Source organism: Hymenobacter gelipurpurascens (assembly GCF_900187375.1).
Lineage (GTDB): Bacteria > Bacteroidota > Bacteroidia > Cytophagales > Hymenobacteraceae > Hymenobacter > Hymenobacter gelipurpurascens.
Map to the genome: position 1 here is coordinate 2013025 of NZ_FYEW01000001.1, position 461373 is coordinate 2474397.

General features: G+C 56.3%; 395 protein-coding genes, 5 tRNA genes and 2 pseudogenes (1 of these 402 only partly in view). 188 read left to right on the top strand and 214 right to left on the bottom strand.

What is annotated here, in order from left to right:
- Positions 1 to 27: 27 nt before the first annotated feature.
- The 3 genes from CFT68_RS08455 to CFT68_RS08465 all read right to left on the bottom strand — a co-directional run bounded on the left by CFT68_RS08455 (position 28) and on the right by CFT68_RS08465 (position 4019).
- The gene (locus CFT68_RS08455) at positions 28 to 996 is read right to left on the bottom strand and encodes a DMT family transporter (RefSeq protein WP_088842964.1); all 969 of its coding nucleotides are present in this window, start codon (positions 994 to 996) and stop codon (positions 28 to 30) included.
- Positions 997 to 1632, bottom strand: coding sequence for a hypothetical protein (locus CFT68_RS08460; protein ID WP_088842965.1), 636 nt, complete (start codon positions 1630 to 1632; stop codon positions 997 to 999).
- Positions 1633 to 1724: 92 nt separating this feature from the next.
- Positions 1725 to 4019 carry an aconitate hydratase gene (locus tag CFT68_RS08465; RefSeq protein ID WP_088842966.1) on the bottom strand — a complete coding sequence of 765 codons (2295 nt, stop codon included), beginning with the start codon at positions 4017 to 4019 and terminating at the stop codon, positions 1725 to 1727.
- 254 nt (positions 4020 to 4273) lie between these two features.
- Between CFT68_RS08465 and CFT68_RS08470 the strand changes: the two genes are divergently transcribed.
- Positions 4274 to 5611: a peroxiredoxin family protein gene (locus tag CFT68_RS08470; protein ID WP_088842967.1), complete on the top strand. Its 1338-nt coding sequence runs from the start codon at positions 4274 to 4276 to the stop codon at positions 5609 to 5611.
- A gap of 277 nt (positions 5612 to 5888) precedes the next feature.
- Here the strand turns inward: CFT68_RS08470 and CFT68_RS08475 are convergent, their stop codons facing one another.
- Positions 5889 to 6452, bottom strand: coding sequence for a GNAT family N-acetyltransferase (locus CFT68_RS08475; protein WP_088842968.1), 564 nt, complete (start codon positions 6450 to 6452; stop codon positions 5889 to 5891).
- Positions 6453 to 6655: 203 nt separating this feature from the next.
- On the opposite strand from CFT68_RS08475, the gene CFT68_RS08480 reads away from it, so the two are divergent.
- Together CFT68_RS08480 and CFT68_RS08485 are read left to right on the top strand one after the other, a co-directional pair.
- On the top strand, positions 6656 to 7123 hold the full coding sequence (locus CFT68_RS08480) for a hypothetical protein (protein ID WP_088842969.1): 468 nt from the start codon (positions 6656 to 6658) through the stop codon (positions 7121 to 7123).
- Between the two features lie 248 nt (positions 7124 to 7371).
- Positions 7372 to 7671: a hypothetical protein gene (locus tag CFT68_RS08485; RefSeq protein WP_088842970.1), complete on the top strand. Its 300-nt coding sequence runs from the start codon at positions 7372 to 7374 to the stop codon at positions 7669 to 7671.
- A gap of 80 nt (positions 7672 to 7751) precedes the next feature.
- Here the strand turns inward: CFT68_RS08485 and CFT68_RS08490 are convergent, their stop codons facing one another.
- Positions 7752 to 8732, bottom strand: coding sequence for a polyprenyl synthetase family protein (locus CFT68_RS08490; RefSeq protein ID WP_088842971.1), 981 nt, complete (start codon positions 8730 to 8732; stop codon positions 7752 to 7754).
- A gap of 254 nt (positions 8733 to 8986) precedes the next feature.
- On the opposite strand from CFT68_RS08490, the gene CFT68_RS08495 reads away from it, so the two are divergent.
- From CFT68_RS08495 to folK, 3 genes are read left to right on the top strand one after another with little or no spacing between them, the layout of a single operon-like run.
- Positions 8987 to 9859, top strand: coding sequence for an alpha/beta hydrolase family protein (locus tag CFT68_RS08495; RefSeq protein WP_088843722.1), 873 nt, complete (start codon positions 8987 to 8989; stop codon positions 9857 to 9859).
- Positions 9860 to 9863: 4 nt separating this feature from the next.
- Positions 9864 to 10475, top strand: a complete 612-nt coding sequence (locus CFT68_RS21490) for a hypothetical protein (protein WP_141106496.1) — start codon at positions 9864 to 9866, stop codon at positions 10473 to 10475.
- A 3-nt stretch (positions 10476 to 10478) separates the two neighbouring features.
- The gene (gene folK, locus CFT68_RS08500; protein WP_088842972.1) at positions 10479 to 10964 is read left to right on the top strand and encodes a 2-amino-4-hydroxy-6-hydroxymethyldihydropteridine diphosphokinase; all 486 of its coding nucleotides are present in this window, start codon (positions 10479 to 10481) and stop codon (positions 10962 to 10964) included.
- A gap of 23 nt (positions 10965 to 10987) precedes the next feature.
- Here the strand turns inward: folK and CFT68_RS08505 are convergent, their stop codons facing one another.
- The 4 genes from CFT68_RS08505 to CFT68_RS08520 form a co-directional block, all read right to left on the bottom strand.
- Positions 10988 to 12166: a hypothetical protein gene (locus CFT68_RS08505; protein ID WP_088842973.1), complete on the bottom strand. Its 1179-nt coding sequence runs from the start codon at positions 12164 to 12166 to the stop codon at positions 10988 to 10990.
- Positions 12167 to 12177: 11 nt separating this feature from the next.
- Positions 12178 to 13062, bottom strand: a complete 885-nt coding sequence (gene fabD / locus CFT68_RS08510; protein ID WP_088842974.1) for an ACP S-malonyltransferase — start codon at positions 13060 to 13062, stop codon at positions 12178 to 12180.
- Between the two features lie 89 nt (positions 13063 to 13151).
- Positions 13152 to 13460, bottom strand: coding sequence for a hypothetical protein (locus tag CFT68_RS08515; RefSeq protein ID WP_088842975.1), 309 nt, complete (start codon positions 13458 to 13460; stop codon positions 13152 to 13154).
- Between the two features lie 67 nt (positions 13461 to 13527).
- On the bottom strand, positions 13528 to 16419 hold the full coding sequence (locus CFT68_RS08520; protein ID WP_088842976.1) for a T9SS type B sorting domain-containing protein: 2892 nt from the start codon (positions 16417 to 16419) through the stop codon (positions 13528 to 13530).
- A 244-nt stretch (positions 16420 to 16663) separates the two neighbouring features.
- On the opposite strand from CFT68_RS08520, the gene CFT68_RS08525 reads away from it, so the two are divergent.
- The 4 genes from CFT68_RS08525 to CFT68_RS08540 all read left to right on the top strand — a co-directional run bounded on the left by CFT68_RS08525 (position 16664) and on the right by CFT68_RS08540 (position 20966).
- Entirely contained in the window at positions 16664 to 17431 is a 768-nt protein-coding gene (locus tag CFT68_RS08525) for a succinate dehydrogenase cytochrome b subunit (RefSeq protein WP_088842977.1), read from the top strand.
- Positions 17432 to 17455: 24 nt separating this feature from the next.
- Complete coding sequence (locus tag CFT68_RS08530; protein ID WP_088842978.1) at positions 17456 to 19390, top strand: fumarate reductase/succinate dehydrogenase flavoprotein subunit; 1935 nt, start codon at positions 17456 to 17458, stop codon at positions 19388 to 19390.
- A 155-nt stretch (positions 19391 to 19545) separates the two neighbouring features.
- The gene (locus tag CFT68_RS08535; protein ID WP_088842979.1) at positions 19546 to 20301 is read left to right on the top strand and encodes a succinate dehydrogenase/fumarate reductase iron-sulfur subunit; all 756 of its coding nucleotides are present in this window, start codon (positions 19546 to 19548) and stop codon (positions 20299 to 20301) included.
- Positions 20302 to 20438: 137 nt separating this feature from the next.
- Complete coding sequence (locus CFT68_RS08540) at positions 20439 to 20966, top strand: NADPH-dependent FMN reductase (RefSeq protein WP_088842980.1); 528 nt, start codon at positions 20439 to 20441, stop codon at positions 20964 to 20966.
- Between the two features lie 411 nt (positions 20967 to 21377).
- Here CFT68_RS08540 and ftsZ read toward each other — a convergent pair whose 3' ends face one another.
- The 13 genes from ftsZ to mraZ all read right to left on the bottom strand — a co-directional run bounded on the left by ftsZ (position 21378) and on the right by mraZ (position 37949).
- Positions 21378 to 22889 carry a cell division protein FtsZ gene (gene ftsZ / locus CFT68_RS08545; protein WP_088842981.1) on the bottom strand — a complete coding sequence of 504 codons (1512 nt, stop codon included), beginning with the start codon at positions 22887 to 22889 and terminating at the stop codon, positions 21378 to 21380.
- Between the two features lie 112 nt (positions 22890 to 23001).
- Entirely contained in the window at positions 23002 to 24402 is a 1401-nt protein-coding gene (gene ftsA / locus CFT68_RS08550; protein ID WP_088842982.1) for a cell division protein FtsA, read from the bottom strand.
- A gap of 85 nt (positions 24403 to 24487) precedes the next feature.
- Entirely contained in the window at positions 24488 to 25252 is a 765-nt protein-coding gene (locus CFT68_RS08555; RefSeq protein WP_088842983.1) for a cell division protein FtsQ/DivIB, read from the bottom strand.
- Complete coding sequence (gene murC, locus CFT68_RS08560; RefSeq protein ID WP_088842984.1) at positions 25236 to 26675, bottom strand: UDP-N-acetylmuramate--L-alanine ligase; 1440 nt, start codon at positions 26673 to 26675, stop codon at positions 25236 to 25238. Before murC ends, CFT68_RS08555 begins: the two co-directional genes overlap by 17 nt.
- Positions 26675 to 27799: an undecaprenyldiphospho-muramoylpentapeptide beta-N-acetylglucosaminyltransferase gene (murG, locus tag CFT68_RS08565; RefSeq protein ID WP_088842985.1), complete on the bottom strand. Its 1125-nt coding sequence runs from the start codon at positions 27797 to 27799 to the stop codon at positions 26675 to 26677. Before murG ends, murC begins: the two co-directional genes overlap by 1 nt.
- 46 nt (positions 27800 to 27845) lie before the next feature.
- Entirely contained in the window at positions 27846 to 29024 is a 1179-nt protein-coding gene (locus CFT68_RS08570; RefSeq protein WP_088842986.1) for an FtsW/RodA/SpoVE family cell cycle protein, read from the bottom strand.
- 76 nt (positions 29025 to 29100) lie between these two features.
- Positions 29101 to 30462 carry a UDP-N-acetylmuramoyl-L-alanine--D-glutamate ligase gene (gene murD, locus CFT68_RS08575; RefSeq protein WP_088842987.1) on the bottom strand — a complete coding sequence of 454 codons (1362 nt, stop codon included), beginning with the start codon at positions 30460 to 30462 and terminating at the stop codon, positions 29101 to 29103.
- Positions 30463 to 30528: 66 nt separating this feature from the next.
- On the bottom strand, positions 30529 to 31749 hold the full coding sequence (gene mraY, locus CFT68_RS08580) for a phospho-N-acetylmuramoyl-pentapeptide-transferase (RefSeq protein WP_088842988.1): 1221 nt from the start codon (positions 31747 to 31749) through the stop codon (positions 30529 to 30531).
- Between the two features lie 161 nt (positions 31750 to 31910).
- Positions 31911 to 33389, bottom strand: coding sequence for a UDP-N-acetylmuramoyl-L-alanyl-D-glutamate--2,6-diaminopimelate ligase (locus CFT68_RS08585; RefSeq protein ID WP_394340107.1), 1479 nt, complete (start codon positions 33387 to 33389; stop codon positions 31911 to 31913).
- A 51-nt stretch (positions 33390 to 33440) separates the two neighbouring features.
- Positions 33441 to 35771: a penicillin-binding protein gene (locus CFT68_RS08590; RefSeq protein WP_088842989.1), complete on the bottom strand. Its 2331-nt coding sequence runs from the start codon at positions 35769 to 35771 to the stop codon at positions 33441 to 33443.
- Positions 35755 to 36489 (bottom strand): FtsL-like putative cell division protein, encoded by a 735-nt coding sequence (locus CFT68_RS21950; protein ID WP_212590379.1) that lies wholly within the window; start codon positions 36487 to 36489, stop codon positions 35755 to 35757. Before CFT68_RS21950 ends, CFT68_RS08590 begins: the two co-directional genes overlap by 17 nt.
- A gap of 57 nt (positions 36490 to 36546) precedes the next feature.
- A complete protein-coding gene (gene rsmH, locus CFT68_RS08600) occupies positions 36547 to 37479 on the bottom strand; it encodes a 16S rRNA (cytosine(1402)-N(4))-methyltransferase RsmH (protein ID WP_088842990.1) in 933 nt (310 codons plus the stop codon).
- Positions 37476 to 37949 carry a division/cell wall cluster transcriptional repressor MraZ gene (mraZ, locus tag CFT68_RS08605; RefSeq protein WP_088842991.1) on the bottom strand — a complete coding sequence of 158 codons (474 nt, stop codon included), beginning with the start codon at positions 37947 to 37949 and terminating at the stop codon, positions 37476 to 37478. The genes rsmH and mraZ overlap by 4 nt, the downstream gene beginning before the upstream one ends.
- Before the next feature lie 349 nt (positions 37950 to 38298).
- Here mraZ and CFT68_RS08610 point away from each other — a divergent pair, with 349 nt between their 5' ends.
- The 3 genes from CFT68_RS08610 to CFT68_RS08620 all read left to right on the top strand — a co-directional run bounded on the left by CFT68_RS08610 (position 38299) and on the right by CFT68_RS08620 (position 41606).
- Entirely contained in the window at positions 38299 to 38748 is a 450-nt protein-coding gene (locus CFT68_RS08610; RefSeq protein ID WP_088842992.1) for a hypothetical protein, read from the top strand.
- A gap of 85 nt (positions 38749 to 38833) precedes the next feature.
- Positions 38834 to 41125 (top strand): TonB-dependent receptor, encoded by a 2292-nt coding sequence (locus CFT68_RS08615; protein WP_088842993.1) that lies wholly within the window; start codon positions 38834 to 38836, stop codon positions 41123 to 41125.
- Positions 41126 to 41225: 100 nt separating this feature from the next.
- The gene (locus tag CFT68_RS08620; RefSeq protein ID WP_088842994.1) at positions 41226 to 41606 is read left to right on the top strand and encodes a heavy-metal-associated domain-containing protein; all 381 of its coding nucleotides are present in this window, start codon (positions 41226 to 41228) and stop codon (positions 41604 to 41606) included.
- 82 nt (positions 41607 to 41688) lie between these two features.
- On the opposite strand, the gene CFT68_RS08625 is transcribed toward CFT68_RS08620, so the two are convergent.
- A complete protein-coding gene (locus CFT68_RS08625) occupies positions 41689 to 42258 on the bottom strand; it encodes a hypothetical protein (RefSeq protein ID WP_141106497.1) in 570 nt (189 codons plus the stop codon).
- Positions 42259 to 42538: 280 nt separating this feature from the next.
- Between CFT68_RS08625 and CFT68_RS08630 the strand changes: the two genes are divergently transcribed.
- Positions 42539 to 43276 (top strand): LytR/AlgR family response regulator transcription factor, encoded by a 738-nt coding sequence (locus CFT68_RS08630; protein ID WP_088842996.1) that lies wholly within the window; start codon positions 42539 to 42541, stop codon positions 43274 to 43276.
- Here the strand turns inward: CFT68_RS08630 and CFT68_RS08635 are convergent.
- The 14 genes from CFT68_RS08635 to CFT68_RS08700 all read right to left on the bottom strand — a co-directional run bounded on the left by CFT68_RS08635 (position 43257) and on the right by CFT68_RS08700 (position 59666).
- Positions 43257 to 45341: an ATP-binding protein gene (locus CFT68_RS08635; protein ID WP_088842997.1), complete on the bottom strand. Its 2085-nt coding sequence runs from the start codon at positions 45339 to 45341 to the stop codon at positions 43257 to 43259. The genes CFT68_RS08630 and CFT68_RS08635 overlap by 20 nt on opposite strands.
- Before the next feature lie 139 nt (positions 45342 to 45480).
- A complete protein-coding gene (locus CFT68_RS08640) occupies positions 45481 to 46227 on the bottom strand; it encodes a fatty acid desaturase (RefSeq protein ID WP_088842998.1) in 747 nt (248 codons plus the stop codon).
- A 72-nt stretch (positions 46228 to 46299) separates the two neighbouring features.
- Positions 46300 to 47148 (bottom strand): 4-hydroxy-3-methylbut-2-enyl diphosphate reductase, encoded by an 849-nt coding sequence (locus CFT68_RS08645; protein ID WP_088842999.1) that lies wholly within the window; start codon positions 47146 to 47148, stop codon positions 46300 to 46302.
- Between the two features lie 171 nt (positions 47149 to 47319).
- Positions 47320 to 48513 carry a carboxypeptidase-like regulatory domain-containing protein gene (locus CFT68_RS08650; protein ID WP_088843000.1) on the bottom strand — a complete coding sequence of 398 codons (1194 nt, stop codon included), beginning with the start codon at positions 48511 to 48513 and terminating at the stop codon, positions 47320 to 47322.
- Positions 48514 to 48725: 212 nt separating this feature from the next.
- Positions 48726 to 49199 (bottom strand): hypothetical protein, encoded by a 474-nt coding sequence (locus tag CFT68_RS08655; protein ID WP_088843001.1) that lies wholly within the window; start codon positions 49197 to 49199, stop codon positions 48726 to 48728.
- A gap of 72 nt (positions 49200 to 49271) precedes the next feature.
- On the bottom strand, positions 49272 to 50114 hold the full coding sequence (locus tag CFT68_RS08660) for a phytoene/squalene synthase family protein (RefSeq protein WP_088843002.1): 843 nt from the start codon (positions 50112 to 50114) through the stop codon (positions 49272 to 49274).
- 112 nt (positions 50115 to 50226) lie between these two features.
- Complete coding sequence (locus CFT68_RS08665) at positions 50227 to 51702, bottom strand: phytoene desaturase family protein (RefSeq protein ID WP_088843724.1); 1476 nt, start codon at positions 51700 to 51702, stop codon at positions 50227 to 50229.
- 346 nt (positions 51703 to 52048) lie between these two features.
- The gene (locus CFT68_RS08670; protein ID WP_088843003.1) at positions 52049 to 52564 is read right to left on the bottom strand and encodes a sigma-70 family RNA polymerase sigma factor; all 516 of its coding nucleotides are present in this window, start codon (positions 52562 to 52564) and stop codon (positions 52049 to 52051) included.
- Between the two features lie 281 nt (positions 52565 to 52845).
- Complete coding sequence (locus CFT68_RS08675) at positions 52846 to 53769, bottom strand: MerR family transcriptional regulator (RefSeq protein WP_088843004.1); 924 nt, start codon at positions 53767 to 53769, stop codon at positions 52846 to 52848.
- Positions 53770 to 53793: 24 nt separating this feature from the next.
- The gene (locus tag CFT68_RS08680) at positions 53794 to 54294 is read right to left on the bottom strand and encodes a sterol desaturase family protein (RefSeq protein ID WP_088843005.1); all 501 of its coding nucleotides are present in this window, start codon (positions 54292 to 54294) and stop codon (positions 53794 to 53796) included.
- A 193-nt stretch (positions 54295 to 54487) separates the two neighbouring features.
- Complete coding sequence (locus CFT68_RS08685; protein ID WP_088843725.1) at positions 54488 to 55300, bottom strand: enoyl-CoA hydratase/isomerase family protein; 813 nt, start codon at positions 55298 to 55300, stop codon at positions 54488 to 54490.
- A 178-nt stretch (positions 55301 to 55478) separates the two neighbouring features.
- Positions 55479 to 57710, bottom strand: a complete 2232-nt coding sequence (locus tag CFT68_RS08690) for a ComEC/Rec2 family competence protein (protein ID WP_088843006.1) — start codon at positions 57708 to 57710, stop codon at positions 55479 to 55481.
- Positions 57711 to 58006: 296 nt separating this feature from the next.
- Positions 58007 to 58444 (bottom strand): GNAT family N-acetyltransferase, encoded by a 438-nt coding sequence (locus CFT68_RS08695; protein ID WP_088843007.1) that lies wholly within the window; start codon positions 58442 to 58444, stop codon positions 58007 to 58009.
- 100 nt (positions 58445 to 58544) lie between these two features.
- Positions 58545 to 59666, bottom strand: coding sequence for a PhoH family protein (locus CFT68_RS08700; protein ID WP_088843008.1), 1122 nt, complete (start codon positions 59664 to 59666; stop codon positions 58545 to 58547).
- A 196-nt stretch (positions 59667 to 59862) separates the two neighbouring features.
- Here CFT68_RS08700 and CFT68_RS08705 point away from each other — a divergent pair, with 196 nt between their 5' ends.
- From CFT68_RS08705 to CFT68_RS08720, 4 genes are all read left to right on the top strand, one after another.
- Complete coding sequence (locus CFT68_RS08705; protein ID WP_088843009.1) at positions 59863 to 60639, top strand: SAM hydrolase/SAM-dependent halogenase family protein; 777 nt, start codon at positions 59863 to 59865, stop codon at positions 60637 to 60639.
- Between the two features lie 134 nt (positions 60640 to 60773).
- Positions 60774 to 61088, top strand: coding sequence for a putative quinol monooxygenase (locus CFT68_RS08710; RefSeq protein WP_088843010.1), 315 nt, complete (start codon positions 60774 to 60776; stop codon positions 61086 to 61088).
- 217 nt (positions 61089 to 61305) lie between these two features.
- Positions 61306 to 61842 carry a Fe-S protein assembly co-chaperone HscB gene (gene hscB, locus CFT68_RS08715; RefSeq protein ID WP_088843011.1) on the top strand — a complete coding sequence of 179 codons (537 nt, stop codon included), beginning with the start codon at positions 61306 to 61308 and terminating at the stop codon, positions 61840 to 61842.
- 16 nt (positions 61843 to 61858) lie between these two features.
- Positions 61859 to 61943, top strand: a tRNA-Leu gene (locus CFT68_RS08720).
- 56 nt (positions 61944 to 61999) lie between these two features.
- Here the strand turns inward: CFT68_RS08720 and CFT68_RS21495 are convergent.
- Positions 62000 to 62212 carry a hypothetical protein gene (locus CFT68_RS21495; protein WP_141106498.1) on the bottom strand — a complete coding sequence of 71 codons (213 nt, stop codon included), beginning with the start codon at positions 62210 to 62212 and terminating at the stop codon, positions 62000 to 62002.
- Between the two features lie 363 nt (positions 62213 to 62575).
- Positions 62576 to 63226 carry a MarR family winged helix-turn-helix transcriptional regulator gene (locus tag CFT68_RS08730; protein ID WP_170934738.1) on the bottom strand — a complete coding sequence of 217 codons (651 nt, stop codon included), beginning with the start codon at positions 63224 to 63226 and terminating at the stop codon, positions 62576 to 62578.
- 144 nt (positions 63227 to 63370) lie between these two features.
- On the opposite strand from CFT68_RS08730, the gene CFT68_RS08735 reads away from it, so the two are divergent.
- From CFT68_RS08735 to CFT68_RS22325, 3 genes are all read left to right on the top strand, one after another.
- Positions 63371 to 65812 (top strand): TonB-dependent receptor, encoded by a 2442-nt coding sequence (locus tag CFT68_RS08735; protein WP_088843014.1) that lies wholly within the window; start codon positions 63371 to 63373, stop codon positions 65810 to 65812.
- Between the two features lie 106 nt (positions 65813 to 65918).
- Positions 65919 to 67040, top strand: coding sequence for a TlpA disulfide reductase family protein (locus tag CFT68_RS08740; protein ID WP_088843015.1), 1122 nt, complete (start codon positions 65919 to 65921; stop codon positions 67038 to 67040).
- A 247-nt stretch (positions 67041 to 67287) separates the two neighbouring features.
- The gene (locus CFT68_RS22325) at positions 67288 to 68982 is read left to right on the top strand and encodes an OmpA family protein (RefSeq protein ID WP_088843016.1); all 1695 of its coding nucleotides are present in this window, start codon (positions 67288 to 67290) and stop codon (positions 68980 to 68982) included.
- Between the two features lie 17 nt (positions 68983 to 68999).
- Here CFT68_RS22325 and CFT68_RS08750 read toward each other — a convergent pair whose 3' ends face one another.
- Complete coding sequence (locus CFT68_RS08750; RefSeq protein WP_088843017.1) at positions 69000 to 70082, bottom strand: hypothetical protein; 1083 nt, start codon at positions 70080 to 70082, stop codon at positions 69000 to 69002.
- A 250-nt stretch (positions 70083 to 70332) separates the two neighbouring features.
- Here CFT68_RS08750 and CFT68_RS08755 point away from each other — a divergent pair, with 250 nt between their 5' ends.
- Entirely contained in the window at positions 70333 to 71058 is a 726-nt protein-coding gene (locus tag CFT68_RS08755) for a M48 family metallopeptidase (protein ID WP_088843018.1), read from the top strand.
- 32 nt (positions 71059 to 71090) lie between these two features.
- On the opposite strand, the gene CFT68_RS08760 is transcribed toward CFT68_RS08755, so the two are convergent.
- The 6 genes from CFT68_RS08760 to CFT68_RS08785 form a co-directional block, all read right to left on the bottom strand.
- A complete protein-coding gene (locus CFT68_RS08760; protein WP_088843019.1) occupies positions 71091 to 72023 on the bottom strand; it encodes a DUF6929 family protein in 933 nt (310 codons plus the stop codon).
- 236 nt (positions 72024 to 72259) lie between these two features.
- Complete coding sequence (locus CFT68_RS08765) at positions 72260 to 74326, bottom strand: RICIN domain-containing protein (protein ID WP_088843020.1); 2067 nt, start codon at positions 74324 to 74326, stop codon at positions 72260 to 72262.
- 122 nt (positions 74327 to 74448) lie between these two features.
- Positions 74449 to 74652 (bottom strand): hypothetical protein, encoded by a 204-nt coding sequence (locus CFT68_RS08770; RefSeq protein WP_088843021.1) that lies wholly within the window; start codon positions 74650 to 74652, stop codon positions 74449 to 74451.
- A gap of 579 nt (positions 74653 to 75231) precedes the next feature.
- Complete coding sequence (locus CFT68_RS08775; RefSeq protein WP_088843022.1) at positions 75232 to 75909, bottom strand: response regulator; 678 nt, start codon at positions 75907 to 75909, stop codon at positions 75232 to 75234.
- A 251-nt stretch (positions 75910 to 76160) separates the two neighbouring features.
- Positions 76161 to 77471, bottom strand: a complete 1311-nt coding sequence (locus tag CFT68_RS08780) for an amidohydrolase family protein (RefSeq protein ID WP_088843726.1) — start codon at positions 77469 to 77471, stop codon at positions 76161 to 76163.
- Between the two features lie 149 nt (positions 77472 to 77620).
- The gene (locus tag CFT68_RS08785) at positions 77621 to 80680 is read right to left on the bottom strand and encodes an amidohydrolase family protein (protein WP_088843023.1); all 3060 of its coding nucleotides are present in this window, start codon (positions 80678 to 80680) and stop codon (positions 77621 to 77623) included.
- A gap of 181 nt (positions 80681 to 80861) precedes the next feature.
- Here CFT68_RS08785 and CFT68_RS08790 point away from each other — a divergent pair, with 181 nt between their 5' ends.
- Positions 80862 to 81068 carry a hypervirulence associated TUDOR domain-containing protein gene (locus tag CFT68_RS08790; RefSeq protein WP_170934739.1) on the top strand — a complete coding sequence of 69 codons (207 nt, stop codon included), beginning with the start codon at positions 80862 to 80864 and terminating at the stop codon, positions 81066 to 81068.
- Positions 81069 to 81294: 226 nt separating this feature from the next.
- Here the strand turns inward: CFT68_RS08790 and CFT68_RS08795 are convergent, their stop codons facing one another.
- Positions 81295 to 82878: an amino acid permease gene (locus CFT68_RS08795; protein WP_088843024.1), complete on the bottom strand. Its 1584-nt coding sequence runs from the start codon at positions 82876 to 82878 to the stop codon at positions 81295 to 81297.
- Between the two features lie 211 nt (positions 82879 to 83089).
- On the opposite strand from CFT68_RS08795, the gene CFT68_RS08800 reads away from it, so the two are divergent.
- On the top strand, positions 83090 to 83575 hold the full coding sequence (locus tag CFT68_RS08800) for a hypothetical protein (RefSeq protein ID WP_088843025.1): 486 nt from the start codon (positions 83090 to 83092) through the stop codon (positions 83573 to 83575).
- 69 nt (positions 83576 to 83644) lie between these two features.
- Here the strand turns inward: CFT68_RS08800 and CFT68_RS08805 are convergent, their stop codons facing one another.
- Both CFT68_RS08805 and CFT68_RS08810 read right to left on the bottom strand, forming a co-directional pair.
- Positions 83645 to 84292: an NADPH-dependent F420 reductase gene (locus CFT68_RS08805; protein WP_088843026.1), complete on the bottom strand. Its 648-nt coding sequence runs from the start codon at positions 84290 to 84292 to the stop codon at positions 83645 to 83647.
- Positions 84293 to 84375: 83 nt separating this feature from the next.
- Positions 84376 to 84807, bottom strand: coding sequence for a MarR family winged helix-turn-helix transcriptional regulator (locus tag CFT68_RS08810; protein ID WP_088843027.1), 432 nt, complete (start codon positions 84805 to 84807; stop codon positions 84376 to 84378).
- Between the two features lie 228 nt (positions 84808 to 85035).
- On the opposite strand from CFT68_RS08810, the gene CFT68_RS08815 reads away from it, so the two are divergent.
- Complete coding sequence (locus CFT68_RS08815; protein WP_088843028.1) at positions 85036 to 86412, top strand: MBL fold metallo-hydrolase; 1377 nt, start codon at positions 85036 to 85038, stop codon at positions 86410 to 86412.
- Positions 86413 to 86536: 124 nt separating this feature from the next.
- A complete protein-coding gene (gene sbcD / locus CFT68_RS08820; RefSeq protein ID WP_088843029.1) occupies positions 86537 to 87763 on the top strand; it encodes an exonuclease subunit SbcD in 1227 nt (408 codons plus the stop codon).
- A 22-nt stretch (positions 87764 to 87785) separates the two neighbouring features.
- On the opposite strand, the gene CFT68_RS08825 is transcribed toward sbcD, so the two are convergent.
- The 3 genes from CFT68_RS08825 to CFT68_RS08835 form a co-directional block, all read right to left on the bottom strand.
- On the bottom strand, positions 87786 to 88289 hold the full coding sequence (locus CFT68_RS08825; RefSeq protein WP_088843030.1) for a GNAT family N-acetyltransferase: 504 nt from the start codon (positions 88287 to 88289) through the stop codon (positions 87786 to 87788).
- 39 nt (positions 88290 to 88328) lie between these two features.
- A complete protein-coding gene (locus tag CFT68_RS08830; RefSeq protein WP_088843031.1) occupies positions 88329 to 89603 on the bottom strand; it encodes a glycoside hydrolase family 2 TIM barrel-domain containing protein in 1275 nt (424 codons plus the stop codon).
- A gap of 127 nt (positions 89604 to 89730) precedes the next feature.
- Positions 89731 to 90009, bottom strand: a complete 279-nt coding sequence (locus CFT68_RS08835; protein ID WP_088843032.1) for a hypothetical protein — start codon at positions 90007 to 90009, stop codon at positions 89731 to 89733.
- Positions 90010 to 90299: 290 nt separating this feature from the next.
- On the opposite strand from CFT68_RS08835, the gene CFT68_RS08840 reads away from it, so the two are divergent.
- Positions 90300 to 90542 (top strand): hypothetical protein, encoded by a 243-nt coding sequence (locus CFT68_RS08840; protein ID WP_088843033.1) that lies wholly within the window; start codon positions 90300 to 90302, stop codon positions 90540 to 90542.
- 150 nt (positions 90543 to 90692) lie between these two features.
- On the opposite strand, the gene CFT68_RS08845 is transcribed toward CFT68_RS08840, so the two are convergent.
- On the bottom strand, positions 90693 to 91454 hold the full coding sequence (locus CFT68_RS08845; protein WP_141106499.1) for a hypothetical protein: 762 nt from the start codon (positions 91452 to 91454) through the stop codon (positions 90693 to 90695).
- A gap of 106 nt (positions 91455 to 91560) precedes the next feature.
- On the bottom strand, positions 91561 to 92121 hold the full coding sequence (locus CFT68_RS08850; protein WP_088843035.1) for a cupin domain-containing protein: 561 nt from the start codon (positions 92119 to 92121) through the stop codon (positions 91561 to 91563).
- Between the two features lie 312 nt (positions 92122 to 92433).
- On the opposite strand from CFT68_RS08850, the gene CFT68_RS08855 reads away from it, so the two are divergent.
- On the top strand, positions 92434 to 95874 hold the full coding sequence (locus CFT68_RS08855) for an AAA family ATPase (protein WP_088843037.1): 3441 nt from the start codon (positions 92434 to 92436) through the stop codon (positions 95872 to 95874).
- 14 nt (positions 95875 to 95888) lie between these two features.
- On the opposite strand, the gene CFT68_RS08860 is transcribed toward CFT68_RS08855, so the two are convergent.
- A complete protein-coding gene (locus CFT68_RS08860; RefSeq protein ID WP_088843039.1) occupies positions 95889 to 96959 on the bottom strand; it encodes a DUF6687 family protein in 1071 nt (356 codons plus the stop codon).
- 137 nt (positions 96960 to 97096) lie between these two features.
- Positions 97097 to 98323: a tol-pal system protein YbgF gene (locus CFT68_RS08865; protein WP_245815318.1), complete on the bottom strand. Its 1227-nt coding sequence runs from the start codon at positions 98321 to 98323 to the stop codon at positions 97097 to 97099.
- An 871-nt stretch (positions 98324 to 99194) separates the two neighbouring features.
- Between CFT68_RS08865 and CFT68_RS08875 the strand changes: the two genes are divergently transcribed.
- From CFT68_RS08875 to CFT68_RS08895, 5 genes are all read left to right on the top strand, one after another.
- Positions 99195 to 99632 carry a hypothetical protein gene (locus tag CFT68_RS08875; RefSeq protein ID WP_088843043.1) on the top strand — a complete coding sequence of 146 codons (438 nt, stop codon included), beginning with the start codon at positions 99195 to 99197 and terminating at the stop codon, positions 99630 to 99632.
- A 171-nt stretch (positions 99633 to 99803) separates the two neighbouring features.
- Positions 99804 to 100112, top strand: a complete 309-nt coding sequence (gene trxA, locus CFT68_RS08880) for a thioredoxin (protein ID WP_088843044.1) — start codon at positions 99804 to 99806, stop codon at positions 100110 to 100112.
- Positions 100113 to 100217: 105 nt separating this feature from the next.
- Entirely contained in the window at positions 100218 to 102560 is a 2343-nt protein-coding gene (locus CFT68_RS08885) for a TonB-dependent receptor (protein WP_088843045.1), read from the top strand.
- Between the two features lie 34 nt (positions 102561 to 102594).
- Positions 102595 to 103446, top strand: a complete 852-nt coding sequence (locus CFT68_RS08890; RefSeq protein WP_212590380.1) for a DUF4249 domain-containing protein — start codon at positions 102595 to 102597, stop codon at positions 103444 to 103446.
- A gap of 80 nt (positions 103447 to 103526) precedes the next feature.
- Complete coding sequence (locus CFT68_RS08895; protein ID WP_141106500.1) at positions 103527 to 103976, top strand: hypothetical protein; 450 nt, start codon at positions 103527 to 103529, stop codon at positions 103974 to 103976.
- 91 nt (positions 103977 to 104067) lie between these two features.
- On the opposite strand, the gene CFT68_RS08900 is transcribed toward CFT68_RS08895, so the two are convergent.
- From CFT68_RS08900 to CFT68_RS08910, 3 genes are all read right to left on the bottom strand, one after another.
- Positions 104068 to 104886, bottom strand: a complete 819-nt coding sequence (locus CFT68_RS08900; RefSeq protein ID WP_088843728.1) for a purine-nucleoside phosphorylase — start codon at positions 104884 to 104886, stop codon at positions 104068 to 104070.
- A 182-nt stretch (positions 104887 to 105068) separates the two neighbouring features.
- Positions 105069 to 106829, bottom strand: a complete 1761-nt coding sequence (gene sppA, locus CFT68_RS08905) for a signal peptide peptidase SppA (protein WP_088843048.1) — start codon at positions 106827 to 106829, stop codon at positions 105069 to 105071.
- A 256-nt stretch (positions 106830 to 107085) separates the two neighbouring features.
- Complete coding sequence (locus CFT68_RS08910) at positions 107086 to 108333, bottom strand: replication-associated recombination protein A (protein WP_245815370.1); 1248 nt, start codon at positions 108331 to 108333, stop codon at positions 107086 to 107088.
- Between the two features lie 208 nt (positions 108334 to 108541).
- Here CFT68_RS08910 and CFT68_RS08915 point away from each other — a divergent pair, with 208 nt between their 5' ends.
- Positions 108542 to 109483: a DMT family transporter gene (locus CFT68_RS08915; RefSeq protein ID WP_088843050.1), complete on the top strand. Its 942-nt coding sequence runs from the start codon at positions 108542 to 108544 to the stop codon at positions 109481 to 109483.
- A gap of 159 nt (positions 109484 to 109642) precedes the next feature.
- Positions 109643 to 111814 carry a S9 family peptidase gene (locus CFT68_RS08920; protein ID WP_245815319.1) on the top strand — a complete coding sequence of 724 codons (2172 nt, stop codon included), beginning with the start codon at positions 109643 to 109645 and terminating at the stop codon, positions 111812 to 111814.
- 124 nt (positions 111815 to 111938) lie between these two features.
- Here the strand turns inward: CFT68_RS08920 and CFT68_RS08925 are convergent, their stop codons facing one another.
- The 4 genes from CFT68_RS08925 to lpdA all read right to left on the bottom strand — a co-directional run bounded on the left by CFT68_RS08925 (position 111939) and on the right by lpdA (position 116049).
- Positions 111939 to 113426 carry a flavin-containing monooxygenase gene (locus tag CFT68_RS08925; RefSeq protein ID WP_088843051.1) on the bottom strand — a complete coding sequence of 496 codons (1488 nt, stop codon included), beginning with the start codon at positions 113424 to 113426 and terminating at the stop codon, positions 111939 to 111941.
- 166 nt (positions 113427 to 113592) lie between these two features.
- Positions 113593 to 113796, bottom strand: coding sequence for a hypothetical protein (locus CFT68_RS08930; RefSeq protein WP_088843052.1), 204 nt, complete (start codon positions 113794 to 113796; stop codon positions 113593 to 113595).
- Between the two features lie 301 nt (positions 113797 to 114097).
- Positions 114098 to 114292: a hypothetical protein gene (locus CFT68_RS08935; RefSeq protein WP_088843053.1), complete on the bottom strand. Its 195-nt coding sequence runs from the start codon at positions 114290 to 114292 to the stop codon at positions 114098 to 114100.
- 362 nt (positions 114293 to 114654) lie between these two features.
- Positions 114655 to 116049: a dihydrolipoyl dehydrogenase gene (gene lpdA, locus CFT68_RS08940; RefSeq protein WP_088843730.1), complete on the bottom strand. Its 1395-nt coding sequence runs from the start codon at positions 116047 to 116049 to the stop codon at positions 114655 to 114657.
- 234 nt (positions 116050 to 116283) lie between these two features.
- Between lpdA and CFT68_RS08945 the strand changes: the two genes are divergently transcribed.
- Complete coding sequence (locus CFT68_RS08945) at positions 116284 to 117015, top strand: tetratricopeptide repeat protein (protein ID WP_170934740.1); 732 nt, start codon at positions 116284 to 116286, stop codon at positions 117013 to 117015.
- 304 nt (positions 117016 to 117319) lie between these two features.
- On the opposite strand, the gene CFT68_RS08950 is transcribed toward CFT68_RS08945, so the two are convergent.
- Positions 117320 to 118561 (bottom strand): NAD(P)/FAD-dependent oxidoreductase, encoded by a 1242-nt coding sequence (locus tag CFT68_RS08950; protein ID WP_170934741.1) that lies wholly within the window; start codon positions 118559 to 118561, stop codon positions 117320 to 117322.
- 125 nt (positions 118562 to 118686) lie between these two features.
- On the opposite strand from CFT68_RS08950, the gene fabG reads away from it, so the two are divergent.
- From fabG to CFT68_RS09000, 10 genes are all read left to right on the top strand, one after another.
- The gene (gene fabG, locus CFT68_RS08955; RefSeq protein WP_088843064.1) at positions 118687 to 119436 is read left to right on the top strand and encodes a 3-oxoacyl-[acyl-carrier-protein] reductase; all 750 of its coding nucleotides are present in this window, start codon (positions 118687 to 118689) and stop codon (positions 119434 to 119436) included.
- Between the two features lie 151 nt (positions 119437 to 119587).
- Positions 119588 to 120256, top strand: coding sequence for a YiiX family permuted papain-like enzyme (locus CFT68_RS08960; RefSeq protein WP_088843065.1), 669 nt, complete (start codon positions 119588 to 119590; stop codon positions 120254 to 120256).
- Between the two features lie 85 nt (positions 120257 to 120341).
- Positions 120342 to 120779 (top strand): RrF2 family transcriptional regulator, encoded by a 438-nt coding sequence (locus CFT68_RS08965; RefSeq protein ID WP_088843066.1) that lies wholly within the window; start codon positions 120342 to 120344, stop codon positions 120777 to 120779.
- 49 nt (positions 120780 to 120828) lie between these two features.
- A complete protein-coding gene (hmpA, locus tag CFT68_RS08970) occupies positions 120829 to 122037 on the top strand; it encodes an NO-inducible flavohemoprotein (RefSeq protein WP_088843069.1) in 1209 nt (402 codons plus the stop codon).
- Positions 122038 to 122229: 192 nt separating this feature from the next.
- On the top strand, positions 122230 to 124299 hold the full coding sequence (locus tag CFT68_RS08975) for a VWA domain-containing protein (protein WP_245815320.1): 2070 nt from the start codon (positions 122230 to 122232) through the stop codon (positions 124297 to 124299).
- A 152-nt stretch (positions 124300 to 124451) separates the two neighbouring features.
- Complete coding sequence (locus CFT68_RS08980; protein ID WP_088843071.1) at positions 124452 to 124886, top strand: hypothetical protein; 435 nt, start codon at positions 124452 to 124454, stop codon at positions 124884 to 124886.
- A gap of 105 nt (positions 124887 to 124991) precedes the next feature.
- Positions 124992 to 125915 carry a pseudouridine synthase gene (locus CFT68_RS08985; RefSeq protein WP_088843072.1) on the top strand — a complete coding sequence of 308 codons (924 nt, stop codon included), beginning with the start codon at positions 124992 to 124994 and terminating at the stop codon, positions 125913 to 125915.
- Positions 125915 to 126880: an alpha/beta hydrolase gene (locus tag CFT68_RS08990; RefSeq protein ID WP_088843073.1), complete on the top strand. Its 966-nt coding sequence runs from the start codon at positions 125915 to 125917 to the stop codon at positions 126878 to 126880. Before CFT68_RS08985 ends, CFT68_RS08990 begins: the two co-directional genes overlap by 1 nt.
- 279 nt (positions 126881 to 127159) lie before the next feature.
- Positions 127160 to 129103: a molecular chaperone DnaK gene (gene dnaK, locus CFT68_RS08995; protein WP_088843074.1), complete on the top strand. Its 1944-nt coding sequence runs from the start codon at positions 127160 to 127162 to the stop codon at positions 129101 to 129103.
- 154 nt (positions 129104 to 129257) lie between these two features.
- Complete coding sequence (locus CFT68_RS09000) at positions 129258 to 130406, top strand: FAD-dependent monooxygenase (RefSeq protein WP_088843075.1); 1149 nt, start codon at positions 129258 to 129260, stop codon at positions 130404 to 130406.
- A 139-nt stretch (positions 130407 to 130545) separates the two neighbouring features.
- Here CFT68_RS09000 and CFT68_RS09005 read toward each other — a convergent pair whose 3' ends face one another.
- Positions 130546 to 131712 carry an endonuclease/exonuclease/phosphatase family protein gene (locus tag CFT68_RS09005; RefSeq protein WP_088843077.1) on the bottom strand — a complete coding sequence of 389 codons (1167 nt, stop codon included), beginning with the start codon at positions 131710 to 131712 and terminating at the stop codon, positions 130546 to 130548.
- A 109-nt stretch (positions 131713 to 131821) separates the two neighbouring features.
- Positions 131822 to 132379, bottom strand: a complete 558-nt coding sequence (gene purE / locus CFT68_RS09010) for a 5-(carboxyamino)imidazole ribonucleotide mutase (RefSeq protein WP_088843079.1) — start codon at positions 132377 to 132379, stop codon at positions 131822 to 131824.
- Between the two features lie 154 nt (positions 132380 to 132533).
- Between purE and CFT68_RS09015 the strand changes: the two genes are divergently transcribed.
- Positions 132534 to 133160 (top strand): MarC family protein, encoded by a 627-nt coding sequence (locus CFT68_RS09015; protein ID WP_088843081.1) that lies wholly within the window; start codon positions 132534 to 132536, stop codon positions 133158 to 133160.
- Positions 133161 to 133297: 137 nt separating this feature from the next.
- Here CFT68_RS09015 and CFT68_RS09020 read toward each other — a convergent pair whose 3' ends face one another.
- Positions 133298 to 133684: a hypothetical protein gene (locus CFT68_RS09020; RefSeq protein ID WP_088843082.1), complete on the bottom strand. Its 387-nt coding sequence runs from the start codon at positions 133682 to 133684 to the stop codon at positions 133298 to 133300.
- Between the two features lie 243 nt (positions 133685 to 133927).
- Here CFT68_RS09020 and hemE point away from each other — a divergent pair, with 243 nt between their 5' ends.
- Positions 133928 to 134959: a uroporphyrinogen decarboxylase gene (gene hemE, locus CFT68_RS09025; protein WP_088843083.1), complete on the top strand. Its 1032-nt coding sequence runs from the start codon at positions 133928 to 133930 to the stop codon at positions 134957 to 134959.
- Positions 134960 to 135283: 324 nt separating this feature from the next.
- Here the strand turns inward: hemE and CFT68_RS09030 are convergent, their stop codons facing one another.
- The 6 genes from CFT68_RS09030 to CFT68_RS09055 form a co-directional block, all read right to left on the bottom strand.
- The gene (locus CFT68_RS09030) at positions 135284 to 136297 is read right to left on the bottom strand and encodes a bifunctional heptose 7-phosphate kinase/heptose 1-phosphate adenyltransferase (protein WP_088843085.1); all 1014 of its coding nucleotides are present in this window, start codon (positions 136295 to 136297) and stop codon (positions 135284 to 135286) included.
- A gap of 157 nt (positions 136298 to 136454) precedes the next feature.
- Positions 136455 to 137681, bottom strand: a complete 1227-nt coding sequence (locus tag CFT68_RS09035; protein ID WP_088843087.1) for a pyridoxal phosphate-dependent aminotransferase — start codon at positions 137679 to 137681, stop codon at positions 136455 to 136457.
- Between the two features lie 85 nt (positions 137682 to 137766).
- The gene (locus CFT68_RS09040; RefSeq protein WP_088843089.1) at positions 137767 to 139809 is read right to left on the bottom strand and encodes a glycosyltransferase family 2 protein; all 2043 of its coding nucleotides are present in this window, start codon (positions 139807 to 139809) and stop codon (positions 137767 to 137769) included.
- Between the two features lie 251 nt (positions 139810 to 140060).
- Positions 140061 to 140477: a SpoIIAA family protein gene (locus CFT68_RS09045; RefSeq protein WP_088843091.1), complete on the bottom strand. Its 417-nt coding sequence runs from the start codon at positions 140475 to 140477 to the stop codon at positions 140061 to 140063.
- A gap of 208 nt (positions 140478 to 140685) precedes the next feature.
- Entirely contained in the window at positions 140686 to 141303 is a 618-nt protein-coding gene (recR, locus tag CFT68_RS09050; RefSeq protein ID WP_088843092.1) for a recombination mediator RecR, read from the bottom strand.
- A 137-nt stretch (positions 141304 to 141440) separates the two neighbouring features.
- Positions 141441 to 141722, bottom strand: a complete 282-nt coding sequence (locus CFT68_RS09055; protein ID WP_088843094.1) for an ATP-dependent Clp protease adaptor ClpS — start codon at positions 141720 to 141722, stop codon at positions 141441 to 141443.
- Positions 141723 to 141979: 257 nt separating this feature from the next.
- On the opposite strand from CFT68_RS09055, the gene CFT68_RS09060 reads away from it, so the two are divergent.
- Both CFT68_RS09060 and CFT68_RS09065 read left to right on the top strand, forming a co-directional pair.
- Positions 141980 to 142537, top strand: a complete 558-nt coding sequence (locus CFT68_RS09060) for a hypothetical protein (protein WP_088843095.1) — start codon at positions 141980 to 141982, stop codon at positions 142535 to 142537.
- An 82-nt stretch (positions 142538 to 142619) separates the two neighbouring features.
- A complete protein-coding gene (locus tag CFT68_RS09065) occupies positions 142620 to 143453 on the top strand; it encodes a hypothetical protein (protein ID WP_088843097.1) in 834 nt (277 codons plus the stop codon).
- 97 nt (positions 143454 to 143550) lie between these two features.
- On the opposite strand, the gene CFT68_RS09070 is transcribed toward CFT68_RS09065, so the two are convergent.
- On the bottom strand, positions 143551 to 144198 hold the full coding sequence (locus tag CFT68_RS09070; protein WP_088843099.1) for a YceI family protein: 648 nt from the start codon (positions 144196 to 144198) through the stop codon (positions 143551 to 143553).
- A 42-nt stretch (positions 144199 to 144240) separates the two neighbouring features.
- Complete coding sequence (locus CFT68_RS09075) at positions 144241 to 144690, bottom strand: MarR family winged helix-turn-helix transcriptional regulator (protein WP_088843100.1); 450 nt, start codon at positions 144688 to 144690, stop codon at positions 144241 to 144243.
- Between the two features lie 176 nt (positions 144691 to 144866).
- Between CFT68_RS09075 and CFT68_RS09080 the strand changes: the two genes are divergently transcribed.
- Positions 144867 to 145454, top strand: coding sequence for a DUF6799 domain-containing protein (locus CFT68_RS09080; protein WP_088843102.1), 588 nt, complete (start codon positions 144867 to 144869; stop codon positions 145452 to 145454).
- A gap of 52 nt (positions 145455 to 145506) precedes the next feature.
- Here CFT68_RS09080 and CFT68_RS09085 read toward each other — a convergent pair whose 3' ends face one another.
- The gene (locus CFT68_RS09085) at positions 145507 to 146541 is read right to left on the bottom strand and encodes a dipeptide epimerase (RefSeq protein WP_088843103.1); all 1035 of its coding nucleotides are present in this window, start codon (positions 146539 to 146541) and stop codon (positions 145507 to 145509) included.
- A 193-nt stretch (positions 146542 to 146734) separates the two neighbouring features.
- Between CFT68_RS09085 and CFT68_RS09090 the strand changes: the two genes are divergently transcribed.
- From CFT68_RS09090 to CFT68_RS09110, 5 genes are all read left to right on the top strand, one after another.
- The gene (locus CFT68_RS09090) at positions 146735 to 148153 is read left to right on the top strand and encodes a dicarboxylate/amino acid:cation symporter (RefSeq protein ID WP_088843732.1); all 1419 of its coding nucleotides are present in this window, start codon (positions 146735 to 146737) and stop codon (positions 148151 to 148153) included.
- A gap of 225 nt (positions 148154 to 148378) precedes the next feature.
- Positions 148379 to 149032, top strand: coding sequence for a hypothetical protein (locus CFT68_RS09095; RefSeq protein ID WP_088843104.1), 654 nt, complete (start codon positions 148379 to 148381; stop codon positions 149030 to 149032).
- A gap of 175 nt (positions 149033 to 149207) precedes the next feature.
- Positions 149208 to 150101 (top strand): T9SS type A sorting domain-containing protein, encoded by an 894-nt coding sequence (locus CFT68_RS09100; protein ID WP_088843106.1) that lies wholly within the window; start codon positions 149208 to 149210, stop codon positions 150099 to 150101.
- A gap of 154 nt (positions 150102 to 150255) precedes the next feature.
- The gene (locus tag CFT68_RS09105) at positions 150256 to 150798 is read left to right on the top strand and encodes a hypothetical protein (protein ID WP_088843108.1); all 543 of its coding nucleotides are present in this window, start codon (positions 150256 to 150258) and stop codon (positions 150796 to 150798) included.
- A gap of 150 nt (positions 150799 to 150948) precedes the next feature.
- A complete protein-coding gene (locus CFT68_RS09110; RefSeq protein WP_088843111.1) occupies positions 150949 to 153276 on the top strand; it encodes a GAF domain-containing protein in 2328 nt (775 codons plus the stop codon).
- 268 nt (positions 153277 to 153544) lie between these two features.
- Here the strand turns inward: CFT68_RS09110 and CFT68_RS09115 are convergent, their stop codons facing one another.
- From CFT68_RS09115 to CFT68_RS09125, 3 genes are all read right to left on the bottom strand, one after another.
- Positions 153545 to 154216, bottom strand: a complete 672-nt coding sequence (locus CFT68_RS09115) for a phosphatase PAP2 family protein (protein WP_088843113.1) — start codon at positions 154214 to 154216, stop codon at positions 153545 to 153547.
- Between the two features lie 108 nt (positions 154217 to 154324).
- A tRNA-Leu gene (locus CFT68_RS09120) sits at positions 154325 to 154406 on the bottom strand.
- A 133-nt stretch (positions 154407 to 154539) separates the two neighbouring features.
- Complete coding sequence (locus tag CFT68_RS09125) at positions 154540 to 155256, bottom strand: phosphatase PAP2 family protein (RefSeq protein ID WP_088843115.1); 717 nt, start codon at positions 155254 to 155256, stop codon at positions 154540 to 154542.
- Positions 155257 to 155396: 140 nt separating this feature from the next.
- Here CFT68_RS09125 and CFT68_RS09130 point away from each other — a divergent pair, with 140 nt between their 5' ends.
- A complete protein-coding gene (locus tag CFT68_RS09130; RefSeq protein WP_088843117.1) occupies positions 155397 to 156035 on the top strand; it encodes a class I SAM-dependent methyltransferase in 639 nt (212 codons plus the stop codon).
- Positions 156036 to 156133: 98 nt separating this feature from the next.
- Positions 156134 to 157975, top strand: coding sequence for a M61 family metallopeptidase (locus tag CFT68_RS09135; protein ID WP_245815321.1), 1842 nt, complete (start codon positions 156134 to 156136; stop codon positions 157973 to 157975).
- Between the two features lie 87 nt (positions 157976 to 158062).
- On the opposite strand, the gene CFT68_RS21790 is transcribed toward CFT68_RS09135, so the two are convergent.
- On the bottom strand, positions 158063 to 158356 hold the full coding sequence (locus tag CFT68_RS21790; protein ID WP_170934742.1) for an energy transducer TonB: 294 nt from the start codon (positions 158354 to 158356) through the stop codon (positions 158063 to 158065).
- 365 nt (positions 158357 to 158721) lie between these two features.
- Between CFT68_RS21790 and CFT68_RS09145 the strand changes: the two genes are divergently transcribed.
- The 8 genes from CFT68_RS09145 to CFT68_RS09180 all read left to right on the top strand — a co-directional run bounded on the left by CFT68_RS09145 (position 158722) and on the right by CFT68_RS09180 (position 166963).
- Positions 158722 to 159333 (top strand): hypothetical protein, encoded by a 612-nt coding sequence (locus tag CFT68_RS09145; protein WP_088843121.1) that lies wholly within the window; start codon positions 158722 to 158724, stop codon positions 159331 to 159333.
- Positions 159334 to 159404: 71 nt separating this feature from the next.
- Positions 159405 to 160454, top strand: coding sequence for an MBL fold metallo-hydrolase (locus CFT68_RS09150; RefSeq protein ID WP_245815322.1), 1050 nt, complete (start codon positions 159405 to 159407; stop codon positions 160452 to 160454).
- Positions 160455 to 160633: 179 nt separating this feature from the next.
- Entirely contained in the window at positions 160634 to 162115 is a 1482-nt protein-coding gene (locus CFT68_RS09155; protein WP_088843126.1) for a sodium:solute symporter, read from the top strand.
- 130 nt (positions 162116 to 162245) lie between these two features.
- A complete protein-coding gene (locus tag CFT68_RS09160) occupies positions 162246 to 162731 on the top strand; it encodes an energy transducer TonB (RefSeq protein ID WP_088843128.1) in 486 nt (161 codons plus the stop codon).
- Between the two features lie 124 nt (positions 162732 to 162855).
- Positions 162856 to 164691, top strand: a complete 1836-nt coding sequence (locus CFT68_RS09165; RefSeq protein WP_170934743.1) for an ABC transporter ATP-binding protein — start codon at positions 162856 to 162858, stop codon at positions 164689 to 164691.
- 120 nt (positions 164692 to 164811) lie between these two features.
- A complete protein-coding gene (locus CFT68_RS09170) occupies positions 164812 to 165294 on the top strand; it encodes an ExbD/TolR family protein (protein ID WP_088843132.1) in 483 nt (160 codons plus the stop codon).
- A gap of 92 nt (positions 165295 to 165386) precedes the next feature.
- Entirely contained in the window at positions 165387 to 165887 is a 501-nt protein-coding gene (locus CFT68_RS09175) for a hypothetical protein (protein ID WP_088843134.1), read from the top strand.
- A gap of 170 nt (positions 165888 to 166057) precedes the next feature.
- On the top strand, positions 166058 to 166963 hold the full coding sequence (locus CFT68_RS09180; protein ID WP_088843135.1) for a DUF2911 domain-containing protein: 906 nt from the start codon (positions 166058 to 166060) through the stop codon (positions 166961 to 166963).
- Between the two features lie 173 nt (positions 166964 to 167136).
- On the opposite strand, the gene CFT68_RS09185 is transcribed toward CFT68_RS09180, so the two are convergent.
- The 5 genes from CFT68_RS09185 to CFT68_RS09205 all read right to left on the bottom strand — a co-directional run bounded on the left by CFT68_RS09185 (position 167137) and on the right by CFT68_RS09205 (position 173406).
- Positions 167137 to 168825 (bottom strand): sodium:solute symporter, encoded by a 1689-nt coding sequence (locus tag CFT68_RS09185; RefSeq protein WP_088843136.1) that lies wholly within the window; start codon positions 168823 to 168825, stop codon positions 167137 to 167139.
- Positions 168822 to 168980 carry a hypothetical protein gene (locus CFT68_RS21795; protein WP_170934654.1) on the bottom strand — a complete coding sequence of 53 codons (159 nt, stop codon included), beginning with the start codon at positions 168978 to 168980 and terminating at the stop codon, positions 168822 to 168824. The genes CFT68_RS09185 and CFT68_RS21795 overlap by 4 nt, the downstream gene beginning before the upstream one ends.
- Positions 168981 to 169021: 41 nt before the next feature.
- Positions 169022 to 169654: a phosphatase PAP2 family protein gene (locus CFT68_RS09195; protein ID WP_088843138.1), complete on the bottom strand. Its 633-nt coding sequence runs from the start codon at positions 169652 to 169654 to the stop codon at positions 169022 to 169024.
- Positions 169655 to 169876: 222 nt separating this feature from the next.
- Positions 169877 to 172411, bottom strand: a complete 2535-nt coding sequence (locus CFT68_RS09200) for a PIG-L family deacetylase (protein ID WP_088843139.1) — start codon at positions 172409 to 172411, stop codon at positions 169877 to 169879.
- 320 nt (positions 172412 to 172731) lie between these two features.
- On the bottom strand, positions 172732 to 173406 hold the full coding sequence (locus tag CFT68_RS09205; protein WP_088843140.1) for a carbonic anhydrase: 675 nt from the start codon (positions 173404 to 173406) through the stop codon (positions 172732 to 172734).
- A 287-nt stretch (positions 173407 to 173693) separates the two neighbouring features.
- Between CFT68_RS09205 and CFT68_RS09210 the strand changes: the two genes are divergently transcribed.
- Positions 173694 to 175337, top strand: a complete 1644-nt coding sequence (locus CFT68_RS09210; RefSeq protein WP_088843141.1) for a S8 family peptidase — start codon at positions 173694 to 173696, stop codon at positions 175335 to 175337.
- Between the two features lie 172 nt (positions 175338 to 175509).
- Positions 175510 to 177384 carry a T9SS type A sorting domain-containing protein gene (locus tag CFT68_RS09215; protein ID WP_088843142.1) on the top strand — a complete coding sequence of 625 codons (1875 nt, stop codon included), beginning with the start codon at positions 175510 to 175512 and terminating at the stop codon, positions 177382 to 177384.
- 106 nt (positions 177385 to 177490) lie between these two features.
- On the opposite strand, the gene CFT68_RS09220 is transcribed toward CFT68_RS09215, so the two are convergent.
- On the bottom strand, positions 177491 to 178759 hold the full coding sequence (locus CFT68_RS09220; protein WP_088843143.1) for a cation:proton antiporter: 1269 nt from the start codon (positions 178757 to 178759) through the stop codon (positions 177491 to 177493).
- A 302-nt stretch (positions 178760 to 179061) separates the two neighbouring features.
- Between CFT68_RS09220 and CFT68_RS09225 the strand changes: the two genes are divergently transcribed.
- From CFT68_RS09225 to CFT68_RS09235, 3 genes are all read left to right on the top strand, one after another.
- Positions 179062 to 179874 (top strand): DUF547 domain-containing protein, encoded by an 813-nt coding sequence (locus CFT68_RS09225; RefSeq protein ID WP_088843144.1) that lies wholly within the window; start codon positions 179062 to 179064, stop codon positions 179872 to 179874.
- A 116-nt stretch (positions 179875 to 179990) separates the two neighbouring features.
- The gene (locus CFT68_RS09230) at positions 179991 to 180809 is read left to right on the top strand and encodes an MOSC domain-containing protein (RefSeq protein WP_088843145.1); all 819 of its coding nucleotides are present in this window, start codon (positions 179991 to 179993) and stop codon (positions 180807 to 180809) included.
- A 134-nt stretch (positions 180810 to 180943) separates the two neighbouring features.
- Positions 180944 to 181615: a DUF2461 domain-containing protein gene (locus CFT68_RS09235; RefSeq protein ID WP_088843146.1), complete on the top strand. Its 672-nt coding sequence runs from the start codon at positions 180944 to 180946 to the stop codon at positions 181613 to 181615.
- A gap of 268 nt (positions 181616 to 181883) precedes the next feature.
- On the opposite strand, the gene CFT68_RS09240 is transcribed toward CFT68_RS09235, so the two are convergent.
- Entirely contained in the window at positions 181884 to 182507 is a 624-nt protein-coding gene (locus tag CFT68_RS09240) for a deoxynucleoside kinase (protein WP_088843147.1), read from the bottom strand.
- A 158-nt stretch (positions 182508 to 182665) separates the two neighbouring features.
- On the opposite strand from CFT68_RS09240, the gene CFT68_RS09245 reads away from it, so the two are divergent.
- Positions 182666 to 183139, top strand: coding sequence for a hypothetical protein (locus CFT68_RS09245; protein ID WP_088843148.1), 474 nt, complete (start codon positions 182666 to 182668; stop codon positions 183137 to 183139).
- 91 nt (positions 183140 to 183230) lie between these two features.
- On the opposite strand, the gene CFT68_RS09250 is transcribed toward CFT68_RS09245, so the two are convergent.
- A complete protein-coding gene (locus CFT68_RS09250) occupies positions 183231 to 183887 on the bottom strand; it encodes a hypothetical protein (protein WP_088843149.1) in 657 nt (218 codons plus the stop codon).
- Between the two features lie 145 nt (positions 183888 to 184032).
- On the opposite strand from CFT68_RS09250, the gene CFT68_RS09255 reads away from it, so the two are divergent.
- Positions 184033 to 184548 carry a GNAT family N-acetyltransferase gene (locus CFT68_RS09255; RefSeq protein ID WP_088843150.1) on the top strand — a complete coding sequence of 172 codons (516 nt, stop codon included), beginning with the start codon at positions 184033 to 184035 and terminating at the stop codon, positions 184546 to 184548.
- 168 nt (positions 184549 to 184716) lie between these two features.
- The gene (locus CFT68_RS09260; RefSeq protein ID WP_088843151.1) at positions 184717 to 184992 is read left to right on the top strand and encodes a CDGSH iron-sulfur domain-containing protein; all 276 of its coding nucleotides are present in this window, start codon (positions 184717 to 184719) and stop codon (positions 184990 to 184992) included.
- 221 nt (positions 184993 to 185213) lie between these two features.
- Here the strand turns inward: CFT68_RS09260 and CFT68_RS09265 are convergent, their stop codons facing one another.
- Positions 185214 to 185474, bottom strand: coding sequence for an acyl-CoA-binding protein (locus tag CFT68_RS09265; RefSeq protein ID WP_088843152.1), 261 nt, complete (start codon positions 185472 to 185474; stop codon positions 185214 to 185216).
- A gap of 159 nt (positions 185475 to 185633) precedes the next feature.
- On the opposite strand from CFT68_RS09265, the gene CFT68_RS09270 reads away from it, so the two are divergent.
- On the top strand, positions 185634 to 186938 hold the full coding sequence (locus tag CFT68_RS09270) for a metal-dependent hydrolase family protein (protein ID WP_170934744.1): 1305 nt from the start codon (positions 185634 to 185636) through the stop codon (positions 186936 to 186938).
- A gap of 102 nt (positions 186939 to 187040) precedes the next feature.
- Positions 187041 to 187544: a CinA family protein gene (locus CFT68_RS09275; protein WP_088843154.1), complete on the top strand. Its 504-nt coding sequence runs from the start codon at positions 187041 to 187043 to the stop codon at positions 187542 to 187544.
- Between the two features lie 14 nt (positions 187545 to 187558).
- Here CFT68_RS09275 and CFT68_RS09280 read toward each other — a convergent pair whose 3' ends face one another.
- A complete protein-coding gene (locus tag CFT68_RS09280; protein WP_088843155.1) occupies positions 187559 to 188599 on the bottom strand; it encodes a hypothetical protein in 1041 nt (346 codons plus the stop codon).
- Positions 188600 to 188784: 185 nt separating this feature from the next.
- On the opposite strand from CFT68_RS09280, the gene CFT68_RS09285 reads away from it, so the two are divergent.
- Entirely contained in the window at positions 188785 to 190032 is a 1248-nt protein-coding gene (locus CFT68_RS09285) for a zinc dependent phospholipase C family protein (RefSeq protein ID WP_170934745.1), read from the top strand.
- 110 nt (positions 190033 to 190142) lie between these two features.
- Positions 190143 to 190892: a peptidylprolyl isomerase gene (locus tag CFT68_RS09290; RefSeq protein WP_088843157.1), complete on the top strand. Its 750-nt coding sequence runs from the start codon at positions 190143 to 190145 to the stop codon at positions 190890 to 190892.
- A gap of 189 nt (positions 190893 to 191081) precedes the next feature.
- Here CFT68_RS09290 and CFT68_RS09295 read toward each other — a convergent pair whose 3' ends face one another.
- The gene (locus CFT68_RS09295; protein ID WP_088843158.1) at positions 191082 to 191531 is read right to left on the bottom strand and encodes a hypothetical protein; all 450 of its coding nucleotides are present in this window, start codon (positions 191529 to 191531) and stop codon (positions 191082 to 191084) included.
- Positions 191532 to 191639: 108 nt separating this feature from the next.
- On the bottom strand, positions 191640 to 193748 hold the full coding sequence (locus CFT68_RS09300) for a M13 family metallopeptidase (protein WP_088843159.1): 2109 nt from the start codon (positions 193746 to 193748) through the stop codon (positions 191640 to 191642).
- A gap of 408 nt (positions 193749 to 194156) precedes the next feature.
- Between CFT68_RS09300 and xseA the strand changes: the two genes are divergently transcribed.
- The 8 genes from xseA (at position 194157) to CFT68_RS09340 (ending at position 199778) form a co-directional block, all read left to right on the top strand.
- Positions 194157 to 195617 carry an exodeoxyribonuclease VII large subunit gene (gene xseA / locus CFT68_RS09305; RefSeq protein WP_088843160.1) on the top strand — a complete coding sequence of 487 codons (1461 nt, stop codon included), beginning with the start codon at positions 194157 to 194159 and terminating at the stop codon, positions 195615 to 195617.
- A 15-nt stretch (positions 195618 to 195632) separates the two neighbouring features.
- Entirely contained in the window at positions 195633 to 195860 is a 228-nt protein-coding gene (gene xseB / locus CFT68_RS09310) for an exodeoxyribonuclease VII small subunit (protein ID WP_088843161.1), read from the top strand.
- Between the two features lie 193 nt (positions 195861 to 196053).
- The gene (locus tag CFT68_RS09315) at positions 196054 to 196425 is read left to right on the top strand and encodes a hypothetical protein (protein WP_088843162.1); all 372 of its coding nucleotides are present in this window, start codon (positions 196054 to 196056) and stop codon (positions 196423 to 196425) included.
- Between the two features lie 15 nt (positions 196426 to 196440).
- Complete coding sequence (locus tag CFT68_RS09320; protein ID WP_141106504.1) at positions 196441 to 197142, top strand: hypothetical protein; 702 nt, start codon at positions 196441 to 196443, stop codon at positions 197140 to 197142.
- Between the two features lie 157 nt (positions 197143 to 197299).
- Positions 197300 to 197710, top strand: coding sequence for a hypothetical protein (locus CFT68_RS09325; RefSeq protein ID WP_088843164.1), 411 nt, complete (start codon positions 197300 to 197302; stop codon positions 197708 to 197710).
- Between the two features lie 6 nt (positions 197711 to 197716).
- Complete coding sequence (locus CFT68_RS09330; RefSeq protein ID WP_088843165.1) at positions 197717 to 198499, top strand: hypothetical protein; 783 nt, start codon at positions 197717 to 197719, stop codon at positions 198497 to 198499.
- 53 nt (positions 198500 to 198552) lie between these two features.
- Entirely contained in the window at positions 198553 to 199365 is an 813-nt protein-coding gene (locus tag CFT68_RS09335) for a sensor histidine kinase (protein WP_088843166.1), read from the top strand.
- The gene (locus CFT68_RS09340) at positions 199362 to 199778 is read left to right on the top strand and encodes a response regulator (protein ID WP_170934746.1); all 417 of its coding nucleotides are present in this window, start codon (positions 199362 to 199364) and stop codon (positions 199776 to 199778) included. Before CFT68_RS09335 ends, CFT68_RS09340 begins: the two co-directional genes overlap by 4 nt.
- 91 nt (positions 199779 to 199869) lie before the next feature.
- Here the strand turns inward: CFT68_RS09340 and CFT68_RS09345 are convergent, their stop codons facing one another.
- Positions 199870 to 200232: an MGMT family protein gene (locus CFT68_RS09345; RefSeq protein ID WP_088843168.1), complete on the bottom strand. Its 363-nt coding sequence runs from the start codon at positions 200230 to 200232 to the stop codon at positions 199870 to 199872.
- Positions 200233 to 200371: 139 nt separating this feature from the next.
- Here CFT68_RS09345 and CFT68_RS09350 point away from each other — a divergent pair, with 139 nt between their 5' ends.
- From CFT68_RS09350 to CFT68_RS09370, 5 genes are all read left to right on the top strand, one after another.
- The gene (locus tag CFT68_RS09350) at positions 200372 to 200875 is read left to right on the top strand and encodes a YciE/YciF ferroxidase family protein (protein ID WP_088843169.1); all 504 of its coding nucleotides are present in this window, start codon (positions 200372 to 200374) and stop codon (positions 200873 to 200875) included.
- A 239-nt stretch (positions 200876 to 201114) separates the two neighbouring features.
- Positions 201115 to 202296, top strand: a complete 1182-nt coding sequence (locus tag CFT68_RS09355) for an efflux RND transporter periplasmic adaptor subunit (RefSeq protein ID WP_088843170.1) — start codon at positions 201115 to 201117, stop codon at positions 202294 to 202296.
- Positions 202297 to 202405: 109 nt separating this feature from the next.
- Positions 202406 to 205495, top strand: a complete 3090-nt coding sequence (locus CFT68_RS09360; RefSeq protein WP_088843171.1) for an efflux RND transporter permease subunit — start codon at positions 202406 to 202408, stop codon at positions 205493 to 205495.
- A gap of 122 nt (positions 205496 to 205617) precedes the next feature.
- The gene (locus CFT68_RS09365) at positions 205618 to 207066 is read left to right on the top strand and encodes a TolC family protein (RefSeq protein ID WP_088843172.1); all 1449 of its coding nucleotides are present in this window, start codon (positions 205618 to 205620) and stop codon (positions 207064 to 207066) included.
- A 251-nt stretch (positions 207067 to 207317) separates the two neighbouring features.
- Positions 207318 to 207509, top strand: a complete 192-nt coding sequence (locus tag CFT68_RS09370; protein ID WP_088843173.1) for a hypothetical protein — start codon at positions 207318 to 207320, stop codon at positions 207507 to 207509.
- 97 nt (positions 207510 to 207606) lie between these two features.
- Here CFT68_RS09370 and CFT68_RS09375 read toward each other — a convergent pair whose 3' ends face one another.
- Entirely contained in the window at positions 207607 to 208866 is a 1260-nt protein-coding gene (locus CFT68_RS09375; RefSeq protein WP_245815323.1) for a zinc dependent phospholipase C family protein, read from the bottom strand.
- A gap of 295 nt (positions 208867 to 209161) precedes the next feature.
- Between CFT68_RS09375 and CFT68_RS09380 the strand changes: the two genes are divergently transcribed.
- The 5 genes from CFT68_RS09380 to CFT68_RS09400 all read left to right on the top strand — a co-directional run bounded on the left by CFT68_RS09380 (position 209162) and on the right by CFT68_RS09400 (position 215929).
- Positions 209162 to 209578: a hypothetical protein gene (locus tag CFT68_RS09380; RefSeq protein WP_088843174.1), complete on the top strand. Its 417-nt coding sequence runs from the start codon at positions 209162 to 209164 to the stop codon at positions 209576 to 209578.
- A 282-nt stretch (positions 209579 to 209860) separates the two neighbouring features.
- The gene (locus CFT68_RS09385; RefSeq protein ID WP_088843175.1) at positions 209861 to 213028 is read left to right on the top strand and encodes an efflux RND transporter permease subunit; all 3168 of its coding nucleotides are present in this window, start codon (positions 209861 to 209863) and stop codon (positions 213026 to 213028) included.
- A gap of 114 nt (positions 213029 to 213142) precedes the next feature.
- A complete protein-coding gene (locus CFT68_RS09390; RefSeq protein ID WP_170934747.1) occupies positions 213143 to 214405 on the top strand; it encodes a TolC family protein in 1263 nt (420 codons plus the stop codon).
- A gap of 13 nt (positions 214406 to 214418) precedes the next feature.
- Entirely contained in the window at positions 214419 to 215585 is a 1167-nt protein-coding gene (locus tag CFT68_RS09395; RefSeq protein WP_170934748.1) for an efflux RND transporter periplasmic adaptor subunit, read from the top strand.
- 53 nt (positions 215586 to 215638) lie between these two features.
- On the top strand, positions 215639 to 215929 hold the full coding sequence (locus tag CFT68_RS09400; protein ID WP_088843178.1) for a hypothetical protein: 291 nt from the start codon (positions 215639 to 215641) through the stop codon (positions 215927 to 215929).
- A gap of 55 nt (positions 215930 to 215984) precedes the next feature.
- Here the strand turns inward: CFT68_RS09400 and CFT68_RS09405 are convergent, their stop codons facing one another.
- Positions 215985 to 216422 (bottom strand): hypothetical protein, encoded by a 438-nt coding sequence (locus CFT68_RS09405; protein ID WP_088843179.1) that lies wholly within the window; start codon positions 216420 to 216422, stop codon positions 215985 to 215987.
- A gap of 138 nt (positions 216423 to 216560) precedes the next feature.
- Entirely contained in the window at positions 216561 to 216725 is a 165-nt protein-coding gene (locus tag CFT68_RS21800) for a hypothetical protein (RefSeq protein WP_170934749.1), read from the bottom strand.
- A 126-nt stretch (positions 216726 to 216851) separates the two neighbouring features.
- Between CFT68_RS21800 and CFT68_RS09415 the strand changes: the two genes are divergently transcribed.
- The 6 genes from CFT68_RS09415 (at position 216852) to CFT68_RS09440 (ending at position 223939) form a co-directional block, all read left to right on the top strand.
- Positions 216852 to 217388, top strand: a complete 537-nt coding sequence (locus tag CFT68_RS09415) for an ATP-dependent Clp protease proteolytic subunit (RefSeq protein WP_088843181.1) — start codon at positions 216852 to 216854, stop codon at positions 217386 to 217388.
- A gap of 2 nt (positions 217389 to 217390) precedes the next feature.
- On the top strand, positions 217391 to 217933 hold the full coding sequence (locus CFT68_RS09420) for a hypothetical protein (protein ID WP_088843182.1): 543 nt from the start codon (positions 217391 to 217393) through the stop codon (positions 217931 to 217933).
- Positions 217934 to 218022: 89 nt separating this feature from the next.
- Complete coding sequence (locus CFT68_RS09425) at positions 218023 to 219447, top strand: hypothetical protein (protein ID WP_088843183.1); 1425 nt, start codon at positions 218023 to 218025, stop codon at positions 219445 to 219447.
- A complete protein-coding gene (locus CFT68_RS09430; RefSeq protein ID WP_088843184.1) occupies positions 219444 to 220004 on the top strand; it encodes a DUF6712 family protein in 561 nt (186 codons plus the stop codon). Before CFT68_RS09425 ends, CFT68_RS09430 begins: the two co-directional genes overlap by 4 nt.
- A 15-nt stretch (positions 220005 to 220019) precedes the next feature.
- Positions 220020 to 222425: a PKD domain-containing protein gene (locus CFT68_RS09435; protein ID WP_088843185.1), complete on the top strand. Its 2406-nt coding sequence runs from the start codon at positions 220020 to 220022 to the stop codon at positions 222423 to 222425.
- A 407-nt stretch (positions 222426 to 222832) separates the two neighbouring features.
- On the top strand, positions 222833 to 223939 hold the full coding sequence (locus CFT68_RS09440) for an acyltransferase family protein (RefSeq protein WP_088843186.1): 1107 nt from the start codon (positions 222833 to 222835) through the stop codon (positions 223937 to 223939).
- A gap of 838 nt (positions 223940 to 224777) precedes the next feature.
- On the opposite strand, the gene CFT68_RS09445 is transcribed toward CFT68_RS09440, so the two are convergent.
- Together CFT68_RS09445 and CFT68_RS09450 are read right to left on the bottom strand one after the other, a co-directional pair.
- Positions 224778 to 226037, bottom strand: a complete 1260-nt coding sequence (locus CFT68_RS09445) for an acyltransferase family protein (protein WP_088843187.1) — start codon at positions 226035 to 226037, stop codon at positions 224778 to 224780.
- Between the two features lie 562 nt (positions 226038 to 226599).
- A complete protein-coding gene (locus CFT68_RS09450) occupies positions 226600 to 227703 on the bottom strand; it encodes an acyltransferase family protein (RefSeq protein ID WP_088843188.1) in 1104 nt (367 codons plus the stop codon).
- A 253-nt stretch (positions 227704 to 227956) separates the two neighbouring features.
- On the opposite strand from CFT68_RS09450, the gene CFT68_RS09455 reads away from it, so the two are divergent.
- The 5 genes from CFT68_RS09455 (at position 227957) to CFT68_RS09475 (ending at position 231069) form a co-directional block, all read left to right on the top strand.
- Positions 227957 to 228313 carry a hypothetical protein gene (locus tag CFT68_RS09455; RefSeq protein WP_088843189.1) on the top strand — a complete coding sequence of 119 codons (357 nt, stop codon included), beginning with the start codon at positions 227957 to 227959 and terminating at the stop codon, positions 228311 to 228313.
- Positions 228314 to 228332: 19 nt separating this feature from the next.
- Positions 228333 to 228818: a hypothetical protein gene (locus CFT68_RS09460; protein WP_141106505.1), complete on the top strand. Its 486-nt coding sequence runs from the start codon at positions 228333 to 228335 to the stop codon at positions 228816 to 228818.
- Complete coding sequence (locus CFT68_RS09465) at positions 228818 to 229375, top strand: hypothetical protein (RefSeq protein ID WP_088843191.1); 558 nt, start codon at positions 228818 to 228820, stop codon at positions 229373 to 229375. The genes CFT68_RS09460 and CFT68_RS09465 overlap by 1 nt, the downstream gene beginning before the upstream one ends.
- A gap of 7 nt (positions 229376 to 229382) precedes the next feature.
- A complete protein-coding gene (locus CFT68_RS09470) occupies positions 229383 to 229970 on the top strand; it encodes a hypothetical protein (RefSeq protein WP_088843192.1) in 588 nt (195 codons plus the stop codon).
- Positions 229971 to 230100: 130 nt separating this feature from the next.
- The gene (locus CFT68_RS09475) at positions 230101 to 231069 is read left to right on the top strand and encodes a glycosyltransferase family 2 protein (protein WP_088843193.1); all 969 of its coding nucleotides are present in this window, start codon (positions 230101 to 230103) and stop codon (positions 231067 to 231069) included.
- A 343-nt stretch (positions 231070 to 231412) separates the two neighbouring features.
- On the opposite strand, the gene CFT68_RS09480 is transcribed toward CFT68_RS09475, so the two are convergent.
- Positions 231413 to 231688, bottom strand: a complete 276-nt coding sequence (locus tag CFT68_RS09480) for a hypothetical protein (protein WP_088843194.1) — start codon at positions 231686 to 231688, stop codon at positions 231413 to 231415.
- Positions 231689 to 231797: 109 nt separating this feature from the next.
- Between CFT68_RS09480 and CFT68_RS09485 the strand changes: the two genes are divergently transcribed.
- Positions 231798 to 232232 carry a hypothetical protein gene (locus tag CFT68_RS09485; RefSeq protein WP_088843195.1) on the top strand — a complete coding sequence of 145 codons (435 nt, stop codon included), beginning with the start codon at positions 231798 to 231800 and terminating at the stop codon, positions 232230 to 232232.
- 48 nt (positions 232233 to 232280) lie between these two features.
- Here CFT68_RS09485 and CFT68_RS09490 read toward each other — a convergent pair whose 3' ends face one another.
- From CFT68_RS09490 to mltG, 6 genes are all read right to left on the bottom strand, one after another.
- Entirely contained in the window at positions 232281 to 233624 is a 1344-nt protein-coding gene (locus CFT68_RS09490) for a site-specific integrase (RefSeq protein ID WP_170934750.1), read from the bottom strand.
- Positions 233625 to 233852: 228 nt separating this feature from the next.
- Positions 233853 to 233937 (bottom strand) — tRNA-Ser (locus tag CFT68_RS09495).
- Positions 233938 to 234014: 77 nt separating this feature from the next.
- Positions 234015 to 234101 (bottom strand) — tRNA-Ser (locus CFT68_RS09500).
- Positions 234102 to 234234: 133 nt separating this feature from the next.
- Positions 234235 to 235179, bottom strand: a complete 945-nt coding sequence (locus CFT68_RS09505; RefSeq protein WP_088843197.1) for a YihY/virulence factor BrkB family protein — start codon at positions 235177 to 235179, stop codon at positions 234235 to 234237.
- A 149-nt stretch (positions 235180 to 235328) separates the two neighbouring features.
- Positions 235329 to 235841 carry an acyl-CoA thioesterase gene (locus CFT68_RS09510; protein ID WP_088843198.1) on the bottom strand — a complete coding sequence of 171 codons (513 nt, stop codon included), beginning with the start codon at positions 235839 to 235841 and terminating at the stop codon, positions 235329 to 235331.
- A gap of 88 nt (positions 235842 to 235929) precedes the next feature.
- The gene (mltG, locus tag CFT68_RS09515) at positions 235930 to 237009 is read right to left on the bottom strand and encodes an endolytic transglycosylase MltG (protein WP_088843199.1); all 1080 of its coding nucleotides are present in this window, start codon (positions 237007 to 237009) and stop codon (positions 235930 to 235932) included.
- Between the two features lie 448 nt (positions 237010 to 237457).
- Here mltG and CFT68_RS09520 point away from each other — a divergent pair, with 448 nt between their 5' ends.
- Positions 237458 to 238087, top strand: a complete 630-nt coding sequence (locus CFT68_RS09520; protein ID WP_088843736.1) for an L-threonylcarbamoyladenylate synthase — start codon at positions 237458 to 237460, stop codon at positions 238085 to 238087.
- Between the two features lie 71 nt (positions 238088 to 238158).
- Here CFT68_RS09520 and CFT68_RS09525 read toward each other — a convergent pair whose 3' ends face one another.
- Together CFT68_RS09525 and CFT68_RS09530 are read right to left on the bottom strand one after the other, a co-directional pair.
- Complete coding sequence (locus tag CFT68_RS09525; protein ID WP_245815324.1) at positions 238159 to 239082, bottom strand: lysophospholipid acyltransferase family protein; 924 nt, start codon at positions 239080 to 239082, stop codon at positions 238159 to 238161.
- The gene (locus CFT68_RS09530; protein WP_088843200.1) at positions 239079 to 239954 is read right to left on the bottom strand and encodes a hypothetical protein; all 876 of its coding nucleotides are present in this window, start codon (positions 239952 to 239954) and stop codon (positions 239079 to 239081) included. Before CFT68_RS09530 ends, CFT68_RS09525 begins: the two co-directional genes overlap by 4 nt.
- Before the next feature lie 211 nt (positions 239955 to 240165).
- Between CFT68_RS09530 and CFT68_RS09535 the strand changes: the two genes are divergently transcribed.
- The 5 genes from CFT68_RS09535 (at position 240166) to CFT68_RS09560 (ending at position 247646) form a co-directional block, all read left to right on the top strand.
- Entirely contained in the window at positions 240166 to 240810 is a 645-nt protein-coding gene (locus tag CFT68_RS09535) for a WbqC family protein (RefSeq protein ID WP_088843201.1), read from the top strand.
- Positions 240811 to 240931: 121 nt separating this feature from the next.
- Positions 240932 to 243553, top strand: coding sequence for an ATP-dependent Clp protease ATP-binding subunit (locus tag CFT68_RS09540; protein ID WP_088843202.1), 2622 nt, complete (start codon positions 240932 to 240934; stop codon positions 243551 to 243553).
- Between the two features lie 228 nt (positions 243554 to 243781).
- The gene (locus tag CFT68_RS09545; RefSeq protein WP_088843203.1) at positions 243782 to 245350 is read left to right on the top strand and encodes an acyl-CoA carboxylase subunit beta; all 1569 of its coding nucleotides are present in this window, start codon (positions 243782 to 243784) and stop codon (positions 245348 to 245350) included.
- A gap of 329 nt (positions 245351 to 245679) precedes the next feature.
- A complete protein-coding gene (locus CFT68_RS09555) occupies positions 245680 to 246750 on the top strand; it encodes a M42 family metallopeptidase (protein ID WP_088843205.1) in 1071 nt (356 codons plus the stop codon).
- An 89-nt stretch (positions 246751 to 246839) separates the two neighbouring features.
- Positions 246840 to 247646: an ABC transporter substrate-binding protein gene (locus CFT68_RS09560; RefSeq protein ID WP_245815325.1), complete on the top strand. Its 807-nt coding sequence runs from the start codon at positions 246840 to 246842 to the stop codon at positions 247644 to 247646.
- 106 nt (positions 247647 to 247752) lie between these two features.
- Here CFT68_RS09560 and CFT68_RS09565 read toward each other — a convergent pair whose 3' ends face one another.
- Complete coding sequence (locus tag CFT68_RS09565; RefSeq protein ID WP_088843206.1) at positions 247753 to 248958, bottom strand: 3-phosphoshikimate 1-carboxyvinyltransferase; 1206 nt, start codon at positions 248956 to 248958, stop codon at positions 247753 to 247755.
- Positions 248959 to 249093: 135 nt separating this feature from the next.
- Positions 249094 to 250134, bottom strand: coding sequence for a 3-dehydroquinate synthase (gene aroB / locus CFT68_RS09570; RefSeq protein WP_088843207.1), 1041 nt, complete (start codon positions 250132 to 250134; stop codon positions 249094 to 249096).
- A 208-nt stretch (positions 250135 to 250342) separates the two neighbouring features.
- Here aroB and CFT68_RS09575 point away from each other — a divergent pair, with 208 nt between their 5' ends.
- From CFT68_RS09575 to lysS, 7 genes are all read left to right on the top strand, one after another.
- Entirely contained in the window at positions 250343 to 250726 is a 384-nt protein-coding gene (locus tag CFT68_RS09575) for a hypothetical protein (RefSeq protein ID WP_088843208.1), read from the top strand.
- A gap of 240 nt (positions 250727 to 250966) precedes the next feature.
- A complete protein-coding gene (locus CFT68_RS09580) occupies positions 250967 to 252160 on the top strand; it encodes a proline dehydrogenase family protein (protein WP_088843209.1) in 1194 nt (397 codons plus the stop codon).
- 112 nt (positions 252161 to 252272) lie between these two features.
- Entirely contained in the window at positions 252273 to 252641 is a 369-nt protein-coding gene (locus CFT68_RS09585) for a hypothetical protein (protein WP_088843210.1), read from the top strand.
- Positions 252642 to 252836: 195 nt separating this feature from the next.
- On the top strand, positions 252837 to 253646 hold the full coding sequence (locus CFT68_RS22480) for a hypothetical protein (protein WP_449404431.1): 810 nt from the start codon (positions 252837 to 252839) through the stop codon (positions 253644 to 253646).
- Between the two features lie 322 nt (positions 253647 to 253968).
- The gene (locus CFT68_RS09595; protein WP_088843211.1) at positions 253969 to 256116 is read left to right on the top strand and encodes a carboxy terminal-processing peptidase; all 2148 of its coding nucleotides are present in this window, start codon (positions 253969 to 253971) and stop codon (positions 256114 to 256116) included.
- Positions 256117 to 256389: 273 nt separating this feature from the next.
- Positions 256390 to 257427: a hypothetical protein gene (locus CFT68_RS09600; RefSeq protein ID WP_245815326.1), complete on the top strand. Its 1038-nt coding sequence runs from the start codon at positions 256390 to 256392 to the stop codon at positions 257425 to 257427.
- A 187-nt stretch (positions 257428 to 257614) separates the two neighbouring features.
- A complete protein-coding gene (lysS, locus tag CFT68_RS09605; protein WP_088843213.1) occupies positions 257615 to 259177 on the top strand; it encodes a lysine--tRNA ligase in 1563 nt (520 codons plus the stop codon).
- Positions 259178 to 259748: 571 nt separating this feature from the next.
- On the opposite strand, the gene CFT68_RS09610 is transcribed toward lysS, so the two are convergent.
- Together CFT68_RS09610 and CFT68_RS22330 are read right to left on the bottom strand one after the other, a co-directional pair.
- Positions 259749 to 260120 (bottom strand): YtxH domain-containing protein, encoded by a 372-nt coding sequence (locus CFT68_RS09610; RefSeq protein ID WP_088843214.1) that lies wholly within the window; start codon positions 260118 to 260120, stop codon positions 259749 to 259751.
- A gap of 139 nt (positions 260121 to 260259) precedes the next feature.
- Positions 260260 to 260694, bottom strand: a complete 435-nt coding sequence (locus CFT68_RS22330; RefSeq protein WP_088843215.1) for a CsbD family protein — start codon at positions 260692 to 260694, stop codon at positions 260260 to 260262.
- Positions 260695 to 260948: 254 nt separating this feature from the next.
- Between CFT68_RS22330 and CFT68_RS09620 the strand changes: the two genes are divergently transcribed.
- Complete coding sequence (locus CFT68_RS09620) at positions 260949 to 261185, top strand: Kazal-type serine protease inhibitor domain-containing protein (RefSeq protein ID WP_088843216.1); 237 nt, start codon at positions 260949 to 260951, stop codon at positions 261183 to 261185.
- 41 nt (positions 261186 to 261226) lie between these two features.
- Positions 261227 to 261604 carry a cupin domain-containing protein gene (locus CFT68_RS09625; RefSeq protein ID WP_088843217.1) on the top strand — a complete coding sequence of 126 codons (378 nt, stop codon included), beginning with the start codon at positions 261227 to 261229 and terminating at the stop codon, positions 261602 to 261604.
- 65 nt (positions 261605 to 261669) lie between these two features.
- On the opposite strand, the gene CFT68_RS09630 is transcribed toward CFT68_RS09625, so the two are convergent.
- The 3 genes from CFT68_RS09630 to CFT68_RS09640 are packed head-to-tail and all read right to left on the bottom strand — an operon-like array spanning position 261670 to position 264262.
- On the bottom strand, positions 261670 to 262422 hold the full coding sequence (locus CFT68_RS09630; RefSeq protein ID WP_088843218.1) for a LytR/AlgR family response regulator transcription factor: 753 nt from the start codon (positions 262420 to 262422) through the stop codon (positions 261670 to 261672).
- A complete protein-coding gene (locus CFT68_RS09635; RefSeq protein WP_088843219.1) occupies positions 262403 to 263461 on the bottom strand; it encodes a sensor histidine kinase in 1059 nt (352 codons plus the stop codon). Before CFT68_RS09635 ends, CFT68_RS09630 begins: the two co-directional genes overlap by 20 nt.
- Before the next feature lie 27 nt (positions 263462 to 263488).
- Complete coding sequence (locus CFT68_RS09640; RefSeq protein ID WP_088843220.1) at positions 263489 to 264262, bottom strand: hypothetical protein; 774 nt, start codon at positions 264260 to 264262, stop codon at positions 263489 to 263491.
- A 196-nt stretch (positions 264263 to 264458) separates the two neighbouring features.
- Between CFT68_RS09640 and CFT68_RS09645 the strand changes: the two genes are divergently transcribed.
- A complete protein-coding gene (locus CFT68_RS09645) occupies positions 264459 to 265319 on the top strand; it encodes a dienelactone hydrolase family protein (RefSeq protein ID WP_088843221.1) in 861 nt (286 codons plus the stop codon).
- A gap of 14 nt (positions 265320 to 265333) precedes the next feature.
- Positions 265334 to 265957, top strand: a complete 624-nt coding sequence (locus CFT68_RS09650) for a hypothetical protein (RefSeq protein ID WP_141106506.1) — start codon at positions 265334 to 265336, stop codon at positions 265955 to 265957.
- A 69-nt stretch (positions 265958 to 266026) separates the two neighbouring features.
- Here the strand turns inward: CFT68_RS09650 and CFT68_RS09655 are convergent, their stop codons facing one another.
- Positions 266027 to 267604: a M28 family metallopeptidase gene (locus CFT68_RS09655; protein ID WP_088843223.1), complete on the bottom strand. Its 1578-nt coding sequence runs from the start codon at positions 267602 to 267604 to the stop codon at positions 266027 to 266029.
- Between the two features lie 357 nt (positions 267605 to 267961).
- Here CFT68_RS09655 and CFT68_RS09660 point away from each other — a divergent pair, with 357 nt between their 5' ends.
- The gene (locus tag CFT68_RS09660; RefSeq protein ID WP_088843224.1) at positions 267962 to 268219 is read left to right on the top strand and encodes a hypothetical protein; all 258 of its coding nucleotides are present in this window, start codon (positions 267962 to 267964) and stop codon (positions 268217 to 268219) included.
- Positions 268220 to 268472: 253 nt separating this feature from the next.
- Here the strand turns inward: CFT68_RS09660 and CFT68_RS21500 are convergent, their stop codons facing one another.
- Positions 268473 to 268733 carry a hypothetical protein gene (locus tag CFT68_RS21500; protein WP_141106507.1) on the bottom strand — a complete coding sequence of 87 codons (261 nt, stop codon included), beginning with the start codon at positions 268731 to 268733 and terminating at the stop codon, positions 268473 to 268475.
- 284 nt (positions 268734 to 269017) lie between these two features.
- Here CFT68_RS21500 and CFT68_RS09665 point away from each other — a divergent pair, with 284 nt between their 5' ends.
- The 9 genes from CFT68_RS09665 to CFT68_RS09705 all read left to right on the top strand — a co-directional run bounded on the left by CFT68_RS09665 (position 269018) and on the right by CFT68_RS09705 (position 276176).
- Positions 269018 to 269989, top strand: coding sequence for a proline iminopeptidase-family hydrolase (locus CFT68_RS09665; RefSeq protein WP_088843225.1), 972 nt, complete (start codon positions 269018 to 269020; stop codon positions 269987 to 269989).
- Between the two features lie 30 nt (positions 269990 to 270019).
- Positions 270020 to 270310, top strand: coding sequence for a putative quinol monooxygenase (locus tag CFT68_RS09670; RefSeq protein WP_088843226.1), 291 nt, complete (start codon positions 270020 to 270022; stop codon positions 270308 to 270310).
- Positions 270311 to 270424: 114 nt separating this feature from the next.
- Entirely contained in the window at positions 270425 to 272236 is a 1812-nt protein-coding gene (locus tag CFT68_RS09675; protein ID WP_088843227.1) for an ABC transporter ATP-binding protein, read from the top strand.
- A gap of 32 nt (positions 272237 to 272268) precedes the next feature.
- Positions 272269 to 272631: a hypothetical protein gene (locus CFT68_RS09680; protein ID WP_088843228.1), complete on the top strand. Its 363-nt coding sequence runs from the start codon at positions 272269 to 272271 to the stop codon at positions 272629 to 272631.
- A gap of 48 nt (positions 272632 to 272679) precedes the next feature.
- Positions 272680 to 272943 (top strand): barstar family protein, encoded by a 264-nt coding sequence (locus tag CFT68_RS09685; protein WP_088843229.1) that lies wholly within the window; start codon positions 272680 to 272682, stop codon positions 272941 to 272943.
- Between the two features lie 87 nt (positions 272944 to 273030).
- On the top strand, positions 273031 to 274035 hold the full coding sequence (locus tag CFT68_RS09690; protein WP_088843230.1) for a hypothetical protein: 1005 nt from the start codon (positions 273031 to 273033) through the stop codon (positions 274033 to 274035).
- 50 nt (positions 274036 to 274085) lie between these two features.
- A complete protein-coding gene (locus CFT68_RS09695) occupies positions 274086 to 274907 on the top strand; it encodes an alpha/beta fold hydrolase (RefSeq protein ID WP_088843231.1) in 822 nt (273 codons plus the stop codon).
- 32 nt (positions 274908 to 274939) lie between these two features.
- The gene (locus CFT68_RS09700; protein WP_088843232.1) at positions 274940 to 275350 is read left to right on the top strand and encodes an ACT domain-containing protein; all 411 of its coding nucleotides are present in this window, start codon (positions 274940 to 274942) and stop codon (positions 275348 to 275350) included.
- A 124-nt stretch (positions 275351 to 275474) separates the two neighbouring features.
- The gene (locus CFT68_RS09705) at positions 275475 to 276176 is read left to right on the top strand and encodes a hypothetical protein (protein ID WP_088843740.1); all 702 of its coding nucleotides are present in this window, start codon (positions 275475 to 275477) and stop codon (positions 276174 to 276176) included.
- 63 nt (positions 276177 to 276239) lie between these two features.
- Here the strand turns inward: CFT68_RS09705 and CFT68_RS09710 are convergent, their stop codons facing one another.
- On the bottom strand, positions 276240 to 277193 hold the full coding sequence (locus tag CFT68_RS09710) for a pectinesterase family protein (protein WP_088843233.1): 954 nt from the start codon (positions 277191 to 277193) through the stop codon (positions 276240 to 276242).
- A gap of 172 nt (positions 277194 to 277365) precedes the next feature.
- Between CFT68_RS09710 and CFT68_RS22485 the strand changes: the two are divergent.
- Both CFT68_RS22485 and CFT68_RS09720 read left to right on the top strand, forming a co-directional pair.
- Positions 277366 to 277964, top strand: a pseudogene (locus tag CFT68_RS22485) (DUF3885 domain-containing protein).
- A gap of 70 nt (positions 277965 to 278034) precedes the next feature.
- Complete coding sequence (locus CFT68_RS09720) at positions 278035 to 278955, top strand: carboxypeptidase-like regulatory domain-containing protein (RefSeq protein ID WP_088843235.1); 921 nt, start codon at positions 278035 to 278037, stop codon at positions 278953 to 278955.
- A gap of 63 nt (positions 278956 to 279018) precedes the next feature.
- Here the strand turns inward: CFT68_RS09720 and CFT68_RS09725 are convergent, their stop codons facing one another.
- The 8 genes from CFT68_RS09725 to CFT68_RS09760 form a co-directional block, all read right to left on the bottom strand.
- Entirely contained in the window at positions 279019 to 279840 is an 822-nt protein-coding gene (locus tag CFT68_RS09725) for an enoyl-ACP reductase FabI (protein WP_088843236.1), read from the bottom strand.
- A gap of 147 nt (positions 279841 to 279987) precedes the next feature.
- Positions 279988 to 281661: a DNA repair protein RecN gene (gene recN / locus CFT68_RS09730; protein ID WP_088843237.1), complete on the bottom strand. Its 1674-nt coding sequence runs from the start codon at positions 281659 to 281661 to the stop codon at positions 279988 to 279990.
- Between the two features lie 151 nt (positions 281662 to 281812).
- Entirely contained in the window at positions 281813 to 282733 is a 921-nt protein-coding gene (gene porD / locus CFT68_RS09735; RefSeq protein WP_170934753.1) for a type IX secretion system protein PorD, read from the bottom strand.
- Complete coding sequence (locus CFT68_RS09740; protein ID WP_088843239.1) at positions 282726 to 283376, bottom strand: phosphopantothenoylcysteine decarboxylase domain-containing protein; 651 nt, start codon at positions 283374 to 283376, stop codon at positions 282726 to 282728. Before CFT68_RS09740 ends, porD begins: the two co-directional genes overlap by 8 nt.
- A gap of 112 nt (positions 283377 to 283488) precedes the next feature.
- Positions 283489 to 284055, bottom strand: coding sequence for a flavoprotein (locus tag CFT68_RS09745; protein ID WP_088843240.1), 567 nt, complete (start codon positions 284053 to 284055; stop codon positions 283489 to 283491).
- A 23-nt stretch (positions 284056 to 284078) separates the two neighbouring features.
- A complete protein-coding gene (locus CFT68_RS09750; protein WP_088843241.1) occupies positions 284079 to 284429 on the bottom strand; it encodes a DNA-directed RNA polymerase subunit omega in 351 nt (116 codons plus the stop codon).
- A gap of 125 nt (positions 284430 to 284554) precedes the next feature.
- Entirely contained in the window at positions 284555 to 285382 is an 828-nt protein-coding gene (locus CFT68_RS09755; protein WP_088843242.1) for an outer membrane protein assembly factor BamD, read from the bottom strand.
- 83 nt (positions 285383 to 285465) lie between these two features.
- Entirely contained in the window at positions 285466 to 287199 is a 1734-nt protein-coding gene (locus CFT68_RS09760) for an OstA-like protein (RefSeq protein WP_088843243.1), read from the bottom strand.
- Positions 287200 to 287464: 265 nt separating this feature from the next.
- Here CFT68_RS09760 and tilS point away from each other — a divergent pair, with 265 nt between their 5' ends.
- Together tilS and mdh are read left to right on the top strand one after the other, a co-directional pair.
- Positions 287465 to 288793 (top strand): tRNA lysidine(34) synthetase TilS, encoded by a 1329-nt coding sequence (gene tilS, locus CFT68_RS09765; protein WP_088843244.1) that lies wholly within the window; start codon positions 287465 to 287467, stop codon positions 288791 to 288793.
- Positions 288794 to 288905: 112 nt separating this feature from the next.
- Positions 288906 to 289847, top strand: coding sequence for a malate dehydrogenase (gene mdh, locus CFT68_RS09770; RefSeq protein ID WP_088843245.1), 942 nt, complete (start codon positions 288906 to 288908; stop codon positions 289845 to 289847).
- A 320-nt stretch (positions 289848 to 290167) separates the two neighbouring features.
- On the opposite strand, the gene CFT68_RS09775 is transcribed toward mdh, so the two are convergent.
- The 3 genes from CFT68_RS09775 to mutL form a co-directional block, all read right to left on the bottom strand.
- Positions 290168 to 291064: a rhomboid family intramembrane serine protease gene (locus CFT68_RS09775; RefSeq protein ID WP_088843246.1), complete on the bottom strand. Its 897-nt coding sequence runs from the start codon at positions 291062 to 291064 to the stop codon at positions 290168 to 290170.
- 195 nt (positions 291065 to 291259) lie between these two features.
- Positions 291260 to 292045, bottom strand: coding sequence for a rhomboid family intramembrane serine protease (locus tag CFT68_RS09780; RefSeq protein WP_088843247.1), 786 nt, complete (start codon positions 292043 to 292045; stop codon positions 291260 to 291262).
- Between the two features lie 108 nt (positions 292046 to 292153).
- Positions 292154 to 294220 (bottom strand): DNA mismatch repair endonuclease MutL, encoded by a 2067-nt coding sequence (mutL, locus tag CFT68_RS09785; RefSeq protein WP_088843248.1) that lies wholly within the window; start codon positions 294218 to 294220, stop codon positions 292154 to 292156.
- Positions 294221 to 294526: 306 nt separating this feature from the next.
- Between mutL and CFT68_RS09790 the strand changes: the two genes are divergently transcribed.
- Together CFT68_RS09790 and bshA are read left to right on the top strand one after the other, a co-directional pair.
- Positions 294527 to 297478 (top strand): glycoside hydrolase family 3 N-terminal domain-containing protein, encoded by a 2952-nt coding sequence (locus tag CFT68_RS09790; RefSeq protein ID WP_088843249.1) that lies wholly within the window; start codon positions 294527 to 294529, stop codon positions 297476 to 297478.
- 195 nt (positions 297479 to 297673) lie between these two features.
- Positions 297674 to 298819 carry an N-acetyl-alpha-D-glucosaminyl L-malate synthase BshA gene (gene bshA / locus CFT68_RS09795; RefSeq protein ID WP_088843741.1) on the top strand — a complete coding sequence of 382 codons (1146 nt, stop codon included), beginning with the start codon at positions 297674 to 297676 and terminating at the stop codon, positions 298817 to 298819.
- A gap of 170 nt (positions 298820 to 298989) precedes the next feature.
- Here bshA and CFT68_RS09800 read toward each other — a convergent pair whose 3' ends face one another.
- The 9 genes from CFT68_RS09800 to CFT68_RS09840 form a co-directional block, all read right to left on the bottom strand.
- Positions 298990 to 299760 (bottom strand): 3-keto-disaccharide hydrolase, encoded by a 771-nt coding sequence (locus CFT68_RS09800; RefSeq protein ID WP_088843250.1) that lies wholly within the window; start codon positions 299758 to 299760, stop codon positions 298990 to 298992.
- A gap of 55 nt (positions 299761 to 299815) precedes the next feature.
- Positions 299816 to 300703, bottom strand: a complete 888-nt coding sequence (locus tag CFT68_RS09805) for a hydroxypyruvate isomerase family protein (RefSeq protein ID WP_088843251.1) — start codon at positions 300701 to 300703, stop codon at positions 299816 to 299818.
- A 2-nt stretch (positions 300704 to 300705) separates the two neighbouring features.
- Positions 300706 to 301959, bottom strand: coding sequence for a nucleoside permease (locus CFT68_RS09810; RefSeq protein ID WP_088843252.1), 1254 nt, complete (start codon positions 301957 to 301959; stop codon positions 300706 to 300708).
- 52 nt (positions 301960 to 302011) lie between these two features.
- The gene (locus CFT68_RS09815) at positions 302012 to 302479 is read right to left on the bottom strand and encodes a c-type cytochrome (protein WP_088843253.1); all 468 of its coding nucleotides are present in this window, start codon (positions 302477 to 302479) and stop codon (positions 302012 to 302014) included.
- Between the two features lie 17 nt (positions 302480 to 302496).
- Positions 302497 to 303549, bottom strand: coding sequence for a sugar phosphate isomerase/epimerase family protein (locus CFT68_RS09820; protein ID WP_088843254.1), 1053 nt, complete (start codon positions 303547 to 303549; stop codon positions 302497 to 302499).
- Between the two features lie 6 nt (positions 303550 to 303555).
- Entirely contained in the window at positions 303556 to 304704 is a 1149-nt protein-coding gene (locus CFT68_RS09825) for a Gfo/Idh/MocA family protein (protein WP_212590381.1), read from the bottom strand.
- Positions 304705 to 304799: 95 nt separating this feature from the next.
- Positions 304800 to 305405: a gluconate 2-dehydrogenase subunit 3 family protein gene (locus CFT68_RS09830; protein WP_088843742.1), complete on the bottom strand. Its 606-nt coding sequence runs from the start codon at positions 305403 to 305405 to the stop codon at positions 304800 to 304802.
- Between the two features lie 11 nt (positions 305406 to 305416).
- On the bottom strand, positions 305417 to 307093 hold the full coding sequence (locus CFT68_RS09835; RefSeq protein WP_088843256.1) for a GMC oxidoreductase: 1677 nt from the start codon (positions 307091 to 307093) through the stop codon (positions 305417 to 305419).
- Positions 307094 to 307188: 95 nt separating this feature from the next.
- Positions 307189 to 308070 (bottom strand): sugar phosphate isomerase/epimerase family protein, encoded by an 882-nt coding sequence (locus CFT68_RS09840; protein ID WP_088843257.1) that lies wholly within the window; start codon positions 308068 to 308070, stop codon positions 307189 to 307191.
- A 590-nt stretch (positions 308071 to 308660) separates the two neighbouring features.
- Between CFT68_RS09840 and CFT68_RS09845 the strand changes: the two genes are divergently transcribed.
- Positions 308661 to 309185: a hypothetical protein gene (locus tag CFT68_RS09845; RefSeq protein WP_141106508.1), complete on the top strand. Its 525-nt coding sequence runs from the start codon at positions 308661 to 308663 to the stop codon at positions 309183 to 309185.
- A gap of 18 nt (positions 309186 to 309203) precedes the next feature.
- Here the strand turns inward: CFT68_RS09845 and CFT68_RS09850 are convergent, their stop codons facing one another.
- Positions 309204 to 310271, bottom strand: a complete 1068-nt coding sequence (locus tag CFT68_RS09850; RefSeq protein ID WP_088843259.1) for a glycoside hydrolase family 43 protein — start codon at positions 310269 to 310271, stop codon at positions 309204 to 309206.
- A 192-nt stretch (positions 310272 to 310463) separates the two neighbouring features.
- Here CFT68_RS09850 and CFT68_RS09855 point away from each other — a divergent pair, with 192 nt between their 5' ends.
- The 4 genes from CFT68_RS09855 (at position 310464) to CFT68_RS09870 (ending at position 315552) form a co-directional block, all read left to right on the top strand.
- Positions 310464 to 311561, top strand: coding sequence for a glycoside hydrolase 5 family protein (locus CFT68_RS09855; RefSeq protein WP_088843260.1), 1098 nt, complete (start codon positions 310464 to 310466; stop codon positions 311559 to 311561).
- Position 311562: 1 nt separating this feature from the next.
- Positions 311563 to 312639, top strand: a complete 1077-nt coding sequence (locus CFT68_RS09860) for a glycoside hydrolase family 43 protein (RefSeq protein WP_245815327.1) — start codon at positions 311563 to 311565, stop codon at positions 312637 to 312639.
- A gap of 54 nt (positions 312640 to 312693) precedes the next feature.
- Positions 312694 to 314301: a family 43 glycosylhydrolase gene (locus CFT68_RS09865; protein WP_245815328.1), complete on the top strand. Its 1608-nt coding sequence runs from the start codon at positions 312694 to 312696 to the stop codon at positions 314299 to 314301.
- A gap of 171 nt (positions 314302 to 314472) precedes the next feature.
- Entirely contained in the window at positions 314473 to 315552 is a 1080-nt protein-coding gene (locus tag CFT68_RS09870; RefSeq protein WP_245815329.1) for an aldose epimerase family protein, read from the top strand.
- Positions 315553 to 315643: 91 nt separating this feature from the next.
- Here CFT68_RS09870 and CFT68_RS09875 read toward each other — a convergent pair whose 3' ends face one another.
- Positions 315644 to 316180, bottom strand: a complete 537-nt coding sequence (locus CFT68_RS09875; protein WP_088843745.1) for a DUF7935 family protein — start codon at positions 316178 to 316180, stop codon at positions 315644 to 315646.
- Positions 316181 to 316452: 272 nt separating this feature from the next.
- Here CFT68_RS09875 and CFT68_RS09880 point away from each other — a divergent pair, with 272 nt between their 5' ends.
- Positions 316453 to 316806 (top strand): HesB/IscA family protein, encoded by a 354-nt coding sequence (locus tag CFT68_RS09880; protein WP_088843262.1) that lies wholly within the window; start codon positions 316453 to 316455, stop codon positions 316804 to 316806.
- A gap of 70 nt (positions 316807 to 316876) precedes the next feature.
- Here the strand turns inward: CFT68_RS09880 and CFT68_RS09885 are convergent, their stop codons facing one another.
- Together CFT68_RS09885 and CFT68_RS09890 are read right to left on the bottom strand one after the other, a co-directional pair.
- The gene (locus CFT68_RS09885) at positions 316877 to 317725 is read right to left on the bottom strand and encodes an alpha/beta fold hydrolase (protein ID WP_245815330.1); all 849 of its coding nucleotides are present in this window, start codon (positions 317723 to 317725) and stop codon (positions 316877 to 316879) included.
- Between the two features lie 139 nt (positions 317726 to 317864).
- Complete coding sequence (locus CFT68_RS09890) at positions 317865 to 318218, bottom strand: hypothetical protein (protein WP_088843263.1); 354 nt, start codon at positions 318216 to 318218, stop codon at positions 317865 to 317867.
- Between the two features lie 102 nt (positions 318219 to 318320).
- Between CFT68_RS09890 and CFT68_RS09895 the strand changes: the two genes are divergently transcribed.
- On the top strand, positions 318321 to 320519 hold the full coding sequence (locus CFT68_RS09895) for a penicillin acylase family protein (RefSeq protein WP_088843747.1): 2199 nt from the start codon (positions 318321 to 318323) through the stop codon (positions 320517 to 320519).
- Positions 320520 to 320600: 81 nt separating this feature from the next.
- Here CFT68_RS09895 and CFT68_RS09900 read toward each other — a convergent pair whose 3' ends face one another.
- The 5 genes from CFT68_RS09900 to CFT68_RS09920 all read right to left on the bottom strand — a co-directional run bounded on the left by CFT68_RS09900 (position 320601) and on the right by CFT68_RS09920 (position 326949).
- Positions 320601 to 322001, bottom strand: coding sequence for an alpha-amylase family glycosyl hydrolase (locus CFT68_RS09900; protein ID WP_088843748.1), 1401 nt, complete (start codon positions 321999 to 322001; stop codon positions 320601 to 320603).
- A gap of 197 nt (positions 322002 to 322198) precedes the next feature.
- A complete protein-coding gene (locus CFT68_RS09905) occupies positions 322199 to 324304 on the bottom strand; it encodes a glycoside hydrolase family 97 protein (RefSeq protein WP_088843264.1) in 2106 nt (701 codons plus the stop codon).
- A gap of 100 nt (positions 324305 to 324404) precedes the next feature.
- Positions 324405 to 325271, bottom strand: coding sequence for an alpha/beta hydrolase (locus tag CFT68_RS09910; protein ID WP_088843265.1), 867 nt, complete (start codon positions 325269 to 325271; stop codon positions 324405 to 324407).
- Positions 325272 to 325519: 248 nt separating this feature from the next.
- Entirely contained in the window at positions 325520 to 326476 is a 957-nt protein-coding gene (locus tag CFT68_RS09915; protein WP_088843266.1) for an MBL fold metallo-hydrolase, read from the bottom strand.
- Positions 326477 to 326514: 38 nt separating this feature from the next.
- Positions 326515 to 326949 (bottom strand): GNAT family N-acetyltransferase, encoded by a 435-nt coding sequence (locus tag CFT68_RS09920; RefSeq protein WP_088843267.1) that lies wholly within the window; start codon positions 326947 to 326949, stop codon positions 326515 to 326517.
- 108 nt (positions 326950 to 327057) lie between these two features.
- Here CFT68_RS09920 and CFT68_RS09925 point away from each other — a divergent pair, with 108 nt between their 5' ends.
- Positions 327058 to 328680: a glycerol-3-phosphate dehydrogenase/oxidase gene (locus tag CFT68_RS09925; protein ID WP_088843268.1), complete on the top strand. Its 1623-nt coding sequence runs from the start codon at positions 327058 to 327060 to the stop codon at positions 328678 to 328680.
- Between the two features lie 183 nt (positions 328681 to 328863).
- Positions 328864 to 330390, top strand: a complete 1527-nt coding sequence (gene glpK, locus CFT68_RS09930; protein WP_088843269.1) for a glycerol kinase GlpK — start codon at positions 328864 to 328866, stop codon at positions 330388 to 330390.
- Between the two features lie 71 nt (positions 330391 to 330461).
- Here the strand turns inward: glpK and CFT68_RS09935 are convergent, their stop codons facing one another.
- From CFT68_RS09935 to CFT68_RS09970, 8 genes are all read right to left on the bottom strand, one after another.
- On the bottom strand, positions 330462 to 331925 hold the full coding sequence (locus CFT68_RS09935) for a carbohydrate-binding protein (protein ID WP_088843270.1): 1464 nt from the start codon (positions 331923 to 331925) through the stop codon (positions 330462 to 330464).
- A 434-nt stretch (positions 331926 to 332359) separates the two neighbouring features.
- Positions 332360 to 332995: a hypothetical protein gene (locus tag CFT68_RS09940; RefSeq protein ID WP_141106509.1), complete on the bottom strand. Its 636-nt coding sequence runs from the start codon at positions 332993 to 332995 to the stop codon at positions 332360 to 332362.
- Positions 332996 to 333092: 97 nt separating this feature from the next.
- The gene (locus CFT68_RS09945) at positions 333093 to 333971 is read right to left on the bottom strand and encodes a ChaN family lipoprotein (protein ID WP_170934754.1); all 879 of its coding nucleotides are present in this window, start codon (positions 333969 to 333971) and stop codon (positions 333093 to 333095) included.
- Positions 333972 to 334091: 120 nt separating this feature from the next.
- A complete protein-coding gene (locus CFT68_RS09950) occupies positions 334092 to 334823 on the bottom strand; it encodes a hypothetical protein (protein WP_212590382.1) in 732 nt (243 codons plus the stop codon).
- Between the two features lie 32 nt (positions 334824 to 334855).
- The gene (locus tag CFT68_RS09955; protein WP_088843273.1) at positions 334856 to 336184 is read right to left on the bottom strand and encodes an ABC transporter permease; all 1329 of its coding nucleotides are present in this window, start codon (positions 336182 to 336184) and stop codon (positions 334856 to 334858) included.
- A 16-nt stretch (positions 336185 to 336200) separates the two neighbouring features.
- Complete coding sequence (locus tag CFT68_RS09960; RefSeq protein ID WP_088843274.1) at positions 336201 to 337145, bottom strand: ABC transporter ATP-binding protein; 945 nt, start codon at positions 337143 to 337145, stop codon at positions 336201 to 336203.
- An 81-nt stretch (positions 337146 to 337226) separates the two neighbouring features.
- On the bottom strand, positions 337227 to 337775 hold the full coding sequence (locus CFT68_RS09965; protein ID WP_141106510.1) for a hypothetical protein: 549 nt from the start codon (positions 337773 to 337775) through the stop codon (positions 337227 to 337229).
- Positions 337776 to 337858: 83 nt separating this feature from the next.
- Positions 337859 to 338362, bottom strand: coding sequence for an RNA polymerase sigma factor (locus tag CFT68_RS09970; protein WP_245815331.1), 504 nt, complete (start codon positions 338360 to 338362; stop codon positions 337859 to 337861).
- 210 nt (positions 338363 to 338572) lie between these two features.
- Between CFT68_RS09970 and CFT68_RS09975 the strand changes: the two genes are divergently transcribed.
- The gene (locus CFT68_RS09975) at positions 338573 to 340324 is read left to right on the top strand and encodes a S41 family peptidase (RefSeq protein WP_088843276.1); all 1752 of its coding nucleotides are present in this window, start codon (positions 338573 to 338575) and stop codon (positions 340322 to 340324) included.
- A 111-nt stretch (positions 340325 to 340435) separates the two neighbouring features.
- On the opposite strand, the gene dnaJ is transcribed toward CFT68_RS09975, so the two are convergent.
- Together dnaJ and CFT68_RS09985 are read right to left on the bottom strand one after the other, a co-directional pair.
- Positions 340436 to 341575, bottom strand: coding sequence for a molecular chaperone DnaJ (gene dnaJ, locus CFT68_RS09980; RefSeq protein WP_088843277.1), 1140 nt, complete (start codon positions 341573 to 341575; stop codon positions 340436 to 340438).
- A gap of 48 nt (positions 341576 to 341623) precedes the next feature.
- The gene (locus tag CFT68_RS09985) at positions 341624 to 342205 is read right to left on the bottom strand and encodes a nucleotide exchange factor GrpE (RefSeq protein WP_088843278.1); all 582 of its coding nucleotides are present in this window, start codon (positions 342203 to 342205) and stop codon (positions 341624 to 341626) included.
- Between the two features lie 192 nt (positions 342206 to 342397).
- Between CFT68_RS09985 and CFT68_RS09990 the strand changes: the two genes are divergently transcribed.
- On the top strand, positions 342398 to 342739 hold the full coding sequence (locus CFT68_RS09990) for a hypothetical protein (RefSeq protein ID WP_088843279.1): 342 nt from the start codon (positions 342398 to 342400) through the stop codon (positions 342737 to 342739).
- Here the strand turns inward: CFT68_RS09990 and obgE are convergent.
- From obgE to CFT68_RS10015, 5 genes are all read right to left on the bottom strand, one after another.
- Positions 342736 to 343797 (bottom strand): GTPase ObgE, encoded by a 1062-nt coding sequence (gene obgE / locus CFT68_RS09995; protein ID WP_245815332.1) that lies wholly within the window; start codon positions 343795 to 343797, stop codon positions 342736 to 342738. The two genes, CFT68_RS09990 and obgE, sit on opposite strands and share 4 nt — an antisense overlap.
- A gap of 110 nt (positions 343798 to 343907) precedes the next feature.
- Positions 343908 to 344531, bottom strand: coding sequence for an adenylate kinase (locus tag CFT68_RS10000; protein WP_088843280.1), 624 nt, complete (start codon positions 344529 to 344531; stop codon positions 343908 to 343910).
- Positions 344532 to 344641: 110 nt separating this feature from the next.
- Positions 344642 to 345181, bottom strand: coding sequence for a hypoxanthine phosphoribosyltransferase (hpt, locus tag CFT68_RS10005; protein WP_088843281.1), 540 nt, complete (start codon positions 345179 to 345181; stop codon positions 344642 to 344644).
- A 135-nt stretch (positions 345182 to 345316) separates the two neighbouring features.
- Positions 345317 to 347548: a sodium-translocating pyrophosphatase gene (locus CFT68_RS10010; RefSeq protein ID WP_088843282.1), complete on the bottom strand. Its 2232-nt coding sequence runs from the start codon at positions 347546 to 347548 to the stop codon at positions 345317 to 345319.
- Positions 347549 to 347749: 201 nt separating this feature from the next.
- A complete protein-coding gene (locus CFT68_RS10015) occupies positions 347750 to 348664 on the bottom strand; it encodes a M20/M25/M40 family metallo-hydrolase (protein WP_088843283.1) in 915 nt (304 codons plus the stop codon).
- 395 nt (positions 348665 to 349059) lie between these two features.
- Between CFT68_RS10015 and CFT68_RS10020 the strand changes: the two genes are divergently transcribed.
- On the top strand, positions 349060 to 350025 hold the full coding sequence (locus CFT68_RS10020; protein ID WP_245815333.1) for a tol-pal system protein YbgF: 966 nt from the start codon (positions 349060 to 349062) through the stop codon (positions 350023 to 350025).
- 16 nt (positions 350026 to 350041) lie between these two features.
- The gene (locus tag CFT68_RS10025) at positions 350042 to 351412 is read left to right on the top strand and encodes a hypothetical protein (protein WP_088843285.1); all 1371 of its coding nucleotides are present in this window, start codon (positions 350042 to 350044) and stop codon (positions 351410 to 351412) included.
- Here CFT68_RS10025 and CFT68_RS10030 read toward each other — a convergent pair.
- Complete coding sequence (locus CFT68_RS10030; protein ID WP_088843286.1) at positions 351364 to 352431, bottom strand: glycosyltransferase; 1068 nt, start codon at positions 352429 to 352431, stop codon at positions 351364 to 351366. The genes CFT68_RS10025 and CFT68_RS10030 overlap by 49 nt on opposite strands.
- 186 nt (positions 352432 to 352617) lie before the next feature.
- Between CFT68_RS10030 and CFT68_RS10035 the strand changes: the two genes are divergently transcribed.
- On the top strand, positions 352618 to 353553 hold the full coding sequence (locus tag CFT68_RS10035) for a glycosyltransferase family 2 protein (protein ID WP_088843287.1): 936 nt from the start codon (positions 352618 to 352620) through the stop codon (positions 353551 to 353553).
- Positions 353550 to 354719, top strand: coding sequence for a dTDP-4-amino-4,6-dideoxygalactose transaminase (gene rffA / locus CFT68_RS10040; RefSeq protein ID WP_088843288.1), 1170 nt, complete (start codon positions 353550 to 353552; stop codon positions 354717 to 354719). Before CFT68_RS10035 ends, rffA begins: the two co-directional genes overlap by 4 nt.
- On the opposite strand, the gene CFT68_RS10045 is transcribed toward rffA, so the two are convergent.
- The 24 genes from CFT68_RS10045 to asnB all read right to left on the bottom strand — a co-directional run bounded on the left by CFT68_RS10045 (position 354716) and on the right by asnB (position 382851).
- Positions 354716 to 355873 (bottom strand): glycosyltransferase family 4 protein, encoded by a 1158-nt coding sequence (locus CFT68_RS10045; protein ID WP_170934755.1) that lies wholly within the window; start codon positions 355871 to 355873, stop codon positions 354716 to 354718. The genes rffA and CFT68_RS10045 overlap by 4 nt on opposite strands.
- An 11-nt stretch (positions 355874 to 355884) precedes the next feature.
- The gene (locus tag CFT68_RS10050) at positions 355885 to 356778 is read right to left on the bottom strand and encodes a glycosyltransferase family protein (protein ID WP_088843290.1); all 894 of its coding nucleotides are present in this window, start codon (positions 356776 to 356778) and stop codon (positions 355885 to 355887) included.
- 88 nt (positions 356779 to 356866) lie between these two features.
- Positions 356867 to 358111 (bottom strand): glycosyltransferase, encoded by a 1245-nt coding sequence (locus CFT68_RS10055; protein ID WP_088843291.1) that lies wholly within the window; start codon positions 358109 to 358111, stop codon positions 356867 to 356869.
- Positions 358112 to 358388: 277 nt separating this feature from the next.
- Complete coding sequence (locus CFT68_RS10060) at positions 358389 to 359738, bottom strand: glycosyltransferase (protein ID WP_141106511.1); 1350 nt, start codon at positions 359736 to 359738, stop codon at positions 358389 to 358391.
- On the bottom strand, positions 359710 to 360744 hold the full coding sequence (locus tag CFT68_RS10065) for a glycosyltransferase family 4 protein (RefSeq protein ID WP_170934756.1): 1035 nt from the start codon (positions 360742 to 360744) through the stop codon (positions 359710 to 359712). Before CFT68_RS10065 ends, CFT68_RS10060 begins: the two co-directional genes overlap by 29 nt.
- A 282-nt stretch (positions 360745 to 361026) precedes the next feature.
- Positions 361027 to 362574 (bottom strand): lipopolysaccharide biosynthesis protein, encoded by a 1548-nt coding sequence (locus tag CFT68_RS10070; protein WP_088843294.1) that lies wholly within the window; start codon positions 362572 to 362574, stop codon positions 361027 to 361029.
- Positions 362575 to 362755: 181 nt separating this feature from the next.
- Positions 362756 to 363760: a glycosyltransferase family 2 protein gene (locus CFT68_RS10075; protein ID WP_088843295.1), complete on the bottom strand. Its 1005-nt coding sequence runs from the start codon at positions 363758 to 363760 to the stop codon at positions 362756 to 362758.
- Positions 363761 to 363774: 14 nt separating this feature from the next.
- A complete protein-coding gene (locus CFT68_RS10080; RefSeq protein ID WP_088843296.1) occupies positions 363775 to 364791 on the bottom strand; it encodes a glycosyltransferase family A protein in 1017 nt (338 codons plus the stop codon).
- Positions 364792 to 365694, bottom strand: coding sequence for a glycosyltransferase family 61 protein (locus CFT68_RS10085; RefSeq protein ID WP_088843297.1), 903 nt, complete (start codon positions 365692 to 365694; stop codon positions 364792 to 364794).
- Between the two features lie 146 nt (positions 365695 to 365840).
- Positions 365841 to 366818 (bottom strand): glycosyltransferase family 2 protein, encoded by a 978-nt coding sequence (locus tag CFT68_RS10090; RefSeq protein ID WP_170934758.1) that lies wholly within the window; start codon positions 366816 to 366818, stop codon positions 365841 to 365843.
- A 69-nt stretch (positions 366819 to 366887) separates the two neighbouring features.
- Positions 366888 to 367832 carry a glycosyltransferase family 2 protein gene (locus CFT68_RS10095; protein WP_088843299.1) on the bottom strand — a complete coding sequence of 315 codons (945 nt, stop codon included), beginning with the start codon at positions 367830 to 367832 and terminating at the stop codon, positions 366888 to 366890.
- Positions 367819 to 368388, bottom strand: a complete 570-nt coding sequence (locus CFT68_RS10100) for a GNAT family N-acetyltransferase (protein ID WP_088843300.1) — start codon at positions 368386 to 368388, stop codon at positions 367819 to 367821. Before CFT68_RS10100 ends, CFT68_RS10095 begins: the two co-directional genes overlap by 14 nt.
- Before the next feature lie 65 nt (positions 368389 to 368453).
- Positions 368454 to 369458, bottom strand: a complete 1005-nt coding sequence (locus CFT68_RS10105; RefSeq protein ID WP_088843301.1) for an aspartate aminotransferase family protein — start codon at positions 369456 to 369458, stop codon at positions 368454 to 368456.
- A 13-nt stretch (positions 369459 to 369471) separates the two neighbouring features.
- Positions 369472 to 370218, bottom strand: coding sequence for a WbqC family protein (locus CFT68_RS10110; RefSeq protein WP_088843302.1), 747 nt, complete (start codon positions 370216 to 370218; stop codon positions 369472 to 369474).
- Between the two features lie 101 nt (positions 370219 to 370319).
- Entirely contained in the window at positions 370320 to 371396 is a 1077-nt protein-coding gene (locus tag CFT68_RS10115; protein WP_088843303.1) for a DegT/DnrJ/EryC1/StrS family aminotransferase, read from the bottom strand.
- Between the two features lie 36 nt (positions 371397 to 371432).
- Positions 371433 to 373196, bottom strand: a complete 1764-nt coding sequence (locus tag CFT68_RS10120; protein ID WP_088843304.1) for an ABC transporter ATP-binding protein — start codon at positions 373194 to 373196, stop codon at positions 371433 to 371435.
- Between the two features lie 1419 nt (positions 373197 to 374615).
- Positions 374616 to 374828: a transposase gene (locus tag CFT68_RS22410; RefSeq protein ID WP_088843306.1), complete on the bottom strand. Its 213-nt coding sequence runs from the start codon at positions 374826 to 374828 to the stop codon at positions 374616 to 374618.
- A 68-nt stretch (positions 374829 to 374896) separates the two neighbouring features.
- Positions 374897 to 376003: a DegT/DnrJ/EryC1/StrS family aminotransferase gene (locus tag CFT68_RS10135; RefSeq protein ID WP_088843307.1), complete on the bottom strand. Its 1107-nt coding sequence runs from the start codon at positions 376001 to 376003 to the stop codon at positions 374897 to 374899.
- A gap of 32 nt (positions 376004 to 376035) precedes the next feature.
- Positions 376036 to 376974, bottom strand: a complete 939-nt coding sequence (locus CFT68_RS10140; protein ID WP_170934759.1) for a glycosyltransferase family 2 protein — start codon at positions 376972 to 376974, stop codon at positions 376036 to 376038.
- 61 nt (positions 376975 to 377035) lie between these two features.
- The gene (locus tag CFT68_RS10145; RefSeq protein ID WP_141106512.1) at positions 377036 to 377962 is read right to left on the bottom strand and encodes a GNAT family protein; all 927 of its coding nucleotides are present in this window, start codon (positions 377960 to 377962) and stop codon (positions 377036 to 377038) included.
- A complete protein-coding gene (locus CFT68_RS22415) occupies positions 377959 to 378354 on the bottom strand; it encodes a sugar 3,4-ketoisomerase (RefSeq protein ID WP_088843310.1) in 396 nt (131 codons plus the stop codon). Before CFT68_RS22415 ends, CFT68_RS10145 begins: the two co-directional genes overlap by 4 nt.
- Before the next feature lie 95 nt (positions 378355 to 378449).
- Complete coding sequence (locus CFT68_RS10155; RefSeq protein WP_088843311.1) at positions 378450 to 379436, bottom strand: UDP-glucuronic acid decarboxylase family protein; 987 nt, start codon at positions 379434 to 379436, stop codon at positions 378450 to 378452.
- 121 nt (positions 379437 to 379557) lie between these two features.
- Complete coding sequence (locus CFT68_RS10160; protein WP_088843312.1) at positions 379558 to 380901, bottom strand: UDP-glucose dehydrogenase family protein; 1344 nt, start codon at positions 380899 to 380901, stop codon at positions 379558 to 379560.
- Positions 380902 to 380943: 42 nt separating this feature from the next.
- Positions 380944 to 382851, bottom strand: coding sequence for an asparagine synthase (glutamine-hydrolyzing) (asnB, locus tag CFT68_RS10165; RefSeq protein ID WP_088843313.1), 1908 nt, complete (start codon positions 382849 to 382851; stop codon positions 380944 to 380946).
- Between the two features lie 139 nt (positions 382852 to 382990).
- On the opposite strand from asnB, the gene CFT68_RS10170 reads away from it, so the two are divergent.
- Positions 382991 to 383470 (top strand): acyl-CoA-binding protein, encoded by a 480-nt coding sequence (locus tag CFT68_RS10170; RefSeq protein WP_170934760.1) that lies wholly within the window; start codon positions 382991 to 382993, stop codon positions 383468 to 383470.
- Between the two features lie 100 nt (positions 383471 to 383570).
- Here CFT68_RS10170 and CFT68_RS10175 read toward each other — a convergent pair whose 3' ends face one another.
- On the bottom strand, positions 383571 to 384980 hold the full coding sequence (locus CFT68_RS10175; protein ID WP_088843314.1) for an FAD-binding oxidoreductase: 1410 nt from the start codon (positions 384978 to 384980) through the stop codon (positions 383571 to 383573).
- A 201-nt stretch (positions 384981 to 385181) separates the two neighbouring features.
- Between CFT68_RS10175 and CFT68_RS22265 the strand changes: the two genes are divergently transcribed.
- The 4 genes from CFT68_RS22265 (at position 385182) to CFT68_RS10195 (ending at position 393081) form a co-directional block, all read left to right on the top strand.
- Entirely contained in the window at positions 385182 to 385703 is a 522-nt protein-coding gene (locus CFT68_RS22265; protein ID WP_262490717.1) for a C40 family peptidase, read from the top strand.
- A gap of 147 nt (positions 385704 to 385850) precedes the next feature.
- The gene (locus CFT68_RS10185; protein WP_088843316.1) at positions 385851 to 389069 is read left to right on the top strand and encodes a TonB-dependent receptor; all 3219 of its coding nucleotides are present in this window, start codon (positions 385851 to 385853) and stop codon (positions 389067 to 389069) included.
- Between the two features lie 263 nt (positions 389070 to 389332).
- Positions 389333 to 392839 (top strand): TonB-dependent receptor, encoded by a 3507-nt coding sequence (locus CFT68_RS10190; RefSeq protein ID WP_088843317.1) that lies wholly within the window; start codon positions 389333 to 389335, stop codon positions 392837 to 392839.
- A 168-nt stretch (positions 392840 to 393007) separates the two neighbouring features.
- Positions 393008 to 393081: transfer RNA gene (locus CFT68_RS10195), tRNA-Ala, on the top strand.
- Between the two features lie 236 nt (positions 393082 to 393317).
- Here the strand turns inward: CFT68_RS10195 and cysK are convergent.
- Both cysK and CFT68_RS10205 read right to left on the bottom strand, forming a co-directional pair.
- Positions 393318 to 394238 carry a cysteine synthase A gene (cysK, locus tag CFT68_RS10200; RefSeq protein WP_088843318.1) on the bottom strand — a complete coding sequence of 307 codons (921 nt, stop codon included), beginning with the start codon at positions 394236 to 394238 and terminating at the stop codon, positions 393318 to 393320.
- 87 nt (positions 394239 to 394325) lie between these two features.
- Positions 394326 to 395156, bottom strand: a complete 831-nt coding sequence (locus tag CFT68_RS10205) for a serine O-acetyltransferase (protein WP_088843319.1) — start codon at positions 395154 to 395156, stop codon at positions 394326 to 394328.
- Between the two features lie 188 nt (positions 395157 to 395344).
- Between CFT68_RS10205 and CFT68_RS10210 the strand changes: the two genes are divergently transcribed.
- The gene (locus tag CFT68_RS10210) at positions 395345 to 395686 is read left to right on the top strand and encodes a cupin domain-containing protein (RefSeq protein ID WP_088843320.1); all 342 of its coding nucleotides are present in this window, start codon (positions 395345 to 395347) and stop codon (positions 395684 to 395686) included.
- 303 nt (positions 395687 to 395989) lie between these two features.
- Positions 395990 to 398911: a right-handed parallel beta-helix repeat-containing protein gene (locus tag CFT68_RS10215; RefSeq protein WP_088843321.1), complete on the top strand. Its 2922-nt coding sequence runs from the start codon at positions 395990 to 395992 to the stop codon at positions 398909 to 398911.
- Between the two features lie 74 nt (positions 398912 to 398985).
- Here CFT68_RS10215 and CFT68_RS10220 read toward each other — a convergent pair whose 3' ends face one another.
- A complete protein-coding gene (locus tag CFT68_RS10220) occupies positions 398986 to 399312 on the bottom strand; it encodes a hypothetical protein (RefSeq protein WP_088843752.1) in 327 nt (108 codons plus the stop codon).
- A 155-nt stretch (positions 399313 to 399467) separates the two neighbouring features.
- Here CFT68_RS10220 and CFT68_RS10225 point away from each other — a divergent pair, with 155 nt between their 5' ends.
- The 9 genes from CFT68_RS10225 to CFT68_RS10265 all read left to right on the top strand — a co-directional run bounded on the left by CFT68_RS10225 (position 399468) and on the right by CFT68_RS10265 (position 411014).
- The gene (locus CFT68_RS10225) at positions 399468 to 401078 is read left to right on the top strand and encodes a sensor histidine kinase (protein ID WP_088843322.1); all 1611 of its coding nucleotides are present in this window, start codon (positions 399468 to 399470) and stop codon (positions 401076 to 401078) included.
- Positions 401056 to 402117 carry a response regulator gene (locus tag CFT68_RS10230; protein WP_088843753.1) on the top strand — a complete coding sequence of 354 codons (1062 nt, stop codon included), beginning with the start codon at positions 401056 to 401058 and terminating at the stop codon, positions 402115 to 402117. The genes CFT68_RS10225 and CFT68_RS10230 overlap by 23 nt, the downstream gene beginning before the upstream one ends.
- Positions 402118 to 402366: 249 nt before the next feature.
- Positions 402367 to 403005 carry a bifunctional 4-hydroxy-2-oxoglutarate aldolase/2-dehydro-3-deoxy-phosphogluconate aldolase gene (locus CFT68_RS10235; protein WP_088843323.1) on the top strand — a complete coding sequence of 213 codons (639 nt, stop codon included), beginning with the start codon at positions 402367 to 402369 and terminating at the stop codon, positions 403003 to 403005.
- Between the two features lie 81 nt (positions 403006 to 403086).
- The gene (gene dgoD / locus CFT68_RS10240; RefSeq protein WP_088843324.1) at positions 403087 to 404235 is read left to right on the top strand and encodes a galactonate dehydratase; all 1149 of its coding nucleotides are present in this window, start codon (positions 403087 to 403089) and stop codon (positions 404233 to 404235) included.
- A 30-nt stretch (positions 404236 to 404265) separates the two neighbouring features.
- Complete coding sequence (locus CFT68_RS10245; protein WP_088843325.1) at positions 404266 to 405276, top strand: 2-dehydro-3-deoxygalactonokinase; 1011 nt, start codon at positions 404266 to 404268, stop codon at positions 405274 to 405276.
- A 314-nt stretch (positions 405277 to 405590) separates the two neighbouring features.
- The gene (locus CFT68_RS10250; protein ID WP_088843326.1) at positions 405591 to 407033 is read left to right on the top strand and encodes a BON domain-containing protein; all 1443 of its coding nucleotides are present in this window, start codon (positions 405591 to 405593) and stop codon (positions 407031 to 407033) included.
- Positions 407034 to 407132: 99 nt separating this feature from the next.
- A complete protein-coding gene (locus CFT68_RS10255; protein WP_088843327.1) occupies positions 407133 to 407312 on the top strand; it encodes a hypothetical protein in 180 nt (59 codons plus the stop codon).
- A 69-nt stretch (positions 407313 to 407381) separates the two neighbouring features.
- Positions 407382 to 408209, top strand: a complete 828-nt coding sequence (locus tag CFT68_RS10260) for a universal stress protein (protein ID WP_088843328.1) — start codon at positions 407382 to 407384, stop codon at positions 408207 to 408209.
- A 147-nt stretch (positions 408210 to 408356) separates the two neighbouring features.
- The gene (locus CFT68_RS10265) at positions 408357 to 411014 is read left to right on the top strand and encodes a cation-translocating P-type ATPase (protein ID WP_088843329.1); all 2658 of its coding nucleotides are present in this window, start codon (positions 408357 to 408359) and stop codon (positions 411012 to 411014) included.
- Here CFT68_RS10265 and CFT68_RS10270 read toward each other — a convergent pair.
- From CFT68_RS10270 to CFT68_RS10310, 9 genes and pseudogenes are all read right to left on the bottom strand, one after another.
- Complete coding sequence (locus CFT68_RS10270; protein WP_088843330.1) at positions 411011 to 411997, bottom strand: MlaD family protein; 987 nt, start codon at positions 411995 to 411997, stop codon at positions 411011 to 411013. The genes CFT68_RS10265 and CFT68_RS10270 overlap by 4 nt on opposite strands.
- Before the next feature lie 45 nt (positions 411998 to 412042).
- A complete protein-coding gene (locus tag CFT68_RS10275; protein ID WP_245815336.1) occupies positions 412043 to 412819 on the bottom strand; it encodes an ABC transporter ATP-binding protein in 777 nt (258 codons plus the stop codon).
- 84 nt (positions 412820 to 412903) lie between these two features.
- Positions 412904 to 413659, bottom strand: a complete 756-nt coding sequence (locus CFT68_RS10280; protein WP_088843332.1) for an MlaE family ABC transporter permease — start codon at positions 413657 to 413659, stop codon at positions 412904 to 412906.
- Positions 413660 to 413716: 57 nt separating this feature from the next.
- Positions 413717 to 414598 (bottom strand): universal stress protein, encoded by an 882-nt coding sequence (locus CFT68_RS10285; protein WP_088843333.1) that lies wholly within the window; start codon positions 414596 to 414598, stop codon positions 413717 to 413719.
- Positions 414599 to 414639: 41 nt separating this feature from the next.
- Entirely contained in the window at positions 414640 to 417078 is a 2439-nt protein-coding gene (gene ppsA / locus CFT68_RS10290) for a phosphoenolpyruvate synthase (protein ID WP_088843334.1), read from the bottom strand.
- A 250-nt stretch (positions 417079 to 417328) separates the two neighbouring features.
- Positions 417329 to 419335 carry a peptidylprolyl isomerase gene (locus CFT68_RS10295; RefSeq protein ID WP_088843335.1) on the bottom strand — a complete coding sequence of 669 codons (2007 nt, stop codon included), beginning with the start codon at positions 419333 to 419335 and terminating at the stop codon, positions 417329 to 417331.
- 266 nt (positions 419336 to 419601) lie between these two features.
- Positions 419602 to 420671, bottom strand: a pseudogene (locus tag CFT68_RS22420) (MJ1255/VC2487 family glycosyltransferase).
- A 70-nt stretch (positions 420672 to 420741) separates the two neighbouring features.
- Positions 420742 to 421941, bottom strand: coding sequence for a dienelactone hydrolase family protein (locus CFT68_RS10305; protein ID WP_088843336.1), 1200 nt, complete (start codon positions 421939 to 421941; stop codon positions 420742 to 420744).
- Positions 421942 to 422297: 356 nt separating this feature from the next.
- Positions 422298 to 423236 carry a hypothetical protein gene (locus CFT68_RS10310; protein ID WP_088843337.1) on the bottom strand — a complete coding sequence of 313 codons (939 nt, stop codon included), beginning with the start codon at positions 423234 to 423236 and terminating at the stop codon, positions 422298 to 422300.
- Between the two features lie 412 nt (positions 423237 to 423648).
- Here CFT68_RS10310 and CFT68_RS10315 point away from each other — a divergent pair, with 412 nt between their 5' ends.
- The 4 genes from CFT68_RS10315 to CFT68_RS10330 all read left to right on the top strand — a co-directional run bounded on the left by CFT68_RS10315 (position 423649) and on the right by CFT68_RS10330 (position 429193).
- Positions 423649 to 425133, top strand: coding sequence for an FAD binding domain-containing protein (locus tag CFT68_RS10315; protein WP_088843338.1), 1485 nt, complete (start codon positions 423649 to 423651; stop codon positions 425131 to 425133).
- A 261-nt stretch (positions 425134 to 425394) separates the two neighbouring features.
- Positions 425395 to 427704 carry a xanthine dehydrogenase molybdopterin binding subunit gene (locus CFT68_RS10320; protein WP_088843339.1) on the top strand — a complete coding sequence of 770 codons (2310 nt, stop codon included), beginning with the start codon at positions 425395 to 425397 and terminating at the stop codon, positions 427702 to 427704.
- On the top strand, positions 427665 to 428147 hold the full coding sequence (locus tag CFT68_RS10325; protein WP_088843340.1) for a hypothetical protein: 483 nt from the start codon (positions 427665 to 427667) through the stop codon (positions 428145 to 428147). The genes CFT68_RS10320 and CFT68_RS10325 overlap by 40 nt, the downstream gene beginning before the upstream one ends.
- 68 nt (positions 428148 to 428215) lie before the next feature.
- A complete protein-coding gene (locus CFT68_RS10330; protein WP_212590383.1) occupies positions 428216 to 429193 on the top strand; it encodes an XdhC family protein in 978 nt (325 codons plus the stop codon).
- Between the two features lie 146 nt (positions 429194 to 429339).
- On the opposite strand, the gene CFT68_RS10335 is transcribed toward CFT68_RS10330, so the two are convergent.
- From CFT68_RS10335 to CFT68_RS10345, 3 genes are all read right to left on the bottom strand, one after another.
- On the bottom strand, positions 429340 to 429921 hold the full coding sequence (locus tag CFT68_RS10335) for a DUF4136 domain-containing protein (RefSeq protein ID WP_088843342.1): 582 nt from the start codon (positions 429919 to 429921) through the stop codon (positions 429340 to 429342).
- 65 nt (positions 429922 to 429986) lie between these two features.
- Positions 429987 to 430481: a GNAT family N-acetyltransferase gene (locus CFT68_RS10340; protein ID WP_088843343.1), complete on the bottom strand. Its 495-nt coding sequence runs from the start codon at positions 430479 to 430481 to the stop codon at positions 429987 to 429989.
- Positions 430482 to 430500: 19 nt separating this feature from the next.
- The gene (locus CFT68_RS10345; protein WP_088843754.1) at positions 430501 to 432378 is read right to left on the bottom strand and encodes an ABC transporter ATP-binding protein; all 1878 of its coding nucleotides are present in this window, start codon (positions 432376 to 432378) and stop codon (positions 430501 to 430503) included.
- A 241-nt stretch (positions 432379 to 432619) separates the two neighbouring features.
- On the opposite strand from CFT68_RS10345, the gene CFT68_RS10350 reads away from it, so the two are divergent.
- The gene (locus CFT68_RS10350; RefSeq protein WP_088843344.1) at positions 432620 to 434242 is read left to right on the top strand and encodes a hypothetical protein; all 1623 of its coding nucleotides are present in this window, start codon (positions 432620 to 432622) and stop codon (positions 434240 to 434242) included.
- Between the two features lie 92 nt (positions 434243 to 434334).
- Here the strand turns inward: CFT68_RS10350 and CFT68_RS10355 are convergent, their stop codons facing one another.
- Positions 434335 to 436017 (bottom strand): catalase, encoded by a 1683-nt coding sequence (locus CFT68_RS10355; protein WP_088843345.1) that lies wholly within the window; start codon positions 436015 to 436017, stop codon positions 434335 to 434337.
- 182 nt (positions 436018 to 436199) lie between these two features.
- Here CFT68_RS10355 and CFT68_RS10360 point away from each other — a divergent pair, with 182 nt between their 5' ends.
- The 5 genes from CFT68_RS10360 (at position 436200) to CFT68_RS10375 (ending at position 442516) form a co-directional block, all read left to right on the top strand.
- Positions 436200 to 437381 (top strand): MFS transporter, encoded by a 1182-nt coding sequence (locus tag CFT68_RS10360; RefSeq protein ID WP_088843346.1) that lies wholly within the window; start codon positions 436200 to 436202, stop codon positions 437379 to 437381.
- Positions 437382 to 437486: 105 nt separating this feature from the next.
- Positions 437487 to 437855 (top strand): hypothetical protein, encoded by a 369-nt coding sequence (locus CFT68_RS10365; protein ID WP_141106513.1) that lies wholly within the window; start codon positions 437487 to 437489, stop codon positions 437853 to 437855.
- Between the two features lie 236 nt (positions 437856 to 438091).
- On the top strand, positions 438092 to 438436 hold the full coding sequence (locus tag CFT68_RS21955; protein ID WP_212590384.1) for a hypothetical protein: 345 nt from the start codon (positions 438092 to 438094) through the stop codon (positions 438434 to 438436).
- Between the two features lie 37 nt (positions 438437 to 438473).
- Positions 438474 to 438650, top strand: a complete 177-nt coding sequence (locus tag CFT68_RS21805; RefSeq protein ID WP_170934762.1) for a hypothetical protein — start codon at positions 438474 to 438476, stop codon at positions 438648 to 438650.
- Positions 438651 to 438937: 287 nt separating this feature from the next.
- On the top strand, positions 438938 to 442516 hold the full coding sequence (locus CFT68_RS10375; protein WP_088843348.1) for a reprolysin-like metallopeptidase: 3579 nt from the start codon (positions 438938 to 438940) through the stop codon (positions 442514 to 442516).
- Positions 442517 to 442651: 135 nt separating this feature from the next.
- Here the strand turns inward: CFT68_RS10375 and CFT68_RS10380 are convergent, their stop codons facing one another.
- The 3 genes from CFT68_RS10380 to CFT68_RS10390 form a co-directional block, all read right to left on the bottom strand.
- Entirely contained in the window at positions 442652 to 444766 is a 2115-nt protein-coding gene (locus tag CFT68_RS10380) for a helix-hairpin-helix domain-containing protein (RefSeq protein WP_245815339.1), read from the bottom strand.
- Entirely contained in the window at positions 444763 to 445650 is an 888-nt protein-coding gene (locus CFT68_RS10385; RefSeq protein ID WP_141106514.1) for a PorV/PorQ family protein, read from the bottom strand. Before CFT68_RS10385 ends, CFT68_RS10380 begins: the two co-directional genes overlap by 4 nt.
- 167 nt (positions 445651 to 445817) lie before the next feature.
- A complete protein-coding gene (locus CFT68_RS10390) occupies positions 445818 to 448115 on the bottom strand; it encodes a S46 family peptidase (RefSeq protein ID WP_088843351.1) in 2298 nt (765 codons plus the stop codon).
- A 182-nt stretch (positions 448116 to 448297) separates the two neighbouring features.
- Here CFT68_RS10390 and yidD point away from each other — a divergent pair, with 182 nt between their 5' ends.
- The 3 genes from yidD to fbaA all read left to right on the top strand — a co-directional run bounded on the left by yidD (position 448298) and on the right by fbaA (position 450778).
- Complete coding sequence (yidD, locus tag CFT68_RS10395) at positions 448298 to 448519, top strand: membrane protein insertion efficiency factor YidD (protein ID WP_088843352.1); 222 nt, start codon at positions 448298 to 448300, stop codon at positions 448517 to 448519.
- A 121-nt stretch (positions 448520 to 448640) separates the two neighbouring features.
- The gene (locus CFT68_RS10400) at positions 448641 to 449522 is read left to right on the top strand and encodes an SdiA-regulated/phytase-like domain-containing protein (protein ID WP_088843353.1); all 882 of its coding nucleotides are present in this window, start codon (positions 448641 to 448643) and stop codon (positions 449520 to 449522) included.
- A 167-nt stretch (positions 449523 to 449689) separates the two neighbouring features.
- Positions 449690 to 450778, top strand: coding sequence for a class II fructose-bisphosphate aldolase (fbaA, locus tag CFT68_RS10405; RefSeq protein WP_088843354.1), 1089 nt, complete (start codon positions 449690 to 449692; stop codon positions 450776 to 450778).
- Between the two features lie 224 nt (positions 450779 to 451002).
- On the opposite strand, the gene lgt is transcribed toward fbaA, so the two are convergent.
- From lgt to CFT68_RS10445, 7 genes are all read right to left on the bottom strand, one after another.
- A complete protein-coding gene (gene lgt, locus CFT68_RS10410) occupies positions 451003 to 452007 on the bottom strand; it encodes a prolipoprotein diacylglyceryl transferase (RefSeq protein ID WP_245815340.1) in 1005 nt (334 codons plus the stop codon).
- Between the two features lie 121 nt (positions 452008 to 452128).
- Positions 452129 to 452413, bottom strand: coding sequence for a hypothetical protein (locus CFT68_RS10415; protein ID WP_088843355.1), 285 nt, complete (start codon positions 452411 to 452413; stop codon positions 452129 to 452131).
- Positions 452406 to 453038 (bottom strand): RNA polymerase sigma factor, encoded by a 633-nt coding sequence (locus CFT68_RS10420; protein WP_245815341.1) that lies wholly within the window; start codon positions 453036 to 453038, stop codon positions 452406 to 452408. Before CFT68_RS10420 ends, CFT68_RS10415 begins: the two co-directional genes overlap by 8 nt.
- Positions 453039 to 453251: 213 nt before the next feature.
- A complete protein-coding gene (nadE, locus tag CFT68_RS10425; RefSeq protein WP_088843357.1) occupies positions 453252 to 455186 on the bottom strand; it encodes an NAD(+) synthase in 1935 nt (644 codons plus the stop codon).
- A 653-nt stretch (positions 455187 to 455839) separates the two neighbouring features.
- The gene (gene rnc, locus CFT68_RS10435; protein WP_245815342.1) at positions 455840 to 456562 is read right to left on the bottom strand and encodes a ribonuclease III; all 723 of its coding nucleotides are present in this window, start codon (positions 456560 to 456562) and stop codon (positions 455840 to 455842) included.
- Positions 456563 to 456588: 26 nt separating this feature from the next.
- Positions 456589 to 457836: a beta-ketoacyl-ACP synthase II gene (fabF, locus tag CFT68_RS10440; protein ID WP_088843756.1), complete on the bottom strand. Its 1248-nt coding sequence runs from the start codon at positions 457834 to 457836 to the stop codon at positions 456589 to 456591.
- 101 nt (positions 457837 to 457937) lie between these two features.
- On the bottom strand, positions 457938 to 458174 hold the full coding sequence (locus tag CFT68_RS10445; protein WP_019948606.1) for an acyl carrier protein: 237 nt from the start codon (positions 458172 to 458174) through the stop codon (positions 457938 to 457940).
- A 162-nt stretch (positions 458175 to 458336) separates the two neighbouring features.
- On the opposite strand from CFT68_RS10445, the gene CFT68_RS10450 reads away from it, so the two are divergent.
- On the top strand, positions 458337 to 458765 hold the full coding sequence (locus CFT68_RS10450; protein ID WP_088843360.1) for an IPExxxVDY family protein: 429 nt from the start codon (positions 458337 to 458339) through the stop codon (positions 458763 to 458765).
- A 117-nt stretch (positions 458766 to 458882) separates the two neighbouring features.
- Positions 458883 to 460322, top strand: coding sequence for a pyruvate kinase (pyk, locus tag CFT68_RS10455; RefSeq protein WP_088843361.1), 1440 nt, complete (start codon positions 458883 to 458885; stop codon positions 460320 to 460322).
- Positions 460323 to 460714: 392 nt separating this feature from the next.
- Here the strand turns inward: pyk and rpsT are convergent, their stop codons facing one another.
- The gene (gene rpsT, locus CFT68_RS10460; RefSeq protein WP_088843362.1) at positions 460715 to 460972 is read right to left on the bottom strand and encodes a 30S ribosomal protein S20; all 258 of its coding nucleotides are present in this window, start codon (positions 460970 to 460972) and stop codon (positions 460715 to 460717) included.
- A 282-nt stretch (positions 460973 to 461254) separates the two neighbouring features.
- Here rpsT and CFT68_RS10465 point away from each other — a divergent pair, with 282 nt between their 5' ends.
- Positions 461255 to 461373: the 5' portion of a YheT family hydrolase gene (locus tag CFT68_RS10465; protein WP_088843363.1), read on the top strand. 868 nt of this gene lie beyond the right edge of the window; the window shows 119 of its 987 coding nt (coding positions 1-119); its start codon is at positions 461255 to 461257; its stop codon lies off the right edge, out of view.

The window sequence follows — 461373 nt, forward strand, 5'->3', positions numbered from 1 at the left end:
TGTATATCTTTAGTCTTCATTGAGCATCTATAGTCGCCTAATTTCAGCTGCCTCTGAGGCTTGCTCAACTGCAGCAGCTGTTGTTTTATCTCGCTTCCACCCAATCAGCAACACACCTACCACTACCAGCAAAGTACCCACTATTTGCTCCGTGAATATCTTCTCGCCTAGCACGTAATGCGCCTGCAGAATGGTGGAAACCGGCCCGATGCCACTGATGATGGCCACATTGTTGGAGCCGATTTTCTTCATGCCTTGCGATATCAGGAAAGAAGGAAGTACGGTAGCCAGAATGGCCAACAGCAAACCATACATCCACATATCCTGGCCTAGCTCCACTTGCTGGATATTATGCGTCAGCAGGAAATGCCCGAACACCCCGAAAGTGGCTGCCAGCATGGCGTACGCGGTGAATTTGTTGGCCCCGACGCGCGGAATAACCCGCCCGCTCCCCACAATGTAGATGGAGTACGTAACAGCGCACATGAACACTAGGCCACTTCCCACATAGAAATTCGGGTTCTGCGAGTCAATGGACAGTTCCCCAAAGTACGCCAAGGCGATACCCGCGTAGGTGAGCAGCAGGGCTATTTGCTGGATTTTGGAAATGCGCTGCTTGAAGAAGTATGCGTTGATGAACACGGCAAAGCTCGGGTACAGAAACAGGATCAGCCGTTCCAGTCCTGCTGATATGTACTGTAGGCCTATAAAATCAAAAAGACTGCTCACGTAGTATCCAAGTAGGCCTATGCCGCATACCAGCAGCCACTCCCGGCCTGTCATCCGCACGTTGTCTTTCTGGGTGCTTACCAGGAATGCCGCCGCCAGATAAAACGGAAGCGAAAACACCATCCGAAGCGCCAGCAGCGTCACGGCATCGGTATGCGTGTGCCCGAAAGCCAGCTTCACGATGATGGCCTTGGTTGAAAAGAGCACCGCCCCTAGTAGCGTAATCAGGAAGCCGACAACGGAAACGGCTTGTTTGGTAGAGGACATTTATTTCTTTGAAAATCTCAGCTGATCGATTTTATCACTTTCTATTATTACTGCTATATCTTTTAGAGAACCAATGTTGATAACCAAAGGACTAATTTCATTCCTTTTAACTACAAACCTAAATTCACTCTGATACTTATACTCTAATGGCTTTTTAAATAATGACCATTTACCAAAAAACGTATTAGTGTCTATATAATCTACCGGGCCACTGTACACTTTGAGACCTTTATTTTCAATATTAGATTTAACACGATCATAAAATTCGTCTACTTTGAGAATTATCACTGCCGTATCACCAAATTGCTTGCACTTACTATCTATGATTAGGTCTTCAACATTTTCGACTGTTTCAAGCATATACATAGAATATATATTACCTATTGGCTCTTCATTCCATACTTGCAATTTCCCGATATCAGCACGCAATACATCTTCCCCTTTCAGTGAAATGACTATATTATTTATTTCCTGCTGCTCATCTAAATGTTCATGCTTATCTCCCCTAACATTCCCATCTTCTATTTTCACAAATTCACTGACGTGATTCATGTATATCGTCCCGTTATAGTACAGATTTTCCATAAACTTTCTGTCACCAATTTTTATTAAAGAAAACAGCTGAATCTTTTTCATCTATAATTTATATAAACACTAAAAGTTCTCAAAGATAAAACGGCCGCTTCCTTTTCAGGAAGCGGCCGTTTTGTGTGACGCTAGGCTCAGTATTATTTCTGCGACAGTTGGGCGCTGCCCGACTCCTGCAGACGGATCAGGTTCAGGGCCGAGCCGGCTTTGAACCACTCAATCTGACCTTCGTTGTAAGTGTGGTTTACCGTGATGAGGTCGGTGTCACCATCGGAATGGTGCAGACGAACCTGCAGCGGCTGACCTGGCGCGAACGAGGTGAGGCCGAGGATGTCGATGGTGTCGTCCTCCTCAATCAGGTCGTAGTCGGCCTTGTTGGCGAAGGTCAGGGCCAGCATGCCCTGCTTCTTCAGGTTGGTTTCGTGGATACGAGCGAAGCTCTTCACCAAAATGGCGCGCACGCCTAGGTGGCGGGGCTCCATGGCGGCGTGCTCCCGCGACGAACCTTCCCCGTAGTTCTCGTCACCTACTACAATAGAGCCAATGCCCTGTGCTTTGTAGTTACGCGCAACCTGCGGAACGGCCGAGTAAGGCGTGCCCTGGGTCAGGCCGTCTTTCACAGAGTTAGCTTCGCCGTTGAAGGCGTTGGTAGCTCCGATCAGCATGTTGTTGGAGATGTTGTCCAGGTGGCCACGGTACTTCAACCATGGGCCGGCCATCGAGATGTGGTCGGTGGTGCACTTGCCCTGAGCCTTGATAAGCAGACGCAACCCTTTCAGGTCGGTGCCTTCCCATGGCTTGAACGGGTCGAGCAGCTGCAGACGGTCAGAGCCAGAATCTACGATTACCTGTACCCCCGAGCTGTCGGCAGCTGGGGCCTGGTAGCCGGCATCTTCTACAGCGTAACCCTGGGGCGGCATTTCTAGGCCACGGGGCTCGTCGAAGCGCACCTGCTGACCGTCTTTGGTGGTCAGCGTGTCAACCAGCGGGTTGAAGGTCAGGTCGCCGGCAATGGCGAAAGCCGTCACGATTTCGGGCGAGGCCACGAATGCGTGCGTGTTCGGGTTGCCGTCGTTGCGCTTGGCGAAGTTCCGGTTGAACGAGGTGATGATGGAGTTACGACGCTTGGGGTCGTCGGTGTGGCGGGCCCACTGGCCGATGCACGGACCGCAGGCGTTAGCCAGCACTACGCCACCCATCTGAGCGAAGGTATCCAGCAGACCATCACGCTCCACGGTGTAGCGCACCAGCTCCGAGCCGGGAGTTACGGTGAACTCGGCATTTACGGTCAGGCCTTTGGATACCGCCTGCTCGGCGATGGAAGCCGCACGGGTGATGTCTTCGTAGGAAGAGTTGGTGCAGGAACCGATGAGGCCTACTTCCAGCTTCTCAGGCCAGCCATGCTCTTTTACAGCCGCCGCAAACTGCGAAATCGGCCAAGCTGCGTCCGGCGTGAACGGACCGTTCACGTAAGGCTCCAACTCGTCGAGGTTGATTTCGATCAGCTGATCGTAGAAGTTTTCGGGGTTAGCGTACACTTCGTCGTCGGCGCGCAGGTGGTGCGCAACAGCGGCAGCAGCATCGGCAATTTCGGCGCGCTCGGTGCCACGCAGATAGTCGCCCATCTTCTCATCGTAGCTGAACACCGACGTGGTAGCCCCGATTTCAGCACCCATGTTGCAAATGGTGCCTTTGCCGGTAGCAGATAGGCTGTTAGCACCTTCGCCGAAGTATTCAACAATAGCACCGGTACCGCCTTTTACGGTCAGGATACCGGCAACTTTCAGGATTACGTCTTTGGCCGATGTCCAACCGCTCATTTTGCCGGTCAGCTTCACGCCGATTACTTTCGGGAACTTCAGCTCCCAAGCCATGCCAGCCATTACGTCTACGGCATCAGCACCACCTACGCCAATCGCAATCATGCCTAGGCCACCTGCGTTGGGAGTGTGCGAGTCAGTACCGATCATCATGCCGCCGGGGAAGGCGTAGTTCTCGAGTACTACCTGGTGAATGATGCCAGCGCCCGGCTTCCAGAAGCCGATGCCATATTTATTGGAAACCGAGGCCAGGAAGTCGTACACTTCCTTGTTTTCGGTGTTGGCAATGGCCAAATCCTCATCGGCTCCTTCTTTAGCCTGAATCAGGTGGTCGCAGTGAACGGTGCTGGGCACAGCCACTTTAGGTTTACCAGCCTGCATGAACTGCAACAGCGCCATCTGGGCCGTGGCGTCCTGCATGGCTACGCGGTCCGGAGCGAAGTCGACGTAGGAAACGCCCCGCTCATACGCCTGCGAAACAGTGCCGCCGTACAGGTGAGCGTACAGGATTTTTTCAGTCAGGGTAAGCGGGCGGCCAACGGCGGTACGGGCGGCTTCAATGCGGGAGCCCATGCCATCGTACACGGCCTTGATCATTTCTAAGTCAAACGCCATAATGCGAAAGGGAAAATAGTGGAGAGAACGAACCTGCTAGCGGCAGGTCCGCAAATATACGTATAGGCGGTTGCGAGAGCCAAAACTTTCCAAGGTTTGCCAGAACCAATGGCCAACTGCCCGTAGCAGTGGCCTACGGAACAGTTCTGGTGGCCTAGAACTGAAAGTTGGTGCTACATTCGCGGCCTTAGTATTTAAACTAACAGAGCCTCTCTGTAGTTTAGGCACGAACCATTCATCTTATACTTTTTCCAATGCCCGTAGCCTTCTCATTTCGCAAGGCCATAGCCGGGGCCGGACTCGCGCTGGCCGCGGTGGCCTGTCAGTCCAATTCGACGACCTCTGAAAACCAAGCCGCCGATGCTTCCGGCGCGGCTGCTTCTCCGCTTAGCGCTGGCACTTGGCGCGGCGTACTTTCTACCCAAGGCCAGGAAATCCCGTTTCTTTTTGATGTAGCCACCGACGGCGGCAAGCCCACCGTGACGCTGCGCAACGGCGAGGAGCGCCTGAAGCTCGACGAAATCAGCACGGCCGGCGACTCTACGACGATTCGTTTGGGTGTATTTGATGCCGCGCTGGTAGTACGCCCCAATGGTACCGACAAGCTCAAAGGCGCGTGGGTGAAGTACGATGGCAAAGAGCCGTACCGGGTGGCTTTCTCAGCCAGTAAAGCTTCTGCTTCGCAGGATTTATTCACTGGTGGCACCAAAAAGGCCGAAGTCTACGGTGACTTAAAGCAGGGCGCGACTTTCCGCACGGAATTCAAGGACGACGAAGGCGAAACTTACCCAGCTGTTGGAATCATCCAGCAAGACTCTACCGGCGGCTCCGGCATTACGGGTACGTTCCTGACTACTACCGGCGACTACCGCTACTTGGCAGGCAACCTGGTAACGAAAGCCGATGGGGAGCACGTGCTGCTTTCTACGTTTGACGGCAGCCACGGCTTCTTGTTCGATGGCAAACTCGATAAACCCGGCAACATCAACAGCATCAAAGGCGACTTCTACAGCGGTAAATCGGGCCACGAAACCTGGACGGCCACGCTCGACTCCAACGCCAAGCTGCCCGATGCCAACGCCCTGACAGGTATGAAACCTGGCCAGAAAAAGCTCGACTTCAAGTTCCCGAACATCTTCGAGGGCGGCAGCATCTCCCCCACCGACCCCAAGTACGCGGGCAAAGTAGTGGTGCTGCAAATCCTGGGCTCGTGGTGCCCCAACTGCATGGACGAAACCAACTTCCTGGCGCCCTGGTACGAGAAGAACAAGCAGCGCGGCGTAGAAATTATAGGCCTAGGCTACGAGCGCACCGCCGACCAGAAGCTGGCCTCGCAGAAACTCCTCAAAATGAAGCAGCGCATGAATATCGGCTACGACATAGCTGTGGCCGGTCAAGCTTCAGCAGCCGAAGCAAGCAAGTCATTGCCGCAACTGGCGAAGGTGCTGGCTTTCCCCACCACCATCTTCCTGGACAAGAAAGGCGAAGTACGCAAGATCCACACGGGCTTCTCGGGTCCCGGCACTGGCAAATATTACCAGCAGGAAATCGCGGAATTCAATAAAACGATTGACCAATTGCTGGCAGAGTAGCTAGGCCTGTAGGCCACTATGCTAGCCCACAGAAAAAGCAAAGGCCTGTTTCCAAAAGGAAGCAGGTCTTTGCTTTTTAGAAAGTACGTCATCCTGAGCAGCGCGAAGGATCTTGCCACGGCAGCACGAGGTGCTAGGCCACTTGTTCAGGCGTAACCAGGTCCTTCGCGGTGCTCAGGATGACGTGCGAGGATATCAAGTTAGCCTAGCAACATCAGCACGCAAGATGCCTCGGCAAGCTCGGCATGACGTTCTATTTATAACCTATAGGAAGTTACTACCTACCCCGTGGCCGCTCCAGCAGCAGAATAGGCTCGTTGTGATAGGTAGCGAGGGCGAACTGCTGGAAGCCAAACTTGTAGGCCACTTTCAGGGAGGCAGCGTTGTCGGGGTCGATGATGCAGGTCATGCGGGAGGTGGGGAACTGCGCATCGGCCCACTGCAGGGCGGCTTGCACGGCCTGGCTGGCATAGCCGCGGCCGTGGATGCGCGAGGCCAGCGCCCAGCCGGCCTCCAGCGTGCCTTTGATGGAGGGTGTTAGGTCGCGCTGAAAATCAAAGAACCCCACGGTGCCAATGAAGCGGCCGGTGGCTTTTTCTTCCACTGACCACGCGCCATAACCTAGCAAGCTCCAGTGGCCCTGCTGGGCCAACAGACGTCGCCACGCATCCTCTTCGGTTTGCGGTTTGCCGCCTACATAGCGGTAGAAATTGGGGTCGGCCGCCATTGCGGCAAACTCGGGCAAATCAGTGATGCGGGGACCGCGCAGAAGCAAATCGGGGGTTTCGAGCTGAGGAACTGCCGTGGATGGAGCAGATAGTAAACTCAGAGGTGCTGTCATGCGGGCAAGGTAACAAAATAGCGCCGCGGCAGGAAGAAAGCAGCCTTCCCGGTTGGGCGATTAAACTACCGGATTGGTCGGATTTATCAGGGCAATGATGGATAACCGCGCTGGCGGGCCAGAAGGCGGCACCTGGTTTGAATGAAGGGAGACAGAACGCAGCGTCACACACTCCTCCACTCAACCTCACATTCATACTTACCATGAAAAAGCAACTGTTCAGCCTCGCCCTTCTCCTCAGCCTCGGTACTTCACTGGTAGCCAGCGCCGCTCCCTTAGCAGGCCAAGTCCAAGACCACGACCGTATCAGCCGCAGCGACCATGACCGCCAAGGCAGAAAAGATGGCCAAGGCCGCCAGCGCCGCCAGGAAGAAATGGCCCGCGACTTAGGTCTCAGCACCAAGCAAAAAGACAAACTGGAGAAGATTTTCCAGGACCAGCACAAGCAGATGCAAGCGCTGCACAACCGCCAGGGCCTCGACCGCGACAAGAAAATGAGCGAAGCCAAGAGCATCCGAAAAAGCACCGATAAGAAGCTTAAAAGCGCGCTTTCCAAAGACCAGTACGCTAAGCTGGAAGCCAAACGCCAGGAGCGCCACCGCGACATGGGCCAGCGCAACGGCCGGCAGGAGAACAACCGCCGCGACTTTGGAGGCCAGCGCCGCAGCTAGGCCAGTGCCCAAGGTGGCCTAGCGCAGTACGCCACTTTATAGGGTAACAATACCGCTAACGGCGGCTCACGTTTTAGGCGTGGGCCGCCGTTTTTGCGTGTTGTAGGCCACTGTTTATGTGGGAGTTGTGGCCTAGGCCTCTCGTGAGGCTTACCTTTTTGACGCCGGCTGCGTACCATTCCTCATGCGGCTGAGTTTCAGTTCCCCTCGCCCTGAGTTCCTTTCTCCAACACCAAACTCTCTTCCCTATGTGGATTCAACAGAAAAGCACGCCTGCTCCGCTCGACGAACTGCAGGGCCACACCGTAGGCCTCAAATTCGAGTGTAATAAGTGTAATACGGAAGTATTCACCGACTCCATTGGCGTGCCCGCCGCCGACCATCTGGCCAACTCCATGGAAGACGACGGCCAATATGAAACCGAAGAAATCAAATGCCCCGGCTGCGACATGACCCACGCCATTACGGTGAAGAGCACCTTTGATGGCGTGCATTTCGATGTATCAGATGTGCAGCCAGAGAAAGTGGCCTACCAGATAAACCACTAGTTGTTAGCTGCATACCAACACCAACAAAAGCGCCACCTCGGGTTGAGGTGGCGCTTTTTGTCGTTGTACATCTATATCGCTTACTTCTCCCGCTCGATGGTATAGTTAATCAACTGCTCCAGGGAGTTACGCGAGGGCGAAGCCGGAAACGTGCGCAGAATGGTCAGGGCTTCGTCGCGGTAGCGCTCCATCACGCCGATGGCGTACTGTAGGCCACCCGATTTCTTTACAAAGTCGATAACGGCCTGCACGCGGTCTTTGCGGCCATCGTTGTTTTTCACGTTGAAGATGACGCGGCGCTTGGTCAGCCAGTCGGCCTGCTGCAGGGCATAGATGAGCGGCAGCGTCATTTTCTTCTCCTTAATATCAATGCCTACGGGCTTGCCTACCTCGTCGGTACCGAAGTCAAACAGGTCGTCTTTGATTTGGAAGGCCATGCCCACTTTCTCGCCAAAGAGCCGGGCACGCTCAATCACTTCTTTGCTGGCGCCGGTGGAGGCAGCGCCCACCGCGCAGCAGGACGCAATGAGTGAGGCCGTTTTCTGCCGGATAATATCGAAGTACACGTCCTCCGTAATATCCAGGCGGCGTGCTTTTTCAATCTGCAATAGCTCGCCTTCGCTCAGCTCGCGCACGGCGTTATTGACGATTTTGAGCAGATCGAAATCGTCGTTTTCGAGGGCCAGCTGCAAGCCACGAGCCAGCAGATAGTCGCCCACGAGAACTGCAATCTTGTTTTTCCAGAGTGCATTAATGGAAAAGAAGCCGCGGCGGTAGTTGCTTTCATCCACTACATCGTCGTGCACCAGCGTGGCCGTGTGCAGCAGCTCGATGAGGGCAGCACCGCGGAAGGATGCTTCCGGCAGCGGGTCGCCTCCGCTGATTTTGGCCGTGAAGAACACGAACATCGGCCGGATCTGCTTGCCCTTGCGCTTCACAATGTAGCCCATGATCTTATCCAGCAGCAGCTGCTTGGTTTGCATGGACTGGCGGAATTTCTTCTCGAATTCCTCCATTTCAGCGGCAATGGGCGCCTGTATCTGGTCCAGCGTTACGTTCATGGGGGTATTTTGGGCGCTGCAATGATACGGGGAAAATGATGAAATAGTGAGGTTGGCGCTACGTCATTATCAAGCCGACACAGAAGTTAGCCCGTGGCCGAATACGTTGCTGCTGGCTCATCAGTATGCCTAAACAGTGGAGCTGGCTCGATTGTCTTTAACCAGAAGCACAACAAGCGGTGTTGCCTAGGCTTGGCCTCTTCGCTTCTTGCGTATCAATACCTTTTCAGTTGCTGCTGCCTACCTTCGCTTCCATGCAAACTCAGCCGGTCCGCCTCGATTTTCAGCTCTCCTCGCCCCACCACAGCCGGCCTTTTGAAGCCGATGCGCGCTACCTGCCCACTGGCCAGCCCAAGCCGGTAGTCGTGTTTGTACACGGCTTTAAGGGCTTTAAAGACTGGGGCCACTTCAACCTGATGGCCGATTACTTTGCCCAGCAGGGGTTTGTGTTCGTGAAGCTGAACCTCTCGCACAATGGCCTAGTAGTGGGCGGCACTGGCGACCTGGAAGATTTGGAAGCTTTCGGCAAAAATAACTTTAGCCTGGAGCTCGACGACATCGGGGTGCTGCTCGATACGTTATGCTCTGCTGATGCTTCCCCCCTTCCGCCTACGGAGGCTGATGCCGCGCGCCTGGCGCTGGTAGGCCACAGCCGCGGTGGCGGCTTGGTGTTGCTGAAAGCAGCTGAGGACCCGCGCGTGAAAGCCACCGTAACGTGGGCCGCCATCAGCAACGTGAACCCCGGCTGGACCGAGGAGCTGATGCAGCACTGGCATCAACAAGGCGTGTTTCACGTTGAAAACAGCCGCACCAAGCAGCAGCTGCCGCTCTACTACCAGATTGTAGAGGACTACCATACTAACCGGCTGCGCCTCAATATCCCGCACAATGTTCGCCGCAAGCTACGCAACCACCCCCTGCTCATCGTACACGGCGACCAGGACGAAACGGTGTCGCTGGACAGGGCCCACGAGCTCAAAAGCTGGCAACCTGCCGCAGAGTTGGCCATTTTGCCCGGCGTGACGCACAACTTCGGGGGCGGCCACCCCTGGCCTACAGATGCGCTACCCGCCGAAGCCCAGCAAACCGCCGACATCACGATAGATTTTCTGCGCCGCACACTCTAGGCCTATGTCCTTAAGGAAAACATTTACCACACTATTTGTACTGGCTGTCAATTTCTACTTTGTAAGCTTCGTATTGGGGATAGCAGCCGGATTGTACACGAATGAGCAAGGCTCTATTCCACCCTTGGCAAGTGTTTTACTTTCTCTAGCGTCCTTGGCAATTTGCATTGTTTATCAAGTTGGCAGAAAGTATATCATCTTTTACAGCCCAGGCGAGTTAGTCATTGGCAACTACAGCAAAACAGACATATTAAACCAACACAGCCCTTTCTCTATTTCTCGTATTCCCCTGTTCTTGCTACTATTCCTAACCTTGGCTCTACCTGGTAATTTTCTGGATGGTTTAAGTGAAGGAGCAGTATTTACGCTGCCACGCTTGCTCATCCTCTCAGTGCTATATGGCAGCTTTTATTTAGGAACTGCTCGTTTTTTCTCACAACCGACATTACTGGCAGCAGCTTTATTTTCAGGAGGATTGCTTCTGTCATCGATGTTGAGCCGCTCTCTAAGTGTGGAAGGGGATGCGGTAAGCGAGGTATTCCTACTCATGGCTGGACTTTGGTTAGTTGCCTGGCTGATTTACCGACGCTTCCCAAAACCACTTTCAACAAATTAGCCTGTGCCCACTACATACCTCTTGCTAGGCTCCAACATCGGCGACCGTGTTGCTATTCTTCGCGAAGCCGTAGAGCAGCTTTCCGTACTGGCGGGAACAGTTGAGAAAATTTCGGGCCTGTATGAAACGGCCGCTTGGGGCCTGGAAGATCAGCCGGCATTTTTGAACCAGGCGGTGCAGCTACACACCCTTCTGCCGGCGGAGCAGCTGCTGGATGCGTGCCAACGCGTAGAACAGCTGGCTGGCCGGGAGCGGCTGATGCGCTGGGGGGCGCGTACGCTGGATGTGGATATTTTGCTCTATGACGCTGAGGTAATACTGACTGAACGCCTCTCAGTGCCGCACACGCGCCTACCGGAACGGCGGTTTGCCTTGGTTCCATTGGCTGAAATTGCGCCCTCAACTATACATCCGGTGCTAGGCCAGTCCGTTTCGGAACTGCTGGCCGCGTGCCCCGACCCGTTGCCAGTAAGCCTGTATGCCATGTGATTTTGGCTTTTGCCCGTTCCTGCTTAGTTGATGGCAGAAGCTGTTTCAACCATGAGCGGCATTTCGCGGCAGGCCTGGGCGTTGCGGATGGTACGGGCAGCAGAATACGTGAGGATAAAGAGGCCTAGCGCTGCCATCAGGATGGGCCAACGATTAAGCAGGCGCTGCCCGCCCGCCAGCAGTAGTAGCCAGATTGGGCCATACAACACCGTCAGGTAGCGTTCTGCATCCGTGACGTCGCCGGCACTGCGGCTCCAGCCATTGGTGAGAATGTGCAGCACAATGTAAGCCACTACAGAAGTCAGCAGTACCACGCCAAACTCAGCCGGCAGCACTCGACTTGCCCGACTAAGTAGCACTAACAACCCAATCAGCAACAGGCCAAACACCCAGGGCATAGGCCAAATGAAAGTAGGCAGCGGTAGTAGCCAGCGCATAAGCGCATAGCCATAAGCGCTCATCGGGTTCAGCAAAAAGGCCGTTCCGGGGTCGAATACAAATGGAATGGGGATACCGACGCGCCAAACATAGAGCTGCCAGAGCACGCCGCCTATGCTGGCCCCGGCCAAGTGGCCTAGCACCCGCTTCAGCGGCCAGCGCTGCTGGTCATGCAGCAGCAAGAGGCCTAGGCCAATACCGAACAGCAAGAACAGGCCGGAGGTACGTTGCAGCGGCAATAGCACCCCCACAGCCGTAGCAGCCAACAGCCACCCGAATCGGGCGGAACGATGGTACTGATAAAGTGCCACCACATAGCCCGCGAACAACAGCTCAAACAGCGGCTCTGACCACACAAACTTGGCGGCCACCAACAGCGGCGCCGAGAAGCCCAGCACCATGGCATAAAGCCTGCTAGTACCAGATGTAGGCAAGAGGCGCCAGCCCAGCCAGCTCCATAAGGCTACCGCTCCGAGCGTGCTCAGCAGCTGCCCAGCCACCAGCAGCCAGTTTTGCTTAAGGAACACGCCGGGCGCCAGCGTTATCGGGTACAGAGGCCCCCAAAAGGAATACACCGTGCCATCGGGGTTGCGCAACTGCCCCGCGGCGGCCATACTACGGGCCGCCGAGAGGTAGTACACTGAGTCGCTGGTGCCCGCCAGGCCCGGCCACAGCGCGTAGGCTAGTAGCCCCGCCGAGAGGCCTAGTGCAACCAAAGTCCAGGCCCAGGGCGGCAGTTGGGTGTTCCTCAGGGCTGGCAACATGCGGCAGCAGCTTAGCTGGCGGAGCTAATGGCCACTTCCGGCACAATTTTCTTCACCAGCCCCTGCAGCACTTTACCGGGGCCGCACTCCACAAACTCGGTGGCGCCATCCTGCACCATGCGCTGCACACTCTGCGTCCAGCGAACCGGGGCCGTGAGCTGGCGCACCAGGTTTTCGCGGATTTCGTCGGGGTCGGTGTGGGGGGCAGCATCTACGTTCTGGTACACGGGGCAAATGCCGGCCGAGAAGGTAGTGGTGGCAATAGCCTGAGCCAGCGCCGCTTCCGCCGACTGCATCAGGGGCGAGTGGAAGGCCCCTCCTACCGGCAGCGGCAAGGCGCGCTTGGCACCAGCAGCTTTCAGCTGCTCGCAGGCCAGCTCAATACCACGCTGTGAGCCCGATACCACCAATTGACCGGGGCAGTTATAGTTGGCAGCTACCACCACGTTGCCCGCTTCGCTGATTTCGCGGCAGATACGGGCCGTCGTTTCATCATCGAGGCCCAAGATGGCGGCCATGGTGCCGGGCTGCTCCTGGCAGGCGGCCTGCATGGCCTGGGCCCGCTGCGCCACTAGCCGAAGGGCATCTTCAAACTTGAGCACCTTGGCCGCTACCAGAGCCGAAAACTCGCCGAGTGAATGGCCTGCTACCATAGCAGGGCGCAGATCGGGCAGTACGGAGGCCAGGGCTACAGAGTGCAGGAAGATAGCTGGCTGCGTAACATCGGTGCGGCGCAGGTCTTCTTCGGAGCCTGAGAACATAACGTCCGTCAGGGAGAAACCCAGGAGTTCATTGGCCTGCTCCATCAGGCGCTTAGCCTCAGGATGCTGCTCGTACAAGTCGCGGCCCATGCCACTAAACTGGCTGCCTTGGCCAGGAAAAACAACTGCTTTCACTTGAAGGAATTTTTAGGTTTGAAGACAAAGTAAAGCCACGCACCACGCAAGGGAGTGGCCTAGCGCTGCCGCAAGCTGCTACAAAATCTCTATTTCACCATGAGGGTGGTAACGGCTCCCGTCTGCTTATCCACTTCAAACGCGGCGGCATTGGGCATGCGTTTGGCCCAATCAGTACGGGGCACCATCACCTGCCACTTTGTATCTACATCAACTACGCGTGCCGAGTCAGTCAAGTACAGGGCCGCATTCGGCTGTTCCTTTACATAGCGGGCCACAGCAGCACGTGCTTCGGTTTCAGTTGGGGCTGGCTGCACAGTAGCCGTCGGTACCGTTTGCGACTGGCAGCTGGCTAGGCCATCCAGCAAGCCCAGGAATAGAATGCAGGTCTTTATCATGCCACAAAGAAAAGGAGCGGACAACTACTGTCCGCTCCTTTTCTTTTCTAGGCCTATCTGCTAGTGCTTAGCGGTTCAGTTGCAACCACCCTTTGAAGGTGCGCTTCGTGCCGTTAGCATCGCCAAACTCTACTTCGGCCTGATAAAAATACATGCCTTCCGAAGCCTTGGCACCTTGCCCGCCTTCGCCACTGCCCCCACCCGTCCAGTTGATGAGGGGGTCTTTGTCGCTTTCATAAATCTTCACGCCCCAACGGTTGAAAATCTTCACGTTGGTACGCTTGATGGGGCTGAAAACCTTGGGTCGGAAGGTATCATTCTTGCCGTCACCGTTCGGGGTAAAGATGTTAGGCAGCAGAAAGAGCAAGCAGTTATCATTGCACGCGGTATTACTGAGCAGACTGCGCGTACCGGCGGCATCCACTGCGCGCACGGCATAGCAGCCCTGCGCAGACTTAAGTCCGGTGTGGGCATACGTGGTTTGCGTACCGGGCACCGTGGCTAATACCTGCAACGAGTCGTTGGGCGTAGGCGCGTAATACAGGATATACGAAGCCACGTTTCGGCTACAATCTGCCGTTGGCTGATTGCTGAGCGTCCAGCTAAGGTTGTTGGTGTAGATCTGCCCGCTGGCTGGGGTAGCAGGCAACTCAAACAGCCGACTCGCCAAACTGTCGCAATTGATTGGCTTCAGCGTCAGGACGGGCGTACACAGCACCGGCGACAGCACCACGCACCGCTCCTGGCTCAAGTTAATGAGCGAGTCGGGCCGCGCAATGTCATAGGTGCCATTAGTCTTGACGTAGTAGCAATAGGTATTCCCCTTCACCAGCGGGCCCCGAACCGTACCCCGGTCGACATATGTGCCGCCGGTAGTAGTGCCCGTTACTTTCGCAATGGGCAGGTAAGTGCCGGTAGTGCCTTCGCGACGGTAGATGGTGGAGGGGCGCTTCGAGTTATCCCAGGGCACATTATAGGTCCAGGTCAGGGTTACGGCGTTGGTCAGCAAGTCGGCGGCGGTATTCACCCGCACGCTGGAAGCAGGTCCGGTGGTTTCCACCAAAACCGGCGAGTTTGGGGTAGCCAGGGTATTGCTGAAGAACTCCAGCTTATAGACATAAGCATTGTCGAGCGTATTCAGGCCAACCTCCGTATCCACGAACGTGGTGTCATTCAGGTTGGTAATCGTACGCAACGGCGTGGTTGGGAAGGTAGTGCCCGCCTGGCCTACAGCCCGGTACAGGCGGTAGCCAACTGGCGCATTGAAGCTAGCTGTAGGAGCAGGCTTGGTCCAGCGCACCGTAATCTGGCCATTGGTGGCGGCCGTGCGGTCTACAGTTACGTTAGTGAAACGAGCCGAGCGGCCTTGCAAGGTCAGGCAGGCTTCGTTGGAGGCAATGCTCTCGCCACCGGCAGGCCTGGCAAACTGCACGTAAATACGGTAGCAGTACTTCTTGCCGCGCTCCAGCCCTAGGCCATTCCGATCATCAATAAACGTGCGGCTTCCCACCGCAACAGAGCCAATTTGGGTATAGCCGGCCGATGCCGGAATACCGGTTTCACAATCGCCGGGCGTGAAGTTTGATTCGTTTTCCTTCCGGAAAATCAGGATCTGGGCGCCCGGGTTTTGGCAAGTGTAGCTTTCCCAGTTGAGCTGGGCCGTATTCCCTACCTGCGCCACTCGTAGGTTTTGCGGCGCCGGCCCTATCACCCTGATGCGCCAGACGCGTTCATCAATCAAGGTAGCGCCACAGTTGTTCAGAGGCCGGTCCTCCGCTTTAAACAGCACTTGGTGTGGCTCCGACTGAATATTCAGGCAAGTGGGCGTCCAGGTAAACGTGCCCCGGGCGGTAGGTGGGCCGGGCGCCGTTTGCGTAAACGATGCTGGCCGCGGAAGCATCCCGCCAAAAGCGGAAAGCAGCACCGGCTGATTTTCGGGGTCAGTGGCGGTTACTAGGCCAGTCACGGGCGTGCCGGCTATTACGCACAAGTCGGCGGGCACCGTGATGGTAGGCCGGAGGTTGTTGTTGTTGCCTACCGTTACCTGCATGTCCCGGGTGTATTCGCCAATCAGGCGGGCCCGGCTACCAGCTATCCGGCGCCATTCCCGCACCTTAAAAGCAAAGTTATAATCGCCGGCTGTCGCGGGAGCATTCCAGACTATCTGGCCCGTAAGTGGGTTTTGGTCAAATATAGCCGCACTTCCATCTACGCCAACAGGAGGTCCTACATACGGCACCTGTACGGCTGATCCTACTGCGTTAGGAAACACAAAACCGATACTAGTAACCGGGATAGGTGTGTTTCGGTTGTTGCCTGTCTGGGCCAACACAGCAGGTACACCACCGGGCACATATCTACTTGGCGTCAACTCATAAGATAATGAGTCGCCATCGGGGTCAGAAGCAGCAGGGTTGTGTAGAAAAACCTGCCGTAAGCCTGCCCTGTCATAGGCAGGAGCATTTAGGATAGGCGACCGATTGATGCCCAGAGCCGGGTCAATCGTAATAAATGAGGAAACATAAAAGCTCTGCGATGCAGACTCTACCATGTTCCGCACCCCAATGCTGCGGTTTTCGCTCACATAATGTACTGTATATTGGCCGGGTGCAGGGTATGTATGCTCGAAATAGTACACGTTTCGGAAGGTCGTGCCGTCGCAGCCCACTGGGGTTTTGCTGACCCGCTTGATAGCCCGCTCTCCTGAAAAAGTGCCATCGCCAAAAAATATGGTTACTTCATCTTCTGTTACAGTGGTGCCCGCGCTGCTCTCATACACCACCATTTTAAAGAAGATGCGACGGGGATTTCGGGCGGCAGTAGTATCTGTTTTAGCCTGTATGTCGCCAGCACGTAGGTGAGTGGCAAAGGCAGCCGGCGTAAATCCACCGTAGACCAGTACCAACACCAGTAGCACCAAACCCAGCCGGGCGGCGCGATTAAGTAGCGGAAGCTTCATAGAATCAGGGTATTACAAGTCCAATAAAACTCAGGGAGAGAAGGTCAGGAAAAAAGCCTCAGAAACCTAACAAAAAACCAGGTGGTAGGGTTAGTTCTATGATGCAAGGTTCTAACGGGGCTAGCCGTAGATAGATTCACTCTAACGTGACTAACGTGAAAGGACAGCGCAGATTGTTTGCTACCTAGTTGGAACCTACCTTTGGCCAGTACAACCGACCTACCCAAACCCTTTAGTAGCTCTTATGAGTTGGATAACAAAAACCTTCTCCAGCAGCATTGGCCGCAAAATCATTATGGCCGTAACGGGCCTGTTTCTTTGCTCCTTTCTCGTCGTTCATTTGCTGATTAACCTGCAGATGCTACGCCACGATGGCGGCGCTTCTTTTAACTTCTGGGCCGAATTTATGGGTACCAACCCCGTAATCCGGTTTATGGAAATAGTACTGATGCTGGGCCTGCTGGCGCACATCTACCAAGGCCTGTCATTGGCCCTGAAAAACAGAAAAGCCCGGGGTGCTCAGGGTTACGTTTCTAATCACTCAGAGAAGAACTCGCAATGGGCTTCGCGCAACATGGCCCTGCTCGGCACCCTGCTCCTGATCTTCCTGATTGTGCACCTGATGAACTTCTGGATTCGCTCCCGGTTTGATGCTATGGGTGGCCTAGCCGAAGTGCGGGTACCTAACTTAGATCATCCGGTTGGCGACTTGTATTCTGTGGCAGCTGCTTCCTTCAAAATACCTTGGTACGTGGCATTGTACGCCCTGGCCCAGATTGCGCTTGGCTACCACCTCTGGCACGGCTTCCGGAGCGGTTTCCAGACGCTGGGACTCAGCCACCGCAAGTACACACCAGCCATCTACATGACGGGCTACGGCTTCTCCGTCATCATTGCTCTCCTGTTTGCCCTGATTCCGCTGGTGATGTTCTTCAGCTCGGCCTACCAGCCGCGGCCAGCCACGGGTAATACCGTGGAACAGTCACTCACAACGGAGCCGGCCCTTCGCTAGCCCCCACCATTTTCATTTTAGCGTATGATACTGGATTCCAAAATTCCCGAAGGGCCTTTGGCCGAGAAGTGGGACAAGCATAAGTTCAACGTCAAGCTGGTAAACCCAGCTAACAAGCGCAAGTACGACGTTATTATAGTTGGCACTGGCCTAGCCGGTGCTTCTGCCGCAGCTTCCCTGGCTGAGCTGGGCTACAACGTTAAGGCGTTTACCTATCACGATTCTCCTCGTCGCGCGCACTCTATTGCCGCGCAGGGCGGTATCAATGCTGCCAAAAACTACCAGAACGACGGTGACTCGGTTTACCGCTTGTTCTACGATACTGTTAAAGGAGGTGACTACAGAGCCCGCGAAGCCAACGTGTATCGCCTGGCGCAGGTATCTGTAAACATCATCGACCAATGCGTAGCGCAAGGCGTGCCCTTCGCCCGTGAATACGGCGGACTGCTGGCTAACCGCTCCTTCGGGGGTGCTCAGGTAAGCCGCACGTTCTACGCCCGTGGCCAGACCGGACAGCAGTTGTTGCTGGGCGCCTATTCGGCTCTCTCGCGCCAGGTGGCCTACGGCAAGGTAAAACTCTACACCCGCAGCGAAATGCTGGATCTGGTGGTAGTAGATGGCCAGGCCCGCGGCATTATTACCCGTAACCTGATTACGGGTGAAATTGAACAGCATGCAGCACATGCTGTAGTGTTGGCCACTGGAGGCTATGGCAACGTATTCTACCTGAGCACCAACGCCAAGTATTGCAATGCAACGGCGGCATGGCGTGCGCACAAAAAAGGCGCATTCTTCGCCAACCCTTGCTTCACGCAGATTCACCCTACCTGCATCCCCGTATCCGGCGACTACCAGTCGAAACTGACGCTCATGTCGGAATCGTTGCGTAACGACGGACGGGTGTGGGTTCCGGCAACCAAGGAAACCGCCGAGCGTTTGCGCAAAGGCGAAATCCGGGTTACCGATATTAAAGAAGAAGACCGCGACTACTTCCTGGAGCGCAAATACCCCGCTTTCGGTAACCTGGTACCGCGCGACGTAGCTTCCCGCAACGCCAAGCAGATGTGCGACGAAGGCCGTGGTGTAGGCTCCTCAGGCCTGGCCGTGTACCTCGACTTCGCTGAGATTATCCAGCGCACCGGTGCCGAAGCAGTTAGCCAGAAGTACGGCAACCTGTTCGATATGTACGCCAAAATCACTGGCGAGAACCCCTACGAGCAGCCCATGCGCATCTATCCTGCGGTGCACTACACTATGGGTGGCCTATGGGTTGACTACAACCTGCAGACCACGGTACCTGGCCTATACGCTACCGGCGAGTGTAACTTCTCCGACCACGGTGCCAACCGCCTCGGCGCTTCGGCTCTGATGCAGGGCTTAGCAGATGGCTACTTCGTAATTCCCTATACCATTGGTGATTACTTGGCTCAGACTGCTCCTAAGCCTGTTACTACCGACCACCCTGCCTTCAAGGAGGCCGAAGCCGAAGTACACGCTCGAGTACAGAAGCTGATGAGCATCAATGGCACGCGCACTCCCGACGATTTTCACAAGGCGCTAGGCCACATCATGTGGGAGTATTGCGGTATGGCTCGTACGGCTGAGGGTCTGCAGCACGCCAAGAGAGAAATTCAGAAGCTCCGCCAGGAATTCTGGAGCGACCTGAAGTTGGCGGGCACAGAAACCGAGATGAACCAAGCACTGGAGAAAGCCGGCCGCGTGGCTGACTTCCTGGAGCTTGGTGAGCTCATGGTGGATGATGCGTACGACCGCAACGAAAGCTGCGGTGGCCACTTCCGTGAAGAATACCAGACGCCAGAAGGCGAAGCTCTCCGCGACGACGAGCATTACGCTTATGTAGCCGCTTGGGAATATCAGGGCGACAATCAGCCGGAGAAACTCAACAAGGAAGAGCTGGTGTTTGAAAACGTGAAGCTCACGCAGCGTAGCTATAAGTAATGTTGGATTTTGAATGTTGAGTGTTGACCGGATACCGGCCTGCTAGGCCTCCGTATCCGGTCAGCCTTCTACTCCCACAAATTCATTCGGCATTTAAAATTCAAAATTCAAAACGTCTAATAAAAATGGCTGGAAGTAACCCCAACGCCAAACCGATGAATCTCACGCTGAAAGTGTGGCGGCAGAAAAGCCGTAACACCGAAGGCCGCATCGTGGATTATCAGGTAAAAGACATTTCCCCGGATATGTCGTTCCTGGAAATGCTCGACGTATTAAATGAAGACCTGCTGCGCCAAGGCGATGAGCCGGTAGCCTTCGACCACGACTGCCGCGAGGGTATTTGTGGTTCGTGCAACCTGTTCATCAATGGTCGTGCACATGGCCCGGAGGCTGGCACTACTACTTGCCAGCTGCATATGCGGAAGTTTTCCGATGGTGACACTATCACCATCGAACCCTGGCGCGCCGCTGCTTTTCCCGTCAATAAAGACCTGAGCGTAGACCGCTCGGCCTTCGACCGGATTATCCAGGCAGGTGGTTACGTTTCGGTAAACACGGGCGGCTCGCCTGACGCAAACGAAATTCCAATCCCAAAGGAAATTGCTGACCGTGCTTTTGAGGCCGCTACCTGCATTGGTTGCGGTGCGTGCGTTGCAGCCTGCAAAAATGCCTCGGCTATGCTATTCGTTTCGGCGAAAGTAAGCCAGTTGGCTTTGTTGCCCCAAGGCCACGTAGAGCGCAATACCCGTGTAGAAAACATGGTAGCGCAGATGGACAAAGAAGGGTTTGGTGCCTGCACCAATATTGGCTCGTGCGCTGCTGAATGCCCCGTAGGCATTTCCCTGGAAAACATTGCCATTCTCAACCGCGAATTCCTGTCGGCAAAGGCCACCTCGAATAACCTTGCGTAGAGTTTACAGTTACTAGCATACGGAAAAGCGAATCGGGCAACCGGTTCGCTTTTTTGTTGCGGTCTGCTTGCCCCAATGAGCACCAGCAAACATCTGTATTATCGGCTCCTGTTGCTTTTACCTCTTTTCTCGTCTTCATGATAACCGTCATTGCCGGCACAAACCGCCCTAACTCTCGCGCTCGTCGTCTGGCAGAGTATTATGGCCACTTGCTCACGGAGCGCGGAGCAGACTATCGGATTTTGGATCTGATGGAATTACCCGTTGACTTTACCACCACGGCGCTTTACCACAACACCGGCAACCATGAGCATTTCAACCAGCTGGTGGCGATGGCCGAAGCGGCCGATAAGCTGGTATTTATTGTACCCGAATACAACTGCTCTTTCCCCGGAGTGTTGAAGGCCTTCATCGACGGCCTCCCCTATCCGGGCGGAATCCGAGGCAAAAAAGCAGCCCTTGTAGGCCTGTCATCGGGCGGCCAGGGCGGGCTGCTCCCACTCAACCATCTCACCGACGTACTCATGTACCTGGGCACGGCCGTACTGCCTCAGCGTGTCCGGCTTCCTTTCATCGATAAGCATTTAACGGGAGAAGGCCTGCTCACGGAGCCTCTATATCAGCAGTTGCTTCGCGAGCAGGTAGCTGAACTCCTTGCCTTTTAGCTTAGTGGCCATTAAGTAGCCTCGCGCAAACTTTGGGTATGCCTCCGCGCCGTTTTGCCTCGTAGAGCCAAGAGAGTGGCCTAGAAACCTTCCTTTTAATCTGAACGGCGTATATTCACTTATGCTTAGAAGGTTGACTCATTTTCTGGTTTTTGCAGGCATTCTCGTAGCGGTAAGCTGTAATACGGCAGCTCCCCGGGCCTCCTCTCGGGGCCGTACGCTTAGCCCCGACCGGGAAATAGGGGAGCCAGCCCGCTTTCCCACTGATTCTGCAGAGATGAACCCGAAGGATTCGCTTGGGAAGCCGCCGGTTCAGCCCTAGATCTGCTCACACACCTCTTTTGCTATCTCGCCGACATAAAAAAAGCCCCTGTGTCTATCACAGGGGCTTTTTTTATTCGGCTAAATCACTTAGTCCACGTTGTCGTGTAGAAAGCGGTTATCGCCCAACAACTCGTTATCATCAGAGAGATTAAAGCGGCTGATGTTCTGCTCAGAGGATGGCACCACGTTTTCCAGCTTCACCTGACGACGCAGATAAGCCGGCGTCTCCAGCTGGTCTTTAATAGCATCCGTTGTCAACCCGCTGCTGAGCTCCTGCAACCGCCGACGGCGTTCCTCGGCACGGGCATCCAGTGTCGGACGGTTAAGGGTATGCTGCACCGTTGGCTGTGGAGCCGCCTGAGGAGCAGCCTGCTGATACAATACCGGGTCGGCGGCTGGGGCTGAAGGAGCCGAAACAACCGGCGGCACATAGCCTACTGGAGCCGGTGATGTCTCCAGATCAAACTTTACTGGCTGCGGTTCTGGGGCTGCTACTGGCTCCGGAGCGCCGAACGTAGGCACAGCTGGAGCTGACTCCTGACGCTCTTTATCGAAGATGTTGATCTGCGACTCGGGCGAAGGTGTATAGGCGTTTTCGGAACCACGGGGTACTACTGAAGTAATGTTGTGTGCCTCGCGGGCAAAGCCGGTCGCAATTACCGTTACCCGGATGCTCTGGCCTAGCGTAGGGTCGATTCCGTGGCCGAAGATAACTTCGGCGTTCTGGCCGGCTTTCTCCTGAATGCACTCAGTGATTTCCGTCAGCTCATCCATTTCCAGCTCGGCCTGGTCGCCCGACATAATGCTGAGCAGGATGCGCTGAGCACCATGAATGTCCGTGTTATTAAGCAACGGCGAAGCCAGAGCCTCTTCAGCGGCCCGTTGGGCACGGTTCTCGCCCTCCGTGATGCTGCTGCCCATTACGGCCGCACCAGAATCCTTCATGACCGTTTTCACGTCTTCAAAGTCGACGTTTACATCGGCCGTGACGGTAATGATTTCGGCAATAGATTTGGCGGCGGTGCTCAGTACGTTATCCGCTTTGGCGAAAGCAGAGCGGATAGGCAGGTTGCCGTAGATCTCGCGCAGCTTATCGTTAAGAATCACCAGCACCGTGTCGCAGTTGTCGCTCAGCTCCTTAATGCCTTGCTCTGCCTGCTGGCGCTTCTTCTTCCCTTCGAACATGAAAGGCGCCGTCACGATGCCTACCGTGAGGATGCCCAGCTCTTTGGCTACTTTGGCAATTACTGGTGCAGCCCCGGTACCGGTGCCGCCGCCCATACCGGCCGTGATGAACACCATCTTGGTACCGTTGCTAAGCAGCTCCCGGATTTGCTCCCGGCTCTCTATAGCCGCCTGCTTGCCTCGCTCGGGGTTAGCGCCTGCTCCCAGCCCTTCGGTCAGGTCGGCGCCAATCTGTAGGCGGTTCGGTACAGTGGAAGAAGCCAGCGCCTGCTTATCGGTGTTGCAAATGACGAACTCCACGTCCTTAATGCCTTGGCTAAACATGTGGTTTACGGCATTAGAGCCGCCTCCACCTACGCCAATCACCTTTATGATGGACCTGGACTGCGCCGGAATATCAAATGTAAAATTCATGTGTTGTCAATTAAAAATTAAGACTTGAGAATTAAAACCTGAGCATCCAACTGACTATCAGCACACGCCAACAGCTCGTTTTTAATTTTTAATTCTCAATTCTCAATTGACTTTAGTACTGTTTGTCGTCGAAATCATCAATCAGCAATCCTTTCGTACGGCTGATGATGTCTTGGAAAAATTTACCAGCTCCCGAGGGCTTTTTAGAGGCTTCGGGCTGTGCAGCAGCAGTCTGGGGCTGCTGAGCGGCCGGCTGAGGAGCCGGCGCTGCTGCTGGCCGTGGTTCCGGCGCGGCTGGGCGCTGATACACATGCTGCTGCGGCTCGGGCTCTTCTAGGCCACGCTGGGCCATGCGGTCGTCGAGGGAGCGGTAGCCGGCCAACACCAGGCCTACGGTAGTGGCATACATCGGCGACTTTACAGCCTCGATGCGGCTCTTACCGAGGTGCTCATTCGGGTAACCAATACGGGTATCCATGCCCGTCACATATTCCGTGAGCTGCACCAGGTTCTGCAGCTGCGAACCACCACCCGTCAGGACAATCCCGGCGGCTAGTTTTTCTTGGAAGCCCAGGCGCTGAATCTCGGCATACACCAGCTCCACAATTTCCTCCATGCGGGCCTCAATGATGTAGGCCAGGTTCTTAAGGGAAATTTCTTTGGGAGCCCTGTCGCGTAGGCCAGGGATGCTCACGATTTCGTACTCGCTGGCTTCCTCGGCAATGGCTTTACCGAACTTCACCTTAAGCTGCTCGGCCTGGTTTTGCATCACCAGGCAGCCTTGCTTGATATCCGAGGTTACAATGTTGCCACCAAATGGCAGCACGGCCGCGTGGCGGATAATGCCATCCTTGAAGATAGCCAGATCCGTAGTGCCGCCTCCAATATCAATCAGGGCCACACCAGCTTCCTTCTCCTCGTCGCTGAGTACCGACATAGAAGAAGCCAGCGGCTCCAGAATCAGATTATCGATTTCCAGACCGGCCTTGGTAACGCACTTATTGATGTTGTTGATAGCCGTACTCTGGGCTGTGATGATGTGGAAGTTGCCCTCCAGGCGTACTCCCGACATTCCCACCGGGTCCATAATACCTTCCTCGTAATCCACCTTGTAGTCCTGGGGCATTACGTGGATGATTTCGGAGCCGGGTGGCGTCACCAACCGATACATGTCATTGGTGAGGCGGTTCACATCGTCGAGCGTGATTTCGTTGTCAGAAGACGCGCGCGTGATGCTACCGTTGTGCTGCAGGCTGCGGATGTGCTGCCCTGCAATGCCCACGTTCACTACGCCGATATTGATTCCTGACTGCTCCTCAGCCTGCCGGATTGCTTTCTTGATAGCGTCCACCGTTTTGTCGATGTTCGACACAATACCGCGCACTACTCCTTCCGACACAGCTTTACCCATGCCCAGAATTTCCAGCTTACCAAATTCGTTTTTGCGCCCTACCAGAGCACAAATTTTGGTGGTACCAATGTCGAGGCCGACTACAATCTTATCGTTTTGCATGAGGAGGGAGGGCGAGGGTTGGGGTTGCTGGCAGGTAGGTTGTGGGTAGAAAAACGCGGTTTTTTAGCGTTTTATGCAGATATAGTTATTCACAGATGATTTGGTCCTTGAACTCGACGTTGACGCGGTGGTACGTGTCCCAGCCCAAAACCGGAGGAATTTGACGGTAAAATACCATCAGTTTCGCAAATTTTTCCGAAATATTCTCAGGAAAGCCAAATTCTACTCGTTGGTCGCCTACTTGCTGGGTAAAAGAGAGCTTCCCATTCGGACTAATAAACACCTCGGCGACCTGTGCGCGCCAAAATGGTTTCTCGTCAATATAGCGCAGAAATTCGAGGTATTGCTGTCCCGTACTGTCCTGGAAAAACGAATCGGTGAGTGGCTGTCCGCCTAAACGCGCAATAGGCACCACGCGGGCCGTGAAAAGCGGCGACAACGGCAGCTTCTCCCCTACCGCATCGAGGTAGTAATCCTGCCGAGTATCGGAGTGGACTAACCGAGCAATGGGGCGGTTTTGGCGAACGTCGGCGTGCAGGTTGCCCGCCAGATCGCGGTACACCTGGGCATCTTTTACGAAGCTATGGGCTTTTAGGCGGGCTTCCAGTGCTTTCAGATTCAGCTCTCCGGGGTCAGTTCCTTCCAAACGGTCACGCCCCTGGCGGGTGAGCAGGCTGGTGACTTCCTGCTCGCTGATGAAGAAGTTGTTGAACTCGTTGCTGATGCGCACGATAACGCCCCCCACCGGCCGATGCGTCTGCCGGAAGCCTGCAAACACCGCTAGGCCACCTAATAATAGGAGGCAACCAGTGGCAAACAGCAAATGATTGGCTTTACGCTTCAGCTCCATTCCAGCGAATATCCAAAATATTCTTTAAACGTGGCACAAGTTTATCAATATCCCCGGCACCAACTGTGGCTAATACGTCAAAATTCGTGTCGGTTTCGGCATTTCGCAAAATTTCTTCCCAGCTCTGCAGAGATTTTAGGGGTGCTGTGATTTGGGACAAAATCAATTCTGAGGTGACGCCGGGCATTGGAAGCTCCCGCGCCGGGTAAATGTCCATCAGCACTACTTCGTCGGCAAGGCTCAGACTCTCAGCGAATCCGGCAGCAAAGTCGTGGGTACGGGAGAACAGATGAGGTTGAAATATGACGCGCACCCGGCGGCCCGGATACAAGGTCCGAAGGGAACGAAGAAAGGCCTCAATTTCGCGTGGATGATGGGCATAATCATCCACATAAACTTTGTCAGGGTGTGTGGCTCCGGCTGTCAGAATGAACTCGAAGCGGCGCTTCACCCCCCGATAAGCTGCCACAGCGGCATGCAGCTGCTCGGGCGTGAGGCCGTACAACTGGCCTACACAGGCCGCGGCCAGCATATTCTCTACGTTGTGGTAGCCTGGTACCGCCAGCTCTAGGCCACTTACCGTGCCTTGCGGGCCGTGCAGATCGAAGCGAAACTGGTGCCCCTGCGCCGATATAGCATCGGCGTACAGCTCAGGACCCTGTTCTGGTGAGAGGCCATACCGAATAACGCGCACACCTGCGGGCGCGGCCTGGGCTACGCTGGCGTCGGCGGTGTGGTTAATGATGAGCGTACCGCCGGGCTTGATCTGGCCTACAAACTGCCGGAACGAATCTACCAGCGCCTCTTTGTTGCCATAAATATCCAGATGGTCGGCGTCGGTACTCGTGATGATGGCTACATCGGGGAACAGCGTCAGGAAGCTCCGGTCGTATTCGTCGGCTTCTACTACTACCGGAGCAGTGTCAGCGGAGCTGGCAGGTGGCAATAGCAGGTTAGAACCCAGATTCACAGAGATGCCGCCCAGAAAGGCCGCACACGGTACGCCGGCATGGTGCAGCAAATGGGCCACCATGCTGCTGGTGGTGGTTTTGCCGTGCGTGCCCGCCACGGCAATAGTAGGCCGGCCTTGCGTGAGGAGGCCTAGAACCTGGCTACGCTTCCGGATATCGTAGCCCTGCTCGCGGAGCCAGGCCCACTCCTGGTGGTCCTTCGGGATGGCAGGCGTAAGCACCACCAGCGTCTGGGCTTTGTTCTCGCGGACTTCTTGCGGAATATTTTCCACGGCGTCCTGATAATGCACCACAATACCTTCTGCCGCCAATGCTTGCGTCAGGGGCGTGGGGGTTTTGTCGTAGCCGCTCACCGAGTGCCCGTTGGCCCGAAACCAGCGCGCCAGCGCCGACATACCGATGCCGCCAATACCCAGAAAGAAGACGTGCGGGAATGCTGCTACAGGGTTCATTAGCTTTCCATGAGGGCTAGAAGTTCGTCCACAATGGTGGTAGTGGCATCGGGGCGAGCCAAGGCCCGGATGTTGGTGGCCAGCTGTTGCTGCCGCGCGGAGTCTTGCAAGAGGCCTAGCGCTTCGTCGTAGAGGCGCGTTCCTGCCTCGGCATCCGACACGAGCAACGCAGCATTGCGTGAGGATAGCGCTAGCGCGTTTTTAGTTTGGTGGTCTTCGGCCACGTTGGGCGAGGGCACCAGGATGCTGGGCTTGCCCGTGAGGCACAGCTCCGACACTGATAGCGCTCCGGCGCGGCTAATTACCACATCAGCGGCGGCGTAGGCCAGGTCCATCCGACGCACAAACTCCAGAGCCTTTAGGTTATCGGCGGCAAATGGGGCGGCTTGTTTTTCGGCTTCCGGAAAGTAGAGCTTGCCGGTTTGCCAGAGCAGTTGCACGCCCGCCTCTCGCAGGCGCGGTAGGGCCGCTGCCGTAGCATGGTTCAGGGTGCGGGCACCCAGGCTGCCCCCAATAACCAGCAGCACAGGCTTATCAGCAGAAAGACCGAAAAAGCGCAAAGCCTCCTCACGCTGCCCACTGGCAATTTCGGTGCGCACGGGGTTACCAGTCAGCACGATTTTATCAGCGGGGAAGAATTGCTGCATGCCTTCATAGGCCACACAAATGCGCTGCACGCGCTTGGCCAGCAGCTTGTTCACGAGGCCGGCGTAAGAGTTTTGTTCCTGAACCAGGGCCGGAATGCCCCGCGAGGTAGCGGCCAGCAGCACGGGCGCTGAGGCATAGCCGCCCACTCCTACCACCACATCGGGCCGAAACTCCTCAATCAGCTTACCGGCCTTGCGCACCGCCCGCATCACTTTGATAGGGAAAAGCAGATTCTCCGGCGTCAGGCGGCGCTGTAGGCCACTGATATCGAGGCCCACAATCTTGTAGCCGGCCTCCGGCACACGCGTCATTTCCATGCGGCCGTTGGCACCCACGAATAGTATCTCGGCATCGGGCTGACGGCGACGCAACTCATTGGCAATGGCCACGGCCGGAAATATATGCCCACCGGTACCGCCGCCACTGATGATGACGCGGTAAGGAGCCGGACTAGATTTGGATGAAGTTGTGGGCATTCAGGTTATCAAAATGAAGCGAGTAGGCCTCAGAAAGCAGTTGAGATCAAGCGTAAGACGAGACGCGCGGGATGCGGGCTGTGTCTTCGGGTTCTCCCACCATTGGCCGGATTTCCCGCTCGCCTCGGCTTACGGCCAGAATAATTCCGATGCTGATACCGGTGAAGATCAGTGAGGTGCCGCCCATGCTGAGCAGCGGAAGCGGTAGTCCAGTAATCGGGCCCAGGCCTACAGCCACACCCATATTCACCATGGCCTGCAAGACCAGACTAAAGCTCAACCCGGCCGAAAGAAGGCCCCCAAAGGCCCCATAACTGTTCATTACCGTTTTCAGCCCTCGATAGAGAAAGGCCAGGTACAGGAAAACGACAATGGCACCGCCAAACAGGCCATACTCTTCGATGATGATGGCGAAGATAAAGTCGGAGTACGGGTGGGGCATGATGTTGCGCTCGGTGCTTTTGCCTGGGCCTTTGCCAAAGATGCCGCCCGTAGCTTCCGCTATGTAAGCGTGCTCCAACTGGAACGGCACGGGCTTGCTCTTATCGGTGAAGCTCTCTAGGCGCGAAAGCACCGTTTTATACCGTTCACCCGCCGTCAGGCCTACGCCGCCTACCAGAATACCGATGGCCACCATTACGGCCATCTGCTTCAGGGGCACGCGACCAATGAACATAAGCAGCAAGCAGGTAGCGAACAGCAGCAGCGCGGTAGAGGCATTCGAGAGAATAATAAGGCCGCAGATAATCCCGACCCACAGCATAACGGGCAGCAAGGTGGTTTTGAAATCCTGCACGTGCTGCTGACGCCGGCTGAGCATGGAGGCCAAGTGTGAAATCAGGGCCAGCTTAGCTAAGTCGGAAGGCTGAAACGTCTGATTGATAACCGGAATGGTGAGCCAACGTGAAGCGCCGTTTACCTCGCCCCCAAACATATAGGTAAACAGCAACAGCGGCACCGACAGCAGCAGCGCGTACAGCGAAAGGCGTGAGTAGTAGCGGTAATCGATGCGATGCGCCAGCCACATGAAACCTAGGCCTACGGCAATCAGGCCGGTATGCTTCAGCAGGTAATACTCCGTGTTGCCCCCTTGCTGCTTGTAGGCCAGGGTGCCCGTGGACGAGTATACTACCGCGATGCTGATGAATGAAAATAGCAGTACAATCCCCCACAGAATAGGGTCGCCCTTCAGGTTTTGCCGCAGCCAATTGGTAATCGGGTCCATATCGTAGCGCTAAGTGAGAAAGGTGAGTACTGAGACTATTAGCTATGTTGAAGAGAATCCTAGGCCACTACTCGGCTTAGCCTTCCATCAGTTTCTCGACTTCCGCAATGAATTGCTCGCCGCGGTCTTCGTAATTTCTAAACAGATCGAAGCTGGCGCAGGCTGGTGAGAGTAGCACCACGTCGCCTTCAGTTGCCAGCTCAGCGGCACGGCTCACGGCATCGGCCATGCTCCGGGTTTCTTCCAGGTGCGGCACTTCGGGTCCGAAAGAAGCTTTAAGCTTCTCATTATCTACACCCAGGCAGATAAGTGCTTTCACCCGTGCCTTTACCAACGGAATGAGCGTGCTATAATCGTTGCCTTTGTCGGTGCCACCCGCAATCCAGATGATAGGCTGCCGGATGCCATCCAGCGCGTACCAGGCCGCCTCCACGTTGGTGGCTTTGCTGTCGTTGATGAAACGAGCACCCTTGATTTCTCCTACGGGCTGCAGCCGGTGCTCGGCGTTTCTGAAGGAGGCCAGCGCCTGCTCGATTTGCTCCTTCTCTATACCGGCAATCCGGGCGCACAGCACAGCAGCCAGAATGTTCTGGCGGTTGTGCTGGCCAATCAGTGGCGAGCCGCTAGTATCAATCGTTTCTGTGTTGCTGTAGTAGCCCGGAAGCATATCCACGCACACTTCATCTTCCTCAGAATAGTGCGCGGCCAGCTGATAATCGGGGCGGGCATGCAGGCTGAAAGGCATCTGATTTACAGTCCTGAAAGCAGCCTGGAAATACCGCTGAATATTCTCGTCGTCGGCATTGTACACGAAGTAGCCTTCGCTGTCCTGGTTGCGCATAATACGCAGCTTAGCCTGAGCGTATTTCTCCAGCGAGTAGTCGTACCGATCCAGATGATCGGGCGTAATGTTCAGCAAAACCGAAATCCAGGGGCGAAAATCATAGGTATCGTCCAGCTGGAAGCTGCTTAGCTCCACTACATAATACTCGTGCTCATCTTGAATCACCTGCTCCGCAAGGCTGTAGCCCACGTTGCCCGCTAGGCCTACTTTCAGGCCTGCCTCCTTCAGCAGATGGTAGGTGAGCAGCGTTGTGGTCGTTTTGCCGTTGGTACCCGTGATGCAGATGCACTTGGCTTGCGTGTAGCGGCCAGCCAGTTCAATTTCGGAGATAACAGGGATCTTCCGCTCACGCAGGGCCCGGATTACCTCCGCTTTTTCAGGAATACCTGGGCTTTTCACCACTTCATCCGCTAGCAGCACCTCCTCCACCGTGTGCTGATTTTCCTCGAAACGAATTCCAGCCTGCGCCAACTTCTCCTTATAGGTTGGCTGAATTGGTCCTCGATCTGATACGAACACAGTGTGCCCTTTGGCTTGGGCCAGCAATGCAGCCCCTACCCCACTTTCGGCAGCTCCTAATACAACGATGTGCATATTCGTTCGGGTTGTTGCAGTCTGAGGTTATACACTGGAATGCGCTAACCTCGGACAGATGTTTCGTTAGCGAAGTTTCAGGGTCACGAGCGTAATCACGGCCAGCATGATGCTCACAATCCAAAAACGCGACACAATCTTAGATTCGTGGTAGCCCAGCTTTTGGTAGTGATGGTGAAGCGGCGACATGCGCAGCAACCGGCGGCCTTCGCCAAACTTGCGCTTGGTGTATTTGAAGTAGCTCACCTGCACCATCACCGAAAGACTCTCAATCAGGAACACGCCGCACAGCACCGGAATCAGGAGTTCTTTGCGCACAATCAGGGCCAGCACAGCGATGATACCGCCAATGGCCAGTGAGCCGGTGTCGCCCATAAATACCTGGGCCGGATACGAGTTGTACCACAAGAAGCCCACGCAGGCTCCCACAAAGGCCGCGCAGAAGATTACCAGCTCGCCCGAGTTTGGGATGAACATGATGTCCAGATAGTCAGCCAGAAGCGCGTTACCGCTCACGAAGCAGAAAATAGCCAGCGTGATACCGATAATAGCCGAGGTGCCGGCCGCTAGGCCATCTAGGCCATCCGTGAGGTTGGCGCCGTTGCTTACAGCCGTGATGATCAGGATGACAATCGGGATGTAGAAGAAGGCGTAGTACTCATTGAAAAAGTCGCCGGCCGTAGCGAACAGGTCGCCATAGTTTAGCTCGTTGTTCTTCAGGAAGGGCACCGTGGTAATCATCAGCTTCACATCCTGATACACGCCGCTGGCATCAACGGCCGAAAAGGAGCCGTTCGACAGCGCGTACTGGCGCACGGTCACATCGTTGGAAAAAAACAACACCCAGCCCACCGTGATACCCAAGCCTACCTGGCCTAGCACTTTGAAGCGGCCGGCCAAGCCCTCTTTATCCTTCTTTACTACCTTGATGTAGTCATCAACAAACCCAATAATACCCAGCCACACCGTGCTTAGCAGCATTAGGATAATATAAATATTGTCGAGCTTGGCGAAAAGTAGCACCGGCACCAGGATGGCCAGCAGAATAATAAGGCCGCCCATGGTGGGGGTGCCTTTCTTTTCCAGCTGCCCCTGTAGGCCTAGGTCGCGCACGGTTTCGCCAATCTGCAGCCGCTGCAGCTTCAGGATCAGTGGCTTACCAAAGAACTGCGCAATAATCAGCGACGTAACTACGGCCAGCGCGGCCCGAAACGAGCTGTACTGAAACACACCCGTGCCCGGCAGGTGGTACACTTTATAGAGGTAATTAAAGAGGTAATACAGCATGGGCGCGGGAGTGAGCAGTTGGGGTCAGGAAGATTCCAGGCTGCAAAGGTTCGGGATTTTAGCTTGTGGTCAAACGTTGCGTTTTCACAGATTTTGGACTATTCAGCGGGTAACTGACTTTGCTTAGCTTTTATCTGGCTCTGCATGGCCTATTCTGCTTCTTATTTACCTAGCAAGTTGAACATTTCCTGCAGTACCTTCTTGTCGTCGAAATCAGCGCGTACTCCTTTGATTTCCTGGTAAGCTTCGTGGCCTTTGCCGGCTACCAGCACAATGTCGCCGGGCTGGGCCAGCGCTACCGCCGTTTTAATGGCTTCCCGCCGATCTGGGATGGTAAGCACCTTGCCGAGCTCCGCAGCAGGCACCCCGGCCTGCATTTGCTGCAGAATCTCATTCGGATCTTCGAAACGCGGGTTATCGGACGTTAGCACGGCGCGGTTGGAGAGCTCCGCGGCCAACCTAGCCATGATGGGCCGCTTGGCCCCGTCGCGGTTGCCACCGCAGCCTACCACCGTAATTACATGCTGACTGGGCTGGCGGATTTCGGCAATGGTCTGCAGCACGTTTTCCAGGGCATCGGGCGTGTGTGCATAATCAATAATGCCCGTGATGCGCGTTTTCTCGGCCAGAATCGGCTCGAAGCGGCCCGGAGCCGAAGTCAGGCCCGACAGCACCGTCAGTACTTCCATGGGCTCCTCCCCCAGCAAAACGGCCGCCCCGTAAATAGCCAGCAGGTTGTAGGCATTGAATACACCAATAAGGCGGAACTGCGCCTCGCGGCCGTCTACCTGCAGGTGTAGGCCATGCACGGCGTTTTCAATCAGCTTACCCCGGAATGTAGCCGGTCCGCGCATAGAATAGGATTCCCGGCGGCCCGCTACGTTTTGCAGCATAACGGGGCCTCGCTTGTCATCAGCATTAGTGAGGGCGAAGGCCGACTTCGGAAGCATATCGAAGAAGCCCTTTTTGGCTTTCAGATACGCATCGAAAGTGCCGTGGTAGTCGAGGTGGTCGTGGCTGAGGTTGGTGAAGACGCCGCCCGCGAAGTGTAGGCCAGTCACGCGGTGCTGCACCACGGCGTGGGAGCTGACTTCCATAAATACGTGCGTGCAGCTGGCCTGCACCATGCGCGCCAGCAGCTCGTTCAGCCGAATGGCATCGGGCGTGGTGTGGGTGGCCGGAATCACCTGCTCGTCAATCTGATTCTGCACCGTGCTCAGTAGGCCACAATGATAGCCCAGCTCCCGGAACAGCTTGTGCAGCATGGTGGCACAGGTAGTCTTACCATTCGTGCCCGTGATGCCTACCAGCTGCAGCTTGCGGGACGGATGCCCATAGAATTCCGCGGCCATGTAGGCCATGGCTTCCGCGCTATCCGTCACCTGCACGTAGGCCACTTCCGGCTTCAACTCGGCGGGTAGCTCTTCGCAGATAACTACCGCGGTGCCTAAGTCTACTGCTTTCGGGATGAACTGATGCCCATCATTAGCGGTGCCGCGCAACGCGAAGAACACCACGCCCGGACCGGCCTGGCGCGAATCCAGCGTGAGGCCCGACACGGTTACATCGGTGGGGCCGTGTTGTGCCGCTACACGAACGGCGGTGAGCAGAGAAGAAAGGGAAGCAGACTGATTCGACACGTATTTCTGAGTTGGGCGCCACAAGCGCCGATGCGAAAAGGTGGCCTAGGCTTAGGCGCGCGGCTTAACCTTGGGTTTCACGGCTGCCGCCGGTTTCCCGGTAGCAGCCGTTTTGGGCTTAGCGGCCGGTGCTACGGGCTTAGGTACCACCGTCGGCTCTCCGTAAGCACTGATGGCTTCGGCCTGCACGCGGCGGCCTTCTGCCAGCGTAGCCATGCCTGTGGGCGCCAGAGCCGGAACCGGCACAATAGGCAGCCCACCAATGGGTTCCATCTGCAGTATTACCATCGTACCACGCCTTACAGCACTGCCAGCCGCCACCGATTGAGTTTTGACCCGGCCGGTACCCAGCGTACGCACCCGTAGGCCACGGTTTTCGAGCAGGAACAGCGCGTCCCGCAGCGTCATACCAGCTACGTTCGGTACACGACCGGGGCGCACGGCCATGGGGCGCAGGCTTAATTTCTGAGAGTTGGAATCGGAAGAAGTGCGCACCCAATCGTCGGCGCTCGTGGCGCCTTCGTGGCCTACACCCAGCTGGCCGAATACCATAGCCAGTTCCTCCTGCATCCCTACCTGCACAAACGGCACGCGCGACTTCGAGGAAGGAGCGCGGGCCAATAGCGGCCGTAGGCTGGCTGCATCGCGGGCCATGGCTTTATCGGCCACCTCGCGGAAAACCGGCGCAGCTACTTCTGCGCCCGACCAACCACGGCGCTTAGGCGAATCGACTACCACAATGCAGCTGTACTTGGGGTCCTCGGCAGGGAAATAGCCGCAGAAGCTGGTGGAATACATGCGCGTGTAGGCGCCATTCTTGAACTTCCAGGCAGTGCCGGTTTTGCCGGCAATACCGTAGTCGTTGCTGCGGATGCCGCGGGCAGTGCCTTCGCTCACCACGCCTTCCATCATGGCCTTTACCTTCTCCAGCGTTTCATCGGAGCAGATTTTGGGGTTCAGCACCACGGGCTCATACCGCTCCAGCACCTTATCGGCCTGCTTTACCTCCTTCACAATCATGGGCTGCACCTTCACCCCGCCGTTGGCCACGGCATTATAGAAGGCCAAAGTTTGCAAGGGCGCCAGCTTCAGCTCGTAGCCGATGCACATAGTAGTGAGCGAGGTGCGGCTCCAGCTCCGGTCATGCGGGTCTTTCACATATGGCCGAGCTTCGCCAGCCATCTGGAAGCCCAGCGGCTTGTCCAGACCGAAGCGCTTGAGGTAATCGGTGTACTTATCGGGGTTCTTGCTGAACTGCCGGTCCACGAGCACGGCCACGCCAATGTTCGAGGACTTTTCAAACACCTGCTTGATGGTAATCCAGCCGTTGGCGTGCGTATCGGTTTTTACGGCCCCCCCAATGCGCATAGCGCCGGTGTTGCCCGTATTCACGGAGTCCTCCAGCGTCAAATCGGGGTTTTCCTCCAGCACCGCCATCAGCGAGGCGAGCTTGAAGGTGGAGCCTGGCTCGGTGCGGCCCTGGTCGGCAATGGCGTAGTTGTAGTCCTCACGGTACACACCGTCCGCCGACTTGCCCAAGTTGGCTACGGCTTTAAGCTCGCCGGTTTTTACCTCCATCAGAATCACAGTACCGTACTGCGCGTCGTTATCTACGAGGGCTTTGTAGAGCGCATTCTCGGCCACATCCTGGAGATTGATATCCAGGGTGGTTTTTATGTCGTAGCCGGGTTGGGGCTTTACTTCGGTACCGTCGTAGATAGGCTTGTTGCCGCCAGGCAGGCGTTCAAACAGGGCTTCACCGTCTTTACCCGCGAGGTGGCGGTTGAAGGTAAACTCTAGGCCTGCTCCATTCTTGTCTTCGTTCACAAAGCCGATGGTGCGCTGCGCCAGGCCACCAAACGGCCGGAAGCGCTTATCCACTTTCTCGAAGATGACGCCACCCTTGTTCTTGCCTTCCCGGAAGATAGGCCACTGGGCCAGCTCCTTCTTTTCCTGGAAGTTGATTTGGCGCGAGTTCAGGCGGATATACCGCACATGCGACTTCGGATTTTTGGCGTTTTTGAGGCGGCGCAGGTATTCCAGCTTGCTCCGGTCGCCGAAGAACTTGGAGAGCAGCAACGCAAGCGAGTCAGCCTTTTCATTGAACACCGCCTGGTTTACCACCGAGGGGTCCCAGGCCACCCGGTAGAAGGGCAGCGAGGTAGCCATGATGCTACGCCCATCGGAAGCGAAAATATTGCCTCTGGTAGCAAAAACGGGCTGGTACACGATGCGCCGTTCCTGCTCCAGGGCTTTCCAGCGGGCTCCTTCCGTGAACTGGATGTGGGAAACCTTCCAAATGATAGCGCAGGAGAACAGGCAGACGCCTAGGAATGCCAGGCGAATGCGCGTAACGATACTTTTTTTAACGTTTCCTTTCATTGCGACGGGTTGCGGAACGATTGGAAGATGGCTCAGCTGTAGGCACCGGATTGCCGTTTACATCGAGCCCGATGGGCATGGGTGGCGCCGCCTCCGCCACCGAATCATCGGCGGGTAGAGTGAGAGCAGCAGCCTGACGCAGAGAATCGGCCTTGGCCCGGGCCGCCATAGCGGCTACGGAGTCGGCGGTAAGGAGGGGCACTTCGTCCAGCTTGGCCTCATCGAGGCGGCCGGCCGGCACCGAAATGCGGAACGGTGGCGAGGAGCTTTCTACCAGGCCATACGGCGCTACGCGGCGGGCTACTTCGCTCTGCTTGCTGGCCTCCATATAGTCCGATGACAGGGTAGTGTAGTCGGCGCGCAGGTCTTCGGTTTCCAGCTTCAGCTTCTGGATGCTGCGATTCATGCGCGTAGCGTAGTGCGTGTTACCGATGTACACCAGCGTCAGGAACATAATAAACAGCAGGTGCGGCAGGTAGCGTACCGGCAGTCCTTCCTGAAAGAATATATCAACCCGCGTAAGGCGTTCCAATAGCGTAAACACGCTCCAGGAGCTGCGCGGCCGGGCAGGCTGCGCCGTAGGCCTGGGCGCACGCGGAGCGGCCTTTGGGGCGGGCTCCGGCGGTTGCACTGGCTCGGGCACCACTGCCTCCACCGCTTGGCGGGGCACATTGGAGCGCGGCTGGCTGGCGACGGGTTTGAGCGTGTTGGTTGCCACTAAATTATTCTTTGAGTCAGGTCTAGAGAGCACGAAGCCTTTTGGGGAGGAAACGCTTTATTCCTTTTTCACGGCTATGCGCAGCTTGGCGCTTCGGGAGCGAGGGTTTAAGGCCACTTCTTCCGGTGATGCTTCCACGGGCTTGCGCGTGAGTACCTCGAAAGGCGTGTTGGTATGGCCAAACAGATTTTTCTCGGCCTCGCCGAAGAACTTGCCCTTGGCCATGAAATTCTTCACAAGCCGGTCCTCCAGCGAGTGGTAGCTCATCACTACCAAGCGGCCGCCGGGGCGCAATACCTGTGCCGTTTGCAGCAGCATTTCCTGCAGAGCGGCCATTTCATCGTTGGCTTCGATACGAAGGGCTTGGAAAACCTGGGCCAGATACTTGTTCTCCTTGCCGCGCGGCATGCAGCTGGCAATGGCTTTTTTTAGGGCCCCGATAGTGGTAATGCTCTGTCCACGGCGAGCGGCTACTACAGTAGCAGCCAGCGTGCGGGCGTTGGTCACCTCGCCATACATTCCGAAAATGCGGTGCAGCTCATCCTGCGAGTACTCTGCAATGATATCGGCGGCAGTAGGCCCGTCCTCGGCATTCATGCGCATATCCAGCGGCCCCTCGAAACGGGTGCTGAAGCCGCGCTCCGGCGTATCAAATTGGTGCGACGATACGCCTAAGTCGGCCAGCAGGCCATCTACGGGCAGTGCGCCGTGGCGCTTGAGTTCCGCGAACAAGTCACGGAAGTTGCTGCGGATAAAGGTGAACTGCGGGCGGGCCAGGGTGGAGGCCTCGCGCTCCGCGTCGGCGTCCTGATCGAAGCTGTAGAGGTGGCCGGTGGTCAGGTGCTCCAGAATGCGGGCCGAGTGGCCACCGCCGCCAAACGTCACGTCTACGTAGCAGCCGCCGGGCTGCAGATCGAGGGCCTCGAGGCACTCGCGCAGCATCACGGGGCGGTGGTAAGCGGTATCGTTCTCGTATTCGTTCAAGCTCATGCGGCCAGGGGGCCGACGGGGCCAGGTTCGGTGGTGAGAAATTTCTGCGCCAGCTTAGAAAAGCTTTGCTGGTCTTTGATAAGGTATTCTTCGTAGCGCTCGGGCTCCCAAATTTCACACCGGTTGCCTAGGCCCACGATAATGGCTTCCTTTTCGATGCCCGAATAACGCAGCATGGTGCGCGGTAGCATAAAGCGCCCGATATTATCCAGCTCTACCTCCGTCATGCCCCGGAAGAAGTTGCGCTGAAACTGCCGGTATTCTTCGTTGAACTCATCCAGCGCCATCACCTTCTCATGAATTACGCGCCAGGCGGCCCGGGGGTACAGCACGAGGCAGGGCTCGAAACCACGCACCAGCACGAGTTGGCTTCCGGATGCTTCCGGCAGGTTCGCCTTCACCTTGGCGGGCAGCACCAGCCGCCCTTTCGGGTCGAGCTTGCACTCATATTCGCCGGAGAGAAGATTCATAGCTGCGGGGTGGGCATGGAAACGGGATATAGCAAAAGTACATAATGCCTAAGAAAAGGCAACCACGATTTACCATTTTCTACCACCGTCTAAATATGCCCTTTTCAGCATATAGAAGCGGTTTTTGAGGCTGTGTGAAGAAGAAGGTGGTAGAAGGTGGTAAAACCACGCATCTGTTTTGACAGAATGGCAGTGCTCATCTTTCCCTATCTCTTCACCAATTTGAAGCAACGTATCTGTCCAAGCGGACTAGCGCCAATCCACCCCAAAGCGCCCTCCTAATTCCGCACCTTACAGGCCACATCCTGCACCCGCGTTCGTGCGGTTTCCTGCGTATCTTTGCAGTCGAATGAAACGCTCACTCACACATCGTCTCTTCAGTGCCTGGCTGGCCCTGCTGGTGCTTACCGCATCGGTGGGCCTGACGGTGCAGCAGCATACGTGCCGAGTGAGTGGCCTACAGACGGCATCGGTCATTTTCGCGCCGGCGCATCATGGCTGCCCGCCCCCAACGGCTGAACATACCGACGCGCATGCCACTGGCAAGGCCCTGGTAAAGGCAAGTTGCTGTGAGTTTGGCGCCCATTTCCACAAGCTCGATGCTCCTTCGCCGGAACTGACGTGGGTTAAAACCCTTGTTCCCGCCTTCTCACCGGCCTGGCTTCCAGCGCAGGAGTGGCCTAGCGCACCAGCCGCACCACTGCTGCAGGGCGCGGCGCGCTGGCACGCCGGAGACGCCTCGCCCCCACTCCGAGCGGGGCGCAAGCTGCTCACATTTGTCTGTACGTTAGTCGTCTAGGCCTCTTTTCCGAAGACCGCTTTCAGCGGTCTGGAGCTATTGCGCTCCTCTTGTATCTGGAAAGAACGCCTAAAGATTAAACGATATGCTTCCCTTCTCTGGGTTCCGACAACTGGCGGCTGCGAGCTTTCTGCTCTATGCGGCCACGGCTTCGGCCCAAACCACCGACCCATCTGTGGCGCCTGTGCGCGGACAGGTGCTTGATGCCGCTTCCAATTCGCCCATTCCCGGAGCCGTAGTGCGCTGGCTGGGTACTACCACTGAGGCCGTTACCACCGACGAGCAGGGCTCATTTTCGCTGGTACGCCCCGCCAAGCCCGCTACCAAACTCATTGTAAGCTTTCTGGGGTACCAGGCCGATACCGTGCAGGTAAGTGGTGGCTATTTACGCCTGCCGCTGCGGCGCGGTTCTGAGCTTGGCGAGGTGAAAGTAGAGGAGCGCGCCCCCTCCTACTCAGGCCTCACGCCTACCAACACCCAGGTCATTACCAGCCGCGACCTGACCAAATCGGCGTGCTGCAACCTGGCCGAGAGCTTCGAGACGAATGCATCCGTAGAAGTTTCGACTACGGATGCCGTGTCAGGGGCCAAGCAGATTCAGCTGCTCGGCCTCGATGGGGCTTATTCTCTGCTCACGATTGATAACCTACCGGCCCTGCGCGGCCTGGCTACGCCCTACCGCCTGGGCTACCTGGCGGGCCCCTGGATCGAGAGCATCGATATTATCAAGGGCATGGGCTCGGTGGTGAACGGTTACGAAAGCATTTCGGGGCAGGTGAATATCCGCCTGAAGGAGCCCGACACGGCTGAGCGTCTGCTGTTCAATGCCTACGGCAACGACCTCGGCAAATTTGACCTCAACCTGAATCTGGCTACGCCGATCAGCAAGAAGGTCAGCACCGCCTTGCTGCTGCACACCGACCACCTGGGCCGCCGCGCAGACCGTAACAAAGACGGTTTCCTGGACTTACCGCTGGCCACGCAGTATAATGTCTTCAACAAGTGGAAGTATAAGTCGGGGACTGGCCTAGTGACGGAAATAGGCTTGGGCGCCTTGCGCGAAACCCGCCAAGGCGGGCAAGTGGCCTACCGCGAGGATAGCCCCGGCGGCTACTACGGCACTACCCAAACCACCGACCGCTACAACGGCTACGCCAAAACCAGCTACACCTGGCCCAGCCGCCCCTATCAGAGCCTAGGCCTGTTGCTGACGGGTACCAGCCACGATTTCAACTCGCGCTATGGCCTCCGCACCTACGATGGCACCCAGAAGACTGGCCTAGCGACGCTGCTGTTCCAGAGCGTCATCGGGACTACGGCCCATACTTACCGCACTGGCCTCAGCTTCCTGCACGATGACTACCGGGAGGTGTACAAAACCGGTTTCAGCTACCCTACCGAAACGTCGGAGCAGCGCTACGCCCGGGAGCACCGCAACCGTCTGGAGCGGGTGCCAGGCGCTTTCGCGGAGTACACGTACCAGAATGCGCGTAACCTGACTGTGGTGACTGGCCTACGCCTCGACCGACACAACTTATATGGCTGGTTCCTGACCCCACGCCTCAACGTGAAGTACGATGCCACCAAGAACACGGTGCTGCGCTTGGCCGCCGGACGTGGCTACCGGACGGCCAACCCCATTGCCGAGAACAGCGGCATGCTGGTTAGCTCCCGCGAGTTTGTGATTGCGCCTAATCTACAGCCCGAAAAGGCATGGAACATGGGCGGCAGCTTCACGCAGTACTTTAATGCGTTCGGGCATCCAGCCACGTTCATCACCGACTACTACCACACCGAATTCCAGAACCAGGTAGTGGCCGATCCTTATAGCCTGGCAGACCGCCTAACCATCACCAATCTGGAGCCTGGTGGCCGCTCTTTCTCGCGCAGCTTCCAGACGGAAGTACAAGTAGAGCCCGTGAAAGGACTGCAGGCCAAAGCGGCCTATAAGTATCTGGATGTCCGGACCACGTATAATGGCGAGTTGCTACCGAAGATGCTCACGCCCAAGCATCGGCTGTTCCTGAATGTGGCCTACGCTACGGCATTCGACAAATGGCGGGCCGATTTCACGGTGCAGGGCTTCGGCAAGCGCCCCATGGCCTACGGCCCCGGAACCGATCATCTGCAGCAGCACAGCTCCACCGATAACACGCTGCCCGAGGCGCCCCGCTATGCCCTGCTCAATACGCAGCTAACCAGAGCCTTCAAGCGCTGGGATGTGTACGCCGGGGTCGAGAACCTGACCAACTACCGCCAACCCAACCCCATTGCAGGAGCATCTGCCCCCTTCGGGCCCGATTTTGACGCCGCTATGGTCTGGGGTCCTACCTACGGTCGTCTCACATATCTCGGGCTGCGCTTCAAGCTGGAATAGTGTACGCGCAGCCTATAAATGGCACACTTTTCGTCTGTTGAACTGGCTCTAGGCCTGTATTGTTGTTTTTCAAGGCATTAGCCTCTTTACTTCTCTTTTTATGAAACTCCTTTCATCTTTCGTCGCAGCTCTGCTGCTATTGGTTTCTTCCCAAACCGCCTTCGCGCAGCAGACCAAAGCCAAGGGCGCTGGTATGGAGCAGGTGCAGTTCAAAACTTCTGCCGTCTGCGACATGTGCAAAGCTCGTCTGGAAAAAAGCCTGGCCTACGAGAAGGGTGTACAGGCGGCCCATCTGGATGTTCCCAGCAAGGTCCTGACGGTTACGTACCGGCCCGAGAAAACCACGCCGGATGCCCTTCGCACCGCGGTGCAGCGCACTGGCTACGATGCTGATAACGTAACGGCTGATGCCCGCGCCTATGACCGCCTGCCCGAATGCTGCAAAAAAACCAACAACGTGCATTCTGATGGTGGCCACTAACCGTTGATTTATTGGGCATTACTAAAAAAAAGCCCGACGTCAGGACTGCTGACGACGGGCTTTTTTGGTTGCTAAAATCTGCCTAGGCGTGAGCTTTAGGAGTCTGCTGGATTTCAAATGAAAGCACCACGCTAAAGGTGAGCGGCCGCGTAAGCCGCCGCCGGTTGGTGCCCGATACTTCGACAGTAAAGTTATCGGCCCGTAGGAATTCTAACAGGTTCAGTTGTCCCTGCAGCTCCATGTCTACGTGCGTAGGATGCACATTGCGGGGCGAAAAAGAAGCAATTGGCACTTTACGGCTGTTGGCCATCAGGAAGCAGCTCCCACTTTCCAGCGCACCCAGCGTGGGCGTACCTCGCCCAATAGCATGGTCGGGATCGGGGTTCCAGGTTAACTGCGCTTCGCGAAGCCGAACAGCCATAACATTGGATGCCGTGATGGCGGCCAGGCAAGGCAGGGAACTGGACAAAGTAGCCTCGCACAGAAAAATAAGATCCATGCCGGGGTCAATACGCAGGTTGATGGCGCGCGTGCTTACGCCAAATGCCGAGCGCAATGACCGACGCAGCCCTTCATTGTGGGCAATGGTCAGATCGACGCCCAATACCACCGGTGGCAAGGGATGTTGGGTAGGTGCATAAGTTCGGTTCATGGCCCAGAGGTTTGCAGATAGGAGCGGTCATGAGAAATAGCAGGGATAGGAACGGAGGAAACAGAGGTACAAATGGTCTACGTGAAAAAGTTGCGAACAGACTTACTTATAAGCTAGCTAAGTATTCCTTTATCAATGTGTTAAAGTATATCAACAGAGCTTATAAGTAGACCTATTGGCTAAGCTCAACGACCAATATTGTTTTCTTCCCATAAATAATAGCACGAATCAATTTTATCTTTTTATATTCACCACACCTACTCCCCCCTCTCTTGCTTGTATGAAGATTACGTGTCTGCTCCTTGACGACGACCCGCTTGTGCTGGATTTGCTCCAGGCTTATGTGGCCATGACAGACATATTGGATGTGAAAGCTGTTTTCACCGATCCACTGGATGCGCATAGCTATCTGGTCAATAACCAGGTGCAGGTGCTGTTCTCCGACGTGACCATGCCCCACCTGACCGGGATTGACTTGGTGCGCTCCCTGCAGCAGCCACCGCTGGTGGTACTCATGACAGCCTATCCGCAGTATGCGATGGAAGGCTTCAATCTCGATGTTATTGATTTTCTGCTGAAACCGATTTCGCTTGATCGGTTTTTGAAAGCGGTGAATAAGGTAACGAGCATTTTGCGCGTCAGCACGCCTAATCAGGAGCTGAAACCCGATGTCACGGCTGGCCTAGGCTCGTTTTTCATCCGTACCGATGCGCAGTTCGTGCGGTTGCATTACCGGGAAGTACTCTACATTGAAGCCCTGAAGGACTTTACCAAAATCAATACATCCGACGGCCGCACGCACCTTACCCTTGTGAATCTCAAGAACCTGGAAGAGCAGTTGCCGCCCGGCCTGTTTGTGCGTACGCACCGTTCTTATCTGGTAAATGCAGCCCAGATAGAATCAGTAAGCAACTTGGAAGTGAAGGTGGGAGGCCATGCTCTGCCCCTGGGCCAAACGTACCGGGAACGGGTAACGGAGCGCATTGTGAATCGCTCCCTTATCCGGCGGCAGCACTAGCTTCCGCAGTAGTTTCTCCGGGCGCTGGTGCTTCATCCTCCTGGCTCCTGACTACCTGAAACGGCATCATAGGCAAGGCGCCTTCGGATACCGGCAGGGTAAAGCGGAAAGTGGAACCCTGGCCTACGGCGCTTTCGAAAGAAAGCAGTCCACCATTGCGTTCCACAAAATCCTTGCACAGGCGTAGGCCTAGGCCAGTACCTTTTTCCTGGGCAGTGCCTAGTGTAGTGTGGGTTCCGCGCTGGCCTAGAACCTTATCGTGCACAGCAGGCGCAATGCCCACCCCAGTATCGTGCACAGATATTTCCCACATACTATTCAGGCGTCGCGCCGAAATGGTAATGGTGCCCCCAGCAGGCGTAAACTTAAGCGCATTGCCCAGCAAGTTGCGCAGCACCAGCCTCGTCATGTTTAGGTCGGCGCGGGCTACCAGCAGCTCTTGCACGTCACTTACCACGTGCAGTTGCTTACGCTCCGCATCGCCGGCCAGCAGGTTTAGGGCTTCCTCAATCAATATATCCAGGCGAATTCGCTCGGGCTTGGCTCCACTTTCGCCCTGCATCTGCGCCGATGACCAGTTTAAGAGGTTATCCAGCAGGCGCAGGGTGCTATCCAGTGTGCGCGAAAGGCGTTCTGTGTGGGCTGCCAGCCGGGCCGGCGGCAGAGTCCCGAGGCTCAACAATGACAGCAACGAGTATAGGGAGCTAAGCGGGCTCCGCAAATCGTGCGAGATAACCGAAAACAAGGTATCCTTGGTTTGATTGAGCCGGTCCAGGGCCTCTTTCTGCCGGCTGATAGCGGCATTCTGGCGCTGGAGCAGCCGATTGATGCGGACTTGCTGCTTGCGGCCCCGGTACAATGCTCCTACCGTTAGAAGCAATAGTAGCGCTCCGGCTCCCAACAGATTGCGAAGGAGCTTCTGCCGGCGCAGGTTGGCCTGCTGCAGTTGCTGGTCTTTGGTGAGTAGCTCAATCTCACGCTCCTTTTTTTCGGTTTCGTAGCGCAACTGCAAATCCGCAATTTGAGCAGCGCGCTGTTCTGCATAGGCACTATCCTGCAAAGCCGTGTACTGCCGGAGAGCCTGCAGAGCAGCAGCAGGTTGCCCGTGGCGCTGTTCCAGATCAGACAGCGAGAAATAGATAGCGCGAAGCAGCACCTTGGAGCCCGATTCGCGGGCGGCTTTCAAGGCCTGTTTTAAATAGGATTTAGCGGCTACAGACTGGCCTACGGAGTCCTGCATAGTGGCCAGCACCCACAGTGTATTGGCTCGGGTTGCGGCAGGAGCACTAGCTGGCAGGCTTTGTAAGGCCTTTGTGAACAGGCTGGCAGCCACTTCGTAGTTGCCCAGCTCCTGGTACACCTGTCCCGTACTGCGCAGGGTTTCGCCGGTGCGGGTGCTGTCGTGCAGGCGCTGGGCCTGCGCCAGGGCTTGTTGCAGATAATACAGCGCCAGACTCCTATGTTGCTGCCGCTGGTGCGCCATGCCGATATCGTTGAGGGCTGTTGCCATGCGGGCCGAATCATGAAGCTGCTTCCATACCTGCAGGGCCTGCTCGTGGCTGATCTGCGCCTGCGGCCATTTGTTGGCACTGCCGTAAAGCTCGCCCAGCTTTTCATAGATTTCTCCCTTCCCGGCCAAGCTTTGGAGCTGCCCGTAGGCCAGTAGCGCCCGTTGGTATACCTGGCGCGACTTTCCGGTGTCGCCTTGGCTGTGCAGCGCCGAGCCCAACAGCTGCAGGGCACTGGCCTGGGCCTGAGCATTCTTGCCCGAAAGCTGCACTGCCCTTCGGAAATGATACACCGCCGACTCGTGCCGCCATAGGTCCTGGCAGGCTTTACCAGCGGCTATATGTGCCCGCCGCCAGGGCAAGGTATCGTGCTGCTGGCGTGCCTGCAATACTTGCTGCTTGGCTTTGTGCAAGAGCTTTGTTTCCTGCACTGATTGCCGGAAAGTTGGCGCCGGCGAATGCGCCTCCGCCTGGTGCAAGCTGAACAGGGCTGCCACCATTACCCATAGCGCCACCTTATACTCCCATCGTCGATAAGCCCGAATGAGATATTGCATACTGGAATAAATTGGGGCAGGTTCAGGCCGGTTTGCTGAATGTACCTCAGCTCCTGCACACCCCAATATACACTTATCCTATTATCAACTTACCTTAATTCACCAGAACCGTAATAAGTTAATTTGATGCTTATTAACGCTATTTTTTGGCCTGCCAGAGACGCCACCACGGTAAATAAGGCTGGTCGTGATGCTCGTAGTGGTAGCCGAAAAAATAACAGCTGAGGAACGCCCAGGCATGGTGCCGAAACTGGCTGCCCGACTTATGCAGGTTGTCGGGAGCATGCTCACCCCGGTGGGGCAGATACGTGCCGAAATAGAAAAGCTGCAGCGTAGCCAGCACGGCGGGCACCATCCAGAACGCAATGATATTTTCCATCGAAAACACCAGTTTCAGCGCGTTGTAGGTGAGGGCCATCAGCACAATCTGCCACCACGTAACGTAGTTCCAGGCAAAGCGCGCAAACCAGAGCAGGAACCCGGCGTGCTCACCGTCATGAAAATCGGGGTCGTCTTCTGTGGCTACGTGCCGGTGATGAGCGTGGTGCTTGGGCAGCATCCTCGGAAACCAGTTGAAGGCAAACAACAGCGCCGTGAGGTGGCCTAGGCCATCATTCAGGCGCTTGTTGGGGCTGACGACGCCGTGCATAGCATCGTGCGCCGTGATGAAGAGGCCGGTGTACAGATGCGTCTGGAGCAACGCCAGCAAATACGGCCACGGCGTACGCCAATCGGGCTCGTAAAAAGCCAATAAAAAGCTCAATAATCCGGCCCAGGCCCCGATTATGAGCAATGCTGCCAGCACCCCCTTATTGCCCAGCGGCGTAGGCCTCACCTTGGCAGGCGGTGCGAAAGTGCTGACACTTGGCAGTTGGGCAAGAGACATACTCAGTACTTGATGAAGCTGGCAAACAGCCAGCACAAGGCAAATGATTCACAAGGCGACCTTACCAGGCCTTTACAAGGCCAGTAGCACGTCGCGCACTTGCTCCATGAGCCACATGGGCGTGCTAGTGGCACCGCAGATACCCACCGACTGCCCCGGCAGGAACCAGTCGGGCGAAATTTCCTCCACTTTAGAAATGAAGTGCGTGTCTGGGTTAGTGTCTTTGCAAACCTGGTAAAGCACTTTGCCATTGGAGCTTTTGGTGCCCGACACGAACACAATCTGATCATACTGCAGGGCAAACTTCCGCAGATCCTTGTCGCGGTTGCTTACCTGCCGGCAGATCGTGTCGTTGGCATTCACCTGAAAGCCCCGCTGTTCCAGCTCGCCCTTGATGCGGTAAAAGGAATCGGTGCTCTTGGTTGTCTGGCTGTAGAGCGTGATGTTGGGTGGTAGCTCGTGGTGCAGCAGCTCATCAATGTTCTCAAACACCACAGCCTCGCCGCTGGTCTGGCCTAGTAGGCCGCGCACCTCGGCGTGGCCATGCTTGCCATAGATGAAAATCTTCTCCTTTTTATCGAAGCTGGTTTTGATGCGGTTCTGCAGCTTGAGCACCACGGGGCACGACGCGTCAATCAGCGTCAGGCGGTTTTCCAGCGCAGTCTGGTAGGTGCTGGGCGGCTCGCCGTGGGCCCGGATGAGCACGGCTTCATCCCGCAGCGCGGCAAACTGCTCATAATCGATGATGCGTAGGCCTCTCTGTTCCAAGCGCTGTACCTCCTCATCGTTGTGCACAATGTCGCCGAGGCAATAGAGGTAGCCTTGTTCATCAAGTATGTCTTCGGCCATCTGAATGGCATAGATTACGCCGAAGCAGAAGCCGGAATTGGGGTCGATACGGACGCTCAGGTGGTACGGCATAACTGACGATGTAACCACAACAATAGACGGAATGTTGTAATTGTTTAAATATACGCAGCATTTTGCTTTTAATTCGTCAACAACGTAGCCCGGATACTCCCGGGTTTCACCCACCCAATCACGGCCTTAACAACTGATGGGCAGCGGCTTCCGTGCCGCTGCCCATCAGTTTTAGAAAGAGCCGAAAGCTTTTCGCTGTTCCATATCCCGGATTACGCGCTCCTCAACGGGGCTAGCGCGCAACACCTCCCGGTTCAGCCAGAAAGAGGCGTCGTACTTCTGCTTCATGACCTGTTTGAGGTCGTTGTAATTCACACCTACAGTTTTATAGTTTTTGCCGCCGGGCTTGCCGGTATACTGGTAGAAAAACAGCTGACCACTGATCTGGGTGGTATCGGGCTTGTTCTGGTACTTCAGCACAATGGTCTGCTCGGCCCGCACCGACTGCAGGCGGCTAAGCGAATCAGACAACGGCGCAAAATCCGATACCAGGTTAAATGTCTGCGACTCCAGGGTGGTGCCGGCCCCAAACTGTAGGCTCATCAGGTCGCCGATGGGCACGCGTGACTCCTGGCGGCGCAGAACAGCCGTGTTCATATCCAGATACAGGGTGCCTTCGGTTGCCGGCTGGCCCAGGTCGGGGCGCGGCGCAAAATCAATAACGGCGGTTTCCTGGCCCTTGTCCTGGAGCACTTCGCGCAGGCGGAAGGTGAACTGCTTAGCCGCCAGCGGGCTTAGCGGCACGGCCAGCGTTCGGCGGCTTGGCTTGGGCTCGTACACCGGAATCAGGCGGATGGCAGCCGAGAAGTTCATCATCTCCACGCCAGAATTTTCGGGCGTGATGCCATAGCGGGCCTGCTCCAGCTCCCAGCCTACCACATCTTTATTACTGAACCGCACATTGTAGAACGCATCCAGAAACTCGCTGTATTTATCGTTATGGCGCTCTTTTTGGCGGTAGAAGGCTTTGCCATACCGTTCATCGCGGGTGTGGCGCTGTAGGCGGGCAAAAGCGCGCTGCACCAGTTCGGTGGCCACCTGGTCGGGATTGCGTACGCGTACTTCGGGTAGCGCCACCGTGCTGGCCGGCAGTACGACCGTGAGGCCGGCAATGGTGCGCACCTCTACCGTAGTAGTGATGTAGCCCATGCTTACCACGGTCAGCTTCTGGGGCAATGAGGGCACACGCAGACTGAATTCGCCGGCTTCGTTGGTGGCGGTGCCGGGCTCGTTGCCGGGCAAGCCAATGTTTGCGTAGGGCACCGGCTGGCTCTTTTCATCAACTACACGGCCTTTAATAACTACCTGTTGCGCTTGCGCCACCGTGGCGAGCGTGCATAGAACGGGAATAAGGAATTGTTTCATTCGGAAGGATGAGAAGTACAGTAGCGGGCGCACGGCACAAAATGTACCAAAACAGTAGCCTAAGTGGCCTAGGGCACAGAATACGCCGGCCTTACAACGCAGATACGACTAGCAGGATACGCTCCCAATTCAGAAAAAATTGCACTTTCGGACCAAACGAAAAAAGCCTCCGGCGTGGAGGCTTTTTGGTATTCTGAGCATAAGAAGGTGGCCTACAGCTGGGTTAACTTTTGCGCATCGGCCCCTGATACATGGCCGCGGTCTACCATGAAGCTGCGCACCAGCCCAAACGACTCGGCATCCATCCCAGACTTAGGATGTTGCAGCAACGTCTGCACCAGATACTGCCGGTCATCTTCTACGTGCGCGCTCAGGCCCAGAAAGGCGGGCAGGTTGCTCTCCACACTCAAGCGCAGAAACCGAATTTCGGCGTTGTCACTATCGAGCTTTACAGCTTGGTCGAACAGTTTGCTGGCGTTCTGTACGTAGGTAAGCTTGTTGAACATGGAAGCGTCGCGGGCCCGAATGGCTTCGGCGGCGGCTTTGTAGGCCACTACCACGGCATCTTGCTGGTTGTAGGCGGCCATGAGCTTATGGAACTTCTCCCCCGCCTCTTTGTCGGCGGCGGCTTGCTGGTATTGGCGGCGGAGATTGGAGAGCGAATAAGGAGAGGCTTCGGCAGACACGGCAGTGGAAAGAGAAAAGAGCAGAGATAGAAGAAATGTGAAAAGCAGTTTCACGCGCGAATAAATTCGTGATCAGATAGCCCGAAGGCGGTAGCGAAAGTACGAACCCAGGAGCAACAGCAGCTTTGTGTTGTCGGGTACGCGCACCCGCTCGCCCAAAATTCGTGCCGCCGACAGCTGCCGTATCTTATGAAAAAGCTTCAGGTAATACACGTAGGCCAGGTAGACGCCCAACCGCGCGGCCCTCGGGAGCTGCACAATACCGGCGTAGCCCGCCTCAAAATCGGCCCGGATATCAGCTTCAATTTCGCGTTTTACTTCATCGGTAAACCGCTCATACTGTACGCCGGGGAAATACACGCGGCCGCGGTCTTCGTAGTCGGAGCGGATATCGCGCAGGAAATTTACTTTCTGAAAGGCCGAGCCCAGCCGACGGGCCGGCTCGCGCAGGCGTTCAAACATGGCCTCATCGCCCTCACAAAAAATACGCAGACACATGAGGCCTACCACCTCCGCCGAACCATAGATGTAGCGCTCATACAACGACTGGTTGTAGCTGCGGTCATCAAGGTCCATTTCCATGCTGTACAGAAAGGCATCAATAAACTCCCGATCAATGCTATAGCGCTTCACCATGTGCTGAAAGGCATGCAGCACCGGGTTCAGGCTGAGGCCGGTAGACAAGGCCTCATCGGTCTGCCGCCGGAAATCGGCGAAGAGGGCAGCTTTGTCGTGGTCGTGGAAGGTGTCCACAATTTCATCGGCCCAGCGCACCCAGCCATACACGGCGTATACGGGCAGGTGAAAACGGCTGTCAAGGGTGCGGATTCCGAGCGTAAACGACGTGCTGTAGCGGCTGGTTATGAGCTTGCTACAGGCGAGGCTGGTTTCCGTAAAGAGGGCAACGTGGTCCATTTTTTATGTCATTGCGAGCAGAGCGAAGCACTCCACACTTCAGCTGCTCTAAGCAATTGTAAGGCTGTGTATTAGGCTAAGATAGTAGCCATAAAAGAGTACTGGAGCGCCCTTAGGCGGGGTACTCCTTCTCCACCTCCCGCGCCACCACCTGCCCCGAGATGAGGGAAGGCGGCACACCCGGCCCAGGCACCGTAAGCTGACCCGTAAAATACAGATTGTTCACCTTTTTGCTCTTGAGCGTGGGCTTCAGGATAGCCGTTTGCCGCAGAGTGTTGGCTAGGCCATAGGCGTTGCCTTTGTAGCTGTTGTAGTCCTGCACAAAATCCTGATGGGCGTAGCTGCGCTTGTACACTACGGCGTCGCGGATGCTGGTGCCACAGTGGCGCTCCAAGCGGTCCATAATCAGGTTGTAGTAGTATTCCCGGGTTTCCTCGGGATCGGGCAGGTTGGGCGCCACCGGAATCAGCAGAAAGATATTCTCGCAGCCTTCGGGCGCTACGCTGGGGTCGGTTTTGGAAGGCGCCGATACGTAGAACAGCGGCCGGCTAGGCCACTTGGGGTTCTCATAAATCTCCTCCGAGTGCAGCGTGAAGTCCTCATCAAAGAACAGATTGTGGTGCCGCAGCTTGGGCAGACGCTTATTCACCCCCAGGTAAAACAAGAGCGACGATGGCGCCATGGTGCGGCTGTCCCAGTAGGCCTCATCGTAGTGGCGCCACTGCGGAGCCAGCAGGTGCTGCTCAGCGTGGTTGTAGTCGGCGCCTGCCACCACCACATCGGCGGGGCGGAAGCCGGAGGCGGTTTGTACGCCGGTGGCACGGCCCTTGTCTACCACAATTTCCTGAACCGGCACGTTGTATTCCAGCTTTACGCCCCGCTCCTGGGCCAGCTGCACCATGCCTTCCACAATCTTGTGCATGCCGCCCATCGGGTACCAAGTGCCTAGGGCCAGATCGGCGTAGTTCATGAGTGAGTACAGGGCCGGCGTATTTTCAGAAGTGGCGCCCAGGAACAGCACCGGAAACTCCACCAGCTCCAGCAGCCGTGGGTCTTTAAAGAACTTGCGCACATGCTTGTGCATGCTCTGCAACAGGTCCAGGCGCACGGCGTCTACCAGCAGGCGCGGATCGGCAAACTCCAGCAGGGAGCGGCCGGGCATGTGCACAAATTTATTGATGCCGACCTCGTACTTGTAGGCCGCCTGACGCAGAAACTCATCGAGGCGGGCGGCGCTGCCGGGCTCGTAGCGCTCAAACAGTTCGCGCAGCTCGCTCATACGGGCCGGAATATCCACGGCTTCCTGGCCTTTGAATATTACCTGATACGACGGATCAAGCCGGACCAGATCATAATAATCCGATACTTTCTTGCCGAAGCGGGCGAAGTACTTTTCAAAAATATCGGGCATCCAGTACCAGCTAGGGCCCATATCGAAGGTGTAGCCTTGTGCCTTAAACACTCGGGCCCGGCCGCCGGGGCCTTCGTTTTTCTCCAGAACCGTTACGCGGTAGCCCCGCTGGGCCAAGGAGGTAGCGGCGGCCAACCCCGCAAAACCGGCCCCAATTACAATGATGTCTTTACTCACAAAAGGTACAGCTTGAACTACGGTTGCCAATGCACAGAGCCATTGCAGACGCGAAGATGGAAACTATCCGGATACAGCCGGGCTTGCCCTGCCTCAGCACCCTTCGGGCCGTGCTAGGCCAGTAGTGGCAAAAGCATATTTGCCCGGAGCCCCAGTAACACTGGCCTAGCGGCACCCTATGCTATACTGTTGAGCTGAACAGAGGTTTTCGGGCAGAGGCAGGAAAAGCCAAAAAGTTGTTCAGGGTCTGGCCCAAAAAGACGGGCCGCGAACCACGCAGCTAAAGCTAAGCGTCGTCCGCGGCCCGCTATACGCCCGGGGCGGGTCTGTACTCTCTCCCTATTCCCTACACGCCGGGGGCGTATGTCTTCAGCGCCTGCTTGAGCTCTTTGCGGGCGATGTGAATACGGTTTTTGACGGTGCCAATGGGAATTTGCAGCTTCTCGGCAATTTCCAAATACTTGTAACCAATGTAATACATCATGAACGGAGTCCGGTAGTCGGCCGAAAGACCGGCTATGGCTTCGTTGATATCTGTTACTACGAAGTCCGAGGTCGCACCGTTGTGCGTGATGTAGTTTTCGTCAGTATTGAAGTACTGAAAATACTCCGTGCTGTCAATATTGCTATTGCGCTTGGTGATTTTATTGTAGTTGTTGATGAAGGTGTTGCGCATGATGGTGTACAACCACGCCTTCAGGTTGGTACCCGCCTTAAACTTGTCCTTGTTCAGGAGCGCTTTCAGCAGGGTTTCCTGCACCAGATCCTTGGCATCATCAGCGTCGCGGGTCAGGTTCATCGCCACGGGCTTTAGGGAGTAAGAAATCTTCTGTACTTGGTTCGTGAATTCCAAAGAGGTCATACTTGTTTAGCTTTTCGTGGCAAAAGGTTAAACAAATATACGAGGGATTTTGGAAGTCAGCTTGTCCCAGCACATTTATTTTTCTTGGTGGCCTTAAAACAAAGCCCACACCCCTCATATCCGTTGCAATATATTGGCATTCAGATCCTAACAAAACAATGTACTTACATAAGAGCAAGCAAATCATGCAGTTATATACTGCTTCAACAAGCACCAAAAAAGGCCTGACTGAAGCATTAAATGCTTACGGTCAGGCCTTCACTTCGTTGGGGAAGTATTGGTTAAGTTTTCGCCAGCACGAGGGCTTCTTTAGCTGCCGTTGGTTGCATTTCCTCGACCAACGCAAGGAAATCCGTCATCAACCTCACTTTTATCGCGTTGAATGGCAAACGTATGTTTTCTTGTTGTACCAACGGGCCGTACAAAAATAAAGTAGGACTAGGGCAAAGCCGATGAAGCTCGTCTATAAATTCTTGGACTTTGTCGCGCTCCGGCACAGCCGTCATTACGGTGCAGATAGCGTGGGGCTCATAGGAAGCACAGATGGCTTCAAGCTCTGTGATGGGAAGGTTCTGGCCTAGATACAACACATGGTGCCCCCGGGCCCGCAGCGCGTAGTTCATAAACAAGAGCGCTAGCTCATGCATCTCCCCTTCCGGCAGAAACAGCACCCACCGCCGCACCTCGGCGGGTTTCACGGGCGGCACGGCATCAATGGCAGCCATGATTTTCTGGCGCAGCAGGTTGGTTACCAGGTGCTCCTGCGCCGGATTAACGCAGCCAGCCTGCCACATCACGCCAATGCGCTGCAGAAACGGGTAGGCCACGTGCAGAATCGCGTCCTCGAAGCCCAGCTTGCGGGTAGCATTGTTCATTAGGGAACTCAGCTGAGGCTCATCCATGTGCAGCATGGCGGCCAAAAGGCCATTCACCTGCTGGCAATAGTTGTTTTCATCGTTGTTACAGGATATCACGGCGTCCATCAACTCCTGTTCGGAGAGACGGGCTACCTGCGAAATCCGATGCCCCCGATTGCAGAGCGTGGCCACATTCAGCAACCGCCGCAAATCATCGTCGCAGTAGGTGCGGATGTTGGTGGCGGTACGTACGGGCCGCAGGATGCCATAGCGCTGCTCCCAGATACGAATAGTATGTGCCTTAACGCCGGAAAGCTGCTCCAGGTCGCTGATGGAAAAATGTCCCACGTTGATTTTCCCTTTAACTAAAACTTAACCGATAGAACTCGTCCGCTGGCGTAGCACTCGCGTGGGAGCTGGCTTACGCAGGGCCAAAACAAAATACTTAGGAGAAACCCACAACAACCCAAACTCCTCTGATCCATCCCGACTATTGGCCTTATGATGCACCTTGTGGGCCATATTCAGGGCCCGCAGATACGTATTGCGCGACTTCCGCCAGAACCGCATGCGCCCATGGATCAGGACATCGTGCACAAAGAAGTAGAGCGTTCCGTAGCTCGCAATGCCTACTCCCATCCAGAACCGAAAGTCCTTCTCCGCCGACCCGTACATGATGAGCAGCATGGAAAGAGAACCATAGAACAGAAAGAAAAAATCGTTGCGCTCAAACCGGTGTGGGTGGCGTACGTGGTGCGAGCGGTGCAAAAACCAGAGTGGCCCATGCAGCACAAAGCGGTGCATAAACCACGCCACGAACTCCATTCCGAGAAAGGTAGCCGTCGTAACGGCCACGGCTGCCAGCGTTGTCATAGATACCTAACTAAGCAGTAAGTTGAGAAGTTTGAAAAAATTGTAACGGGAAAGATAGCAAGCCTCTCCCAGACATAAATAAGTCTATCAGCTGGGGCAAGAAATTTACGTTGTGCAGCATAAAAAACGACCCAACAATGCGCAGCAGTAGCTATGCATTGTTGGGCCGCTTACAAAGTGCCTAGAAAGTGGCCTAGTTATCCCAGGCTATTTTTTCTTTGCTCAGGAAGGCCGCAATGCCGCGGCGGCAGTCCAGGGTGCCCCTTGCCTCGGCGTTCATGCGGGCGGCATAGCGCAGGCTATCTTCGAGGGGCATTTCGGGAATACGAGCCAGCATCTCTTTGGTGAGCTCCATGCTTTGGCCAGAGTTTTCTACGCAAAGCTTACGGGCAAAAAGGCGCACTTTGTCGGCTAGTTCTTCGCGAGGAGCCAGGAAATTGACTAAGCCAAACTCCTGGGCCGTTTGGGCCGAAATAACATCGCCCGTGAGCAGCAACTGTTTGGTGCGCATCTCCCCTATTTTGCGCAGCAGAAATACGCTTACAATAGCCGGCAGAAACCCGATTTTCACTTCGGTGTAGCCGAATTTGGCTTCGGGCACCGTAAAAGCAAAGTCGCAGATGGTGGCTAGGCCACAGCCGCCGGCCAGGGCGTGCCCCTGCACTTGCGCTATTACTACCTTTTTAAGGGTATAAATCTGGTGGAAAAGCTGCATGAGGTGCGTAGAATCGGCCAGGTTATCGGTGTAGCCGAAGCCTTGTAGCTCCTGAATGTAGCCTAAGTCGGCGCCGGCGCAAAACACCTCGCCTGCCGCCCGTAGCACAATCACTTTGCAGGTTTCGTCGTCTTCGGCAAACTCGAAAGTCTGCTTGAGTTCCGTCACCACATCGGCGTTCAGCGCGTTGCGCTTATCGGGACGGTTGAGAGTTATATAGCCGATGGAATCCTGGGCCTCGTAGCGAATGTAGCGCAGAGCCTCCAGTTCCTGAGTAGGCATGTTATCCATGGTCATGGGCGTTGCAGAATCGGTGAAAGTCAACAGCACAAAGCAGGCAGCACAAACCCACTAACAGCACTGAAACGAGGGGCGCAAATTCTAAACTAAGCAAAATTGGTGCTAGTCGTACTAGCTATAGCGTAGAGAAGGCTCCGGAAGTTTCGGCCAATACGTTATCCTACCTGGCCTACTGGCGCGGCCGAACAACGAAAGCGCCCTGCGCCGTTACATCATATACTTGAAAGCCAGCCTGATGCAGGAGGGAATCTTGCCGTAGCACGTACCAGCTTTTGCAGGAAGAATCGAAAACTACCTGCGACTCTGTGCCAAACACCTCCGCTAGCTCCTCAGCTCGTACACGGGCATTGCGGCGCAGCACCAGCACATCAACCGGCGCTGGCTGGCGGGCACCACTCAACGGGCCACTGACAAAAGCCAGCCGAATGCCCCGCCAGGAAGCTAGCGTCAAGCCTGGTTCTACTACACGGGCGGGCACAGGAGCCCCCTGCCAACCATGATGGTAGCTCACCCGCTGGGCGTCTCGCTGTATGCTGCCGGGTACAATGCGGTAGGTGCGCTCGGTTTCGGTGAGTGGCAACGAATCGAGCGGGACGATGTCCGCGGCAACACCTTGCCAGAAGCCGAGGACGGAACGACGCGGAATGCTGTAAATCAGTAGCCGCTCATCGGGTGCCAACTGTTGCGCTGCCCATACCTGGCTGCCGGCGAACAGGCCTAGGAGCCCACACGCCAGGCCAAGCCACGACAGGCGCTTGAGGGCGAAGAACGCCAGCAGGGCCAGCACTACCGCAAAAATCAGCCAGGCCTGCGGGGCCGTTACGTGGATACCGGAAATGAGGGCACCCGGCATCTGGCGGCCAATCCAGAAAATGTACTCATTGAAGAGCCAGATCATCTGCTCGAACACGTAGGCCACTCCGCGCGGCAGCCAGTCAAGCGCGGCAGCCAGGCTACTGGAGAACAAACCGACTGTGGCTACCAGTCCTTTTAGTAGCAAGAGCAACAGGCCTACGTACACGGCGCCGCTGGAAATGGGCACCGCCACCAGGTTGGAAAACAGGAAGCCCAGCGGGAACTGATGGAAGTAATACAGGCCTAGCGGAAAGGTGGCCACCTGCGCCGCCAACGACAGCGCCGTGGCCTGCCAGATCTTATTCAGCAGCCAGCCCGTGTACTTCCAGAATTTCTGCACTGCTGGTGGTTGCCAGGGACGCTGCTTATCCAGGAAATACTCTTGTGGCTCAAACCAGCCGACTATCCGCGGCTGCAAATACACGATACTGAGCACTGCCAGAAACGAGAGCTGGAAGCCCACATCACAGAGCAGATATGGGTCGTAGCAGAGCAGTAGGAAGGCAGCAGCGGCCAGGGTATTAAACATGTTCGCGCGGCGCCCTACCGACTGGCCTGCTATGACGAACGTGAACATGACGGCCGCTCGCAGCACGGACGCAGAAAGGCCCGTTAGGAAAGCATAACTCCAGATAACGGTCAGCCCCAGCAGCGCCGACACCAGCCGAAACCACGGCCCACGCCGGCCCGGCACCAGACTCAGCAGGCCCGTAATGGCCGCAAATAACAGGCCCACCTGCAACCCCGAAACTGCCATGATGTGGGTGGTACCCGTGTTGGCGTAGGCCTGTTTGGTGGCCTGATCTACCTCATCCTTGATGCCCAGCACCAAGGCCGAAGCCAGCGCATATTCGCGTTTCTCGTGCACGTATTCCCGAAATACACTATCCAGCACCCGTGCCGCCCGCATGGCTACGGCACGCAGCCGGCTGGGCGGCGCCACGGCCAACTGCCGGTACTGATCGGGGTGAATGAAGTGCTGATGATATACCTGGTGATACTGCAGGTAGCGGCGGTAGTCGAATTCACCGGGGTTGAGAGGTGGTTTGCTGGGCGACGGAGCGCCGCGCACCAGCCACACGTCGCCGTACTGCGGAGCGGCCACGCTGGAGTCGCGCGGAATGGATACCCGGATGCCGCCTACGGCTGGCCGCCACTTTCCCTCCACCCGCACCGCCGACACACGCACGGTAGTAGCATAGGTGGCAGGCCGCACCACCGTGTAGTCATCTACTACTCCTCTATAAAACTCGATCTGGCTTCCGAAACGATACAAATGAATGGAAGAACGGCTTTCGGTAGCCTGCTGCGTAAAAGCAGCGCCAGCCACATACAGCGTCAGGATGGCCAGGAGGCCTACCGCATTGGTAGGGCCTGACGTGGGTTGGCGCGACGCCCATAGCTGTACGGTTATATATAGCAGTACCAGCCCCGTCAGTGCCCATAGCAGCGGCGGCAGCAGCTCTCCGAAATACAGATACGTCAGGATGCCCGCCATCAAAGGCAGTACCAGCCGCACAAAGGCATACGGAGCCCACTTTATCATATAGATCAGCTACTAATTAATCTGTTGATAGCAGTCAATAAGGGTTCAGGCAGGCCTGAATAGATAAGAGCAAAATGCACAAAAGATTTGAACCGCCACACAAAAGCCCGACGCCTCCGCTACCATAGCGAAACGCCGGGCTTTTGTAACTGCAGCACTGGCCTAGGCTAGCTGAACAGTAGTGTAAAACAGGCTTCGGTGCTCTTTTAGCCCGTCATGCTTCATCTAGCGTCCGCTTGTCGAAGAATGACGGGCTATGTTGGTTGTTCATAACAGTCCTAAGCCACTGAAGGCCATTAGGCGGGGCGTTTCCACTGCATTTTGTAATGCTCGATACCGGCCTCCGTAAACTGCTCCCCTACTTTTTCAAACCCGTGGCGCTCATAGAAGCGCACAGCCGGCAGCTGCGCATTCAGATACACAGTGGCTTCCGGGTGCGCTGCTTGCACATCGTGCAGCACGCTGGCGAGCAGCGCCGCGCCTACTTGCTGGTTGCGGAACTGGCCTAGCACGGCAAAGCGCTCCAGCTTCACGCCGTTTTCGGTGGGGCGCCAGCGGGCGGCTCCGCAGGGCGTGCCGTCGTCGGTGCGGGCCAGGTAGTGCGTGGCATCAGTGCGGTCGTGGGCGTCGTTTTCCAGCTCAGCGGGCACATTCTGCCCCTGCACAAACACCGTGTTGCGAATGGCAAGAGCCGCGTCGAGGTCCTCGGGAGTAGTGATGCGCTGGACGTTCATAGAAATTATTGAATCAGAGTTGCGTCACGAAAGTAAAGCGGAAAAGAAAAAAGCTGCTCCCTAAGGGAGCAGCTTTTTAGTGCTAGTGGCCTAGACCGGCCTAGAGTTGTTGTTCGTGGTTCACGGGCAGCTCCTGCGTGCCATCGTCCTCGCGGCGGGCATCAGGATGCTTGCCGGGGTCGGAGCCCGCGTTGCCGGGGTTGTTGGGCCGGCGGTAGGGCTGGTATTCCCGAATCGGGCGGTTGGCCTGGTTGGCTTGCTCGTGCTGCATTTCCACGTCGAACTTGTCGTAGGCCTGCACAATCTGCTTCACTAGGCGGTGGCGCACCACGTCATCAGCATTCATTTCCACGAAGGCAATGCCGTTTACATCCCGCAGAATATCCAGCGCCTGAATCAGACCGGACTTCTGCTTCGTGGGCAGGTCAATCTGGCTCCGGTCGCCGTTCACCATCACCTTGGCCGAGGGGCCCATACGCGTCAGGAACATCTTGAGCTGCGAAGGGGTGGTGTTCTGGGCTTCATCAAGGAGCACAAAGGCATTGTTGAGCGTGCGGCCGCGCATGTAGGCCAGAGGCGCAATTTCAATGGTCTTGTTCTCGAGGTAGAACTTGAATTTCTCGGGCGGTAGCATGTCTTCCAGCGCATCGTAAATCGGGCGCAGGTAGGGGTCTACCTTCTCCTTCATGTCGCCGGGCAGGAAGCCTAAGCTTTCACCGGCTTCCACCACGGGGCGGGAGATGATGATTTTCTTGACCTCTTTATTCTTAAGAGCCCGAACAGCCAGCGCCACCGAAATATAGGTTTTGCCCGTACCGGCTGGCCCGAGCGCAAACACCAAGTCGTTCTTGAGCACGGCATCTACCAGGCGTTGCTGGTTGGCGGTTTTGGCCTTGATTATGCCTCCTTTAGCGCCGAACAGAATTACATCGGGTGAGGCCGCCAGCAACCGGTCCTGCTGATCTTCGTCGGCTGAGCTCAGGTATTGGGATACCGTTTTGTCGGTAATCTGGCCGTATTGGTGGTAGTGCTCCAGCAGCGCCGAAAGAATATCGTTGATGCGGCTGATGACTACAGGCTGACCCTGAATCTTGATTTCATTGCCCCTGGAGATGATTTTACTGCCGGGGAACGCAGCCGCCAGCTGGCGGATGTTTTGGTTATCGGGCCCCAGAAACTCAACCAGGGACACATTTTCGAGCGTTATGACTTTCTCGACCAATCTGCGGGATTTTTAGGACGGATGATGAAATAAACTGCCGGGAATATCGTGGGGAACGGCGCTCTGCCCGGCAACACTAGCAGAGAACAACAAAAGTCTCGCCGACTTTCATGCGCCTGTTTCGCGGCAAAACGCCTACTTTTGCCGCCCTCACACGGCCTCTGGCAATAGTACGAAGAACTCAGAATTTTAGGCAATGGGGTTGATTACGTTTCTCTCGGACTTTGGCTACCGCGACCATTATGTGGCCGCCGTAAAAGCCCGGATTTTGCAGTTGAACCCCGCCGTGCCCGTGCTCGACATTTCGCACGCCATCGAACCCTTTAACATCGCGCACGCCGTTCACGTTCTATCGGCGGTATTTCGCGACTTCCCGGCAGGCACCGTGCACCTCATTGGGGTAAACGATTTGGGAGCTCCCCGCGCCGCCTGGCTCGCCGCTGAGTTTGCTGGCCACTATTTCGTCTCGGCTGATAACGGCATTCTGCCCTTGCTCTGCGACGGCAAGCCGGAGCATCTGGTCACGATTGGCGCCAGTCAAATGGCCACCTCCTCTCCTACCCGCGATTTATTGGCACCGGCCGCCGTGCACTTGGCTCAGGGCGGCACTTTGCTGGATCTTGGCCCTGTGGCTACCGATGCGTATCAGTTGCTCAACCGCCAACTGCGCCTGCAGGATAACCGCATCACCGGCCACGTCGTCCACGTCGATCATTACGGCAACCTCATCACCAATATTACCCGCACGGCCGTGGAAGTGCTGGGCCGCAACCGCCCCAGCACTATCCATTTTGCCCGCGAAACCGTGCGCGATATTGCCCCTCATTTTCAGGCAGCTCCTCCCGGCGAAGCGGTGTGCATCTTCAATAGCCAGGACCAATTGTGCATTGGTATCAACCAGGGAAATGCTTCGGAGCTACTAGGCCTCTACTTCGATTCGCAGGTTGATGTGCGCTTCCCTGCGGAAAGCTGAGTGGCCCAGAAACCTGCCCTACTGCGCTAAAACGAGGTTCATTTATTATTTATATATTATGTTAAGTAACAACTGCCACGATGGCAGCTTGTACTTTTGTATTTCTTCTCCGGAAATTTAGCTGCTTTTCTCTTATGCTGATCCGCATCGTTCGCATGACTTTCGCGCCGGAAAATGTGCCGGCTTTCTTGGAGATATTTCGCCAATCGGAACACCACATCCGGCAGATGCCGGGCTGCCGTTTTCTGGAACTGTGGCAGGATGCGAACCAGCCTAACCTCTATTGCACCCACAGCCACTGGGACTCTGCCGATGCGCTGAATGCCTACCGCCGCTCTGAGCTGTTTGGCCAAGTGTGGCCCGCCACCAAGAAACTGTTTTCCGCGCCAGTCGTTGCATTTTCTGTACACCGCGTAGAAGCCGCTACGTTGCCCGCCGACCTGGCCTAGGCCACTACCACTGTCATTCCGAGCGTAGCGAGGAATTTGGGTTTACTTTCTAAGAATTACTCCAGATTCCTCGCTACGCTGGGATTGACAGCTTATGCACCTTGACGTCTTCCCTTGTGGCAAACAAACCGTCGGTGCCTGGCTCATATACCGCACCCTGACCTAGCCGAAAGTCGTAGGCCACTCTAGCGTTTCGTTTCCCTCCTCTTCACTTGCCATGACTCCCGATTACTTCGAATTTTACGAGCTGCACGAATCCTTTCGCCCCGATGAGGCCGCTATTAAGCGCAAATACTACGCGCTCAGCCGTGAGTACCACCCCGATTTTCACGCTACGGCCAGCTCGGAGCGCCAGCAGGAAATTCTGCAGCTGGCCACACTCAACACCAACGCCTACCGGACCCTCTCTGACTCTGATCAGCGCATGGCCTACATCCTGCGCCGGCACGACCTGCTGGAAGAAGGCAAACAGGAAATGCCCGCCGATTTTTTGATGGAGGTGATGGATTTGAACGAGCAGCTGATGGAGCTGGAGTTTGAGCCAGATCCCGAAACGGTGCAGCGCGTAGAAATTGAAGTGCAGGATCTTTCTGATACACTCGATGCCGGAATAGAGCCCGTTGTGGCTGGCTATGAAGGACTACCGGTGGATACGCGCCCACAGGCGCTGCAACAAATCAGGACTTATTATCTCAAAAAGCGCTATTTGTTGCGGATTAAGGAAAGTCTCACTAAGTTTGCCACCCGTTCCTGAGTTGTGGGAACGAGATGCCCAGATGGCGGAATCGGTAGACGCGTCGGTCTCAAACACCGATATCGAAAGATGTGCCGGTTCGACCCCGGCTCTGGGTACCAAAAGGCCCTGCTGACTAGTCAGCAGGGCCTTTTTCGTTTTTAGCTTTGCATCTACCTCAGGACAACAAGCCCGCCTGGTGGGCGGCACTGATCAGGGAAGGCGCATTTTTGAGAGTAGCTACCACAAACCCCTTCGCTGACTGTTTCAGGTCGTCTTTGCCTACTTCATGGGCCGATTCGCGGGCGATGGCACCCATCGTTTCGAAAGCGTGCGTGAGGGCTTTGCGCTTGGGCCGTTCCGTCTTTAGCTGTTTCAGAACAATAGCCATTTGGGCCTGGATCTTCTCCCTTTGGGCTTCAAATACCGGTTCAGTTGCGATATGCGGCTTTATTGCCTCTACCAAATGCACCAGGGGAAACAACTTGCCTGCTGTTGAAATCAAGGCCGCATCGAATGCAGGCTGCGCATACGTAGCGTTTAGCCCCTTGATTTTCCTTCGAGCTCTTGCCCGAAACCCGTGTCTTGTGCGGCTACTGGGGTTAATAACTCCGTCCTGTTGAGTAGGCTCTTGGCTCATGTTGCGCAGAATAAGGCGCATCTAAAATAGGAAGTGAAAAGCCACATAACCTAAACGAGCCATTAGAGAACATTGCCAGAACCGGCCAAATTACTGCCTCCTTATTGATACTAGCTACTGAGCGGGTGGGCCTCCCGGCACAGGCAACTGGGGGAAGCGGGCTTGCACCAGCTCCTCGAAGCTTTTGGAACGATCGTGCAAGAAAATATCGTGGTGAAAGTGGTCGAGTTTCAGAAGCAAATAGAGAAGCTGCCGGCGCTCAGCGGGCTCCAGATTACCCGCTATCATGTAGGCCACCTGGCTCATCCGGCCGAAGAGCTGAAACAGCACCTGACGGCCAGTGTCGGTGATGGTCAGGAGCTTGCTACGGCGGTCCGTTTCGTGGGCTTGCTCGGCAATCAGGCCTTGTTTGAGCAAACGCTTAATTACTTCAGTACCAGTGGGCTTTTCGTGGATGTTGCGCCCAATAACCTCGGTTTTGCTTAAGGGCTGATGGCCGTATACTGTAGCCAGATAGGTAAAATCATCGGAGGTGAGCAGCGGAGAGCCTTCCAGCGCCAGCCTTAGATAGGTACGCGCGTAGCGGTACATAAATGTAATCAGCTTGCCGATGATGGATTCATCAAACTCGCCGGGCTTAGCTTCTACGCGCGTAACTGTCGCCGCATCGGGCGGGGCGGTAGTACGCGCATGCAGCCACGCCGCAAAAGTGGCCATATCGGCGGCCTGCGCTGTAGGGTGCTGAGTTTCGAAAATTTCCGCCATATCTACGAGTTGGCGAAAGAAGGCATAGTCCATTACACGAAGATAGACGAGGAGTTGAGCAGTATCATTATAACATTAAAACATACTACATGATAGTATGTTTGTGTGATTAAATACCAAACCCGTCTCTAAAATACCTGCCTGATGCGCTTTCTCTACTTAGTGGCTTTACTGCTCAGCAGCCTTACTGGCCTAGGCCAGTCGGTGGGCATCCTCACCGGCATTGTGCGCGACCGGAAAACGCAGGAGACCATTCCGGGAGCGACAGTCACGCTGGAAGGAACTAGCCTGGGGGCCTCCAGCGACGCAGAAGGACGGTACCGGCTCAGCGAAATCCCGACGGGCAGCTACAACGTGCGCGCCACTATGGTAGGCTACGAGCCGCTGCTGCGGGCCAATGTGGTTATTACGTCCGGCAACGCGTCCATCATCAACCTGGAGCTTTCCAGCGGCAGCCAGCAGTTGGGCGAGGTGCAGGTGGTAGGCAACCGTGCCATTCGGGTGGCTACGGCCGAAACGCCGCTCTCGGTGCAGCGCATCAACACGGAGGAAATCAAGAGCAACCCCGGCGGCAACTTCGATATCTCGAAGGTAATCCAGACGCTGCCGGGCGTGGGCGGGGGCGGCACGGGTGGCACCTCGGGCTTCCGCAACGATATTATCATCCGGGGTGGCGCGCCCAATGAAAACGTGTATTACCTCGACGGCATCGAGGTACCCGTCATCAACCACTTCCAGACTCAGGGCTCCGGCGGCGGGCCTACGGGCATTCTGAACGTGTCGTTTATTGAGGATGTAACGCTCAGTTCCTCAGCGTTTGAAGCGCGTTATGATAACGCGCTGTCGTCGGTGCTGCAGTTCCGCCAGCGCGACGGCAACCCCGACCGCGTGCAGGGCAACGTGCGCCTGAGCGGCACCGAGGTGGCGGGCACGCTGGAAGGGCCGCTGGCTAAGAACACGACCTTCCTAGCCTCGGCCCGGCGCTCCTATCTGCAACTGCTGTTTAAAGCCATCGACCTGCCCATTCGGCCCAACTATTGGGATTTTCAGTATAAAATCACCACCAAACTCTCCCCCAAGACCACGCTTACCTCGATAGGCCTAGGGGCTATCGACCACTTCGAGCTGGCTGTGCCCCGCGAATCCAGTCCTGATAAAGAGTATATCCTCCGCTCCACCCCTACCATCGATCAGTGGAACTACACCATAGGCCTAGCGCTGCGCCAGCTGCTACCCAACGGCTTCCTGAACGTGGCCCTGAGCCGCACCCAGCTCGACAACAAGCTCGACCAGTTTGAGGACCGCTCCACCACCGAGGAGGCCGACCGGGTGTTGCTCACGCGCTCCGGCGAAACAGAAAACAAGCTTCGGCTTGATGTAAACAAGTCGGTAGGCCGGTGGCAGTATGCGTATGGCGCCGTAGGCCAGTATGTGCAGTACGACAGCCGTTTTTTCAGTCGGGTGCGGAGTGAGGTGCGCGATGCGCAAGGTGGCCTGGTGTCGCCGCAGGTGAACGTACGCTTCCAGACGGCTATTGACTTTGCTCGCTTTGGCGCGTTTGGCCAGCTCACGCGCACGCTGCTTCCTGATGACCGGTTGACCATTTCAGCTGGCCTACGGGCCGATGGCAACTCCTTCACGGAAGGCGGCGCCAACTTGTTGCGCACATTGTCGCCGCGGGTTTCGGCTTCGTATGGGCTGGCTCCGCGCTGGAATCTGAACGCCTCAGTAGGCCGCTACTACAAGATTCCGCCCTCCACTATTCTGGGTTTCCGGGATGAGGCCGGCCGGGCTGTCAACCAGGGCACCCGTTACATTCGCTCCGACCATTACGTGGCGGGCCTGGAGTTTCTGCCGGCGGCGGCTACGCGCTTCACGCTGGAAGGCTTTTATAAGAAGTACAACCACTACCCCGTTTCGGTGCGCGATGGTATTTCCCTGGCAAACCTGGGCGGCGACTTTGCCGCGCTCGGCAACGAAGCGGTGCAAAGCACTGGCCTAGGCCGGGCCTACGGCGCCGAGCTGTTCTTCCAGCAAAAGCTGACGCGCAAAATCTTTGCGGTGGCGTCGTTCACGGCATTTCGGTCGGAGTTTTCGGGGGTTGATGGCCGGTTTAAGCCTTCCGCCTGGGATTCGCGGTTCCTGGCTTCGGCCCTGCTGGGGCGCAAGTTTGAGAAGGGCTGGGAAATGGGCTTCAAATACCGCTTTGCGGGTGGCTCGCCCTACACGCCGTTTGACCTGGAGGCCTCGCGGGCCAGCTACTTGGCCGTGGGCAGAGGCGTGCTCGACTACTCCCGCCTGAACACGGTGCGCCTGGGCAACTTCCAGCAGTTTGATTTCCGCCTGGATAAGAAGTTCAACTGGCGCCGGACCAGCATCGATCTGTTTCTGGATGTGCAGAACGCATTCCTGCTGAAAAACCCCAGCCTCCCCAGCTACACCTTCCAGCGCACCGACGATAACAGCGGCTTCCAGACTTCCGACGGCCAGCCCATCCGTCCCGACGGCTCTAACGCCTTCCCCATCCTGCTCCAGGACGATGACCCTAGCGTAACGCCTACTATTGGCTTTATTCTGGAGTTTTAGCGTTGCCAGCAAGCGCATTTATCCAGTCTGAAATGGCTGGAAGAAATAGGCACAGAAAACAGTACATTTAACAGCAATTGATCTTCTATCCTTACCCAATTCCCTTATGAGAAAGCGTTTAGTAGGCCTGTTATTGTCTATTCCAGGCTTGGCTTTGGCCCAGGCATCTTCTCCTTTTGTTATTACAGGCAAGATCGGGCAGCTAAATGCGCCTGCTAAAGTCTACTTAGTGCGTGGTGCCACTTTGCTAGACTCCGCAACGCTGCACAATGGAGTATTCGAGTTGAAAGGAACCACTGATATACCGAAGAGCGCTGAGGTAGTGTTGCAGCGCAATGGCAAGCTCAAGAACGCCCCCTCTCATTCTACGGACCGCACCAGGGTATTTCTAGAGCCGGGTCCGGTTGGGATTACTAGCCGAGACTCACTGGTGAATGCCACCATCACGGGCGGCGTGGCGTCCCAGGATTATCAACGGCTGCAAACTTCGTACAAGCCCTTCCTCCTTAAAGTAAAAGCCATGGGGGCCGAATTCGGGAAGGCATCGGAGCAGCAACGACAGAGCCCGGAGTTTCAGGAGAAGATGCAGGCACAGGGAACGGCGCTGTTTCAGGAGGCTGAAAAAATTCAACTGGCCTACATCAAGGCCAATCCAACTTCCTGGGTTAGTCTGGATGCGCTTCTGCAATTTAACCCGCCACAGTATGCGCAGGTAGCGCCCCTGTATGCGGCGCTCAGTCCTTACCTGAAGAACAGCACGCCCGGACGCCAGTACGGCGAAATGCTTGAGGCACTCAAAGCAGTATCGGTTGGGGCACAGGCTCCCCCGTTCACACTCCAAACGCCTGAGGGCAAGCCGGTGTCGCTGGCAGATTACCGCGGCAAATATGTGCTGGTCGATTTCTGGGCGTCCTGGTGTGGTCCTTGTCGGGCAGAAAACCCGGCTGTAATCAAGCTGTATAACCAGTATAAAGGCCAACACTTCGACATTCTGGGCGTATCGCTTGATGAGGAAAAGAACCGCGCAAAATGGGTAAAAGCCATTGCCGACGACCACCTGCCCTGGACTCAGGTGTCGGATTTGCGAGGCATGCAGAACGAGGTGGCCCAGCTGTATCAGGTGCGGGCTATTCCGCAGAATTTTCTCCTCGACCCAAGTGGTAAAATAGTAGCCACTAATTTGAAAGGCGAGGACCTGAAAGCGGCTTTGGCTCGCTATATAAAATAGCCAGCAGGCCTCCTTTTTCACTGTTCAGCCAAGTGCCAGTAGGAGTGGCCTACGTTCCTACTGGCTTGCGGTGGGGCCACATTTTGCGAGAAATCTGAACCTCTTTGCCAGCGCCAACTAGCTAGAGCTGAATTTTATTGCTACCATCAGAGGCAGAGTACGCGTATTTTTACCTAGTTTTTGTGTCGCGGCAGCCGGAGGGCTGGTTGCGGCCTCACTACGCGCTCTGGTCATCTATCACTCCCTGATGAAGCACCTTTACCTTATTCTTCGGACGCTGGCGCTGCCTTTGGCTCTGGTTGCTATATTTTCTCAGGTTGTTGTGGCACAAACGCCGGAGCGCCACACCAGCCTCGGCCTGAACTACAGTGCCCTGCAGTATCAAGGCAACTTCGGCTCTGACTACTGGAAGTTCAGCAACAGCCAGTATGCACCGGGCGTGGCCATCAACCAATACCTGACCAAAGGGCTGGACCTGAACTCTCAGCTGTTTTACACGGAGCTGAAAGGCCAGCAAAGCCTTACGCACCCATTCACTACTACGCTCATCAATGCCAACCTGGGGTTGAAGTTCAAGCTCAACAACGGCTGGGCGCTGAAGGAGAATGCCCGGATTCAGCCATACCTGCTGGCCGCCTCGGGCTGGACGTATGCCAGCCAGGATGGCTTGCCCGATAGCCTCGGGGTACCAGAAAACAGAAGCTATGTAGATGTGATGGCGGGCGCCGGCATCAACTTCCGGTTGGGAAGTGCCGTTGGCTTTTTTGTGCAAAGCGCCCAGCACATGCCTCTGCGGGCGAATCTCGACGGCAACCCGGAAGTCAGCACGCCGCGGTGGTCCGATAGGTTTCTGCAGCATACGGTGGGCCTTACCTTCAGCCTAGGCCAGGCGCCTGACTCTGATGAAGACGGCGTACCTGATGCCAAGGACAAATGCCCGAATACCTCGCCTGATATAGAGGTAGATGAGCGGGGCTGCGCACTTGATGACGACCTGGACGGGGTTCCCAACCATCAGGACCAGTGCCCGGACCAGCCCGGCACTGCCGAGACCCATGGCTGCCCCGATGCCGATAACGACGGCGTGGACGACACCGATGACACCTGCCCCGATACCCCGGCCGGCGTTGCGGTGGATGCAACCGGCTGCCCAACCACAACCACTACGGATACAACGGCCACGGCTACCCCTCCTACTGAGACTACCGACAACGATGGTGACGGCGTGCCTAACGCGGAGGACCGGTGCCCTGACCATGCTGGCCCAGCAACTAACCAAGGCTGCCCAGAAATAACGGCTGAAACCCGCCAGCGCCTGCAAGAAGCCACCAAGCGCATTGGGTTCGAGCTGAATAAAGCAACGCTGCTGCCTTCCTCCTACGCCACACTGGATGAACTAGCGCAGCTGCTAGGCCAGTACCCCGACTACTCCTTGAGCATTGCCGGGCACACCGATAGCCGCGGCCCAGCGGCCTTCAACCTGCGCCTCTCCCGCGAGCGGGCCGCCGCCGCCCGGCAGTACCTCCTCTCGAAAGAAGTAGCCGATACCCGTGTAGAGATGCGCGGCTATGGGGCTGCCCATCCGCTTGCCACCAATACCACGGAGGCGGGCCGCACCCAGAACCGCCGCGTGGAGTTTGACCTATTCCTGACCGGCGACTCGAATGCTGCCCAGGTGAAATACGGCGTCGAACCCAAACTAGCGTCTGCCATTCCTGCTAAGCCTAAAAAAGCAGCTCCAGCCAAAAAAAGCATCAACAAAGCCCGAAAAGCAACTCTCCGAAAAGCTCCTGTCTCAAAAGCGCCCGCCAGGAAAACGTCCGTTAAAAAAGCCACTCCCAAAGCACCAGCCCCGAAAGCGCCCGTCAGGAAGGCACCGGCCAAGTCGAAACCTAGCCCTCAGCGCCCGGTGCCAGCACCAGCCAAACGCCCTGGAGCCTAAGCTACTGGCCCGTAGGCCTATTCGTAATACTGATACTGGTAGCGGTAGAATATAGGCTTTTCGCTACGAGCATCGGAGGTTTCCCCGAGCAGCAGCCCGTTGGGCGCATACGAATACACGGTGAAGGCTGTGGCAGAAGGCGTGTAAATGGAGGACGTGATTTGCTGCCGTCCAATCAACTGGTTGAGCGAATTATAGGTGTACTCTAGTTGGGTAGTGGTGCCTTGCCCCTGCTTGTTGAGCCGCGGCGTCATTTCCTGGCCTACGATGCGTTGCTGCGCATCGTAGCGCCACCGGAACTGCGGATAGACGGCTTTGCCCTGTCGCAGCACCTGTAGGGCTTGCGCCGGAGTGAGTTGTGGAGCGGCCTGCTTGGGAGCCACTTTTACTTTCTGAAGCTTGGCGGCCATTTCCATATCGAGTCGGCCAATTTCTATCGGCTGCCCCTGCCGGCTCACGCTGTAGTTAAACGCCGTAGAAACCAATTGGCCAATAGCAGAATAATTGTAGGCCAGAATGAGAACTGTATCGGGGTGAGGCGAGTAGCGCCGGCTCAAACGGCGGCTTTCGAAGTTGAGCAGGCTCCCGTTGGCTAGCAGAGTATGCGTTCGGGTTTCGGTCAGGAGGGTATCGCCGCGCTGCTGCAGTTGCACCTCGCTGAGTGGAATGCTTTTGCCGTTGGGCTTTAAAGCCTGCTGCAGCCCCTTCTGCAGCGCTGGGTTGTAGCTGTATATGAGGGTAAACGGCTGGTAGCTGGTGGGGTGAGTCACAAGGGAAGTACACCTTCCTTTCTCATCATAGCTCCACTCCCGATGCAGTTGGGGGTTCAGGAGCTGATCTATTCGGGTGTAACGGCCAGATGGATCTACTAGCTGCAGGCTTACCGTGTCCCGGACGGCACCTTCATCGTCCAGACGCACCTTCACCACCGACCGGACGCGGTTGCGCACCAGCAAATTGCGGGCAATAGAATCAGGCTCTACTCTTATTGGCCCGCTCAGATCAACCTCCACCTTATCAACACTTTGGGCGCAGCCTTTCTGCGCCATAAACAAGCTTGTTGCTACCAGAACACTGGTAAATACACCTAAAGCACGCATAAGAATATCGGGTTAATACAGCCCAATATACCAGAGAAAACGCCGAATAAAAGCGCAGGCTAAAGGCAGCAATAGTGGCTTCTAGGCCATCTTGTTTCAGAACGGAGTGGCCTAGCACGCTGCCCGTTTTGTTTTAGGCACAGCGCCGGTCGGCAGGACTTTCTACTCAAAGGCATTACTAGTCAGCAGCTTACTATAGGTCTGCAGCATACGTTTGGCGGCTCCGCAAATAGTTGCCAGATTGCTACGTATGCCTGAACTAAACATCGACGATTTGCGGATAGAAGTGGTCCGCAAAAACATCCGGACGCTCCGCCTGACGGTATACGCCCAGGGAGGCCGCGTGCGAGTAGCGGCTCCGTTGCGCACCTCCGATGATGCCATTCGGGAGATGGTAGCAGCCCGCCGCGCCTGGATTGAGAAACACCAAACGAAATTTGAGGCCCGCACAAAACCTGCCACTCTGGAATATATATCAGGCGAAACGCACTGGTACCAAGGGCAGGCCTACACTCTGGATGTAACGGTAGCCCCCGGCCGTCCCCGCGTGGAACTGCACGCAGAAGAGCAGCAGCTCCAGCTATTTGTACGCGAAATCAGCACCCAGGAGCAGCGCGCCAAGATTTTGGCGGCGTGGTACCGGGCACGATTGGCAGAACAGCTACCGGGCCTAGTGGCCTACTGGGAGCCGATAATAGGCGTGCGCCTAGATGCCTGGGCCATTAAGCAGATGAAGACCCGCTGGGGCACCTGCAACATTCAGGCGCGACGCATTTGGCTGAACCTGGAGCTAATCAAGAGGCCTAGCCACTGCCTGGAGTACGTGGTAGTGCACGAACTAGTGCACCTGCTGGAACGCTACCACAACGCTCGTTTCTGGGGTTTCATGGACCGCTTCCTCCCCATCTGGCCTGCCGCCCGCCAGGAGCTCAACCAGATTTCGCTAGGCCACTATTCCGCCCCCGATGCCTGCTAAGCAGGCAGCATACTCCCTTCTAGGCTACTCCTTTACAGTGCCAGGATAGCCGTAACGGCAGTAGAGCCTCCCTGGTCGTCGTCCGTGACGAGTAGCAGCTCGTAGCTACGCGCGCTTAGCTGTCGGCGGACGGCTATGCTTTCCACTTTACCCCGGTAGGCCTGTCCGGTGGGTAGCTCCAGGCGGGCCAGCGCCACGGGCACCGCCCGGTCTGAGGTTTTGCTCAGGTCAATAATACCCACCAACGAGCCCAGCACGGCCCCATCGAGAACAGCGTCCTGGGTGTCTTCCACTGAAGCCGTGATAAACAGCTGATCAGCAAACCAGGTCGCCCCCGAAAAACCCGCCGGCTTGCCCTCGATAGTGGGCAGTTGGTAGAACTGGGTGCGGATGGCAGGCACTTGTGGGGTCTGGTGTTGCAGATACTGCAGCGTTTGGTGCAGCGGCAACCGAAACGCCAGGTTTCCGGCTGCCGTACCCACGGTTCGCTGAAATACTATTAGCTCGGTAGGGGTGGCAGCTACGGCCTCCAGATTTAGGGTAATACCGGCCGGTAAGTGCTGACGCAGCGCCGCATACAGTCCGCTCAGTGCCACCGGATATACCGTAGCAGCCGAGCCCGGCCCGTTAGGCAGCGTCACCCAAAAGCCTTGCTCGCGTGCCGTTGTGGCACCGGAGCCCAGCAGCAACAGGCCCGCTTCTCCGGTTGCGGTAGTAAGTGCTGTGAGACACTCCAGGTCTAGCTTCAGATGCTTAGGAATGCGGCCAGTACTGAAATGGGCGGTTTCAAACAGCGTGGTTCGCTCACCGGCGGCCAAAGAGGCGGCATTCAGCTGGTACAGATACGGAGAGTCGTCGCCGACGATGTAGGCCACTTCGCCCACCACTTCTATACCGGAAGCAGAGGGCAAATTGGGCAAATTGGCTTCGTGCTGAATAATGGCGCGCATGGCAGATTGGCTCATAGGTACTCGAAAACAGCGTTTGCAGCAGGCGTAGGCCCACAGATGGCCAGCACCGCGGGCTCTGCCTCGTTACGCACTACCAGGCTGGCACGTTTTCAGGGGCATAGGATTTGCCAGGTGGCCTACACCCTGCCTCTCACCTGAAATCAGCAGGCCCCTGCCCTTCCTTGCACCCATGGCGCAACAAAATGGCAGAGGCCTTGCATGTTCTCCAGAAGCAGAAAATGTTCTTCTTCTTACTTAGTGATGGTAAATTCTACCCGGCGGTTCAGCTTGCGGGTTTCCTCTTTCTCATTGCTCGCGCGAGGCTTACTTCCACCGTACCCCACTGTAGTAATGCGGTTTTCACTGACGCCGCGCGTGACGAGGTAGCGCTTCACTTCGGTCACCCGGCTTTCAGAAAGGTCTTGGTTCAGCTTTGCGTTACCCTGGTTATCGGTGTGGCCTTCCAGCCGGATGTTTACGGTGGGGTTGTCCTGGAGGGTGCGGGCCAGGCGGTTTAGCTCGGTGTAAGACGCGGGCAGCAAATTGAATTTCCCTTGGGCAAAAATAAGCGTGGGCAGCTCTAGGCTGGAGCCCACGGCGGCCGGCACCAGCAGTAGCTCCCGGCTCAGTGAGCCCGTTGTGAGGGTCACGGTATCAGTAGCGGTGAGGTAGCCGGCACGGTTGGCCAGCAGCCGGTAGCTGCCGGGTGGCAGGGTCAGCTGGAAGGCGCCACCGGTGCTTTCGGTGCGGGCTGTGGCATTGAACGCCATATCATTCCCCAACCGAATCACTTTCAGCTCCGTGCCTATGGCTAGCCGGGTTTTGGCATCGAGGGTGCGGCCGGTAAGCAGGATGCGGGGCGCTACGGTTGGGCTTACAGGTGCGGCCGCCACCACGGGCGCCGCCGTGGTATCTATCACCGGCAGCACACCCGTGGCAGTCCGGTACAAATCGGCGGGGTTGTTAGCCGTGGGCGAAGAAGCGTAGTAGGCCTGTTTACCATCTGCCGAAAGCGATAAATACGCATCGAAGCCGGGGCCATTCAGGGGGCCACCCACGTTGCGCGGCTCCGACCACCGAGTCCAGGAATCATCAAGCCGCTGACTCACGAAAATATCGGCACTGCCGAAGCCCGCGTGGCCGTAGGAGCTGAAATACAGCGTTTTGGTATCAGCTGAGAGCCACGGTGCGAAATCGTAGCCCGGCGAGTTCACCACGGCTCCCAGGTTCAGGGGCTCACTCCAGATGCCATCGGCCGAGGGGCGGCTTACGTACAGGTCGTTGCCGCCCTGAGAATCGCCGCGCTCCAGGGAGAGCAGCAGAATCTTTTCGTCGGGTGTCTGGAAGAAGGAAGTGGCGGGACCTGCTGAGTAATAGTTGGCAATATCCAGCGCAACGGGGCGGGCGTTTTTGCCTTGGGCTGAGCGCGAAACCCGACTTACGCCTTCATCACGGAAGCCTTCACGGTCATACTGGCCGCGTACCAGCAGGCTGGTGCCGTTTCCTACTATGGCCATCACGCCGTTGTGCTGGGTGGTGTTTAAGGCATCCAAGCGGGTAGCCGGGCCCCAACTGTCGCCGTTGGTGGAGGTGCTCACCCAGATGTCGCCCGACTCGGCTACTCCTTCCGTATTGCCGGCAAAACGGGTTCGCACGAAGTAGAGCATCTTGCCATCGGTCGCTACCACGGGTTGCAGTTCGTTGCCGCCGGGCGTATTCAGGCTGGTCAGGGGCTCGGGCTTGCCGAAGCCGGGTTGGCTGGGGTCTACGTTCAGGCGGAGCTTAAACAGCTTCCATTGCTGTGTGGCGCGGTTCTGCACGCGCTGGCCCACTATGGGCGTACCATTGAATTTATCGGCGGCAGCCAGGGCCAGGCACTTATCATTGCCACGGCTGATCAGCATAAAACTTCCCAGGGGGCCCGACGGAACCAGCTTCCACTGCTGATAGAAGCTGCCGGTCCAGGGGCGCTGCACAACGGGTGCGTTTTCGTCGGGCTTTTCCAGGGTCAGGCATTTGCCGCTGTGGCGCGCCTCTATGCGGTAGAAGTCGCTGCCGGGGGCGGCCCGCACAAACTTCCACTGCTGGCTATTGGAGTGCGTAAACTCCCACTGCACAGTGACAGCAGCCGACTCGGGCGAGGAGTTGGCCACATCCAGGGAGCGGCCACTGCTGCGCGGAATTACGCCGTACCAGGCGTACTCATCGGGTGTAAAGGCCGACTGAGCTTCGGCGGAAAAAGCAAAAAAACACGCTGCCAGCAATGGCAGCAGAACACGAGTGACGGTATTTGTCATGCACGCAGAACGGATGGACATAGGCGCAAGTTAGCCGAATTCCGCACCGCGCCCGGCAAACCACATAAAAGCGCCGCCTTCCCACTCACAGGAAAGGCGGCGCTCAGTATAGTATAACCTAACTATAAAAACCTGTAAATTAGTTAGCTAGCGTTGTTGATGTACTTAAAACGAACAAACCGTTCATTCTCATAGATAGCTGTGAAGTGGCCGCCGGCGGCCTTGGGCTCGGATGCTGCTTTGCGCTCGTGGCTGCGGCTGGAAGCCGTAGCAGTTGGCACAGATGGATAAGTACCAGGCATCATACCGGGCACGTGGCAAATGAAGGAGAGGATTTTGGAAGCCATAACGCGTTGCAGGTTAGTGGTTACAAGTGTTGACAAAGGCGTTGAGAATGTTGTTGAAGAACAGAAGTCAGAAACTTTACGCTCAATCAATATAACGATATTACCATTTGATTGAACGATGCTAAGGTATATATTTTCTTATTATAATGTAAATCCGTAGCACCCCGTATTTTCTTCTCCGTACTAGCACGGATGCAAGTGGCCTAGCGCTTCTTAAAGCCACATTCCCATTTTGAGCATTTTCGCAGCAGCTGTGCACACTGCCGTAATTGGTCATAAATGCCCTTTCCAGCACGTATAGAAACTTCTCAGATCCGACGGTCTCCCAATATGGATATCACATCCACAAAGTAAGCCCATGATCATCCCAGTATTTTTTTGTCTTTTTCCTTCCTTCGCTCCACGCTATCTACTGGCCGTATTTAAGGCCCACGGGCATTCAGTCTGCTTATAAAGGGGCAAGGCGCCCACCATATCATTATAAGAATATTGTATTGTATTTATAATTTCTCCACTCTGAAATTATAAATAACAGCCCCCCTATTCAGGGTGCGGTGGCCTACACGCTTCTGAAAGAAGCTAGGAAATGAGTCGATTGCGCATCGCGTACTGAATCAGCCCAACTACCGACTTAGAATTGGTTTTTGTAAGGATGTTTTTGCGGTGCGTTTCTACCGTTCGCTCGCTGATAAACAGGATTTCGGCGATGCGTGAGTTAGAATACTCGCGGGCAATAAGCTGCAGAATCTCCAGTTCCCGGTTAGTCAGCTCGGCGGCTCGTGCCTCGCGTATCTGTTCTCTGGAGGCAGGTATCTGCAGGTTCTGCAGTACCGTAGCAGCTACCTCTTTGCTGAAATAGGTACGACCCGCTGCCACTTCGCGTATGGCGCCGGAAAGCTCGTCTTTGGAGGTAGTTTTGAGCACATAGCCCGAGCAGCCTACTTCCAAGACCTCGGCTACTGACGCATGATCATGAAACATGCTCAGAATCAGGATCCGAATTTGCGGATAGAGCTGGCGGATAGTGTAGGCCAGTTCCACGCCCGTCATGCCGGGCATGTTTAGGTCCAGTACCGCCACCCTGATTTCCGGGTGTTGGGCCAGTACATCCAGGGCCTCTTCGCCACTGTAGGCCTGTGCCGTTACCGGCAAATCCTTTTCCGAATTTAACAGGGCTTTCAGCCCTTCCACCACCACCGGATGGTCATCTACCAGGAGCAGCGGAATTTGGTTTGACACAGGTAAGGATGTAGTCATGAGCGCAGAAAAAGCAAAACTCCTTAAAACTGTAGCATTACCTCAACGGTAGTGGGCCCGTTGCTGCCAGGGCTGGCACGGAGAAAGTTACACTTTTCCGAACTGTATTTGCTAAAGGAGGATCGTCGGGCCAAACCTACCCCCGGATTTCAGGTCCTTCTTACTCATCTCCGTTTGCCAGCGCGAGTCCAAAAGCAAGAAAGCCTCCATCAACAGATGGAGGCTTTCTTGCTTAGAATCAGTAGAGTGGCCTAGCGCTGCCCGTACTTCGTTTTGAACTTGTCGCGCAAGTAGGTCTGCTTGGTATCGAGGCGGAAAGCCCGGCCGTCGATGTAGGCCTGGGTCACGTCGTTGGTGCGCATATCCAGCAGGTCGCCGCGGCTTACCACTAGCGTGGCGCTTTTGCCGGCTTCCAGGGAGCCGTAGTCTTTATCCAGACCCAGAATTTGGGCCGGGCTCAGCGTGACAGCGGTAAGCGCCTGCTCTTTGGTAAGACCGTGGCCGGCAGCCGTGCCCGCTATAAAGGCCAGATTGCGCGAGCCGGAAGTTTCCTGGTCGCCCTCATAATCGAGGCAAAACCGCACCCCGGCCTGCTGCAGGAGGCTGGGCAATTTGTAGGGCAGGTCGTAGTCGTCGCCTTCGCGGCGGGGCAAGGCATGGATGCGGGAAAGCACCACAGCCACATCGTTTTGCTTCAGAAAATCCAGCATCATCCAGGCGTCGCGGGCGCCCACCAGCGTTACCTTCTGCACGCCCAAGCGCTTGGCAAACCGCACCGATTCCACGATTTCCTTGCCGTAGTCGGTATGGATGTACATGGTTTTGGAACCATCGAACAAGCCAGCCAGAGAAGTCAGGCGCAGGTTTTCCTTGCGGCTGGCGGGCTGCTGGCGGTAGGCGCTGGCTTCGGAAAGCAGGCTTTCCAGCTGGCGCAGCTGCTCCGTGCGACTTTTCTCGCGGGTTTCTACCAGCTTGGCGTCCTCGTTGGGGTTGGTCTTGATGACCATTTGGGGCCAGTTCAGGTGTAGGCCGTCATCGGCTTTCACGGCGGCATCCTGCCAGTTCCAGGCGTCGAGCTGCACAATGCTGCTCTGGCCGGAAAGCAGCCCACCGCGTGGCGTAACCTGGGCCAGCAGCACACCATTAGTACGTACGGTAGGCAGAATATCGGAGTCGGTGTTGTAGGCGATGATGCTGCGCACGTTCGGGTTCAGGATGCCCACTTCGCGCGCATCTACCGTCGCCCGAATAGACTCTACTTCTGTGAGGCCGAGCGTAGTGTTCGGCAGAATCAGGCCGGGGTAAATTTCCTGGCCCTTCACATCTACCACCTCATAGGCGGCTTTGTCTTGGCTAAACCCAGTCTGCGCACCAGCATAGGTGATTTTGCCTTTGTCAAATGCCACCGCAGCATCGGGAATCACGGTGCCATTGCCCACGTGTAGGGTGCCACCCGTGAGCAGAATCGGTTTGGCTTGGGGAGGCGCCGGGGCCGGCACCTGCGCCAGCGCGGGTGCCGCCGTGAGCAGGCCTAGGGAAAGAAGTAATGCGGAAAAACGCATGGTTTGTATTTTTTTCTCCGTCATGCTGAGCTTGCTGAAGCATCTCGCGTGCTGATGTCGCACTGCTAAATCAACGATTCGAGCCAGATACTTCGACCCTGCTCAGCATGACAGACGTTTTTTAGATTAGGTACAGTGGCCTAGGCCGCTTATTGGTCCAGCTCTTTGTCTTCGCCTAAAGTGTCGCAATGAAAATGCTTGGTTGGGCGAGCGGTAGGCGTTTGTGTAGGAGCTCCGCCCTTCTTGGCTTCCAGCATTTTCTGCACAATGCGCAGGCGTTCCTTCTGCATGTCCTGGCGCATCTGCAGGTCGCTTTCCGAGTCGAAGAGCAGGCGGCCATCCACGAAGGTGCGCTCCGGGTGAGCATAGATGCTCAGTGGATTGTCGCTCCAGAGCACCACGTCGGCGTCTTTTCCTTCCTTGATGCTGCCCATGTTCTTATCGAGGTGGAGCATTTTGGCGGGGTTGATAGTCACCAGCTTCAAGGCTTCCTCCTCTGATAGGCCACTGTACTTCACTATTTTGGCGGCTTCCTGGTTAAGGCGGCGGCTCATTTCGGCGTCATCGGAGTTGATTGCCACGTTCAGGCCCGCGTTGTGCATGATGCCGGCGTTGTAGGGAATGGCGTCGCGCACCTCGTTTTTGTAGGCCCACCAGTCGGAGAACGTACTGGCGTTGGCGCCGTGGGCTTTCATCTTGTCGGCCACTTTGTAGCCTTCCAGAATGTGCGTGAAGGTGTTCACCTTGAAGCCCATGCGGTCGGCCACGTTCAGCAGCATATTGATTTCTGACTGCACGTAGCTGTGACAGGTGATAAAGCGCTTCTGGTTCAGAATTTCTACCAGCGCCTCCATTTCCAGGTCGCGGCGCGGGGCTTCGCCTTTCTTCTGCTTGCCTTTGCCCAGCTTATTCCAGGTTTTCCACTGCTGCTCATACTCTTTGGCCCGCGTGAAGGCATCCACGAACACCTGCTCGGTGCCCATGCGGGTTTGCGGGAAGCGCAGGGTGTTGGCCTCGCCCCAGTTGCTTTGCTTCACGTTTTCGCCGAGAGCAAACTTGATGAAACCGGGCGCGCCCTGAATCTTCATCTGCTCGGCCGTTTGGCCCCAGCGCAGCTTAATCAGCGCCGATTGGCCCCCGATGGGGTTGGCGGAGCCGTGCAGCAGCTGAGCCGCCACCACGCCACCGGCCAGGTCGCGGTACACGTCCACATCTTCAGCGTCTACCACGTCGCTAATTCGCACTTCGCTAGTAACAGACTGCGTGCCTTCGTTTACGCCTTCAGAAATGGCAATGTGAGAGTGCTCATCGATAATACCGGGCGTGAGGTGCTTGCCGGTACCATCTACCGTCCGGCCACCGCTGGGCACCGATAGGTTGCGCCCAATCTTCGAGATTTTGCCGTTTTGCAACAGCACATCGGTGTTTTCGAGCTTGCCTTGGGCCTCACTGGTCCAAACGGTGGCGTTCTTGATCAGCACGGTTTGCTGCTCCGGCACCGCCGGACGCCCGTAGGCCACAAACGGGTACTGCAACTGGCCTAGCTGCACCGGCTCGGGCGCCTTGGCTGAGTCGCGGCGGGCGGCGCGGGTAGCTGCCTCCTGGCGCTGCGCGCTCCATTTTACGTTTGTAGCATCAGGCAACTGGCCGTCGCCCTGAAAGGTGCGGCTGTCGGCGGTGTAGTACCCGCCCAGCCGGATGGCCCCGCTGCCTTTCACTTTGGGCGTGGGGTTATACACCAGCGTCGCCAGCTCTCCGTTCACCGTGAGGGTGCCCTTTACGGTATCGGCGGGGGCTTTCACAATTTTCAGCTCGGGCGCCTCAGGCTTGCCGGCCAGCAGCATTTTCATCTCCGGCTGGCTCCCGATTTTGAGGGTATACACGCCGCGGTAGTCGCTGGGCACTTCGCTGAGCTGATACCGCTCGCCCTGCACCCAGTTATCGAGCATCACGCTTTCGGGCGCGAACAGACGGGTGGAGCACACCAAAAAATTGGCTTGCATACCGGGCTTCAGGGCCCCTACCCGATCCTGGGCTTTGATGAGCGTAGCGGGCGTGGCGGTCAGGGCCTGCAGAGCCTGCTCCTCCGTGAGGCCATACTGAATGGCTTTGCGCAGGTTGGGCAGAAACTTCTTTTTGTCCTTAAGATCAGCGGCTGAAAGCACGAACGGCACGCCGGCTTTGGCCACCAGGCCCGCATTGGCGGGCGCCATTTCCCAATGCTTCAGATCCTGCAGCGGCACCCGGATGGCATCGTACACATCGTCAACCTGGTATGCATCGGGGAAGTTGAGATTCAGAATGAGCGGCGCTTTGGTAGCCTGAATATCGGGCAGGCGCTGGTATTCGTCGCCGCGGCCTTTGATGATGTACTGCACCCCAAACTCGTCGCCTACTTTATCGGCGCGGAGCAGGCTCTGCTTATCACGCACCTCAAAAATAGCCGGTAGGCCACGTTGCTGAGTCAGGGCGCGGAGTGAGAGGTTTTGCTCCCGCGTGGGGTTACGCTGGTTCCATTCGGCATCGAGGTAGCTCTGGCGCAGCAAGGCAATGCTGCCCATCAACGACGACGGATAATCCTGGGTGCTGGTGCCCTTATCAAACGAGTAGGCAGCGGCGGCGCGGTCCTGTAGAATCAGTTCGGTTTCCTTGCGCGTGGTGTTCAGGCTGACCAATGCTGCGGTACCACGAGCAATTCCATCGGGTTGATGCGTGAGTACGGCGCCAAAACCCAGTTTGCGCAGTACATCTGCCTGCTCAGCGTTGGCCCTGAACATCTCGGCGGCATTCACCTCGGGGTGCACAGCCTGGTTCCAGTCGTAGGCGCCGGTTTTCTGGCTCTCGAACTGCGGCCCCGCCCGGCGGCCCTGGCGCTCAGGCGCCTTTACCTCGGGCACGCCGTAGCTGGCATAAAGGTCCACGAAACCGGGGTAGACGAATTTACCTTTCAGATCCTGCACCACGGCCCCGGCCGGAATCTTCACGTTGGGACCCACGGACTCTACTTTTCCATCCCGAATAACGAGCGTAGCGTCGTTGAGGCGGGTTTTGTAGTCGGTGTAGATGGTGGCGTGGGTGAAGGCGTACAGGCCGGGGCGGTCATCGTACACGCCGTTGCGCGGAAACGTGCCGCTCTGGGCATAGGCTACTGAAAGGCTGCCCATGAGTAGGCCACTCGCCAGCCCAAGCCGGCGCAGGTCAATGTGCATAAAGGTTTGAAGTAGAGTTCTGGAAATACGAGAGACGCTAAATGACAGCAGGGCGCAGAATGCCCGCTCTAAATGTAACCAAAGAAACCACCCACCCACATAGAGTTGCAGCCAAGTCACCTCAACCTTGCGCCCGCTAGGCCAGTATGTATCCTATTCCCCACTCAATCAGGCACTGGTTATGCGCAAAGGCACAAAAGTCAGCTGGAAATATGGTACCGGTACGGCTACTGGCAAAATCGAGGAAACCCACAAGGAAAGCATCACACGCAAGCTGCAGGGTGCCGAAATCACCCGCAATGGCACCCCCGAAAACCCGGCCTTCCTCATCGTACAGGAAAACGGCGACCGGGTGCTCAAGCTTCAGAGCGAAGTGAAAGTGGCCTAGCGCTTGTGCGGCAAGCACTAGTGTGAACGTCATGCCTGATCTGGCGTCCGCGCAGCCGAAGCCCCTCTCTTCGTTGCAGAGGCCTAGGGCAGTGCTAAGTTAGCCAGGGTACAGATGCTTCGACTGCGCGTCAGCTACATTACACTTGCTTCTCTTTGAATGACAAAAAAAAGCCCCGCCGGATTAACCAGCGGGGCTTTTTGCATAAACAGTGGCCTAGAAGAATTTAGTTCTTGTCAACCGGCTCAATGAAGGCTTGCTCTTCCATTTCGGTAGGCATTACAACCACACCTTGCTGCAGCTTGGAGTTGCGCTTGCCGTAGAGGAAATACACGATAAAGCCGAGCAGCATCCAGCCCATAGCCACCTTCAGCGTGAAGGCATCGAGGGCGGCAATCATGCTCAAGCACACCAGAATGCCCATAATCGGCACGAAGGGGAACGTGGGCGACGAGAGCGGTGCGCGGAACGGACGAGGCTGCGCGGGGTCAGAACGACGCATGATCCAGACGCCAGCCGATACCAGCACGAAGGCCAGCAGCGTACCGAACGAAGTCAGGTCACCGGCCAAAGAGCCGGGTACGAAGGCCGCAAAACCACCCACAAACACTAGCAGGGCCAGGTTAGATTTGTAGGGCGTAGAGAACTTGGGGTGTAGATCGGAGAAGGCTTTCGGCATCAGACCGTCCTTCGCCATCGAGAAGAACACGCGGCTCTGGCCCATCAGCATCACCAGAATTACCGACGAGAAACCCAGCAGAATGGCCAGCGTTACGGCCGTGCTCAGCCAGCCGTAGCCGGGCATGTGCGCCTTAATAGCGTAGGCCACTGAAGCTTCGCCGCCCTTAGCTGGGTCAGCGAATTCGCGCCAGTTGGCTACACCCGTCAGTACGTGACCGAACAGGATATACAGAACCGTACAGATAGCCAACGAGCCGAGGATACCGATAGGCATGTCGCGCTTGGGGTTTTTGGCCTCCTGTGCAGCGGTGCTCACGGCATCAAAGCCGATAAAGGCGAAGAATACGATGGCAGCGCCACCCAGCACACCACCCATACCATGCTTGTTCCACTCGGTATACTCCCGAACGATGTGGCCGGCGGCGTTTTTCACGGGCTCAGCATTCTCCGGAATCAGGTAAGGCGTGTGGTTAGCGGGGTTGATAAACTGCCAGCCTACCGCAATGAAAACCAGCACGATAGCCACTTTCAGGATTACCACGATGGAGTTGAACATGGCCGACTCCTGGGTGCCTTTGATCAGCAACAAGGAAAGCGCCACGATAATCAGCAGGGCGGGCAGGTTCATGATGCCATGCTGCATCACGCCATCAATGGCCGCGCTTTCAAATGGCGAGTGGCTCCAGGCGTAGGATATCGGGGACATCCCAAAATCCTCCAGCAGCTTGTTGAGGTATTCGCTCCAAGCAATGGATACGGTGGCGGCCCCGAGGGCGTATTCCATAATCAGGGCCCAGCCGATAACCCAGGCCACAAACTCGCCCATGGTAGTGTAGGCATAGGTGTAGGCCGAGCCGGCAATCGGAATCATGGCGGCAAACTCGGCGTAGCACAGGCCCGCGAACACGCAGCCAATGGCAGCTACAATAAAGGCCAGCGTAACGCCCGGTCCTGATGCCTGCGCCGCGGCAGCAGCCGTCCGCACAAACAGACCTGCGCCGATGATGGCCCCCACGCCCAAGGCCACGAGGTTGCCGGCGCCCAGCGTGCGTTTCAGCGTGCCGTGGCCGGTGGAGTTAGCCTCGCCCAACAGCAGGGCCAGGGGTTTTTTGGCGAAAATATTTGCCATACAGGTTGTGAGAGAAGAAAGAAAAAGGTGAGTGTGATGAAGAATTGGCAACGAAAGCCATCTGCAAGTGGCTACGAGGCCCGAATATAGGCCTTTCTCCTGATTGCTGACGTTGGCCCGGATGTTGCAAATGAGTTTTGGGCCTCCGGATTAAACCTTGGCCCGCGGCAGTACTCTAACTGCCATAACTCTCCACACAGACTCTGCAATTATGAAAAAGATGCTTGCCTTGCTGGCTGCCGTTGCGCTTACCGCCAGTGCCGCTTCCGCCCAAACTACTACCACTACCACAACTGCTCCCATGGACCACCGTGGCCACATGGGCCAAAAAGGCCAGGGCCGCATGATGAACATGACGCCCGAGCAGCACGCCGATATGCAGGCCCAGCGCCTCACCAAGCAGCTAGGCCTCTCCGCTGACCAAGCCACGCAGGTGCGCGCCATTTCCCTGGCCGAAGCGCAGGAAATGAAAACTATGCGCGATCAGGCCATGGCCTCCACCGACCGCAAAGCCGGCATGGAGCAAATGAAAGCCACCCGCGATAAGTACGACACCCAACTCAAAGCCGTGCTTACCCCTGACCAAGCCACCAAGTATGCCCAGATGCGCGACCACAAAATGGACAAGCGTGAGGCAATGAAAGATGGCAAGATGAAGGCGAAAGAAGGTAAAATCAAAACCAAAATGAAGAGCTAAGCCCTAGACTTCTTTGCACAAAAAAGCCCTGACTGAATAGTTAGGGCTTTTTTTGTGCAAGCAGGTAGTTTACTGTGCTGATGTGAAGCTCATGGCGTGCGTCCAGGTGTTGTGCTTGATGCCGTAGCGCACCCACAGCAGCACAAACGGCTCCGTGGCGCGGGCCTCCTCTAGGCCACCTAGGTCGGTAATGCGCTTCCAGCCTAAGTCTTGGAGCAGTTTGGTTACCTGGTCTTTGGCGCCGGCATCGTCGCCGCACACAAACATATCGGGCTCCCCTGACGAAGCCGGATCGACCATTTGGGCCACGTTTACCAGGTTCAGGGTCTTCACTACATGCGCCCCCGGCAGTGCCCGCTGCACTTGTTCCCCCAGCGAGTCAGTAATGCCTACGAACAACTTCGGCGGCATGCCCTGCGAGAAATCCAGCGGATTAGTAAGGTCGATAACCGTTTTGCCCACGAAGTTTTCCGGGCCGCCTTGCGTTACGGCTGCTACGGTGCCTGTGCCCAGCGTGGCTACAATAATCAGTTCACCGAAGTGAGCTGCGTCGGCAAAAGAGCCTTCGTGTGCTCCGCCCCCCTGCTGCTGTGCCCAGGCAACAGCTTTTTCATTGCTGCGCTGGCGCGAGCCTAGCAATACCTCGTGGCCTAGGCTTAGCAGTTTAGCGCCCAGCGTTTGTCCTACGTTTCCGGTACCCAGAATGCCAATTTTCATGTGTGTAGAAATGGTTGAAGTGAAGAAAGAAAAAATCTGTTATTTGTTTGTACATACAACTATAATAAGCCAAAAAAAAGCCACTATAGCTGCAAGGCTTTGGTAGCGGCGTAGGCCTGCTTTGTTAGCGTAGCGGCGGCTTCGGCCCCCAGCAACTCGTTATAGCGCTTAAACAAGCTATTCCAGGCCTGCTTTAGTTGCGGCTGCAGAGCAGTTCCCTGCTCTGTAGCATGCACATGGGTTGCGCGGCCCACTACCTCACGGCGCAAATAGCCCTGGTGTTCCAGCTTTTCCACTAAGCGTGTTACGGTAGAAGGCGTCAGCTCCATTGTTTCACTGATTTGCTTGGGCTGAATGCCCGGAACCCGGTTCACCGTCATCACCACAAAAGCCAGCGATGGCGCCAGGCCAGTGCCCCGAAATTCCTGCTCTGCCAAACTCGTCATCAGGCGAGCCAGTGCATTTGCTGAAAACAGCAGGCAGTTGCAGTAAGGAGAGTCTGGTTTGGCTTTCATAGCAGAGAGTAAGACAAAGCTACCGCATCATGATTGTATGTACAATCAATAATCTTAAAATCAATTCTGTTCTCGTCATAAAGCATTTATTTCTAACTTATTACTCCTGGTATAAAAACAAATACCCGTACCGTTGACTACAATAGGTTCGGCGGTTACCCTATATTTGAAGACATGCGCCCCGCCACAACCCGTTTCTGGTGGCGCATCCACCACATCCTACACCCCATGAGTCCTCTGCCCAGTAGTACCACCTCGGTACAAATTCAGCAGCTATACGACAAAGGCTTGGCCCACGCGAGCTACGCCATCCGCAGCGGCCGCCAGGTGGTCATCATCGACCCGGCCCGCGACCCACAACCCTACTACGATTTCGCCGACGAGCACGACGCCAAGATTGTCGCCGTCATCGAAACCCATCCCCACGCCGACTTCGTGAGCAGCCACCTGGAAATTGCCCAGGAAACCGGCGCCACCATCTACGTCAGCAAGCTGGTGCACGCCAGCTACCCCCACCACACCTTCGACGACGGCCAGCGCATTTCTATTGGAACTGTGGAGCTGCACGCCATCAATACCCCCGGCCACTCCCCAGATTCGATCAGCATCCTGCTGATGGACGAGCTAGGCCAGGCCCGCGCCATTTTCACCGGCGACACCCTGTTTGTGGGGGATGTAGGCCGCCCCGACCTGCGCGAAAGCGACAACGTAGGCGGCCACAGCCGCGAGGAGTTGGCCGCCCAGCTTTACCGCAGTACCCGCCAGAAGCTCATGACCTTGCCGGCCACCACGCGTGTGTATCCGGCGCACGGCCCCGGCTCCTTGTGCGGCAAAACCACCAGCCTCGACCTCGACAGTACCATTGGCAAAGAGCTGAAGACGAACTACGCGCTACAGCCCATGTCGGAAGATGAGTTTGTGCGGATTCTGCTGGAAGATCAGCCCTTTATGCCGAAATACTTCGGGCACGATGTACTGCTGAACAAGCACGGCGCATTGCCCTTCGAGGATAGCATTCGGGCAGTGCCGCGCCTGTTTAATGCCGATGAGCTGGCGCCGGATGTGCTCGTAATCGACACCCGACCGGCCGCCGAGTTCCGCCTAGGCCACTTGCCGGGCGCTATCAACCTGATGGATGGCGGCAAGTTTGAAACATGGCTGGGCTCCATCATTGGCCCCCAAGAGCCGTTCTATCTGGTTGCCGATTCACAGATTGCGCTGGACACAGTGATTCGCAAAACCGCTAAAATCGGCTACGAAGGCAACGTGCGCGGTGCCCTCCTGACTCCCCAACACCTGCCTGCTACCAGTCCCGAAACCAACGTAGACCAGGTACGCGAGCGGCCCGAAGACTTCACCATCGTGGATATCCGCAACCGCACCGAAACCAAGCAGCCCATCTTTGAGAATGCGCTGCTGATTCCGCTGCCTGAGCTGCGCGAGCGGGCCCACGAGGTGCCTACCAGCAAGCCCGTGCTCGTGCACTGCGCCGGCGGCTACCGCTCGGCGGCTGGGGCCAGCATTCTGCAAGCGGCGTTGCCAGGTTCCACCATATACGATCTGGGCGAGGCTATTTCCACATTCCAGCCGCAGGCCGTGCATTAAGCTTCCCATAAAAAAGAAAGCACCGTCAGACGCGGAGGTTCTGGGGCACGCTCCCGGGACTTCCGCGTTTTTCATTCCCTTTTGTCTGCGGGAACCGATACGCGGCCCTTTATCTTTGCACCATATGCGCGTACTACACACCGCCGACTGGCACTTGGGCCAGCGCTTCATTCAGGGCCACGAACGGACCGAGGAACACCGGCATTTCCTGGAGTGGCTCGTGACGACCATTCAGGAGCAGCAGGTGGAAGTGCTCGTTATTGCCGGCGACATTTTCGATACCGGTTCGCCTTCCAACCAGGCGCTGGAGCTGTACTACTCGTTTCTGCTCAACATGCGCGGCACTACCTGCCGCGATATCGTGGTGGTGGGCGGCAACCACGATTCGCCAGCCACCCTGAACGCGCCGGCACGTCTGTTGCGCCATTTGCGCGTGCATGTAGTTGGGTGCGTGCCCGATTGCTTCGAAGATCAGATTCTGGTGCTCGACGATGCCACCGGCAAGCCCGGCCTGGTGGTGTGCGCCGTGCCTTTCCTGCGCGACCGTGACGTGCGCCTCTCCGTGCCCGGCGAAACCGCCGAGGAGCGCGAAGCCCGCATCAAACAAGGCATTGCCGACCACTACGCCCGCGTGGCTGCCGCCGAGCAGGTGTGGCAGCTCAAAGACCTGGGCCTGCCTGTGCTGGCCACTGGCCACCTCTACGCCGCCGGCGCCTCTCCTTCCGACTCGGAGCGCACCATTCACGTCGGCAATCTGGGCCAGGTCACGGCCGACCATTTTCCGGATGTGTTCGATTATGTGGCCCTAGGCCACTTGCACCGCCCGCAGCGCGTGGGTGGCCGCGAGCATATCCGCTACTCGGGCTCCCCTATTCCGTTGTCGTTTTCCGAAATTGGTCATCCGAAAGAAGTGCTACTGCTGGAGTTTGTGGCTGGCAAGCTGCACCAGTTGCAAGCGCTGGAGGTGCCCGGCACCCGCCGTCTGATCCGTTTCCAGGGCACGTTGGAAGAAGTAACGAGTGGCCTACAGGCCTACGACAATGCGGGCTTCGTGCTGCCGGCCTGGGCCGATGTGCAGGTGCACTCCGAGCTGACCCAACTGGAGGTAGCCGACGCACTGCTGAAAGTGATTCAGGAGCTGGACCGCCACCAGCTGCAAGTGCTGGCTCGCCGACATTTCCGCCTCGTGCAGCTGCGCGCCCTAGGCCAGGAAGATCTCGAAGCGCCCCTCACCCGCAGCCTCCACGACTTCACCGAACGCGAAGTGTTTGAGCAGCGCCTGGCCAATGAGCCTGAGCAAGGCCGCGCGGAGCTCCTGCGCACGTTCGATGAGCTCCTGGAAAGCCTCTAGGCCAGTAAGAAATTAAATATTGTTATGCGGAGCGCCTCACCGCGTACACTAGTTCATCCAGGTATTCGCCATTTTTGAAAAACGTCTTTTCGAAACGCGCTTCCAACACAAAGCCTGCTTTCTCCAACACGCGCTGTGAGGCTAGGTTAGTACCGAATGGGCGGGCAAAAATGCGGTTGATGTCGAAGGTCTGGAAGCCGTAAGCCACTAGCTGCTTCACAGCCTCCGTGATGATGCCACGGCCCCAGAAGTGCTCAGCCAGCCAATACCCCATTTCCGCATTTTTGCGCTCGATATTGCTGCCCGGGTGAATACCGATGCCGCCCACGGCTCGGCCATCTACCTCAATGGCGAAGATGTGCACCGGATTGGCCTGGCTGGCCATCTGGATGAAATTTCGGCCGGTTTCCTCGGTGTAGGGATGCGGAAACTGGTCGTTCATAAAGCCCGCAATGGCAGGGTTATTGGCCGATTGAATGAGGCTAGGCAGGTCATCAGGTGACCATGGGCGGAGCGTAAACGACATACCGTTCGGTGTATTTATAAGGTCTCTGAAGGAGTGGTTTTACTTGCCTTTTACATAGAAGGGAATGTTCGCCGTAGCCACGTTATCCTGGCCGTCATAGGCATACACGAATAAGCGGTAGGCTCCTTCCTGGGCCGGTGCCTTAAGAGTAGTCTGGGCTTTGGCACCGGTCGGAATCAAGCCCGAAATAGCCACAGGCCGGCTTTCCCGGTCGCCACCCGATTTGAGGTCTGTGCTTTCCGGGAGCAGTTCCCAGCGGTAGGTCAAGGCGTCTTTGTCGGGGTCGGTGATGGTGACTGCGGCGGGCACGCTCTGACCGGGCTGCAGGTACACGTTGTCGGTGGCCTTTTGGTTATTCAGCAGAAACGAGGTGAGGTGAGGTGCGCGGTTCGTAGGCCACTTGCCGCTCCACAGGTACTGCATCACATCGACCACTTCCGATTCTTTGCCGTCTTCCGTGAACAGCCCGTACCAAGTGGGGGTGCGCTCCTGCTTCTGGCTCCACAGAAACACATACGTGCCCAAACATTGGGTTTTGTCTTTGGCAACCGAGGCCTCGTAGCGGCTCTGGTACACGGCGGCTTTCTGGCTGCTGGTTTCTTCTACTGATGCTTTCCAGGGCGTAACGGGGCTTTCCCAGTGGCCGGTGGGTCCCCATTCGGCCACCACGTAAGGGCCAGTCCAGCCGGTGGTGCGCACCTGCTGCGGAATGGAAGCCAAGCCTGCGTAGGTATTGATGCTGAGGATATCCACAGCCGGGCACTTGGCCTTTATAAGGTCTACTTCCTTCTGGTTGAGGCCCGCTAGCACGGTGCTGGTTGGGTGATTGGGGTCTACTTCATGAATCATCTGGGCAATCTGCTGCACAGCATCCCAGACCTTGGGATTGCTATACTCCAGGTTCAGTTCGTTGCCGATGCCCCAGAATAGCACGGCCGGGTCGTCTTTATACTTCAGCACGTCGGCGCGCAGCCGTTGCAGCTGCTCCGCAACGGCCTGGGGGTTGTTGTAGTCGAAGCCGTGCCGCTCGCGGGCCACATCTAGCCCTAGCATCACCGTGAGGCCGTTTTTATTGGCTTCGGCCAGCGTTTTATCAGCCCCCTCCGTGCTCCAGGTCCGGATAGAGTTGCCCCCGTAGGCCTTCACGCGTTCCGGAAACTGGCCGCCTCCTGCACCTTTGATGAAGTATGGCTTACCCGCGCGCAGCAGCTCATAGCGGCCATTCGCTTGTTTCACTTCCACTTTAACCGGCGTTTTTTGGGCGCACGCAACAGTGGCAAGCGCTAGCAGAGCAAGAACTAAATGGGATTTCATAGGCCAGGGTATCAGAAGTAGGTGCCCAAAGTAAAGGGTATTTATTCACCTCGTTTGTTGCCTGACTTCGTTCAGCCATTCTGCCTGGTGCCTAATGCTGCCTACCAGGCCTAGCTGTATACGCTACTTAAAGCGGCTCATCGTTGCTGGTGTTGCTGGCACCCGGGTCCGATTCGCCGGGCGATTCGGGCTGCGTATCAGCCGCGGAAGGGTCAGCCGATGCATCCGTAGCCTGCTGGCTATCGGTAGATTCATCGGCAGTTGCCTCAGTAGCAGCAGGCTCGCCGTCCGGACGGGGCAGGTTGGTAGCGGTATCCTTGTCGGCGCTTTGCGCATCGGAGGTACCTGTAGTGGCCGGTGAGTTTACGTCCGGTTTAGGCTGCCTCGGGTCATGTGTAGAGTTCATAAAAGATGCGTCTGAAACGTGATAACAGCTGCTACCACTGCAGCTATTGGTAGCGGGTTATACGGTAGAGCTACGCGCACGGCGGACCATGTATACCAGCTGTTGTTTAACACAACCTCGGCGCAGCGCAAACGACACGCTACGTGCTTATTAGCACAACGCTAGCCTTTAACTCTTCGTTGTTTCCAGCAGTAGCATTGCTCTATTCAGAGAGACACTATCTGGCTGCTAGTCTCAACCCTGCTGCCGCTATCTGCGTTATACACACTCCACCATTTCTCTTGTCAATCATGGGCATATTTGGTTCTGACCGCCAACGGAGCGGTACTATGGGTGGCCTGCTTTCAGGCCTGTTTGGAGGCCGTGCATCGGCTAACCCCACTTCCAGCAACCCCGAGAGCTACGGCAGAAATTCCGGTGGCTTTGGCCGTAAACTAGCCGGCGGAGCCTTACTGGCGGCCGGTGCGGCGTACTTATACAACCGTTCGAAGAACAGGAACACCAGCGCACCCAACCTCGATTTTAACCGCTAGGCCACCTGCTTGGCTTTCTACCAGCCCCACTTCTGCCCCATACGGGCTGCAGTGGGGCTTTTGCCTGTAATAGAGTCCTATAAAACTACTGGCAATTCCTACCGACTCTGCTTTCTGGAGCTGACTGAGCGCCTTAACGTCCGTTACACCTCAGCCCGCTACCAGAGGTCTGGTAAACTCAATCGCCTTACCAGTCCAGGCTTTTGTGTTCCCGGAAGCATCCAGTAAAGTAAATGTTACGGAAAAGCGTGTTCCTTTTTCCAGCATAAATGCCCCCACGCACATGCCATGGCCTACTGAGACTAGGCCAGTTGTGCCGGGCTGCAGATAGTAGCTACTGGTTTTGCCACTGGCCAGGTCCTTGACGGTAGCCTTGATTAAACAAGCTGACTGATCCAGGATGTTTGCGCTGAAATCAACAACCACTTCAGGCCCGCAGCCCATTTCGATGTACTGTTTAGATTTCTCCTGGGGCAGGGTTTTCCAGGTGGGCGGTGTCTCATCTAGGCCAGGCTCCACGGTATAGAACACCCTCGTGATACCCATTCCATTCGCGTATTCAATAACGTTTCCCGTTTTAGCTCCTTCGCCCCGAATAATCAACTCGTATTGCGTGCCCACTTCCAGTGCCCGGCTGGGTTGCAACACAGCCTGGGTCATGGCATACTGGCCTACCAACTTCTCTTTCACCACCAGCGGTATGCGCGCAGAGCCAGCTTGCAGAAATGCGTGATAGGTGCTGCCTAGGCCACTTACTATTGGCTGACTGTTCGCCCAAGCGTCAATTACAAAAACAGTATTTGACTTAACAGTTTTGCTGCTGGGCCAAACCCGTAGGCCACTAGTGTAACACTTGGCCTGTACTGTATGCACCAGACTTAGGGCTATCAGATAAATTAGGATACGCTTCATATACATAACAGGAGATGTGATAAAGACAGGTAAACATGCCTAAAGTAGCGCAAGGCTGGTAAAGATCTGTACCTGGCTGCTCCCGCCTCATCATGTCTTTCCGTCTTTACCCCACCTTCAGCGGCGGGCCCACCACTTTCATTTCGTGGGCCTCGAAAATGCGGGCTATTTCCTGCGGTGTTGGCTCGGTCTTGAGCGCAGCCAGTGCCAGGAAGAATTCTTCGAGCTTGCCAGCGGGCTGCAGCGTAACCGTCATTTTGCCCGTAGCACTAACTTGGGCCCAGGCGTGGGGCACCTGGCGGGGCAGGAAAATACTGTCGCCGGATTTTAGCTGGTAGTTGTCCTCGCCTACTTGGAAGTAATATTCGCCGGCCTCCACGAAAAATACCTCGTCCTGGGAGTAGTGCAGGTGCAGCGGCGTGCCCCGGCCCTGCGATAGGCTGGTTTGCTCGAAGATGGCCAGGCCGCCGTTCGTATCGTGTCCCGAGACTTTCACATCCAGAATATTGGCATTCACGCCTTTCAGCTTGATATGGCCATGCCGCCGGCCTTCGCCGGCAAGAGCTTTAAAGCCTTTGCCCTGGCGGCTACCGGAAGGCGCAACCTGGCCGGTGGCCAGCAAAGGCAAGCCAACCAATGTAGTCTGGATAAAATGGCGACGCTGCATAGGAAGGAATTTTTCAGACGGAGATTTTTAATCAGATAAAGCCGCTAGGCCACTTCACAGCCTAAGCAGAGCCCTGAAACCCAATTACTTGATCATCAAATAAATATAAACATTTCACAATACTTACCGACACTAGTCCGGCAGATAGCGTGCAGAGGGAACAAACCAGTTTTGCGCTATGGTTGCTGATGCTGGCACTGAGCCTACCTGAGGAGGGTTTGCCGTCTGGGCCATTTACCTTTGCGGGGGCTAGGAAATGCGACTTTAACGGCGCCATCTTAGCCCTTCTACTCCCCGAGCCTTGTACTTCGCATGAAAATTCTCCGCGTTCGTTTCTTTAATCTGAACTCCCTGCGCGGGGAGCACGAAGTCAATTTTGGCACCTCGCCGCTGGCCGAGTCGGGCTTGTTTGCCATTACGGGGGCCACGGGGGCCGGCAAAACCACCATTCTCGACGCCATCACGCTGGCCCTCTACGGCCAGATGCCCCGCCACGAACTAGGCGGCCCCGAGCAGGCCATGAGCCACGGCACCGGCGAAAGCTGGGCCGAAGTAGAGTTTGAAGTAAACGGCCGCCGCTACCGCTCCAAATGGGGCCAGTACCGGGCCCGCAAAAAGCCCGAAGGCAAGCTGCAACCACCCACCATGGAGCTCAGCGAGCAGCCCGAAACGCCCACCGGAGAAGCAACGGAGCAGTGGCCCATTCTGGAAGACTATAAGTCGAAGGTACCGCCGCGCGTGGCCGAGCTAAGTGGCCTGGAGTATAAGCAGTTCCTACGCTCAGTGCTGCTGGCCCAGGGCGACTTCACTCGGTTTCTGAAATCCACAGCGGGCGAGCGGGCTCAGCTGCTGGAGAAGATTACGGACACCAAGAAGTATTCTGACATCTCCAGAGCGGCCTACGAGCGCGCCAAGCACGAAACGCAGCAAGTAGAACAACTGCGCGCGGGGCTGGCCGGAGTCGTGCTGCTTTCCCCAGAGGACGTTACATTTCTGGAAGGCGAGGTAACGTCGCTGCACACCCAGCTCGAAACGGCCACCAGTATCCAGAAGCGCCTGCTCGATGTCCAAGCCTGGCTGCGGCGCCTGCAGGAGCTACGCACGCAGCAGGAGCGCAGCAAAGCCCGGCTGCAGCAACTCACGGCGCAGGCCGACACGCTGGCTCCGCTGCGCCAGCGCATGCAGCTGCACACCCAAGCGGCTCCTTTCGCTACGGATTGGGCCTTGCTGCGCCAGGCTGATGAGCACGTAAGGCGGCTGCGGCAGGAAGCCGCTCAGTTGCAGGACCGCCTGCCCCTACTCCAGCAGCAGCGCCAGGAGGCCTACGCCGCTCGCACCGCCGCCCAAGTGGCCTACGAGGCCGCCGAAGCCACCCGCCGGGAGCAGGAACCCAAGCTGGTTGAGGCCGAGAAACTGGATTTTCAGATGCAGGAGGCTCAAAAACAGCTCTTGCTGAGCAAGCAGGAATACGAAGAGAAAAACGAGCAGTGCAAGCGTCTTAAGGCCGCTGCCGAGCACGCCGTAAGCCATGCCCGCGCCCTCCGCGAACAGGTACGGGACCTGAGTAAGTGGCTGGAGCTTAACGCCAACGTAAGCGAACTGACCGAAACCCTACCAGAGCTTTCGGCTAACTTCCAGCACTGGGAGCACCTGAAGGCCGAGCTAGGCCAGTTACGCCAACGCCTCCACGAAGCCACTCAGCGGCAGCAGCTGGCGGCCACAGAAGTCACCAAACATCAGCAGATAGCCGAGGACGCCCGGCGGCAGCTGGCAGCCTTCACGGAGCGCTACCAAGTGGCTACGACGGCTCGGAATACCTGGCTGATCCGGCTGCGCCACCATGTGAGTGGCCTACAGCGCGAGCAGGAAAAGCAGCAGCAGCACTGGGACGACCTACGCCGCAGCCTGCAGATGCAGCAACTCATCCTGAACCACACCGACACCCGCCAGCTCCTGGAGGATGGCCAGCCGTGCCCGGTATGCGGGGCCACGGAGCACCCGTATATGGCAGGTATATTGGGCGTTAGCGAAGATGCTTTTCTGCATGACCGGCAGCGGGAAGAAGAGTTAAGCCAGCAGGTCAGGGCCCTGGGAGCCCGCTTCAACCGCCTGAACACCTACGTCACGATGCTGGAGCAAACCGGCCCGGAGCCGGAAACCGCTTCGTCGGATTCTATTCAGCTGTTGCCGGAAACTGCTGAAAAAGGTGCCGCGGAAGAAGTGAAAGCCTTGGTGCAGAAATTACGGGAGCTGCGCGACCAGCAAACGGCCGCGGAAAACCGCCTGAGCCAGGCCAGCAGTCAGCAGGAGGCAGCAGCCAGCCAGCAACAGGCCTACGCGCAGGATGTCGGCCAGCTGACCCAGGCTCTCACCGATGCCGAGGACCGCGTGCCCGACGCCCGCACCATGATTCAAAGCCAGCTCCAGAATTTTGGGATGGTGTTTACGGAAGAAAACGGCCGGGCCCTGATGGACCAGGCTCGCCAGCGTATTGCGGAATTTGGCGAGAAGAAGGATAAGCTCACGAAGGCGGAACGCGAACTGAGTGGCGTGAGCGTAGAGGAAAAGCAGGCCGAGGAGGAAAAAGGGAAGCTGACAGAATGGCTTCGGACCAACAAACAAGGTCTGCTCGACCGGCACCAGGCCATTCAGGCCCAGCAACAGCAGCGTCAGCAGCTGTTTAGCGGGCCCGATGTGGCGCAGGCGCGTCAGCAGCTCGAAAGTGCCCAGCGCCAGGCTGATGCCCGCCTGAAACAAGCCGAACAGCAACTGCAGCAGCACGAAACAGCACTCACCCTGGCCGAAACCCAGCTGCGCCAACGCCAGCAGGACGCAGAGCAGCAGCACCAGCTTCGGGAGCAGCAGCACCAGACCCTAACGGCTGCCTTGACGGCCGCTGGCCTGGCCCCCGACCCAACGGCCCTCACGGCTCTACTTTTGCCCGATGCAGAGGTTCGCCGCCTCGCCGACCAGTTGCGCCAGCACGAGCAAGATGTGGCCCTGGCCCAGCAAACCCTCACCGACCTGGCCCAGCAGCTTCAGCAAGAGCAAACCCGCGCCCTCACGGAGGAGCCTTCGGAGTCTATTGAGCAGCAGCTCAGCACCACCAATCAGCAGCTAGCCAGCTTAAACCAGCAGCTAGGCCAGCGCCAGCAGCGCCTCCACGACCACCGCACTGGCCTAGAGCGCCACGCTACGCTGGCTGCGCAACTGGCAAATCAGCAACAGCAGGCGCAGCGCTGGCGGCAGCTAACGGAGCTTATCGGCTCAGCCGATGGCAAGAAATTCAGCGAGTTTGCGCAAGGCCTCACCCTGGCCCGCCTGGTGGATCTGGCCAACCGCCACCTGCACCGCCTCACCGACCGCTACCGCATCCTGCGCAACCCCGATGAGCACCTTGATCTGCTTATTCTGGATGAATATCAGGCCGGCAGCACCCGCTCTATGAGCTCGTTATCCGGGGGGGAGAGCTTCCTGGTGAGCCTCGCGCTGGCTCTAGGCCTATCGGAGCTGGCGGGTCGCAAAACCCAGATCGATACGCTCTTCATTGATGAAGGCTTCGGCACCCTAGACCCCGATACGCTGGAAATAGCCCTTTCGGCCCTGGAAATGCTGCAGGGCACCGGCAAAACTATCGGCATCATCTCGCACGTAGAGGCTCTGAAGGAGCGTGTAACCACCCAAATCAATGTCCGGAAAGGCGCCGGCGGTATCAGCACCCTGCAGGTTATTGGCTTCGGAGAAGAGCTGTAGGTCAGCATACTGGCCTACAACTCCCCCTTCCCGCCTCCGGCTGCCCGGATAGCGGCCCAGCTCCAATACCGGCGCGGCTGAACGTTGGTGTATTTCTCCCGGAAGAACTCTACGACTTTTTGCTCCACCATCTCGGGTGTTATAGACGAGGAGTAAATGGGGCGCTGATCGGGGTCGGCGTAGCGCTCGGCTTTGCTGAGGCGGCGGCCGGTAAGCCGTAGCAATGGGCCCGTATCGGTGATGCCATCAAACGTCCATAGGTGGCCGCTTTGCTCCAGGCTGTTCAGGCGAGCTGCTAGGCCATCCAGCGGTAGGCGAGGCAGCGTGGGCCGGCTTTCCAGGTCTATCCAGGTGGTATATTTATACTCGAACTCGTATCGGTTGTCATCATACAGACTGAGCACCATATCGAAGCCTGCAGTAGGCCCAAACAGTGCGTAATACGGAATTGGCTGCGGGGTTTGCACTACCACCAGGCCAATTTCCGGGTATGTGCGTCGGCAGGTTGTGGAGCTTTGAGCGGTAGCCATTGCCTGCCGAATGCGCTCGTACTCGGGTTCCCATGTAGCACGGCCGGCTTCTGGGTTTTCCAGCAGTTGAGCAAAGCGCGGTAAAAACCACTCAAACTTCTCAGCAGAGGCTTCGTCTTCGCGCCGCCGGAGAGCGGGTGCCCCGAAGGGCTCGTAAAAACGGTCTTTTTCCTCGGCATTCAGCCAGCAGACCAATTGCAGTGCGTGCTCGGCCAATGGGTCCTGCCAATTTAGCTCCCGAAAGTCGCCGAGAAGGGCGGTAAGCCGCAGCAGGTGCTCGTGCCGGAGTGCCAGCTCTGGGTGCAACAGGCTCCACACTCCTACAAAACCATCCACATCAAAGTGGTTGGCCGTAACAGCCACGGCTTCTAGGCCAGGGGTTGCAGGCGCCCGCAACGCCCTTAATACGGAGCCGGCGCTGGTGTCGTCGCGGAGAGGCTCGGGAGTAGCTGCGCCGCGCCAATGCGCCAGCGTAAGGGCGGCTCCTAGGCCAGTGCTATCCACCACAATGGTAGGCTGCTGGCGCAACTGCGAGAAAGGAACGAAGGTTTTCAAGCGAAGAAACGAGTACAGAGAGACAGACTGCAAAGGTAGCAGCCTACTCCCACCGCCCGCCGCCTCTTGCTGTCCTCAGCGGACGCAAGCTACCGGCCGCTACGTTATTGGTGCCATAACGCAGCGGCTGGCCTCCGTTACCAGTTTTGGGCGTACGCCGACTTAGCCGTTGATTTTGCCGAAAGCCGCTGGGTTTCTTTCAAATACTCTTTGGCCTCCTGGTATTGGATGGAGTTGCGCTCAGCTTTGTTCACCACTACTTGGTAATAGCGCCGAGCCGCCGGTATGTTCTTCTCCTGTATGGCCATCTTTGCTAGATTCACGTGGGCATACAAATAGTAGCCCCCCTCGTCCTGATCGGTCATTTCCGAAAACACGATGCAACGCTGGTAATACTCCTTCGCTTTTGCCGGGTTCTTGTACTTAAATTGCTGCATCCAGCCTAGGTAATAGGTGGCATAGCGGCCGCTCAGCCCCTCATAGCCCGGATATCCCTGGTTCAACTTGTTCAGAATATCCAGACTTACCCGCTCGCATTCCTTGTGCTTGCCCTGCTCGAAGGAGAACAAGGCGTATTCCCGCGCGAATGGTCCATTATCGGGGTATTTGTACGCCAATTCCTTGGCTACCTTCAAAGCTGCCTCGTCCTGGTCTTCCCGGTCGGAGCCTAGTATCTTAACCAGGAAGTATTTGGCCTCGGTGCTGGTATAAAAGGCGTTGGCAGCCACATTACGCAACTGCTGAATACCCAGCTGGCGGTAGCCTTTGGGAAAGAAAAGCAGAATAGGCCGCAGAAACGGATGCTCCTCAGAAATCCAGGAGGCATAGTAGTTGAACAGCGCCTGCCCAAACAGAAACTCAGAGCTCAGCCCGTTGGCCTCTTTGCTGATTTCGAGGTAGTCGAGGGCGCGCTTGCTGTTTACTGTGGCCTTGCGCAGCTCGTGCCGTTCAGACTGTAGGCGCGCACTAAAGCTGTAGGCCGCCGCTAGGAAAAAGCACGCCTCATAGTTCTTGTTGTCGGCCTCATACAGCTTTTCGCCTTTTGCAATGGCAGAATCCATGTAGGCGTAGAACACCTTGTCGTACTGCTTATTGAGCGTATTGCTGGGGATGATTTTCCACCAAGTGCTGAGCCCCAGCAGAAAATCGGGCAGCGGATGATGCGGGTAGCGGCGCCGTAGGGAACGGAACTGCCTTTCGGCCTTATCGTGCTTCAGGTTATATAGGTTCTCAACCGCCCCGTCCAGTTCCGTCTGGATGTCCTGGTCCGTCAGCAGCCAGCCGGAAGTCTGGCCCGTGGGAGCGACGTCTACGTTTTCGAGTTCTACTCGCTTAACGTTGGCCGAATCAACTTCCTGAGCCAAAGCTCTGCCAGTGAAGGCTAGGAAAAATAAGATAAATAGGGGTTTCTTGATAAGTAAAGGAAGATGCATAGAGTCTGTTTACATGAAATACCAAGAGAGTACAATACACCTTTATTTCGTATAACAAACGTACTAAATATCAAGAACCTAGTCCTCTCAAATGCCGCTGTTTGTGGGGCAAAAACACCATATTCCCGATAAAAGAATCTTGCTGCAAGCTTATAGGATGTTTTCCCTCGACGAAGCACTGACACAGTATGCTTTCGCTGGTCTGCAAGCAGCTGCCTTGTTCTCCTTTTTAAAATCGTTTTCGCCTGTTTGAGATGTGCTCTACTCGTGAGCGACGTATCCAATGCAGGTACTTCTGCATTTCTTCGGCCGTGCGTAGCGCTTCTACCGTGGCATAGCGCCGTGCTAACTCGCGGTTTGTCAGCAGCAAGTGCACCGTGCTGTGACAGGGCTGGCAAAGATTGACGGTAGGCCCGTGGCGTCCTCCTTCTTCCCGGGGCACCAGATGATGCCGTGATACGTGCCGCACCTGCCGCTCGCACAGTTCACAAACCGTTTCCGCAGCATTTGCCAAGGTAGAATACGGAGGAGCTATACGCCGACGCGCCATTGTGAAAAGAAGACTTTACTAGCTAAAACCTGCACTATACGGGGCAAGCATATGGTCGGCTATCAGGCCCAAATAAAAAACTGTGCATAATTATGTTGGTGTTTTCGATTTACATATATATTTGGTTGCAGACCAGCTATATGGTTGTGGGTGTGGGGAGTAAAAACCTTAGTTTACACTTCTTTCATTGGCCCCGAATATGGTAGCACAGGCTGCATTACTGCTGATCTTTTCACACTTTTTTCTGTTTCTATGCGCGTTTCTACTCCTGCAACTTTTCAACGCATTTTCCGGGTGGCCGGCCTGCTGCTGGCGCTGGTGGTTTTTGCCCCCACCACCTCCCGTGCTCAGACCTGGCTCGTCTCTACCGATGCCTACATCAAGCTTGGTGTACTCGACAAATTCGGGCAGCTAGGGGCCTACACAGCCAAATTTGTGGTTATCAACCAGAGTTCCGGTAAGGAGTATGTGCTGGTGAAGGAAATTCCGGCCGGCCAGCACGGCATTGATGTAGTATTCCCTTCTGAGGCTTCTGAGGCCGATTATTTCAAAACGGAGAAAGGTGAAGCGGCCGCTGGCAAACCCGGCCAGTACATCTGGGAGTGCCAGGTGAAAGGAAAAAAAGTCGTTGGCGGCCGATTTAATTTTTCCGAAGTCTCGAATGATGTTACCTTGGTGGGCAAGAACTAACACCCTCCCCACCCTTCACTCACTTGTATTTGCGAAAGCCCGGCGTTGCAGCGCCGGGTTTTTTGCGTTTAGACCACTGCCCTAGGCCACCCCATCATTGTCCTGGAAACTGCGTACAACCGGGGTGGCGGGCTTCAGCAAAGCACCCTTTCATTCTAGCATCTCCTTATCATGGCCAAGAAATCCTTTTCCGAACTTATTAGCAGCCCTGGCATGCCGGTGCTGGTTGACTTTTATGCCGACTGGTGCGGCCCGTGCAAAACCATGGCGCCTATTCTGGAGCAGGTAGCGGCCCAGCACCAAGGCAAACTCAAGGTGATTAAGATTGATGTAGACCGCAACCAAGCGGCTGCACAGCAGTTTCGGGTCCAGAGTATCCCCACGCTTATCCTGTTCCATAAAGGGCAGCCCGTGTGGCGCCAGGCGGGCGTGGTGCCGGCTAACCAGGTAAACCAGGCGCTGCAGTGCGTACTAAGCTGAGCAAAAAAGCGTTCAGCAGGCTCCCGCCTGATCAAACTTACTAGCGGGCTTCGGCGTTTGGAAGGGGCTTTGCTTCCTTTGCAGCTCCTTCCCTACTCCGTGCCAATGCCCTTACGCTACCTGCTCCTTTCCCTGCTTCTAGGCCTGTTCCTGCTGCCGGCACCTGGCCTAGGCCAGGTACGGTACACCCTTAGCGGGTACGTGCGGGGCACCGAAACCGGTGAGGCGCTGCCCGGTGCTACTGTGGCCGTACCCGCGCTTGCGTTGGGCGCCACTACCGACGATAAAGGCTTTTACACCTTATCTGTACCGGCGGGCACCCAGCAGATTGTTGTTTCCTTTATTGGGTATCAGAACCAGACGCAGGCTCTCAACCTGACGCGTAACCAGCGGCTGAATTTTTCGCTGTTGTCGGCTAGCAATACGTTGGGCGAGGTAATAGTGGAAGGTGCGGGTACGCTGCAGGAAAAGCTCCAGACTACGCAAATGAGCGTGGAGCACCTCACCACCCGCGAGGCCAAGCTCCTGCCCGCGTTGTTTGGCGAGGTAGATCTACTCAAAACCCTACAGCTGAAGCCCGGCGTGCAGAACGGCGGCGAAGGCACCAGCGGCCTGTTCGTGCGCGGCGGCTCCGCCGACCAGAACTTATTCCTGGTAGATGAAGCGGTGGTGTACAACCCGAGCCATCTATTCGGGCTGTTTTCGGTATTTAACCCCGACGCGGTGCAAAGTGTGGACTTGTACAAGGGCGGTTTTCCGGCCCAGTATGGCGGCCGGCTTTCCTCGGTGGTAGATGTGAAGATGCGGCCCGGCAACGCGGAGAAATTCACGACCAGTGGTGGCCTAGGCCTCATTTCGTCGCGCCTGACGCTGGAAGGGCCGCTACCAAACCGGAAAGGCTCCTGGCTGGTATCGGGTAGGCGCACGTATTTCGATGTGTTCACGCGCCAGATCAACAAGTTCAACGAGGGCAAGGAAGACTACAACCCCATCCCCAATTATTACTTCTACGACCTGAATGCCAAAGGCAACTACCAGCTCGGCGCCAAGGACAACCTGTTTGTAACGGGCTATCTGGGCCACGATGTATTCGGGTTCAACTCCCTGAACGGCTTCAACTTCGACTTTAGCTGGGGCAACACAGTGGGCTCGGTGCGCTGGAACCATGTGTTTAATAAGCGGCTGTATATGAACACCACCGCTTCGTTCACGCGCTACGACTACAACATCAGCAATGGGCTGGACCAGTTCAGCTTCAACCTGACCTCGGATATTCGTGACTTCGCCTTGCGCACTGATTTCGACTATGCTTACAACGACCGGCATGCGGTGAAGTTTGGCGCCTCCGTTACAGACCACCACTTCGGCACAGGGCGGTTGAAAGCGGGCTCTACGGATGGCAGTATCAATTTCGGGTCCGATATCACCTACCGCGGTCAGGAAGCGGGCCTCTACGCATCCGACAATTTTAAAGCTTCCGATAAGCTGCAGTTGGAGTACGGCCTGCGCCTCTCGGGTTTCCAGAGCGGCTCCGACCAATATGCTGGCCTAGAGCCGCGCGCGGCGGCTCGCTACTCTCTCACGCCCAAGATTTCCCTGAAGGCCAACTACGCCCTGATGTACCAGTACGTGCATCTGGTCACGAATAGCGGCGCCTCTCTGCCCACCGATATCTGGTATCCGTCGCGGCTTTCCGTGAAGCCCCAACGCTCGCAGCAAGTGGCGGCGGGGGTGAGTTTTTTGCTGGGTGATGGGGCCTATCTGCTCACCAATGAGGCCTACTACAAGTGGGCACAGCGGCAGATCGATTTCCGGGATGGCGCGCAGCTGTTTGTGAATCCTGACCTCGATGCGGAATTCCTGTTTGGCAAGGGTTGGGCCTACGGCAACGAGGTGTATCTGGAGAAGAAAACCGGCCGCACCACTGGCTGGATAGGCTACACCCTTTCCTGGACGAAACGGCGCTTTCCGCCCCAAAACGGCACCACCGGCATCAACAACGGCAATACGTTCTACCCCAACTACGACCGCCGCCACAACCTGACGGTGGTGGTTCTGCACCAACTCTCGCCTCGCCTGAACCTGACAGGCTCCTTCGTGTTTACCTCGGGCCAGGCCACTACGCTGCCGCTAGGCCGTTTTGTGTTTCAGGATGTGTTTGGCTCAAATGCCTCGGCCGTGCCGGTGTATCCGCAGCGCAACACCTACCGTTTGGCTCCTTACAACCGCCTGGACTTGGGCTTGGTGTATAAGCTGCGCCCCTTGCGCCAAGGCGGCGAATCGGACCTCACGTTCAGCGTATACAACGCCTACAACCGCCGCAACCCCTACTTTGTATACTTCGACCAGGTGAAGGACAAGGAAACCGACCAGGTATTGAACTACCGCGCCCGCCAGGTTTCGCTCTTTCCCGTCATTCCCTCGGTGACGTACAATTTCAAGTTTTAATCACGGATTCAGACGGATGCTGAGGATGACACGGATGCAGGAAAGCCCAGGTTTACAGAAAGGCTGGAGCATTTTCGCCGCGGCCAGTGGCCTAGTGGGCAGTTTGCTGTTGGCGGGCTGTGGCCTGCAAAAGGATATTGACGTGGAGTTGCCGGCGTATCCGCCGCAGCTGGTAGTAGAGGGATACCTGGAAAATAACCGTATCCCACGCATTTCCGTGACGCAAAGTGTGCCCTATCTGGCAGCGCCTACGCCCGAAATTCCGAAGGATGTGAAAGTGGTGCTTACGCTGCCCAACGGCCGCCGCGACACGCTCTCGTTTGCGCCGGCTATCAACCTCTCCACCAACAAAGGCTACACCCACACGGGCCGCACCCGCCTCGTAGCACGCCCCGGCGACACTTTCAAGCTAGAGGCCTACGACAAGCAGGGGCGCCGCGTAACGGGCACGGCCACCATGCCGCCCACCGTACCGCTCGATACCGTGGAGTGGAAATTCAATGACCTGAGCCCTGCCCAGCGCAAGGCCTACGTGCTGGCCCGCTTTCAGGACCCCGCCGCCACCACCGATTTCTACCGTTTTCAGGTACACCGAAGCACTGTCGCGTCAGATCCGGAAGTGGAGTACACGCCCGATGACCGGCTCACGAATGGACAGGCCATTACCTTGGGCACCTCCTACCAGTTTGAGCCTTCGGATACCTTATTCGTGACGCTGTATCACCTGGACCGGCCCTACTACCAATTTCTGCAGTCGGTGCAGGATGCGCGTAACTCCAACGGCAACCCGTTTGCGCAGCCATCGGCCATCAAAAGCACCGTGGAAGGTGGCCTAGGCGTATTCACTATCCTCAACTACCAGCGCCAGCGTATTATCCTTAAATAGCAGGGTTTATTTGGAGCCATACAACCTTCTGGAGTTGGATCGGCTCTTGTGAGTATCCATTCAACTTCTACCTATTTGTTATGTCTCGGATTTCTCCTCTCCTAGTGCTGTTGCTTGTGCTGTTTACCGGCCTTGTCAGTAGCTGTAGCTTAATCGACAGGCCAGACTGCGGGTGCGTCCCGCCGCCCCGGCAGCCGGTTACCACGGCCTCCCTCACCAGCACCGATACGTGGTATTTGCAAGAAGCTACCGTGTCCGGAAAAACCACCAAAACGGCCGACCTCAAGGACCGCTATAGTATGCATTTTGGCACCACGGGCACTTACACCCAAACGCTCCTCGCCGACGGCACTACTTACGAAGGAACCTGGATGCTAATGGGCACCGATAACCGGACGCTGCATTTGGCAGATCATAAAGGCGAAGCGCAGGAGTACACGGTAGAAGGCGCCGGCCCCGAGTCGCTGGTGTATGGCCGCATGGGCAAAACCGGACAGTACGACTATTTCGCCTTCAGCCCCAAACCGTAAGGCCCGATTAAACGCAAAAGACCGCCTTTCTGAATATGGGAGGCGGTCTTTTTTTATGAAATAGGTTCGGGCTATGTGGCCTAGGCCAGTGCTAGAGCTTTTCCAGCACCCGCCGGAACAAGGCCGTCAGGCGTGGTTCGGCTACGGCAGCGCACCGCAGGATATCGGCCAGTTCTACCCGCTTTAGCTTGCCGGGCGAGGCCAGATCAGTAATGACGGACACGGCCAGCACGGGCAGGCTCATTTGCACGGCGGCAATAACCTCGGGTGTGGTGCTCATGCCCACAGCATCGGCCCCAATGGTGCGCAGGTAACGGTACTCAGCGGGCGTTTCCAGCATAGGACCCGATAGGCTGGCATACACGCCGCGCCGCATGTACTGGCCTAGGCCTAGTTCCTGGGCGGCTTCCTCGGCTATCTGGAGCAGGCCCAGGTCGTAGGGCTCCATCATGTCAGGAAAGCGTGGGCCCAGTTCCTCGAAGTTCTGGCCGATGAGCGGGTTGGTCGGCTGCAGGTTGAGGTGGTCCTCAATCAGCATCAGATCGGAGTACTCGAAGTTAGGATCGAGGCCACCGGCAGCGTTGCTCACGAACAGCTTCTGAATCCCGAGCAGCTTCATGACGCGCACCGGAAATACCACCTGCTGCATGGTGTAGCCCTCGTAGTAATGGAAGCGGCCGTGCATCACCAATACTCGCTTGCCCGCTAGGGTTCCGGCCAGCAGCTCGCCGGCGTGGCTTTCTACCGTAGAAACCGGGAAGTGCGGAATATCGGCGTAAGAAAACGTGTGGAGCACTTCCACATCCTTCACCAGGGCACCTAGGCCAGTGCCGAGGATAATGCCTACTTCGGGCTGAAAATCTTGGAGGGTTTGGCGGAGAAAATCGGCGGCTTCGCGGAGTTGCTGCATGCTGGTAGCTATTTGAAAGCGCAAGGTACTACTTCATTCAGAGCTCGGCAGGGAAAAGCGTTTGGGCTGCTAGGCCAGTTGTGCACTGACCTGGGCTACAGGCTAGCTTTGCGGCTGCCTTACCGCGAAACAAAAAGGGCTGCCGGCACACTGCCGGCAGCCCTTTTTGTAGGAAGTGATGCTTACTGAATGTTCATCTCAAAGGGAATGCGGGCTTGTACGCCTTTCATTTCCGAGAGAGTTTTGTACTGCTCGTACATGGGGTACAGCGGGCCCATTTCCTGCTTCACAAGAGTCAGGCGGGCTTCCTCGCTGAAGCTGCTGAACACGGCTTCGGCGAAGGACTTCTGGCGGGGCAGCTTCTGAATGCGGTAGTCGCCGTCCTTCAACTTGGCGCGGCGGGCCGCAATGCGCAGCGCGTCGTCAAACGAGCCTAACACATCTACCAGGCCACGGGCCTTGGCTTCCGAGCCTGACCACACGCGGCCCGAGGCCAGGCGGCGCAGACGCTCCACGGGCATATGGCGGCCAGCAGCGGCTTTTGTGGTAAAGTCGGCGTAGATGCGGTTGATTTCGTTCTGGAACTGGCTTTGCTCGAAGGGTGTGAGGGCGCGCGTGATGGTCGGGAAGTCGGAGAACTTGCCCGTGGTCACGCGGTCCGTCGTCACGCCGAGTTTCTCGCGCAGCATGGGCTCAATGTTCGGCAACACGCCAAACACCCCAATGCTGCCCGTAATGGTGGTGGGGTGAGCCACAATCGTGTCGCAGCCCATGGCAATGAAGTAGCCGCCGCTGGCCGCCACATCCGACATGCTGGCAATGACGGGCTTCACTTTCTTGGTCAGCATCACCTCGCGGTAAATGATGTCGGAAGCCAGCGAAGAACCGCCGGGCGAGTTCACGCGCAGCACTACCGCCTTCACTTTATCATCGAGGCGAGCTTTGCGGATGGCCTCGGCGAAGCGCGTGCTGCCAATGCTGCTGTTGCCGCCCTTGCCCGTTACAATATCGCCTTCCGCATAAATGACGGCAATGCGGTTGCCGCTGGTTACGTCGTCGTCCTTATCGTCGGCCTTGGAATAGTCGCTCAGGTTAATCAGGCTGAGCTTTTTGTCTTTCGCCAGACCCAGCTTGCCCTTCATGTAGTCGGTGGCCTGGTCGTAGTAGCCCAGGTTTGTCACGAGGCCGAGGCGCTTGGCATCATCAGCATTGTGCACCAGCATCGAGTCGGAAATGACTTTCAGGCGGGCCGGAGCCAGCTTGCGCGCCGTCGATACATCGGCGAGCATGGCGTTGTTGATGGAGTTGAGGAACGACGACGTCTGTAGTCGCGCCGAATCCGACATGTTGGTGCGGAAATACGGCTCTACAGCACTCTTGAACGAGCCCACCCGGAAAATCTGCGCCTGCACGCCCAGCTTATCAAACAGGTTTTTGTAGTACATGGTCTCGGAGCTGAGGCCGTTGAACTCCAGCGTGCCCTGGGGGTTCAGGTACAACTTATCGGCCACGGAAGCCAGGTAGTAGCTTTTTTCCGACTGCGCATCGGTGTACGACACCAAAAACTTGCCCGACTTTTTGAATTCGAGCAGCTCGTGGCGCACTTCTTCCAGAGAAGCCATGCCGCCCTGCACCAGCTCCAGGTTCAGGAAAATACCCTTGATGTCGTCGTCGTTTTTGGCGCGGCGGATGCTGGCCTTCAACTCGTCCAGTCCAATGCTGCTGTTTTGCCCGCCGGTAAAGCCCGAAAACGGGTTGTCAAATTCCCGTTCGGCAATGGGCTTATCCAGGGTAAGCTCCAGCACCGAGTTGCTGGCCACGGTCACTTCCTTATCTGAGGAGGCCAGGCCTACAATCAGCCCAATCATTAGCAGGAAGCCTATCAAAGCAAAAAGTATCAGCCCGGTGAAGGTGGCCAGTACGTATTTAAAAAATTGTCTCATCGCAAAAAGTAAAAAAGCGCGTTTGGTCTCTTAACAAATGTAGAGGCTTTTAAAGCGCCTCGCCGGGTATTCAACCAACCGGCGTGTTTGTGGCCTAAACGAGGTGAAATAGCCCGTTTGTGAAGTGTGCAATCGATAAACTAAATAAGCACCTCATCCTTGGTCTAGCGTCCGCACGCCAGATGCTTCAACTGCGCTCAGCATGGCAGTATTTTGGTTTACCACACACCCCCTAGGCCACCTCATCATTTCACCGCTAGTACCCGTACTTCTCGCCCCAAAGGTGGCGCAGGCGTTCCTGGGCTTTAGTTTCGGCGGGGTTGTGGCCAGGATGGTAGAACACGCGGCCGCTGAGTTGCTCGGGCATAAACTCCTGGTAGGCGAAGTTGCCCTCGTAGTCGTGGGAGTACATGTACTGGTCGCCGTAGCCTAGCTCCTCCATGAGCTTGGTGGGCGCGTTGCGGAGCGCAATAGGCACGGGCTGCACGCCTTGCTGCCGCACCAAGGCCCGCGCCTCCCGGATGGCTTTGTAGCTGGCGTTGCTCTTAGGCGAGGTGGCGAGGTATACCACCGTCTGGCCCAGAATAATATCCGACTCCGGCATGCCAATAACCGTAACGGCCTGGAAGCAGCTTTGCGCCAGAATAAGCGCATTGGGGTTAGCCAAACCTACATCTTCGGAAGCCAGAATGAGCAGACGGCGGGCAATGAACTTCACATCTTCGCCGCCTTCCAGCATCACGGCCAGGTAGTACAGCGCCGCATTGGGGTCGGAGCCTCGGATGCTCTTGATGAAGGCCGAAATGACATCGTAGTGCATTTCGCCGCCTTTGTCGTAGCGGGCGAGGTGCTGCTGGGCCAGCTGCTGCACGCCTTCGTTGGTGATGACGATTTCGCCGGTTTTGGGGTCGGGCCGGCTGGCTTCCACCACAATATCCAGCAGGTTAAGGAGCTTGCGCGCATCACCACCGGATATCATGAGCAGGGCGCCATAGTCGGCTACGCGCACCTTTTTCTGCTTCAAAATTTCGTCCTCGGCCAGCGCTTTGTCTACTAGGCCAGTCAAGACTTCCTTGCTGAGCGGCTCCAGCACATATACCTGCGCCCGGCTTAGTACGGCCGGAATCACCTCAAACGAGGGGTTCTCGGTGGTGGCCCCAATCAGCGTGACAATCCCCTGCTCCACTGCTCCCAGCAGCGCATCCTGCTGCGACTTGCTGAAGCGGTGAATTTCATCAATGAAGAGCACCGTGCCACGCTGGCGCTTGGCTTTCTCGATTACTTCGCGCACATCTTTTACGCCCGCATTCACGGCGCTCAGGGAGGCGAAAGGCTGGCCTAGCTCCTGGGCCAGCAGGTTGGCGAGCGTAGTTTTGCCCACGCCCGGCGGGCCCCACAGAATCAGGCTGGGCAGGCGGCCCGCTGCCAGATAGCGCCGCAGCACGCCTTCGGGCCCGATGAGGTGCTTTTGCCCGGCGTATTCATCCAGGGTGCGTGGGCGCATGCGCTCGGCCAGCGGCGCACCCGGCCGAGGCACGTAGGCCTGTGGCTGTGAGGAAGGTGTTGGGTCAGAATCGAAAAGAGAGCCGGTTGACATAGCGAGGGGAAGTGTAGGGCAAAGGTAGCGTAGGCCGGGGGTGGGGTCTACTGCAGAAAATCGTTTTACGAAACGCGAAGCAGAAGCAACCCACGGGGAGCTACCTTTACTGGGAATGAAAAATGCTATACGAGTTCACGCGGCCTTGTTTGTGGTGTCCCTGATTTATGCGGCCAACTACAGCATTTCCAAGGATGTGATGCCGCGCTACATGGGGCCGTTTGGGCTGGTTTTGCTGCGAATTGTGGGGGCGGCGCTGTTCTTTGGCATCGTGAGCCGCATCGTGGCACCCCACGACCGTATTGCGGGCCGCGCCGATAATCTGCGGGCCATTGCGTGTGGCCTGCTGGGCATTGGCCTGAACCAGCTGCTGTTCTTCTCAGGCCTTAACCTCACCTCACCCATCAATGCTTCGCTTATCCAAACTGTGGCGCCCATCGTGACGGTATTAGCCTCGGTGGTGCTGCTGGGCGAGCGGCTGACGCTGCCGCGATTGTTAGGGATAGGCCTAGCGGGCGTAGGGGCAGCGCTTATTATACTAGGCCGGGGCCACGGAGCCACCGCCGCGCCGGGCCAGGACACGATGCTCGGTAACTTGTATATCCTGCTCAATGCCACGGCGTTTGGCGTGTACCTGGTGATTGTGATGCCCCTGATGCGCAAATACCACCCATTTACGGTGCTGGCGCGCATATTTCTGGTGGGCGCGGTGCTGGCGGTGCCGGCCGGCTGGCAGCAAGTGCAGGCGCCCGATTATGCCAGCTTCCCGCCCGGCATTTGGGCCGCCATTGTGTACATGGTAGTGTGCCTGACGATTATGGCCTACCTGCTGAACAACTGGGCACTGAAATACGCCTCGCCTTCCCTGCTGGGGGCTTACATCTACCTGCAGCCGGCGCTGGCAGTGCTTATCGCCGTGAGCCTGGGTAAAGACACGCTTACCACAGCCAAGGCACTGCAGGCTCTGCTGATTTTCGGGGGTGTATTTCTGGTCAGCCGGAAGCCTAAAACCCAGCTCGCGGCAGAAGCCATACCGCTGGAAGCCGTGCAGGATTAGTGGCCTAGCTGACCCTTGCGCTTGCGAATGAACGGGTTTGCTGACTAGCTTACGCTTGTTTAGTGCCGCCTTGCAACGGTAGGCCACTCTTGGTGTCTTAAGAGGCACACCCTGGTTTTCTACACCCTTCTACTTCCCATTTCCCCCTTCCCTTTTTACATGCTACAACACACAGTACGCCGTCTCGGAATGGTCGCCTTCCTGCTGCTGGCCGGAACCGCCACCGTGCAGGCACAAGTTGGCCCCGGCACGCAGTGGACCAAAGATGGCTACGGCTACATGAGCACGAAGAACGACGAAATCGTGCAGCTCGACGCCCGCGACCCCAGCAAGTCCGTCACGCTCATCAGCAAAGCTCAGCTGACGCCCGTAGGCCAGTCGGCACCGCTGAAGGTGCGGCGCTTTGCCTTCTCCGACAACGGCCGTCAGGTGCTGCTCAATACCAACACTAAGAAAGTATGGCGCTACGATACGCGCGGCGACTACTGGGTGTACAACCTCGATGGCAACAAGCTGACGCAGTTGGGCAAAGGTCGCCCGGAGTCGTCGCTGATGTTCGCCAAATTCTCGCCCGATGGCAGCAAGGTGGCCTACGTGAGCGAGCACAACCTCTATGTAGAAAACCTGGCCGACAACACCATCACGCCACTCACTACGGATGGCACCACAGGCCTCATCAATGGCACCTTCGATTGGGTGTATGAAGAAGAGCTGGATTGCCGCGACGGTTTCCGCTGGAGCCCCGATGGCCAGAAACTGGCCTACTGGCAGCTCGACGCCACCAAGACGCGCAACTACCTGATGCTGAACACTACGGATGCGCTGTACCCATTCACAGTGCCCGTGGAGTACCCCGTAGTAGGCGAAGACCCCAGCCGCTGCCGCATTGGCGTAGTGCCGGTCGCGGGCGGTGCTACCAAGTGGATGGATGTGCCCGGCGACGCTGTGCAGCACTACATTCCGCGCATGGAGTGGGCCGGCGCCAACGAGCTGATTCTGCAGCAGCTGAACCGGCGGCAGAACGAGAGCAAGCTGATGTTGGCTACTGCCGCTACCGGTGCTGTACGCCCCGTTTACAGCGAAACCGACAAGGCCTGGATTGACGCTAAAGACGGTGCCGTGGGCTGGAACTGGATTGATGGTGGCAAGAGTTTCGTGTGGTCGAGCGAAAAAGATGGCTGGCGCCACCTCTACAACGTAGACCGCAAAGGCAAAGCCACGCTCCTGACCAAAGGCGACTACGACGTTATCAGCCTGGAAAATATCAACGAGAAGGAAGGCAAGATTTACTTCATGGCCTCCCCCACCAATGCCACCCAGACCTACCTGTATCAGGTGCCGCTGAAGGGCGGCAAGGCCGTACGCGTGACGCCTCAGAACCTGGCCGGCTCGCACAGCTACGATGTTTCGCCTAACGGCAAGATTGCCTTGCACAACTACTCCAGCGCAGCCGTGTACCCTGTTTCTGACGTCGTATCGTTGCCCGCGCACCAGCGCCTCAACGGCGGCGAAACGCCTGAGCAAGCCAAGAGCATGAAGATGCCCAAGGTGGAATTCTTCCAGGTGAAAACCGCCGATGGCGTGACGCTGGATGGCTGGATGATAAAGCCCAACAACTTCGACCCCGCCAAGAAATACCCCATTGTGTTCTATGTGTACGGCGAGCCAGCCAGCCAGACGGTTACGGACCGCTTCGGCACGGGCTTCAACCGCCTCTACCAGGGCAACATGGCCGAGGATGGCTACATCTACGCCTCTCTGGAAAACCGAGGTGCTCCGGCGCCGCGCGGCCGCGAGTTCCGCAAGGCCATCTACCACAACATCGGCAGCCTCAACATCCGCGACCAGGCCATGGGCGCGAAGGAAGTCCTGAAAAACAGCTTCGTAGATACCAGCCGCGTGGCGGTGTGGGGCTGGAGCGGCGGTGGCTCTTCTACCCTCAGCCTGCTGTTCCAATACCCCCAGATCTATAAAACGGGCATCTCCATTGCGGCCGTCGACAACCAGCTCAACTACGACAACATCTACCAGGAGCGCTACATGGGTCTCGTGCCCGAAGACAAGCACTACTTCGTGGATAACTCGCCGCTGGCCCACGCCAAAAACCTGCGCGGCAACCTGCTGCTCATCCACGGCACCGGCGACGACAACGTGCACTACAACAACGCCGAGCAGATGATTAATGAGCTGGTGAAAAACAACAAAACCTTCCAGCTGATGGCCTACCCCAACCGGACCCATGGCATCTCGGAAGGCGAAGGCACCAGCCGCCATTTGGCCGCCACCTACACCAAGTTCCTGAAGGAAAACTGCCCTCCCGGCGCCCGATAGGCCTAGCAAGTAAGAGAGCATACGAGAAGAGGCCTAGCAAATCTGCTAGGCCTCTTTTGTTTACCCCAGCTGTTATTCCGAGGGGAGCCGGCTCCGGCAATGAGGGCTACCCGGTCTTTTAGTTTCAAGGCTGCTGTCCTTTGCGGCCAAAGTGCAGCACCCCATCGGCAATGCGGCCGTAGCGAATAGTCAGCAAATCCTGCAGGTAGTTCTGGTACACCTGCCAGGGGCGGCGGGAGCCCTGTTTCGGTAGTACCTGCTGCGCGCGCTGCACGTATCCGGAAGTGAAGTTGAGGAAGGGCTCCGGCGTTACGCCCTCCTGCCGGCGGGGCACGGCAATATCTATCTTGCGGCGGTCCATGTAGCGGAGCAGTCGGCACACGAAGCCCGCGGTAAGGTCGGCCTTAAGGGTCCAGGAGGCGTTGGTGTACCCGAAGGCCATGGCGAAGTTGGGCACGTCGCTGAGCATCATGCCTTTGTAGGCAAGGGCCTCATTAGACTCTACGGGGCGGCCGTCGATGTTCAGCTTCATACCGCCAAGCAGCTTGATTTTCAAGCCCGTAGCCAGCACTACTAGCTCGGCGGGCAGTTTCTGGCCCGACTTGAGTTGTAGGCCAGTAGCCGTGAAGCGCTCAATCTCATCGGTCACAACGGTAGCCTGCCCCGTTCGTAGCGCCCGAAACAAGTCGCCGTCGGGCACCACGCACACCCGTTGGTCCCAGGGTTTGTAGCGCGGCGTGAAATGCGTGGCCACATCATACTCAGGGCCCAGCTGCCGCTTGGCCAGATGCACAATCTGTTTCTTGGCCAGCTCCGGCTTCTGGCGCGCCACCCGATACAGAATGATGCTTTCCAGTACGTTTTTCCAGCGGGTGGCCCAGTAGGCCAGTCGGGCCGGTAGATACCGGCGCAGCTTGGCCGCAATAGCATCCTCTGAGGGCCTGGAAACCACATACGAAGGGGAGCGCTGGAGCATGGTAATGTGTGCCGCCGTTTTGGCCATGGCTGGTACCAGCGTTACGGCCGTAGCACCGCTGCCCACCACCACCACGCGCTTGTTGGTGTAGTCTAGCCCCTCAGGCCAGAACTGCGGAAGTACTACGGTGCCCTGGTAAACCTCCTCGTCTGGGAAATGAGGGCGGTAGGCCTCTTCATAGCTGTAGTAGCCGCTGCACACATACAGAAACCGGGCACTAAGGCTACGGTGCTCTCCCGTGGCCATCACCTTCACTCCTACCGTCCAGCAGGCCTTCTGGCTCGACCACGCGGCACTGACTACCTGATGACCGAAACGAATATGCTGGACAATGCCATTTTCCTGGGCCGTCTCCTCAATGTAGCTCCGAATGGCAGGCCCGTCGGCAATGGCTTTGGGATTCTTCCAGGGCTTGAATCCATAGCCCAGGGTGTACATGTCGGAGTCGGACCGAATACCAGGATACCGAAACAGGTCCCAGGTCCCTCCCACTGCCTCTCGCGCTTCCAGAATGGCGTAGCGCTTGCTGGGGCAGCGCTTTTGCAGGGCGGCGGCAGCCCCAATCCCGGATAAGCCGGCCCCAACAATCAGAACATCTAGAAGCGGTTCCTGAGTTGGGAGGTGAGTAGATGACATAGCAGGGTGGCCTCGGGTTTCAGTGGAATCAAGTGTACGAACACACGCTCTTCCAAAAGTATTCGGCCCCGATTTTTTTCCAGTTTTCCTCTAGTTGCGAGGGATTTTACGGCCATTTCCTAGTCGCAAGTGTGGTTCTACTGGCCTACAGGCGACGTCTGCCTTGTTAGGGCTGCGAAGGTGATTCGCGCAGAATGCACACATCCTGCCAGCTCAGCTCTCCGGCCACGTAACGGCGGTAAAGCTGCGCTACGTAGCCGCTAGCCTTTTTATATAAACCAGGATGCGTTTTCTGCATCTGCGCCAGCACATAGGCACGTTGCTCAGGCGTTTGTGCGGCGGGGCCATATTTCGTATAGTTGTTCTCCATGAGCAAACCAGCTAGGCCTGCAAAGTGCGCATATTCGGGTCACTTGTCGAGGAAAAACACCCCGCATTTGTGACACCGGATTTCTCTGCAAAACCAGGCGCAAACTCTGGAGCGCAGCTGCGGATGGCTGCTGGCTGCCTACGAGAAATGCACTCAATTTGCCGATAAAGACGTTTTTTCACGTCAGAGCCCTTAGCCAGTGTTAGTGTTTACCGGCTATCAGCTACCCGTTTATATCACTCGTTTTTTCGCTCAAGAGATGATTCAATTATCTACGGCTAGGCCACTTCCGGAACCGAAACTATTCTGACTTATCCAGGCGGCTGGCAAACTTCCAGATCATCATTATGCCTGCTACGGCTTGCACAGCTAGGCCTATTATCACGAGCACATCGGCGCCCGCCATCTGATTCATTTTGAGCAGCCCGGCCAGAACCACTATGACGATTCCTGCTAATAAGGCCAGAAATAGCGCACGGTAGGAAATAGATGCCATCAGAGTATGGAGTTAGAAAGACTATAGGCCACTACGACTTATTGTCTAGCCGGGAGAAAAACTTCAGCATAATCAACAAAGGGCTGACTACCATCAGCAATAGGCCTAGCAGCCGCAAGTACATGGACCACGCAAAGGAGGGAGAAGTAGGAAACGAGTTAACACTTAGAAATATACTCCCAACTTGTAATACCAGACCAGCCACAAATACCAAGAATAAGGTCACGAAAGAAGGCAGCCATTTCATAATCTGGAAGGATACAGTGAGATAATGTATTTGAAGTTTACAAGCGCAATAACGCAAAAGCGCCCCGTTCCACAATCCGGAACGAGGCGCTTTCTTTCTGGTTACCCGACGTGGCCTAGAGGTGAATTACCTCGCCGTAAGCGGCGGCGGCGGCTTCCATAATGGCTTCCGACATGGTGGGGTGCGGGTGAACCGATTTAATGATTTCGTGGCCGGTAGTTTCGAGCTTGCGCGCTACCACTACTTCCGCAATCATTTCGGTTACGTTGGCGCCAATCATGTGGGCACCAAGCCACTCACCGTACTTCTTGTCGAAAATCACTTTCACGAAGCCATCCTTCACGCCGCCTGCGGAGGCTTTGCCGGAGGCCGAGAAGGGGAATTTGCCTACTAAAATATCGTAGCCTTGCTTTTTGGCTTCGGCTTCGGTGAGGCCTACCGAGGCAATTTCCGGTGAGGCGTAGGTGCAGCCGGGAATGTTCTGGTAGTTAAGCGGCTCAGGGTGATGACCGGCAATTTTCTCCACGCAAATGATGCCTTCAGCAGAGGCTACGTGTGCCAGCGCGGGGCCGGGCACGATGTCGCCGATGGCGTAGATACCAGGAACGTTGGTCTGGTAGTAGTCGTCCACGATGATGCGGCCTTTCTCTACTTTAATGCCCAGTTCTTCGAGGCCAATGTTTTCGAGGTTGGTTACCACGCCCGCCGCGCTCAGCACTACGTCGCAGGCAATCTGCTGGTCGCCTTTGGCGGTTTTGATGGTTACGTTGCAGCCTTCGCCGCTGGTGTCCACGGCCGTTACCTCAGCCGAGGTCAGCACGTTTACGCCGATTTTCTTGAAGGATTTCTCCATCTGGCGCGATACTTCCTCGTCCTCTACGGGCACGATGCGGGGCAGGTACTCTACTACCGTTACCTCGGCACCCATGGTGCGGTAGAAGTAGGCGAATTCCACGCCGATAGCGCCGGAACCGACCACCACCATGCGCTTAGGCATCTGGGGCAGCACCATGGCCTGGCGGTAACCGATAATTTTCTTGCCATCAATCGGCAGAGCAGGCAGCTCGCGCGAGCGGGCACCCGTGGCCAGAATGATGGATTTGGCTTCTACCGTTTCTTTCGAGCCGTCAGCTTTCGTCACCTCCACCTTGCCAGCGGCCAGCAGTTTGCCGGTGCCCATGATGGCGTCAATCTTGTTCTTTTTGAACAGGAAGTTGATGCCTTTGCTCATGCCATCGGCCACCCCGCGGCTGCGCTGAATTACGGCATTAAAATCGTAGCCTACGCCATCGGCCTTCAGACCGTAGTCGCCGGCGTGGCTGAGGTATTCAAATACCTGGGCGCTCTTGAGCAGGGCTTTGGTGGGGATACAGCCCCAGTTGAGGCAAATCCCGCCGAGCGACTCGCGCTCTACCACGCCTACTTTCAGACCAAGCTGCGAAGCCCGGATAGCGGCTACGTAGCCGCCTGGGCCGCTGCCGACAACGACCAGGTCGTATTGCAATGCCATATTGTTCAGGTTGAAGGTTTGAAAGGAAAACACCACGCTGTTCCTATGGTTTGGGCGCGGCCCGGCAAAGATAGGGACGCTGCGCAACTACACACCCTCCTGTTTACATCTGCTACTGGCCTAGAGGCACAAAATTGTGGTCGAGTGCTCAGCCTTTGCTCTGCGCCCCTCGTACAAGGGCCCGTACATACCAGAGAATCTGTTTCTCAGGCTCTTCTCACGCTGCCACTTCCCATGAAATCAACTATACTTCCGTTACTGGCTGTTGCCACCTTGCTCTTTACTACGGAGTGCGCCCGCACTACCGAAACCGAGCGCCCCGTTACCTCCGCCGTCCGCAATGCCGGCCGCGAAGCCGACATTGCCCGTGCCGCTGATTCCACCAGCGCTACGGCCAACCTAACTGCCCCGACTGCTGTGCCCGAGGCGCCGGCCAGCGTAGAGGCGGCAGCCCGCAAAACAAACACCGATTACAAAGCGGAAATCAGGACGGCTGATGCGGTGCTCAAAAGCACGCCTCGCAACTTCGATGCCCTCCTGACCCGGGCCAAAGCCAAGAGCCACCTCAAGGATTATGCGGATGCTATTGTCGACTACAATGCCGCTATCCGTCTGAAGCCCACCAACGCCGAAGCCTACTACAACCGCGGCCTCAACCGCCTCAAACTGAAGCAATACACGCCCGCCATCAGTGACTTCACCAAAACCATCAAGTACAACCCGCAGGATAAAGAGGCCTACTTCGGCCGGGGAGCTGCCAAAATGCAGATGTTCAACTTCAAGAGCGCCATCCCTGATTTCACGAAAGCCATAGCCCTCGACGACAAATACGCTGATGCCTATGAGTACCGCGGCATTAGCTACTCGTCTATCAACAAGCCAAACGAAGCCAAAGCTGACCTGGAAAAAGCCACTCAGCTCAACCCCGAAGCCGCCAAAAGTCTGCGCCGCTACGCAGGCAAGTAGTGAGAAGGTGAGGAACTTGTGAAAAGTGAAATGGTGAGTTAATGTTCTTGTAACCTAGACAGGCCTAGAACGTGTCATTGCGAGGAGGAAGGACGAAGCAATCCTTCCTCCACCGTTGCACTAACTGCTGCATTCAAAAGACCTTACTTCCATAGCGGACGTAAGGTCTTTTCAGTTTCATCGGAAATGCTGCGTGCGACGAGGAAAGATTGCTTCGCTCCGCTCGCAATGACAGGCCCAGTGGCGTCGCTAGGCCACTCACACATCAACTCACTATTTCACTTTTCACAAGTTCACCACTTCACTACTTCCCCATCAGGAGCTTGACGTAGAAGCTGGGCTGGCGGAGTCTCTCTCGTAGGTCCAAGTCCAGGAACATATTGCTGATGGTTTCTGCCAGGGTGGGGTTGTTGGCGGCGCGGTTGGCAATGAAGTTGAACAGCCAGGGGTAATTCAGCAGGCGCTGCATGCCGCGGCTCAGGCGCAGCTCCTGCCACAAGCGGTTGTACACGGCGCCATCGTAGCCTTTGAGGAAATCCGGCGTGAAGTTCTGCTCAGCCAATGCCCTGCCAGCCCAGTCAGCTGCGTGGCGCCCCGATACCATGGCGTGGCTGATGCCTTCACCGGAAAATGGGTCGATGAGGGAGCCCGCATCGCCGAGTAGCAGGTAGCCAGGGCCGGAGAGTGGCCTACGCTTAGAACCCAGCGGCAACCCGAAGCCGCGCACCGGGCCTAGGCGCTCTGCTGTGGCAAAACGGTCTTTGAGAGCCGGATGTGTGTGAAGTATTTCTTCCAGCCGCTCACGCAGCTTCACCTTCTTTTTCGATACGGCTTCTGTGAGCATGCCTACGCCTACGTTGGCCTCGCCGTTGGGCAGCGGGAACACCCAGAGGTAGCCCGGCAGAAAGTCCTTGATAAAGTGCAGCTCAATAAAATTGTCGGGGTGTAGGCCAGTCACGCCGCGGTAGTAGGCGCGCAGGCCCGCGCAATGGTGGGCCGGTTCCAGCTCGTGGCCCCCAATCTGCCGGGCAAAGCTCGACTGCGCCCCGTTGGCTACCAGCAGCAGCTTGGCCGTGGCAAGTTCCTCACCAGACTGGCCTAGCAGGCGCCAGCGTCCATCGGGCAGTTGCTCATGGCGGGCTACATCTACATTTTCGCGGAAGTCGATTTCGGGTCGGCGGCGTACTTCTTCGATGAGGAAATTATCAAAGTCGATGCGCTTGCTTATGTGTCCGGCCGAGCGGTCGAGGGCCGGGTTGTAGTTGGGCTTAAAGGGCACTGCCAGGCGGCGGCCATTGGGGGCGTAGAAATCGATGCCCCAGCTGGGCAGCTGGCTTGGCTCGGCGGCCAGCTTTTCCGGCAGCGTCTCCCCTATCCGGCGCAGCTCATTGATGACTTTACCACTGAGTGCGTCGCCACACACTTTGTCGCGGGGGAAGGTGGCACGGTCGAGGAGCAGGCAGCGGTGTCCGGCGTTGGCGAGGTGTAGCGCCGCCGTAGCGCCGCCAGGGCCAGCCCCCAGAATGCAGATATCGATTTCAGGCATAAGAACACCAACAGGTAGTTGGTGGAGTATCATTCGGGTTCGGAAGTCAGCGCGAAGCTCGCCAACTATAAGATGGCGGCACGATTTCGTGCAAGCTACTACTGCTATTACTTACCTTCGCCTTCATGACAAAACTGCTCGACGGAAAAGTGGCCCTGATTACGGGTGCTTCCAAAGGAATCGGCCGCGCTATAGCGGTGTATTTCGCCCAACAGGGCGCTCAGGTGGCCTTCACCTACCTCTCCAGCGTAGAAAAAGGCCAGCAGCTGGAGCAAGAGCTGGCTGCGCACGGCTCGAAAGTAAAAGGCTTCCGCTCCGACGCTTCCATCTACGCTGAAGCTGAAAAGCTAGTGGAAGATGTGGTAACCGAGTTCGGCAAGCTGGATATACTGGTGAACAACGCCGGCATCACGCAAGATGGCCTACTCATGCGCATGAGTGAACAGCAGTGGGACCAGGTAATTGCCGTGAACCTGAAATCCGTTTTCAACCTGACCAAAGCCGCCACCAAACCTATGATGCGCGCCAAAGCCGGCAGCATCATCAACATGACCTCGGTGGTCGGCATTAAAGGCAACGCGGGCCAAGCGAACTACGCGGCTTCCAAAGCCGGTATCATCGGCTTCACGAAGTCGGTGGCGCTGGAGCTGGGCTCGCGCAACATCCGTTGCAACGCAATTGCTCCCGGCTTCATCGAGACGGAAATGACCGACGCCCTCGACCCCAAGCAGGTAGATGAGTGGCGCAAAGTCATTCCGCTGCGCCGTGGCGGCACCCCCGACGACGTAGCCAAAGCCACTGCCTTCCTCGCCTCCGACGACAGCAGCTACATTAGCGGCCAAGTGCTGCAGGTAGACGGCGGCATGCTGACCTAGGCCAGTCGTCCGGTTAACTGGAAAAAAGAACGTCATGCTGAGCGGAGTCGAAGCATCTCTACCGGAGCTAATCAAATGAAGTTAGCACTGCGGTAGAGATGCTTCGACTCCGCTCAGCATGGCGTTCTTTTATTACTGATTTTCTGAACCTATGCGTACTTACCTGCTGCCCGTTCTTTTGCTTATCGTCGCTTCCCTAGTGGCCTACCCGCGCCTGCACCGACAGCTTGCGCGCTACCAGCAGACGCAGACCGCACAAGCATCTGTAGCTCGCATTGCGCCAAAACTGCACAACGGCGACCTAATCTTCCAGACGTCGCAATCGGCGCAAAGCAAAGCGATACAGCTGGCCACGCACTCGCCGTACAGCCACTGTGGCATTCTGTTCCAGAAGAATGGCGAGTGGCGCGTTTTTGAAGCAGTGCAGCCCGTGAGCGAAACCTCCTTGACTGCCTGGGCAGCGCGCGGTAAGGATGGCAAAGTGGTGGTAAAGCGCCTGCGCGATGCCAAAACTGTACTGACACCCGCGACCCTGCAGCGCCTGAAAGCCGCCGGCGAGCAGTACCGTGGTAAGAATTATGACCTATACTTTGGCTGGTCCGATGACCGGATCTACTGCTCGGAGCTGCTCTGGAAGATGTACCAGCAAGCCACCGGCCGCGAAATCGGGAAGCTCCAGACGCTGCGGGAGTTTGATCTAGGCCACCCTGCGGTGCGGGCCAAACTGCAGGAGCGCTACGGCAAACGCATTCCACTGAATGAAAAGGTTATTTCGCCTGTGCAGATGTTTGAAAGCCAGGAACTGGTCACAGTGCAGTAAGCGCCTGACTGGCCTACGCAACCTATACCGGATAAATTTGTCCGAAATAAAAATCAGCCTTACCTTTGTATCAAATACAGCAAGTATGTTTTCCAAGGCGTGTGAATACGGCATTAGGGCAGCGATTTACATCGGGCAGCAGTCGAAAGACTTTGGGCGCCGTGTGGGTCTGAAGGATATTGCCGCCGAAATCGACTCGCCGGAAGCCTTCACGGCCAAAGTACTGCAGCAACTGGTGCGTGAGCAGCTTGTCACGTCGGTGAAGGGCCCCACCGGCGGCTTCGAACTGACTGCTGAGCAGTTGCGCACTGTCACGCTCAAGCAAATTGTACTTGCCATCGACGGCCCTGACATGCTGCAGGGGTGCGCGCTAGGCCTGCGCCAGTGCTCGGCCAAGCAGCCCTGCCCCATGCACTACCAGTTTCTCCCCATTCGCGACCAGCTGAACGAGCTGCTGCGCACTCACACCGTGGGGGAGCTGGCGGGCAAAATGCACGAGGGCCTTAGCTTTTTGAAACAGTAGCTTTTTTTGTTTTAATACCGGACAAAATTGTCCTTTACTAGATTGTTGCATGAATTCTGAGCAAAAGCAACTTGTTACGGCCACGGTGCCGACTCTACGTGAGCATGGTGTGGCCCTGACCACGCATTTCTACCGCCGCATGTTCGAGCACAACCCAGAGTTGAAGAACGTCTTCAACATGGGAAATCAGCAGAACGGCAAGCAGCAAATGGCGCTGGCCATGGCGGTACTGGCCTACGCCGAGCATATCGACAACCCCTCGGTGCTGACGCACGCCGTAACCAAAATCGGCCACAAGCACGTCAGCCTCGACATTCGACCGGAGCACTACGCCATTGTGGGCCGGCACCTGATTGCCTCCATTGGCGAGGTGTTGGGCGAAGCCGCTACTCCTGACCTGCTCAATGCCTGGGCCACGGCTTACCAGGAGCTGGCCGACCTTATGAGTGGCCTAGAGAGTGGCCTATACCGCGATGCCGTGGCGCAGGAAGGCGGCTGGACTGGCTGGCGGCCGTTCACGGTAAAGCGGAAAGTGGAAGAGTCGGCGGAAATCACTTCCTTCTACCTCTACCCTACTGATGGAGGCAAGGTGGCCACGTTCCTGCCGGGCCAGTACGTGAGCCTGCGCCTATTCCTGCCCGAGCTGAACCTGTTTCAGCCGCGCCAGTACAGCCTTTCCAGCGCTCCTAACCAGGAATATTACCGCATTTCGGTGAAGAAGGAAGCTGGCAGCCAGCACCCCGATGGCCTGATCAGCAACCGCCTGCACCAACATGTGCAGGAAGGCGACCTGGTGGAACTGGCCTCGCCAGCCGGCGACTTCACCCTGGATACTAGCCGGCAGACGCCGGTGGTGTTTGTGAGTGGCGGCGTGGGCCAGACGCCCCTGCTGAGCATGCTGGAACACTTGGTAGAAACCGGCAGCAACCGCGAAATTGTGTGGGTGCACGGCAGCCGCAATACCAAAGTGCACGCCTTCCGCGAGCCGGTAGCCAAACTGACCGCCCACCACAGCAACGTGCAGAAGCACATCTTCTACGATCAGCTGGAACCCAATCTGGCCGTGGTAGAAGGCCATTACGAGGGCATCGTGGACCTGCAGAAGCTCAATGGCGGCTCGTTGCTACGCGAAGCTGACTACTACGTGTGTGGCCCAGCTCCCTTCATTCGTAAGCAAATGAAGGACCTGGCTGCCCTAGGCGTATCGCGCGAGGCCATCCACTTTGAGGAGTTTGGGCCCGCTACACTGACCGCCTAAGTCAGGAGGTTGGCAGAAGCCTACAGGCCGCCCAGCGTTAGTTCACTTATTGAACTGACGCTGGGCGGCCTGTAGGCTTAAGCACATTGCAGCAAGGATGCAAATCAGACTACCTTCGCGCTGTCCTCGACCCCACGCAACCAACCCGCATCAAACGGGGTTCTTTGGTGCAGTTGCTATACCATTCTGCCTTTGTTACTATCTGCTTCTCCCTGGTTTATCCTGTTGTGCCTGGCCGTGGGCGCGGGCTATGCAGCCCTACTTTACTCGGCGAAGGCGCCCTGGAGCCGGGCCGTTAATTATGCGCTGGCGTTTGTCCGGTTTGCCGTAGTGAGCTTCCTATGCTTCCTGCTGCTCTCGCCTTTTATCCGGACGACCACTACCACCACCGAAGCGCCTACGGTGGTGCTGGCCGTTGATAACTCGCAGTCCGTAGGCCTGTTTACACCGCCGACGGTGCTCAGCCAAACGACCCAGGGCCTGCAGAAGCTCGCCGAAGCCTTGCGTGGCAAGGGCTTTCGGGTGGAAACCCGTGTGCTGGATGCTGCTAGGCCAGTCAGCCCCGATTCGGTGCAGTTCAAAGCAGCCGCTACGGATATCGATAATCTGCTCACGTCCGTGCGGGAGGGCTACGAGGGCCGTAACCTGGCCGGCGTGGTGCTGGCCTCCGATGGCCTCGTGAACCAAGGCCGTGCCCCCCAATACACCGACTACAACTTCCCGATTTACAGCCTGGGCCTCGGCGACACCATCGCCAAAAAGGACCTCAGCCTGCCGTTGCTTACCTACAACCGCGTGGCCTTCAGCGGCAATCAGTTCCCGCTAGAGGCCGAAGTAGCCTACGATGGATTTGGCGGCCAAGTAGCTACCGTGGCGCTGCGCGAAAACGGCCGCGTGCTGCAAACCAAGCGCGTGAACCTGCCGGCCGGGCAGCGGCGCATTAAAACCACTTTCCTCATCACGGCCCCTGCGCCCGGTAAGCGTCGCTACGAAGTGGTCATCAATAAGCAAGCCGGCGAGTTCACGGACCTCAACAACGCCAAATTTGCCTACATCGAGATTGTGAAGGGCAAGCTGCGGGTGCTGCTGGCGGGCGCTGCCCCACACCCCGATTTGAAAGCGTTGCGGGCCGCCATCATTGAAAACGACAACTTCGACCTGACCACCTACCTGCCCGGCATTGCGCCGCTGAAAGGCCAGGACTATGACGTAGCTATTCTGCATCAGCTGCCTTCCCAAGGTGGCCTAGGCCAGGAGGTACTGAACCTGGTGCGTACGCGCCGAATGCCAGCGCTCTATATCCTGGGGGCACAGTCGGATTTTGGGGCTTACAATGCCCTGAGCACGGGACTCACGGTGCAGCCACGCGGCCAGCAAACCGACGACGTAACGCCAACCCCGAACCCTACTTTTTCGCGCTTTACGTTTGAGGAAGACGCCTTACGCCGCTTTACCGCGTATCCGCCGGCGCCGGTGCCGTTTGGGGAGGTGCGGCTGGGTGGTGGGGCTGAGGCCGCGCTTTGGCAGCAGGTGGGTCGTGTGAAAACCCGCAAGCCTCTGCTGGTTTTCGGTGGCACGCCGGCCCAGCGCCAGGCCACGTTGCTCACCGATGGCAGCTGGCAGTGGCGACTGCAGGAAGCCGTGGAGCACGACGACCGCCCCGAGGCCTACGACCGGCTCATCATCCGGACGCTGCAGCTGCTCACCCAAAACGCCAACAAGAAGCGCCTCGATGTGTATCCGACCCAAGATGCCTTCTCTTCTCAGGATGACGTAACCTTTGGAGCGGAAACCTATAATGCCATTTTTGAGCGCATCTACAGTCAGCAAATCACGCTCACGCTTACTGACGAGCAGCAGAAAAACCGCACGTTCACCTTTACCAACACTGAAGATGGCGCGCCCCTGCACCTAGGCCAGTTGCCGGGCGGGCTGTACCGCTACTTGGCCCGCGCCACTCTCAGCGGCCAGGCCCAGCAAGACCGCGGCGAAGTACTGGTGCAGGATCAGCAGCTGGAGGCACTGCAGTCGCGCGCCGACCATAACCTGCTGTATCAGCTGGCGCGCCGCAGCGGGCAGCGGCTCTATTATCCATCGCAGTTTGAGCAGCTCACGCAGGATATCCAGAAGGCCAACTACAAGCCCATTATTTATGAACAGGAAGATCTGAAGGATCTTATCAACCTCAAATGGCTGTTCTTTATCCTGCTAGGCCTACTGACCTTTGAGTGGGCCACCCGCAAATATTCCGGTGGTTTATAAGGCTGATTTCTCACCTGTCCATACTAAACCACTCCGTGCCTACTTCACTGATCGGAGCCACTCCGCTACTTATCTCAAGCGCAAGGCTGTACTAGGCCAGTCGTTCTAGGGTAAGGGCTACTGCTCCGGTCAGCAACCCATATTTTTGAATAATGAAACTGCTCTCTTTTACCCTTTGCACCGCTGCTATCCTTCTAGGCAGCTGCAAGAAAAGCACCGAAAAACAAACGGAGCTGGCCGTGCAGGATTTCGTGCGCAACCGCATCAGCGACGCCAAAAACTACTTCCCCGGCAAGTTCAGATACCGGCCTTACACCAAGCAGGATTCCTTGCTGTATTTGGCCCAGATGGCCCAGATTAATGGGGCCCCGGCGCCACCTGCTCCTACCGCCGCCGACACGGCCCGCATTGGGATTCTGGTGCATCATAACTACCGCGACGAAATGCGCAACGGCGAAATGATTCAGGACAGTGGCGAATATGTGGTGCGGCCCAACGGCGAAGTGCGGCAGCTGGTAGCCGAAAGCGTTCGGCAGAAGCGCATGAAGCAAGCTCTGCAGCCCGCCGCAGCTGGCCAGATTCGCTAGTGCCAACCAGAGCTGGTACCTTTGGGTACTTTTTCTTTATTTCTGGCTGATTTTCTATCGGACCATTCACGGGCCTGGCGCAAGCGTAGGCCACTTAGTTGAGCCATGCGCTACATTCTCGTCAACAAACCGTACGAAGTTCTCACCCAATTCACCGACGAGCAAGGCCGTGCGACACTCAAGGACTTCGTGGATATTCCGAACATCTACCCCGTAGGCCGCCTCGACTACGACTCCGAAGGCCTTGTGCTGCTCACCGACGACAAGCAGCTGCAGCACCGCCTCTCGGAGCCCCGTTTCAAAGTAACGAAAACCTATTGGGTGCAGGTAGAAGGCGTGCCCACCGAAGAAGCTCTGGAAAACCTGCGCCGCGGTGTGGACCTGAAAACGGGCTACACCTCGCCCGCCGAGGCGAAACTACTGACGGAAGAGCCCACCTTATGGGAACGCAGCAAGCCGGTGCGCTTCCGGGCCAGCATCCCGACCAGCTGGATTGAAATCCGGATTTCACAGGGCATGAACAGGCAGGTGCGCAAAATGACGGCCGCTGTGGGCTTCCCCACGTTGCGCCTGGTGCGCGTGCGCATTGCCAACCTCAAAGTAGAAGCGCTCCAGCCCGGCCAATGGCGCGAGTTGAAGGAAAGCGAGGTAAAAGTTCTCACCGACGATATGGCTGCCCAAACGGCCGCCGCGGGCACGTTCAAGACCCCAGCCAAAGGCTCCGAGTACTGGCCCGGCGGTGTTCGTCCGGCCTCGGCTAAACCCGGCCAGAATAGCGCGGGCGGCCACAAGCGCGGCGGTTTCGGTGGCACCAAAACGGGCGGCCCCAAAGCCGGCAGCGCCGCGGGCAGCCGTGGTCCCAACCGTGGCGGCACCACCTTCAGCGCCAAGCCTACGGGCGGGAAAGCAGCGGGCGGCAAAGCCACGCCCGGTAAAACCGGCAGCAAGCCCGGCCCCAAGTCGGCGGGACGTGGAGGCGCGGGCCGCAAGCCCGGCCCGGCCGGTGCCGACCGTAGCAGTCGCGGCTAATGCCCGGTAAGCTCCACCTGAAACCCCAGCGCCGACGGCAACTCTTGTTGCTGGCGGCGCTGGGGTTTTTCTTGCTCAACGCTGTAGCGTTCTTTCACGCCTGGCGGTTCACGCACTTCGTGGCAAGTGGCCTACACACGGATAACCCCGAGCAGCTCTCGGGGCCTCAAAAGCTGTGGGTTCTGGCAACAGGCATCAAAAACCCGAAGCCGGTTACTACCGCTAGGCCACCTTTTGCTTACCAAACGATTTGTCTGGGCAGCCCCAACGGCCGACTGGAAACCTGGTACAGCGCGGTGCCAAATGCGCGAGGCACGGTGGCACTATTTCATGGCTACACCAGCTCCAAAAGCAAGCTCCTGACCGAAGCCGCCACGTTCCGTCGCCTCGGCTACAGCGTCCTCCTCACCGATTTTGCCGGCAACGGCGGCTCCGAGGGCAACGTCTGTACTGTAGGCCACCATGAGGCCGAAGATGTAGCCGCTGTGGTCCGGTGGCTGCAGCGTAGGCAAGGGCAAGTGTTAATTTATGCCAACTCCATGGGCGCCGTAGCCACGTTGCGGGCCGAGGCCGAGTTGGGCGTGCGCCCCACGGCCAACCTGCTGGAATGTCCCTACGGCTCGATGCTTGAAACTGCCCAAAGCCGCTTCCGCTCCATGCACGTGCCCTCTTTCCCAATGGCGAACCTGCTGGTACTTTGGGGTGGCCTAGCGAATAACTTCTGGGCGTTTGATCTGGATGCCACGCGCTACGCCTCCAAGATCAAGACCCCTACCCTGCTCCTGTGGGGCACCGCCGACCCGCGCGTAACGCGCCACGAAACCGATGCCATTTACGCGGCTCTCAGCGGCCCCAAGCAGCGCCAAAATTTCCCCGGCTCCGGCCACGAGCCGTACTGGTGGAAGCATAAGAAGCTCTGGGAACGGACGGTAACTGGCTTTTTGGGTGTAGCGCAAACTCGGTAGTTTATTTCAGTATGCAGCCGCTACAGTTAAATACCAGCTGTAGCGGCTGTTCTGCAACCTAGCTTACTTGAATCGTACTGCCCGGCTGGCAGGAAATCTCTGAACTGCGTTTCCCGTAAAAGCCAGACCGTCGCATATCCATCCTGTTGAATATCCATAAATGACAATCTGTCACGAATAAGGAGGTTTCCTGGGGCTGGTACGCGTCTTGTAACTCCCCTGATGCGAGTAATTCGCAACTGATATCTGACACCTCAACTCCTAACGATAACCAGTCAAATGGGCAAAATAATCGGTATTGACCTCGGCACCACCAACTCGTGCGTGGCCGTAATGGAAGGCAACGAGCCGGTGGTGATTCCGAATAGCGAAGGCCGCCGCACGACTCCCTCGATCGTGGCGTTCCTCGATAACGGTAAAGGCGAGCGCAAAGTAGGTGACCCCGCTAAGCGTCAGGCCATTACCAATCCCAAGAACACGCTGCAGTCGATCAAGCGTTTCATGGGCCGCAGCTTCGGTGAAGTAACTGAAGAGTCGAAGCACGTTTCATACGAGCTGGTGCGCGGTTCTAACAACACGGTAGCTGTGCAAATAGGCGACCGGCAGTACACGCCGCAGGAAATTTCAGCGATGGTACTGCAGAAAATGAAGCAGACCGCAGAAGACTACCTGGGCCAGCCCGTAACAGAAGCCGTAATTACGGTTCCCGCGTACTTCAACGACGCTCAGCGTCAGGCTACCAAAGAAGCTGGCGCCATTGCCGGCCTCGATGTAAAGCGCATCATCAACGAGCCTACTGCCGCTGCACTGGCCTACGGTCTCGATAAGAAGCATAAAGACCAGAAGATTGCCGTGTACGACCTTGGTGGTGGTACCTTCGACATCTCGATTCTGGAGCTGGGTGATGGCGTGTTTGAAGTACTGTCTACCAACGGTGACACTCACCTCGGCGGCGACGACTTCGACCAGGTAATTATCAACTTCCTGGCCGAAACCTTCGCCAGCGAAAACGAAGGCCTCGACTTGCGCAAAGATGCTATGGCCCTCCAGCGCCTGAAAGAAGCTGCTGAGAAAGCCAAAGTAGAGCTGTCGTCTTCTACGGAAACAGAAATCAACCTGCCCTACGTAACGGCTACCGCTTCAGGCCCCAAGCACTTGGTGGTGAAGCTGAGCCGCGCGAAATTCGAGCAGCTGGCTGATAGCCTTGTGCGTCGCTCGATGGAGCCCTGCAAAAAAGCACTGCAAGATGCCGGCCTGAGCACTTCGGATATCGACGAAGTAATCCTGGTAGGTGGTTCGACCCGTATCCCCCGCATTCAGGAAGAGGTAGAGAAGTTCTTCGGCAAGAAGCCTTCGAAGGGCGTTAACCCCGATGAAGTAGTAGCCGTGGGCGCTGCCATCCAAGGTGGTGTACTGACCGGTGAAGTGAAGGACGTGCTCCTGCTCGACGTGACCCCGCTTTCGTTGGGTATCGAAACGATGGGCGGCGTAATGACCAAGCTGATCGAGTCGAACACGACCATTCCGACCAAGAAATCCGAGACTTTCTCGACTGCTTCTGACAGCCAGCCTTCGGTGGAGATTCACGTACTGCAGGGCGAGCGTCCGTTGGCTTCGCAGAACCGCACCATCGGCCGCTTCCACCTCGACTCGATTCCGCCAGCACCCCGTGGTGTTCCTCAAATCGAAGTAACCTTTGACATTGACGCCAACGGCATTCTGCACGTTTCGGCCAAAGACAAAGGCACCGGCAAGGAGCAGAAAATCCGCATCGAAGCCTCTTCCGGCCTCACCGATGCTGACATTGAGCGCATGCGCAACGAAGCTGCTGCCAACGCCGAAGCTGACAAAGCTGAGACGGAGCGCATCGGCAAAATCAACGCCGCTGACTCAATGATTTTCCAGACGGAGAAGCAGTTGAAAGAGTACGGTGACAAGCTGAGCGCTGGCAACAAAACGGCTGTTGAAAATGCCCTCGCCGACCTCAAGAAGGCCCACGAGAGCAAAGACATCACGGCTATCGATTCGTCGATGGAGGCTATCAATGCCGCTTGGCAGGCTGCTTCGCAGGAAATGTACGCCGCAGGTGGTGCTGAAGGCCAGCCCGGCGCCGACGGTGGCAACCCCTTCGGTGGGGCCGGCCAGCAGCCCGGTGGCAACGGCCAGCAAGGTCAGCCCCACGACAACGTGACGGACGTAGACTACGAAGAAGTAGGCAAGTAATCCGCGAGGATTTGTCTTGAATATAAAAGGCCCGGAGCAATTGCTTCGGGCCTTTTTATGTTTAGCCTCTCACCAAATATGGTGCTGCACTCATCAGATGCACCAGCTATCTGGGGTTCTTAGATACTTTTGGTTGACTTTATAGTTCAGCAGGATGGCACACTTTCTCATCATTGGGGCAGGTATCGGGGGCTTGGCTACGGCACATGCCCTGATAGGCCTAGGCCACTCCGTGCGCATAGCGGAAGCCGCGCCGGAACTGCGCGAAGTAGGCGCCGGGGTTGTGCTGGGCGCGAATGCCATGCGCGCTTTAGCGCAGCTAGGCCTCCACGATATCGTGCGGCCGCACGGAACGGCCGTAACCCAGCTGAATCTACTCGACCAAAACGGCCGCGTGCTGCAGGCTGCCGATACCTCCGTCTTCACCCAAAAGCTGGGGTTCGATAATGTAGGCCTGCATCGGGCGTCGCTCCAGCGGGCGTTACTGCAGGGTTTGCCAACTGGCACTGTGCTGCTGGGCAAGCCGTTTGAGCGCTTCGAGGAAACAGCTAGTGGCCTAGAAGCCCATTTTGCGGATGGCACTACGGCCACCGCCGACTTCCTGATCGGGGCCGATGGCCTACGCTCCCGGGTGCGGCGCCAAGTGCTTCCCGAGGCCACGCCGCGCTATGCCGGCTACACTTGTTGGCGGGCGGTAGTAGATGCATCTGGGCTAGGCCTGCCGGTGGGCGAGTCGGGTGAGGTGTGGGGTGAGCGGGGTCGGCGCTTTGGCTATGTGCCGGTGGGTGGCGGCCGGGTGTATTGGTTTGCCTGCCTGAACAGCCCCAAGCCGATGAACCCCACGTTTCGGGCGTTTCGGGTGGCGGAGCTCCAGCGCGAGTTTGCGGCATTTGCGGCGCCAGTGCCCGCCCTTCTTAGCCTTACCCGCGACGACCAGCTTCTCTGGAATGACATTCTGGATCTTAAGCCCCTTCGTCACCTGGCCTACGGACGGGTGTTGTTGCTCGGTGATGCTGGCCACGCCACTACCCCCAATATGGGCCAAGGCGCCGGCATGGCCATTGAGGATGCGGCAGAGCTAGCCAACTGCCTAACCCAAACCTCAGATATCAGGGTAGCCTTTCAGCACTTTGAGCGGCGCCGCCTGCCCCGCACCACGCGCATTGTGCGCACCTCCTGGCAGCTCGGCCGCTTAGGCCAGTTGGAAAGCCCTTTGCTGACTGGCCTACGCAACACGATTATGCGGCTACTGCCTGCTGCTTTAAGCCAAAGCCAGATGGCCTGGCTGTATGAAGCACCGTAGGCCACATCTTCTGGCTATCAATACTAAATCCTTGACTGTAAGACAGTCTGAGTTTCGTATTCCATTCAATAAAAAGCCCTCCTGCTACTGTAGCAAAAGGGCTTTTTATTGAATGGAATACGTGATGAGGAGAAGCGTGCTACGTAGCCAGTTCTTTTTCAGGCTGTGCGCTTTTAGATTCTTCCAGCTCTTCTTCCGTTTCTTCCTCGAAGCCTTCCCGTATTTTCTCGTTGGCTTCCTGATGATCTTCTATATCAGCTTGCTCCTGGTTTTGCTGCTGCTCTTCCTTATCGTGGGGCTCATAGCTGAGCTTGATATAGATAGGGAAATGGTCGGAACCCACATAGGGCAGGCGCTGCATATCATCCACCTTAAAATCGGCCGACACAAATACGTGGTCGAGGGGCCAGCGCAGCAAGGAGTAATCGGCGTGGAAAGTAGGCAACAACCCCCTGCCAACGCGCGGGTCCATGAGGCCACTGATGCGCCGAAACAGCTCGGAGGTGTGCGACCAGGCCACATCGTTCATATCGCCGAACACAATGGTGGGTTCCTCGCTCAGGTCTATTTCCTTGCCTACCAACAATAGCTCCGCGTCGCGCTTTGTACTGGTTTTGGACTCGGCGGGTGCCGGCGGCTTGGGGTGCAGGCCAAACAAACGAACCCAGGTTTTGCCATCGGGTAGCTGCACATGCGAGTGCAATGAGGGCACATCATCATCCAGCAGATACTTGATCTGGCAATTCCGGAGCGGCAACCGCGAGAAAAACAGCAGGCCGTAGGTATTGTCCAAGGGCTCATGGCAAATATGCGGGTGCGTTTTCTCCAGAGGCTTCAACTGCTCGTACCACCACTGGTCGGTTTCTACCGCCATAATGATATCGGGGTCTATTTCCTGAAGCACCGCCAAGGCTTGGGCGCCCTGTTTGTTGTATTGCAGTACGTTCATCACGGCTAGGCTCAGGTGCCGCTTACCGTCTTTCAGGGTGCTGTCGAATACCTGTTTGCCCATGAAAGGTGTGTAGGGCATAATCCGGAAAGTCTGGTAGGCCACCGCAATGGCCAGCAGCAGCAGCAGTCCTTTGCCCCAGTAGCCATCCAGGCTGTACCAGCCCAGCGCTAAGCCTGCCACAATACACAGCAACTGTACCCCCACTATCTGCAGGCGGGGAAAATCAAAGATGCGAATCCACCAGGCCGTTTCGCGCAGCAGCGGCAACAGGGTAGCAATAATGGATGCAACAGCCAACAGCAGGGTTATGCAGTGGGCTATCAGCAGCCAGATAGGAGCGTCAAGATCGGGCACAGGTGGGAATGAGGAGGAGTAAGTAGAAATGCGCCTGAGAAGGAACGGTAGATCCGAAAGGGTTAGTCAGTGTAGGCAGTGCCTGGGGCCTGAAAAGATTCTAGGCGACTCAATCGTCGCTGAAGCCGCCTTTGCGCAGCTCATCAATAGTACGCATTACTCTATCTTTTAGGGAGTTGCGATACTTTTCAAGCACATCGGCCAGACGAGCATTGTTGAGGGCCAGCATCTGGGTAGCCAGCACTGCCCCGTTGGCAGCTCCGTCCAGCGCTACCGTGGCCACGGGCACGCCCGCCGGCATTTGCAGCATAGACAGGATAGAGTCTAATCCGCTAATGGAGGTAGCCGAGTTGATGGGCACCCCAATGACAGGCAAGGTAGTGAAAGCGGCTACCATTCCGGGCAGGTGGGCTGCTCCGCCACCGCCCGCAATAATTACGCGGAGGCCGCGCTTACGAGCAGTTTCGGCGTATTCTACCAACCGGTAGGGCGTGCGGTGGGCCGATACCAACGTGATTTCGTAGGCCACTCCAAACTGCCGCAGAAGCTCGGCCGCCGCCGACATAATCTTCAAATCAGACTGGGAACCCATGATAATACCCACTAGTGGCGTGTCGGTGGGGGAACCGACATCGGCGGGGGAAGAAGCAGGAAGCGTGGTACTCATAGGGAGGAAGAGAGCAAAACAGGACAAAACCGGCTGGGGTCTGCTTTTACGCACGCTCCCGACCGAGGTTCTTATTCCAAACATAGCATTTTTCCTGTTTGCTGATTCTCAAAGGCTCGTACCTTTGGCTTGGCCCCTAGCGGCCTGCCTGCTTATGGAGATACTGCTTGCCACCTTCACCACCCTGTTCTCGGTCGTGAACCCGTTTGGAGCTATGCCCGTGTTCCTCACCCTCACCGAGGACGACACGCCTGCCGCCCGCGCCAATACTGGCCTACGGGCCTGCCTGTATATGATTGGGGTGCTCACGGTGTCGTTTTTCGCCGGGCAGTACGTGCTCAATTTCTTCGGTATTAACATTCATCACCTGCGCATTGCGGGCGGCATTCTGCTCATGCGCTCGGCTTTCGATTTGCTGACGCCGGGCGGCAACCGCAGCAAAGTTTCGGAGGCCACGCTGGAGGAGAGTATGCACAAGGATGATATTTCCTTCACACCGCTGGCCATGCCGATGCTCTCCGGCCCCGGCTCCATGGCCGTGTGCATCGGCCTGTTTACGGGCAAGCTCTCGGTGCTCGATATGGGCCTGATTGTGCTAGGCTTTGTGCTAGTGGCGCTGGCGGCCTACATCATCCTGATGTCGTCGTTGCGCCTCACGCGCTTCCTGGGCCGGCCAGGCATGGCAGCACTGGCCCGCATCATGGGTTTCCTGACGCTGGCTATTGGAGTTAATTTCCTGGCTACGGCTATCGTAGCTCTGTTTCCGGGGTTGAGCCGGTAGGCAGTGGGCAGAACCTGAGCGCTGTATACCACCTATCCGACATGCCTTGACTTGGGTAGAGCCTGCAGCCAGCCGTAGCTGGGCACACAAGTCAGGCAACTCGCTTATCCGGCTTATGGAAGCGTTTGCTTAGCGTGTTAATGAGCAAGTAAGCCTGTGAAGGGCAAGGCGTACACGAGTGCCAGCACCCAGACGGCGACAAGCGCATAGCCTACTCTTACCCTGCCTATTTCCGCATCGTACTGGGACAGGTGTTCTTCGGTGAGGTGCCGTTTAAAATAGCTTATCTGCAAGCAGGCATAAGTACCCAGTAGAAGCATAGATAGCAGCAGAAAAGTAATCTGACCCTGTATAAACCTCACATCCAGAAGCTTTTCAATACCCAGCAACATATCGAAACCCGCCAGAGCATATACTACCACCAATCCCACTTTTGCTGCATCCAGGCGCCCGGAGGAATAAACCTGTCGCTTTGCAACCAGACTATAAAGGCAGTGAAAGAGGAAGTTGGTAACTTGAAGCATAGTAAACAGGTACCTGCGCGACGTCTCATAATGAGCCGGAGCAAAAGTAACTTTCCTGTGCGAGAAGGCCTGCTTGAGGATGAGCAGCAACAGAAACTGTTGCAGGATGTCCGTTCGCTGCTGAAAGAGCTGTAATCGAATTGAACGCGGAAGCCATACGGCAACTGCCCGCCAAGCCTTACCTTTGCGCCCCGGCTGCTGGCCCTGGCCTCTGCGGAATCCGTGACATAATTAGTTAATTCTGTGCTTAAGAACGACCTCCTCCTCCGTGCCGCCCGTGGCGAAGAAACTGAGCGCACCCCCGTATGGCTTATGCGCCAGGCCGGCCGCATCCTACCCGAATACCGTGCTTTGCGCGCGCGCCTGAGCGGTTTTAAAGAGCTGGTAGAAACCCCCGATCTGGCCGCTGAAGTAACCATCCAGCCCGTTGACGCGCTGGACGTGGATGCCGCCATTATCTTCTCTGATATTCTGGTGGTGCCCGAAGCCATGGGCCTCACCTACGAAATGGTAGAAGCCCGCGGTCCACTCTTCCCCGAAACTATCAAAAACGCGCAGGACGTGGCCCGCATGCGCGTGGCCGACCCCGAGGAACATCTAGGGTATGTGCTGGAAGCCATCCGGGTAACCAAGCGTGCCCTTAACGGCCGGGTGCCCCTCATCGGCTTTGCCGGCGCGCCCTGGACTATTCTGGCTTACATGGTGGAAGGCCACGGGTCCAAAACCTTCAGTAAGGCACGCCGCATGCTCTACCAGGAGCCCGAGCTGGCGCACCAGCTCCTGCGCAAAATTACGGATACCACCATTGCCTACCTGCAGGCGCAAGTGAAGGCCGGCGCCAACATTGTGCAGGTTTTCGACTCGTGGGCTGGCATTCTGCCTCCCGCGCACTACAAGGAATTCAGCACCCGCTACATTGCCGAAATCTGCCAGGCCATTCCGGATGTGCCCGTCACGGTATTCGCAAAAGGCGCCTTCTGGGCTATGGAGGATTTCGCGCAGCTCCCCTGCCGCACCATCGGCCTCGACTGGAACCAGGACCCGCGCACCGTACGCCCCCTCATAGGCGACAAAACACTACAGGGCAACCTCGACCCGTGTGCTTTGTATGGCACGCCTGCTCAGGTACGGGCCGCCACTATTGCCATGCTGGAGCAGTTCGGCTCACACCGCCATATTGCTAACCTAGGCCACGGCGTGTACCCCGACACCAATCCGGACAACGTGAAGGTTTTCATCGAAACCGTAAAGAGCTGGCAAGGAAAGTCTCTTTAGTCTATTCAAGCAGTATTGTAGAAGTAACAAAGCCCACCCACGTGCAAGCGCGTGGGTGGGCTTTGTTACTTCTTGTATTACAGTTGGTATCGTTAAACCTAGTCACACAGTAAGTATATACAGCTGTGCTTTCTGACAACCAGCTTAGCACCAAGATACTGGTATTTGGCACACACCCCTACCTCGATCTACGTTAGCCAGTTATATAGCAACAGGTTAGTACCTGCACTAAGCTGATAATATGCGTTCCTGCCAATACCCGACTGGCAACGTGGCTTGGCATTAACTCGGCGCGCATAACACCTGTACATCAGCCAGTTGCGACTATAGCACCTGCTTTTCCAGGGCTTCTTCCAGCAGCAGCTGTTTTTCTATTGGTACTACACCTACTTGCTCACAGACCAAGCCCCCACCCAGGTTAGCCAGTGCTGCCGTAACAGGCGCTGGCAGGCCTAGCGCCACGCATAGGGCAGCAATACTGATTACCGTATCGCCCGCCCCGGAAACATCGGAAATGCTGCGTAGGTGAGCCGGTATGTAAGTGCGCGTCAGCTCGCCGTTTTCCACGAACACGCCCCGCTCCGATAGCGTGACGAGCACTATTTCCGGCTTGAGCACCTCACGCAGCTGCGCTACGGCTGCTTCAAAATCCGGACGATCTGCTTCCGTATCGCCGAATTCTACTTTGAGGCCTTCCCGCAACTCTTTCAGGTTAGGCTTAAACAGCGTGCAGTGCTCGTAGGCCAGGAAATTTTTCTTCTTGGGGTCAACGACGGTGGGGATGCCGTGCTGACGGGCCAGTTGAATGAACTGCTTGATGCTGGCGGCGTTTAGCACGCCTTTGTCGTAGTCCTCAAAAATCACCACATCAGCCCGATCAAGCAATTGCTCAAAGCTTGTCGCTAGGTTCGTGCTTTCCTCCTGGTTCAGATCCGTCTCTACTTCGGAGTCGATGCGAAGCAGCTGCTGCCCATGTGCCAGAATGCGCTGCTTAACAGTGGTAGGCCTATGCGAGCTGCGCACAATGCCATCGGCCGATAACCCCGAGGTCCGGAGCAAGCCAAGCAGTTGGTCGCCTCCCTGGTCGTCGCCGATTACAGCGCAGAGCAGCGGCGTAGCGCCCAGGGCCTGCACGTTCAGGGCTACGTTGGCGGCGCCACCCAGGCGCTGCTCGGTGCGGCTCACGTTCACGACCGGTACGGGAGCCTCGGGTGAGAGGCGCGCGGCTTTGCCCCACACGTAGGCATCCATCATCACGTCGCCCACAATCAGGACGGTAAGCTGGTTGAAGGCGGCAAATAGCTCGGGCAGAGAAGCAGGCAATACGGCAGCGGGCATCACGAAGGATTCTGGTAAGGAAGCCGCAAAGGTAGGTAACGCTTACTTTTAGTCAGCGAAACAGGTGCAATGAGAGCTGGGCCTTCCTTCAGTGGCCTAGCACCAAGCAGGTACCGAGCAAGGTGTACCCACAGAGCATAAACCACAGAAAGCCGCGCTAGGCCAGTTTCGCCAGACAATTCTTGATGCGGATAAAGGCCTCGCGCAGCTTTTCATCGGCAGCGGCGGTACTGAACCGAATGCAGTTAGGCGCCCCGAAAGCCCCCCCATCTACGGCGGCCACGTGCCCATCATTGAGCATAAAAAGGGCCAGATCAGAAGCGCTGTTGATGGTTTTTCCGTCGGGGGTTTGCTTGCCAAAGTACCCGGTTACATCGGGGAAAATGTAGAAGGCCCCACTAGGCGTGGGCGTACGGAAGCCCGGAATATCCTTCACCAGCTCCAGTACCATGTCGCGGCGGCGGCGGTAGGCCTCTACCATCTCATCGGCAGAGGTGCGGCCGCCTTGCAGTGCCGCCAGCCCGGCGCGCTGCGCAATGGAGCAGGTGCCGGAAGTAATCTGGCTCTGTATTTTTTCGCAGGCACTGGCAATTTCCTTGTTTGCGGCCAAGTACCCCAGGCGCCAGCCCGTCATGGCGTAGCCTTTCGAGAAGCCGTTTACCGTAATTACCCGGTCTTTCACCTCCTCAAACTGCGCCATGCTAACATGCTCGCCCACAAAGTTGATGTACTCATAAATCTCATCAGCCAGTACATACACCTGCGGATGGCGCTCCACTACTTTTGCAATAGCGGCCAACTCCTCGCGCGAAAAAACAGAGCCGGTGGGGTTACAGGGAGATGAATACATGATAAGCTTCGTGCGGGGCGTAATGGCCGCTTCCAGCTCTTCTGCCGTCACTTTGAAGTCGTTCTCAAGTGAGCCCATCAACACCACCGAAGTGCCTTCCGCCAGCTTCACCATCTCCTCGTAGCTCACCCAATAGGGCGCAAATACAATTACCTCATCGCCGGGGTTCACCAGGCTCAGCACGGTATTGGCCAGGGCCTGCTTGGCGCCGGTGCTCACCACAATATTCTCGGGCTTGTAGGCCAGGTGGTTGTCGCGCTGCAGCTTCTCGCAGATGGCCTGGCGCAAGTCCAGATAACCAGGAACGGGCGTGTAGAAGGTAAATCCCTCGTCCAGCGCCTTTTTGGCGGCATCCTTGATGTATTGCGGTGTCTGGAAATCTGGTTCCCCAAAGCTCAGGCTGATAACATCAACCCCTTGCGCGACGAGTTCCCGCGCCTTTTTGGCCATGGCAATCGTCTGCGACTCGTGCATGGCATTGATACGATCAGACAGCACGGAGGTCGTGGGGGCAAGGGCAGTAGCGTCAGACATAAGCGGCACTTGGGGTGGTTAAGGGATGGGGCAAAAGTAGTGGAAGGTACGCATTCAGCCCCGACCACGAAAGGATGACGCGTCGTTAGTGCTCCAGGCCCAGCCACCGGAAGCAGCGCAGCAGAATACCCAGGTCGGTGCTGGTTTCGTAGTCTTTGGCATAGAGCAGCTCCAAGCGACGACGGGTAGCCTCTGGCAGCGGCGTAGCCGACTGGCCTACATCGGCCGGCGACAGAATGGCACGGGCCAGCCGCCGGGGTGCGGCCGCGTAGCGCAGGCCTACCCAGGTACGTGAGCCACCCAACACGCGCAGGCAGTTGCGCAGAAAGCCCAAACGGTGCTTTTGCAGGGTAAGCGCCACCGGAGCCAGCAGCAACAGCAGCAGGCTGCTGACGATATCGAGCAGACGCTTATTGCGCACGTGCTGCGGATGCACCAAGTTCAGGGTAATATCGAGGGCGTAATAGTCGCCGGGGGCATCTTTGCGGGAGCTGCCGATAATGTACTCGCTATCCTGCGGCAGAATTTTGTAGGCCACTGCCGGGGTCTGGGGCAGGCGCACCATGAGAGAAATTATCTGACTGGCTGAAAGGTCGCGGCCACAGAAAATCAGCTCGTTTAGCTCATACATCCGAATAATATCGTCGAGCTGACGAATCTCGCCCAGCAAGTCGCCGGCGGGCTTTGTGGCGTGGGCGGCCTCCGATACTTCCCAGACGGTGGCAGCCCCTACCGCCGTTTGCCGAAACTCCGGCGACGGAGCCAGCAGCACATCGGGTGCAATGTAGCCCACCACACGGGCCTGCACGCCAAATTGCTCCAGCAGCTGCCGTACTCGCTCACTTTCCTGCCGGGAACCCACAATAGCAACGTTTTTCTGTTGATGCACTGCCAGCCCCCACACCCCATACTGCAGCCAATTGCCCAGCAGTCGTCGGGCAAGCAGCGCCGCTATACTCCACAGGCTGCCTAGCACGATCAGGGCATTAGAGAAGCGCCACGCCTCGAAGTAGTTACTAACGGCCGAAATCAGCACCGTACCGAGCAGAACACCGCGTATAATCCGGCTGGCTTTGGTGGGCTTGTCGTAGCCCCCGCTCAGGTACACAGATACCAGCCAAGCCAGCAGATACAGCGGTACTGCTGCCAGCATGTATTTTTCCGGATAGGGCACCTGTGCATATCGGTGAATCTGCTCCCAGAAGCTCTTCAGGAAATACATTCCTGCGTAAACTAACCCAGCGTCCAGAAGAACAGGGGCCGCTTGAGTCAAGAACCGCTCGGCCACCGCCGCCGCCGCCCGCAGCCAGATAGCCAGGTTTATCAACAGGCTAAACACGCCGGCCCGGCCCGGGGCAAAGTGCTTGCGGGCAAAAATCACCATGGCCTGGTAGAACACGAACACGTAGTTCACGCTCGTGCGCTTGGTGCTTTCGCCTTTGTAGTGAATGATGCGGGTGCCGGGGTAGTAGTAATTCTTCCAGCCCCCCTGGGTCAATCGGTACGAGAGGTCAATATCCTCGCCGTACATGAAGTAGTCTTCATCCAGGTGGCCTACCTGCGCCAGCGCGGTCTGGCGCATGAACATGAAAGCGCCGCTCAGCACCTCTACCTCGTGGGTCTGGTCTTTATCCAGGTAGCCCAGGTGGTAGCGCCCAAAGCGCCGCGACTTGGGAAATAACCAGGCCAACCCAAATATTTTGCAGAAAGCGACTTTGGGAGTAGGCAGGCCGCGCTTGCTTTCCGGCAGAAAACAGCCCTGCCCATCGAGCATCTTCACGCCTAGGCCACCTCCGTCGGGGTGTGCATCCAGAAAGTCGCAGCACTGGCGGAAGGTGTCTTCTTCCACTACCGTATCGGGGTTGAGCAGTAACACGTACTCGCCGCGCGCTTGACCGATGGCCTGGTTGTTGGCCTTCGAGAAGCCCAGATTCTCGTGGTTCTCGATGAGGTGTACTTCCGGAAAGCGGCTGCGTACCATAGCCACAGAGCCATCTACCGAGTTATTGTCCACCACAAACACCTCCACAGGCTCCTGTAGCTTCTCGGTGGCCTGCCGCACCGACAACAGCGCCTGCTCCAGAAAGTAGCAGACGTTATAGTTGACGATGATGACAGAAAGCTTCACGGAAGAAAGCACAGGAACAAAAGCAGCAGAACAAGGTACGAAATGTAGCAAGGATTGCCCGCACCCTTGCTACTCCGGCAGCATTGTGTGCCTCCTACAATGCCCGATCAGTTGGGTTGCTGCTAGCTGAACAGTATTCCCGTGGCCCGCGCTCAATCCGTAGGCCTCCCTCCTGTCAGCTATACTGCAACCCTTGCTTCTCGGCAGGCCACTTATCTACTACGCGCCTAGCTGCCCCACCGGATTTCCCCCTACCGTGCAGGGACCGTCGATGCAGCTTGCAACCACGTACGCGCCTGCGCTACTTCATCGAAATCAAACATATCAACCCGGGGCTGCTCTATGTGCCGCAACAGAGTTCCCATGCACTGCCGGGCCGGCCAGTCCATAGCGTTTACGAGAGCCACATACTGCACTCCTTCGGCCGCCAAGCGACGAAAGAAGTTTTTCTCGATCCAGTCAATCGTTTCTCTCCAGCCATCCAGAATTTCGCTGGCATCGTCGAGGATCTTGGTGTATCGGGTTCTCCGAACGTTTTCCAACACTATCCCGCAACATTGCTCGATAGTAGTTGCATCGTGTAGGCCACGCCATTCCAGCAACAGCCACTCTTGGCAGCTATCTTGAATGAGAGTGAAGCCCGGCGAATCATAAACTACTGTATTCATATCCTAGCTTCTTGCCCAATGGCAATTTGTGCTTTGCGGCTTTACGAGCTGAAGCGCTTGAATAGCCACGGCTCAGGCACTTATTTTATATCCTACTTATCTCCAAACCGTTACCGACCGCGCCTAGAGTACACCGAGTTAATTACCATTGAAAAAGCCCACCGGGAAATATCCGGCGGGCTTATACTTAGCAGGTTATTTAGCCGGATTATTGCCGGGCCTGGCGCTGACGTTCCACAATAGAGCGGCCTAGCGTAATCTCATCGGCATATTCCAGCTCGCCGCCCATCGGGATGCCGCGGGCAATGCTGCTGACGTGCACTTCAGGCAAATCGCGCAGCTTCCGCGACAAGTAGAAAGCGGTAGTATCGCCTTCCATCGTGGGGCTGATGGCCAGAATCACTTCCCGGATCTCCGAGCCCTCCTTCGTGACGCGCTCCAGCAACGAATCAATCGTCAGGTCGGCGGGCCCGATACCTTCAATTGGTGAAATTACGCCGCCCAGTACGTGGTACATGCCCTGGTATTGGGCCGTGTTCTCAATGGCAATTACGTCGCGGATATCCGACACCACGCACACCGTGCTTTGGTCGCGCAGCTGGTTGGCGCAAATAGCGCACTCCGGCGTATCGGAGATATTATGGCAGGTATCGCAGTAGCGAATCTCGAAGCGCATTTTGGCCAGCGCCTCTGCCAAGGAAGCCGTGGTATCCGTTTCGGCCTTCAGCAGGTGCAGGGCCAAGCGTAGGGCGGTTTTCTTCCCAATGCCCGGCAGCCTCGATAATTCACCAACGGCGTTTTCTATCAGTTTGGAAGGAAATTCCATTCAGGTCAAAAAGAAGTAAAAATGAGCTGTTATCCAGGACCTGCGGTAGTACGCCTACAGGCCTACAGCTAAACAACACTTCCTACCGGATAGGTCCGTTGGGGTGCCCGAGACAGCAGATATTTTTAAGAATTCCGCTAAAGAATATCAGCCGAAATTCCCCGGTCGTGGATGGCGGTGCACATACCCGTCAGCTCATCGTAGGCACCATGCTTTACTGTGCACTGTCCTTTGTAATGAATGAGCAGCGTGCACTGCTCGGCCTGCTCGGGCTCGTGGCCACACACATCAATGAGGGTTTTGATGACGTGGTCGAAGGTATTGATATCATCGTTGTACACGATAAGGTCGCGCACGTCGGTGGTTTCTTCCAGGAGCAGAACGTCCTCGTCGTACTCGATTTGCGGTTTGCTGTTCATGGCACAAAAATACAGAAAAACGGGCGAAAAGCCGGTTTTGAGGTTTCAACTGGCCTACTATAACTCCCTTGCCTGTAGAATCGTTTCGGGCAACTATAGCAATTCGCTAATAGCTGCGAAAGCTGAGCGCCAAACGACCTACGGAAGTGGCCTAGCCAGCCGCGTTGCGAATTCTGCCGTACTTTTCGGGTCTGCGTCTGCCTTCCGGCAATTGCCGTATCCTGCCTGTCACCACTCCACTTATCAGCCCTTTCCTGATGCCTGTTCCGTCCGCTGATTTTAAACGTGCCCTCAAACGTTTGTCCGACAAGGAAAAGGAAACCCTGCTCCTGCGCGCTGCCCGCCGCGACGCTGAGCTGTATGATACCCTCAGCTTTGAGCTGCTACCTGAAGTAACTGTAGAAACTGTATTCGAACAGGCTTCCGACCAGATTCATGAGCTGTTTGCCGTAGGTGCCACTGGCCGCCTGCTCAACCGCAGCCTCACGAAGGCGCTTCAGAAAGCCGGTAAAGAGGTAGCGCGTGCCCGCCGCATCACGAAAGACAAGCGGCTGGAAGTTGACCTGAACCTCTACACGCTGCGGCACATCTTCGAGAACTACACGGGCCAGTTTGAGAGCGTATATGCGGGCTTCTACACGAGCACAGCGCGCTTAGCGGCCCGCACGACGCAGCTGGTACTCCAAAATCTGCACGAAGACCTGTGGCTGGAATACAAAGCCGAGCTGGATGACTTTCTGCAGCAGCTACATAGCCGCGCCAAAAGCCGCAGCCTCAAGTTTGAGCTGCCCCGGGAGCTAGTGCTGCCAGAGTAAGGCTGGCTTATACAGTTAAGCAGGAAAAAGGTTTATAATCTGATCATGATAATATATAATTGATGCATGAATATTTATATTCATGTTTTATTCTACTGCTTTCCCGAATATTTTTGACGGCTGGTTTTTTAGCCTCCAGTTGATCAAGTCGTTTCATCCTTTTTTCTACTATATGTTCAAAAACTTTACTCGTTTCATGGTAGCCGCTTCCCTTCTGACGGCTACTGGCTGTGCAGGCAGCTACCACGCCATCAATCCGGATCGTATTAACACCTATCAGGCGGCAACCGCTGCCGCTGCTCCTGTCGGTTTCAGCTATCACTATAGCGCGCTGCTCAGCACAGGGCCCAATAAAAAATACGTAAAAAAGGAGCGTCAGAAAGGCTACCAAGTGGTGGCAGTTCAGCTAAAAAACAATACCAACGCCGACCTGAACTTCGCTCGCGACATGGAGCTGACCTTCGGCGACCGGGTCATTACGCCGGTGCCTAATGTGCAAGCCGCCAATGATTTGAAGCAAGGCGTGGCTATTTATCTTCTTTATTTACTGCTCAACTTCAATGTAGGCAGCGTTATGACGGTGAACGGCCAGATTGTAGAAGACAACCGAACTTTTATTCCTACGGGCCCTTTCATTGCCGGTGGCAACATGCTAGGGGCGAGTGGTGCTAATAAAAACCTTCGTCGGGAGTTCATCAAGTACGATCTAACCAATAAGGTTATCCATCCCGGCGAAACGGCCTACGGCATCATGGCGCTGCGTGAGACGGGCGTGGCTCCGCTACGCGTGGCATTGCGTAACCAAGCCGCCCTGACAACTCCAACGACAGCCCCTACCCTGGTTCCGCAAGCGGCTCCTGCTACTCCGGTGGCTCCTCCGGCTGCCTCGCCAGCCCCCACCGGCTCAGGAAAATAGCAAGTGGCCTAGCGGCACTTTCGCACACCAAAAAGCCCCGACCGGAAATTCCGATCGGGGCTTTTTCTGTATAGTAACAGGCCTAGGCCTGCACTCCTTACATAGCAATTACGTTGAAGCTCAGCGTGAAGTCATCATAGATGGCTTTGTCGCCGATACCTTCGAAGAAAGACTTCGAGCCGTATTTGATGTCGTATTTGGTGCGGTTTACGGTAGCAGTGCCGCTGGCAGCCGCTTTACCACCTTTCACGCCCACTTTGGCGGGGAAAGTAATAGCGTTGGTTTTGCCTTTGATGGTCAGGTCGCCGGTGATGTTGGCGTTGTTAGCATCAGCAGCGGCCCCTTTGATGTAGGCCACTTTCGTGATTTTGAACGTAGCCGTTGGGTTGCTGGCAACACCAAAGAAGTCATCAGACGTGATATGGCCCATGAATTTGGTGCTCGTCTCGGCGTCCTTGATGTCGGTGGCCTTGATGGTCTTCATGTCTACCGTCACGGTGCCACCTACCAGCTGGTTGCCTTTCACGAGCAGCTCGCCGCCCGAGAATTGTACGGTGCCATTGTGTCCGTGCGTTACTGCTTTGCCATCCCAGCCCAAGGTGCTGAGTTGAGGCTGCAGCTTGTATACTTTATCGGCAGGCTTTACGGCGCTAACTGCAGCTTTCTTGGCAACTGGCTGACCAGCATAAACAGGGGCAGCGAACAGAGCAGCGGCCAGCAAGGCCGGCAGAATGATTTTTTTCATGATTGAAAACAACAAAGGTGAAGAGAGTTAACTGAGAGGCCGTCAGTCGCGGATTTTGTCAAGTAAGTTGCTGAGTTGGGCGGCTTCTTCCGAAGTCAGATTACCCAAGCCCAGTTGTTGTGATGAGAGAATTTGGTCTAGCTGCGTGAGCAGCGCCAAGCCCTGCTCCGTAATGCGGATATCTACCGCCCGCCGGTTGCTGGGGCACACTTTGCGGGTTACCAGCGCTTTGGCTTCCAGCTTGTCTACAATGCGCGAGGCGTTGCTGGTTTTATCCAGCATCCGCTCAATCAGCATGTTCACGGTAGACGGCTTCGGGTGCTGACCACGCAAAATGCGCAGAATGTTGAACTGAGGCGAAGTGAGGTTGTACTCTTTGAACTGCGCACTCTGCTGCAGCTGCAACCAGCCCGCCGTAAACACCAGGTTGATGTAGGCTTTCTGGTAATTATCTACGAAGCTGCGCTGTTTGATTTCGTCCTCTATTTTCATGGTTCAAGCATGGGATCATGCTGAATGATGTTGCAAATATATGTACATACATTTAATGTCGCAACATCGTTCAGCGTATTTGTTGAAATTTATTTATTGCCTATCCTTATTCGCAGCCACTTAGCCCGGAATGTCGTAAGGCTACTTACTCCTATTCTTCTACGCCTTTTTTTGTCATGAAAACCATCTGCCTCTCTTTCGCCTTGGCGCTAGGCCTGTTGGCCAGTGTCTCCACAGCCAGTGCCCAAACCACTACCGCGCCAAAGATGCCGGCGGGTGCAAAACAAGCCAATTCTACCGACCGCTTCATCATGCGCAACGGGCAAGTGGTATTGATGCAGGGCCAAAGTGTAACGCCTCTGACAAAGAACGTGGTTCTTTCAAATGGCACGAAGATCAACTATAAAAGTGGTATCGTAGAGGTAGTTGAAGGTAAAATTACGACCCTAAAGGAAGGGGATTTTGTGCGAATGAACGGCGACATCGTATTCGCCACGGCTGGCAGCGCGGCCCAGGCCCGTAACGACGCTTCGGTGGCGCCTGATACCAAGTTCAACAACTACGTAGACACAACTCCCTCCTCTTCCAGCCCTGCGGCCATGGAAGCGCGCCTCACCACCCTGAACCAGAAAATCAGCCTGATGGGCGAAAAAATCCAGCTGCTCAACCAAAAGATCAGCCTGATGAGCTCTTCCACTCAACGCCCCGCCGATACCAGCCAGCTGGACCAACAGATCAGGGCGCTGGATGAGAAGCTGAAGTAGCCTTATAAGTTACGCTTACAAAAAGCCTCCTGCGCTGAGCGCAGGAGGCTTTTTATGCTCTTATGCTAGGCCAGTTGTGGTGGGCCTGCAGGTGGCCTAGCTCCTCTCCAACCAGCCCAAACGGCTCGTCCTGCACAATCAAGAAACCATCTAGGTCGCAAACATCCGCCAGGCCGCTCACCTGCAAAGCCGACCAGATGCCCAGCGAGGTTTCTACCATGCAGCCAAGCATGGTTTGCAGGCCATGAGTGCGGGTTTCGCGCAGAATCCGGAGGCCGTTCAGGTAGCCGCCAGCCTTCATCAGCTTCATATTTACGCCATCAAACTGCCGGGCTATTTCCGCAAAATCGGCATCATCCGTTACCGATTCATCGGCGAAGACCGGGCAATTTAGCTGGCCCTTCAAAGCGCGGTAGTCGGCAGCACAGGCGGCTGGCAGTGGCTGCTCCAACAGGCGCACCCGTAGGCCAGGCAGCGCCTGAATCGTTTCCCAGGACTGCCGCAGACTGTCGGCATCAGGCCAGCCTTCATTGCCATCAATGATGAGCAACTGGCTGGGTAGCAGGCGCGTGACTTCGCGCAATAAGTCCACTGCGCCCTCGCGGTTCACTTTCACCTTCAGCAACGGAAAGCGCTGATAGCCTTGCTGCTGCAGAAAGCCTGCTACCTCGCCGGGCTCCATGATGGGCAATGAAGCGGCTGTAGGGACGGCTGCGGCTGGCATCGGCAGGCCTAGCCACTGGGCTACCGGCTGCCCGGCTAGCGCCGCCTCCCGGTGTACAAACGCCGATTCCAGGGCAAAGCGTAGGGCGTGGGCCGGCTGCTGCACGGCTAGAAAGCGGCCGAGCTCATCCAGCGTATGGCACTGGCCTAGGCCGGCTGCCTGCAGCTGTGCAAACTCTGCTTGCAGTCCTTCGGGGGTTTCGCCGTACCGTACATTCGGAGCGGCTTCGCCCCAGCCGCTGGGCGTACCGGCAGCGCCCTGCACTTGCACCAACAGATTGGTTTTGAAGGTGGATGCGTTGCGCGAAATTTTCCAGGTGTAGCGCAGCGGAAGCGTGAGGGCAGTGAGAGACCAGGTAAGCATGGGGCAGCGGGGCAGAGCAGGCAAATTAGGCGGCAAGGTACTAGGTAACGGGATACGCTACGGGTAGCCTGGCCCTTATGATAACGCGCTAGGCCACCCCCACAGGAAACTGCGGAGCCTGGCACACTACGGGCCGGCTCAAAAAACTATCTTTGCCTGATTCCCGCCATTCTTTTTCCCCTGATTGCTGCGCATGAAGTTTTCGCGACTCGCACCTCTCGTTCTTGTTTTATTTGTTCTCGCAGCCATTCTGACGGCGCTGGCGGGCTACAACCTGGTGGCGCTGCCCGATGCTGTGCCCACTATAGCCCGTTGGCTGGCCATAGCTGCCGCGGTAGCGCTGGCCTTTCAGCGGCGCTCCGTTACGTTCTGGATTGTGGTAAGCATGCTGGTTGGTGCCGAAATCGGGCACGACTACCCTGGGCAGGCCGTACAGCTGAAAGTTCTCAGCGACGTTTTCCTGCGTCTGGTGAAAACCATTATTGCGCCGCTGGTATTTGCTACGCTGGTAGTAGGCATTGCAGGCCACGCCGATCTGAAGCAGGTGGGCAAAATGGGCCTCAAAGCCCTGATTTATTTTGAAGTGGTCACCACATTTGCCTTGTTTATTGGCTTGGGTGCTATCAACTTGACCCGCGCCGGCGAAGGTGTAGACCGCAGTGGTATTGCCGCCGATACGGAGCAGCTGGCCACCGTGAAGCAATCCACAGCCGATATCATTCTGCACATCTTCCCCGAAAACATTGCCAAATCGGTAGCTGAGGGGCAGGTACTGCAGGTGGTGGTGTTTGCCATCATCTTCGCCATAGGCCTGGCTATGGTGCACCAGAAGCACCGCCTGCCCATGCTGCAAATCACGGAGAGCTTGTCGGAGGTGATGTTCAAGTTCACCAACGTCGTGATGTTCTTCGCGCCTTTCGGCGTGGGTGGCGCTATGGCCTACACGGTAGGCAAGATGGGTTTCGCACCCCTGTATAATGCCTTTAAGCTACTCCTGACGCTGTATGGAGCCCTCACGGCTTTCCTGCTGCTGGTGCTCGTGCCCATTGCCCTGATTGCCCGCATCCCGCTGAAGCGCTTTGTGCTGGCCATTGCAGAGCCCGTTAGTATTGCTTTTGCCACTACCTCATCGGAGGCAGCGCTGCCCCGGGCCATGGAGGCCATGATGGGGATGGGCGTACCACGCCGTATTGTGGCTTTCGTAATGCCTACTGGCTACTCTTTCAACCTCGATGGCACCACGCTTTACCTGTCTCTGGCGGCCGTTTTTGTGGCCCAGGCCGCCGGCGTAGAGCTTTCTTTCGGACAGCAATTGGTGATGGTATTTACACTGATGCTCACGAGCAAAGGTGTGGCGGGCGTACCGCGTGCTTCCTTGGTGATTCTGCTGGCCACGGTAGCTTCTTTCAACCTGCCGGCTTGGCCCGTGTTCATTATTCTGGGCATTGATGCCCTCATGGACATGGCCCGCACCGCCGTGAACGTGATAGGCAACTGCCTGGCTACCGCAGTAGTAGCTCGTTGGGAAGGAGAGTTTATTGATAATTATGTAGCCCCGCCGCTAGAACAGCTGGAGGAGGTCGATAGCGCATTGGCACACTCGGCTCACTAGTTTCCGGGAGGCGTCATGTAGGAAGAAAAGCCCCGCAGCTGTCAGTAGCTGCGGGGCTTTTTGCATTTCGCTTGGAGTAGTTGTACTTTTCGATAATTAAAGATTTAAATTCAATATATTATATATATTAGAAGAATGTTTATATCTTTAATCATCTCTTAGCGGAACCCAACTGACTGTTCTTGGGGTTGCGGCTGGAAATTATTCAACTGAGACTGACTGCTTATGATGCTTGCGCACCGGTACTCGTGTATTCTCCTGTCGGCTTTGCCGCTGTTGGCTGGTTGTAAATCATCAGAGAAAGCTCTTTACGGGGCTACTCACTCCAACTACTCCGTATCAATTGGTAAGCTGCCCCGGCTGGAAGCCGTGGTAGAAGCCGGCCCGCTGAATGCAACCGAAGGCGCGTTGCCCGATGATGCCCCGAAGGTGTTTCGTCAGGAACTGGCCTACCATCTAGCCGAGCCGCAGGACAGCATTGGATACGGCTACGCCAAGCTCATCGTCACGCAGGCGGAGGTAACGCGCACTGGGCGGGCCCTGCAGGCGTTCCAGATGATGACGCTCATGACGCCCAGCTTGTTTGGCCTCCCGCTGGAATGGTACCGCACCCAGGTAAAAGCCGAAGTCCAGATTATCAATTCTCAGGGCGAAGTGGTAGGCACTTATTCCGGCACCGGCCGCAGCAAAGTGCGCGTAGCCATGTACCACGGCTACAGCCAGACTGCCGCGCCGCGCCTCGCCGACGTGCAAGGCCTACGCCTGGCCCTCGACCAGATTCGTCCTCAGTTAGACACGGCTGCGCTTGGACTGCGAGAAAAACTGCAGAAAGCTGGTCCGCTGGAAGAAGTGCTGGGCTCTGCCCACACCGACGAATAATGCCTTTCTAGTGTGCTTTTGCCGGTAGGCCTCTCCCCTAGTCACTTCCCTACACCACCGCCCCGAATATACTTCGGGGCGGTTTTTTTATGCCCGTTTTAAACCTGGCCTGGCCCTAACCATCTATGCAACAAAGCCACTAAGAATTACTCCTCTACTTCCCTATTTCAGGTTCATGCAAACTAAATTAATAACCAAGCTAGGCCTATTGCTGGCGGTGTTGTTTACCAGCTTCACGGGTTGGGCCCAAGCTACCCAGAATACGCAGGGCACCAGCCGCCCGGCTCGCCGGGCAGTGCAGGCCTACGTGCAGCAGAACGTGCTACCCGTAGTGCGGCAGCAGCGCCAGAAGCTGGAGCCACAGCTGAGCTCTTCCGACAAGGCCCAGCTGGCCGTGTATCGTAGCCAGTTTCAGGAATTGCGCCAGCGCGGCAAAGCGCTTCGCCAAAGCTTCCGGCCCGCCGGCCCGGCCCCGCAAAGCCAGCGCCCGGAGCTAACGGAAACACAGAAACAGCAGCTCCAAAAGCTACAGGACGAGAATAAAGCATTGCAGCGGGAAGTGGCGAAGCTGGCCCAGAAGTACGAAGGCGACATTGCCCGGTTATCGCAGGAAATTCAGCCCCAGAAGGAAAAGTGGGCCACCGACCTGAAGGCACTGCTCCTGCAAAACACTACCCCCGAGCAGCAGGAAAAGATGAAACATTTCGGCAGAAAAGGCCGCCGCAACAGCGCCACTGCCCGTTTCTTCCGCCCATCTACCTTCCTGCTCATGAACCCGACTGCTCCAGCTGCCCCGGCATCTCGCGCGGCGGAAAGCAGCAGCTCGGTGTACCCAAACCCGGTTACTCCTACCAGCCAGCTGAGCTACGAGGTAAAGAAAGCAGGGCCGGTTTCGATAGAGCTGCTTGATAGCCGCGGCAACACGCTGCGCACCGTAGCGCAGGAAGCCAAGAAGGAAAAAGGCACCTACACCGTGCCCGCAAACCTAAGCGACCTGGCCAATGGCATTTACTATTTCAAGATTGTGACGAAGAGCGGCACGGAAACACGCCGCTTCGTGAAAGAGTAGCACAACCTCAGCTGGGAGCGGCAAACTCAATAACCAGCAAACCAGTTACGTTACTAGGCCAGTCCGATTCGGGCTGGCCTTTTTCGTGGGGGTTGGTGGCCTTATGGTGGACTGCAGTGGTTCAACTACGCTACTAGCCCTATCTTTACACACTATGCTGCGCTCCTTCTTTACCTGGCTTTTACTCCTAACTTCTTCCGTACTTGTTGCGGCCTGCTGCGGCTCCGTGGCCTGCGACTGCAATGATGGCTACGCCGATGCCGTATCGTTTACGTTCGATATGACTTCGGCTTCAACTGGCAAGCCCTTCACGCTGGAGGAGCTGGATACTGTGTATCTGGTGCGGAGCTTTCTGCGCGACACTGCCAAAGTACCTACCCCCGATACGGTGTTTGTCGTGCGGGCCGATACGGCTCGTTTGCGGCCGATCATCCTCAACACCAATGCTCCCTTCACACTGGCCAACAACCGCAAAATAGATCAGTACAGATACAAGCTCTACCTCGGCAAACGGAAAAAGCCCACCTATACTTTACTACTGGACAGCATCGACCTAGCAGGCCGGTACCAGGCCGATGGCTGCTGCACCTGCTACCAGAGCACGCGCCGGATTATTTATCCCACGGGCCAATCTCCTTTTGATGTCACTGACGAGACCGGCCAAAATGAGCTGGTGCCGTTTATCCTGAAGCGCTGAGCAGCAGTTCTAGCCCAGGTGGCCTAGGCCAGTCCGGCAGCAGCGCTCTTCCGTTCAACGCCCTACGGTTGTGGTGCGTATAAGAATCATCTCTTTGCCGCGCGGCTTTCTGCCCGCGGGCTGTTTTCGGAGACCCTGCTTGTTGGCTATATGCTTAAAGATCCTGTTGCTCGCGTGGCCTCGGCCATTTTCCCTTTCCAGACTACTCTAAGTCTGGAGCCCCTTATTGCTTACTGGAAGAGTCGTGAGCAGGCTACCAATGTCGGCGTAGCGCAGCTGGCACGTTCCATTGGCGAGCAGGTAGCCCAGGAGCCCTGGTGCCGTGGCCCCATCACCGACCTCACGCAGCTGGAGTGCAACTGCGACCTGGTGGAAACGCTGATGCTGGCGGTATTCCCGCCTTCCTCATTCCTGACCGATATCAGTGGGGCCATTCCGCCCTTCCAGCGCTACAGCTTCTACCACACGGCCCGCTTTGCGGAGGTGCTGCTGAATGCTGGCCAAACCATTAAGCAGCCGCTTAATATTGATGCCACTACGCTGGAGGTGTACACCACCCGCATGGCCTACCAGCTGATTCTGGAAAAGGTATACGGCATCCATATTCCGATGCAGGGCGCCATCATTTTCACGGTGCCCGACTACAGCATAGGCCTATACCGGCATTATAGCGTCAATTTCAACTCTACTTTCCTGGATGTGTACATCCATGGCGAGAAACCGACGCTGACGCCCGAACAGCTGGAACTACTCACCCACAATCTGCACCGCGCCGACCTGTGGCAGGAGCTGCTGCCGCCCGAGCGGTTTGAGCTCTCGGGCTTTAATATTCTGCAGCTGGTAGACGTAACGGAGCAGGAAATTCTGTCGGAGCTGAAATACGACTTGCTGGAGCGTGATGTGCTGCAAGCCTCCGACCGCCTGGAGCAGATTCAGGAGAAGCTCCGCGTGTTGTTCGGCAGGCCGTTTCTGCAGCTCGGTATTGCGGCCTACGACGAGAAGAAAAAGGCCTTTGTGGACTTCGGCCGCAAAATCAACCACAGCTTCCTGACCAAGCAGCTCCACAACCAGGACGCCGACTCGGGCTTCCGGCAGATTTACAGCCGGCTCTGGCAAGACCGCCAGCCCCTGGTGCTTGAAGACGTGGAGAAGGCCGATATCCCCGAGGATTTGCGCGAGCAAATTCTGAGCCTGGGCATTCGGTCGGCCATTCTGGCCCTGTTGCCTTACGGCGACGATACCGTAGGCCTATTGGAGCTGGGCTCACCCAACGTGGGCGACCTCGACGAGTTCAGCCTGGAAAACGTGAATCAGTTTGTGCCGCTGTTTGCCGTGGCGGTAAAGCGCAACGCTGAGGAAATTCAGACGCGGGTGCAGGCCATCATCAAGGAGAAATTCACGGCTCTGCATCCTACTATGGAGTGGCGCTTCACGAACGCCGCCCAAAACCTGCTGCAAAAGATCGACGACGGCAACAAAAACGCCGAGATGGAAGACATCGTGTTCCATGAGGTGTATCCGCTGCACGGCTCTTCCGACGTGCGCGGCAGCAGCACGGCCCGCAACGAAGCCATTCAGGGCGACTTGATTGAGCACCTCACGCTGGCCAACCGGGTCCTCAAAAAAGCCTCTGAGTTTCAGCAACTGCCTATTCTGGATGAACTGAAGTTCTACGTCAGCAAGAACCTGCGGCGCCTGCGCCAGGGCATCCTGACCGGCGACGAGGTGAGCATTTTTGAGTCACTGAAGACCGAGGTAGAGCCGCTGTTCAACTACCTGGCGCAAAATGCGCCGGAACTACGGCCAGTAGTGGAGCAGTACTGGACCAATATTGACCCGGAGCTAGGTATCCTGTACAAGCGGCGCAAAGCGTTTGAGCAAAGCACCATGATGCTCAACGATGCCGTCAGCGATTTTCTGGATGAGGAAGAAGCCAAGGCGCAGCTCATGTATCCGCACTATTTCCAGCGCTTCAAGACCGATGGCGTGGAGCACAACATCTACGTGGGCGCCTCGCTGGTGGAGAACAAGCCGTTTGACCTGGTTTTCCTTAAAAACCTGCGCCTGTGGCAATTGCTGGTGATGGTGGAAATTACGCAGCGCACCGCTGCGCTTAAGGATAAACTGCCGCTGCCCCTGGAAACCACCCAGCTCATCCTGATTCATAGCCAACCCCTGAGCATCCGTTTCCGGCAAGATGAGCGCCAGTTCGACGTGGATGGTGCTTACAACATCCGCTACGAAATCATCAAGAAGCGGATTGATAAAGCCACAGTGCAAGGCACCGGCGAACGGCTAACCCAGCCCGGACATATTGCCCTGGTATATACCCAGCAGCGGGAAGCCGACGAGTATTTTGAATACATCGATTACCTCCAGGACCGTGGCCTACTGGAGCCCGAACTAGAGGAGTTGGAACTGGAAGAGTTGCAAGGGGTGAAAGGCTTATTGGCCCTGCGGGTTAAGGTGAAATTGTGAGTTTAACGTGCTGACTGGCCTAGCGGCTTGTAAAAGTGGCCTAGCAGTTGTCATTGCGAGGAGGCACGACGAAGCACCCGCAGGACAGCGCAGCTGATCTTTCCTTGTCGTTACACAAACAATTGACGCACAAAAAGCCCTTACCTCCACAGTGGAAGTAAGGGCTTTGAGTTTCTGTAGTATTCGGCGCGACTGGAAGGAAGGATTGCATCGTCCTTGTCCTCGCAATGACATGTTCTAGGCCAGTCAGCACGTCAAACCCACCATTTCACTGAATCACCTTTGCCTCCCGCCACCATAGGCGGAGCGCGGTGCGTAGCAGAATCAGCCATACCAGCGCTATGGCAAAGCCAGCCAGCACATCGGTGGCGTAATGCACGTGCAGGTACACCCGCGTCAGGCCGATGAGTACGGCCCACATGAGCAGTAAGGCGGCCCAGGCCGGATGGTGTTCGTGGCGCCACAATACCCACGCAATGCAGCCATATAGCGCCAACCCAATCATGGAGTGGCCGCTTGGGAAGCTGAGCCCGGACTGCGGAAACAAGGCTGTTTCGGGCCGCATGCGCTGGAAATGGGTTTTCATCAATTGGTTCAGGATAGAAGCACCCGCTACGGCCAGCAGGATTTCCAGCCCTTCGCGCCGATGGCCTTTCAGGCGCAGAACCAACGGAAGCCCCAGGCCTACTACCACCAGGAAAGGCAGGGAAGCGAAGAAGGTGATGCTTTCTACTACTGTGGTGAGCGAAGGCCAGGCGGCCCGCAGCACATCCATTTTTCCAAAAGCCCATTGATCGAAGGCCATGGAGTTCTCCACGAACACAATGCGCGTGAGGTAGAAAAACAGTAGCCCCGATACCATGAATACCCCGCTGACCACCAGTACTTCCAACGTCAGGAGGCTGAAAAGCGCAATAAGCCGGGCAGTGAAAGATTTCATAGGCCAGTAAAAAGGGCTGGAAGTTTCCAACGTAGCGCAAGGCCAGCGTGTTGGGCTTTGTGGCCTGAAAACAAAAAAGCCGGTTCATTTCTGAACCGGCTTTTTCTGTGCGCTCGGGGAGACTCGAACTCCCACACCTTGCGGAACTGCCGCCTGAAGACAGCGCGTCTACCAATTTCGCCACAAGCGCATTCCTTTCTCAACTGACAATTTCCCGTTCGGAGTGTCATTTGATGCTGCAAAGATAGCGGGCTTTTCCGACGTATGTCAAGCTCGACCCTGAAAAAACCGTAAAAAATATCGGCAAAAATTTCATTTCCGCGCTATGTAGGCTGTTTTTCAGCGGCTTGCAGCTCTTTACCGAAACGTCTTTTTGCCAGAATTTCCATTTTCTTCAGCAGCGGAATAGCCACCACCAACCAGATGGCGCCAGCCATGAAGCCCGCCAGCACATCGGTGGCGTAGTGTACGCGCAGGTATACCCGCGTCAGGCCGATAAGCACAATCAGGCTCAGTAGGCCAGTGGAAAGCCCCCAACGCCAGGCAGGAGGCCGCACGTGGGTCTGCACCAAATATATCAGTAGTCCATAGAAGGAAGCCGAAATCATGGCGTGCCCACTGGGAAAGCTCAGGCCGCTGGCCGACACCAGTGGCAGCAAGGGGCGCGGCCGGTTATAAAAATTCTTCAGCACCAGGTTCAGCGTGATACTACCCAGCGCCACAACCGGCACCAGCAACGAATACCAGCGGTGCCGACGGATGAAAAGAAACCAGCTGATTAGCAGGAGTCCTACCACGGTGATAAAGTTGCGGGAGGCCAGAAACGTGACGCCCTCCACCCACTCCTGGCGCCCGGCCCCAAAAAGATTGCGTGTCCAGCGGAAGGCGCCGGCATCAAACGTGGCAGCATCCTGGTCGAATACCTCGCGGCCTAGCGCCAGAAAGGCTACTACGCCAATAGTCCCCAACGTAAGGGCAAGTGCGAATTCTGTAACAAAAAGCGTGATCCCAGCCAGTAGCCGACGAAAATGGTTGGTCATAGGAAAGCCGAAGTAAACCCAGGCCTACAGCGCGGGTTGCCTGCTACCTTACGAATACTAGGCGAAGAAAGGTGAGCTTGCGTATTCTTGGGCCAGTGAGTGGCCTATGGCGCAACCTTCCCTAGGCCACCTTGCCCACTATGCCCCTCCCCGACTCTGGTTTCGATTATGTAGCCGCTTTCTATGACCCATTGTCGCGGGTGGTGTATGGAAGGGCACTGCAGCAGGCGCAGCAGGCTGCCTTAGAGGCTTTGCCGCTTGGTGCGCCCTCCCTACTTATTATAGGAGGCGGTACGGGCTGGGTGTTGGGTGAAGTACTACGGCTGCGCCCGGAGGCACGGGTTTTATACCTGGAGGCATCTCCGCAGATGCTACAGCGCAGCCAGGAGTTTGTGCGGCAGCACTGGCCTACGAAGCTAACGCAGGTAGAATTCCGGTTGGGCACGGAAGCTGCACTCCGCCCCAATGAGCAGTTTGATGCCCTGATAACTTTTTTCCTTCTCGATTTATTTGAGCCGATACGCCTGCGCCAACTCCTAGGCCACCTCTACGCCGCGCGTAGGCCAGGCGCGCCGTGGCTTGTGGCTGATTTCAGCGTGCCCCGCACCTGGTGGCAGCGCGGTTTGCTTACGGCTATGTATGCCTTCTTCGGCCTAACCACCGGCATTAGTGCCGGGCGCCGGCCACCCATTGAGGCCGAGCTTTCGCGGCTTGGTATGCGCCCTAGGCCAGTCGGGGCGTTTTTCGGGGGGATGGTGGAGGCAGTGGTGTGGGAGTAGAGCCACAGAGCGGAATTATTTCAGACTGCTTGCAGCCTCCAAACAGCTTCGGCTACCTTTAGCACTACTTATTCTCCTACTTCCTCCTCCCCTACTCTATGATGCGGAAAACCGCTGCTCTGCTTCTGCTAGGCCTCCCGCTGGCCTTTGGCCGTCCGGCTGCTGCTCAGGCGCCCATCCAATACGCCGTAGCCTTCCCCAACGCTGTGCACCACGAAGCCCGCGTGACGGTAACCTTCACGGAAGTGCCCACCGGGCCGCTGCAAGTGCGCATGGCCCGCTCCTCTCCTGGTCGCTACGCTCTGCACGAGTTTGCCAAGAACGTGTATGATGTGCAGGCCACGGACTCAAAAGGCAAGGTGCTTTCTGTGGTGAAGCCCGACCCATATGGCTGGGACGTGACCGGCCACGATGGCACCGTGCGCTTCACGTACACCCTGTTTGGCGACCGGACCGACGGCACGTATGCCGGTATCGACTCGCGCCACGCCCACCTGAACATGCCGGCCACCTTAGCCTTTGCCCGGGGCCTGGAGCAGCGGCCCGCGGAGGTGAAGTTTGATATGCCGGCCGGCTGGACTGTGGCTTCGCAGCTGCGGCCCGATGCGGCCAAAGGCACCTACTACGCGCCCAACATGCAGTACCTCATGGACTCACCGACTTCCTTGGGGCCGCAAAAAGTGCGCAGCTGGCAGGAAAAGGGCAAGACCATTGAGCTGCAAGTGCTGCACGATGGCACCGATGCCGAGCTGGACGCCTATGCCAATAACACCAAGAAAGTAGTGAAGGAAGCCGCCGCCATTTTCGGTGGCCTGCCCGACTACGACTTCGGCCGCTACACCTTCGTGGCCAACTACCTGCCCCAGACCAGCGGCGACGGCATGGAGCACCGCAACTCTACCAGCCTCACCAGCAACCGCCCGTTGCGCGGCCCTGGAGCCATCGATAACCTGGGCACGGTGTCGCACGAGTTTTTCCATAGCTGGAACGTGGAGCGCATTCGGCCCAAAGACCTGGAGCCGTTCAACTTTGAGCAGGCCAACATGAGCAGTGGCCTATGGTTCGCGGAAGGCTTCACGCAATACTACGGCGAGCTGCTACTGCGTCGCGCCGGCGTGTACTCCGACGATGAGTATTGCCAGGAAGCCCTGAGTGGCCTAGTGGGCGCTATGCTGACCTCGCCTGGTGCCAAGCGCTACTCTCCGGTGTACATGAGCCAGCAGGCCCCGTTTGTGGATGCTGCCGCGGCCATCGACCCCAACAACCGCTCAAATACCTACCTGAGCTACTACTACATTGGGGGTGCCAATGCGCTGGCGCTGGATCTGGAGCTGCGACAGCGCTTCAAAACCGACCTCGATACGTACATGCGCACCCTCTGGAAACAGCACGGCGAGCCGCAGCGCAACTACGCGCCCGCAAACCCCTACACGCTGGCCGACTTGCAGCGTGTGCTAGGCCAGGTAACCAAGGATACAGCCTTTGCCGGGCAGTTTTTCCGCCAGCACATCTTCGGGCATGAGCTGCCCAACTACGAGGCGCTCCTGGCTCCGGCGGGCATGCTGGTGCGCCCCGCCAAAGCGGGCCAGGCCAGCCTGGCCGCCCGTCTCCAGTTCAATCCTGACAGCACCGCTACACTGGGTGGCACGCTGATGGGCAGCCCGCTTTACGCGGCAGGCCTAGATCGGGAGGATGTGGTACTGAAGCTCGACGGCAAAAAGCCCATCAATGCGAAAGAGCTGCAGACCCGCCTGGCCGCCCACAAACCCGGCGACGTGGTGCAAGTGGAGGTAAAAGCCCGCGACGGAGTGCGCACGGTGCCCGTGACCCTCATGGAAGATCCCACGCTGGAAGTAGTGACCTACGAGCAAGCCGGGAAGCCTGTGAGCAAAGCTCAGAAGAAGTTTCGGGCCGCTTGGCTGAGCAGCAAGGCCAAGTAACCACCCGACATAAGTCACATCATTCCCAAATGGGGCCACAGTATGCTGTGGCCCCATTTGTATTTAAGAATAAGCAAGACAGCATTTTTAATACACTCCACGAAACACAATGGGCAAAGTGTACATCACGGGCACAGGTTGTCCGGCGTTCTTGCCAGGATTCCACCAGGGCATGATGCGCACTAGCCGGAGAGCTTCCTGGTCGAGGCCCGCGCCGATACCCTTCACAATGGCAGCATCTCGAATATGTCCTTCCTCCGTTATTAGGAAGCTCACATATACTTTGCCGGCTATACGCCGGTGCAAGGCCTCCTGTGGATATTGTAGTTTGGCGCGTATGAATGCCCGCAGGGCTTCCTCACCGCCTGGAAATGAAGGCATTACTTCTGCGGTATAAAATACGGTAGGCGATGCAGAAACTGCTACCGCCGCACCCGTTGCGCCTGCATCGGTAATTGCAGAAGTGTGTACTGACTGTGCCCATGAAGAAGGTGAGGCAATCAGCAGAAATGTAAGAGAACTCCACTGTAACTGTTTGAGCATAAAACGTGCATATAAGTTGAATACATGGGCAAAACTAGTTTTCAACTGTCCCCTGCCAGTGATGCTTCGGTTACCATTGCATTGCCAATTTGTGTTGTAGCTAAAGCGCTTGCTCCCTTGGTTTTTTCAGTGAGGGCACGCAGCCTCCTGCTCAGATGTTGTGTATCTTGTCAGAGGATTACTCGCTTTTCCGGCTTCTATTTATGATTCGTATTTCCCTCATATTCCTTGGCCTGCTTGCAGCGGCAGGTGGCGCATCGGCGCAAACTACGCAGTATGTGGCCCTGGGCACGCCTGCACTAGGCCTAGGCCAGTTAAGTCAGCGCACCTCGTTCAGCCTAAACGCAGGCGCTATGTTTGCCGGGCGCTACGGTTCGGCCAGCTACATCAGCCCTACTATGGCCTACCAGGTCACGAAGCGCTTTTCGGTGTTTGGCGGCGCTACCTTCCTGCGCACTACGCCCGGACTGGCCTACGGCAGCTATGCGTATCCGGGCACTGAGGTGGCCTACGCGGGCTCCCGTGCCGGCTATTCGGGCCTGAACCGCATGCTGATACAGGGTGGCGGGCAATACGCCGTTTCACCCCGCCTTATCCTCACGGGCTCGGCCTGGAAAGACCTCACCCCCAATCAGTTCTCTGTGAATCCTTACGCGGGCTTCGGCGGCAACTTGGGCTCGGGCGTAAACCTGCGGGCCGATTATCACATCACCGAGAATTTTTCGGTGTCGGGTGGCCTACGGATGAGTAACGGCGCTTCGGCCTACCCCGGTAACTCGCCGCTGTATTCGCCGGGCATGCCGTTTGGCTACTAACCTCGGCTGCTTCTAGCAAAAGCCACCCGTTGTCCTGGCTATTTCAGGCGGACGGGTGGTTTGTTGTTTCTTTGAACATCCTGTTTCTCACTAGTTCTTTCCGCATGGCCGCGTCTGCCCGCTACGTTCGCAACCCCCAACTTACTACCATCAAGCCCAACTACCCCGGCAATAAGATGATAGGGCGGCAATACTGCAATGGCGAAGCACTATACGAGCCCAAGCTGAGCACCGTAATCCGGTGGCAGCTAAGTGAAAACAAGCAGAAAGAAGAAAAGAAAGCCGATACTTGGGCGCCCGAGGTGATAGACTGCACAGCCTTTCTCAAGAGCCAGGAAGATGGGTTGGTGTGGCTAGGCCATGCCTCCTTCCTGCTGCGCGTGAGCGGCAAAACCATCCTCACCGATCCGGTTTTGTTTTCCTCGATAGGCCTACGCCGGCGCCACGCCCTCCCCTGCCGCCCCGAAGACCTGCTGAATATCGACTACCTGCTGCTCAGCCACGGCCACCGCGACCATCTCGATGAGCAGTCTGTAAAATTGGTGGCCAGCCAGAACCCCCACTTGCAAGCGTTTGGCCCGCTAGGTCTTCCGAAGCTCGTGCAGGGCATGGCGCGCAAGCTGCCGGTGCAGGAAGCCGGCTGGTGGCAGCAGTTTGAGTTGAGCCCCGATGCGCCGTTTGAGCTCTTTTATCTACCGGCTTCTCACTGGCACCGCCGGGGCCTCTTCGACCTGAACACGGTGCTGTGGGGTAGCTTCCTACTGCGCCTGCCCGATGGCCGCACCATCTACTTTGCCGGCGACACCTCCGCCGCCGACCACTTCGAGCAGATTGAAAAGCTGTTTGGCCCGCTTGATGTTGCCCTGATGCCGATTGGGGCCTACAAACCGGGCTACATGATGAACCTCAGCCACGTAAATCCGCACGAAGCGGCTAAAGCCGTGAATCAGCTCCGGGCCGGCCATGTGGTGCCCATGCACTACGGCACCTTCGACCTCAGCGACGAGCCCGCCTCGGAGCCGTTGCGCGAGCTACAGCACGTGGCCCACGGCGGCATGTTGCGCGGCGAGCTGCACGCGCCCGCGGTGGGCGAGGTATTGCGCTGGCAGGAGTGGGAGTGAGTTGCTGGTGGCCGGTTGTCAGTTCAAACTGCCGGCTATTGGCTAAGGGTTTCTACTAGTTAGGTATCGGTTGTTGACGGCTAGTTGGTAGCTTTGGTGTTTTATTTTCCTGACTGCCGCCCGGCTTGCCGGCTCTCATCCAACTGGCAAACGACAACTCATAATAGGCAACTGCTTACATGTCTCCAACTCTTATTCTCAGCCTGATTGCGGGCTATTTCGTGGTGCTGGTCATCATTTCGCTGCTAACTTCGCGCAAGGCTACCAGCGAATCGTTCTTCATTGCGAACCGCAATGCCCCGTGGTACATGGTAGCCTTTGCCATGATTGGCACGTCGCTTTCCGGGGTCACGTTCATTTCTATTCCGGGCATGGTGGCTACGCAGTCGTGGAGCTACATGGCGGTGGTGCTGGGCTATATTGTGGGCTATCTGGTGATTGGCACCGTGCTCATGCCGATGTACTACCGGTTGCGGCTGGTATCTATTTACACCTATCTGGAGCAGCGCTTCGGGTTCTGGAGCTACAAAACCGGCGCGTTCTTTTTCCTGATTTCCCGGGCAGTGGGCGCCGCTTTCCGGCTGTTTCTGGTGGCGGGTGTGCTGCAGTTGGCCGTTTTCGATGGCCTGGGCGTGCCGTTTGCTGTCACCGTCAGCATCAGCATTCTGCTGATTTACCTCTACACCTTCCGGGGCGGCCTCAAAACCATCCTCTGGACCGATACTTTCCAGACCATGGCCATGCTGGTGTGCGTAGCCGTGAGCATCTACCTGATGGCCGATGAGCTGAACCTGGGCTTTGCCGGGCTAGTGAAAACGGTGAAGGAAAGCGCCATGTCGCAGATCTACTTCTCTGACCCCAAGGACGATAAGTTCTTCTGGAAGCAGTTTGCCTCGGGCGCCTTCATTACCATCGTGATGACTGGCCTAGACCAGGACCTGATGCAGAAAAACCTGAGCTGCCGCAATCTGCAGGACGCCCAGAAAAACATGTTCTGGTTTACCATTGCCATTGTAATTGTGAACGTGTTTTTCCTGTCGCTCGGCGTGCTGCTCTACCAGTTTGCGGCTGCTAAAGGCATTGCGCTGCCCATCAACGCCACTACGGGCAAAGTCATCGGCGACAATGTGTTTCCGCTTCTGGCCACCAACCACTTCTCCCTGTTCGCGGGCATCGTATTTATCCTAGGCATCATTGCCGTTACCTACGCCTCCGCCGACTCGGCCCTGACGGCGCTTACCACCTCCTTTTGCGTGGATATGCTGGATATCAAGCAGTATGAGGAGAAGAAACAAACCCGCATGCGCCAGCTCACGCACTTCGGTTTCTCGCTGTTGCTCATCGTCATCATCCTGATCTTCCGGGCTATTAATGACCAAAGCGTGATTACGGCCGTGTTTAAGGCGGCGGGCTACACCTACGGGCCGCTGCTAGGCCTGTATTCGTTCGGGCTGTTCACCAGCCGCGGCCTCCACGACCGCCTGGTGCCCTACGTGTGCGTGGCGGCCCCGCTGGTAACATGGTTTATCAATGCCAACTCCAAAGCCTGGTGGGGCTATGAGTTTGGTTTTGAGATTCTGATTCTGAACGGTTTGCTCACGTTTGTAGGCCTGTTAGCCATTTCGCGCGCACGAGTGCTGGAATTGAACCCAGTGGCCTAAGGGTTGTTTAGGGAGACGTACCTTTGTGCAGTAGGAAGCACAACCAGCACTACCCGTTAGGTGTAGGCCAGCTCCTCGCCCAAGTGGTAAGTGCTGTATTTTGTCACGGTTCTTCAACCCACTACGCTCTATGAAACATCTGTTCTTCATCTTGCTGCTCGTAGCTTCGGGCGCCGCCGCACAAGCTCAGCAGCCTACTGCTGCCCCAGCCACTAAGCAGCCGATTGAATTGAAAGCAGGCCGGATGCAGGCCCAGGCCAAACCGGCGGCCAACCGCCCCGATGTACCTCCGCAATTTCCGGGCGGTGCGCAGGGGCTGAACACGTTTTTTCAGCAGAATTTAAAGTATCCGGAGGCTGCCAGCGTCAAGCAGGTTAGTGGTAATGTGGTCATGACGTTCACGGTAGAAGCCGACGGCCACCTGACCAACCCCACCGTGCTGCAGCCGCTCTCCCCGGAGTGCGACACTGAAGCGCTGCGGGTGCTAGGCCAGATGCCCACCTGGAAACCCGCTACTCGCAAAGGTCAGCCCATTGCTACACAAGTTCGTTTGCCCATTCCGTTCGGGAATTCCGAGAACCTGAAGGTGGAACAAGGCAAACCCAAATACGAATAATAAAGAAGCTAGCAGCCAGAAAATAGAAGGAAAAGTTGGGAAGGAAGAAAGTCTAATGCCTCCCTGCTCTTATTGACTTCCTACTCCTAGCTCCTGACTCCTAGCTTCTAACTCCTCCTATAGAATGGCCCGAAGTGGAATGAATACCAGTGGTACAACCCTTGATCCGGATGTACCCAAGAAGAAATTAACCAAAGAAAGCTTCCGGCAGGGGCTGCGGATCTTCCGCTTCACGCTGCCCTACCGCACCAAGTTCATCCTCGGCACGATACTCCTGACGCTGTCGAGCGCCAGCACCATGGCTTTCCCCTGGCTGATTGGTAAGCTGGCTGATACCGCCAGCGGCCACCCCGTGGTATTGCCCAACGGCATGGCCGTCACCATCAACCAGATTGCGCTGGGCTTTGCGTTACTTATTCTGCTGCAGGGGCTCTTTTCCTTTGGGCGCATCTGGCTGTTCACGCAGGTAAGCGAGTTTACGGTGCGCGACATCCGGCAGGCTTTGTACCAGCAGTTTGTGTCGTTGCCCATCCCCTACTTCGAGAAAAACCGTGTGGGCGCCATCACCTCGCGCATCACTTCCGATGTAGGCATCATTCAGGATTCCTTTTCCCTGACCCTGGCCGAGCTATTTCGGCAGGTGATGACGCTGGTGGCGGGCATCGTGTTCATCATGGTGGTATCGGTGAAGCTCTCGATGTTTATGCTGCTCACCTTCCCGCCCATCGTGGTGCTGGCCATGGTATTCGGCAAGAAGATTCGGGTGCTGGCCAAAACCACGCAGGACGAGCTGGCCAAAACCAACGTCATCGTGGAAGAAACCTTGCAGGGCATCAACACCGTGAAGGCGTTTACCAACGAGCAGTTTGAAACCGCGCGCTATACCGCCTCGCTCACCAAAACCGTGCGGGCCGCCCTGAAAAGCAACCTCTACCGCGGCGGCTTTGTGTCGTTTGTTATCATTGGCTTGTTTGGAGGCATTGTGCTGGTGCTGTGGCGAGCCGCCACGCTGGTGCAGGCCGGCCAGATGACTATCGGCGACCTGACGCAGTTTGCTCTCTACACCATGTTCATCGGGGCCTCGGTGGCAGGCCTAGGCGAGCTGTACGGCAAAGTGCAAAGCACACTGGGCGCCTCTGAGCGCATCCTGGAAATTCTTGACGAGCCCACCGAGCCCACGCACCAGCTGCGTGCTACTGGCCTGGCGCCGTTGCAAGTCCGCGGCGATATCGACTACCGCCATGTGGCCTTCCGCTACCCCACTCGCCCCGATCTGGCGGTTCTCAAAGACATCAGCTTCGATATTCAGGCCGGCGAAAAGATTGCGCTGGTGGGCCCATCGGGTGCGGGCAAAAGCACCATTGTGCAGCTCCTGATGCAGTTCTATGAGCTGAGCAGCGGCCAGATTCTGGTAGATGGCCGCGAAATCGGGCAATACGACCTGACGGAGCTGCGCCGCCACATCGGCATTGTGCCCCAGGAAACCATCCTGTTTGGGGGTACTATCCGCGAGAACATTGCCTATGGCAAAGTCGGCTCTTCGGATGAGGAAATCATCCAGGCGGCGCGTAAGGCCAATGCTTGGCAGTTCATCAGCTCCTTCCCCGAAGGCCTCGATACGCTGGTGGGTGAGCGGGGCGTGAAGCTCTCCGGGGGGCAGCGCCAGCGCGTGGCCATTGCCCGCGCCATCCTGAAAAACCCCGCCATCCTCATCCTCGACGAAGCTACGTCTTCCCTCGACTCGGAGAGTGAGAAACTGGTACAGGGCGCCATGGATGAACTCATGCAGGACCGCACCAGCATCATCATTGCTCACCGCCTCAGCACCATCCGCAAAGTCGATAAAATATTGGTTATCGACGGGGGCCGCATTGTAGAGCAAGGCTCCCACGACGAGCTGGCCCACAACGACAACGGCATTTACTCCAAGCTGCTTAAACTGCAGTTCGAGCTGAGCTAGATCACGGATTCAGGCGGATTTTTCGAATTACACGTATTTCTGGATGAAGGGCGAAGCAATGTGCTTCGCCCTTTTTCGTATCTAGTACTTCGCTTTACTTCCCAAGAATTTGCTACGGCTATGTCTGTGCTTTCTTATTCCCGCCGCCACTGCCTCAAGGATGTTTACGGACTGCCCGCAGTGGCAGGTGTTGCCTTGGTTTTGAGCTTGGTCCTGATGTCGGTAGGTAGGCTTCGCTCGCCGGCTGATTTACCAAGTATACAATTGCCCGTAGGCCACTCCGATACCGTTTGTCGCCTGTGGGAAGTCCCGGTTGTGCAGGTCACGCTGGATGACAGCCAGCGGTTTTACCTGCAAACGCATGACTCACTGTTGAATGCCCAACTTGTTCCGCACGCTGCGCCGCTCACAACAGCCTCACAAGTAGCCCAGAAGTTGCGTGATATGACTCAGCTAAGTCATCAGTTTTACCACAAACCAACGGCCGTTTGGCTGCGCGCCGATCAGCGTATTTCCTCCAGAGAAATTATGGCGGTGTTTTATCAGCTACGGCAGCAAGGTATTAGCAGGGTATTTCTGGTAATGGAAACGGAGCGGACTTAACCTTGAGACATTCTAAGCCTCTTGCCTAAGCCCGTTCCCGCCGAATAAGCGACCTTGCGGCCATGGAGCCTGCTTTTTTCTCTCAAGTAACCATGACGGCCGACGAATACGTGGCTGTGAATTTCCGGTTGTGGCGCCGGCAGCCTGCTACGCGCCGCAACCACTGGATTCTGCTGGTGGCACTGCTGTGCCTGGCGTTCAGCCTGTTGGTTAACCTGCGCCAAGCCAACTGGCAGATTACTTCCTGGTCGACGCCTGCTTTTCTGGCGGTAGGCCTATTGTACGCGCTGCTGCGGCCGTGGCTGGTGCGGCGCATGCTCCGGCAGGGCTACGCCAAAAACACCGTGTTGCAAGAGCCCGTCGATTATACACTTTCTGCCGACGAAATACGCGGCCGGAGTGGCCTAGGCCAGTTTTCGGGAAAGTGGACCGATATTCGCCGGGCCGTGCTGGTGCAGCCTGATTGGCTGCTGCTCTACCCCAACGAGGCCGCCTGCTACTACTTAGATCTGCGGAAGCTGCAAGCCCCAACGCTGCCCAGCCATCTGGAGGAACTACTGGCCGCGCACCAGATCAAGGTTCGGCGGGTGTGAGTGCCGGAAAGTTCTACATCAGCCTTCCAGGCTTTCATGCTTTTCGCCAATTTCATTAGCAAACAGTACGCGGCCAAGCAGGTGAAATAGAAAGCTAAATCCGCTTCCTACGGGAGTTTTTCCTAGTTTTACCCGCACAACCCCATTCTCCTTTTTTTAGTCTCCTTTCTATGATCACCACGACTCTCCTGAAGACCTCGCGTGTGCTTGGTTCTACGCTGCTGGTAGGTGGCCTACTGCTTTCCGGCGCTGCGCAAGCCCAGATTGCTACGCCCGCCGCCAGCCCCAAAAGCACCGTGCAGCAGCGCGTAGGCCTCACCGACATTACCATCACGTACTCGCGGCCCGGCGTGAAAGGCCGCCCGATTTTCGGCGACTCCACCACCAAGGCTATTACGCCTTTCGGACAGCGCTGGCGCACGGGTGCCAACTCTACTACCAGCATCAAGTTCTCGGACGACGTGACGGTGGAAGGCAAGAAGGTACCCGCCGGCGAGTATGGCCTCTACACCATTCCGGGCAAAACCTCGTGGGTAGTAGTCCTGAACAAAAGCCTCAAGCAGGGCGCTGATGTAAAAGGCTTCAAGGATGCCGACGACGTGGCCCGCTTCACGGTAAAGCCCTACGCGCTGGCCAACAAAGTAGAAACCTTCACCATGGAGTTTTCTGACCTCACCCCCGCTACCGCCAACGTGGAAATGCTGTGGGATAAGACCGGCGCCAAGTTTAAGGTAACCACGGACGTTGACACCAAAGTAATGGCCCAGATCGACGAGAAAGTTGTGAAAAACGCCAGTGCTTCGGCAAACGACATGGCCGCCGCCGCCGTGTATTACTACGACAACAACAAAGACCTGAAGCAGGCCCTGACCTGGATTCAGAAGGCCAACGAAAAGGACGCCAAGTTCTGGAACGTGCATACGGAGGCTAAAATCCGCATGAAAATGAAGGATTACAAAGGCACCGTTGCCGCAGCCGAGCAGTCGAAGAAACTGGCTGCCGAAGCCAAAAACACCGACTACGTAAAGATGAACGAGGGCCTGATTGCCGACGCAAAAAAGGCCGGCAAACTCTAAACCGACTGGCCTAGGCCGCTTGCCTAAAGCCCGTCACTGCCTCTCGCACGTCATCGTGAGCAACGCGAAGGATATTCTTACACCGGAACGACTGGCCTAGCGCCTCGTGCTGAAGTGGTAAGATCCTTCGTAAGCTCAGGATGACGTGCTTTTTTGTGAGATAACAGGCTGGTTCAGGCTGCCTGCTTTCGCTCCTTCGGCAGCACCAAACACCCCAGCACCACCAGTACGCACCCGATGATGTTGAACCAGAGGTAGCCGATATCGGTGCGCCAGAAGAGCAGCAACACCGCAATCTGGGCCACTACCGCCGACCAGAACACCGCTCTGCCGCCCACAGATTTCATAAAAAAAGCCACCACAAAAATCCCCAGCATGGTGCCGTAAAACAGGGAGCCAAGGATGTTCACAGCCTGAATCAGGTTTTCGAGCTGCGCCGCGAAGGTGGCAAAGCCGATGCCCACCACGCCCCACCCGACCGAGGCCAAACGGGAGGCGCGCACATAGTGGCGCTCTGCCAGACCTGGCCTAGCCGGCTGGTACAGATCAATAATAGTAGTTGAAGCCAGTGCGTTGAGTCCGCCAGCTGCGCTGCTCATGGCCGCCGATAGCACCACGGCAATCAACAGGCCTACGAACCCGTGCGGTAAATATTTCAGCACGAAAGTCAGGAAAACGTAGTCGGTGTCTTTGGCCTCGGCGGTGGGCACGGCTTGTTTCAGCAGCTTCTGCGCTTCTGCGCGTAGGCCACTGCTGGCGGCATCGGTGGCCTGCAGGCGAGTTTGGGCGGCGGCAACCTGGGCCTCATTGCCGGTGCGCAGGGCTTGCACCAGACCCGTTGTGGCTTCGCGGCGGGCTTCGAACAGAACAGTATGCTGCTGCTCCAGCTGCCGGAGCGCCGGACCATAGGTGGCGGAGCGCGCCACTTGCTTTTGCACCGGTCGGTTAAAGGTGAGCGGCGGCGCATTGAACTGATAAAACACGAACAGGAGCACCCCAATCAGCAGAATTCCGAACTGCATGGGCACCTTCACAAGGCCGTTCATCAGCAGGCCCAAGCGGCTTTCCGTGACGCTGCGGCCGGCCAGGTAGCGCTGCACCTGGCTTTGGTCGGTGCCGAAGTACGATAGGGCTAGGAACAGCCCGCCCGTCATGCCCGACCAGAAATTGTAGCGGTCTTTGGGGTCGAAGTGAAAATCGACGAGGTTGAGTTTGCCGCGGTGCCCCGCCACCTGCATGGCTTCGGTAAAGCCAATATCGTCGGGCAGATAATGGACCAGCAGGTAGCCTGCAACCGCCATGCCTGTGAAAATAACGGCTACCTGCCACTGCTGCGTAACGGCCACGGCGCGGGTGCCGCCCGCCACTGTATAGCTGATCATTAGCCCCCCAATCAGCCAGACGGTGAGGTGCACGTTCCAGCCCAGAATGGCCGATAGCACCAGCGCCGGCGCGTACAGGGAAAGCCCGTTGCTGAGGCCACGCTGCACCAGAAATAGGCCCGCCGCCAGCGTGCGGGTGCGCCTATCGAAGCGGCCTTCCAGGTACTCGTAGGCCGTAAATACTTTGAGCCGATGGTAGATGGGCACCGCGAAAATGGCAATCAGGACCATGGCCACGGGTAGGCCGAAGTAGAACTGAATGAAGCGCATCCCGTCGTCGTAGGCCTGCCCCGGCGTGCTCAGGAAGGTGATAGCTGAGGCCTGGGTGGCGATGATGCTCAGCCCGATGCCCCACCAGCGGGCCTGCCGGTCGCCGAGCAGGTAGCTGTCCATGGTGTGCTGGCCGCGGGTGCGCCAGGTGCCGTAGCCCACAATAAACGCCAGCGTTCCGCCCAGCACCAGCCAGTCTAATAAGCTCATGCAAACAGACGGGTGAGGTAGGTGAAGAAGGCTACCTCGGCGGCCAGTGCCCCCAGCACCAGCCAGTACCAGGCCCGCCACGAAGGCAGCAAAGGTGGGGCCGGCTCAGCGGCTGGGTGTGGGCTTTCGGTAGAGTGGGCGGGGTGGTTGGGCACAAGCGGGCGGGTTGGGTACGCAAGAGGCAACAAATACGCCGCTAAGTTGCATCAGGAGCCGCAGAAACCAACTCGCGCCGCAGGCTTGGCCGCAGCCACCAAGTCCCGATTTCAAAGAGGCAAATAAGCGTCACTGCCAGATATACGGCGGCCACCACATCGCTGAGCCAATGCTGTTCCAAAACCACTCGCCCCAAACCTACCAATCCTGCCACAACGAGCAGCCAGGGCCGTAACTTCGGAAACCGCATGGCCAGCGGCAACAGCATGCCTGCCACGGAGGCGGTGTGCCCCGACGGAAAAGCATCGTACTGGCCTAGAGGCTGCCAAAAAGCTGCATCCGGGGCCGTGTGCAACCATAGTACCTCGGGCCGCGGCCGGTTGAAAACCAGCTTCAAAATATTGCCCAAGCCCTCACTGCCCACCCAAGCCAGCAGCACCACCAGCCAGATAGTGGCATGTCGCCAGCGTAGTATCCAAGACCCTAGAAATAGTAGCGGCAATAGCAGCCAGCCCCACGGCAGGCCTAGCGGACTGGCTGCGTGCGTAACAAACCCGAGATAATCGGTGACCGACATTACACCTTCAAAGAAGCCCTGCATTGGTTGCTGGTTATGCACAAACAACGCAAGCGGCCCATCAAGCAGCCAGATGGACAGCAACGTGAGCGGCACAAGAAGTACAGTAGCAAATAGGTAAAGTCTCAGGTAATAGCGCACAGATATAGCGAGGTGGTTTACGTATTGCGAGACCTCAGATTAATACGTCATCCTGAGAGAAGCGAGGGATCTTATCCCGCGTGAACGACTGGCCTAGCGCCTCGGGCTAACGTGAGAAGATCCTTCGCTGCACTCAGGATGACGTGCTTTTGTATTCTTTGGTACCATCAGACGACTCTACTTACCCAGCGACACCATGTTGGTGAGCAGACGGTAGGCACCGGGTACGCCCGCTGGGAGCTCCCGAAACAGCGAGAGGCCCGTGTAGATGTAATGGCCTTTGCCGTAGTCGGCGACGAGGATGGCGCTTTCCTTGGCGGTTTCGTTGGGGTCGTGGGAGCTGAAGACGGTTTTGTACTTGGCATCCCAGGCGCTCGGATAGTAGAGGCCCTGCTCTTGCACCCAGCCTTCAAAATCCTTGGCGGTGATTTTGTTGGGCGTGTTCAACAATGGCTGGCTGGGGTTGAGGAACGTGATAGCGGCGTTTTCCACCGTTACCCGGTCGTTGCTGAGTGTGAGCGGGTACGGACCGATTTGCGGTAGTACGGTGCCGCGGTTCACCACGTACTGCACCACCATGTTGCCGCCGTTTTCTACGTAGCGCAGCAGAGTGGGCTGCAGAGTCTTGAGGCGGTCGAGGGTGTTGTAGGCCCGCACGCCCAGCACCACGGCATCGAAGCGGCGCAGGTTTTGGTCTGTAATGTCTTCGGGCTTTAGCAGTGTTACGTTGTAGCCGATCTGGCGCAGCGCGTCGGGCACCTCGTCGCCCGCACCCATGAGGTAGCCGATTTCCTGGCCTTTGCGCTTGAGGTCCAGCTTAACCAGCGGAGCTACGGCTTCGGGGAAAAGGATCTGGGTCGGGATATGGCTGTACTCGATGGCCTGGTAGCCACGTGAGTACTGCTGGCCCTCCACAGTTGCCACGGCCCGCACCTCGGTTTTGCCCTCCACCGCGCCCGCACCAGGCTGCACCCGGAACTGCACAGTTTGCTCAGCGTCCTTGGAGGCAATATCGAAGTTGAAGCTGGCCGGCTCCGATTTCCAGCCTTTCGGCAATGTGAGAGCCACCGAGCCTTTCACGCCCGCCTTTCCAGCGCGCAAGGTCACTGGAATGGTTTTAGGTGAATTATCGGCGAAGACGTATGCCCTTCCGCCGATGTTCACAGCCACGGGCGGCACTATGGCAAGAGGCTGATATGATTCGCCAAGCACAGGGTCAGTATGCTTGTAGCGGATTTCAACTATATCACTAAACTTTTCACCGGCGACTTCACCAGTGAGGTATACGTAAGGACTAGCACTTTCCGCTTTTCCCCGTTCAAGCTGGCTTTCAACTGTGTACATTCCTATACTATTGGGCTGCCTCAGCCAATAGGGTTGTGAGTTGTTAATCCATTCTGAGTTTTGCTGCTTATTTGCAAATGTCCCTTGCCGCTTGATTGAAACTGATTGAAATGGCTTGACTATTTGATTCAAGACAGTGTCACCACCGAAATCGGTACTTGAAATCCGACTTATAGTAATAGGGATGCTTGATCGATTTATTACTTCCAGCCGATAAGGAAATCTTGCGTCATTAGACACAGCAGGCATATCAACTGTTACTTCCGTGTAAAGGCCTAGGCACGCCTTAATTAATTCTTCTACCTCATAGTGTTTCGCCACATCCCACGCCAAAGAAACATCAAACGGTCTTTTACCACTTCCCCCCAATAACTTAATAGCTGCCCGCACTTTCAACAGCCCTGCTACACTCGCCGATGGATTTGCCGGGTCGTACTTGCGAATAACCTCGTCAATCAGCTTGCCCACAGTCGCGCCGCCGGGCACGCGGTTCCAGGTCATATCAACACCCTCGAAAGGGTCGGACTTGGGCTTGTCACCTTTCACGTATTGCAGATATTCTAGGGCCTCGCCACGTGTTGCTGATGATCCGAACCCTTGGCTTCTGTGTTGGGAACGGCTGCGGGCGGCAATTTCGCCGTAGCTCTGGCCTAGCAATGGGTTATAGCCACCGGCATCCACTTTCAGGTAGCCACTCATATCCTCGCCCTGCTTTACGAAGAAGCTGCCGGTGTTCCAGAGCAGGCGCTTGGGTTGCCAGGGCTGCACGTATTTCAGTTGCTCGGGGAAGCGCTTGGGGTCACCGGCGGCATCAAATGCTTCGGCGGCCAGGATGGCGCTGGCGGCGTGGTGGCCGTGGCCGGCGCGGGTATCAGGCGGGAAGCGCGTGATGAGCACATCGGGCCGGCGCTGCCGGATCACCCACACCATATCGGAGAGCACCTGCTCCTTATCCCAGATAGTGAAGGTCTCGTCGGAGGTTTTCGAGAAGCCGAAGTCGTTGGCGCGTGTGAAGAACTGCTTGCCCCCATCAATGCGGCGGGCGGCCAGCAGTTCCTGCGTCCGGATGACGCCGAGCTGCTCGCGCAGCTCCGGGCCGATGAGGTTCTGGCCGCCGTCGCCGCGGGTGCAGCTGAGGTAGCCGGTTTCCAACAGGCGGCCATTGGCCATGTAGGCAATCAGGCGGGTGTTTTCATCGTCGGGGTGGGCGGCCATGTAGAGCACCGAGCCCAGCACGTTGAGCTTCTTGAGGCCCAGCAGAATTTCCGAAGAAGAATACAATTTAGGAGCCTGAGCGGCGGCCGGAACGGCGGGGAGCAATGGTAGAACCGCCAGCAACAGGGCGGCCCGAAAAGAGCGAAAGCGCATTGGTCGAAATCAGAGGTAGAGCAGGGCAGTAAAGATACAGGCCTAGCCGGGAGGTTGCAGAACCACCGAAACTCAGAACTGTTGCGGAAAGGCTATGAGGACTGCAGCCAAAAGAAACGTCATGCTTGATCTGGCGTCCGCAGAGTCGAAGAATCTATACTGCTTCCCAGGCTAGTTGAGTAGCCAGAGGCAGAGATGCTTCGACTCTGCGGACGCCAGATCAAGCATGACGGTCAATTGGTTAGCAAGTATACATACCCTAGGCCACTCCCAACCAATATCAGCGCTTCTCAAAGTGGCCTAGCGCTTCGTTTACAAGCTTAGCCAGCCGCTGGCCCAGCCGGGGTTTGCCAGGCTGGGTCTTTGCTGAGGTCGTAGATTTCCTGGATATCGTGCAGGATGTGCTCGAAGTCTAGGTTCAGGTCTTTCAGCAAGCCTGTTTTGAGGTCGAATACCCAACCGTGCACCGTGGGGTAGCCCTTCTGCAGGTACATCTGCTGCACCACTGCCGTTTTAATCACGTTTACGCACTGTTCCTGCACGTTCAGCTCTACCAGCCGGTCGTAGCGGGCCGTCGTGTCTTCGATGGCATCCAGCTCTGTGTGGTGCAAGCGGTACACGTCGCGGATGTTGCGCAGCCAGGGGTTGAGCAAGCCCAGGTCCTGGGCCTGCATGGCGTGCTTTACCCCTCCGCAGCCGTAGTGTCCGCACACCACAATGTGCTTTACGTGGAGGTGGCGCACGGCGTACTCAATTACCGACATGGCGTTGAGGTCGATGTTATTCACCAGGTTCGCAATGTTGCGGTGCACAAATACGTCGCCTGGGGCCACGCCCATTAGCTCCTCGGCCGTCACGCGACTGTCACTGCACCCGATGTAGAGGTAGTCAGGCTCCTGATCGGCCGCCAGAGCCGTCAGAAAGTCTGGGCCAGCTGCCGCGTGCTTGGCAATCCATTGGCGGTTGTTCTCGAAAATTTTAGCGTAGGTGGGCATACTGGACAGGGGTTATGAGGGGAAGAATCGAAGGCGAAATCTACATAAGGCGCTTCACATAGCACTCTAGGCACTAGTTAGCAGGTGTACGGCATTCCTGAAAACCGGCCTTATTTGTGCAGTGCCTAGCTACACTTTCGGCTACATCTGGGCCGTATGCGTGCGTCCGGAGTGGCCTAGCCGGTGTCTATGGAGTACGCTTCTGTGCCGGTATCAGTAGATCCTAGCCCGGCTTCGTACACCTTCGTATAGGTCGTTTTACTTTTCTGTCAGCGTCTTCTTTCTGCATGTCCATTCCCCTCTCTTTCCGGTTGCGCCTTGCGGCGCTAGGCCTGTTGCTCCCTACTCTGGCTTCGGCCCAGACGGTTACCGCACCTGCTCCCCCATCGGCCGTAACTCTTGCCGGCCCACAGTGGTATTTGCTTGATCCGCAGAAGGATGGCGTGATGGGTGTGAGTGCCCTGCGCGCCTACGCGGAGCTGTTGCAAGGCCGCACTTCCACGCCCGTAACGGTGGCTATTATTGATGCCGGTATCGATACGGCGCACACCGATTTGAAACGCCTGCTGTGGCGCAATACCAAAGAAATTGCCGGCAATGGCCAAGACGACGACCAGAACGGCTATGTAGATGATGTGCACGGCTGGAGCTTCTTGGGTGGCCCCGATGGCCGCAACGTGGATATCGACACCTACGAGGACACGCGGGTGCTGGCCCGTTTGCAGCCCCGTTTCCAGGGGAAAACCCGCGCCACCGTGCCCGCCGCCCAGCGTGCCGACTACGACCTTTACCTGAAGGCGAAAAAGACTTACGACGAGAAAGTAAAGGAGAACACGCAGCGCCTAAAGGAAATTGGAGAGGCCTACACCGAGAACCAGCAGGGTGCCGAAGCCGTGAAGCAGGCCCTCAAGGTGAGCAGCCTTGATACGGCCACCCTGCACCACCCTCCTACCCAGGACCCCGAGCTGCTGGCCGTTACAAACGGCCTCTACCAGAACCTGAAGCAGGCAGGCTACCCCTCGTTGGAAGCCGTGCTGGCTGAAATCAAGGAAGCCCTCACCGACACCAAAAACCAGCTCGACTACAGCCTCAACCTGAAGTTTGATCCACGCGGTGTGGTGCAAGACCACCCCAACGATGTGAAGGAGCGTCGCTATGGCAACAAGGACCTCTACGGCCCCGAGCCCAGCCACGGCACGCACGTAGCCGGCATCATTGGCGCCGACCGCACGAATGCGCTGGGCATACTGGGCCTGGCCGACAACGTTCGCCTGATGGCCGTGCGTGCCGTACCCAACGGCGATGAGCGCGACAAAGATGTGGCCAACGCCATTCGGTACGCGGTGGACAACGGGGCGAGCATCATTAACATGAGCTTCGGTAAATACTACTCGCCTCAGCGGCCGGTGGTAGAAGAAGCCATCCGATACGCGGGCACCAAGGGCGTACTGCTGGTGCATTCGGCAGGCAATGAAAGCAAAAACATGGACCAGGAAACGCAATACCCGGCGCCGGTATTCCGCAACGGGCAGCGCATTCCGAATATGATTACGGTAGGCGCTTCCGCCCGCCAAAACAACGCCGACCTGGTGGCTGAGTTTTCTAACTATGGCCGCCACGCCGTAGACGTCTTCGCACCTGGCAACCAGATCTATTCCACGGTGCCGGGCAGCCTGTATGCCAACAAGAGCGGCACCAGTATGGCTGCCCCGGTAGTCACGGGTATAGCGGCCGTCCTGAAATCGTATTTCCCCACCCTCACCGCTACCCAGCTGAAAAGCATTATTCTGCAATCGGCGCAGCCTACCCATACGCAGGTACACCAGCCTGGCACCAAAAAGCTGCTGGATTTTCGGGAGCTTTCGGGGACGGGAGGCATCGTGAATTTGTACCGGGCCGTAGAGCTAGCGCAACGGCAAACGGCGCAGTAGCAACCTTACTGATCAACATTTTTGAAATCCGGCCTCCTCCTCAGGGGCCGGATTTCTGGCTTTAAGCGCCTCCATAAACTCGCCTCTAAACACATAATTAACTTTTTTATTCAAAAAAAAATTGGAATTAACATATTCATATTATCTTCGGATACACTAAACGTACTCGGCTATGGCACAGTTATACAAGCACTTAAAAGCCATATTTTGCTTGGTGGCTCTCGTATTCGGCTCTTACTATCAGGCTAGAGCTGATTATCCTCAAACTGATGGGAAAATATTCTACGTTGGGGGCACAGGAGGATCTGAATCTACTATCAGTGAATATGGCGCCATTGGCCAGAACTGGATTAGAAGCGGAGGCACCAATTGGCACATGACTTATGACGACACCTATTTATACATAGGTTTGGAGGGCGTTAGTAGTGCTACGCCAGTATTCCTCTATTTTGATGTGATTCCCGGTGGTATAACCAGTGCAACCGAAAATGGTGCTATACATTTGCCATTTGCCGCCGATGTAGCCGTTAGGATTGGGAGTGACCCTATAAGCAGCTCTATTCAGTTTGCTTCACAATCTGCAGGTAGTCAGGCATGGCTGGCTGGCGTAGCTCCTGCCTCAGCGGACATGGCAGCCCTTGGGGAGATACGCGAAATAAAGATCTTGTTGTCCAGTCTACCAGGTGGTAAACCAACTTCCTTTAATTGGGTAGGCTATCTAGGTGCTCCTGCCAGCAATCCAGCGCCATTTGAGAACCCCACTGGGATTCCAGACTACTCTTACTATTATAATGTAGCCCGAACAGGCAATACGGCACCGTTTCAGCGCCTGAGCTACACCTTAACAGCTACTTCACCATCCATCCCAACAGGCAAGTTCTATGACTATACAGTCAATAAACCTGGTCCAGCCCTGAATTTGGGGGGCGGGCTCACTATTGCGAACTCCTTTGTTATTCGAAATACAACGCTCAATACGGGCGCGAATACAATTACTCTAGAATCTGGCGCTATCATAGACGAGGAAGACAAAGTGAACGCGGCTACTAACGGCTACGTTATTGGTAAAGTCACCGCTACTTCCACTCTGAACGCTGCTGGCACGTTTCCTTTTGGCAATATGGGCCTGACGCTGCAGGTGCGGTCAGGAACAACAGTCACAACGTACCCAGGAAATACACTTGTGACTCGCTTAACGGGCAGTCCGTTCGTTAGTGGCAACGGCAATAAAACTGTCAGCAGGTTCTTTTTCATCGATCCAAGTGTCTTCAATGCTAGCGTAGGAATAACTATGACACTACACTATGCCCAGTCAGAACTGAATGCACTCCCGTCAGGTAGCCTTTCCTTCTTTAAAGCCACTTTACCACCTTCTATAACTATCGAGGGGGCCGCATTCTCAGAATTGGGCCGTGATAGGGGCACTGGTGCAAATGCTGGCGACAACACCGTGATTTTGAGTGGCATTGAACTGGAGGGCATCTGGACGCTAGCAGCCAAGGGAAAACCGCTGCCAGTAGAACTGGTGCAGTTTACGGGGCAATCAGAGGCAGATGCGGTGCGCCTGCGCTGGGCTACCGCTACCGAAACCAACAACAAAGGCTTTGAAGTACAGCGACAAACAGGTAAGGGTGACTGGAAAGCCCTCGGGTTTGTAGCGGGAAAGGGCTCTTCCAACCTGGGCGCCTCCTATGAGTACCTGGACCGCTCAGTAGGAGCCGGCGCGGCTTATTATCGGCTCGTTCAGACTGATTACGACGGCAAGACGGCCTATTCATCTGTGGTAGCCATACAGGTTAGCTTCGCGAAGCAGGCAGCTCTTTCGCTCTACCCCGTACCTACCAGCAGCATGCTGCACATCAGCGGCTCAGCAAAAGAGAGCAACACCGTGGAGATTTACAACAGCAAGGGCCAGCGCGTGCAGCATGAGGAGGTAGCGGACCTGCAAACCGGCATTTCGGTGGGCAACCTACCCGCTGGCCGCTACATGATACGCGTGGCAAGCGAAGGAAAAGCTCCGCAGAGCAGCCATTTCATCAAAGATTAAGCGCCTCCCCTCTTTTGGCAACCCTGAAATCAGCGGCGGGTGGCCTAGGCCACTTGTCGCTGATTTTGTTTTAACCTACGTCTGCGTAATTGCCTCTGCTGGTCTGCTAGGCCACTTCGGAGGACGTTGCGCTTTCGGCATCGAGGGGGCGATGCGTGCCGAAGAAGAGTTGGTAGAACCTCAGTATTCGGCGCTTTTCCAGCAGAAAGAACAAGGCTGTGCTGAGTACCGTGGTGGCCACAATCACGGCGAACGTGATGGTTTGGATGGTGCCGCCACCCGGCAGGCCGCGCTGGGCGGGCAGAGTAGCCAGTACAGCGGCGCCCAGTCCTTTGGGAATCATAATGCTCATCATGGCCATATCGAACTGGGGCGTGTCGCGGTCGGCGGCAGCCAGCACCACCGGAATGCGCACCACAAACAGCACCACCGCCATACCCACGCCCAGCGCAATCAGATAGCCATCATCGAGCACGATGGACAGGCCTACATACACGAAAAAGAACGTGCGCAGCAGAAACACAATTTCCGCAAAGAAGTCCTTCTCTACAGTCGTGAGCTCTGCGGGCCGGGCCGGCAGCACGCGCTGCAGCCAGCCACGGCGCAGCAAGGGCAGGTTGCCGACCGCAATACCGAAGAACAGCACCGCAATCGGCCCACTAAACTGGAGCAACTCTACCAAGCCATAGAGGATAAAGGCGAAGGCCGGAGTAGAAAACCGGGTTTTGAGCAGCGTAGGCACCCGGTTCAGGAGTACCAGCCACAAGTAGCCGCTCCCAACACCGGCCAGCACTGCCCCTACCAGAGCTACCAACAGCTGGCTCAGGAGCGTGGCCACATTGAAAGAAGCCCCCGCATAAAAACTGATCAGGGCAATAGGAATGGCCAGCGTGTACACGTCGCTGAAGGCCGATTCCATCACGAGGGTGGTGGCCGTTTGGGGCAGAATATTTACCTGCCGGGCCAGCGTTGTGACGACGGCCGAGGAAGTGCCGCCCAGGATGGAGCCCAGAATAACGGAGCTGAGAAAGTCCAGATCAGTCAGCCACTGAGCCAGGGCGGCTACTACCAGAGTAGTGACTACAAAGTTGATGGTGGTCAGCGAGATAGTGCCCCGCAGAGCGGAGCGAAGCTGCTCAAACCGAACTTCCAGCCCGCTTTCAAATAAGATAAATACCAGCACGAGGTTGGTAAATACGCGCCCTGCACGCCCGAATGCCGCCGGATCGATGAGGTGAAATACCGGCCCCAGCAGCATACCCACCACCAATAGGCCTACCACATCGGGCACGCGGGTGCGCTGGAAAAGCTGCGCTAGGTAGTGGCCTAGGAAGATGATAAAGCCGATTAGCACAATCAGTAGCGGCGTAGACATAAGCAGGGATTTATCGGGCACCGCCCGAGTAAAAAGCGAAGGCAACGAGGACGAATCTTCCGGCTAAAAACAAACATATTCCGCACTTCATCGGATTTACGCCGCTTTCCTCAAACTCAGCCTGGCGGCTTCTGTTGTGTTTGAGGTCATTCCGGCCAGCGGCTGACGCGGCTGCCGACGCTTAGCCTTGTGCTACGGACCCAGCCCCGTAACAGGCGTATTTCCTGGCGCCTCCATCAGGAGCCAAAGTGCGCCGTGCCTTCGGCAATCTTCCTCTGCCCATTGCCCGTATATTTTCTTCCATGACCAACGCACTACGCAAACTTTTCCGGTTGTCCCTGCCCTACCTGAGCCTGGCCACTTGCATACTCTCCGCAGCCGGTGCCTACGGCACGGGGCAGCACCGCCCAGCGCCCTCGGTAACGCTGAGTGCGGCAGCCTTCGACCACAGCGCTTTTGACCGTCTGCTGAAAAAGCACGTCAATGAAAAGGGCCTCGTCAATTACAAAGGTTTCCGGGCCGATGCCAAGGCGTTCGATCAGTATTTGGCCCAGCTGAGCAGCACCCCACCCGCGGCCTCCTGGAGCAAGCCGGAGCAGATGGCCTATTGGATAAACGCGTACAATGCCTACACCATTCGCCTGATTCTGAACCATTATCCGGTGAAGAGCATCAAGGATATCGGCTCCAGAATCAAGATTCCCTTCGTCACAACGCCCTGGGCGTCCGAGTTCTTCTCGATTGGCGGGAAGAAGATGAGCCTCGATGCTATCGAGCACGGAACTCTCCGCAAGAAATACGACGACCCGCGCATTCATTTTGCCTTGGTTTGCGCTTCCATTTCGTGCCCACGCCTGCGCAACGAGGCCTACACGGCCGCTAAGCTCGACAGCCAGCTCGACGATCAGGGGCGGGACTTCCTGAATAACCCCGCTAAAAACAACATCAGCAAAACCAGCGCCCAGCTTTCCCGGTATTTTGATTGGTACAAAGGCGACTGGAATGAGAGCGGCCAGTCGGTGGTGAAGTGGGTGAACCGGTACGCCAACACGAAGATGAGCCCCGATGCGAAAATCACGTTTCTGGATTACAACTGGAATCTGAACGAGCAGTAACCGCAGGCCGGTGTGGCGACGCTTGTGTAGAGAAAATCAGCTTTTTTTCTGGCTGAAATAGTCCCTATGCTGCTGGCCGAGGCACTAGTTCTGCTTCTGGCTTCTACCTTTGAGGCATGGCGCTAGTTCTCTCCGACCTCTACATCTATCCGGTTAAATCCCTGGGCGGTATCCGCCTTACCGAAGCCCACATTAGTACACGCGGCCTGCGCCACGACCGACGCTGGCTGATTGTGAATGAGCGCAATCAGTTTATGACGCAGCGGCAAACCGCCGCCATGGCCCACCTCAAGGTAGAGCCCGCCTTCAACGGCTTTTTACTCCGCCACAACCAGCGCCCCGATCTGCTGCCGCTGTTTGTGCCCTTTGAAGCCACGCCGGAAAAAACCCTGTTCGTGACCATCTGGGATGATATGGTGTTTGCCTGGCGGGCCTGCCCCGATTGCGACGAGTGGCTTTCGGATGCGCTAGGCCAGCCGTGCAAGCTGGTGTATATGTCGGATATGGTGCGGCGCGATGTGGAGCCTGAGTTGAACCCCGGCAACAAGCTGGTGAGCTTCGCCGATGGCTACCCCTATCTGCTGGTGGGCAAGAACTCGCTGGCTGAGCTGAATACGCGGCTGGTGGAGCCCGTAGGCATGGAGCGGTTTCGGCCCAATTTGGTGTTCAGCGGCGGCGAGGCCTTCGAGGAAGACACCTGGCACGAGTTCCGGATTGGCGACGCAGCGTTTCGGGCGGTGCGGGCCTGCGGACGGTGCATATTCACAACCATTGATCAGAAAACGGCCCAGAAACATCCGCTGAAAGAGCCGCTGCGCACCCTGGCGAGCTACCGCACCCACGATGGCAGTATCATGTTCGGGCAGAATGTAACGGGGCCAGCCAGCGGCCTGCTGCGCCTCGGCGATACTGTTTCGGTAAGCAGCTACAAATAGCCAGGCGGGTGGCCTAGGCCACTACCAACCCCGCCGCGAGCTGCCCGTACTGCAAACCCAGTGCGGGCAGACGTGTTTATATACGCGCTCCGCTTCGTGCTGCGCTAGGCCACTCCCCGACTCTCCTTTACCCTATGCCGCTAGATTTCATTCTGTCCTTCCTGCGCGATTTGGCCGCCAACAACAGCAAAGCCTGGATGGACGAGCACCGCGCCGACTACCACCGTGCCCGCGCCGAGTACACGGCCTTCGTAGCCGACCTCATCAAAGGCGCCCAGCAGTTTGAGCCGAACCTGCTAGGGCTTACGCCGCAGGACGTGATGTTTCGGATCAATAAAAACGACCGGTTTCAGCAGAGCGACGAGCCCTACAAGCGCCACATGGGTGCGGGCATCAAGCGCGGCGGGCGGCACGCATCGTGGGCGGGCTTCTTTGTAGCCCTGCAGCCCGGCGGCGAAACCTACGTGGGAGCAGGCCGCTGGATGCCCGAGCCGGAGCAGCTGGCCCGCATCCGCCAGGAAATCCATTATAACCCCACTGAGTTTCATACCCTGCGCCAAAGCCCGGAACTGCTCCAGCACTTCCCGAGTGGCCTAGACATGACCCAGACCCTCAAAACCGCCCCCAAAGGCTACGACCGCACCGACCCCGACATCGAGTGGCTGCGCCTGAAGAGCTATTTCGTGTGGCAGGGCTTCTCCGATAAAGAAGTCCTACGCCCCGATTTCCCAAGCCGCGTGCTGGCCGCCTGGCAAGCCGCGCTGCCCTTCGTGCAATTCCTCAACGAGGCGATGCAGCCGGAGTAGAAGGTGAACTTGTGAACCTGTGAAGGGGTGAGGTTGCTGTGCGAGTGGCTTAGACTGTCATGGCGAGGAGGCACGACGACGCCATCTTTTCTTTTTCTGGCGTGAACTGTTGATGCATGCAAAAGCCCTTACTACCGCGTGGTAGTAAGGGCTTTTCAGTTTCATCTCATGCTGTGCTTACGACAAGGAAAGATGGCGTCGTCGTGCCTCCTCGCCATGACAGTCTAGGCCACTCGCACAGCAACCTCACCCCTTCACAAGTTCACCGCTAAAACAGACCGAACAGCGTGTTGTTGAGCTTGTCAATAATCACGCTCAGGTCCTCGGGGTTGTTCACGTAGTCGAGGTTGTTGACGTCCACGATGAGCAGCTTGCCGTGATTGTAGTGGCTGATCCACTGCTCGTAGTGCTCGTTGAGGTTCTTGAGATACTCAATCTTGATGTTGTTCTCGTAGTCGCGGTTGCGGCGCTCAATCTGCTGCACCAGCTTGGGCAGATCGGCGCGCAGGTACAGCAGCAAGTCCGGCGGGTCTACCATGCTGATCATCGACTCGAACAGATTCAGGTAGTTCTGGTAGTCACGCTCCGTCATGAGGCTCGACTGGTGCAGGTTGGCCGCGAAGATGTGGGCATCCTCGTAGATGGTGCGGTCCTGAATGACGCCTTTGTGGGCGCTCTGCAGCTTCTTGATGTGCTGGGTCTGGCGGAAGCGGCTGTTGAGAAAATAGACCTGCAGATGAAACGCCCAGCGGGGCATATCATCATAAAAATCCTTCAGATACGGATTGTGGTCGACATCTTCCAGGAAGACCTGCCAGTTGAAATGATGCGCCAGCTTATTAGCCAGCGTAGTTTTGCCAGCACCAATGTTGCCGACGATTGCAATGTGCATGAGAGGAGCGCGGAAATTTTCGAGAGATACGGCAGAGCCAGAAACTGCAAAAGTAAGGGAACCGCGCTTACAAACGACCAAGATTCTAGCAGCAGAATGACTATATTAGGTAGTTCCTGCTCAGCACTTTCTGCTCTCTCCACAACCAGCCTCCCCCTATGAGTTCTGTTCACTTCCAAAGCCTGGGTACCTTGTTCGATGAACACGGCTCGCACCTGGTAGATATTGAGTACGCATCGGCCCAAGGTGTACTGCGGGTGCAGTGGTTCGGCAACATCACGGGCCGCGAGGTGATTTATGTGGCGGAGGAGTTCGTTAAGCTACAAAAGCAGCTGCATGCGCCCTTTCTACTCAATGATAAAAGCCAAGCCACCGGCGACTGGGTAGAGGCCATGGAGTGGCTGGAGTATGAGTGGTTGCCGCAGGCCATAACGGGGGGCTTGCAGGCAGTGGCCTACGTCTTCTCGCCGGAGTTGGGCAACCAGTTTGCCAGTGTCGAGTTTGCCGAACGCGTCAGCCAACACATTCCCATCAAGTTATTTTACGATGTGCCGTCGGCCTGGCAATGGCTGCGGGGGCAGGCCCGTACCAAGCGCCCCGCCAGCAACCCTCTCCCGCCCCGACAGGCCTAGGCCACCTTTTCTGCACACAAAACTCCCCGATCTTTTCCCTCGTTCCGGAGGCAAAAGATCGGGGAGTTGGTTTGGCGGCAGCCGGTATTGTTTACTGCTCGTTGATGGCGTCTTTTACGTTGCGAGCCTTTTCCAGCGTACGGAACTCGCCCTGCAGGCTCCGGATGCGCAGGCGCTCTTCCAGCGGCAGCTGCGTACGCACTTGCTCGTAGCGGGCGTTCAAGTTGGTGAGCACGGCGCCGGCGGCGCTCCAGTCGGTGGCGGTCCAGTTCTTTTTCTGGTCGCGCATAGATTCTACCAAGCGCGCATACAGGTCGGGCAGCTCGGTAGGCCTAGCGCGGCTTATCACCACGTCTTCGCCCAAAAAGCGCTTCTGCGACTGGGCGGCCGTGGCTGGGCGGCGCGCTGCCTTATCAAGGCTGTCCTGCTTAATAGACCAGTTTTCGTAGCGCGTTTTCTGGGTGTCGTATTCTTTCTTGCCTTCTACCGTCAGGCTATCTACGGCCTTATCAATTCGCTTACTCTGGCGCTCAAACTCAGCGTTGAGGCGAGGTTTTTCGCGCTGGATATCGGCGGCCACGCGGTCTACCTTGTCGTTTACCCAGTCGCTGAAGATGTCCAGGTCGCGCTCTATGGCAGAGGCAGTGCTCGACTGGGTGCGCGGCTTGGTAGTCGTAGTCGTTTTCTGGGCTACGGCGGCAGACAGGGTGAGCAAACTAGTGGCTAAAACGAGCGGGATCTTTTTCATGGGAATGGGAATGCGTGAGCGGACGGGAAATAACGGATGCGGTAGGCCACCCCGTATGCCGTAGCTGGCAACTTCTGTCCCAAAAACGAGCCAAAACCGGATTTGGGTTCGGTTTTGCGCGAAATAATGCCGTTTTTTGCTGGCTATGTCAGCTTCCGCCGCCGCTCCTGTATCCATTCATTCCGCCACTCTGGCCGATATCCCGACGATTATCGGGCTGGCCGAAGCTACCTGGGAGCCGACCTACCGGTTTATCATTTCCAAGGAGCAAATCGACTATATGTACCGCGTTATCTACACGCCAGCCTCGCTGGAGCGGCAGATGACGGAGCAGGGCCACCAGTTCCTGCTGCTGCACGACGATGGCCAGCCGGGCGGCTTTGCTTCCTACTCTGCTAAGCCGGAAGCGGGCACGTATCATCTCAACAAAATCTATATCCTGCCCTCGCACCAGGGCAGGGGCTTTGGACAGCTCCTGATTCAGGCCGTAGAAGATGCCGTGCGCCAGGCCGGCGGCCAGGTGCTGGAGCTGAACGTGAACCGCCACAACCCCGCACTGGCATTCTATGAGCGCCAGGGCTTCCAGCGTCATCACGAGGAAGACATTGCCATCGGCCCCTACTGGATGAACGACTACGTCATGCGCAAAGAGCTGCGTTAAGCAATAAAGGCAAACTTGTGAAGTGGTGAAATTGGGAGTTAATGTTCATCAGGACCTACTTGCGCAAGTGGCGCGGCCTAGGCCAGTAGAACGTCAAACCCACCACCACACCATTTCACCGTCTCCCTCCTTTCCTCACAATTTCACCACTTCACCATTTCATCTTATATGGCCACCAAACTCACCGTCCTCAGCAATGGCTCCCTCCGCGTAGATGGCACCGATTTCGAACTTGTAGACGCTCAGGGCAACGCCTATGGCCTGGCTGGGCGCGAGCGGATCAGCATCTGCCGCTGCGGCCTTTCTGCCAACAAGCCTTTCTGCGACGGCTCCCACAAGGGCCACTTCGAGCACGATGCCAAGGCCTTCGATCTGCCAGCTCCGGCCGTTAAGCCCGTTACTCCTCCTGCCGCCCCCGACGCTGGCGCTGCTCCCCTGGCCTAGGCCTGTCTAGGCACATAAAAAGCCAACATAAAGGCCCGCTTCCTGGTGCAGGAAGCGGGCCTTTTTATGAGTGTCGAGCTGAGTCAAAGTACCTGTCATGCTGAGCTTGCCGAAGCATCTCTACCGCTTCGTAGGGCAGTTGGTTAGCACTGCGGTAGAGATGCTTCGGCAAGCTCAGCATGACGTTTTACTTATTGTGCTAAGCCGAGCACTTACGCCCCTTAGGCGCCCTGAAACAGGGAATCAACCAGGGCTACATATTCTTGGCGGGCTTCGGCCTGCGACTTGCCTTTCAGGGAAGCCCAGGCATCGTACTTGGCAATGGCTTTGAAGTCGAAGCCGCCGGGCCGGTCGCCGGAAACGTCGCTTTCGGTGGCTTGCTTGTAGAGGGCGTAGAGTTGCAGCAGAACCGTGTTAGAGGGCTTGCTGGGGAGCTGTTGCGCGCGTTGCGCGGCGGCTTCAAATTCTTCGGACGTAGCCATGGGCTGAGAGCAGGAAAACAGGTGAAGATGGTAATTAGAGGCAGTCCGGCCAGGCCGGGGCTGGAAGGTACGTAATCCGATGGAAGTAGGCTGCTTGCAGCGTTTATCTTCCGCGTATCTTACCCCTTCTGTTGATCCTCACTTCCCTCCTCTTCCCGTATGGCCAACCGTTTACGCCACTGTTTGTCCGCTCTTTTTCTTGGCAGCGCCTTACTGAGTGCTGCCCCTACCTGGGCACAAAAAACCTACCTGCACTGCGGACGCCTGCTGGACATGCGCCAGGACCGCGCCCAGTCTGAAATGACACTGGTAGTAGAGAAAGGCCGGGTGGTGGCCGTGGAAAAAGGCTATACCATGCCCACCGGCACTACCAACACGGTTATCGACCTGAAGAACCGCACCGTGCTGCCCGGCCTAATCGACTGCCATGTGCACCTGGAAGGCGAAACCAGCAAGGATAACTTCCTGCAGGAACTCACCCAAAACCCCGCCGATGTGGCCTTTGGCTCCCTCGACCACGCCCGCAAAACGCTGCTGGCCGGCTTCACAACCGTACGCGACCTGGGCGGCTCGGGCGTGAACATTGCGCTGCGCAATGCCATCAACAAGGGCCAGGTGGTAGGACCGCGCATTTTTACGGCGGGCAAGGCTATTTCGGGCACCGGCGGCCACATGGACCCCACAAATGGCTACCGCCAGGATTTGATGGGCATACCCGGCCCTAGCCAAGGCGTAGCCAACGGCCCCGACCAGTGCCGCCAAGCCGTGCGCGAGCAGTACAAGCGCGGCTCCGACCTGATCAAGATTGCCTCCACTGGAGGTGTGCTTTCCGTGGCCAAAGACGGTAGCAGCGCCCAAATGACGGAACTGGAAATACGCGCCATTGTAGAAACCGCCCGCGACCTGGGCCTGCAGGTGGCCTGCCACGCCCACGGCGCCGAAGGCATGAAACGCGCCATCAGGGCCGGGGTCAATAGCATCGAGCACGGTACCCTCATGGACGATGAGACGATGAAGCTGATGGTGAAAAACGGCACCTGGTACGTGCCCACCATCACGGCCGGCAAATCCGTGGCCGATTCGGCCAAGATTCCGAACTACTACCCGCCTCTGGTAACGCCCAAAGCCATCAGCATCGGGCCGAAGCTGCAGGGCACGTTTGGGCGCGCCTATAAGGCCGGGGTGAAGATTGCATTTGGCACCGATGCCTCGGTGTACCGCCATGGCGTGAATGCGCTGGAGTTCCAATACATGGTAGAGGCCGGCATGCCCGCCACCCAGGCGTTGCGCGCTGCCACCGTAAATGCGGCTTCGTTGCTAGGCCAGTCGGAGAACCTGGGTACGCTGGAGCCGGGCAAGCTTGCCGATATAGTGGCGGTGGAAGGCGACCCTACCCAGGATATTAAGGTGATGCAGCGCGTGCGTTTTGTGATGAAGCAGGGCACGGTGTATAAGCAGGAATAGGCCTAGGAGCTACTGTTCTGCTGACCTGTTTTCATAGCAGAACAGTAGCAACCTTGCCCGTAGTTGGGTGCGTATGCCAAGCGCTGCACTGTCTTTCTGGCTATGAAAAAACCGAACACCGAACTCCTGATCAAAGATTTTATCAAGCACAAGCTCACGCTGGCGCTGGCGGAAAGTTGCACCTGTGGCCTAGCGGCGGCCCAGTTGGCCTCAGCGGAAGGCGTGAGCGAAGTGTTGCTTGGTTCTGTCGTCACCTACCACACCGATGCCAAGCAGCATCTGCTCGGCGTCAAGAAAGCCACCCTCACCACCTACTCCGCCGAAAGCCAACAGACCACCAATGAAATGGCATTAGGGCTGCACCGCCAGCTCCCGGAGGCAGATGTATGCGTGGCCATTACGGGCCTGTGCGGCCCCGGCAAATCGGAAACGCCGGATAAGCCGGTGGGCACCGTGTTCGTGACGGTTCTGTTTAAAGGCCACGCCCACGAGTACCGCGAGCAGTTCGATGGCAACAGCGACGCCATTCGGCAGCAGGCCACCGAGTTCGTTTACCGCAAGCTGGCCGAGCTACTGGAGCGAGAGCAGGTAGCGCCTACTACCTAACTGGGATAAGTGGCCTAGCGCCGACGACCAGCCCGCCCGACTAACATCAGTTGCAGGTTCAGGCGCACGACGTCGCCCATGCTCCGGCAGGCCGTGAACAACTCCGTGGTGTGGTGCTGGTTGAGTTCCCGCTTCAGCTGCTCCACCTTATCCGGCGGCGAAATCTCGTCGCGGCGCATGCAGTCCATCAGGTCTTTGAGGCGGTAGCGCTCTGAGCGGGCCCGACGAGCCATCAGGGTGCGCTCTTCGGCTTGGTACTGCCGGATGGTTTCCGCCTCCAGCAGCTTGCTGCAGAGCATGACTACGGCGCGGTTGTCCTTGAAAAACTGGGGCATGTACATGGTTTTCTTACCCTCGTAGCTCTGCTGGTCGAAGTCGATGGCCCGCACTCGGTACTGCTCATCCTCAAAGTCGGGGGTAGCGACTACCACGTAATTATAGGCCCGCATATCGCCCAGGAGCCGGGCAAAGCACCGCTCATTAAACTTCACAAACTCCTTGGCAATGCGCACCTGGTTGAGGTGCGGCCGCTGCAGATGGTCTCGGATGAAATCGTCGCCCGGAATTCCTACAATATGCTCCTCAATCAGCGTATCCTCGTGCACGAGGTAATTCATACTATTCGGGGAGAGCAAATGCTCCAGTTCCAGGCCGTACACGCGGGAGGCATCGGCCCGCTTCACATAAAAATAATCGTAGTTGTCATTCAGCTGATTGACGATGCGCACCCGAAACGGATTGCTGTTGCCGAAGCGGCAATAATCGATGCGGTCGGCCAGCAGATGATCGGTGAAGGACAGGTCGCCGCCGGTCTTTAGCAAGGCATACACCTGGGCCAGGCCTTCACTTAGTTCGCGCAGGGCCTGGGGCTCATAAAACACGGTTTCCCAGAGCGTATCGCGGTCCTGGCGGTCGAGGAGCGGGAAGCTGCCGCTGGTGCGCGTGAGCTCGGCGTAGGTGACGGGCAGGCGCGTTTCCCGATCGTACTGGTGCAGGTAGTGGCGCAGGCGCTTGGCAATCGGGTAGTTGAGCTTTTTGCGGGAAATGACGGTCAAGGCAGAGCAGGAACAGGTGGGCAGATAACACCCCTAACGCGGGAAAAGCCAAAAGGTACATGCTTTCGTGCAGCCCCTAACCCATTCCAACTCATGGCTTCAGCAAAAGCCAGAATTCCTGCATCATGGAAACGTCAAATTGCCGAACTTTGGGCTGCCGCGAGTTGCGGCTTGTTTGCGCTGCTATGAAAAAACTACTGCTCACTCTTTTAGTCGTTTTGGTTTGCCCGCTGCTGTCGCAGGGTTGGGGCTTCTTTGGCCATCGCACCATCGCGCAGCTATCGGTATATGCGTTGCCGAGCCCCATGCGGAGTTTTTACTTCCGCCACATGGCCGAGCTGGTGAAGCGCAGCACCGCGCCCGATGAGCGCCGCGAGGCCGACCCCAGCGAGGCCCCCCGGCACTTCATCGATATGGACCACTTCGGCGACAACCCCTTCGGCCTTATGCCCAAAACCTGGGACAAGGCCGTGGCCAAGTACACCGCCGATACGCTCCGCAAGTACGGCACCGTGCCCTGGACCGTGATGGACGTGAAGGAGCAGCTCACGGAGGCCTTCCGCAAGCGCGATACCGTAGCCATCATCACCCTTTCGGCCGATCTAGGCCACTATATCGGCGACGCTTTCGTGCCCCTGCACACCACGGAGAACTACGACGGGCAGCTCACGAAGCAGGAAGGCATTCACTCGCTCTGGGAAAGCAAGCTGCCCGAGCGCTTTATTGCCAAGTATAAGCTTGACGCTGAGGCGGGCAAGTACCTGAAAGACCCGCAATCGTCCATCTGGCAGGTTGTGCAGGAGTCGTACGGCTTCTTGGGGGCTACCTTCGATCTGGAGGAGGACGTGACGCGCAAGTACACGCCCGAAACCAAGTATGTGTTCTCGCACAAATACGGCAAAACCCGCCGCGCCTACTCCGATGCTTTCGCCGATGCTTACCACGAGAAAGTAGGCGGCCAGGTGGCCTACCGCCTTAAAGGAGCGCCTACCCTGGTGGCCTCTATGTGGATGACCGCCTGGCGCGACGCCGGCAGCCCCGACCTCAATGCGCTGCTCACAAAGAAGCCTAGCAAAGAAGAGAAGGAGAAGCTGGATCTGGAGCTGAAAGCGTTTGATAAGAACGAGCTGGTAAGCCAGCAGATTCTGATTGCCCTGCAAAAGGAGAAAGTAGAAGCCCGGCCCGACCTCATCAATGCGGCCAAAGACATGGCCCCCATTGTGGACGAACCCGCTCCTGCTCCGGCCGTTCCTGCCGGCTCGCCGATACCCGGGGCACCGGCCGTGCCCGCGGGCACCAACAAGGTGAAGGTGAAAACCAAAGCGCCCGATGCGCCGACACAAAAGGAGAAAACGAAAACCGAGCAGCCTGCCAAGAAAAAGAAAAAAGCTTCTTCCGATGGCTGGGACACCCCGGCCGGATCTGGCTGGTAAAAACGCATTACTCCCTGAAACGGATATTTTTGGGTGCGGTCTTCAACTGAAGACCGCACCTTTTGCGTTCTTGCCCGTTTGCTGCTGCCTAGGCCACCTTCTTTCTACCTATGAAACTTCTTGCCACCACCCTGTTGCTAACGGCCGCGCTGGCCACTGCCTGCAACCGCAACCAGCCTGAAACTGTCGACGCGCCTGCAGTGCCCCCCACCATTCCGGGGCCCGACCTGATGCAACTTTCGGATTCTGGCGGGGTGGCGGAGCGCGAGATACTGGCCTACGGACAGCAGTACCCGGCTACGGAAGTCATCATGCACACCCGACTGGGCGACATGCGCATCAAGCTCTACGACGACACGCCCCTGCACAAAGCCAACTTTCTGCTGCTGAGCCGCAAAGGCGTGTTCGATGAGACCGTATTTCATCGGGTGGTGAAAGGCTTTGCCATTCAGGGCGGCAACTCCAACTTCCGCACTATCCGGATGCGGGAGTACCATTTGAAGCCCGAGATTCGGCCGGCGCATTTCCACAAGTACGGCGCCCTGGCCATGGCCCGCTACGACGGCGCCCAAAACCCCGGCAAGCTGTCTTCTAACAATGATTTCTACATTGTGCAGGGCCAGAAAATGACGGCCGCCCAAGCCAAGGCTTCCGCCGCCCGCCCGCTCACGCCGGAGCAAGTGAAAGTCTACACCACCGTCGGCGGCACCCCTGGCCTAGACGGCGAATACACGGTTTTCGGAGAAGTTATCGAAGGCTTCGATGTCATTGATAAAATTGCAAATGAGCCGCTGGACCCTTACAACTGGCCTAAGAAGGACGTCAAGATTAAAATGGAAGTGGTGGAGCCGAAGAAGTGAGCAGCTGGTGGCTGAAGAAGTGGCCTAAGCCGCTTTCCCCTAGCCACAGCACGTCATCCTGAGCAGCGCGAAGGATATTACTACGCCGGAACGACTGGCCTAGTGCCTCGTGCTGACATGACAAGATCCTTCGCGCTGCTCAGGATGACGTGCTTTAGCGTACTCTACCTATCCTCGGTCCCACACAGATTACGGTCGTTGCACCGCAATCAGGCGGGAGTGCAGCACGTCACCGGGCTGTTCCTGCAGGAGTTCCAGGGCTTCGGCGCGGGTATAGGTCATTTTATCCGTGGAGTAGAAGTCGGGGGCGTTGCTATCGGCTTGTGGGCCTGCTACTTCCTTTTTAGCGGGGTGCAGGTCTATTTCGTTGGGGCGCACAGCAAACACTTGGTAGAAATAGTAGCGCTGCTCCGTGGTGTTGCGCGGCTGAAACTGCACCACATACACGTCGCCCACCTGCGGGTTTTGGAGCTGCGCCGTTAGGGCCGCATCGGTGGCTACTACTGGCCTAGCGGGCGCGGGCTGCACTTCTGGAGAAGCCACCGTAGCGGTTTGCTCTGATGATGGTTTGGAATTGCAGGCGCTCAGTAGTGCGGCACTCAGAAGCAGCGGGCTCAGCAATCGGAAAAATGAATTCATACGGGAAGGGAGAAAGGCAAAGTTTGTCGGTAACGGACTAAACGCAAAAAAGGTGGCCTACGCGTGTAGGCCACCTTTTTAGATAAGGCAACTAGTGCAGGCCGTGGCCTACCACACTTTAGCGCGGTCAGCTTGGGCGCGCACCATCTTGGCGTCGTCCTTGCAGCCGAATGCCTCGAAGAACTCGGGCATGTTCATCAGCGGACCGCTGGTGCGGTACTGCGCTGGCGAGTGTGGGTCCGTCATTACCTGCTGACGCAGGTACTCGGGGCGGGCGTTGGTGCGCCAGATCTGAGCCCAGGCCAGGAAGAAGCGCTGCTCCGGCGTGAAGCCATCGTACTTGGGGCGGGCGCTGCTGCCGTACTGCTTCTGGAGCTGCTTTTCCAGGGCCGTGTAGGCAATGTTGAGGCCGCCGAGGTCGGCGAGGTTTTCGCCCATGGTCAGCTTGCCATTCACGAACACCGAGTCAAGCGGCGAGAAGGCCGAGTACTGCTTGCCCACCATGTCGGCGCGCTGCGTGAACTTCTCGGCGTCTTCCTTGGTCCACCAGTCGCGCAGGTTGCCTTGCGAGTCGTACTGGCGGCCCTGGTCGTCGAAGCCGTGCGTGATTTCGTGGCCGATTACCGCGCCCATGCCGCCGTAGTTCACCGCGTCATCGGCTTTAGGGTCGAAGAACGGGGGCTGCATGATGCCGGCCGGGAACACGATTTCGTTCATCGGCGGGTTGTAGTAAGCATTTACCGTCGGAGGCGTCATGCCCCACTCACCGCGGTCAATCGGCTTGCCGAAGTGCTTGGCGTTATCAATGCTGGCCCACTCACGAGCGGCCAGCATGTTTTTCAGGTATGACTCGCGCGAGATGTTCAGGGCGGAATAGTCCTTCCACTTGTCGGGGTAGCCGATTTTTACCGTGAAGGCGTTCAGCTTCTGCAGCGCTTCTTTCTTGGTCGCCTCGCTCATCCATTCTGACTTCTGGATGTGCTCACCCATCGCCTCCCGAATGTTGCTGACCATCTCCATGGCCTTCTGCTTGGTTTCGGGCGTGAAGGCCTTGTCCACGTAGAGCTGGCCGAAGGCTTCACCCAGAGCGCGGTCGGTAGCGCCGTTCATGCGCTTCCAACGGGGCTGCTGGCGCTTGGCGCCCGTGAGCACCTGCGCAAAACGGAACTGCTCGTCGCTGAACGCTTTCGGCAGGGCCGAAGTCACGGACGAGGTCAGGTGCCAGCGCATGTAGGTTTTCAAGTCGGAAAGGGGCTCCTGCTTCAGCATGGCGCTTTCCTCCTTGAAGAAGGCGGGCTGGCCTACGATGATTTCCTTGGCAGCACCCACCTGCATTGCCTTGAGAGCCGTGGGCAGACCCAGATTCGGGAACTGCTTATTGGCCTCGGCTACGGTCATTTTGTTGTAGTTAGCATAGGGGTCGCGCAGGTCTACGCGGCTCTTGCTGGCCTTGGCGAGGCGCGTTTCGAGACGCATTACGGTAGCGGCATTTTTAGCAGCGGCAGCCTCGTTGTCGCCCAACATCTTGAAGGTGTTGGTCAGGTACGTGGTATACGCAGCCCGGATGCCTTTGGAGCGGGCATCATCCTTTAGGTAGTAATCGCGGTCGGGCAACGACAAGCCGCCCTGACCGATTTGCACGGCGTATTCGGTGCTTTTCTTTTCGTCAGGACCCACATAGCTGCCGAAGAAAGCGCCGCTTCCTAACAGCTGCTGGCGGGCAATTTCTGCCTGCAGGCCTTTCAAATCTTTGATGGCCGAAATGCGCGCCAGCTCTGGCTGCAGGTATTTCAGGCCCGCTTTCTCAATCGCCATCGAGTCCATGGCCGTGGCATAGTAGTCGCCTACTTTCTGCTCATTAGAGCCCTTGGCGGCCGAGGTGTTGCCCGCGGCATCCTGCAGAATCTGCCGCATCACGGCGTTGTTCTTGTCGGCCAGCTCATTGAACGAGCCCCAGCGCACTTCAGCGGCTGGAATGGGGTTGTTTTTGAGCCAGTTGCCGCTCGCAAACTGGAAGAAATCGGAGCAGGGGTCTACCGATTTGTCCACGTTGGCTACGTTCAGACCAACGCCGGGCGTCATGGCTTCCTCGGCGGGCGCAGCCGTGGTAGTGGCCGCTGCAGCCGTGGGGGCGGCAGTTTTGCTCGACGCGCAGCCTGCCAGGGCCAAACCTGCGGCCGCTACGGCGGCTAGGGTCAGGCTATTACGGTTTTTCATATAGGAGAAGTGTGGTGTGGGAAGGTTCGAATGCGAAAACCAAGGTAAGCGAAAAACCTTATTGCGTTGCGGTATAGTCCATTCTGCCAAGCCTTTTGCGGAACGCAAAGACAGCGCTAGGCCAGTAGGTGTTGCACAGTAGCCTTCGCCATCCATCTATACTAAAGCTTACAAGCTAGTTCCCCTCCTCAGCCGAGGAGAGGTTAGGGGTGGTTGACAATCGTTGAATCTCTTTTCACTAAGTAGTCTTGGCTCTAGAAATCGTTCTAACCACTTCAACTACCCCTAGCCCCTCCTTAACTGAGGAGGGAAACTAGTGCTTTAGCTTCTAGTTCACATTACAGTCTGTAGCCCATCAAACTCACTATTTCACTATCTCTCCATTTCACCTTTCGTAACTTGCAGGCTATGCCACTGTACAACCGTCGTCCGGATCCAGGCCTTTCCGCTCTGCCGCCTGCCGCGCTGCCGCTGGCGGAGCTGCTGGCCCGCGTGCGCCAGACCCTGAGCGAGCGGTTTGCGGAGTCCTACTGGGTGCTGGCCGAAATTGCCGACCTCACCGTGCCGCGCTTCGATGGGGCGCATTGCTACCTCACCCTCTCCGATCAGCATACCACCGCGCGCGGCGCCCAGCTCAAAGCCCAGGCCCGCGCTACCATCTGGAGCCAGCGTTATCAGCAGCTGGCACCTGCCTTCGAGCAGCAAACTGGCCTAGCCTTAAAAGTGGGCTTGAAAGTGATGCTGCGTGTGCAGATCAAATTTCACGAGCAGTTTGGCCTCTCGCTGGATGTTGTGGCCCTCGACCCCACCTATACCGTCGGTGACCTGGCCCGGCAGCGGCTGGAAACGCTGCGGAAGCTGGAGGCCAAAGGCCTGCTGGAGCGCCAGAAGCGCCTGACGCTGCCCCTGGGCGTGCAGCGCGTGGCCGTTATCTCCTCACCTACGGCGGCGGGCTGGCAGGATTTCGTGCAGCAGCTGCGCGAGGCGCCCTACGATTTTGCCCTCACGCTCTTCCCAGCCTCCATGCAGGGCGACGACTCGCCGGCCAGCATCCGGACGGCGCTGGCCGCCATCAAGCTGCGCCGACGCGAGTACGATGCCGTCGTGATTATCCGGGGCGGGGGCTCCAAAACCGACCTGCTAGCCTTCGACGACTATGGCCTAGCCGCCGCCGTAGCCGCTTTTCCGCTGCCCATTCTCACCGGGATTGGCCACGAGCGCGATGAAGCCGTGGTAGACCTCACGGCGCACACGTCCCTCAAAACTCCCACCGCCGTAGCCGCCTTCCTGATAGAGCGCCTGGCGCGCCTCGAAGCCGCCCTGGAAGGCTACGGGGGCCGTATTCGGGAACTGGCCCAGGCCCGCGTGCAGGATGCCGTAGGCCACTTGCAGCGCATATTGCGCCGCGCCCACCAGGAGGCCCGCCAGCAGCTTTCCGGGCACCGCGAGGAGTTGCACCAGCGTATTCGGCTGGCGGCCGCCGCGCCGCGGGCCCAGCTGCGCCAGCAGGAGCAGCAGCTTACGCGCCGCCGCCACCAGCTGCACCGGGCGGCGCAGAGTGGCCTACGCGGCCAGGAAGCCCGGCTGCGTACGTTTGGCCGGGCGCTGGCCCAGCGGTTTCGGCGGCTGCACCGCCGCCGCTGCGAGCAACTACTGCACCGCCGGTTTCAGCTGCAGCTCGCCGCCGAGCGCCTCCTGCACCAGGCGGAGGTACGTTTGCTCCAGGTTCAAATTCCGACCACAGCGGCGCCTTTGCCTCTCGTGCCGGCTCCGACGCCTACTCGCTCCAAAGCTGTTTCCAGCCCTGCGCCGAAGCGGGTAGCGGCTGCTACGCCGGCGGAGGGCCAGCTTCCTTTATTCTTATCCTAGCGCTTTCGTTTTCCCATGCCCCAACCCATCACCTACCGCCAAGCCATCGAAGAGCTGGAAACCATCCTGCGCGCCCTCGAAACCGATTCTGTGGATGTGGATGACCTCACGGCCCGCGTCCAGCGCTCCGCCGAACTGATTCGGCTGTGCAAGCAAAAGCTGCGCTCCGCCGAGTCGGCCATCGACCAAGTATTCGAGAACCTCGACGACGAGGAAGAGCTAGACAAGCCCGAAGAGGAATAGGCCTAGGCCACTCTTCCGGCGCGCAACAGCTCCTGCCTGTAGCTGCTAGGCCACTTTCCCAATGCTGGTAACTGCTGCCGCTATTAGCATCTCGTTAGGCCAATACCCCGAATATTCTCGGCTTTCCTATCTGTAAGATTAGGATACTAGTATATTTACCCGCCCTATTTTTCTTACTCCCTACACACCTAGTATGAAGTCCCAACCCTCAGACGCGTCTCCGGAACTGACCCAAGCCAGCCAGTGGACCCGCAACTTTCGCAACCAAAACCCAGGCGCCCCCAAGGGCCACTGCATTAAGAAGTCGCAGCTAGATGCTATCCTAGGCCAGCCCGGTTGTGAAGGCATTAGAGTGTATTATGGCCTAGATGATGCCGGCAACCGCAAGCTTGTCATGGTAGGCATTGATGCCGATGAGAACGATATCATCAGCACTACCACAACGGCAGCACTACGGACGGCTTCATCAGATGTAGAAAGTGCGGATACTGCTTCAGTTTCTGTTGCGACTGATTTTCCTCCCTGCCCTCCCTGCTGCAGTATTGAGAACCCTTTGAATTCATAATCTAAAGAGGTATTCATGCCCTCTTGGTTAGTCCAATTTGGTCCTTATTTTGACCTAATCGCAGGTTGCTCCATGCTTATTCCCACTGGGATGGCATGGAGCCGTCGGGCTTATTTGACAGGTGGCCTACGCCCGCTAGCTATTCTACCTGGATTCTTATTTGCCTCTTATTGGCTAATGCAGCTAGGCATATATCTCTGGCACTACAACATTGCTATTGCACATCTAAATACAGTGGTAGAATCTTTGATCCTCATTCAAGTTTACCACGACAATGCAAAAAAATTAAAGCAACGTCAGGTAATACGCTGGCTGATGTTTGCATTTGCATGCTTTGCTTTGGCAGACTCCTTTTTTATTGAAGGGTTCGACCAAATAAATTCGTACACCAATTTATTCGAAAGTATTTTAGTTAGCGTACTTATATTAGCTTATTTCGAAGAATCTGTTTTTATTCATCATAAAGACAATTTATTTAAAATACCACTCTTTATTGCTTCCATAGGTGTTTTATTATATTTGGCTGGAACAGTAATGCTTTACCTATTCAGTGAATATCTTATTAAAATAAATGACCTGCATACATACCGGGCATTTTATTCATTTAATAGCTTTCTATTTTTTGTACTGGCAATGCTCCTGACGCGTGCGTTTTATTTAGTAAAGCCACCACAACCAAAAATCCTGGAACAGAAATGGGGCGCTAGAGTGGCCTAGCTGATAAGCTAAGACCTGAGGCTACTCGATTTCGTGTATGCTGTTTTCTGGGCAAATTATGTAGGCACGCATTTCACAGCCTGTAGACCGCCTATATTTGGTAGGACGTTGCGGCTATGCCGTTCATCTACCGTCTATTGCCCTCTATTACCTCCGCATGCTCCCCAACGACCCAGTTCCTGGCTTCGACCCCAATGCGGGCAGCCCCATTCCGGCTACTACTGCCGAGCAGTGGACTGCCAACTACCGCGACCAACCGCTCACGGCGGAGGAACAAGCCGGTTCCAAACGCATTAAGGCCTACTACTTTGGTAATGAATTCCTGAATACGGTTCAGCAACAGGAGCATTGCGTAGGCCTACGCTTCTATATGGGCCTTGAAAAAGACCTCAATGGCGACAAATCCAAAGACAACTATCAGCTTATTGTAGTGGGTGTTGACAAGGATGGACATGATATCGTACCGCGCACGCAAGCAGATGGCTCAGTGCAAGGTATGGATGGCATTGTAGGGGATGGATCTGCTAAATGCCCAGACAACTGCGACCCTACAAGTCCGCTTAACTAGGACCAAATGGGTGGCTGGTTCGAGTCTGTTGCTTCGCTGTTAACTAGGTCTACCGCCTTGTTAACCATGATTCCCTTGGGTATTATGCTGTATCGTAAGCCAGCCTTTCCCTTAGAACTTGGGTTGATACCCTATTATATAGGAGCAGATGTATTTCTAGCCCTTTGTGACAGAGTGGGCAAATCCTACTTTCGAAACAATGTTCCGGTTTTTCATTTTTCGACTCTATTTGACATTACATTCATCATTTTTACCTATATCAGAATATTCCCCGCCGATAAGAAGAAACCAATTATGGCTGTGTGGATAGTATTCCTGGCAATATGGCTTGTAAGCGGATTGACCATCGATCATTTTACCAAAGACTTAAATACGATAAGCAGAATTTTTGGCAACGGCTTTGTAGTGATATTATCCATCAGCTACATAATGCAGATTTTTTCGTTTAAGTCAGGAAGCAATGACCGGGAAGCAACCCTGCTGTTTTCCTTATTTGCATTTCTATACTACAGCTGTTCGACAACTGCTATTTTGTTTCAAGATTTGCCAAGGTATGAGATATTCAAAGGGATATTTATGCCAAGCAAAAGTTTTCAAATATTTGCGGCAAGTCCTTATCCTATCGTCAGGTTAGTCCAGATTACTCTGATGGTAAAAATGCTAATCGTTCTCCCCACCCACATCACCCCGCGCAAGGCGCTGCCGAAGTGGCTGCGGTTTCGGCTGGGATGGCGGCCGCCCACGGAGCCGCCGCAGTATCGGGTGTTGCCCGCGCACTTAGTCGGATAAAACCCTGTATCTTGGGAATCTGAATATTTTTTATCGGTTGCTGCCTACTATCAATGCCCGACGCGCTTATTCCGTTGGTTCTCGTTACGCCCATCCTGCTGCTGCTGGCCTTGGGCATCGTGGGCTTTGTTGTGCGCTACCAACGGCGCCTTCTACAGCAACAGCAAGAGTTCCAGGCCTTACAGGAAGTTGCTCAGCAGCAGGCCCTAGAGGCCGCTCTGCTAGCCCAAGAAGAAGAACGCCGCCGCATAGCCGGTGATCTGCATGATGGCGTGGGCACCACCCTGGCCATTGTGAAGCTGCACCTGAATATTCTGGCCCAGCCCGAGCTAACCCAAGAAGCCTCGGCCCTGCTCGACCAGGCCATTGGGGAAGTGCGTCGTATTTCGCGCAACCTGCTGCCAGCGGCGCTCCAGAAATTTGGGTTGCCCTTCGCGCTGGATGCGCTGGCCCGCACTATGCCTGCCGACGGCCCCACCCACGTCGTGCTCGACCAACTGGGCAATCCGCGCCGCCTCGACCCGAAGTACGAGTTGATTGTGTACCGCGTGGTGCAGGAGCTGCTCGGCAACGGCCTACGCCACGCCCACGCGGCCCTCATTGAGATAAAAGTAGATTTCGGGGTCGATAGCCTGGCCATTGCCTACACCGACAATGGTATCGGTTTCGACCCCACCATTACGGAAAACCAACCTGCACCCGGCGTACGCATGGGCCTGGGGCTCACCAACCTACGCAGTCGCGTAGCCGTACTACGCGGAACCCTGCGCCATGAGTCGGCTGCCGGGGAAGGGAGCCGCGTATGGATTACGTTGCCTATTCCAGTTATTGCTACCAACCAGCCCTCTACCCTCACCTTTGCATGAGCACACCTATGATTCATCTGGCCGTAGTTGACGACCACATCCTGTTTCGCAAAGGCTTGAGTGCCCTCATTAGCGGCTTTCCTAATATGGAGGTTCTCTTCGAGGCCGGCGACGGCCAGGAGGCCCTCGAACGCCTCGACCAGGGCCTCGTGCCCGACGTGGTACTCATGGACCTGCAAATGCCCGTGCTCGATGGTCTCCAGACCGTGCGCCTGTTGCGGGTGCAATATCCGCAGGTGCGTACCATCATCATCTCCATGCACGATGAGCCCGAGCTTATTGACAGCCTGCGCGCCGAAGGCGCCCACGGCTACCTGCTCAAAAACGCCAGCCCCGAGGAAGTACACCGCGCTATTCTGAGCGTGCTAGGCCAGGATACTCCCGCTTCGCGCATCATTTCGGCGCGGTTCTAGGCCACTTACAACGCACCGGAAGCAAGAAGCTTCCGTTACAAGAAAAAGCCGCTCCAGTAGGAGCGGCTTTTTCTGTTCTAGGCCAGTCTGGCTACATCAATTCTGTGGTGGGGTCCCAGAAAAGCTTCTTGAATTCCACCACCTGGTCGTCCTGCACGCGCACGCCTTCGGCTTCCAGGGCCTCCTGCATGGCGGTGGGCGTGGCAAAATGGTGGCGGCCGGTTAGTAGCCCGTTGCGGTTTACCACGCGCTGGGCCGGCACTTGCTCCAGGCCTAGCGAGGGAGCGGCGGCTATCAGGGCGTAGCCCACCATACGGGCTCCGTGCCTAGCCCCCAGGTAGTGCGCAATAGCTCCGTACGTACTCACACGGCCCGCCGGAATAAGACGCACCACCTCGTGCACATCCTGAAAGAAATTACGTTGCGTTCCGGAGGGGTCAGCGAGAGTTTTCATGGGCAGTAAGCATCGTTTGAGACGCGCAAAATACAGTTATCGGCTCATCTGCACGCAAGCCCGACCATAACCACCGCCGCCGGGCAGCGTACGGACAGGGAGTATATTTTCCACTCACCTTTCTGTACACGCTACGATTATGGGAATCTTCTCGGATAAGCTTACGACCCTCGACGACCTGCTGCACGAGCAACTACGCGACCTATACAGCGCCGAAAACCAGTTGGTGAAGGCCTTGCCGGATATGGCCGATGCTGCGCAGGATGCCCGCCTGAAGCAAGCCTTTCAGACCCATTTGCAGGAAACGAAGAACCAGGTAGCCCGCCTGGAGCAGATTGGCCGCGAGCTGAATCTGGACCTGGATGGGCACACCTGCAAAGCCATGGAAGGGCTGCTGAAAGAAGGCAAAGACATGATTCATGAGGATGCCACGGCCGAGGTGAAAGACGCCGGCCTGATTGCCTCAGCCCAGCGGGTAGAGCACTACGAAATAGCCGGCTACGGCACGGCAGCGCATTATGCTGAGCGCACCGGTCATGCCCAGGCCGCCACCCTGCTCCGGCAAACGCTGGCCGAAGAGCAAAGCACCGACACCAAGCTTAACGACCTAGCTAAAAGCTCAATTAACCAGAAAGCACTATAGGCCTAGGCCTGTTTTCAACAAAAGGAGCCTGCAACCTGCAGGCTTTTTTTGTGTCTTACCCCCATTGCAGGCTAAACCCTCAGGTGCAGGCTAAACCCTCAGGCCTTTTCTGTGTCTTAACTAGGTTGCAGTCTTCCTGCTTCGGATAAAAGCAAACCCAAAACCTGCGGTTCGCGTTGTCTCTTTTGCCTGTCTGATTCCAGACGATTTTATCAAGTTGGGACCCACCCCCTTATTTCATGCAAACCCAAGAACGCGAACCACAACTAGCTACTACCGAAATGGATACACCTCGCTCCGGTGGTGCTGGTCGGCGGATACTTTGGCTAATTATTACCCTGGCCGTATTAGCGGCCCTGGTTTTCATTAAGATGAAGTATTTCCCTTCCCAAAGCGCGGAGAAAGGTGGCGGCGGCAAAGGGGCAGCCGGCGGTGGCAAAGGAGGCCCGGGCGCAGCTGGTGCAAAGGGCGGCGCAGGAGGTGGCCAGAAACTGCCGGTACAGGTGTATGTGGTGAAGGCCACCAACCTCTCGGATCAAGTGGCGGCCACCGGCTCCATTCTGGCCGAAGAATCGGTAGTCATCAAGAGCGAAATCTCGGGCAAGATTACCAACCTCAATATCCGGGAAGGCCAGCCGGTGCGGAAAGGGCAACTGCTGTTTTCCATCAACGCCGACGAGATACAGTCGAACCTGCGCAAGCAGGAGTACAACATCAAGCTTTTCCGCGACCAGGAGCGTCGCCAGCGTACTCTGCTGGACAAGGAGTACATCAGTGCCCAGGAGTACGAGCAGGCCAACAACCAACTGCTCACGGCCCAAGCCGATTTGCAGACCTTGCGCGCTTCTTTGGCCAAAGCCTACGTGCGGGCTCCTTTCGATGGTGTGCTGGGCCTAACCACCGCTACTGTGGGCACCTACGTGAGCCCGGGGGCTGAAATCACTACGCTGTCCAAAGTAAAGCCAGTGAAAATCAGCTTTACGGTTCCCAGCCGCTTTGCCAATCTGGTAAAGACCAACGACCAGATTACCATCACCGATGAGGCTTCCAACAAGAAGTTTCAGGCGAATGTATATGCTCTTGACCCGCAGATTGACCCGGTAAGCCGGACCCAAACGGTGCGGGCCCGCTACGCCAATACCAACAATGAGCTACGCCCCGGTGCCTTCGTGAAGGTGAACCTGCAGTTGGGAGAATCGACGGATGCCTTACAGGTGCCTACGGAATCAGTAATACCAGAGGCCGCCGGCTACAGCGTGTACACCGTGAAAAGTGGCAAGATGGTACCGAAGAAAGTGAAGATTGGGGTTCGCTCGGCGAAGCTGATTCAGATTACGGATGGCCTAGCCGTGGGTGATACCGTTCTACGGACCGGTATTCTGCAGGTGAAGCCCGGGGACGCAGTGAAAATCGTTAAGTAAAGCAATAGCAAGATGGCTGGCAGAATACGGCGCGGCGTCTCGCAGCAGCTGTTTCTCTCTCTGCTAACCATCCCGTTTTTTAGTGCGAGACTCTGTGTGCATTTGACGTATGAGCTTATCCTCCACCAGTATAAATCGGCCAGTGCTTGCCATTGTGATGAGCCTGGTCATCGTGATTTTCGGGGTGATTGGGTTTCGTTACCTAAGCATTCGGGAATATCCGAGCGTTGACCCGCCCATCATTACCGTATCGGCCAGCTATACCGGCGCCTCCGCCGATGTAATGCAGGGACAGGTAACGGAGCCGCTGGAAGAAGCCCTGAACGGTATCCAGGGCATCAAGAACCTGACCTCGAACAGCCGCGACGGCCGCACGCAGATTACGGTTGAGTTTGACCTCGACGCCGACCTGGAAACGGCCGCCAACGACGTGCGCGACAAGGTTTCGGGGGCGCAAGGCCGCCTCCCGCGCGACATTGACCCACCGGTAGTGAGCAAGGCCAACGCGGACTCGCAGCCGATTGTGATGACCTACCTGAGCAGCGACCGGCGCAACCTGCTGGAGCTGACGGACTACGCCAACAATACCCTTAAGGAGCGCCTCCAGACTATTCCGGGTGTTTCGGAGATTCGGGTATATGGCGAGCGGAAGTACTCCATGCGCCTTTGGCTAGACCCCGTGAAACTATCTGCCCTAGGCGTGTCGCCGGTAGATGTGCAGGCCGCCCTGACCCGGGAGAACGTAGAGCTGCCCAGTGGGGCCGTGCAAGGAGAAGCCACCCAGCTTACCCTACGCACCATGGGCCGCCTGACAACTATCGAAGACTTTAATAACCTGATTATTCGTCAGGATGAGTCGTCTCTGGTCCGGCTGTCTGACATCGGCTACGCGGAGCTTTACCCCGAAAACGACCAGACCATCTTCAAGGTGAACGGCGTGCCCATGGTAGGCCTAGCGGTAATTCCGCAGCCGGGCTCCAACCAGATTGACATTGCCGACGAGTTCAACAAGCGCATCGAACTCTACGGCAAAGACCTTCCGAAAGACTTGGTGCTAAAGCCCGGTTTCGATAACTCGGTCTTTATCCGCAAATCCATCAATGAGGTAGAGCATACCATCATTGAGGCCTTTGTGCTCGTGGTTATCATCATCTTCCTGTTCCTGCGCGACTGGCGTTCTACCATTATTCCGGTAGTAGCTATTCCGGTGTCGTTGGTGGGTATCTTCTTCGTGATGTACCTGATGGACTTCTCCATCAATGTGCTCACGCTGCTGGCTATTGTGCTAGCTATTGGCCTGGTGGTGGACGACGCTATTGTGGTACTGGAGAATATTTACTCTCGGATTGAAGAAGGCGAGGACCCCAAAACGGCGGCTATCAAAGGCTCGGAAGAGATTCTGATGGCCGTTATTAGTACCACTATTGTACTGGCGGCGGTGTTCCTGCCGGTGGTTTTCCTGACGGGTATCACCGGTCGTCTGTTCCGGGAGTTTGGTATTGTAGTAGCCGGCTCTGTCTTGATTTCGGCCTTCGTATCCCTGACCCTGACGCCCATGATGTGCAGCGTGCTGCTCAAGCGGGAGGAAAAGCACAACTGGTTCTACCGCAAAACAGAACCCTTCTTCGTGAAGATGATTAGCGCTTACCAGGACAGCCTGGAAACCTTCCTGCGCAACCGCTGGCTGGCCTGGGTGGTGGTGGTAGGCACGGGAGTAGGCATCTGGTTCTTCATGAAGACCATTCCCTCGGAGTTGGCGCCTGTGGAAGACCGTAGCCGCGTGAATATCAACGCCACTGGCCCGGAAGGTGCTTCCTTTGAGTTTATGGATGCCTATATGGCTGATCTTACCAAACTGGCGATGGATAGTGCCGGTCCCAAAAACCTGAGCAGTGTGTTTGCCGTGACGTCGCCGGGCTTTGGCGGTGGCTCCAACTCCGGTACGGCCCGTGTGCTGCTCCTGGATGCGGATAAGCGTCCCCTGGAACAGCCGGTGATAGCCGACAAGCTAAGCGCCGGAGTAAAAAAGCTGACGGCGGCCCGTACTTCTGTTTCGCAAGACCAGAGTATCGGCGGTGGCGGCGGTGGCCTACCAGTGCAGTTTGTTATTCAGACCCAGGATTTTGATAAGCTGCGCACGGCCGTTCCCAAGTTCTTGGATGCCGCCCGCCAGGACCCCACGTTCCAGTTTGTGGACGTAAACCTGAAGTTCAACAAGCCTGAGCTACGCGTAAATATTGACCGGGAAAAGGCGCAAAGCCTGGGCGTTTCGGTGCAAAGCATCAGCCAGACGCTGCAGTCGGGCCTTAGCGGGCAGCGCTACGGATACTTCATCCGGGAAGGCAAACAGTACCAGATTATCGGGCAGGTAGCCCGCGAAGACCGCAGCCAGCCCCTAGACGTGCGCTTGCTCTCGGTGAAGAATGCCAACGGCGAGCTTATCCAGCTCGATAACGTAATCCGACTGGAGGAAAGCAGCACGCCGCCCCAGCTCTACCGCTTCAACCGCTACAACTCGGCTACCTTCTCCGCTTCTCTGGCTCCCGGCCGCACCCTCGGTGATGGTATTGCGGCCATGCAGGCCATTGCCGACAAAAACCTTGACGATACGTTCTCCACCGAACTATCCGGCGCCTCGCGCGACTTCCAGGAGAGTTCCTCATCGTTGGTGTTTGCCTTTGGCCTGGCACTGGTACTGATTTACCTGGTACTGGCCGCGCAGTTTGAAAGCTTCCGCGACCCGGTTATTATTATGGTGACGGTGCCGCTGGCACTGTCGGGCGCGCTGCTGAGCTTGTGGTACTTCAACCAGACGCTCAACCTGTTCTCTCAGATTGGTATTATCATGCTCGTAGGCCTGGTTACCAAAAACGGTATTCTCATTGTGGAGTTTGCCAACCAGCAGGTAGAGAACGGGAAAGACTACATGACCGGACTGATTGAGGGGGCTACTGCCCGCTTCCGCCCGATTCTTATGACCTCGCTTTGCGCCATTCTGGGTATTCTGCCCATTGCAGTTGCTTCCGGCGCTGGCGCCCTTAGCCGGCGGGCCATGGGTATTGGGGTAGTTGGCGGCCTGCTCTTTGCCACCGCCCTTACGCTGTATGTGGTGCCCGTGATGTACTCGTACTTCGCTACCGCTAAAAAGCATAAGCACCCCGCTAAAGAGGAGGAAGAAAAGAAAGCGGTACTGGCCTAGGCCACTCCGCCGCAGTCTTCTAGGCCACAAATCAGAGGTCTAGAAGACTGCACCCTACTCCTCACTCTTATCTGTTTTCTTGTACCGAGGAAGCTGTTCTTTAGATCTAGCATAGTTTTTCAATGCGTTTTTCGCTCCGTCGCTTTTCTGCTCTTCCCGTTTGGCTATTGCTGGCGTCGCCCTTTGCCGCCTACGCCCAGCAGCCCGTTCTGCCCTCCCGACAACCGGCCCAGCAACCCCAGGCAAAGCCCCAGACGCAGAAACCCGAAACCGTACCGACGGCGCCTCGCCTCACGCTGGCGGAAGCCATCCGTATCGGGCTGGAAAACAACTACGATGTTCGTCTTGCCCGCCAGGATGTGCGCGTAGCGGAGAACAACGTGACGCGCGGCAACGCCGGGCAGTTGCCGGTAGTGAACGGCAACGCGAGCCGCACCTTCAACATCAACAACACCCGCCAGCAGCGCGAGCAATCGAAACCCGTGGTCATCAATGGTGGCCGGGCCAATGCGCTCAACGCCAACGTAGCCGGTACCTGGACCATCTTCGATGGCCTTGGGATGTTTATTGCCTATGACCGGCTGAAAACCCTCGACCAAAGTCAGCAGCAGCTCACGCGTGCGACGGTGGAAGAAACCGCCGCCAACATCACCGATGCCTATTTTGTGGTGGTGCGGGAGGCAGGCAAAATCACTTCTATTGAGGAAGCGCTGAAAATCGGGCAGGCCCGCATCGATCTGACGCAGGCCCGCGTAGATGTAGGCGTATCGGCCAAAGTGGAAGTACTCACGGCCCGCGTAGATTACAACGCCGACCGTTCTCTGCTGATTCAGCAGCAGGAAGCCCTGCAAACCGCCAAGATCAACCTGAACACGCTGCTGGGCCGCACGCCCGGCATCGACTTTCTGCCCGCCGATTCTATTGTAGTTGCTACCACACTGAACCATGATGAGGTGCTGGCGGCCGTGAAGCAGAACAACCCACGTCTGCAGCAGGCCCGCCTGGGCACCGAAATTGCCACCTACGACCGGCGCCTGATTCGGGCGAGCCGTTTCCCACAGCTCGGCCTGACGGGCGGCTACGGCCTGACGCGCAACATCAACAATGCCTTCCTGATTAACACGGCCACGGGTAGTGTACTGGGCTCCAACGTGAACCGGGTATTTGGTCCCTCGTATGGCCTCACGGCTTCCATCCCGATATTCGACGGCTTTAACCGCAACCGACTGGAGCAAAATGCCCGCATTGCCGAAGTGCAAAGCCAGCTAGCCCTCGACCAGACCCAACTACAGCTGGATGCCCAGGCCGAACAGGCCTACGCCCAGTACCAGAACCGTTTGCAGTTGCTGGAGCTGGAAGAAGCCAACATCCTGCTGGCCCGCGAAAACGTGGCCATCACACTGGAGCGCTACCGGCTTGGTCTGCTCACGCCCCTGGCCCTGCGCGAAGCCCAGCGCACCCAGCTCGACGCCGAAGTGCGCCTGCTGGATATCCGCTACCAAGCCAAGCAGGCCGAAATTGTGCTGCGCCGCCTTAGCAGTGGCCTAGTGCTGGATGGAACGCCCCGCTAGGCCTGCTAGTGGCCTGTCGCCTGCCCAAATCCGCTCATTAGCTGATAAACTGAAAAGTCCTGGTTTGGTAGCCAGGGCTTTTCGTTTGTTAAGCAACTAGCACCATTTGGAGAGCAATTAGCACAGATCATCGAGAAGATGTGCACTACAGGCATCTGCCTGAGTATGTTTGGGAACCTTAAGCGCTAGAGCTGATCCGGAGCACCTGGCACACGAGCTATTCTTTGTACTCTCCTACCTCACCTGTTGCCATGCCCACTTCATTCTACCGCTTTTTCCTGCTGCTCGTTTTCGTGATGAGCACTGCCATTGTTTCTACTCCCGAAGCAACTGCCAAGCCTATCGGCTCACGCTTTCTGCCCAGCGTACGGGCCAAAATCAAAGGACATAACCGTCTGCATCGTCCGGTTTATCGTACCTACAAGTCGCACCGCGCTTACTAAGCCACTAGTGCTGTCATTACTAAAAAGCCGAGCCCTCAGTTAACTGAGGGCTCGGCTTTTTTCTGCTACACGATTTTTGCGAAGTGTTAGCGCTGTTTTACTGCAGCCGAAGCTCCCGCAGTTGCGCCAGGGCTTGCAGGGTTTCTTCGCGGGTCTTGGCCTTTTTTTCGTCCTCATTTACCGGAGCCTTTGGGGCCGGGCCAAAAAAGGAGATGATATTCTGCTGCAAGGGAGGCGTGATGCCTTCAAACTTGTTGGCGGCCAGCTTACGGAGCAGTTCGCCGTATGCTTCATCAGTGAGTTTATATTCGCCCACAACGGTCGGGCGGCCCGTATCGAAATCTGTGTTCGGCAATACTTGCGTTGATACTACAGTCGTATCGGTGGGCTCTTTCTCTACGTATTTGCAGTATTGGTCGCGCACCTCCAGGAAGCTTGCGAGAAAAAGCTTCTGGGCTTCGGGCGTGGGCAATTTGAAAGCAAAAGGCTTTAGCGGGCCGATTTTGGGTAATACACGCACGAAGTAGGACAGTACGCGGGCCCCCGTTCCGGGCGTCTCATAATCGGTGCCATACATTTCCTGGTACTCCTGCTCACTCTGTTTAAATACGTATTCCCGACGGCGGGCACGCGGGCTTAGGCGCCGAATGTCCTTTTTCTGCGACTGCCAAGCAGCACGACTAGCAATGGGAATGAGCGAGCGTACCGCGAAGCGGAAAGAGCCGATAGCCAGATCGACATTGAAGATTACTTTCCCCAACTCCAGGCCGTACGTTTTCTGGAACGCCCGCTCCAGCACCGGTTTGCTCACCTGAAACCCGATAAAGCGCTGATAATCGGCTGTGCGGTAGCGGCCGGCGGCTAGTTGAACCACATCGAAAGCAAACTCTAATTGCGTGTGCTGAATGGGTGCCTCCTCGTAGGTAATGTTGTTGCCGAATTTCTGCTGCAGCTCCGGATACACGGAGGGCATTGCCTTATTAGTGCCTTCGGGGTGGCCTACCACATCGGCCGTGTAGTGCGAAAGGCTGCCAAGCGCAAAGGCATACTCGTTGCGGTTGTGGGCCTCATTGAGCAGGTTGCGCACAAAATCACCAGATCGGACGTAGTGCGTAAGGTTGGTGAACAGCTCCGAGCCGAACGGATAAAACCCCATATCCTGAATGATGGAGCCACCGTAGGCGTAGCTTTTGGCCTCGATCAGCTGTTCTTCGGTGGCACCAGGGTAGCGCTTCTGCAGCATCGGCATCAGGCAGCGCTTCCAGGTAGAGTCGATGTTGGCTTGGTGCGAGAGAACGGAATAGCCGAAGGAAGAAAACGGCAGTGCCAGCAGAAAAACTAGTAAAACACGAAACATGGAGCGCATGGCAAAGAGGTCAATGCACCGCAAACGTGAGAAGACGGGTCTGCGTTGTCCAGCTTACTTTTCTCTGGTACAGCCGAGCTACAGGACCTGTAAATCACCAACTCAACGCCGGAAATCAATAGCTCCTTTCCTCCTCTCCTGGGCCTATTTGTCAAGCTGATTTTGCTCTGCTACTGGCCTAGGGAGCAACGTCCTTACCAGTTCCGCTTTTTAGAAAAGCTCTGAATTTCCCTCAGGTGGCCCAAGTGCTGAACATTTCCTGCGGTCGGGCGTTACCTTTGCCACAATGAAACAGGTGGTAGCCTTTCTTCTGGGAATGCTGATGCTCGTAAGCGGCCTGGTTCCGCAGAACGATCTGACGGAGCTCAGCAAGCTGCCGCAGCTGCTGGAGCACTACCGCTACCACCGCACCTTGGCGCAGGGTCAGCTTTCACCGCTGGCGTTTCTGGCGCTGCACTACGGCCCCCACGGCACCGACCACCGGCAGCACCCCTACACCTCCCGCGACGCCCAGGACCACCACAGCCTGCCTCTGGATCAGCACCACCACGATTGCGTGATGGTGAGCTTTGTGCTGCCCACCAGCCGCGTAGCCTTTCCGGCGCCGGCCCTTGCCTGGCCTACCACCGTGTACCGGGCCGAAGCAGGACCGCTGTACGCCTTCAGCGTCAGCAACTCGCTGCTGCAGCCGCCCCGAGCTTAGCAGCCGTACGCTGCCGGGCGTAGTGTGCCCGCTGTACGCGTCCTGATAGCCCGCTTCTCAGAGGGCTATGCCACATTCTCTTCTTGTTTTCGTCATTGTCATGGACTTTTGCGCTGTGCTCCGGGCTTTTCTGCCGGGGCTTCGCGTAGCGCCCTGACTAGCGCACTCCGTTTCGGCCGGGCGGGTTCCGGAGGGCTATGCTCTCCTGCCTGCTGCCCAAAATTGGCGGCGGCTTATCTGCTAGGCCACTCAGGCCAACGAAGACGCTCTGCTTCTCCTGATATGCTTTCAAAAATTATAGCGGCTAGCATCCGGAATAAGCTGCTGGTGGTGCTCATGCTCGTAGGGCTAGTAGCCTGGGGTGGCTACTCTGCCGCGCACCTGCCCCTCGATGCCATTCCTGATGTTACCAACAATCAGGTCCAGGTTATCACCCAAAGCCCTGCCCTGGCGGCGCAGGAGGTAGAGCAGCTCCTCACGGTGCCCCTGGAGCTGCAACTGCGCACTATTCCGGGCGTGACGGAAATCCGGTCTACTTCCCGCTTTGGCCTCTCCGTGGTTACGGTAGTGTTTGAGGACGAAGTAAGCACCCTCGAAACCCGGCAGCTGGTGGCCGAAAAGCTCCGGACTGCCGAGGCAGAGCTAGGGGCCGACCTTGGCACCCCCACCATGGCTCCGATCACGACTGGCCTAGGCGAGATTTTCCAGTACACGCTGCATCTGAAACCGGGCTACGAGCACAAATACTCCCTCGATCAGCTGCGCGATGTGCAGGACTGGATTGTGAAACGCCAACTGGCTGGAGTGGCCGGCGTAGTGGAAGTCAGCAGCTTTGGGGGCCACGTGCGCCAGTACGAGGTAAGCGTAGACCCAGAGCGCCTGAACGCTGCCGGCGTCAGCATGACGGAACTCTACACGGCCCTGCAGGACAACAATGCCAACACCGGCGGCAGCTACCTGGAACGGGGCCCCAACGCCTACTTTATCCGGGGCGAGGGCCGCGCGGCATCTTTGCAGGATATTGGCAGTATCGTCGTCAAGCGCGTGGGTACGTCGCCCCTGCTGGTGCGCGATATAGCCGATGTGCGCTTCGGGCACGCCATGCGCTACGGCGCCATGACGCGCAACGGCCAGGGCGAAACGGTGGGCGGCATTGTGCTTATGCTGAAAGGGGCTTCCTCTGAGCAAACCATTAAAGGCGTGAAAGCGCGCGTGCAGGAAATTCAGAAAGCCCTGCCTCCCGGCATCGTGGTAGAGCCCTTCCTCGACCGCACTAAGCTCATCGATAAGGCCATTCATACGGTTTCCAAAAACCTGATTGAAGGCGGCGTAATTGTGGTGGCGGTACTGCTGCTACTGCTGGGCAACTTCCGGGCGGGCCTGGTGGTGGCTTCCATGATTCCGCTGTGCATGCTGTTTGCGCTAGGCCTCATGCGCACCTTCGGCGTGTCGGCCAACCTAATGAGCCTGGGCGCTCTTGATTTCGGGCTGATTGTGGATGGCGCCGTAATTATTGTTGAGGCCATGATTTTCCACCTCGTGCACTTTCGTGAGCGGGCCGAAGGCGAAACCATGGACCAGGTAGCCGAAACGGCCGCCACCCGCATGATGCGCTCCGCGTTGTTCGGGCAGCTTATCATCCTCATCGTGTACCTGCCCATTCTGGCTCTCACCGGCATCGAGGGCAAGATGTTCCGCCCCATGGCTCTCACGGTGAGCTTCGCCATTCTGGGCGCCATGCTGCTATGCCTGACCTACGTACCGGCTGTAGCCGCCTGGGTCCTGCGCAAGGATGTGAAAGAAGAAGGCACCCTGGCCTACCGCATTATGCAGTTTCTGTACCGCGGCTATGCGCCCCTGATCAAACGGGCGCTGCAGCTGCGGGCAGTAGTAGCCGCCGTAGCCGTAGGCCTGTTGGTGCTGGCCGGCTGGCTTTTTACGCGCATGGGCGGCGAGTTTATCCCACAACTGGATGAAGGCGACTTTGCCATTAACGTGACGCTGGCGCCCGGTTCGTCTCTGGCCCAGAGCATTACGACCACTACCAAAGTACAGCAAGTGCTGCTCCGGAAATTTCCCGAAATAGAGCAGATAGTAGGCAAAATCGGCACATCCGAAATTCCCACCGACCCGATGTCCCTGGAAGACTCCGACCAGATTGTAATCCTGAAAGATCAATCTACATGGACTTCGGCTTCCTCGCGGGAAGAGCTGGCCGGCAAAATGAGCGAAGCGCTGGCCGGCATTCCGGGCGTGAACCTGGAGTTTCAGCAGCCCATCCAGATGCGCTTCAATGAGCTGATTTCGGGCGTAAAGTCCGATATCAGCATCAAGATTTATGGCGACGACCTAGGCCTGTTGTATGAGAAGGCCAACGAAGCGGCCAACCTGATCCGGCCGCTGGCGGGCGTCGGCGACCTGAAAGTGGAGCAGATTGCGGCCCTGCCCCAGCTGCGCGTGACCTACAACCGCCAGAAACTGGCGCAGTATGGCCTACGCGTATCGGAGCTGAACACGCTGTTGCGCGCTTCCTTCGCCGGCGATATTGCCGGACAAGTCTATGAAGGCGAGCGGCGCTACGACCTGGTAGTGCGCCTCGACTCTGCCCACCGACGTGGCCTTGATGACCTACGTAGCCTCTACGTAGACCTGCCCGATGGCCAGAAGGTGCCCCTGGAAGAGGTAGCCACCGTGGATTTCCGCAATGCGCCCATGCAGGTTTCCCGCGATGATGCCCGTCGTCGTATCAACATCGGCGTCAACGTTCGTAACCGCGACGTGGAGAGCTTGGTGGAAGAAATTCAGCAGAAGCTCCAGGCTCAGTTGCAGCTTCCTCATGGCTATACGCTGCAATACGGCGGGCAATTCGAGAACCTGCAACAAGCCAAAGCCCGCCTGGCAGTGGCCGTGCCGGTGGCACTCCTCCTGATTTTTGTGCTGCTGTACTTCTCGTTTTCCTCCGTTAAGCAAGCTATCCTCATCTTCACGGGCATTCCGCTGGCTGCTATTGGTGGCATTCTGGCATTGTGGCTGCGCGATATGCCCTTTAGCATCTCGGCGGGCGTGGGCTTTATTGCGCTGTTTGGCGTGGCGGTGCTCAATGGCATTGTGCTGGTGGCCAGCCTCAACGAGCTGGCTATTGCCGGGGTGCAGCAGGTGCAGGAGCGGGTAGTACGTGCCACCGCCGAGCGGTTTCGGCCCGTGCTCCTCACAGCGGCCGTAGCTTCGCTGGGCTTCCTACCAATGGCTCTTTCCAACTCCGCGGGGGCCGAAGTACAGAAGCCGTTGGCCACAGTAGTTATTGGCGGCCTCATTTCGGCTACCCTGCTCACCCTGATAGTACTCCCCGTACTCTACACCTTCTTCACGAAAGACGGTGAGCCCAGTCCCATCGAGGCCACTCCGGAAGCCATAGCCGATGCACTCGAAAATCACGATTTACAACACTAGCGAGGGCAGCTTCCAGGCACCTTCTTTCTGGCCTGGCTTCTTGGGTGTGATAATGAACAGTGCCAAATCATGCGCGATGCAAACGCCTCGTGCTGTATCCAAAGCCTTTTTTCAGTGATACGATATCCTTTCCTTCTCCTGCTGGCAAGTCTGCTGCTAGGCCACCTAGCCACCGCCCAGACCACGCCCCGCACGCTTCCGCCCCCGGCTCCACCGGTGGCCCCGGTCCCGACGGGCCCGCTCACGCTGCAGCAAGCCCTCCAGACTGGCCTACGCCAGAGCTTGCTGGTGCAAACCGGCACACTGGAAGTGGAGCGCCAACGCGCCCTTACCCGCACCGGCTACGACTTGCCTCGCACCGTGGTCGATTATCAGTATGGCCAAATTTCCGGTCCGCTCGGCGACCATAGCCTGAACATAGTGCAGCAGAGCGCTTTACCAGGGCTTTATGCAGCGCAGCGCAAGCTGCTGGAAGGCCAGGTACTCACGGCGGAGCAGCGCACCCGCCAGCAGCGCCGCGACCTGACCCGGACCATCCAGGGGACTTATTATGAGTTGCTGCTGAGCTACCGCCGGGCTGCCCTTCTGCGCCGGCAAGATAGCCTGTACCGGCGGGCCGCCCGGGCGGCCCGCATCCGCTACCAAACCGGCGAGACCAACCGCTTAGAGCAGGTTTCGGCCGAAGCTCGTTCGCGGGAGCTACAAAACCGGCTGGCCCTTACGCTCACCGATATTCAGGTACAGCAGCAGCAGTTGGGCATCCTATTGAATCTAGGCCAGTCGGCTGCCATCGACACTACTGCCAATGCAATAGCGGCCCTCTCCCCCACCGATACGCTAGGCCTCTCCGCCGAAGCTAACCCGACACTGGCCTTGCTGCAGCAGGAGATAGAAGTGAGCCGCCGCCAAACGCGGGTAGAACAGCTACGTCGCCTTCCGGATGTGCGAGTGGGCTATTTCAACCAAACTATCAATAAGGAACGGGGCTTCCAGGTGGCCCAGGCCGGCGTAGCGGTGCCGCTGCTAGGAGGCGCCCAGAAAAACCGGATTCAGGCGGCCCGCATCGGCGAGCAAGCGGCCGAAGCGCAGTTGCAATATGCCACCGCCCAGCTCCAGGGCCAGCTGAGTGTCCTACGAAGCCAACTGACTCGGGCCCGCACTTCATTGGCTTATTACGAGCAAACCGCATTGCCCCAAGCTCGCCTCATCCTCAATACAGCCGAAAAAAGCTTCCGCGCCGGCGACATTGAGTATGTGGAATATGTGGTAAACACCGATCCGGCCTGGCAAATCCAACAGGCCTACCTCGACCAAATTCGCCAGTACAATGATCTGGCACTCAGTCTTCAGTCGTTAATCGGCTCTGATGCTCAATAAGCTCTTCCTCCACATGAAATTTTACCCAATTCTGCTGCTGGCCACCTTCCTGACTGCCTGCGGCAACGATAAACCTGCCCAGACGGAAGCCGCCGAGCCCGCAGCTCCAACTGCCCCCTCCAACCCCGATCAGGTGAGCGTAGGCCAGGCCCAAGCTCAGGCCGCGGGCATTGAAACCGGCTCCTTCACCTGGAAAAACATGACGACCAACGTGCAGGCCAACGGCACCATTGATGTGCCGCCCCAGAACCGGGCCTCTATTAGTGCCGTGATGGGCGGCTACGTGCAGTCGGTGGCGGTGCTGCCGGGCCAACAGGTGCGGCGCGGCGGCGTGGTAGCCATTCTGCGCCACCCCGATTACCTGAAGCTACAGCAGGAATATCTGCAGAGTAAAGCCCGCGTAAAATTTCTGCAGCAGGAACTGCAGCGTCAGCAAACCCTCGATGCGGAAGATGTAGGCGCCAAGCGTAAGCTCCAGCAGGCCCAGAGCGACTTCAGCTCCGAAACCGCCAATCTGCGCGCTACTGCCGGGCAACTGCGGATGCTGGGCATCTCCATGGCCCAACTCGACCGAGGCATAATTACGCCTACAGTACCGCTGGTGTCACCTATTGGCGGTTACGTGAAAACGGTGAGCATTAACCCCGGCCAGTTTGTAAACCCACAGGATGTACTGGCAGAAATAGTAGACCGCTCCGATATGCATCTGGAGCTCAAGGTGTTTGAGCGCGATATCGCCCGCGTGAAAAATGGACAGCGCATCCTGTTCAAAATACCGAGCCGCGGCTCCGCCGAAGACCTCACGGCACGCGTATTCCTCGTCGGCAAAGCCTTTAATGATGACGCTCGCACGGTAAGCGTACACGCCCACTTAGAGCCGGAGCGCGACGATGTACTGCCCGGCCAATACGTATCAGCGCAGATTCAGACCGCTGGTGCCCGCCAGCGCACACTCCCCGAAGACGCCGTAATCCAGGCCGGTGAGTTCAGCTACATTTTCGCCAAAACCGGCTCCGTAGGCCACTCCTACCACCGCTACAAAGTAAAAACTGGTACCAGTGAAAACGGTGATGTAGCCGTAACACTCCTGGAGAATCTCCCAGACACTACGCACCTCGTACGCCACGGCGCCTATTTCCTGGATGCCGAGCTGAAGAAAGGGCAGGATGCCGAAGAATAGGCCTAAGTGGCACAAGAAACAAAAAACCTGGTGAACCTATCCTGACCTCCAAGGTGAGCCGTGTGCCGCACCTGCTGGCAGCGGCATCGGCTATCAACGTGGCCGCCGGCGGGCGCCCCCTGGTGGGCAAGACGTTTACGCCGTTCAAGCACATGGCCTTGGGTGGCGTTACCTCGGCACTGGTAAGGGAGTCGGTAAGTGGTGGCGCTGCGAGCTTCGACTACGAGGCCATGGGCGCTGCTACGGCATCAGCCTTGCGAAAGACGCCCGTAGTGGCCCGCATCAGTGATGTGAAGGAAGGACTCAGCCGGTCTGAGTTTACCGACAGCATGGCCAACTCCTAAAAGCAAAAGCCCCGACCTGTGTAGGCCGGGGCTTTTTTATCACATAAAGGCTGTGCTATTTAGATTTCACCTTCTTGTCCTTACCGTTAGGTTTGGCTGTCAACGTCAGCTTGATCTCACCTGATGGCTCCGTAACAGCCACCGTGTTATAGTTGCGGGTCACTCCATTGACGGTTTCCTGATAAGTGGAGTTAAACACCAAGCGTTTCGCCGGCCGGGAGGCGGCGGGAACAGTGCCTGTCCAAACGGCCGTTGAGTTACCTGAAGGGGTCACCATAAACTTCTCCTGAGTCATATCTACGCACGAGATGCCGCCGGGCAGACCCAGTAAGACGTTACTCATGCATTCTCCTCTCTCAGCTTTTTGCACATAGGCACCGTTGCCCTGTTGAACAGCGCCACCAATCGTGTTTTGTGCTTGAAGGGAAGTGGCACTTAAAGAGAGGCCTACGAAGAAGGCAGCACCAGCTATTTTTTGAATGAAGTTTTTCACAGGAAATGGGTTTAGTAAATGGAGATGTACAAATGCACCAACACACATTTCCAATTACTGTACCAGAAATTGATCGCATTATGCCAATCTCCGTTGCTACGAGTCATAAAAAGTTTCGTTGCCCGTGATTGCACTGCCTTACCGTCCCTGCTGCTGGGGTGGTGGATAATGACAGACACGTACCAGCCGGCCTTCGGCAATGTCATTGAGGAACGGCACCAGCAGGGCGTTCAGCGATACGCCTTCTTTGCGGGCCAAGTCCTTCAGCTTCTTTACAACAAGTGGTTTAGGAGCTAATTCCATAGGGTAGAATACAAGTGTGCCGGGAAAGTGCCGGGATTCTACCGGGAAGTTACCGGCACTTTTGTGCTAGGCGCATGTTCCTGCGCGAGGTTTGTTGCACACGCCCCCTATGGGTGTCTGCACACTATGCCTGAGCTCCTCATTCCTATCCGCGAATACATCGGTACCTCCGAGTTTAACTGGGATACCTATGAGTTCGAATGGGCAACCAATGCGGATGATGTTCGCATGATGGTGGAGTGGGCCCAGTACGATGGCCTGGAAGTAGATAGCATCTGCCTGGAAATCGGGGTCTGCTACGGCGGCTCCGTGCTGCACGGCATGGAAATCTACAACTACCTGAAAGGGCTAGGCCTGCCGATCCGCACCCGCATTCTTTCGCTGGCAGCCAGCATGGGCTCGGTGATTCCCTTGGTAGGCGACGAAATCGAGATTGAGCAGACCGCTCAGATACTCGTGCACGGTCCCAGCAGCTATGCTGCCGGGACCGTCCGGGAAATCACGTCGGATCTCAAGCAGCTCAATGACCTGCTCATGAAAACTACGCTCACTGGTAAGGAGCCCAAGTTCCCGATGTTCTTTGAAGCCCCTATTTCCGGTGGTATTACGCAGCTAGCCGCTTCGCGTGCCTACCTGGATGCGCTGGTAGTACTGCCCGCCTAAGCATGCGGGCTGAATACTCGGAGGAATTGCTAAGCCGGGTAGAAACCTGGCTTAGCTACTCTTTCTCCAAGCGGCGCACCCGCGACAATGTAGCCGATCTGCACCAGCTCTACTCCCTCATCACGGGAGGCAGTGCCCAGGGCTGCACCAACTGCAATTTTTCTGGCTATGTGGGCATCCTTGAAGCCTACCAACGCCAATCCTTCCGCCTTTTAGACCCAGAAACAGTGTCAAACTCTTCTTATACCCTCGCCCCTGGCTATGAAGAACAGCAATTCGTGCATGACGCGTTTGATGGTGTGGTAACCTCCGAAAACCTGACCGATAAAGCGGCTGAATTCTTCATTGAGAAGGGCTTCAAGCATGCCTTCGTGAAGAAAATAGCACCGAAAGCGGAGTCAGAACATTCGAAGCCAAAAACCAAAGCGGATTATCAGGCCCGCTACAAAGAACTACTGGGTGAAGACGCTGATGACAAGCTCACCATTGCCCAGCTAACCGAAGCTATCGACGCCAAACAGGCTGAACTCGATAAGCAGGACTAGAATAGTCCGACTCTCTGCCAAAAAGGGCTGCTGCTACCTGTAGTAGCGGCCCTTTTTCTTTTCTCTCCACTGCTTCTGACAACTTCCTGATGGCTAAGCGCCGCCGCTCTTCTACCGTTTCCCTGCTGAGAGTTGGTGCACCCTCGTCGGTGCTCAATGCCCCACCTGCCCCAGTAGGTGCCGGTGGCGAAAAGCTTAAGCTCATCACCTGGGGAGCTAATGACAACCTGCCTCAGGAGTGTTTGCGCATCGTGTACGACTCGGGCACGGCAGAGGCCTGTGCTACTCGGATAGCCCAGTTCATTGGCGGCAAAGGGTTTGCCTCGAAGGCCACCGCTACCATGCGGGCCAACGATGAGCAGACGCTGAATGATATTTTAGCTGAAGCCAAGCACTACACGGGCATGGGCTTCGGCGCTGCTATCGTGTGCCGCTTCACCTATGGGGGGCAGCGGGGCGATGTGTTTGTCGAGCCGGCGGATTGTACCCGTCCGGAGAAAGGTGGCCTAGGCCGCTACGTAGTAAACTATGGCTTAGCAGAGGGCAAACGTGCCGCTGCTGATAACCGGGTGTATTTGCCTTATAACCCGCTGGCTAGCGAGGAAGAGATTGCGGAAGAGGTGCTAGCCGCTGTTCAGTCAGAGGCGGGTTATTGGGGCCACCTGGTATGGAGCTTTGAGGCGCGGCCTGGCCGTACCCAGTGCCCGGTGCCCAGCTATTACGCGGGCAAAGAAGATCTGGAAACGGATGCCGCGCTGGCCCGCTTCGATAAGAAGCAGGCAGCCAACGGCTTCTTTCCGGATGCAGTGATGACCGTAGTAGGGTCCAAGTTTGCGGCCTATGCCGATCCGGAATTTGTGCCAGAAGCCGGCCAAATGGCAGACGATGCCCCCGATATCGAATCGCCGGACCTGGCAGCTGTGAAGGCGCAGGTAAAGCAGCTCAAAGGCTCCGAGTCTGATTCCTCGGTGATGCTGATGGCCGTGGATACGAAGGATGAAATTCCGGATATCAACTTCATCGATAAGGGCCCCAACTCTAAAGGCCTGACCGACATGCGTAATCGCATTACAGGGGCCGTGTGTCGCCACATGGGCGTGCCACCGGTGCTAATCGGGGTAGCGGAGCCCGGCATGCTGGGCAGCAATCAGCAGATTGTCAACAGCATCAAGCTCTTCAACCTAACGGTAGAGCCGAAGCGGGCTGAAATCATTGCGCCGCTGGCCAAGCTGTTTCCGGAGCTGACTGATTGGACAGTAAAGCCCCTAAGCCCGGTAGACTATCTGGATCCGATCATTGCCGAGAAGCTGACGGATGATGAGATACGGGCGTTCGGAGGCTACCCAGAACTAGAAAAACCCCAGTCTACCGAAGCCGAGCGCACGCTGCAGGCCTTGGCTGGTCTCGATGCTTTGGTGGCCAACAAAGTGCTGGAAGATCTAACCGAAGATGAGCGCCGTGCCCTGGTAGGCCTAGGCCCGAAAACCACCCCCAAACCCGTGCCTGCCTCATGAGCATACTCCTGATCACCGTAGCCGACTTCCCCGAGTTCTGGCCCCTGTCCATCAACACGGCCCCTGAGCTGGTAGAGCCCTACATCCGCAAGGCCCAGACCTTCGACGTGCGCCCGCTTTTTACTGCGGCTGAATGGCAAGGATTTGAAAGCAACCTCGGTAATGGTACCACAGAGTTCCCAGGTGTCGAGTTTGACCCTGAAGAGTTTCTGGCTACGCCCCCGCCTTCGGCCTGGGACAATCCTACGCTGGCTGCGCTTTGGGTCGGATTTGCCAAACCGGTGCTAGTTACCGAGTCCTTCCGCCGCCTCATGCTCTGGCACGGTACGCATGTGACGCCCAACGGGCTGGAAACCATGCAGGACATCAATAACCAGCCAGTTACCAGTGCCCGCCGGGCTGAGCTCAAAGCCGATGTAGAAGCCGAGCGCAACCTCTACGCGGGCCGGTTGCAGGCGGCGTTGCGCGCTTACCGGGGCACCGTGCCTACCACCACTTGCGGGGCCAGCACCCGCCGCCGCCCCGGTCGGGGTGGTGTGACCTTCCACGCTATTTAATCACAGGCCAGCTGCATGACGCGCGCGCAATTCAAACAAGCCTTACGGCAGGTATTCAAAGTCACCCAGGGCGGGCCCGCCAATGTTACCCGTAGCTCACCAGTCATCAACCTGTTTGATGGCATGGCCGATAGCTTCGCCCTCAAAAGCGAGATACCCCAGGCCGCCGGCTTTACCACTATCACGGATGGCCAGTTCGGCACCCATCCCGAGTTTACCTCCCAGGCAGATTTGAACGCCTACCTGCTCCAGCAAGTGGCCAACGGTGTTGCCGTTACTATTCCCGCTACGCCAACGGGCGCGCAGGTAGATGACGTGGGCAATATCTTCTCTCACCTGGCCGTGCCGGGCTATGCCTCAGCTGCGGACTATGAGTTGGAGAAAGCCGATGTAGCCGCGGGCTTCTCAACTCCGGAGAATATCTACGCTCAGGGGGGGCGCATCTACTATCCCGGCATCACGGGGCCGCATAGTGTAGGCTCCGTGCATGCACGGGTGAAGGCCAGTGGTGGCCGGCCAGCCGGGCAGTTCGTGAGCAACGCTACGGCCTTCACTGGGCCGGTGGTAGTGCCAGGTCCTACGCTTACCCAGGCGCAGCCTGCCAGTGGCCTGGTCGGTGCTCAGGTAATCCTAACAGGTACCAACCTAACCGGGGCCATCGTCGCCTTCAATGGCACGGCCGCAGCACCCGCAAGCATCACGGCTACGCAGATTGTAGTACCCGTGCCCGCCGGGGCAACCTCAGGCAACATCACCGGTACTACCAACGCGGGCACGGCTACGCTGTACTTCACGGTCACCGCCCCCGCGGCCAACGTGCTGCCCGTGGCCAATGCCGGGAGTGCTACCTCTATCACGTTGCCTACCAACTCCCTTGTGCTTAATGGAGTAGGCACGGATGCCGATGGCACCATCACCGGCTATCTATGGGAACAGACCATCGGGCCCAATCAGGCTACGGGTTTGCCTTCTACCCAGGCCCAGATTGTGGCGGGTGCGCTGGTGCAGGGCACCTATCAATTCAAGCTCACCGTTACCGATAACAAGGGCGGAACGGGCACCTCGACGGTACAGATAACCGTGAATGCGGCCCCGGTGACCACGACTATCACGCAAGTGGTGGTTGATGGTGACAGCCTGGAAATGGCCAGCCAGGTATTAGCTGCCGAACGCTACCCAGAACGGTTGAAAGTGCGCCTAGGCGCAAACTTTGGGGATTTCTTTAACGCGGGCGTAGATGGCCAGACGGTGCAGCAAATGCTCTCTGACCAGCAATCCCAGATACTTAGCCGCTATAATGCCAGCACCTACACGGGTATGCACATCCTGGATGTGGGCGGGGGCATTAATGATATCCGACTAGGAGCCACGGCAGCGCAGGCCTATGACCGTTTAAAGCAGTACCATAAGGCAGCACAAGCAGCCGGATTCAAGACTGTAGCCCGCACTCACACCAGCTTCAACAATAACACCTTTGAGCGTCCCGCTGCTGAAATTGAAGCGGAACGCATTGAGCTGGACAAGCTGATTCGGGCGGGCTGGAAGGATGATTGGGGCGCCTCGGCTCTCGTGGACTTGCACCAGAATGCTATTCTAGGCAAGTATGTGTACCCGGCGCAACCTGACCAAGCCTATTTCCAGCCGGACGGCATCCACTTCACGGCCCTTGGCAATGACTATAAGGCGCAATTAATGGCCCCTGCGTTTCTGGCTATAGCTTCAGGTGGCACCTACGGGGCAGTTACTCCCTACGCCAGCTCTTCCACGATGGACTACGACCCGACAACGCTCTCCAATGCCGCCACCGGCACGAAACGCGGGGTGACGCTGCGCAACTCGGAAAACTTTAATGCTCCGGAACAAACGGAGTCATTCCGCCTAACGGTGGATACTGTTAGCCAAGCCTTTACTGTGTTCGCCACCAAGGCCAAGCTCACCGGCGGAGCCGTATCGGGGGCATATTCTGTGCTGCTGTCGGGGCAGAATCTGCAAGTGCGGTCGTATGATGGGGCGGGAGCTATCTCGGCAAGCAAAGCCCTGGCCCTGGGCGCGACCTACAATGTGACCCGCCGCCGTAACGCCTCTGGTTCCATAGACCTTTTTGTAGACAGCGTGCTGGTTGGCTCGGTGCCCACGCCCGGCCCGAACGATCCGACTATTAAAGTAACAATTGGAGCTCTGCTAGTAGACGGAGCTTACTCCTATTTCTTTGGGGGGCGTATTAGCAATTATTCGCTCAATACCACGGCTCTATCTGATGGAGACATCGGTATTATTCACGCCCAGAACTGCGCCCTGACACCTGACCAATACGGGCAATCCTCCTGGTATGCCTATAGCCCGCTCAATAAAGCGGCTACCGATACGGCTTTCCCGAACTTGGTTGCGCCAGGGAATCCGTTTGATGTGTTTGTGGTCTAGTTTGTCTTTGCGACCATTCCAGAGCCCCAAATACCATCCCCAGATACAGGATTATCAGCGCCCACACAGGCCAGGGCCAGTCGGGATGCCAGGAATCCTCATCGTCTAGGTCTCGCAAATGCTCAATACTCATAACAGATCAGCTAGCTAAGTAAGGCACCAAACTACTGGTTTTAACAGACTCTACCTAGTATACAGTTGGCTGCTTCTGTTAGATAGAGCCCCTTCAAATTTGGGTGCGAGATGGCTTTTACCAGCTACTCTTAAGAAGAAAAGAATAGCTCTCTGGATGGGGGCTTTTCATTTCTCTTCTTGGCCTACTTCCTTTATTATATGCACTTGTGTATTATAGGCTAGGCAGTGTAGTTATAGCGATAGTACTTTTGCTAGATATCTATACTGGCTTTATGAAGGAAGTACGCTCGTTAACAAGTCTGCGCTGGTTTGCGGCCCTCTTTGTATTTTTCTTCCACGTTGACATGGCTCACCGCACGCCACTGACGTGGCTACCCTGGCGCCTTCAGGCCATTGTGCAGCAGGGCCGATTAGGCGTATGTGTATTCTTTGTACTAAGTGGCTTTGTCATGGTACTAGCTGCCTCTCGCTACTTAGCCCAACCGGCGGACAACTTCCTTTCAGCCCATTACATACGGGACTTCTATCAGCGCCGCTTCGCCCGAATTTACCCGGTTTACCTTACTGGCCTGTTACTGGTTGCTGCCATCAGCCTGCGCCTGAGCACCTTGCCCAGTTGGCCAGTGATACTGGCCAACCTAACGCTCACTACCGGCTACTTCACCGATACGCGACTGGCTTGGTATGCCGGCGGCGCACACTCTTTAAGCACCGAGTTTTTTTTCTACCTAGTTACTCCATTGCTGTTGTTCTGGCTTTCGCAGCGGAGCCGCTTGGCTTTGCAGGGAGTAGCCATAACGGCAGTAGCGGTTGGTGTAGGCTTAGGCGTAATCAATATGCTCGCTCCTGGACGCCTCAGCATGGATGTTCCCTTTGCCTTCCCACCATTCCGGCTTCCAGAGTTTGTATGCGGCATCTGCACGGGGCTGCTGGTGGTTCGCTATAACTGGAAGCCGGCCGCTTGGCTAGCGCCTGTGCTACTAGTCATGTGTGCCATTTACCTGTCGTATGCAGGGCCTTTGGTACCCGCTGTTACGCTGCTGCATAATTGGATTGTAGTACCCACAGTGGCCATACTCTTAGCCTCCCTTTACCACTATGAGAGTACACCGCTCTACTCTTGGATGCAGCATAGATGGCTACACTCCCTAGGTGAGATTTCTTTCTGCTTCTACATCGCTCAGCTTCCGCTTTCTCAGTTACTCGACGCGTTGATAGCAGGAAAGCACGTTAGCCAGAACAATCATTGGGTTACGTTTGTCGGCCTCCTGCTCAATATTGGGGTAGCCATGGCTATGCGCAAGTTCATAGAGAATCCGGCCTATGATTGGCTCATGAGAAAAACGAAAAAGCCGCAAAGGACACAGGTTGCCTCGTAACAAAGGCCAACCATAACACTAGCCCCGCCCATCCGGCGGGGCTTTTTAGTGCGATTATATCAGTTCAGCAGGTTCTGCACAATATGCCACAGTGCGACTGGCCACTCTAATGTAGCGATAGCTACAAGGGCTGGCCATGACCATGCCTCGGCAGATAATCCAGTCGCAAGCGCCTAGCGAACTATTCTCTTCTTTCGGGGGTCCCCTCCTGGGAAGCTATCAGTTGCCGAATCGTAGCCTTCAGGCCAAAATGATTCAGGGAGTTGCTTCCACGAACGAATAGGAGGAATCGTGGGCGGGTAATAGGAAGTAGCACCGAGCAACCCCGCCAGCCTGTGGCGTATTGATAACATTAACTTGTGCATTGATCTAAGATTTTATTTACCTTAGTATAGACAAAAAAATACCCATTACCCATTTATTTTTACGATACGGTTCTACTCGCCCTGCCCTATCCGGCGGGGCTATCTTTGTGAAATCCCCTTAGTTCAGCAGGTTCTGAACAACGTAAAACACTGCCACTGGCCACCCTCATACGCCGATTGCTACAAGTGAAGGCCATAACCACGTTGCGGCCTGCTCTTCTGATAAGTCGCTAACGATTGCCGGCCGCTCAAGGGCTGCTCGATACGTTGGGGAACTGTGGTTGAACAGATAGAACGCGAAGTGAATTACGCCAGGCTCCACGTAGATTTTTACCAGTTCCATTTAGAAGCCACATAGAGCCCTACAAGGGCCAATAGCGTAAGGCCTACCCAAATCAAAATCTCAGTACGTGATGTGAGCTGATCGTCATCAACCTCTGTATCTCCCCAATTTTCAAAGCTCGTAATAGCGGTTAAGTAAAGTATCGTTTGATAAAAGGTTGAATCAGTTTTTCTAGGATATAAGCTAGTCCACAGCACAAAGCTAAGTAACCAACTGCCCGAACCAACCAGGCCAGCGGTGTGCTGGAAAAAACATCTACGCGGGCAAAAACGTATAGCAAGGGCATGTGCACCAGGTACAACGCAAAGGATATTCCAGCTGCCTGTGTCAATACACCCAGTACCGCCTTTGCTTGGCGCTCTACCAAGGTGGGTAGGAAGTAAAATGCCAGCGAGGCCACGTAGCAACTGATAGGAATAGCCAGGTTGTATTGCTCCTGAGCGGACAGAGTAGAGATATAGCGAAAGGTTATCAAGGGGAGCAGCATGAGCACTCGGCTAATGATTTTCCGGCCTGGGTACTCCTTGCCTATGAACATTCCGAGAATAAACAGGCAGTATGGCAGGTAGGCAAAATCAACTGGCTCAAGGATGGTGTGCCACCAACTCATGTTTGCCGGATATTGCAACCAGCCGCCTGTCAGGGCCAGAAGTTTGCTACCTATTGTCAGGAATACATTGAAGTTTTGCAGCGACACAAAGAGTAACAGGGCGCTGAGCATCTGGCTATAGGTCGGCTGGAAGGCTGGCCTATCTTGCAGGAAGCGAGCCAGCGCAGCACCTAGTAGCCAAAAGGTGAATCCTAGCGCATAGGTCGTTAAAAAGATTACTGGAGCACCCAGCGCTAGGTTGATTAGGCCTACGAGTAGCGCCCCCAACGCTGCCCACTGGGGCGGCACCCTGAAGAAACTTAGTGGCAGGAACAGCAAGTAAAAACACACCTCTTGAGCCAAAGACCAGGAGGGGTTTAATTCCATCATAACCGGCGAAAGCGCACCCTGTAAGAGCGTAAAATGCGCTAGTTTAGTTTGCCAGCTATAAGCAGTAGTGGCCACAAACAACGTAAACAGCAGCACTACTAGGTAGATTGGGTAAAGGCGTACAGCGCGTTTCTTCAGGTAGGCTCCTATATCCGTCCTGGTGGTTATTGGCTTCGTGGAAATTTCTATGACGTACCCGCTGAGCAGAAAGAAGATGAGTACTGCAAAATGACCAGACGGCGTGAAGGAAGCTGGTCCGGAAAGTTGATAGTGGGGGCTAAGTAAGTGGTTGTAAGCTGGCAGCAGTGCGTGATGCCACACCACCACAAGAGCCGCAAAGCCCCGTAGGGCCTCTAAGTTGTAGTTAATTTTAGTTCTCGGAATTGGGATAGCATCTTGGATAGCGCTCATGCATAAAGAAGCTGGTAAGCTGCAAAACTAGCCAAAGCATTATCACCGCACTTGCCCCGCTATTCGGAGCTCCAACATGCGGGGCTTTTTATGAGCCGAATCTCGCCGACAAAGGGCATGTGCAATAAGAGTCGGGGCAAAAGGCTAATGCGCTGCTTGATGTGAACGACGCCAATTTCCCTATGGCGTGACAAGACGCAAAAAGCCCCGGCCTATAGAGGTCGGGGCTTTTTATTTTTGCCTGTTTAGAGCCTCGCAACAGGAGAATAGCGGGAGTAGCCCACTTCACTGCAGGTGATAATCCAGCCGCAACAGCCTAGCGAACGGTTAACTTCCTCTTTCGGGGGTTACCCAGTGGGAAGCTATCAGTCGCCGGATCGTAGCCTTCAGGCCACCATTCCTCTGGCAGTTCATTCCACGACGAGATTGGATAAATAGGCGGCGGGTAGTAGGGTAGTGAGTTGAATAGGCGCTTTATGCCACTAAAGAGAAACTGTAATATTCGCATAACGTGAAAGTCCAGACGCAAAGCCTGACGCACAGAGTAAGATTATCGCAAAAACTAAACTGAGTTGACACGGGAGAGTAATTCAGATGTGAATTTCGCTAGCCGTTTTCCAAGCGGCTTTTCCACGAATCTGTGAAGTAGCCAAGCTAATGCAAACATTATGATAATTGTAGTAGCAAGCACTGTGTTCTTGTTGCTTTCATTGCCCAGTCGATGGAAAATAATAAAGCCAATATCACTATGTAGCAGGTACAGTGGGTATGTTAAACTGCCGAGGGTAGCAAACCATTTGTATTGTAGAAGCAACTTATTTGGGCGTGTTGCACTATAGAAAACCCCAAATATTACTGTAATAAAAACAGCTACTACAATGGGCGAGAAAGTGTCCTTGAAGTGCATACTTAGGCCTGCTGCTTCACCTAATCCAGCTTTAAGAGAAGCCAGGAAGGCAAAGGCCAGCAGCCCATAACGCAGTAGCTTCTTGCGACTGGTAGCGGGCTTATGCAACTGATAAAAGAGAATGCCAGCGGCGAAAAAAGGCGCGTAACCAGGAAAGAATAGGGAGGGTAATGGCGCGCCATGATGTGGCAGGCCAGGCCAGATAGCATAAAGCAACCACGCCGCAATAAGGTAATCCAGGTATGCAAATAAGCGGTAGCCAATGATCAGTGAAATAAGGAAATAGAAGACAATCTCAATGCTAAGCGTCCAGTACGCGCCATCTACATGCTGTGTAATGCCCGCCAATTCATGGAACATGGTCATGTTGTAGATATATTCCAGCGGTGTGACATGCAACAATTCCCGTGCGCTCTGGCTAACTACTCCGGGCAGGAATAATAGCTTCACCAGAAAGGTCACAGTGCAGGCTATCCAAAAAGCGGGATATAGGCGGGAAATGCGCGAAATAAGAAACTGGCGAACCGTTTTGCTCTCAGCGCTCATTAGCACTACATAGCCTGAAACGATAAAGAACAACTGTACCCCTAAGTATCCATATTTTGTAATTGGAGCCAGCGACAGGAAGGGTAATGGACTGAGGTTATCTGCAGCATATGCGCGGTAGGTGTAATGATAAATCAGTACACTCGAAGCGGCCAAACAGCGTAATAAATCCAGAAAGTAGTTGTGTCTTGTTACTTGTTTAGAGGCCAGCATAGATAGAGACTGATACAGGAGGAACAAAAAGAGTAGAGCACTGCAAAACTAGGCAAAGCAGTTCTCACCGCATTCGCCCTGCTATTTAAAGCCTCGCCCCGCCCCATCCGGCGGGCTTTTTTGTGCCTTGATTAGCCGGGCAAGGGCGTGTGCAACAAGAGTCGAGGCAAAAGGCTAATGGCCTGCTAGTGTGCGGGTACCTTCGCAGAGTACACTTATCTGCTGTATCTGCTATCCGCCCATTAGCCCTTTTATGACTACCCGAACTGAACAAATAGCGGAGACAGCCGCCACCAAAGAAGGCATGAACATTCGCCTCTGGGTGCTGGCGGGCGTGGTAGCGGGGTTGCTACTCTTCGTGCAGGCCCTGATGACGTTCGTGATGACGAGCGCCGCCGCGAAGATGGACTCCTATTCCAAAGGGCTGAGTGAGGTGCTAACGGCTGTGCAGGTGATGAACGCCCGCAATGAGGCCCTGACCCAACGGGTAGCGGAACTGGAAAAAGCCAAAGCAGAAGCGAACACTGTGCATTCCAACATAGATATCCGGCTGCGCTCGGTCGAGCAGCGGGCCGCTATCCACGATCAGTACATGACGAGCAACAAATAACGGCCTACTTCTTACTCCAATGCTAAACCTTTCTTCTCGATTCTCTTCCGTGGTGTGCGCCGTGCGCCGCCTATTCCGCCGCCACAGCTGGGCCTACCTGTTCGTGATAGGGCTGGCCTCGTATCCGGTGCAGTACTATTGGCAGGTTCGCCATGCTGCCAGCCAGGGCACCAACGCTCGGGATGCCGCCGATTTGGCTGCGGCTACGGCCTCGAAAATGGTAGACCCTACCCAGGTGTTCAGCAAAATGAGCATTGCCGTGGGTGTGTTCTGCCTCATCAACCTGCTGGCGTGGTTTGCCCACAACCTGGCCACGCCCGTAGGGCCGGACTGGGCCAAAGGCGACTACCGCACCAGCAAGAACGGCTACCCGGCAACTCCTGGCTACAAGGGCACCTTCCTGGCCCTGGGCCATAAGGAGCGCCTCGATGCCTACAACCGAGAGCGGCTGTTTCAGATCATCGCCGCCGGCATCAGTGTGTGGGCTGCTTTCATGATTCAGTAATGAAGCGGCTCCTGCTCTGCCTGCTGCTACTCAGCACGCCCGTGCTGGCTCATGCCCAGCCGAGTCAGGCCCAGCAAACTATTAATGCTAAGGGTCTCATTGACTGGCTCACCGCCCGACTCTGGTTTCGGGAAACGCACGGCAACAACCGTAGCCCCGCCATCGATGCGCTGACCAAGGCCGGGGGTGGGCAGCTGGGATGGCCCTGGTGCGGCTATACCCAGCTGGCTAATCAACAGGCCAACAAGCTGCCCTTTCCAAAAGAGGCGGGGGCGGCCAGGGCGTGGTTTGTGGATAAGCTACGCACCTACTTTCTGGTGGGTCAGCGGGGTGCTCTCGATAGCCTACGGCCGGGCCATTTGGTAGGGCTGAGCTACGGTAACGGCATCAACCATGTCACGCGGGCGGTAGAAATCTTTCCACGCCTACGCAAGGGCCGGCCCCCTCGAGGAGCTTGGTGCATCGGGGGCAATGAAGGCCGCGGCACCACTGCAGGTATTCACCGCACCTATTACGCTGGGCCAGCTATCCGGGCCGCTTCCAACTACAACTACTAACGGACTTATGAAAGCTTTCCTTTGGCTGTTGCTCCTACTGTGTGGCTGCAAAGCCCTTTCCATTCCGTCGCGGGGTGTACCTGATGAGCAGGCCAGTGCAGATACACTGCACACTGACTACGTTCGGGAGAAGCCCTATAAGGCAGAGAACTACGCAGGCCAGCAACCAGCAACCCCCAGCCCCTCCCCAGTCAAGGAGAGTAAACCCAAGACAGGGGCCGGCAAAGTCATAGCCAGCGTATTTGACCGCTCTTCAGGAAAGCAGAAGATCAAGAACAGCACCATCATCTACCAGTGGGGCACGGGCAACACCGCCGCCGTGCCCACCAAGAATGAAGCGCCGGTGCAACTGGGAGAGGCCAACAAGTCTACCGATAACCGAGAGGCCGGCGCCGATGGCGGGGCCGCGGACATGGGAAAGGGCTCGAGCGCTTCGGCTGCTACCAGTGCCGAGAGTTGGTTGCGGCCCGTGCTACCGTATGCGCTGGCCCTGTTGGCGGCCTACTCTCTGCTTACTATCGGTGGGGTGCCTGGCTCGGGTTGGCTCTGGGGCCTGCTCCGAAAGGGCCGTAGTCGGGAGCCGGAAACGGGCTAGTGCGTATCTTTGCGTATCCATAACTCGCAAAAGGTGTGGATGGACACTCTACTGCAACACCTAAAGCCTCGATGTATATCGGGGCTTTTTTGTTTCTTGCTTTCTCTCAATTGGATATACATATAGGAGGATGCAGCAAGTAACGGTAAGTGTATGCACCATCACGTATAACCACGCTGACTACATTGCCCAGACCATCGAGAGCGTGCTGGCACAGACCGGACCTGGCTTGGTGGTGGAAATGGTAATAGGTGACGATGGTTCTAGCGACGGTACTCGGGAAATAATAGCTGGGTATGCTGCGCGCTACCCCCACCAGATTAAGCCCTTGTTTCACGAAAAAAACCTAGGAGCCAACGCTAATACGAGAGCATGCTTACTCGCGTGCACAGGAGAATTCATTGCAGCCCTCGAAGGCGATGACTATTGGACTGATCCCACTAAGTTGCACCGGCAGGTAGAGGCCTTGCGTGCGGCTCCGGACTGTGCTATGTGCTTTCACGACGCAGCCTTTGTGTATGAAGCCAATAGCGTGGACCGGGATAAGGAAAACTGGAAGGACAGCTTTGCTGAACAATATCCGCTCATTCTACCGGCAACAACCGAGCCCGAGCAGCCCTGCGTACGTTTTAGTCAGCAGGACATCGTGCGGCTAGGACACTTTATGCCCACGCCCTCTCTGTTGTTTCGGGCTAGCAGTATTCCCCGGCCACTGCCCGATTGGTTCCTGAAGGTATACGCGGGTGACACGACGATGCAGTTGTTAAGCACGGCCCACGGCCCAGCGCTGTACCTGCCCCGCCGTATGGCTGCTTACCGTAAGCACGCGGGTGGTCTATCACTTACTTCGCGCAGCAGCTTGAAGCGCAACATCAGTACAATTTGGCAAACTCAGCACTATCTGCGTATTTTCGATCGGAGCCTGGCCCCCTATTTTGAAAGCAGTTTAGAGCAGCTCTACTTCGAGCGCAGCTTGTTGCATCAGGGTCTGGGGCAACAAGGTAAGCGGCTGTTTTATTACGGATGTGCGCTTACCGTCAACCGTCGCGTATTTTTCGGCCATTTCAAACGCCTGGCTAGCCGGTTCTTGCAACGGTAATTAGCGGACCCAGGCCACCGCAAATGACTAGGGCTTTTTATTCCCAGTAGTGATAAAGTAAGAAGCCGAATACAATGCATAAGGCCACAGCAACATATAGTGCGCCTTTATTGATGGCACCCTTAGGGTCCTCGTTGGGGTGATGCTGCATGTAGAAAGTATAGCCTGATAGAATAGAGGGGTTATAGTATTGATTTATTTTAATATCATAAAGTAAGAAGCCCTGACTACCGCAAATGGTCAGGGCTTCATTTATTGTAGTAAAGCAGGCGGGATTATAATTAATAAAATACCTCGATTTTGAAGCATTTTATTAATCCTACCTAATCTCCCCTAGTTCACATTAGTTTCTATCCAACGCCAGGGCTCGCATGACGCAGGAGGTTACTACGCGATGACCTACGCGCTGTACTTCCTCTGGATAGGCATCGAAGTATAGATCTATCAACAGGCCAGCGGACTGAAACGGCCCTATCTGCGCCCAGTCATGCTGGCTTATTTCGATGTTCACAGTATCCTTATCCATCATGTCCCGCTGAAAAGCGAACTGGATAGGGTCAGCATTACGGTCTACTACATGGACACCAAGTAGCCACCGAGCATTTGATTCAAAACTCATTTGGTTGGGTATTTTGTGGAAGTGTGGAAAAGGTGTGAATAACTCAGCCGTAACTATTCAGACGATTGCGGCTTCTTATATTGGCGGCTCACTTATCAGCGCTCTATTCATGTCGTCTCAATACAACCTCGTAGAAGTTCCCTATTACAATGTCCAGCCTATCAAATGCGAGGTAGATGATTTTAGTCAAAACCTAGCCGTAGCAAAGCCAGCCAATCATATAGGTGGCATGAAGGTGCTTGCTCAGGCTCGGGTGATCGAATTAGATGACAAGTATCTTGCTGTTCATTTAGCTGTAGAAGGACAAGTAAAAACAAAGAGAGAGCAAGCAGATAAAGCCTTCTTCATTGCTACAACGACCACATTTATAGTGGAGCCAATGAAGTCCATACCCAGTGACTCAACGGCAGAGAAAGAAAAAGAACACGTGCGCGCAAATGCAATATCTGCCGCAATCAGCCTGACCCGTTCCCATTTGTTCGTACGCTTTCAGTTCACTCAGGGCTGGCGTGATTACATCTTGCCAATGATTTTGGTGAGGTAGTTCATCGATAAACAGGATGGAGTGCCCAAGAACGCGAATCAAGATTAGCTACTCCATTGAATCAAAACCTGCATTTCCTGTAGCTGCCGGCCCGGCCTGCCGCCACTGCTCAGGCGTGGCAGGCGTCCAGTCCACTCCATCCGTGCCGGTGGCTGCCCCTCCCCTATCCAAGCGCATGGGCGCAATGTCAAGCGGGTGGTTTCGGGTAGTTCCGAATACCCGCTCAATATCTTCGGCAATGGTCCGGTCTAGTATGCGGGCGTAAATACGCTCAGTTATGCGTACGCTCTTATGGCCTAGGATTTTGCTGACTACTTCCATCCGGACGCCCGCATTGAGTAGCAATACACCCGCTGTCTTGCGTCCTATGTGCGTGGTGAGCCGCTCCACTGACAGGCCACAGATGGCCGCCACCTCCTTTAGATGAACGTTGTATTTGGCATTGCTACGCACGGGCAGTTGCTGGCCGCATAGTGTTAGGATCCGTTCGGCTTCGGGCAGCAAGGGGACCAGGCACTCGTATGAATCCATCATCGTAGACTTTTGGCGGGTAATGCGCAGCCACCGCCGCCCATCGGTGCCACGTTCAATGTCCCGAGGCAGACGTAGGTTGCACAAATCGGCATAGGCCAGCCCAGTCCAGCACTGAAACACGAAGCACCAGGCGGCTGAGCGCAGGGCCTGTAGCTGAAACGGGTAATAGCTAATACGGCCTAGCTCATCGGTGTCCAGAAACACCAGTTCCTTATCCTTTCCCTTGCGAAACTCATAGCCGTTCATTGGGTTGGTGCGCAGAATTTCCCGGCGCACTCCCCAGAGCAACACTTGCTGCACCGCACCTAAAGATTTTTGCGCGTAGTCGTGTCCGTTGCGCTCGGCTACCCGGTGCCAGTGCACGTAGGCGTCACAGTAGTTGAGCGTGAAATTCTCAGGCCGTAGACTCAGCTCACCGCGCACCTGCAGGAATTTCGCTAAAGCCCGGCGCCGGGTGCGGTCAACGCCCAAGGTGGTGGCCGATATCTCGATACCGACCAAACCACTACGCTCCTCAATAAAGGCATCGAATAATTCCAGTAGGCTGAGCCGGCTACCGCTGGCTTCCTTATAGCGCTTCACCAGCCCCGGGGCCGTGAAGTTAATGTTGTCCCGGTTGTACTCGTTACGGTATCCCTCGAAGACATTGCGAATCCGCGTCAGCTCATTGTTGGCCAGCTGCGCCGAATCGGTGCGACCCTTCACTACTTGGGCTCCTGGATTCCAGTTCTTGGCAAAGCACTTGATAGATGTGGCAAAGGGCAGCGCTTCTACTTTATCAACGGTAACTCGGCAATAGAGCGTGCCCTCCCGGTCGGGGTGGCGCACGTTCTTGCGCAGAATGAATCGAACGAACATAGTACTTGCCATAGCCAATCGGTTTTACTAAACTGATTGGCAATTTTACTAAGGTTATTGGCGGAAGGATACACTTTTGGAGGCTGTGTAACCGTAAGTTGTTCGTGTACATGAATAGGTACACGAATCTGTTGCGCCTCTGATTGCCCAAAAACCGCGTTTACGCAGCCGTAAGGGCAAAAAAGAAGCCCCGTCAGAGGCTGACGGGGCTGCTAAGAAACCTAGATGCAGAGGAGGAGGGATTCGAACCCCCGGAAGTTTAACCTTCAACGGTTTTCAAGACCGCCGCAATCGACCACTCTGCCACTCCTCTAGTAGCGTTGCTTGCCCAAATATACTGTTCGCGACTCGAACAAAAAAAGCATTTCCCGGGCGAGAAAAAGCCTTGTGTAGAGAGGGGGGGATTCGAACCCCCGATACCCTTGCAGGTATAACGGATTTCGAATCCGTCGCATTCGACCACTCTGCCACCTCTCTGGAAGGCCCAAACGGGTGGTTTGGGATGGCAAAAGTAGTTGGCTGCATTCCTCTGTGCAAGCCTCTAGGCCACAAATTTCTTAAATTCTGGTACCTCCACTATTCCGCTTCCCTTGCAGCAACTAACAGTCAGCTACTTAGCCGTGCGTAATCTTCCCGTAACGGCATCGATGCTTACGTTGACTTCAAACCCCAGAATGAGGGTCATGCACACGAAGTCGAGCCATACCATGAAGCCGACCAGTGTGCCAATAGAGCCATAAAAATGGTTGTAGCTGTCGAAAATCTTGACGTAAAGGATAAACAGGAACGACACGAGGAAGATCAGCAATGTGGCTACAATGGCTCCTGCCGATATGAAGGGCCACTTATTATGCACTGGCGGCACGTAGTAGTACACCAGGCAGGTAGCCAGCAAAAACAGACCGATAACCGAGCCGTAACGCAACAACGTAATAAGTTGATCGGTCATGGATTCGGGCACGATTTCGTGGTACACCAGCGCATCAATGATGTAAGTACCGAAGAAGATGCCCGCCACTGAAAACAGCAGCACCGACGAAAGCACGACCGTCAGCAGCGTGGCAATGACTCGCTTGCGGACGTACGTGCGCTTTTTGAAGGATGGGTACTTCTTCTCGAAGGCATCCAGCAGGGCCATAATACCATTCGAACTCAGTACCAGAGCCGTAGCAAAACCGAACGATAGCAAGCCGCCGTGCGGAATGTTCACGATATCCTCAATGGTGCCGGAAACTGCCACGTACATTTCCCGCGGAATCAGGTCGGCTAGGAATTGTAGGATGTCTAGGTTCAGGTTCGGGACCGGGATGTAAGGAATAAGGGTGAAGAGGAAAATGATGGTTGGGAAAATGGCAATTGTGAAGTTGAAGGCCATGTAGCTGGCCCGTTTCGCTACGCCATCCAGCTTAATTTCCTGCAGCATTCTGTCTACTACATCATATACGGAAGCTCGGCCATGGTTGAAGCGCAGGCGCTTCAGAAACACTATAAAACGGCGGTAGCTACGCCGGCGGCGCACATCGGGCAGATGGTATCGGCGGACGGGCAGACGCATGGAGGATGATTTTAGTGGCCTAGAAAACCGTTTTTAAGTCCTGAGAGCTTTTGAACAAAGCAAGACGCTTGGAAGATACGGCGGTGCACCAGAGGCAGAAGCACTCGGCAGCTGCTTATTAAGCTTTGGCGAAACTACCGCGCCTAGGCCTATTCGCTGGCGTGCTCGTTGCCCTTCAGAAAAGCGGCGGGCGCCGGCGCATTTTCCGGCAGCTTTTCGGCAGGCGGCGTGAGGGGGCCGGCCTGTTCATCGTCGGTGAAGTATGGCAGGAGCTTGTTCTGGATGTCGGCCGGAATCGGGACTGGCCTACCGGTTTTCATGCTCACGAATACCATCAGGGTATGGCCCTCCGTCAGAAGCTCCTGCCCCTCGTTATAGATTTCGTACTCAAACAATATCCGCGAACCTTCGGCGGGTTGCTTCAGGAACAGGCGCACCGTCAGGAGGTCATCGTAGCGGGCGGGACGGCGGAAACGGGTCCTGATTTCGCCTACGGGCATTCCTACACCATCGGCCTCCAGATCCTTGTACCGAATACCAAGCTGGCGGAAAGCCTCCGTGCGGGCTACTTCGAAGTACGCGGCGTAATTGCCGTGGTATACGTAGCCCATTTGGTCCGTTTCGGCGTACCGAACGCGGATTTGCGTGTCGTGAGAATACATAGCAGTTGAGAGTTACCCGCTGCGAGTTACCAGTGGAGAGCGACCAGAACGAAACTGGCAACGCGCAACAGGTAACTCACAACTAAATTTACTTCATGATGCCAGCACGGCTCAGAGCGGCCTGGTAGCGACGGGCATTTACTAGGTGCTCCTGCTCATTGCGAGCGAAGGCGTGGTAGCCGCTGAAATCTTCTTTGGCGCAGAAGTACAGGTAATCGTGGCTTTCGGGGTTCAGAACGGCATCGATGCTGGCAATGCTGGGTAGGTTGATGGGGCCGGGCGGCAGGCCCGCATACTTATAGGTGTTGTAGGGCGAGTCTTTGGTAAGGTGCACGTTGAGCACACGCTTGATGGTGAAGTCGCGGTTGGCGTACACTACGGTGGGGTCGGCCTGGAGCTTCATGCCGCGCTTGAGGCGGTTGAGGTACACGCCGGCCACGCGAGGGCGCTCATCGGCGTGCTGCTGCTGCTCGGCCTCCACAATGCTGGCCAGCGTGCTTACCTGCGCCCGGGAGAGGCCTAGCTTTTGGCGCTTGGCGTCGCGGGCAGGCGTCCAGAACTTCTCGTACTCCTTCTTCATGCGCTGCATGAGGTTGTCGGCGGAGGTGTTCCAGTATAGCTCGTAGGTGTTCGGGATGAACATGGTCAGCACACTGGTAGTATCAAAGCCCAGACTTTTGGTGTAAGCGGGCGAGCGAAGCAGGGAGTCCAGGGTACGGGCCGGAATATCTACCTGGGCCGCTAGCTTATCGACCAGCTCCTGGCGCAAGCGCACAGTATTGAAAGTAAGCTGCAGCGGCGACTGAGAGCCGCTTTTGAGGATATTGATGAGCTGGCGGTTGGTAAGGCCGTCCTTCAACTCATAGTTGCCGGGCTTCACTGCCCCCGGCTTGTCGTAGTTCATCATGCGGCCTACAAAATGCAACGACATCTTATCAATAATTACTCCACTGGTATCCACGCGGTTCAGGGCCGTTTTCCAGTCGGCCCCGCGCGGAATCAGCACGTAGGTGCGCTTGCCTTTGGTTTCGACGTTGGGCGTGAAGAAAACCTGATAGAAATAGTACGAGAACGTAATCAGGATCAGGCCTAGAATGCCGGTGATGTAAGCGAATCGGTTGCGCCGCCGCGTGGCGTTGGCTTTGTAGTCGATGCGGGTTTTGGCCATGAGGCAAGCAATGGAAACGATAAGAATAGACGAGCAGCGCCCTGCCTCTGTGTCCGGACACGTTGGGGGCCGCTGTTAGAATCTCAAAAGTACAGGTTATCCGTCGCTACACCACAGCCCGGCATCTGCTGCGTTTGCTAGGCCAGTCTGGCCCGGTAGGCAGTGGCCTAGGGGGCTGCATCCCAAAACCAGCCCCCGTAGGCCAGTAGCCGTATGCGCTGTAGCTGCGGTAGTTTACTGGTGGCCTAGGCCAGCTTCTGCCGGAGCGCTATTTACAGTGGAAACCCCAGCAGAAAGCCCTCGTTTTGCGCGCTGGTTCTTTGCTAAGCGTAACTCCTCGCACACTTTTATCGAAAAGAGTAGTAGGTTTCTTTGTCTCCTTGTACATTGACCGCCCCCAATGCCCGCCGGTATTGGCCTGGGTGCTCACCAAATTCCTGTCTCGACTATGGCTGCTACGCTGCTTCGCATTCACCCCGATAATCCGCCCATGAACCGCCTGATGCAGGCCGTGGAAGTGCTTCGCAAAGGAGGTGTTATTATTTACCCCACCGATACGGTGTATGGCCTAGGCTGCGATATTCATAATGCTAAGGCAGTGGAAAAGCTCTGCCGCATCAAAGGGCTGCACCCTGACAAGGCCAACCTGTCGTTTATCTGCTCCGATCTTTCGCACATCACGGACTACGCGCACGGCATCACAACGCCCGTGTATAAAGTCCTGAAAAAGGCCCTGCCTGGCCCCTACACGTTTATTTTTGAGGCCAGCGCCAAAGCCCCACGCTATGGCGGCGTGAAGCGCAAAACGGTCGGTATTCGGGTGCCCGACAATCAGATCTGCACGAGCCTGGTACGGGAGCTGGGCAACCCCATCGTGAGCACCTCCATCCACGACGAGGATACTCTGATTGAATACAGCACCGACCCCGACCTGATCTATGAGAAATACCGCTCCCTGGTAGATCTGGTGATTGATGGTGGCTTCGGCAACAACATCGCCAGCACGGTAGTCGACTGCACCAACGAGGACTTCGACATCATCCGGCAAGGGGCCGGCGACATTGAGCAGTACTTGTAAAAACCCTGAAGTGAAAGCAGAAAGAGTGGCCTAGCAATGTGCTAGGCCACTCTTTCTGCTTTAGACTGTACTTATTGGCTTACAGGCCTTTTGTGTTTCCAGCGCCGATGCGTCCAGAGATAAAAAGCGGGCGCAGCGCGAATATCCTGCTCCAGGTGCCGCACAAATGATTCGGTGATAGGAAAGCCTTCTTTGGGCATAGGCGCATCGCCATCGTAAAGCTCCTTCAATACTAGCTCATACTGCCCCTGCCCTAGCCGCAGAATGCTCACGTGCACAACCGGGCACTGGAAACGGGCAGCCAGGCGCTCTGTGCTGGTATAGAAACCCGCTTCCTGATGCATAAACGTGGTCCAATATGGCCGGTCTTCCGGGCCGGCCGCTTGATCTGACACTAGGCTGATAGGCCTAGCCTTGTCTTTGTTTTGCACCATGTGGCGCAATGTGTCGCGCATGGGCACCAAGCCCGCGCCTGTATGCGTGCGGAGCCGGTACATGAAGTCCTCAAAAAACGGATTGCTCAAGGGCTTATAGACGCCATCGGCCCCGGTAGAAAACATTAGGGTGCCCAATGCCAGGGACCATTCCCAATTGCCCGCGTGCGAAGCCAGAATGATAACCGTGCGGCCCCGGGCAATATGACGCTCCACCACCTCGGGGTTGCGCATGCTAATGTGCTGCCGCAACTCCTGCTGCGAGGTAGTGGCCAGCTTCAGTATCTCGACCATAAGGTCGGCGAAGTGCCGATAAAACTGGTGGGCTAGCTCCTCAATAGCGGCTTCTGTTTTTTCTGGGAATGAGTTCCGCAAGTTTGTCAGGACCACTTTGCGGCGGTACCGGACTACGTAGGCCAGTAGTAGGTATAGCCCGTAGGATACTTTGTAGAGCACCGCCATAGGCAGCCTAGACAAGGCCAGCAATAGCCACTCCAGCGGGCGGTAGTACCAGGCAAACGAAGCAACGGAGGAAGCAGCAGAACGGGCAGGAGAACTCATCGGGGCATAACGGCCCCGGCAGGTGCGTAGTCGGCCGGGGTATGGCGCAGGCGGGCAGTCTGGGTGGAAAGCACCTGGCTTTTAGAATTTCGGATTTCAACAGTCAGTACATACTCGCCGGCTGGCAGCTTGCTCAGGTCCAGCTCGCCTACTATCGGCGTAGGCCTGCCTGCCAAACCATTTACAGAGCCAGTGCCCGAGGCAGCATCTTTGGTGCCACCTACAGTACGAGCCCGGTAACGCAAACTCAGGCTCTGATCAGCCGGGGCATTGTACAACTCGGAGTAAAAGTACAGTTTATCCATTCCCCGGGCGTATAGGCCACCGGGAGTGCGCGTCAGGCTAAAGCCGCTCCGGATAAAGTTGTTGGGGTCAGAAGCAGAGCGAGAGGCCGGCTTGGCCAAGAGCACCACGTCGCTGAGTATCGGTTTGGCAGAAGTGGTTTGCACCATCAAGGGAATATCTACCACGCTGGAGTTGCCGCTGCGGTATTGGTCCCGCACCTGCCCGCGCACGGTGTACGTGCCATCGGGCACCAGAATGCGCTTCTGAAAGCTGATAGGGTTTTTGATTGCTGCCGTTGTGTCACGCAGCACTGGCGGCTTCAGCGTTACGGTTTCCTGGTAGATAGCCGAGCCATCGGCCCGAATAATCTCGATAGTAACAGTAGCAGCAGCCTGAAACATCTTGGGCGCACGCCGCATATAGGTCAGTGACTGCCCCGAAACAGTAGCGTAAATCTCCACTATCCCACCTTTTACTGCCTTGTCCTCGTTGCGGAAACGCGCTATATCCAGCAGGAGCTGGGGCGGGGCCGCCTGGGTAAGTAGCGTACAGCAGGTCAGGATCAAAGTAAGGATAGCACGCATCATGTCAGCTTGTCGGGTAAGAAGTACTGGAGTTGCCTTGAAAGGGAAGCGGCAGGATAATGGTTCGGTAGAACTTGCTGCTCACCGCATTTTCTGCATCAACTGCCCTCGGGCGCATTTATTTTGGCCGCTAGGCCACCTTTTTTCTAGTTTACGGAATCAGGAGCGAAACAGCAGCTTTGCCACTTCACTTCTGCCGTCTTACTCAGCCCGCATGTTGCTCCTTTCAGAAATACAGTACCATCCGCCCATTACCTTTTTCAGCCAGCTGCTCGGGGCCGAAGCGCTATGGCTGGAAACCCAGGAGCACTACCGCAAGCAAACCTACCGCAACCGCTGCCTGATTTTAACGGCCCAGGGCGTAAAACCCCTCACGGTGCCGGTAGTAGATGGCAACCGTAGCGAAAAGGTGCTTACCTCAGAAATCGAGATTGATTACCGCCAGAACTGGATTCATCAGCATTGGCGCACCCTGCAAACCGCTTATGGCGGCACACCGTATTTTGAGTATTACGCCGACTATCTGCACGATATCTACGTACAGAAACCCCGGCTCCTGTTTGAGTTGAATCTGGCCTTTCTACGCTTCTATTTGCGCTGCCTGCGCCTACCGCTTCCCGTTCAATTTACCACCGAATACCTCCCCTCCTACTCTTCCGCCTCGGCCCTAGGCCACTCCGCAACCGGGTGGCAGGACCGGCGGGATTGGCTGACACCCAAAGCCGCTGCCACGGCCGAACCTGACAGGACGTCGGGTAAGGCTTACCAGCAGACGTTTGGTAAAGATTTTGTACCCGGACTCAGCATATTAGACCTGCTCTTTATGCAGGGCCCGGCCGCCGGCAGTTTTCTTGCGTAGTGTAACTGTCGCCCCCGAACCTTCGCCCGCCTCCATCTGTTTCAGATACCAGCGGCCCCACCCCCGCAGTTCTCGTAAAACGTGCTTGCGGGGTTCCGTTTTTCTTCACTACCTTATCTGCATGGAAGCTAAATTCTCAAATCGAGTCAAGGAGGTCATCTCCCTGAGCCGGGAAGAGGCCATCCGGCTCGGGCACGATTATATCGGTACCGAACACTTATTGCTGGGCATGATCCGCGAAGGGGAAGGCACGGCCATTGGGTTGCTCAAGAAATTGGGCGTATCCGTGGACGAGCTTAAGTACGCCCTCGAACAGGCTACCCGTAATACGGCCACGCAGGGCACGAGCATTACTGGCTCTATCCCGCTGACAAAACAGACCGAGAAAGTCCTCAAGATTACCTACCTCGAAGCCAAAATCTTCAAGAGCGAAGTAATTGGCACGGAGCATCTGCTCTTGTCTATCCTGCGCGACGAAGACAACATTTCGTCTCAAATTCTCAGCAAATTCAACGTGAACTACGAATCTGTGCGCGATTCGCTGGACTACCACGGTAACACGGCGAACAACCCCACCAACGGCCCTGAGGCCGATGATGACGACAACGACCGCCTCTTTGGAGGCTCGGCTGGCCGCGGTGGTGCGGGAGCCGGAGCTACTCCTAAGAAAGGGGGCGAAAAATCGCGCACTCCGGTGCTCGATAACTTCGGCCGCGACCTGACCAAGCTGGCGGAAGAAGATAAGCTCGACCCCATTGTAGGCCGCGAGAAAGAAATTGAGCGCGTAGCTCAGATTCTGTCGCGCCGCAAGAAGAACAACCCTATTCTGATTGGTGAGCCTGGTGTAGGTAAAACGGCTATTGCTGAAGGCCTTGCTCTGCGCATCATCCAGAAGAAGGTATCGCGCGTGCTCTTTGGCAAACGCGTAGTTACGCTCGACCTTGCTTCGCTGGTAGCTGGTACTAAGTACCGTGGCCAGTTTGAAGAGCGCATGAAGGCTGTGATGAACGAGCTGGAAAAGTCGCCCGATGTGATTCTGTTCATTGACGAGCTCCACACGATTGTGGGTGCCGGCGGTGCTTCAGGCTCCCTGGACGCTTCCAACATGTTCAAGCCAGCCCTAGCCCGCGGCGAGATTCAATGCATCGGCGCTACTACGCTGGACGAGTACCGTCAGTATATCGAGAAGGATGGCGCCCTGGCCCGTCGTTTCCAGATGGTGATGGTGGACCCTACCACGCCCGAGGAGACTATCGAAATCCTGCACAACATCAAGGACAAGTATCAGGACCACCACCATGTGGTATATACTGATAAGGCCATTGAGGCATGCGTGAAGCTGTCGGACCGCTACATGTCGGACCGCTTCCTGCCAGACAAAGCCATCGACATTCTCGATGAGGCTGGTGCCCGCGTGCACATCAACAACATTGTGGTTCCCGAGGATATTCTCAAGCTCGAAGAGCAGATCGAGAATATCAAGACGGAGAAGAACCGCGTGGTGAAGTCGCAGAAATACGAGGAAGCTGCCAAGCTCCGCGACACGGAAAAGAAGCTCATTGATCAGCTCGAGCAGGCCAAGAAGGATTGGGAAGAGGAGACCAAGAAGAAGCGCTACACCGTGAAGGAGGAGAACGTAGCCGAGGTAATTGCCATGATGACCGGCATTCCCGTCAATCGCGTTGCCCAGAATGAAAGCGCCAAGCTCCTGAATATGGGCGAGGAGCTGCAGGGCAAGGTTATTGGCCAGGATAAGGCCATCAAGCAACTGGTGAAAGCCATCCAGCGCACCCGCGTAGGCCTGAAGGATCCGAAGAAACCAATCGGTTCGTTCGTATTCCTTGGCCCAACCGGTGTCGGTAAAACGGAGTTGGCCAAGGTGCTGGCTACTTACCTCTTCGACAAGGAAGATTCGCTGGTGCGGATTGATATGTCGGAGTACATGGAAAAGTTCAGCGTATCGCGCCTGGTGGGCGCGCCTCCCGGCTACGTAGGTTACGAAGAGGGTGGTCAGTTGACGGAGAAAATCCGACGCAAGCCATACTCAGTAATCCTGCTCGACGAGATTGAGAAGGCTCACCCCGATGTATACAACTTGCTTCTGCAAGTGCTGGACGACGGTATCCTGACCGATGGCCTAGGCCGTAAGGTAGACTTCCGGAACACCATCATTATCATGACCTCCAACATCGGGGCCCGCGACCTGGCGGACTTTGGGGCAGGCATCGGCTTCGGCACGAAGGCCCGTCAGGAGAATCTGGATGAGCTCACGAAAGGCACCATCACGAACGCGCTTCGCAAGACGTTCTCGCCGGAGTTCCTCAACCGTTTGGATGACGTGATTGTCTTCAACTCCCTGGAGAAAAAGGACATCCACAAGATCATCGACATCTCGCTGGCGAAACTGCTGGGCCGTATCCAGACACTGGGCTACCGCGTGGAGCTGACCGATGCCGCCAAGGACTTTGTAGCCGAGAAAGGCTACGATCCGAAGTACGGTGCACGTCCGCTGAACCGGGCCATCCAGAAGTACATCGAAGATCCGATTGCGGAGGAAATCCTGAAGGCGGAAATCGTGCAGGGTGATGTTATCACGGCTGATTACACGGAGGGCAGTGAAGAACTGACCTTTGCAGTAAGCAAGAGCGGTGAGAAACCAAACCTGGCCAGCGATGAGCGCCCAGAGGAAGCCCCCGAGCCAACGGACGATGAGCCGAAGGACACGAAGAAGAAAGGCGAGTAATCGTCTGATAGCAGAAGTTCGAAAGGCCGGTTCCAGTAATGGAGCTGGCCTTTTTCTATGCGCCTTTTGTAAAGGGCCCGCATAGCCGGTTCCTCTTGGGCATTAAAATACTTTCTGGTAAATCCCTATTATATGCCCCAGAATTCTGGTGCGGCTTTTCTTTACGGGTGCGTTACCTTTGGCCTCCTACCCTAAGTTTTCATTCTGCATTTATCCAGCCCACCCCGCATGTCTGATCCGCACGCTGACGCCCAACTGAGCAAACTCGAAATTCTCGACCGCAAAAACCAGGAAGCCCTGCTAGGCGGCGGCCAGGCCCGCATTGATGCCCAGCACAAAAAAGGCAAGCTCACTGCCCGCGAGCGGGTTGATTTGCTGATGGATGAAGGCTCGTTTGAAGAGATTGGCAAGTTCGTGATGCACCGCTCCAAGGACTTCGGTCTGGATAAAGAGTATTACCTCGGTGATGGTGTGATTACGGGCTACGGTACCGTGAATGGACGTTTGGTGTACGTTTTCTCCCAGGACTTCACGGTGTTTGGCGGCTCGCTTAGCGAAACTCACGCCGAGAAAATCGTGAAGATCATGGACCTGGCCATGAAGAACGGGGCTCCCGTGCTAGGCCTCAACGATTCCGGCGGAGCCCGCATTCAGGAAGGCGTGGTGAGCCTAGGTGGCTACGCCGATATCTTCTATAAGAATACGCTAGCCTCGGGTGTGGTGCCGCAGCTTTCGGCCATTATGGGCCCTTGCGCTGGCGGCGCGGTATATTCACCGGCCATCACCGACTTTATTCTGATGGTGCAAGACACGAGCTATATGTTCGTGACTGGCCCGAACGTGGTGAAGACTGTAACGCACGAAAACGTAACCAGCGAGGAGCTCGGTGGCGCCAGCACGCACTCAGCCAAGAGCGGTGTTACGCATTTTTCCTGCGCCAACGAGGTGGAGTGCATCACCTACCTCAAGCGTCTGCTGAGCTATATGCCGCAGAACTGCGAGGAAATCGCTCCTTCCCGGCCTTACGAGAGTGGCCTAGACGAGGCTAGGCCAGTGCTGGACACCATCATCCCGGAAAACCCTAACCAGCCGTATGATATCCGGGAGGTAATTGAAGGTATAATTGATGCAGACTCCTTCCTGGAAGTACACCAGAATTTCGCGGAGAATATTGTAGTAGGGTTTGCCCGCCTGGGAGGCCGCAGCATTGGTGTAGTGGGCAACCAGCCGGCGGTGCTGGCCGGGGTACTGGATATCAACGCCAGCACCAAAGCGGCTCGTTTCGTGCGCTTCTGCGACTCATTCAATATTCCGCTGCTGGTGTTGGAAGATGTGCCCGGCTTCTTGCCCGGAACCGATCAGGAGTGGCGCGGCATCATCACCAATGGCGCCAAGTTGCTCTATGCTTTCTGCGAGGCTACCGTGCCGCGCATTACGGTAATTACCCGTAAAGCCTATGGCGGGGCCTACGACGTGATGAACTCCAAGCACATTGGAGCCGACATGAACTACGCCTGGCCTACGGCCGAAATTGCGGTGATGGGTGCCAAGGGAGCCGCCGAAATCATCTTTAAGCGGGAAATTGCGCAAGCCGAGGATCCCGATGCGAAGCTGCAGGAAAAAGTAGACGAGTATCAGCAGAAATTTGCCACTCCTTATCGCGCGGCGCATCGGGGCTTCGTAGATGAAGTTATTCTTCCCTCGCAGACACGCCAGAAGCTGATTCGGGCATTCAAGATGTTAGAGAATAAAGTAGATACGCTGCCTCGCAAAAAGCACGGCAACATCCCGCTGTAACTAATTGCATTATGTACTGGCTAATTGTAGGTGGTATATCTGCTATAATGGCTTTGCTAATACGTTTCTCACTCGGGCGTATCATTTTAACAGTGATAAGCCTTTTTTCAGGGGGGCAACCATTAGACGAAAGCACAAACAAAAGCTCCAAAGAGTTTAGTGGATACCTACTAATTTTTAGTATGCTGTGTGTTATTTCAGCACCACTTACTGAATATGTATGGAAATACAGCGGGCTGGTTCTGGGTGAATTGGCTGCGACTTTCCTCTTAGCCCACACGTTTTATAAACGCTTCAAAGCGTCAAAAAACATTACCAAGTAACTCCTCATGCGTCAAGAAAGCTTCGATTTCCTGCAGAAATACCTAAATAACGCTTCCCCTACTGGCTTTGAAATGGAAGGCCAGAAGTTGTGGCTCGACTATCTCCGTCCGTACATCGACGAGCATTTCGTGGATACCTACGGAACAGTGGTGGGCGTCATCAATCCGGAAGCGAAGTATAAAGTGGTGATTGAAGCGCATGCCGATGAAATAAGCTATTTCGTCAACTACATCACGAAGGAAGGCTACCTCTATCTGCGTAAGAATGGCGGTTCTGACCCTCTGGTAGCCCCTAGCAAGCGGGTGAACCTGCACACCAAGAAGGGCATTGTGAAGGCCGTTTTCGGTTGGCCGGCTATTCATGTGCGGAAAGTGGAGCAGGACAAAGCGCCTACCATTGAAACCGTTTTCCTTGACTGCGGCGCCGCATCTAAGGAAGAAGTGGAAGAAATGGGCATCCATGTGGGTACCGTGGTGACGTTTGAGGACGAGTTTACGGTGCTCAACGACAAGTTTTACGTAGGCCGCGCGCTCGATAACCGTATCGGAGGCTTCATGATTGCGGAGGTGGCCCGCATGCTGAAGGAGAACGACAAGAAGCTGCCCTTCGGCCTGTACATCGTGAATGCGGTGCAGGAGGAAATAGGCCTACGCGGTGCCGAGATGATTGCCCACCGCATCAAGCCCGATGTGGCCATCATCACGGATGTGACGCACGATACGCAGTCGCCGATGTATGAGAAAAAGACTTCAGGCGACATTTTCTGCGGCAAGGGTCCGGTTATCACCTATGGCCCGGCAGTGCAGAACAACCTGCGTGACCTCATCATTGAAACCGCTCAGCAAACGGAAGTTCCGTTTCAGCGTGCCGCCGCCACTCGTGCCACCGGCACCGACACCGATGCGTTTGCCTATTCTCATTCCGGTGTAGCCGCCGCCCTTATTTCGTTGCCGCTGAAATACATGCACACCACCGTTGAAACTGTGCATAAGGATGATGTGGAGAGTGTTACAAAGCTTATCTACGAGACGTTGTTGCGCATTGAAGACGGCCACGATTTCCGCTACTTCAGCTAGGCCTATTCACTAACTTAACTTCAGAACCCCTACTTACTCAAAACGAGTGAGTAGGGGTTTTTCTTTGGCCACACGATACCTTTATTGCTATGAGCTTCCCTCCTATTCCCAGCCTGCCCCTTAGCGTTACAGATCAAATGGGCCGGCGCGTGGCCGTACCGTTTCCCCCGCAACGCATTGTATCGTTGGTACCCTCGCAAACGGAGCTGCTGTTTGATCTAGGCCTGGGAGAGCGGGTAGTTGGCGTAACGAAGTTCTGCATTCACCCAGTAGAGGCCCGCCAGAAAGCGGCCGTAATTGGCGGCACCAAGAACTTTCATCTGGAGGAGATTGATGCACTGAACCCCGACCTCATCATCGGCAACAAGGAGGAAAATTACCAGGAAGGCATTGAGCAGCTAGCGGCAAAGTATCCGGTCTGGATGAGCGACATCTCAACGCTGCCTGATGCCCTGGATATGATCAGGCGTGTAGGCCTCATCACGGGTCGCAAGCCGCAGGCTGATGCGTTGGCTGATAATATCCAGACCACCCTAGGCCAGATGCCAGCCTCTGAAGAACAGATATCGGCGGCTTATTTCATCTGGCGCAAGCCATATATGGTAGCTGCCAGCGGTACGTTCATCGATGATTTGCTCCAGCGCGCAGGCTTCCGAAACGTCTTCGGACAGCTGGGCCGCTATCCGGAAATTTCGGCAGAACAACTACAGGCGGCGGCGCCCCAGCAGATTCTGCTGTCATCGGAGCCCTACCCTTTCAGTGAGAAGCACTTGGCGGAGTTTCAGCAACTTTGCCCCCAGGCCACAATTCGGATTGTGGATGGCGAGCTATTCAGCTGGTATGGCTGCCGCTTGCAGCATACGGCCGCGTATTTGCGGGAGCTTACGATTCGGTAAGCATGGCGCAAAACGATATCAGGGCCAATTCTGGCTGAACTTGCAGCGCTAGGCCACTAGTCCAGCCACAATTGGTCCTGACGGTGTGATAAAACAAGAAGTGTGGTTAGCTGGCTTTCTCTGTAAATCCTATTTTATCTAGCTCCTTCCAGAACTGCGGATAGGATTTCCGTACCACTTGGGGCGCCTCAATGGTAAGGCGGCCGCGTAGCGCCAAGGGCGCAAAGGCCATAGCCATCCGGTGGTCGTGGTAAGTGGCAACGGTTTGGCCGGTTACCTGGAAATCTTGGGAAGTTACCCGGAAATGCTCGTTGCCTTCGTCGGTGAGGGCGCCGCCGAATTTGGCCAGCTCCGCCTGGAGAGCCGCAATGCGGTCGGTTTCCTTAATTCGCAGGCTCTCTAGGCCAGTCATTACGACGGAGATGCCAAGCGCGGCGGCTACCACGGCTACAGTTTGGGCCAGGTCGGGGCAATCGGTGAAATCCTGGGTGAACTCGCCGGTGGGCTCCGTTTGCGTTAGGCGCACCGATTCATTGGCCAGAAACTCCGTTTTCACGCCTAGCTTTTCCATGATACCCACAATGGCCTGGTCGCCCTGCAAGGAGTGGCGGCGCAGATCTGGCAGCGTGAGGTGGGAGCCAGCCGGGGCCAGCGCCACCATAGCGTACCAGTAGCTCGCCGCCGACCAGTCGCCTTCCACGGCGTAATCGGTAGGCTTGTAGGCCTGTGGGCGCACTTCCAGCACCTCACCCAGGTCGCGACACTGCGCGCCAAAATGTTGCATCAGGGCCTGCGTCATGCGGATATAGGGGCGGGAGCCTACTTTGCCGGTCAGCCAGATGCGTAGGCCACTCGGCAGCATCGGGCCAACCATCAGGAGCGCTGAAATGTACTGGCTGCTAATGTCGCCGCGCACTGTCAGTTCCGTAAACTCATCGGTGGCGGGTTGTGGCGTGCGGCCCAGCAGGCGCATGGGTGGATAGCCCTCCTGGCCCGTGTACTCAATACGGGCTCCCAGCTGGCGCAAGGCATCTACCAGGATACCGATGGGGCGCTCCTTCATTCGGGCCGTGCCCGTTAGTTCGGTTTGGCGGCCCGTCATGGCAAGGTAGGCCGTCAGGAAGCGCATGACGGTACCCGCATCTTCGGCATCAAATAGCGGCGCCTCCGGATTGATTAGGAGCCGCTGCATGAGCTGCGTATCGTTGGCATCCGACAGATTACCTAACTGGCCGCCGCCGGCTAGGGCCTGAATAATAAGGGCGCGGTTGCTTTCGCTTTTGGAAGCCGGCAGTTGCGCCGTGCCCCGCAATGGCCCCCCAGGCCAGGAAAGAGAAACAGAAGAGCTAATGACTACTAGGCATTGTGGTCTGAAGCATTTGCCGCAAACCTGGTGAAATTCAGGAAAAAGAGGTGGCAGCATCTGGCCTACCGCTTGGCAGCGGACTTACAACCGGTGGTAGTAGCGCAATGATTCAGCAATTTCTGCCACGGTTACGGGTTGGTCGTACACAGCCTGGCCGATGGCTTCGAGCAGAGTGCAGTTGATGATGGAGCCCGCGTTTTTCTTATCCTGCCGAGCCAAATCGGCAATGGCATCTGTTTCCAGCGTCACGAACTGCACTTTATCAAACACTGAGAACAGGAAGGTCTCGACCTTGTCTAGCTCCTCAGCGCTTAGCAGCCCTTTCTCGTGGCTTAGCCAGGCCTCGCATACCATTCCGGCTGCTACTGCTTCGCCGTGCAAAATCTCCCGGCCTGGCTGTAGCAACAGGTAGCTCTCCAGCGCGTGGCCTACGGTATGCCCAAAGTTCAACACTTTGCGTAGGCCACCCTCCAGAGGGTCTTGCGCCACAATGCGCTGCTTGAGCGCCACCGATTCACGGATAATAGGCGTCCAGTCTTCTACAAACATGCCTTGCTGACGCTGTTCAGCAAACGCCTGGGCATCTGCAATCAGCCAGTGCTTGACCACCTCGGCGTAGCCCGATTTCAGCTGGCGCGGGTCCAGGGTTTCCAGGAAGCGTGGCTCTATGCACACAGCCGCCGGCTCCTGAAATACACCCAGCTGATTCTTGAATCCCATAAAATCGACGCCGGTTTTGCCGCCTACGCTGGCATCTACTTGCGCCAGTAGCGTGGTAGGCACCTGCACAAAGCGGATACCGCGCTTATATAGCGCCGCACAGAAACCACCCAAATCCGTCACGACGCCGCCGCCCAGGTTGAGCAGCACGGCATAGCGGTCGGCCCGCTTTTCGGTGAGCTGCTCCCACACGGTTTCGCAGGTAGCCAGCGTTTTGTACTCCTCCCCCGCCGGAATTTCAATCAGCGTGTGCGCTTCGGGCAGAAACGGTTTCAGTTGCGGATAGCACTGCCGGGCGGTGTTGCTATCGGCCAGCACCCAAACCTGGCTTACCGCTGGCCTACGCACCATTTCTGCTAGCGCGGGCAAGGCCTCTGGGCCGATAAAAAGAGTATTTTCCAAAGCTTTCGTTCTTTTTTCAAGAATTACCTGTCACCTCAACAATAATTCGGGCAAAATTAGCTTGCTTTGATGCAACTATTATATCCCTTCGGCACTCATGGTAGTGCAACTTAACTTCTATTATTTTATGTCGTCGTTTGTTCGTGGTGTATTACTACCCCTTGGAACCGGACTTATACTTTTTACCAGTGCTTGCAGCCGCGATACAATGCCCACCGCCGAGGAACAATTGGTTGGCCGTTGGGAGTGGGTGGCAAGCGCCAATAAGTCTGCCGCCAGCTTAACGCCCGCCTCTACAGGCCATCGGGTTTGGGTTGATTTTGACCGGCGCGGCCGGGCCCGTTTTTATGAGGATGGCACGCTTCGGAGCGCGGCGGCCTTTTCTATCCGGCGGGCTCCGAAGCAACCAGACCAGAAACGCTCCTTCCGGCACATGATTATTTACCGGGGCTATCAGAGCAACCAATACTACTCCATCTCCGGCAACCGCCTGTATCTGCAGGATGCGTCGGGCAAGGTGGTAGAGCACACGTATATTCGGAGCTCCAGCGCTCCAGCGGTGCAGGTAGCTTCCACCAAAACCATCCAGTAACGGCCCACATGGCCTAGGCTCCGCCGGCGGCTGGCGAAATACGCTAGCCGCTGGCGGAGCTGCGTTTAGTTTAGAGCAGTGCTGGCAAGGTTTCCCGCCTGCCGTAGGCCACTCCGCGCCCCGAACAACAGGTAAGCAGAAAGTGCTATTAGCAAGCGGTAACTATCCCGTCAGGAAAGGTGTTTAACGGCTATCTTCGCACCGCGAAACCCACCCACGCTCGCCCAAACTAACCACCTGATGTCCGTAACTCATGCCCCGCGGCTGTCCTTCGATGACACTGCTGTTGCCTTCGCCTCCAAATCCGATAACGAGTTGCGCCGCATGTACGCCCTCTTTGCGGCCATGAACAACAATTCGCTGGTGAAGACCGGCAGCGGGCTGATGAATACCGCTTTGCGGTGGCATATTCCAGGCACCAAGTTTCTGATCAAGAAATCTATTTTCGAGCAGTTCTGCGGTGGTGAGACCATTAAGGAGTGCCTGCCGGTAATTCAGGAGTTGGGCCGCTACGGCATTGGTACCATCCTCGATTACTCCGTGGAGGGCAAAGGCGACGACAAGAGCTACGACGCCACCACCACTGAAATTCTGGCGACGCTGGACATGGCGCACCGCTCCCAGCACATTCCGTTCTCGGTATTCAAAGTGACTGGCCTAGCCGATACGGCTATCCTGGAGAAAGTACAGGCCGGCACTGCCCTCTCTCCTAGCGAGCAGGAAAGCTTCGAGCGCAGCAAAAAACGCATCAACGCCATTTGTGCGCGGGCCCACCAGTATGGGGTGCGCGTGTTTGTAGATGCCGAGGAAAGCTGGTTCCAGGAAACCATCGATCAGCTGACCTACGAGATGATGCAGCGCTACAACCGCGAGTCGGCTATCGTCTGGAACACCTACCAGCTCTACCGCCAAGACCGGCTGGAGGCCATTGAGAAGGCTTACGCCGACGCAGTGCGTGGCGGCTATTTCCTGGGCGGTAAGCTCGTGCGCGGCGCTTACATGGAGAAGGAAGCGCGCGTAGCCCAGCAACAGGGCCGCCCCAACCCCATCAACCCCACCAAAGACGCCACCGACCAGCTCTACGACGATGCCCTGCGCTTCTGTGTGCAGCACGCTGACCATATCAGCATATGTGCCGGCACCCATAACGAGGCAAGCTCGTTGCTCCTTACTGAGTTGATGCAAGAGAGTGGCCTACAGCCCGGCGACCAGCGCATCTGGTTTGCCCAGCTATACGGCATGAGCGACAACCTCACCTACAACTTGGCCAATGCGGGCTACAACACGGCCAAATATGTGCCTTATGGTCCCGTAGAGGCTGTTATGCCCTACCTGCTTCGGCGGGCCAATGAGAACACCGCCATTGCCGGCCAGACCAGCCGGGAGTTTCGCCTTATTCAAAAGGAGATGAGCCGGCGCAAGACGCGCAAGTAGGCTTTTTTCCTTATCGGCACAGTTTTAGTAGCCTGCGCCCGCTCCACCAACCTATTGTTGGTGGAGCGGGCGTTTTTTTTGCTAGATTCCGCTCCCATTTCCCTCTTTGCTCATGACCGGCCGAGTACGCAGCCATCTTATCCGCTTTGCCCGCACCCAGGTGGGCACCACCAGCTACCTCAATTTAGTGCAGGAAGCTGAGCTAGGCCTCAACCTTGATATTTCCCACGAGAAATCGGGCTTGAATGAGCTGTTAGCTGAAATTTCAGAAACAGAGTTCCGGTCTGGCCGGCCTATTCTGAGCTGCCTGGTAAAGGTGGAAGGCTCCAAAGGACAAGGCGACAACTTCTACAAGCTCTGCGAACGGCTAGGCCTAGGCGAGTGGCGCACACTCAAACAGGAGGAAGGCTTCCTGAAGACGATGCGCAATGAGTGCCGGGCTTTTTGGCAAGACGATGAAAATTTCAAGCAATTTGCCTGATTTGCATACAGTTAGCACGTGTTTGTGACCTAGATGAAGACCGAGGAATAGTAGAAAGGGCCGAATTTTATGTAACCCCTGTTCGGTTACTGCCGTTAAGCTCCCTTGAAACCACCGTGGTACTTTCCTTTCCAAAAGTAGTACTACGGCAGGTGGTTACTCTCTCCTATTCATTCATTTTACTTCCCACCTCACATGAACACCAACGATTCAATCAACCCCACGAATAGCGGCACTGGTTCAGGTTCTAACTATGGTACTGGCTCGGCTGGTTCAGGCTACGGCACTGGCAGCGAGTCTAACTCGAGCGGCAACATGGGCAACTCTTCCATGGGCAACTCTAGCCTGAGCGGTTCTTCGGATACCAACCCCCATCATGACCACGATGCTACCGCTAAAGGTGCTGCTGTAGCCGGTACTGCTGGTGCAGTAGTAGGCGCAGGTGTTGATGCTGTACAGAACGCCGCTGGCGATGCTGGCCGTGCCATCACGGGTTCTACTACTTACGGTACTTTCCGCGACCGTGACAGCGCTGAGCGTGCTTACCAGTCGCTCTCTTCGCGTGGTTATTCTAAAGACGACGTAAACGTACTGATGTCGGATGATACGCGTAAGCGTCACTTCGGCGACAACACGCCTGACACCGATCTCGGTGATAAGGCTATGGAAGGCGCTGGTGTAGGTTCTGCCATTGGCGGTACTGCCGGTGCTGTAATCGGTGCTATTGCGGCTATCGGTACTTCGGTAGCTCTGCCAGGCCTGGGCCTAGTAATTGCTGGTCCTATTGCAGCAGCTTTGGCTGGTGCTGGTGCCGGTGGTCTGACGGGTGGCCTAGTAGGTGCACTGGTTGGCTCGGGCATTCCTGAGGAGCACGCTAGCGAGTACGAAAGCGACATCAAAGATGGCGGTATCGTAATGGGTGTGAAACACCGCAGCGACGAAGATGCTCGTTACTTCGAAGATGAGTTCCGTCGTAACAACGGCGACAAAGTGCGTCGCTACTAAGTAGTCATTGCACGAGTTGATAAAGGCCCTTCCCTTGCGGGAAGGGCCTTTATTTTTTTGTTTTCATCCGTTCATTTCACGCTCACCTTTTATCTCTTTATTTGTTCCAAGACTATATATGCCTCCAGTAGTAGGTCATCTCAGGCCACCGCATGCAACCTCCTGCCACAAACTTCTTTCTTTTTATACCTGAGCTGTATAGTTGGGCACTTATTTGGCAGTTGCTGGCGTTTTTGGGTAGAACAAGGCCTTAAAAGGCACGTAAAGCACTGGGATGCTTTTCCTGTATATTTGACTTTCCTCCATTTCAATCGGATTCTTCATGTCTTCCACCCGAATCAAGATAGGCCTATACGCCTCGGTGTTGCTGGCAGTATTCGTGCTGGCTTCTTATAAGCTGTACCGGCGCAATGATGCTCGCTCGCCTCAAAAAGACGAGGTTCTTATCAAAGCCATGCTGCAGGGTCTGAGCGCGGCCCATTATCAACCCGAGAAGATTGATGACTCCTTTTCCAAAAGGGTGTTCGATCTGTACCTCAAGCGGCTTGATTCCAGCAAGAAATTTCTGCTGCAGTCGGATGTAGAGCAGCTGCGCAAGTACCAGACCGACATCGACAATGAAGTTCTGCGTGGTACGCACGAGTTTCTGGACCTGAGCACGCAACTTATGGACCAGCGTGTGAAAGACGTTCAGACACTTTACCACGAGATTCTGGCCAAGCCGTTTGACTTCACTACGGACGAGACGTTTGAGACGGAGCCTGATAAGGCCGCTTTCCCCGCTAATGCGGCTGCCCAGCGCGAAGAGTGGCGCAAGTTTCTGAAGTACCAGACGATGGTGCGTGTATCAGAAATGATGGACGAGCAGACTAAGAAGAAGGACAAGCCATTGGCTTCTACTGCGGCGGCCCCTTCTACCGCTACTACCTCTGAGCCCATGCGTACTCCGGAGCAAATGGAAGCCGAAGCGCGCAAGCGGGTGCAGAAGTACTTTGATGACTACTTCAAAGATCTGCAGCAGACGGATGCTAACGAGCGTCTGGCTACGTATGCCAATACCATTGCCAATACCTACGACCCCCACACTGAGTACTTTGCTCCGCGCGACAAGGAAACGTTTGATGTAGCCATGACTGGCCGCTTCGAAGGTATTGGTGCCTCGCTGCAGGAAAAAGATGGTCAGATAAAAGTATCTGATATCATTCCGGGTAGTGCTTCTTACCGTCAGGGCGAGTTGAAAGCGGGCGACATTATTATGCGTGTGGCGCAAGGCCCAGCCGAACCAGTTTCAATCGAAGGCATGCGCCTAGATAAAGCTGTTTCGCTGATCAAAGGCAAGAAGGGCACAGAAGTTCGCCTCACGGTGAAGAAGCCAGATGCCAGCACCAAGATCATTTCCATCATTCGTGATGTAGTGGTAATTGAAGAAACCTATGCTCAGTCGGCGACTATCAATGAGGGCGGCAAGAAGCTGGGCTACATCAAGCTCCCTACGTTCTATGCCGACTTCAACGACAACGGCGGCCGTAGCTCTGCCGAGGACGTGAAGAAGGAGCTGGAAAAGCTGAAGCAGGAAAATGTGCAGGGTGTTGTGCTCGACCTTCGCTTTAATGGTGGTGGCTCTCTGCAGGATGCCGTAGAAATGGCGGGCCTGTTTATTGAGAGCGGCCCAGTAGTGCAGGTGCGCGGTGGCCAGGGTGCTGCCAGCGTTTACAACGATAAAGACCCACGCGTGCAATACGGCGGCCCACTGGTGGTACTGGTAAACAAATACAGCGCTTCCGCCTCCGAGATTTTGGCCGCTGCTATACAGGACTACAAGCGTGGCGTAATTATGGGCTCTGCCAGCACGTATGGCAAAGGCACGGTGCAGCGCATCTTCGATCTGGATGATGCCATGCCTGCCGAGTTCAATAGCATCAAGCCTTTTGGCTCGTTGAAGCTCACTACCCAGAAGTTCTACCGCATCAATGGTGGCTCTACGCAGTTCAAAGGCGTGGTGCCAGACATCGTTCTGCCTGATGCCTATAGCTACCTCGACCAGGGCGAGAAAGAATCGGATTACCCACTGAAGTGGGACGAAATCAGCCCGGCGCGTTACCGCGCCTGGAGTGGTGCTCCTGCCACTGACAAGCTGAAGCAGGCCAGCACTACGCGTGTTGCGGCCAGCCCTAGCTTCAAGCAGCTTTCGGGCATGGTACAGCGCATGGTGAAGCGGAAGGATGAAACTAAGGTTTCGCTGAAACTTGCTTCTTTCCGTGCTGAGCAGCAGCTGGCCAAAGTGGAGTCGGATAAGTATGAGGCTATTCAAAATGCCGCTCCAGTTATGGCTATTGCTCCATTGTCAGTGGATCTTCGGGCTCAGGGTGCCGACACGATCAAGGTGAACCGTGCTTCCCGCTTCACCAAGCCATTGAAGAAGGACATCACACTGCGCGAAGCAGTGGCCGTTCTGAAAGATCAGATTTAAGCGTACGTTTTTCCTACATCTTGAAGCCCCTTGTACATTTTGTATAAGGGGCTTTTTGCTGGTCAATCAGGAAGCTAAGTGGCCTAGAAGCTACTGAAGCGAGCCTCAATAATTACCCCATTTCAATTAGCAAATCAACCAAGAAAAACAACACGAAAATATTTTTCACTACTTGACATAAACCATTGATAATCAATTAAAATTTGTTTAGTAATTACTGACAATATTTTTAGCAAATGAGAACTCAAAACGTGCTCATCCTGTTTACTTAGCATGACAACGATGAACACAGAAACCCAGATCATTCCTCTTGTAACGGAGGAGCAGAAGCAGGCAGAGGAAGCATGGCGCAGGTCTATTCCGGCCCAGGTGTTTCTTAACTACTTCTTTGCTATCAACTATCACATACAGGAAGGCGACGACGCGCAGGGTGGCCTACAGCATCTCCCCTATTTCCGGGCACATCAGGCGGAGCTAGTGGAAGCCGATGAGCAGGCCATTACTAAGCTGCTGCACGCGTGCTGGAGCACGGAGTACGCCTTGCGTGCCACAGCGGAGCTCGGCGACGAGGACTACTTGCGCAACGCCCTGCACTGGACGTTCCCACAGGCATACCACACCATTATGGCTGGCCTACAGGCTTTCCTGTACACAGCCGGAGTGCGTAGCAACAACCCTTCGCTGATTCGGCGGGAGGTTGGGCGCCTGGTAGTGCGCAATGCGTATCCTAGGCCTATCTCGTTCTATGCAGCGGGCACCTACGGCGACTTCAGCATTCACCGCTTGCCTCTGGCTGGCTACAAGGCTGGCTTGCACATAGCCGGCAAGGAGATTGATGCTCAGGCCCAGATTGGCCAGTTCTTACGTACCACGCGCCGCCTAAAGGCGCAGTGGACGCGCCAACAGGTGCAGGCAAACCCTAACACGGCACTGCGCAGCCAGAAGACCGGCAAGGTGCTGGATAAATGGACAGCTTCGCATTGGCAGCAGATTACGTGGCGCCTTGGCTATACCACCATCTTCGATCTGCTGGGCCGTCTGCAGATTTCGCAGACCAGCCGCGAGATTGAGCGTTACGTGGAAGCCGAAATTGACTTTAAGCTCTTCCACCAGTCGCTGCTCAATATTGTGAGCTACCTCAACGGCATCCACGAGACGTACGTGGCAAAGGCCATGGGCCTGGAGCGTTACCAGAAGCTGGTCGCCGAGCTACCGAAGCACTTGCAGAACTCGTTCGTGCAGGAGCGCCTCCATACCCGCATCGAGCCGATTCTGCAGGAGCAGGAGCCAATGATGCGCCTGGCCGCCTAGGTTCTTATGTAGTTTGTCTTACTCCATATACACCTAAGCGCCGCCCTTCTGGGGCGGCGTTTTTTGTTTGTAGGCCACTCAACTAAGTATCAATTCACTGGTTTATGCAAATAAGTGTTCCGGCCGCGCTATTTTTGCAGCTTGACTTTTCCGGCCCCGTGTGGGCCTTGTTTTTACGCCCCGTCCCATGCAGCACCTCAGCGAACAGGAGATAATTCGCCGCAATAAGCTCGATGAGCTTCAGAAGCTCGGTATTGAGCCGTATCCGTCCGAGCTGTTCGACGTTACTTTCTACGCCCAGGAGATTCTCGACAACTATCACGTAGAGCTCAACAACTTCCAGGATGTGAGCCTGGCGGGCCGTCTGATGTCGATTCGGGTGAAGGGCAAGGCTTCCTTCGCGGAGCTCCAGGACGCTTCAGGTCGCATTCAGCTCTACATCAACCGCGATGAAATCTGCCCTGGTGAGGACAAGGAGCTGTACAACACGGTCTTCAAGAGGCTGGTAGACCTCGGCGACTTTGTAGGCGTGAAAGGCCACGTGTTCAAGACGATGGTAGGCGAAACGTCAATCCACGTGACGGGCTTTACGCTATTGAGCAAGAGCCTGCGGCCACTGCCCGTAGTAAAGGAGCGCACGGATGAGGCCACCGGCGAGAAAATCACCTACGATGCCTTCACTGACCCCGAGCAGCGCTACCGCCAGCGGTACGTGGATTTGGTGGTGAACCCGCATGTGCGCGAAGCCTTCATTAAGCGCACGCAGCTGGTGCAGGCCATGCGCAACTACCTCAACGACAAAGGCTATCTGGAGGTAGAAACCCCGATTCTGCAGCCGCTGTACGGCGGTGCGGCTGCGCGCCCCTTCAAAACGCACCACAACACGCTGGACATGACGCTGTACCTGCGGATTGCCAACGAGCTGTACCTGAAGCGACTGATTGTAGGCGGTTTCGATGGCGTATATGAGTTCTCGAAGGACTTCCGCAACGAGGGCATGTCGCGGTTTCACAACCCCGAGTTCACGCAGATGGAGCTGTACGTGGCCTACAAAGACTACTACTGGATGATGGATCTGGTGGAGGAAATGGTAGAGCGCGTGGCCCTGGCCCTGCATGGCAAAACGGAAGTACAGGTGGGCGAAAATCTCATCAACTTCCAGCGCCCCTGGAAGCGCTTCACGATGGCCGAATCTATTGAGCACTTCACAGGCTTCAATATCGATGGCAAGAGTGAAGACGAGCTACGTGCCGCCGCCAAGGAGCTGAAAGTAGGCCTAGACCCCAGCATGGGCAAAGCCAAAATCATCGACGAAATCTTCGGGGAGCACGTGGAGCCCAAGCTGATTCAGCCCACCTTCATCACGGATTATCCCGTGGAAATGTCGCCGCTGGCGAAGAAGCACCGCAGCAAGCCGGGCCTAGTAGAGCGCTTCGAGGCCATTTGCAACGGTAAGGAAATCTGCAACGCCTTCTCGGAGCTGAACGACCCGATTGACCAGCGCGCCCGCTTCGAGGAGCAGCTGGAGCTGGGCAAGCGCGGCGACACGGAGGCCATGGTACTGGACGAGGACTTCCTGCGGGCCCTGGAATACGGCATGCCGCCCACGGCTGGCCTAGGCATCGGCATCGACCGCCTGAGCATGATCATGACCAATTCCAACTCCATCCAGGACGTGCTGTTCTTCCCGCAAATGAAGCCAGAATACGCCAAGTCGGAAAACGCGCCCAAGCCTGAGACCGAAGCATAGGCAGCATGGCCTAGGCCACTAGGCACAAATGAAGAAAGCCTCCCGCTATTGAATGGCGGGAGGCTTTCTTATTAAAACGGACTTTAAAATTAGCTGAACAGCTTTTTCCTGAGGAAGCTTGCGATGAGCGAGTAAGTTTTGCTATCGAGAGATGTTGCCCATTTCCCAATAAAAGCCTTACTGCCGGCAATTTTACGATCAGGTGCCTGCCCAACTTCTTGTAAGTCGGTTATGAGTTCTTTTACGAAGGCGCCCGGGGCAGGTTTCTAAAATCCCTAAAAAGAAGTGACCTAGGCCACTTATGGCACCCCTATTACGTCAGAAAGCCTCCCGCTAAAATAATTGCGGGAGGCTTTCCTTACTACAAATCAGCTTACCATTCCGGCCAAGTAGATAAAAGAAGTGTGCGATGGACAGCGTATGATTTTACTGACAGATTGTTTGACCAGATCCTGTCAGAAGCTCTACGGTCGGCAATTTTACTTTTAAATATTCTTTAACCTTCTTTTTAAGCTGGTTGTATATTCTTTAACGCTGTGTTTACCAAAAGGTTACGCTGAGTCAAAAAAAATTAATGAATAGAGCCGTGCGTGTGCCGGGCATCTCCCCCGATACCATCGTAGTCGGAGTCGCCATCGTGCGTGAAACCGGCTTCCGAAATAGTTGGGCCACTGGGGCGGTTGAGCGAGCTCAGCAGGTTATCGGCGGCGGAGCGGTCGGAGCGCTGCTGGTCTGTCGCGGGCTCGCCGGGCTTCAAGGAATTCAGGCGGTCTAGGCCACCTTTCACAAGCTTGTTGAGGTCGCCGCCAAATTTAGAGGCCGACTTTTTCAAACCTGAACGGGTTTCGTCGCCGGTTTCAGGAGCCAGCAGTAGGCCCGCCACAATTCCCGCGGTTGCACCCGCCAATAGAGAGAGAATTACTTTGCCTTTCGTGTCTTGCATGGGAAGTAAGTAATTGGGTGAAGGAAATGCTCAGGGCTACCTGCCGCTACTCCTCATATAACGCGGTTCGGGCAAGGTTGTTAATAAAAAAGCCTCTGCCTTCCGAAGAAAGCAGAGGCTTTTCACAAAGCTAAGTGGCCTACAGGTCGTTCAGCATTTTTACAATTTCAGCTTTGGCTTTGCCCAGCTTGTTCTGCAGGCGGCCTACTAGCTCATCACCCTGGCCTTCAGCGTAGGTCAGGTCTTCGTCGGTGAGCTGTGCGTACTGCTGCTTCAGCTTGCCTTTGGCTTCGTCCCAGTTGCCTTTCATTTTCAGCTTCGAGCCAGCGCCGGTCAGGCCCATATCCTCGAGCTTCTCGATATAGCCTTTGAAACGGGTGTCCAGATCTTCGCCGTATTTAGCCAGCTGGTCGCCAACTTGGCCGCTGTATTTAGTTGCAGTAGCGCCGAGTTTTTCGCGGGTGGCTTTGCCTTTATCAGGAGCCATCAGCAGACCGGCAATGATGCCAGCACCAGCACCAGCTAAAGCAGCGAGGAGAATTTTACCCGAGTTGTCTTCTTCGTAATGCGACATAGTAGTGGAGAGAGAAAGGGAGTGAAAAATTAGGGTTCAGGTTCAGTGGCCTAGTGTAGGGCCTAGCAACATCGCGCTGCCAGCCAACAGAGGTACCAATGTTGGGACTATACGGAGGTCTGCAGTCCAGGTTATAGTATTAGGGCAAAAATAGTTCTCACGAAATATTTAGCCGTATACAGATACTGCGGCGTTGCGTCGCGTATTTTGGCGTCGGTTCGCCGCTCCCTTCCTCCCACCTAGCTGCTTTACGTATGAAGACGCTTCTCACCCTGCTTGCCAGTGCCAGCCTCTTCGGCGGCTGCCAAAGCTCCACTCCTGCCACGGCCCAACAGCCTTGCATCGATACCACTAAAATCCGGACGGATGGCATTTGCACGATGCAGTACGACCCAGTTTGTGGCTGCGACGGCAAAACCTACAGCAACGAATGCGTGGCCACCAACGCTGGCGTAACCCGGTTCACCAAGGGCGCCTGCGGCGCTCAGTAACCGCGGGCGCCATTTTCCCTACTCTTCCCTTCTTCTACTTTATGTCTGAGAAACGCTATTTCCGTCAGCAAAACCCGTTCATAGTTCCCACTACCGATGGCAAGCTCATTGAGGAGCACATTGGCTATGCCAGCACCGGCACCGGTGAGTATAGCGTAGCGCACATGGTGGCGCCGCCCCAGTGGAGTGAGCCGCACCAGCGCCCCGAGTTTGACGAGGTAACGATAGTAGTGCGCGGCCGGAAACGCTTCGAGATTGACGGCGACGTGGTAGAATTGGGCGCGGGCGAATCGTTACTGATCAAGGCCGGAGCGCGGGTGCGCTACTCCAACCCGTTTGATGCGGAGTGCGAGTACTGGTCGGTTTGCGTGCCGGCGTTCAGCCCCGCTACCGTGAACCGGGAGGAGGAACAGGCCTAGCGGCAAGCACCTACTATTGACAAAACACCCCGCTGCATAGTAGTGGGGCGTCTTGTTTTTTGCGATTAATCGGTTAGCCACTTGCGTAGTTGCGGGGTGCGGTGGCTGCTGCTAGTGAGGGTAATGGCCTGCCCTTTCAGGTGCACTACTAAGGTATCGTTGAAGTAGGGCTCCAGCCGTTGGATAGCGCTGAGCTGCACTATCTCAGTGCGGTTTAGCCGGAAAAAGGCGGCCGGATTGAGCTGCGCCTCCAGTTGGCTAAGGGTTTCGTTGAGCACAAAAGCCCGGCCTTTCCCATCCAGGGCGTGTGCCACCCCATTGCGCAACTGGATGTAGGCCACCTCCGCCACATCTAGCAGGTATAACCCCGCCCGGGACTTGCTCACGAGGCGCTGTTTGTAGCGGGGTGCTGGCGTGGCGTAAGCCTGCGTCAGTTGCTGCAAAAGAGCTCCTTGGAATGACTGCCGGAGCCGCTCGTACTTCTGCATGGCAGCGGCAAACTGCGCGTATTGCACCGGCTTGAGCACGTAGCCTACTCCGTTCTGCTCAAAAGCCTGCACCAAGAATGAATCGTAGGCGGTAATGAAGATAATGGGGCTCGTGACAGCCACTTGCTCAAACAAGCTGAACACATTGCCATCCAGCAGCTCAATATCCGAGAGAATCAGGTCGGGGGCCGGGTGCTGGCGCAGGTAGGCGGCTGCCTCGCTCACCTGCTGGCACTCTCCTACTATCTGCGCCGCAGGGCTATACTGGTGCACAAAAAGGCGCAACTGGTCGGCGGCGGGTTCTTCATCCTCAATCAGCAGGAGTCGCATAGTCGGGTAAGGCGAGGGCGGGTAGTAAGGGCAACGTAACGGAGAAAGCTTCTGGCGTGCGGGCTACGGTTACGGGCCTGTCGGTTAGCAAGGCGAAGCGGGCACGCAGGCCGGCTAGGCCACTTCTTTCGCCTTCCATAGGCTGGGGCCGAGGCTGGCGATTATTGTGCAGCGTAAGAGCCTCCGCCGAGATAACCAGGCGCACACGCAAGGGCTGGGCCCGGCTGGCCAAGTTGTGTTTCACGGCATTGGTCAGCAGCTCTTGTAGCACGCCGGGAGGCAGCAACAGGCCTTTCAGCTCCTGCGGCGTCACGCGCAGGTCTTCCTCAAACTGGTAGGCTACCCCAAACCGCTTGCTTAGCAAGTATTGATAGTCATGGGCGAAGGCCAGCTCTTCCGTCATCGGCACTACTTCCTGCTGGCGGGTACGCACCAGATAGCGGTAGAGGTTGGCCAGGTGGCCTACGTAGTTGCGCGCCGCGGCATTATCGGGCTCAATGAGCGCCGACAGGATATTGAGGTTATTGAACAGGAAATGCGGGTCTACGTGCTGCTGCAGAGCTAGCAGGCGCGCGTGGGCAGCTTCTTTCTGCAGCGCCTCCAGCGCCGTTTGGGCGGTAGCGGCGTGCTGCTGGTACAGAAACGGCAGATACACGCTGCTGATAATAAGATACAGAACCAGATCAGCAAAAGAGCTGCGCACCACTTCGTACCACTCAAAGTTGGAAGTCTGGGTGCCCGGCAACAGGAGTAGCAGTAGCCCTAGGCCTCTCATCAGCACCAACGATCCTGCTGCACCCACCAGCATCAGCCAGAAGTAGTAGCTGGCGCCGGATGCTGTACGGCCCTGGGCCAGCCAACGCCGGTTGAGCGTATCGAGCACATAGATGCTGAGCAGCGCCTGCAGAAATATCCAGAACGGAGCATCGGGGAACAGATAGAATTCCTCGATGCGCGGGGCCATGGTCAGGCGTGTGAACACGGCCATCAGCACCGATAACGCCAGAATAAACAAATAGAACCACGGTTTTTTGCGCATTATAGCCGGAAGATACGGAGTGGGGTTCTACAGGCCTATGGTTTTGGCCTCTTTGCCCGCTTCGTCGAAAAAGCGCACTACGGGCTGGTTTTTCGCATCCACGCCGATGGTCAGGCGCAGGCGGCCCTTGCTATCCTTGAAATCCAGGGTAGACTGCTCATCATTAGCCAACAACATCACCCGGTTGTCGCCCTGCTGATCATTCATGAGCAAGGCCGACGACTTGCTGCGCGTGGTGCCCATATACACGCGGGGCAACAGGCCTAGCTTGCCCTCGCGTTGGGCCTGCGTTTTCTCCTCAGGCGTAGCGTTCTTGTATCGCTCCTGCATGGCCGTTACAGATTCCTCGGGGGCGTCATTGAATGTAAGGCCGGCCGTGTAGTTGGGGCCTTGCTGCTGATACGTGAGGGCTATTACCTGGTCCTGCCCAAACCGATCAAGCGAGAAATGACCGCCGGCCTGCACCTTGCCCTGGGCATCCTTTTGTCCTCCGAAAATCAGGCCGCCGCACTCCTCTCCTTTGTCGTTGTAAAACAGCATGCCGGGGTTGGAGCGCTTGTAATCGATGTGTTTGCCATCAATAGTCACTCCCTGCGGAAACCGCTCCTTATTGGCCATAATCATTTTTACGGTGCCGTCAGGCTCTATCAGGTTGAGGCGCTCCACGGATATTTCGCCGAAGCGCATGATTTTCTCGGGCTTACTGAAGGCACAGAATACCAGCACTACCAGCGCGGCAGTAGTGCCTAGGGTATAGGTTTTCAGGAATTTCACGTCGCGGGCAAGCTGTTGAGGATTCATAGAATGGGGCTTTTGAGTTAGTGTATGCCCAAACTTGACGCTATGCCCGCCGCAAAGCAGGTAAAATCGGGTGAGTGCCGGAAAAATCGAGTGAGTGCGGGAAAAATGGGGTCGAACCAAGCTTCCATACTCGCAACCTGCCGAATACAGGTTATTTGCTACCTTTCTTCCTTATCTCCCGCCTTTCTAGCCCACTATGGATCAGCGCATCATTAATCTCTTCGACGAGTACACCCACGCCCCGCTCACCCGCAAAGAGTTTATGGAGCGGCTGGTGAAGCTGGCCGGCGGCGCGGCCCTGGCTGCCGTGGCCCTGGGCGTGCTGGAGCCCGGCTACGCCCAGGCCGCCACCACTCCTGCCGATGATAATGACTTGATAACGGAAGACGTGACCTGGCCCGGCGATGCCGGCGTAACGATGAAAGGCTACCTGGTATACCCCAAAGGCAAAAAGAAGCGCGGCGCCGTAGTCGTCATTCATGAGAACCGGGGCCTCACTCCCCACATTAAGGACATAACGCGCCGCGTGGCCAAAGCCGGGTACTTGGCATTGGGTGTTGATGCGCTATCGGTTTTTGGCGGTACGCCCGCTAATGAGGACGAAGGCCGCACGCTCATCGGCAAGCTGGATAAGCAGCAGAACCTGAATAACTACCTGGCAGCCCTGGCCTACCTGCGCCAGCGCCCCGACTCCAATGGCAAAACGGGCTGCGTGGGCTTCTGCTGGGGCGGCGCCATGGCCAACAGCCTCGCCACCCACGACCCCAAACTGAACGCCGCCGTGGCCTACTACGGCACCCAGCCCCCTGCCGAGGAAGTTTCCAACATCAAGGCGGCTCTCATGCTGCACTACGCCGGCCTCGATGAGCGTGTAAATGCCGGCATGGTGGCCTACGAAACCGCCCTGAAAGCGGCCGGCGTGAAGTACGAGCAGTACGTGTACCCCAACGTGAATCACGCCTTCAACAACGACTCCTCCCCGGCCCGCTACAACGCCGAAGCCGCCAAGCTCTCCTGGGAACGAACGCTGAAACTGTTTAAAGCAAAGCTGAGCTAATGCGTTTTTTGCACATGAAATTATCTAGTACGACTATCAACACCCGCTTGCTGGCCTTCTCGCTTTGTGGAATGCTACTCGGCAGTTGCCAGGAAACTACTCCGCGGGATATTGCTACGGCAGCACCGGATGTATCCGCCGATTCTGCAATGGCTTCAGCAGAAACCACCGGCGAATATTTGGACTGGGAAACTGCCTCACTCAACGGTAAGCAACCCGCGCTGGGCAAAACTGAGGCACTCTACAAGATGCTAGGCCAGCCCGATAGTGTGGTGAAGCCTAACATGAACGAATTCTGCGGTTCGTTCTATGACAAGCCACTTCAGTACGCCTACTTCAAGCAAAGCGTGGTAGAAGTGTATGGCGACACGGCGGTTATCGGCTCGCTCAACTTTCGCAACAACCCGCAGTTGGAGCTTCGCACGGCGGCAATCCGCCTGAACCATAACACCACGCTCGATGAACTTACTAAGCGGTTTCCGCAAGCCGCGAAAAAGCAAGGCAGCGTAGATGTAGAAGGCCTCGGTAAGCTCACTACCATTAGCATACCCACGGGCAAAACCCCTAATGATGACGCATGGTTGCTGTTTTTTGACGGTGGCAAACTTGTCCGGATTGACTACTGGATGCCTTGCTAGGCCAGTAGCTGCATAGAAAAAGCCCCGCTCAGTATACTTGAGCGGGGCTTTTTCTGTGAGGCTATTGGCCTAGAGGCGCTGCGTTTCCGGCTTAGCGGCAGGAAGCGGCTTGCGGGGCAGCTTCTGGTCGCGCATGGCGGCTTGGTACACGAAGGAAGCTACCAACACCGAGGCCTGCTTAAGGTCATCGGCGGGGAGGCGCTCGTAGGTGTCCATGTTGGTGTGGTGGGTGCGAGAGCCGTAATCCAGGGGATCCTGGATAAACTGGAAGCCCGGCAGGCCTACGGCATCGAAGGAGAGGTGGTCGGTGCCGCCGGTGTTGCGCGTGGTAACGGTGGTGGCGCCTAGGTCGGCGAAGGGCTGCAGCCACTGCTGGAAGATGGGCGCTACGGCCTCGTTGCCTTGGGCGTAGATGCCGCGGATTTTGCCGGCACCGTTATCGAGGTTGAAGTAAGCAGCCAGCTTCTCGTGCTCCGGCAGCAGCTTCATGGTAGCAGGGTCGGCGAAGTGGTTTTTCACGTAGTTGCGCGAGCCGAACAGGCCCTGCTCCTCTTCGCCCCACAGGGCAATCCGGATGGTACGGCGCGGCTGCACGCCGGTAGCTTTCAGAATGCGCACAGCTTCCATCATGATAGCGCAGCCGGCGGCGTTATCAGTGGCACCGGTGGCGGCGTGCCAAGAGTCGAGGTGGCCGCCCAGCATTACTACTTCGCTTTTCAGCTTCCGGTCGGTGCCGGGGATTTCGGCTACTACGTTGTAGCCTTTCAGGTCCTTATCCTGAAAACGTGTGCGGGTTTCCAGCTCTATTTCTACCGGAATACCGGCCTCCGAGAGGCGAATCAGGCGCAACTGGTCTTCAGGAGACATTTCCAGCTCCGGCAGCACGGGCTTGGCATCGGCGGCGTAAGGCGCGCCGTTGGAGGTGAAGAATGTGCCATCGGAGCCGCCCCGGGTGCTCAGGATGGCCGCCGCACCTTCGCTCAATATCATATCCGACATCTTGGTCCGCAGAGCCATCATGGTGCGGCGCTGGGCCATGCGTTTCTCCATTTCGGCCTCATCCGGCTTGGCGGCGGTGGCTTCGGGCTTGAAGTCGGCCATTTTCTTCAGCTCGTCGTCGGTGTAGCGCTTGGCATCGGGTTCGAAGCTGGGTTTGGGCGGGTTGGCTACGTCCAGCAGCACGATCTTGTCGCGCAGCTGGCCTTTGTATTTATCTAGTTCAGCTTCCGTAGTGGCTTTGAGCACCACCACCTGCTTTTTCAGGGAGCCGTTGGTGCTGGGCGTCCAGGCTTTGGGCGCGCCGATGAGGGTGTGGTAATACGGCGCCGTCATGGCTACATATGACTTCTCGATGTCCCATCCGCGGCCGAAAGTGCCCCAGGGCTCCACGTTGGCTTTCACGAGGCCCCAGCTGGTGAGCTGCTTCTTCGTCCACTCATTAGCCCGATTAAGGCCATCAGAGTTAGCGAGGCGCGGGCCGCACACATCCGTTAGGTAAAAGGCCGTTTCCATCACTTTGGAACGGTTCATTCCTTCGTCCTTGATCTTAGCCAAGGCCGCCTGATCCATTTTCTCGGCTTGCTGGGCCAGTGCGGGTGCTGCAAAGGCCAGACTACCGGCCAACGTGAGTAAGGTTAGTTTATGCATCTGAGTTGGTTATTGGAAAGAAGCTTCAGAAGCTAAAGTAACCGGAATGGCCGAGGCGTTGCGTACGAAATATCTGCCACGGCTTTTCCTGGTGCAGCGCGGTGCAGCAGGCCCATAGCCAAAGCCCGATTGCTTGGCTGCCTGACCACGGACAGTGGCCTACGGAATAAACTTTGGGGAGCATAGCAAACTGCGTAGGCCAGGTTTAAAACTATCCCTGCGAACCCACCAAAATACCTCATAAGCTCAACCGGAGGCAGCTTTCAACTCCTGGTTGAGCTTTTGCTTTTTTACTGGTCCGCCTTATCCAGCCTTGAAATGCCGCCGTAAAAATACCGAACTCACTTGCTACCCCCTATGCCACTGCATCGCGAACTAGATAAGAAACTCAGCAAAACATTTGAGCCTTCCACTAGCATCGACGACGTGTTTAAAGGCTACGACATCACGTTTGTAACCAACGAACACGGCGAGCCGGTCACGCTGTTTTTTGGCAAGCGCCGCCCCAATGGCCTCATTGCCGGCGAGCGGTACACGCGCACCATCAAGCGCCAGCCCGGCAGCCTGGAGGTAAAATCCAGCCACTGGGATTTGCGCGGCAAAAGCCTGCGCTAGGTTAGAGGCAGGCCGCCAAGGATAGTTAACAAAAGAACGTCATGCTGAGCGCAGTCGAAGCATCTCTACCGCTTCTCTAGGCCAGTTGATTATCCAGAGATGGAGATGCTTCAACTTCGCTCAGCATCACGTTCTTTTTGCTTACTGTCCACACACCCTAGGCCAGTCTGACTAGGCGTGAAAAAGCCTCCCATATTTATGGGAGGCTTTTTCGGTAAGCTATCAGTATAGTTGCCTAGCAATACACCACTAACTATGCGGCTATGTAGTTGTACTTGTTATCCAGTAAGCGCAGCAGTTCGGCTTCGTTACGCACCGGGCCGCGGTAACGTAGCTTTCCGGCAAACAGGCTTCCGGCATACAACTCAATCTGTCCGCCACTGGCGGGCACAAACACGCGCAGCATCTCTCTTGGGCTAGCGCGCACGTAAGTAGTACCCGCTACCTGATCAGATGTAGAAGCGTCCCACTGAATGGAGAAGAATCCGGCTTGGTGCAAAAGTCTGGTCAGCATATTTTTTTCTGTTTTCCGGCTACCAAGTTCCTGATTTGCAACGATTTTTGAATCAGGATAAATGCTGAAATTCTACCATTTCTTTCAGGATTTGTAGTACGTATTTATCCCGGTCAGTCAGATGCCGCAGCCAGCTTCGATATGTTGATCTAACAAAAACGCGCCCTCTCGTAGACTTTTGAGGATTTACCACAAGGATGTTGCCCAGGTTCCTCATATTCGGGGGCCCAAGCTCACCTTAGCGTGGGCCTTTCTGCTTCTATCTTTTCTTGCTCCGCTACCTTATGCCCTTCCGCCAAGCGTTATTCTCCTGTCTGCTATTTCTTCTGCCCTTCCTAGCCAGCGCCCAGGCACCCGATAGCAGTTATGTTGCGAAAATGAATGCGCCGGGCGTGAAGATGATATCCGTGGATGGCAAGTACAAAGTCTGGACGCAAAAGATTGGAGAGGGTAAAATAAAGCTCCTGCTACTGCACGGCGGCCCCGGCAACACCCACGAGTACTTCGAGAATTTCCCGGAGCATCTGGCCAAGGAAGGCGTTGAAATTTATTATTACGACCAACTCAACTCCTACCATTCCGACAAAACCGAGGACAAAAGCGTCTGGAACATTCCGCGTTTTGTGGAGGAGATAGAGCAGGTGCGCCAGGGCTTGGGGCTGGAGAAGTTCTACCTCCTAGGCCACTCCTGGGGCGGAATGCTGGCGCTAGAATACGCCGCTAAGTACCCGCAGCACCTAAAGGGCCTAATCACCTCCGATATCGGCTACAAAGCCACCGTGTTCAACAAGAACCGCTACAGCCAGTATGCCGACATCATTCGGCGCCACGCGGCCAAGGATGGCAAGACTGTACCTGGCCTAGACACCATGGGGCTGCGGACACTGTCGGCGCACATCACGCCCGCCGTGCAAACCGAATTCCGTAGCCTGCACATGATGCGCCTGAAACCTGAGCCACCCATCTTCACGCGCAGCCAGGCCCACATTATCCGGACGTATGCTGCCATTATGCTGCCCACTATGGTATCCTGGGATTTTGAGTCGCGGCTGGCTTCTATCAAACCGCCTACGCTGGTTATCGGCTCGAAGTACGACTTCGTACCGGTGGAGGATATTGCCTACATGCAGAAGCGCATTCCGAGCTGCCAAGCCTATATCTGCCCTGAAGGCTCGCACTACGCCATGTGGGACGACCCGCAGCATTACTTCCCGGCTTTGATTAAGTTTCTGCAGAAAACGGAGCGAAAAGGGTAACTTCTCAAGTGTACCCTGTGAGCTACTGCCATGACCATTGAATACATCCGCTACCGTATTGCTGAAGAGCAGCAGCCGGCCTTCCTTGAAGCCATCCGTAGCGCCCACCAGCTATTGGCCGCCCCCCCCGATTGCCTCAACTACGAGCTCACACACTGTGAAGAAGACCCGACGCTGTTTATCTGGCGCATCGAGTGGACCTCCGTGGAGCGGCACCTCAATGGCTTCCGCAAAAGCCCGGAGTTTGGGGCATTTTTCCAGCTGGTGAAGCCGTTTTACACAAGTATCCAGGAGATGAACCACTATGCGGTGTTAGAGTAAGAGAACGTCATGCTTCAACTGCGCCTCTGCATGACGTTTCCCTGCAAGAAGTTCTCATAACCCCACTCCCCCAACGCTCGTCTAACCGGCTACCCCTCACCTAGCTAATTCTGCATGAGTCTCTGGGAAATTATTAAGCGTCTACTCCCATACGTCCGCCCGTACCGCACGCTGGTTATTGGTACGCTGCTGCTCACACTGGTGGGCTCTCTGGCAGCCCAGGTAAACCCATTTGTGCTGCGCTACACCGTGGATACCGTGCAACGGCTCCTCGACCAGGGCAAAGGCTTGGCGGAAGGCATGAACCTGCTACTGCTGGTGAGTGGGCTGCTGCTGGGCAAGGAGCTGATAAACACGCTCATCCAGTTCGGACAGAAGTATTACGGCGAGAAAATCCGCATCAGCGTATCGAGCACGCTTTCCCAGGATGCGGTGCGCAAGGTGCTGGGCTACGAGCTAGGCTTCTATGCTGATAACGGCAACCAAACCGGTAAGCTCCAGACCCGCATTGATAGAGGCGTGGAGAGCCTGATGAAGCTGGTACAAAACTTCTTTATTGATATTCTGCCGCTGTTCGCCAACGCCATTGTGGCGCTGGTGGTCATGTTCATGAACAACCTGTATGTAGGCCTGGTGGCCGTAGCAGTGCTGCCGGTCTACTTCTGGCTGAGCTACCGCCAGGCCGACCGCCTCAATGGCACCCGCCGCGCTCTGCGTGGCCTACGCGAAGCCAAAAGCCAGGGCCTCGTGAACCTGATCGACTCGGCGGTGGTCATCAAGAGCTTTGTGCGCGAAGACTACGAGGAGCAGAAGCAGGCAGGCCTACAGCAGAACCTGCAGGAAGCCCAGCTGCAGACGCGCAAAGTCAACTTCCGCTATGATGGCCTCAAGACGTTTACGGAGCAAATCGGCGTGGTCCTGATCATCATCCTGACGGCCTATCTGGTGCTGGACCGGCAGATTTCCATAGGGGCCATTATGTTCCATATTCTGCTGTTCAACAACGTATCGGCGCCCATCCGGCAGCTGCACCGCATCTACGATGAGATGAACGACGCCCTCACCTACTCCGAGGGCTTCTTTGATATTCTCGACGCCGAAGACGCTACCGAGCAAACCGGCACGCTGCAGCCCGACCACCTGCGCGGCCGTTTCGAAATCTGCAACGTGGATTTCACTTACCCCAGCGGCACCCAGGCGCTTTATGATGTGTGTCTGACCATTGAGGAAGGCAAAACTACCGCCCTCGTAGGCCTGTCGGGCGCCGGCAAAAGCACCATCATCAACCTGCTTTGCAAATTCTACGAGCCCGACCACGGCAAAATGCTCCTTGACGGCAAGCCCCTGGCCGACTACGACACCCACGCCCTGCGCCAGCAAATAGGCCTAGTGCTCCAGAAAAACCACATTTTCAAAGGTACCATTGAGGAAAACATCCGCTACGGCGTGATGGATGCCACCTTCGAGCAGATACAGGCCGCCGCCAAACAGGCCTACCTGCACGAGCAGATCATGCAGCTGCCGAAACAGTACGAGTCGGATGCTCAGCAGCTCTCCGGGGGGCAGCAGCAGCGCATTGCCATTGCGCGGCTGTTCCTGAAAAACCCGCCCATCATCTTCCTCGACGAGCCCACCGCCTCCCTCGATGCCATTGCCACCGAGCAAATCAAGAACAGCCTGGAAGCCATCAAGAAAGGCCGCACCGTAGTCATCATCTCCCACAGCCTCGCCCAAATCGTGGATTCCGACTGCATCTTCGTGATGAAGCAGGGCCGCATGGTGGAAAGCGGCACCCACGAAGAGCTCTACGACATGCGCGGCACCTACCGCGAAATCTTCGACGCTTCGGCCCGCAGTCTCAATATTGAGAAACTAGCCCGGGTGATGGTAGACGATGAGGATGAGGTGGGCGATACAGCAGCGTAAGCGAAATTTTAAAGCTTGTATTATCTTTTGCTATGCTTGTCACACTTCATGCTATCATCAAGCTTGATAAGCTCCCATATACTGAAACGATTATGGGAGGACCAGTAGAATATGAGCGTATTGCTCCCCTATTTGCTTTTTATAATGTTGAACTAGAAATAGCTAACCGTAGGATTATTCTTGAAACAGAAATTAGGGATTTTGGGAATGGTATAGGTGTTGACTGGGACTCTGACGACTTTAGAGAGCTACTCTATACTCATCTTAAGTTCACCGGAGTGAATAAAGTATATGCCTTAGTAAGTGAAAGTACTTGGCGCATTTATACTAATGAGCAGATACACTTTCCCGTGAGTTTACTGCTTGACCCAATTGATGCGGCTAAACAGATGTAATCCTGTTTGCTCCTTAAGCCATATCAATGGCATATCATCACTCCTACCATGACCCTAGACCTGACCGGCATCACCAGCAAAGTAGCTATACACCAGTTGTTCAAGGAAAAGCTGGGCTTTGAAGGGTGGTATGGCCCTAGCTGGGATGCCTTTTGGGACTCCATTGTGGCCATCGTGGAAATGCCAGAGCAACTGACCCTCACGAACTGGGATGAATTTGCGCAGCACTGCCCTCGCGACATGGAGATTCTGCGGCAGGTACTACATGACTACAACGCAGAAATGGCCCCAAAGCGCATTATACTGGCCTAGGCCCAACCCTATAAGCTCAGGCTGCCAGACTACCGTTGCCAACTATGTGCTTGGTCATACCTTTAAGGGCTGATTCGCCTTGCCACTATGAGATACTTTCTGCTGGTAGCCTTGCTAAGTGCCAGCCTCTGCGCTACGGCTCAGAAGCCGCCGTTTATCGCCCGCACTATTACATTGCCCAAGGAAATTGCGGACCGCAACAATCAGTTTTCCGGCCTTTTTATTCGGGGCAGTCAGCTGTTTCTGCTTGGGGAGAGCCGGCTACAGGAGCGCGCCGAGGCCAAAGTATACGCTGTAGATTTGGTCAGCCTTGACGGCCAGTTGGCGCAGAAGTCACGGGAGGTGGCCTACAGGAAGTACAGCATCCGAAACCTGGACAAAATCAGGGCCCATATCGACAGTATCTGCCAGGTGTACGAAGGGTTGGAGGGGCTGACCATGGTAGGTAACACGGCCTATTTTACCATCGAAACGACCACGCCCTCGGCCTACTGCTACCTGATTAAGGGTACCGTAGACGATGCCGGCGCCACCATTACCATCGACACGCGCTACCTGGTGCCGCTGGCCAAACCCGCCCTCACTGATGGCTCACACATTCATAACGCCGGCTTCGAGGCAGCTACGGGCTACAACAAGAGCCTGCTTTTGCTATTTGAATACAACTACTTCACGCACGACAACTACGCCCTCCGCATCCCTGACGCCACCGACCTGCCCGACATTCCGCAGTACGTGCCCGTAGCCCGGCTACCCTTCCGCGTGACAGACTTGGTGTACGAAGGCAAGAACTGCTTCACGGCCATCAACTACTTCTACAACGGCGACGACGATAAGGTATATCGCCCAACCCCTGCCGACCCAAACACCCGACTGGTGCTGCAGGGTGGCAAGTATGAGAACTATTGCCGCTTGATCAGCCTGCGCTATAAGCGGGGCAAAGTCAGCTGGAAACCCTTGTTTGAGCTGCCCCGCGAGTACATGACCTACAACTGGGAGGGCCTGGCTGCTTACAAAGGCGGCTACTTCCTGATGAACGACAAATACGGGCCTTCCAACCAGTCTACCCTGTTGTATGTGCAGAAGCGGTAGGTGAGAAGCTTAGGTTGACATCAATCACTCAAAAGCGCTAGCTTGGATACATGGCTCGTTACTCGTTGCTACTGATTCTGCTGATCTTCACCCGCCTGGCCCTAGGCCAGGTGGTGCCTTATGGCAATAACCCTACTGCGGGAAAATACGCTACGGTGCGCGGCGTGAAGCTGTACTACGAAACGTACGGTGTTGGGTCAACTCTGCTGTTACTCCACGGTAACGGCGGGAGCAGCAAAGCCTTCCAGAAAACCATTCCCTACTTCGCTAAGCACTACCGCGTACTAGCGCTGGATAGTCGGGCGCACGGCAAATCCGTTGACCGCTCCGACTCGCTGAGCTTTGAGATGATGGCCGACGACTGCGCGGCCTTGCTCACCCAATTGCACCTCGACTCGGCCTACGTGTTAGGCTGGAGCGACGGGGGCATCACGGCGCTCTTGCTAGCCCAGCGCCATCCGGAGAAAGTGAAACGCTTTGCCGCCACCGGCGCTAACCTCTGGCCCGACTCTACGGCCCTGGTGCCGGAGGTGTGGCAGCAAATGAAACGGGGCTACCAGGAAGGCCGCACGCAAACGTTCACCGACCCAAGCCGCCGAAACGACTGGAAGGTATTTCTGCTTGACTGGCGCCACCCGCACATTTCTTTGGCTTCGCTGGCACAAGTCAAAGCTCCGGCTTTCATCATTGCTGGCGACCGAGACGTGATTCGGGCAGAACATACCCTAGCCATATACCATAATCTGCCGCGCGCCTGGCTCTGGATAGTCCCCAACAGTGGCCACGCGACTTTGCAGGAGCACGCCACCGAATTCAACCAGAAAGTCGACGAGTTCTTTCGAGCGAAACCCATTACGGCTCCTACGCGCTAAGTGCCCTGGCTGCTGATTTACCCCCGACTACTATGTCCATCGGCGAAGCGAACCTGGCGAAGCTGCTGCGCACCATGCGGCCGGAGCTGCAGCCGGGCACCTATGTGTATTGCACGGTAGCCTCTCTAAGTGGCCTAGACCTTGAGGAGTGCCTAGGTATTTTTCGGGAAAAGGAAGGCATCACGCTCATCCTGCCCCAAATTACCGCCGACCGGCTGCACCTGGCCTACACCTTCCGGGCCGCCTGGATAACGCTAACGGTGCACTCAGCCCTGGAAGCGGTGGGCCTGATGGCAGCGTTTGCGCAGGTACTGGGCAGCGCCGGCATCAGCTGCAACGTGGTAGCCGCCTTCTATCACGATCATATTTTTGTGGCCGTGCACGACGCTGAAAAAGCCATGCGCCTCTTGCAGCAGCTGGCTGACACCGGAGAAGTGGCCTAGGATTCTGCACAATAGTGGCCTACCACATGAGTGTTTGCTGAGCTCAGCCGTATACCCGCTAGCGCAGTGTGGCACAGCCGCCTGCCGGGCCACCATCGGCCGAAAACTCCAGCACACCCATTTCATGCACAACTTCACCGTAGAGCGCCTTTCTTTTGATACCCTCAGCGAGCTGCCGAATTCTTGGAACAACCAGGATTACCTCGAGCTGCTTCGCCAAATGAACTACGACAACCCCGAGGAGATTGAGCCCGCCGAGCTGAAAGCCATGTGCCTGATGTCGTTGACGGATCTGGAGCCCACCGAAGCCGCGCAGCTTGTGCTGGGCTACCTGTTTTCGGAGGAACTCAATGAGGGCCAAACGGAAAACCTAGCTCACCAGATGCTTACGGAAAAGCTCTGGGAAGAGAACCCGCAGCTAGGCCAGCACCAAGGCTTTTTCAAGGCTACTCAGCTGCTCTATGAGGCCTACAATGGCAAGTTTCCGCGCACGGAAGCCGTGCAGTTTCAGGTACAGCTCACGGCCGTGGAGGCCCCCGACCTTACCCTTTTCGATACGAACCCAGAGGCCCCTCTCTTGCGCTTGCTCGCTCAAGGCATGCCCGACAATACGCTGCTGAAACGCTTGTTCCATGAGCAACTCGATGGCACTAGTTTTCCCGAAGCCCAGGACATTGTGTGGCAGCTGCGCACCGTGAAAAAAGACGACAAGTCTGTTACCCTGGAAATTGTTAGCTCCGCCTACTGGCTCGATGATTTCAAGTACGCCGACACCTATGAGGCTACCACGCAGGCCGACGAATCGGTGGAGGAAGAAAGCCACTAACGGCTGCTTGCTACCTTTTGTAGTTTACGCGGTAACTCCCGACTGGCCTAGGCCAGTCGGGAGTTACTTTTTTAGCTTAACAGGGTTCCAGGCTTGCTGACTGGCAAAGATGTTTTGGAGCGTATAGTGCCTGGCTTCCTTGGCCGTAAGCTGCCGAGACCATGCCACGCGCCGGGTAGCGGCGGCACCGGGGCCGCTGGAGCGGTACTCGGCATAGAAGGCCGTTTTTTCGTTTTCCGGGTTCTTCCAGTTGTCCCAGCCCTCGGGCCGGATGTGGGTGCCCATGTATGTATTCAGATAGGCCACCTTGGCATACGGCCGCCAGGGCCGACCTAATGATACGTTGGTGGCCTGCGCAGTATCGGCCAGCAGTCGGCAATTCAGAAACACAAAGCCGTAGGCCTGTCCTTGCGGAGTAGAGGCCGCCGTAATATGCGAGTTCTTTTTACTCAGCACCACGCACTTATCAAATACCGCCGTGCTGGCCCCGAAGATGAAATCAGTAGTGCCCTCGATGTGGCAATTCTGAAAATACTGGCGGGTGTGGTCCGTTGCCAGAAACAGGGTATCCTGGTCGCCGAGAATCCAGCAATTATGGAACACGCAACGGTCGGCTTCTACGTGCAAGGCCACGGCTTGCCCGGCCGTGCGGCCCGCCGTGTTCTGAAACGTGAGATTTTCGGCCCGGAAGTCGTTGCCCTGAATGAGGACCGAGTGCGACGTGTAAGTGTTGATGTCGCCTTTGCCAGTGTGGTCATCGAAAGTGAGGATAGTCGCATTCTGATCGTCACCAATCAGGGAAATATGCGTTTTCAGTGCCGATACGACCAGCTTTTCCTTGTACACGCCGGGCTTGATGCGAATCACCACCTGCTTCTGCGACTGGTTCGGGACGGCATCAATGGCGGCTTGCACTGTCCGGAACTGCCCGCTGCCATCCTGCGCCACTACCAGGTCAGCGGCAAACGACTGGCCTAGCGTGAGCCAGCTAAGCAACAGAAGCACTATAAATTTCATGGTGGGCGCGGTAGGTGGGCCGGCAACTTATCAGAATGCCCACAGCTTTTGGCCGCCTTGCACCAGGTATTTTCGTGCAAACGATGTCGGGAACGTTGCCACAGTGGAACGACCCAATAATGTAAGTGAGCACTGCTTCCATCTCATCTCCCCGGCGCCACACCAGCCACTCATGGCTTCTCCTTTCTCTGAATTCCTACAGCATTATTATCCGGGCCTTTCCTTACGTGCTCCTCTGTTTTATTTGTGCCCAGTAGGTATTCGCTTCGATTTACAAAATGATTCGCCTTCCCCTGACGATGAATATTTCCGAGAAGTTGAGCGCCGGGCTACACTCCTATTCTAGTTGTTTATCAACAATGGCGCGGCAAAAGATTTCGAATTAAGCATAGCAATTATTTACTCCGTCAATTGCAGCGCTCTAAAAATCAGCTATTCTTTCAACGCATTGGAAATCCGTATCCAAAACACTTTCAATCAGGCCGTTGGCAGAGAGCAAGCGCCACTACTACTGCGGCGCAGTTGCCTTACGCAGCCATTCTACGCGCGATTAGTCATCAGGATTTTCGCTCCCGCAAACACCTGAATACACTGCATGGAGAAACATATTTTTTCAATCAGCGCACAAGTCTTCTTTTTCACATTTATGACGACCGCGGCGTAGATGTACTTGGCCCTACTGCAGCTTCCTTACATCCTCTGTACGAAACCTATAACCGCTGGATTCTGGAGTACGACCGACCTAGGATCAATACTTTGTTCGGGGCTTAGGCCTAGAATTTCTGTTGCTGCGGTATGGAATCCGGGTAGATAGTGCATCTGAAAGGCATACCCTCCTCTCATGAAACAACTGCTACTGCTTTGTCTGTCCCTGTTCTTACAAGTCAAGTCTCTAGCCCAACAGCCACAAGTAACCGGCCGTGTATTCGACGACAAGACTGGCCTAGGCCTACCTGGCGTCACTGTTTTGCAGCAAGGCACTTCTAATGGCATCTCCTCCGAATTTGACGGCCGTTTTACGCTAAGCCTAGAGGCAGGCACCGACAGCGTGATGCTTCAGGTTTCCTCCATTGGCTATCAGTCCCAGGAATTGCGGGTAGCGGCTGGCAGTAACATAGTGGTGCGGCTCCTGGAATCACCGGGCCTCTACTACTGCGACTTATGCGTTCTGCCAAAATTGGCTACCGGCCTTTCCAGCGGTTTGCTGTATACCCCCGTGGGCGGATCCATACAGGTATTTGGCGAAGGCCTGTTTGGGAAACCGGTATCTGCCACGGTGAACTATCGCACTAATCTGAGCCGGAATCATGCCCTGACGACCACTCTAAGCCTACCTCCTTTGTTTCCCAGGAAACGCCTGCATTTCCGGGAAAACCTAGTATTCCAACGGCTGCGTATCGCGGCCACTGACCTCGATTTTAGCAGTTACTTGGCTACCGCCGACGTAGGGTTTTACCGCATTGGCGGCGTGCGCCTACCCGATCTGCTAGTTGGCGTAGGGTATGGCCGGTACCGCTCAACGGGCCTGCACGAGACGCGTCTCAATTCAAGAGCGGGTTATTGCATGGGAGTGCGAGGCGAGTTCCTGCCCGATTCGTTTGGGCTTACTGGCTATGCGCTGGCCACTCGATGGCCCGGTTACTGGCAGCTTAGGGGGCAGCTCATGTACAGCTTCAATATTCACTACAAAATTGGGGTCGAATTCCAAGTCCTGCGCTCCTACAAAGAAGTGTCTGTAATCCTGAACCGCTTCTTCTACTAGCTCCCAAGCACAAAAAAGCCCGACCAAATTGGCCGGGCTTCCTCTTCGCTAACAACGACTGGCCTAGGCCTTGCTGTTCGTAATCAGTTCCACGATTTCCTCCGAGATGCCGGTGGTGCTGAAACCGCCGTCGTGCATGAGGTTCTGCATGGTCACGTAGCGAGTCAGGTCCGAGAACAGCGAAATGCAGTAGTCGGCGCACGCTTCGGCGGGGGCGTTGCCCAGCGGCGAAAGGCGGTCGGCGTACTCGTAGAACGCATCGAAACCGCTGATGCCGGTGCCGGCCGTGGTTTTGGTAGGCGACTGCGAAACCGTGTTCACGCGCACTTTCTTCAGCTTACCCAAGCGCTGGCCGTAGCTGCGAGCAATGCTCTCGAGCATAGCTTTGGCCTGCGACATATCGGTGTAGTCAAGGAAAGCCCGCTGCGCCGCGATGTACGACAGCGCTACCACCGAGCCCCACTCATTGAAGGCATCCTGCTTTTCGGCCACGGCCAGCATGCGGTGCAAGGAAAGCGCCGATACATCCAGCGTCTTCTGGTACCACTCGTAGTTCAGCTCGCCGTAGTGCTTGCCCTTCCGAATGTTGGCGCTCATGCCAATGCTGTGCAGCACGAAGTCAATTTTGCCACCAAAGTGCTCCTGCGTGCCGCTGAACAGCTTCTCCAGGTCCTCCATGGAAGTAGCATCGGCCGGAATGATGGGCGCGTTGCACTGCTCCGAAAGCTTGTTGATTTCGCCCATCCGCATAGCGAGGGGGGCGTTGGTGAGCACAAAGCGGGCACCTTCGGCGTGGGCCTTCAGGGCTACTTTCCAGGCAATAGATTCTTCGTTGAGAGCACCAGAAATGATGCCGACCTTACCAGCCAGTAGGTTGTTGGACATGTGGTGAGATTGTGAGCTTGTGAAGTTGTGAAAGGTAGGTGGCCCTGCCGCGGCTTCGGATGCAACAGTTGGCCCCAGACCGCGCCATAGTGGTTAGGCGACGCCAAGTTAGCTATTCACAAATTCACAATTCCACAACTTCGCTTTCTACCCCACCAATTCTTCCCCGCGCATAGCCAATAATTCGCGGGCGCTCTGGAAGGCATTCTGGCTGGGATTGGCACCGGAAATCATCTGGGCAATTTCCTGGATGCGCTCATCCAGATTCAGCGGCCGGATGCGGCTCACGGTGCGGTCGGCGCGGTCTTCCTTGTACACGAAGTAGTGGGCGTCGCCGGCGGCGGCCATCTGCGGCAAGTGGCTGATGGCAATAAGCTGGTGCTTGCGGGCCATCTGCTGCATCATGCGGCCCACTTTCACGGCAATTTCGCCGCTGATACCCGTATCGATTTCATCGAATACAATGGTCGGGAGAGCCGTTTTGTCGGCCAACATATACTTGATGCATAGCATCAGGCGCGAAAACTCACCACCGGAAGCAGACTTGCTCAGAGTCTGCGGCTGAGCACCTTTGTTGGCCGTAAACAGAATGCTGATAATATCAATGCCGCTGGCAGCCGGAGCACTGGCCTGGTGCTGCACCACAATGCGCGAGTGTGGCATGCCCAGCTCTGCCAATAGGCCTACCAGCTCTTTCTCAAACTTCGGGAACACCTTACGGCGCGACTCCGACAGGCGAGTGGCCTGCTTGGTCACAGCAGCCAAAGAAGCTTCCACATCACGGCGCAGGCGCGAAATCTGCTTATCAAGGTTTAGCACGGAGCCCACTTTGTCGCGCAGCTCGGAGCGAACGGCCAGCAGGGCCACTACATCGCGCACCTGGTGTTTGCGCTGCAGGCTATACAGCACATTGAGGCGGCCTTGCAGCTCATCTATGCGGGCCGGGTCTCCTTCCGTACGACGCTCGGCGGCCTCAATCTCGTCGGAAATATCGTGCAGCTCAATCAGGCAGCTATCTAGGCGCTGCTTGAGGTCTTTGAATGAATCAGCATACGCCGACACCTGGCCTAGGAGCGTGGCCGCTTCCTTTAGGCCACTGGTTACGCAGTACTCGCTTTCCGTTAGGCTTTGCATGGCCTGTGTCAGCTTATACTTGATTTCTTCGGCGTGCTCCAGCTGTTTTACTTCTTGCTCTACCTCCTCCTGGTTTTCATTATCGAGGCGGGCATCTTCCAGCTCACTAAGCAGGAACGTGTGATAATCCAGCTCCTTGTTGGCCTGTGCAACCTGGTCTTCCAGTGCCTTCAGGTCGGCTTCCAGCTTGCGGTATTGGCGGTGGGCATTGCTGTACTGGGCCCGGGTAGGCACTAGGCCAGCGTACAAGTCCAGCAGGTTGAGCTGAAACACCGCGTCGCCGAGCAGCAGCGTGTCGTGCTGGGAGTGGATGTCCATCAGGTTGGCCCCGATGTTGCGCAGCGTTTCCAGCGTTACGGGCGTGTCGTTCACGAAGGCCCGTGACTTACCCGCCGGACTAATCTCGCGGCGCAAGATGCACTGCGTATCGTAGTCGAGGTCTTCGGCTTCGAAGATGTCCTGGAGCTGGTAGCTGGAGATGTTGAACTGGCCTTCAATCACGCATTTTTTCTCCGTATCAAAGAGCATACGCGAGTCGGCGCGGTTGCCAAGCAGCAGGCCAATGGCGCCGAGCATAATGGACTTGCCGGCGCCGGTTTCACCCGTAATAATGTTGAGAAGAGCTGAAGGCCGTAGCTCCAGCTGCTCGATCAAGGCGTAGTTGCGAATGCGCAGGTCAACCAGCATAGCAATTCCAAATGAGGGCCGGGCAGCCGGCCATAGCTGAGAAAGAGAGAAGCTACTACACCGCCCATGAGAGGAGGCATAGTAGCTTCAACAAAGCTACTAACTCATTTAGTCAGATACTACTATTATTCGCAAAAGATACTAAATTTTCTTACGGCTGCCGTACAATCGACTGGTACTTAGCCGAATTAGTAGGATCAACCTCCGAGAGCAATGTAGCCACTGCTACCTTCTGCTGCTGGTCGGGGCTGCTGCGGAACACGTTGGCAATTTCGTCGGATTTGGTGGTAAAAAACGACCGTGCCAGCAACGTGCCTGGCCTACGCTGCACCGCCTGCTGCACGCCTTGCAAGGCTGTGGCAATGCTGGCACGAGCTTCCTCCGGCTTCGTGATAAAGATATCCATTCCGCGGCGGTAGTAGGCGTAAATACCCGTCCGGAACGCTTCCAGCTGCGGATCCTGCAGGTTATTAAGCAGCCAATAGCGGTTATCGGGGCCCAAGTCTTTCCAGCCGTCGTCTTGCTCGTTGGTTGAGTTCTGCGAAGCAGCATTTGACAGCACAATCCGCGCCCGATCATAATATGGTGAGCCCCCTAGCGATGCAAAACTGTCTTGATCCATGCCAATAATGATATAGGCGTAGAAGGTCAGCAAGGAGGATAGGTTACCGACAAACGTGTTTTCGGAGTAATCTATGGGGTTTTGTGGCGTGTAGTTGAACCTCCAGCTCGGATCGGCGAAGCTGAGCAGATTGGTTTCGTAGCCGGTGCCGTATACGGGGCGGGTGCTTAGTACACGTACCGTGGCCACATACGTGCCGTTCTGCGGAATCTGGCGGATACCCACGAAAAAGCGGCACCGTATTTTCTCCTGCGGACGATACGTTTGCCGCGTGAAGGAGCGCGTATTCAGAAACGTCTGCATGTCGTTCTGCATCTGCTGCACCAGCTGGCGGTCCGAGATGGTCACGTTTTCCGTCGTGACGCGCACCTCGGCCAGAAGTTCCTGCGCGCGAACCGGGTAAGCCAGTAGCAGAGGCAGCAGCAGGAGCAACAGGGAGAGTTTACGCATGGTGAGAGAGGCGGGCAAGAACTGTCTGAACAATGTCGCGGGCCACATCGGCTTTGGGCTTCAACTCAAAGGTAGTGATTTGGCCCCCTGCCTCCAGCAGCGTCACCTTGTTGGTATCGTGGCGGAAACCGGCCCCAGCATCGCGCAAGGAGTTCAGCACCACCAGATCAAAGTTTTTGCGCCGAAGCTTATCGAGGGCGTAGGCCTGCTCGTTTGTAGTCTCCAACGCAAAACCCACGGAATATTGTTCAGGGCGTTTGGAGTGGCCTAGCGTACCGGCAATGTCCACGTTCTTCACTAGCTCCAGCGTGAGCGTATCGCCGTCTTTCTTAATCTTGTTTTCGGCAACAGTTTTGGGCTTGTAGTCGGCCACAGCCGCCGCAAACACCCATACATCAGCCTCCGGAGCTACCGCCGCCGCGGCAGCGTACATTTCATCGGCAGTCTGTACACGTTGGGTCTGAATGCGTGGGTGTGCCGGATCGGGCAGACTAGTTGGCCCACTTACAAGCGTTACTTCTGCCCCTTCTGCCGCAAAAGCCTCAGCCAGCGCGTAACCCATTTTACCGGTGCTGTGGTTGCCGATGAACCGAACGGGGTCAAGGGGCTCGTAGGTAGGGCCGGCAGTAATAAGGACGCGCATTCGAGGATCAGATAAATAACAGCACGTCATCCTGAGCAGAGCGAAGGACTTTCTCTCGCCTGAACGAGGCGCTAGGCCAGTCGTTCTCGCGAGAGAAAGTCCTTCGCTCTGCTCAGGATGACGTGCCTTGTGATAGAAAAAACTGCTCCAGTTCCGTCATTATTTCTTCAGGCTCCAGCATGCGGCCGGGGCCCGCTAGGCCACTCGCCAGCTCACCCGAAGGCGAATCCCAGACGGTGGTGCCGTACTGGCGCAGGCGGGCAAGATTGGCCTGGGTGGCCGGGTGCTGGTACATATCCAGATCCATGGCTGGGGCCACGAACACAGGACAGCGAGCCGAGAGGTACACGGCATCTAGCAATGTGTCGCAGAGGCCGTTTGCCAGGTGGCCTAGCGTATTGGCCGAGGCTGGAGCAACCACCAGCGCATCGGCCCACAGGCCCAGGTGCACGTGGTTGTGCCATTCACCCGCGCGCTCATCCTTGATGAAACCCTGCAAAACAGGTTTTTTGGAGAGCGTACCCAATGTAAGGGGCGTAACAAAGGCCGGGGCCGAGGGTGTCAGGATAACCTGTACCTCCGCCCCGGCCTTCACCAGGAGCCGCACCAATAGCGCCGATTTGTAGGCCGCAATGCTTCCGCAAACGCCCAGCAAAATCTTACGCCCGTGCAGCGACATATCGTTTTATAAGAACCGACCGATTACTCAGGACGACGAGCAGGTGCTTCTGGCAGCACTTCCTCTTCGGGCGTGCGGTACATTACTTTGCCTTCCAAAAACTCCTCGATAGCCAGGTTGGTAGGCTTTGGCAGGCGCTCGTAGTGCTTGGAAATCTCGATTTGCTCGCGGTTCTCAAATACCTCTTCCAGGTTGTCAACCGTGGTAGCGAATTCAGCTAGCTTGCCATTCAGCTCCTCTTTCAGCTTCACGGCCAGTTGGTTAGCACGCTTCGAGATGATAGCAATGCTCTCGTACACGTTGCCGGTTTCATTGGCAAACTCCGACATATTACGGGTCACGATGGAAGCGGAGAGGTTATTAGGAGTCTTCATATGGCTTGATCTTCTGATGTGCTGATTTTTGATGTACTAATGTGCTGTTTTTTTTATGGAGTTGGCATATTGCTGTCCATCGGCCCGTAGGCGCTGGCCAACAAATCAACCACATAACTAGCAGCTTACTTTGCGGCAGTTGTTTCAGCAGGCTTAAGCTTGTCTGCCTCCGTGCGGGAGGTATCATACATACGCTCAGCTTCCTTGAGGTTTTTGCTCTGCGGATAAGTATCTACGAAGCTCTGGTAGAAGGCAATGGCCTCCAGATATCGCTCACGCTGCTTTTCCGGTACGCTTTCCCGGGCCAGGTCATACTGGGCGCTAAGCTTCAGGTAAGCAGCCTGCTCATTGAAACCCGACGACGGAAACTGCTGCTGGAAGCTGGTGAAGGCCGTCACGGCCGACTGATAATAGCGCAAATCGTAGTAGAGGCGGGCGCTTTGAAACGCTTTGTTCTCCAGCTTCTTCTGTAGCTCCAACGACATCCCCTCCGTTTCCTGGCGGAATTTGCTTTCCGGATATCGGTTCAGAAACTCCTGAATGCCTTCGAGAGCCGAGAACGTATTCGTCTGGTCTAGTTGATATTCCGGCGAATCGCGGAATAATGATTTGGAGTGCAGGAACATAGCTTCCTCCGCCAAAGCAGAGTTAGGATATGTTTCGTAGAAGGTCTTGAAGTAATAGGCCCCAAGCGTGTAGTTGCGCTGCTTGAAGTTGGTATTGGCGAAGTAGAACTGCGCCTTTTCTGCCTCGGGGCGGCCTTTCAGCAGCGGAATCAGCTCCTCGAACAGCGTACCGGCCTTAAAGTAGTCGCCCTTCTCGTAGTACTGCAAGGCGGCTTCGTACTTCTTGTTCACGTCGCTGCTCTTCAGGAGCTTTTGGTAGCCCGTGCAAGAGCCGAGCAGCAACGTGCTCAATAACAGAACAAAGAAGGTAGGTCGAAAAGAGAGCATAAGGGGCGCAAAGGTAACGAAATGGTCTTGAATACATAGCCATGCTCTGCAGTGCTGCTATATAGGGCACTACGGCAGGCTAGCTATTTCTTCACGGGCGTTTTCAAGGGAGCTGGCTTGGGGGTTGGCGTTGCCGCCTTTGGTGCGGTAGCAGGCTTTACGACGGGTGCTTTTTTCTTGACAGGAGCTTTTCTGGCCGCAGCTTTCTTTACGGTCACTTTCTTAGCGGGCTTGGCCGCAGACTTTTTCTTAGCCAGCGGCGCGAAGTGCTTTCCTAACGTCTGGCGGCGGGTGGGGCGTTCCTTGGGTCGCCAGCGCATGCCGGCAAGTTTCGATTCTTCGGGCTTTAGCTCATTGGGAGGTATGAAGCTGGCATCGGGGTTGGTCAGAAACGTGATGGTATTGAGTTTGCCTTCCGCAAAGCGCATGGCCATAGTCGCCGAAAGGGCCTTGTTCACGCCCGAAACGGCCGTGTCACCATCAAGAGCATAGTAGAGGCTCTCGGCGTTGCCAAGCACGTCAATTTTTTTTATCGACTTCTCCCCGAAATAGGCCACCATGTTGCGGCCCTTCACTTGGTTGAAGTTCAGCAAGGTATCCTGGCCTACACTGAACGCGTGGCCATAAAGCCGCATCTGGTCGATTTTACCCTTCCGCTGCTGAATCTCCATGCTGTCGGCGGTGAGCTGGTTTTTGTTGTTCCAGAGTACCGGATCGTGGCTCAGGTAGATGATGGAATCCTGCCGGTCGTAGGTCAGCGAGTCGCAGCGACCCTGCAGATCGGCGCGGAAAATGCGGACTTTGCGGTAGGCGTAAATCACGCCGGCTTTGTTCTGAGGTGGCCTACCTTCCAGGCTCACCAGCGTATCGGCGGCCAGATAGAGCGTATCCTTCTGGTTGATGTTGCGCATTACGGGGGTGCCGTAGATTTTGGCCCGGCCCTGCGCCCGCCAATACCGGCCTACATCCCCGCGAATCACGATGTTATCCTTCTTGGCCGTCATCGAGACGTGGCCGGTAGCTACGCCGTACTGGTTGGCTTCATCGTAATACAGCTTGTCGCCACCGAGCAGATAATTGGGCGTCTCAATTTTGGCGTTGCTGGCGAAGTTCGAGACCTTCGTGACAGTGTTGTAGTTACCGTTTTCGGCATATAGGCTACCCTGTGGCCCTTTAATGCGCGTTGGACCGAAGAAGTAGGCAATCTTGGAGATGGTGTTGTACTGCAGCGTATCCGTATCGATGATGTTGTCCTTGGTGACGAGCTTCACGTTGCGCTTGAAGCTGAAGACCTTCGTAGCGGTGCTGTAGTAACCGAACTGGCTGTCGAGAGTGTTTTCGGGGTCCTGGAGGTGGCCGCCGGTGCTGTAGTAGGCCAGGTTGCGGTTCAGCTCGTAGTCGAGGAGCTGGGTGGTGAGCGTCATGCGCGGGTCGCGCAGGGTCACGTTGCCGGTTATGCGAGCCTTGCGGGTGTCGCCGTCGTAGAAGCCCCGGTCGCCGGTAATCGTGATGGTGTCGTTCTGGATGATGCGCACGTTGCTGAACGCTTCCAGCGCGTTGCGCTCCGTGTACTGGTAAGCCGAGTCGCAGAACAGCAGCGTAGTGCCCTGCTTCAGGCTCACGTTACCGAGCAGCTTCCGAATCTGAATGCCGTTGAAGGTGCCGCCTTCCAGTGCATCGGCCCGCACCAGCTCAATCGGCTGGCCTTTTTGGAGCGGCGAGGGCTGCGCGCCGGGCCGGGCCGGGCGCTGTTGAGCCACTCCCAGCAGTGGCAGCAGCGCGAGAAAGAGCAGAAAAACTGACTTCGATGACGACATTTCGGGACAAAGGTACAGAAGGCCCGTCGCTAACGGTTTTCTTTGTGGATTATTGGCTGGTTGAATAGTAAGACTGGCCTAGACATTAGAGCTAGAAACTAGTTCCCCTCCTCAGCTCAGGAGGGATTAGGGGTGGTTGACCAGAGCGTTGCCCATCTTATTAGCCATTAGCTCTGGTTCTCGTTCTAGGCCACATCAACCACCTCTAGCCCCTCCTCAGCTGAGGAGGGGAACTAGTTTCTAGTTTTTAGCTCTACAATTCCCCATGCTCGACCAGATCCAACAATTCATACAGGAACACAACCTCTTCTCCCCTACTGATACCTTGCTGGTAGCCGTCAGTGGCGGCATGGACTCGGTGGTGCTGACCGATGTGCTGCACCAGTTGGGCCAGCCGTTTGCCGTGGCGCACTGCCACTTTGGGCTGCGCGGTGAGGAAGCCGATGCCGACGAGCAGTTTGTGCGCAAGCTGGCCAAGAAGTACGACGTCCCCTACTTCGCGGAGTTCTTCCAGACCAAGCAGTTTGCCGAACAGGAAGGCATTTCGACGCAGATGGCCGCCCGCGCCCTGCGCTACGAGTGGTTCGAGCGCCTGCGTCAGACCCAGGGACTGGCCTACATAGCCACCGCCCATCACCAGCGCGACGCTGCCGAAACCATGCTCCTCAACCTGACCCATGGCACTGGCCTAGCGGGCCTGCACGGCATCAAGCCAAAGAATGGCTACTTAGTGCGCCCCCTCCTACCCATTGGCAAGATGGAACTCTACGATTATCTGGTAGAAAACCATCTGATGTGGCGCGAAGATGCCAGCAACGACAGCCCCGTGTATCAGCGCAACCGCCTCCGCCTGGAGGTGCTGCCGGTGCTACGCGACATCAACCCCAACCTCGACCAGACGCTGCAGATTACGGCGGAGCGCGTAGGAGGAGCCGAGGAAATTGTACGGCGCTACGTAGAGGATACTGCTGCCCAAGCCCAACGCGAAGAGGAGCAGGCCACCTACCTCGATATCCGGATGCTGCAGAAAACGGCCGCTACCACGCTGGTGCTCCACGAGTTACTGCGCCCCTTCGGCTTCTCCTACATTGTCACGAAGGACATCGTGCACAGCTTCGGGGCCGAGCCGGGCCGCCGCTTCGAGTCGCCGACGCACCGGCTGGTGAAAGACCGGGAGCAGCTAGTCATCACGCGCAAGAATCTCTCGAAATTCGGCACCCACCAGCTGGCGCTAGGTCAGGAGGCGCTCAAAATTGACGGACTGCACCTGCGCACCGAGTTGCATGAAGTAGCCGAAGGTTTTGATATTCCGCGGGGTAAGGCCGTGGCGGCGCTGGATGCGGATGCGCTGAAATTCCCGCTGATTGTGCGGGCCTGGCAGGAAGGCGACTGGTTTATGCCCATCGGCATGAAAGGCAAGAAGAAGCTCTCCGATTTCCTTATCGACCAGAAAGTACCCCTCAACCTCAAAGACAACGTGCAGGTGCTGTGCTCCGCCGACGGCAAGATTGCCTGGGTCATCGGCTTTCGGCCCGATGAGCGCTTCAAGGTAACTGAAGAAACCGAGCGTGTGCTGGTAGTAAAGCGTATGTAAGTGGCCTAGAACTGGCCTAGCTGCGAAGTTTCGCGGGGTTTACTACCGCCGAAAACGGTTTATAGGTTAGCTTTACGCCAGAACCCACATCTCACACCCATATTCCATCCCAATGAAAGTTACCGTAGTTGGAGCCGGCAACGTAGGCGCAACCTGCGCTGATGTACTAGCCACCCGCGAAATTGCCAATGAGATTGTACTGGTAGATATCAAAGAAGGCTTCGCTGAAGGCAAGGCGCTCGATATCTGGCAGAAATCCCCCGTTATCGGCTACGATTCCCGCACGGTGGGCGTAACCGGCGACTACAGCCGCACTGCTGGCTCCGATGTGGTAGTAATTACCTCGGGCCTGCCCCGCAAGCCCGGCATGAGCCGCGACGACCTGATTTCGACCAACGCCGGCATCGTGAAAACGGTAACCGAGCAGGTAGTAAAATACTCGCCCAACGCCATCATCATCGTGGTGTCGAACCCGCTGGACGTGATGACCTACCAGGCGCACCTCACCTCGGGTCTGCCCCGCGAGAAGGTGTTTGGCATGGCTGGCATCCTCGACACGGCTCGCTACCGTGCGTTCCTGGCTGAGGCTCTCAACGTAAGCCCCAAAGACATTCAGGCGGTACTCATGGGTGGCCACGGCGACACTATGGTGCCTCTGCCCCGCTACACCACTGTAGGCGGCATCCCCGTAACCGAGCTGATCGGCAAAGCTGAGCTGGACGCCATTGTACAGCGCACGGCTGTAGGTGGCGGTGAGCTGGTGAAACTGATGGGTACTTCGGCTTGGTATGCTCCGGGTGCTGCTGCTGCGCAAATGGTAGAAGCCATTGTGCGCGACCAGCGCCGCGTATTCCCCGTGTGCATTGAGTTGCAGGGCGAGTACGGCATCAACGGTGTGTATCTGGGCGCGCCGGTTATCCTCGGCAAAAACGGCATCGAGAAAGTAATCGAGCTGCAGCTGAACGATGAGGAGAAGGCCATGCTGGAAACCTCCCGCGGCCACGTGAAGGAAGTAATGGACGCGCTCGACAACATGAGCAAAGCCACTGCCTAAGCATCACGCCAACGCAAATTCTACCGGCCGCTCTGCTCACGCAGGGCGGCCGTTTTGCGTTCTAGGCCACCCTCAAGTATGAGCAGGGAACTAACACTCAATTGAAAGTGGCCTAGAAGGCTATAGTTTATCTTGTCTCAGACAGGACGGAGTTAGGACAGTTGACTATCCAGTTTCCCGATACCATAAAAGCACGTCATCCTGAGTGCAGCGAAGGATCTACTCACGATAGCACGAGGCACTAGGCCAGTCGTTCATACAAGGTAAGATACTTCGCTGCACTCAGGATGACGTGCTTTTTTGAAGGTTGTTCTAGGCCACTATTTCTGGCTGGCCCGGAAGAGCTTCTGCTTTTCATCTTTGGAAAGGCTCTCGTAGCCGGAGCGCGAAATCTTATCCAGAATTACATCAATTTCATCCTGCTCAGGCTTGGGTAGTGTGCCTTTTTTAGCTGGTGCGGCAGCGGGCGCGGCGGCGGCGCTGCGGTGCGTCACGCGTAGTCGGGGCCGGCCGCTTAGTAGCCCCCCCACAAAGTCGCCGACGGCTTGCACGGGACGGCCCAGGTCGCGGCCTGCTTGGAGCTGCTTGATGAACAGATAGCCTATCAGCGCGCCGCCAATGTGCGCAATACCGCCGCCAGGGTTGCCCTGGTTGATGGCAATAATGGAGAGCAGGATAACTACTGCCGCAATGTATTTGATGCGGACCGGCCCGAACAGAAACAGGTTGAATGTATACTCAGGCAACAGCGTGGCCGCCGCCATGATAATGGCCGTGACAGACGCCGAAGCACCCAGCAACGACACATTGGGGTAAATCCGTAAGGCCGGAATTAGGTTGAAAGCCAGAAGAAACAGAACAGCTCCCGCCAAGGCACCCAATACATAGAGGCTCACCAAGCGTCGGTCGCCCAGGTATTCGCGAACAAGAGCCCCAAACCAATACAGGTTCAGTAAGTTGAAAAGGATGTGAAAGAAGCCTTCGTGGGTGAAGGCATACGTGAACAACGTCCAGGGGTGCCGGAGCAACGAGGGCAAGTCGGCGGGCAGCTGAAACTGTCGCAGCACGTTTTCAAAATACACATCGGTTCCGGTCAGGAACATAATAGCTTTGACCAGAACCAGAAACACAAACACCAGCACATTGATCAGCAACAGTTGATTCAGCGCATTATCGCGGCGGCTGAACGCTGTGCGGATATCGTTGGCAATACTCATGGGTGGACGAAGAGAAGTAGAACAGAGAAACCGACCCGACCACTACCTAACGGTGCGCCGCCCGGGATGATGCAGGAAAGGGTCGCAATTTTCAGGCAAGCTTTCCGCTGGCACCTAGTTACTGCCAAGCTGGCGGATGGCGAGGCAAGTATACCATATCTACCCGGATACTGGCCTGGCCGCCTGGCCTACGCCTTAGTACATTCGGGTACGGTTGCGCTGCCAGAGCAGCACCAGCACCAAGCCCACCAGTAGGCCACCTAAGTGAGCAAAGTGGGCCACGTTGTCGCCGGGCGCACGCTGCACGCCGCTGTAAAACTCAAAAAGCCCATATAGTACCACAAAGTATTTGGCCTTGATAGGAAAAGGCAGCGGAAAAATCATGAGCGGCGTGTTCGGGAAGTAGAACGCAAACGCCAGCATAATCCCGAACAAGGCCCCCGAAGCGCCGACCATCGGACCACTCATGCTAGCCTGATAGATGTCTTCCATACTAGCCAAGGCACTTTGGATCAAGCCTGTATCATCGGGGGTGGCATGGAGCTGCCGGGCTACGGCGGCGTACCGATCCCGGTAGTTAGACATATTATTGTCCACGAAATCCATCAGGTTGATATCCGTCGGCTCTGAGCGGAACACCTCAATATCGTGGCGCATCTGCTGCACTTCGTAGGTGCGCAGGCCATTATACAACATCCCGGCGCCCAGCCCGCAAATCAGCCAGAACGTCAGGAAACGCCGGCCGCCCCAGCGCTGCTCCAGCATCGGCCCGAACACAATCAGGCCCAGCATATTGGAGAATATGTGGCCCAGATTAGCATGCATGAACATGTACGTCAGGAACTGCCAGGGCTGAAACAGAGGCGAACCTATGGGATACAGCGCCAAAAAGGACAATTGCCCGTTGATCTGCAAAGACAGAAAAAACACCACAACATTGGCGATGAGCAAGTTGCGGACCGTAGGCGTAAGTTGAAACATTGAATCGTTGATTTTCGCGGGTAAAGTGGCCTAGCACCTTGGCCTATACGAGAACTACTCAACAGTTGCTACCTAGGCTAGTGCAGTAAGTGGCCTAGGTAGCAACTATCAGCGGTTAAAGAAGGCCTGTAGCTCGCTTAGCTCCAGCAGCACCAGCGTGCGGCGGCCATCGGGGGTGTAGCTGGGTACAGAACAGGCAAACAACTTGTCTACCAAGGCCGTCATTTCAAATTCGGAGAGGCGGCTGCTGGCGGCGCTGGTGGCTACCCGGCGGGCCAGGGCGCGGGCCATCTGCTCGCGGCGGTCCAGCTTCACGGGCCCGGCGTGGTTGCGAAACTGCTCAATGAGGCCTTCCAGGAGCTCCTTCTCGTCGCGGGCCGGCACATCGGCCGGAATGCCTTCCACGGCAATGGTGTACTTGCCAAAATCGGTGAAGCGGAAGCCTAAAGCCTTTAGTGGCTCCTCTACTTCGCGCAGGATGGCAAAATCCTGGGGCGTAAACGTGACGGTACGCGGGAACAGCAGCGTCTGGGAAGCACTGGTTTCGCGCTCCAAAGCCTGCGCATACTGCTCAAACAGAATCCGCTCCCGCGCTGCCACCTGGTCAATCAGCATCACGCCCGATTTCACAGGCACCAGCAAATATTGCTGATGCAGCTGCAGCACTTTGTTGCCGGGCGCCACCGGAGCCGCCCGCAGCGGCAGCTCCGGCGAAGCGGCCGACGGCGCAGGCATTACAGTAAAGCCCTGCTCCGACTGGCCTACAGGCTCCGCTGGCAGCTCTAGGCCAGTTGGCAACATCAGCTCGGCGGGCGCCGGTGGAGTTTCCGCTTCCTCAGCTTGGCGGGCGGCGGCAATAGCAGCGGCGGAAGGCACAGGCACCCCGATAGCGGTGGCTTCGCGCTCCACATCGGGCACCTTCACTTGCTGCAGGCTTTTATAGAACTCCTCCAGCTCGCGCTTGGCTTGGTCGGTAGGCCTAGGCGGCAGCTGCCTTTCATACGCATCGGAACGGCCCGACCGGGACTCGCCTTTGCTGGGCGTACTCGCGGCGCGGGAAGCCGCGGAGGCCAGCGCATCGGGCTTAAAATCAGCTGCAAACGGATTCTGCTCGTTGCCGGACAGGCGTAGCGGCTGAATGGGAGCAAAATTCACGTCGCCCTCGAAATCCAGGGACGGGGCCATATTGTGCAGGCCCAGGCTCTGCTTCACGGCGGCCCGCACAATGGCGTACACGGTCTTCTCGTCCTCGAACTTGATTTCCGTTTTGGTGGGGTGCACGTTGATGTCGATGGTCTTGGGGTCGAGCTCCAGAAACAGCACGTAGAACGGGTGCGTGTCTTTGGGCAGCAGGCCCTCATAGGCCGTGAGCACGGCGTGGTTAAGGTAAGCCGAGCGGATGAACCGGTTGTTCACGAAGAAAAACTGGTCGCCCCTACTCTTCTTGGCTGATTCTGGCTTGCCGATGAACCCGCGCACCGAAATAAACGGCGTCACTTCCTCTACTTGCGCCAGCTGCTCCTTGTAGCCATTGCCCAACAATGACACAATCCGCTGGCTCAGCTTGCCGGCAGGCAGGTTGAACACTTCCAGGTCATTCTGGAAAAGCGAGAAGCCGATCTGCGGATTAGCCAGCGCCACGTGCTGAAACTCATCCAGAATATGCCGCATCTCTACCGCATTGCTCTTGAGGAAGTTGCGGCGGGCCGGCACATTAAAAAACAGGTTTTTCACCGCAATACTGGTGCCGTCGGGGCAGGCTACGGGCTGCTGACTCGTTATCTGAGAGCCTTCTACCAGCAGCAGGCTGCCGGTATCCTGGCCGCGTTGCTTGGTGCGCAGCTCCACTTGGGCCACGGCCGCTATACTGGCCAGGGCCTCTCCCCGAAACCCCAGCGTGCGGATACGAAACAGATCGTCGGTGGTGCGAATTTTGCTGGTAGCATGGCGCTCTAAGCTCATGCGTGCATCGGTGGCCGACATGCCGGTGCCGTTGTCCACAACTTGGACTAATTGTTTACCCGCTTCCTTGATGATGAGCTGCACCTGCGTGGCGCCGGCATCAACGGCATTTTCGAGTAGCTCTTTTACCGCGGAAGCGGGTCGCTGCACTACTTCGCCGGCCGCAATCTGGTTAGCTAAATATTCAGGAAGCAGTTGAATAATATCCGCCATATAGAACTAAAATCAGAGGAAAAACGAAGCGCTTTTACAGCTTCCAAAAGACAGCTATCCGCTTGATAACAACCAGCGTCGGGAAATTATCCGTAAGTTTACGGCCAACTTTTGTGTGTGCTGCATGAGACGGATTTCTCCGCTTATGCGTTGGAGGTTAGAAAGGCAGGGAACAGAAGGCCAACAGAAACGGCCCCCGCTCCACGCCGGAACCACCTCTTCACATGCTTCTATGAAGAGTCAAAAGTAGGGCTTTTGCCTCGCTTTTTACCTTATATCACCACTTAGCACGAACAACGGGAGCCGATGCTCAAAGACTTTCGGATTGGACTTTTCCTTTTAGTACTGGCCATTACGGGTCTGATCATTTCCTCCTCCGCTCCGCGCGCGGAAGAAGTGCGCCCCATGTCGGTAGCTGAACAGAACTGGGTGGATAGTGTCTTCAACTCGCTCACGCCCGACCAGCGCCTAGGCCAGTTGTTTATGGTGGCGGCTTACTCCAACAAGGACCGTAAGCACGTGCAGTACACGGAGTTTCTGGTAAAGAATTATGGCATTGGGGGCGTGATGTTCCTGCAGGGCGGCCCGCGCCGGCAGGCCATCTTGGCCAACCGCTACCAAGCCGCTTCTAAAGTGCCGCTGCTCGTAGCCATGGATGCCGAATGGGGCCTGGATATGCGCCTTGACAGCTCCATGCACTTCGCCAAGGGCATGACCCTAGGTGCCATGGACGACGACCAGTACGTGTACCAGATGGGCCGCGAAATTGCCCTCAAGATGAAGACGCTGGGCGTGCACGTGAGCTTCTCGCCGGTTATCGACGTCAACTCCAACCCCAGCAACCCCGTTATCGGCAACCGTTCTTTTGGGGAGATCAAGGAGCAGGTAGCCAAGCACGGAGTGGCCTACATCCGGGGCCTGCAGGATCATGGCATTATGGCTGTGGTAAAGCACTTCCCCGGTCACGGCGACACCGATGTCGACTCGCACGTAGCCTTGCCGGTTATCAATTCCGACATGGCCCGCCTGACCAATGTTGACCTCTACCCTTTCCAGAAGTCGTTTCAGGCGGGCGTAATGGGCGTGATGGTAGGCCACCTCTACATGCCGCTTCTTGATACAGTGCGGTCGTTATCAGCTACCATCTCCAAGAACCTTGTAACGGGGCTCCTAAAAGAGAAAATGGGCTACCGGGGCCTTGTCTTTACGGATGCCCTGAACATGAAGAGTGTATCCAGCCTCTACAAGCCCGGCGAACTAGATGCGCTGGCACTGGTAGCCGGCAACGATGTGCTCCTCTTCTCGGAAGATGTGCCGATGGCCATCCAGAAAATCAAGGAGACGCTGGCGGCTGGCCAACTCAACCAGGCCGATATAGACTCTCGGGTGCGGAAGATTTTGCGGGCCAAATATTGGGCCGGCCTCAACCGCTACCAGCCCATCGACTTGCCCAATCTGATGACAAACCTGAACCGGGCCACCAGCCGCACGGTGCAGCAACAGATTTATGAGCACGCCACCACGGTAGTGAAAAACGAGGACGACCTGCTGCCCTTCAGCCGGCTGGATACCGTGCGCATTGCCTCCGTTACCATTGGCTCCGATGCACTGACCTACAAGGAGATAATGGGTAAGTACCAGAACGGCCCCGTGTATGCGGTGCCCAACCGCTACGCCCCTGACTCTTCGTTCACGCGCCTGCTCACACGCCTCACGCCTTATAACGTAGTGGTAGTGAGCCTGCACAACATGAACAATACGCCTGCCCATAACTACGGTATTGGGGAAGGCGCCTTGAAATTCCTGAAAAACCTGCAGGCTAACCCGCGCGTCAAAACGGTGGTCATTGCCTTTGGCAATGCCTATGCCCTGAAGCACCTGGCCGATGCTCGCACCCTGGTATGTGGCTACGAAGACAACTATGCCTCGCAACTGGTAATGCCCCAGGTGCTGTTTGGTGCTCTGTCGGCTAAAGGGCGCTTGCCCGTTACGGTTTCGGAAACTCTGAAGGCAGGCCTAGGCGTACCAACGCCCGACCTCAAGCGCCTGCGCTACGGCACGCCGGAAGCCGTAGGCCTAGACTCGCGCGTACTCGCCCAGATTGACAACGTAGCGCTGGAATCAGTGGCCTACGCGGCCGCTCCGGGCTGCCAGGTGCTGGTGGCCAAGGATGGAATGGTGGTCTTTGATAAGAGTTACGGCTACTGCACCTACGATAAGTCGCAGCCAGTGAATAGTAGCACCCTGTACGATCTGGCTTCCGTAACGAAGGTTGCTGGTACGCTACAGGCTATCATGTACCTTAAAGACCAAGGCAAGCTCAACATTGATGACCGAGTAGCCTCCTACCTGCCGGAGCTGAAAGCCACAAACAAAAAGGACATGACGGTTCGGGAAGTATTGATGCACCAAGCCGGCTTGAAGCCAGGCATTAGTACCTGGGAGAAGACCATCACCAAAACAGGTCCTAAGCCAACGTTCTACGCCAGCACCGCTTCCCCCGAATTTTCCCGCGAAGTAACCCCCGACCTCTACAGCCTCAGAACCGCCGATGACTCTGTTTGGCGTTGGGTGCAGCGCTCCAGCTTGCTGCCTAAGGTGAAGGGCAAATACCCCGTAGAATACAGCGACCTGAGCTTCATTATCCTGAAGCGCGTAGCCGAGAAAGTGCTCCAGCAACCTATTGATGCTTTCCTGCAGAAGAATTTCTACCAGCCGCTAGGCCTAGGCACCATGACCTACAACCCGCTGGAGAAATTCCCCAAGTCGTGCATTGCGCCTACGGAGAACGACACGTACTTCCGGCGGGCCTTGCTGCAGGGCACCGTACACGACCAAACCGCCGCTATGGTGGGCGGTGTGGGCGGCCACGCGGGCTTATTCTCCAACGCCAACGACCTGGCTATTCTGATGGAGATGAACCTACAGAACGGCCGCTACGGTGGGCAGCGCTTCTTCCAGACGCCGGTAGTAACGGAGTTTGCCAACAGCAAAGAAGCCGGCAGCCGCCGGGGCCTGGGCTGGGACCGTGGCGACCCAAGCAAGCCCGAAGGCCCCACCAGCAACCTGTCGCCGGCCAGCACGTTTGGTCACACGGGCTTCACTGGCACCTGCGTCTGGATGGACCCCGAAAACAAAATCCTCTACATCTTTCTTTCTAACCGCGTGTACCCCGATGCCGGCAATAACAAGCTGCGTCAGTACAACATCCGCACCCGTATCCACGACGTAATTTATAAGTCGCTGCAGAAGACATGATCTGTTGTCCAGCTTTTCTGTTTCTTTGACCCGCAATCGGCGGTGAGGCGTTCTACGGAGCGACTTGCCGCCGATTTTTTGTAGCGCGAAGCTCCAGCCTCGCGCAGCGTACTGGCTCAACTGGTGTCGTTGCCAAACCTACTGCCCAACGCGGCGCAAAGCTGGAGCTTCGCGCCACTGCTCCCCCGCCCCATCATGAATATCGGCATTGTCTGTTACCCTACTTTCGGCGGCTCCGGCGTCGTGGCCACCGAACTAGGTAAAGCTTTGGCCCTTAAAGGCCACCGCGTCCACTTCATCACGTACAGCCAGCCGGTTCGCCTGGATTTCTTCAACGAGAACCTGTTCTACCACGAGGTCTATATTCCGCCATATCCGCTGTTCCAGTTTCCGCCTTATGAGCTAGCGCTGGCCAGCAAAATGGTAGACATTGTGCAGAACGAGAAGCTCGATGTATTGCACGTGCATTACGCCATTCCGCACGCTTCGGCGGCCTATATGGCCAAACAGATTCTCCTGACCAAAGGCATCCGCATTCCCGTTATCACCACGTTGCACGGCACCGATATCACGCTGGTGGGCAAAGACGCCAGCTATGAGCCCGTCGTGACGTTCAGCATTAACCAGTCAGATGGCGTGACGGCGGTTTCGGCGGATCTGCGCCGCGAGACCTACGAATACTTCGCTATTGAGAAGGACATTGAAGTGATTCCCAACTTCATCAACCTGGAGCGCTTCAAGAAGCAGAACAAAGGCCACTTTAAGGCGGCCATTGCGCCCGATGGTGAAAAGCTGCTGGTGCATACCAGTAACTTCCGCTCGGTGAAGCGCGTGGAGGATGTGGTGCACATTTTCGATGGTGTACGCAAGCAGACACCCGCTAAACTCCTACTGGTAGGCGACGGACCCGACCGGCCGCGCATCGAGAAAATCTGCCGCGACCTAGGCCTATTGAGCAACGACGTACGTTTCCTAGGGAAGCTGGAAGCCGTAGAGGAAGTGCTCAGCATTGCTGACTTATTCCTGATGCCTTCGGAAAAGGAAAGCTTTGGCCTGGCCGCGCTGGAAGCTATGTCGTGCGAGGTGCCGGTTATCAGCACGAATGCGGGCGGTATTCCGGAGCTGAACGTGCACGGCGTAACAGGCATGGTTAGCAACGTAGGCGACGTGGCCGACATGGTCAAAAATGCGCTCTATGTGCTCGACGACGAGAATCTGCCGCGATTCAAGGAAGCTGCCCGCGCCCGCGCCGAAGAATTCGCCGTCGACAACATCGTTCCACTCTACGAAGCCTGCTACCAGCGCGCCATTGCGGCCCAGCTGGCTGCCATACAGGCCTAGCACCTTCAGCAAGAAGCTGCATAAAAGCACCTCCTCCTGAGCGCAGCGAAGGATCTTGTCACGTTAGCACGAGGCGCTAGGCCAGTCGTTCCAGCGTGACAAGATCCTTCGCTCCGCTCAGGAGGACGTGCTTTTATGATCAAACGATACCCTAGGCCACTCTCCTGCCTCTATAGCTCCCGCACCCAGATGTTGCGGAAGCTAAGCGGCTCGCTCTTGTCGCCGTGCGATTGTAGCTTGATGGGTGACGGGCCGTGCGACTTATAGCTGGGCGGCCCAATGTACACCGTAGCGCCGGCCAGCTCCACGTTGTTCTGGACTACCACCCCATTGAACCACACCGTCACGCGGGCGGGCGTGAGCAGGGTACCGTCGGGCTTGAAGGTGGGCGCCGTCCAGAGCACGTCGTAGCTCTGCCATTCGCCGGGCTTGCGGGTGGGGTTGGCCAGCGGGATGCGCTGCTTATAGATGCTACCGGCCATACCATTCACGTAGGTTTTGTTCTGGTACGAGTCTAGAATCTGCAGCTCGTAGCCTAGGTCGCCTTTCCCCAACGAGGCCAGAAAAACGCCGCTATTGCCGCGCGCCTGCCCCGTACCGGAAATGTTGGCCGGCACGCGCCACTCTAGGTGCAGCTGGTAGTTGGTGAAGCTTTGCTTGGTTTCAATGTTGCCGGTGGCTTTGTCCACGGTAAATGCCCCGCTTGCTACCTTCCATTTGGCCGGCACATTGCGGTCATCCGCCGATACCCACTGGCTTAGATCTTTGCCATTAAAAAGCACCACGGCATCGGAAGGTGGCGGCAGGAAATTGGGGGTGGCCACCACGGCTTTGGGCACGGGCTCCCACACTTCCGTATCCTCGGGTTTGCCCGCCGGCTGGGTTTGGGCCTGACAGCCAATGCTCATGAGTAAGGCGACTACAAGTACGAACTGCTTCATGCGACCTGGGTTGATAGATGCGTACAACGGACTGGTATGGTCAATTCCTGATTTTTCATACGTCACACAACTGAACCGCCTGCCGCAACGAGGCCAGCTTGTCGGGTTTGGTGGGCATGAATTCCTGCGCTACGTAGCCTTTGAAACCGGTAGCCAGAATAGCGCGCATAATGGCCGGATAGTTCAGCTCCTGGGTTTCGTCTAGCTCATGGCGGCCCGGCACGCCAGCCGTGTGGTAGTGAGCAATGTAGTTATGGTGCTCGGTAAGGGTCCGGATAACGTCGCCCTCATTGATCTGCATGTGGTAGATATCGTAGAGCAGCTTGAAATGCTCAGAACCTAGCTTCTTCGCCAGCGCCACGCCCCAGGCGGTATGGTCACACTGGTAGTCTTTGTGGTCGATTTTGCTGTTGAGTAGCTCCATCACCAGCACCACCTTGTGCTTTTCAGCCAGCTTGAGGAGTGGCTGCAGGCCTTTGGCGCAGTTCTCTAGGCCAGTAGCATCCGACATGCCCCGCCGGCTCCCGCTGAAACAGATGAGGTTGGTGTAGCCCGCTTCCGCCACGCGCGGAATCATGGCAGCGTACTGCTTTTGCAGCTGGGCGTGGTAGCGCGGGTCGTTGAAGCCGTCGGTCAGGTTGATTTCGGCGCCGTTGCACATGGGCGAGTCGAGACCGTATTTCTTCAGCGTAGGCCAGTCGGCGGGTCCCACCAGATCAATACCTCGGATGCCCATTTCCTTGGCGGCGATGCACAACTGCTCTACCGACAAATCGGAAAAGCACCACCGGCACACCGACTGCTTGATGTTGTTTTTCAACCCCGTTTGCTTCTCGGTTTGCTTTTCATCGGGAGTGCACGCGCCGGCTACCCCCAGCGCCCCCACGGCAGCGGTGCTGGTGAGCAAGCCCTTCAGCGCGGCACGGCGGTTCCAGACAGCCATAGCTAGTTGGCCTGAGCCATGGAAGGCGCCGCTCCGTAGGCCACTGTATCGGAAGCTGGAGCGGTTTTTCGCTCTTTAAACAGCAGCAGAAACAGCAGCAGCACCACTACCGCAATACCCGCCGGAATCAGCCAGATCATGCGCCAGTCGTGTGTGCCTTCTGGAGTTTGGTAGGCATCAAAGATGCGACCCGAGAGCAGTGTCCCGATGAGCATGCCTACGCCATACGTAGCCAGTGTGATGAAACCCTGCGCCGAGCTTTTGAACCGCTCGCCGGCCAGGTTATCGGTGTAAATCTGACCCGTTACGAAGAAGAAATCGTAGCAGATACCATGCAGCACAATGCCCGCAATCAGCATCCAGTAGTTGCTTTCGCCATTGCCGTAGGCAAATAACACGTAGCGCAGTACCCACGCCAGCATCCCGATAGCCAGCATCTTCTTCACGCCCAACCGGCTAAACAGCACCGGAATCAGGAGCATAAACAGCACCTCCGACACCTGGCCTAGGCTCTGTACGCCGGCGGCCTTTTTCATGCCTACCTCATTCAGAAATGGGTTCGTGAAGCCGTAGTAGAAAGCCAGCGGAATACAGATGGCAATAGACGCCAGAAAGAAGATCAAATACGAGCGGTTCTTCAAAAGCCCGATGGCATCGAGGCCCAGCATATCACCCAGGGAGCTTGACTGACCAGATTTTACGGGTGGCGTAGCCGGTAGCGTAAAGCTGAACAGGCCTAGCAGCGCCGAAGCACCGGCTGCCATCAGAAAAGTAGCTTGCAGGCTACCGCTCTGCTCCCAGTTCAGCCAGCCAATGGTGAGGCCCGCCACAATCCAGCCCAGCGTGCCCAGCACCCGAATGGTAGCAAATTCTTTCTGTGGGTCCTGCATCTGCCGAAACGCAATGGAATTCACCAACGCCAGCGTGGGCATATACAGCACCATATAGGTCAGGATATTCGGGTAAAAGCTACCGAAGTCCGGCGACTGGGAGGCGCGCCACAACAGCGCCGCGCCCGCTAGGTGCAGCACGCCCAGAATCTTCTGCGCTGAGAAAAACCGGTCGGCAATTAGGCCAATGATGAATGGCGCCACAATGGCCCCGATGGACTGCGTCAGGAACGCTACGCCTACCTGCGTGCCTGTAGCGCTCAGGTTACGCAGCAGATATGTACCCAACGTCACGAACCACGCGCCCCAGATGAAAAACTCCAGGAACATCATAATGGACAGCTTAATCCGGGTGGTGGCGGTCATGGGCAGCGGGAATTATGGGTAGGTAGATAGCGGGAAGAAAGGGGCAATTGGCCTACTTCAGGCTGAGAATGTAGCGGGTCATCTCCTGGGCGTCGGCTTCGGAGATGTTGGGGTGAGGCGTCATGGCGATGTCGCCCCAGTTGCCTTTGCCGCCGCTAATGATTTTGCCCGCCAGCATTTTGACGTTGGCATCGGTGGCGGGGTATTTCAGCGCCACATCGTGGTAGGCAGGGCCCAGCAGCTTCTCGTTTTCGCGGTGGCAGCTGGCGCAGTCGGCACCTTCCATCAGCTTGGCGCCCGTGGCTACGGCTCCGCCTGTCGGGGCCGTTCCGATTTTGGTGACGTTGGTATCTACCTGAGGCTGACGCGCTACAGCCGTTACGTTGGCACCCGTGGTGCTGTCGTTGGCCAGGTTATAGTCGGGCTCCGCCAGGGTGTATTTCTCCTGGGTCTTGGGTTTATCCGGATTGCAGGCGGCCAGGCCAGTGCAAAGGCTGAGTAGCAGAAATACTTTTTTCATAGCACAGAAAGAGTAAGCTAGAGGCCTAGCAGCGTTTTATTGAAGGTTTCATCAGTTCCCGAGGCGGCGAAATCGTCGAAGGCTTTGTCGGTTACCCGAATGATATGGTCGCGGATGAAGGCCGCGCCTTCGCGGGCGCCATCTTCGGGGTGTTTGAGGGCGCATTCCCACTCCAATACGGCCCAGCCGGGAAAATCGTATTGGGCCATCTTGCTGAAAATGGCCTTGAAATCTACCTGTCCATCGCCGAGAGAGCGGAACCGGCCGGCGCGGTCCACCCAGCTTTGGTACCCGCCATACACGCCCTGCCGCCCCGTGGGGTTGAACTCAGCATCCTTGACGTGAAACATCCTGATGCGCTCATGATAGATATCAATGTACTCCAGATAATCGAGGCATTGCAGTACGAAATGTGAGGGGTCGTAGAGCAGGCAGGCGCGGGCGTGGTGGCCTACCTTATCCAAGAACATTTCGTAGCTGATGCCATCGTGCAGGTCTTCGCCCGCATGCACTTCGTAGCAAACATCCACGCCGCATTCGTCAAACGTGTTCAGGATGGGCAGCCAGCGCTTGGCTAACTCCGTGAAGCCTGTTTCCACCAAGCCAGCCGGGCGCTGGGGCCACGGGTACACCATCGGCCACAGCAGGGCACCGCTGAAGGTGGCGTGAGCGGTCAGGCCGAGGTTTTGGGAGGCTTTGGCGGCATACTTGAGCTGCTGCACGGCCCACTCCTGCCGCGCCTTGGGGTTGTTGCGCACAGCTGCGGGAGCAAAGCCATCAAACAGCTGGTCGTACACCGGGTTCACGGCCACCAGCTGGCCCTGCAGGTGCGTAGAGAGCTCCGTGATTTCCAGACCAGCGGCCTGCACTTTGCCTTTCAACTCATCGGCGTAGGTTTTGCTTTCGGCGGCTTTTTGCAGATCTATGAAGCGGCTATCTAGCGTGGGCAGCTGCACGCCTTTGAAGCCCAGGCCACTTGCCCACTGGCAAATAGCCTCCAGGCTGTTGAATGGCGGCGTATCACTGATAAACTGCGCTAGGAAAATAGCAGGGCCTTTTATAGTCTTCATGCGCGGCTATACGGTGAAATCGGTCCACTTCCTATCGGAGCGGCCCGAGGCAATTACGTTTTCAATAAAGGCCATGCCGCGCACCCCGTCGGCAATGCCGGGGTAGTCGAGGGCTTCCGGCGAGGCGGTTTCGCCCGCTAGCTCCGCTTGCAGCGTTAGGGCAAAGTTGCGGTAGAGGTTGGCGAAGGCTTCCAGGTAGCCTTCGGGGTGGCCAGCGGGGGTGCGGGTGTTGTGGCGTGCAAAGGAGCCAACGTAGCCCGTGCCCGCCCGTCGGATTTCAGTAGGCCTATCCAGCCACTTTACCTGCAGCGTATTGGCGTCGGCCTGCTGCCACTCTAGGCCACCTTTCTCGCCGTAGATGCGCAGACGCAGGTTGTTCTCCTCCCCGGCGGCTACCTGGGTGGCCGTAAGCACGCCACTGGCGCCACCCGACAGGCGCAGCAACACGGCCCCGTCATCATCGAGCTTGCGGCCGGGCACTACTGTATTGATATCGGCGCAGAGCTGCGTAACGGCTAGGCCACTCACGTACTCCAGCAGATTGAACGCGTGCGTACCAATGTCGCCCATAGCACCGGCTAGGCCACTCTTTGTGGGGTCGGTGCGCCAAGCGGCCTGCTTGTTTGCAGTACCTTCTTCAAAGGCGCTTAGCCAACCCTGCGGATACTCCACGTACACTTTGCGGATCGTACCTAACTCACCAGAGGCCACCAGTTGGCGAGCTTCTTTTACCATGGGGTAGCCGGTGTAGGTGTGCGTCAGGCAGAAATGACAGCTGCTGGCCTCTACCACGGCTTGCAGCTCCTTGGCTTCGGCCAGCGAAAAGGTCATTGGCTTATCCAGAATTACATGGAAGCCATTTTCCAGGGCCAGCTTAGCGGGCGCAAAGTGCAGGTGGTTGGGCGTCACGATGGACACTACCTGCACCCTCTCCGACTCTGGCAGCTGCTTCTCGCGCTCAATCAATTCCTGATAGGAGCCATATACCCTCTCCGCCGACAGGCCTAGGAGCTGACCGCTGGCCTTGGAGGTTCCGGGGTTGCTGCTGAAGGCGCCGGCCACCAGGTCATACTGTCCATCGAGGGCCGCCGCCAACCGGTGCACCCCCCCAATGAAAGCGCCCTGACCGCCGCCAATCATGCCCAATCGTATCATTCAGTTATCAGTTGTGAGTTGCCGGTTATGAGTTGCTAGTTGCGGGTTGACGGTTGCAAGTAAGAACGGCACTGGCAACCCGCAACTGATAACTCTTAAGTCGTAGCCCAGGCCCGGTCGCCTTTTTTGTACGGTACGCACCCCTCGTATTTGCCCGGAACGGGCGAGTAGCGCAGGGCCTTCGTGCTCCCGACTTCGGAGGTAAAGTAGCCCAGAAGCGTCAATTCTTTCATCATCCGGAAATAATGATTGGGCGCTTCCAGGGTTTTGGTGCTGGTATACTTCTTTTGCTCCGCATCGAGGGCCGTCAGCAGGGCCGTGCGTTGGGCGGCGTCAAGAGCCATGAAGCCTTTGCCATTTGCCTTCTTGCTGGCTTCCTCCAGTTGCGTCAGGCCCTTCAGGAACACCTGTTGATCGGCGGGCTTGTAGCAGTCGCGCACCATTACGGCCATGAAACCGCCTACGTCGGCGGCTTTGGCGCCGGGCGTTTTGGTGGTTGGCAGAATGGTATCGCCGACTTCATTGAGGTAGGCCACTTGCTCCTGGTTCAGGAAGGGTTTTTCCTGCTTGGGGGTGGTCTTGGCCTGCTTTTCTTCTTTCTCCTGCGTGGGCGAGGAGCAGCTCGTCAGGAAATAATCGCCCCCGATGATGGCGCCGCCCATAATCAGGGCTACTCTTGCTACTGCGTCTCTTCTGTTCATGGCCATAGGAGTTAGATGTTCTGCTTCTTCATCTCCCCTACTGCGTGATCTACGGCGCGGGCCGTGAGGGCCATGTAGGTCAGGGAAGGGTTCTGGCAGGCGGCTGAGGTCATGCAGGCGCCATCGGTCACGTACACGTTCGGGGCGTCCCAGACCTGATTGTGGCTATTGAGGACCGAAGTTTTGGGGTCGCGGCCCATGCGGGCAGTGCCCATTTCGTGAATACCGCCGCCCATGGCGTAGCCGTTGTTGTAGGTCTTCACGTTCTTAACGCCCGCCTTTTCCAGCATCTCCTTGGCGTCCTCCATCATATCCACGCGCATTTTCTGTTCGTTCTCCCGAATGCTGGCATCCATCACCAGCACGGGCAGGCCCCACTTATCCTTCTTGGTTTTGTCGAGGTAGGTGCGGTTGTCATGATATGGCAGGGTTTCTCCAAACGCACCCAGGCCCATCGTCCAGTGGCCGGGCTCGGAAAGCGCATCCTTGAACTCGCCCCCGATGCTCATTTCGGCAATGTCGCGGCTCCAGCCTTCGCGTCCGGCGCCACCCTGGTAGCCAAAGCCTCGGATGTAATCGCGCTTATCGCCGAACAGGTTGCGGAAACGAGGCACGTAAATCCCGTTGGCGCGGCGTCCATACACATATTTATCCTCGTAGCCCTCCATGTCGCCGTGCGCACCGGCCCGGAAGTGGTGGTCCATGAGGTTGTGGCCTAGCTCGCCGCTGCTGCTACCTAGGCCCTCCGGCCACACATCGGTAGCGGAGTTCATAAGCACCCACGCCGAGTTAAGCGTGGAGGCGTTCAGGAAGATGATCTTGGCGAAGTACTCGTAGGTCTGGTTGGTTTCGGCATCCAGCACTTCCACTCCCTTGGCCCGCTTGGTATCCTTATCGTAGAGGATTTTGGTGACGATGGAAAACGGCCGCAGCGTCAGGTTGCCGGTAGCCACGGCGGCTGGCAACGAGGCCGATTGCGTACTGAAGTAAGCCCCAAACGGACAGCCCAGCCAGCATTTGTTGCGGTACTGGCAGCTGGTGCGGTTGTTATGCGCCACCGTGATATTGGCCGTGCGGCCAATCACCATGTGGCGGTCTTTGTAGTTCTTTTTGATGCGCGCCGCCACGTCTTTTTCCACGCAGTTCATTTCCATAGGCGGCATAAAGTCGCCATCGGGCAGCTGGGGCAGGCCGTCGCGGTTGCCGCTGATGCCCGCAAACTTCTCTACGCGGCTGTACCAGGGCGCTAGGTCTTTGTACCGGATCGGCCAGTCAACGGCAATGCCATCCTTGGCATTGGCCTCGAAATCATAGTCGCTCCAGCGGTACGACTGGCGGCCCCACATCAGGGAGCGGCCGCCCACGTGGTAGCCCCGGAACCAGTCAAATGGCTTGGCCTCCACGTAGGGGCTCTCCTTCTCGTTTACCCAATAATCCAGGTTGCTTTCGTTGAGCGTGTAGTCGCGACTCAGCACCGGATAATCTTTGATCATCTGCTGGGTTTTGCCTCCGCGGTGCGGAAATTCCCAAGGTGCTTTGTTGGCATTTACATAATCCTTGATGTGCTCAATATTGCGCCCTCGCTCCAGCATGATGGTTTTCAGGCCTTTCTCTGTCAGCTCTTTGGCGGCCATGCCACCCGAAATGCCGGAACCAATGACGATGGCGTCGTATGTATTCTTTTCCATAAACGATTGTGGGATGGATGTGAGTTGCCAGCTACCGGTTATCAGTGTGGTGGTTATAGTTGCTATCAGCTGATAACCGGCAACTGAGAACTAGCCTATACCAAGGTGCGCTTGATGTGGGAAATGCTTTTCTGGATGCTGTCGAAGGGCGAGCCGGGAGTTTGGTCCTGCTCCACGAAGAAGTATTTCAGGCCGGCGGTACTGGCCTGGGCGAAGATTTTCTTGAAATCGATGACGCCGCTGCCTACCTCCGTAAAGTTGTGCTTGGGCGTGTTGTCCATGTCCTTCACGTGCCAGAGCGGGAAGCGGCCGGGGTGTTGCTTGAACAGGGCCACGGGGTCTTTGCCGGCTTTGGTGGCCCAATACAGATCCAGCTCCATCTTCACCAGGTCCTTGTCGGTGGCCAGCAGCAGGTCGTAGGGCAGCTTGCCATCCTGGGCCATAAACTCGAAGTCGTGGTTGTGGTAGCAGAGCTGGATGCCGGCTTTCTTGCTCCGCTCACCGGCCAGGTTCAGCTGGTCGGCCACGTACTTATAATGGTCTAGGTTGCCCCGCTCGGCATCGGAGAGGTAAGCGCATACCATATACTTCACGCCGGCGGCGGCGGCATCGTCCACGGCTTTGTCCCAGCCATAGAGCATGGTACCCTGTACGGGCTGGCCTTTCTCCTTCTCCTCCCCCAGGCGGTAGTGGCTGCTGGGCATGATCAGGCCATTTTGCTGGAGCACTTTCGCGAAGGCTACGGGCGTCATGCCGTAGAATTTCTGACTGCCGGTATACGTGGCGCCTTCCACCGAATTGTAGCCCAGCTTAGCCACGCGAGCCAGCGTGCCAGCGGGGTCCTTCTGCATGGCGTCGCGCACGGTATAGAGCTGCAGGCCGATGTACTTTTTGGGGGCAGCCAGCAAGGACGGGCTCAGCAGGGCACCTGCGGAGAGCAGGGCGGCGGACTTTACAAAGGAGCGTCTGGAGGTCATAGGGAAATCAGTAGGAGCATAAAACCGATGGCAGCCGTGCTAGGCCAGTCGGCAACAGCGGCTTGTGAAATAGGCGTGACAAGCGGTGTACTAATGGCGCACGAAGTGTGGGATACAGGCTTCGGAACGGGAAGGGCCTTTTCGCCCGGAAGCTCCGAAATGACTGACCCTAGCACCCGGCGTTGCCCTAATGTATTAGTACTGCCGGAGTAATTGCAAGCTCCAGATGACAATTAACACGCTTTAAATCAATCACAACCCTATATATTATACACTTACCACACACGCAAATCCCGCTTCTGATGTAACTGAAGGGATTCCAGGCTTCGCTACGCCACTTCCATGTGTCAGATAAAAAACAAGACTTGTGTGCACAATTTTGCCCACTAAATGGCCCACTGTCTTCAGATACCCTTTCTCTTATTAGTAAGTGCGCACTCACCTTCATAAGGCCACTATCACACAGATGCCACTAGCAGGCAGTGAGCTTTTACTGCCGGAGTAAGGTTTTCTAGCCAGCTTATTATACTTTACTTGCATGCTTGTACTCCTTCAAGAAATTCCAAGCCGTCGTGCATCGCTCTTTATATATGAAAGCTTTTTCCGCAACTATCTGTCTGTTTGCTTTACCCCTTATCACTGTGCAAGCTCAGGACGTTCAGCCTGGCCTAGATGCACTTGATGATACCTATGGCTTCCGGGGTGCCAAGTTTGAGACGCCCCTCTCCTCCTACAAGGATCTGGTGCTGGCCGAAAAGGCTGGGCAAACCCAATACTACCGCCGCACCAGTGAGCGAAAGCAGCTAGGCAGCGGCGAGGTAACCGATGTTACATATGGCTTCTATAAGGGCAGACTGGCCGTGATTATGCTCAAAACCACTGGCCTGGCCAACAGTCGGGCCATGCTGGAAGCCCTGGAAGCGCAGGCTGGCCCGGGCACCCGCAGCAACCCCTACGCCCAGCGCTACGCCTGGAACGCCAGCAGAGTACACATGAGCTACGATGAAAATGCGCTCAGCAATGACGCCCTGGTTCTGCTGACCTGCAAGAAGCTGAAAGAGCAGGAAGTAAAGCAGAACCTGCGCACCCGCCAAACGGCGCCGCTAGGTAAATAATGGAAGTGGCAAATGGGTCTAGGGCAGCGGCTGAGGCGTGTAGCTTGGTCCCTGGCAGCGCGGCCCTTGCGCAGTCCAGGCCAGTTTGTCGAGGCAAAGTTGGCGTTCTTTCATGCCCTTGTCCCAAGCATGATATACCAGATATTCGGTTTTGCCATTGGGGCTGAGTACGTGGGAGTGATGGCCAGGGCCGCGCACATGCCCCGCTACGGCGTGTAGCACGCGCGGTCCTTGTTCGGCGCCGGTGTCTATGTAAGGTCCCAGAACGGTATCAGCCACGCAATAATCGACACCGTAGCGGGGCGTAAGGAAGTTGGCACCACTGTAGAAGCAGTAGTATTTGCCCCTATGCCGGCGCACGAAGGGTCCTTCCAGCGTATGCCACTCCGCAAACGTCTGGTTGTTGTAGAGGGGCATGGTGCGGTTCTTTTCAAACACGGTCCAGTCGTGACGGGCGCGTATAACGGTCCGGCTTTCGCCTGCCAGGTGGGTCATATCCCGGAGGCGGTCTACTGCTAGGCCAGTGCCAGGTCGGTAGCCATTCTCCGTATCGATGAAGTCGCGGGCATAGAACAGGTACCACTGCCCATCGGTATCCTGAAAGGGGTGTGCATCAATAGTAAACTTGCTTTCCGGCACATCCAGCAGCGCTAGTTGCTGGTAGGGCCCTTCGGGCTTTTTGCTGGTGGCTACGTACAAGCGGTGGCCTACGCTGGCCCCGATAGCCCCACCGCCCATGGAGTAATACATATAGAACGTGCCGTTATGATACACCACTTCCGGCGCCCAAAAATCGGCTTTTGCCGCATTAGGTGGGGGTATAAGAGCTCCGCCAGCCGGTTTCCAATCAACCAGATTGCTGGAGGTGAGCAGCGTGAAGATTCGGCCACCGGGGGTGCGCCCCTGCCCCGTGGTCCCGAAAGCGTAATAGTGTCCCTCGTAGCGCAGGACAAACGGATCGGGAAACTGCCCGGCGTATACAGGGTTGGTGTAGGTGCGCGCCGCCCGAGCCGCCGCTTGGTGGAGAACAGCCAACGAAGCTAGGCCGGCAGTGGCCTGCTGCAGAAAACGACGACGGGAAGCCATAATCGATAATAAGTTAAGCATCTAGCTTTCAAGCACCAGTATTTGTGCTGGTGAGCTAGACCGATGAAGCAAGATGTGTATAATTACACAATCGTTTGCGCGAAACAAGTTCTCCTTCTGACCTAGCATCTACTCCATAGGCTTATCCAGAGCCTTTCGTCTTTTCGTTGTGCTCCTCTGACTCCCGCCCGCATGAAAAAACTCCTTCTCTCGCTGCTGCTCCTGCTGGCTACTCAGGGCGTATACGCGCAAAAAACCAAGGTAAAGCTCAAAACCGCTACTACCAACACAGTGGCCGCGGGGCAGCGCTGGTCTGTAGAGAAGGCGCAAAGCTGGTATAAGGTGCACCCCTGGATCAGTGGTGCCAACTTTACCCCCAGTACAGCTATCAATCAGCTGGAAATGTGGCAGGCCGCCACCTTCGACCCCGTCACCATTGACCGGGAACTGGGCTACGCTGAAGGCATTGGCTTCAATACGTTACGGGTATTTCTGCACAGTCTGGCCTGGCAACAAGACCCAAAGGGCTTTAAGAAGCGCCTGAACACCTACCTTGCCATAGCCGATAAGCACCACATCCAGACGATGTTCGTGTTTTTTGATGACTGCTGGAACAAAGATGCCAAGGCCGGCCCGCAGCCTGCGCCCAAGCCCGGTATCCATAACTCGGGGTGGGTGCAGGACCCCGGCGAGCCAGCTTCCCGCGATTCTACCACATTTGTGGCCCTGAAGCCCTACGTGCAGGACGTGCTTACGTCGTTTAGAACTGATAAGCGTATTCTGCTCTGGGACTTATATAATGAACCCGGCAATAGCGGGAAGCTGGCTACTTCGCTGCCGCTGCTGCGCAATGTATTTGCCTGGGCCCGCGAAGTAAATCCGCAGCAGCCACTGAGCGTAGGCCTATGGGCCTGGGATTTTCAGGCGCTAAACACCTTTCAGGCGCAGCACTCTGACATTATTACCTACCATAATTACGACGATGTGCCCGCCCATCAGCGCATTATTGAGCTGTTGGAAACGCATGGCCGCCCGCTGATCTGCACAGAATACATGGCCCGCCCACGCAATTCCTCGTTCACGAACATTATGCCGCTCCTGAAGAAAGAGAACGTAGGCGCCATAAACTGGGGCTTGGTAGATGGCAAAACCAACACCAAGTATCAGTGGGACAGTCCCCTACACGATGGCCGCGACCCAGCCGTCTGGTTTCATGAGGTGTTTCGCAAAGACGGTACGCCCTACCGCCCCGACGAAACCGAGCTGATCCGGAGCCTAAATGGCAAGTAAGATGCACGGGCTCATGTTGCGCGGTCGGCTAGGCCTGTTGCAGGTACTATGGTCGGTTGGGCTACTGCTAGCTATTCCGGGACAGGCGCAGCCATCAAACTCAGCCGCTACGTTTACCAACCCGTTGCTGCCCGCCGGTGCTGATCCGTGGAGCATTTACCATGAGGGTTTCTACTACTACACGCATACCACTGGCCGCAACATTACGCTTTGGAAAACTACATCGTTGAGCCAGTTGGGCAGCGCACCGCATCGGGTGGTCTGGTCGCCACCGGCTACTGGCCCCAACTCCCATGACATTTGGGCGCCAGAGCTGCACCGCATACGGGGCAAGTGGTACCTGTATTATGCCGCCGATGCAGGCTCCAACCACAGTCACCGCCTCTGGGTGCTGGAAAATAGCTCCTCCGATCCGCTGCTAGGCCAGTGGACGGACAAGGGCCAACTTACGGATGCCACCAACAAGTGGGCCATCGACGGGTCGGTGTTTGAGAACCAGGGCCAGCTTTACGTTGTGTGGTCGGGATGGGAGGACGATGTGAACGGCCGGCAGGATATTTTCCTGGCGCGCCTGAAAAACCCCTGGACGATCGACGGCCCCCGGCTGAAAGTCTCGACGCCCGTGTACGGCTGGGAGCGAAACGGCGACCTGCACGATGCTCAAAATCCGCCGCACGTGGATGTGAACGAAGGCCCACAGGTAATTCAGCATGGCAGCAAGCTTATTCTGCTCTACTCCGCCAGCGGTTGCTGGACTGACTTTTACGCCCTGGGCATGCTCACGGCTCCCTGGACCAGCAACTTGCTAGAGCCGGGCTCCTGGACGAAGTCGCCGACGCCGGTGTTTCAGCAGGATAAGGCGGCCGGCGTGTACGCGCCGGGACACAATTCCTTCTTCAAGTCGCCGGATGGCACCCAGGACTGGCTGCTTTACCACGCCAACGACCAGCCCGACCAGGGTTGTGGCCGGTTCCGCTCGCCGCGGGCTCAGCCACTCACCTGGAACCCCGATGATACGCCCCACTTCGGCCGGCCCATAGCGCCAGGTCAGCCCCTGGCTAGGCCTTCCGGCGAATAGTGCCTGCTAGGACACCTGGTCGTCGCCGTTTCTCATCACTCATCTTTTTTGCTGATGCGTTTGCTATCGAACTTCGGAAAATCACTTGCCCTGCTCCTGATTAGCCTGGGGGCTTTTGGCAGCTGCCAGCAGCATCTCACAACGTCAGCGAGTACCGGCGTCGGCAGTATGGTTCCGGCTTCGGCGGCCTTGTCTATTGCCAACCCCGTACTGGCCGGCGACTTCCCCGACCCATCGGTGGTAAAAGTGGGCAACGCTTACTGGGCCACAGCCACCTCCTCCAACTGGGGACCGGCGTTTCCACTGCTCATGTCGCAGAACCTGACCAGCTGGGAATTGGTAGGCCACGTGTTTCCCGATGCCCCGCCGGCCTGGGCCGACTACTACTTCTGGGCCCCGGAAATTAGCCAGGAAGGCAACAAGACGTATGTGTTCTATACGGCGCACAAGCGCGGCGGCAACCTGGCCGTGGGCGTGGCCAGCGCTACTAACCCCGCCGGTCCTTACACCGATCATGGTCCCCTCGTAGGTCAGCCCGACGGCTCTATTGACGGCTTCCCGATGCGCGACGAAAAGGGCCAGCTATACCTAATCTGGAAGGAAGATGGCAACAGCGTGCAGCAGCCCACGCCCATCTGGGCGCAGCGCCTGAACGAGGAGCGCACCGCGCTGGTAGGCGAAAAGCAGGAGCTATTTCGCAACGACCCCAGCACTTGGGAAGGCAACCTAGTAGAAGGTGTTTCGATGGTTCGGCGCGACGGATATTTCTATGCTTTTTATGCTGGTAACGGCTGCTGCGGCAATGGCTGCACCTATGCTACCGGCGTGGCCCGTTCCAAAACCCTGTTAGGCCCCTGGGAAAAATATGCGCAGAACCCTGTGCTCGTGAACAACGATACCTGGAAATGTCCCGGCCATGGTACTGTGGTAGAAAACCAGGGCCGCTGGTATTTGCTGCATCATGCTTATAACACCGCAAGCCAGGAGTTTGTAGGCCGCCAGGGCGTACTAAGCGAGCTAACCTGGACGGCCACTGGCTGGCCTGCTTTCACCGGAGGCAGCACGCCGGCCCAGGCGGCGGCACCAGCCCCGCGCTCTTTCACCGATGAGTTTACGACCACCACGTTGCAGCCCTCCTGGCAGTGGCCTATTGAGCAGCGGCCCATGTTCATGCTGCAAAGCGGGCAGCTGCGCCTCACTGCCCGCCCCGACCACAGTGGCGCGGCCCTAGGCCAGTCGACCACTAGCCCCAACTATACCGCTACCACTTCCCTGCTCCAGCCCGCCAGTTTGGCGAAGGGTAGCCGGGCCGGCTTGGCCGCCCACGGTGACCCCGATAATACCCTGGCTTTGCTGGCGGGCGGTGGCACGGTACAACTCACGCAAATCGAGAAGGGAAAAACGAAAGTTGTAGCGGAAGCTCCATTGCCCGCCAACCAAGCCGTGCAACTGCGTATGCAGGCCCGCCAGGGCAGCCAGTTCACCTTCGCCTGGAGTACCGATGCCGGCACCACCTGGCACAACTTACCTGCCGATGGGGCCGCCATTGATGGCCGCTACCTTCCGCCATGGGACCGGGGTATTCGGGCTGGCGTGTTGGTGCAAGGGCCGGCCACTGCCACCGCCTCTTTTGAGCGGTTTTCCCTGGAGCCTCAACCGTAACGCATGACCAGCTGATAGGAAGCCCCCCCGTCACTGCTTGATTTGACCCTATATTCTTTCGTCTTACCCTTCCGTATGCTACGCCTTCTTCCTGCTGGTCTATTAGCCAGTTTGCTGTTCACAACAGCCTGTAACCAATCTACTTCAACTGAGACATCTGCCAGCACTGAAATGGCTTCTTCCTCTACATCTACGCAGGGTGCTGCCCCAACTTCGGCGTCCTTCGGCAAGACGACCGATGGCACGGAGGTGCAGCTGTTCACGCTCACCAACGCCCACGGCCTGAAAGTGAGCATCACGAACTACGGCGGAACGGTTACCAGCCTGCTGGTGCCCGACAAGGCCGGCAAGCTCGGCGATGTGGTGCTCGGGTTTGACAACGTGAGCGGCTACCAGAGCCCCGCGTTTCTCAAGTCAGGCCCGTACTTTGGCGCCCTGATTGGCCGCTACGGTAACCGCATTGCCAAAGGCAAATTCACGCTGGACGGTAAGCAGTACACGCTGGCCAACAACAACGGCGAAAACACGCTGCACGGCGGCAAAAAAGGCTTCGACAAAGTGGTGTGGCAGGCCACGCCCGGCACCTCGGCTGAGGGCCAAACGCTCACGCTCACGTACCTGAGCCAGGACGGCGAGGAAGGCTACCCCGGCAACCTGCAGGTGACAGTGGTCTACACGCTCACCCCAGACGATGCGCTCAAAATCGACTATTCCGCCACCACCGATAAAGCCACGCCCGTTAACCTGACCAACCACGCCTACTTCAACCTGAGTGGGGGCAACGATGTGCTCGGCCACCAGGTCACCCTTCCGGCTGACCGCTACACGGTGGTCGATGCGGGCCTGATTCCGACTGGCGAGCTGCGCCCCGTGAAAGGCACCCCGTTTGACTTTACCAGCCCCCACGCCATTGGCGAGCGGATCGGGCAGGTGCCCGGCGGCTACGACCACAACTGGGTGCTGAATGAAGCGAAGGGGATGCACGCGGCCGCTACGGTGTATGAGCCCACCACGGGCCGCACCATGGAAGTCCGGACTACTGAGCCGGGCATCCAGTTTTATACCGGCAACTTTCTGGATGGCACGCTCAAAGGCAAGGGCGGGCAGGTGTATGGCAAGCACGCTGGCTTCTGCCTGGAAACCCAGCACTTCCCCGATTCGCCCAACCAGCCCTCGTTCCCCAGCACTATTCTCAAGCCCGGCCAGACGCTGCACTCTACTACCACCTACACATTCGGCGTCCGCCAGTAACCAGCTGCCGCGTTCTACTTAACAGAAGCGTCCCCTTGGATACCGCTAGAGGTATTCAAGGGGACGCTTCTGTTAGGGCATTTAAGGTTGCTTAGAACATACCTACTGCCTCGCGCTTCACGGCCAGTAGTGCGGCGGCTGTGGGGTCGGCTTCGTCGGTCATGAGGCTTTCAAGGATACGCTTGGCCAGCTCGGGGCCGCGGGCCTCCTGTGGGTTAGGCAACGCGCGGAACTGGGTATTGATCAGGTTTACTACGCTTTCCTGGCCCTGCTTCACGTAGGCCCAGGTTTCGGGCTGCATGTAGAGCTGCTGGCTGAGGTTGTGTTCCACCTCGGCCCGAATTTCCTGGAGTAGCAGCCGGTGGTAGTCGGGCGCTGAAATACCGGCGCTGCTCACGCGCACCAGCAGGTTGCTGGGCGATATCCGCTCCAGCAGCAGCGTTACGCGCTCCAAGGCTTGCAAACGCAAAGGAAGCGTGGTTTTGCTGGCTTCCAGACGCAACTCTACTAAGCGGCGCTGCTGCTCTTTCTCAAGAAATTGTTGAAACAGGAAGAAAATAGCCCCCGCTACAATGAGCGCCGGCAGAATAATTTTGAGCAGGTCGAAGAGATACGCGGTAGAATCCATAGGAGCAATCGGGCCAGCGGAGGCGGGCAGGTGAAGGAACGGCAAGCGTGGCGTGTAGGCCACTTTTGAGAGGAACTTGTATACGAAACAGTGGCCTAGCAGGCCTACGTCAATACACAAAGATAGCGGTGAACCGTAGGCCACCCTACGGTGTTATGCTCTCAAACGAACCAATGGCCACGGGTAGTACCCAGGGCCACCAGCGGCAACGTGCGACAACTGCCTTGGGCTTCGTATATTTGTCGCCTTACTTCTCTAAAAACGAACATCCTATGGCAACGGCCGTCTCCACGAAACTTGCTCCTATCAGCCTCACTCCACGCGCCTTGGCTGAGGTTCGAAATATATTGGTCGAAAAGGCCGTTCCCGGCGAATATGGCCTCCGCGTAGGCGTGCAGGGTGGTGGTTGCTCGGGCATGAGCTATCTGCTCGGCTTCGACAAACCCAAAGACCAGGACGAAACCTTCGACCTCGATGGCGTACTGCTCATCATGGATAAGAAGCACGCCATGTACGTATTGGGCATGGAAGTTGACTTCCAAGATGGCCTGAACGCCCGCGGTTTTGTGTTCAACAACCCCCAGGCCAAGAGCACCTGCGGCTGCGGTTCGTCGTTCTCGTCGTAAGCTGCCGCACACAACTTACAAAAAGGCCTGTCCGCACTCCGGACAGGCCTTTTTTGTGGTTGTTACTGGCCTAGGCAGCCAGAAACGCCTCAATGGCGGTGAGCGTTTCTACCGGCGCGCTCAACTGGGGGCAGTGCCCGTTGATGGGCAGCGTAACCAGCGTGGCATCCGGAATGGCCGCCTCCAAATACGCGCCTACTTCCAGCGGCGCAATCAGGTCTTGCTCGCACTGTACCACCAGGCAGGGCAACTGCACATTGCGTACATCCAGGCGGTTGTCCGACAGGAACGTGACGCGGGCAAACTGCCGGGCAATGGCCGGATTGGTCTGACAAAAGCTGTGTATAAGCTCAGCGGCTAACGTAGGCCTATCAGGGTTGCCCATGATGAAGGGCCCGAAGGTATCGGCCCAGCCCACGTAGTCCGTTTCCATAAACTTGAGCATCGATTCGATATCGGCACGGTCGAAGCCGCCATGGTAGCCCGCTACGTTGAGGTAGCACGGCGAGGGGCACAGCAACAGCAGCTGCTTGAAACGCCCCGGCTTGGCAATGGCCGCCAACACCCCAATCATGCCGCCCACCGAATGCCCAATCAGGATGACGTTGTGCAGTTGGAGAACCTCGCAAATATCCAGCAAATCCTGGGCGTAGGCCTGTAGAGAAACGTATTTATCGGGCTCGTAGGCCTCTATTGCCGACTGCCCGCCGCCCACATGATCGTAGAGAACCAGCGTGAACTGCTCGGGGTCGGAGAAAGCCGGCGTGATGTAGCGCCACATGGTTTGGTCACAGCCGAACCCATTCACGAAGAGCAACGTCTGGGGGCCGCGCCCTAATATTCGGACATTATTTCGTTGCAGAATATCCATACGCACCCGGCTGCCTGTGTGCGGCGGGCCGGTAATGTAAGTACGCAATGAATTTCAATAAGACAAGTAATTATCAAAATAGGACAAATAATCAAATTAAGAACAGCCCATTTGTGCAAAAAGACCTTTGCCGCGTAGCAAAGGGCTTTAAGATAGTAGCCTTTCCAGAAATGGAAAAGCAAGTGGCCTAGGCCTTGGCTGAACTTAGCAGCTCCAGCACCGCCGCTGGGTTTTCTACTTCAATGATCAGCTCATCATACTCGTCGTGCTCCAGTTCAATGATGAGGGCATTTTCGGCGTGGTGCACATCCCAGAAGATGCGCTTATCCTGCTGCAGGAACGTGCCGGCCGCAAGGATGCCGGGAATGTGGGTGCCGGGCATACGAAACCCCTTCCACCACCCTTTCAGAATCTCCGGGTCCTGCCGAATGCTCTTGATGTTGCCTAGCGGAATCTGCAACTGGCTTTTGAAGGCCCACAGTTTGTGCAGGCCTTTCACTTGGAACAAGACGTTCTCGCCTTCCTTGGTAACTTCAACCATGCTGTTTGCGGTGTGAGCGGGATAGAAGATATTGGCGGTAAGTTAGCGTTTCAGTCGCAGCAAGTGCAGCGCGCTGCCCACCCTATTCCGATCCACTGCTCCATGCGTGCTTTTCTACCTCTAGGCCTGTTGCTGATGGCCGTTACGGGTGCTCAGGCCCAAGCGTTTACCTCCGCCGAAATTGCCCGCTGGCAGCAGCAGGCCAAACAGGTAACCATCACGCGCGATACCTGGGGCGTGCCGCACGTGCAAGGCAAGACGGATGCAGATGCGGTTTTCGGCCTGCTGTACGCGCAGTGTGAAGATGACTTCCCGAGGGTAGAAACCAACTACCTGGACGCCATCGGGCGGCTGGCGGAAGTAGAGGGCGAATCGGCTATCTACCACGATTTGCGCGCCCGCCTGTTCATGGACAGCACTCAGGCCATCAGCCTCTACCAGAAAAGCCCCGCCTGGATGAAGCAGTTGCTGAACGCCTTTGCCGACGGCACCAACTATTACCTCTACTCCCACCCCACCGTGCAGCCCAAATTGCTGCGCCGCTTCCAGCCCTGGATGCCGCTGATGTTTAGTGAGGGCAGCATTGGCGGCAACATCAGCGTGGTGCCACTGGAGCGGCTGAAGAATTTCTACGCCAACCGCAAATCCACGTCCTGGCAGCGGCCCGATTTTGAGAAGGCGGAGCGGGAGCCGGTGGGCTCCAATGGGTTTGCCATTGCGCCGGCCAAAAGCGCCAGCGGCCACGCCCTGCTGCTCATCAACCCGCACACCTCCTTCTACTTCCGCCCCGAGGTGCAGGTAACCAGCGAAGCGGGCCTGAACGCGTATGGCGCCGTTACCTGGGGGCAGTTTTTCGTGTACCAGGGCTTTAACCAGAACTGCGGCTGGATGCACACCTCCAGCCAGGCTGACTCGATGGACGAATACCTGGAGACAGTGGAGCAGAAAGACGGCAAGTATTACTACCGCTACGGTAAGAAGCTGCGTCCCATGCAGGCAACCACCATGTCGATACCGTATCTGCGGGATGGCAAGATTGCGCGCAAGGACTTCATTACCTACCGCACCCACCACGGCCCCGTGGTAGGCCAGCAGGCCGATGATAAGTGGGTGACGGTGCGCATGATGGACACGCCGCTGGAGGCTCTGGAGCAGTCGTACCTGCGCACCAAAGCCACCGACTACGCCAGTTTCCAAAAGACGCTCAAACTCAACGGCAACGCGTCCAACAACACCGTGTTTGCCGACAGCAAGGGCACCATTGCGTACTGGCACGGCAACTTCATGCCCCGTCGAGACCCACAGTTCGACTGGAGCCAGCCGGTAGATGGCAGCAACCCCAAAACCGACTGGAAGGGTCTGCATAAGCCAGAGGAAATTGTACAGGTAATGAACCCTGCCAGCGGCTTCATCCAGAACTGCAACTCCACGCCCTACACGGTATCGGGCCCCAGCAGCCCCGACAAGGCGAAGTACCCCGCCTACATGGCTCCCGACGCGGAGAACTACCGCGGCATCAACGCCGTGCGCGTGCTCAGCCGCAAGCCGGTGTTCACGCTCGATACGCTGATTGCAGCCGCCAAGGACCCGTATCTGGCCGGTTTTGAAGAGTTGCTTCCAGCGCTGGCCAAGGATTTCCAGTATGTGCTAGACAGCACGAACCCGCCACAGGGCGAGGTAGTGGAGGCTATGAAAATCCTGCAGGCCTGGGACAAGCGCTACAGTAAAACCTCCGTAGCCCAGACGCTAGCCACCTATTGGGGCGAAAGAATCCTGCGTCTGGCTCGCCCGCGCGTGCCCGCCAACCAGGTGCTGGACTACATCAGCCTCATCAAATTCACCATTGCCAATACCACGCCCCAGGAGAAAGTGGCCGCCCTGCAGGAAACGCTCGATGAGCTAACCCGCGACTTTGGCACCTGGAAAAAGCCCTGGGGCGACATCAACCGCTTTCAGCGCCTCACCGGCAACATCCAGGAGGCCTACGACGACCAGAAGCCCAGCCTGCCGGTAGCCTTTACCTCCTCGGCCTGGGGGTCGTTGGCCGCCTTCGGCTCCCGCACCTTCCCCGGCACCAAGAAGCGCTACGGCTACGTGGGCAACAGCTTTATTGCGGTAGTCGAGTTTGGCCCGCGCATCAAGGCCCGCTCCGTGCTGGCAGGTGGTAACAGTAATCAGCCTACTTCCCCACACTTCACCGATCAGGCTGGCCTATATGTCGAGGAGAACTTCAAAGACGTGCTCTTCTACCCCGAAGACGTGAAGCAGCATGCGGAACGCACGTATTCACCGGGGCAGTAGTGGCCTAGGATGGTCTATAAACAAGAAGCCCCGGCCTTACGGTCGGGGCTTTTGTTTTAGGCAGTTTCCTTGCTAATCAGCTTATTTCTTCAATATAATATACCCATAAGCTGGCAGCGAAACCTGAGTACCCAGCGTGATAGAACCGCCTTGCAGGGCATTGGTCCAAGTAGAATTAGCTAAGGCAGCAGGCATTACATATTCCTTGGCGCTGTTGCGCACGTTCACCAGCACCAAGGCCTGCTCCGTGCCGGCTGTTTTGGTGAAGGCGCAGACATCGGTGGAGCTGTAGGCCACTGGCGTGCCGTGCCGGAGAGCAGCGCTGCCGGCGCGGGTAGCAAGCAGTTGCTTGTAGGCCTTCGTGACATCGGAATGAATGCCCCAGCTGACTTTCACGGAGGTGAAGGGGAAAGGAATGGCGGTGGTCATGCCGGCTTCCTGGCCGTTGTAAATCATCGGCACGCCCTTGTAGCAGGAGGCAATAACGAAGGCCGACATGGCCCCAGCATTGCCCCCAAACAAGGCTACCGGGGTGCCATCGGAGCCGTTTACATCGTGGTTGGTGATGTAGCGCACCACCTGTTGGGTACCGGTGGCCTGCGCGTACTCGCTATTATTCAGCGCATCGAAGGTGGTAGCCGGAGCATTACGGCGGTATACATCCCAGAAGCCGCCGTAGAAATTGAAGCCGAAGTTGTAATCGAAGCCCGCCGTAAAGTTGGCGTTACGGGAGCTTTCGGACAGCAGCAGCAGCTTATGCGACTTCACGTTGCGCAGCGTATCGATGGCCTGCTTCCAGAAATCAACGGGCGGCGCATCGGCATAATCGAAGCGGAAGCCATCGACATTGGCCGTGTACACCCACGACTTCATGGCGTCAATCATGGCTAGGCGCATCGGGGCACTGGCAAAATTCAGCTGGGCTACGTCGGTGTAATTGGTATTGGGTGGGCTCTGAATGACGCCGGAGGCATTGCGCAGGTACCACTCGGGGTGCTGCGTAATCCAGGCATTATCCCAGCTGGTGTGGTTGGCCACCCAATCCAGCATCACGCTCATGCCGCGGCTATGGGCCGCGTCCACCAGCGCCCGTAGGTCGGTGAGTGTTCCAAACTCAGGGTTCACGGCCGTGTAGTCCTTCACGGCATAGGGCGAGTTCACTCCTTTCACCTGGCCTACCGGGTAAATGGGCATCAGGTACACCACGTTTACGCCCAAGGCCTTGATAGAATCCATGCGAGTGGTTACGCCCGCGAAATTCCCGCTTTGGCTGAAGGCGCGCATGTTCACCTGATATATCACCGCATCCTCGCGGTTAGGAACCGCCGTGAAAGGAGTACCATACTGAGCGGGCGTGGTGGATACGGGTGGGGCAACGGGCGCCGGGGCATCTGCCGCCGAATCCGATTTACAGCTGGTCAGTAGCCCGACAGTGAGAAGTACAGTTAGGCTGTTTTTGAACGCTGATTTTAGAAAGGACATCACGTAGAGTTTACAGAAGATAGTAATGAGCAGCAGCGCCATGCGGTAATGGTTTTCACCGCATGGCGCTGCTGCTTTTTGAGTTGTATACTGTTGAATACAGTCGTTCAGTTGGCATGACCCCACCCCCGGCCCCTCTCCCGGAGAGGAGGGGCCGGGGGTGGGGTCATGCCAACTGAACGAAGAACTGGCCTAGATTACTTCCCTACCTGCTTGATGCTCACGGCTGCACCACCACCGGCGGCCAGCTGCAGCTTGAGCGTGGTTTTGCTGTCTACCTTCTGCTTGCGAATTTGGTAGGCCTGGGGGTTCTTATCCCAGGAAGCGCCTTTGCCGTCGGTGTAGAGGATGGCTTCGTACTTGGTGCCGGGCGTGAGGAAGTCGAGCTTGACGGTTTGGGTGCGGGCGTTTTCATCGGTGATGCTGCCCACGTACCACTCCTCCTTGCCTTTGGCTTTGCGGGCCGTGGTGATATAGTCGCCGGGCTCGGCCAACAGGATGCGCGTGTCGTCCCAGTCTACGGCTACGTCTTTAATGAACTGGAAGGCGTCGAGGTGCTGCTCGTAGGCCTCGGGTAAGTCGGCGGCCATTTGCACGGGGCTGTACATGGTTACGTAGAGGGCCAGCTGTTTAGCCAGCGTGGTGTGCACCTGCTTGCCTTGGTTGCGCTCCGGGTTCCAGCCTTCCAGCTTGATTTGGAAGATGCCGGGCGTGTAGTCCATGGGGCCGCCCATGAGGCGGGTGAAGGGCAGAATGGTCTCGTGCTCGGGCGGGTTGCCGCTGCTCCAGGCGTTGAACTCATTGCCGCGGGCTGCTTCCGAGGCTAGCCAGTTGGGGTACGTGCGGTGGAGGCCAGTCGGGCGCACCGACTCGTGCATGTCCACCATAATCTGGTTTTCGCCGGTTTTCTGGGCCGTGCGGTTGTAGTGGTTCACCATCCACTGGCCGTCGTGGTGCTCCCCGCGCGGGATGATGCGGCCCACGTAGCCGGTTTTCACGGCGTCGTAGCCGTACTGCTTCATGAAGCGGTAGGCGGCATCCTGGCGGCGCTCATAGTTGGTAACAGAGGAGCTGGTTTCGTGGTGCATCATCAGCTTCACGCCTTTGCCGGCGGCGTAGGCCTGTAGCTCGGGCACGTTGAAATCGGGGTACGGCGTCACGAAGTCGAACACCTCTTCCTTCCAGTTATTCGCCCAGTCTTCCCAGCCCACGTTCCAGCCTTCTACCAGCACGCTGGCTAGGCCATGTTTGGCGGCGAAGTCGATGTAGCGCTTCACGTTCTGGGTGTTGGCGCCGTGGTGGCCGTTGGGCTTGAGCTTGCTCCAGTCGGTGCCGGCGAGCTTGATGTTGCTGGTATCGGCGTAGTTCCAGCTGGCTTTGTTGACGTGCATTTCCCACCACACGCCCACGAATTTCTGGGGCTTAATCCAGTCGGTGGTTGCGAAGGAGGTAGGCTCATTCAGGTTTAGGATGAGCTTGCTGGCCAGCACTTCGGGGGCTTTGTCGCTGACAATGATGGTGCGCCACGGCGTGTGCTCGGGGGCTTGCAGGTAGGCAGCCGCGCCAGTGGCAGAAGGCACCAGCTGGCTGCTCAGCCCAAAGCTCTTAGTATCCACATTGAGCATCATGGCCGGGTAGTTCACCAGTGCCGCCTCGTGGATGTTCACGTACAGCCCATCATCCGACTTGAGCATGAGCGGCGTCTGCACCCGATTTGGGGCTGATTTCTCCTGAATATGCTCAATGGGGGTGGTATTGACCTCGCTCAGGCGCGTCTGGCTATATGTGTATTCGTTGGAATCGTAGTCGCCGGGAATCCAGAAGGCCTTGTGGTTGGCGGGCAGGTTGAACTCGGATTTCTCTTCCTGCACCACGAAGTACGTGAGGCCGGGTTGCTGCGGAAACTCGTAGCGGAAACCCAGGCCATCATCATACAGGCGAAAGCGCACCACCACGCGGCGGCCGTTGCTGGTTGGCTGCTGCAGCGTCACGGCCAGTTCCTTGTAGTGGTTCCGAATCTGCTTCACCTCGCCCCATACGGGCGCCCAGGTATCGTCGTGCTGGCTGGAATCGACGCGCGCAATGGTCAGGGCCTTATCCAGCGCCTGCTGGCCTTGCAGCAACATGCCGAGGCGACTGGGCTTTAGGACTGGCCTAGCGCCGAAGCGGAGCTGGTAGGTCGGCTCGCCGCTGGGGCTGAGTTGAAAGTTGAGGGTGAGCTTTTTACCGGGCGAGTGAACGGTTTGCGCCTGGGCAGAGAAACCGATGAAGCCAGCCAGTAGCAGGAAGGAAAGTCGTTTCATAAACGGGGCAGGAATGGAATAGGAAAGATACGCTGCTGCTTTCCACGCCTGCTAGGCCAGTGTTGCCCGCTACTGGTTTTGTATTACCCAAAGGACGAGGTTATTTCGGCTTTTTATATAACGTCTCAAAGGCCTTATATACCGCTCGGTGCAGGATGGTGGCGTGCGTTTCTTCGGGGAACGGCACGTAGTCAATGCGCCCAACCCTTGCCGGAGTGGCGCGCAGTAAAGCCACCATGCCCTCCGTGGCTTTCTTCATTTCGGGGCCTTCGTTGCCGAGGGCCACGAATACGTTGGCGGGTGCAGCCGTGGAGGACTGCTTTAGTAAGCCGGGCGCTTGCGCTACCAGGGATTCATCGTCCCACCACAGACTGGGGCTGGCAATGATGTAGGTATTGAAGAGCGTAGGCTTTTTCAACAGCACTTCCATGGCAAACAACCCGCCCAACGACTGGCCTATGATGGTTTTTTGCCCGTTGGTGCGGTAGGTTTTCTCCACGTACGGCTGCAGGTCCTGCTCCAGAAACCGCATAAATGCCGCCGACTTGCCGGTGGTTGGGTAATCCTTGAGGTCCTTGGCATTGCGGGTTGGAAAGGTGAAGTCGCGCCTTCTGTCCACGGTGGCAATGCCTACCACAATGGATTTGGGCAATACGTCAATCCAGGGAAACGTCAGGTACTGCACCAGGCCTACGATGTGGATGAAGTCCTCATCGGCAGAGCCATCCAGCAGGTAGATTACGGGATACTTCACCTTGGGGTCGGCGGCGTACCCGTCGGGCAAGTAAATGTTCAGCACCCGCTCTTCGTTCAGCTGCACCGATTTGATGCGGTCGATGTGGCCTAGCACGAACGGTTCGGGCTTTGGTTGCTGACTTTGGGCATGAGCAGTTGACAATACCAGCAACGCCAGAATAAACAGGGTGACCTGGCCTAGAAAAGAGGTACGCAGAGGGGAGTGAAGCATGAGGCTAAGCTAGCGCAGAAAGTTAAACCATGCGGCTGTGTTGAGTTGGCCGAATATATAACGCCAAGCCGATGTAGAGACGCAATATGATGCGTCTCGTCGTTGAACAATTGGCCTAGCGTAATACGTGGCAAACAACATCAGCAACGACGAGACGCAACATATTGCATCTCTACATCGGCCTAGCGTCAGCACGCGAGATATCCTGACAAGCTCGACATGACGTGTAGTATCGTTTAATAAAACGCTTAAAACTCCAGCCGCCGACCTTGCTCCGGGAATACCAGTTTCAGTTGGAGCTTATTGGCTTCGGTGAGCTGTTTTCTGATGATGGCTTCGTTGCCGGGCTTGATGTGCGTGATGACCACCGGCAGCCCACGAAGGGCAGCCAGGCCAGTTAACTGGCCTAGTGCCTCCATTTCCTGCAGGAGCAGCGCCGGCGTGAGGTGGCCGAACAGCTGCTTTTCCGGCTGCGTGTTGGGGTAGGATGCTTCGATGAAAATGGCCTTGAGCTGGTGGGCCTTTATTAGTGGCTGCACAGCTTGCCACACGGTGCGTAGGTTCTGGCTTTGCTCCACGGCATCGGCACCGGTGTCGCCGAGGCAAAGCAGGTAGTTGCTGCCGCTACGCACCAGAAATGCGGCGCTTTGGTAGGGTTTGCCGTGGCTGAGCGGAAATGCCTGCACCCGGAGTGTGGTGTTCTCAATGGCTGTTTCCTGCTGCGGCACCAGTGCCCGCAGCTGATATTTCTTCAGGGCCGGTGGGTTGCCACCGCTGCCGAAGTTCGGCCAGGCGCGCCAGTTGAAGTAGTCGTTTTGGATGATGGTGAGGCAGCTCTGGAGCCCGTAGATGTTTTTGGGCGTATCGTCAGGCGCACCCAGGAGCAGGCCGGCGACGTGGTCGAGGTGAGCGTGGGAAATGAGGTAGGCTTTGATCTGGTTGCGCACCACCTGCCCGGCCGGAGCGGAGAATACCTTGTTACTGATGGCTTTTTCGACTCCGCTATACACGGTTCCGGCATCAAGGCAGGCGTAGGAAGAGGAACCAGCCGGAGCTACCAGATAGGCCGAGAGGTTGCTTTCCTGTAGGCCACCTTTTACGCCCAGCGGAACTATGGTGAAGCTCGGGACAGTCTGGGCGGAAGCGGCTGGGTTAACCAAGAGAAAAGCCCAGACAAGCCCTGATAAATGAACAGAGAAGCGCATCAGTCAGCTTTTAAGTAAGATTTTATACGACATCCCTGCTACCCCTTCCACTCCCCTATCGTCATCTCAAACCGCACTTCCCCACTTTTAGTCCGACCGGTTTCTTGCCAGCCTTGGCGGCGGTAGAACGCCTCAGCACGGGTGCCGGGAGCTGTGCTCAGCCACACAGTTTCGGAGGCTTGGGCGAAGTACCAGTTGAGCATCAACTCATGCAGCCGCTTACCAATGCCTTGCCCGGCAAACTCTGGCAACACGAACAGCGCCCAGATGCTGTGGCCTAGCAGATCGGCAATACCAAAGCCCACGATAGTGCCTTCTGCTTCGCACAGCCAGCCTTTGCCGCGCTGGGTGAGGTAGTCGGTGTAGTCTCGGGCTGTGACCAGCGCGGGGTTGGATAGGCGGTTTTCCTGCACCGACAGGCGTACCATCGAGAGCTGTGGGATATCGGGTGTCTGCGCCTCGCGAAACAGCATGAGAGAAATGGTTAAGGCCTGAGAACGGCTGAAATTATCTATTTCCGCGGCAATCCGTTGATGTAGGGAGTGGCCTAGGCCACTGAGTCTGGTTCCCTACTCTTTCCTATGCAGCAGAACCCACCCCAAAACCTGTTTCAGCGCGAGCACCTTGTACAGCAGCTTGCTGCGCATCCCGTCTGGGACCTGCTTGTGATTGGTGGTGGCGCGACTGGCCTAGGCATTGCCCTCGACGGGGCCAGCCGCGGCTACAGAACGCTACTACTGGAGCAGGTAGATTTTGCCAAGGGCACCAGTAGCCGCAGCACCAAGCTCGTGCACGGCGGCGTGCGCTACCTCGCGCAGGGCGACGTAGGCCTGGTGCGCGAGGCGCTGTACGAGCGGGGCTTGCTCCTGAAAAATGCGCCTCATCTCGTCAAGAATCAGGATTTCATCATCCCGAACTATGAGTGGTGGGGCGGCCCCTTTTACACTATCGGCCTGAAGATGTACGACCTGCTGGCCGGTGAGCTGAGCCTGGGTGCCTCCGTGCATCTGAGCAAGGACGAAACCCACCGACGCCTCAGCAACCTGAAAACGACTGGCCTACGCGGCAGCGTGCTGTACCACGATGGGCAGTTTGATGATGCGCGCCTGGCCATTAATCTGGCGCAAACGGCAATTGAGCACGGCGCGGTGCTGCTCAACCACTTTGGGGTGCACGGGCTGCTGAAAGACGCGCTAGGCCAGATTACGGGCGTAGCAGCCACCGATGAGGAAACTGGCACCACGTACGAGCTGCGAGCCAAAGCGGTAGTGAATGCCACCGGCGTTTTTGTGGATGATATTCTGCAACTGGACCAGCCCGACGCCCCCAAGTTGGTGCGGCCCAGCCAGGGCGTGCACATTGTGGTGGAGAAGTCGTTTCTGCCCGGCGATGATGCCCTGATGATTCCCAAGACCGAGGACGGCCGCGTGCTGTTTGCCGTGCCGTGGCACGGCCGGGTAGTATTGGGCACCACCGATACGCCGCTCAATGAACACAGCCAGGAGCCGCAAGCCCTCGACGAGGAAATCGAATTCATCCTGCGCACCGCCGGCCAGTACCTCACCCGCGCCCCACAGCGCCAGGATGCGCTCAGCGTTTTCGCGGGGCTGCGGCCGTTGGCGGCTCCGCAAGACGGTTCGGAGAAGACCAGGGAGATTTCGCGCAGCCACAAAATCCTGGTTTCGCCGGGCGGCCTCATTACCATCACGGGTGGCAAATGGACTACCTACCGTCGTATGGCCCAGGATGCGGTAGACCGGGCCATTGCCCTCGGCAAGCTCCCCCTCGCCCCTACTCAAACGGCCCACCTTCCTATCCACGGCGCGCAGCCCACCCCCGACCGTAGCAGTCACCTCTACGTGTACGGCTCCGATCAGCCGGCCCTGCAAGATCTTATCAATTCAGACCCCACACTAGGCCAGTTGCTGGATAATACGCTGGAATTCCTCAAGGCGGAAGTAGTATGGGCGGCCCGCTACGAAATGGCCCGCACCGTGGAAGATGTGCTGGCCCGGCGGGTGCGCGTGCTGTTCCTGGACGCCCGGGCCGCACTACGCATGGCGCCAACGGTAGCCGCGCTGCTCGCCCAGGAACTCGGTAAAGACCCACAGTGGCAACAGCAGCAGGTGGCCGCCTTTACAGAGGTAGCTCAGCATTACGTGCTGAAGGAGAAATCTATTGTGGCTAAAGCATTTGTGAGCTGATTGGCCTAGAACGATTACAGTAAACCGTCATGCTGAGTTTGCCGAGACATCTTGCGTGCTTAACACGCGCACGTCATCCTGACGTAGGAAGGATCTTTTCACGGGCTGGCTCAACAGGACGTTTTTCTATCCTTAACCGCTCCTTTATTTCTCCCTTCCACCCACTTCTATCCCACCCTTCCCATGCCACAATACATCCTCGCTCTCGACCAAGGCACGACCAGCTCCCGTGGCATTGTGTTCGATAAGAAAGGCCGCATTGTGGCGCAGGCGCAGAAGGAGTTCACGCAACTCTTTCCTAAGCCGGGCTGGGTGGAGCACGACCCGCTGGAAATCTGGTCGACGCAGGCGGGCGTGGCGGCGGAGGCCACGGTGAAGGCGGGCCAGAACGGCAGGAGCATTGCCGCCATCGGTATCACCAACCAGCGCGAAACGGTGGTGGTCTGGAACCGCAAGACTGGCAAGCCCATCTACAACGCCATTGTGTGGCAAGACCGCCGCACCGCCGAGTACTGCGACCAGCTGCGGGCCGAAGGCCGCGAAGACCTGATTCGGGGGAAGACTGGCCTACTGCTCGATGCGTACTTCTCGGCCAGCAAAGTGCGCTGGATTCTGGATAACGTGCGCGGCGCCCGCAAAAAAGCCGAAGCCGGCCAATTGGCTTTTGGTACCGTGGATAGCTGGCTGATCTGGAATTTCACGCAGGGCGAGCTGCACATAACGGACGTGACCAATGCCTCGCGCACCATGCTCTTTAACATCCACACGTTGCAGTGGGACGAGGAGCTTCTAGGCCTGTTTGATATTCCGCGAAGTATGCTGCCCGAGGTGCGGCAGTCGAGTGAGGTGTATGGTGTAACCAAAACCACCGTTTTTGCCTCCAAAATTCCGATTGCGGGCATTGCCGGCGACCAGCAGGCGGCCTTGTTCGGGCAGCTCTGCACCCGGCCCGGCATGGTAAAAAACACCTACGGCACGGGCTGCTTCCTGCTGATGAATACCGGCCCAACGCCCAAAACCTCGCATAATAATCTGCTTACTACAATAGCCTGGCAGCGCAACGGGCAGGTAGAATACGCCCTGGAAGGCAGCATTTTTATGGCGGGCGCCGTGGTGCAATGGCTGCGCGACAATCTGGGCATCATCAAAACCTCTGCCGAGGTGGAGCACCTGGCCAGGCAGGTCAGTAGTACCGAGGGCGTGTATTTCGTGCCGGCTTTTGCGGGCCTGGGAGCGCCGCACTGGGACCCGTACGCCCGCGCCACCATTTTCGGGATGAGCCGCGCCACCACAGCCGCCCACATAGCGCGGGCCGCCCTGGAATCTATTGCCTTTCAAACCATGGATGTGCTCCAGGCCATGAAGGCCGACTCTGGCCTGCCCATCACAGAGCTGCGCGTAGACGGTGGTGCCTCAGCCAACAACCTGCTCATGCAGTTTCAGGCCGATATCCTCAGCACACAAGTTATCCGTCCGCGCATCACAGAAACCACGGCGCTGGGTGCCGCCTACCTGGCGGGCCTTGCGGTGGGCTACTGGCAAAGCGTGGAAGAGCTACAGGCGCTAGGCCAGTCGGATACTTCGTTCAGCCCTACGCCCAACCACACCGGCAGCCAAGATAGCATCTCGCATTGGCACCGCGCCGTGCAGGCGTTGCGCATGTGGTCACAAGCGCCACCGGCCGCTGCCGAGCCGGCTACTGCCCAGTAAAATGCAAGTAGGCACTGCCAGGAGTTTGGCAGTGCCTACTAACAAGCTCAGAAAGACAGACCTGGCAAACGCTATTTGACGAAGCGTTGCGTGAGGCGTTGGTTATCGGCGGTAAGGAGGGTCAGTTGATACACCCCAGTCTTGAGCCCCGACACATCGATGCGTTCCGTCTGGAGCCGTCCGCTGCTCACGGTGCGCCCCACGCCATCGACAATCTGGTACTGACTACCCGCCAGCGTCGCATCGGCCTGGATGCGCAGGTTGCCATTTTCTACCGGATTGGGATATAGCTGTAGGCCTGTTGCGCGCGTGCCAGCGGCTGATTCCGTGCTCAGTATGGACGCCGTTTGCGTGGCCGTAGCCGTAGCCGTGGTGGTTTTGGTAATCCGAATCCAGTTGAGGTTCCAGCCGCCGGTTTGGGCAAACACGCCGAAGTTGTAGGTACCTGCATTCACGTTCACGGTCTTGGAAACGGTGGTCCAGTTTTGCCAGCCGCCGGTGGCCGGAATGGTGGTATTACCGAGCTGAATAGAGCCCGCGTTCAAATCCGACGACAGCGTGCCGCCGCTGGGGCTGGCCACGCGGTACTCAATGTTGTAAGTGCCTGAGGTGGGGAAGTTGATATTGTTGTAGGCCATCCAGTCGCCGGCATCGATGTAGGCCACATTCTGCCCGCCGCCGGTATCGGTGGTGGCTTCCGTCTGCACCCCGTTCATGGAGCTGTAGGCCTCCGCCTGAATGGTGATGGAGGTACCCGTAGGTGGTGGCGTGGTGGTCGTGTTTTTCTGGTATACCCGCACGTAATCTACGTACATGGTGGCGGGCAGCTTGCTTTCATCCACGGTCTGGCCGGGCCAGTTGCCGGCCACGGCCAGGTTCAGGAGCAGGAAAAAGGGCCGCTGAAACTCCTCGGTGCCGCCCGTGCCGTTGGTGATGTTGATTTCGTGGTACTTGGTACCATCCACGAACCAGCGGATGTAGGTGGGCTCCCACTCGATGGAGTACACGTGGTAGTCCTGAGGCGTGGTGATGATGTTGCCGCCGTATTCGGCGTGGCCGTTGCTGTCCCAATGCACGGTACCGTACACCTTGTTTTCGGCGTTGATATGCTCCATCACGTCAATCTCACCGCAGGCTGGCCAGCTCACCGTGTTGATGTTGGCTCCCAGCATCCAGAAGGCGGGCCACAGCCCCTGGCCTAGCGGCAGCTTCATGCGGGCCTCTACTTTGCCGTACTTAAACTCCTTGAGGCCCTGCGTTTTCATGCGGGAAGAGGTATAGGGCATGCCGCCTACATTTTCCTTCTTGGCTGTAATCTGCAGAATACCATTGGCCACGGTAGCGTTGGCGCGCTGGTAATACTGCTTCTCGTTGTTGCCCCAGCCGCCGCCGCCGGTTTCAAACACCCAGCTGGAGCTGATGCCGGTGGTAAACTCATCGGCCCAGACCTGCTGATAGGTTTGGGCATGGGCGGTGGAGTGGCCTAGCAGCGCCAACGCGGCCGCGCCGAGGGTAGAAAGTAGCCTGTTTTTCATGGTGTTTTGGTGGTTTGGTGGAAGTATGGAGCGGGGCAATAGGTACCAGAACCCACAGTGGCCGTTTTCTCATCCTGGTTTTCTCCAAAACGCATCAGCTGTTGCCAGCTGCTTACGCTAACAGAATACACTACCGAAAGCAGGAAGGGAAACCGGCCAAAAGCGGGTCGCGGTTCTCTAATATACCTGGGAGCTAACCCGAAACACAAGCCCTAAAAATCACTTCATCGCACCAAAACACGCTTTTCGCCTCTTCCTTACTCACTTACTGCACACGCACACGGGCCGCATATCCGGCCTGCGGCCCAAACCATTAGGCTGACAGCGCGACCGGATAATCAGTTAAAAAACACCTAAAAAAATTATGACTTACAGGTTTTATTCAATCTGCGGAAGCCGCTGCGCCGAGGGTGCTTGAGAAAAACTTGCTGCCGCTAGAACGAGAAAGGATACTTGATTTCCGTCAGATCTTCGCGGAGTTGCTCCCAGTCGGTTACTTGCCGGGAGATGCGCTCTACCAGCTCTCGGGTAAGCGGCTGCCCCTGGTATACCTGCGCTATGGCTTCCGGGGAAATCCCTTTTGCGGGCAGCGCTTCCGATTCAAAATATTCTTCGGCCCACTCCTGATAGGTCTGCGGGTTGCCATCAAGCACGTTCAGCATCTCCTCCGAGGCATCTTCAGCCACAGCATTCTGGCTGATTTGCCACTCGCCCGATTCGGAGGTCCAGAGGCAGAAAGTGGTGCCGATAGACGCAACAGGCTCTCCGAATATAAACTCGTGAAAATGCGGAGGCAGGTCGTCGGTCAACTGCTCTTTATCAATTTCCTCGCACCCCAGCCCAAAGCCATTAATGACGCAGCCCTCGGGCCGAAATAGCACCAGCATCTGGTCGCCTTCGCCATCGTTCATCTCAAAAACCTCCTCTCCTTCCGCCCACTCGGCATTATAGGTGTGGTACCGGTACTCCCACTCCGGCGAAAGCATGGCATCGAGGGCAGCCACGGCTTTGCAGACGCGCTGCATGGTTTCTCGGTTGGGAAGCGCTGAGTAATTCTGCGTGGAAAGCATGGCGGAGGGGTTATGGATGAGCATATTCTACGCCTAGGCCACCCAGAATGGTGCACGGGCACTTACAAAACGCAGCAATACTGGCCTAGGATATTCTTTAGTACGTCTTGGTCATGTCTTGGGGCACCACCAGCACAAAATCGGCTTTCTGCTCATGCTCCTTCTCCAGCTTGCCCATCTGTTCCTGCAGCACCGTGCTGATGGTGAGCACCTTTAGCTTCGGGTTTTGCTGACGCAGATAAGCCAGTATACCATCATGGTTATCGGAGTGGTAGCTGCCGTTGAGATGGAGCAGCAGGTGGCCTTCGGGGCGGGCCTGGTTGAGGAAGTGGGCCATGGTGGCGTCTTTGAGCGCCTGGGCCTGAATGATATTCTGCACGCCCGCCGCATGGGCGGCATCGCCCCCGAACATTTTGGCCATGTTCTTATAGCCGGGCAGCTCATAATCGACGGTAAGCGGCAGCGGCATCAACCAGGCTTTTTCCTCCGTGGGCAGTTCATTCAGCACCGTAAGGCTGCCTTTCGCAACTTGCGAGGCGTAGCGGCGCGGCACGTTGGTGCCCACCACCCGGAATTTCTGCTGTTTAGCTAGTTGCAGCAGGGGCTTGTAGTCGGTGGCGTAATTGGGCCAGGGGCGGCTTTGCTCTTCAAATTCTTTGTCAGATAGCTCACCCGTGGCGTATTGATCGACGAGAGGCTGCACATCGCGCTCAAACATTTCCAGGCCCAGCACCAGTTGCCCTTGTTTCAGGCGTAGCAAGTCTTTGGTGAGCTCCAGCTCCAGCCAGTGCGCAATCGGGTCGTTGTGCTGCTCCCCGAAGAACACGACATCGGCGGCGGCCAGCTGCCGGAGCATTTTGTCGTAGGCCACTGGTTTGCCATTACTTCTGAATAAGCGGTACGCGGGCTTGTCTTCCTTCATGGTGAAGCTAAAAAGCAGGCACAACAGGGGGAGCAACAGGAATTTCCGGATCATAAAGAAGCAAAACAAAGGCGGCCATAGAGTGGCAACGGCCAGCGGCGAAAGTACACAACAAAGCCCCGGCTGCTGCCTTACAACAGCAACCGGGGCTTTCGTATTTGGTTACTAAGTGGCCTAGGCCACGGCTTTACCAGCATAGCCGGGCAGCGTCATCTGCGCCCGCGCCAGTTGCCGAATGGCTACCAGATGCCCCAACAACACGATGGGCACCACTACAGCCGGCAGCCACACGAAAGGGAACTTCAGGATAGCCACATTGGGCTGCTCAAAGGCAACCTGCTGCAGGGGCATTGGCGACGACAGGATGGCCCACGCTACAATATTGAGGAGCAAAGCCAGCGCTACCACATGCCAGATCAGCAATGTTGCCCGGGAAATACGGGGGTGCGTGAAACCCCAAAAGCCTACAAGCGGCGCCGTGAGTCCTGCCACAATATCCCAGTTGCGCCCTTCAAACGTCATCAGCTGCGGCACTTGCCCCGCCAGAAACAACCCATATAATACCAGCTCCACCGGCACGCGCACCACGTTAAGATACGTCAGGTGGCCTAGCGGCAGGGCATCCAGAAACCGTCGACCGGGTTTGGTAGCAAACAGCGCCCCCATCACCAGCAGCGTCGGCAGAATGGCGAATAGTAACAGGCGCGGTGGCCTAGGCGCCAGCTCCTGATAAAACCCTTGCACTGCCAGCCCGGCCTGCACAGCCAGCCATGCTGCCAGGCCTAGCAACACGGCTCCTACAGCTTTAGGAGCAGCCCGGCGCACCGCCAGCCAGAACCACAATACGGTTCCGAGCGTGATGGCGCCAAAGGCAACGGCTAACCCTACCGGGGCTGCAGTATGCAAGTAAGCGGGCTGAACCATGTTGGGAGAGTGGCCTAGCCCTTATAGAACATCCACTTTGAGAGCTCCCCGTAGGTCACCTTCTTGCCGTACATTAGGATACCCACGCGGTAGATGCGGGCGGCCAACCAGATGGCGCCTACAAACCCGATAACCAGGAACAGCATCGAGAGGCCTAGCTGCCACATGGGTACGCCGCCGAAGGGCAGGCGCATCATCATAGCAATGGGTGAGGTAAAGGGAATCATCGACATCCAGAAGGCCACTGAGCCGTTGGGGTTGGTAGTCAGGATGGCCTGCGACACCACGAAGGTGAGCACCAGCGGCATCGTCACGGGCAGCATGAACTGCTGGGTATCGGTTTCGCTATCCACGGCCGAGCCAATGGCTCCGAAAAGCGCCCCGTAGAACAGATAACCGCCCAGGAAGTAGAACAGGAAGCAGCCGACGAGCAAGGGCACGTTCAGATCGGCCTGCTTGAATGCCTGCATGATTTTGTTGCCTTCTTCTTTCGTCTCTTTGACCTGTGTGGCAGAAGCGCCGGATGCGGTATTTACGCGCTCAACCCGGTTTTGTACGATGGCATCTGGGCTCATGGAGCCTGCCATAGCCGAGCTGATACCTATCGACAGCAATACCCAGAGGCCTAGCTGCGTGAAACCAACGGCTGCAATTCCGAGCACTTTGCCCATCATCATCTGGAAGGGCTTCACGGAGGAAATAACCACTTCCACAATGCGGTTGGTTTTCTCCTCCATCACGCCGCGCATAATCTGGATGCCGTAGATGAAGATGAACATGTAAATCAGGAAACCACAGAAGTAGGCCACGCCGGTGCTGATGCCCGTGCTGGAGCTCCGTTCGCCGTCATCGCTCAGGCTCACGGTTTGCAGATCTACGTTGGATTTCATGTTGTCGAGCACCGCACGCTTGATGCCAGCCTCACTCAGGCGCTTAGTCTCCACCGCGTTGTCTACGGCGCGCTTAATGTCCCGCTCCAGCGACAGGCCTAGCCCTTTGCGCGAGAACACCTGAAAGCCGTTGGGGTTGGCTAGGTCCAGCTTCGGCACATACAATAGCGCGTCGTACTTGGCCTTCTGAAACTCCGCTTTGGCGGTGGGCAAGTCCGACGACACCCGGGTGAAGCGGATATCCTCCTTGTCTTCGGGCAACTTTTCGGCGAACATGCCGCCAGCATCGGCTACGGCCACCACCTTGCCGCCATCCGACATCTTGGCGATGAGCACAGGCACCGCAAACAGGGCTACCGTCAGCAGCGGCCCAATCAGCGACATAATGATAAAGCTCTTCTTGCGTACCCGCGTGAGGTATTCGCGCTGAAATATGAGTATGATTTTGTCCATGATGCGGCTGAGGAAATTAAACGGTGGCTTCTAGCAGGCTTTCGGGCATCGTTTCCTGCACCCGACGAATGAAGATATCATTGATACTGGGTATCAGCTCCTTAAAGGCATGTACCTCTACATTGTTGATGAGGTAGCGCAGCAGGTCGTTGGACGTGGTGCCGGCGTGGAGCTTAATGATATCGTAGAAGTGGTCGTTTTCGCGCTCATGATGTTCCAGCACTTCAAAATCGGGGTGCAGCACCATGGGGCGGCCTTTGCCTTCCACCACGTAGGTCTGAGTTTTGAAGGTGTCCTTGATGTCGCGCACAGTACCATCGAGCACCTTGCGGCTGCGGTTGATTAGGGCAATATTGTCGCAGAGTTCTTCCACCGACTCCATGCGGTGCGTACTGAAGATAATGGTAGCCCCGCCATCGCGCAGCTTCAGAATCTCGTCCTTAATGAGGTTGGCATTGATGGGGTCGAAGCCCGAGAAAGGCTCATCCAGAATAATAATGCTGGGCTCATGCAATACCGTGGCAATAAACTGCACCTTTTGCTGCATGCCCTTGGAGAGGTCTTCGACGTTCTTCTCCGCCCACGCCTTGATATCCAGACGCTCCAGCCAGGCCTTGATGCGCAGGGTAGCATCATTACGACTCAGGCCCTTCAGGCGCGCCAGGTACAGGAGCTGCTCCCCTACTTTCATTTTTTTGTAGAGGCCTCGCTCCTCGGGCAAGTACCCAATCTGGCCAATGTGGCTGGGGTTGAGGCGCTCACCCCGCAGGCGGATTTCGCCGGAATCAGCACCGGTAATCTGGGTGATGATGCGGATGAGCGAGGTTTTGCCGGCGCCATTGGGGCCCAGTAGCCCGAAAATGCTGCCTTCCGGAATGTCAAGACTAACGCCATTGAGAGCAACGTGCGCGGCATAGGCCTTGTGCACATCAATGGCTTGAAGAATAGGTTGCGCGGCCATTAGTTGAGTAGTGTTTTGATCTACAGCGAATGTAGAATTTTTACTATGTCTTATAGGATGTATTTCAACCAACAGGCTGCTTTAGGCCTCTAACTCGCGTAGGGTGGCTTCCAGTTGGTCGAGGTAGCGGCCGTAGCGGCGCTGGTGCTCCAGCTTGCCTACCGCGTACCCCGCATACATAAGCCCCAGTACCGCCACCACGCCCATGCCTGCCACCAGCCAGTGCCAGCCCCAGTCGATGCCGGAAGGCTGCAGGTACTTCAGCAAATCGGTTTGCCGGGCCAGCGCCGCCGCCAGCACCACCAGCGCCAGGGCGCCTACCCCCATATAGTCGTGCAAACGCATCAGGTGCCGGAACCGGGCAATGCGATTTTTCAGGGACTGGTACAGGTTCTCGTGCTGCTGCTCCATTTCCCGCAACACCTGCAGCCGCTGATAAACTATCACGCCTACCCCTACCAACATCACCATGGTACCCAGCACAAATAGCTGCAGGTTCGGCAAGTTGCGGGCGAAGAATAGGGCGTTAAACCCGCTTACGGCAAAAACGGCTATTATCCAGTTTAGCTCCTGAGAGGCATTTTTTTTCAGTTTGAGCAGAGGATTTGCGGAAGAGGGTGAAGTAAGCATGGTGCGTAGTTTTTGTTCGGTTAAAGAAGATTGGGAAGGTTCAACGGGCTGCTGCCAGCGGCGGCGAAAATCATCGAGTTCCATCAGGCGGGTTGGGTTAGCAATTGGCGAAGCTTGTCCTGCACGCGGTGCATTTTCACACGCACATGGTTTTGGGTGATGCCGAGGATATCGGCCATTTCCTCGTAGGTCCGCTCCTCCAGGTAGAGCAGCACAAAGGCCTTTTCTACATCCGAGAGCCGCTCGATGGCCTGGTATAACTGTCCTAGGTCGTCGGCATCGGGGCCCGTGTCGGGTGGCGGGGCTATGTCGGGAATCGTATCTCCGAAGCGTTCAGGCGCAGGCCGGCGGGTGCGTTGGCGCAGGTTGGAGATGGCCACGTTCAGGGCCACGCGGTAGAGCCAGGTGCTGAACTTGGCTCGTGCCTCGTAGTGTGGGTACGCCCGCCAGAGCTGCAGCACAATCTCTTGGTATAAGTCTTGGCGGTCGTCGGCGTCGGCGCAGTACATCCGGCAAATGCGCAGGAGCATCGGCTGGTGCGCATTCACCTGGGACACGAAAGGCTCAGCAGAAGTAGATGTAGGCACAGCGAAGAGGCGAAGGAAGCAATGTACACTACATGAGTCGGCGCGCTAGGCTACTCATTACAGCTGTTGCCGAAAATATTTTTCAGCGCCTGTTTTTCAGCCTCCTGATGGCCTAGCGCCAACTATTTCCATACTACCAACCAACTTTATCCGCCGGTTGCCCATCTTACTCCTGAATTCAACTTCACTTATTCATTCGTGCTATTTCTTATGCGCATTTTTTCGCGAGCAGGCCTGCTAAGTGGCCTAGGAGTGTTGCTAGGCCTAGTGGCCCAGGCCCAAACCCCGGCGGCCGATACGGAGGCACCTGTTTACAAGGCATTACTTGACACTACTTTCCAGCAAGGCTCCGGACTTGTCTTAGCCAAACTAACGGCGCAGCAACTTGAGAATCTGACGGCGCTAGGCCAGGTTTGGGGCTTCGTGAAGTATTACCATCCGGTAGTGGCCGCGGGGCAAGTCGATTGGGACAAGGAGTTGTTTCGGGTTTTACCTGCTGCCTTGGCCAGCCGCACCACAGCCGAGCGTAGTGCCTTGCTAGGCCAGTGGATTACCAAACTCGGTCCCGTTGCCCCGTGCGCTACCTGCACCAAACGGCCTGCCTTTCCTGTGCGCCAGGAGCCCGATTTGGCGTGGCTAACAAATAAAAACCTTTATACCCCTGAGTTTCAACAGCAACTAGACTACCTAAAAAATAACCGAAACCAAGGCCCTCATTACTATGTAGCCCAAGGCAACGCCTTGAGCCCCGGTTTTAAGCACGAAGAAGCCTATGCCACGCATACCTACCCCGATGCAGGCCTACGCATTCTAGCCTTGTTCCGCTACTGGAACATGATTCAGTATTTCTTCCCTTATAAATACGCCATCGGGGATAACTGGCAACAGGTGCTACCCGAGTTTCTGCCGCAGTTTGTAGAAGCCTCCGATGCGCTCCAGTATCGATTAGTCACACTACGTTTGTTGGCCCGCATCCATGATGGCCATGCCACCCTCAACCCCGATGCTACTCTGGACCAGTACACAGGCACCTACATTGTACCAGCGGCGGTCAAATTCATCAACAGACAAGCGGTGGTGCTCCGGGTGCGGCAAGATGGCCTGGTGCCCCGGCCCCCGTTGGAACCCGGCGACATTCTCACGCATATTGATGGAGTAGCTGTAGAAGATATCCTGAAGCAGCGCCTGCCACTTACCCCGGGCTCCAATGAAGCGGGCCAACTGCGTATGCTGGCCTCGGATATACTTCGTGGCAACACCGACCAGGCACAGCTAAAGCTCTTGCGCGCTGGAAAGCCCCTGACCATATCGGCCCCGCGTTATCTGCTGGATAAGCTACCTCCCGTAACTCCCCTGCCCGCCGACAGCGCCTACCGATTTCTGAAGCCTGATATTGGTTACCTGACGATGGCCAAAACCAGGAAGCAACAGCTACCTCCCATCTTCCGCGCCTTCGAGAACACCAAAGGCTTAGTGATTGACATCCGGAATTACCCGATAGATTTCGCCGCAACGCAGCAGTTACCGGGCTATTTCCTCAAGAAGCCCAAGGCTTTCACCAAGTTTGCCAAGTTTGATACCAGTTACCCCGGTCGCTTCCTGTGGTTTCCAGGCAAATTCCTGAAACCCATCGGCAAACCATATACGGGCAAGCTGATAGTGCTTGTAGATGAAACCTCCCTTAGCCTGGCCGAATATGCGGCCATGGCCTTACGCGCTACCCCACACGCCATTATCCTGGGTAGCCCTACCGCCGGTGCCGATGGAGACGTAACCCGAATTGTACTGCCTGGCAACTTAGTAACCCGCATCAGTGGTACTGGCGTCTATTATCCTAATGGCCGCGAAACCCAACGCGTGGGCATCGTGCCTGATGTACAGGCCTACCCTACTCCGGCCGGCATTCAGGCAGGCCGCGACGAGGTGCTGGAAAAAGCCATTGAACTGATACAGAAAGGCTAGGCCACCTCTTAACCGGCCTACAAGCAAACAGCCCGCTTTCCTCTGTAGGAAAGCGGGCTGTTTGCTTTAATCAGAATTCGTGAAATTCGACGAATCCGTCTACATCCGTGCTTACTGGAAGTACTCCTTCACTTTCTCGAAGAAGCCTTTCTCGTTTTTGCCGGGGTTCGGGGTGAAATTCTGGGCATTGCGCAGCTTCTCCAGCAGCTCCCGCTCCTCGCCGGTCACGTTCTTCGGCGTCCAGACGCTGAGGTGGATAAGCTGGTCGCCGCGGCCGTAGCCGTTGAGGTCTTTGATGCCTTTGCCACGCAGGCGCAGGATCTTACCAGGCTGGGTACCGGGATCTACTTTGATTTTCACCTTGCCCTCAATGGTCGGCACCTCAATGCTCGCGCCCAAAGCGGCATCTACGAACGAGATGTACTGCTCGAACATGATGTTGTTGCCGTCGCGCTTCAGCAGCTCGTGCGGCTCCTCTTCAATCTGAATGAGCAGGTCGCCGGCCACACCGCCGCGCTCGGGGTAGTTGCCTTTGCCGTTCATGGAAAGCTGCATGCCTTCCGCTACGCCAGCCGGAATATTGATTGGAATAACCTCCTCGTGGAGCTGGCGGCCTTCACCGTGGCAGACATCGCACTTGCTGGTTACCACTTTGCCTTCGCCGTTACAGGTGGGGCAGGTAGCGGTACTCACCATTTGGCCTAGCATGGTGTTTACCACACGCTTCACTTGGCCCTGGCCATGACAAGTACCACAGTCGCGCAGGTCGGTGCCGTTTTTGGCGCCAGTGCCTGTGCAGGTGGTACAAGCTACGTAGCGCTTCACCTTAATCTTTTTCTCGACGCCGTTGGCTACTTCCTCCAGATCGAGCTTCAGCTTGATGCGCAGGTTGGAGCCTTTGCGTACGCGCCGACCGCCCTGACCGCGGCCACCGCCGCCAAAGAAGCCCTCGAAGCCGCCGCCCCCGAAGATGTCGCCGAACTGAGAGAAAATGTCCTCCATGTTCGGGCCACCGCCGTTGCCGCCCATGCCCTGGTGGCCGTACTGGTCGTAACGGGCACGCTTGTTCTGGTCCGATAGTACCTCGTAGGCCTCTGCGGCTTCCTTGAACTTGTCTTCGGCCGTCGGGTCGTCGGGGTTTTTATCGGGGTGAAACTTGATGGCCACCTTGCGGTAGGCCTTCTTGATTTCATCCGCCGCCGCGTTTTTGGCTACGCCCAGCACCTCGTAATAATCTCGCTTCGCTGCCATTTCTTACTTACAACATCAGTCAGGCCTCGTCAGCCTGTGCAACTACAATTACTGGCCTAGCACCACTTTGGCATGACGGATCACCTTGTCGCCGAGGTAATAGCCCTTCTCTACCTCATCCACGATTTTTCCTTTCAGGTCTTCCGAGGGAGCCGGAATCTGGGTAATGGCTTCGTGCAGATCAGGATCAAACGCGCCACCTTTCGCTTCCATGGGGGCAAGGCCCTTCTGGTTGAGCGTTTTCTGGAGCTTGCCGGAAATAATCTCGATGCTTTCGCGCACGGCGTTGGCATCCTGGGTGTCTTTGGTATGATGACGAGCCCGGTCGAAATCATCAAGCACAGGCAGCAACGCTACCATTAGCTCCTGGTTAGCAGTCTTGAACAAATCAGCGCGCTCCTTGGTGGTGCGGCGCTTGTAGTTTTCAAACTCAGCGGCCAAGCGCAGGTATTTATCCTTCAGATCCGCCAACTCGGCTTCCGTTTTGGAGCCTGTCGTCTGCTGTCCCTCCGGACCTTCTACCTCCCCTATTTCGGGGGCATTAGGCTCTTGGGGCAGTTCACCAGCTACATGATCAGCGGTTTGGTCGAATTGAGTTTCTTCGGATTGGGGTGTTTTATCGTCAGCCATTTTCGCTTGAAATCGTCGGAATGGGTTGAATCTTGAGGACATACGTAGCGGCACCGGGCGCAAGGAACTTGCCAAAGCCCTAATCAGTGCCAATTTGGCACGAGAACTACAACTACTTAGGGTTTAGTTCGGACGAGGTGACGTAAAGCCGCATTATCGCACTAGTTTCGGGCTACTTACTCTACCTTCCTTATGCACATTAACTTAACCCGTGACAGTGTAGCCATGGGCGATGATGTGGACGCTCCGCACGCGCACCGCTTCAGTATGCCTGATGGTAGCACACTGGCTCAAGTGCTACAAACTGTGCTCAGTCAGCGTTATTTAGCTTCCATTACTGGCGGCGAGGCCACGTGGGTAGCGCTGCTAGAGCAGAAACCAATAGCAGTGCTAGCCCAACAATGGCAGCAGCCGGTGTTACTAGGCCCCGACTTAGTGCTGCCACCCAATGTGGCGGTACAGTTGCATTTCCGCTACCGTACGCAGCAAGACCCGGAAGAAGTACTGGCAGAACTACGTAAGCAAGCTGTTTAAGCTTCTTCTTGTTCGTCGTCGTTGCTACGGTAGCCACCACGCGTAGACTCTGCGGCATCGAGGCGTGACTGCTGCAGCGCCTCCCAAATCAGGTCTTTGAGCTTCTGGATGTTCTTGTTCGTCAAGCTGGAAATAAAGACGGTCGGCAGATCCGTGGGGAGTACCTGACGGATTTCTTCTTCCAGTTCCTCGTCCAGCATATCGGATTTGGTAATGGCCAGCAAACGCCTCTTCTCCAGCAAGTCTGGGTTGAACTGCTGCAATTCGCTGAGCAGCACTTCATATTCGGCCGCAATATCCGGGGAGTCGCAGCTGATCATGAACAGCAGAATAGAGTTGCGCTCAATATGACGCAGAAAGCGTGTGCCGAGGCCTTTGCCTTCCGCCGCGCCCTCAATGATGCCCGGAATATCGGCCATCACAAACGACTTATAGTCGCGGTAGGCCACTACGCCCAGGTTTGGGGTAAGTGTGGTGAAGGCGTAATCCGCAATCTTCGGCTTCGCGGCCGAAACTACGGATAGCAACGTGCTTTTACCAGCGTTGGGGAGGCCCACCAGGCCTACGTCGGCCAGCAGCTTCAGCTCCAGAATCACCCACTCGTCAATGCCAGGCTCGCCGGGCTGAGCGTAGCTGGGCGCTTGGTTGGTGGCTGATTTGAAGTGGTCGTTGCCGAGGCCGCCGCGGCCGCCCGGCGTTAGGATCAGGCGCTGGCCATCTTCCGTTATTTCCAGCTTCTTCTCACCGGTTTCAGCATCGCGGGCAATAGTACCTAGGGGTACCTGAATGATAATATCGTCGCCTTGGGCACCGGAGCGCAGGTTTTCGCCTCCACCCTCTCCTGCTTTCGCAATCAAGTGCTTCTGGTACTGCAGGTGCAGCAGCGTCCAAAGCTGGGAGCTGCCTTCCAGAATAATATGTCCGCCGCGGCCACCATCACCGCCATCGGGACCACCGTTGGGCAGGCCTTTGGCGCGGAAAAAGTGGTGCGACCCCGCTCCGCCTTTGCCGGAGCGGCAGTTAATCTTAACGTAATCGATGAAGTTATTGGAAGCCATGCTACTGCGCGCAATTAAAAAACGGCATCCCGAGCACTCAGCGTAAGTACGCCGAATGCTCGGGATGACAGAGGGTTCTGCCACTACCCAAGCGGGTAGCAGCGGCAAAGTTACGCTTTTACTTCGTCGGTTGCCTGCCGGCTTCCTTCGGTGGTTGCAGGCTGGTTCTGATCGAGGATTGTACAGATCTGCCCGAAGATGTCTTCGATGGCTCCAATGCCGTTCAGGGCATGGAATTTCTGCTGTTGGGCATAGTAGCCAGCCACTTGCGCCGTCTCAGTATTATAGACTGTCACGCGCTTCCGGATTTTGGTTTCGTCCTGGTCGTCGGGGCGGCCGGAGGTTTTGCCACGCTCCAAAAGGCGCTTCACCAGTTCTTCTTCAGCCACTTCCAGCGCCACCATGCACGACACCTTGGTGTTATGTTGGCCTAGCAACTGGTCGAGGCTTTCGGCCTGGGGCACGGTGCGGGGGAAGCCATCGAAAATAAAGCCAGCGGCCTGTTTATTGGCGTTCAAGGCGTGGTCGATCATGCCGATAACTACTTCATCGGGCACCAAAAGCCCCTCGTCCATCAGTTTTTTTGCCCGTAGGCCTAGGTCCGTGCCCTGCGCGATTTGAGCGCGAAGCAGGTCGCCAGTAGACAGATGCACCAGGTTATAGCGGGCAATGAGCTTCTGGCTTTGCGTTCCTTTGCCGGCACCGGGAGGGCCGAAGAGCACGAGATTCAGCATGGCAAGCGGGGAGTTTCGCGAGGAAAGGGAAAACGTGGTGTTTGGGAAAGATAAGCAATGCGGGGGAATGCCCCTGTACGCAGACCAGCGAATTTTAGCTGGCGCGGCGCCTACACGGCCTTATATACATCGGGGTAATTTCGGCCTAGGCCATCATAATCAAGCCCGTAGCCCACAATAAAATCGTTCGGAATGCTCAGGCCTACATAGCGCAGGCTCAGCTCGTGCTGCAGGCACTCGGGCTTCAGGAACAGCGTCGCTACTTCCAAGGAAGCCGGCTGTTTGGCACCTAGTGTATCCAGCAGCATACGCATGGTATGGCCGGTGTCAACTATGTCTTCTAGAATGACCACATGCCGGCCGTTAATTTCCTGAGACAGGCCTAGCACCTCCTGCACTTTGCCGGTGCTGCTGGTGCCTTGGTAAGAAGCTACTTTGATGAAGGAAATCTCACAGTCGATGCTCAGGCTTTTCATCAGATCGGCCGCAAACATGAACGACCCGTTGAGAACGGCCACGAACAGCGGCGTTTGCCCGGCGTAGTCCTGGTTAAGACGTGCTGCTAGCGCCTGAATAGCGGAGGCAAGCTGGGCAGCAGGCAGGTACGGTTCAAACTCCTTGTTATGCAGTGCTATATGTTCCGGATGCATCCGTATGGGGTTAGGGCCCTTGGCGAAGATGGCCCCAAAGGTAGTAGAAAAAGCCGCCCGCCGGTTTGGCTGGGCGGCTTAATACCTGAACCGTTTCGGGAATGTGTAGGCCACTACAAGTGGCCTAGCCTCGATTTAGGACTTGGGTTGAGCCACGAAAAACGCTTTCGCAGCCTTGGGTGCTACGTCGGCATATTTCACATTTGGCCGCGCTTGCGCTTCCTTTTGCAGTTGCCATTCGCCCTTCACCACGGCGCGCTCGGGAGCGGCAATATGCGGGGCAATAACCAGTGAGACGATGCTCATCAGCTTGATGAGGATGTTCATGGAAGGTCCGGAAGTGTCCTTGAATGGGTCACCAACGGTGTCACCCGTCACGGATGCTTTGTGGGCATCAGAGCCTTTGTACTCCATCTTGCCATCAATCATCACGCCCTTCTCAAACGACTTCTTGGCGTTGTCCCAGGCACCGCCGGCGTTACTCTGGAACATGGCCATCAGCACCCCCGATACGGTTACGCCCGCCAGCGTGCCGCCCAACACCTCGGGCCCAAACGCAAACCCAATAATCACGGGTACCACCAAGGCAATAGCGCCGGGCAGCATCATTTCCCGAATGGCAGCTTGGGTAGAAATTGCCACGCACTTTTCATACTCCGGCCGACCCGTACCTTCCATAATGCCCGGAATCTCGCGGAATTGCCGCCGCACTTCCTGCACCATGGCCATAGCCGCCCGGCCTACTGCCGAAATGGCCAGCGCCGAGAAGATGAACGGAATCATGGCCCCTACGAACAGGCCTGCCAGCACGCGAGCATTGCTGATATCAATGGAGCGGATATTAGCCGTACCCATGAACGCCGCAAACAAAGCCAGTGAAGTAAGCGCCGCCGAGGCAATGGCAAAGCCTTTGCCCGTAGCAGCTGTGGTGTTACCTACGGCATCCAAAATATCGGTTCGCTCGCGCACTTCTTTGGGTAGCTCACTCATTTCGGCAATACCACCGGCATTGTCCGCAATTGGCCCGAAGGCGTCAATGGCCAGCTGCATGGCCGTAGTAGCCATCATGCCAGCCGCCGCAATAGCCACGCCGTACAGACCAGCGCACTCAAAACTGAGCACAATACCGGCCGCCAGCACAATTATCGGAAGTACTGTAGACTCCATTCCTACTGCTAGGCCACCTATCACGGTGGTGGCGTGCCCCGTGCTGCTTTGGCGCACAATGCTGAGTACCGGCCGCTTACCCATGGCCGTGTAATACTCCGTGATAATGCTCATCAGGGTACCCACCACTAGGCCTACGGCTACGGCGTAGAACACGTTCATGGAGTTGAAGGTGATGCCCCGGATGGTGAGGTCCTCGGTGGGCAGCATCCAGCGAATAATGAAGAACGACGCAATTGCCGATACCAGCACCGAGATATAGTTACCCAAGTTAAGAGCGGCCTGTACATTTCCACCTTCTTTCACCCGCACCATCAGAATACCCACCAGCGAGGCCAGAATCCCCATGCCAGCAACGACCATCGGCAGCAAAATGGGCGAAAGGCCCTGAAACTGGTCGCCGCGCGCCACTACCTCCCGGCCTAGCACCATGGTAGCCAGGATAGTCGCCACATAAGAGCCGAATAAGTCAGCTCCCATACCAGCTACATCGCCTACGTTGTCGCCCACGTTATCGGCGATGGTGGCGGGGTTGCGCGGATCATCTTCCGGAATGCCGGCTTCTACTTTGCCCACTAGGTCAGCGCCTACGTCGGCTGCTTTAGTATAGATGCCACCACCTACGCGGGCGAAGAGGGCAATACTTTCAGCTCCCAAAGAGAAACCCGTTAGCACCTCCAATGCTGTTTCCATCTCTACTCCATTTGCCCCGCCATTTTTGCTGACAACAAACATCTGGTAGAAGACGATGAACAGCGAGCCTAGGCCTAGTACAGCTAGGCCAGCCACACCCATACCCATCACTGACCCTCCCGAGAAGGAAACGTTCAGGGCCTTGCTCAAGCTGGTGCGGGCGGCTTGCGCCGTACGCACGTTGGCTTTGGTGGCAATCTTCATCCCGATAAAGCCGGCCAATGCCGAAAACACCGCCCCAATTAGAAAGGCAACGACGATAACGGGACTAGACTTTTCGCCTGTACTTCCCAGGTAGAACAAAAACACTGAAGCAATCAGGCCAAAAATTATCATGACCCGGTACTCTGCCTTCAGGAAGGCAATGGCCCCATCAGCAATGTAACCGGCAATCGTCTGCATGCGCGCATCGCCAGCATCCTGCCGACTAACCCAGCCGGAGCGCACCCAGGTATACAACAAAGCCAGCACCCCGAGCGCTGGCACCAAGTAGAGAACATTCGTCATAGACGGTGGGAATAGGATGAGGTGTTGGGTTGAAAGCAGAGAAAGAACGATTGGGAGGGTAAAATAGAATTTATTACCTAATCCTCAAGCTTTCAGAACCAACCATACATCTTTCCCTTGTTTAGCGGCTAACACCAAAGGAAAAAGCCACCTAAGATTTCCTTTGGTGGCTTTTTCACGTAGAACTACTAGCTAGGCCTACTACAGTTCCCGCATCAACACCTGATACAGGCCTAGCATGCTGTTAACATCACGCTTGTCTACGATTTCGTTGGGCGTGTGCACATTGTCTTCTGGTGCGCCGATAAAACACCAGTCCCAGGGTTGCGCCCCGTGCTGCAATTCCTTTGCATCAGACCCACCGCTACCTTCCACTTCTAATTGATGCGGAATACCGGCATCTTCCGCAATACGCCGAATGCGCTCGATATAAGAGCGCCGCGGAATCAGCGAGTCGCGCAGTGAAATCACTACGCCTTTACCCGGATGCACCCCTTCCGTTACCCACGTGATATCTGAAATTAGTGCTTGCCGCACGCCATACTTCTCATAGATATATTTGGCCAGGTAGGCCACTGATCCACCACCGTGCTCTTCCCAGCATGAGAAAACAATAATACCATCCTGCAAGGTTTCACACAGCCTTAAGGCATTCCAAACGCCTAATCGATTGTCGAGGTAGCAACTCTGAACGGTGCTTTCCGTTTCCCGAAAGTCGCAGTAGAAAGTCAGTTCAGTACCTCGCTCAATTTCTCGATGGAAATCATGGCTCAGTGCTCCGGTTGATTCATCCACTACCAACCTACAGTCTATCGCCCCGACCCTGTCCTGGCCTACCAACCTATACCCGGCTTCTACATCTGGCCCGCCTATGCGAACAAGCTGGCGTCCATAGCGAACCGTAAAACCGATGCTGTCTATGTGAGCGAATACAGCAGTTCGGGGTTTTCCAAATACTAGAATAATACAATCTTGAAACTCTTCGCCACTCAGAACAGTTGGAGAAGCGTTCCAATTAGATTTTTGCTGATGAATGTAGTTTAGCAGAAAATTTGCTAAAAGCGCTTCATTGCCAGAGGGTGCTGCAATCTGGCAAAGGGTTTGTAAAAGCTGCATAACAAAGGCTTTAGTTGTCCAAAACTAGGATAAAAGTCCTACTTTAGCTTTTCTAAGAACGGCTTCATCTACCACACTTATCAAGGTTGAGGCTGTCATGAGTTGTGATTATGATTCTAAAACTCCGTTTTATCCTGTTGCTATTCCTACTGCCGCTAACGGTTTGGGCACAGCAATCTGATACAGACCGCATGGCCTTACCGGACACAACCCGGCAGGTGCGGCTGGAAAACGTAGACATAGCTCCCAATGCTGTAGATACCAAGGGTTGGCTGCTGCTCGACAAGGACATCCAGACGGAGTTGGAAGGTGCAGTATATAACCTGTACAATTTCAAGTACGATAAGGCTGAGCGGCAATTTCGTTCCTTACGGCGGCGTTACCCCAATCACCCTATGCCCTATTTTCTGCTGGGCCTCAGCACCTGGTGGAAAATTGTCCCCACCAATAGCCAGTCAAAGCAATACGACAAGCTGTTTTTTGCTTACATGGATACCGCCATCACCAAAGGCGAGAAACTCTATCAGGCGGACAACCGCAATTATGAAGCGTGTTTTTTTCTGGCAGCGGCCTACGGCTTCGATGGCCGCTTACATGCTGACCGGCGCGACTGGCGTAAAGCAACCGTAAGTGCCAAACGTGCCCTTGATTATTTAGAAATCAGCAAAGAAGCCAACGGCTTAAGCCCTGAATTTCTTTTCGGACAGGCTCTTTTTAACTACTATGCTGTCTGGATTCCAGATAATTATCCTTTACTAAAACCCGTACTGCTATTCTTCCCGAAAGGAAACAAAGCCCTAGGCCTGCAACAGCTTCGCAACGTAGCGGACAATGGGTTTTACGTAGGTCCTGAAGCCCGAGTATTTCTCATGAAGATTCTTCTTAATGAGGAGAACAAGCCCGAAGCCGCTATGCCTATTGCGCGCTATATGGCTACCACTTACCCTGACAATGCCTACTGTCAACGGTTCTATTCCTTGGTCTGCTTCAACCAAGGAGAATTTCGAGAGTGTGAACGAGTAAGTCGGGAAGTTCTGGACAAGCTTAATCGTGGCCTACCAGGCTATGAGGCCATAAGTGGCCGCTATGCTACCTATTTTTTGGGCTGGCTTATGCAAAACAAGTACAAGGACTTTTCAAAAGCCAAAGACTATTACCAGCGTTGCATCGTATTCTCAGAAAGCACTGGCGAAACGACGGGTGGATTTTACCTATACGCAAACCTAGCCTTGGCCCGTATAGCTGAGAAAGATAAAGACCAACAAGCTGCAGTCCGTTATTACACCGTAGTCCGCGACAAGTCAGAGCGCAATTCGGAACAATACAACGAGGCAAAAGCGTATTTGAAGAACAAGAAGTAAGCGGAACCTGTGCTGTATGGAACTCAAAGACCTTATTCTCACACCACTATATCTAGGCATATTCTACGGAATTGCCTTTGCAGTACGTAAGCGTTTCACTAATGCGCTTACGAAAAAGTATTTTATTCCGGCACTTTCCGTAAAATTTCTTGGAGCTATTTCTTTAGGCTTAATATATCAGTTTTATTACGGCGGTGGCGATACGTTTAACTATTATATGCATGTCAAGATAATATATCAAGCATTCATAGAGTCCCCTACCGCAGGAATTAAATTAATCTTTGCCAAAGCAGAATACGACCCTGACACGGTTAAGTATAGCGCTCAAATGTACTGGTATAATGCCGCAACGGAATATTTTGTAGCTCGTGTTGGTGGATTTTGCGCATTATTATGTTTCGGTACTTATACGATAGTAGGTTTATTCTTTGCTGTTATCAGCTTCTCCGGAATGTGGGCTATGTTTCTCACGTTCATGCGTGTTTATCCACTGGCTTACAAAAAGCTGGCTATTGCTGTTTTCTTTCTTCCTTCTGTGTTCTTCTGGGGGTCAGGTCTAATGAAGGACTCTCTATGTATGGGTGCACTTGGCTGGACCTTCTACGGGTTCTACCACTTCCTTATTGTGCGTAAAAACATGCCAACTGCTCTAATTATGGGCAGCATTGGGATATATGTTCTTATCTCAGTAAAAATTTATATTCTTCTATCTTTTATGCCCCCTGCACTACTGTGGGTATTTAATGAAAATAATCAGCGTATAAAGTCAGCTGCATTACGTGTGCTGCTAAAGCCTTTATTTCTAATTATGGGACTGGGTGCCGGATTTTTAGGCGCTACGAATCTTGCAGCAGGTGATGAAAAATATGATGTAGAAAAGATAGGAGAACGCACTAAAATAAACCAAGAATATTTGACAAAATACGCTGCTAATGGATCAGCTTACAATATTGGAACGTTTGATGGCTCCCCAAGTTCTATAGTCACAGTTGCCCCACAAGCTATTGTTGTTGCATTGTATCGGCCTTTTCTATTTGAGGTTCGCAATCCAGTCATGTTGCTATCTGGGTTAGAAGCCACACTCTTTATTTATCTCACTATTACGCTATTTTATCGCACAGGCTTCTTCAAAAGCTTACAACTTATTGCTGCTCGCCCTATCCTTACATTTTGTTTTTTATTCTCTTTAATATTTGCTATTGCTGTAGGTGTTAACAGCGGTAATTTTGGAACTCTAGTACGCTATAAAATTCCTTTGATGCCTTTTTACCTTTCGGCTTTGTATATTATGCAGTCTATGGCTCAACCGCAGCGCAAAACTAAACCTGCACTTCGACCTCAGTTAAATAACGCAAGAAAGTTAGGCCGATTGGCCACTACGGAGTAACGCTCCTGAATAGTTTGCCGTGCTGCTTGGCCCATGCGCGCGCGTAGGCCAGGGTCCATTAGCAAACGTCGAAGAGCAGCTTCCCATTCGTCAGATGTATTGCAGATATTTCCATTCACATCCTGTTGCACAACCTCTGTATTCATACCTACAGGAGAAACCAGCGCTGGTTCACCCAAAGCCATGTACTGCAGGGCTTTAAAAGCACACTTACCTTTAGCCCATAGATCGTCTTCTAAAGGCATAAGACCTACATGAAAAGCAAGCAGATCAGCTATTTCGGTTTCTTTACGCCAAGGCTGATACACTAAGCTCCGTAACGTCAGTTCGGGCGGCTGGTTAGAAATGACCCGGAACTCAAAATCAAACTCCTTCTCCAACTTAGCCAGTACAGGCACTACCTGCTCAATGTACTTGAGTGTAGAGTGCGTACCTGTCCAGCCGATAACTAGCTTACCAGGCGCCTGCTGATCACGCACTTGGTTGTGCAAATGTTCTGTGTCAATGGTCGTCGGGTTAATGACAGCATTAGGATTAAACTGCTGGGCATAATCGCGTAAGTAAGCGTTTCCACAGCTTACCTTGTAAGCCCAGCGGCAGATGTCGGCGACCTTATGGTTCCACTTTATGTCGGCTACTATCTTGTTGGCTTCAGAGGTATTCGGAATCCAGATAGCATCATCGAAATCGTAGATAATCTTTTTGCCCAATATTTTCGCAATAAGCCACTCAAAGATGGGAGGACCAATTGGAGAAGCTTCACGGTGGATGAAAACGTAGTCATATTTTGATACGCCGAACAACAACGTTGTACGCCGTAAAAATCCACTTAATATGCCAACTACCTTTTGTACCTGATGGCCTGGCTTGTAGAGTACACTCCAGGTAGAATCGGAAATAAAAGGAGCGACGTGGTAACGATGCCCGGCGCTAGTGAGTGCGCCAAAATACTGTTCGAAACGAAACCGCTGAGAAGGAGCCTTCCCCGTTGGGTAGGGCATTAGGAAAAGAATTTGCATAAAATACAACGTAAAAAGCCGCTGCGTAACCTACTACGCTTATGGATAGAATAGCAAATGTACAAGAATAGGAGTCGATAGGCTGGTAGCTTCATGGCCAGCCTTCGCTTATGCTATCCGTGGGTTACTATCTTTGCTTTCTAAGCCACTTCCTGCTTGTAGCCTAGTGCCCAATCATTCTAATGTATGCTTGTCACTTTCGTGCCCCTCATTTCCGTTGTTAGCCCCGTGTATCAGGCAGAACGGGTGCTGGATGAGCTGGTGACGCGACTAGAAGCAGAGCTAGCCTCCTTAGACGGTGCTTCTTGGGAAATCATTCTGGTCGATGATGGCAGCACTGACGAAAGCTGGCAGGTAATCTGCCGTCACGCGGCGCGCATACCGCAGGTACGTGGCCTACGCTTATCGCGCAACTTTGGGCAGCATCATGCCATCACCGCAGGCCTAGACCAGTGTAAAGGCCAGTGGGTGATTGTGCTTGACTGTGACCTCCAGGACCAACCAGAGGAAATTAGCCGGCTTTGGCAGAAAGCCCAAGAAGGGTACGAAGCTGTATTGGCCCGCCGTGGACAACGCACCGATTCGCCTGTTACTATCTGGGGGGCTCGTCTGTTTTATCGGACGCTGGAATACCTCACGGGCCAGTCCCAGGATCCAGATGTCGGCAATTTTGGTGTTTACCATCGGCGGCTCATTGATACGGTATTGCGCTTACGGGAAAGCACTCGCTATTTCCCAACTATGGTGCGCTGGGCTGGCTTTCGGCAAACCTCTCTGCCTGTGGCACATGGACAAAGTGCGCGACCAACATCTTATTCCCTGGGTCGCCGTCTGCAGCTGGCTCTAGATATTTTACTCACCTATTCAGATAAACCTCTCCGGCTAACTGTTTACTTCGGCTTGCTGCTGGCTGGTGCAGCGTTTGGGCTAGGCCTATGGATGCTGCTCCGAGCCCTTCGAGGTCAGATTATCGTACTGGGCTACGCCAGCCTGATTGTATCGCTGTGCTTCTTCTCGGGAGTTCTTATTACCGTGCTGGGCATCGTAGGCCTGTATGTAGGTAAAACATTTGAGTGCGTGCGGGCTCGTCCACTGTATGTAGTATCTGAACATACAACATGACCCCCTCTATTCTTCCTCCTCAGTTCATCCCTTTTAATCGCCCACACCTTACTGGGCCTGAGCTGGAATATATCCGACAGGCTGTAGCTGCCGGCAAGCTTTCCGGCAACGGCGAATTTACCCATCGCTGTCAGCAGTTTTTCGAACAGCGCTACGGAGTGGCTAAGGCCTTGCTGACTACTAGTGGCACTGATGCGCTGGAAATGGCCGCCCTACTGCTTAACATTCAGCCTGGCGACGAAGTAATCGTGCCGAGCTATACCTTTACTTCTACTGCTAATGCATTCGTTTTACGTGGAGCCCATATCATTTTTGCAGATAGCGGGTCTGACCATCCTAACCTTGATTGGCAGCAAGTAGCGCCTCTACTAACTGCCCGTACCAAAGCCATTGTGCTGGTACATTACGGCGGACAGCCGCTGATTGGTTTGCGCGAACTACTCGCTCTGGCCCGTCTGCACAACCTGTGGGTTGTAGAAGATGCGGCTCAAGCAATTGAAGCCCGATACGAAGGCCAACAGCTGGGCACTTTCGGGCACTTGGCCGCATTCTCCTTCCACGAAACTAAGAATATTAGCGCCGGCGAAGGAGGTATGCTTATTATTAACGATCCTAGCTTTATGGCGCGGGCAGAAATTCTTTGGGAAAAGGGCACCAACCGCGCCGCTTTCTCCCGCGGCGAAGCTGCACGCTACGAGTGGGTAGATATAGGGTCTTCTTTTTTAGCCTCAGAGTTGAATGCGGCTTACCTATGGGCTCAACTGCAGGCTATTGACACGATCCAGGCCCGCCGCCGCCACCTTTGGGAGTACTACGCAGAAACCCTTGCGCCCCTCGCAGCTTCCGGGGCATTTCGCTTACTCCCAGAGATAACTGCCACTCAGCCTAATTGGCACATTTTTGCCCTGCTGTGCAAGCATGAAGCAGAACGAGACGCGCTGCTGGCCCACTTGCGTGAACGACATATTCTGGCAGTATTTCATTACCTACCGCTTCATAAAAGTCCGTTCTACCAGTCTCAGCATGACGGGCGCACATTGTCACATGCCGAACGTTACGCCAGCACCTTGATTCGCCTTCCCTTATTCCATGATCTAATGCCTGAGGAACAGAACTGTATAGTAAAAGCTATTTATGACTTTTATAAAGTACCATTTCGAGGTTAACGGCTAGCTATTACCTCCCTATACACTTGGCCAAGTTTCTCGTACGTAGCAGCGGGCCGGAACTTATAACGAACAAATTTCCGGCCTGCTGCCGCAAAACGCGTCCGCATTGTAGCATCAGCTGCCAGCGTAGTGATGGCAGTTGCCATGGCAGCTATATCGCGGTTAGGCACCAGCCAGCCTGAATGCCTATGCTCAAATAGCTCAGACGGCCCACCGCAGTCAGAAGCTATAAGTGGCGTACCGAAGTACAAGGCATCTAGACATGTTAAAGAAAAGGACTCTGATTCAGAGAAGTTCAGCAGAATATCAGCCTCTTTAACTACCTTTTCTACATCTGACACAAAGCCTTCGAATCGCACTATATCAGTAAGATCATTTGCTTGTACGAAATCCTGTAGCTTTTGCCGAAACTCCCGATTCTTGACCATGCCCATATCGCCGCCCACAAATGTCAGACGTAGTCTATCGTTTTGTATATAGGCACGTTGAAAAGCTCGCACGGCTAAATCCTGACCTTTGCCTTGAATATAATTGCTCAAGTATAGTAACTGAACCGTGTTATCGAGCCGAATATTAGGGACTACTGGAGCAAGGTACTGCTCCTTCCCTGGAATGGGGTCAAACACAACTTGCACCTTGTAATGTGCACCGAAGTAACGTCGCACTGCTTCTGAGACACATAATACTCTGTCGGAAAATTGCTCTCCAAACCACCGCCATGTACGCGCAAAGGGTTGAGGAAGGCTTTGAGGCAGAAACCGCACGTGCGTGACTACCCGCAACCGCCCAAAGCTCAAGAGTTTGGCTACGTAGCCCGTCAGATTATAGAAGTCATTAAGATGCACTATAGCCGCCCCACTACGCTTGGCCAGCCGGTGCAGGCGCCACCCATTTAGCAGCAGCATGGGCAGGTAGCGCAACAGTTCGGCCTTGCGTCGGCTAATTTCCACAAAGGGCAATTCGTGCACTAGGTAGCCATCCTGCTCCAGCAATGGCCGCGCCGTACTGCCCGAAGGCACTACATAAATAAAGCGAAACTGTGTTTGCAGCGGCCCGGTGGCGTGCCGAATTGCATTTAAGGCGCCAGTAACGGCCCGGGAGCTATCAATCAGTAGGACGACAGGCAGGAAATCCGAAGAGGAAGAATGCACCACTGGACTAGTTAGTTTTGACTGCCTACCTCAGCAGTGGTCATTTTGTGTAGCATGTAGGCCGCTACGGCCTCCGCCGAGGCGGTTGAGCGCCACCATTCCAACGTAGCCACATGCAGCTCCTGCATTCTGTTGGGCTCACGTAGCAGCTGATCTACCATTGGCTTAAGCTCCCGCCACGATGACAGCACGATAAAAGGAGCATTTCGGTACACGTGCGCGTCAGGCAGAGGCTTGGTCAGGATGATACATCCCAGGCTAGCGGCCTCAAAATGCCGCATGGTTTCCGGGTTTTCAATACCCGCAGGACAAAGCACGATTTTGCTATTGCCGATGTACTGGGCGTATTCCTGGGGAGAAATACCGTTGTGGAAGCCCCTACTGAACCGGATGATGGAGTCGGAAAAGTTCTTATCTAGGTTTTCACCCAACAGCCAGCGTAGGCGGTGCAGTAAGGCAAATGGCATCGGAGGTGCGCCAGCCAGAACCCGGTACAGTTCAGCCCGCCCGCCGTGTAAATTACCCGAGAAGAAGACATTATGTGCTCGTTCGTGCATTGGAATTATTGCGTCCGGCCTGAATTCCCGGCTAGGCCCCACTGGAATATGGAATATATTGCCCTGCTGGTTCTGGGGCAGATACATGCGGAAAATAAGGTCTACCTGGTCGCGGAACGGGTAGTCCGTACGGGCCGACTCGTCGCCGATGCAGATCACTACCTTCTTCCGATGGCTGGGCTGGATTTGTAGATCTTGTCCCTTCCAACGACTCAGTTCCAGATGCAGATAGACCTCCCACTCTTCTCCAGCAGCAGCCAGAACATGGTTCACCAGCTTTTCCGCATAGCCGCTTTCGCGGTATCGCCAAATATCGGTTAACGGTTCATTTGAAAAAAATTGGCTCATAGGACCGCTGCTGCTTTACTTAATCTGTTACCTGCAAATATGATTCTGCCTAGCCTACGGCTTGTGACAATACGAAACGGTTACTGGCCTACTTAGCAAGTACGTCGTCTAGAACCGCCACCCACTGCTGGAATATTTTTTCCCGGCTAAAGTCCTGCATGCGCCGACTGGCTAATTTGCCCAGCCGATCACGCTCTGCCGCATTACCCAACAGGCGGTCTAGAGTGGCAGCCCATACCTGCTGATCGGCAGGCAGGCTGGCCGGCTGATTGAGCATGGGCATCAGCACGCCAAATTCGGCGGTTTCCGCCTCCCGGATTGGCTGACGCGGAGTGCAGGTGGTAGGAGCCAGAATTTCGCGCGGACCGGTTGGGCAGTCCGTTGTAACTGGGGGCACTCCGCAAATCATGGCCTCCCCTAACGCCATTGGAAAGCCTTCCCAGGCCGAGGGAAACACAAAGAGTGAAGCGGGCCGAATATACTTGAAGGGATTCTTCTGAGTGCCCAGGAAATATACGTCATAGTCCGGGGTCATCATCTCTTCGTTCCACGCCTCGTACACCCGCAGACCCAGCTGCCGGGCCCGGCGAGTTAAATCGTTGCGCAACTCTCCGTCGCCCAGAAATACCAACTTGGCCGGCCGGCGCTTCAGCAGCTCAGCGAAGATAACCAGCAGAGGGGCCTGATTTTTCTGAATAGCCAGCCGTCCCGACGTTACAAGCACGGGCGCTGCATTATACACGGCCTGCTCAGCCGCAGAGAGCGACTCGCGGGCTTTTTCCTCAATCTGGCCGACTTCGAAAAAGTTGTTGATGGTTTGAATCTTCTCGGGTTTAACGCCGAAGCTTTCCACCAGTTCCGGGTTGATGTCCCGGCTTACAGTAATGATCCGGTCAGCGCGGTTATACAGGCTAGGCATCAGAAGCTTTTTCCGCACCCAGCCTACGACCCCGTTGATGTTGCCATCGTGCAGCTTAGAGCCATGAATACACAGCACCACTTTTTCAGCGCCTTTACTTAGCAGATTCACGTAGTCGGCTCCTTCCAGATGACTAACGCACACATCCGTTTTCAACTCGCGCTTGAGGTTCCGCAGCCGCGCGATTCGTCGGGCAAAATTCTGAATTTTGTCAAGAGCATTGCCCCCTCCATCTACGGCAAGGCTTACCAGCTTATTCTCGCTGGGGTAGATGTTGCCCTCGTCCATATTGAACACGGCTTCGGTTACCGTATAGTGATTAGCAAGCTCAACACTATGATCGTGAAATACCCGTTGTGCTCCCCCGAACCCCAGGTTGGGAATAAGCAGTAGCAGTTTCTTAGAAGCCAGCATATAGAAATTTTCCGGCAAAGATACTGGCTTTTGGCAGAAGCAGCACGCTTTCACTCACAACCTACCGGCCTTCCCAACTAAGTGAATGGGCTGCAGACGGCTGATATAAGGGGCTTCTGACTGGTCGTTATCACTCCTTGTTAGTCTACATGGGCCTTACTGCTTTTATCTTATTCCCGGATTGGTTTCCCCATAGTACCAGTTATATTGTCTTGCATTCTGCTCCTAGCACTTATTTGAATACCGTGCTCAACATGTCAAAAGACCAAGCCAACTCTTAAACCAGTGCCGCAGTGTGCATCGCGTTCAAACAGTCTTGATACAAACTAGTGTAGGCGGCTACGCAACGGTCCATATTAAACTTTGCAAAGGCATCAGGGGCCCAGGTCTGGTGTTGCTTAAGCAGAGACTCATTGGTAGCGTACTGAAGCATGGCTTGGTAGAGCTGATCAGCATCCGCTAGCCCCTCCGTTGGAAAATCAATCAGAATACCTGCCTCATGGTCATCGTCGGTGCGGATCATCCGCTGGATTTCTCCTACGTTGGTTGAGATAACAGCCTTACCGCAGAATAAGTATTCTGCGATGGAATTTGGCAGGCTCTCTTTCAGGGAAGAAGCTAAAATACCAACATCCAGGGAGGCAATACAATCTACAGGGTTATTTATAAAACCCAGAAACTGTATATCCTGATTACTCTGATATTCTTTACGCAGTTGATCCACAAACTGGCTGGCTCCTATCAGGAGTAGCCGGAGGGGGCGCGTCACATCCTTTTGCAGCCGCTGAAAAGCCTGAATAACCGGAACCCAGCCTTTTTCTGGTACTCCTCGGGCTACCATTCCGTAAACCAGCGCCTCTGCAGGCACCTCCAGTGCCTTGCGGGTGAAGTAGGCGGCTTCATCCGAGAAGCGACCTTCCAGACCGTTATAGATCTGCTTGAGGTGAATATGACCTGTAACTGCTCCAACAACGGTGGGTCGTAAGGCTTCCAGATTCTGCTCGGACAGGTACGCTACCCCGTTAATACGGCCGACTGTTTCGGTAAGTAACTGTATATAGCTGGGAATGGCGTGGATATGTCCTTGCTGGTAGGCACTCAGAAACTGTTCGTAATCGCCGTGCATGGTTACTACCAGCGGAATGTGAGGCAGCTCGCGCAGCACCTGCGCGCACAATTGGTCGGCTTTGAATGTATTGCTGCTAATGACCTGAATATTTTTCTCCTCGATAACCTGCTTCAGGTGTTTGCGCAGACTACCCAGGCGTAGCGCCGAACTGTGCCCATGCCGCTGCATCCAGCCGTCTGAACGGAGCAGCAGGTTATCCAATGACTTGCTCACGGGGTTATACTGCAGCAACTCAACATCTGGAGCCAGCCGTTTTACCAAGTCATGCTCGGTGTACTGCCAGTACATATTGTAAAGAAATACGCAGTGGCCTGCCTCATGCAAAGCTTGCGCTAGTCGGAGGGCAAATGTTTGGGCACCTCCGATGCGTAATTCTTCAACAGCGACGAGAATGTTCATGCGGGATATTGGTAATAGGCTGAGCGTATTTCTTACTGCGGCGTAAAGCAGTAATTTCTGTAAATGGCCCTTATCGTTTCTGAGTTGGGGCGCCGGCAAGCGGCAGATGCTTTTCCAGCAGCAGCCGGACTGTTTTTCCCCACTGCTGCCAGTTCAGCTTTTCTTCATACAAATTTCTGGACGAAACCCTGAGTTGCTGATATAGCACCGGGTTTTCAAAGACAGCCTGAATGGCCTGGGCAAAATCGGCTCCTGTAGCTTGTAAGCTCAGCCGGTAGCCGTTGATGCCCTCCTCCACAAAATCAGCAATGCCTCCGGTATCTGTGGTAAAGGACGGAACCCCGAAGGAGCTGGCCTCGCAGAAGGCAATGGCAGCGCACTCGGCACGGGTTGGCAGCAGGAAGAAGTCAGCTTCTTTGTATAGCTGCACCATGCGCTGCATTTCTGATTCTTTGTTCTTATCTAGAAACGGTATTACCATCAGTTTTTCGTGCGTAAATCCAGCTGGTGGCACACATCCACAAATTGTTAGGTGCGCATCCACGCCCCTCTTATTCAACTCCACCAGTGTGTTGAAGGCAATTTCGCCGCCTTTCCTGTTCCATTCTACCCCCACAAATAACAGCTTGCATTGCGGTGTTCTTGGCCGGGCCAGCACTTCCTGGCGGGGTAGTACTACCGGAAAGTTCGCCCCGAACGGCACCACCTCTACTTTGCTGGCTGGGGCCCGAAAATCGTTAATAGCTGAGTTGGCTGCCCACTGGGAAGAGTAAATCAGCAAGTCAGCCCTAGTAATTGCCCGCTGCTCAATATAAGCCAGCTCGCGCTTGGAAATGGGTAGCAGGCTGGACAGGCCCGGGTAGTAGTCGATCAGCTGCGTGATGGTAGAGTCGCAACAGTAGACGATTGGCAACTCTGTTTCTAAAAAGGCAAACTCGGTATAACCCGCCGGTGCAAATATGAGGTCGTACTTCCCCTTTTTCAGTTTTCGCGCAAATACGCCCGCGTACAACAGGGAAGTTAATACACTGATACTGTATTGGTAGCGCCGCCCATTCGCAATCTTTCCCACTAACTTATTTACCCGGTCGCCGAGGGCAAACAAAAAGCGTAGGCTTACCGGGCCCAGGTAGTCAACTTCTCCTACATGGGCTCCCAAGCTTTGGCTTATCATGTAGTGCAGCCCGGACCATGAGCGACGACTGTGCGGGTCAGTCGAGGTCAGAAAGGCAATCCGGTAGGGACGGGAAATAGGCATTGTGATTAGATCAGGCGTGGTGAAGGGCCCAGGAACTGCTCGAAGCAATTAACATACCTGAGTGAAATTAGCGTAGCAGCTGGGTTGGTAGCAGGAAGACCCAGAAAAACAGTATCCGAACTGGAAAGCTTAGGACGACGGAACAACCAACAATATGCGCTGCAGCCGGGCGGGTACATACGGCCCGAAAGGATGCCGCAGAAACATAAGCCAAGTAAATCCGGCCAGCAGAACACCGGCCAAGCACCCCAGCAGGCCAAATACCAGCACTGTGTTGGGAAGCACTACCTGCATCCATTTTACGAACATATACACTACTCCTCCCGCAACACTGATCCCCGCGGCCGGTACTAATATGGATGACCAAGAATCATGCAGCGGAATGGCTAGGTATTTTTTCAGCAAGTAGGGAGTATACCAACTGGAGGTAAGCGAAGAAGCAATCAGAGTGCCCACCAACACCCCCGGCAGACCGATCTGCTGGCCCAGAAACACCGACAGGGCAATGTTGAGGCCTGCCTCGAAGAGGCTCATCAGGCTCAGCTGACGACTGTTGCCCTTAGCATATAAAAAGAAGGACATGGAGCGTACGATGGTCTGCTGCACCATCAGAACTAGGGCCAGACTCAGCACCAGATTACTGGCAAAAAAGCTGGGACCCACCCAGAGCGTAATAAACCACTGGTTAAAGCATAGAATCAGCCAGAAAGCTAGCGTACCAAGCGTACTGGTTAACAGTAGTACGCGGCGGTACTGCTCCCGGGCGCGGTCGCTTGACTCATGGGTCACAATCTCCATCACAGCGGGGGTGGCATTTTCTGTCACCCGGCTCAGCAAGCTCAATCCTACTTCCGGAATGCGCACTGTAATGGAAAATATGGTTACTGCCGCTAGTGAAACTACTTTACCAATAACCAGCCGGTCAGTATTTAAAATAATTTGGGTAGCCAACCCATGCAAAAACATAAATCGACCATTGCTAAATAACAATTTTAGCAATGGCTTGTCAAAGTGAATTCGAGCTATTTTCAGCTTAGGATAATAACGACGTAGTAAAATAACTTGCACCAGCAGAGTGGTAAAAACCTGAAATATATTAGAATATACGAACGCCCAGAGCCCAACCCCTTGCGAAAGTAAGACAATAGAAAGGATCGTTCCGGAAATGTTGACGATAAACGAAGTAGTGCCGATGAGAGTCTGACGATGATGCGCGTAGAATATTCCGCCTAGCCCGCGTTGCAAAAACTGCGCGCCCATAACTACGCTTAAAGTAAACACAATCGGTACGGCAACCTCGGCCAAATCTGCTCGTAAATGGTACATGCCCGGAACAAAGGGAGCGCAGAAAAAGCCAATAAGAGAGACAAGAAGGCCTAACGCCAAGAAAGCATAAACTCCCGTACTCATAATTCGATTGATCATGAGCTGATTATGCTCATCATCTCCGCGGTGAAGCGCAAACTGCTGGATTACAGCTGGGCCAAATCCGAAGTCGAATAATGCCAAATATCCAATCACCTGGAAAAAAAGAATGGATAGCCCATACTCTTCTTTATCTAGGTATCGCACCATCAAGGGTGTACTAACAATAGATACAAGCATACCAATAATGGTAAATGCCTGAGAGGATACGGTACCTAGAAGTGCCGATCGGCTACGCGAAACAAAGGACATACGACTTTTGACAAATTGTTAAATTATATAAATAAACTTATAAGTATTCAAATTTAGGTACTATAATTCGATTAAAAACACCTTTTTATTAGTTATATTAATTAAAAATCTGCAGATAATTATTTTAAATCAACAAATTTATACTTTAATATAGTATCGTATAAATTGTGCTTAACAATTATTACTTTAACCTCCTCAAAGATTGCATCCACATTTTGGCTCGCTTACGAACTGATATTGGTCCGTAAGAAGCAAAAGGGCTTTTATAATAGGTCCGCACACTGCCAAAATTAGGCTGTGTATAAGCATAGCACACTTCAAACCATCGTTCTCCTAGTCCACGCTTGAGGGCCAGCATATCGAACAGTGGAACCTGCTCATTGTGCTGCAAAAGCTTTTGAAACCAAGTAGATATTTCTTCTAAACGGATATCATGCAATGGCCGGCCCAGCATAGCAGTCAGATTATATATCTGTAGTTCTCTTTCTGAGAATTTTAAGTTCCACTCGCGAAGTATTCCTTCTCGTACCACATCCGAGACTTCAGCTCGTTCCCGTAAAATATTTTTTTTATGGGCATTTAGGGGAACCCTATATTGTATCAATGCTTCTTGTATGGTAGCAATTTGCAGTTGCCGAATGTAGCGGGCGCAAAAGTCATAGTCTTCTGTTTGTCGCAGGGTAGCATCGTAACGCATACCTTGTTGCAAGAATAGACTAGTGCGCATCATCGAGGATGGATTACCCGTTGGCAGGGTAAACAAGGTCAGCACTTGTGCATCAGCGGGATGTGCCGGGTAGCGGTTTAAGTACGTGCTGGCCTCGAAGTTTTGCATAAAGCTTCCCACTACATTGATTTCCGGGTGCTGATCTAAGTAGGCTACCTGCCGGGCTAGGCGTTCCGGATGGCAAATGTCGTCCCCATCCATCTTGGCAATGTACTCCCCGCGCACGTAGGCCAGAGCGGTATTATCGGTGCCAGCTCTCCCCATGTTATGCGGGTTAAGCAGTAGCCGAATTCGAGGATCGGTGAACGAGCGGATTTGGGCCACGGTGTCGTCCGCAGAGCAATCATCCAGGATTAGCAGCTCGAAATCTTCAAAAGTCTGGCTGAGCAAACTTTCAACAGTGGCTTTTATATAGGCTGATACGTTATAAACGGGCAGCACTACGGAAACTTTGCACATACGCGTTCGGCAGGTTACTTCGATTTATGGGCTATCCAGGAAGCAGGGTTCAGCCGATAGTAGTACACAAAATTCTGCAATCGTTTCGACATCTGCCAGCCGACTACCTTATCCAGCAGGTGAAACATCGGAGTGCTAGGAGGCGGAGCTGTACTTCCTCCCAGTGCTCGCACCCGGGCGGCAGCTAGTTGCCGGGCTTCCGCATAGTGGGGGTAATACTCATAGATAAAGCGCTGGTAATTGTTGGCGCAAGCCCGCCGGGTACGCGGCGTATCCTGATAAGCCAACAGCGCTGTTTCGTAAGCTTGGCATACTGCCAGATGGGATAAGGTGGCCTTTTCGCTCCGTATGCTACTCAATGAGTCGGATATACCTTTGCGGTAGAAAGACTTTGCTTCTTGGCAAAAGATGATTTCATGAGCCTGTAATAGTACCCGGCTGAAAAATTCTCCGTCGTCGTGCAGGGAAATACGCTCATCCCAAGGGCCGGCAGCGGCAATTAATGTGCGGTGCGTTAGCCAAGCGGAGGGCTGCATCCAGACTCCGTTCTCCCACGCGTCGAGAAGCCACTCTACTGGATCTGTGTAGTCGCGCCAGAGCACAGTGGGCCGCAAGTCTTGCTCGTTAGGCTCGTGGTAGAACATAGCCCAAGCTGAGGAGGAAATCTTCACCCCTGACTTTTGGCGCAAGCATTCCATCTGCGCCTGAATTTTGTTGGGGTGCAGCAGGTCGTCGGCATCCAGATACTGGATGTATTCGCCGGTAGCAGCGGCAAAGGCCTGGTTGCGGGACGCACTGGCCCCAGCATTTGGCTGGGCAATTACTTGTACTGTCGGACTGGCGTAACGGCGCGCCTTAGCCAGGGTGTCATCCTTTGAGCCGTCATCTACTATGATTAATTCCAAATTAGGCCAGGTTTGGGCCAGAACCGAATCTAGGGTTTTCTCAATGTAGGCCGCAGCATTGTAGGCCGGAATCAGGACGGAAACCTTGGCCGCTGCCGGTTCCTCGCGAAGTATTTCTCTTTGCATTTAAACTGAGTGCTGAGCCAGAACAGCCCGAAGGGCATCCACATCTACCCAAATGTCGGCGTCTTGCACTTGCTGCTGCTCATCTGCGGCCGTGCAATACAACAGGTGGTAAGTATACTGCAGCGTGCCAGCCAGTTGCTGAAAAAAGTAATTTTCTCCGTTGTCAAATTTTCGAAACTCGACCACAGTCGCCCCTTCCTGCAAAAACACCATGTTAGACAAGCCCGCACCATGAAGGCCTACCAGCATCTGCACATTGGAACACAGCTGCACCTGCTCTGCAAAGGTATAGTCTTCAAAACAAAGAATAGTAAAGCCGAAAGCGGCCAGTACTTGCTCTACTTCTGCCTCGTTAAGGACCTTGCGGCGGGAAGCTTTACGCCGACTAATGTACAAGCGCGGCGCCACTGTGGGGGCTACCGTAGCGGTAGCTGCCAGCACGGTGGTTTTCAACTCCTGTAGTGCCGACAACGAATAATTCCCCATAGTTTCCACCGAGTACGGCAGGATACCTTGCGGAACGTAATAAACCGTATCGGGCAGTAGCCGCTCTACCCGCTCTACTCCTAGTATTCGTAGAGTATCCGCGTAAAAAACTTCGGTATAAGAAGCAGGTAGCAGCAAGGTAAAATTCAAAGCTGCACGCTTGGCTTCTAAAAGCTTAGGTATGCTCTCCAGCAGCCAGTGGTAGTAGCCCCGATAGGAGCTATGGACGGTGAGGTATACCGGACCTTTAGGCAATCTGACCTTCCGATTGATGAACCACAGCTTAATAAGACCTCGCCAGTTATGGAGCTTTACTCGTCCTTGCTTAGTCCGGATGACAGATTCTGGTACTAATTGGAAAAACGAGAACACCGCTCCGTCCGCCAGCAGGTAATAGCTTTTTAGCCGTTTAATCATGGGAGCTCACCTTGTAAATTATTAGGGGCATTGGGTATGGGGCGAGAGTATCCCCATACAGAACTACCTCTTATTTGGTTGTCACTCCTCCCTGCCCCTCATGGTCACCAGGCCACCAGGCCACCATTAGCCTGAATTAAGGGCTGCTAAGCCGTCTTTCTGTTACGGCCCAGCAGCCGTTCTTTCAGCCAGTAGGCGCTATCGTACCAGATACGCAAGGGCTTGTCGCCATGCACTAGGTATCGGAAATGATTAACAATGCCCGCGCCTAAGTTTTCGTACAGCAGATTATAGCGCGCCTGCTCCTCATACAGGTATGCCTTCTGCCGGGCCAGCACAGGCCGCAGTACCGGACCCATACCTGCGCCCGACTGCACTACACCCTCCATCAGCAGAATTAGCGCTTGGCGGGCCTGAATCTTGTACTTCCACATCTTATAACGGTTACCCGTCATATTGTTGCCGTGTGTACGCACATAGAACTCGGTTCCCTCCCGATTATCGTACACAAATTTCTGATTCTGCAGCACAGCCCGGTACCAGAAGTGCCAGTCTTCCAGGGAAAACAGCGTTTTGTCAAAGGGGCCGGCGGCTACGGCCATGCTGCGCCTGAACAGTGGACTCCCCACTAGGAAGATATTGTCCAGAGCCATATGCATGGCTAGGTTTACTCCCTGAGCCGATATGGGTGGCATAGTCAGGTGAAACTGCCGGAAGTTTCGCGGTACGGTGAGGTCGTCGGAGTGGGTATAGATGTATGTATCAGCGTACACCAAAGCAACGTCTGGCTGCTGCTCCAGTAGGCCCACCTGAATTTCCAGTTTGCGCTTGCTGATATAATCATCCGCGTCCAGCAACTGTATATAGGCACCCTGCGCAAGCGAAATTCCAGTATTGCGCGCGGCCGACAGTCCCTGATTTTGCTGGTAATGATATTTTATCCGGTTGTCCTGCGCCGTGTAACGAGCTACTACTTCCGCCGTATTATCCTTCGACCCATCATCAACTACAATGATTTCCCAGTGCGGATAGGTCTGCGCCTTGATGCTGTTAATAGCGTCGGAAATATAGGCGCTATAGTTGTAGCTGGGAATAACGACGCTTACCAGGTTAGCATTTATCATGGCAGTCAAAACAGGACAATGAGTAGTATGTAGGGGCATCGCACCCTACCGGCAGATTCTGTCTCCCCGCTAATTTTGCGAGGTATTGGCTTGCTGGAGCCGGCGTTCCAGATACACCGCTAAGCGCTGGCGGTCATAAAACAATCCTTTCGCCCTGTAGAGCAACGGCTCCCAGCGCTGGCCTTGGCTGAGAAGATACCGAGCGTACCCTTTGTATTGCATAGCCAGATATATATCTGCGTGCTTCTTGTCCTTAGGCCTGAAGACGTGTTCCTGAAACATTTTGGCCTCAAAAATCCGGCGCTTAAACTTATCCGCCGACTGCGCCATGATATTGCCAAGCCCAGTATGGTGAATGCGGTAGCGTGACATTACCCGGGGTAGGTAAATAGCCGGGCCGTATTTGGTGCTGAGCAGTTGCAACGTATAATCTCCGCTGTACACTCCCTCAAACCAGTCAGGCAAGGGTAAGGGTAGGCTGGCTGTCCGGAAGAGCATAGAGGCTGTCGGAACAAACCAGCCATACCGGGCAAAATCCAGTTGGCTGTAAGTCTTAGGGGCCGAGCCGGCGGGGGGCAAGATATGGGGGAACTCTTCGCCGAAAGTCCATTCGATACTTCCATCGGTGCTGTTGAAGGTATCTGCGTCATGGAAGCTCATTCCACAGTCCGGGCGAGCCTCCAAAGCCTCTACTTGTAGGAGCAGCTTTTGGGGGTCAGTCCAGTAATCATCCCCTTCCAGCGCGGCAATGTACTTACCGGTACAGGCCGCCATGCAGGCCCGGGTGTTAGCACCCGGGCCCAGGTTCTTTTCATGGAATAGCGGCTTGATGTTGTCCGGAAAGCGCCGGGCATAATCGGCGACAATCTCCCGCGTGTTGTCACTCGAGACATCGTCGCCGATGATCATCTCAATTTCCAGTTCCGGGCACCGTTGCTCCAGCACCCCCTCAATGGTTTGAGCGATGTAGGGACCGTGATTATAGGTGATAGTGCAAACACTAACTTTTATCATCCTGCCAGTAGTTATTTTGCTCAATCAGCGCAAAGTAGTCTTCCCGGGTAAGCCCCACTTCAATCCGGTCCCAGTAGCGGTTGTTGCGGAAGTACCAGTTACGCCGACGGCCCTCTTCCTTCCAGCCGCACTTGCGGGTAATCATATTGTAGGCAACCTGGTTGTACTCAATTACAGTACCATCAAGCCGGGCTAAGTGCAGTTCTTCAAAGGCATAACGGGCAATAGCCATAAAGATGTCGACGCCGTAGCCCTTGCCCCGAATGTCCTTGTCGCCGAGCTGCAGGCCGGTAAAAGCATGGTTATTTTTCCAGTCAATATCCACCAGGTTCACGGTCCCGATCAGCCCCAGATCTTCCGTTTCCACGGCAAACCGCTGGTTAAGGTGGTCATTCTTGATGCCATCAAACCACTTTTTCTGGTAGTCAAATGAGCTTGGGAAGTGCCACCCGCCCAGCGTGTGCCAGATTTCCGGGTCGTTAGCCCACTTATGCAGCTGCGGCAGATCGGCCTCTTCAACGGCCCGGATGATAACTTTACGTCCCAGGATGTTCATAGTAGTAGGTTGGTTGGAAAAAGTAAACCCGGTGGCCTTCTAGCAACCGGCACAATGGTATATTTTCAGCTTTCGCCCTGCAGCAATCTAAGCACTTGCTCCGCAACGCGGCTCAGCTCAGCCGGACCGGACCGGTGGTCGAGAGGCAAGGCCAGTACACCGTCCACAAAGGTTTTTTCTCGGACGAATGCCCCGGGGCGCTGGCGCATTTCCGGCCACAGCCAGGGCACAAAGATCTGGTGTTCAAAAAGCTGACTTCGATCTGCCACGGGCCGGGTTAGCCGGAGTGGGTAGCAAAACGGAATGCTGCCCGCCTCCAGCGGCAGCCACTCGCGGGCCACGCCGCTTTGCAGCACAGGTGCCAGCAACTGCCGGTACAAAGCATAGTTGGCTTGCCGCTTTCGGGCAATACTGGCGTAATCCAACCACGAAAGCCAGCTCTGACTTACCGCCGACATTCCCTGGGGGGCATAGCTAAGCTGCTCTTCGTACTGGCTGTAGGCGGCGTAGGCGGCGGCCTGGTGGCCTGCCTGCCGTTCCACAAGGTGCGTTAGGCTAATGGCTTGGTTTGAGGGCAGCGTAACAGGGGGCATTGGCGCCGGAGCGTACAGATACGCCCCATCTGGAACGCCAAAAAACTTGCGGGCGGAGTTAAAGCCCCACACCCCCGGGGCAGGCTCCTCAAAAAAAGCCTGGGTTAAATCCAGTAGCAACCGGGCCCCATAGCGCCGCGCTAACGTTGCGGTGTAGGTGGTTTTTAAGCCGAAATAGTTTACGTAGAGAATATATTCACCGTCGGATAGCTCCACCGGGGCCTCCAATTCTAACTCTTCCGTAAGGGCATAGAAGCTATAGGGTACTTGCGCCTGTTCCAGAGCTTGCAGCACCGAGTCGCAGATGTAAAATGGTACCCACACCCTAGAAGGCCGCAACTGGCCGGCCAGTACGGCCAAGCAGGCTCGTCCGCTGGCCAGAGCAGCCCAAGCCCGCGCGTGGGGGCTGACCGGGCCAATGGGCAGCTCTATCTCAAAAAAGCCTCCAATGGATGCCGCAGCAGTTGGGTTACTCATTTCAGCTAGGTTGTTACTGCGTGAGATGATATCTACGCAACAACTCCGCCGTCTCAGCTACCGAGTTGTTCATCAGAATGTCTATTATGGAAAGGCCAGGCACAAACTCGCCCTTACCAAGCTGCCGGTAAGGGTGCAGCTCCGGCTGCAGAAAATGCAGCCGCATGCCGTGCGCCGCAAAAGTTTCGTGGTCGTATAGCTCCCGGCCGCCCTGGGCATTTACGTAGTTGGTGGCCTCCTCCCGTCGGCAGATATCAAGTACCCTCTCTTGGCTTCGCAAGTGCTGATTATTGTAGCAGGCGGAAGTTGGAATCAGTTCAACTGGTAGATGCAGATAGGCAATAATCTCCGTAAGGCTTACCCGTACCAGGTCAGCCACGGTATGTGCCTGAGGATAATGGAGAACCCGCTCAATCAGATCGTAAGCCAGCTCGAAATGCGGGGCCCGGCGGTAGCTCTGGGCAATAGTCTGCAGCAGCTTGACCCGCCAGGGAGTTTTGGTATTCAAGACAATGTCACGGATCAGCCGATTAGGGCTCGGCGCATCCAATGGAATGGTAAAGAGGAAAGGCTGACCGTTAACCAGCAACCGGTTACGATTAATCCACCCGCCTTTAATAAACTGCACATCGTCGTAGACCACAAACCGGTCAGCCGCTGCTATCAACTGAAAATAACCCAGGTAAGGAAAAATATACGGCTGCATAATAGCAACTGTACGCCGGGGTGCAGTTTCTTGTGTGGTTGGAAGAGTGGACATAAGAAGTGAGGAAGAACAGATTATTGGCGCAAACTGGCAACTCTATATCGTTCCGGGCACGCGTAAATGGCAGCTCTTGGCTGCGTCAGCAAAGCGAAGGCCTACGCTAGTGCCTTTCTGATCAGCTGGCTGATGCGCCGTACCTCATCGTGCTCCAGTTGCTGGTAGAACGGCAAGCACAGTACACGCAGGGAAATATCTTCCGAAACCGGGCAGTCTGCGCCTGTGTGATAAGGCAGCTTGTTGAGCGACGGAAAGAAGTAGCGACGCGTGTTGATATCGTGCGCAGCCAGCATGTCTTTTACCCGTTGCATTTGCTCCTCACTTTCAAGGATGATGGGGAAGTAAGAGTAGTTATACTCCGTAGCCGGTGGGGTTACTGGGTAGCGCAGGTTCAGGGAAGCCAGTTCCGCCTGGTACAGCTCAGCCACCTGCCGGCGGGCCGCAATAAACTCAGGCACCCGCGGCAGGTTGCACAGGCCCATGGCGGCATGAAACTCGGAATTCTTGCCGTTTACGCCCAGGAAAAAGTATTCGTCGCCAATGTGACCAAACGATTTGTAGAGCCATACCTTTTTGGCCAGTTCCTCACTGGTCGTAATAATGGCTCCACCTTCACTGGTATGAAACAACTTGGTGGCGTGAAAGCTACAAGTGGTAATGTCGCCGTAGGTAAGCAGCGACCGACCGTGCACTGTTACGCCAAAAGCATGGGCCCCATCATAAATTACCTTCAGGTTATGCCGCCGGGCAATGTCCTCAATAGCCAACACGTCGCAGGGATAGCCGTATACGTGCGTGGCTAGAATAGCCGAGGTGCGTGGCGTAATAGCGGCCTCAATCTTGGTGGCATCAATGCAAAAGCTCTGCTCTTCAATGTCCACGAAAACCGGCTCGCAGCCTTCCCATAAAATAGCGGTGGTAGTGGCTACGTAGGAAAAAGGCGTGGTAATAATTTCACCCGTCAAATCTAGGGCTTTAATCGCCACTTGCAAGGCAATGGTGCCATTGGACATGAACTGCACGAGGCCACCGCTGAGCGCGGCGCTCAACTCGGTTTCGAGCTGCTGTACCAACGGCCCGTTATTGGTCAGCCAGCCCCGCTCCCATATTCCCTCCAAGTAGCCAATGTATTCTTGCAGTGGCGGTAAATACGGCTTCGTGACGTTGATGCTCATGTAGGTAAAATAGATTTGAAGCGGATCTCAATGCGGTTAAGCAAGGGTACGCATCAGGTTTTCGTACTGGTGCTCGGCCACTATCTGGCCGTTGCGCAGCTCATAAATCCGGTCGCACTCCCGTAGGGTAGTAAGCCGGTGAGCAATGATGAAGATGGTAATATTCGTGTGCGACAACTTGCTGATGGCTTCACTTACCTCCCGCTCAGTTTCATTATCTAAGGCACTGGTTGCCTCATCCAGTACCAGTACCTCGGCCTGCTTGTACAAAGCGCGGGCAATGCCAATGCGCTGACGCTGCCCACCAGATAGCCGGGACCCTCGCTCCCCAATAGAAGTATTTAATCCTTCGGGCAACTTGGCCACGAAGTCCATGAGTGAAGCCTGCTCGAGGGCATACTGCATCCGTTCGGAATCAACCTGCTCGTCGCGCAGGGTGATGTTATCACCAATGGATGCTTCCATTAGGAAAGTATCTTGTTTAACGTAGCCAACTAACTCATACCAAGCCGCCAGGTTAGCCGGTGAAAGAGCCGCTTCATCTACTTTAATACTGCCCTTGCCCTCTGTGTAGAAGCGAAGCAGCAGGTTCATTAGAGTAGTCTTACCAGAGCCGGAGCTACCGATAAAACCTATCTTTTCTCCTTTGTTGACCATGAAGGAGATGTTGTCCAGCACTGGTTTTTCGCTTCCGGGGAATGAAAACGAAACACGGTTGAAGGAAATTGACTTTTTAAATTCAAGGGGCTGCTGAACAGGCTCTGGGGCTTGCAGATACTCCCGCATCGAGAGAAGATCGTCAATGACATACTGGTTCTGCTTAAGCGTTACTACAGCTGTCAACAGACGGTTCATAGAGGGCATCAAGCGGTAGGCGGCTGCGGCAAACAACCCAATAGTCGTAATCAAGCTGGCTGGGTTGTCGGCAAAAAGTAGTGAGTAGAGGAAAATAGTGACGACAGCTGAAATGGCGACCATCTCAATGAGGCGTTGCGGAATTAAAGAGTAGAGGTAGGCATCAGCTTCCAGATCTTGAATTTCTTCTTGATTGTTGAGAAGGCGCTGTTTAAACTTACGCTGCTTGCCCGCCAAGCGTAACTCGATAAAGCCAATAAAGGATTCTACCAGTGCTCCGTAAGAGAAGGGTCGCAACTCCGATAGAGCAACGCCCACACGCTGCGAACGGTTACGCAGCAGCCGATAAATCAGCATCATGCTGGGCACTAGTACTACCCCTAGAATCACGAACAGAATGGGCTGGTAGATTAGCATGCCGGCAATAACAAGTGCCACAATGATCAGCTCGGAAAAAAAGATAAATAATTGTCGAATTATACCATTGACAAAGGCATTTGGCACATTCAGCGTGCTGTTCATTAGCTTAGGCGAGCCTACCTCATTAAACCGCAAGTAAGGCAGGTTAATGTGCTTTTGGAACTGACTGGCAATAACAGTTAAAGCAATATGCGCGGTGAATTTAACCTGCTGATAACTAATTAATGTTGAGAAGACGTTCTTAATTAAGAATAAAATAAAAACTGTAATAATCAGAAATATTAGAAAGTTTTTCTCAGTCGAGAAACTCAGTGTATTATACAGCCAAAGGCTATACTTATTTTGCAGCACCGACCCGGGCCGGGAAGCTGCCATAATTACTGGTACTAAAGAGGCGAGGCCAAATACATCAAGAATGGAAGCCAGTAATAACAAAAGCAGCATAACTATTGCCTTCCGCTTTTCTTGTGGGGTCAGATAAAATCGGATGCTATCCAGAGAACGAAATACTACCCCTTTTGCCATATTCAATTAATTGACATTACAGTCTACTTCTCACTTAGGCATTGAGTTATACAGAAAACCGTTTTAGGTCTGTTTGAGAGGCTGCTCTACAAACCAGCCTATTAAAAGGCTGTTTGAATAACTAAATAGCATCAGGGCTGAAAATCTTAGCCTGCAAAGATAAGCAATGAGGCGATACTATGAGGAAACCATACCAAGGGAAATAAGTAAGGGGCCTTTTCTCTTGCATTCATAGCGAAGGCTAATGTATCCGTCAAATCCCAACATTCATAAATGACGAACTCAATAGCTTACCCTAATTATAGCAGATTCACAGACAGTGTAGCTGCTGCCCGGTGTGCGTAGGCGGATGCATGCAAGCGTATTCCATGAATTTGCGTCAGCGCGTGGCGTAGGCGCTGACCAAGCTAGGTGCCCAGCAGATGCAGGTGGCTGCACTCTTTTGCATGAGCTTAGCCTTTGTGGGCAAGTTGGTGGCCTTATTTGACCGGCAGGCCGATATCCCCTACTAGAGTTGTGCGCCGCCCTGTAGATCGAAACAGGGCGGCGCATGAGCATCGGCGTGGTTAGGCGCGTGCTCGATGAAGAGGGGGACGCCGCAAAAAAAGCCTGCATGCCACCGAGCGTAACACTGAGCGTGTGCGGACATTGCACCGCCAGCATTTCGAGGTGGTTGCTACGCGCTCGGATGTGCACCAGTATTATTTTCTTAATGAATCGGGTGGCCGTGTACAGACTGCCCTGGTCGGAGTGTACAACAGGACTGGCGCACGACCAGGGTGCGCCGTAGAGCCTCGTTGACCAAGTCTTCGAACATCGCATCACTCACGTCCTAGCCGACAATTTTACGCGAACAGCGGCCCAGCCACACGTCTAAGTAGAGCCAGCTGCCGCCTTGCTGGGGCAAATACGTGATGTCGCTAACTCACACCTAGTTCGAGACAGTGGGGACCGATTTGCCCAGCAGGTGGTTGGGGGCGGCGCGCACGGCTGGGTCGGAATCGGTGGTGCGCGGCACGAATGATCACGGTTGCTGGCCTCGAAGGCCGTGGAGCACGCGGCGGATGCGCCAGCGGCCGACTGCATGACCATAGGCATGCAGTCGGCACGTGCTGTAGCGTTGGCTGTGGTAGATAAATACTTCGCGCACCGCGACTTGCCAGGCTGACTCGACCATTGACACCTGCTGGCGACGTTGCCAGGCTGAGTAGGCGTCTGGGGATATGCACAGGCCCTGGCAGAGCTGGTGTACAGGCACTTGGCCTGCGCGCTGCACAATGTACTGGTAGGTGCTCACGGGGTCGGCTGGCCGAAGATGACCAAGGCCTTTTTAAAATATCTAGCTCCTGCGCCAGCCATTTGTTGACCGCGCACCTCCAAGTCGCGCGCCACTACTTCGCTACTTACTTCAGCCACTACCTAGGCCTGCTGCCAGCGGTAGAGCAGCTTGGGGCTGATTCCCAGCTGCCGCGCCGCGGCCTGCGTGCTGCGGCTCTCGCTAGCTAGGCGCAGGGCTTCCGCCTTAAAGGCCTCGTCGTATTTACGCCGTTGGGCGACGCTCCGTTCGTTTTTGCTGTCATTACATAAGAAATATACGTCCTTCTTCTGTCCATCCTGCCTAGACCACCTCACCTATTACCCTTATTAAAATAATAGGGAATGATAATTGACAATTTAGCTATGGATGCTGCAGTTCGTGGTTATGAATTAAAAAACTCCTTAATTGTTTCACATACAATATTTATATCTTCTTCCGACAGACCAGGCCACATAGGTAGACTTAGACACGTGTCAGCTAACTCTTCCGCAATTGGAAAATCGCTCCGCCGGAAGTTCATATAACTGTAAGCCTTCTGCAAGTGCGGTGGTAATGGATAATGGATTAAGGTACCTATACCATTATGTGTCAGATGCTTTTGCAATTCACCACGACGCTTTGTACATACCACATATATGTGGTATACATGCGTTGCTTCAGCAGCAATGCTTGGCAGTTTGAGATCAGCTATGCCAGTTAATTGTTTCTGATATAACTTAGCCACCTGCTGCCGATCATGCGTCCACTTGGTAAGCATTGGCAGCTTTACACTTAAAACAGCCGCTTGTAATTCATCAAGCCGAGAATTATAGCCAATATGCTCATTGTAATATTTATGAGTTGAGCCATAGTTACGCAACGTACGAATACTCTCAGCCAAACCATCATTATTGGTAGTTACAGCACCAGCGTCGCCTAGAGCACCTAAGTTTTTTCCAGGATAAAAGCTGGTAGCATTTATATGCCCAAAGCTCCCAGTAAGTTGCCCTTGGTATGTTGCTCCGTGAGCTTGTGCATTGTCCTCTACTACTGATAAACCGAATCGTTGCGCTATTTCCATTATAGGTCCCATCTCACACGCCTGTCCGTATAAATGCACGGGTATGATGGCTTTAGTTCGGGAAGTGATTGCCTCTTCTATAAGTTTTGAAGATATATTATACGTATCAACATCTGGCTCAACGGGAACTATCGTGGCACCTACATGCGATACTGCAAGCCAAGTGGCGATATAAGTATTACTAGGCACAATAACCTCGTCGCCAGGCCCTATGTTCAATACCCGTAAAGACAACTGCAAAGCATCTAAGCCGTTGGCGACTCCTACACAGTGGTGAACTTGGCTGAATGCTGCGTAGGCCCCTTCGAACTGCTTTACTTCTTGACCAAGCACGTACGACTGACTCTCATACACGCGTGCCATGGCCGCGAGTACTTCTTCCTGGATAAGGTTATGTTGTCCTGAAAAGGAGAGAAAAGGTATATGCATAGAGGATGCTACTAAGTTTTTTGCTTATCTTATTAGGCTAGTGGTTCACTCACTTCCTTCACTACGTACAAAGGCCTATTGCGAGCTGCGTCTAGGCCTCTCCACACGTATTCACCGATAACGCCAAGGGCCAGCATTTGAAAGGCCGAAACGAAGAGCACTACCACCATGAGTGAGGACCAACCAGCCGGCTCTGATCCGCCAAGCAGGCGTAGACCTATTATGTAAGTTCCATAGAGCAGCGCCAGCGTACCTAGCAATATGCCAGTTAAGGAAATCAGTCGGATAGGAAGGAAGGAAAAGGAAACGAAGGAATCGACGAAAAGCTTAACACGCTTTGAGAGAGTCCAGCGAGACTGGCCTAGCTGGCGTGGGCGCCGCACATACGGAATATTCACGTAGGGATAGCCGAGCCATAGCATGAGATAGAAGACATTACTGTTGCGCTCTCGCATGTTCAGAACTTCCCTAGCCACTTGCCGGTCGAATAACACGAAGTCAAAACCTCCCGATGGCACATTACGCAAAGCGAAGCGCTTCATCAGCCAATGAAAAGTGGTAGCCATTAAACGCTGCGTCCCGGTCTCAGGCCGGTCCTGACGGTTTCCGATGACCAGCCGTATACCTTGGCGCCAATAGGCATACATCTCGGCTAACAAGGCTGGCGGATCTTGCAAGTCAGCGGTAAGCACAGCTAAGCAGTCGCCGGTGGCATACTCGATTCCGGCCACTACGGCGTTGTAGGCACCCACATTACTCGCCAGCTCTATTACGCAAACACGATTGGGATATTGCTGGCGCAAAGCATAAAGTGCTTTTACAGTATTGTCACCAGAACCATCATCCACAAATACGTACTCAAAGCTCACCTCGGAGGGAAATAGCGCTTCATTTGCTATAAGCTCCGCCCCAGTTACTGGAATATTTACCTCGTTGTAATAGCAAGGAATAATGATGGATAGCTTCGGCATAACCAATGCAAGATACATGGTAATGTATCTTCCTCAAGCAGGACTAGCGATGTATGCCGGGCTAGCACGTGCGCCAAGTGAGCACATGGGTGACAGCTCCTAATTGAAACCCAAGGATATCTGCGTTGCGCATGACTGCTCGATTGGTAGCCTGCGTAGTCAATAAAATCGCGTCTACCCCTTGCGCCTTAGCTCTGTGTAGTCCTTCTGAGAATAGTTTACGCCCCCACCCTCGATTTTGTGCTCCTACGGCTAGCAACACCAACCGGCCTATTTTCCAACCAAACTCCTGGTCCCGCGGTTGCTGATATTGGATAGCTAAAAAACTATCAAGTAGTAACTCATCTTCATGTGGCACTAATACTTCATCACAATATCCGTTTACTGCAGCAGCGGCGTAGGCTCCAAGAAAAGCATCAGCTTGTTTAGGTGAGAAGAAAGGGTCTGCATGGAACCGGTCGAATGGGTTTCCATTTTGCTGTGCTACGCGACGTACAATAGGTTCGTCTTCAGTAGTAGCCTTGCGAACTGCATAACGAGTAGGCATAAGGTGCGCAAGTCGGTCATGCACGTATTGTAACCGAGTTTCCACGAGTACCCACCCCACCTGGCTTAGCGCCTGCAACACTCTGATATCCTCGGGCGGAATTTCAACAATACAATGGCGTATGCCGCTTGCTTGTAGATGCGCATTAAACTGCCGAGCATCGTTGACGAGTTGCGTGCCAGATTTAAACAACACCGCCTTTAAACGAGCCATAGGCTTAGCAAAGAATTCTGTATCCCAGGCTAAGGTTTTGTATAAGAAGTAACAACCACTTGTGCTTGCCCAGCAATGCTCCTCTGGCCTAGTGCCAAAGTTAGCTACTTGATCTAGCTCATTCTGTTTCAGATTTTTCCTATCTGGCAAGCTAACCAGGAAATGATAAGGAGAATAGAACGGAAGTAAATCAGCTCGTTGATCTATTAGCTTCTCTAATGCATTCATGACTTTTTGAACTTTGCGTAGTCACGTATATAGTCGTCGGCGGTGTACTCTGTGGAAGCTAGAGCCATTTGCACCGCATTCTGAGAATATTGCATCGTATGCCAGCAATAAGGTGGCAAATACACTCCTATGTCAGGACGATCAAGCACAAAGGTCTGTAATTCCCCATTGGGCATTTCCGTTAAAACTACGATACGGCCAGACACAGCAACTAAAATCTGGGCTGTCTGATGGTGCGCATGTCGTCCCCGCACAATACTTTCTGGCGTGTGATACGTCCAAAATACTCGCTTTACCTGAAAAGGGAGTCCAGTTGAAACTTCTGCTATTGAAATGTAACCGATATTATGGTTACCTACTCTAGGAAAGTCAAACAAATAAGGCTTCTTCATCTGGACTTAACATATTCTAGAATTAACCTCTTTCTCAAATAACAAAAAAGCCGAGTACCTAAGGCACCCGACTTTTTTGTTATTGCTTTTATAACTTAAAATGTACGAGGAGTATTGTTTACTTGACCAGTAGCTACACCCTGTACGTGCTCTTTAAAGTACTCAAGTGTGCGACGCAGCCCCTCAGCGCGGTCAACCTTAGGCTCCCAGCCCAAAATTTCGCGAGCCTTAGTAATGTCTGGCTTACGCTTCATCGGGTCGTTTTGGGGCAGTTCTTGGTAAGTCGGCTTGAATTCGACGTTCATGAGCTTGGCAATTTCTTCACCGAACTCCTTAATGGTGATTTCATCGGGGTTACCAACGTTCACGGGCAGGGCATAGTCGCTCAGCAATAGGCGATAAATGCCTTCCACGAGGTCATCGACATAACAGAATGATCGGGTCTGCGAACCGTCGCCGAATACGGTCAGGTTCTCTCCGCGTAAGGCTTGGCTTAAGAATGCTGGCAATACACGGCCGTCATTAAGGCGCATGCGCGGGCCATAAGTGTTGAAAATCCGCACGATGCGGGTTTCCAAACCGTGATGGTTATGATAAGCCATTGTAATGGCCTCTTGGAAACGCTTGGCCTCATCGTAGCAGCCACGGGGGCCTACGGGATTTACATTTCCGAAATACTCTTCTACCTGTGGGTGAATTTCGGGGTCGCCATATACTTCTGAGGTGCTGGCAATCAGCATACGAGCTCCTTTCACACGAGCCAAGCCTAGTAGGTTGTGTGTGCCCAATGAACCGACTTTTAGCGTCTGAATAGGAATTTTCAGATAATCGATTGGCGAAGCGGGTGAAGCGAAGTGCAGAATGTAGTCCAGCTTGCCGGGTACGAACACAAACTTCGACACGTCGGCATGGTGAAACTCGAAGTCCTCTTTGCCAAACAGATGCTCAATGTTGGCTAGGTCTCCAGTAATGAGGTTATCCATAGCAATGACATGGTAGCCCTCGGCCAAGAACCGGTCACAGAGGTGGGAGCCTAGAAAGCCGGCGCCACCGGTGATTAAAACGCGTTTTTTATCTGACATAAATTGAATGCTTGAGGGAAAAGCCGCTCTCGAGCAGGCTAGCTGGAAACAGATGAAAAGTCAAACGACGAATCCGTACCCGCTTACTCTATAAAGCAAGTCGGGTTGCGGACACGCCCGTTTAAGCCTGTGCTGGTTCGTGGTGAGCAGTCCGGATACCGATGCAATGATAAGCAAAGCCTGCTTCCTTCATTTCGGTGGGGTCATAGATGTTACGACCATCGAAAATAACTTTCTCTTTTAACAGACGTCCTACTACCTCAAAAGAGGGAGAGCGGAATTCGGGCCATTCTGTTACCACCAACAGCGCATCAGCATCAACCAAGGCGTCGAACTGATCTTTTGAATAGGTGATACTGTCGCCGAGGGTGTGCTTGGCCTCTGGCATTGCGACCGGGTCATAAGCCGAAACTGTGCAGCCCTCAGCCAAAAGTTTCTCAATAATAACCAAGGAAGGAGCTTCACGCATATCGTCGGTCTTAGGCTTGAAAGAGAGGCCCCAAATAGCCATCTTCTTACCTTTCAAGTCATCGCCAAAATGCTTCTTCACTTTACTGAAAAGCACTTCTTTCTGTGCTTCGTTAACGCCCTCCACGGCTTGCAGCACCTGCATTTGGTAACCGTTCTCAGCAGCAGTCTTGATGAGCGCTTTTACATCTTTAGGAAAGCAGGAGCCACCGTATCCTATGCCTGGGTAGATGAACTTGGTGCCGATTCGGGCATCGGAGCCAATACCCTTACGGACCATATTTACATCGGCACCCATAATCTCGCAGAGATTAGCAATGTCGTTCATGAACGAGATTTTCGTAGCCAGCATGGAGTTGGCTGCGTACTTCGTCATTTCAGCCGAAGGAATATCCATAAAGATAATCGGGTGGCCATTGAGCAGAAACGGCTTATACAAGCGGCTCATTACCTCTTCTGCACGCTCTGAAGAAATACCCACAACAATGCGGTCAGGCTTGAGGAAGTCATCGATAGCCGCACCTTCCTTTAGGAACTCCGGGTTTGAGGCTACATCAAACTCAACGTTTTCGCCACGTTTAGCCAAGGCATCTTCAATCTCTTTTCGCACTTTGGCTGCCGTACCTACTGGAACAGTGCTCTTAGTTACGATAACGCCGTAGCTGTTCATGTTCTCGCCAATGCTACGCGCAACAGCCAAAACATACTTTAGATCGGCGGATCCATCTTCACCGGGAGGAGTACCAACAGCGATGAAGGCCACATCACAATCTTCGATGGCTTCTCCAATATTAGTAGAGAACTTCAAGCGTCCTGCGGCTACGTTGCGTGACACCAGTTCCTCTAGGCCAGGCTCGTAAATAGGGAGGATGCCCTTGTGCAGATTATCAATCTTTTTCTGATCGATATCTATGCACGTAACATCTATACCTACTTCTGCGAAACAGGTGCCTGTAACTAGGCCTACATACCCGGTACCTACGACTGCTATTTTCATATGAAAAAGAAAAGTCTGTTTGTTATATTACAAGGTTTTTTATTAGGCCACCATCCACTTTTTCCACCACCACTGGAAGACAATGAGAGCCCATATACGGGCATGCACATCGCCGGGGCTACGGGAGAAAAGCTGCGTCTTCAGAGCGCGGATAGCTGACACATCGAAGACTCCTTGTGCTTCGATGAAAGCATCAGAAAGCAGATCATCCTCAATGAGCGGACGTAGTTCGCCACGAAACCACTTGAGCAAGGGCACTTCAAACCCGTGCTTCGGACGCTTGTAGAGTTCTTCCGGCAGCATGGGGCGGAAAGCATCCTGCACAATCTTCTTCTTCATCTTCGCATCGATTTTGCTTTCGACGGGGATGGAAAAGGCGAAATTCACCACGTTCGGATCGAGGAAGGGCGGGCGAACTTCCAAGGAGTTGGCCATGCTCATCAGGTCAACCTTGGTGAGCATGTCGTAGGGCAGTACAATTTTGGTGTCGGCCAGCAGTACTTCGTTCAGGTCGCCATCAGCGTGCAGATCTTCGAGGAGATCTTTGCGGCGCTTATCGGCGAGCTTCTTGCCCACTTTACGGCGGGAAGCAGCACTGAGCAGATTGCGCGAGTCCTTCTCTGAGGCAAACGAGGCCCAGTCCCAATAACGGTCTTTGGGGCCGCTCAGCATACCGCGCGAGAAGCGCTGAAACTGGCGGATTTTATTACCAAAGAACGAGTTGCGCGACTTAGGCAGCACGTCCCACAGCAGGTTCAGACCGGTTACTGCCTCAGCTTTGAAGCCTCCCTGCCGCACCTGGAATTCACCCATATGCTTGTTATAGCCGCCGAACAACTCATCGGCGCCGTCGCCGGAGAGGGCAACGGTTGCCTTCTCGCGGGTACGTTTGCTGAGGATATACACCGCCAGTGCCGAGGAATCGGCGAAAGGCTCATCGATGTAGTTCAGCACATCAAAGATATGGTCGTACAGATCCTGGTTAGTAAGCGAGAAAACGGTGTGATTGGTTTTATACCGCTCTGCTACCAGTTTGGCGTACTTCGTCTCATCGAAGAAAGGCTCGTCGCGGTAGCCAATGCTGAAGGTATTCAGGTGGGGCGTATGGCGTGAGGCAAGCGCTACGATTACGGAGGAATCGATGCCGCCGCTCAGGAAGGCACCCAGTGGCACATCCGCTACCAGACGGCGGGCAGTAGCATCATCGAGCAGGTCAACGAGCTTCTTCTGCTGCTGCTCATAGGTTAGCTTATTCTTTTCGATCTTTTTAGGATCGTAAGGAATCTTATACCAGCGCTTGCGGACTACTTTTTTACCCTTTATGTACAGGTAATGGCCAGGCAGTAATTTCTTTACGCCTTTAAAGATGGTTGCAGGACCCGGTATATAGTTGAGCTGCAGGTAATGGCTCAGGGCAACATAATCCAGCTTGCGCGGAATGCCCAGAGCCAGTAACGACTTCATTTCGGAGGCAAACAGCAGCTTGTCCTCGTCGCGGTAGATCAGGAGAGGCTTCTCCCCCATTCGGTCGCGGGCGATGAATATGGAGTCTTCTTCCTTATCGTAGATGGCAAAGCCAAAGAAACCGTTGAGCTTTTTGATGAAATTCCGGCCTTCCGAAATATAAAGGCGCAGAATGACCTCTGTATCGGTCTGGGAATGGAAGGTGTGGCCTTTGCTGATCAGCTTCTGGCGCAGCTCCTTGAAGTTAAATATTTCACCATTGAACACAATGGTATAGCGTCCTGACTCATCAGTCATCGGCTGATTGCCGTCGGCGGTAAGATCAAGAATGGCGAGACGGCGAAAGCCTAGGCCACACCGATCATAGACGAAATGCCCCTGCGAATCGGGGCCACGGCTGATGATGGCGTCGGTTGAGGCGTGCAAAGAGGCCAGCGAGTTGCGACCTGCATCAGTAAAGGCGAATACTCCAGTAATTCCACACATAGGGCGGGCAAAAGTACGAACTATCAGGACTAACGTTCTGAAAAACTACGGCCGCCGCTCGCAACCAAAGCCGTGCCACGTTAGTAAAGCTATCAGAAACCTCCTCACTATCACCACTGCCATGAACTTACAAGATAAAATGAGTCTGCAACAAGAATTTGAGGCGGCTGTATCCCGTGTAGATAATCTACCCGGCGACCAGGCCGCTGCTCATATGACCGATTTATATGGCCTCTACAAACAAGCCACCGATGGTGACCACGATGCCAAGCGGGAGGATGTAGGTGATGACATGCCCGACAACCCCGACGGACCCAAAGGCCTTTCGCAAGCGCAGTGGGATGCCTGGAGCAAGTATAAAGGTGTAGATCAGGACGAGGCCCGTCGCCAGTACATTGCCAAAGTAAACGAGGTATCTGGCCCGGTGGGCGAGCAAGCATCCGTTATTACCGGTAATGGCCAGCCAGCCACCGGCTCCCAAGTTTCTGCTCAAGAAAATACGACTACGTCGCAGCAGCCTAACAGTGACCCAGGGATTTCGCAGGGTGGCCTACGTGGAGATATTACCGCCGGCGCCCCTTATGGTGGAGAAGATAAATTAAAGGGAGAACAACAGTAGGCCTAGCTCGTAGGCCAGTCAAGTAAAAAAGGCCGCTTCTAACAGAGCGGCCTTTTTTACTTGATTTTTACTTGACTGGCCTAGAACGCCAAATGAAGAATTAAAAAATCTTGCCAGGGTTCATAATGCCGTGCGGATCGAAAACCTGCTTGATACCTCGCATAAGGTTCAACTGCACTTCTCCAATGGCAATTCCGATGTATGGTTTCTGTACTAGGCCTATCCCATGCTCGCCGGAAATGGTACCGCCAAGACGCACGCATAGCTGAAAAATTTCTTTGATAGGCTCTTGTAGGCCAGTATGCCACATCTCATCATCCAAGTCGCCACGGATGATATTTACGTGCAGGTTGCCGTCACCGGCGTGGCCGTAGCAAACGGAGTTGAAACCATAGCGCTGCCCGATTTCTTTTACGCCTTGTAGCAGCGTAGCCAGTTCCGCGCGGGGCACAACGGTATCCTCTTCCTTGTACACGGAATTATAGCGCACCGCATTGCCAATATTGCGCCGGATGCGCCAGAGGTCATCTTTTTGGGCCGCTGTATCGGCTAGCAAAATCTCATCGACATCGTACTTTTCCAGTACGGCGTACACTGCCTCTGCCTCTTTGTAAAGTTGGTCCAGATCCTGGCCATCAAGTTCTATCAGGAGGTGCGCCCGAATATCGGTGGGTAGGCTAAGCGGAATATTGAGGTAGCGCGATGACCACTCAATGGCTTCCCGCTCCATGAACTCCAGGCCAGAAGGAACGATGCCTGCCCGAAAAATAGCCGATACGGCTGTGGCTGCCTCACTTTCATTGCGGAAAGGCGCCAGCAAGAGAATGTTTTGCTGCGGATACGGCAGCAATTTGAAGACAATACGCGTGATGATGCCCAAGGTCCCCTCAGACCCAATCATCAATTGAGTAAGGTTATAACCCGTAGCATTTTTGAGTGTATTGGCCCCGGTCCAGATGATGTCTCCGGTAGGCAGCACTACCTGCATATTGAGGACATAATCCTTTGTCACGCCGTATTTCACGGCCTTGGGCCCACCACTGCTTTCGCTCAGGTTGCCCCCTAGAAAGCAGCTGCCTTTGCTAGCCGGGTCAGGCGGGTAAAACAGGCCTACTTCTTTTACGGCATTCTGAAACACTTCTGTTACTACGCCGGGCTCTACAATGGCCTGCAGGTTGCGCTCATCTATTTCAATGATCCGGTTGAGGCGCTCGGTACTTATCACTACCCCGTTATGAATGGGCAACGCCCCTCCTGATAGGCCAGTACCGGCACCCCGGGGCGTTACAGGAATGCGGTGCTCATGGCACAGGCGCACAATCTGACTTACTTCTTCTGCGTTAGCCGGACGCACCACTACATCCGGCGCGAAGTGGAGGTCTTCGGTATGGTCGCGTCCATAGTCGGCGTACACCTCCGCCTCTACCCGAAGCGCTGTGAGCACATGAGCCTCTCCTACAATAGCCTCAAACTGGCCTAGCAGCGCCGGGGTTAAAACTTGATATTCCATATATAGAGGAGCAAAATGACCTGTTCACCTATCTTTGCAGCGATGCGGGAACACGTTACGAAGGTACGGCATTCGACGCAGTGGCGGCAATGGCTGCCACTGCTACTAATAGTGCTGCTTGGCTGGCTGGCTGCATGTAGCGGCGCCAAGAAAGTAAACTACCGAAATGGCCGGTACTACTCAGCTCGGGATATGGCCCGAATGAAGGCCACGGAACGCCGGCGTGGCGTAGCGCCTTCCAGAAAAGCGAAGTCGAAGCTATCCACTGTAGCAGGCACACGAAAAGTGGTGGTGAAAGGAGCCACGGCTCGCCGGCCTGTACCAGCTAACGTGAAACGTGAGGTGGCTTCTATTATTGAAACGGCAAGATCATACGAAGGAACGCCCTATAAGTTTGGGGGCACCACCCGGTTAGGCATGGATTGCTCCGGCCTTCTATATATGTCCTTTGCAGCCATCAACGTGACGATACCGCGCTCTAGCAATGAGCAGGCACTATGGGGCGAACCAATAAAACCACAGGACTTACGCCCCGGCGATTTGGTATTTTTCGGTGGCTCACCTGGCAGCAGCACCATTACGCACGTAGGCTTGGTCACAGAGGCAACACCCGAGAGCGTACAGTTCATACACTCTTCCAGCTCTTTAGGTGTAATAGAAAACGCTTTAGAATCCGATTATTATCTCAGTCGATTCATTAAGGCTGTACGACCAAGATTGTGAAATTCCCTCTTACCTTTGGCATTGAAAACAAAGGCATGCTACTCCCAGGAATGGATTCATAACATTGGGGTAACATGAGGCAGATATCAGACTAGTACTTTTGCACCGCTTTTAAAAAAGCTTACTTTTTTCACCAATCCCCCCTTTATGAGACGCAATCTTTACGCCTCTGTGGCCCTAGTTCCTATGGCGGTCTTGTCGGCCCACCTTGGTTGGGCGCAAGGTGCCACTACTTCGGCCATGAACGGTGTCATCACCGACAAGTCGGGAGCGGGCCTGCCAGGTGCTACGGTTATTGCCGTACACACCCCCACCAACACCCAGTATGTGGCTCCTACCAACTCGGAAGGCCGTTTCAACATCCAGGGTATGCGTGTCGGTGGCCCATATACGGTGCGTGTGACCTTCATTGGCTACGCGGATGCCGTTCGGGAAAACATTACCCTTTCGCTCGGCCAGAACCAGCGTCTAGACATCAACCTGAGTGAGGCTACGCAGCAACTGAATGAAGTTGTAGTTAGCGGTGCTCGTGACGAGGTAATCAACTCGGGCCGCACTGGTGCTGCTACGTCGGTTTCGCGTGAGCAGATCCAGCGCCTACCTACGCTAAACCGTAGCCTCCAAGATTTTATTCGTGTTTCGCCGCAGGCTAGCGGTGGTGGTAGCAGCTCATTAGGCGGTGCTAACAACCGCTACAACAACATCACCATCGACGGTGCGGTAAATAACGACGTATTCGGTCTGGCTGGTAGTGGAACCCCTGGTGGTCAGTCTGGCACTGCGCCAATCTCTCTGGACGCAATTCAGGAACTCCAGATTGTACTCGCCCCCTACGACGTTACACTGGGTAACTTCACAGGTGGTGGCATAAACGCTGTTACACGCTCAGGCACCAATGACCTTTCTGCTTCGATTTACGGCTTTGGCCGGAATCAGAGCATTGTAGGTCGTAGCGTAACCGATAACAGCAAAGCTGCTGAATTCTATAACTACCAGAGTGGTGCCCGTGTGGGCGGCGCTATTGTAAAAGATAAAGTTTTCTTTTTCCTGAACGCTGAAATCAGCCGCCGGAGCGAGCCTCTTTCTTTCGTACCTGGTTCTACTGGGACCTTGCTTGACCCTACTGTAATCAGCACAATTGCTAGCACAGCACTGTCGCGTTATGGTTACGATGTAGGTACTTCCGGCGAAATCAACCGTCTAACGGAGAGCAACAAGATTTTTGGCCGACTAGACTTCAACTTGTCGGAGAATCACCAGTTGACGGTACGCCACAACTTCGTTAAGGCGTTCGATGATAACATCTCACGTACTGCGACAGCTCTACGTTTTGGCAGCAACTCCTATAAGTTCAACAACGTTACGAATAGCTCAGTTGCTGAATTAAACAGCCGCTTTGGCACTACTTCCAATAAGCTGTTATTAAGCTACTCACGCATCCGCGATACTCGTGGCACACCTAACGCTCTTTTCCCCACTTTTGAAATTAACCAAGCTGGTAACCGTTACACTTTTGGTACGGAACGTAGCTCGGGTTTCAATGAGTTGGATCAGGACATTTTTGAGTTCACGGACAACGTAACAAAGGCTGTTGGTAAGCACACCCTGACTTTGGGCACGCACAACGAGTTCTTCAAGTTCCGTAACCTGTTCATCAACAACGGGGTTGGCTACTACCAGTTTCCAACTCTGGATGCCTTCCTAAATAGCCAACCAAACCGCCTGCAGGCTGCTTATGCCAAGGCTGATAATGGTGAAGCTTCATTTAGCGCTATGCAGATGGGCATCTATGCTCAGGATGAATTTTCTCCGGTTGAAAATCTGCGTCTGACTTTAGGTGTTCGGGTAGATGCACCCTTCTTTTTCGATAAGCCTCCAGTCAACGAAGGTGTTTCTAAGCAATATGGCAGCAATATCAGCACCAAGAACACCCCAAATGGCCAATTACTGTGGGCTCCTCGGCTAGGCTTTAACTGGGATGTAAACAACGACACTAAAATTCAGGTGCGTGGTGGTACAGGTATCTTCACGGGCCGCGTACCATTCGTATGGATTTCGAATAGCTTTACCAATAGCGGTTTGATTCAAGGTGCTGTTGATGCGGCTCCAATGACCTCAGGTACGGGTGCAGGTGCTACTACAACGTATCCTCCTATCGTCACGGATCCAGCCCAAATCCCTTCTGTATTTACCTCTCCTCCTTACCGCCCAGTAGCTACATCTGAGATTAACGTTTTAGATAAAGACTTCAAGCTGCCGCAGGTATGGCGCACGAACTTGGCTGTTGACTTCCGTCTGCCCGGTGACGTTGTAGCAACCTTGGAGGGTATCTACACCAAGACCCTGAACGACATCTACTACCAGAACATCAATCTGGTAGCGCCCGTCGGCCGCTTGGCTGGTCCTGATCAGCGTCCCGTATATGCCAATACGACCAATGCAGCTGAACGCCGTATCAACCAGGACTACACAAACGTTCTGCAACTTCAGAATACCAACAAAGGCTACCGCTATAACGCTACTGCTCAGTTGCAGAAGCAGTTCAAGAGTGGCCTGAATACCTCGGTGGCCTACACCTATGGTGTGTCGAAGGAAGTGAACAGCGGAGCTAGCAGCACGGCTCTATCTAACTGGCAGTTTAACCAAGTGCAGTTCGATCCGAACAACCCAGAGTTGGGCTACTCGGTAAATGATCGTCGTCACCGTATTTTGGCTACGGGTGGTTATACCTTCCGTTACGCCGGCGATAAATTGGCTACCAACATTTCTGTTATTTATGAAGGTTTGGCGGGTTCCCCTATCGCTTATGTGTATGGCGCTGGCGGTCGTGACCTTAACAACGATGGTGCCTTCACCAACGACCTGATCTACATCCCACGCGATGTTCGTAATCCAGACGAGATTCGTTTAGTAGTGACTCCTGGCACTGGAGCTAACGCTGATAAGCGCACACTCACTGAAATTCAGGATCAGTTGGATGCATTCATAGAGAATGACCCGTATCTGCGCAAGCACCGTGGCCAGTATGCTGAACGTTTCGCTGCTCGAACTCCTTGGACGCAGCAAGTGGATATCCGCGTAGCCCAGGACTTCAACTTCATGGCTGGTGGCAAGAAGAATACACTTCAAGTGTCCTTCGATATCCAGAACGTAGGCAACCTGATCAATGATGAGTGGGGCCGTCAGTATTCTGTTTCAAATAATGCTATCGAACTGTTGCGTCCTGAAACAATCGGCGGTAACAACGTTCGTCCAACGTTCTCTTTCCCTGCTACTTTCGCGGCTAATAAGAATGTAGGCTATAACATTGCTCCTTTCAACTCGCGTTGGCAGGGTCAATTGGGCGTACGTTACTCGTTCAACTAAGTCTTCCTGACTTACTCATTACCCAGAGCGGGCGGAGATATTCTCCGCCCGCTCTTTTTTGTTCTAGGCCAGTCAAGCAACACGAACAAGCACTTATAAAATAAGAAATAACCTGCTCACGCATCTGCTTTATAATATTGATAATTAAATAGATACGAACTATATTTTATGTTACCAGTGCGGAGTTTTAATAACATTTTAATAATATTAACCTCGACACTTCACCCAGTACTTTTGCACCTGGTTTTCATCAATCCCCTTTTATGAAACGCAACCTTTACGCCTCTGTAGCCTTAGTGCCTTTGGCAGTCTTGTCAGCCCATTTGGGCTGGGCGCAAGGCACTACTACCTCCGCCATGAACGGCGTCATTACCGACAAGTCGGGCAGTGGCCTACCAGGCGCGACGGTTATTGCTGTGCATACCCCCACGAATACGCAATATGTAGCGCCTACCAACTCGGAAGGGCGTTTCAACTTGCAGAACATGCGCGTGGGCGGGCCTTACACTATCCGGGTAACGTTTGTGGGTTACAAGGAGGCGGTGCGTGAAAACCTTTTCCTGACGCTAGGCCAGAACCTGCGTCTGGATCTTAACCTGAGCGAGTCGGAGCAGACACTGAGTGAAGTAGTAGTAAGCGGCCGGCAGGATCCGATTATTAATGCTGGCCGGACGGGGGCGGCTACTACGGTGCAGCGCGAACAGATTGAGCGTTTGCCCACCCTGAACCGTTCGTTGAACGACTTCACGCGCCTGACTCCCCAGGCTAATGGCCAAAGCTTTGGCGGCCGAAACAGTGGCTTCAACAACATCACGGTTGATGGTGCCATCTTCAACAACGCGTTTGGTCTGCAATCGACGGTAGGTGGCCAGGCAGGTGCTCAGCCTATTTCGCTGGATGCCATTGACCAGATTCAGGTGAGCATTGCGCCTTACGACGTTCGGCAGGGCTCGTTTACGGGTGCTGGAATCAACGTGGTAACTCGCTCGGGCACCAACAAATTCTCGGGCTCTTTATATGGCTTCTACCGCGACCAGGATCTGGTAGGCAGCAAGGTGGGCGACTTCAAGCAGGATTACCCCAATTTCCGGCTGCACAATGAAGGCTTCCGGTTTGGCGGCCCTATCATTAAAGACAAGCTGTTCTTCTTCGTGAATGCGGAGCGTGAGCGTCGGAACGACCCGCCAACGGGCAACTTCACTGCCAACCGTTCTAACACGCCACCCGCCACCGGCTCGCAGACTTCGCAGGCTTCGGCGTCTGACCTGGACTTCCTGAGCAACTTCCTGCAGCAGCAATATGGCTACAATGCCGGTGCCTACGAGAGCTATAAGCTGCGCTCGAACAGCGACAAAGCAACAGTAAAGCTGGACTGGAACATCAGCCAGAATCACCGCTTCAATATCAAGTATAACTACCTGAAGTCGTACGCCGATATTCCACCAAGCACGTCGGGCGCTATCAACAACCAACGCTCCCAGTCGCAGTTCGGTCTGCCGTTTTCCTCATCGTATTATACGATTAACAACAACCTGAACTCGTTTATTGCCGAGTTGAACAGCACGTTGGGTGGCGGTAAGTTCTCGAATAACCTCACGGCGGGCGTTTCGGCCTTCCGCGATTACCGCGAAAGCAGTGGCGGCATTTTCCCGCTTGTGGATATTGGTACAAGCTTAGGACGTAGCACCTCGACAGCTTCCCTTAATGGCATCACGGCTTCTAACTCGCTTACCTCGTTTGGCTACGAGCCCTTCTCGGCATTTAACGTGCTGAACTCGGACGTGTACCAGATTGGCGACAACTTCACGGCTTACCTGGGCAAGCACAACGTGACGGTGGGTACTTACAATGAGTACTACAAGTTCCGTAACGGCTTCGCGCCAAACTACTACGGCAACTACTCGTTCAACTCGCTGGAAGACTTCTATGCTTCCGCTGGCTTCAATTACGACCGGACCACTACCCCCGGCAGCCCCACCCTTACGCCGCTGGCCCCTGGCGCCACGCGCCCTGGTCCGGCCCGCTATAACCTGCAGTACTCCGCAGTACCCGGTGGTGCATTTCCCTTCGCCGATATTACAGCTGCACAGCTAGGCCTGTATGTGCAGGATGAATGGTCACCACGCAATAACCTGCGCGTTACGTATGGTGTGCGGGCTGATATGCCTTTCCTGACCTCAGATCTGACACAGAACACCAATGCGGCCAACCTGACTTTCCGAGACGGGGTAAAAATCAATACCGGCTCCGTACCGAAGAAGAACGTGCTATTCTCGCCGCGCGTAGGTTTCAACTGGGATGTGAAAGACGATAAGACCACGCAGGTACGTGGTGGTACGGGTATCTTCACGGGGCGCGTGCCCTTCGTGTGGCTCTCTAACCAAGCCAGCAACAACGGGGTACAGTTCGGCTCCTACAGCCTCAGCGGTTCCAATACCGTTAACCCAGTGACGGGCACTCCTTCATCTTTCGATCCGAATGTAGATGCCTACCGGCCCCAGAACGCCACGGCCAACACAGCCTATAACCTAGCCGTAACGGACCAGGACTTCAAGTTCCCGCAGGTATGGCGCAGCAACATTGCCATCGACCAAGTATTGCCCGGCGGCGTCATCGGTACGCTGGAAGCCTTCTACACGAAGGATTTGAACGCCGTATATCACCAGAATGTGAACCTGCCTGGTAGCGAGGAGGCCCCGCTTGCAACGTCGAAAGGCGCTGATACCCGGCCGATTTTCTACACCTTCGGTGCTCCCCAGACTGGTGCGAATGCTGGCCTAGTAGCCTCAACCCGCAACTACCAGATCTATGGGTCTGTGCCAGCCAACCAAGGCGGCAACACAGCGGCTCGTCCGAACATCAGCGATGCTATCCTGATGAAGAACACCAACAAGGGCTATTCATATGCCCTGACGGCACAATTGCAGAAATCGTTTAACAGCGGCTTAGCTCTGAGTGCAGCCTACACGTATTCTGACTCTCGCTCGGTGAACGATGGTGGCTCTATTGCGCAGTCGATCTGGCGTGACCGCGCCGTATCCGGCGACCCGAACGCACAGGCGCTGAGCTACTCTAACTTCCTGCAGCAGCACCGCGTTATTGGTTCTGTATCGTACCGGAAAGAGTATCTAGGCCACCTTGGCACCACGCTTTCGCTGTTCTTTGAAGCTGCGCCAGCAGGCCGCTTCTCCTACATATACTCGGGCGACATGAACGGCGACAACCAGACGTCGAACGACCTGATGTACATCCCTCGTAATCAAAGCGAAATCAACCTGCGTGATATTACGCTGACAACTGCTCAGGGCGGTGGTGTGTATTCGGCAGCTCAGCAGTGGGCTGATCTGGACGCCTACATTAAGCAAGACAAATACCTGAACGACAACCGTGGTAAGTATGCGGAGCGTAACGGTGCCGTTCGTCCGTGGCAGAACCGCCTGGATGTGCGCTTACTTCAGGATGTGTTCACCAACATTGGCGAAAACCGCAACACGCTCCAGCTGAGCCTGGATATCTTTAACGTGGGTAACCTGATTAGCAGCGACTGGGGTACTTTCCAGACGGCTAACCGCGTGAACCCGCTGACGTTTGCCGGCTACAACACGCAGGGCCAGCCTGTATTTACGTTCCCCTATCTGACCAACCCAGTTGGCACAGCAGCAGGCGTAACCACTGCGGGGGTTCCGCTCACCAAAACCTTCCGCGACGATACGGGCGGCATTAGCTCGCGCTGGCAGGGACAGATTGGCCTACGCTATATCTTTAACTAAGCCAACTGTTTAGCTTTTAAAAAGTGGGTTGACGCTAGCGTCAACCCACTTTTTTTGTGGCCTAGGCCACATCTTTTTTGTGTTTTTTTCGAGCGGACTCTTGCAGATCCGAAAACACGTTGTACTTTTGTCACACCAAACGCAACTGGCGGATGGTGTTTTACAAACGGGGGATTAGCTCAGCTGGCTAGAGCGCTTGCATGGCATGCAAGAGGTCATCGGTTCGACTCCGATATTCTCCACTCCCGTTCTCAAAAGCCCAACCTAGCGGTTGGGCTTTTTTGTTTGATTACGGATTCAGACAGATTTGCCGGATTACACGGATTTTGTCCGATTCTGCCAAAAAGAAAGCCGCCACTTCTTCCCGAAGTGGCGGCTTTCTTTTTGGTGGCTATTGACGAATGAAGTCAGTTTCAGAAGCAACGACTTCCGTCGGTTACCCATCCGTGGAATCCACTTAATTCGTCTAAATCCGTGATTAAACGAATAAGCCTTCTACCGAAAGATAACGTTCGCCGGTATCGTAGCAGAAAGTAAGCACACGGCTTCCTTCGGGAATCTCATCAAGCTTCTTGGCTACGGCGGCCAGCGAAGCACCCGACGACACGCCCATGAAGATTCCTTCTTCGCGAGCGGCACGGCGAGCCATATCGAAGGCTTCCTGTTGGCTAACCTGGATGGTGCCATCGAGAACCTCCCGGTGCAGGTTGGCCGGGATGAAGCCCGCTCCAATGCCCTGGATAGGGTGCGGGCCAGGAGCGCCGCCGCTGATAACGGGCGAAAGCTCGGGCTCTACGGCAAAAGTTTTCATGCGCGGGAAAAGCGGTTTCAGGACTTCCGTTACGGCCGTGATGTGGCCGCCGGTACCTACGCCAGTAATATGAAAATCGAAGCCTTCGGGCATATCGCGCAGAATTTCCTGCGCGGTGGTTTCGGCGTGTACCTTGATATTGGCGGGGTTTTCAAATTGCATCGGCATCCAGGCGCCGGGCGTGTCGCGCACAATTTCGCTGGCTTTCTCGATGGCGCCTTTCATGCCCTTTTCGCGCGGAGTCAGCTCCAGGTTCGCTCCGTAAGCGGCCATTAGTCGGCGCCGCTCAATAGACATACTCTCGGGCATCACGACTGTAATCTTGTAGCCTTTTACGGCAGCTACCATGGCCAGGCCCACCCCTGTATTGCCGGAAGTAGGCTCTACAATCAGCGAATCTGGCGTTAGGAGACCATCTTTCTCGGCCTGCTCAATCATGGATAACGCAATGCGGTCTTTGATGCTGCCGCCGGGGTTAGCGCGCTCCAGCTTCACCCATACCTCTACATCGGGGCGATGGGCAAACAGGCGGTTCAGACGAAGCAACGGGGTATTGCCGATGGTATCCAGAATGGAATTAGCTTTCATGGGAAGTTGTAGGTTGAGAGAGTAGTAAAATGGAAACGAACTGGCTAGCCGCAGGAAATACTCACGTAGGCCAGTTGCTGTGCGAAATCAGATAGAAAAGGTAATATCAGCAGTGGGGTCTTCGGCTCGCGTGACCTGAATCTGGGCCCGGTGGTACACCCGCGAGTGCGAGGGCACGCTCTCCGTAAGCCACACGTTGCCACCAATGACGCTGTGGCTACCTACCACCGTATGGCCGCCCAAAATAGTAGCGCCGGCATATATCACTACGTGGTCTTCGATAGTAGGGTGGCGCTTGATGCCCTGCAGATGTTTGGCCACACTCAGAGCCCCGAGCGTTACGCCCTGAAATATCTTGGCGTGCGCGCCAATTACGGCCGTTTCGCCGATAACGATGCCCGTACCGTGGTCGATGCAGAAGGACGGACCGATGCGCGCACCGGGGTGGATATCAATGCCCGTGCGTTGGTGCGCGTACTCGCTGAGCAGGCGCGGCACCCGGGGCACCCCCCGCTGGTACAGGCCGTGCGCGAAGCGGTGCATGGCAATGGCATAGAAACCGGGGTACGTCACCATCACTTCGGGCAGGCCCTCGGCGGCAGGGTCTGCTTGTAGGATGGCTTCGGCATCTAGCAGCAGCACCTCGCGCAGCACCGGCAGGCCGGCCATACAGTCGGCGGCTAATTCTGCGGCGGAGCGCGGTGTTTCTACAGCTAGCAGCAACGAGGTCAGGTCGTCCTGTAACAGGCCTAGGGTGGCGGCTACGGCATCGGCGTTGCGCAGAGGGCGCTCGGCGCGTTCCGGAAACAGCACATTGAGGAGCTGATCGGCCAGATGGCAGAATGCCGGCCCCGGCAGCGGCGCGGCGGCTTGCTGATGAGCGTGCGCCAGGGCCTGAATGAATGCATCGTGCGACATACGGAGCTATCTGAAAGCGGCACTAGGCCTTTGCCTAGCTGCCTGTGGGCCGTAAGATATACTTGCAAGGCCCAGTCAGCAACCTGCGTGGCCGCGGAAGGTTTCGCTTTGGGCAATAAGTAACCGCCACGCAAGGGTTTGCGTTAGCCTGAGAGTTCTCGTCGTCTTTCACCTAACCTAGCCTGACCATGGCCGATACCACCATCACGAAAGTAGATTCCAGACATTCACCCAAAGGCCCCGAGGGCGAAAAATACCTGGCCTCCGGTACGCATCTATCCATGCGGCTCTGGGAAAATGAGTCGCCGGCTGAAGCCAAGGAGCCGGTTACCCGCTCCTACGAAACGGTAGGCTATGTTATTCAGGGGCGGGCTGAGCTGCATCTGGAAGGCCAGATGGTGCTGCTGGAGCCCGGCAACTCCTGGGTAGTGCCTCGCGGCGCCTCGCATACCTACAAAATTCTGGAAGCCTTTACGGCTGTAGAAGCCACAGCGCCGCCCGCACAAGTGCACGGCCGCGACGATAAATAAGCCCCACCCGCCCCAGTAAACCACAACAGGCCTAGCGAAATGATTTTCTAGGCCTGTTGTGATTTACTGGGGTATATGCGCTGGCCTTGGTGCTTTTTTCACACATCTAACGATACAAATCTTTCTTTATATGTTATAATAATATAGCATTTTTATAAGTACCTTGAGAGTGGAAGACGGAGCATGCCAGCGTAGGGAATCAGGCGTGCGAAGCGTTGCTTAGGCACGCACTTATGGCTGTGATTTTTCAACCTGCAGTGTTGCTTCATAGAGGAGGTCAGCACTACGCATTGCTCCTTCAAGATGAAACAACCTTACTTTCTGGTGGCAGCGGGCTTACTTCTGCCGTGTACATACTCAGTGGCCGCTCCGGCCCTGTATGTGAACAATCTTAGCCTGACGGGCGACATTTACACTACGGCTATAGGTAGTGATGTGACGGGCACGGGCTCCAGCAGTGCGCCTTTTGCCACCGTAGCCGCCGCCCTACGCGCCGCCGATGCCACTACTACCACCATTTATATTGATGCCGGCACCTATTCCGAGCGTGTGGTGCTGGATAAGAACATCAGCCTGCAGGGCGCCGGCAGGGCCATCGACAACCCCGGCGCGGCTACTATCTTCAATGGTGGCCTAGCGGCATCTAGCGCTCAAACCCAGGAAACGGGCATCTACATTGCTACTCCGGGGAGTGGCTCCGTGTTCGTAAAAATCTCGAAGTTGACGGTTCGCAACTACGACTATGGCATCCAGACCTATGGCAGTAGCCCGCTGACTAACTTTGTACTGGAGGATGTGGAGGCGGTTTCTAACCGACAGCACGGTATTTTCTGGAATGCCTTGGCCGGCACCAGCAACATCACCTTCCGGCGGGTGCGGGCCGCCCAGAACGCGCTGCCGCCAAACACCAATACCAACGGCGCGGGGCGCGGCCTGTTTGTGGTGAATGGCCACAAGCAGAACATTCTGGTAGAAGACAGCCAATTTGAGCAGAACCGCCGGGGTGGCCTAGACATCAACGATGGCAGTGTAAGTGGCCTGGTCATTCGCAACAACCGTTTCACCCTGAATGCCGGGGCCGCCTTAGCGATACTCGGGGCAGCAGGGCAGCGGGGCGCCGGCGGCACCTATACCACCATTGCGGCCCTCATCGAGAACAACCTCATCCGCGACAATCCTTCTAACGGCATGGAACTGAAGGCCTGCACCGGCAGTGGCCTAGGCGCCGGCCCTGGCAGCTTTGTGGTGCGCGGCAACTACATTGCCCGTGGCCTAGGCCAGCCACAGAACATAGGCGAGGACAACGCGGGCATTGCCTTCCTTAACCGCGACCGGGGTATCATCAATGCGGGTGGTGGCCTCAACGGCGACCTGACAACGGGAGGCGCCTTCATTCAGAGCAATACCGTTCGGGGGTATTTAGCCGATGCGTTCAGCTCCTTTTTTGGCAGAAACGGCTTTGGTGTAGTGCTGGAAGGCAGCAATAACAAGGTGTTCAACAATGTAATTGCTCGCTGCCAATACGGGGTTCAGGTGCAGGATATTGCCGCTGCGCCCCTTCTTAACTCGCCCCTGTTTGATATCGACCGCAACACTCCTTTGGTATCTGTGAATGATAGCATTCGGCAGAACCGCCTTGATACCTGCACCACGGCACTACGCGGTATCAACTTAAGCAATGTAGTAGAGGCGGGCCTGAACTGGCTGGGCAATAGCACCTTTTTGGCCGTGCGAGGCACCAGCGGCAGTGCAGGCGCCGTTGTTACGCTGGGTGCTCCTGGCGGCTTTCCTGCGCAGTCAGCCTTTGAGCCCACGGGCTTCATCACGTACTCTCCCTTCCTCAACTCCCGCACCGATGCCTCTGCCGCGGCCGGCTTTCAGGGAGACCTGTCTTTCCTGAATGTAGATCGGTTCTGCCCGACTCCGGGCCCGGTTGCCTGCTTGCAGAAAGGGGTGGACTTTGTGACGGAGAACGGCACCGTGTATATGTCGGCGGAGGTGTACAACCAAAGTGTGGTCATCACCAAAAACCTGACCCTCACCAACACCGGAGCCCCCACTACCATCCAGAACGTTACCCTGAATAGCTTAGGCAAAGTCCTGACGCTGGGCTCTCCGGTGAGTATCACGGGGGCCCTGACGCTCAACAGCGGCCTGATCAGCAGCACGGCCACCAACCTGCTGACCCTGACCAATACGGCCACCAGCAGCGCCGGCAACGCCAACTCCTTCGTGAGTGGCCCCATGCAAAAAAACGGGAATTCGGCCTTTGTGTTTCCCCTAGGGAAAGGCTCTACCTGGGCTCGGTTGGGCATTTCTGCCCCCGCTACGGCGGCCACCAGCTTTCTGGCCGAGTATTTCGCGGCCTCATACCCTTCCGCCGCCCTGGCCGGAGCCCTGACCAGCGTAAGCCGCGTGGAATACTGGAACCTTGCGCGTACCGCTGGCACCGACAACGTAACGGTGCGCCTGTTCTGGGAAGACGGCACCCGCAGCGGCATCACGTTCTCCCCTAAGCTGCAGGTAGCCCGCTTCGATGGCACGGCCTGGAACACGGAAGGCAATGGTGGCCTAGACGGAAGTGCGCCAGCCGGCTCCGTAGCATCAGCGGCGGCCGTGAGCCAGTTTAGCCCGTTTACTTTCGCCTCCCTGCCGCCGCTGCCGGTAGAGCTGGTACGCTTTCAGGCCGCCGCTGCCCCGAACGGCGTAGTGGACCTGCGCTGGGCTACAGCGTCGGAAAGAGACAATAAGGGGTTTGGGCTGGAGCGCAGCCTGGATGGGCAGCTCTGGCAGCAGCTGGCCTTTGTGCCGGGGCAGGGCTCCACCTTGCTTCGGCAGGAATACCGCTACGCCGACCGGCCCGGGACCTTCGGTAGGCCACTGTATTATCGGTTGCGGCAGCAGGATATGGGGGGCCGCAGCACGTACTCTTCGGTAGCTACGGTGGTGCTGGCAGCTTCTGATGTGGCGGGCACGCTCACGCTGCACCCGAACCCCGCCTCCCCTACTGACCAGGTGACGCTAGGCCTCTCCCGCCCGCTTGGCTCGGCCGCCCGCCTGCTCCTGCTCGACCTCACCGGCCGCCTGGTCATGAGCCAGCCGGTGCCTGCCAACGCTACTGAAACTACCCTGACACTCCCGGATGAGCTGGCCGCCGGCACCTATTTGGTGCAGCTAACTGGCACGAAGCAGTTCAGTAAGCCAACGCGGCTTGTCAGGAAGTAGCCAGCACATTCTAAACCATAAAACCGGCCTTAGTAGCCGGTTTTATGGTTTTTATAGCGCTTGTGTCGCCTGGCTCAGGTCGCAAACTCGGCCACTTTAGCCAGCACTGAGGCTACCACTTCATCAGCCTGAAACAGGCCTTGTTGCCGCCATAGCTCTACTCCCTGGTGTACCAACACGCAGGTAGGCAGCTGGGTGGGCGTAAAACTCCGTACCACGGCCGAGTAGTTGGCCTCATCTACTTTCAGAACCCGTACGGCAGGCCCCAGCCGCCGTTGCAGCGCCGCAAGGTCGGCCGGAGAATAGGCCGGTGACTGAGCGCCCATGTCGCCTGCCAAAGGAGGAAGCATCACCAGTAACACAGCTGTTACGGGCAAAACCTGCGCAGTAGAGGGCAACATGCCTGACATGGGAAAAGAAAAATAAGTACAGCAGCAAAACTAGGCTGCGGAGAAGGTCTAGCGCATGACGGCCGTCAGGACGAGCGGCTGATATTGCTCATCTACTATTTTTTGACCAAGTTGCCAGGTAGCTTTACAGTCTCTACCCCCCTGCAATGCCAACCAACCCAAACCATAATATACTGACAGACATACTCTTCGATCAATCCCAGGGGTTTGTAGGCCTGTATGATGTAGCGGTGGGTTGGTTTACGCGCGTGAATGAGGCCGGCTATAAGATGATGGGCTACCCTTCTGCGGAGGCGCTCTACCAGGACCCTCAACGCTCTTTACGGCCCCATCCGCTGACACCCGAAGAACGGATTCAGCTGCAGGCCCAGATGGATCAAACCGGCCACTATGAGCTGGACATGGAGTTGCACCGGCAGTCCGGCGACACGTTTCGGGCCCACGTGGAGCTGAACAGCTTCGTAAGCGAAAACCGCCAGTTTTACTTGGTTCGCTTCACGGATACCAACCGCCTCCACGAAGCCGAGCGCAACCTGAACCAGAGCGTGCGGCGCTTCGAGGCCGTATTCGACCACGCCACCATTGGCATCATTGTGTGCAACCGCCAGGGCAGCATTGTGCTGACCAACGAAAAAGCCCTGCAGCTCTTCGGCTACTCCAATGATACGCTGCTAGGCCAGCGCATTGAGCTGCTGGTGCCCGATGCCGTGAGCGGGCGCCACGAGAAGCTGCGCGAATCTTTCAATGCACATCCTTCGGTCCGCTCCATGGGCGCCAACCGCGACCTGCAGGCCCGCCGCCGCGATGGATCGGTGTTTCCGGTGGAAATCAGCCTGAGCTATTTCAACCTCGATGAGGAGCTTTTTGTAGTGGCCTACATCATTGATATTACTTTCAAGCAGGAATCGGTGCGGGCGCTGCAGGCCGAGCGCCAACGGGTAGAGCGCCTCAACGCCGACCTGGAGCAAAAGGTAGCCGACCGTACGCACGCCCTCATGACCACGCTGGCCGAGCTGGAAAAGCGCTCCGAGGAGCTCACCCAGGCCCTGGCCGCCGAGCAGCAGCTGGGCGAGCTAAAGTCGCGCTTCGTGTCCATGGCTTCGCATGAGTTCCGCACGCCCCTGACGGCCGTGCTCACCTCGGCCACCCTTATTGAGAAGTACCCCGGCACCGATCAGCAGCCCCAGCGCCTGCGCCACCTCGACCGCATCCGGGCCTCCGTGAAGCACCTGAGCGATATTCTGGAAGAGTTTCTTTCAGTGGGCAAGATTGAAGAAGGCCGCATTGAGGCCCATCCGGCCCGCCTGGAACTGCCCACTCTGCTACAGGAAGCGCTGGCCGATGTGCAGGGCCTGCGCAAACCGGGCCAGCAGATTGAGCTGCTGCTTGATGAGGTAGGCCCCTTGTGGCTCGATGCCTCCTTGCTGCGCAAAGTGCTGGTAAACCTGCTCTCGAATGCCCTGAAATATTCCGGCGACAACACCACCGTCACGGTGCAGGCCTCCAGTCAGCACCATCATCTTACCTTGGTGGTGCAAGACCAGGGTGTAGGTATCTCCACAGAAGACCAGCAGCACCTGTTCGAGCGGTTTTTCCGGGCCCGCAGTGCCGCCAATATTCCCGGCACTGGCCTAGGCCTCTACATCATCACCCGGTACCTGGAGCTGATGGGCGGCACTATCTCCTTGCACAGCGAGCTTCACGTAGGTACCACCGTCACCATTACTCTCCCCTATGCCGACCATTCTGCTGATTGAGGACAACGAGTTTATTCGGGAAAACACCGCCGAGATTCTGGAGCTGGCCGGCTATACCGTCCTGACTGCCGAAAACGGCAAAATAGGCGTGGCGCGGGCTATCGAAACCAAGCCCGATCTGGTAGTCTGCGACATTATGATGCCGGTGCTCGATGGGTACGGCGTGCTGCAGATCTTCAACCAGAATCCGCAGCTGGCAGGTGTGCCGTTCATTTTCCTGACGGCCAAGACCGAGCGCGCCGATTTGCGGCGAGGGATGGAGCTGGGCGCCGATGACTACCTGACCAAGCCGTTTGATGAAAGCGAGCTGCTGAGCGCCATCACGGGCCGCCTCAACCGCTTCCGCCAGCTCCGGCCCGAGTATGACTTGCAGACACCAGGTGGCCTAGGCCAGTTTCTCGACGATGCTTCGGTGGTGGGCAACCTGATGGGTCTGACCGCTGACCGGCGCCCCCACACGCTCAAGAAAAAGCAGGAACTCTACGCCGAGGGCGACGAGCCTACCCGCCTGTACTTCGTGCAGGCGGGGCGCGTGAAGACGATGCGCCGCACGGCTGCCGGCAAAGAGCTGATTACGGGCGTATATGGCCCCGGCGAGTTCTTTGGCTACCTGCCCTTGCTTCAGCAAATCCCCCACCCCGATTCGGCAGTAGCCCTCGAGGACGCGACGCTGCTCTATATTCCGCAGGAAGATTTTCTGCAGCTGCTGCACCGCAATGCCGCCGTAGGCCAGCAATTTGTACGGCTGCTGGCGGGGCGCGTGAGCGAGCGGGAGCAGCAACTGCTGGGTATGGCCTACCACTCGTTGCGCCGGCGCGTGGCCGATCTGTTGCTGCAGCTGCACGAGCAACAAGTCGCCAGCCATGCCGAAGCGCCCCTTATCCAGCTCTCCCGCGACGACATGGCGGCCCTCATCGGCACCGCTCCTGAGTCCCTGATTCGGACCCTGAGTGAGTTCAAGCAGGATGGGCTGATTGAAATGACCAACCACGGCATCCGGCTGCTGAACCCGCAGAAGCTGCGTCAGCCCAACTGGTAGGCCACTGCTAGGCCAGTTTGCCAAGCTGAGGGTAGCGCGAACAATGTAGCACAGACTTTAGTCCGTAGTCTTATGTGCTGGCTTTGTGTTTCAGCGAGTTATGAGTGAGGCTACGGACTAAAGTCGGGGCTACATTGTTCGCCAAACCACAACAGGAAGCTCTAGGCCACCTGACGGGCTCAACGCAGCAGGCGGTTAGCACGTTAGTGGTGGTACTGTATTGGGTTCCCACTTCTTCCTGCTACTTCTATGTCAAGCCCTGTTCTGTCGCATTTACTGGAGCATAAACTGGTTTCCATCATCCGGGGGGCCGATCCGGATCATCTCGTCAGTATGGTCAGGGCGTTGCATGCGGGCGGGGTGCGGTCAGTGGAAATCACCATCAATTCCCCCAAAGCACTGGCAGGCATCGAGAAAGTAGCCGATGAACTGGGCGACCAGCTGATGGTGGGCGCCGGCACCGTCCTCGACCCTGAAACGGCGCGGGCGGCGCTGCTGGCGGGGGCGCAGTTCATCATCTCGCCTACCCTCAACAAGAAGACCATTCAGATGACCAAGCGCTACGGCGCCGTCAGTATTCCCGGCGGCTTCACGCCCACCGAAATCCTGACGGCCTACGAGCACGGCGCTGATATTGTGAAGGTGTTTCCGGCCTCGCTGGGCGCCGCGTATTTCAAGGATATCAAAGGTCCGCTGCCCCACATTCCGCTGATGCCGACTGGCGGCGTGAAGCTGGAAAACATCCGGGAGTTTCAGCAGGCCGGGGCCGCCGCCTTTGGGCTGGGCAGCTCTTTGGTAGATACCAGCCGGCCTTATTCCGAGGAGTATCTGCGGGAGCTAACCCGCAAGGCCCAGCAGTTTGTGCAGGCTATTTCCGCCGCTTTTTAAGTAGCCGAAAGCCTTACTAGCTGAGTGCGGCCGCCTTACGCTTCCTTCCCAGGTTTGACCCTAGCTTTCCCCCTTCCTCTTATGAAAATCACGGGCTTCAAGCTGTACCAGGTGCCGCCGCGCTGGCTGTTTCTTAAAATCGAAACCGACGAAGGATTGGTGGGCTGGGGTGAGCCCGTGATAGAGGGGCGTGCCGCTACTGTAGCCACAGCGGTGCAGGAACTGCTGAGTAGCCTCATCGGGAAAGACCCGCTCAACATAGAAGACCACTGGAACGTGATGTACCGCGGCGGCTTCTACCGCGGCGGCCCCATCCTGATGAGCGCCATTGCGGGCATCGACCAAGCCCTATGGGACCTCAAAGGCAAGTTTTTCAACGCGCCTATTTACCAGCTGCTGGGTGGCAAGGCCCGCGACACCATGCGCGTGTATTCCTGGATCGGCGGCGACCGGCCCGCCCACGTAGGCCTGGCCGCCAAAGAGATGGTAGACAAAGGCTTTACGGCCGTGAAGATGAACGCCACGGAGGAAATGGGCTACGTCGATTCCTTTGCCAAAATAGATGAGGCCGTGGCCCGCATTGCCGCCGTGCGCGAGGCAGGCGGGCCATACCTAGGCATCGGGGTTGATTTTCATGGACGCGTACACAAGCCCATGGCGAAGGTGCTGGCCAAGGAGCTGGAGCCGTTTCGGCCGATGTTTATTGAGGAGCCCGTGCTGGCCGAAAACAACGAAGCCCTACGCGAAATAGCCCGCCACACCTCCATTCCTATTGCCACCGGCGAACGGATGTTTTCGCGCTGGGATTTCAAGCAGCTGCTGATTGATGGCTACGCCGACATCATCCAGCCCGACCTTTCCCACGCGGGCGGCATCACGGAGTGCAAAAAGATCATTTCCATGGCTGAGGCCTTTGATGTGGCCGCGGCGCCGCACTGCCCGCTGGGACCTATTGCGCTGGCTGCCTGCCTGCAGGTAGATGCCACCTGCCACAACGCCTTCATTCAGGAGCAAAGCCTGGGCATCCATTACAACCAAGGCAATGATCTGCTGGATTACCTCACGGATGCCAGTGTGTTCCAGTATGAAAATGGCTACGCCAACATCCCGTCGGGGCCGGGCCTAGGCATCGAGATAAACGAGGCCTACGTGATTGAGCGCGCCAAGCTAGGCCACGACTGGAAGAACCCGATCTGGCGCAACCCCGACGGCAGCGTAGCCGAATGGTAGCCCACTTGCTTACACCCAGACTGCACTAGCATGAGCGTATTATCTCACTTCCTGAGCTGTGACTGGGGCACCTCATCATTTCGGCTGAAACTGGTGGAGCTGCCTGGCCTACGGGTGGTAGCCAACCAGAAATCGGACGAAGGCAACGCGGCCACGTTTGAGAAATGGCAGCAAGCCAAGCAGCCCGAGCAGCAGCGGCTGGCGTTTTACCAGGCTATCCTTCGGGAACACGCCCGGCAGCTGGAGCAGCAGGCGGGGCGCCCCTTGGCCGGTGTGCCGGTGGTGGTTTCGGGCATGGCCAGCTCTACTATTGGTATGCTGGAACTGGCCTACAAGCCGCTGCCCTTCGCCGCCGATGGCTCCGACCTCGCCACCCAGCTCCTGCCCGCAACCGCCGAGTTCCCCTATCCGGTGCTGCTGATTTCGGGCGTACAGTCCGACGACGACGTGATGCGGGGTGAGGAAACCCAGCTGGTGGGCTGTGGCTTCGCGGATATCGCGGCGGCGCAACTGTTCCTGCACCCCGGCACTCACGCCAAGCACGTGCTGGTGCAGCAGGGCCAGGCGGTATCCTTCAAGACTTACATGACCGGCGAGTTTTTCTCTCTGCTTTCCAAAGAGAGTATTCTGGCCGCCGCCGTAGAGCCCGCCGAGGATGTGCAGCTTCCGGCCCACGCCCAGGCCTTTGAGCAAGGCATTCGGGACAGCCAAACGGGCAACCTGCTGCACAACGCGTTTCTGGTGCGAACGGCCCGTTTGTTTGAAAAGCGCTCTAAGCCAGAAAATTTCTTCTACCTGAGTGGCCTACTGATTGGCTACGAGCTTCAGAACTTTCCCGCGGAATTTAGAGGGGCCATCACGCTGGCCGGCGAAACCGCTCTGGTGCACTCCTACGAAGCCGCATTGCGCCTGCTGGGCATCACGGAAAGAGTGGCCTCGGTAACGATTAAGGGCGCGGAAGAAGTAACCCTGCGGGGCCAGGCCGCAGTGCTGCAGCGGCTCCAGGAAACCGCTCCTGCTTCCTTCAGTGCAGCGAAATAATACGGCCCTTGCCTCGCCTTATGCCTGTGAGTCTGGGAAGTGGCAACGGCTCCGGTACCGTGGGGCAAGTGCGCACAACCGCCGGCTTGGCTTGGGGGTGGCCTAGGCTTCTGAGGGCCGCCAATAAGTGCCAGGCCTCTAACATCCGCAGCGAAGTCACTAGCTATATAACAAACAGAATATCTGTTATTTAAACATGATATAAGTCAGCAACTGCAGTTAATATTCCTCATTCCTATCCTTCGGGTGGGCATCTACCTTGCTTATGTAAACTGCCCGGCCACGCGCTGTGCCGGGCATAAACTACGCATGCCATGAGCCCCCAGTCTGCTACCATTTCTACTACCGATGACCGCTTGGCGGACACCGACATCACGGACGCTATTGAACTGCTGTTTCTGCTGCAGAAAGGGGTGACTTCCCAACTCATTGATGTGCGGACCCACGAAGGTATTGTGGAGCTGACTGGTTTCACGAGTTGCCTGCTTTCGCGAGAACGGGCCGAGGAAATGGCCAAAGCCGTGCGCGGCGTGCGCGGCGTCATCAACGAGCTTGAAATCCGGACTCCTGATATTCCGGACGAGGAGCTGCTGCACAGCGTGGAGCAGGCCCTGAAGCAGGACCCTGCCACCCGGGAGTATAACGTGCGCTGCCAGGCTTGCGAAGGCCGCGTGACGGTGGAAGGCACGCTTCAATCGTGGGCGGAGCAGCAGTTGGTGCTGCAGGTGCTGAAGAGCGTGCGCGGCGTACGCGAAATCGAGAAACGCCTCAACACCCGCGACGAGGACGTGACCAATTCCGACAAGGAAATTAAGACCCAGCTCCTGGAGCTGCTGGAATGGGATATTCGTGTAAAGCCCGACCTGATTACCATTCAGGTAAACCAGGGCGTGGTTACCCTGACCGGCACCGTAGGCACCCCCACCGAGCACGACCGGGTGGTGGCCACCGCGTATCTGGTAGGAGCTACGCAGGTAGATGCGAGCAACCTGTTTGTGGCGCAGTGGGCCATGGAAAAAACCTTGCGCCGCCAGCAGTTCACCGTCAAGGCCGACGAAGAAGTGGCCCAGGCCGTGCGCGATATTCTCAGCCACGATCCGCGCGTGCGCGCGTTCAACCCTATTGTGCATGTGCGCGAAGGCGTGGTTACGCTGGCAGGCACCGTGAGTAATCTGCGCGCCCGGCAAGCCGCCGAGCAGGATGCTTACAACGTGGTGGGCGTACGGGAGGTGCACAACCTGCTGCTGGTGCGCATCTACCTTCCCTCCCCCGATGCCAGCATCAAGCAGCATATCCGGGCAGTGCTGGCGGCCGATGCCTACGTAGGCCAGTACAACTTCCGGGTGAACGTGAGCAACGGCAAGGCGCACCTGTACGGCACCGTTTGCTCCCACTACGACCAGCAGCGGGCCGCCGATCTGGCCTCGAGCGTGCTGGGGGTGGTAGAGCTGATCAACTGGACACAGGTGGGGGCTTCCCGCGAGGTTGTATTGACTAAAGCGGCCTCTATCAGTAGCAAAACCACCACGCCCCCGGCCAGCCTCGACCCCGACCAAGTGCTGGAACAGCGCCTGCGCAACCGCTACTATTGGTCGGCGCTGCTGCACAACCAGGAGATTGACCTGACGGTGCGCAAGGGCCGCGTGACGCTTACCGGCACGGTAGATTCTCGTCTGGAACGCCAGCAGGCCGCCACCGAAGCCATAGTATGTGGCGCCCGCGAAGTAAACAACCATCTACATCCTACTCACTCCTGAGCTCCGTCCTACCTGCTCCGCCGGCTGCATCTCTCCCATGCCCGGTCTGGCGGGGCAGGTTTCACGGGGGCCTTGGGGTGTTCAACGTCCTTACCGGCCATGTACCAGCCCACCTCTTCCCGCACCTACACGCGCTACCCGGTTCCGGCGGCCACACCGGGTCGTTTGGCCCGCCGCCTGAGTGGTATGCTCCCGACTGACTATGACTTTAGCCGTGACACGCTGACGGAAGAAGAAGGCCGCGCCCGCAACAGTCAGGCCTACCCCGGCTATTGCTAAGCCAGTAGCTGCACAGGTGGCCTACGCGCCGGCTGCCCATCCATTCTCCGACTTTATTCCTTCTCTGCCATGCCTACTCCTGCTCTTGTTGTCCTCACCGATTTCTTCGCAGTCTCCAACCGCGCCCTTTCCTACGCTGCCGGCCTGGCGCTGCCTCTGCAGGCCCACCTGGTGCTGCTGCACGTACGCCACGATGGGCTGCTCTCGCTCGATAGCTACGCCAGGCACCACGAAGGCCCATTGGATGAGCGCCACACAAAGCAGGCGCTGCATAAGCTGGCCAAAAATCAGCCGGTACCAGCTCAGGTGGAGGTTTCGGATGAATTTCTGCCCGATGCAGTAGCAGAGGCCGTGCACCATCACCACCCGGAGCTATTGGTGCTTGGCCGCCCTGGCACCTCTACCACGCCGGAAGAGGTGGTAACCAGCGCGGCGCTAGACCTACTGCGGCGCGTACCCTATCCGCTCCTGATTGTGCCTACTGTAGGCTGGGATTCATTTCCGCCGCGCCGGCTGGCTTTGGCCATAGATGGCGAGCCGTTTACCCTCTACGAAAATCAGTACATAGTGCAGCACCTGCTGGCAAGCACGAAGGGCACCCTGCATATTATTCATGTGGCCAATAAGCTGGAGCAGGACCACGACCCCGAGCAGCTGGTGCGGATGGTACGCGGGGCCGGCTTGGGCGATACGCTCACGCGGGAGCAAGTAGTGGTGGTACCTGGCCTACGTCCTGCGCAGGGCATTCAGCAAGCCGCCGGCGAGCTAAACGCCGACATGTTGATTGTGGTGGCCCGCCGGCATAACCTGCTGAGTAGCCTGTTTCATCGGAGCGTAACGGCCCAGCTCATCAGCGAAAGCGCCATTCCGGTTCTTTTGCTGCCCTCGCAGGACTAGCGCCTGCCGTCATTATTGTGGTGCGCCGGTTCCCCATCGTTTCTGCTGAAACAGGATGGGTGGCCGGCGCACTTGCTGTAGCCCTGGCCTAGGAGCCTACAATAGAGTACCTTCATCTTACTGCTTACCTGATTGTTAACCGACGCTATGCTTATCCCTACCGAATCTACATCGGCAGCTACGGCTTCTTCAGGCAGCAGCGGGCTCAGCGAGGCGGAGGCGCAGAAACGGCTCCTGCAGTATGGTCCCAACTCTGTAGAAACGGCCGTTCAGGAAAGCGCGTGGCGGGTGTGGCTGCGGCAGTTTCGGAGCCTGATAGTTGCAGTATTGGGCGCGGCGGCCGTCTTTTCATTTGCCTTTCAGGAGCAGGCCGAGGGTTACGCTATTCTGGCCGTTATCGTGCTCAATGCCATCATTGGGTTCTGGCTGGAATGGAATGCCCAAACCTCCATGACGGCCCTGCGGCGTATGGGCATCAGCCCGGCGCGCGTACTCCGCAACGGACAGGTGAAGGCTATACCTTCCGATCAAGTAACTATCGGCGACGTGCTGCTGGTAGAAGCCGGCGAGGTAGTAGCCGCCGATGCAGAGCTGTTTGAGGCCCAGCAGCTCCAGGTCAACGAATCGGCCCTCACCGGCGAATCGATGCCCGTAAGCAAAGCGCTACTGAGTGAGCCGCCCGCGGAAACCGTGCCGCTGGCCGAACAAGTAAACCGCCTATTTAAGGGCACCGCCGTGGTGAATGGTACCGGTCGCGCCTTCGTGACGGGGGTGGGCAGCGGCACCCAGCTGGGTACTATTACGGAGCTGGTGCAGCAGGCCCAGCACACCGCCACGCCGCTGGAAGCTAAGCTCAACCGCTTGGCCCGGCAGCTGGTCATCATCACGATAGGCCTGGCAGCGCTGTTTGTGGTGGCGGGTTTGCTGGAAGGCAAGTCGGCGTATCTGCTGATCAAAACGGCCATTGTGCTGGCCGTAGCCGCAATTCCGGAGGGCATGTCGATTGTGGCCACGCTCGCCTTGGCCTACGGCATGCTGCGCCTGGCCCGGCGCAACGTGCTGGTGAAGCGCCTCGCGGCCGTAGAAACCTTGGGCGGCACCGACGTTATTTTCACGGATAAAACCGGCACGCTCACGCAAAACCAGATGGCGGTGCATACGGTATGGCTGCCGGAAGGGCGGGTAGAATTTACGCCCGGCGAAACCGAAATTGCGCCGGATCTTTTGCGCAGTACCGCCTACCAACAGCTGCTACACGTGGCCGTGCTTTGCAACAATGCCACTTTCTCGCCCGAGAACCTGGATGCCGCCCTCGGCGACCCACTGGAAGTGGCGTTGCTCTCTTTGGCCCACTCCAGCCGCTTCGATGTGCCGGCCGTGCAGGCCAAGGCCCGCCGCCTGGCCGAGCAGCCTTTCAACTCCGATACGCGCCTGATGGCTACCCTGCATCATCACGACCACAGGCAGGCCTGGGTAGCCGTGAAAGGTGCCGCCGAGGAAGTTCTGGCCCATTGCACCTTCATACAGACCGCCGAGGGAAACCACGCCTTTGAGCCTTCGGAACACGCCTTGTGGCTGCGCCACGCCGAGGAGCTGGCCCAGCGTGGCCTACGCACGCTGGCCCTGGCCTACCGCGGGCTGGCGGCAGAAGAACAACCCGACTGGGCCCACGAGCTGATATGGCTAGGCCTGGTGGCTTTTCTGGATCCGCCGCGCCCCGAAGTAATTCCGGCCCTGGACGCGTGCCGGCAAGCAGGCATCCGGGTGATTATGGTAACCGGCGACCATCCGGCCACGGCCCTGACGGTGGCCCGCCAAGTGCATCTGACGACTAGCGAAGACCAAACCGCCGTTACGGGTGCGCAACTCGCCGAGCTGTTAGCACAAGCCAACAACGAGGGCCTAGAGCAGTTGCGGAAGGCCGCGGTATTTGCACGCGTGAGTCCGGCCCAAAAGCTCGACCTGATTAGCCTGTACCAGCAACATGGCCACATAGTAGCCATGACGGGCGACGGCGTAAACGACGCTCCGGCCCTGAAGAAGGCCGATATTGGGGTGGCTATGGGCCTGCGGGGTACGCAGGTGGCCAGCGAAGCCGCCGCCCTGGTGTTGCGCGACGACTCCTTTGCCTCCATAGTGGTGGCAGTGGAGCAGGGGCGCATCATCTTCAGCAACATTCGTCGGTTTGTGCTGTACTTGGTTTCCTGCAACCTGAGCGAGATACTGGTAGTGACGGCGGCGGGCCTGCTGGGCCACGGCCTGGGCCTATTGCCGCTCCAGATTCTGTTTTTGAACCTGCTTACGGATGTATTTCCGGCCCTGGCGCTGGGGGTTGGCAAAGGAAGTTCGCACGTGATGCAGCACCCGCCCCGCGACCCCCAGGCCCCCGTGATGCGCCCCGGCGACTGGCGACTGGCCACCGCCTACGCAGCCCTGATGACGGTAGCGCTGCTGGGCAGCTTCTATGTAGGCCACCACCTCTATGGCCTCTCGGCTGAAGTCGGCAACAACATCCTGTTCTATGGCCTAGCGGCCTCGCAGTTGCTGCACGTGTTCAATATGGCCAGCATCAGCACCCCCCTCCGCGACAACGACGTGCTGCGCAACCGCTATGTGTGGCTAGCGCTGGCCCTGTGCAGTGGCCTGCTGCTGCTCACGTATTTCCTGCCTGCGCTCCGAGAACTGCTGGGCATAGCGCCGCTGCACTTCTTCGAATTGTTGCTGATAGTGGTGCCGGCTGTGGCCGTACTGGTGCTGGGCCAGCTGCTGGGGTACTGCCTGAGCCGGTGGCAACGAGTGGCCTAGCGGGCTACGGCAGTATCATGGGCAGCGCGGGCCTGACGTTTCTGCTGACGCTTGAGGTAGCCGCGCACCAGAAAGTTGTGCTGCAGGGCCGTCATGGTTTGGTTGAAGCCGGCCGTACCTTCCTCCACGTGGCGCATGCTCTGGCGCATCTGGCGGCTGAAGGTAGTATCGGTGAGGAGCGTGTTGAGTGGGCCGGCGCCGGTGCTTACCTGCCGTTTCAGGTGGGCCACGGTGCGGGCTAGCGTATCGGAAGTACCGGCGAGCTGGCGCGTGGCGTGGCCTAGCTGGCCGGCAAAGGCCGTATCCGTAAGCAAATAGCCCGCCGGGCCCCGCCCCTGCCCGATGCCCTTCGTGAGCTGATGCAGCTCCCGTGAAGACTGCTCCAGCTCGGCAGTGGCCCGCGCCGCGTGGCCCATGGTCTGGCGCAGATTGCCAGCCATGTCCTTATCATCCAGCAGCGCCCAGAGCGCCTCACTCCCATTGAGCTTTTGCGTTATCTGGCGCAGATCCTGGGTGATGCCGATAAGGTTTTTGCTGGATACATTCAGTGTACCCAGCATGCCTTCCAACGACACGGGCACTTTGGTAGGCAGCACGTCGCCGGGCTCTATGGAGGGCGCCGGCGTGGCGGCAGCCGTCAGGTTCACAATAGTGTTGCCCACCAGCCCATCGGTGCCGATGGAGGCAATAGCGTTCTTTTTCACAAACGGCTGCACGTCGCGGTTTAGGTTCATGACTACGCGCACGGTGCTGTCGTTGAGGATGCGGATATCGCGCACGGTACCCACCGGAATACCTGCCAGGCGCACATTGTTGCCCTTCAGCAACCCCGAGACGTTCCGGAAATCGGCCTGCACCTGCAAAGAGGAGCTGAACAGGTTCTGCTTCCGCCCCAGCAGAAACAGAATCGCCATCAGGCAAGCCATGCCCACCAGCACAAACAAGCCCAGCCGAATATTATTACCGGCGCTGCGTTGGGTCATAACGATGGGGTTTGAAAGAAGTAGGCCTGACAGCAATTGGCTGCCTCAGGCAAAAAACTCATGAATACTCGGGTCATCGCGCTGCTCCAATTGCTGGTAGGTGCCCTCGGCGTAGCAGCGGCCCTGCACCAGCAGGGCCACGCGGTCGGCGGTGAGGCGCACGCAGTTCATATCGTGGGAGATGATGAGGGCCGAGGCGTTGTATTTCTGCTGCACCTCCCGGATCAGCTCGTCTATTTCGCGGGCCGTTACGGGGTCTAGGCCAGTGGTAGGCTCATCGTAAAGCAGAATTTCGGGCCGCAGAATGAGGGTGCGGGCCAGGGCAATACGCTTGCGCATCCCGCCTGATAGCTCGGCGGGCATCATATCAGCGGTGTGCGCCAGGCCTACATCTTCCAGCACCTGGCCTACCAACTCATCTTCCTCGTCGCGGCGGTGTGCCAACCAGTGCCGCCGCAACGGAAACAGCAGATTTTCGCGCACCGTCATGGAGTCGTAGAGGGCATTACTCTGAAACAGAAACCCCACTTTGGCCCGCAGCAAATCCAGCTCAGAGTGGCCTAGCGCCGATACATCCTGGCCTAGCACCCTGACGGTGCCCGCATCTACGGGCAGCAGACCAATGATGCACTTGATCAGGACTGATTTGCCGGAGCCGGACTTGCCCAGCACCACCACGTTCTCGCCGCGGTGCAGCGCCAGGGAAAAGTCCTGCAGCACATGGTTATCGCCGAACGACTTGCTCACGTGCTCCACCGAAAGCACCATTTCGGGAGCAACAGTGGGGCCGGCAGCAGGCGCAGAAGTCGGTTCGGGAAGCATTATGTTATCAGTTGTGAGTTGCCGGTTGAGAGGTAGGATTTGAGAGTTGTAGATAAAACGATACTGAAACTGGAAACCGGCAACTTAATTCAGGCCTAGGATGCCGGTTATCTGCACGGCCAGCAGATCGAGCAGGAAGATGACCAGGGAGGAGATGACCACGGCTGAGTTGGCCGCGCGGCCCACGCCTTCGGTGCCCTTATCGGAGGTATAGCCTTTGTAGCAGCCAATAATGCCCACCGCGAAGCCGAAGAAGTAGGTTTTGATGACGGCCGGCACCACATCGCCGAAGGCCAGGCTGGAAATGATGTTGTTGGTGAACAAGGCCAGCGTAGTGACGCCGCTCAGGTTGATGCCCACGTAGGAGGCAAACAGGGCAATGGCATCGGCTATGACGGTGAGCACGGGCAGCATGAGCGTGGTGGCCAGCACCCGCGTAACCACCAGATACTTAAACGGATTGGTGCCCGAGACTTCCATGGCATCAATCTGCTCCGTTACGCGCATGGAGCCCAGCTCGGCCCCGATGCTGGACCCGATTTTGCCCGCAAAAATCAGGGCCGTGATGATGGGACCCATTTCGCGCACAATCGTGAGGCCGACCATTGTCGGAATCCAGGACTCGGCCCCAAACTGCGCCATGGTGGGCCGGCTTTGCAGCGTGAGCACGATGCCCATGATAAAGCCCGTGATACCCACCAGCGGCAGCGACTGATACCCAATGACGTAGCACTGATACAGCAGCTCCTGCACCTCGTAGCGCGGCCGGAAGCCTTCCCGAAAAAAGCGGCCGGTAAAGCTGGTGATGGCACCGGTTTCTACGAGGAGTGAACTGTTCATGGAGGATATACCACAGCAAGAAAAGGAGGAGCAAACAGGCCTAGCGCAGCAGTCAGGCTAATAAATCAGGCCATCCACGTTTTCGGGGTCCGGTTTATCAGTCGGGAGCGGCACGGTGGGCAGTAGTAGCACGGGTATGGGGCTGGCGCGCACCACTTCGGCGGCCACGCCGCACCCGAAAATGCTGCTCAGGAAGGTGCGCGGCCGAACCGGCATTACCAGCAGCTCGGCCTGTACATCCTGGGCGGCCTGCACAATACCAGCGCTGCGGGGCTGGTAGCGTACCTGATACGTGCGGGGCGGCGAAGGCAGCAGCCCGCTATGGCGCACGGTAGCTTCGGCGTGCCTACTCCCATCGGCAGATTCTTCGTCGGGAGTAGCCACATGAATGATGCAGTAGTCCGTAGTCCATTCGGCCAGAATCGGCACCAGGGCCTGCGCGGCAGTACTCAGCCGGAACTCTTCGCCATCGGCCGCTACGGCTACCACGCGGGGCATTACGGGGTCCTGGGCGGCATTTTCGGGCACCAGCAGCAGCGGTAGGCCGGTATCGCGGAGAGCCGGCAGGGCCTGGTTTATCAGCAGCTCATCCAGCACGTCGTGCTCGGCGGCCAGCGCTAGTACCAGCAGCCGGGGCTGCCACCGTACAATCAGGTTTTCCAACACCTCCCCGAGGCTCCCCTGCAGGCTTTCCACAATGGCTGGCGCGGGCAGCTGCCGGACCAGCTCGCGCAGGGCCTGGGCATCATCCTGCCGCTGCTGCTCAAAATACTCTGCCGGAACGGTCACCATGCCCAGCTCCGGCTCCAGCATCGGCAGTACTTCGGGGTGCAGCAGTACCAGCTGCCCTCCTACTGCCGAGGCCAGCAGCGCGGCCAGATACGTGGCACGCTGGGAGCGGGCACTCAGGTCAGTTACAACCAGAAACGAAGGCTTCATGAGCAAAGGAAATCAGGTGGAGGAAATGTCATTTGTGCTTGCTAGGCCGGTTGGGGCTGCCCCAGCTGCGCTTCTGGCTCGGGGTGCTTGTTGGCCAGCGCCTGCTCTGCCTGCACCATATTTGCGAGGCCCTTCAGCAGGCCATCGGGAGTGAAGGAAATGGAGCTTATGCCCTGCTCCACCAGAAACTGCGCAAACTCGGGGTAGTCGCTGGGGGCCTGCCCGCACAGCCCGATAGGCCTACCGCAGACTTTGGCCGTCCGGATTACCTGCGCCAGCAGCTGCAGCACCGCTTCGTTGCGCTCATCAAACAGCTCACTGATAATGGCCGAATCCCGGTCGATGCCGAGGGTGAGCTGGGTGAGGTCGTTGGAGCCGATGGAAAATCCATCGAAGACCTGCGCAAACTCCTGGGCCAGCAGCACGTTGCTGGGGATTTCGGCCATCACGTACACCTCTAGGCCACTCTCGCCGCGCTTCAGGCCAAATTCTTCCATCAGGGCCACCACCTTCCGGCCTTCGGCCACGGTGCGACAGAAGGGCACCATCACCTTCACGTTGGTCAGGCCCATGCCGAGGCGCACGCGCTTCAGGGCCTCGCACTCTAGCCGGAACCCCTCGCGGTACTGCGGACTGTAGTAGCGGCTGGCGCCCCGGAAACCCAGCATCGGGTTTTCTTCGGTGGGCTCGAACTGCTTCCCGCCCAATAGGTTGGCGTATTCGTTGGTTTTGAAGTCGCTGAGGCGCACAATCACTTCGCGCGGGAAGAAGGCAGCGGCCACAAACCCAATGGCCTGGGCCAAGTGGTCGATGAAGTATTCGGGCTTGTTGTCGTAGTTAGCGGTGAGGGCATCGATTTCCTGGCGGGCCTGCTCATCCTGCAGGGCTCCGTAGGCCACTAGCGCCATTGGGTGCACCCGAATGGTATTGCTGACCACAAACTCCATGCGCATCAGGCCCACGCCCTGGCTGGGGTAGCGAGCCAACTGCAACGCCCGCCCAGGGTCGGCGAGAATAAGCAGCGCCTTGGTGTGCGGCTCGGGCACGCTGGCCAGGTCCAGGTCGATTTCCTGCCAGGCCAGCTGGCCTTCGAATATCTGTCCTTCGTCGCCCTCGGCGCAGGAAACGGTAATCTGCTGCCCATCCTTGATTTTCTCGGTGGCATCGAGCGTGCCTACCACTGCTGAGAGGCCTAGCTCGCGCGCCACAATAGCCGCGTGGCTCGTGCGCCCGCCCTTGTTGGTCACAATGACGGAGGCCTTCCGCAGCACGGCGTTCCAGTCGGGGCTGGTGATATCGGTCACGAGGATTTCGCCGGGCTGCAGCCGGTGCCCTTCCGAGGGCGAGGCAATGAGGCGCGCTACTCCCGTCACGATTTGCTGGCCTACAGCCTTGCCCGTGGCTAGCACCGGCCCGCGCTCCGTGAGGTGATACTCGTGCAGGCGCAGGGCTTTGGTGCCGTGGTGGATGGTTTCGGGGCGGGCTTGCACAATGTAGAGCACGTTAGTCAGCCCATCTTTGGCCCACTCAATATCCATGGGCATGCCGTAGTGCTCCTCAATCTGGAGGCACCAGCGGCCGAGCTGTTCGGCCTCAGCATCTGAGAGCACGAAGGTGGCGCGCTTATCCGAGGGCGTATCGGTGTTATGAATGCCGGTAGAGCCATCGGGACGCTGGCCGTAGTGCATAGTTTTGGCCTTGTCGCCGAGCTTTTTGGTCACCAGGGCCCGGTGTCCATCGCGCAGGGCGGGCTTGAATAAGTAGAACTCATCGGGGTTTACGGCACCCTGCACCACGTTTTCGCCCAGGCCCCAGCTGCCCGTGAGGTAAATCAGGTTGTCGTGGCCGGTTTCGGGCTCGATGGTAAACGCCACGCCAGCCGATGCCAGATCGGAGCGCACCATCGTCTGCACACCCACCGAGAGGGCCACGCGCAGGTGCTCGAAGCCATTCTGGATGCGGTACTTAATGGCGCGGTCGTTGAACAGCGAAACGTAGCACTTCTGGCAGGCCTGCAACACGGCTTCCTCGCCCCGCACATTCAGAAACGAATCGTGCTGGCCGGCAAAGCTGGCGGTGGGCAGGTCCTCGGCCGTGGCGCTGCTGCGCACCGCTACCTGCGTGGCGTGCGTGTACTCGGCGCTTAGCTCCTTGTAGGCCTGCCTGATTTCGGCGGCTACGGCGGCAGGCAGGTGGGCGCCAGCCAGCAGGGCCCGCGCCTGGGTGCCTACTTCGGGCAGGTTAGTAAACTCCTGCTGATCCAGGCTAGCCAGCAATGTTGTGAGCGGCTCGCGCAGGTTATTTTCATCCAGGAACAGCCAGTACGCATCGGCTGTGGTGGCAAACCCATCGGGCACGTTGATTCCCTGCGGCATCAGGCGGTTGAACATCTCGCCCAAAGAGGCATTTTTCCCGCCTACCAGCGCCACTTTATCGTTGGTAAGCTCCCGAAAAAACCGGATGTAAGTATTGTGTGCCATATAAACAGGAGGAAATGCGGTGGGAAGAAACAGATACCGCCGGGCCAATAATCACGCGGTCTTGCAGCGCTCCAAAGTTGGCCCGTTCACTTTCCCTATATAATGACTACTGACCTACAGGGGTATGACTTTCGTCATATAAAGGCATCATATCATCTTATCACTCAGCTTAATGCTCCGTTAAGCAAAAAGCCAGACACGCACCGCATGTCTGGCTTTTTTTAGTCCTTAAATCGGCTCAGCCGTTCGTCTATTTCCGGGTACTCATGGGGGCGGCCACCAACTCAATTCGGTCAATTCGATCACCGATATCCAAACGGCTCACCACATCCATACCGCTTACCACCTGCGCGAAAATGGTGTAGCGGCCATCGAGGTGTGGGGTGGGCGCGTGGGTGATGAACCACTGACAGCTTTCGGTGTCTTTGCCCGCCGAGGCAAGGCCTACGGCGCCTTCGCCGTACTGCCGGGGGCCTAGCTCAGAGCGCAGGTTGTAGTCGGAGCTGCCCCAGCCGTCGCCGCGCGGGCAGCCGCCCTGGGCCACAAAGTTGGGCACCACCCGGTGGAAGTTGCGGCCATTGTAGAAGCCTTGGCGCGTAAGCTCCACGAAGCTGGCCACCGAGCCCGGCGCTTCTTCTACCAGCAATTGAAATACAATATCACCCTTGGCGGTGTGCACTACGGCCTGCTGGGCAGCGGGCAAATTTGCCACGAGGCCCCAATCAATAGGGTGCGTGGCGGCCGTAGCTACCGGCACGGCCGCTGCCGGACGGTTCTGCAGAAAGTCAATGGTTTGCTGCAACGACTGCCAGGCCTCCAGGTCGCGGGGCATGGTGAGCCGGTCGCGGGCCTGCACCAAGAAGTCTGCGTTCGGCAGCAACTTGCGTAGGCCTAACTTGGGGTCTCGGATGGCTTCGGCGGCAATACCCATGAGAGCCACATCCTGGCTGAGCACGCCACGGCGCAACGTGAGGGCAAACTCGGCCTGCTGGGCAGCCGGAAAATCGGCTTGGTTACGCATAGCTACCAGCGCCTCCATACCATATGTCCCTATCACTACTGGCTGATTAGGCGCAAACGTGGCCTGCTGCACGAAGTCGTACGCGGCCGGATCTTCGCCTAGTGCTTTCAGCAGGTAGCCTTTCTCATACGGGTCGGTGGAGGCAGCATAGCGGGCCTGCACCGCGCTCCGGATGGTAGTCCGCTCCGGCCCTTCCTGGCGGAGGGCAGCGGCCAGCAAAGTAGCACGCACTCGCCATTGCGTCAGCTTCTCGGCCTTCGCAAGGAACAAGGAGCCCGGCTCCTGGGTAGCGTGCGTCAGGAAAAATTCGGCGGCCGATAGCGCCACCTGGGCGTTGGCATCGGTGAGGGCTGCCCAGGCCGCCTCTTTCACGGGTGCATACATGGCGGCGTTCATAGAGCGCAAGGCACTCACCCGCACGCGGTAGTCGGGGTCGCGGCGGGCCAGCGTGGCCAGTAGGCCAGGTACGCTGGGGGCCTGCGTGGCTTTACCCAGTGCTGAGGCCGCTGCACTGCGCACCGCATAGTGGGTATCCTGCTGCGCCGCTGCCCCGATGGCCGTTGCATAGGGCGTCAGGTTGAGGGCGCGGGTGCGGGCCAGGGCATTGGCGGCAGAAAGCCGGGCACTATACGGGTTCGAGGGGCCTAGCAGCTGAACCAGCCGGGCCACAGCAGGCTCCGAGGTGATACCGCGCAAGCCGGCCCGGTAGAGGCCCCAGGCCTGCCCACTGAGCGCGGCCGTATCGGTGGCCAGAGCGGCGGGCAGCCGCACCAGGGCGGCTAGGCCAGGGCGGGAGGTGCAGCGGCCCAAAGCCTCCAGCTCAGCGCGCCGGGCGGCAGGGTCAGGCTCCTGCGGGAAGCGCTGGGCCAGCGCCGCTTCGGCGGTAGAGTCGGCGGTCTGGCCCAGGGCGTAGGCAGCGGCCTGGCGCACGGCAGCATCGGGGTCCTGAAGGTGGCCTAGGAGCGCACTAGTGGCTGTTTTGCTTTGCACGGAGGCAAAGGCCAGGGCTGCTTCGCGCCGGTAGTTGGCCTCGGGGCTTTCCAGGAAGGGTAGCAGGGCCGCGGCGTTGCGCTCATCCTGGGCAGTGGCAATCTGCCGCAGCGTGGCGTCCTGGGCGAACTTGTTGGGGGCAGTGGAAACAGTAGCGGCCGGCGGAGTGGCAGTACAGGCCAGCAGCAGGGCGCTGCCGGTGACGGCGGCCGTGACGGCCGCGCGGCAGAGGGTCAGGTGGTTCATGGTCAGCCAAAATACAGGTTTCAGGTGAGGTAGCCGCGGGCATCTTTGAAAAGAAGTATGGGCGCTACCCCTGGCCTGACGGGAACCCCACCCTAACCCCTCAGGGGCTTAAGTTGGCATCACGACGAGTACACAAATGACATTGCCAAAGTAACCTGAGCCCCTCTCCCGGAGAGGAGGGATTGGGGTGGGTTTCATGCGCCAAGTGCTTCGACTGGACTCAGCAGGACGGTCTTGTTCTACTATCGTATCAGCAACCAGGAAGGCTAGCGAACAGCCTCCGTAGCCACCTCCTCCAACACCTCCCTGAGCCGGGCAAACAATACCTCATTCCCGTGCTGCTGATAGTGGCCTAGGTCTTCCTTGAACCCATCCAGATCATAGAGAAAGGCCTTGAGGTTGTCGGCGGTGATGGCGCTGAAGTGGCGGCCGTAGCCCAACTTCTCGATTTCGGCGGCGTTCAGGAACTGCTCGAACTGCGCCGGAATAGGCACGGCGCACACCGGCTTGCGCAGGTACACGGCCTCGCTGATCAGCGAAAAGCCCCCATTGGTAATTACCGCGCGGGCGCTGGCCAGATCATCAATAAAGCCCTGTTCGCTGAAAGCCTTTAGCTGCACATTGCCGTGGTTTCCCTCCTTATTGAAGCCATACACTCGAAACTCCTGCCCCGGCATGCTTTGCAGCAGCGGCACCAAATCCTTTTGGGTGGTGGCCGACTGATACACGAGCACGTGCTGGCCTACGGTGGGCTGGGCGCGCAGAATCTCGGGCCGGATGATGGGCGCACCAGCGTAGTGCGCTCCTTGATGACAGGCAGCTCGAAAAACGTCGAAACCAGGTAGTGCTGAGCGCGGGGCAGCTTGGCGCGCACCAGCTCGCGGGCTACGGTCAGGTTGCCGCGCTCGGCAGCGGGCACCACTATATCCAGCTTCGCCCGACTGATAATCTGCATGTTATCAATACTGATGATAGGCAGCCGCTTCCACTTGGCGAAGAAGTAGCTGAACGACTCGAAGTCGGAAATCACCAGATCGGGCTCGAAGTCGCAGAGCAACTCCCGGTATTTACGGAAGTTCACGACCAGGTTTTCGGGGGCTGTACGCAGCGTCAGGGCCGCCGTACGCAGCTTCGAAACCGTAAGCTGCCGGTAGGCCAGGTGAAACCCTCGAATCTCGTGCACGCGCCCCGGAAAGTTGCTGGCCAGCATCTGAAAGGCCCGGGCGCTGCTTACCACGCACACTTGGTGGCCCTGCTCCAGCAGGTGCGCAATTACCACTTTACTGCGGGTGGCGTGGCCTAGCCCTTCGCCGGGCACTCCATAGAGTATGTTCATATTCTTGCTAACAGACTTTCGTATTGAGCAGATAGCCTATGCCGCGTGGGCCTCCCAATTGGCGGCGAAGCTACTGTACTTGCCCCGAACCTGGCTTCCTCATCATGCGGGTGAGCAGTTCCCGCAAAGCAGTAGCCCCTTCCGGACCATATAAAAACGCGTGGCCGCCCGTGGGCAGCGTCTCGAAGTGCCACTGCCGGGCTTGCTCTTGGTGTTGTGCATAGATGGCTTGCACCTCCTGATAAGCAACTACCTGGTCATCCTGGGCGTGCAGCGAGTAAAACGATGCACCTCGGCGCAACTGCATAAAGTTCAAAGGGCCTAAAGCACTAACCGGAAGAGCTGAGAGAGCGAAGAAGCCCGCAAAGCCCGCCGGCGATTGGCAGGCATACCAGAACGCCGCCGTGCCGCCGTTCGACATACCCCCCAGGTACACGCGGCGGGAATCAATGTGGTAGCGCTGTTTTACCTGCTCTACCATGGTGCGCACGTTGTCTAGCGCTGCCCGCTGCTCCAACCACCCGAACGATTGACGGCCAAAGGGGTATAGCACCAGCGCATGTTGCTCGGCGGCAGCGGCAAAAACAGGTTCCTGAGCTACCCCTGGGTCAGAGGCCTGAAACTGGGTGGTACTCGCAACACCACCGTGCAGGTAAACCAGTAGCGCCGCGGGGCGCGTGGGCTGGTAGGAGTTGGGCACATACACCAGGTACGGAACCTGCACGGTATCCACTGGGGCGTGATACAGAGCAAATCCGGGAGAGACAGCTGCATAGCGGCCTTTCTTAGTAGGCACAGGAAGTGCTTGATTCAGCGCGTTGCGCCGCCACTCGGCGGCCGCATGTTGCGCTTCAGTGGTACGGCGGGCAGCCACTTGGCGCATACCGGCCAGAAAGCGACTCCACTCCGCAAAGCCATGCAAACTGCTGAAGCTCTCGTCCTGCGCCATATTGTCTACGTCGCGGGCAGTAATGGGCACGTTGGCTTGGCGGGTTAGCTGCAGCAGCCAGCGCAACGCCTGCCCCTGCTGGCCAGGACAGTTAGCGGCCGCACCTGCACCAGCATACAGGTCGAAGGGCCCTACCTGGGTACTATCTGTTAAGGCACGTTTAAATGCCGTAGTAGCCTCGCAGTAGTTCTTTTGCCCTAAGTGGCGAGCAGCATCCTCCAAGAGCTGACCGTAGGTTTGGGTTTGAGCCTGAGCATTTGGGCCAGCAAATAGGCCTAGCAAGCCAATAACAGGCAATGCAAATAGTTTGAGGAGTTTCATCAGAATAGTTTGAATAGATAATTAGAACACCAAGGATACCGACCACTCCAAAGGCTCATGGCAAACCCTCCTAGTGGTCTATAGCCCATAATCCCGTTGAGCTATGGGATGCAATATATCAACAGTACCTTGCTTTACAAGGTACTGTTGATATATTTTCTTGACAGGAATACCTTGCCCTTACTTGCTACAGTGGCCTACTCGCACATTCATAAAGAGAATCAACACAAACTTTTGCATACCAAATAATTACCCTGCTAGAAAATACAATACAGGTTAAGTTACCGGACCATTTAAATATAAACCCGCCAGCTATTGAGTGAAATAACTGGCGGGTTTGTCCATCATCATTTGGCCTAACGGCTGCCGGTAGGAATGCGGAACTGCAGGCCCAAGCTCGGGATGAAGGTGAGGCCTTTGAGGGAAGCCGTTTTGTTGTTGAGCAGTTGGTAGTCGCCGTAGTTCTGGTAGTACACCGACAGGGCCGGAATAACATACACGTAGCGGTAGCCCAGCTTCAGGTTCACGAAGCCGCCGTAGGATGAGAAGTTTTGTTTGGAAACGGTGAGGCTCGGAATCTTGTCGTTGATGGAGCCGCTGCCGGGGCCGTTGTAAAGGTTTTCGGGCTGAAAACCGTAGCTCAGGAAGCTGTGGGCATACATCACGCCGTAGGAAATGGCGCCGTTTTCTTCCTCCGGCCCAAACGACTGGCTGAACACCAGCGGCACAATCAAATCGTGGCGCGTAGCCTTAAAGCCCAGCACATTATTGATGTTATCCAGGAACGGAATGCTGGGCAGCTTGGCGCGCTGCGTGGCATACTGCAGCCCAATGCTAGCATACGTAGCTCCCGCCTGCCGCCCAGGGCTTTCCGGTGTTCCGGTAGGGCCCATGAACTGGTACATGGCATCGAATACGTGTGACCCGAAGGCGTACTTGTAGCCCACATCCAGGCGGTCTATCACGCCATAGCGCACATACAAATCCGAGGAGGGCCGCACGGGGTCGAGCACGTAGGCCAGGGCCGCCACCTGCAGCTTCTCGATGGTCTGGTTGTACTGAACGGTGTCCTTTTTAGCCGTTTCGCGGGCCGCTGTGAGGAGCGCAGAGCCGGTTTTGCTGACGGTTTCAGTGGCCACATTGAACGCGAAGTTGCCGCCTACTTTGAACTCGCCTTTAGGCGTGACTTTACCGGTGCTGACGATGGCGCGGGGCGCGGTGCAGGAGGCAGTAGCCAGTAGGCCACCCATCAGGGCCAGCGCCGCCACCGGGCGCAGAGAGGAAAATGCTTTCATAGGGAGCGAAACGAGGGAAGAACTGGCCTAGGCCACCGCCAGAGCAATTGGCGAAAACCGGGCCGAAAGTAGGCAAAGCAGAGGGAGTACACCGCAGGTCTAGCCGGAGTTTTTTACCGTTTGCCCGCTTCTTCCAAAACGAGGACCGTCGCCAAGCATTGCTTTAGCAGTGGTTTGTAGCTTATATTTCATAACCTACACCGGTACTGAGCTCTGCGTGGCGAGAACCCAGCCCCCAGCCCACAGAACCTAGAGCCAGTGCAGCTTTCTCAGCCTGTCATTTCGAGGATACCTAGTTTCCATGTTCGGCCCGAAGTGATACTGGCTCTGTGCAGCCTATGTTACCGAATTGTTACGCCGAGACATCGGAAAGCCGTAACTTTCCCTTCCGCTTCTGATTTCCGCCTTGCTCATGCTTCAGTTTTACCTCAACGATCAGCTCATCCGCACCAGCCAGCCGGCCGGCAGCACGCTGCTCGATTTCGTGCGCTACAACCGCCACCTGACGGGCACCAAAATAGGATGCCGCGAGGGCGACTGCGGCGCCTGCACGGTGCTGGTAGGAGAGCTGCAACCCGATGGCAAAACGGTGGCCTACCAGTCTATGACCTCGTGCCTGACGCCGCTGGGCAATGCTCACGGCCGCCATGTGGTGACGGTGGAGGGCATTAATGCGGCACGGGGCACGCTCACGCCGGTGCAGCAGGCTATTGTGGCGGAAGGTGGCTCGCAGTGCGGCTTCTGCACGGTGGGCTTCGTGATGTCGTTGACGGGCCACTCGCTCAGTCAGAAAACTACGCAGCCGGGCGCGGCACTGGCTTCCATTGATGGTAATATCTGCCGCTGCACGGGGTATAAGTCGCTGGAGCGGGCGGCGGCGGCCTTGCAGGAGCAGCTTGCCGATAGGCCTACGGAGCAACCCGTGAGCTGGCTGGCAGCGCAGGGCTTTGTACCTACTTATTTCCAGGATATTCCGGCTAAGCTTACGGCTCTGCATAACGCCGCCAACACCGCCGCAGCCGGCGGGCAGGTAGCGCAAAATGGCCACTCCGCTGCTGGTACTGGCCTAGACGCGGCCACGGCAGCCCGCGCCCAAGTGCTGGGCGGCGGCACCGATTTGCTGGTGCAGCGACCCGAGCAGCTGCGCGAGATGCCGGTGCATCTGGTGTACGGGCAAGCCGAGCGCCGCGGCATCCGGCAAGAGGGAAACCAGATTATACTAGGGGCCGCCACCACGGCCCAGGAGTTGCTGGAGTCGGAGGTGATGCGGGAGCTGCTGCCGCGCCTGCCGCAGTACCTAAAGCTGGTATCGAGCACACCCATCCGCAACATGGGCACCGTGGCCGGCAACTTCATCAACGCCTCCCCCATCGGCGACCTAACCATCCTGTTTCTGGCCCTCGGCGCCAGCATTACGCTGGAAGACACGGCCCTAGGCCAGCGCCGGGAGCTGCCGTTGCAGGAGCTGTATGCCGGCTATAAGAAGCTCACCAAAACTGCCGACGAGCAGGTACTGGACATTAGCTTGCCTGCTCCGCTGACGACAGATTACTTCAACTTCGAGAAGGTCTCGAAACGGACGCACCTGGACATTGCTAGCGTAAACTCGGCGGCGTGGCTGCGGGTAGAAGGTGGCCTAGTGCAGGCAGCGCGTCTATCAGCGGGCGGCGTAGGCCCCATTCCGCTAGTGCTGCCCCGCACGGCGGAGTTTCTGGTAGGCCAGGTAATCAGTGTTGAAACCGTGCGTGGTGCACTGGAGCTGGCGCAGCAGGAAACCAGTCCGATCAGTGATGTGCGTGGCACCGAGCAGTACAAGCGCTTACTATTGCGGCAGCTGCTGGCAGCGCACTTCCTGCAGTTCTTCCCGGAGCGCCTGACCATGGCTGAGTTGCTGTAGAGAAGCAAAAAAGAACCGTCCTGCTGAGCGCCGCCGAAGCCTCTCTACCGCTTTACCAGAACGTCATGCTGAGCGCAGCCGAAGCATCTCTCCCGCTTCGTTGCTAGGCCAGTTGGTTAGTCAGAGGTAGAGATGCTTCGACTGCGCTCAGCATGACGGTCTTTTAATGGTCTGGAACAGCCTTACCAAACGCATCCATCTGGCCTAGGCCAGTCGTCATATAATCCGCGAAGCAGGAAGCTGCGCGTTACTTTCCTTGTCATGAATCACCTCGACCCGGCCCGCCACGTGCGCGGCGAATCTCAGTACCTCGACGATATTCTGGTGCAACAAGGCACGTTGTACGCCGCCGTGGTAGAGTCGCCGGTGGCGCATGGCAAGCTACTTTCCATTGATTTTGAGGCCGCACTGGATCAGCCCGGCGTGATACGCGTGCTTACGGCTGCTGACATTCCCGGCGAAAATCAGATTGGCGGTATTGTGCCCGATGAACCGCTGCTGGCCGAGGGCCATGTGCATTTTCGGGGCCAGCCCGTGGCGCTGGTGCTGGCCGAAACCGACCATCAGGCCCAGGCGGCGCTGCGCCATGTGCGGGTAGAAGTTTCGCCACTGCCCATCATCACCGACCCGCGCGTAGCCGCTGCCCAGAACGAGCTGATTGTGCCGCCGCGCACGTTCCAGATCGGCGACACGCAGGCGGCCTGGGCGCAGTGCGCGCACGTGTTTGAAGGCGTAGCCGAATCGGGCGGACAGGAGCATTTGTACATCGAAACGCAGGGCGCCTACGCCTTCCCAACGGAAATGGGCGGGGTGCGCATCGTGTCCTCCACCCAGGGGCCCACGGCCGTGCAGCGCCATACGGCGCGGGTGCTGGGCGTGGGCATGCACCAGGTAGAAGTGGATGTAACGCGCCTCGGCGGGGGGTTTGGCGGCAAGGAAGACCAGGCCACTACCTGGGGCGCGCTGGCTGCGCTGGGCGCCTTTGTAGTGCGTAGGCCAGTAAAGCTGGTGCTCGACCGCATGGCCGACATGCGCATGACCGGCAAGCGCCACCCCTACTCTTCCGACTTCAAAATCGGCTTCGATGAGAACCTGAAGCTGGTGGCCTACGAGGCGACGTTCTACCAGAATGCTGGTGCCGCCGCCGACCTTTCGCCGGCCGTGCTGGAGCGCACGTTGTTCCACGCCACTAACAGCTATTTCATCCCAAACGTGGCGGCCACGGCCTACAGTTGCCGCACCAACCTACCGCCCAACACCGCTTTCCGGGGCTTTGGCGGGCCGCAAGGCATGTTCGTGATGGAGTCGGCGCTGGCGTGCGCGGCGGAGCGGCTGGGCGTGCCCGTGGCGGAGCTGCAGCGGCGCAATCTGCTGCGCGAAGGCGATGTGCTGCCTTACCGCCAGCTGGCCGAAGGCTGCTACGCCGAGCAGGCCTGGGACACGGCCGCCAGCCTCTACAACCTGCCTGGCCTACGGGCCGAAGTAGAGGCCTTCAACAAGCAGAATCAGCAATTCAAGAAGGGGCTCTCGGTGATGCCGATTTGCTTTGGCATCAGCTTCACCAAAACACCCATGAACCAATCGAGGGCGTTGGTGCACATCTACACCGATGGCTCGGTAGGCGTGAGCACGGGCGCCGTGGAAATGGGCCAGGGCGTGAACACCAAAATTATGCTGGTGGCGGCGCGCACGCTGGGCATCTCGCCGGAGCGCATCAAGGTAGAAAGCACCAACACCACCCGCGTGTCCAACACCTCCCCCTCAGCCGCCAGTGCCACCGCCGACCTCAACGGGAAAGCCACCGAAATGGCCTGCCTGGCCCTACGCGAGCGGCTGTTGCGCCTGGCCTCCGCGGAGCTGAAGATGGACTACGAAGGCCTGACCATCGAAGACGAGCAGGTACTAGCCGCCGGCACGCCTGCCGATACGACCTGGGAGAAGCTGGTTTCGGCGGCTTACTGGCAGCGCGTGAGCCTCACTGAAAACGCCCATTATGCCACGCCGGGCATTCATTTCGATGCCCAAACCAACCAGGGCCACCCGTTTGCCTACCACGTCTATGGTACGGCCCTGACTACCGTAACCGTAGATTGCCTGCGCGGCACGTATGCCTTTGATGCGGTGCAGATTGCCCACGACTTCGGCCAAAGCCTCCACCCCCAAATCGACCGGGGTCAGATTGAGGGCGCTGTGGTGCAAGGCATGGGCTGGATGACGCTGGAAGAACTTGTGTTCAACGACGAAGGCCGCCTGCTTAGCAACTCCCTCAACAGCTACAAAATCCCCGATCTGTATTCGGCCCCGAAAGTGCTGGATGTACATTTCCTTGATACTCCCGGCCACCCGAACGCCATCATGCGCTCCAAGGCTGTGGGCGAGCCACCCCTGATGTATGGCATTGGGGCGTATTTCGCCGTGCGCGACGCTATCCGCAACTTCCGCCCCGGCGCCACCCTCCCGTTTTCTGCTCCTATCACCCCCGAAAAGGTACTGCTCAGCCTGTACCCCGACGTTTCACTTACCCACCCAGTTTGTACTTCAACTACCGCAACCACCTCCGTGGCGCCCTGATTTATGCCGCCGGCGACACTGCTGCCGCCCTGCTCCAACACGATTTTTCCTGGTCCCGCCTGCTGGGCGTGGCCTTAGTGGCCGGCACCGTTTACGCCTGGGAAGTGCCCACCTATTTCCGCTGGATTGACCGCCGCGTGCCGCACCGCCCCGGCTGGACGGCCCAGCTCCGGCGCGCTTCACTGGCCCTGGCCTACTTCAACCCGCTCTGGATTGCGCGCCACTTTGTGTTCATTCGCCTCGCCTCCGGACACCTGGATACCATTACGTGGGCTCTGCTCCCGATGGCGGCGCGCTCGTTTTTGCTCAACGTACCCGTGTCGTTGGCCGTGAACTACTTCATTCAGAATAAGCTCCGGCCAGATCGTCGGTTTCTGGTCAGCGCCTTATTTTCGGGCGTGATGGCCGTGTACTATGCCTTAAGTGCCACCTGGGGCCAATAAGCGGCCACCTGCAAGTGGCCTAGGCCACTTTGTTTCTTCCATCTGTTTTGCCATCCGTGAGTATTCCTGTGCCCTACGCTTCCCCCGCTACCCCGCGCGACTTGCCCGTCTGGCAGCACGCGGCCGCTAGCCTGCAGGCGGGGGTGCCGGTGGCGCTGTTGTGTGTGCTGGCCAGCGAAGGCAGCAGCCCCGGCCGCCAGGGCTTTAAAATGAGCGTGACGGCCGATAGCTCGGCGGGCTCTATTGGCGGCGGCGTGATGGAGCACAAGTTCGTGGAGCTGGCCCGCACACGCCTGCCCGAACGGAGCCCTAGGCCACTCCTGCGCCAGCAGATTCATCGGAAAGACTCTCCCGCTGACCGCTCCGGCATGATCTGCTCCGGCGAGCAGTGGGTGCTGCTTTTCCCATTGAGTTTATCGGATTTGCCCGCTGTGCTAGCCTGCACAGAAGCCCTGACACAGAACACCAGTGGCCTACTGGTGTTCTCGGCGGAAGGTGGCCTACAGGTGCAGGATGTACCATCAAGCGCCCCGCGCTTTGGTTTTCAGGCTGGCGAGCAGTGGCAGTACCAGGAGCGCCTGGGATTTGCTTCGCGCGCCACCATCATCGGGGCCGGGCACGTAAGCTTGGCGCTGTGCCGGGTGCTGGCCGCGCTAGATTTTGAACTAACGGTGCTCGACGATCGGCCGGACCTGCCTACGCTGCTGGCCAACCCGTTTCCGCATCACAAGCGCACCGTGGCCTACGAGAATATAACGGCTGAAATTCCGGAAGGCCCCGATGAATACGTGCTCATCATGACCGTTGGCTACCGCTCCGATTTAGTGGTGCTGCGCCAGCTGCTAGGCCACTCTGTGCGCTACTTGGGCGTGCTCGGCAGCCAGGCCAAAATTGCGGAACTGCTGAGCACGTTGCGGGCCGAAGGGGTTTCAGAGGAAAGCTTGGCACGTATTTCGGCTCCTATAGGCCTACCCATTCATAGCCGCACACCAGAGGAAATTGCCATCAGCATTGCGGCAGAGCTAATTCAGGTGCGGAATCGTTGAGATAGAAATAAATCAGCACGTCCTCCTGAGCGCAGCGAAGGAACTTGTTACGATATTACGAGGCGCTAGGCCAGTCGTGTAGGCGTAACAAGATCCTTCGCTGCGCTCAGGAGGACGTGCAAGTAGGGTTGTTAGCACACTCAAAGTCAGTTCTGCTCCAGATAGCCTTCCGTGAAGACGTGGTACTGGTCGAAGATGGAGCGGACGGAGCGGCGCAGGATTACCTCGCCCTGGGGGCCGTTCGGTACCGTAACGCCGGAAGCGTAGCCGTTCCAAACGGCCCGGTTGGTTTCGTTATCAATCAGCGTAACCAGTAGAGTACCATCCAGCAGCAGCATTCGGACGGGGCTATAGCCTTGGCGCTGATCAGCGGGCGTGTCCTCGCCCTCGGCATAGCCCGTTTTTACCCATCGCGAAAACTCTGGTTGCTGATAGCCCCGAAAGCGCATGCTGCCCTCAAACAGCCGGAAGTTTACCAGCAGGTCGGGCCGGCGGCGGGCAGGGCGGTACCCCTGCACTTTCATCCGGGTACGGATGGCGTCTCGCACTGCTTCGCCCAGCTTACTGGTATCGGAAGTGATGCCCTCACCCGTCACAAACTCATACGTACGGTAGCGCCGAAACTGGCCGGCAAAGCTATAGTCAGACTCTACGCGAGCCTCCCTCGACATCAGGCAGCCAGATAAGGCCGCACAGAGGCCTACCAGCAGGAGTAGAAACGGTTTCATAGGCGAGAAAAAGTAGCAAGTTCAACCCTGCCTAAGATACGCCGATCATCCCCAATTATCAACTACTATTTGCTAGCATAACTTTGTGCCTCAGCAGTTTCGGGGTTGGCCAGCACTTTTTCCAGTACGATAACCAGACCATGCGCGCCCTGCAGGGTGCCTACTACATCGTAGCCGTGGTGCAGGTTCAGAATCAGCATGGCGCGCCACTGGTTGTAGGTCTGCGTCCGGATGCGACGGTAGGCCTGCTGCTGGCACCAAGCATGTTGTCGGCGCATGAGTTCCGCCGCTATGCCCTGCCCCCGAAAATCAGATTCTACTCCGCCCAGCCAGCTGTAATAATGGCCCGGCTTGCGCTCATAGCCCAACTTACAACCCACCAATTGGCCGCCTGCCTCTGCCAACCACACGTGCACTGGCCCACGGGCCTGCTGGTAGCGCAGCTCGGCAGCTTGCTCTTCCGGAGTAGTAGAAAAAACGGTAGCAAGCAACACCAACAGGCGCTGCCACTCAGGGCCATCAGAGGGCAGATTGGGCAGGAAACGAAACGTTGCAGACATGCCTGCAACATACGGCCGATTAGCGATACCCGGCCGCCTGCAGCTGGAACAGTTCGGCGTAGCGCCCACCTTTGGCCAGCAGTTCCTCGTGGCTCCCGATTTCCACAAATTGCCCGTTTTCAATCACCAGAATGCGGTTGGCCATGCGCACGGTGCTGAAGCGGTGCGAGATGAGCACGGCGGTTTTGCCCTTGGTCAGGTCGTTGAAGCGTTGGAACACTTCATACTCAGCGCGGGCGTCGAGGGCGGCGGTGGGCTCATCCAGAATTAAGAGTTGGGCGTCGCGCATGTAGGCGCGGCCCAGCGCAATTTTCTGCCACTCGCCGCCGCTCAGGTCTACGCCGCCATTGAAGCGGCGGCCAATCATCTGGTCGTAGCCCTGGGGCAGCTTGGCAATAACAGAGTCGGCGAGGCTCTGGGAGGCCGCCTGCTCGATGCGCGGCTGGTTGTCTTTCTGCTCGATGCGGCCCACAGCCAAGTTCTGGCCCGCCGGCAGCTGGAAACGCACGAAGTCCTGAAAAATCACACCTATTTCCTGGCGCAGCTCGGCGGGGTCATACTCGCGCAGGTCGTAGCCATCCAGCAGAATGCGGCCTTCCGAGGGGTCGTAGAGGCGGGAAAGTAGCTTCACGAGCGTAGTCTTGCCGGCTCCATTTTCGCCTACCAGCGCAAGTTTCTCGCCAGCCTGCAATGTAAAGTTGAGGTTGCGTAAGGCCCATTTTTCGGCGTTGCGATACTTGAACCCCACATTCTCGAAAGTAAAGCCCAGCCGGATAGGATGCGGAAAAGGTCGTACGGTGCTGGCATCGCCACGCCGAATGCGGGGCTGCAGGTGGAAAAAATCGAAGAAATCCTGCAGGTACAGCGCCCCTTCGGCCACGGAGCTAAACCGGCTTAGAATTCCCTCCAGTAAGCCCCGCATCCGAGCGAAGGAGCCCGCCAGAAAGGTGAGCTGGCCTATACTCACATGCCCGTACACGGCTTGGCTTATAATGTACACGTAGGCCCCGTAGTAGCCAGCTGCGCCCACTGCCGCGAAGAATGTGCCCCACCCGGCCCGCCGAATCACGAGGTCTTTGTTTTTCTGGTAAAAGTCGTCGGACAGCGTTCGGAACCGATCAATGAGGAAGCCTGACAGGCCGAAAATCTTGACCTCCTTAGCTGTCTCGTCGGAAGCACCAGTCTGGCGCAGGTAGTCCAGCTCGCGCCGCTCGGGCGTCCAGCCATGCACCAGCGAGTAGCTGCGCTCATTGAAGTGCGACTCGCCCAGGAACGCCGGCACCACGGCCACTAACAGAAGCAGCAGCAGCCACGGATTGAAAGCCACCAAGCCTACGGCCAGAAACGTCATCGTGATGAAATCCTGGGCCTGACTGAGCACCTGGGCCATGAGTACGGTGCGGGAAAGCGTCTGGCGACGTGCCCGCTCCAGCTTATCGTAGAAGGTGCTGTCCTCAAACTGGTCCAGGTCTAGCTCAGCGGCGTGTTGCATGAGGCGCACGGAGGTTTGGTTAGCGAACAGGTCGCCAAGCAGAGAATCCAGCAGCGCTACGCCGCGGCCCAGCGCATCAGAAAGAATGGCCAGGCCAAACTCCAGCGCTACCAGCAGCAACACGGGCGTGAGCACGCGCTCGGGAGCCGGCTGGCGGCTGAGCTGCACCACGGCATCCAGAATCAACTGGCCTACATAGAGCATGGCCACGGGCAGGGCCGCCCGCAGCAGGCGTAGGCCTATGTTGCCCATCGTGAGGGCCGGGCTGGTATGCCATACCAGGCGCAGAAATTCCGGTAGGTTCTTGAGAGCCGAAAACCGCTCCTGTACGGAAAGCGCCGGCTTGCCATCGGGGCGCGGCTTTTTGGCGGATATAGTAGAAAAGAAAGAATCGGAACGAGCCATATGCCACAGTACGACATACTTCGCGCCGAAGTGCACCGACAGCCGTTTTGGCAGGTTGCCGGGCTCGTATAAAGTCCTCAAGCTATGTTGTATAATGCGGCAGAAAACGGCCTTTTGGTATTGGATGCCGCCTGTACTGGCCTAGCCATGGGCAGAAAGGCACCTGCCTGCGTATACCTGCGTTATTCTTTTATCAAGAAGCTTTTTTGCTTCGCTCCACCTCCTACCTCTGCTTGCGGTTATGCTCCACAGCTTTCTATTTACTGCTTTTGCTGATTCGGCCCGCCAGGCCCAGTACGAGGCCGTGCGCGCTGTTTTGCAAGCCGATACCAGTGCCACACCCACCATTCTGCTCGGCAATTTTGAGGTAGAAGGCGAAGTCATGGATGCCGTAGTGATCCGGCCGCACAGCGTTACGGTATTGTTATTTGTGCCGCAGGGTGGCCTACTAGATATTTCTACTCAACCCGATGCGGCCTGGCAGCTGGGCTCCTACACGTTGCACGGCGATGAGCACGCGGCCAACCCTTTCGAGCAGTTTCTGCACCAGCAGGAAGCATTAGCCACCTGGCTCAGTGGGGAGCTGGCTCCTCATCAATTACTACCCGAGCATATTACTGGTGCGGTGCTGTTTGCCCAGGCCGTGCAGTTTGGGCCGGGAGTAGAAACATATCTGCGCCGCCAGCCGGGCGCCGAAAACTTCCAGCTCTTGAGCGGCGATGTAGGCCAGCTTCCGCGGCGCTTACGGCAGCTAGGCCACTCAGAAATCAACCTGACGGAAGAAGCCCTCATCCCCTGGGCCAACGACCTCACGGCCAGTATTGCCGCCAGTGCGCCAGCTGAAGCAGAACCTGAAGCTGCGCCTGCCGGTGGTTACTGGGAGCAGAAGGCCCGTCAGCTGTGGCTTTGGCTGGGCGCCGAAGACATTCCGCACGATGCGCCCTACGGCTCGCCAGCCGAGGCTGTAGCGGCCAGCCAACAGGAAATGCACCGCCTAGAACAGCTCAGCCAACAGGTCCGCGACGAGCTTAATACCCAGCGCCAAACCATGGAAGCCCGTGAGGCCGAGCGCGAGCAAAGCATTGCCCAGCTCCGGGCCCAGCTGGCGCAGGCGCCTACCGCCGCGGCCGAAGCCGCTGAGCTACGCGCCCGCCTGCAAACGGAGAGCCAGGAGAAAGCCGCCCTGGAAGAAGCCATTCGGGCATCACGTGCTGAGTCGGAGGCGCGCAACCGGGAGCTGGACGCCCGCATTCAGCAGCTAGGCCAGTTGATAGAGCAAATGCAGCAGCGGCCGCCAACCGCAGAGGCCGCGCTGCCCACTCCAGCTCCGGCCACACCTACCGTAATTAGGCCTAGGCCAGTACCGGGCCCCAGCGCCGCCAAGCCCGCCGCCGCGCCATCTCGGACGGTTGCCCCGGCAGCTTCTGCAGCGGCGGCTACTGCCCCCAAAGCTCCTACGGCGGGCTCTCATGGGCTACGGGGCCTCCAGGCAGTACGGTTCCAGATGCCACGGGTAGCTCTGGTGGCAGGCATTCTGCTCTGCATAGGCTTGGCAGCGTGGGGCATTGTGCGGTGGTCAGGCAAACTAACAGATGCTCCGGCCACCGAGAAACCTCGCGCAGCCCGGCCCGAGTACCAGAAGGAGGCCGACGTAGATGAATCGGAAGCTGTAGCCCCCACCATCGAGGACATCATGCCCGATACCATAGTAGTGCCTACCGAAACGCCAGCCGAGGAGCGCCCCACGCCGCCTGCCGCCTCAGAAGCCACTCCCGCACTACCCGACTCAGCAGAAACCTCTCCCCAGGAAACCCCAACGGAGCCCACGGATACGCTAGGCCAGTCCTCGCCCACTACTCCTTAATGTATCTGTTCTGCTGCAATGGGCATTCAATAGCAACAACAAAAAAGGCTCCTACCGCGGTAGGAGCCTTTTTTGTTGGGCAATATCAGTAGTTAATAAGGCTTAGCGTCGTGCGCTATAGCCTCTGCTTCGGCTACGGCCTTTGAGCCTTGGCTTTCATTGTACTGATTGCCACCCTCCGCCGTTTTTCCGGCGCGGGCTGCTTGCAGGCCCTCGGCGAGGCGGCGGCCCCAGTCAGGGTCACAGTTGGTGCAGAGCTCCACCATCTTGTCGCTTACCTTATGATTGGCATCGGCCAGGGCGCCCACCATATTGTTGATGAGGTCGTTCCGCTCCCAGTCTTCATGCAGACGGTACCGCTCGCCGGCTTGCTTGAAGTTATTGGTGCGGTCAATGGTTTCGCGCAGCAAGCGGCCCGTGTACTGGGGTGTATGGTCGGGGGCCGTGCGGGGGGCTTCCTTCAGCCCGTTGAGGCTGCTCGGCTCGTAGTTTACGTGGTTGTTCTGGCCCGGCGCCGAATCAACGTGGTAGGCCATCTGGCCGTCGCGCTGATTGGTGGCCACGTGCTTTTTGGGCGCGTTGATGGGCAGCTGCAGGTAGTTGGTGCCCACCCTGTAGCGCTGCGTATCAGAGTAGGAGAACGTGCGCCCCTGCAGCATCTTATCGTCGGAGAAATCGAGGCCATCTACCAGCACACCCGTACCAAACGCCGATTGCTCTACCTCGGCGAAGTAGTTTTCGGGGTTTTTATTGAGCGTCATCTTGCCTACTGGCAGATGCGGGAACTGATCTTCGGGCCAGATTTTGGTATCATCCAACGGGTCGAAGTCCAGCTCGGGGTGTTCGTCATCAGACATAATCTGCACGCGCAGCTCCCACTCCGGGAATTCGCCTTTGGCAATGTGCTCGAACAAGTCTTGGGTGGCGTGGTTGAAGTTCTTGGCCTGAATGGCTTCCGCCTCCTGCGCCGTGAGGTTTTTAATGCCCTGCAGCGGCTCCCAATGGTACTTCACCAGCACAGCTTCGCCAGCCGCATTCACCCACTTATAGGTGTTCACGCCTGAGCCTTGCATTTGGCGGTAGTTGGCCGGAATGCCCCAAGGCGAAAACAGGAACGACACCATATGCATGGCCTCCGGCGTATTGGAGATAAAGTCGAAAATTCGCTCACCGGTCTGGCGATTGTGCACCGGATCGGGCTTCTGCGAGTGAATCAGATCTGGGAACTTCATCGCGTCCCGGATGAAAAACACCTTCAGGTTGTTGCCCACCAAGTCCCAGTTGCCATCTTCGGTATAGAACTTCACCGCGAAGCCGCGTGGGTCGCGCAGCGTTTCCGGCGAGTGGCCGCCGTGGCCTACGGTGCTGAAGCGCACGAATACGGGCGTCTGCTTGCCAGCTTTGTTGAACAGCTTGGCGCGGGTGTACTTCTCGATGGGCTCGTTGCCCACTTTGCCATAGGCCTCAAACACACCGTGTGCCCCGGCACCGCGGGCGTGCACCACGCGCTCCGGCACCCGCTCCCGGTCGAAGTGGCTGATTTTTTCCAGGAACTGATAGTTTTCCAGCGTAGCGGGGCCGCGGTTGCCCACGGTGCGCAGGTTCTGGTTGTTGGTCAGAGGGTGGCCCTGGCGGGTGGTCAGGGTCTGCGGATTCTCGCCGGCTGCGGTGCGCGGGTCCTCAGAGGTACCTGCGCCCGTTACGGCCGTTCCAGTGCCATTGCCGTTGCTGGCGTGGCCATTGGAGCCGTTGTGCTTTTCTGGTTCTTGACTCATACGTATCAGAATTGAAAGTTGAAATAGCTTCCCTAATCTACCCGCTAGGCTAATAGCGCGTTCCTTTAGTGGCCTACAAAATTTTGGGTTCCTGCCGCGGGCTTAGGACACAAGGCCCGGCTTTTTCAAGGTGAGCCGGCGGAGCGTTCTACCTTTGGGGTCTGTTCGCCATTGTGTAGCTCATGCCCGCTTTCCGTTCTACTACGTATACTATCGGCTTCTGGCTGATGTGCTTATCGTCGTTTCTGTTCTTCATGAGCTTCAATATGCTCCTGCCAGAACTGCCCGACCACCTCACCCGCCTTGGCGGCGCCGACTACAAAGGCTTCATCATTGCGCTATTCACCCTCACAGCAGGCCTCTCCAGGCCTTTCAGTGGCAAACTAGCCGACACCGTAGGCCGCATTCCGGTGATGGTGTTCGGCTCCTTGGTGTGCTTCATCTGTGGGTTCTTTTACCCCTGGGCCACCACCGTAACGGGTTTTTTGCTGCTGCGCCTGCTACACGGCTTCAGCACCGGCTTCAAGCCTACGGGCACGGCCGCCTTCATTGCCGATATCATTCCGGTGGAGCGGCGCGGCGAGGCCATGGGCCTCTTGGGCGTAGCTGGCTCCTTGGGTATGGCGGCAGGCCCGGCCCTGGGTGGCCTATTGGCCCAGCACTTCTCGCTGAACACTATGTTCTACTGCTCCTCAGGCATGGCCCTTATGAGCCTGGCCGTACAGGGCACCATGACGGAAACACTGCCCCAGGCCCAACGCGAGAAATTTAGCTGGAGCTTGCTACGCCTGAACTGGAACGAAGTACTGGAGCCCCGCGTGCTGGCCCCGGCCCTCGTGACGCTGCTGTGCATGTTTCCGTATGGGGCCGTGCTCACCCTAATTCCGGACCAAAGCCGCTTGTTGGGCATCGAGAACAAAGGCCTGTTTTTCACCTGCTTCACGATTGCCTCTCTGCTCGTGCGCCTGGTGGCAGGCCGTGCTTCCGATACCTATGGCCGGGTGCCCGTGCTGCGGTGGTCGGCGGGGCTGCTGGCGGTTTCGCTAGGTCTATTGGCCGTGGCCAGCACGCCGCTGGTATTTCTCTCCTCAGCCGTGCTGTTTGGACTGGCGACGGGCCTCAACTCCCCTACCCTATACGCCTGGACGATTGACCTGAGCCACCCGGAGCGGCGCGGCCGGGCGGTAGCCACTATGTATATCGCGCTGGAAGCCGGTATCGGGCTGGGCGCCTTGCTCTCTGGCTGGATTTATTCCAATATTTCCTCCCATTTGCCATACGCTCATTTGCTCAGTGCCGCCAGCGTTCTTTCAGCCTTTGGGTACCTGTGGCTATATGTACGCGAAAAGCCCGCAGTAGCCTAGCAAGGCTCTATTTGGCAGCCAGCATATTTTACTGCAACTTTAAGCTGGATTACTTATCTGTGCCCTTCCGGAAGAGGCCTAACCCCTTCTTTTATCCTATTTCACATGTTATTATCTGCTATCCGCCGACTTTGGGCGCTCAGCCTGTGCATATTGCTTTCCTGGCCCGTGCTGGCTGATAAAGCACCGCCAGCCCCCATCAAGATTGGCACCGTAACGAAAGCTGATTTTGAAGCTTCTCCCGCCGGCACCGATAGCACGGCCACTCCCGCGGAATACCTCTGCGACTACGGCACCACCAAAATGATAGGCGGCAATGGGGCCTTTCAGGTGGTATTCGAGCGCACCGCCCGCCTCAAAATTCACCAGAAAGCGGGCTATGAGTATGCCACCGTCCGGGTTCAGCTGTACACAAAGGATGGCAAGGCCGAGCGACTAACCAACCTCAAAGGCTTCACCTACAATCTCCTCTAGAAATGGGAATGAGGAAAGTTGTTCCAACAGAGTAAGCACAGCTATTAAACATGCCTAAAGCTAGGTACAGGATCGAATCCTGCAATGGCATTAAATTCTAACAAATCACTTAACTATCTCATAAAGTGAATACAACGCATTTAATCAATAAATCTATTACAAGTATCTGCTCTTGAAAATGTGTTTAATCAACGTTTCTTCTCACTTTGCTATCAAATTCATATAATAATCTTAACATGAAAAAAACACTATTCACTCTTGCTGTTCTTTTAGGGGCTGTAACATTAAGCAATGCTCAAGTTTATCAGAGCGGCTACACAAAGAGTAATGGCACTTATGTGGAAGGCCATTACAAATCCACTCGAAATTCTACCAACACAGATAATTACTCAACACAGGGGAATACTAATCCATATTCAGGTTCAACCGGATATAAAGCACGTGACTATAGTCAAGATGCCTACAATTATGGTTCGGGAAAAAATGTCCAGACTGGCTCCCGTGGTGGACAGTATTACATAAATAGTAATAACAATAAGACTTATGTACCCAAACGGTCGACCACCACTTACCCATATTAAGTAGATTATTAACAAAAACGAACCTGACTATGTAAATATGACCGTTTTTGTTAATGATATTCTATCTACTGATGATTGCGGCCCTGCCCGACGGCATCTGCTCATGCCGCGCACGCGTTTTGCCCGCACTGAGTACCCAGGCTACGCAGAATTTCGACGTAAAATCAGTGCAGCCGATAAAGCACAGGTAGTACTCGTCAAGACGGAAAGCTAACCGGTAGCGGTTGGTTTAGGCCGCCATGCCCGATGACTTGCTTCCAGAGAATAAAGCCGCTATAGGCCACCTCTGCTCCCATTTCAGGAGTGAGGGTGGCCTACAGTTTTTCTGGTAGAAAGCTCCTTTTCCAGGTGCAGATAGGGCTAGCCGTCTACTAAACACTGGCAACCATCTGTAGGAAAGGCACCTCCGTAGAGTCGGGGCGAGGGTGCAGGCAAAAGTCCTTACCTTAGGCTAGCAGTCTGCCAGCTGCCTACACCTCCGATTCTCTGCCTCCGATTTTTATGGATATACTATCTACTCTGCTCCGGCGGGCTGGGAAACCTACGCTTGCCGGCAGCTTATTACTGGCAGCCATTGGGTTACCATTCGGCGCATCGGCCCAACGAGTGCTTTGGGCTGATGCGCAGGTTTCCGCGGCTGCTCGGCCAGCCACGCAACCCTTATCGCAATACCGGGCCGTGAGTTTCCAGCTGCCTGCCGTGCGAGAGGTGCTGGCCACTGCCCCTACGGAGAAAATTATGGCCGCCCGTGCTTCGGCCACGGTGGTTTCCCTACCGCTGCCCGATGGCACCTCTCAGCGCTTTCGGGTGGTGCAGGTGCCCGTGCTGGCGCCGGCCCTGGCGGCCCGCTACACCACCATCCGGACCTACATGGCGCAGGGTGTTGATGACCCAACGGCCACCGCCCGCCTCGATGTGAGCCCCGCTGGCTTTCACGCCATGATTCTGGCTTCCGACAAAACCGTTTACATAGACCCTACTGGCCTAGGCCAGGATACGCACCTGGTGTTTGAGCGCCGGGCCATGAACCGCGGAGCTTTCCCGTTTGTATGCGCTACACCTAGCGCCAAAGAGATGGGCGTTGTGGCCGCCCCAAGTGCCAACCAGACGACTCTTGCCAACGGCGCTACCCTGCGGACGTATCGCCTGGCCCTGGCCTGCACCGGTGAGTATGCCGCTTTTCATGGGGGCACCAAAGCCGGTGCACTGGCCGCCATGGTTGCTTCCATGAACCGCGTAAACGGCATTTACGAAAAGGAGCTAGCGGTACGGATGGTGCTGGTGGCCCAAACCGAGGACATCATCTTTCTGGACCCTGCCACCGACCCCTACACGAACAACGACGGGGAGGCCATGCTCAACCAGAACCAGGCCACGCTGGACGCCCGCATCGGCAATACCAACTACGATATTGGGCACGTATTCAGTACGGGCGGAGGTGGCATTGCGCAACGCCCAGCGGTATGTATTTCGGGCAAAGCGCGCGGCGTAACGGGCCTGAGTGCCCCCGTGAACGACGCATTCGATATTGATTACGTAGCCCACGAAATGGGTCATCAGTTTGGTGCCGACCACACCTTCAATAGCGTATCTGGCAGCTGTGGCGGCGGAACCCGGGCTCCTAGCTCGGCCTACGAGCCCGGCTCCGGTAACACCATCATGGCCTACGCCGGTATCTGTGGCAGCGACAACATCCAGCCCGTTTCCGACCCCTACTTTCATTCGCGCAGTATTGATCAGATTCTGGCGCACATTACGGGAGCCGGCAACTGCTCTGTGAATACCAGCACCGGCAACACGCCTCCCGCGGTAGATGCCGGCCGCAACTATGCCATTCCTATCAGCACACCCTTTGTGCTCACCGGCTCGGCCACCGATGCTAACGGTGATGCCCTTACCTACGCCTGGGAGCAGTTCAACCTTGGGCCCGGCGGTGCCGTCAATGCTCCCTCCGGCAATGCCCCCATCTTTCGGGAGTTTCTGCCTTCTCTTGTTCCGTCGCGCACTTTTCCTCGCCTGAGTGATTTGGTCAACAACACGCGTACGGTGGGCGAACTGCTGCCTACGTATGGCCGGCGCCTGGTTTTCCGGCTGGTGGCCCGCGACAACCGCGCAGGCGGCGGCGGAGTCGATTACGACTCGATGAACGTGGTGGTGGTCCCAACGGCCGGTCCTTTTGTCGTGACGCTGCCCAACACGCCCACCACCTGGCTGGCCACGGCGCCTCACCAAGTGAGCTGGGAAGTGGCGAATACTACGGCCGCGCCCATCAATGCGGCGGCGGTAGATATTCTGCTTTCTACCGATGGTGGCCTCACTTACCCGACCACGCTGCTGGCCAACACCCCCAACGATGGCGCCGAGACTGTAACGATACCGGCCAGTGTGGGCAACTCCAGCTCGGCCCGTATTCGGGTGCAGGCTTCGGGCGGAATCTTTTTTGATATTTCAGACCAGAATTTCACGATTCAGGTGCCTGCCGGGCCTGCCTTTTTCCTGAACCCAGGGGCCATTACTACTATTCCCTCGCTTTGCCCCGGCACCAGCTCCGGCAGCCAGGCGCTTACGGTTGGGGCACTGCAGGGCTTTAACGGCACCGCCACTTTGGGGGCCACCAATTTGCCGGCCGGAGTTACCATCTCGTTTGGCAGCTCTACCGTTGCCGTAGGCAGCGCCACCACGTACACCATCAATACCAGCTCAGCCACTCCGGCGGGCACCTACACGAGCACGCTCACAGGCACAAGTGGGGGCATTACCCAGAGCCAACAGATTCGCTTTACCGTATTACCGGCGGCCACCCAGACTGCCCTCATCACGGCTCCGGGTGCCGGCACCCGTACCACGCTACGGCCGCTATTCTCCTGGACTACCGTGGCAAATGCTGCCTCCTATGATGTTCAGGTAGCCACCGATGCCGGTTTTACTAACCTGGTTATCAACCTTACCGGCGTAACAGGCAGCTCCGTAACCGCGGGCAGTGAACTGCTACCGAACACCACCTATTATGTGCGGGTGCGGGGCGTGAGCATCTGTGGACCAGCCCCTTATTCGGTCACGACCATGTTCCAGACGGGCACGCAAGTCTGCCAGACATTTGTGGCCTCGCAAGTTCCGGTTGCTCTTTCGGCCACCAGCACGGCTAGCGTTACGTCGGCTATCAATGTAATTAGCTCAGAACGCGTTTCAGCCATCCGGATTCGTAACGTAACTATCGCACATCCCAACGTTGGCGAGCTGGAAATATCCCTAACCAACCCCGCCGGTACCCGCGTAGTGCTGTTTTCGGGCTTGTGCGCGGGTACAGCCAACCTGAATCTCTCCTTTGATGAAGCTGCCGCTACGGCTCTCACTTGTCCGCTCGTCAGTGGCGGTACCGTCCGGCCGGCTAATTCGCTCGGGCCGCTGCTGAACGGACCCGCCAATGGTAACTGGATACTGACCATTTCCGACAACGTGACCGGCAACGACGGCACCCTCACGGGCTGGGCGCTGGAACTTTGTACCCTGGCCGAGCCACCCGTAGCGCCCACCTCTCTCACCACGCTGGCACCAGTTCTCTTCAATAACGCCGCGAATATTGACCTGATCTGGCTGGATGGCTCCACCACCGAAACCGGGTTTGAAGTGGAGCGCTCTGCCAACGGCGGCACCTTCGACAGGATTGCCACTGTGGGGCCCAACATCTCTTTTTACACGGATCGGGTGAGTGCCAACAGCCAGTACTGCTACCGCGTGCGCGCCATCAACAGCAGCGGCAACTCCGACTACAGCAACGTGAGCTGCCAGACCGTTTCTACCATTACCGCCGTCCGAAATGCTGGTCTACTGCAAGGCACTGAGGTTTTCCCAAACCCCAGCAGCGGTGTGTTCGAGGTTAAGATTGATAATGCCCAGCAGGGATCTATTACACTTCGGGTGACGGATGCGCTGGGCCGCACGGTTTCCAGCCAAACCCTGAACAAAGGAGCTGCAGCAATTCAGCAAAAGGTTGATTTAAGCGGCCTAAGCACAGGCCTCTATACGCTGCACCTGGATATGCCCAAGGGCTCAACGGTGGTACGCCTGCTGAAGCAGTAAAGCAGTGGCCTACTGGCCTAGAGACACGGCGCCTTTCGCACAGGAGGCGCCGTGTCTGTTTTTTGCCTTTATCCGGCTTCAGTACGCATGGCGTGAGCCGCTGAAACCTGCGTCATATTCAAAGTGATGACCTTGTTAAAACCGGTAGCGGGCTTGCGCTTTTATCTCGGAACGACGGGGCCCGTCAATCTGCTCTAGGCCACTCCCGATGGTTTGCTGATGGCGGTAGTAGGTTTCGGCGTAGCGCACCCATAAAGTGAGGTGGCGGTTTACATCAACCTGGGCCAATAGATACGCTCTGGTGCCCCGGCCAGCCAGCACCGGCACAGAGAAAGCATACAGCACATCCTGCTCAAACACATACTGGCGCGTGTCATAATCATCGGTATCAAAAAGGGCGTAGCGGCCACTGAGGCGCAGCTTTCGATGCGGATGGATCGTCACATCCTGGGCCAGCACGTAGCCCTGGCGGCGCGGGCCCTGGTCTTCGCGGTATTGGGTGCCCTGCACGCGGGTTCGCAGGCTGATGATGGGCAGCGGGCTGGCATCGTAGAACAGCAGCAGGCTCCGCCGCTGAGTGGGCACGGGCAGCGGTACCAGGCGCAGGGTATCGGCATCGTAGGGCTTGGTGCGCTGCCGCAGCTGGGCATACAGCAAGCTGGTTTTGGTGGGGCTGAACGTGACGCGCACCAGCCAATCGTGCCCCTGCGAAGGCGCTCCAACCTGGTACTTCAGCCAGGGAAAGCGAAACTGATCATAATACGCCGACACCTCCCACCGGGAAACGGGCCTGAATTTCAAGCCCAAATACAGGCCGCTTTCGTTGATGTTGCGCGTGTTTTCGCTCATAGCGTTGCCATAAAGCGTATGAAAGTTGCGGGCATAGGAGCGGTATAGCGCCGACGCATCCAGGTTGGGGGCGAGGCTGGCCAGCAGGCCGTTCACGGTGCCCAGGCCACCGCTACTGCTGCGTGCCGTTTCGCCGAAGAGCAGCACATTGCGCCACACGTAGCTGTAATGGGCGCTCAGGGCCAGGTTATACTTCCCCTGAAACTCGAAGGCATTATACGGCTCGGCCCGGCGCTGCAACGGTGTACCGTAGAGGGTGTTTACGGCGGTGAGGCCCAGGGCCAGGTCGCCGCCGGAGCTGGCGTAACTGAGGTTTCCGCCAGCCACCGTCTCGCGCAGAGCCTGGCGGTTGGCCAGCTCAGAAGCCGTGCGATGAAAGCCCGTCAGTTGCAGACTGGAAGCCGCTTCATCAAACTCGGCCAACGAATCCTGTTGCTGCGCCAGGTTGGCATCTACCCGCTTGCGCGAAATGAACCCCGTAACCTGCACCGTTGGGCTGATGGCCGCGGTGGCCGCCGCGCCGCGGAAAAACGTGCTTTCCAGCACCGAAGAATAAGGTCGCACCCCCACCGAGCTGCGGCGCAACGTGGTTATCGTTTCGGCTCCTTTGCCCACAGATAGGCCAGACGACAGCAGCAAGCCTTGGCCAAATTGCAGCTGATAGTCGCCGAGGGCCAGGGTTTTGAGCCGGCCACGTTCCTGCAGCAGGAAATGCCCGGAGTAAAAATCGAGGCCATAACGCCGCGTAGCCGGACTCCAAGCCACCTGCTCGCCCGCATCTTTTTCGGCCGTAAAGCCCAGGCTGAAATCCCGTGTGCGGCTCACGCGGTAGCGCACCAGCAATTTGTCTGGGGAGCCCAGATAGCGCGTGGCGGGCCGGCCACCACGCACAGTATCGGGGGCAGCGTAGCCGCGCCGGGCTTGCAGGCCGCGCTCATAACGCAGAAACAAGGCGTTGTTGTCTTCTTGGCGGATGCGCTGCCACAGCGGTCCGCGCGTGGCGTTGGGGTCGGTGGTGTGCACGGCCACGAAGGGCGACACGCGGTAGATGGAGCGCAGATCGAAGCCCTCTATGCTCTGCAGCTCATAGAGGCTCAGCAGGTTGCCATTGCGCTGGCGGTGCTCCAGCAGGTGGGTTATCTGCGTTTCGGAAAGCAACAGCAAGCCCCGCAACTCCTCGCGGGTAGCGGTATTGAGGTTGAGAGGCGTCTGGTAGTACTGCAGCAGCGTTTCGTAGAGGTCCTCGTAGGGTACCTGGTCGCTCTGGATTTCGGCAAACAGCTCCTGAGTCAGCCGGTCGAGGTCGGGCACAGCGGGCCGCTGGAATTCCTGCGCTTGAAGTGGCCTGGCTGCCACCCATAACAGGCCTACAGCCAGACATGCCATATAAAAAGGCCTCATGGTTGCGCAGGCTTTTCCCATACGTAGGCCACACTCACCTGCTGGCTCAGGCCCAGTGCCTGGTGCCAGGCACCGGCATAATCCAGCTGAAGTGCGCCACTACGAAAGCCCACGCCGCCCGTGGTTTGATGCGTGAGGGCGGCTAGGCCACCTCGCAAAGCCAGCACCGGCAGTGGGCGGTACTCCAGCCCGGCCCGGAAGTCGGCGTCCTGCTCCACGTCCTTCTCAGTTTCAACCAATACCAGCACTTTATCGGAGGCACGCCACCCCAGCCCGGCACGCAGCACCGTGGGCACGCGCTCATCCTGATAAGGCGCCAGCCGAGCTTGGTTGAGGTTGTAGAGCGTGGCGCCAAAGGTGAGTTTGCGCGGAATGATATCAGCTTGCCCACCAAGCGAGGCAGCTACTGTGCGGCGGCTCCCCAATCCTTCCAGACTCACTTGCAGTATTTCCACCTTCCCTCCTACCCGCACCGTGCCCAACTGGTAGCCATAGGCCACTCCCACCGCCTGCTCCGAGTACAGCTTGCCGCCAAACCGCTGCGCCGTAACGCCTACTACTCCATAGCGCGGAGCCTCAGCGGCGGCTACACCAGCCGGCACACCTACTGCAGTGCCGGCAGTTGCCAGACGGTGGCCTAGCGGCACTGCGGCGCTTACCGAAGCCGTGTTCAGAGAGGGCAGCAAAAACCTATTCGCAGCGCCAAAACCGACGGTGGGTCGGGTCAGGCCACCCAGCGCCGCTACGTTGCCAGAAGCCGCCCAAACATCGTTTTCCAGTACGGTGCTGATGCGGCCCAGGGCCGCGGCGCGGGCGCCCCAACCTTCGGGGCCACTGCTTTGTGCGTGTACTTTTCCTAGGCCTGCTCCCAAGAGCAAACTCATCAATAAGTATAATTTCACCATCTATAATGAGCTATAATCAACTTTTCAACTTAAAATTATCTAGTATTCTACAACCTACCAAGTCTTTAGGCCAGCACATTTGAAAAAGCCCCGACAACGAAGGGTTGTCGGGGCTTTACTGTTTAAGAAATAGGCCTAGGCCAGTGCTACAGCATGGCGGCGTCTTTCTTGCGCTTGATTTTGGTTTTGCCGCCTTTGTCGGTTTTTACCTTCATCTTTTCCACGTCGCTCATGTCCACGGTAGAGGCAGCGGCGGCCGGGCCTACGCCGGGGTTTGGGCCGTTGTTGACGATGGTCATTTCATCCACGAGGCTCTTGGCACCGCCCAGCTTCTCGATACACCAGAGCACGTAGCGGATATCCACGTTGATGCAGCGCTTCAGCTCGGGGTCGTAGGCCAGGTCGCCGGTCATGGCCTCCCAGTTGCCATCAAAGGCAATGCCGATCAGCTCGCCGCGGCCATTGATAACGGGTGAGCCGGAGTTGCCGCCCGTGATGTCGTTGTCGGTGATGAATGCCACGGGCAGGTTGCCCTGCTTATCGGCGAAGCGGCCGTAATCCTTCATCTTCAGCAGTTCCAGCTCTTTCTTGGGCACCACAAACTCGGGGTTGGTGGCGTCTTCCTTTTCCAGGATACCCTGGGCGGTGGTTTTGTAGTCGTAGGCCACCGCGTCGCGGCCTTTGTAGGGGCGCACGGTACCGTAGCTCAACCGGATGGTAGAGTTGGCATCGGGCGAATACACTTTCTGGCTGTTCTTCTCGCGCAACGCCGCCACGTATTGGCGGTTGGCGCGGCCTAGACCAGCATTCAAGCCCTGCACCTTCGGCAGAATGTTCTGCACGTAGTCCGTGTACACCGACTGGTACGTCTTGAAGCCAGGATCAACCTCTAGCTTCGCCAGCGTGGGGTTGTTCAGGAAGGCATTCACTTTGGCCTCCGAGGTCAGGAAGGAGTTGCTGAACACGTAGTCGGCATACTTCTGCATGGAGCCGCCGTACTGCTTCTGCACCGTCTGGAACACGTCGGGCTGCTGGTCTTTGGGTACATCCTGCATGTAGAGGCCCATGAGCGCGGCAAACACTTTCTTGTCGGTAGGGGCGCTGTAGTCCTTGAAGTACTCGGCTACGGGCTCTTTCAGGTCGGCTACGGCTTTGCTGATGGCAGCCTTGTCGGTGGGCGTAGCTTTCAGGGTGCTGTAGAGCGGCATCATGCGGGCGGCCAGCGTCACGATTTCGGTGCCGAAAGCCGCTTCGTTCACGTACTGCGTGCTCAGGTTGTACTGCCGGATGCCGGCGTAGGCCTGGTTGATGGTGTTCAGGGCCTCGCCGTACTGTTGGGCGCGGCCCTGGTCCTGGGCAATCCACTGCATCAGGGAGTTTTCCTCGGCCTGCTTGGCCTGCACGGTTTTCAGACGCTTCATGCCTTCATTTTGGCCGATGAAATACTTCCAATAGTTGGCAATGCCGGCGTACTTGGAGGCATACTTCAGGCGCAGCGCGGCATCCTGGTCCATGTCTTCTTTCCAAAGCTTGAGGCGCGTATCGCGCAGCTTGATGCGGGCGGGGTTGGTCTGGTCGAGCGTGAGCTGTAGGCCAGCGGCAGGCAGAAAACGCTGGGTACGGCCGGGGAAACCGAACACCATCGCGAAGTCGCCTTCGCTCACGCCTTGCAGGCTCACGGGCAGATGCTTCTTGGGCACGTAGGGCACGTTATCAGCCTGAGGCTGGGCGGTAGGCTTGTTGTTTTTATCGGCGTAGACGCGGAACATCGAGAAGTCGCCGGTGTGGCGGGGCCACATCCAGTTGTCGGTGTCGCCGCCAAACTTGCCCACGGCTTCTGGTGGCGCGCCTACCAAGCGTACATCACCGAAGCGCTGGTACACGAATAGGTAGTACTCGTTGCCACCGAACATGTCGCGCACGTAGGCCACATACTGGCCGTTTTCCTTGGCAGCATCGGCCATTTCTTTCTGGCGCTTCTGCACGGTAGCCGTGCGTTCCTGCTCAGGCGTGGCGGGCGTAATGCCTTCCAGCACCTTGCCGGTCACGTCTTCCATGCGCACCAGAATATCCACGAACAGGCCAGGGTTGGTCTTTTCCTCCTGCGGGGTGGCCGCGAAGAAGCCGTTCTGCAGGATGTTGTTTTGGGGCGTGCTGTGGGTTTGCAGGGCATCGTAGCCGCAGTGGTGATTGGTCAGAAGCAGGCCTTGCTTGCTTACAAACTCGCCGGTGCAAAAGCCGCCGAGCTGCACTACCGCATCTTTCAGCGAGGCATTATTGACGTCATAAATTTCTTCGGCTGTGAGCTTGAGGCCTTTCTTTTGCATGTCGGCCTGGTTGAGCCGCTTCACGAAGAGTGGCAGCCACATGCCTTCATCGGCATGGGCTGCGAGGGGCAATAGCAGCGTCAGGAGCAGGACTTTCGCCCAATGGTTTTTGCGCATGAGTGGGTGGAATTAAGGAAGGAAAATGGTCCGGACCAGCCGGTGGGCGAATTTACAAAAAGCCTTCTATGCGGTAGTGGCCTAGCGCGCGAAGAGGTCAGCTTCCCTCCTTCTCTTTACTGTGTTGGCCGGCTAGGCCACCTCTTGCAATCTTTCGGCGCGGGTTGCAGTTATTTGCTGATATGTCGTACCTGTTTCGTCAGTTTCTGCTGAGCCTGCTGTGGGTGTACCGCCACCTGATTTCACCGCTTACGCCGGCCAGATGCCGCTATACGCCTACTTGCTCCGCCTACGCAGTGCAGGCCATTGAGAAGTATGGTTCCTGGCAGGGTGGGAAGCTGGCCTTGCGGCGCATTGGCCGGTGCCACCCTTGGGGCGGCCAGGGCTATGACCCTGTGCCATAAGAGCCGGACCGTTTAGCTTATCTGCTTACCCATTCTGCTTTCTATCCGTATAATGGGCATTCTGCTGCTGCTGTAGCCTCCGGGATACAGCAGCTTTGTTTTACGCATTCATCAGTTTCTTATGCGCGTTGTATTTTTTGCCGCCTTGTTTGCTGGCTCGCTGTTGAGCGGCAGTTGTTCAGAAGCCCGAACCGAAGACAAGCCCGAATCGAAGGAAAAAACTGGTAAGAAGAAGGGCAAAAAATCCAAAGCCAAAGCCGACATCGTGAACATGAACCAAGTCGGCACGCTCGACCAAGTACCGGAAAGCTCTGGCCTAGCGCTATCGGGCCAACCGGGTTCCTTCTACACCCACGGCGACGACGGCAATCAGCCCATTCTGTATAAAGTAGATGATAAGGGCAAGCTGCTGGAAGAGATTCCGGTGCAGACCAAGAGCAACGACTGGGAAAGCATCACACGCGACAACAGCGGCAACCTCTACATTGGCGACGTGGGCAACAACAACAATGACCGCCAGAATCTGGTGATTCATCGCCTGCGCCCCGAGGCCCCCAACAAGGTTGATGACATCAGGCTCAAGTATCCTGATCAGAAGGCTTTCCCGCCAAGCAAAAAGGAGCGCAACTTCGACTGCGAGGCCACCTTGTGGCACAACGGCCAAATTTACCTGTTCACGAAAGATCGGGCTCTGGAAAGCACCAGCAAGGTGTACACCGTACCCGATAGGCCCGGCTCCTACACCGCCAAGCTGCTGACCAAGCTCGCTATTCCGGGCCAGGTAACGGACGCCGCACTAAGTCCCGATGGCCGCCGCTTGGTGTTGCTGGCTCGTCAGGAAATGTTTGTGCTGCAGGGCGCCAACCTTGCGGAGCTGCTGAAAGCTACGCCAGAGCGCATATCCTTAGCGGGTGCTGGCCAAACGGAAGGCGCTGTTTTCACCGACAACAACACGCTCTATATCAGCAGCGAACAAGGCTCTCTCTACGAATACGAGTTCTAAAGGCTATTTTAGTGCTAGCAGGGCCTACTCACGGCAGACACGCTCTCGGACGATTTTGGCCGGTTGCGTGTTAAGCTGTGGATAGGCCCTGTTCTTTTCCTAAGTTTGGCTTCTGATTCGAAACCCGGCGCGGCCTTCCCCTACTCCGCGTCATCATCCCCCAGCAAATGGCTGAACAATCCACTCTTACTGGCCTACGCGCCGGTGTGCTGCACGGCGACGAAGTGCAGCAGCTCTTCGAATACGCTAAGGCAAACCACTTTGCCCTGCCCGCCGTGAACGTAACCGGCACCGACACCGTGAACGGTGTGCTGGAAGCGGCTCGCGAGCTGAATTCGCCCGTTATCATTCAGTTCTCGAATGGTGGCGCCCAGTTCTTCGCTGGCAAAGCTCTCCCGAACGATAAGCAGCAGGCCAGCATTGCCGGCGGCATCTCGGGCGCCCAACACGTACACCTGATGGCAGAGGCGTATGGCGTGCCCGTGATTCTGCACACCGACCATGCCGCCAAGAAGCTCCTTCCGTGGATTGACGGTTTGCTGGAAGCTGGTGAGAAGCACTTCGCCCAGTACGGCCAGCCCCTGTACAGCTCACACATGCTGGACCTTTCGGAAGAGCCGATTGAGGAGAACATCGAAATCTGCAAGGAGTACCTGAAGCGGATGGATAAGATGGGTATGACGCTGGAAATTGAGCTGGGCGTAACCGGCGGCGAGGAAGACGGCGTGGACAACTCCGATGTAGATTCCAGCAAGCTCTACACCCAGCCCTCAGAGGTGGCCTACGCCTACGAGGAGCTGAGCAAAATCAGCCCGCGCTTCACCATTGCGGCCGCTTTCGGCAACGTGCACGGTGTGTACAAGCCCGGCAACGTGAAACTGCAGCCCGTAATCCTGAAGAACTCGCAGGATTTCGTGAAGGAGAAGTTCAACCTGCAGGATGAGCGCCCCATCAACTTCGTGTTCCACGGCGGCTCCGGCTCTTCGCAGGAGGAAATCCGCGAGGCTATCAGCTACGGCGCCATCAAGATGAACATTGACACTGACCTGCAGTGGGCGTTCTGGGATGGTATCAAGAACTACTATCAGAAGAACGAAGGCTTCCTGCAGAGCCAGATCGGCAACCCCAACGGCGAAGACTCGCCAAACAAGAAATACTACGACCCGCGCGTGTGGCTGCGCGAAGGCGAAAAGACCTTCGTAGCTCGCCTGAAATCGGCTTTCGAAGACCTCAATGCCGTGGGCAAGCGCCCCTAAGTGGCCTAGGTTTCTATAGAAAAAAGGCCCCGCGCTCAATTGAGCGCGGGGCCTTTTTGTGTCTATTTAAAGCACGTCAAAAAAGAACGTCATGCTGAGCGCAGTCGAAGCATCTCTACCGCTTCGTTGTATAGGCCTAGGCCAATGAGTTAGCCAGAGGTAGAGATGCTTCGACTGCGCTCAGCATGACGTTCCATGTTAATCACTAGCAGATAGATACTGGCCTAGCGAGTCGTAACGGCTCCTTTGGCTTCTTCCTCGCCTAAGTCACGCGGGGCGTAGCCGTAGGGATTGTTGGGGTTCTTGCCGGCACGCAGGAAGAAATATAGACCGATGAAAATGAGCGGAACGCTGAGCCACTGGCCCATATTCAGCGCCATACCTTTCTCGAAGGCCACTTGGTCTTCCTTCAGGAATTCGATCAGGAAGCGGAACGAGAACAGCAGCACTACAAACAGACCGAACAGTTGGCCGCGCGGGGTGCGCTCCTTGGTACGGTTCCACATGCTATAGAGCAGCACAAACAGGAACACACAGAACAACGACTCATAAATCTGGGTGGGGTGGCGCGGCACGGCTATTTCGGAGCCGGCCGTTACGCTGGTACCTACGGGCTGCGCATCTACTTTTACGGTGCCATCGGCCTGGCGGGTGCGCTGCACTTGGTAGGAACCGGCGGGCACGGGCTGGTCGGGGCTGTAGGGCTGCAGGTGCTCTACATCGCGGGGGAATACGAAGGCCCAGGGCTTGTCGGTGGGGTGGCCTACAATCTCCGAGTTCATCAGGTTACCCATCCGGATGAGGGCGCCACCCACGGCTACTACCAACACAATGCGGTCGAGGGTCCAGAGCACATCAAACTTGTTGTTGCGGCTAAACAGCCACACCGCGAAGATGATACCAATGGTAGCACCGTGGCTGGCGAGGCCACCGTGCCAGATCTTCAGGATTTCCCAGGGCTGGTCTTTGTAGGAAGCCCAATCGTAGAAGAACACGTGGCCTAGCCGCGCGCCCAGCACCGTACCGATTAGTACATAGATGGTAATGACATCAACCCACCGCGGCGAAGTGCGCTCCGACTTGTATATGTGAGACAGAATAAACGTCCCGACCACGAAGCCCGACATGAATAGTAACCCGTACCAACGCAAGGTTAGTGGCCCAATGGTAGTGATGTCCGGATCAGGGCTCCAGAGGATGGCACTCAGTATGGTGCTTAAAAAGCTCATAAGCAGAAAGAGGAAGAATATAGGGTCGAAAGTACGGAAACGGTTTTAGCTGCGCCTACAGTGTTATATGAAGGCAAGCGTGGAATTTGGCAAGTGGCCTAGCAGCAGGCGGGTAACATGCTTACCGACCTTCAGAATAGACTTGGTAGTGGTTGGCCGGCTCCACTGAGCGCTCTGCGGCACCGTCGCCGCTAAGCATCAGAATGATGCCCAGCATAACGGCGTAGCTAGGCCAGCGCAGCCAAAGAGGCAGCAGTTGGGGCCCCTTTGCTTCCTCACCCACGAGCCGGGCGCGTACCCGACTGTAGAAAAAAGGCCGGGGTTGGGCATCTGGCTGCGTGCGCCATTGGTGCAGCAGGTTTTCCCATTCTTCGTCGGCCGTAGGGCGTGTGGCTGAATCAGGCATGATGCGGAGGCAGTGAAAGATGATGGCGAAGGGTTTTGCGGGCGCGGAACAGCAGAGACTCTACGGCTGGCACAGTGGTTTTGAGGACCGCTGCAATTTCCTCGTAGCTCAATTCCTGCTCGTGGCGCAATGTAAAGGCCACCTGTTGCTGGCCGGGTAACCGGGCGATATGCGCGCGCAACAGCTCCACTTGCTGCTGCCCTTCCAGTTGGGCCTGCGGGTGTGCATAGTCTGGTGGCTCGTGCAACACTTGGTTGTTAAAACCCAGCAGGCTGGTGAAATAGGCAAACCGCTTCTGGGCTCGGGCTCGCTGCTGGTGTTTTAGGGCCCGCGAAGTAGCCAACCGATACAGCCACGTGCTAAGTGCAGCCTCACCCCGAAACCGGCCAATGGTTTGGTAGACTTCCACAAATACTTCCTGTGCCACGTCTTCGGCATCTTCCGGCGACCGTAGCAGAGCTAATACGGTACGGAAAATACGATTCTGATATTGTTCTACCAGCATCCGAAACGCCTCCTCGCTTCCCTGCTGCAGTTGTGCCACCATCTCGGCATCGGCAGAAGTAGGAAGTTGTGGTGCAATGGGCAGGACGCTGTGAGCAGCAGGAAGCGAAAGTGTATACACCAGTGAAGCGAGAACTGAAAAGATAGAGACGACAACCTGCTCAGCGCCCGTCCTTTCCCGCGACTACTGAGGTTACCTCTGCTTAGGCCAAATTAACGCAGAATACTTGCGCATAGCATTTCATATTTTTCATATCCATATGATCATCAGTCATATGGATATGAAAAATATGAAATGCTACTTACTAAAGCGTAGCCGCACTCTATCAACCACCTACAACCCGTTCAGCTCCTCGGTGTAGCCGCCGCTCAGAATGGGGAAACGGAGCCAAGAGCGTGGGTCCACGTTGTAGTCGTCGAGGTGGAAGGCCGGAGCAAACCGCTCGCGCTTCCACTGGTTGCGGCTCCAGAGGCTGTAGAAGCGTTTTATGTAGGTTTTCAGCAGCTCTGGGTCAGTGGCCGATTCTTCCTCTTTAAGTACATTGAATACTTGGCGTGGGCTAAGGCGGTCATAAAACGCCAGCCGCTCGATGCGGTTCAGAAGCGGATATGGCATTAGGTCGCGCTCATCGGTCTGCTTATCCTCCAAGGGACGAAGCTCGGCGGTGGGTTGCAGGGCATTCACGTGGCGCAAGGCTGGGTAATTCAAGGCCGTCTCGGCCCAGCGCAGCCAGTCTTTCACGAAGGCCTTATCTACGCCCGCAATGGGTGAGATGGAGCCGGCTGTGTCGCCATCCATAGTGCAATAGCCGACGCTGGCTTCTGAGCGGTTGGATGTGGTAATGAGCAGTGCATTCTGAATGTTGGCCAGCATCCAGATGGCAGGGGCCCGCACCCGTGCCTGGATATTTTGGAGCGTCAAATCGTCCGTCTTCCAGGTGAGCTCCCGGCCGATGGCGTGCTCAATTTTGCCCACGTAGCCAGTTACTTCGGCGTCAATAGTCCAGTTATAGAACACCGCCCCAATAGAATCGGCCAATTCCTTAGCAGAGTTCAAGGTGTCGTCGGAAGAGTTGACGGTGCCCTGATACGCGCACGTCAGCAGGCGGCGCGTGAGTTGTTGGTTTATGCTGGCTTGCTCCTGGCCTGGGGCAGAGTGCGAGGCATCCTTGGGGCCCGGCGCGTTATGGTCGGGCACCGGCGCTACCGGACCAGCCAGCTGTTCAATGTCCTCGGTGGTAAAGCAGCCAGCGCGGCGCATGAACTCGGCAGTGCCCAGCTCGGCGGTGCCCAGGCGTACCAGTTCGGCCACCGCTACGGCGCACATCACGGAGTCGGCACCACCGCTCAGACTCAGCACAAAGCCGCGGCTACGCGCCTTGCGCAGGTAGTCAAACAGAGCCAAGCTTAGCGCCTGGTTCAGCTCCCGGTATTCGTCGGGGGCTGGCAGAGGCCGAATTTCCTCGGCACGCACCTGCTCTATGGAAAAATCTACGTCTACGCACTCCATGTCTACTTCCTTGAAGCTCATGAGCTGGTTGCGCAGCAGTAAGTGTCCGTTGCGGGCCACCAGAATCTCACCGTCGTATATAATGCGACCCGATTCGTTGCCGAGCAGGTTGGCGTAGAGGTACGTGCAGTCGAAGTTACGGGAAGCGTTCAGGACCAACTTATAGCGCAGGTCCGTCTTGCTCATCGCAAAGTGGCTGGCTGAGGGGTTCACAATCAGATCCACTCGGCCTTTGAGCCGGCAAGCGGGCCGTACATCATCGGGCCGCCAAGCGTCCTCACAAATCTCAAAGCCAAACTTTACGCCCTTGTGCTCAAAAATCATGTCGCCCAAGGTCCACTCCTCCCCTTCCCATTGCACCGTAGTGGTTTCGCCAGCGGGCCACGGATAAAAGAAGCGCGGCTCGTAATGCACACCATCATTGGCCAAGAATTGCTTCGCCGCGAAACCCAGAATCTGCCCATCGCGCAGTACAGCGGCTGTGTTGTAGGTTCGGTGGCCTAAGCGCACCGGCAGGCCTACTACCACGCAGATGCCTTCGGTCCAGGGGCGCACCTGCTGCAGATGCTCCAGCGCCGACTCAGGCAGCCAGTCGCTTAGGAACAGGTCTTCACACCCGTAGCCTGTGAGGCAGAGTTCCGGCAAACACAGCAGCTCTACGCCGGCCGCTTTGGCCTGTTCTATAGCTTCGCGGATAGTCCGCAGGTTATGGGTCCAGTCGAAAGGTATCTGGTTGAGGGCGGCGCCGGCAATTCTCATAGGTCGGAAAGGAATTTCGTTCTGCAAAACAACTCCATTTCGTCAGTTCAGGTTGCCCCCGCTGAATCAATTCATGTCTGACGTCTCTTTTTGCTTGACGGATAACCCTATTCCAACTTCATATTCGATAGGACTCAGATCAAGGCGTTGCAACTCCTTGATTAATTCAACAGCAGCTTCTACTATACACTGAGAGTTTGGTCTGTAAAACCTACCAATGAATACCTTGTTTTCTGCATACACTGGCTTTAGTAACCAGTCTTCTTGCCACCGAAACAACTTGCTTTGGTCTAATTTATAGTCCACCTGATGTTTAATAGCAGCTGTATCCCGGCTGCCCGGCTCGAAGAACACCCGTACTCTATAATGTGGCAGCTGGCTCCAGCCTGTTATCCAGTTAAAAGATATTTCAACTGAATAGTTATTTACTAGGCCTATAAAAGCGGGTATTATGGTATCCGGTCTATCCTCGTGTCCGGTATAAGCCTCATCTATAATCTGAAAACCGAGCTGCTTTAAGCCCAAAAAAGGCTCTCGCTGTTGCAAGAACCTTTTGTCGCGAGAGCTACTAAATCTATTATGGCACCATCTCACCAACAGCATAAAGAGTAACGCAGCCAGGAATGACAGAAGAAACACCATAAAATAGTGGCCTAGACGCCTAGCACTTCCAGCGCCCGCTCAGCAGCCAGCTGTTCTGCCTGCTTTTTCGAGAGACCCATGCCCGTAGCTACTGGGTTTTCATCCACAACCACTGTAGCCGAAAACTCCATTACGCCACCTGGCCTAGGCTCGCCTGTGAGGTCGTAGCGCATGTTCTTGCCATTGCGTTGCGCCCACTCAATCAGTTTGCTCTTGAAGTTGGTCGTCGTAGTCGTCATTGATTTCACATCGACGAACGGCTTAATCAACCGACTCAGCACAAACTTGCGCGACGTTTTGTAGCCGTGGTCTAGGTAGATAGCCCCTACCAGCGCTTCCAACGCATTGCCGTTCACCGAGCGCGAGCGCGCTGCACGGCCTTGTGCCGGATCAAGCTGCACGAGCTTATCTAGTCCTAGTTTCAGCGCCAGGGCATTCAGACTTTCGCGGTTTACAATGCGGCTGCGCATCTCCGTCAGGAAGCCTTCCTGTTCGTACGGAAACTTGCGAAATAGATACTCCGCTACCACCGTGCCCAGCACCGCATCGCCGAGAAACTCCAGCCGTTCGTTGCTCTGGTGACGCCCATTTTCCGGCTGCTGCCGAATGATGGAGGAGTGCGTAAATGCCAGATGATACAGCCGGATGTTATCGGGCGTGCTACCCGTAACCGTGGCAATAGCCTGCCGAAAGGCCCGGTCATGGCCCAGTATTCGGCGAAAAAAGCCGAACAACGGAAGGGGCTGACCGGGCCTTGGCATTAGCTACGGATTTTACGGAAAATGACGGACGTATTGTGGCCGCCGAAACCGAACGTGTTGCTCATGGCCACATTCACCTCGCGGGCCTGGGCCTTATTGAATGTGAAGTTCAGCTTCGGGTCGAGCTCTGGATCATCGGTGAAATGGTTTATGGTCGGCGGAATCAGGTCGTGCTGCATAGCCAGGAGGCAGGCAACCGCCTCAATGGCACCAGCACCACCCAACAAGTGGCCCGTCATGCTCTTGGTAGAGCTGATGTTCAGGTTGTAGGCCTCTTCGCCAAACACCTTCTGAATGGCCTTCACCTCTGCCCCATCGCCCAGCGGAGTGCTGGTGCCGTGGGTGTTGATGTAGTCCACATCGGAGGGCGAAATACCGGCATCGCGGAGGGCATTCTGCATCACGAGTACCACGCCATTGCCCTCGGGGTCGGGGGCCGTGATGTGGTACGCATCTGCTGACATACCGCCGCCGATTAGCTCAGCATAGATTTTCGCGCCGCGGGCTTTGGCATGCTCATACTCTTCCAGTACAAGCGCACCAGCACCTTCGCCCAGCACGAAGCCATCCCGCTCCTTGTCATAGGGGCGCGAAGCAAGTTCCGGCGAGTCATTCCGCTCGCTCATGGCCTTCAAGGCATTGAAACCACCCACACCAGACTCGGTGATGGCGGCCTCAGAACCGCCCGTTACCATCACATCAGCCATGTTCAACCGGATGTAGTTGAAGGCCGAAATGATGGAGTCGGAAGAAGACGCACACGCGGAGGTCGTCACGAAGTTCGGACCACGGAATTTGTGCTTGATGGAAATATTGCCCGATGCGCTGTCGGCAATCATCTTCGGAATGAAGAAAGGATTGAAGCGAGGCGTGCCGTCGCCGTTGGCGAAAGCAATACACTCGGCTTGCAGCGAAGTAAGGCCTCCGATGCCGGAGCCCCAGATAACGCCCACGCGGTCTTTGTCCACTCCTTCCAGGTTGGCGTCCTGAATGGCCTCATCGGCGGCAATCAGGCCAAACTGGGTGAAGATGTCCATTTTCCGGCCTTCTTTCCGTTCGAAGTAATCGTCCGGATTGTAGTCCTTCACCTCACAGGCAAAGCGAGTCTTGAACTTGGTGGCATCGAAACGGGTGATGGGCGCGGCGCCACTAACGCCGGCCTTCAGGCCCTCCCAATAAGCGGGGGCAGTTTTGCCGATCGGGGTAATAGCACCCAGGCCGGTCACGACAACTCTCCGAAGAGACATAGGCTGGCTCAGAGAAGCGAAAGAAAGGAAAAGTAAGAAAGCAAAACGGCCGGCGGCTAGCCGGCCGGTAAGCACTTAAAGGGTAAAGAGCTTGCCGCGGATTACTTGGCGTGCTCTTCGAGGTAGCTGATAGCCTGGCCTACGGTGCCAATGTTCTCGGCTTGGTCGTCTGGAATCGACACGTTGAATTCTTTTTCAAATTCCATGATCAGCTCGACAGTGTCCAGCGAGTCAGCACCCAGATCGTTGGTGAAGCTAGCCTCGGGAGTAACTTCAGATGCTTCTACGCCAAGTTTATCGATGATGATGGCTTTTACTTTTTCTGCAATTTCAGACATTTCCGTGGGGGTTTAAGGAAAACTCGGCACAAATAACACCATCTTCCCTAACATTGTCAAACTTCACGCCTCTAATCTTCTAGGTGCAAGATTATGGCCGAAGAGGTTCCTTCTGGGTTTCCACCTGCTTAAATTTGCCTTCTCTTCCTCCTTTTGTGCCTCATGAAAACACTCACGCTCGACGTTGAATACGACTGCGACTTCGACCTGTTTGGGCTCGTTTCTTCCTCGCGAGAGCACACGCTGGCCTGGACGCTCAACCGCCTCCTGCACCTGCGCTTGGTGAAACAGCAAGATCTGATCTATGATCTGCTCACGCGGGGCCGGTTGGTCATCAGCAATTATATGCACGCCACGGAGCACTTCACACTGCGCCTGTTGCGCAACCGTTCCGTCGATCCTTCGCCCCTGAAGAAGCCTTTCCTGGCTCCCGATATTAAAGAGTACGACTACTTGTTGCAGGTAAGCAATGGCAGTGGCCCCTTGGCGGCAGAGGCACTTCTCTCCTGCCTAACGGCTTTGCCGGAAGTGCAGCTGGTCAGTCAGTTTGACCCAAATGACTTAAAATTCAAAGAAAATCTGCTCTTTTGAGCAGTAAAACCGTTGTCATCCTTCATCTGGCGTCCTGCGCTTTGCAGACGTCTGGTGAAGGATGACAGGTGTTTGCCCCTGCTTCCTTCGAAAATTTCTGAACATACTACTTGCTGCATGGAACCTCGTCCTCATTTTAATAAAACGAAAATCGTGGCCACCGTTGGCCCCGCGTCCAATACTTACGAAAAGCTGGGTATGCTCATCCGCGAAGGTGTGGATGTGTTTCGCCTGAACTTCTCGCACGGTAGCCACGAGGACCATCTGTCGGTGATCAACACGGTGCGCCGCCTCAATAAGGACATGCGTACTCACGTAGGCCTGTTGCAGGACCTACAAGGCCCCAAAATTCGCTTGGGCGAGGTAGAAGGCGGCGGCGTAGAAATCAAGGCCGGCGATAAAATCAAGCTGGTATGTGGCGAAAAGGAAATCAGCACGGCCACGCGCCTGAGCACGATTTACCTGGGCCTGGCGCGCGATGTAAAATCGGGTGACATGATCCTGATCGACGACGGCAAGATTGAGTTGCGCGTACTGGCCACCGACCGCGACAAGGAGGTAGATGTGGAGGTCATCTATGGTGGCCTAGTGAAGCCCCGCAAAGGCATCAACCTGCCCGACTCCGATGTATCGGCTCCCTCGATGACGGAGAAAGACATTGAGGATCTAAAGTTTGGCCTAGAGAACGATGTTGACTGGATTGCGCTGTCGTTTGCGCGCCGCGCCGAAGACATTCGCTTCATCAAGAGCCTGATTGCGGAGAGCGGCAAGACTGCCCGCGTTATTGCCAAGATTGAGACGCCCGAAGGCCTCAAGAACCTCGACGAAATCATTGCCCTCAGCGACGCCATCATGGTAGCCCGCGGCGACCTGGGCGTAGAGGTGAAGATGGAAGAAGTGCCAATGGCGCAGAAGCTCATCGTGGAGAAGTGCAACAAGGCCGGCAAGCCCGTTATTGTAGCTACCCAGATGATGGAAAGCATGATTACGGCCCCCCGTCCTACCCGTGCCGAGACCAGCGACGTGGCTAACGCCGTTATTGATGGCGCCGACGCCGTGATGCTGTCCGCAGAGACGGCAGTAGGCGCTTACCCGGCGGAAGTTATCCGCTCCATGGTAGCTACCATCCTGAGCGTAGAAACCCGTATGCCCAGCCTCTTCAACCGCTGGCATTCTATTACGCCGGAGTCTCCTACGTTCATGGTCGATAGCGTGCTGTCAGCAGCCTGCCACTTGGCTAAGAACACGGGTGCCAAAGCCATTACCGGCATGACGCACCGCGGCTACACGGCCTTCCAGATTGCGAAGTATCGCCCTAAGGCTAACATCTTTATTTTCACCGACAACCGTAACCTGCTCACCACACTGAGCCTGATTTGGGGTGTACGTGGCTTCTACTACGACCGCATGATCAGCACCGATGGAACCGTGTCTGACATCAAGTATGCCCTGACGGCCTCCGGTCATCTGCAGAAAGGCGACGTGTTCATCAATACCGCCTCCATGCCGATCAACGAGAAAGGCAAAACCAACATGGTAAAAGTAAGCGTGGCCTAGAGCTTATTAAACCCACAAAAAAGGCCCGCCTGATAACTCAGGCGGGCCTTTTTTGTGGTGTCTGATTCTAAGCAAGAGTATCCTAGGCCACTCTTGCGCGTCATACCCCGCCGTGCTAACGGGAACCCCACCTCGACCTCTCCCCTCGGGAAGAGGGGCTTAGGTTAGCACTACAACGACACTGTTTGCTGATGGCCGAGTAGTATTCTAAGCCCCTCTCCCCGAGGGGAGGGGTTGGGGTGGGGTTCCCGTTAGCCCGCGAAACGTGCGCCGGCACGCTACAGGGCCATAATAAGACCACTAATCTCGCTAGGCCACCTTACACGCGAAAAGGCTCCGCGCAGCAGCGCGGAGCCTTTTACTATAAAGAGCAGAAACGCCAGTTTTGCCGTTTAGGCAGCCAGCGACTTCACGAACTTAGCCAGCTTCGACTTGTTGTTGGCGGCTTTGTTCTTGTGGATGATGTTCTTCTTAGCCAGGCGATCCAGCATCGACGATACTTTCTGCAGCAGCTCCTGTGCAGCCGAAGCGTCGGTGGTTGCACGCAGCTTCTTGATAGCGGTGCGGGTAGATTTAGCCTGGTAACGGTTCAGCACGCGCTTCGCTTCGTTGGAACGGATGCGCTTAAGGGCCGACTTATGATTTGCCATGGGTTAAGAAAAGTGGTCTTCTGCTCGAAATCAATTCAATTGGGTTGGCAAAGGTAAGGTTTTGGTTTGAAATAGCAAACTCCTCGTCACTATAACTGACTGAGAAAGGCCCGAGTGGCCTACGCCTGCCAAGTACTTGGCACAACACGCCGGTTTCCACCCATTTTTCATTCGGCATGCCGAACTTTTTCGTTGAAACAGGGTCTATATAGGCTGATTTTGTGTATCTTCTCAGGCTATTCCGCCGGCATTACTGATGCGCACCTCTAGCCGTTTTCTCCCATGCCACTCGTCGCCGAATCCTCGTATCAACCGCCCTTCTACCTGTTTAACGGACACCTCCAAACCATCGTACCAAGCCTCTGGCGCACCGTGCCGGAAGTACATTACCAGCGCGAACG

Bases quoted from the DNA above. Each gene is read 5' to 3' on its own strand.
- CFT68_RS08455 (WP_088842964.1), bottom strand. From the start codon at position 996: ATGTCCTCTACCAAACAAGCCGTTTCCGTTGTCGGCTTCCTGATTACG.
- CFT68_RS08460 (WP_088842965.1), bottom strand. From the start codon at position 1,632: ATGAAAAAGATTCAGCTGTTTTCTTTAATAAAAATTGGTGACAGAAAG.
- CFT68_RS08465 (WP_088842966.1), bottom strand. From the start codon at position 4,019: ATGGCGTTTGACTTAGAAATGATCAAGGCCGTGTACGATGGCATGGGC.
- CFT68_RS08470 (WP_088842967.1), top strand. From the start codon at position 4,274: ATGCCCGTAGCCTTCTCATTTCGCAAGGCCATAGCCGGGGCCGGACTC.
- CFT68_RS08475 (WP_088842968.1), bottom strand. From the start codon at position 6,452: ATGACAGCACCTCTGAGTTTACTATCTGCTCCATCCACGGCAGTTCCT.
- CFT68_RS08480 (WP_088842969.1), top strand. From the start codon at position 6,656: ATGAAAAAGCAACTGTTCAGCCTCGCCCTTCTCCTCAGCCTCGGTACT.
- CFT68_RS08485 (WP_088842970.1), top strand. From the start codon at position 7,372: ATGTGGATTCAACAGAAAAGCACGCCTGCTCCGCTCGACGAACTGCAG.
- CFT68_RS08490 (WP_088842971.1), bottom strand. From the start codon at position 8,732: ATGAACGTAACGCTGGACCAGATACAGGCGCCCATTGCCGCTGAAATG.
- CFT68_RS08495 (WP_088843722.1), top strand. From the start codon at position 8,987: ATGCAAACTCAGCCGGTCCGCCTCGATTTTCAGCTCTCCTCGCCCCAC.
- CFT68_RS21490 (WP_141106496.1), top strand. From the start codon at position 9,864: ATGTCCTTAAGGAAAACATTTACCACACTATTTGTACTGGCTGTCAAT.
- CFT68_RS08505 (WP_088842973.1), bottom strand. From the start codon at position 12,166: ATGTTGCCAGCCCTGAGGAACACCCAACTGCCGCCCTGGGCCTGGACT.
- CFT68_RS08515 (WP_088842975.1), bottom strand. From the start codon at position 13,460: ATGATAAAGACCTGCATTCTATTCCTGGGCTTGCTGGATGGCCTAGCC.
- CFT68_RS08520 (WP_088842976.1), bottom strand. From the start codon at position 16,419: ATGAAGCTTCCGCTACTTAATCGCGCCGCCCGGCTGGGTTTGGTGCTA.
- CFT68_RS08525 (WP_088842977.1), top strand. From the start codon at position 16,664: ATGAGTTGGATAACAAAAACCTTCTCCAGCAGCATTGGCCGCAAAATC.
- CFT68_RS08530 (WP_088842978.1), top strand. From the start codon at position 17,456: ATGATACTGGATTCCAAAATTCCCGAAGGGCCTTTGGCCGAGAAGTGG.
- CFT68_RS08535 (WP_088842979.1), top strand. From the start codon at position 19,546: ATGAATCTCACGCTGAAAGTGTGGCGGCAGAAAAGCCGTAACACCGAA.
- CFT68_RS08540 (WP_088842980.1), top strand. From the start codon at position 20,439: ATGATAACCGTCATTGCCGGCACAAACCGCCCTAACTCTCGCGCTCGT.
- ftsZ (WP_088842981.1), bottom strand. From the start codon at position 22,889: ATGAATTTTACATTTGATATTCCGGCGCAGTCCAGGTCCATCATAAAG.
- ftsA (WP_088842982.1), bottom strand. From the start codon at position 24,402: ATGCAAAACGATAAGATTGTAGTCGGCCTCGACATTGGTACCACCAAA.
- CFT68_RS08555 (WP_088842983.1), bottom strand. From the start codon at position 25,252: ATGGAGCTGAAGCGTAAAGCCAATCATTTGCTGTTTGCCACTGGTTGC.
- murC (WP_088842984.1), bottom strand. From the start codon at position 26,675: ATGAACCCTGTAGCAGCATTCCCGCACGTCTTCTTTCTGGGTATTGGC.
- murG (WP_088842985.1), bottom strand. From the start codon at position 27,799: ATGCCCACAACTTCATCCAAATCTAGTCCGGCTCCTTACCGCGTCATC.
- CFT68_RS08570 (WP_088842986.1), bottom strand. From the start codon at position 29,024: ATGGACCCGATTACCAATTGGCTGCGGCAAAACCTGAAGGGCGACCCT.
- murD (WP_088842987.1), bottom strand. From the start codon at position 30,462: ATGCACATCGTTGTATTAGGAGCTGCCGAAAGTGGGGTAGGGGCTGCA.
- mraY (WP_088842988.1), bottom strand. From the start codon at position 31,749: ATGCTGTATTACCTCTTTAATTACCTCTATAAAGTGTACCACCTGCCG.
- CFT68_RS08590 (WP_088842989.1), bottom strand. From the start codon at position 35,771: ATGAAAGGAAACGTTAAAAAAAGTATCGTTACGCGCATTCGCCTGGCA.
- rsmH (WP_088842990.1), bottom strand. From the start codon at position 37,479: ATGAGCTTGAACGAATACGAGAACGATACCGCTTACCACCGCCCCGTG.
- mraZ (WP_088842991.1), bottom strand. From the start codon at position 37,949: ATGAATCTTCTCTCCGGCGAATATGAGTGCAAGCTCGACCCGAAAGGG.
- CFT68_RS08610 (WP_088842992.1), top strand. From the start codon at position 38,299: ATGAAACGCTCACTCACACATCGTCTCTTCAGTGCCTGGCTGGCCCTG.
- CFT68_RS08615 (WP_088842993.1), top strand. From the start codon at position 38,834: ATGCTTCCCTTCTCTGGGTTCCGACAACTGGCGGCTGCGAGCTTTCTG.
- CFT68_RS08620 (WP_088842994.1), top strand. From the start codon at position 41,226: ATGAAACTCCTTTCATCTTTCGTCGCAGCTCTGCTGCTATTGGTTTCT.
- CFT68_RS08625 (WP_141106497.1), bottom strand. From the start codon at position 42,258: ATGAACCGAACTTATGCACCTACCCAACATCCCTTGCCACCGGTGGTA.
- CFT68_RS08630 (WP_088842996.1), top strand. From the start codon at position 42,539: ATGAAGATTACGTGTCTGCTCCTTGACGACGACCCGCTTGTGCTGGAT.
- CFT68_RS08635 (WP_088842997.1), bottom strand. From the start codon at position 45,341: ATGCAATATCTCATTCGGGCTTATCGACGATGGGAGTATAAGGTGGCG.
- CFT68_RS08640 (WP_088842998.1), bottom strand. From the start codon at position 46,227: ATGTCTCTTGCCCAACTGCCAAGTGTCAGCACTTTCGCACCGCCTGCC.
- CFT68_RS08645 (WP_088842999.1), bottom strand. From the start codon at position 47,148: ATGCCGTACCACCTGAGCGTCCGTATCGACCCCAATTCCGGCTTCTGC.
- CFT68_RS08650 (WP_088843000.1), bottom strand. From the start codon at position 48,513: ATGAAACAATTCCTTATTCCCGTTCTATGCACGCTCGCCACGGTGGCG.
- CFT68_RS08660 (WP_088843002.1), bottom strand. From the start codon at position 50,114: ATGGACCACGTTGCCCTCTTTACGGAAACCAGCCTCGCCTGTAGCAAG.
- CFT68_RS08670 (WP_088843003.1), bottom strand. From the start codon at position 52,564: ATGACCTCTTTGGAATTCACGAACCAAGTACAGAAGATTTCTTACTCC.
- CFT68_RS08680 (WP_088843005.1), bottom strand. From the start codon at position 54,294: ATGACAACGCTGGCAGCCGTGGCCGTTACGACGGCTACCTTTCTCGGA.
- CFT68_RS08685 (WP_088843725.1), bottom strand. From the start codon at position 55,300: ATGGATAACATGCCTACTCAGGAACTGGAGGCTCTGCGCTACATTCGC.
- CFT68_RS08690 (WP_088843006.1), bottom strand. From the start codon at position 57,710: ATGATAAAGTGGGCTCCGTATGCCTTTGTGCGGCTGGTACTGCCTTTG.
- CFT68_RS08695 (WP_088843007.1), bottom strand. From the start codon at position 58,444: ATGAACGTCCAGCGCATCACTACTCCCGAGGACCTCGACGCGGCTCTT.
- CFT68_RS08705 (WP_088843009.1), top strand. From the start codon at position 59,863: ATGGGGTTGATTACGTTTCTCTCGGACTTTGGCTACCGCGACCATTAT.
- CFT68_RS08710 (WP_088843010.1), top strand. From the start codon at position 60,774: ATGCTGATCCGCATCGTTCGCATGACTTTCGCGCCGGAAAATGTGCCG.
- hscB (WP_088843011.1), top strand. From the start codon at position 61,306: ATGACTCCCGATTACTTCGAATTTTACGAGCTGCACGAATCCTTTCGC.
- CFT68_RS21495 (WP_141106498.1), bottom strand. From the start codon at position 62,212: ATGGCTATTGTTCTGAAACAGCTAAAGACGGAACGGCCCAAGCGCAAA.
- CFT68_RS08730 (WP_170934738.1), bottom strand. From the start codon at position 63,226: ATGGCGGAAATTTTCGAAACTCAGCACCCTACAGCGCAGGCCGCCGAT.
- CFT68_RS08735 (WP_088843014.1), top strand. From the start codon at position 63,371: ATGCGCTTTCTCTACTTAGTGGCTTTACTGCTCAGCAGCCTTACTGGC.
- CFT68_RS08740 (WP_088843015.1), top strand. From the start codon at position 65,919: ATGAGAAAGCGTTTAGTAGGCCTGTTATTGTCTATTCCAGGCTTGGCT.
- CFT68_RS22325 (WP_088843016.1), top strand. From the start codon at position 67,288: ATGAAGCACCTTTACCTTATTCTTCGGACGCTGGCGCTGCCTTTGGCT.
- CFT68_RS08750 (WP_088843017.1), bottom strand. From the start codon at position 70,082: ATGCGTGCTTTAGGTGTATTTACCAGTGTTCTGGTAGCAACAAGCTTG.
- CFT68_RS08755 (WP_088843018.1), top strand. From the start codon at position 70,333: ATGCCTGAACTAAACATCGACGATTTGCGGATAGAAGTGGTCCGCAAA.
- CFT68_RS08760 (WP_088843019.1), bottom strand. From the start codon at position 72,023: ATGAGCCAATCTGCCATGCGCGCCATTATTCAGCACGAAGCCAATTTG.
- CFT68_RS08765 (WP_088843020.1), bottom strand. From the start codon at position 74,326: ATGTCCATCCGTTCTGCGTGCATGACAAATACCGTCACTCGTGTTCTG.
- CFT68_RS08770 (WP_088843021.1), bottom strand. From the start codon at position 74,652: ATGGCTTCCAAAATCCTCTCCTTCATTTGCCACGTGCCCGGTATGATG.
- CFT68_RS08775 (WP_088843022.1), bottom strand. From the start codon at position 75,909: ATGACTACATCCTTACCTGTGTCAAACCAAATTCCGCTGCTCCTGGTA.
- CFT68_RS08780 (WP_088843726.1), bottom strand. From the start codon at position 77,471: ATGCGTTTTTCCGCATTACTTCTTTCCCTAGGCCTGCTCACGGCGGCA.
- CFT68_RS08785 (WP_088843023.1), bottom strand. From the start codon at position 80,680: ATGCACATTGACCTGCGCCGGCTTGGGCTGGCGAGTGGCCTACTCATG.
- CFT68_RS08790 (WP_170934739.1), top strand. From the start codon at position 80,862: ATGCGCAAAGGCACAAAAGTCAGCTGGAAATATGGTACCGGTACGGCT.
- CFT68_RS08795 (WP_088843024.1), bottom strand. From the start codon at position 82,878: ATGGCAAATATTTTCGCCAAAAAACCCCTGGCCCTGCTGTTGGGCGAG.
- CFT68_RS08800 (WP_088843025.1), top strand. From the start codon at position 83,090: ATGAAAAAGATGCTTGCCTTGCTGGCTGCCGTTGCGCTTACCGCCAGT.
- CFT68_RS08805 (WP_088843026.1), bottom strand. From the start codon at position 84,292: ATGAAAATTGGCATTCTGGGTACCGGAAACGTAGGACAAACGCTGGGC.
- CFT68_RS08810 (WP_088843027.1), bottom strand. From the start codon at position 84,807: ATGAAAGCCAAACCAGACTCTCCTTACTGCAACTGCCTGCTGTTTTCA.
- CFT68_RS08815 (WP_088843028.1), top strand. From the start codon at position 85,036: ATGAGTCCTCTGCCCAGTAGTACCACCTCGGTACAAATTCAGCAGCTA.
- sbcD (WP_088843029.1), top strand. From the start codon at position 86,537: ATGCGCGTACTACACACCGCCGACTGGCACTTGGGCCAGCGCTTCATT.
- CFT68_RS08825 (WP_088843030.1), bottom strand. From the start codon at position 88,289: ATGTCGTTTACGCTCCGCCCATGGTCACCTGATGACCTGCCTAGCCTC.
- CFT68_RS08830 (WP_088843031.1), bottom strand. From the start codon at position 89,603: ATGAAATCCCATTTAGTTCTTGCTCTGCTAGCGCTTGCCACTGTTGCG.
- CFT68_RS08835 (WP_088843032.1), bottom strand. From the start codon at position 90,009: ATGAACTCTACACATGACCCGAGGCAGCCTAAACCGGACGTAAACTCA.
- CFT68_RS08840 (WP_088843033.1), top strand. From the start codon at position 90,300: ATGGGCATATTTGGTTCTGACCGCCAACGGAGCGGTACTATGGGTGGC.
- CFT68_RS08845 (WP_141106499.1), bottom strand. From the start codon at position 91,454: ATGAAGCGTATCCTAATTTATCTGATAGCCCTAAGTCTGGTGCATACA.
- CFT68_RS08850 (WP_088843035.1), bottom strand. From the start codon at position 92,121: ATGCAGCGTCGCCATTTTATCCAGACTACATTGGTTGGCTTGCCTTTG.
- CFT68_RS08855 (WP_088843037.1), top strand. From the start codon at position 92,434: ATGAAAATTCTCCGCGTTCGTTTCTTTAATCTGAACTCCCTGCGCGGG.
- CFT68_RS08875 (WP_088843043.1), top strand. From the start codon at position 99,195: ATGCGCGTTTCTACTCCTGCAACTTTTCAACGCATTTTCCGGGTGGCC.
- trxA (WP_088843044.1), top strand. From the start codon at position 99,804: ATGGCCAAGAAATCCTTTTCCGAACTTATTAGCAGCCCTGGCATGCCG.
- CFT68_RS08885 (WP_088843045.1), top strand. From the start codon at position 100,218: ATGCCCTTACGCTACCTGCTCCTTTCCCTGCTTCTAGGCCTGTTCCTG.
- CFT68_RS08890 (WP_212590380.1), top strand. From the start codon at position 102,595: ATGCAGGAAAGCCCAGGTTTACAGAAAGGCTGGAGCATTTTCGCCGCG.
- CFT68_RS08895 (WP_141106500.1), top strand. From the start codon at position 103,527: ATGTCTCGGATTTCTCCTCTCCTAGTGCTGTTGCTTGTGCTGTTTACC.
- CFT68_RS08900 (WP_088843728.1), bottom strand. From the start codon at position 104,886: ATGCAGCAACTCCGCGAAGCCGCCGATTTTCTCCGCCAAACCCTCCAA.
- sppA (WP_088843048.1), bottom strand. From the start codon at position 106,829: ATGAGACAATTTTTTAAATACGTACTGGCCACCTTCACCGGGCTGATA.
- CFT68_RS08910 (WP_245815370.1), bottom strand. From the start codon at position 108,333: ATGCGCCCACGCACCCTGGATGAATACGCCGGGCAAAAGCACCTCATC.
- CFT68_RS08915 (WP_088843050.1), top strand. From the start codon at position 108,542: ATGAAAAATGCTATACGAGTTCACGCGGCCTTGTTTGTGGTGTCCCTG.
- CFT68_RS08920 (WP_245815319.1), top strand. From the start codon at position 109,643: ATGCTACAACACACAGTACGCCGTCTCGGAATGGTCGCCTTCCTGCTG.
- CFT68_RS08925 (WP_088843051.1), bottom strand. From the start codon at position 113,426: ATGTCATCTACTCACCTCCCAACTCAGGAACCGCTTCTAGATGTTCTG.
- CFT68_RS08930 (WP_088843052.1), bottom strand. From the start codon at position 113,796: ATGGAGAACAACTATACGAAATATGGCCCCGCCGCACAAACGCCTGAG.
- CFT68_RS08935 (WP_088843053.1), bottom strand. From the start codon at position 114,292: ATGGCATCTATTTCCTACCGTGCGCTATTTCTGGCCTTATTAGCAGGA.
- lpdA (WP_088843730.1), bottom strand. From the start codon at position 116,049: ATGGCATTGCAATACGACCTGGTCGTTGTCGGCAGCGGCCCAGGCGGC.
- CFT68_RS08945 (WP_170934740.1), top strand. From the start codon at position 116,284: ATGAAATCAACTATACTTCCGTTACTGGCTGTTGCCACCTTGCTCTTT.
- CFT68_RS08950 (WP_170934741.1), bottom strand. From the start codon at position 118,561: ATGCCTGAAATCGATATCTGCATTCTGGGGGCTGGCCCTGGCGGCGCT.
- fabG (WP_088843064.1), top strand. From the start codon at position 118,687: ATGACAAAACTGCTCGACGGAAAAGTGGCCCTGATTACGGGTGCTTCC.
- CFT68_RS08960 (WP_088843065.1), top strand. From the start codon at position 119,588: ATGCGTACTTACCTGCTGCCCGTTCTTTTGCTTATCGTCGCTTCCCTA.
- CFT68_RS08965 (WP_088843066.1), top strand. From the start codon at position 120,342: ATGTTTTCCAAGGCGTGTGAATACGGCATTAGGGCAGCGATTTACATC.
- hmpA (WP_088843069.1), top strand. From the start codon at position 120,829: ATGAATTCTGAGCAAAAGCAACTTGTTACGGCCACGGTGCCGACTCTA.
- CFT68_RS08980 (WP_088843071.1), top strand. From the start codon at position 124,452: ATGAAACTGCTCTCTTTTACCCTTTGCACCGCTGCTATCCTTCTAGGC.
- CFT68_RS08985 (WP_088843072.1), top strand. From the start codon at position 124,992: ATGCGCTACATTCTCGTCAACAAACCGTACGAAGTTCTCACCCAATTC.
- CFT68_RS08990 (WP_088843073.1), top strand. From the start codon at position 125,915: ATGCCCGGTAAGCTCCACCTGAAACCCCAGCGCCGACGGCAACTCTTG.
- dnaK (WP_088843074.1), top strand. From the start codon at position 127,160: ATGGGCAAAATAATCGGTATTGACCTCGGCACCACCAACTCGTGCGTG.
- CFT68_RS09000 (WP_088843075.1), top strand. From the start codon at position 129,258: ATGGCACACTTTCTCATCATTGGGGCAGGTATCGGGGGCTTGGCTACG.
- purE (WP_088843079.1), bottom strand. From the start codon at position 132,379: ATGAGTACCACGCTTCCTGCTTCTTCCCCCGCCGATGTCGGTTCCCCC.
- CFT68_RS09015 (WP_088843081.1), top strand. From the start codon at position 132,534: ATGGAGATACTGCTTGCCACCTTCACCACCCTGTTCTCGGTCGTGAAC.
- CFT68_RS09020 (WP_088843082.1), bottom strand. From the start codon at position 133,684: ATGCTTCAAGTTACCAACTTCCTCTTTCACTGCCTTTATAGTCTGGTT.
- CFT68_RS09030 (WP_088843085.1), bottom strand. From the start codon at position 136,297: ATGCCCGCTGCCGTATTGCCTGCTTCTCTGCCCGAGCTATTTGCCGCC.
- CFT68_RS09035 (WP_088843087.1), bottom strand. From the start codon at position 137,681: ATGTCTGACGCTACTGCCCTTGCCCCCACGACCTCCGTGCTGTCTGAT.
- CFT68_RS09045 (WP_088843091.1), bottom strand. From the start codon at position 140,477: ATGAATACAGTAGTTTATGATTCGCCGGGCTTCACTCTCATTCAAGAT.
- recR (WP_088843092.1), bottom strand. From the start codon at position 141,303: ATGGAATTTCCTTCCAAACTGATAGAAAACGCCGTTGGTGAATTATCG.
- CFT68_RS09055 (WP_088843094.1), bottom strand. From the start codon at position 141,722: ATGAACAGCAAACCGCAAATCGAGTACGACGAGGACGTTCTGCTCCTG.
- CFT68_RS09060 (WP_088843095.1), top strand. From the start codon at position 141,980: ATGCCTGTTCCGTCCGCTGATTTTAAACGTGCCCTCAAACGTTTGTCC.
- CFT68_RS09065 (WP_088843097.1), top strand. From the start codon at position 142,620: ATGTTTTATTCTACTGCTTTCCCGAATATTTTTGACGGCTGGTTTTTT.
- CFT68_RS09070 (WP_088843099.1), bottom strand. From the start codon at position 144,198: ATGAAAAAAATCATTCTGCCGGCCTTGCTGGCCGCTGCTCTGTTCGCT.
- CFT68_RS09075 (WP_088843100.1), bottom strand. From the start codon at position 144,690: ATGAAAATAGAGGACGAAATCAAACAGCGCAGCTTCGTAGATAATTAC.
- CFT68_RS09080 (WP_088843102.1), top strand. From the start codon at position 144,867: ATGAAAACCATCTGCCTCTCTTTCGCCTTGGCGCTAGGCCTGTTGGCC.
- CFT68_RS09085 (WP_088843103.1), bottom strand. From the start codon at position 146,541: ATGCTTACCTGGTCTCTCACTGCCCTCACGCTTCCGCTGCGCTACACC.
- CFT68_RS09090 (WP_088843732.1), top strand. From the start codon at position 146,735: ATGAAGTTTTCGCGACTCGCACCTCTCGTTCTTGTTTTATTTGTTCTC.
- CFT68_RS09095 (WP_088843104.1), top strand. From the start codon at position 148,379: ATGATGCTTGCGCACCGGTACTCGTGTATTCTCCTGTCGGCTTTGCCG.
- CFT68_RS09100 (WP_088843106.1), top strand. From the start codon at position 149,208: ATGCAAACTAAATTAATAACCAAGCTAGGCCTATTGCTGGCGGTGTTG.
- CFT68_RS09105 (WP_088843108.1), top strand. From the start codon at position 150,256: ATGCTGCGCTCCTTCTTTACCTGGCTTTTACTCCTAACTTCTTCCGTA.
- CFT68_RS09110 (WP_088843111.1), top strand. From the start codon at position 150,949: ATGCTTAAAGATCCTGTTGCTCGCGTGGCCTCGGCCATTTTCCCTTTC.
- CFT68_RS09115 (WP_088843113.1), bottom strand. From the start codon at position 154,216: ATGAAATCTTTCACTGCCCGGCTTATTGCGCTTTTCAGCCTCCTGACG.
- CFT68_RS09125 (WP_088843115.1), bottom strand. From the start codon at position 155,256: ATGACCAACCATTTTCGTCGGCTACTGGCTGGGATCACGCTTTTTGTT.
- CFT68_RS09130 (WP_088843117.1), top strand. From the start codon at position 155,397: ATGCCCCTCCCCGACTCTGGTTTCGATTATGTAGCCGCTTTCTATGAC.
- CFT68_RS09135 (WP_245815321.1), top strand. From the start codon at position 156,134: ATGATGCGGAAAACCGCTGCTCTGCTTCTGCTAGGCCTCCCGCTGGCC.
- CFT68_RS21790 (WP_170934742.1), bottom strand. From the start codon at position 158,356: ATGCCTTCATTTCCAGGCGGTGAGGAAGCCCTGCGGGCATTCATACGC.
- CFT68_RS09145 (WP_088843121.1), top strand. From the start codon at position 158,722: ATGATTCGTATTTCCCTCATATTCCTTGGCCTGCTTGCAGCGGCAGGT.
- CFT68_RS09155 (WP_088843126.1), top strand. From the start codon at position 160,634: ATGTCTCCAACTCTTATTCTCAGCCTGATTGCGGGCTATTTCGTGGTG.
- CFT68_RS09160 (WP_088843128.1), top strand. From the start codon at position 162,246: ATGAAACATCTGTTCTTCATCTTGCTGCTCGTAGCTTCGGGCGCCGCC.
- CFT68_RS09165 (WP_170934743.1), top strand. From the start codon at position 162,856: ATGGCCCGAAGTGGAATGAATACCAGTGGTACAACCCTTGATCCGGAT.
- CFT68_RS09170 (WP_088843132.1), top strand. From the start codon at position 164,812: ATGTCTGTGCTTTCTTATTCCCGCCGCCACTGCCTCAAGGATGTTTAC.
- CFT68_RS09175 (WP_088843134.1), top strand. From the start codon at position 165,387: ATGACGGCCGACGAATACGTGGCTGTGAATTTCCGGTTGTGGCGCCGG.
- CFT68_RS09180 (WP_088843135.1), top strand. From the start codon at position 166,058: ATGATCACCACGACTCTCCTGAAGACCTCGCGTGTGCTTGGTTCTACG.
- CFT68_RS09185 (WP_088843136.1), bottom strand. From the start codon at position 168,825: ATGAGCTTATTAGACTGGCTGGTGCTGGGCGGAACGCTGGCGTTTATT.
- CFT68_RS09200 (WP_088843139.1), bottom strand. From the start codon at position 172,411: ATGCGCTTTCGCTCTTTTCGGGCCGCCCTGTTGCTGGCGGTTCTACCA.
- CFT68_RS09205 (WP_088843140.1), bottom strand. From the start codon at position 173,406: ATGCCCACCTACGCTAAAATTTTCGAGAACAACCGCCAATGGATTGCC.
- CFT68_RS09210 (WP_088843141.1), top strand. From the start codon at position 173,694: ATGTCCATTCCCCTCTCTTTCCGGTTGCGCCTTGCGGCGCTAGGCCTG.
- CFT68_RS09215 (WP_088843142.1), top strand. From the start codon at position 175,510: ATGGCACAGTTATACAAGCACTTAAAAGCCATATTTTGCTTGGTGGCT.
- CFT68_RS09220 (WP_088843143.1), bottom strand. From the start codon at position 178,759: ATGTCTACGCCGCTACTGATTGTGCTAATCGGCTTTATCATCTTCCTA.
- CFT68_RS09225 (WP_088843144.1), top strand. From the start codon at position 179,062: ATGACCAACGCACTACGCAAACTTTTCCGGTTGTCCCTGCCCTACCTG.
- CFT68_RS09230 (WP_088843145.1), top strand. From the start codon at position 179,991: ATGGCGCTAGTTCTCTCCGACCTCTACATCTATCCGGTTAAATCCCTG.
- CFT68_RS09235 (WP_088843146.1), top strand. From the start codon at position 180,944: ATGCCGCTAGATTTCATTCTGTCCTTCCTGCGCGATTTGGCCGCCAAC.
- CFT68_RS09240 (WP_088843147.1), bottom strand. From the start codon at position 182,507: ATGCACATTGCAATCGTCGGCAACATTGGTGCTGGCAAAACTACGCTG.
- CFT68_RS09245 (WP_088843148.1), top strand. From the start codon at position 182,666: ATGAGTTCTGTTCACTTCCAAAGCCTGGGTACCTTGTTCGATGAACAC.
- CFT68_RS09250 (WP_088843149.1), bottom strand. From the start codon at position 183,887: ATGAAAAAGATCCCGCTCGTTTTAGCCACTAGTTTGCTCACCCTGTCT.
- CFT68_RS09255 (WP_088843150.1), top strand. From the start codon at position 184,033: ATGTCAGCTTCCGCCGCCGCTCCTGTATCCATTCATTCCGCCACTCTG.
- CFT68_RS09260 (WP_088843151.1), top strand. From the start codon at position 184,717: ATGGCCACCAAACTCACCGTCCTCAGCAATGGCTCCCTCCGCGTAGAT.
- CFT68_RS09265 (WP_088843152.1), bottom strand. From the start codon at position 185,474: ATGGCTACGTCCGAAGAATTTGAAGCCGCCGCGCAACGCGCGCAACAG.
- CFT68_RS09270 (WP_170934744.1), top strand. From the start codon at position 185,634: ATGGCCAACCGTTTACGCCACTGTTTGTCCGCTCTTTTTCTTGGCAGC.
- CFT68_RS09275 (WP_088843154.1), top strand. From the start codon at position 187,041: ATGAAAAAACCGAACACCGAACTCCTGATCAAAGATTTTATCAAGCAC.
- CFT68_RS09285 (WP_170934745.1), top strand. From the start codon at position 188,785: ATGAAAAAACTACTGCTCACTCTTTTAGTCGTTTTGGTTTGCCCGCTG.
- CFT68_RS09290 (WP_088843157.1), top strand. From the start codon at position 190,143: ATGAAACTTCTTGCCACCACCCTGTTGCTAACGGCCGCGCTGGCCACT.
- CFT68_RS09295 (WP_088843158.1), bottom strand. From the start codon at position 191,531: ATGAATTCATTTTTCCGATTGCTGAGCCCGCTGCTTCTGAGTGCCGCA.
- CFT68_RS09300 (WP_088843159.1), bottom strand. From the start codon at position 193,748: ATGAAAAACCGTAATAGCCTGACCCTAGCCGCCGTAGCGGCCGCAGGT.
- xseA (WP_088843160.1), top strand. From the start codon at position 194,157: ATGCCACTGTACAACCGTCGTCCGGATCCAGGCCTTTCCGCTCTGCCG.
- xseB (WP_088843161.1), top strand. From the start codon at position 195,633: ATGCCCCAACCCATCACCTACCGCCAAGCCATCGAAGAGCTGGAAACC.
- CFT68_RS09315 (WP_088843162.1), top strand. From the start codon at position 196,054: ATGAAGTCCCAACCCTCAGACGCGTCTCCGGAACTGACCCAAGCCAGC.
- CFT68_RS09320 (WP_141106504.1), top strand. From the start codon at position 196,441: ATGCCCTCTTGGTTAGTCCAATTTGGTCCTTATTTTGACCTAATCGCA.
- CFT68_RS09325 (WP_088843164.1), top strand. From the start codon at position 197,300: ATGCTCCCCAACGACCCAGTTCCTGGCTTCGACCCCAATGCGGGCAGC.
- CFT68_RS09330 (WP_088843165.1), top strand. From the start codon at position 197,717: ATGGGTGGCTGGTTCGAGTCTGTTGCTTCGCTGTTAACTAGGTCTACC.
- CFT68_RS09335 (WP_088843166.1), top strand. From the start codon at position 198,553: ATGCCCGACGCGCTTATTCCGTTGGTTCTCGTTACGCCCATCCTGCTG.
- CFT68_RS09340 (WP_170934746.1), top strand. From the start codon at position 199,362: ATGAGCACACCTATGATTCATCTGGCCGTAGTTGACGACCACATCCTG.
- CFT68_RS09345 (WP_088843168.1), bottom strand. From the start codon at position 200,232: ATGAAAACTCTCGCTGACCCCTCCGGAACGCAACGTAATTTCTTTCAG.
- CFT68_RS09350 (WP_088843169.1), top strand. From the start codon at position 200,372: ATGGGAATCTTCTCGGATAAGCTTACGACCCTCGACGACCTGCTGCAC.
- CFT68_RS09355 (WP_088843170.1), top strand. From the start codon at position 201,115: ATGCAAACCCAAGAACGCGAACCACAACTAGCTACTACCGAAATGGAT.
- CFT68_RS09360 (WP_088843171.1), top strand. From the start codon at position 202,406: ATGAGCTTATCCTCCACCAGTATAAATCGGCCAGTGCTTGCCATTGTG.
- CFT68_RS09365 (WP_088843172.1), top strand. From the start codon at position 205,618: ATGCGTTTTTCGCTCCGTCGCTTTTCTGCTCTTCCCGTTTGGCTATTG.
- CFT68_RS09370 (WP_088843173.1), top strand. From the start codon at position 207,318: ATGCCCACTTCATTCTACCGCTTTTTCCTGCTGCTCGTTTTCGTGATG.
- CFT68_RS09375 (WP_245815323.1), bottom strand. From the start codon at position 208,866: ATGTTTCGTGTTTTACTAGTTTTTCTGCTGGCACTGCCGTTTTCTTCC.
- CFT68_RS09380 (WP_088843174.1), top strand. From the start codon at position 209,162: ATGAAACAGGTGGTAGCCTTTCTTCTGGGAATGCTGATGCTCGTAAGC.
- CFT68_RS09385 (WP_088843175.1), top strand. From the start codon at position 209,861: ATGCTTTCAAAAATTATAGCGGCTAGCATCCGGAATAAGCTGCTGGTG.
- CFT68_RS09395 (WP_170934748.1), top strand. From the start codon at position 214,419: ATGAAATTTTACCCAATTCTGCTGCTGGCCACCTTCCTGACTGCCTGC.
- CFT68_RS21800 (WP_170934749.1), bottom strand. From the start codon at position 216,725: ATGGAATTAGCTCCTAAACCACTTGTTGTAAAGAAGCTGAAGGACTTG.
- CFT68_RS09415 (WP_088843181.1), top strand. From the start codon at position 216,852: ATGCCTGAGCTCCTCATTCCTATCCGCGAATACATCGGTACCTCCGAG.
- CFT68_RS09420 (WP_088843182.1), top strand. From the start codon at position 217,391: ATGCGGGCTGAATACTCGGAGGAATTGCTAAGCCGGGTAGAAACCTGG.
- CFT68_RS09425 (WP_088843183.1), top strand. From the start codon at position 218,023: ATGGCTAAGCGCCGCCGCTCTTCTACCGTTTCCCTGCTGAGAGTTGGT.
- CFT68_RS09430 (WP_088843184.1), top strand. From the start codon at position 219,444: ATGAGCATACTCCTGATCACCGTAGCCGACTTCCCCGAGTTCTGGCCC.
- CFT68_RS09435 (WP_088843185.1), top strand. From the start codon at position 220,020: ATGACGCGCGCGCAATTCAAACAAGCCTTACGGCAGGTATTCAAAGTC.
- CFT68_RS09440 (WP_088843186.1), top strand. From the start codon at position 222,833: ATGAAGGAAGTACGCTCGTTAACAAGTCTGCGCTGGTTTGCGGCCCTC.
- CFT68_RS09445 (WP_088843187.1), bottom strand. From the start codon at position 226,037: ATGAGCGCTATCCAAGATGCTATCCCAATTCCGAGAACTAAAATTAAC.
- CFT68_RS09450 (WP_088843188.1), bottom strand. From the start codon at position 227,703: ATGCTGGCCTCTAAACAAGTAACAAGACACAACTACTTTCTGGATTTA.
- CFT68_RS09455 (WP_088843189.1), top strand. From the start codon at position 227,957: ATGACTACCCGAACTGAACAAATAGCGGAGACAGCCGCCACCAAAGAA.
- CFT68_RS09460 (WP_141106505.1), top strand. From the start codon at position 228,333: ATGCTAAACCTTTCTTCTCGATTCTCTTCCGTGGTGTGCGCCGTGCGC.
- CFT68_RS09465 (WP_088843191.1), top strand. From the start codon at position 228,818: ATGAAGCGGCTCCTGCTCTGCCTGCTGCTACTCAGCACGCCCGTGCTG.
- CFT68_RS09470 (WP_088843192.1), top strand. From the start codon at position 229,383: ATGAAAGCTTTCCTTTGGCTGTTGCTCCTACTGTGTGGCTGCAAAGCC.
- CFT68_RS09475 (WP_088843193.1), top strand. From the start codon at position 230,101: ATGCAGCAAGTAACGGTAAGTGTATGCACCATCACGTATAACCACGCT.
- CFT68_RS09480 (WP_088843194.1), bottom strand. From the start codon at position 231,688: ATGAGTTTTGAATCAAATGCTCGGTGGCTACTTGGTGTCCATGTAGTA.
- CFT68_RS09485 (WP_088843195.1), top strand. From the start codon at position 231,798: ATGTCGTCTCAATACAACCTCGTAGAAGTTCCCTATTACAATGTCCAG.
- CFT68_RS09490 (WP_170934750.1), bottom strand. From the start codon at position 233,624: ATGTTCGTTCGATTCATTCTGCGCAAGAACGTGCGCCACCCCGACCGG.
- CFT68_RS09505 (WP_088843197.1), bottom strand. From the start codon at position 235,179: ATGCGTCTGCCCGTCCGCCGATACCATCTGCCCGATGTGCGCCGCCGG.
- CFT68_RS09510 (WP_088843198.1), bottom strand. From the start codon at position 235,841: ATGTATTCTCACGACACGCAAATCCGCGTTCGGTACGCCGAAACGGAC.
- mltG (WP_088843199.1), bottom strand. From the start codon at position 237,009: ATGGCCAAAACCCGCATCGACTACAAAGCCAACGCCACGCGGCGGCGC.
- CFT68_RS09520 (WP_088843736.1), top strand. From the start codon at position 237,458: ATGGCTGCTACGCTGCTTCGCATTCACCCCGATAATCCGCCCATGAAC.
- CFT68_RS09525 (WP_245815324.1), bottom strand. From the start codon at position 239,082: ATGAGTTCTCCTGCCCGTTCTGCTGCTTCCTCCGTTGCTTCGTTTGCC.
- CFT68_RS09530 (WP_088843200.1), bottom strand. From the start codon at position 239,954: ATGATGCGTGCTATCCTTACTTTGATCCTGACCTGCTGTACGCTACTT.
- CFT68_RS09535 (WP_088843201.1), top strand. From the start codon at position 240,166: ATGTTGCTCCTTTCAGAAATACAGTACCATCCGCCCATTACCTTTTTC.
- CFT68_RS09540 (WP_088843202.1), top strand. From the start codon at position 240,932: ATGGAAGCTAAATTCTCAAATCGAGTCAAGGAGGTCATCTCCCTGAGC.
- CFT68_RS09545 (WP_088843203.1), top strand. From the start codon at position 243,782: ATGTCTGATCCGCACGCTGACGCCCAACTGAGCAAACTCGAAATTCTC.
- CFT68_RS09555 (WP_088843205.1), top strand. From the start codon at position 245,680: ATGCGTCAAGAAAGCTTCGATTTCCTGCAGAAATACCTAAATAACGCT.
- CFT68_RS09560 (WP_245815325.1), top strand. From the start codon at position 246,840: ATGAGCTTCCCTCCTATTCCCAGCCTGCCCCTTAGCGTTACAGATCAA.
- CFT68_RS09575 (WP_088843208.1), top strand. From the start codon at position 250,343: ATGCCCACCGCCGAGGAACAATTGGTTGGCCGTTGGGAGTGGGTGGCA.
- CFT68_RS09580 (WP_088843209.1), top strand. From the start codon at position 250,967: ATGTCCGTAACTCATGCCCCGCGGCTGTCCTTCGATGACACTGCTGTT.
- CFT68_RS09585 (WP_088843210.1), top strand. From the start codon at position 252,273: ATGACCGGCCGAGTACGCAGCCATCTTATCCGCTTTGCCCGCACCCAG.
- CFT68_RS22480 (WP_449404431.1), top strand. From the start codon at position 252,837: ATGAACACCAACGATTCAATCAACCCCACGAATAGCGGCACTGGTTCA.
- CFT68_RS09595 (WP_088843211.1), top strand. From the start codon at position 253,969: ATGTCTTCCACCCGAATCAAGATAGGCCTATACGCCTCGGTGTTGCTG.
- CFT68_RS09600 (WP_245815326.1), top strand. From the start codon at position 256,390: ATGACAACGATGAACACAGAAACCCAGATCATTCCTCTTGTAACGGAG.
- lysS (WP_088843213.1), top strand. From the start codon at position 257,615: ATGCAGCACCTCAGCGAACAGGAGATAATTCGCCGCAATAAGCTCGAT.
- CFT68_RS09610 (WP_088843214.1), bottom strand. From the start codon at position 260,120: ATGCAAGACACGAAAGGCAAAGTAATTCTCTCTCTATTGGCGGGTGCA.
- CFT68_RS22330 (WP_088843215.1), bottom strand. From the start codon at position 260,694: ATGTCGCATTACGAAGAAGACAACTCGGGTAAAATTCTCCTCGCTGCT.
- CFT68_RS09620 (WP_088843216.1), top strand. From the start codon at position 260,949: ATGAAGACGCTTCTCACCCTGCTTGCCAGTGCCAGCCTCTTCGGCGGC.
- CFT68_RS09625 (WP_088843217.1), top strand. From the start codon at position 261,227: ATGTCTGAGAAACGCTATTTCCGTCAGCAAAACCCGTTCATAGTTCCC.
- CFT68_RS09630 (WP_088843218.1), bottom strand. From the start codon at position 262,422: ATGCGACTCCTGCTGATTGAGGATGAAGAACCCGCCGCCGACCAGTTG.
- CFT68_RS09635 (WP_088843219.1), bottom strand. From the start codon at position 263,461: ATGCGCAAAAAACCGTGGTTCTATTTGTTTATTCTGGCGTTATCGGTG.
- CFT68_RS09640 (WP_088843220.1), bottom strand. From the start codon at position 264,262: ATGAATCCTCAACAGCTTGCCCGCGACGTGAAATTCCTGAAAACCTAT.
- CFT68_RS09645 (WP_088843221.1), top strand. From the start codon at position 264,459: ATGGATCAGCGCATCATTAATCTCTTCGACGAGTACACCCACGCCCCG.
- CFT68_RS09650 (WP_141106506.1), top strand. From the start codon at position 265,334: ATGAAATTATCTAGTACGACTATCAACACCCGCTTGCTGGCCTTCTCG.
- CFT68_RS09655 (WP_088843223.1), bottom strand. From the start codon at position 267,604: ATGCATAAACTAACCTTACTCACGTTGGCCGGTAGTCTGGCCTTTGCA.
- CFT68_RS09660 (WP_088843224.1), top strand. From the start codon at position 267,962: ATGCCACTGCATCGCGAACTAGATAAGAAACTCAGCAAAACATTTGAG.
- CFT68_RS21500 (WP_141106507.1), bottom strand. From the start codon at position 268,733: ATGCTGACCAGACTTTTGCACCAAGCCGGATTCTTCTCCATTCAGTGG.
- CFT68_RS09665 (WP_088843225.1), top strand. From the start codon at position 269,018: ATGCCCTTCCGCCAAGCGTTATTCTCCTGTCTGCTATTTCTTCTGCCC.
- CFT68_RS09670 (WP_088843226.1), top strand. From the start codon at position 270,020: ATGACCATTGAATACATCCGCTACCGTATTGCTGAAGAGCAGCAGCCG.
- CFT68_RS09675 (WP_088843227.1), top strand. From the start codon at position 270,425: ATGAGTCTCTGGGAAATTATTAAGCGTCTACTCCCATACGTCCGCCCG.
- CFT68_RS09680 (WP_088843228.1), top strand. From the start codon at position 272,269: ATGCTTGTCACACTTCATGCTATCATCAAGCTTGATAAGCTCCCATAT.
- CFT68_RS09685 (WP_088843229.1), top strand. From the start codon at position 272,680: ATGACCCTAGACCTGACCGGCATCACCAGCAAAGTAGCTATACACCAG.
- CFT68_RS09690 (WP_088843230.1), top strand. From the start codon at position 273,031: ATGAGATACTTTCTGCTGGTAGCCTTGCTAAGTGCCAGCCTCTGCGCT.
- CFT68_RS09695 (WP_088843231.1), top strand. From the start codon at position 274,086: ATGGCTCGTTACTCGTTGCTACTGATTCTGCTGATCTTCACCCGCCTG.
- CFT68_RS09700 (WP_088843232.1), top strand. From the start codon at position 274,940: ATGTCCATCGGCGAAGCGAACCTGGCGAAGCTGCTGCGCACCATGCGG.
- CFT68_RS09705 (WP_088843740.1), top strand. From the start codon at position 275,475: ATGCACAACTTCACCGTAGAGCGCCTTTCTTTTGATACCCTCAGCGAG.
- CFT68_RS09710 (WP_088843233.1), bottom strand. From the start codon at position 277,193: ATGAAATTTATAGTGCTTCTGTTGCTTAGCTGGCTCACGCTAGGCCAG.
- CFT68_RS09720 (WP_088843235.1), top strand. From the start codon at position 278,035: ATGAAACAACTGCTACTGCTTTGTCTGTCCCTGTTCTTACAAGTCAAG.
- CFT68_RS09725 (WP_088843236.1), bottom strand. From the start codon at position 279,840: ATGTCCAACAACCTACTGGCTGGTAAGGTCGGCATCATTTCTGGTGCT.
- recN (WP_088843237.1), bottom strand. From the start codon at position 281,661: ATGCTGGTTGACCTGCGCATTCGCAACTACGCCTTGATCGAGCAGCTG.
- porD (WP_170934753.1), bottom strand. From the start codon at position 282,733: ATGCGTAAACTCTCCCTGTTGCTCCTGCTGCTGCCTCTGCTACTGGCT.
- CFT68_RS09740 (WP_088843239.1), bottom strand. From the start codon at position 283,376: ATGCGCGTCCTTATTACTGCCGGCCCTACCTACGAGCCCCTTGACCCC.
- CFT68_RS09745 (WP_088843240.1), bottom strand. From the start codon at position 284,055: ATGTCGCTGCACGGGCGTAAGATTTTGCTGGGCGTTTGCGGAAGCATT.
- CFT68_RS09750 (WP_088843241.1), bottom strand. From the start codon at position 284,429: ATGAAGACTCCTAATAACCTCTCCGCTTCCATCGTGACCCGTAATATG.
- CFT68_RS09755 (WP_088843242.1), bottom strand. From the start codon at position 285,382: ATGCTCTCTTTTCGACCTACCTTCTTTGTTCTGTTATTGAGCACGTTG.
- CFT68_RS09760 (WP_088843243.1), bottom strand. From the start codon at position 287,199: ATGTCGTCATCGAAGTCAGTTTTTCTGCTCTTTCTCGCGCTGCTGCCA.
- tilS (WP_088843244.1), top strand. From the start codon at position 287,465: ATGCTCGACCAGATCCAACAATTCATACAGGAACACAACCTCTTCTCC.
- mdh (WP_088843245.1), top strand. From the start codon at position 288,906: ATGAAAGTTACCGTAGTTGGAGCCGGCAACGTAGGCGCAACCTGCGCT.
- CFT68_RS09775 (WP_088843246.1), bottom strand. From the start codon at position 291,064: ATGAGTATTGCCAACGATATCCGCACAGCGTTCAGCCGCCGCGATAAT.
- CFT68_RS09780 (WP_088843247.1), bottom strand. From the start codon at position 292,045: ATGTTTCAACTTACGCCTACGGTCCGCAACTTGCTCATCGCCAATGTT.
- mutL (WP_088843248.1), bottom strand. From the start codon at position 294,220: ATGGCGGATATTATTCAACTGCTTCCTGAATATTTAGCTAACCAGATT.
- CFT68_RS09790 (WP_088843249.1), top strand. From the start codon at position 294,527: ATGCTCAAAGACTTTCGGATTGGACTTTTCCTTTTAGTACTGGCCATT.
- bshA (WP_088843741.1), top strand. From the start codon at position 297,674: ATGAATATCGGCATTGTCTGTTACCCTACTTTCGGCGGCTCCGGCGTC.
- CFT68_RS09800 (WP_088843250.1), bottom strand. From the start codon at position 299,760: ATGAAGCAGTTCGTACTTGTAGTCGCCTTACTCATGAGCATTGGCTGT.
- CFT68_RS09805 (WP_088843251.1), bottom strand. From the start codon at position 300,703: ATGGCTGTCTGGAACCGCCGTGCCGCGCTGAAGGGCTTGCTCACCAGC.
- CFT68_RS09810 (WP_088843252.1), bottom strand. From the start codon at position 301,959: ATGACCGCCACCACCCGGATTAAGCTGTCCATTATGATGTTCCTGGAG.
- CFT68_RS09815 (WP_088843253.1), bottom strand. From the start codon at position 302,479: ATGAAAAAAGTATTTCTGCTACTCAGCCTTTGCACTGGCCTGGCCGCC.
- CFT68_RS09820 (WP_088843254.1), bottom strand. From the start codon at position 303,549: ATGAAGACTATAAAAGGCCCTGCTATTTTCCTAGCGCAGTTTATCAGT.
- CFT68_RS09825 (WP_212590381.1), bottom strand. From the start codon at position 304,704: ATGATACGATTGGGCATGATTGGCGGCGGTCAGGGCGCTTTCATTGGG.
- CFT68_RS09830 (WP_088843742.1), bottom strand. From the start codon at position 305,405: ATGAACAGAAGAGACGCAGTAGCAAGAGTAGCCCTGATTATGGGCGGC.
- CFT68_RS09835 (WP_088843256.1), bottom strand. From the start codon at position 307,093: ATGGAAAAGAATACATACGACGCCATCGTCATTGGTTCCGGCATTTCG.
- CFT68_RS09840 (WP_088843257.1), bottom strand. From the start codon at position 308,070: ATGACCTCCAGACGCTCCTTTGTAAAGTCCGCCGCCCTGCTCTCCGCA.
- CFT68_RS09845 (WP_141106508.1), top strand. From the start codon at position 308,661: ATGAAAGCTTTTTCCGCAACTATCTGTCTGTTTGCTTTACCCCTTATC.
- CFT68_RS09850 (WP_088843259.1), bottom strand. From the start codon at position 310,271: ATGGCTTCCCGTCGTCGTTTTCTGCAGCAGGCCACTGCCGGCCTAGCT.
- CFT68_RS09855 (WP_088843260.1), top strand. From the start codon at position 310,464: ATGAAAAAACTCCTTCTCTCGCTGCTGCTCCTGCTGGCTACTCAGGGC.
- CFT68_RS09860 (WP_245815327.1), top strand. From the start codon at position 311,563: ATGCACGGGCTCATGTTGCGCGGTCGGCTAGGCCTGTTGCAGGTACTA.
- CFT68_RS09865 (WP_245815328.1), top strand. From the start codon at position 312,694: ATGCGTTTGCTATCGAACTTCGGAAAATCACTTGCCCTGCTCCTGATT.
- CFT68_RS09870 (WP_245815329.1), top strand. From the start codon at position 314,473: ATGGCTTCTTCCTCTACATCTACGCAGGGTGCTGCCCCAACTTCGGCG.
- CFT68_RS09875 (WP_088843745.1), bottom strand. From the start codon at position 316,180: ATGGATTCTACCGCGTATCTCTTCGACCTGCTCAAAATTATTCTGCCG.
- CFT68_RS09880 (WP_088843262.1), top strand. From the start codon at position 316,453: ATGGCAACGGCCGTCTCCACGAAACTTGCTCCTATCAGCCTCACTCCA.
- CFT68_RS09890 (WP_088843263.1), bottom strand. From the start codon at position 318,218: ATGGTTGAAGTTACCAAGGAAGGCGAGAACGTCTTGTTCCAAGTGAAA.
- CFT68_RS09895 (WP_088843747.1), top strand. From the start codon at position 318,321: ATGCGTGCTTTTCTACCTCTAGGCCTGTTGCTGATGGCCGTTACGGGT.
- CFT68_RS09900 (WP_088843748.1), bottom strand. From the start codon at position 322,001: ATGTCCTTTCTAAAATCAGCGTTCAAAAACAGCCTAACTGTACTTCTC.
- CFT68_RS09905 (WP_088843264.1), bottom strand. From the start codon at position 324,304: ATGAAACGACTTTCCTTCCTGCTACTGGCTGGCTTCATCGGTTTCTCT.
- CFT68_RS09910 (WP_088843265.1), bottom strand. From the start codon at position 325,271: ATGCTTCACTCCCCTCTGCGTACCTCTTTTCTAGGCCAGGTCACCCTG.
- CFT68_RS09915 (WP_088843266.1), bottom strand. From the start codon at position 326,476: ATGCGCTTCTCTGTTCATTTATCAGGGCTTGTCTGGGCTTTTCTCTTG.
- CFT68_RS09920 (WP_088843267.1), bottom strand. From the start codon at position 326,949: ATGCTGTTTCGCGAGGCGCAGACACCCGATATCCCACAGCTCTCGATG.
- CFT68_RS09925 (WP_088843268.1), top strand. From the start codon at position 327,058: ATGCAGCAGAACCCACCCCAAAACCTGTTTCAGCGCGAGCACCTTGTA.
- glpK (WP_088843269.1), top strand. From the start codon at position 328,864: ATGCCACAATACATCCTCGCTCTCGACCAAGGCACGACCAGCTCCCGT.
- CFT68_RS09935 (WP_088843270.1), bottom strand. From the start codon at position 331,925: ATGAAAAACAGGCTACTTTCTACCCTCGGCGCGGCCGCGTTGGCGCTG.
- CFT68_RS09940 (WP_141106509.1), bottom strand. From the start codon at position 332,995: ATGCTTTCCACGCAGAATTACTCAGCGCTTCCCAACCGAGAAACCATG.
- CFT68_RS09945 (WP_170934754.1), bottom strand. From the start codon at position 333,971: ATGATCCGGAAATTCCTGTTGCTCCCCCTGTTGTGCCTGCTTTTTAGC.
- CFT68_RS09955 (WP_088843273.1), bottom strand. From the start codon at position 336,184: ATGGACAAAATCATACTCATATTTCAGCGCGAATACCTCACGCGGGTA.
- CFT68_RS09960 (WP_088843274.1), bottom strand. From the start codon at position 337,145: ATGGCCGCGCAACCTATTCTTCAAGCCATTGATGTGCACAAGGCCTAT.
- CFT68_RS09965 (WP_141106510.1), bottom strand. From the start codon at position 337,775: ATGCTTACTTCACCCTCTTCCGCAAATCCTCTGCTCAAACTGAAAAAA.
- CFT68_RS09975 (WP_088843276.1), top strand. From the start codon at position 338,573: ATGCGCATTTTTTCGCGAGCAGGCCTGCTAAGTGGCCTAGGAGTGTTG.
- dnaJ (WP_088843277.1), bottom strand. From the start codon at position 341,575: ATGGCAGCGAAGCGAGATTATTACGAGGTGCTGGGCGTAGCCAAAAAC.
- CFT68_RS09985 (WP_088843278.1), bottom strand. From the start codon at position 342,205: ATGGCTGACGATAAAACACCCCAATCCGAAGAAACTCAATTCGACCAA.
- CFT68_RS09990 (WP_088843279.1), top strand. From the start codon at position 342,398: ATGCACATTAACTTAACCCGTGACAGTGTAGCCATGGGCGATGATGTG.
- obgE (WP_245815332.1), bottom strand. From the start codon at position 343,797: ATGGCTTCCAATAACTTCATCGATTACGTTAAGATTAACTGCCGCTCC.
- CFT68_RS10000 (WP_088843280.1), bottom strand. From the start codon at position 344,531: ATGCTGAATCTCGTGCTCTTCGGCCCTCCCGGTGCCGGCAAAGGAACG.
- hpt (WP_088843281.1), bottom strand. From the start codon at position 345,181: ATGCATCCGGAACATATAGCACTGCATAACAAGGAGTTTGAACCGTAC.
- CFT68_RS10010 (WP_088843282.1), bottom strand. From the start codon at position 347,548: ATGACGAATGTTCTCTACTTGGTGCCAGCGCTCGGGGTGCTGGCTTTG.
- CFT68_RS10015 (WP_088843283.1), bottom strand. From the start codon at position 348,664: ATGCAGCTTTTACAAACCCTTTGCCAGATTGCAGCACCCTCTGGCAAT.
- CFT68_RS10020 (WP_245815333.1), top strand. From the start codon at position 349,060: ATGCCCTATTTTCTGCTGGGCCTCAGCACCTGGTGGAAAATTGTCCCC.
- CFT68_RS10025 (WP_088843285.1), top strand. From the start codon at position 350,042: ATGGAACTCAAAGACCTTATTCTCACACCACTATATCTAGGCATATTC.
- CFT68_RS10030 (WP_088843286.1), bottom strand. From the start codon at position 352,431: ATGCAAATTCTTTTCCTAATGCCCTACCCAACGGGGAAGGCTCCTTCT.
- CFT68_RS10035 (WP_088843287.1), top strand. From the start codon at position 352,618: ATGCTTGTCACTTTCGTGCCCCTCATTTCCGTTGTTAGCCCCGTGTAT.
- rffA (WP_088843288.1), top strand. From the start codon at position 353,550: ATGACCCCCTCTATTCTTCCTCCTCAGTTCATCCCTTTTAATCGCCCA.
- CFT68_RS10050 (WP_088843290.1), bottom strand. From the start codon at position 356,778: ATGAGCCAATTTTTTTCAAATGAACCGTTAACCGATATTTGGCGATAC.
- CFT68_RS10055 (WP_088843291.1), bottom strand. From the start codon at position 358,111: ATGCTGGCTTCTAAGAAACTGCTACTGCTTATTCCCAACCTGGGGTTC.
- CFT68_RS10070 (WP_088843294.1), bottom strand. From the start codon at position 362,574: ATGTCCTTTGTTTCGCGTAGCCGATCGGCACTTCTAGGTACCGTATCC.
- CFT68_RS10075 (WP_088843295.1), bottom strand. From the start codon at position 363,760: ATGTGCAAAGTTTCCGTAGTGCTGCCCGTTTATAACGTATCAGCCTAT.
- CFT68_RS10080 (WP_088843296.1), bottom strand. From the start codon at position 364,791: ATGCAAAGAGAAATACTTCGCGAGGAACCGGCAGCGGCCAAGGTTTCC.
- CFT68_RS10085 (WP_088843297.1), bottom strand. From the start codon at position 365,694: ATGATTAAACGGCTAAAAAGCTATTACCTGCTGGCGGACGGAGCGGTG.
- CFT68_RS10090 (WP_170934758.1), bottom strand. From the start codon at position 366,818: ATGATAAATGCTAACCTGGTAAGCGTCGTTATTCCCAGCTACAACTAT.
- CFT68_RS10095 (WP_088843299.1), bottom strand. From the start codon at position 367,832: ATGATAAAAGTTAGTGTTTGCACTATCACCTATAATCACGGTCCCTAC.
- CFT68_RS10100 (WP_088843300.1), bottom strand. From the start codon at position 368,388: ATGAACATCCTGGGACGTAAAGTTATCATCCGGGCCGTTGAAGAGGCC.
- CFT68_RS10105 (WP_088843301.1), bottom strand. From the start codon at position 369,458: ATGAGTAACCCAACTGCTGCGGCATCCATTGGAGGCTTTTTTGAGATA.
- CFT68_RS10110 (WP_088843302.1), bottom strand. From the start codon at position 370,218: ATGTCCACTCTTCCAACCACACAAGAAACTGCACCCCGGCGTACAGTT.
- CFT68_RS10115 (WP_088843303.1), bottom strand. From the start codon at position 371,396: ATGAGCATCAACGTCACGAAGCCGTATTTACCGCCACTGCAAGAATAC.
- CFT68_RS10120 (WP_088843304.1), bottom strand. From the start codon at position 373,196: ATGGCAAAAGGGGTAGTATTTCGTTCTCTGGATAGCATCCGATTTTAT.
- CFT68_RS10135 (WP_088843307.1), bottom strand. From the start codon at position 376,003: ATGCATATACCTTTTCTCTCCTTTTCAGGACAACATAACCTTATCCAG.
- CFT68_RS10140 (WP_170934759.1), bottom strand. From the start codon at position 376,974: ATGCCGAAGCTATCCATCATTATTCCTTGCTATTACAACGAGGTAAAT.
- CFT68_RS10145 (WP_141106512.1), bottom strand. From the start codon at position 377,962: ATGAATGCATTAGAGAAGCTAATAGATCAACGAGCTGATTTACTTCCG.
- CFT68_RS22415 (WP_088843310.1), bottom strand. From the start codon at position 378,354: ATGAAGAAGCCTTATTTGTTTGACTTTCCTAGAGTAGGTAACCATAAT.
- CFT68_RS10155 (WP_088843311.1), bottom strand. From the start codon at position 379,436: ATGTCAGATAAAAAACGCGTTTTAATCACCGGTGGCGCCGGCTTTCTA.
- CFT68_RS10160 (WP_088843312.1), bottom strand. From the start codon at position 380,901: ATGAAAATAGCAGTCGTAGGTACCGGGTATGTAGGCCTAGTTACAGGC.
- asnB (WP_088843313.1), bottom strand. From the start codon at position 382,851: ATGTGTGGAATTACTGGAGTATTCGCCTTTACTGATGCAGGTCGCAAC.
- CFT68_RS10170 (WP_170934760.1), top strand. From the start codon at position 382,991: ATGAGTCTGCAACAAGAATTTGAGGCGGCTGTATCCCGTGTAGATAAT.
- CFT68_RS10175 (WP_088843314.1), bottom strand. From the start codon at position 384,980: ATGGAATATCAAGTTTTAACCCCGGCGCTGCTAGGCCAGTTTGAGGCT.
- CFT68_RS22265 (WP_262490717.1), top strand. From the start codon at position 385,182: ATGAAGGCCACGGAACGCCGGCGTGGCGTAGCGCCTTCCAGAAAAGCG.
- CFT68_RS10185 (WP_088843316.1), top strand. From the start codon at position 385,851: ATGAGACGCAATCTTTACGCCTCTGTGGCCCTAGTTCCTATGGCGGTC.
- CFT68_RS10190 (WP_088843317.1), top strand. From the start codon at position 389,333: ATGAAACGCAACCTTTACGCCTCTGTAGCCTTAGTGCCTTTGGCAGTC.
- cysK (WP_088843318.1), bottom strand. From the start codon at position 394,238: ATGAAAGCTAATTCCATTCTGGATACCATCGGCAATACCCCGTTGCTT.
- CFT68_RS10205 (WP_088843319.1), bottom strand. From the start codon at position 395,156: ATGTCGCACGATGCATTCATTCAGGCCCTGGCGCACGCTCATCAGCAA.
- CFT68_RS10210 (WP_088843320.1), top strand. From the start codon at position 395,345: ATGGCCGATACCACCATCACGAAAGTAGATTCCAGACATTCACCCAAA.
- CFT68_RS10215 (WP_088843321.1), top strand. From the start codon at position 395,990: ATGAAACAACCTTACTTTCTGGTGGCAGCGGGCTTACTTCTGCCGTGT.
- CFT68_RS10220 (WP_088843752.1), bottom strand. From the start codon at position 399,312: ATGTTGCCCTCTACTGCGCAGGTTTTGCCCGTAACAGCTGTGTTACTG.
- CFT68_RS10225 (WP_088843322.1), top strand. From the start codon at position 399,468: ATGCCAACCAACCCAAACCATAATATACTGACAGACATACTCTTCGAT.
- CFT68_RS10230 (WP_088843753.1), top strand. From the start codon at position 401,056: ATGCCGACCATTCTGCTGATTGAGGACAACGAGTTTATTCGGGAAAAC.
- CFT68_RS10235 (WP_088843323.1), top strand. From the start codon at position 402,367: ATGTCAAGCCCTGTTCTGTCGCATTTACTGGAGCATAAACTGGTTTCC.
- dgoD (WP_088843324.1), top strand. From the start codon at position 403,087: ATGAAAATCACGGGCTTCAAGCTGTACCAGGTGCCGCCGCGCTGGCTG.
- CFT68_RS10245 (WP_088843325.1), top strand. From the start codon at position 404,266: ATGAGCGTATTATCTCACTTCCTGAGCTGTGACTGGGGCACCTCATCA.
- CFT68_RS10250 (WP_088843326.1), top strand. From the start codon at position 405,591: ATGAGCCCCCAGTCTGCTACCATTTCTACTACCGATGACCGCTTGGCG.
- CFT68_RS10255 (WP_088843327.1), top strand. From the start codon at position 407,133: ATGTACCAGCCCACCTCTTCCCGCACCTACACGCGCTACCCGGTTCCG.
- CFT68_RS10260 (WP_088843328.1), top strand. From the start codon at position 407,382: ATGCCTACTCCTGCTCTTGTTGTCCTCACCGATTTCTTCGCAGTCTCC.
- CFT68_RS10265 (WP_088843329.1), top strand. From the start codon at position 408,357: ATGCTTATCCCTACCGAATCTACATCGGCAGCTACGGCTTCTTCAGGC.
- CFT68_RS10270 (WP_088843330.1), bottom strand. From the start codon at position 411,997: ATGACCCAACGCAGCGCCGGTAATAATATTCGGCTGGGCTTGTTTGTG.
- CFT68_RS10275 (WP_245815336.1), bottom strand. From the start codon at position 412,819: ATGCTTCCCGAACCGACTTCTGCGCCTGCTGCCGGCCCCACTGTTGCT.
- CFT68_RS10280 (WP_088843332.1), bottom strand. From the start codon at position 413,659: ATGAACAGTTCACTCCTCGTAGAAACCGGTGCCATCACCAGCTTTACC.
- CFT68_RS10285 (WP_088843333.1), bottom strand. From the start codon at position 414,598: ATGAAGCCTTCGTTTCTGGTTGTAACTGACCTGAGTGCCCGCTCCCAG.
- ppsA (WP_088843334.1), bottom strand. From the start codon at position 417,078: ATGGCACACAATACTTACATCCGGTTTTTTCGGGAGCTTACCAACGAT.
- CFT68_RS10295 (WP_088843335.1), bottom strand. From the start codon at position 419,335: ATGAACCACCTGACCCTCTGCCGCGCGGCCGTCACGGCCGCCGTCACC.
- CFT68_RS10305 (WP_088843336.1), bottom strand. From the start codon at position 421,941: ATGAAACTCCTCAAACTATTTGCATTGCCTGTTATTGGCTTGCTAGGC.
- CFT68_RS10310 (WP_088843337.1), bottom strand. From the start codon at position 423,236: ATGAAAGCATTTTCCTCTCTGCGCCCGGTGGCGGCGCTGGCCCTGATG.
- CFT68_RS10315 (WP_088843338.1), top strand. From the start codon at position 423,649: ATGCTTCAGTTTTACCTCAACGATCAGCTCATCCGCACCAGCCAGCCG.
- CFT68_RS10320 (WP_088843339.1), top strand. From the start codon at position 425,395: ATGAATCACCTCGACCCGGCCCGCCACGTGCGCGGCGAATCTCAGTAC.
- CFT68_RS10335 (WP_088843342.1), bottom strand. From the start codon at position 429,921: ATGAAACCGTTTCTACTCCTGCTGGTAGGCCTCTGTGCGGCCTTATCT.
- CFT68_RS10340 (WP_088843343.1), bottom strand. From the start codon at position 430,481: ATGTCTGCAACGTTTCGTTTCCTGCCCAATCTGCCCTCTGATGGCCCT.
- CFT68_RS10345 (WP_088843754.1), bottom strand. From the start codon at position 432,378: ATGGCTCGTTCCGATTCTTTCTTTTCTACTATATCCGCCAAAAAGCCG.
- CFT68_RS10350 (WP_088843344.1), top strand. From the start codon at position 432,620: ATGCTCCACAGCTTTCTATTTACTGCTTTTGCTGATTCGGCCCGCCAG.
- CFT68_RS10355 (WP_088843345.1), bottom strand. From the start codon at position 436,017: ATGAGTCAAGAACCAGAAAAGCACAACGGCTCCAATGGCCACGCCAGC.
- CFT68_RS10360 (WP_088843346.1), top strand. From the start codon at position 436,200: ATGCCCGCTTTCCGTTCTACTACGTATACTATCGGCTTCTGGCTGATG.
- CFT68_RS10365 (WP_141106513.1), top strand. From the start codon at position 437,487: ATGTTATTATCTGCTATCCGCCGACTTTGGGCGCTCAGCCTGTGCATA.
- CFT68_RS21955 (WP_212590384.1), top strand. From the start codon at position 438,092: ATGAAAAAAACACTATTCACTCTTGCTGTTCTTTTAGGGGCTGTAACA.
- CFT68_RS21805 (WP_170934762.1), top strand. From the start codon at position 438,474: ATGACCGTTTTTGTTAATGATATTCTATCTACTGATGATTGCGGCCCT.
- CFT68_RS10375 (WP_088843348.1), top strand. From the start codon at position 438,938: ATGGATATACTATCTACTCTGCTCCGGCGGGCTGGGAAACCTACGCTT.
- CFT68_RS10380 (WP_245815339.1), bottom strand. From the start codon at position 444,766: ATGAGGCCTTTTTATATGGCATGTCTGGCTGTAGGCCTGTTATGGGTG.
- CFT68_RS10385 (WP_141106514.1), bottom strand. From the start codon at position 445,650: ATGAGTTTGCTCTTGGGAGCAGGCCTAGGAAAAGTACACGCACAAAGC.
- CFT68_RS10390 (WP_088843351.1), bottom strand. From the start codon at position 448,115: ATGCGCAAAAACCATTGGGCGAAAGTCCTGCTCCTGACGCTGCTATTG.
- yidD (WP_088843352.1), top strand. From the start codon at position 448,298: ATGTCGTACCTGTTTCGTCAGTTTCTGCTGAGCCTGCTGTGGGTGTAC.
- CFT68_RS10400 (WP_088843353.1), top strand. From the start codon at position 448,641: ATGCGCGTTGTATTTTTTGCCGCCTTGTTTGCTGGCTCGCTGTTGAGC.
- fbaA (WP_088843354.1), top strand. From the start codon at position 449,690: ATGGCTGAACAATCCACTCTTACTGGCCTACGCGCCGGTGTGCTGCAC.
- lgt (WP_245815340.1), bottom strand. From the start codon at position 452,007: ATGAGCTTTTTAAGCACCATACTGAGTGCCATCCTCTGGAGCCCTGAT.
- CFT68_RS10415 (WP_088843355.1), bottom strand. From the start codon at position 452,413: ATGCCTGATTCAGCCACACGCCCTACGGCCGACGAAGAATGGGAAAAC.
- nadE (WP_088843357.1), bottom strand. From the start codon at position 455,186: ATGAGAATTGCCGGCGCCGCCCTCAACCAGATACCTTTCGACTGGACC.
- fabF (WP_088843756.1), bottom strand. From the start codon at position 457,836: ATGTCTCTTCGGAGAGTTGTCGTGACCGGCCTGGGTGCTATTACCCCG.
- CFT68_RS10445 (WP_019948606.1), bottom strand. From the start codon at position 458,174: ATGTCTGAAATTGCAGAAAAAGTAAAAGCCATCATCATCGATAAACTT.
- CFT68_RS10450 (WP_088843360.1), top strand. From the start codon at position 458,337: ATGAAAACACTCACGCTCGACGTTGAATACGACTGCGACTTCGACCTG.
- pyk (WP_088843361.1), top strand. From the start codon at position 458,883: ATGGAACCTCGTCCTCATTTTAATAAAACGAAAATCGTGGCCACCGTT.
- rpsT (WP_088843362.1), bottom strand. From the start codon at position 460,972: ATGGCAAATCATAAGTCGGCCCTTAAGCGCATCCGTTCCAACGAAGCG.